Source organism: Aeromonas sp. FDAARGOS 1405 (genome assembly GCF_019048265.1).
In the GTDB taxonomy this organism is placed as follows: domain Bacteria; phylum Pseudomonadota; class Gammaproteobacteria; order Enterobacterales; family Aeromonadaceae; genus Aeromonas; species Aeromonas veronii_A.
On sequence record NZ_CP077311.1, the window covers coordinates 3,952,113 to 4,413,485 of the forward strand.

A 461,373-nucleotide genomic window follows, 5' to 3' on the forward strand; every position below is an offset into this window, starting at 1 on the left:
GCAGCCATGGCCGAGAGCGGCAACCAAGAGAGCCAGGGGGCCAGCACCAGAATGGCGGCCAGCACCACCAGCGCATGGACGATCCCCGAGACGGGGGACGTCGCGCCTGCACGCACGTTGGCGGCAGAGCGAGCGATGGCGGCGGTAGCGGTAATGCCGCCAAAGAAGGGGGCGAAGATGTTGCCAAGCCCCTGCCCCACCAGCTCGGCGTTGGAGCTGTGCTTGCGACCTGTCATCCCATCGAGCACCACGGCGCAGAGCAGCGATTCGATCGCCCCCAGCATCGCCATGGAGAAGGCGGCAGGCAGCAGCCGCTCAACAGCCGCCAGGTTCCATTCAACTGGCAAGCCATCAGGTCCGGGCAAGGCCCAGGGCATCACCAGGGTCGGCGCGATGGGCGGGATCCCCATCCCCTGGGTGCCATCGGCCAGGGTATAGCTGAACTTGCTGCCGATAGTGGCCACATCCACCCCAAAGTAATGGAGGCCAAAACCCAGACCTACCCCGACCAGCACCGCGGGCAAGTGGCCGGGCACCGGCAGACGCAGGCGTGGCCAGAGCAGCAGCACGGCCAGTGTTGCGACCCCCACCAGGGTATCGCCCCACTGCCAGCTTGGCAGGGCGGCGGCCAGCGCTTCGACCTTGCCCAGATAGGTTTCCGGCATCTCGGGCACGCTTAGGCCAAAGAAGTCCTTGATCTGCAAGGTGGCAATCACGATGGCGATCCCACCGGTAAAACCCAGCGTCACTGACGGGGGAATGTACTCGATAAGGCGGCCAAGACGGGCCATCCCCATCGCCACCAGAAAGAGGCCGGAGATGAGCGTCGCCATCAACAGACCACCGACCCCGAACTGCTGGGCGACCGGATAGAGGATCACTACAAAGGCAGCGGTCGGGCCGGAGATGGAGTAGCGGGAGCCACCGGTCACGGCGATCACGATTCCAGCAATGATGGCGGTATAGAGACCGTGTTGCGGCGGCACACCGCTGGCGATGGCCAGTGCCATGGCGAGCGGGATGGCGATGATGCCCACCGTCACACCGGCGATAAGATCACGGCCGAAGCGGGCCATGCTATAGGGTTCATCAATACAGGACTGGCGTAAGGCTATGGCGAGCTTCACGCTATTTAAAGAGGCTTGCTTGTGCATGTATATCGTAATACCAGAAGAGGGAGATAAAGGCCGGAGAGATCCGGCGCCCGATCATCATCAAGGGCCGGCAGGGCTGTCGACGCGGCGATGGTATCCTGCGTAACCTTACTCCAGACGGGCCATTTTTTCGATGGGCAGGATCAATGAAACGCGCGCTCACCCATTATTTGGCCTATTTGCCGCCAAATCGCCGATCTTGACTCCTGCTCTCTCCCTTTTAGCCACAAGGATCACCAATTGAGTCTTGTTGGCTTGCCGGCACGTTCGCGACATCATGCTGTCATCATCAGGTTGATGCGAACCGAGCCAATAACCCCAGGGCCGGTTGGGGGCTGTGATGGCAAGAGACTGATTGTGCTGAAAATAAACCGCAAAGCACAACTTTTGGGCAAACAGTCCGAAAATCCGGTTTTCGGGAAATTCGCGGGTTGACACCCGCCGCCCTGGTCATTAATATTCGCCCCGTCTTAACGAGACAGGCAATTCCTCCTTAGTTCAGTCGGTAGAACGGCGGACTGTTAATCCGTATGTCACTGGTTCAAGTCCAGTAGGAGGAGCCACTTTTCCCTCGTAGTTCAGTCGGTAGAACGGCGGACTGTTAATCCGTATGTCACAGGTTCAAGTCCTGTCGAGGGAGCCAAATTCTAAAGCCCAGCCTTTTGGCTGGGCTTTTTCGTATCTGCTGTTGTTTGCCTCAAACGTATCTCGCTTTCCCATCATCCTTGGCTGCTCGCAATCCAGATTCCCTGTTTTCGCTCAGTCTCAACCCGACTCGATGATGACTCTGATTCCTACCCGGCCAGCTCAGTTGACTACATGCTTACGAGCAGGCTGTTTCCCAGAAAGTCGGGCATGACAAAACAGGGTGAATTACTTATTGGCGGGTGACCCGGATCTGCAGGGTCTGGCGCTCGCTCTGGCTGCCTCGCGCTCCCTGTAGCTGGGTACCGAGGCGGCTCCCTTGATCTGCCGAGCTGGTCGAGAGCTCCCCCACCGTCAGCCACTGGCCAGGGGCTCCACTGACCTCGGTGGCACTCTGCCCACGATTGATGGTGCCCTGATCCAGCCTCGCCTGTTCGCTGCTGAGCGCAATCTGCACCCGATCGCCAATCAAGGTGGCCGTAGCATAGAGGCCATTCACCAGCGGCATCATCCCCACCACGGCGCCCCCGTTCCACTGATAGAAGGTCACCGGCTGATAGGAGCCCATCTGCAGCAGCACGGGACGACCCGACAGCCCGCGCACCTGCCAACTGTCGTTCTGGCTGCGCTGATACTGCTGGGCATTGCCATCGAGCAGCCACTGCCGCTTGGCCTCGTCGCGACTGATTGAGCCCCCCAGTTGCTGACCGCTGGCAGCCCCATCCACCCGCCACTCGATAAGCAGGCTTTGCGGCGGCTGGTTGATCTGCGCCAACGTGGCTTCGGCCTCCTGCAGCTGGGCTGGCGTTCCGCTCAGCACCAGCTGGTTACCCATGGCGCTTACCCCAAGCTGGGGATAGATCTCCTTGAGGGTCTGCACCGCCGCCTGCGCCTCGAAGACCGGGATCACTTTCACCTCGGCCCACAGCGATGGGCTCCAGAGTCCCATCATGCAGCCAAGCCACAGCAGCGCCCTGCGGCCAACCTTGCCCATCAGAACCATTGCGATCTCCTTGTTCTCTGTGCTCTTCTCGCTCTCTGTTATCGCGTAGACCCACACCCGCAGCCAACTGATCGGCCCTATTCCGCTCACCCGTCGATGATGAACCCGGCGGTTACCAAAAAACAATCGGGAATGCAGCAACTCCGTGATTTCCCACGGTATGAGGCTCTCATTCCACGCCCGTTATCGCGTAAGATAGCGCCATCATAGTTGCCCAAGCGGAATCCATCATGTTGAAACAGCTGTTGTTACTCCCTCTCGCCCTATTGCTGGGGGCCTGCTCCCTGACCCAGTACAACGTCAGCGAGGCCGAAATCAACCAGTACCTCAAAGATCAGGTCTCTTTTGAAAAACAGCTGGGGATCCCCGGCATCATGTCGAGCAAGATCCGTCTGGATGAGATGCAGAGCCGTATCGGCCGCAAACAAGCAGATCGCATCGAGCTGGACGCCGCTGGCGACCTGCAGGTGAGCAGCCCCCTTGGCAGCCAGCAGATGAAGATCCGCTTTGCTTTGAGCGCCCGTCCGGACTATGTAGCCGATCAGGGCGCTATCTATCTGCGCGACCTTGAGCTGGTCTCGGTCAAGACTGAGCCGGCCGATATCGGGGCCGCCCTCACCCCGCTGCTGCCCACCTTCAATCAGTCGCTCTCCCTGTTCCTGTCGCAGACCCCGGTCTATCGCCTCGACAGCAGCCGCAAGAACGAAGCCAGGATCAAGGAGAAAGTCGAAGCCCTCAAGGTGGAGCCTGGCCGTCTGGTCATCCCGTTCAAGCTGCTCTGATCCCCGCAGCGCTGGCACTTTCAGCGCGTTCAACAGATAACCGTCCTCTTCGACAGCGCACATCCGGTTTAACGTGCAGCCGATCGGGACGGTTTTTTACTTCTCAAGTCACCCTCAACACAGCATAATGCAGACCATTCTCATTTAGATTCGTCATGAGAAGCGTCAATAATAAAACCAATGGTGAGAAGGGACATGAGAAAAACCGTACTGGTTCAGGCGATCGCCTGCGCACTGATCAGCGGCGCCGCACACGCTGCCGTCAAAGTCGAAGACAAAACATTCAATACCGCCGCCAACATGCTGGCCTATACCGAATTCGAGCTCTCCGGTGAGCCGCTGGCCGAAGCGCTGGGGCTGGATCTGGATGTGCTGGATGCCAACCGTGCCGATGAGCCGACCCCGTTCGACTTCGCTGCCGGCATCGAATCCTACGAATACTCCGAAGAGGCGATGTACGCCCTCAACTACCAATCCGGCATGGGCCCGCATCTGGTGAACGGGCCGCAAAACCTGGCCCGAGGCGGCACAATGGCCTCTCTGGGGCAACGGGTGTTGGCCATGGCCGATGCCGTTGGCTTCCCGGCTGATGAAGTGCCGCAGGGCATGTATCCCCTCTCCCTGCCCTACGCCTCCGCCAATCCGGAGTTTGTCCAGGCCGTCAACGCCACCCCTGTCAATGGCGACCAGATCACCATCAAGACCGCCAAAGGGACCGAGAAAACCGTCAAGACCCAGGTGCCAGCCTACTTCCGCGACTACAGCACCCTGCGCTGGAGCGGCAGCGACAACCTGCTGGTGCCCGCAGCGGTGGGTGGCATCCTGCTCAAAGAGGTGATGTGGTCGCAAGACTTCCTCGGCGGCATGCACGTGGCCGAGACCGATGAAGAGGTAGAAGCCGCCTCCGCCACCATGGATCAGGATGGCAAGCACAAGCTGGGCGTCTCTGCCGCCGATGGCTTCAACGGCATGATGCTGACCGAGCAGTCCATCGACAAGCTGGCCATCATGCAGAACCAGCTCGGCTTCGATGGCAAGCAACTGGGCGCCAAAATCACCCCGCAGTACGATCCGGCCAAGGGCGTGATTTACTTCCCCCATCAGGTGAAAGTGACCGAAACCAGCAACAACGATGCCGGTGCCATCGGCAAGCTGGAGGTGGTGGATGGCTCCGCCCAGCTGCGCGATGCCTGGATGATGCTGTGGCCGCTCTCCGAGTTCTATGCCTTCAGCGATCAGCGCAGCGCCAACACCAACCAGAACCCGGCCTTCCACGCCGTGTTTGACGGCGCCCCGTTTGCCGCCGCACCGGCTGCCAACAAGACCAATGACTTGGGCAAAGCGGTCGCGGGCAGCGATGCCTTCTCGCTGGCGATCAATCTCTCCAACCTCACCTTCAAGAACCTGGCAGCCCTGTACTTTGATACCAAGGCAGGCACCCTTGTCGACAGCTGGCAGGCAGGCAAACAGGGCAAGCACGTCACCACCTTTGACGCCGCTTACGCACTGGTCGCCCTGCAGATCTTCCAGCGCGCTCAGGATGCGCTGCCGGTCGGTTACGCCGCCGGTGACAATGGCGAGCTGAACCTCAAGACCAAGCAGGGTCAAGAGGCGCTCGACTTGATCCGCAAGCAGGCCGATTTCATCCTTGCCAACCTCAAGGGCAAAAATGGTCTGGTGCATGACGGCATCACCCTGGGTGGCAAGCTCGATGCCGGCCACTCCATCGATGCGCAGTTCGCCGCCATCCGTGGTCTGACGGCTGCGTTCCTCGCTACCTCCGATGCCAAGTACCGCACTGCCGCCCGCGAGCTGTTTATCGCTGCCGACAAGGCCTACTTCAATGCCAAAGCGGGCACCTGGCTGGCGGGTAAACAGGGTGAATACACCCCCTGGACCCAGGCTGCCATCTCCGGCGCCCTGCGCTCTGCCATGCTGAACCTGCGCAACGAAGGGGCCGAGAAGGCGCCCGAGCTGGAGCTGGCCAAGCTGACCGGTCAGTACGTCAGCTGGTTCCGTGGCACCGTCAACGGTGGCATGCAGATGGCCGAGTGGATCGGTGACTCCGGCGAGAACATCATCGAAGGTGCCGGCAGCGACACCGATGAAGATGGCGTACCGCAAGTGACCGCTGCCGGTGGCAAGCACGGCACCGCCATGGTGATGGCCGCTAAAGCAGTGGTTAGCGAGTAATCCTCGCCATTCACCAGCATGAAAAAGGGAGCCAAATTGGCTCCCTTTGCATTACAGCGTCTGACACAGTTTCAAGGGTCTCCCTCAAACCAGCTTGTCCAGCATCTCCTTGGTCACCAACACAATCCCCTGCTCGGAGCGGTAGAAGCGGCGGCTATCCTCATCGGCATTCTCGCCCACCACCAGCCCATCGGGCAGCACACACCCTTTATCCACCACCACCCGGCGCAGACGGCAACCGGCGCCAATCTCGACCCCGGGGAAGATGATGGCCTGATCCAGGGTGCAGAAGGAGTGCACCCGCACATTGGTAAAGAGCACCGAGTTGAGCACGAACGACCCGCTGACGATGGTCCCGCCCGAGAACATGGAGTTGATGGTCATGCCATGCTGACCGTTGCGGTCCTGCACAAACTTGGCCGGTGGCGTCAGGGTCTGGCTGGTCCAGATGGGCCAGTTCTGATCGTAGATATCGAGCTCGGGCAGCACGGAGGCGAGATCCATGTTCGCTTCCCAGAAAGAGTCCAGCGTACCCACGTCACGCCAGTAGGGCTTTTGCCCCTCGCGCGCCCCGACACAGGACATGTTGAAGGGGTGAGCAAATGCCATCCCCTCCTCCACGATGCGGGGGATCACATCCATCCCGAAGTCGTGTTTGGAGTCCTGATTGTGAATATCCTCCTCCAGCAGTTGGTAGAGGTACTCCGCCTCGAAGATATAGATCCCCATGGAGGCCAGCGAGCGATCTTCGCAACCCGGCATGGCGGGCGGATTGGCCGGTTTTTCGACGAAGGCGCGGATCTTGCGCTGCTCGTCGATATCCATGATCCCGAAGGCGGATGCCTCGGCCCGCGGCACCTCGATACAAGCCACAGTCACCTTGGCACCGAGGCGCACATGGTCGAGCAGCATGGCTGCGTAATCCATCTTGTAGATGTGATCCCCCGCCAGCACCACCAGGTATTTGGGGCCGTAGTCACGGATGATATCGACGTTCTGATAGATGGCATCGGCGGTGCCGCGATACCAGTGCACCTCGTCCACCCGTTGCTGGGCAGGGAGCAGGTCGATGAATTCGTTCATCTGGTAACGCAGGAAGGACCAGCCCGATTGCAGGTGACGCAGCAGGCTGTGAGATTTGTATTGGGTGACTACACCAACGCGGCGGATCCCCGAGTTGATACAGTTGGAGAGCACAAAATCAATGATCCGGAATTTGCCACCGAAATGGACGGCAGGCTTGGCGCGGTTGTCAGTCAACTGCTTCAGGCGACTACCACGTCCACCCGCCAGCACCAGTGCCATACTCTGGTTCAATAATTGTCGTGCTTTGGCACTATTTTCGGGCTCTAACAACATGATTTACCTCTGCCTTGTTTGATCTATTTTCAACTCATCTTCGCCTGTTTCGGCACCTGTGAAAGTGGTTTCACTCACATTTAACCAATCTCAATTGACCCTTTTCACCGAGTTGCGAGGAATAGCATGCTTTGCTCCGCCAGCTTGGTTAAAATTCCCCCACAAAGCAGCCACTTCAAGGATGACAAGATGGTTCACAAGCTCGGACGTACCCTCTTTCTGATCGCCACCATAGTGACCATACCCCTGCTGCTCCTGCAAGCAGTTTGGTTAGCCCTGCAGAGCACACCGCTCACTTTGGCCATTATTCTGGCCACCACACTGCTTGGCATGATCCTTTTGTTGATGCTGGCCATCCGCACCATGGATGGCATGCTCCAGCATCAGGAGCTCACCTGGATCAAGGCGATCAGAGGGCGGGATCCCTCACAACTCGATGAGCCCGCCTCCCAGGAGGTGCTGCAACAGCTGCTGGAACAGTTCGAAAGCGCCGAGCAGAGCGCCCATCGCCAGCTGACCGAGCTCAGCAACCTGGCCACCACCGACGAGCTGACCCAGCTACTCAACCGCCACGCGTTTCGCCGCGACATGACCGAGTTGCTGCAGCGGGATCAGGACACCCAGACCGCGACCCTGGTGCTGATCCGTGCCACCGAGCTTGGCAAGATCAACGCCCAGCGCGGCTTTCAGTCTGGTGATGCCTATATCAAGGACATGGCCGCTCTCATCAAGCGGGTGGTAAGCCGCTTCCCGGGCAATCAGGTCTACCGCATCTCGGGGGCCGATTTTGCCGTGCTGGTGCAACCGGTGGCCAATATTCCCCCCCATCTGCTGGGGCAGGATTTGAAGGTGGCCTTCGATCACTATCAGGATCAGCACGAGCTGGAGAGCACCGGTTACTCGGGGCTGACCAAGCTCAGCAGCGGCCAGAAAATCGAATCCGTGCTGGCCAGAGCGGACCTGGCGCTGGCTCGCGCCCAGACCGAAACCATCAACGGCTGGGCCATCCAGCAGGATGACAGCGCCTCCGAGCTGCAAGGGCAACACCACTGGCGCGACGTGCTGACCGACGTGCTGGCACAGGAGCGACTCAGCTTTACCTACCAGCCGATCCAGCCCCTGCACCGCAGCATGCTGGCTTACAACGAGATCTACACCCGCTTCAGCGGCAATGACGGCACCGCCCTGCCCACCGACACCCTGTTTGCCATGGCACAGCGGCTGGATATGGTGATGCGGCTGGAGCAGCTGGTCATTACCCACATCATGCGCCAGTACCGGGCCTTTGGTGCCAACCAGAGTCGCTGGGGGATCAACCTCTCCCCCAACCTGCTGCAAAACAGCGCCTTCCTGATCTGGCTTGACCGCCAGCTGCTCAAAGATCCCAATACCAGCGCCAATCTGGTATTCGAACTGGATGAAGAGCATCTGGAACGCAACCTGACCGGTGCCAAGCGGGTATTTGAACTGCTGCGCCGCAACGGCAGTCGCTCGGCGATCGCCAATTTCGGCAAGGGGATCGGTTCCTTTACCCTGTTTCGCGAGCTCAAGCCCGACTACATCAAGCTGGACCCTGCCCTGATCACCGGGCTGGAGCAGGATCAGACCAACCAGCAGTTCGTGCGGATGATCGTCGATGTATCACATCGGATGGGGTGTCAGGTGATTGCAGAGGGGGTGGAACAACTTGGTCAGAAACAACTGCTGCAGGGGATGTACGTCGATGGCTTGCAGGGCTATCTGATCGCCCGGCCGCAACCGCTGCGACCGGATATCAGCCAGCTGGGGCTCTTTACTGAGGATGCTTCAGCTTCAACAGGGTCAGAATGATGTCATTGAGCTGGCGATAGCGCTCCAGCTCTTTCTGATCGTAACGGGTCGCCAGTGTGGTGGGGTTGTGGCGGTTCTTGAGGTAACGGTTGATTTGCAGGCGATTGAACCCCGCCACCTGATAGACCTGGCCAAGCAGGGTATTGAGTTCATCGTGCTCCAGACCTGCTCTGGCCAGATAGTCCCCATCGGCGGGACTCTCGGTCTGGTGACTCCACTTGCCAATGCGACCGCTCTCTTGCAGATAGCTGAGCCACTGCTCGATATAGAGCGGTTTGCACCCCGCCAACAGGTTGAAAAAGCCCACCGCATCGCAACGACAACCGCTCAGGAGCACGACAGCCAGCTGATCATCATCGCACTGGAAGGTCACTGGCCCGGCTTGCGCCCAATCCAGCGCCTGCACCCGAATGCTGGCCTTCTCACCCGCAGCTCCCGTTACGTCGAATACAAACATGGCGCTCCTCCCTTGGCAAAAGGTTGATGATGGACCATCCCCCTGACAGGTGCAAAGGCAAATCGGCTTTTAACTCATCAATCGGGCCATTCGACCATAAAAAAGACCGGCACCCTCACGGATGCCGGCCTTTGTCCCGATGGCCTGTGCGTTCAGGCCATCAATGGAGGCGCTTTCAGGCGTCCAGTTCAACCAGTGCCTTGGCCAGCTCGATGGGTTCGAGCTCCTGGCCTTCCAGGTCGGCGTTCCAGTTCGGGCCAACCAGTACATCATCTTCATCCAGATCGTTGATCCAGATATCGAGAAACTCTTCCAGATCGATCACTTCCGGCTCGTAATCGGCCCACTCGTCAACACAGTGCAGACGAGCGTCCTCTTCGGCAGACCAGAGCGGCATCACGTCGGCATCTTCAAATTCGGCTGAGCGGCAGACGACCCAGTCTTCCCCATAGCGCAGACCCCACACCTGACCCGACTCGCGGACTTGTTCGATAAACAGTTGGAAATTGGCGTCAAGGTTGTCGTTAAGCATGCTCATGGGATTCTCTCTTTCTTTCGGGTGCTGCGGTATTGTCGGGCGACAATACGATGGCCAAATGGTGTCGCAAAAGTGACATGGACTCAAGCATATTGGGGTTATTCCGGGAAAAAAGCCGAGATAACTCATATTTGCCTGCAAAAACGCCTCCCGATGGAGGCGTCTTGCAGATTCAGGAGATCAACGCTCCCAGTAAACCTCTTCCAGGCTGTCCTCTTTCTCCGGCAAACCGCGGGAGAGACGGGGACTGCTCTGGGCCAACACCTCGTAGCTGACGCGGTTGGCGTATTTGCACACCTGGGCCAGTGAGGAGTAAGTCAGGAACTCGGAGATGTGCTTGGCGGAGTTGGGCACATTCATCCGGTGATAGGAGTTGGCCACCATGTCGTGCAGCACGGCGGAAAGGGCGCCATCCCCTGCCCCGTTGGTGTTCTTGATCTTCTCCGGGCCACCCATATACGGGGAGATGTGGGAGTAGATACGGGCCGGTTTGCGGCACTTGGCACGGGCCATCGGGCGGCTGAACTCATACATGTTGAACTCGGGGATAACGCCCGGCAGCAGGGTATGAGTGGTCTCGCGCTTGTAGTCCTCGTCGGTGTAGCTCGCCATGTAGAGGCCGATGGGGCCAGCAGTACAGAGCACCATGTCGGCCCAGTCGAGCGCCTTGTCGGCCGCACCGAGCGGATCAGCGATACCGGTCAGGGCTTCACCTTCGTCTTCGTTCATCGCCAGCACGGTCACGTTCTCGGCAATGAAGTCGCGCCACCACTGGGGGTTTTCGTCGATGACGAAACGGGTGCCCAGGGTCAGCACCACGGGAATACCGGCCTCACGGGCATAACGCACCGCAGTCATGGCCGCCTCTTTCATCGGATCACCATCGTCACCGCGTACCAGATAGGCGGTGATCACCAGTGCAGACGCCCCTTTGATCACATCCTCCGGAATGTGCTGCACATCCAGCTGGTTCATCTTGCCGGCGTTGATGCCGAAGCTGCGCTCGCCGCACTCGGTGATGAAGGTGAAGCAACGGCCGATGGGGCCATCAACCGGCTGCAGATAGTCCAGATTGACGCGGGAAGAGGTGTTGCACAGATAACGGTAGGCGTAGCAACCGATGCGAATGTCCTGACTCATCACACCCAGCAGGATGGAGTGGGAGTCGGCCAGTACCGAGTAGTTATGTACCGTGTTGCCGATGGTGCCACCGGCAAACTCGCTCACCACCATGTTGTTGGCCTTGAGCTCGTCATAAATGCGTTCTGCCACGTCGTCATTGATGACGACGGAGTGCCCCTTGCTCAGACCATAACGGGTCAGAAAGTCTTCATCCACATGGGCTTCAATATCAACCAGGGTCTGATCAATCCCGACCACGTAGGCTTTGCCCAGCTCGGTTAACAGGGGATTTTGCGGAACCAGGGGATCGCGTCTGTCGACAGGGAAGTAGTGTTTGGACTTGCGCTGACCGGGAAATTTCATGGCAATGTTCTGTGCTCTGGGGGAAAGAGGGGCGGGATTTTAACACAATCCGCCGCCCCGAAAAGTCGCCCTGTTTAAATAATGGAGTCAGTATAGACAAGGCCCGCAAGGAAAAACGTTTGCCTTTTCACCATAAAAAACCACCCCGTCCGGGGTGGTTCAGTAGCATAAAAAAGCGCCTGTTTTCAGGCGGCCGCCATGCCCTGCAACAGAGCCAGCACCGAGAAGAGGCCGAGGGCGATCCAGAACAGCAAGGTGCCCAGAAAACGGGGCACATTGGGGGCTTTGGGGATCTGGATGCCGATGGCATGCAGGATGCGGCCAACCAGTAGCATGGCGCCACCCACATGCAGCCAAAGCGCACCGGCACCGGATAGCTCGCACAGCGCCATCAGCAGCAGGGTCAGCGGCACATACTCGGCAAAATTGCCGTGGGCCCGGATCGCCGCCAGCAGCTCGGGGGCTTCCCCCTGCCCTATCATCACCCCGAACTGGGCGCGGCGTTTGACAACCCAGAAGGAGAGCCCCAGAAACAGCAGTCCAAGCAGGCCTGCGTAGATCAGCGTGATATGTACCATGACTCGACTCCTTGTTTGACTGACTGCCGGTCACTCATGCCAATTCGCGGCAGATGAGCGAGACCATCATCCTGATGTGGGCCTGATCGCTGTTGAGGGCCGGAATATATTCAAACCGCTCGCCACCGGCCTCCATGAAGATCTCCCGATTCTGTACCTGAATTTCCTCAAGGGTTTCGAGGCAGTCGGCGGCAAAGGCAGGGCAAATCACATCGAGTCGCTTGACCCCGGCGGCCGGCAGGCCAGCAATGGTCACGTCTGTGTAGGGCTTGAGCCACTCCTCCTTGCCAAAGCGGGACTGGAAGCTGGCCGTCCACTGCCCGGCCTCCAGCCCGAGCGCCTCGGCCAGCAAGCTGGCGGTATGGCGACACTGGTGACCATAGGGGTCCCCTTCGTTCTCGTAGCGCTCGGGAATACCGTGGAACGACATCAGCAGGTGATCACCCTGACCGTGCTGCTCCCAGTGACGGCGCACGCTCATGGCCAGCGCCTGAATGTATTCGGGATGGGCGTGATAATCACGAATAAGCCGCACCACCGGCAGATTGCGTTCTCTCTTCATTGCCTTGCCCCAGGCATCGAAGACCGAGGCAGTGGTACTGACCGAATATTGCGGATAGAGCGGCAACAGGATCACCCGGTTGACCCCTTTGGCCTTGAGCGCCTGCCAGCCATCATTCACTGACGGGGAACCATAGGTCATCGCCAGCTCCACCGGCACCTCGACCCCCTCCCGCTTGAGCTCCTGCTCCAGCGCGGCGCGCTGCTGCTTGCTTATCACCATCAGCGGCGAGCCCTGCTCGGTCCACACCTGCTGATAGAGCTTGGCCACTTTGGGCGAGCGCGTCGGCAAGATGATGAAGTGGAGCAGCGGGCACCAGAGGTAGCGGGGCAGGTCAACCACACGGGGATCGTGCAGGAACTGGCTGAGGAACGCTTTGACGGCAGCGGTGGTCGGTGCGGCTGGGGTACCCAGATTGACCAGCAATATTCCGGTTTTCGTGGTCACGTTGGCTTCCTGTCTATCTGTCATTATGCAAAAAGGGCCCGACAGGGCCCTTCTCTTTATTTATCTGATGGCACGGGAAACAGTGCCGGCAGCAAAGATCAGCCCAGAATGGTGGCAAGCTGCTTGCTGACCAGATCAACCGGCTGGGTGCCGTCGATCTTGACATAACGGGTGTGGCCCGCTTCCGCCTCTTTGCCGTAGAAACCGATCAGCGGCGCAGTCTGCTGATGATATACATCCAGACGCTTGCGTACTGTGGTCTCTTCGTCGTCGGCGCGGATCACCAGATCTTCACCGGTCACGTCATCCTTGCCTTCCACTTTCGGCGGGTTGAACACCACGTGGTAGGTACGGCCGGAGCCGGAGTGAACGCGACGGCCGCTCATGCGCTTGACGATCTCTTCGTCCGGCACATCGAACTCCAGCACGAAATCAACCACGACACCGGCGTCCTTCATGGCTTGCGCCTGGGGAATGGTGCGCGGGAAACCGTCCAACAGGAAGCCTTTGGCGCAGTCCGGCTGAGCGATGCGCTCTTTCACCAGACCGATGATGATGTCGTCAGAGACCAGCTGACCTGCGTCCATCACAGCTTTGGCTTTCAGACCGAGCTCGGTGCCCGCTTTGATCGCCGCACGCAGCATGTCGCCGGTGGAGATCTGGGGAATACCGTGTTTTTCCATGATGAACTGAGCCTGGGTACCTTTGCCGGCGCCCGGAGCCCCCAACAGAACAATGCGCATACACGCTCCTATTGATTGGTTATTCAAATCTTGCGAAGGCAAAAAAGTACACGGTTTCGCCCGTTTCTACAAGGGTGAGCCACCTGAATGAGCACTTTATCACCACAATAACCGGCTGTTCGAACAGGATTTCATCGCAAGGGGAAGACGCAAAAATAGCCAGGGATTCAGCATAGAGCGCCAAAAGCAGGAAGGAGGTACGACAGAAAAAAAGATCCCGGCTCAGGGCCGGGAATTGCGCTCAAAAGTAACTACTTGTCGCTCGTAGTAGGAACAGGGCAATAGTAGTTTGCCCCCTGTACGTCAACAACTGTCAGATGTGACAGGCAGGCCGCTATGGAACCGGAACTGCGGATCCGGTGAGCAGATTAGCTCGGCTTCGAGCTTGCCAAAGAAGGCCACCCGCTCGCTGATATCCTCCCCTGCATACTGTTCGGCCAGGCTCAGATAATCCTGATAGTGGCGCGCCTCGGAGCGCAGCAAAGAGACGTAGAAACGACTCAGCTCTTCGTCCAGATGGGGCGCCAGCTTGGCAAAGCGCTCGCACGAGCGGGCCTCGATGTAGGCGCCGATGATCATCTTGTCGACTATGGTGGCCGGTTCATGGGTGCGCACATGCTGCATCAACTGGCGGGCATAGCGAGAGGCCGTCACCGGCCCGTATTCGATGCCGCGGGCCTGCATGATCTCCAGCACCTGCTCGAAGTGATGCAGCTCCTCCTGAATGAGCCGCACCATGGGAAACAGCAGTGGATTGCGTTCCAGCTCGGCAAAGACGGTGCGATCAGACTCCCCCATGCTGCGTTTGCCTAGGATCTCGGCCTTCTCCGGAATGGCATCCAGCTCGCGATAAAACTCCAGCTTGGGCAGCAGATGGCGCTTGCCCTTGGGCAGGCAGTAGCGGCGCACCAGACTGTGGGCAGTGAGTGCAGCCTTGGTCTCGCAGTTGGCGTGATCGATGAGCAGGGTCGGTAAACGGGCCTGATCCCGCGCCATCTCTACCCACTCATCCGGGGTCTCGCACTGCAAAAACTGGCGCACTGGGGCTAGCAGATCATCCATCTGAACTCTCGTCTCTTAAAAGCGTATAGATCATATATGTTGCCGCCTATGCTAGCGGATCCCGCTGGCCATGCCCATATCCGGCAAGATAAACGGATGTTTTTCAAACAGATACCCCCTACCCCTTCTGCCGGTGCGAGGTAGAAACGACAATGGGGGCCACTGGCCCCCATCTCGCTATCCCATCCGGCAAAACCGCAAACGTTTAACTTCCTTCGTTAAAAATTTCCAGATTGCTGGTGCCTTCCTGCCATTCACGCACCGCTTTGGTGTCATCGTTGCGCAGGGCGTTGAGGTGATCCAGATAGGACTGGTCCACATCGGAGGTGACGTAGTGGCCATTGAACACCGAGGTCTCGAAGTGACGCAGATCCGGGTTGATCTCCCGCACGGCGGCTTCCAGATCTTCCAGATCCTGGAAAATCAGACCGTCAGCGCCAATCAGCTTGCACACCTCTTCCACTTCGCGACCGTGGGCGATCAGCTCGTTGGCGGTGGGCATGTCGATGCCATAGACGTTGGGGAAACGAATTTCCGGCGCCGCCGAGGCGAAGTAGACCTTGGCTGCCCCCGCTTCACGGGCCATCTGGATGATCTGCTCGGACGTGGTACCACGCACGATGGAATCATCCACCAGCAACACCTTCTTGCCCTTGAATTCGGAGCTGATGGCGTTGAGTTTGCGGCGCACCGACTTCTTGCGCTGGGTCTGGCCCGGCATGATGAAGGTACGGCCGATATAGCGGTTCTTCACGAAGCCCTGACGGTATGGCAGATCCAGGGTGTGAGCGATCTCCAGCGCCACGTCACAGGAGGTCTCGGGGATGGGGATAACCACATCGACGTCGAGATCTTCCCACTCGCGGGCAATCTTCTGACCCAGCTTGCGACCCATGTTGAGGCGGGCGGCGTAGACCGAGACCTTGTCGATGCACGAATCGGGACGGGCGAAGTAGACGTATTCGAAGATGCAGGAGCTCATCTGCGGGTTCTCCGCACACTGCTCGGAGAAGAGCTGGCCCTGCTCGGTGATGTAGATGGCTTCACCCGGCGCAATATCCCGCACCGTCTCGAAACCGATGGCGTCGAGCGCCACGCTCTCGGAGGCGAGCATGTACTCCACCTGGCCCTGCTCGTCCTGACGACGACCGAGGATCAGTGGGCGAATGCCGTTGGGATCACGAAAACCGATGAGACCATGGCCAATCACCAGCGAGACCACCGCATATGCACCGCGGATCTGCTGATGGGTTCTGCGCACCGCGGCGAAGATATCTTCGGGGCGCAGGGCCATCTTGTCACATCGATCCAGCTCGTGGGCCAGCACGTTCAGCAACACTTCCGAGTCGGAGGTGGTGTTGATGTGGCGGCGGGCGACCTTGAACTGCTGCTCCTTGAGCTCCTTGGCGTTGGTGAGGTTGCCGTTATGGGCCAGCACCATGCCGTAGGGTGAGTTCACATAAAAAGGTTGGGCTTCAGCGGCACTTGAGCTGCCTGCGGTGGGGTATCTGACATGACCTATGCCGATGTTCCCTTGCAGACGCTGCATGTGGCGCACTTCAAACACGTCCTTCACCAAGCCATTGGCCTTGCGTTGCCGGAAGTTTCCACTATCAATGGTCACGATCCCGGCGGCATCCTGTCCCCTGTGCTGCAACACCGTCAAGGCGTCGTAGAGGGCCTGATTGACGGGGGTGGTGCCAACTATACCGACAATACCACACATGTCTTTGCTACCTCGAAGTCACTATACCTGTTTAAGAAAACTGGATGAGTTCAGCATGAACCCGAAAAACCACTGGATCACCGGCTTGAACTCCGGCACCAGCTTGGATGCCGCCCACCAGTCGCTCTGGGAGAGGCTGGTGAAGGTATCCATGAAAAAAAGCAGGGCACTGACGATCAGTACCCCGCGAATTGCGCCGAAGCAGACTCCAAGCACCCGATCGGTACCGGAGAGCCCCGTCTTGTCCACCAGCAGACCCACCACGTAGTTCACCACGCTGCCCAGGATCAGGGTTGCCACGAACAGGGCCGCGATGGCCAGACCGTTGCGCACCAGCGCATCGGAGAAAGAGGTAAAATAGGCGGCGAGATCAGGATAGAAGTGGCTGGCAATAAAGAAGGCAACGAACCAGGTGACGAGAGACATGGCCTCTTTGACGAAGCCGCGCACCAGGCTGATGAGTGCAGAAAAACCGACGATGCCGATGATGGCGTAATCAATCCAGACCATAGAAAAAGATGTCCTGCGAAATTGCGGCGCAGTCTAACAAAAACGATTGCGCAATGCTTGATAAAATTGTGTTACATGTTCAAAGAGGCGCCGGAAACGCAGATTTATTCACGATAAAAACGGTTGAGCGGCGCCAGAATGCACAACGCCATGGCATGGCCATGGCGTTGTCGTCTGCAACGAGCGCTTACCCGATGTGGGTCAGGCCGCCCATGTAGGATTGCAGCGCAGCCGGGATGGCGATACGGCCATCTGCCTGCTGGTAGTTCTCGATCACGGCGACCAGAGTACGGCCTACAGCCAGACCGGAGCCATTCAGGGTGTGAATGAGCTGCGGCTTGCCATCGACACGCACGCGAGCCTGCATGCGGCGCGCCTGGAAGTCGGTGCAGTTGGAGACGGAAGAGATCTCGCGGTAAGTGTTCTGGGCCGGCAGCCACACTTCCAGATCGTAAGTCTTGGCCGCGCAGAAGCCCATGTCACCGGTAGAGAGCGCCATCACGCGATATGGCAGCTCCAGCAGTTGCAGCACCTTCTCGGCGTGACCCACCATCTCTTCAAGCGCTTCCCAGGATTTCTCCGGGTGAACCAGCTGCACCATTTCTACCTTGTCGAACTGGTGCATACGGATGAGGCCACGGGTATCGCGACCGTAAGAGCCCGCTTCGGAACGGAAGCAGGGGCTGTGAGCGGTCATCTTGATCGGCAGCTCCTGCTCGTCGAAGATCTCGTCGCGCGCCATGTTGGTAAGCGGTACTTCGGAAGTCGGGATCAGGGAGAACTTGCGCACCTTGCCCTCTTCTTCCCCTTCGCCGTCAATACCGGTATTGAACAGATCCTGGGAAAACTTCGGCAGCTGGCCGGTACCGTACAGGCTGTCTGGGTTGACCAGATAAGGTACGTAGCACTCGGTGTAACCGTGTTGCAGGGTGTGCAGATCCAGCATGAACTGGGCCAGGGCGCGGTGCAGACGGGCAATCTGGCCCTTCATCACCACGAAACGGGAACCGGAGAGCTTGACGCCGTTCTTGAAATCGACGCCCTTGGCCGCTTCACCCAGATCGATGTGATCCCGTACCGGGAAGTCGAAGTGACGCGGGGTACCCCAGCGACGCACTTCCACGTTGTCGTTTTCGTCACGACCAACAGGGGTAGTTTCGCTCGGCAGGTTGGGGATGGCATCGGCAATGGTTTTCAGCTGGGCCAGCAGGGCATCCAGCTCAACCTTGCTGGTCTCCAGCTCGTCGTTGATCTTGGTCACTTCAGCCTTGAGCGGGGCAACATCTTCACCGCGACGGGCAGCCTCACCGATGGACTTGGAGCGGGCGTTGCGCTCGGCCTGCAGCTCCTGGGTACGGGACTGCAGATCCTTGCGCTTCTCTTCCAGAGCATTGACAGCCGCTACGTCCAGAACGTAGCCACGTGTCGCCAGACGAGCGGCAGCTTCATCGATGTCGCTGCGCAGATATTTGGGATCCAGCATGGGTTACCTACTTTTTTAATAAGGGATCTGGGCCTGAGTCATCATGACGGGCTAAAAAACAGATCCGGAAGTTAACATCGGTTGGCCCCCGTCGCCTTGAGAGTCAGGCCTTCGAAATCAAGAAGATGGTATCAGGCCGAAACCAACGGGGTCAGAGGGGCAGTGTAGCAGACCGCCCCCCTGCCCGAACAGGGACTATTTGGGTCGTTTTTGCCGACTTGTGGGGTCAAACACCCCAATTATTCCGGTACCTGACCAATTTTCATTCTGCTGACAAACAAGCGGGGCTATCGGCCCCGTTTTTGCGGGCTCTGTCGATCCAGCTCGTGGAGATAATCGAGCTTCTGGCCGATCTGCTTTTCAAGGCCACGATCGGTAGGCTGATAGTACTGCTTGCCGGCAAGCTCGGGCGGGAAATACTCCTCGCCTGCGGCGTAAGCGCCCGGTTCGTCGTGGGCGTAACGATACTCGGCGCCATAGCCCAGATCGCTCATCAGCCGGGTCGGCGCATTGCGCAGGTGCACCGGTACCTCGAAGTCGGGCAGGTTTTTGGCATCATTGAGCGCTGCCTTCCAGGCGGTATAGACCGCATTGCTCTTGGGCGCACAGGCAAGGTAGACGATCGCCTGGGCGATGGCCCGCTCCCCTTCCGCCGGTCCGATGCGGTGGAAACAATCCCAGGCAGATAGCGCCACCTGCATGGCACGCGGATCGGCATTGCCCACATCTTCCGAGGCAATCGCCAGCAAGCGGCGGGCAATATAGAGCGGATCGCAGCCGGCACTCACCATACGGGCATACCAGTAGAGCGCCGCATCCGGCGCCGAGCCGCGAATGGATTTGTGTACTGCCGAGATGAGGTCGTAGAAGTGATCCCCACCCTTGTCGAAGCGGGCCACATGTTCCCCCGCCACGGCGGCAAGCAGCGCGCTGTCGATAAGCTTGTGGCCGCTGCCATCAAGCTCGGCCATGTCAGCCAGCAGCTCCAGATAGTTGAGGGACTTGCGCCCGTCGCCATCTACCGCCTTGGCCAGTGCCTCTTTGACGCCGGGGGCAAAGGCAAGGGCCGGATCATTGAGGCCACGGGGGTCCTGCATCGCCTGATCGATCATGGCGAGGATGTCCTCCTCCTCCAATCGCTTGAGCAGATAGACCCGGGCCCGGGAGAGCAGCGCGTTGTTGAGTTCGAACGAAGGGTTCTCGGTGGTAGCACCGATGAAGGTGATGGTGCCATCTTCGATGTGGGGCAGGAACACATCCTGCTGGCTCTTGTTGAAGCGGTGTACTTCATCCACGAAGAGGATGGTGCGTACTCCGCGCCAGCTGTTCTCTTTGGCCTTGTCGATGGCGGCGCGGATCTCCTTGATGCCGGAGGCCACCGCCGAGAGTCGCTCCACTTCCGCCTGACAGTAGTGAGCCATCAACTCCGCCAAAGTGGTCTTGCCGGTCCCGGGTGGTCCCCACAGGATCATCGAGTGGCAGTGACCGGCCAGGATCGCTTTGCGCAGGGGCTTGTCAGGCCCCAGGATATGCTGCTGACCTATGTACTGGTCGAGATTTTGCGGCCGCATCCGGGCCGCCAGCGGACGAAAGTCCGACGAGAAATCCAGCGAGAGATTGCTCATCAGCGCTGATCATCCAGCTCGACCCCCTTCGGGATCTTGAAGACAAATTCGTTACCCTTGAGCACAGGCTTGCGGTTGAAGTTATTGAGGGTAAATTCGGTCCACTGCCCCTGTGCCTCTTTCACATCGAAGCGGCTGATGTTGTTGTCGCGATCGAAGGTGACGCGGAAGGAGGCGATAAGCTCGCTCGGATCACGGCTGGTGACTGTGTAGACATCACCCTGCTGGGTCACGTCATAGTTCTTCCACAGCTTGTCGTCATTGCCGGTGATGAGCACGAAGGGAGTGTTGAGCACCGCATCCTTCAATTTAAGGGCGGTCACCTGCTCGACGAAGGGGTCATATACCCAGACATCCTTGCCATCGGCCACGATCAGGCTCTCGTCAGGCGCCGTGGTATGCCAGTTGAAATGGTTGGGACGCTGCACCACCAGATCGCCGCTGGCGCGCTGCAGCTCCTTGCCCTTGCTGTCGTAGACAGTCTGGGAGAACTTGGCGGAGAAGAGGCTGACACTAGCCAGCTTCTGCTTGAGATCGCTGGCCGCGTCGGCCCACACCTGGCTGCTGGCAACCAGCAGCATGGATCCGATCAACAGCTGTTTTTTCATCATGCTTTTCATAACGACCATCTCGATAAAAGGCCACGCCCGTGAGGGGCATGGCCAGGATAACAGTAAAAGGGTGGGCCTTAGTCCCGCACCGGCGGCGGAGCCAGCACATCGCGCTGACCGTTGCCACCCGGGGCGCTCACAATGCCCTGATTTTCCATCTGCTCGATGAGACGAGCTGCCCGGTTGTAACCAATCTTGAACTTGCGCTGCACACTGGAGGTCGAGCCACGGCGCGACTCCACCACGAAGGCGACCGCTTCGTCAAACAGGGGGTCGAGCTCTTCATCGTCACTACTGCCATATTCGCCGCTACCACCTTCACCGCCAGATTCGCCCGAAAGGATCTCGTCGATGTAGTTCGGCTCGCCGCGCAGTTTCCAGTCGGCCACCACCTTGTGTACCTCGTGGTCATCGACAAAGGCGCCGTGTACCCGGGTCGGGTTGGAAGTACCGGCCGGCATGTAGAGCATGTCGCCCATGCCGAGCAGAGATTCGGCGCCGCCCTGATCGATGATGGTACGGGAGTCGATCTTGCTCGACACCTGGAACGAGATACGGGTCGGGATGTTGGCCTTGATAAGACCGGTGATGACATCCACCGACGGACGCTGGGTCGCAAGGATAAGGTGAATACCGGCCGCCCGCGCTTTCTGGGCGATACGGGCAATCAGCTCTTCCACCTTCTTGCCGACGATCATCATCATGTCGGCAAACTCGTCCACCACCACCACGATATGGGGCAGCTTCTCCAGCTCAGGCGGCGTCTGATCCATGGAGTCGCCCGGACGCCACAGCGGATCCAGCAGGGGGTCCCCCTCCTCGATGGCCGCCAGTACCTTATCGTTGTAGCCCTTGAGGTTGCGCACCCCGACCGCCGACATCAGTTTGTAGCGACGCTCCATCTCGCCCACACACCAGCGCAGGGCGTTGGCGGCATCCTTCATGTCGGTCACTACCTCGGTCAGGAGGTGCGGGATCCCTTCGTAGACCGACAATTCCAGCATCTTGGGGTCGATCATGATGAAGCGCAGATCGTCCGGCGTCGACTTGTAGAGCATCGAGATGATCATGGTGTTGACCCCTACCGACTTACCGGACCCCGTAGTACCGGCCACCAGCAGGTGCGGCATCTTGGCCAGGTTCACCACCACCGGCTCACCGGCGATGTCCTGACCCAGGCCCATGGTGAGCGGGTTGCGGCTATCGCGGAACGCATCGCAGTCGAGGGTTTCGCGCAGGTAAACGGTCTGGCGCACCCGGTTGGGCAGCTCAATGCCGACATAGGTCTTGCCCGGGATCACCTCGACCACCCGCACGCTGCTGGCCGACAGAGAGCGGGCCAGATCGCGCGAGAGATTGGTGATCTTGCTCGCCTTCATGCCCGGCGCCAGATCAAGCTCGAAACGGGTGATGACAGGGCCCGGATAGACACCGACCACCTTGGCCTGCACGTTGTAGTCGGCAAGTTTGGCTTCCACCAGACGGCCCATACGCTCCAGCTCATCCTTGCTCATCATCTGGGTCTTGGCCGGTGGACGGTCGAGCAGCTCGATACTCGGCAACGGCGGCAGCGTAGATTGTGGACGACGCTTGGGCTTGGTTGGTGCGACGGCTACCGGCGCGGCGACCTCGTCGTCCCCTTCGGCCCAGGGCAGATCCAGATCGTCATCATCATCGGCCACAGCCAGTACCGGCTGACGGCGCCCATTGGCAGCCGCCACCGCACGTTTCGGTTTGGCAGCCGGAGCTGGCTCGTCATCCTCATCATCAAACTGGGGATCGAACTCGAAGGTATCGTCGTCGAGTTCGGGCAGCCACTCTTCGGCGGCAGCCTTCTGGTTCTTGGCCTTGGGCTTGCGAGTCCAGCTGGTGTGCGGCTCATCTTCCTCATCATCAAACGCGATGGCCCCTACCCCGCCTTCCAGCAAGGGATCCGGCCCCTCGTTGCGGGGTTGACGCCAGCCACCGGTGAGCCAGCGGCCTAGGGTGGTCGGGAAGTGGTAAACAGCGCTGACCGAACCGGTACAGGCCGCGCCGATCTGCTCCACGATGGTGAGCCAGGACCAGCCGGTAAACAGGGTGATGCCGGTTGCCACGAAGCAGAGCAGCATCAGGTTGGCCCCGACGCCGCCAAACAGCGGCACCACTGCAGAAGCGATCACATCCCCCACCAGACCTCCGGCGGAGAAGTTCTGCATATCGTTGAAGTTCATGCTGGCAATGGCCGACATGCCGAGCACGGTCAGGATAAAGCCAATGATCCGTACCCCCAGGGTGAGGTAATCCACATCAAGCAGGCGGCTCGGGCGCCAGAAGAGGCTCCAGCCCAGCAGAACCACCAGTGGTGGAACCAGATAGGAGAAGGCACCAAAGGTAAACATAGTGATATCGGCGAGCCAGGCCCCGGCACTACCGGCGAGGTTCTTGACCTCCCCTTGCCAGGAGGTCTGGGACCAGCCGGGATCGGCGGGATGATAGGACAACAGGGCGAGCAGAAGATAAGCAGCCATCAGGGTGATGGCGATCAAGACGGCTTCGAAGATCCGTTGTATACCTGATAAAGGAGTAAACAGCTTTTTATCGGCCAAACTCCGGCTCCTTTCTGAAAACATGTAATGCAGGAAAATAGGGGGCCCAGTATCCCTGAAAAGCCCATCGATTGTCAGCCTGTGTCTGCTGGGGCGGGGCCAAATTTGCACTCTTCTTTACAAGAAGAAACGAGCGGACTGGCCGCTCGTTTCTGACAGTCATGGTGTCTCGTATGGAAAAGATACCACGGCATAATCTGCGTTATCGGGTACTGATCACCAGACGGCTGCTCTGCTTGACCTCTTCCATCACCACGTAGGTGCGGGTGTCATTCACCCCAGGCAGACGCAACAGGGTCTCCCCCAGCAAGCGACGATAAGCTGACATGTCGCTTACCCGGGTCTTGAGCAGATAGTCAAAATCACCCGAGACCAGATGGCACTCCTGGATCTCTTCGAGCACCTGAACAGCCTTGTTGAACTGTTCAAACACATCGGGAGCACCGCGGTTGAGGGTAATTTCTACAAAAACCAGCAGCGACGCATCCAGATAATGAGGGTTCAGAATCGCAGCATACCCTTCGATATACCCTTGTCGCTCGAGGCGACGAACCCGTTCCAGACACGGTGTGGGACTCAGGCCAACTCGTTTGGACAACTCAACATTCGAGATCCTGCCATCCTTTTGCAGTTCATTGAGAATGTTGCGGTCAATCCTGTCCAAATCCTTTAGCCGACTCTTAGCTTCCATCATTTAATTCCATCCTTTGGCTATTTTTTGGTAAGAATCACCATTCATTTTATAATTATGGTCACAAATCCTGTCAATACCTGAATATACTAGGCGCAAATGTCGGTTAACATTTTAGCAACATAAACCACCAATCGATAGACGAGGGATAGCATGATTATCGGTGTACCTAAAGAGATAAAAAACCATGAGTATCGCGTAGGCATGGTTCCGGCCAGTGTACGTGAACTGACAGCACGAAACCATACTGTTTTCGTCCAAAGCGGTGCCGGAAACGGCATTGGCTTTAGCGATGCAGATTATACCGCTGCCGGAGCCGAAATTTTGGCCTCTGCAGCAGAGGTTTTCGCCAAAGCCGAGATGATCGTCAAGGTCAAGGAGCCTCAGCCTGTTGAGTGTGCCATGTTGCGTCCGGGTCAAACCCTGTTCACCTATCTGCATCTGGCGCCAGATTTGCCCCAGACCGAAGCCCTGCTGAAAAGCGGTGCCATCTGCATCGCCTATGAGACCGTCACCGACGGCCGTGGTGGCCTCCCCCTGCTGGCTCCCATGTCAGAAGTGGCCGGACGCATGTCTATTCAGGCGGGTGCCCAGGCGCTTGAAAAATCGCGTGGCGGGAGTGGGGTGTTGCTCGGCGGGGTACCCGGTGTCGAACCGGCCAAGGTGGTGATCATCGGCGGTGGCGTAGTAGGCTCTAATGCAGCGCGCATGGCCATCGGTATGCGCGCAGATGTGACCATCCTCGACAACAACGTCGATACCCTGCGTCGCCTTGATAACGAGTTTCAGGGGGCCGCCAAGGTGGTCTACTCCAATAGCGAAACACTGGAACGCCATCTGCTAGCGGCCGATCTGGTCATCGGTGGCGTGCTGGTACCGGGTGCCACTGCGCCAAAACTTGTCAGCCGTGACCACATTGCGCGCATGAAGCCGGGTTCTGCCATTGTCGATGTGGCCATCGATCAGGGTGGCTGTGTGGAAACCTCCCACGCCACCACCCATGAAGATCCGACATTTATCGTCGATGAGGTAGTGCACTACTGCGTTGCCAACATGCCGGGGGCCGTTGCCCGCACCTCGACCGTGGCGCTCAACAATGCCACCCTCCCCTTTATCATCAAGCTGGCCCAGCAAGGGTATCGCCAGGCACTGCTGAGCGATCCCCACCTGTTGCACGGGCTCAACGTGATGGAGGGCAAGCTCACCTGCAAAGAAGTGGCCGTGGCACATGACCTTGCCTACACGGATCCCCTGACCCTGCTGAACTGATCTGCGCTGGCCTGCGCCAACTGAAGATGAGTGAAAATCCGCCCGCGATGGGCGGTTTTTTTTATCCCTTTATTTTGCATGTCACCCCTTGTGAACACGATTAGTGCAATCGACTCACCAGCCTTTGACCCCGGATCACGAATTACCTACAATCGCGCAAACTCATCACATCCCGGAAATGACATCATGAGCCAAGTCACTCACAGCAAATTGCTGATCTTAGGGTCAGGCCCGGCCGGTTACACCGCGGCCGTCTACGCCGCCCGCGCCAACCTCAATCCCCTGCTCATCACCGGCATGCAGCAAGGGGGTCAGCTGACCACCACTACCGAAGTGGAGAACTGGCCGGGTGATCCGGAAGGTCTGACCGGCCCAGCGCTGATGGAACGCATGAAAGCCCATGCAGAGAAGTTCGATACCCGCATCCTGTTTGATCATATCAACAGTGTCGAACTGACACAGCGCCCGTTCCGCCTCAAGGGCGACAACGGCGAATACACCTGCGATGCCCTGATCATCGCGACCGGCGCCTCCGCCAAGTATCTGGGCCTGCCCTCCGAAGAGGCCTTCAAGGGTCGCGGCGTCTCCGCCTGTGCCACCTGTGACGGTTTCTTCTACCGCAATCAGGAAGTGGCCGTGATCGGCGGCGGCAACACCGCCGTGGAAGAAGCCTTGTATCTGGCCAACATCGCCAAAAAGGTGCACCTCATCCACCGCCGCGACGAGTTTCGTGCAGAGAAGATACTGATCAAGCGTCTGCACGACAAGGTCGAAAGCGGCAACATCGTGCTGCACACCCACCAGACTCTGGACGAAGTGCTGGGCGATCAGATGGGGGTCACTGGTGTGCGCCTGCGCAACACCCAGGACAACAGCACCAGCGAGCTACCGCTGATGGGCGTCTTCATTGCCATCGGCCATCAGCCCAATACCCAGATCTTCGATGGCCAGCTGGAGATGCAAAACGGCTATCTGAAGGTACGTGGCGGTCTCGACGGTTTTGCCACCCAGACCAGTATTGAAGGTGTCTTCGCTGCCGGCGACGTGGCCGACCACAACTACCGTCAGGCGATCACCTCGGCCGGTACCGGCTGCATGGCAGCCCTCGATGCCGAACGCTACCTCGACGCGCAATAAACAAGCGCAGTTGTGATATAAGGCATACCAGTCGGTATGCCTTTTTTCATTTAAGGAGTCTAATGAAACAGAAGATATTGATTGTCGAAGATAGCCTGACCATTCGGCGTATGCTGACTCAGGCCATTGCCCAGCAAACTGGCCTCGAGATTGACGCCTTCGATACCCTGGAAGGCGCCCGTCACTGTCAGGGCGAGGAGTATGTGGTCGCGCTGGTGGACTTGACCTTGCCGGATGCGCCCCGTGGAGAAGCGGTCAACGAGCTGCTGGCTCGCGGATTGCCGGTTGTGATCCTCACTGCCGACATCAGTGAGGATAAACGTGCCGCCTGGCTGGAAACCGGCGTGCTGGACTATGTGATGAAGGATTCACGCCACTCGCTGCAATATGCCGTCAGTCTGGTGCACCGTCTCTATCTCAACCAGTCCATCGAAGTGCTGGTGGTCGATGATTCACGCACCTCCCGTCACCGCACCATGGCTCAGTTGCGCAAACAGCTGTTGCAGGTGCATGAGGCAAGTCATGCCAGTGAAGCGATGGCGATACTGGAGCAACACCCGGGCATCCGGCTGGCACTGGTCGACTACTACATGCCGGATATTGATGGCATCAGTCTGGTGCGCATGCTGAGAGAGCGTTACAGCAAGCAGCAGCTGGCGATTATCGGGATCTCGGTCTCGGACAAACGCGGTCTCTCTGCTCGCTACCTCAAGCAGGGCGCCAACGACTTTCTCAACCAGCCTTTCGAGCCGGAAGAGCTGCAGTGTCGGGTCAGCCACAATCTGGAGGCGCTCGAGCAGTTCAACAGCATTCAGGAGTCAGCCAATCGTGACTATCTGACCGGTCTTTACAACCGTCGCTACTGGTTCAATGAAGGGCAAAAATGGTTTGAAGAACATCTGCATCAGCAGACGCCTCTCGCACTCTGTGTGCTCGATGTGGATCACTTCAAGCAGGTCAACGATCACTGGGGCCATGCCATCGGCGATCAGCTGCTCTGCCATCTGACCCGCCAGCTGACCCAGTTCTTCCCCGATGCCATGATCGCACGGTTTGGCGGAGAGGAATTTGCCATGATGGTACCCCACTGTACCGTCCCCGTGTTGATCAAGCGTCTTGAAGGGCTGCGTCAGCAGCTGCGCCAGCAACCCTTGTCACCGGAAACTCCGCTCTTCGTTCGCGCCAGTTACGGCGTGATCAGCGTCGGGCGGATATCCATGGACGAGGCGCTGAGCGTAGCGGATCGGCTGCTCTATCAGGCAAAGAACACCGGTCGCGACAAGATAGTCTCTCAAGAGACAGCTATCTGAATCCTCAGGGCATCAGTCCCGTGTATTACCGCCCGACAGACTTTCCAGCAAGAGAGTCTGCGGGTTTCTTTCCTGCCACAATCCCCCATCATCATGACTATCGAAAGTCAGTAAGTCTTGTCGACCCGCACCCCATCATCGAAATAGAGAATGCGCACCTTGTCCCCATTGGCAAAGACCATGGCGGGATCATAATCCTGGATCACGTTGATAAGGGCATTTTGCTCGTTGCGAATAAGCAGCTCCACCAGCTTGTTCTCCACTACCGTGTCGCCTGACTGATACTGCTGCGCCGCAGCGGCCCCGGCAAGCGCCCCAACGGCGGTGGCTATTTCACGGCCATGGCCGCCACCAAACTGGTTGCCAAGCAAACCGCCCAACACTGCACCACCCAGCGTCTTCCAGCCGGAATGCTCCGACTCCAGGATCTGGCGCTGGGTAATATTGCGCACCGTTTCGACCTGGCCAAACACCACCTGATTGACCGGGCGAGCAGTGTTGCGCTGGTAAACCTCGGCCCCGGCGGGCACAGTGACAAAGCAGAGCAAGCTGGATACTATCAGGATAATGGCCTTCATCTACGAACCTCGTTGCCTTATATGTCTCGCTATCTCACTCAACTGGATGATGAGCGCTGCTGGTTTCCCGACCCCTCGCATGCCCTGGAAGAGCCCAACGGGCTGCTGGCGATCGGCGGGGATCTCTCCCCTGCCAGATTGCTGGCAGCTTACCACAAGGGGATCTTCCCGTGGAACGAACCCCACCAGCCGACCCTGTGGTGGTCACCTGACCCGCGCGGTGTAATCCGCCCCGATCAGCTGCATGTGGGGCGCACCTTGCAGAAGATTATCCGCCGTATCCCATTCGATATTTCCGTCAATCGCGCCTTTAATGAAGTCATTACCGCCTGCGCCGCCCCTCGTCGCACTGCCGATGGCACCTGGATCAGCCAACCCATGATCGAGGCCTACCAGCAGTTGCACCGGCTGGGTCATGCTCACTCTATCGAGATCTGGCAGGAGGGAGAGCTGCAAGCGGGACTATATGGCCTCTCTATCGGCCGACTGTTTTGCGGTGAATCCATGTTCAGCCGCATCGATAACGGTGCCAAACTGGCCATGGTTGCGCTCTGTCGCCACTTTGCCCGGCACGGAGGTGCTCTTGTCGATTGCCAGATGCAGAATCCGTTTCTGGCCACGCTGGGCATTGAGGAGTGGCCAAGAGCGCGCTTTCTGGCCGAACTGGCGCAACTGAGCCGCCAATCGCTATTGGATTCATGCTGGCAAGAGGGAGAGATCCGCTTATGACCGAAGAAGTGATCCTCAAGGTTGGGCTAACCCCCAAGCATCCCTGCAGTTATCTGGATCATGAGCAGGAGCAGTTGCTGGTTCTGATGGATCACAACCTGCTCAATGCCCACGGTTACGAACGCCTGCTGACCGCCGGATTTCGCCGCAGTGGCAACGACATTTATCGTCCCCACTGCCCCGCCTGTCATGCCTGTCAATCCCTGCGCATTCACAGCGAACACTTCAAACCTAGCCGGGGACAAAAACGCATCCGCCAGCTCAATAGGGATATCGACATCGTCCTGAGCTACGATGACAAGCCCGAATATTATGCGTTGTATGAACGCTATATTCGCGAGCGTCATCAGGATGGCAGCATGTATCCCCCCAACCGCAGCCAGTATCGCGGGTTTCTCCATTGTGACTGGATGCCGCCGCTCTATCTGGAGATGCGCAAAGAGGGTCGACTTATCGGGGTGGCCACCACAGACCTGCTACCCCACTCACTCAGCGCCATGTATACCTTTTTTGACCCCGATTATGCCGACCGCTCTCTGGGGACCTTTGCCATATTGAGCCAACTTGATCTGGCCAGGCGTACCGGACGAAGCTGGCTCTATCTCGGCTATCTGGTAGAGGAGTGCCGCAAGATGAATTACAAGCGCAATTACCTCCCTCACGAGGTTCTCATCCATGGAGAATGGAAAAATATCGATAGCAAGCCCGAGTAAACTTTACACATAGCCTTAAATCCGGCATGATCCAGCGGTTTTTTGTTGTGGCTTATCAAGAGGATTCAATGGCTAAAGAAGACAGTATTGAGATGCAGGGCACTATTCTCGAAACCCTGCCCAATACCATGTTCCGTGTGGAACTGGAGAATGGTCACGTGGTTATCGCTCATATTTCAGGCAAGATGCGCAAAAACTACATTCGTATCCTGACTGGAGACAAAGTAACGGTAGCACTGACTCCCTACGATCTCTCCAAGGGACGTATTGTTTTCCGCTCTCGCTAAGCCAGGAATTCAGCAAAAAACCCCAACCTTTCGGTTGGGGTTTTTTGTCGTTTTCTGATCGCTGACGCTTAGTGGGAAACAGCTTCAACATTGACCTGAAAATCAAAGCTGAGGCTGTCATTTACCAACTCAACCTTCACAATTCCCCCGTCAACCAGTGAACCGAACAGGATCTCGTTGGCCAGGGGTTTCTTGAGGTGCTCCTGGATCACCCGACCCATCGGTCTGGCGCCCATGGCTCTGTCATATCCCTTCTCTGCCAACCAGTGGCGAGCACGCTCGGACACCTCGAGAGAAACCCCTTTAGCATCCAGTTGAACCTGCAACTCGACAATGAACTTGTCGACAACCTGATGGATAACCGTCATATCGAGATGGTTGAACCAGATGGTGTGATCAAGCCTGTTACGAAACTCCGGGCTGAAGGTCTTGTTGATCACCGCCATGGCATCGTGGCTCAAATCCTGTTGCTGGAAGCCAATCGATTTACGCTGGGTCTCCTGCACACCGGCGTTGGTAGTCATCACCAAGATGACGTTACGGAAATCCGCCTTGCGCCCGTTGTTATCGGTCAAGGTACCGTTGTCCATCACCTGCAACAGCAGGTTGAACACATCCGGATGTGCCTTCTCAATCTCGTCGAGCAACACCACCGAATGAGGATGCTTGATCACCGAATCAGTCAGCAAACCGCCCTGTTCAAAGCCAACATAACCGGGAGGTGCCCCGATCAGGCGAGAAACGGTGTGGCGTTCCATGTACTCGGACATATCAAAGCGCAACACCTCGACTCCCAACGCCTTGCCGAGCTGTTGAGTAACCTCGGTCTTGCCCACCCCGGTCGGGCCGGCGAAGAGGAAACAACCTACCGGGCGACGCTCGTTACCTAAACCTGAGCGCGAGAGGCGAATAGCATCCGTCAGCACCTCAATGGCCTTGTCCTGACCAAAGACCACCATCTTGAGGTTGCGCTCCAGATTCTTAAGCACCTCTTTATCGGAGGAGGAGACCGATTTTTCCGGAATACGGGCAATCTTGGCAACGATGGTTTCTATCTCCTGCACATTGATCACTTTCTTGCGCTTGCTCGCCGGCAACAATCGCTGGCCAGCCCCTGCCTCATCAATCACATCAATCGCCTTATCTGGCAAGTGACGATCGTTGATGTACTTGGCGGATAACTCCACCGCGGCACGGATTGCCTTGACGGTGTAACGTACTCCATGGTGAGCCTCGTAGCGGCTCTTGAGCCCCATCAGGATACGGGTCGTGTCATCGATAGTTGGCTCGACAATATCGATCTTCTGGAAGCGACGGGCTAGTGCACGGTCTTTCTCGAAAATCTGTGCGTACTCCTGATAGGTAGTGGAGCCGACACAGCGGAGCAAACCATTGGAGAGCAGCGGCTTGATCAGGTTGGCCGCATCCAGCTGACCACCGGAAGCAGCACCGGCACCGATGATGGTATGGATCTCGTCGATAAAGAGGATCGCCCCTTCCTGACGCTCAATCTGCTTGAGCAGAACCTTGAGGCGCTTCTCGAAATCACCACGGTATTTGGTGCCCGCCAGCAGAGAACCCATATCCAGCGAATAGATGGTACTGCCCGCAATCACCTCGGGGACATCACCCTTGACGATGCGATAGGCCAGCCCTTCGGCAATGGCGGTTTTCCCCACGCCCGCTTCGCCCACCAGCAACGGGTTGTTCTTGCGACGGCGGCAGAGCACCTGAATGGTACGATTGAGCTCCTGATCACGGCCGATGAGCGGATCGATACGCCCTTCCAGCACCAGCTGGTTCAGGTTGGTGGCAAAGCTCTCAATCTGTGCGGCCGAGACATCATCATCAGACTCGGGATTGTTATTGCTGCCGAGATCAGGCTTGCTGTCCTTGCGCACTCCGTGGGAGAGGAAATTGACGACGTCGAGACGGCTGATCTCGGCTTTTTTCAGGAAATAGGCAGCTTGTGACTCCTGCTCACTGAAGATAGCGACCAGCACGTTGGCGCCGCTGACTTCGGTATTGCCGGAGGATTGCACATGGAAGACGGCACGCTGCAACACGCGCTGGAAGCCCAGTGTCGGCTGGGTTTCACGATCTTCATCATCGCGCGGTATGAGCGGAGTAGTTTGGGTGATGAATGCGCGGATCTCCTTGCGCATCTGCTCGACATCGGCACCACAGGAGCTCAGCGCCTCATGGGCTGAACTGTTATCCAGAAGGGCTAACAACAGGTGCTCGACGGTCATGAATTCGTGGCGCTCGTCACGGGCCAGTTTGAAAGCCTCGTTCAGCGTCTTTTCCAGATCTTTATTCAACATAGGCACCTCCCCTAGTACAGCTACAATGTGGTGTCACACTCGCCATCAAGTCATCAGATTCAAGCCTTTTCCATAGTACAGAGCAGTGGATGTTCGTTGTTACGTGCATAGGTGTTGACTTGGACAACCTTGGTTTCGGCGATCTCTGCGGTAAACATGCCGCAGACACCCTTACCACTATAATGCACACTCAGCATGACCTGAGTCGCCTTGTCCAAATCCATACCAAAGAACTTTTGCAGCACCTCCACCACAAACTCCATAGGCGTGTAGTCATCATTGTTCAACACAACTTTATACATGGGTGGCGGCTGCAGCTTTGTTTTCTCTGCTTCTGCAATCTCTTCATTAGCAAAGAGTTCTTTCTGCTTGCTCATAATCGCGCTTTGGTACCTCTAGATTACTACCGTCTAACACAAGGTTGTCAATAGACTTGTTAACCAGATCACATCAGCTGTTAACAACTTCTTGACTCGCTCAAAAGTTAGACTAGATTGGTTACTTGCTAATCTGTGCCCGTCTGCTATGGGCTCTTGTCCCTAGTTATAAAGGGCTGGCGCAGGTTACTCAACGACTTCTGGGTAATCAATAAAAGGATGTAGAAGTATGGCAACCGGAACAGTTAAGTGGTTTAACAACGCAAAAGGATTTGGGTTTATCTGTCCGGAAGGGGGCGGTGAGGATATCTTCGCTCACTACTCCACGATTCAAATGGAGGGCTACAAGACCCTGAAAGCGGGTCAGGCCGTCAATTTTGAACTGCAACAGGGGCCGAAAGGAAATCACGCCTCTGTAATTGTGCCAAACGAAGCACAAAATATGTAAATAACACCCGTTGGATAAATAAAAAACCGGTTCCTCTCTGAGCAACCGGTTTTTTATTTTCATTTATGTGACTCGCCTGGCATTAGCCACGCACGCACCATTGTCACGCTTTAGTCATGGTACTCATTACAGGCTATCAGAGTATTTTCCATCAGACTGGCCACCGTCATGGGGCCAACACCACCGGGAACCGGGGTGATGAATGAAGCATGACTGCGCGCCGTTTCAAACTCCACGTCCCCGGCCAGCGAACCATCCGCCAGACGGTTTATACCCACATCGATAACCAGCGCCCCCGGCTTGATCCACTCTCCGGGAATAAAATTGGGTTTGCCGACCGCCACTACCAGCAAATCTGCACGGCGAACCTGATCCTCCAGATCCCGGGTAAAACGGTGACAGGTCGTGGTCGTGCAGCCGGCCAACAGCAATTCGAGGGTCATGGGACGCCCGACGATATTGGAAGCACCGACCACAACGGCGTGCAAACCATGGGTTTTAACACCCGTAGTCTCAATCAGCGTCATGATCCCTTTCGGGGTGCAGGGACGCAGCGCCGGAATACGTTGGGCCAGACGGCCGACGTTATACGGGTGGAATCCATCTACATCCTTGTCAGGCTGGATCCGCTCCAACACCTGAGTGGTATCAAAGTGATCCGGCAACGGCAGCTGAACCAGAATGCCATCTACGTGGCTATCCGCATTCAACTGGTCGATCAGCGCCAGCAGCTCTTCCTGACTGGCGGTTGCACTCAGATCATAGGAGCGGGAGAGAAAACCCACCTCCTCGCACGCCCGACGTTTGCTGCCGACATAAACCTGAGAGGCGGGATCCGCCCCCACCAGAATGACTGCCAGCCCTGGAGCCCGTTTCCCTGCCGCCAACCGCTGTTGGACTTGCGCCGCGACCTGGCTGCGAATCGTTTGCGCAACCTGTTTTCCATCTATGATTTTGGCAGACATCGTTCTCCACTCACCATGTGTTCAACTGCCGCGCATTGTCGCATTTTTTTAGCCGGGATGTTAGCGGCAGACGCACGCCATACCTGTAGCGGGCAATAAGTAGGCACTTGAATTTACTGGGGGAAAAAGTCGTTGACGCTGGCCCTTACGCTTGGCTATGATGCCCGCCCGTTGCCCAGTACGACTCATGTCGATATGCTGGTCAGGGATTTTCGGTGATTAGCGCAGTCCGGTAGCGCATCTGGTTTGGGACCAGAGGGTCAAAGGTTCGAATCCTTTATCACCGACCATGTTCATCGACTTGTCGTCAAGACGCGTTGATACAGAGCGCCCTTAGCTCAGTCGGATAGAGCAACGGCCTTCTAAGCCGTGGGTCGCAGGTTCGAATCCTGCAGGGCGCGCCATTAATGCTCCCCTTTCCTTCTGGATTGGCGAGTGTTGATGAAAATTTCAGTGGTGGCTGTAGCTCAGTTGGTAGAGTCCCGGATTGTGATTCCGGTTGTCGTGGGTTCGAGCCCCATCAGCCACCCCATTATTCCGTCGTTTGGCACAACGTTGCCAATACGGCAAGATACAAGCCTTATGGCTTGTCAAGAAACCGGCCTAGGCCGGTTTTTTTGTTTCTGCAGCGCCATTTTCTACGCTTATATCCCCGCATGTCTCATCGCACTGCGCCCTGAGTGGCTGAGATGCTAATGGCCCAGAGCATCATCATTGCTCCGCCACCCCGGCTATCGCTCTTATCATCGCAATCCCCATAAACCCCTCCAACGTTCTTTTTCTGTATTTCCCAAGTGGCATTGATATGCTGACAGCTCCTCTTTTCTCCTGCTTCCGGTTGGAGCTTTTCTATGCAACGCATTCTTTTTGTTGAAGATGATCCCGAGATTGGCCAGCTCATCAGCAGCTGGCTTGGCCGTCACGATATGGACGTGATCCTCGAGACCAGAGGGGATATGGCGCTGGCCCGGGTTGAGGCCGAACAGCCCGATCTGGTGCTGCTCGATATCATGCTGCCAGGACAGGATGGCATGTCCCTCTGTCGGGATCTTCGGTCGCGCTTCGACGGCCCCATCGTGATGCTTACCTCTCTGGACAGCGACATGAACCAGATCCTGAGCCTGGAGCTGGGCGCCAATGACTACATCCTTAAAACCACGCCTCCCCCCGTACTACTGGCCAGATTGCGGGTGCAGTTTCGCCAGCACCAGCAAGCATCAACCCAACCGGCCGCCTCCAGCAGCGTTCCCCAGCAACTGCAATTTGGTCTGCTGCGGGTGGATGGCCCGGGGCGAGATGTGCGCCTCGATGGCGAGAGCATTGCTCTCTCGACCGCCGACTTTGATCTGCTGTGGGAGCTCGCCTGCCACGCGGGCCAAATCTTGAGTCGGGAAGCCCTCTTTCGCAGCTTGCGCGGCCGGGAGTACGACGGCCAGGATCGCAGCATGGATGTGGCCATCTCCCGCCTGCGCCGAAAACTGGGTGATAACCCCGACAACCCGACCCGGATCAAGACGGTGCGCCAGAAAGGTTACCTCTTCGTCCCCCACGCCTGGGCATAACCCTCTTTCGGGAGCACCGCCATGCGCCGCCTCTTTATCCAGTTCTATCTGTTGTTGATCGGCTGTTTCACGCTGGCCATCCTGCTGGTTGGCGTGGTCTATCAGGTGACCGCCGAACGGGCGGGTGATCGCTATCTTGAACGCATGATGCAGGGCTCTCTTGGCCTGTTGACCGGCGAGTTGGCAAGAACTCCACCCGAGCGCTGGCCCGATCGACTGGCCGAGCAGAGCAGTCAGTTTACCCTCCCCCTCAAGATCGGCGAGCTGACACGCCAGCCCTTGGCCAGCGAGGATCAGGCCTTTCTGGCCGCCGGCAACATTGTCATCGTCGAGGAGGATGACACCTTCCTGCAGCGCATCCCCGATACCGATCGGGTGCTGATTGTCGGCCCTGTCCCCTACCTCTCCTACCTGCATGAGCTGCACTGGGTCGATGTAGGGCTGTTGCTGGTGATCGGCCTATCCCTCGGCCTGCCCATCCTTCTGTGGTTGCGTCCCCACTGGCGCGGCTTGCAGCAGTTGGAGCAAACCGCACGTCGCGTAGGCGATGGGGATCTCTCCTGCCGAACCAATCTGCCACCGGGCAGCAGTCTGGCCCGGGTGGGGCTTACCTTCGATCAGATGACCTCCCAGCTGCAAGCCATGCTCACCAGTCGCAAGCAGCTGACCGATGCCATCGCCCATGAGCTGCGTACCCCGCTGGTCAGATTGCGCTATCGGCTTGCCATGCTCGATCCTGCCCCTGCCGCAGAAGAGCAGCGAGCACTGGAGCGGGATCTGGGCGCGCTGGACTCGCTTATCGAAGAGATGCTGACCTACGCCAAGCTGGACAGGCCGGAACTTCCGCTGCAGCGGGATGAACTGGAGCTCGGCAGTTGGGCAGAGCATCACCTCGGCGACTGGCAAGCGTTGCGGCCGGAGAAACATCTGACCCTCGCTCTGCCTCCCATCAAGATGCCCTGGTGCGGCGATCATCGTCTGCTGACACGCGCCGTCGAGAACCTCATCAACAACGCCCTGCGCTACGCCGAAAGCGAGGTTACCCTCTCCATCTCGCGGCTACAGGAGAACTATCTGCTGGAAATCAGCGACGATGGGCCGGGTATCGACCCCGCACTGGCGCACCAGATCTTCGAGCCGTTCGTGCGTCTTGATCAGAGTCGGGATCGCCGCACCGGTGGCACCGGGCTGGGGCTTGCCATTGTGCGCAGCATAGCGCTCCACCACGGCGGCGATGTGGCATTGCTTCCTTCCGGCAAGGGAGCCCGCTTCTGCCTCACCCTCCCTGTACATTTGGATACAAACCGTCACCAAGTGCTCACTGAAGTACCGCGGTCAGCGTCATAGGATGAAGCCATGGAGAAATGCTCCATACCACCAATCCGAATAAGGAAATTGACCATGAAAAAAATCATTCCCCTGACTCTGGCCGCCGTTTTCGCCCTGACTTCCGGTTTCACCATGGCTGCTACCCCGACCAAAACTGCCGCCCCGCAAGCGACCCAGACCAAGGTTGTGAAAAAGCACCATAAAACTGCACACAAAGCGCCGTCCGTCAAAGTCGCGCCAAAAACCAAGTGATCCAACCGGTCACTGGATAACACAGAGGGAGGCTGACGCCTCCCTTTCCATCTCTTCCCGAAATTTTCCTGACGAGCGCCTCCCTCGTCCAAACCGGATCCACGACCCGGCTCCCCTTTTGCGGGAAACGGTCAATGACCACAGGAACATGGCATGTGGCGTCATCTGCTTAAATGGCTAGGCCCCTTGTGCAGCTTGCTGCTGCTCGGCACCGCACTGACCGTGCTGTATCACCTGACTCAGGCATGGCACTGGCACGATATTCGTGCGGCCATCTGGTCCCAACCCCTACAGAGACTGGCAGGCGCCCTGTTGCTGACCCTGCTCAGTTATGGTTGCCTCTGCAGCTATGACATGCTGGCGCTCCATGCGCTGGGCAAGCGCCTTCCCTGGCAACAGGTCAGCATCACCTCCTTTATCGCCTACACCTTCTCCAACACCCTGGGATTTTCCCTGCTGACCGGCACCTCGGTACGCTATCGCCTCTACTCCGCACTGGGGCTCACCACCGGAGAAGTGGCCCGCGTGGTGCTGTTCTGCTCCATCACCTTTTTCCTCGGCCTGCTGGCGTGGGGAGGTGGCGCCCTACTGACCTGCGATGTATCACAGTTGCTGCCTGACTGGCCGCAATGGGCAGATACTCTGCTCAGGCTGGCGGGCGTCATGGCTCTGCTGTTAGTGGCCTGCTACCTCTGCTGGCCCGCCCCACGTCTCTCCTGGCGCGAACACAGCCTGATCCTGCCCGGCGTCAAGGTTCGTCTGTTGCAGCTGTTGGTCGCGCTGGCTGACTGGATGGCCGCCGCCGCCGTACTGTTCGTGCTGTTACCCGCAGATAGCGTCCCCTACCCTGTGCTGCTCAGTGCCTTCGTGCTGGCAAGCTTCCTCGGGGTACTGGCCCACGTGCCGGGTGGGATCGGCGTGTTCGAAGCGAGCATGAGCCTGCTGCTGGCTCACTACCTGCCAGCCGACAAGCTGCTCGCCTCGCTGCTGCTCTATCGCTGCATCTATTATCTGCTTCCCTTTCTCTGTGCCCTGCTGCTCTTTGCGAGTCAGGAGATGCTGCAACAAAAAGCGCGCTGGCAGCGGCTACAGGGGCTGATGAGCGCAGTACGCGAATTTCTGCCCGCCCTTATCAGCATGGGAACCTTCACCGCCGGCAGCCTGCTGCTCTGCTCGGGCATGATCCCGACCATGCGCAGCCACATCGAGGTGTGGCTGCAGGTGTTGCCGCTCCATCTGCTGGAGCTCTCCCACGTGCTCGGCAGCGTGAGCGGTATCCTCCTGATCCTGCTGGCTCGCAGCCTCTATCGCCGTCACGACGCCGCGTTTCGCACCACCCAGCTGCTGCTGGCTCTGGGTATCGCCTTCTCCCTGCTCAAGGGTGGAGACTGGGAGTCAGCCCTGCTGCTCGGCAGCTTCCTGCTGATCATGACTCCCTGCCGCGCCCTCTTCTATCGCAAGGGGTCGCTGCTCTATCCCCAGTACACCCCAGGCTGGCTCATTTCGGTCGGCGCCGTGCTGCTGGGGGCGCTGTGGCTGCTGCTCTTCTCCTACCGTCAGGTGGAGTATGACCACGCCCTCTGGTTCCACTTCTCGCCCCACGGCGGGGCTGCCCGCGGCCTGCGCGCCATGGGGAGCGTGGTGGCCGTGCTGGCCGTGGCCGGGGTTGCCCAGCTGCTTGCGCCGCTGCGCGTAGTCGGTGAAAAGCCGGACAAAGAGACGCTGGCGCGCGCCCACGAGCTGGTGGTACGCGAAGGGGGGATCCACGGCTATCTGGCCCAGTTGCAGGACAAGTCCCTGCTGTTCCACTCCTCCGGCGACGCCTTCCTGATGTATGGCATCGAGGGCAACAGCTGGATTGTGATGGGGGATCCGGTCGGTCGCCCCGAGCAGATCGAAGAGCTGCTCTGGCAATTTCGCGAGCGGTGCGATGAGCACGACGCCAATCCGGTCTTTTATCAGGTCTCGGCCCGCTATCTGCCACTCTATCTGGAGCTGGGGCTGATCCCCTTCAAGCTCGGTGAAGAGGCGATGGTCGATCTGGCTACCTTCGATCTGGCGGGCAGCCGGCTGCGCAACCTGCGCCAGAGCCACGCCAAGGGCAAACGGGAAGGACTGACCTTCGAGGTGGTCGAGGCGAGCGCCGTGGCTCCCCTGCTGCCCAGATTGCAGACCGTCTCAGATACCTGGCTGCAGAGCAAGATGGGCAAGGAGAAGGGGTTTTCGGTCGGCCGCTTCGAGCCTGACTACCTGACCTTGAGCCCGGCTGCACTGGTCTGGCACGAGGGGCAGATTGTCGGCTTTGCCAACCTCTGGGTGAGCGATAACAAGGAGATGCTCTCCATCGATCTGATGCGTTACAGCCTAGATACCGGCACCGCCCCCATCATGGATTTTCTCTTTGTCGAGCTGCTGCTGTGGGGCAAGGCGCAAGGGTACGCCAGCTTCAATCTGGGGATGGCCCCCATGTCCGGCTTCAACGATCACCCGCTCAACAGCTACTGGGCCCGACTTGGCAATACCCTGTTTGTGCGTGGCAGCCGTTTTTACAACTTTCAGGGGCTCAGACGCTACAAGGAGAAATTTTCGCCCCGCTGGGAACCCCGCTACCTGCTCTGCAGCAGCAAGCTGGTACTGCCCAGAACCCTGACTCACCTGATCACCCTGATTAGCCGCGGCCCGCTAGGGCTGATCAAGAAATAGGAGCATGGCCAATGAGAGCCTTGATTTTGCTGTTACTCAGTCTCGTACTGCCCGTTGCATCTTTTGCGGCGCACGCCGCCCCGGTCAAGGACGACCTGAGCCTGATTGAGCTGCCGGTCAAGCAGCCATCCGACGCCCCCATGGTGATCTTTCTCAGCGGCGATGGTGGCTGGGCGGCCCTCGACAAGGGGCTGAGCGCCCAGTTTCAGCTGAACGGCATGCCGGTCGTGGGCTGGAGCTCCCTCACCTACTACTGGAAGAAGAAAACCCCGGAGCAGGTGACCGCCGATCTGGAGCGGATCCTCGATGATTATCAGGCCCGCTGGCAGCGCCCCCACTGGCTACTGGTCGGTTTCTCGTTTGGTGCAGAGATTGCCCCCTTCGTCATCAACCGGTTGCCGGAGCACTATCGTCAGGGACTAGTCGGGGCCGTGATGCTCTCCCCCTCTACCAGCTCGGATTTCGAGATCCACGTCAGCGACATGCTGACCCACAAGACCCGCAGCTACCCGACCGAACCGCAGGTGAAGACCATCCGCGATCTGCCGATGCTCTGCCTGCAAGGAGCCGATGACGATGACGGCGACCGCCTCTGCCCTCGTCTCAACCAACCCAACGTCACCAGCATCACCCTGCCGGGAGGACACCATTTTGACGATAACTACCCCCAGCTCTATCAGGCCATCACCAAGCATCTGAACCTGCCCCCGGATCCGCTGACTGTGGAGCATTAACCCGTATCACCACGGAATGCCTTTCAAGTACCGAGCAGGGCAAATCAGCGAGCAATGAAAAGGGCCTCTCTTGCGAGAGGCCCTTTTACTGAATTGGGCGGAAACTTTAAAAGGATCGACCAATGGGTTGGCCGTGGCGTCAAAGTCACCGAGGCTTTTCACTACGATTGCCCAAGAGGTTCAGCCAGATGCTGGGCTATCAACAATGAGGATTTGCATTCCTATGCCAGCAACCACGCGGGGATTGCGCCAGAAAGCAAAAAGCCCTGATGTTTCCATCAGGGCTTTGCAATGTGGCGGTGAGGGAGGGATTCGAACCCTCGATACGTTGCCGTATACACACTTTCCAGGCGTGCTCCTTCAGCCACTCGGACACCTCACCAAATTTTGGTCTGTGGTTTAACGTGTTCAGCCAACACTGTGTTCTCTGCGCCGTTGCGCTGGAACGGGGCGTAATTTAGGGGAAAGCCCCGCCCGCGTCAACGGCTTTTTTCACCTGGCGAACCGTTCGAACACTTAATGCACAGATTCCGGCGCAACCTGGATTTCTGGCAGGTTGAGGAAGCCGGAACGTTCGCATTCGGCAACCAGTTCGTGGGTGGCAGCGATGGTGCTTTGCACGAACAGCAGGAACTGCTCGACGCTGAGTCCGGCCTTGGTAAAGACGGTATGGCCGACCACCAGCCGCGGCAGGTTGTCATCGATGATATCGAGGAACACCTTGAGGGAGGGGTACTGCATATTGAGTCGTCCCAGTTCGGCAACCAGTGGTAACAGGGCCGAGGGGCGAACTTCCAGCTCGGAGGAGAACAGCAGACCTTCCTCTTCCACGAAGATCCGGCTCTCCTGAATACCATCGACCGACTGCAAAGAGACAATGTGGATACCGTGACACTGGTCGCAGACATAGTGCTCGATACGAGCCTGTTGCAACCAACGCATTATCATTTCGGAGCTGGGGATATTCATCATTTCCACGACAAGATTGGGATCAAGGGGCGCAGTCTAAACCAATTTGCCAGCAACAAAAAGCGCGCCAACCCGATAACCATGCGGCTCGCTTCTTTTTGGCAAGCGCTATGCATATACTCAGCCAAATCCACGATGACGCTTGCCCCACAGGGGGCCCCATGACCATCCAAGAAAAGTATCGCCTTCATCTGAAATCACTCTCGGATGAGCTGCTCACCCTGCAAAAACCCATCCGGATTCTGGATGCCATCAAGTGGCCACGCCATCTGCAAGAGCGCTTTCTGGCAAGCGGTGGCAGAGAGCAGCCCGCTATCGACAGGCACTTCTATGATGCCCTCCCCCTTGGCTTCGAGCCGCGCAACAAGTATCTGGAACTCAAGGAGCTGCGGGACAGGATCCGCAGAAAATTGGGGCCACAGGACGATCTTGGCCGGATCCTGCAAGAGACGGTCGATCAGTACATGGTGGTGATCGAGATGCTGCGCCAGCGAGGCCAACCCGATTTTCAGCGTTACAGCCAGCTGCTTTATGGCTCTGCCAGCGATCACCTGCGCGGGGATCGCAAGACCCTCAAGGAGCTGGGCTCCCGCCTGTGCGATATCTTCTCCCTACCCGGCGCGCGCCATCTGGTGCGCCCCTACCCCAAGGAGTTCGAAGGAGAAGCGGCAGTTGCCAAACTGCAGGGCAAGCTGTCGAGCTACTTCAGTGACGGCACGGTGCAGGTGAAGCTGAGCGATGGGATTGTCTCCGACGCCGCAGCCGGTGGCGACTACATCAAGCTCAACTCCCACGCCCGTTTCTCCGAACTGGACTTGCAGGTGCTGGAGGTGCACGAGGGCTGGGTTCATGTCGGCACCACCCTCAACGGTCGCCAGCAACCCTATGCCACTTGGCTGAGCGCAGGTTCACCGCGGATCACGGCGTGCCAGGAGGGGCTGGCGGTATTGATTGAGACGCTCACCTTCAGCTCCTTTCCGGATCGGGCCAAGCGCATCTCGGATCGGGTGATGGCCATCGACATGGCCGAGCGGGGTGCCGATTTTATCGAGGTGTTTCAGCACTTCGTACAGCAAGGCACCAGCGAGCACGACGCCTACAAGATCACCCAGCGGGTCTTTCGGGGCGGCATGGTGGGCGGCGGCGCCTGCTTTACCAAGGATCTCTCCTACGTGCGTGGCTATGTGGAGACGGTCAATTTTATCCGCAGCGCCGTGCTGGAAGGCGTGCCCGAGATCCTGCCGATGCTGTTTGTCGGCAAGGTGACGCTTGATGATATTCCGGTACTCTATCAACACTATCTGGAGGGGCTGATTGCCGCCCCCCGCTATTTGCCGCCGATGTTTCGCGATCTCACCGGCCTCTATGTCTGGTTCGGTTTTGCCTCCGGCATGTCGCTGGTGGATATCGGCCGGGTACAGCACCATTTTCGCCAGCTATTTCAACGCCTGCCGGTGGCCGACCCCATCATTGCGCCGGTGGATATCGAGATAGACTGAACCACAGCGATACAAGTTGGGGAAAATAAAAAGGGCGCCAGATGGACGCCCTTCTCGACGATTCAAATATCGCAGCCGAATTACTTGTAGGCCCGACCTTCCAGATAGTGTTTGCGGCACAGTGACACATAGCGATCGTTGCCACCGATCTCCACCTGCTCGCCATCACGCATCACCTGACCCGCCTCGTTGACCCGGGAGTTCATGTGAGCCTTGTTGCCGCACCAGCAGATGCTCTTCAGCTCTTCAAACTTGTCGGCCAGACAGAGCAGATGGTATGAGCCCGGGAACAGCTCGCCGCGAAAATCGGTCTTGAGGCCATAGGCCATCACCGGAATATCCTGCTCATCGACGATGCGGGCCAGCTGGTAGACCTGCTCACGGGTCAGGAACTGGGCCTCGTCCACGATAAAGACATCGATATGTTTCTTCGCATGACGCTCTTTCACCATTTCAAACAGATCACAGCTGTCGCTGAACACGTCCACCTTCAGTTCAAGACCTACCCGGGCACTGATCACCCCGACCCCGAAACGGTCATCGATGGCTGGCGTCATCGCCAGAGGATGCATGCCCCGCTCCAGATAGTTGAAGTGCGCCTGAATGAGCTGGGTGGATTTGCCTGAATTCATGGTGGCAAATTTGTAGTGCAGTGAAGCCATGATACTGTTCCGAAACTGAATTTATGGGGCGCATGCTAACCAAAGCCCCTGACAAAACCAAGGGGCCCGCGGGCCCCTTGCTCTATAAATGTTACGCGGTGGCCAGCGCTGGCCGCGCTTTGGCCTTTTTCAGGTGATAGCTGGTAAAGAGCACAAACCAGAGGGCACTGACACTGAAACCGGCCAGGCTGGAGTGCATCAAGCCCATCGCCAGGTAACCGATGGCCGCACCGAAGGCGATGGCCAGTGCATAGGGCAGCTGGGTCATCACGTGATCGATGTGATGGCAACCGGCACCGGTGGCAGAGAGGATGCTGGTGCTGGAGATGGGTGAGCTGTGATCCCCGAACACCGAGCCAGCCAGTACCGCGGCCAGCATCGGCAACATCAGGCTGATGTCGCTGGCGGCAGCCATGTCGCCGGCCAGTGGCAGCATGATGCCGAAGGTTCCCCAGCTGGTGCCGGTGGCAAACGCCATAGCACAGGAGAGGATAAAGACCACGGCAGGCAGCACTTCGATCGGCAGGTTGCCGTTAGCCAGCGAAGCCAGGTACTTGCCAGTCTCCACGTCGCGCACCACGGCACCTATGGTCCAGGCGAACAGCAGGATGTTGATGGCTGGCAGCATGGCCATGACGCCTTGTGGCGCGGCCTTGATCCAGTTCTTGGCACCCAGCTTCAGACGCATCGCCAGACCGATGGAGACCACCAGACTGCACAGGGCACCGTAGACCAGCGAAGAGCCGACGTTGGTGTTTTCGAACGAGCCGAGCACGCTGAACGGCAGCCCTTTCTCGCTCAGCACCGCAGCACCGGAATCAATCATGAAATAGATGGTGGCCGCAGTCAGGGTCAGGATCGGCAATACCATGTCGATCATGCCGCCGTTGCTCTCTTCCGGGCTCTCCATATCCAGACCGATGGGGCGGCCCTTAGACTCATCCCACAGCTTGCCTTCCAGCGCCCACGCTTCGTGTTGACGCATCGGGCCGATATCGAGCTGACAGGCGATCACCACCAGCACCATGATCAGGGTGAAGACGGCGTAAAGGTTCATCGGGATCATCTCGACAAACGCCGCGATGGGGCTCTGTTCGGTCAGACCGTGTGCCGCCATGATGCCGCCAACAAGCGCGATGATATAAGCGCCCCAGGAGGAGATGGGCATCAGCACGCAGACCGGCGCCGCGGTAGAGTCAAGCAGATAGGCCAGTTTGGCACGGGAAATCTGGAAGCGGTCGGTGACCGGACGGCAGATGGCCCCCACCGACAGGCTGTGGAAGAAGTCATCGATAAAGAAGGCAAACACCATCATACCGGTCAGCGCTTTGGCGCCCTTGCGGGTCTTGGCACGACGCTCGGCCCACTCGGCAAAGGCACGGGTCGCCCCGGAGACGCTCATCAGGCTGATGAGGCCGCCCAGCAGCAGCATGAACAGGATCATGTTGACGTTGTCACGATTGAGCGCACCATCGACCCAGAAGATCTTGAGCACGGTATTCAACATGTAATGCAGGGATTCGAGGGGCGAAAACTGATTGAGCAGCAAACTGCCGGTGACGATGCCCACACCAAGGGACAGCAGCACGCGGCGGGTCAGGATCGCCAACGCGACAGCCAACAGGGGGGGAAGAACGGACCAACCGGAGTCGGCGAAATGACTAATGTCCATGATCTCTTTGCACCTAAAGATTACAGGTGGAGATCTACCGAGAGGATCTAAAGAAACAAAACCTATAGGGAGGTAATACTCCTCAGCCCCTTCAGGTAGCGCTCCATAGTGGATGACTATGGCAGTCCTGCACCTATTAGATGCAGAACCAGCAGCCCGGTATGATGGCCTGGCCACTTCGGCGCTGACTCCTTTCCTTGTGCATCACAGGCATCACCCTCCGCACAAATACTCATAGGCAGCGCGCCTCTACTTAAAGGTATTCGATGCACATTTTATCGAGATGGTAGCTTATAGCAAGTTTTTTGATTAAATAGTCATGATAAACAGACCTGGGTCGTAAAATGGTAGTCAAATGATGCAACAACGCCAGCTTTGACGATATTTTCACCCACTGCGGCTTCATTGGCATCCAATCACCAAGCCTATTGCTGGCCATATTAAATCTCTGTATTGATGTTCCCCACAGACATTATATTTAACCCGGCTTGACTTATTTAAATCACCAAGCAAGAATCAGCTGGAACATAATATTTTTCTCTGACTCGACGTGGTAACTCCTATGAATGAATTTTTAAAGGTACTGCTTAATATCCGCAGTCTGCGTGCCACCTGCCGCGAACTTTCTCTGGAACAACTGGAAGAGGCGCTGGATAAACTCTCCACTATCGTAGCTGAGCGCCAGCAAGACGAAGCTGCCGCCCGTCAAGCTCGCGAAGAACATCAGCGAAAAATCAACGAATATAGCGAAATGCTGAAAGCTGCCGGCATAGACCCAGCCGAGCTGGTCAATGCCGTTGCAACAACATCTGGCAAGACCGAAAAAACAAAGCGAGCACCACGGCCAGCCAAATACCGCTATCAGGATAATGGCGTAGAGAAAACATGGACGGGCCAAGGCCGTATGCCTTCGGCTATTGCCAGCGCAGTGGCAGCAGGCAAATCACTGGAAGACTTTGCTATCTGATCTCAATCTCGTTGCTAATAAAAAACCTCGCCAAGGCGAGGTTTTTTATTAGCGCTTAAATGTGAAATGTCAGATAGCCGATTACGGGCGATCTGCTGCCTTGACCCACAGCACTTCACGCCCCCCTGCCATGCAGATGAGATAGCGGGCAACGGTAAAGAACCAGTCACTCATCCGGTTCAGATAGGGCAGGACCTCGGGGTTGACACGCTCTTCCCGGCTCAATGTCAGCAGCAAGCGCTCGCAATGACGCACCAGAGTACGCACCACATGCGCTTGCGCCGCGGCACGGGAACCACCCGGCAATATAAATTGGCGCAGCGGTGGCAATGACTCGCTATAACGATCTATCTGCTGTTCAAGGCGAGTGGTCCAGGCGGCATTAACTTGCCAAATTGCTTCATTCTGGGCATCGCTGGAGAATGCCAACTCCCCCCCCAGATCAAACAGCTCTTGTTGCAACAGCAGTAAATCAGCCAATAAGCCGACCTCTTGCGACGGGATGTCACAAATTAGCAAGCCAATATGGGAGTTGAGCTCATCGATATAACCGTAGGTCTCGACCCGCAAATGATCCTTGGGCAATGGGATACCATCGGCCAGCCGGGTCATGCCTTTGTCGCCCTGCCTCGTATATATTCTCATACCGACATCCTGTTAATAATGGGAATAATCATGGACTCGAGCCCATTGAGTTTGATTTCATAAGCCAGTGCCAGTGTCTGGCCCAATTTACCCGCCGGAAAACCGCTGCGCGCCATCCACACCAGATAGGGCTCGGGAATATCGATGATACGCCGCCCCTGATATTTACCGTAAGGCATCTTGTTGGTCAGGGTCAGCAGTACCTGTTCGTCGGATAGCCAATCCATATTAATCGATATCCAGATATTTATGAGTCTGGATTGAGAGTCGCCAGTTACGCGCGATACAGGTATCCATCGCCAATTGGGTGGCCCTTGGCTTCTGGCTGATCGGCTGCAAGGCAATGACCACGTCCGGGCGCAGAGTTGCGGTCGCGAGCAGCGCATCCAGCTCTTCAATATGGTGCTCGGTCGCCACCGGATGCTTGATCTCGTTGGCCCGCTCCAGCGCCGAGACCAGCACAGGCAGCCCCCCTTTCATGCCAATTTTGGGGGAGACGGTCACCCAGGTCTGCTCATGGGTCTTGATCTCGCTGGTGCCACTGGTTTCAATCTGCACCTGATAACCCGCCGCCAGCAGGGCTGACGAGAGTTCGTGCAGATCGTAGAGGCAGGGCTCGCCACCGGTGATCACCACATGGCGCGCCTGATAACCCAGGTCGGTAAAGCTCTTGATAATCTGCGCGGTGCTAAGTTGGCTCCAACAATCGGATTCGTTGGAGCGATCCAGCACCGCCGCCTTGCCCACTTCACGAGCCGGATCAACAACCCAGGTATGACGGGTATCGCACCAGGGGCAGCCCACCGGGCAACCCTGCAGGCGAACAAAGATGGCGGGCAGGCCGGTAAAGATGCCCTCCCCCTGGATGGTCTGGAAAATCTCGTTGATTGGGTAGTGCATCTCGATCACGGCTTGTTGCAAAAGTCGCGGATTATACCCCAAGCCACGGCAAGACGCAGGCTCACTCTGCGCTTTTCTCACCCAGCCCGGTTTTCTCAAACAGTCTGGCCATGATGCCCGCCTTGTCGGCCAGATAGTTGTTCAGGCCGCGACTGCGCAGTTCACACGCAGGACACGTGCCGCAACCGTCACCGGCAATGCCGTTGTAGCAGGTCAGGGTCTGCTGGCGCACAGTGTCGAGGTGACCATAATGATCCGCCAGTGCCCAGGTCTCGGCCTTGTCGAGCCACATCAGGGGAGTTTCAAAACGGATGCCGCGATCCAGCCCCAGCGACACCGCCTGATTGAGGGCCTTGACGAACTCGTCACGGCAATCGGGATAGCCGGAGAAGTCGGTCTCGCACACACCTGTGATCACCGCTTCGGCGCCCACCTGATAGGCATAGATGGAGGCCAGGGTCAGGAACAGGATATTGCGGCCCGGTACGAAGGTGTTGGGCAGCCCGTTATCCTGCAGCTCGCAGCTGACAGGAATGTCGTCACGAGTCAGGGCAGAGACCGCCAGCTCATTGAGCAGCGTTACATCCATCACCTTGTGGGCGGCAATCCCCAGTGCACAGCCCAGACGGCGCGCGGTGTCGATCTCTTCCCGATGGCGCTGGCCATAGTCGAAGGTGATGGCGTGCACTTCATCATACCGGGCCAATGCCTGCACCAGACAAGTAGTACTGTCCTGACCGCCGCTGAAAACCACGACTGCTTTTTTCATCTTGATAACTCCTTGAATTGTCACGCGCGGCGGCCTTCGGCAAAGTCCTGCCACTGGGTATTCAACCGATTGAACAGGGTCAGCAAGGGCGCATAGCGCTCCAGCCTCCCCTCCCATCGGGACAAGAGGTGATAGCCCGCCTCTATGGTAGAGAGGGCATCGGGAAAGGGTTTCTTGCGAATGGCATATTGACCGGCAATGGCACCAATGCCGATGCGGGGCAAGCGGGCCAGTGTCGGGTTGCTCTGCAACATGCGATAGGCTTTACGCCAGGTGCCGTCAAGCAAGATAAAGGCGATGGACGTTTTGCCAGAGGGTTCACTCTCCAGCTGTTGGCGAAGATCGGTCAGCGAAATGGCATCCTCATCCGGCCAGAGTAGATAGCTGCGACGGGAAGGATCTGCAAGCAACCCATCGAGCCACTCATCGCGGGAAAAGTCCTCCCCCACATGGATCTCGCACTGTTGCAAAGAGGCTGCCAGCAGCGCTGCAGTCCCCTTGGGATGTGCCACCTCGTTGGGGTGCTGCAAGATATAGAGGGGCGTGTGATTGTCAACCGGCACAATATAATCGCACAGGCAGGCTTTGAGGGCTCGGGTGCAACGTGTACAGTATCGACTGTTCTTGTCGTTGGACTGTTTCATGTTGTCAGACAAATCTGGATTGCTCTGGGTTATCACGCTCTCTCTCACCAGCTTGCTACTCTTCTTTACCGTACCCAATCTTCAGTTCTCCTTCGATCGGCCCTTGATCGCCGGGGGCGAAGGGTGGCGGATCATAACAGGCAATCTGGCTCATACCAATCTGTGGCACCTGCTGCTCAATCTGGGGGGCCTCGCCATCCTCTATAGCCTGTTTCGCGACTATCTGGGTGGGGCTCGCCTGCCGCTGCTGATGTTGCTGCTCTGGTTGGCAGTGGGCTTGGGGATCTGGTGGTGGTGCCCGCAGACCCAGTGGTACATGGGACTATCCGGCTCGCTGCATGGCCTGTTTGTCTGGGGGGCAATGCAGGATATCCGCCACGGGCGCCGCACATCGGGCTGGCTGATGCTGGCAGGGATGGGGCTCAAGCTGGCGATGGACTTCTATAATGCAGGAGAGAGTCCGATCTCCACTCTGATCAATGCCAGGGTACACATCGGCTCTCATCTTATCGGGGCCGGTGCAGGCCTGTTGCTCGGCCTGCACCGTGTATCACTGAGTGAGCCTGTTACGCACCAGCCAGCTCGGCATTGATGCTGACCAGCATAGCGGCCGGATCGGCAGCTTGCGTGATGGGGCGACCGATAACCAGATAATCGGACCCCGCCTCGACCGCCGCTTTCGGTGTCATCACCCGGCGCTGATCCCCGGCCGCTGAACCGGTCGGGCGAATACCCGGGGTCACCAGCTTGAACTCATCACCCAGCAAGGCTTTAAGCTCATGGGCCTCGTTGGCAGAGCAGACAACCCCATCCAAGCCGGATGCCTTGGTCAAGGTAGCCAGCCGGATCACCTGCTCGGCAGGGCTTACATCCAGACCAAGAGGGATCATGTCGGACTGCTCCATGCTGGTCAGCACGGTCACGCCGATAAGCAGGGGGGCCTTGTCGCCATAAGGCAGTAGCGCCTCTTTGGCGGCACGCATCATCCGCTCACCACCACTGGCATGCACGTTGACCATCCAGACACCGAGCTCGGCACTGGCTGCCACGGCTTTGGCAACGGTATTGGGAATATCGTGAAACTTCAGATCCAGAAAGACATCGAATCCCTTGGCCACCAGCTGGCGTACAAACTGCGGGCCAAACAGGGTAAACATCTCCTTGCCTACCTTGAGACGGCACTGGGCCGGAGAGATACGTTCAACGAACGCTAAGGCATCTGCCTCGTGCTGATAATCCAGCGCTACCAGTACTTTGGGATCTTGCATCTCACATCCTATTGCTTGTTATTCACCGTCCAGACCACGGATCGGCTTGATGGAACCCCACTGGCGACAAGACGGGCACTGCCAGAACAGCGAGTGAGTGGCAAAGCCGCACTGCCGACACTTGTGGGTTGACTTGATTTTGATCTGCTCGCCGACCAGCTGTTGCAGAAGCTCGAGGCTCTCCTTGGCAGGCCCCTCCTCCGCACTGGCCAGTTGAAAACCCACCAACTGGTAAAAACCTTTCATCGACGGATGACGACGCAGCTGACGCAGCACCAGCGAACGGGCCTGACTCAGGCCATCACGCTCTTCAACCAGCTTGGCAAGGGCCAGGGTCACGCTGACACCGGCGTGATCTTCCACTGCCTTCTCAAGCAGCGGGATCAACGCAGGCGTGCGGCCCAACTGCTGATAGCACTCGAGCAATTTGGGCATTGCCTCGGAGGCAAAGTCGATATCCTGCTCGAACACCCGCAGCAGCTCCTTGCTGGCCTGCTCATACTCCCCCTCTGCCATGGCGAGCTCAGCGAGGCGCAAACTAGCCCGGGCACATGCCGGATTGATACTGAGCGCCCGTTTGAGCTTGGCCAGCCCCTCCCCTTTATTGCCCTCACGCAGCGCGATCTCGGCTTGTTCACAATAGAAATGGGAGATGGGGTCGGCCAGCTTCTTGCCCTGGAATTTTTGCAGACGAACCGCCACATCGATGGCCTTATCCCAATCCCGCAACTGCTGATGGATGATCAACAGCTGTGCCAGCGCCGTCTCTTCATAATCGCTGTCGTCACACAGCTCATTCCAGAGCGCTTCAGCACGGTCGAGCAGACCGGCAGCAAGAAAGTCGCGAGCCAGCTCCTGCAGAGCAAGCTGGCGCTGCTCCCGGGTCAGCTGGCGGGTTACCAGGTTCTGGTGGATCTTGATGGCACGATCGACCTCCCCACGCTGGCGAAACAGGTTGCCGAGGGAGAGGTGTGTTTCGATGGTTTCACTGTCCACCTCAAGCAGCTGGATAAAGAGATCCACCGCCTTGTCGGATTCATCGGACAGCAAATAGTTGAGGCCCGCCACATACTGGCGGGAAAACTGGTTACTCTGTTTTTGGGTGTCCTGGCGAACACTCCTGCGACCCATGTACCAACCATAACCGGCAGCGATGGGCAACAGCAGGAAAAGCAGTTCAAGCATTGAGGAACATTATTCCTTACCCGGTGACCGGGCCAGCTCCAACTCGCGGGATTGACGACGCATGGTGCGGTTGAGGGTGCGGTTTTGCATTTTCAGGCGCAGGAACAGCAGGCCGAATACCAGCCAGCCCAGCAAAAAGCCGCCAGCAAAGAAGAAGCCCAACAGCATGGCAAGTGAAAACTCACCCTGAGCAATCAGGTAATTGAACTGAACCAGCTGGCCATTTTGTGAGCCCAGCGCCAGGGTCAGAACAAACACCAGCACCAGCGGAATGAGGGCCAAAATACGCTTCATAAGAGCTCCCTGTCAGTATCTAATGAGAGGCTGATTATCCTTAAAATCGCAGGCAGACTCTAGAGTGAATGGGAAAAGAGTTTAAGAAACAAGACGATTGGCACAGGAATCGGTGCCAAAAAGAAAAAAGGCATACCCAAGGTATGCCCATTTCTGCATTATTCAATGATGTTGACGCGCTCGCGCAACTCTTTGCCAGGTTTGAAGTGCGGGACATATTTCCCGGTCAGTTCAACCTTGTCCCCAGTCTTGGGGTTGCGGCCCACACGGGGCGCACGATAGTGCAGTGAAAAACTGCCAAATCCGCGGATTTCAATCCGGTCGCCGTTTTGCAAGGTCGACGCCATCTGCTCAAGGATCTCCTTGATGGCGGCTTCGACATCCTTGGCCGGCATATGCATGCGGCTGGCTGCCAGTTGTTCGATGAGATCTGATTTGGTCATAACGTTAAATCTCCTTCCCCGATCACATGCAATATTCATTTTGCCAGGATAAAAAAGGGCGGCGCAATGCCGCCCTTTTCTTGCATCAAGGATTACTCACCCTTGGCGGCTTTGAACGCTTCCATCATAGCATTGCTGAACACAACTTCTTCTTGCTGGTTCAGGTTATCGATAGCAACACGCTCATCAGCCTCGTCCTTAGCACGGACAGACAGGCTTACGGTGCGGTTCTTACGATCAACGCCCATGAATTTAGCTTCAACTTCGTCACCAACAGACAGCACCAGAGTGGCGTCTTCTACGCGGTCACGAGCAGCGTCGGAGGCACGCAGGTAGCCTTCTACGCCATCAGCCAGTTCGATAACGGCACCTTTGGCATCAACCTCGGTAACCTTACCCTTCACGATAGCACCTTTCTTGTTGTCAGCCAGGTACTTGTTGAACGGGTCTTCTTCGATCTGCTTGACACCCAGGGAGATGCGCTCACGCTCCGGATCCACTTGCAGAACAACGGCTTCGATCTCGTCGCCTTTCTTGAATTCACGCACGGCTTCTTCGCCCTGGTTGTTCCAGGAGATGTCAGACAGGTGAACCAGACCGTCGATGCCGCCATCCAGACCGATGAAGATACCGAAGTCAGTGATGGACTTGATCTTGCCGGAAACACGGTCGCCTTTGGCGTGAGTTTCGGCAAACAGCTGCCACGGGTTGGATTTGCACTGCTTCAGACCCAGGGAGATACGACGACGCTCTTCGTCGATGTCCAGAACCATCACGTCAACCACGTCGCCAACGTTAACAACTTTGGACGGGTGGATGTTCTTGTTGGTCCAATCCATCTCGGATACGTGTACCAGGCCTTCAACGCCTTCTTCGATTTCAACGAAGCAGCCGTAGTCGGTCAGGTTGGTCACGCGGCCAGACAGACGGGTGGTCTCCGGGTAACGCTTGGCGATAGCAACCCAGGGATCTTCGCCCAGCTGCTTCAGACCCAGGGATACACGGGTACGCTCGCGGTCGAACTTCAGAACCTTGACAGCGATCTCGTCGCCAACGTTGACGATTTCGGAAGGATGCTTAACGCGCTTCCACGCCATGTCGGTGATGTGCAGCAGGCCGTCAACACCGCCCAGATCTACGAATGCACCGTAGTCGGTCAGGTTCTTGACGATACCCTTAACTTCTTGACCTTCTTGCAGGTTAGCCAGCAGGCTTTCGCGCTCGGAGGTGTTCTCGGTCTCGATCACGGCACGACGGGAAACAACAACGTTGTTGCGCTTCTGGTCCAGCTTGATGACTTTGAACTCGAGTTCTTTGTTTTCCAGGTGAGCGGTGTCACGGATCGGACGCACGTCAACCAGAGAACCCGGCAGGAAGGCACGGATGCCGTTCAGTTCAACGGTGAAACCACCCTTGACCTTGCCGTTGATGATACCGATAACGGTAGCTTGCTCTTCGTAAGCCTTCTCAAGCTGCAGCCAGGCTTCGTGGCGCTTGGCTTTTTCGCGGGACAGCTTGGTTTCGCCGAAACCATCTTCGATAGAGTCCAGAGCCACGTCAACGGTGTCGCCGACGTTGATTTCCAGCTCGCCCATGGCGTTCTTGAATTCTTCAGCCGGGATAGCGGACTCGGATTTCAGACCGGCGTCAACCAGTACGAAACCGTTCTCGATAGCAACGACAGTACCCTTGACGATGGAACCTTGACGGGTTTCAACGGCGTTCAGGGACTCTTCAAAGAGTTGAGCAAAAGATTCGATCATTGTTTATGTCACAAATGAAACATCCACTTGCAATCCGGCACAAGCGGGGCTGTTTTAAATAATCTGCGCCATCCTTGGTGCAGACGACCGGATGTCAGCTTGCGCTGGCATCACCAAGTTGTTGCTCTGCATAGGCGAGCACTGTTGCCAGTACTTCATCTATGGTCATGGCGGTAGAGTCTACCACCAGAGCATCTTCTGCCGGTTTCAGGGGTGCAGTAGCGCGATTTCTGTCGCGATCGTCACGTTCCCGAATCTCGGTTAAAAGACGCTCAAAGTTAACATCAAAGCCCTTATCTTGCAACTGCTTATAGCGACGCTGGGCCCGTTCTTCGGCACTGGCGTCGAGGAAAATCTTCACCTCGGCCTCAGGGAAAACCACGGTCCCCATGTCACGACCATCGGCAATCAGACCTGGGGCCTGACGAAATGCACGCTGACGGCGCAGCAAGGCTTCGCGCACCCGGGGGAAGGCGGCGATTTTACTGGCAGCATTACCCACTTCTTCGGTGCGGATGGTGCGGGAGACATCTTCCCCTTCCAGGATTACCTTGACCAGATCGCCCTCAACCTGAAATTGCACATCCAGATTGGCAGCCAGCGGCACCAGTGAGGCTTCACTGTCCAGCTCTACATCGTGATGCAGGGCGGCCAGGGACAACACCCGATAGATGGCGCCCGAGTCCAGCAAGTGCCAACCCAGCTTCTCAGCAAGCAGCTGACACAAGGTGCCTTTACCTGCACCACTGGGGCCATCAATTGTCATTACGGGGGCCATCTGAGGCATAACTTCTCTCCTGCACTGTGTTGCTCCCATCCCGAAGGGGTGGGTTAATGGGCGCCGATTATACCCGAATGTGGTGAGCCTGGCAGTCATCAATCCGCACAAAGGGCCAAAACCCCGCCGGACAGCTGTGCTTGTATCTCATTTGGAGATTTCATTAAGCAATGCAGGGACTTGTTCTTATGGTCGTTCCTGACAAGGCGCGCTAAACTGGCCCCCTTTTTTGAGCCGTTAGTAGTAAGGAGCAACCTATGAGCAGCGTTACCCTCGTGGCCAAATCCAAATTGCCAACCCCCTGGGGCACCTTCACGCTGGTAGGTTTTCAGGAAACCGGCACAGGCAAAGATCACGCCGCACTGGTGATGGGCGACATTACCGGTGACGAGCCCGTGCTGGGCCGGATCCACTCAGAGTGCCTGACCGGCGACGCCCTGTTCAGCCTGCGTTGTGACTGCGGTTTCCAGTTGCAGGCGGCCATGGAGAATATCGCCAAAGCCGGTCGTGGCGTGTTGCTGTATGTGCGTCAAGAGGGCCGAGGCATCGGCTTGCTCAACAAAATCCGCGCCTATCACCTGCAGGATCAGGGGGCCGATACCGTGGAAGCCAACGTGGCCCTTGGTTTCGCCGCCGATATGCGCGACTACACCATCTGCGCCGATATGCTCAAGCAGCTTGAGGTCAAGTCTCTCAAACTGATGACCAACAACCCGCGCAAGATGAAAGCGATGGAATCCTTCGGTATTCCAGTGGCCGAACGGGTACCGTTGCAGGAAGGGCGCAATCCCCACAACGAGTTCTATCTGTCGACCAAGGCCAACAAGCTGGATCATATGCTCAAAAAATGAGCCTGGATTGACGAATGTCAGATAGTCAAACGCCTCCCATTGGGAGGCGTTTTTCTTGGGATGACCACACATCAACCCTAGCTATCTAAGTGGCACGGTCAAATTGGCCAGCAGAGCTTCAAGCTCTTCGCCAGTGCGGGCAGCACAGTATTGTTCGACCCGCTCGCGGGTCAATTGCGGCGCGAGACGTTCAATCAGATCGTAGAGATAGCCGCATAAAAATGCCCCTCTGCGCAACCCGATAGCGGCCACACCGCCTGGTAGCCAGGGCGCCGTTTTGAGCACCAGCTCGCCATCGCGCTGGGGCTCCCAGGCAAAAGTTGCCATCACCCCTATACCCATCCCTTGTCTGACATAGGTCTTGAGCACATCGCTGTCGCTCGCACAGCAGGAGATCCGGCTCTCGGCATGAGCGCAATCAGTGCCATGAGCTGTGGAGAGAGCCCTTCCATCGGTCACCAATGCAAACTCCACCAGCTCGGCCGGGGTCAGCGATGGTGCTTTGGCCAACGGATGATCCTTGGACAGCACCAAGCCCCGTTGCCACTGAAAAGAAGGAAGCATCAGCAGATCGCTCCCCTCCTCCGGTTCATCCGCCAGCAGCAGATCGGCAGCGCCATCATGCACGGCTGCGCGGCACTGAGCCGCACTCCCTTGCATCACAGTTACGGCAACTTTGGGGAAGCGGGCCATGAATCCCTTGAGGATGGCGGGCAGAATATAGCGAGCTTGCAGATGAGTGGCGGCAATGGTGAGGGTTCCCAGCTCCGGATGCACATGCTGCCTGGCCATTACCTTGATGGTGGCGACCTTGTCCAGCACCTCCGCGGCCACTTTGATCACATCCCGACCTATGGGGGTGATTTGGGTCAAGTGTTTGCCGCTACGCTCGAAGATCTGGATCCCCAGCTCATCCTCCAGCATCCGCACCTGTTTGCTGATCCCGGGCTGGGAGGTAAAGAGGCTCTCGGCGGTGGCCGACAGATTCAGCCTGTGGTTCGCCACCTCGACGATATAGCGCAATTGCTGCAATTTCATGGTGTAGCCCTCAAGCGAACCCACCGTTAATAGTAACAAACTTTCAGCTATGGCCCGCCGCCATCAGGCCGGGCGCTCCTTGAGTAGAAAATCACGCAAGGCACGGTTGGCCATGGATAGCGGATCGCCACGCCGCCACGCCACACAGAGGTCGAGGTAGATGGGCGGGTCGAAGGGCACGCCACTCAGATCCGGCTCCTCTTCCAGCACCATCCGCAAGAAGGTGGTCACCGCAAAACCTTGCCGCACCACCGCCTTGAGCAGAGGGATAAGATTGCTCTCGAAGGCGATATCGGGTTCAACGCCCAGGCTCTGGGCTAGCGCCTCCATATGCTCCCGGTGGTAAAAACCACGGCGAAACAGCGCCAGCTCCTGAGCAAAGAACTGCGAGAGGGTGACGGCCGGTTCGCCGCGCAAGGGGTGATCGTCCCCCACCACCATCAACATCTCTTCACTCAGCAGATGTGCCCCCTCGATGGCGGGGGGGAGATCACTGGTGATGAGAATGGCCAGATCGAGGGAGCCATCCACCATCCGGCTGAGCAGCTCACGGGTGCCGGCCTCTTCGACCCGGATCTTGAGGCCGGGATAGCGATGCTTGAAGGCCATCAGACGAGGGGGGAAATAGTAGGAGCCCATCATATAGGGGATCCCGATCCGCACTTCCCCCCGCTCCAGCCCCTTGAGCTCGGCCATCTCGGCCTCGGCCTGATGCATCTGCAACAACAAGCGCTCGGCATGGCGACAGAGCACCTCTCCCTCCGGGGTGAGCCGTACCGCCCGGTCCTGTCGATCAAACAGCCGCAATTCGAGCTGCTGCTCCAGCTTGGCGATGGCCATGCTGATGGCCGGCTGTGCCACATGCAGACTGTTGGCTGCCTTGGTAAATGAGCTGGCATCCCTGACCGCCAGCAGATAGGTGAGCTGTTTCAGATCCATGTATCAGTTCATCTTATGAGATGGATAACTTAAATATATTATATTTATAACTGCAAGGACTCTACCCTGACCAAAAGTAGTCAGGACAATACGCAATGATTGAAGTCGGAAGTCGCGAGTGGATACGTGCAACCCTGGCCCTCAGCCTGGGCTCTTTTCTGGTGTTTCTGAACCTCTACCAGACCCACCCCCTGTTACCCCTGATTGCCGAGGTCTTCTCGGTCAACTCCCTCTCGGCCAGCTGGACCCTGGCAGGATGCACAGCAGGCCTTGCCGCCTCCTTGCTGATCTGCGCCAGACTGGCGGATCGCCATGGCCGTCGGCAGGTCATGCTGGGTACACTCACCCTGGCGATCCTGCTCTCACTGTTGATCCCCCTGGTTGAGCAGTTTGGTTCACTGCTGTTGCTACGCATCCTGCAGGGCGCGCTGCTGGCCGGGTTACCAGCCACTGCGATTGCCTATATGGGGGAAGAGTTCAGTAAACGGGCGCTGCTCTCGGCGGTGGGGGTCTATATTGCCGCCAACTCCCTCGGTGGCATTGCCGGTCGGGTGGTCGGCGGCCTGCTGGCGGGCTGGTTTGGCGACTGGCAACATACCTTTCTGGGGATCGGTGTGATCAGCCTGTCACTGCTGCCGCTGGTCTTCTGGCTGCTGCCCCATCAGACCCGCTTTGTGGCGAGCGCCCCCGTTCGCGGCCAATTTGCTCGCGCCTTGCAGCAGCACCTGACCAATCCCTTGCTGGTAGGGGCTTACCTTATCGGGGGACTCAACTTTATGGTGTTTCTGAACCAGTTCAGTTATCTCACCTTCCTGCTGGCAAAGCCCCCATTCTCCTTGCCCACCCAGTGGCTCGGCATGCTGTTTCTCACCTATCTCTCGGGGACGGTGGCCTCCTCACTGAGCGGCCGCTTTGCCAACCGCTGGGGGGCACAACGCATGCTGCTGGTCGGGATCGCCCTGATGGCCCTCGGCAGTCTATGGCTACTGCAAGCTAGCCTGCTCGGGATCCTGAGTGGCTTGCTGATCTCCAGCTTCGGCTTTTTCCTGGCACACGCCTGCGCTAGTGCCTGGGTTGGTCATCATGTCGAACACAACCGCGCCCTCGCCTCCTCTCTCTATCTGGTAGCCTACTATCTGGGAGCCAGTCTGGGGGGACTTTACCTACACCCCTTCTGGGAGCAGGGCGAGCTGGGCGGTCTGGTCATGGGTATTGAACTGGTCCTCATCTTGACGGCCGGCTTGAGCCTCTGGCTCGGCCGTCTCAAGCAGCGAAGCCAATCGCCACTGCCCGCCCAGCAACCCCACCGACACGGGTAACAGGCTCAGCGCAAACAGGGTCACCCACGAGCAGATAGCGCTCTCGCAACCCAGCACCGCCAGATAGCAAAAGGGGTCACACCGGTGACCCCTTTTGCTGCGTTATTCAAGAGCCTGTCAGGCTCGCACCGCATTGAGCGCAGGATCACTCCTGATCGAAATAATCCGCAGGCACCGCGACCACAGCACCGGTCGCCACCTCTTCGGCGATCACCTCAGCCAGCGAGCGTAAGTGAAACTTGATCTGACCGGAGGGCAACATCAGGCCGATATCGGGGTTGCGGGTATCCTGCATATTGCCGGTTTTGAATGGCTGCTCGGGATAGCGCGCTACCAGATCCTGCAGTGAAGTAACCACCAGCTCGATATGTTCCAGTCCTGCCTGATGGATGCGCCCCGGTTTCGGCGCCGCCAGCTCGATACAGGGTACCTGCACCTCACCAGCCAGCAGTGGCTGATGCAACTGATAAGTGGCAATCGGGCGACCGCCGATCATCCCCTCCACCAGCAAGGAGCCCGCTTCAGCCAATACAGCACACAGCGCGCGGTACTCCTGCAAGGTCGCCGCCCGATAACAGAGGTGATCGACCGTTGGCTGGGAAAATGTGACGCCAGCAGCGGCCAGTTCGGTCAACAGCTGAGAAACAAATGGGGCCATTGGCCCCAGTGTGGAATCGAGTGGGTGGGACATGCTTACCATTTCTTCTTGGGTTGAAACAGGACATCGAGCTCGTCGGCTTCCTTGTCCTTGATGTTTTGCAGATCCTGCGCGCTGTTTTGCTGCTGCAGCTCTTCAAGCTCCTTGAGCCCCTGACGCATATCCTCTTCACGAGCCAACAGATAGGGATCCTTGTCGCCAATGCTGGCCATTGCCGACAACCCCTTGGTATAGAGCTGGCGGCAAGTACCATATTGGCCCTGAATGCGGGCATCCATCGCCCGCTTGACCAGATTCGAGATGTTGATTTTGAGCTGCATCAGCTCGAGACGACGATCTTCCTGAGCAAACCCCTGCGGATCAATTTTGCCCTTGTTGTGCTCGACACGCAGTACGGCACGTAGCTTTTTTACCAGCTGCAACATCTGGATCGCCTGACGATCAGACTCGGGGGTTTTGAAGTGCCCCTCATCCTGCGCACTGTAATTTTCCTGCACGTTCTTGATCTGGATCTGCACATCGGCGATGCGCTGCTTGATCTGGTTGTTGGGCATCACCTGGGCGATGGCGCGATAGGCATCAAGGATCCGGTGCTGCAACAGCAACACCATGTTTTTGGAGAAAGGCACCAGATTGACGTTCAGCAGTACCTCTTCGGTCTCGTCGGCTACCGTCTTGTGTCTGGCAACGGCGTGACGCTTTTCAGCCTCCGCCTTCTGCTTATATTGCTGTACCACGTTATAGGCGATAACCAAAAACAGGAGCGCGCCGATAGACAGCAATACCAAAGTTAAAATCATAGGATGTCCAAACCCCTGTCCCAATCCAATTGCGTGATCCTACAACAGCTTATCTACTTAAGGTAGCCTGTAGATCCCCCCTTGCCCACGATTTGTCGCCAAGCTGTATACCCGGTCTCAGGGAAAGATTTCAGGATCACGGGAAAATGACCATGGTGGTCATCACTCCCATAGTATCGCCCATCAGCGCCATTACTTGAGGTTAAAGCCCTGCGATTGCAGGAATCCCAGCATGAAAGGGCGGGACTCCTTGCCCAGAATGGCGCGGATCTGGCTACTCCAGGTCTGCTGTTTGTTGTTGCTGCTGCGGGCCTGATAGTAGTCCGCGATCTGCTGATCGTACCGGGCCAGCAGGTCGCGATCCAGCTCGTGCTGGTAGCGCTCCTGATGCACCACCAATCCCCTGGGCAGGCGGGGTTTCTGCTCCGGCTGCTGGGCAGGGTGGCCAAGGCAGAGGCCAAACAGCGGGATCACCTGATGGGGCAAGCCCAGTAGCTCGCTCACCTCGGCAGGATGGTTGCGAATGCCGCCGATATAGACCCCGCCCAGTCCCAACGACTGGGCCGCCAGCAGGGCATTTTGCGCCATCAGGGCGCCGTCAATGGCACCGATCAACAACTGTTCCGCATAACCGGTCTGGGCCTCGGGCACGATCTGGCTGTGACGATGGTAATCGGCGCAGAACACCAGAAACTCGGCCGCCTGCACCACATAGGGTTGATTGCCCGCCAGCATGGCCAGCTGCTGACGCGCCTCGGGTTCACTGACTCGCACAATACTGGTCACCTGCAAAAAGCTCGAGGTCGAGGCGGACTGGGCGGCGGCGAGAATGACATCCAGCTGCTGCGGGGCGATCGGCTCGGCAGTGAACTGACGAATGGAGCGATGGGAAAGGATAAGATCGATGGTCTGATTCATGGCACCTCCAAAATGAGGTAACACCATAGCGAAAAAAACGAGGGAGCCCAAGGCTCCCTCGCACACCCAGCTTAAGGGGCCGGATAGACGTAAGGGGCTTGCAACCCGAGCGGGAAGCCGAGCGCCCAGTAGAGCAGCAGGAAAATCGTCCAGCTCACCAGGAAGGCCAGCGAGTAGGGCAGCATCATGGAGACCAGAGTACCGATCCCGGTGCTCTTCACATACTGCTGGCAATAGACCACCACCAGCGGGAAGAAGACCATCAGCGGGGTGATGATATTGGAAGCAGAATCCCCGACCCGATAGGCCGCCTGGGTCAGCTCGGGGGAGATCCCCACCGCCATCAACATGGGCACTAGGATCGGGCTGATCAGCGCCCACTTGGCGGAGGCCGAGCCGACTACCAGATTGACGCTGGCTGTGAGCAGGATCATCCCGACGATAGTCACCTCACCGGGCAGCGCCAGCGCATGGAGCACTTCGGCACCGGAAAGGGCCAGCAGGGTGCCCAGATTGGAGTCACCAAACGCCTTGATGAAGAGCGCGCAGAAGAAAGCCATCACCATGTAGGAGCCCATCTTGTTCATGGTGGCCGACATGGCATCGATCACATCCTTGCCGCTCTTGAAGCTGCCTGCGACAAAGCCGTAGACAATCCCGGGCAGGATAAAGAGCAGGAAGATGAGCGGCACTATGGACTTCATCACGGGGGCAGCGAAGGTGGTCAGGGAGCCATCGGCAGCACGCAGCGGGGAATCGTTCGGGGAGAGCGCCAGCGCCAGCAGCACGATAGCCGCCAGCATGGCAAACCCGGCCCAGTTGAAGGCTCGGCTCTCTTGCGCGCTGTAGCGCCCCATCTCGTCGGCACTCTCCAGATCCTCGTTAAGCGCCACATGCTTGAGGCGCGGCTCCACCACCTTTTCGGTAATGAACCAGCCGACGCAGATGATCAGCAGCGAAGAGGCTCCGGTAAAGATGATGTTGCAAAGGGTGTTGACCATGTAGTCAGGATCGAGCAACTGAGCGGCGGACTGGGTAAAGCCCTGCAGCAACGCATCCCCGCCGGAGGGCAGGAAGTTGGCGGCAAAACCGCCGGAGACACCGGCAAAGGCGGCGGCGATCCCCGCCAGCGGATGGCGTCCGGCAGCGTGGAAGATGATGCCACCGATGGGGATCACCAGCACATAGCCCGCATCTGCAGCGGTGTGGCTGACGATCGCTACCAGGATCAGCATGGGAGTGAGAAAACGGGCAGGCGTCACTTTGAGCAACTTTTTCAGACCGGTATTGATAAAACCGGACTGCTCGGCCACCCCGACCCCCAGCATGGCCACCAGCACGATGCCCAGCGGGGCAAAGCCGGTGAAAGTGGTCACCATGGTGGAGAGAAACTCGGCCAGACCGGCACCGGTCAGCAGGTTGTTGACCACTACCGCCTCCCCGGTACGGGGGTTGACCAGATCAAACTGGAATTGTGACAACACCCAGGAGCCGACCCAGACGATCAGCAAGGCGTAGAGGAACAGCATGGCGGGGTCGGGTAATTTGTTCCCGGCTTTCTCGACGCCATTGAGGAAACGGTTCAGCCAACCTTTGGGAGGGCTGGCCGGACGGTCATTGACAGCAGCATGACTCATTATTGCGATACTCCTTTCCCTAGAAACGAGGTCGCATGCTAGCAATTCCAGCCAATCCGTCTCATGACCGATCGCAAAAGAATGATTAATTTTGATTAAATATTGCGGAATAAAATTCCAAGTTGTGGCCTAACGCACACTTGTTACTCTGCCATCACGGCATCTAACAGTGGATAACGCCCAACCTGACACTCCACCACGAAACCGCTTGCCTCGACTTGTGCCACCGTCAGCGGCTTGCTGAACAGATATCCCTGGAACACATGGCACCCCTGGGTCTGCAGTGCGGCCAGTTCGTGAGGCTCCTCCACCCCTTCCGCCATGATCCCCAACCCCAGATTGGTGGCCATGGCGGCGGTCGCCCGGATCACCGGCAGGTTGAGGCCGACCACGAAAGAGCGATCCAGCTTGATCGTATCGATGGGCAGGCGATTGAGATAGGCAAGGGATGAGTAGCCGGTACCAAAATCGTCGATGGCAATCTTGATCCCCAGTTCACTCAAGTCATCGAGAATATCGAGGCACCCCTTCATATCCAGCATAAGCACGGTTTCGGTCAGTTCCAGCGTCAACAGGGAAGCATCCACTCCGTGCAGAGCCAGCTGCTGGCGCACTTGCCCGGGCAGTGCCGACGAGAGCTGGAAACCGGAGAGGTTGACGGAGACTGGCACCCGGTGATGGAGGCGCTTCTTCCAACTGGCCATCTGGGCAAGTGCGGTAGAGAGCACCCAGCTGCCGATCTCGCGGATCAGCCCCATCTCTTCGGCCAATGGGATAAATTCCACTGGCGAGACATGGCCAAGCACCGGGTTATACCAACGCAGCAGCGCCTCGTAACCGATCAGACGCCGTTTGGCGACATCGACCTGTGGCTGGTAACAGAGGCTCAGCTCCTGACGACCGATAGCCTTGGCCAGAAACTGCTTAAGATTGAGCTTGCGCTGCAGGGTCTGCTGCATGCTGGGGGTAAAACGCTGCCAGCGCAGCCGCCCCATCTGCTTGGCCTGATACATGGCCATATCGGCGCGGGTGATGAGGTTATCACCATCGTCCGCATCATCGGGATAGATGGCAATGCCGATACTGCCGCCGATGGTTACCTCCGGCAGACCGCTCAGTTGCAGCGGCTTGGTCATCTGGGAGAGCATCTGATCGGCCACATCCTGGGCTCGTTCACTCTGGTTTCCCAAGGGAACCAACGCGGTAAACTCGTCCCCGCCAAGACGGGCCAGCTCAACATCGCGGGGGCAAATCTGTTTGAGGCGACCGGCAACCCGCTCCAGCAAGCGGTCTCCCGCCTTATGGCCGTAGTTGTCGTTGACCAGCTTGAAGTTGTCCAGATCCATGAATACCAGCGCGAAACGCTCCCCCAGCCCGCAATAGGCCTCGAGAGATTTCATCAAGCCATAACGGTTGAGCAGGCCGGTCAGGGAGTCATGCCAGGCGAGGTGGCGATGCTCCAGCTCCTCGAGTTTGCGATCGGTAATATCGCGCATGGTGAGCAGGATCCGTGCTCCTTGCTGGATATAGCGGAACTGATACTGGAACCAGCGCATCCCCTTGAGGGTTCGGCACTCCCCTTCGGTCACTACTTCATCGAGTCGGGAGAGCTTCTGGTAAAAACTGTCGTCACTACCGGAAAAAACCTGGGAGAGCGTGGCGATCCGGTGACCGAAACACATCTCGAAGTGATAGTTGCCGCTTTCGAACGCGCCATTGCTATCGAACAGGCAGGCCAGGGTATCACCGGTTGCCAGCGAGGACTCCTGATAGAGGGTATCGGAGTCGAGCACCGCCTCGGTCATCATCATCAGACGGCCAGCCAGCTGAATGCCGGAGAGGCGTAGATAGATCTGCTTCTTGACCCCCTTTGGGGAGATAGTCCACCACTCGTTGTAACTTCGCCCCTGCTGAAAATCACCGAGGTAGCGTTGCAACAACAGCGCTATGGCTGTGGCCATATCAGCCGAAAAATCCCTGGAACAGAGCTCGTCAAGGGAGGTGGCCTCCCAGAGAGGAAGTGCTGCGCGGTTTGCCCAGAAAATATGGTGATGTTCGATGTCATAGACCCAGATAGGGGTATGCAGAACATCCATTGTCTTCAGTAACCGTTCGTCAAGCGTATTCATCTGGTCAAAATCATTCATGCTGGATGGTCACTGGTGAACCGGAAAACAAATGGGCAAACCGCCGTATGCAGAATGCAAGGTGACAACACCTCTCGGCCACTATTTCTCGCGATGGCCAAAAGCAGATAACTGATTTCAGAAATCAACAACAGGAGAGCCAATCCAGCCACAGAAAAAAGGACTCAGCCAATACTCCTGTCAATCAGAACAAATCCCTCGTTCGTTTTTAACTTTTTTTCCCAGCAAAAACAAGCACTAAGAATTGCACTCTGGATACTTCAAAAAACATTTTTACGATTCACAACAAACACTTATTTACTGACAAAAAAGTCAACTAAAAAAAGTGCCGGCATTTCCCTCGTAAAACTTTCATTTATTAACCAGCGCGTTGAATAAACAGACAAAAAAGAGCAAAACCGGCCCCAAATAGCGACTTAACAAGGAACTTAAATACCTCAAAACCGAATATCTACCTTCACCAGACCGGCATGATGAATATGCGACTGTCATCACATTCACATCGCCGAAAAAAAGAACTGCTCTTGACCAGCGCGATCCTCTTTTTTCCTGAGGATGGGTCGTATTGTAGTCATACCATGTCGCCTCTCTCTCTTGAGCTAACGGGTGACATCTCGCAACAATGACTGTGGCGCAGAAAATAATCCTCATTCGAGAACAATTGAAAATTTAAACTGGTATCAGTAGAAATCGAATCCAGATCAATTAAACGCTGAATTACCCTTGCCAAGCGATAAGGCTCTTTTTATGGTTGCCCCCTTGTTACACCCAGAACAGCGTTTATGAAGCACATCGAAGAGTTCTACCTGTTCGTCAAGGTGGTGCAAGAGGGAGGATTCTCCCATGCTGCAGCCGCACTGGGCATGCCAACAGGCACCATCAGTCGACGCATTTCCCAGCTGGAAGAGCAACTGGGTTGCTCCCTGCTACATCGCTCTACCCGTAAACTCCGTCTTACCGATGAAGGGCTCAGATACTACGAGCGTCTCTGCACACCGCTTGCACAAATCGAGCAGGCCACCAGCGAGATCCGGGGTAAAGAAGCAGACATCACCGGGCTTATCCGGATAGCCGCGCCGATCGCGCTCTCCAACACCATCCTCATCGATATGCTGGCCGAATTCGGGCTGCACTATCCCGAGGTACAGTTCGATATCACCCAGACCAATGATCACCAGCACCTGTTCGACAATGATCGGGATCTGGTGTTCTTCAACGGTGAGCTGCCCCAGTCGCTGCCCAATGCGATCTGTCTCGGTCATATCGAGTACGGCCTGTTTGCCTCGCCACTCTATCTGACCAAGAAGGGAACCCCCTCCCACCCCAGCCAGCTGGAAGAACATGATCTCATCTACTGCTGGCCACACCAGCACTGGCAACTGACCGACAAGGATGGCCAAAACATCTGCATCAAACGCAGCGCCAAACTGACCGTCAACCAGACTCAGGCCGCCGTGCGCGCAGCCCGGCGTCATCTGGGGATAGTCAACGCCCCGCTGCACTATCTGAGCAGCTTCCTCCATGACGAGCAGCTGGTACCGGTACTGACCGACTGGCAGACCGGCAATCGCCCCTTCTACATGTTGTGTTGCCAGCACCAGTTCGCCCCGTTGCGTGTTAAGATGTTCGCTGAATTTGTTGAGAAATACTCCGCACGCTATCGTAACCGGCAATGGGATAACCAATTTTCACAGGGTGACAACCTCCCACATTGCATCTGACTGTTAGCGGGCCACACTTATAGCAATCCTTGCCAACAGAGCCTGCCTAACGCCATGAATGTATTGATATGTGATGACTCCGGGTTCGCCCGCAAACAGCTGGCACGAGCGCTACCGGCTGACTGGAAAGTCGATTTGCACTATGCGGCGAATGGCCTTGAAGGGATCGAACAGGTGCTGATGGGCCATGGCGATCTCATCTTTCTCGATCTCACCATGCCGGAGATGGACGGTTACGGTGTGCTGGAGACCCTGAAACGGGAAGGGCTGCGCAGCAAGGTGATCGTGGTCTCCGGGGATATCCAGCCAGAGGCCTATCAGCGGGTCATGGGGCTGGGGGCGCTCGATTTCATTAAGAAACCCGCCGCCCCCGATACCCTGCTTGCCCTGCTTAAACAACATGGTTTCTGGAGTGCTGTTCCAAGCGGTCAGCCAAGTGCCGCCGAGGCGCTGCCAAGCGGCGTGGTCGCTGATGCGGGCGTCAAAATTACCCCCGAAATTCGCGATGTCTATCAGGAGCTGGCCAACGTCTCCATGGGTCAGGCGGCCGACTTGCTGGCTCGTCTGCTCAACGCCTTCGTGGTACTGCCTATCCCCAACGTCAACGTGCTGGAAGTATCAGAGTTGCATATGGCCCTCTCGGCCGCTGCGGATTCAGATACCCTCTCCGCCGTCTGTCAGGGGTTTATCGGAGCTGGGATCGCCGGTGAAGCGCTGATCCTGTTCCATGACTCCAGCTTCAAAGATTTGGCCAAGCTGATGAACCATCAGGGGACGCTGGATCGCACCGCCGAACTGGAGCTGTTGATGGATACCGCCAACGTGCTGATCGGCGCCTTCCTGCGCGGCTACGCCAACCAGCTCGACACCCCCTTCAGTCAGGGCCACCCGGTGGTGCTCGGCCAACACAGACCCATCAACGAGCTGATCAACACCAACAAGAGCCGCTGGCGCCGCACGCTCGCCATCGAGATCAACTACCGGATCCAGGATTACGCGGTGCAGTGTGATCTGCTGCTGCTGTTTACCGAAGATTCCATCGCCACCATGAACAACAAAATCATGCACATGCTCTAGGAGTGACTATGGAAATCCGTGAATTTCATTGGTTGATGAACATAGTCCAGAACCTGGACGTAGGCCTGGTAGTGCTCGACAAGGAGTACAAGGTACAGGTGTGGAACGGCTTTATGGAGAGCCACAGCGGCCGACTGGCCAGTGACGTGCGCGATGGCGTACTGTTCGAGCTCTTCCCCGATGTGGACAGAGCCTGGTTCGAGCGCAAGGCCAACATGGTCTTCAAGCTCAACAACCGCGCCTTCAGCACCTGGGAGCAGAAGCCCTATCTGCTACGTTTCTCCAACTATCGCCCCATTACCGGCTCGGCCCCCCATATGTTCCAGAACCTGACCCTAGTGCCACTGGCCGATTTCGGCGGTCAGGTGACCCACATCGCGGTGATGATCTACGATGCCACCGATGAGGCCATGCTGATGAGCGGTCAGCGGCAGGCGTGAGCTTGCTGCAAACAACAGAGGGCGCCGCGGCGCCCTCTGTTGTTTCGGTATAAACAGGTCTCGGTATAACCTCTACCTCACCAAGCCGTCTCAACGCGCCCCGAGATACTCGGTGAAGGCGTCGATCACCTCTTCAATATCGTCATCGTTGATCTGCAGATGGGTCACCAACCGCAGCTCGCCGTAACCGGAGAAGAGGATCCCCCGCTCTTTCATAAAAGCAAGCAGAGGGGCGGACTCCCCCTCACGCAGCCGCAGGAACACCATGTTGCTCTGCACCAGCGAGAGGTCGAGCTCGATGCCCGGCAGTGCAGCCAACCCTTCGGCCAGCCGTTTGGCACGGCGGTGATCATCGGCCAGGCGGGTCACATGCTGCTCGAGGGCAAACAGACCGGCTTGCGCCAGAATGCCCGCCTGACGCATGCCGCCCCCCAGCATCTTGCGCAATCGGTGCGCACGGGCGATGAAATCATGGCTGCCCACCAGCAGCGAGCCCACCGGGGCACCCAGCCCTTTGGAAAGACAAATCGAGATGCTGTCAAACGGTGCGGCGATCAGCGCGACCGGGGTCTCGCTGGCCACGGCAGCGTTAAAGAGCCGGGCACCATCAAGATGAAGCTTCAAGCCGCGTTCGGCAACGAATGTCCCCATCTCCTGCAGATAGGATAGCGGCAGCACCTTGCCATTGTGGGTGTTCTCAAGGCAGATCAGGCGAGTCTGAACGAAGTGGGCATCATCAGGGGCCAGCGCGGCCTTGATATCATCGAAGGCCAGCGTGCCGCCACGCTGCATCGGCAAGGGTTGCAGGGCCACAGAGCCCAGCACGGCACTCCCCTGCGCTTCATAGCGATAGATGTGAGCGGCGTTGCCGAGGATGGCCCCCTCCCCACGCTGACAGTGGCTCATCACCGCCAGCAGGTTAGACATGGTGCCCGATGGCACAAACAGCGCCGCCTGTTTGCCCAGCAATCTGGCCCCATGGGCCTCCAGCGCGTTGACGCCCGGATCTTCACCATAGACATCGTCACCCACTTCGGCGTGGAGCATAGCCTGACGCATGGCATCAGTAGGCTGGGTGACGGTGTCACTTCGTAAATCGATATAGCGCATGAGATCCCTCCTGAAACAGGAGAGTGACGTTAGCCATGCGCCCCTCGCTTGGCAAGGGGCGCATGAGCAGAATGTGAAGCCAATAGGCGTCCGGCGAACCCGCAGGGGGGATTTACCAGGGCAGCGGCTGACCGTTCAGATCCAATAGCTGCCCCGATTGAGTCAATGATAACCCCTTGACGAGATTGAGCAGTTTCACCGCCACCTCGGCAGGATCCAGCAATTGATCCGCAGGCAACTCGCTCAGAAAGGGGGTATTCATCGGGGAGTCCATCAAACCGGGGGCCACCGCCACCACCCCCGCGTGCGGGAAACGCTGCGCCCACTCAAGGGCAAGGGTTTTAACCCCCATGTCGAGGGCCGCCTTGCTCATCCGGTAGCTGTAACGCCCCCCCTCCCGGTTGGCGGTAATGGAGCCAGCCAGATCGGAGATGGCGCAGAGCCACAACTGATGAGCGTCTCCCATCAATCTGCTGAAGCGGGCCGCCAGCGCCAGCGTTGGCCAGGCATTGGCCAGCAGACTGTCACACATCCATTTGGGGTGAACTTCTTCGACACGCCGCTCCGGCATGGAGCTGACATCGTGCAGCAGGCCGATAGTGTTGATGACCACGGAGGGAAGTGGATCGGTATCGTAGAGGGTAAAAAGGGCATCGAACGAGATAGCATCGACCTCCGGCAACGGGAAGAAGTCCTCCATCTCGATCCCTTTAGGATAGGTGCGCCCAGCCAGAAGGAAAGGTTCCCCTCTTGCCATCAGCTCTCTTGCCAGCGCCGTACCCAGCGCACCACTTCCGAGGATCAAGTAGCTCATCGCCCATTCCATGGAGAGTTATCTTGCTTAGAGCGTATCAGAATAATCAACCGGCCGTGACACGACCAAAGGGTAATATGCCCCTCATCACGCTTCCCCCAGATGGCGGCCAAACTCCCGCGCCAGCGCCAAGTCGAGAAAACCGTCGGCTTTCTTGTGGGTGCGCAAAAACTGGTAATAGGCGAGCAGGGTGACCAGTGCCTCCTCATCGAGCAGCACCACCCCAGGTTGCTGCTCGCCCAGCAGTAGCTGCGCCGCTGCCAGCGCCTCCCTGTCTACCACTTCCGCCTGACGGTAGAGATAACCGCAGCCGGTTGCCAGCCACTCCAGCGAGCAGTTGGCCCCCATGGCGATCTGGTTAGCCCGCGCCAGGCCAGGCTCGGCTCCCTTCAAATATTTGCGGATCAGCGCTTCACTGAGCCCCACCTTGCGGGCAAACGCGCTCACGCTCATCTCTCCGATCAGGCTCTGCAAGCGCTCGGCAAATCCTTCCATCCAACTCTCTCCCCTACTCTGCGATCAGAACCAAAGTTCGAATCATGCCACTGCCCATTATTGCTTTGCCAGCCACATGGGGCCAAGATGCCCGCAGTCATCTATGTTGCACATCGTTTTCGCATCGTGTTTTTCAAGGAGTCAAACCATGTCTGTATCCCGTGTCGCCCTGCATCCGCAAGGCCCCACCTTCTCTCGCCTCATCATGGGTTACTGGCGCCTGATGGAGTGGCAGCTCTCTCCGGCCGCTCTGCTCGATCTGATGAAATATCATCTGGATCTGGGGGTCACCACCATCGATCACGCCGATATCTATGGTGGCTACCAGTGCGAAGAGGCCTTTGGTCACGCCCTGCGCCTCGAGCCTTCCCTGCGCAGCCGGATGGAGATCGTCACCAAGTGCGGTATCGCCCTCACCGCCAAGCCGGAGCATGCCCTCAACCACTACAACACCGGCAAGGACCATATCATCGCCAGCGCCGAGGCCTCGCTGCGCAAGCTCGGCACCGACCATCTGGACCTGCTGCTGATCCACCGCCCGGATCCCCTGATGAACGCCGATGAAGTGGCCGACGCCTTTATCACCCTGAAACAGGCGGGCAAGATCAAGCACGCCGGGGTATCCAACTTCACCGCCCGTCAGTTCGAGCTGCTGCAATCGCGCCTCCCCTTCCCGCTGGTCACCAACCAGCTGGAGATCTCGCCGCTTCATCAGGAAGGGGCCCTCGATGGTACCCTGGATCAGTGCCAGCAGCTTGGCATCAAGCCGATGGCCTGGTCATGTCTCGGCGGCGGCCGACTGTTCAGCGATGACGCCTATGCCCCGCTGCGTGCCGAACTGGAGCAGATCCGTCAGGAAGTGGGCGCCCAAACTATCGAGCAGGTGGTCTACGCCTGGGTAATGATGCTGCCAAGCCAGCCGCTGCCATTGATTGGCTCCGGCAAACGGGAGCGGATTGCTGCCGCCGTGGCCGCCGAATCTGTCGAGCTTAACCGCCAGCAGTGGTTCCGCATCCGCAAGGCGGCGCTCGGTTACGACGTCCCCTGATCACAGCAAAACGTCCAGAAACAAAAACGGCATGGGGGAAACCCATGCCGTTTTTTTATTGCCGAGGTACCTTAGCGGTGGCGCTGTTGCGGGCGACCACGGGGAGCATCTGTCTTCGGTTTGGCCTGGTTGACGGTGATGGTACGGCCACCGACTTCTGTGCCATGCAGACCAGCGATGGCCTTTTCGGCATCACCATTGACCGGCATTTCAATAAAACCAAACCCCTTTGACTGGCCGGTATCGCGGTCGATGATGATATCAACCTTGTCGACCTGTCCAAACTGGCTGAACAGGGTTTTCAGTTCGTCGGCCGTCATCCGGTACGACAGATTTCCTACGTAAATCTTCATGCCATCCACTCTCGATTCAAGGTGCCTTCTCTATGCAATTCCCAGCATAACGGTAAGGGCACAACCCCTATGCCGGACCTGCCATGGCTTCATGCCGTGGCCTTCTCCACACTGTCGTCAAGTGATTGATCTCTTGGGTTAACAGTGCAGACAAGATCAATTCGAGTCACTGGCAGTATCTGAGCTTTGCCGGGAATTGTCGAGAAAATAGTCGACTCAGGCCGCTTGCAGATCTGACAACCGTTGCGCCAGCATCCGGCGACCGTGCCAGGCCCGTTTAAAGCCGAAGCGATAGACAGACGGGCTCACCAGATGGAGCTCCCCCGCCTTGAGATCCAGCAAGGCCATGGCCGCCGCCAGCTCCTCTTCACTCAGCTGCAGATCGAGGCTGAAGTCGAGCCACTGGCCGTCGTGACCCACTCGCCGCTCCCGTTCAAGCGCCACCAGCTGGTTGCGGGGCAGCGCCAGCGCCTCATCCTTGTTGCCATTGAGCAGATAGATATGCTGTTCGTCCCACCCCAGCTCCGCCAGGCGCCAGGGCTGCCAGCTGCGGGGCAGCGAAACCATGATCCCGGTGATGCCACCAAAGACCACGCCCACCCAGTTGAGCAGCGCCATGGCGCCCCAGCCATCCCACAAGGAGGCCGCCACCACGCCCCAACTCACCAGCAACAGCAGAAAAATGACGCAGCGATAGCGCACCGCTGGCGGCATCAACAGCTGCACCTGCGAACCGGCAAGCAAGGATGTAATACGCATGAAAAGCTCCTGTCATCACGAAATGGCGTCATTGTGAATAGCCATCAGGATGCTGACAAGGGGGTTTTCTTTGTCATCCCCCTATAAAATCAATACCATGGCGTAAATGATTCTCAGTGGAACCCGCTTCTTGACCAGCTCGCAACCCTGTGTGCGCTTTTGTGGCGTCGACAAATTCTATGGCGATTTTCAGGCTCTTCATCACATCGATCTCACCATTGAACGGGGAGAGAAGTGGGTCATCTGTGGCCCGTCAGGCTCGGGAAAATCGACCCTGATCCGCACCATCAACGGGCTGGAGGGGATCGACGACGGCCAGCTGTTCCTGTTTGGCGAGCCGGTGACCCCCGCCTACCTGCGTCGCCTGCAAGGCCGGGTCGGCATGGTGTTTCAGCAGTTCAACCTCTTCCCCCATATGACGGTGCTGGAAAACCTGATGGTGGCGCCGGTGCATACCCTGGGGTTGCGCCCTCAGGAGGCCAAAGCCCGGGCGCTCGGACTGCTCGAGCGGGTGCGCATTCAGGCGCAGGCCGACAAGTACCCCCACCAGCTCTCCGGCGGCCAGCAGCAGCGGGTCGCCATCGCCCGCTCCCTCTGCATGCAACCCGAGCTGATGCTGTTTGACGAGCCCACCTCCGCCCTCGACCCCGAGATGATCCGCGAAGTGCTCGATGTAATCCGCGAGCTGGCTGACGAGGGGATGACCCTGATCTGCGTCACCCACGAGATGGGCTTTGCCCGTCAGGTGGCGGATCGGGTGCTCTTTATGGATGAGGGGAAAATCATCGAGTCAGCCCCGCCCGCCCAGCTGTTCAACGCCCCCCGGCACCCGCGAACCCGGGCCTTCCTCGAACAGGTGCTTAGCTATCATGGCTAGGCTCAATCGCCCCCGCCTGCTTGGCTGGCTGTCGGGCACTGTGATGCTCTCTGCGCTACTGGGCTGGGCGCTCTATAGCGGCGCTCGCCAGATGGGCTATGAGTGGCAGTGGCCGCGGGTGTTGCCCTTTCTCGGCGAGTGGGATGAGGGAACCTTTTATGCCGGCCCCTTGCTAAACGGCCTGCTGGTCACTTTGCAGGTGGCGCTGCTCAGCCTGTTGGGCACTCTGGCGGTCGGGGTGTGCGTGGTCAGCCTGCGGCTGCTCCCCTCCCGGCTCGGCCCATGGCTCGCCATCGCTTATCTGGCGCTGGTGCGCACCACGCCCCAGCTGGTGCAGCTCTATATTCTCTATTTCTTGCTGGGCCCCATGCTGGGATTGGCCCCCCTTGCCTGCGCCGTGTTGAGCCTCTCCCTCTATCAGGGCGCTTTCACCGCCGAAGTGCTGCGTGCAGGCGTACAGGCCATTCCCAAAGGACAGTGGGAGGCAGCCCAGTCGCTTGGCTTGTCGCGAACCATCACCCTGCGCAAGGTGATCCTGCCCCAGCTGGTGCGCATCACCTTGCCGCCGCTCACCAACGAGCTGGTCTCCCTTATCAAACATTCGGCGCTGGTGAGTGTGATCGCCATCTTCGATCTGACCAACGAAGGGCGTACTCTGGTTGCCGATACGTTTCTGACCTTTGAGGTGTGGTTTACCGTAGCTGCCCTCTATTTGCTGTTAACCCTGACGCTGTCAGCCTGTTCGCGGGCACTGGCCCGTCACCTGAATCCGGATCAACAAGGACGCTAACCATGAATCTGTCATTCAAGACCACCCTGTCGGGCGCAGCCCTGCTGCTGGCAAGCCTGCTCACTCCGGCACTGGCAGAAACTGCCCCCTCCGACACCCAGGCGCAGATCGAGCAGAGCGGTACCCTGCGGGTCGGCATGTCCACCTTCGCCCCCTGGGCGATGCGCGACAAGCAGGGGGCCCTGATCGGTTTCGAGATTGACGTGGCCCGTCGCCTCGCCACAGATAACGGTTGGCAGGTAGAGTTCGTGCCTACCGCCTGGGATGGCATCATCCCCTCCCTGTTGGCGAAAAAATATGACGTCATCATCGGCGGCCTCACCATCACCCCCGAGCGGGAGAAGAGCGTGCGCTTCACCCAGGCCTACTCCCATTCGGGGGTGCAGCTGGCCGCCTCCAGCACCATGGCCAAAGAGAAGAAAACCGTGGCGGACTTCAACCAGCGCGGGGTGATCCTGGCGGTACGTCGTGGCGCCTCACCGGTACAGGTGGCAAAAGAACACTTCCCCAAGGCCACCCTGCGCCAGTTTGATGACGAGTCACAGGTATTTCAGGAGGTGCTGAACGGCCGCGCCCACGGCGCCCTCTCCTCTTCCCCGAAACCCGAGCAAGAGGCGCTGCGCCACCCCGATGCCCTCTTTATGCCGTTTGCCGAGCCGTTGGCACAAGGCGATGAAGGCTTTGCCCTGCGCAAGGGGGATGATGCCCTGGCTGAGCAGTTCAACGAGTGGATCGCCGCCCGTCAGGCCGATGGCTGGCTCAAGGCACGCCATGACTACTGGTTCAAGTCGCTGGCGTGGGAAGCACAGGTCGCCAATCCCTGATGCTGATTGCTCTAAAAGAGACCATCCGGCGCATCGTCCGTGGGGCATGTCGGAACATCAACTGGCTAGATGGGGCGATCGCCCTGATCCTGCTGCTGGCTGGCCTCTGGCTGGCCAGCCGCCTGCACATCGGGGTGGCCTATCAGTGGCGCTGGCATGAGGCCTTCGATCTGCTGTTCACCCCTGGCCCTCACGGCGAGTTGCCCTACTTTTTCAGCGGTCTGCTCACCACCTTGCGCATCGCCCTGCTCGGCATGGTGCTGGCGCTGCTGCTCGGCACTGCGCTGGGGGTAGCCGCCTTCAGCCGCCGCCCCTGGCTGGTGATGCCCGCGACCCTGTTTATCCAGCTGATCCGCAATTTGCCGCCGCTGGTCTTTATCTTCATCTTCTACTTCTTTATCGCCAACCAGCTGCTGCCTGCGAGCGGCCTCTCCCGCTGGCTCGGCACCGTATCACTCTCCCCGTGGCAAGCCGCGTTGTTTGGCCCACCTGCCCGCTGGGAAAACCTCATCTCAGGCACCCTCTGCGTTGGCATGATCAGCGCAGCCTTCGTCGCCGAGATCGTCCGCGCCGGGCTGGCCGCCATCCCCCGTGGCCAGTGGGAGGCGGCGCAGAGCCTCGGACTCTCCCCCTGGGTGCGGCTGCGCCATGTGATCCTGCCGCAGGCCATGCTGCTGATGTTGCCCCCCCTCACCGGTCAGCTCATCGCGCTGGTGAAGGATACCGCCATCGTTTCCCTTATCTCGGTGCAGGAGCTCACCTTCGTCGGCACCGAGATGGCCAACTCCAGCGGACTGGTCTACGAGATCTGGCTGCTGGTGGCCGCGGCCTATTTATTTATATGTTTGAGTCTGTTCGTATTGCTGAGCCGACTCGAAGCAAGACAAGGAGCACGCACATGCTGACGTCCCTGTTGCTGGCGACTGTATTGCAAGCGGAAGCCATCGGTGGTTATGCCGCCGGTTGCCTGAAAAACGGCGTATCCCTGCCCCTTGAAGGGCCGGGTTATCAGGTGATCCGCACCAAGCGGCTGCGCTACTACGGCCACCCCGACCTTATCCACTATCTGCAAGCGCTGGCCAACCAGACCCGCATGGCCGGGCTGCCAGATCTCTACATCGCTGATCTGGCGATGGCCCGGGGCGGCCCCTTTACCTCTGGCCATCGCAGCCATCAGACCGGACTTGATGCCGATATCTGGTTTCGCATGGCCAACCGTCCCATCAGCAAGTGGGAGCAGGATGCCCCCAAGGAGTGGGCGCTGATCGACGAACCGAGCTACAAGATGTTGCCGGGCCGCTTTGGCCCGCAGCAGCTCACCCTGCTGCGGCTGGCGGCCAGCAAGCCCGAGGTGGCCCGCATCTTCGTCAATCCGGTGATCAAATCCGCGGTCTGCCAACAGGCTGGTGACGAGCCCTGGGTCGCCAAGCTGCGCCCCTGGGTGGGCCACTTCAGCCACTTCCACGTGCGGCTGCGCTGCCCGGTAGGCAGCCCCGATTGCGAACCTCAGGCTCCCATTCCGCCCGGCAATGGCTGCGGGGAAGAGCTGGCATCCTGGCTAAAAGACAAGCCCCAGTTGCCCAAGGTCTCCGGCATTAACAAACCACCAATACTTCCTGCGCGTTGTCGCAACTGACCCCAAGCTGGTATGGTGATGCACTATTCGCAAGGCGCTATACGTTCCATTCAAAATTGCATAGGAGAACAACAAGATGACCACATCACTCTGGCGCAGAACCGCGCAGAGCCTGTTGACCCTGACCCTGCTGCTCAGCCTGACCGGCTGCGGCATGAACAACATTCCGACCCTGGATGAGCAGGTCAAGGCGAGCTGGGGACAGGTGGAGAACCAGTATCAGCGCCGCGCCGATCTCATCCCCAATCTGGTGGCAACCGTCAAGGGCTACGCCAGCCATGAGCAGGAGACCCTCAAGGCGGTCACCGATGCCCGCGCCCGGGTCGGCAGCGTGCAGGTGAGCGCTCCTGCCCAGCTCAAGGAGTTTGAAGCGGCCCAGAACCAGCTCTCCAGCGCCCTCTCCCGCCTGATGGTGGTGGTAGAACGCTACCCCGAGCTGAAAGCGGATCAGCAGTTCCTGGCACTTCAGGCCCAGCTGGAAGGAACCGAGAATCGCATCTCGGTGGCTCGCCGCGACTATATCGAGGCGGTGCGCCAGTTCAATACCGAGATCCGTACCTTCCCCGGCGTCATCTGGTCCAAGTTGCTCTACTCGGATCTGGAGGCCAAACCCAGTTTCAGTGCCAAACCCGGTGCCGATGAGGCGCCCAAGGTCAGCTTCCAATGAAGATGATGCTGCGCACGCTACTCCCTTTTCTGCTGCTCTGGACGGCGGCGCTGCAGGCCACGCCGAACTTTCCTGTCTTGAGCGGACGGGTGGTGGATGAGGCAGCGCTGATGTCCCGCAAACAGGCCCATCAACTGACCCAGCAGCTGGCCACCTTTGAAAAGCGCAGCGGTATCCAGCTGGTGGTGGTCTCCGTCGACAGCCTCGATGGGGAGACCATCGAGGAGTACGGCTACCAACTCGGTCGCCACTGGGGGATCGGCCAGAAAGGCAAAAATAATGGCGTGCTGTTGCTGATCGCCCAGGATGAGCGCAAGGTGCGCATCGAAGTGGGATACGGGCTGGAAGGCGCCCTGCCCGACGCCATTGCCGCCAACATCATTCATGGTCGCATTCTGCCCGCCTTCAAGCGCGGCGATATGGTGGCCGGGATCATGGCCGGCAGCCAGAGCATCATGAAGGCTCTCGCCGGAGAGTACCAGCCAGTAAAGAGCAACAGCAGCAGTAAGGGTGGGGTACTCCGAGACCTCTGCCGGTTTTTCCTAACAGTGATGGGGCTGATCATGATCTTTATCCTGCACAGTGGAATCGGTTGGTTAGGCTCGGGTAGAGTTGGTGCCGGCTCCTCTGGCCGCTCCGGCAGCGGATTCAGCGGAGGTGGCAGCTCCTCTAGTCGCTCCGGCGGCGGATTCAGTGGTGGCGGTGGCAGTTTTGGCGGCGGCGGAGCCTCCGGTGGCTGGTAACAGGAGTAAAGAGACAAATCATGATTTCTAAACAGTTCTTCCACACGCTTCAGGCCAAGGTGCGCGAAGCGGAGCTAGAGACTGATGCTGAACTGGTCACCGTGCTGGCACCGGCCAGCGATGGCTATCGCTACATTCCCACCCTCTGGGCGGCGCTGCTGGCCATGCTCACCCCGCTGCTGGTGTTCCAGCTCGGCTTCTGGCTCGGCTGGTACGAGATCCTGCTGGTACAGTGGTCGGTCTGGCTGCTGCTGAGCCTGCTGTTCCACTGGACCCCCATCAAGATGCGGCTCATCCCGAAGAAGGTTCGCCAGCACCGGGCGGCCCTGATGGCACGCCTGCAATTTGTCGAACAGGGGCTGCACCGCACCCGCGACCGGCTCGGGGTGCTGATCTTCGTCTCTGCCGCCGAGCACTATGTAGAAATACTGGTGGATGACGGCATCGCCCAGCATATCGACAATGGCCAGTGGCAGGAGATCATCGACGACTTCGTTGCGCGAGTGCGCAACAAGGAGATCGAACAGGGTTTTCTGGAGTGCGTGGAGCGCGTCAGCGCCATTCTGACCGACGCCTTCCCGGCCACCCGGGATCAAAACGAGCTACCGGACAGTCTGATCATCCTCGACAAGCCCTGATCCGGTTTAAAAAACCGGCATTCTGCGCAAGGGTTAGGCATTCGGAAAAGATTATGAAAAATAAGGGGAAAAGAGGTTGACCCACACAGTCCTTTCCCCTAAATTACGCCCCGTTCCAGCGCAACAGCGCAGCGAACGAAAATTTGGTGAGGTGTCCGAGTGGCTGAAGGAGCACGCCTGGAAAGTGTGTATACGGCAACGTATCGAGGGTTCGAATCCCTCCCTCACCGCCAAATTTAGAAAAACCGACCTCAGGGTCGGTTTTTTGCTTTCCGGAAAAACAAATACCGGACAAGTATTGCAGCGACAAGAACAGGTGGACGCTCTCGCCAGGCCCTCGCCTCTATGAGCAACACCACTCCAACTCGACGGCTCAATCCAATAGACCCCGGCACATCCCATTCAACAACGGGTGGGAGATGAACTTGCTCATCGCCGCCAGTATCATTCGTCGGCATTCGCCCTTCTTCTGCTGAAGGGAGAAACCTCATTCAGAACGCCCCTTAGAGCAACAGTAGGGCACTACAAGTCGCGTCGGTGGCCACACCCACACTTCTTCTTATCACTCCATATGACCACGGCCAGGCTGTCACCGCGTATCGCGCCGTTATGACAGCAGGAAGGATAACTAAAAGGCGTGGTACCTTTTTACTCTCATCTACGGCTCACTGCGTCCTTACAACCTGGCGTGGCGTGCTTACAAAAAAAGGCCGCTCAATGAGCTAATGCCGATCAGTTAAGGATCTGATCGATCATTCTGCTGTGTGAAAATCCAGAACATGTTGATTGGTTTAGGATTTTTTATGCATATAGCTCAAGTTTCCGACTTCCTCTACGCCAGCAATGCCGCTCAGTTCGAGTCACTCTCAGACCTCATTCCTCCCGAGCTCATCACAACGCAGCTCGCCGAAGAGGATGTCGCCACCCTGCGTCATCGCCGTATGCCAATGGAGCGTCTGGTACGGATCATCATCGGCATGGCGATCTTCCGCCGCATCCCCATGACCCAGCTAGTCAATCAGCTCGATATCCTTTTGCCCGGCAACCGCCCTTTCGTTGCCCACAGCGCTTTCCTGCAAGCTCGCCAAAAACTGGGGGACAAGATTATCGAACGGCTGTTTCACGAAACCGCATCGCGCTGGCACCAGCAGACCCCCCGCTTGGGCCACTCGCCGTCGATGGTGTGGTGCTACCCCGAACAATGCCGCTGTCTTTGCCAAACCTGGCACGCGGCATGGCGAGACTGCCTATCCGCAAGTAGGCATGCTCTGCCAGATGGGGCTCACCAGCCACCTGCTTGTACAAGCGGTCATAGAGAGCTGCGGCGTCAACGAGATAGTACTGGCCAAGCAACTCATCGCGCACACCGGACCACTCGCTCACCCTGTTCGACAAGGGGTTCTGCGTCCTCGACTGCTCCACGCATGGCAAACAACCGGCAGCGAACAGCACTTGGTTGCTGCCACTCAAAAAGGGCTCCCAATAAGCGGTGGTACGCAAGCAGGAGGTCAGAATGCTCTGGTGCATCTCAAAACCAGTCCACAGGCGAGGAGGAAGTGCCCGCAACTGGCTGGCATGGTGGCAGCGTGCTTGCTGACCCGCCACATCAATGGCAAGGAGCGGCAAGTGCTGACCTCGATGGTCGACCCGATGCGTTTCCCGGGCGCCGACATTGTCGAGCTCTATAGCCAGCGTAGGGAAATCGAGTTGGGCTGTCGGGAGATGAAGCACAGCCTGCAACAACATCGGCTGACCCTGCCTGGCAAAAAGGCGGCGGGGATACAGCAATAACGGTGGGGCGTGTTGCTGGCGTACAACCTGCTGCGCACCAGATGGTGATGATGGCGGCGAGTTTGAACGAATACACGGCGAACCAGCGGAGTTTTCACATGGCGTCGATGTCACTCATCCATGAACTGAGCTGCATACCGTACCTGTCACCGGGGCGTCTCCCGAAGCGGATGACAGAGCTGGAGAAGCAGGCAGTTTGTGCTGCAGGCATGACGGGAGCGGAGTTACCCCGCAGTGTGAAGCCAAGACCAGAGAAGTATGGAGTTAAAAAATCCAATAAAAACAATGTCACTCAGGCTTAACTGACTGGCATTAGCGACCACATGGTCGCCTTCTTTATTGATTCGGCTAGAGGAACAACATCAGATAGCTTGTGGTGAAGATGAAAAGATACAGCTCTCTAACCCAGTGCGACCGCCTGCATGATGCTCCGATTGATAAAGTAGCGATGGCAGAACAGCAAAAAGTCCTGCACCGGCAAGGGTCTCGAGTAGAAGTAGCCCTGAATTTCGTCCACCCCGATACTCAACACCGCATTCAGCTCATCGTTGTTTTCCACTCCTTCCGCCACCACCCGCACACCGAGCTGATGAGAAAGACTGGTAATCGCCTCGACGAACAGGGCCTGTCGGGTGTCATTGTCGATGGCTGTGATAAATGAGCGGTCGATCTTGAGCTTGTCGAAATAGAGTTCCCGCAAGTAGGAGAACGATGACCAGCCAGTGCCGAAATCATCGAGAGCCACGCGCACTCCGATCTGACGCAGGGTGTCGATGATCTGCTTGCTCAGCTCTATATCATCCAGAGCAATAGTTTCGGTCAGCTCGACGATCAGCTGTTGCAGGCTTAGTGGTCCATCTTTCATGTTCTCTTCCAGCTGGGCTGCCAACCCCATATTGAACATGGAGCTGGAAAGGTTAACCGAGATCTCCAGCGGCTCAATCAAGTCGCCAGGGAAAGTGGCAAGATCATGTTGCAAGCGCCGGAAGACCCATAATCCCAGCGCCTCACCCAAGCCGTTCTCCTCAGCGAGCGAGATGATGTCCAGGGGCGGTATAAAACCGTACTCAGGATGATTCCAGCGGATCAGCACCTCAGCCCCCAGTCGCACCCTACCTTGACCACGGACAATGGGCTGATAGTAGAGGCTCAACTGCAAATTACTGTGGTGCTGGATCAGCTCGCGCAACTCGGTCGACAAACGGCGGTTACGCAGATAGTGCTGATACATGCTGCTGGAGAAAACCACGTAACGATTCAGCCGCTTGCGCTTGGCACTGTCGAGAGCGATATCGGCAAACAGCAGCATCTCCTCCGGCGTGTGTACCGGTCGCACGTACTGGCTGATCCCCATAAAGACCCGTACCCTGTGGGCGGGGTCGGTCGCCAAGGCGAGCCCGGCAAGCTCATTACGCAGCTGTTCCAGAAATGGAAAGCGCAGATAGGTGGGCATGACACCGGAAATAATGATGGCAAACTCATCGCTACCTGTGCGGGCGGCAAAGATACCGTCAACCGATACCGCGCGGATCCGCCCGGCCAGTTGCGTCAGCAATGCATCCCCCGCCTCGTAACCCAAGCTGTCATTCACCTCCCTGAAATGACCAAGATCCACCAGACAGACAGTCACACTACTGGGACGCCCTTTATGTCCCGTCAGCTGTTTGAGGTGTTTGATCAGGGAGGCCCGATTTGGCAAACAGGTTAACGCATCATTCCACGCCAGAAAGTGCTGGTGGCGCACTTCGCGAAACAACATCAGCAGCATCACCACGGTCGCCAGCATCAGGAAGGCCAGAATGAAAAAGTTCTGGGTACGCGACGAATTGAGCACCTCCCGCTGGGCAATGGCGGATGGGCCGGTGAAATTTTTCACCATCACATCGCGGATCGCGGCCAGATCCCGCGCCAACTCCTCGGCGAAGCGAGCAAGTTCTTTTGAATCTCGCCCTCCACTGATCACGTCCTGCTCATACTTCTCGAACAGGGCCATGATATTGCCTGCTGCCTGTTCAGCCCCAAAACGCGTTCTCACTGGCCTGGCTTCATCCCCGTGCAGGAAGACATCGAGCCGGTTCCAGGCAATATCAAAGCGCTTGTTCATCTCCTCCTGACTGGTCGAACCGGTACGATAGAGAGAAAGAGCCTCATCAAAGCCACGGATTTCCAGCTCCAGCTGCGCCAACGCCCAGGCGGAGAGTTGGGTATAGCGGGTCACAGCATTAAAAGCACGGTCATAGTTCCAGACCGACCAGATGGCGACCCCCAAAAAGGTAGTCACCATCAGGATCAAGCTCAGAAACTTGCCGCGCAGCATCTTATTTGCTCTCAATCGCCGTCAGTTGCCACACCATCCGGCTGTGATAGAGCTCCTTGTTCAGCTCCGGGTGATCAGAGAGGGGATAGATGATCCAGAGCGGCCCCTTGTTGCGCAGGGTCAACGCCTTGCCATCCTGCTTCTCGGCCAGCAGTACCGCATATTTATCTCCATCTTCCAGCGGCACAGCCGCCCAGTAATCATTGATGGCGACGGCCTTGACCTCCGTACTCTTGATACCGTACATCTTGACCAGGTCTCGCAGCAGCACACCACGATAGGTGTGATCCCCCTCGGTCCAGGGGGTCTGGGTCTTGACCTCTGTCTGAGGTAAAGCCTCAAACTCGGCCCGGGTCAACACGACCTCCCCTTTACCATGGCAGCAGCCATCTCCTTTGATCTTGAAGAAAGGCTCATCAGCCAACACTATGCCAGAAACGAGACAGCCGGATAACAGCAGCATCCTGCCAAGCCATCCACCCATGATAGACCTCCGTATCGTACTGTTTGTTTTATTGGTTTCACTCAGCCCACCCACATGACAACGGCAGAGTCACAATGCAAAACAATGTTGCTGCAACCAGCTCACCACAACAGGCAACCAGCATCAGGCTGTACCCGAATGCCACCAAAAGCATGGCATCCTGGCTCCGAATGTCACAACTGCATCGGAAAATATTCATCTCCCTTTGGCTCTCGACCTGGCTTGTGGAACAGAAATATGACCCCCACACAGGCAAACTGACGGTACAGTCCCTATCGCAGATACAAAAAAAGGCCGCTCAATGAGCGGCCTTCTTCATAACGGGATCAGCAATCAGCTTTCGCGACGCTTGCCACCGAATTTGCGATCTTTGTTGAAGCCACCTTCACGGCGCTCCCCGCTCTTGTTGAACGGACGGTCACCCTGGGGACGGCGATCCTTGTTGAAAGGACGGTCGCCACGGAACGGACGATCACCACGGGGCGGACGGCTGCTGGTGTTGCCACCGGCCGGCACTTCGGTGTAGCGAGTGATCTGCAGCGGACGCTGGCAAACACGGGCTTTCTTGATCACTTCCAGTACATCGGCGGTCATGCCTTTCGGCAGATCGACGGTGGAGAAGTCATCAGCGATGTCGATGTTGCCGATGAAGCGGCTCTCGATGTTCGCTTCGTTGGCGATGGCGCCTACGATCTGGCCCGGCTTGACGCCGTGATGGGCACCCACGTCTACGCGATAGCGCTCCATCTCCACATCCGGGTTGTCTTTCAGCGGACGCGGTTCGAGGGATGGCATGCGACGGGCAGGACGATCGCCACGGTCACCGAAGTCACGACCACCACGGTCGTTGAAGTCACGGCGCTCGAAGCCACCACGATCGTTGCCAGCATTCAGCAGCGGATCCGGAATGGAGTCATCCAGCAGCAGCGGTTGGTCACCCTGTACCAGCTTGGCCAGCGCAGCAGCCAGCTCCAGCGGATCGGCAGAATCTTCTTCGATCAGCTCGTTTACCAGGTTGTGGTAGATCTCGAGCTCTTCACCCATCATGGTTTCGCGGATGCGCTCTTTGAACTTGGCCAGACGATGCTGGTTGATGTCCTCAGTGCTTGGCATCTTCATCGGCTCGATGGCCTGACGGGTTGCGTGCTCGATAGCGCGCAGCATGCGACGCTCACGGGGAGCGACGAACAGGATGGCTTCGCCTTTACGACCGGCACGACCGGTACGACCGATACGGTGAACGTAAGATTCGGTGTCGTACGGAATGTCGTAGTTCACTACGTGAGTGATGCGCTCAACGTCCAGACCACGGGCAACCACGTCGGTGGCGATCAGGATATCCAGCTGGCCTTGACGCAGTTTGTCGACGGTACGCTCACGCAGTTTCTGCGGGATGTCGCCGTGCAGCGCTTCACAAGCGTGACCACGGGCGGCCAGCTTGCCTGCCAGCTCTTCGGCAGCGTTCTTGGTACGTACGAACACCAGCAGGGCTTCGTAGGATTCCACTTCCAGCAGACGGGTCATGGCGTCCAGCTTGTGCAGACCGGTTACCTGCCAGTAGCGCTGGCGAATAGTGGTAGCGGTAGCAGTCTTGGAGGCGATCTTGATCTCTTTGGGCTGCTTCAGGTGCTTCTGGGCCACGCGACGGATCTGCTCCGGCATGGTGGCAGAGAACAGGGCAACCTGACGAGTGCTCGGGCACTGCTCCATGATCCAGTCAACGTCGTCGATGAAGCCCATACGCAGCATTTCATCAGCTTCGTCCAGTACCAGTGCTTTCAGGCCGGAGAGGTCCAGGTTCTTGCGACGGATCAGGTCCATCACGCGGCCCGGAGTACCGACGACAACTTGGGCACCGCGGCGCAGAGCACGGGTCTGGGTTTCGTAGGAGGCACCGCCGTAGATGGGCAGTACGTGGAAATCAGGCATGTGGTGGGCATAGCGTTGGCACGCTTCAGCCACTTGCAGCGCCAGTTCGCGGGTAGGCGCCAGCACCAGGATCTGGGTGTTGCGGTTACCAGCTTCCAGACGAGACAACAGAGGCAAGGCAAAAGCAGCGGTCTTCCCTGTACCGGTTTGCGCCTGCCCCAGCAGATCGTGTCCCGCCATCAGGTGGGGAATTGCTGCGGCCTGGATCGGTGACGGGCGCTCATAGCCCACGTCCTGCAGCGCTTTCAATACAGGCGCGGCCAGTCCAAGCTCACTAAAAAGGGGCAGTTGTTCGGTATCAGACATAGATTCTTCCAGATTAAGGCAGGCGGCTAACACCGCGGAATAGCAAAAAGGCGGCGATTATAGCGCCACTTTGTTCTGCTGTCTTGAAAAATGTGATAAGCCTCTCAAGACGTTGGCAATTATAGAGGGATCTGACGAGTATGGCTTGCTTATTTTGCACTCATAGTGCGTTATTGCAGATCACTCCTCGCTGGAGTCCTTGCCCCGCTTGTGTTTGAGCACCGCCATGGTCAGTCGGCTGGTGCACAATAAACGCTCACGTTCGTCCCGAATTTCAATCTGCCACACCTGGGTCGTTGCTCCCAGATGGAGCGGCGTGCAACGCCCGGTCACCACCCCTTCCCGTTTAGCTCGCAGATGGTTGGCATTCACCTCCAGCCCCACACAGTAGCTATTTGGCCCGACCGCCATATTGGCGGCAATCGATCCCAAGGTTTCCGCCAGCACCACAGATGCGCCGCCATGGAGCATGCCCAGGGGTTGGTGTGTGCGATGATCCACCGGCATGGTCGCTTCAAGCCAATCGGTGCCAAAAGCCGTGTAGACGATATCGAGATGGGCCATCAGGGTGTTGCGAGAGGTGGCGTTGAGCCCCTCCAGACTCATGGGTTTACGCCAGATGGGCGCAATATCGTGACTCATTGCGAGCAGACTCCTTATGTAAGCGATGAATGCGTACCGATATGGGTGAAACGCCCTCCACCGGCAACATGGTTCGGTTATGTGAGTTGTTGGTTACCGGGTGACGTGGTAACAACGCAGCCCCGACCCGGCGCTGCGTGTTACACAATCATGCCCTTAAGCGGGATGTCACCAGGGGTAGGTAACGCCGGGCCACTCGGCCCAAGGCACATCTCGCCCCGGCAAGCGGGGGGCTGGCCACTGCCACACCCTGGCGAGCCAGTCGCGCAGCTGAATCTCCAGCTCCTCATCCGTGATGGGCGCCTCTGCCACCTTCCAGAAGAAGAGCTCCACCGCTACCTCCGGCAGCACCGAGGGGTAGAGATAAACCCCACCCCAAAATTGCGGCTCCCGATCCGGACTCCAGAGGCCATAGGCGAACGAGCGCTTGGCCAGAAACTCCGACTGCTGCCACTCCAGATCCCCTTCGTGCTGGCTCAGGCTGAAATTGGCCGAGGGCCAGAGATCGTTCGGGCGAAACAGCTGATGGAGCTGCTCGCGCTCGCGCAACATGGCGACAAACTCCACCACCGCCTGAGCGGGAGTGGCGGGTAACAGCAAGAAACGTGGGTGCCGATAGGCCTTCGGCACCCGAAACCGCTTGGGAAACGTCAGCATCAGAGCAGCTCCAGCAGGGCTTGCAATGGATGTTTGAGCTTTTCCCCCTCCATCCGCTTGACCTGACTACGGCACGAATAGCCGGTCGCCAGACAGCGCGCTTTGGGTAGACGGGCTAGCGGGTCAGCCCAGCTCAACCCATAAATGCCCTTGGAGTTCTCCACCTGTTTGACATCGTGACCATAGGTGCCCGCCATACCGCAACACCCCACAGAGACCGGCTGCAAACTGGCCCCGAAGCGACCAAACAGGGTGCTCCAGTCACCGTGAGTGGAGGGCTTGGCGGTCTTCTCGGTGCAGTGGGCAAACAGATACCAGGGCTCGCTCCCCTCCTCGCTCTTGGTCTTGTCGGTTCGAGCAGGCAACTGATCTGCCGGCAGCGAGAGCAGCCACTCCTGCGGCAACAACACCTGAAAATCGCCGCGAGCCGACCCCAGCGCCTTGGCATACTCGTCGCGATAGCAAAGCACCATGGCCGGATCCACCCCCACCATGGGAATGCCAAGCGCCGCTACCTTATTGAGGAACTGGGCGCTGTTGGCTGCAGTGCGGGCAAAGGCACGCAGGAACCCCTTGATATGCTGGGGTTTACCGTTGGGTTTAAAGGGCAGCAAGTAGGGCTGGAAGCCGAGCTTGCTGGCGAGTTTCACCAGGTCGCGCACCACGGGGGCGTCGTAATAACTGGTGAAGGGATCCTGCACGATGAGCACCACCTGCTTGCGCTGCTCGACGCTCATCCGCTCCAGTCCCGGCAGATCAAAATAGCGGGCACGGTTATCGTGCAGGCTCTCGGCAAGGGTCGGCACCGAGAGCAGCGGCACATCCACCATGCCGATACTCTTCTCGGTCGCCTTCTGGGCCCACTCTTTTTCGAGGAAGAAGTTGACCAGCTTCGGCGCCTTGGCAAGCAGCGGCGCATAGCTCTCCACCGTGCCGACGAAGTAATCCTTGGGGGCGCGCAGGTAGCGGCCGTGATAGAGCTGCATAAAGCGGGCGCGAAAATCGGGCACATCCACCTTGATTGGGCACTGGCTGGTGCACGCCTTGCAGGCAAGGCAGCCCGCCATCGCCTCCATCACCTCGTGGGAGAAATCATACTCGCCTCGCTGTTTGGCCCAGCTGTTGCGCACCTTGTCCACCAGCTGTTTGAAGCGCACGCCACCGGATTGCAGTGCAACCTCTTCCGCCAGCGGATCGAACCCCTGCTCCGCCAGCTGACGCAACCATTCGCGCATCAGGCCCGCCCGCCCCTTGGGGGAGTGGCGGCGATCACGGCTGATCTTGACCGAGGGGCACATGGGGGAGTCGGTCTCGAAGGTGAAACAGAGGCCGTTGCCGTTGCAATCCATGGCGCGGGTGTAGCTGGTGCGCACCGCGAGCGGGATCTGGCGGTCATACTTGCCACGCTTGGGGCCATCCACCGACACCAGCTCGGCGCCGCTACCGTAGGGGATACAGATCTTGCCCGGGTTGATGCGGTTGGCCGGGTCGAACGCCCCCTTGACCCGCTGCAGCTCTTCCCACAGCTCGCCAAAGAAGGCGGGGCTGTATTCGGAGCGAAAGCCCTTGCCATGCTCGCCCCACATCAGACCGCCATATTTGGCGGTAAGGGCCACCACCTGATCGGAGATGCGGCGCAGCAGCACCTCCTGCTCGGGATCGCACAAATCCAGCGCCGGGCGCACGTGCAGCACACCGGCATCGACGTGGCCAAACATGCCGTAGTCGAGGCCGTGAGCGTCCAGCAGGGCGCGAAACTCCATGATGAAATCAGCCAGCGACTCTGGCGGCACCGCGGTATCTTCGGTGAAGGCCACAGGCTTCTTGCGCCCTTCGGCGTTGCCCAGCAGCCCCACCGACTTCTTGCGCATGGCGTAGATGGTCTCGATGCTCGGCAGGTGATCACACACCTGATAGCCGATGATCCCGGCTTCACCCTTGGCCAGCAGCGCGTCGATACGGCGGCATAGCTCAGCTACCTTGGCCTTGTGCGCAGCTTCGTCGGTGTCGGCAAACTCGACAATGTTGAGCCCCTGCAGATCCTTGCCGGGCACATCCTGAATAAGTTCTTTCACCGAATGCCAGATGATGTCGGCGCGGGCCAACCCGAGCACCCGGGAATCCACCGTCTCCACCGACAGCGCTTGGGCCTCAACCATAAAGGGGGCGTTGCGCAGGGCGGAGGGGAAACTGTCGTACTTGACGTTGACCAGGGTGCGGTAGCGCGGGATTGGCGTGATATTGAGTTTGGCTTCGGTGATAAAGCCGAGAGACCCTTCAGATCCGCACAGTACCCGGCTCACATCCAGCGTGTCGGTATCGGGTTGATAGAGGTGCTTGAGATCGTAGCCGGTCAGAAAGCGGTTGAGCTTGGGGAAGGTCGCCTCGATGTCGGCTCGGCGCTCCTTGCCGATACGATAGAGGGTGCGATAGATCTCCCCTTCCCGATTCTCCAGCGCCAGCTTGTCGGCCAGTCGCTCGCCGGTCAGCGGTTCGGTCGCCATCAGGTCGCCATTCTCCAGCACGGCTTTGAGCCCCAGTACGTGATCCGAGGTTTTGCCGTATACCAGCGAGCCCTGCCCCGAGGCATCGGTGTTGATCATGCCACCCAGAGTGGCGCGGTTGGAGGTGGAGAGATCCGGCGAGAAGAAGTAGCCGTGAGGCTTCAAATAGGCATTGAGCTGGTCTTTCACCACCCCGGCCTGGGCGCGTACCCACCCCTCTTCCAGATTAATTTCCATGATCTGGTTCATATGACGGGAGAGATCGACGATAATGCCGCCGCCCAATGACTGACCGTTGGTGCCGGTACCGCCACCGCGAGGGAAAAAACTCAGAGTGTGGTACGCCGGCTCCGCCGCCAGCTTGAGCATCACTGCTATGTCATCCGCACTGCGCGGATAGAGAACCGCTTGAGGTACTACCTGATAGACACTGTTGTCCGTCGCCATCGCCAACCGGCTTGCATAAGACTTTTCGATATCACCACGAAAGGCGCTGCGCCCTAGCAACTCTAGGAACGACAGGGTTGTGGGTGACAAACTGTCCTGGTAATCGAGTCTCGGGATCATGAATCCTTGTTCCCTTATTTTGCTTGATGCCGGCACCCCGGCGACTACGACTGGCCCCTCGCCTATCAATGGCAATCAGGCCAGTCCGCTCACATGTGAGCGGGCAGTATATCAGCTAGAAAACCCCTTGCGCGTAGCAATATTAACCATTTGAAAGGAGGATTTTTATGGCTCACCACAGCCATGTTATCAGTACGCTGGTCACCACAGAGAAGCAGGCACTCACCCTGTCGCTGTTTGGCTGCATCACTTTCGCCATCTTCGGCATCAGCTACGGCCTGTTCGTCGGCTCCAATGCCATCATGCTCGATGGTATTTTCACCCTGTTCAGCATGGGCATGACGGGCCTTGGCCTCATCACAGCCTATCTTGTTACCCGCCCCTCCGATGACCGCTTCCAGTATGGCTACGCTCATTTCGAGCCCATCGCCAACGTCATCAACGGCTCCATTATTCTGCTGCTCTGTCTGGCGGCACTCTACAACGGCGTCACCACCCTGCTTGCTGGCGGACGGGAGATCGATCTCGGCCACGCCCTTATCTATGCCGTTGTCTCCACCTTCTTCTGCGCCATCCTCTACCGGATTGAAGCCCAGGTCGCCGAGCAGGTTGACTCCGAACTGGTGAGGGTCGACTCGAAGGAGTGGCTGGTGGATACCCTGCTCAGCGCCACTCTGCTTATCGGCTTTGTGGTTGCCATCGGCCTCGATGCCATCGGCTACGGCCAATACAACCGCTACATAGACCCGGTGCTGGTCTCGCTGCTGGCCCTCTGTGCCACCCTCATTCCCATCAAGGTGCTCGGTCGCAACCTGCGGGAAGTGCTGAAAATTGCCCCCAGAGGGGATGTCTCCCAACTGGTCGAGAGCGAAGTCGAGGCGCTGCGCCAGCGCCATGGCGTCGAGTGCTACAGCCATCTGGCCAAGAGCGGGCGCCGCTTCGATCTGGAATTGAACATTCTGGTGGCACCGGGCCAGGAGTGGCCGGTCGAACGGCAGGATGCCCTGCGCCAGGAGCTCTGGTCCCGCCTCGGCGATAGCCTTGGCGATGCCTGGCTGTCGGTCTGTTTCACCCGCGAAAAGCGCTGGTTGTAACGACCGCACGGGGGAGCGCGACACGGCCGCCTCCCCCTGTCGCATCACAACCCCCGATTACGCCCACTGACGCAGCTCTTGCCAAATCGGCGCCAGCCGCTATCATCAGGGCTCATTTTTCACCCGAGGTTTTATTGCCCATCATGGACAATCCCCGAAGTTGCCCTTCGTCTCTCTCTGTCAAAGCCTATCTTTTTCTGCTTAATCAGCGCCTCTGAATAACACCTTTGCCTTGCTGTTACTGCGGCCATCGTGCGCCGTGATCACTCTCTGCTCTGTCTGTTTTTATTGAGGTCATACAATGGAATTGCTGCTGGATCCCCACATCTGGATTGGTCTGTTTACCCTGATCATTCTGGAAATCGTGCTGGGGATCGACAACCTGGTCTTTATCGCCATTCTGGTGAAAAAACTGCCCCCCGCCCAACGGGACAAGGCACGCATCATCGGCCTGTCGCTGGCCCTGCTGATGCGACTTGGGCTCTTGAGCGTCATGTCATGGCTGGTCACCCTGACCACCCCGATTTTGCACCTGTGGGATCACCCCTTCTCCGGTCGGGACCTGATCCTGATGGGAGGCGGCCTGTTCCTGCTGTTCAAGGCTACCTCCGAGCTGCATGAGCGGCTGGAAGCCAAACCCCAGGATGACGGCCCTGTCGGCGCCTACGCCAGCTTCGGCGTGGTGATCGCCCAAATTCTGGTGCTCGATGCGGTCTTCTCGCTCGACTCCATCATCACCGCCGTCGGCATGGTGGAGCACCTTGGCGTCATGATGGCCGCCGTGACCATCGCCATGGTGGTGATGGTGCTCGCCTCCAGGCCGCTGACCCGCTTCGTCAACGCCCACCCGACCGTGGTGGTGCTCTGCCTGAGCTTCCTGCTGATGATCGGTTTCAGCCTGGTGGCGGAGGGCTTTGGCTTCCATATTCCGAAGGGCTACCTCTACGCAGCCATCGGCTTCTCGGTGCTGATCGAGTTTTTCAACCAGCTGGCCCAGCGCAGCGCCATGCGTCACGAATCCAAGCTGCCCCTGCGTGAGCGCACCACCGCCGCCATCTTCAAATTGATGGGGAGCAAGGCGTATCAGGACAGACCGGATGACGATCTGGATGCCGCACCTGCCGAACCGCTCAGCTTTGGCGAGGAGGAGCGCTATATGGTGACCGGCGTGCTGTCGCTGGCCGAGCGCTCCATTCGCACCATCATGACCCCGCGCTCCGAGATGGCCTGGATCGATATCAACGACTCCAGCGACGAAATCCGTGCCCTGCTGCAGCGCGAGCCCCACAGCCTGTTCCCTATCTGTGACGGGGATCTGGACGAGGTGATCGGGGTGGTCAAGGCGCGCGACCTGCTGTTTGCCTTGAACGAAGGGCAATCCTTGAGCGAACTGGCCAAGCAGAACGACCCCATTATCGTGCCGCAGACCATCAACGTGATTAAGCTGCTGGCGGAGCTGCGCAAAGCCAAGGGGAGCCTTATTCTGGTCTCCGACGAGTTTGGCGTGATCCAGGGGCTGGTCACCACCCACGATCTGCTGGAGGCCATCGTCGGCGAGTTGCCGGACGAGGACGAAACCCCGGATATCGTGCGCGATGGCGAAGGGTGGCTGATCAACGGCAGCACCAACATCCACCATGTGGAACAGGTGCTGGAGCACGAGGGGCTGGTGAGCGAAAGCGACGAGTACGTGACCCTGGCCGGCATGCTGCTCTCCCACTTCGGCACCCTGCCCACCCCGGGTCAGCAGTTGCAACTGCAGCAGCTCAACTTCGAGGTGATCGAGGTGAGCGAGCGGCGCATCGAGCGGGTGAAAGTGATGCCCGCCGCGGCTTGAGCCAGCCACCGGCAGAAAACAGAAGAGGGCCAGACGGTCCTCTTTTTTATGCTTCAACTTTATGCCTCAACGCCTCCTTTCCTGGCGGGTTGCACTGATTGCTGCATCAAGCACAATTCTCTTGTGCAATTCCCCCTCTTTTTCACAACAAGATGGCGGCATAAAGTGGCCTCACTTCCACCATGAGGAACTCAAGATGAGCCACGATCACCTGTTCTGCCCGCTGCGCCTCGGCCAGCTGCACCTTGCCAACCGCATCGTCATGCCCCCCATGACCCGCTCCCGTGCCAGTCAGCCCGGTGATGTGGCCAACGCCATGATGGCGAGCTACTACGCCCAGCGCGCCGAGGCGGGCCTGATCATCAGCGAAGGCACCCAAATCGACCCCATGGGCAAGGGCTATGCCTGGACGCCGGGCATCTACAGCGCAGAGCAGATCGCTGGCTGGAAGCTTGTAACCGATGCCGTGCACGCCAAGGGAGGCACTATCTTCGCCCAGCTCTGGCACGTGGGCCGGGTCACCCATCCGGACAACATCGGCGGTGCCCAGCCCATCTCCGCTTCAGCCCTGCCCGCAGTGGGCGTCAAGGTGTTCGTCGATAACGGCAGCGATGTGCCGGGCTTTGTCGAGACCGTCACCCCGCGCGCCATGACCCAAGCCGATATCGATGCGGTGGTGGGCCAGTTCCGTCAGGCGGCTCGCAACGCCATCAGCGCCGGTTTTGACGGCATCGAGCTGCACGCTGCCAACGGTTATCTGATCAACCAGTTCCTCGACTCCGAATCCAACGCCCGCACCGACAGCTACGGCGGATCGCTGGAAAACCGGCTGCGCTTCCTCAAAGAGGTGACCGAGGCAGTCAGCAGCGAAATCGGCGCCGATCGGGTCGGGGTGCGTCTTGCGCCACTCACCACCCTCAACGGCACCGTGGATGCCAACCCGCAGGAGACCTATCTGGCCGCCGCCCGCCTGCTGGGCCAGCTCAACGTGGTCTACCTGCACATCGCCGAAGCGGACTGGGACGATGCCCCCCTGATGCCGGAGAACTTCAAGCAGGGTCTACGGGATGCCTTCCCCAACACCCTGATCTATGCCGGCAAATATGATGGCAAGCGGGCTCGCGCCGCCCTCGAAGCGGGCTGGGCCGACATGATTGGCTTTGGCCGCCCCTTCGTTGCCAACCCGGATCTGCCGAACCGTCTGCGCCACGGCTATCCGCTGGCCCCCCACGATCCGGCCACCCTGTTTGGCGGCGGCGAGAAAGGGCTGACCGACTACCCCGTCTATCAGGCCGAGGACGCAACCACCAGCAGCTGATTGCCGATGGCCAACCAGCCATGTAACGCAGGCCCCACAGGTTGGGGCCTGCCGTATTGTTGCCCATTCGCAGCAGTGGCAGTTTCTCTATATTGCTGTTGCAATGATCTCGTTGTTATCTCCCCTCGCTTTCACAAGGAGTCACCATGAATCACACCCAAGCCTGGTGCTGGCATGCCCCCGGTGAACCGACCCAGCTGACCCTCGCCGATCTGCCCCTGGCACCGCTCGCCCCTGACGAGGTGCTGGTGGCAAACCGGGTTATCGCCTTCAATCCGGTGGACTGGAAGCTGATCGAATATGGCCACTCCCACTGGCAGGAGGGTCAGGTGCCCGGCGTTGATGGCATGGGCACTATCATGGCCCTCGGCGCCAACGTCAGCCATCTGCGCCTCGGTGCCCGGGTCGCCTATCACACCGACCTGCGCCACCACGGCAGCTTTGCCCGCCACACCAGGGTACCGGCCCGTGCCCTGCTGCCGGTGCCCGATGCCCTGAGTGACGAGGCCGCCGCCGCCCTGCCCTGTCCCGGTCTCACCGCTTGGCAGGCACTGGCCAAGCTGCCGCGCCTGCACGGGGAAGCACTGCTCATCACAGGTGCCGGCAGCAGTGTCGGCCGATTTGCGGTGCAACTTGCCCTCCAGCAAGGAGCGCGGGTCTTTGCCAGCGCCAGCCCACGCCACCATCAGTGGCTCAAACAGATCGGCGTGCAGGGGGTGGCCGATTATCGGGAACCAGACTGGCTGGCCACCTTGCAGGCCGCCAACGGCAACGAGCCGTTCGAGGGGATCATCGATCTGGTCTCGAGCCAACAGGCAGAGAGCCTGCTGCCCGCCCTTGGCTACTACGGCCATATGGTGACTGTGCTGGGGCGCATCCCGCACAATCCGCTGCCCGCCTTTGCCCATTGCCACTCGTTACACGAGATTGCACTGGGTGCCCAGCACGCCTTTGGCTCGGACAAACAGTGGAGCCGACTGGTCGCCGCCGGGGTCGCCATGATGGCGCAGATGGCGAGCGGCGAGCTGACCCTACCGCCGCTGGTGGTGGGCGACTTTGAGGCACTGCCTACCCAGCTCGAGCGCTTCAAGCGCGAAGGACAGGGCGAGAAGTTTCTGGTGCGAGTGGCGTAATACAGCCCTCCTCCAGAAATCACACCAGCCTTTAAAATAAGAGAGGCCCGCCAGTGATGGCGGGCCTCTCTTTATATCTACTGCATGTCATCTCGACTTCATTGGCGCCTGACTCAATGCAGGATCACCCCGTGAGTCGCGGCATAACTGCGGATCTCCCTGGTCAGCCGCGCCTTGTCGGCCAGAGAGAGCCAGCTCGCCTCCACCGCATTAAGCGACAAGCGACATAGCTGACTCATGGTCGCGCCAAGGCCATCGGCCAGCGCCGCAAAGTTGGCATTCATATAGCCGCCAAAGTAGGCGGGGTCGTCCGAGTTGATGGTGACGCAGAGCCCCTGCTCCAGCAGCCGCAGCACATTGTGCTGGGCCATATTGCCGAACACCTTGAGCCGGGTGTTGGAGAGGGGGCAGACGGTAAGCGGCAAGCGGGTATCGGCCAGATAGCGCAGCAGCTCGGGATCATCGGCCGAGCGCACTCCGTGATCGATACGGCATACCTGCAGCTCGTTGATCGCCTGCCAGATGTAGTCGGCAGGCCCCTCTTCGCCGGCGTGGGCCACCACCGGCAGCCGCAGCTCGCGGCATTTGGCGAAGACCCTGGCAAACTTGGTCGGCGGATTGCCCCTCTCCCCCGAGTCGAGGCCGATGCCGTGAATGCGCGACAGGAAGGGCATAGCCTCTGCCAACGTAGCGAACGCTTCATCCTCGCTGAGGTGGCGCAAAAAGCTCATGATAAGCCGCCAGCTGATGCCAAACTCCCGCTCCCCAGTCTGCAGCGCCCGCTCGATACCGCCCAGCACAGTAGCAAAGGGGACGCCGCGGGCGGTGTGGGTCTGCGGGTCAAAGAAGATCTCCACATGCACCACCTTGTCAGCAGCGCAACGTTCAAGATAGGCCCAGGTGAGGTCGAAAAAATCCTGCTCGGTCACCAGCACGCTGGCGCCGCGATAGTAGAGGTCGAGAAAGGATTGCAGGCAGTCAAAATCATAGGCGGCGCGCACGCTGGCCACATCAGGCCAGGGCAGCGGGATGTTATTGCGGCGGCCCAGCTCAAACATCAGCTCGGGTTCGAGGCTGCCCTCGATATGCAGGTGCAGCTCCAGTTTCGGCAGTCCGGCGATAAATTGCGCGGCGGTGAGGTGTTCGGATGTGACGGGCTTGGGAATCGGGGTGTCCATAGCGACGGCTCCAGCAGCAAAGTGATCCCGGCGTCAGCCCCTCCACCAGACTGACACCATGACAACTTTATTGTGCACCCAAGTGGCGAGACAGGGGAGACTTGTCATCAAACAGACTTATAATGGCGTCACAAAAATCATAAATGATTGAACATCTTACCGATTGGCGGCTCGCCTGCGCCTTGACAAGGAGTTTTCATGAAGAAGAACGTCATCTGCGATATCGACGGTGTCATCCTGCACAACAACGATCTCATCCCAGGTGCTGACCGTTTCGTCCATCGCCTGCTGGAGCAGGGCAGCAAGCTCTTGTTCCTCACCAACTACCCGGCCCAGACCCAGAAAGATCTGCAAAACCGCTTCCGCTCCGCAGGTATCGAAGTGCCGGAGGAGTGCTTCTACACCTCCGCCATGGGTACCGCCGATTTCCTTAAGCGTCAGGATGGCAAGAAGGCCTATGTGATCGGTGAAGGGGCGCTGACCCACGAGCTCTACAAAGCCGGTTTCACCATCACCGATATCGACCCCGACTTCGTGGTGGTAGGCGAGACCCGCAACTACAACTGGACCATGATGCAACAGGGGGCCAAGTTCGTCGATCAGGGGGCCCGCTTTATCGCGACCAACCCCGATACCCACGGCCCCATGATGCACCCGGCCTGCGGCGCCCTGTGCGCCCCCATCGAGCGGATGACCGGCAAGAAGCCGTTCTATGTCGGCAAGCCGAGCGCCTGGATCATCCGTGCGGCGCTCAACCGGATGGAGGCCCACTCCGACGACACCATCATCATCGGCGACAACCTGCGCACCGACATTCTGGCGGGCTTTCAGGCCGGTCTCGAGACGGTGCTGGTGCTCTCCGGGGTGAGCAAGGTCGCCGACATCGACCGCATGCCGTTTCGCCCGAACCATATTTTCGACTCCGTGGTCGATATCGATATCGTCTAATCACCACCCAAGCGTTAAACAGGGCAGGTCTCTCCTGCCCTTGCAGGATCTGTTATGGAACCCATTCTGATCGCCGTGGCTTTTGGTTGCGGCATGGTAGTCAATCTGATTGGCCTGCCCCCCCTGCTCGGCTTTCTGGCCGCCGGTTTTATCCTCAACGGCATGGGATATGAAAATACCCCCGCCCTGAGCGAAGTCGCCGATCTCGGCGTCACCCTGCTGCTGTTCACCATCGGTCTCAAGCTCAATATCAAGACCCTGATGCGGCGCGATGTGTGGGGCACCACCAGCCTGCACCTGCTGCTCTCCACCCTGCTCTTTACCGTGGTGCTGCTGGTCTGCAAGGGGCTGGGGCTTGAACTTGCCCTCTCGCTTGACTGGAAACTGGCGCTTCTGCTGGGCTTTGCCCTCTCCTTCTCCAGCACCGTCTTTGCGGTCAAGGTATTGGAAGATCGCAGCGACATGAATGCCCTCTACGCCCGCATCGCCATCGGCGTGCTGGTGATGCAGGATGTGTTCGCCGTGGCCTTTTTGGCGTTTTCCAGCGGCAAGTGGCCCAGCATCTGGGCGCTCTGGGTACTGGGGCTGCCGCTGCTGCGCCCGCTGCTGTTCAAGCTCTTGGAGCGGGCCGGTCACGGCGAGTTGCAGGTGCTGTTCGGGGTCTTTCTGGCGCTGGTGGTGGGGGCGGCCGGGTTTGAAGTGGTCGGCCTCAAGCCGGATCTGGGGGCCCTCATCATCGGCATGCTGCTCGCCTCTCATCCGGCGGCGGCGGGATTGGCCAAGGCGCTCTTCAACCTCAAAGACCTCTTTCTGGTCTGCTTCTTTCTCACCATCGGCCTCAACGGCCTGCCGACCCACGACACCATGTTGCTGGCGCTGGCGCTGGTGCTGGCCCTGCCGCTCAAAAGCGCGCTCTACTATCTGGTCTACAGCGGCGCACACCTGCGGGTGCGTACCGCCCTGCTCTCGACCCTGGCGCTCACCAACTTCTCGGAGTTTGGCCTGATCGTCGCCGCCATCGCCGCCAAGGCGGGCTGGCTCTCCCACGAGTGGCTGGTGGCGGTCTCGCTGGCGCTGGCGGCCAGCTTTATGATCTCTGCCCCGCTCAATGCTCAGAGTGAGCGCATCTACCATCGCATCGGCCACTGGCTGCGGGGATTGCAGGCGAGCAACCTCCATCCGGAAGACAGACCCATCGAGCTGGGCGATGCGGAGGTGATCATCCTCGGCATGGGGCGGATCGGTCAGGGGGCCTACTTCGAGCTGGAGAACAAATACGGCAACGTCATCCTCGGAGTGGAGAACGACAGCGAGAAGCTACCCACCCTGCGAGCCCAGGGGATGAACGTCATCGAGGGGGATGCCACCGATACCGACTTCTGGGACAAGGTGCTGCTCTCCAATCAAGTCAATCTGGTGCTGCTGGCGATGCCCCACCACTCGGGTAACCTCTACGCCATCGAGAAGCTGCGCAGCCATGGATTCAACGGCAAGATCGCCGCCATCGTCCGCTTCGAGGATGATATCGCCTCCCTGCAGGAGCAGGGGGTGGATGCGGTGTTCAACGTCTACAACGAAGCGGGCAGCGGCTTTGCCCGTCATGTGATCCGCCGCTTGCAGCCGCTTTGAGTCGTCGGCCAGCAGCCCTTGGCAAGGGAATGCGCATCGTTTAAGTTATGCACAATCTCGTTTAATAAAACAAACGCGGGCCGGGATGGCCCCGCGTTCCTATCTGCCGAAGCCAAGGAGGCACCATGAAGACCCTCAACGACTGGATCCTGCTCGACCGCCACGAGGCGGCCCCTACCCCGCTGATGCCCGCCCCCGAGCGCATTAAAGCGGGCAACCCGAGCCAGACGGTGTGGAACCACTACTCCGACCCCCGCCAGCAGTTTCACGTCGGCTTCTGGGCTTGCGAGCCCGGCCGCTGGGCCATCCACTACACCGAACACGAGTATTGCCAGCTGCTGGAGGGGGATGTGGTGATCCACGACAATCTGGGCGGCCAGCTGGCCCTCAAACCCGGCGATCAATTCGTCATTCCCGCCGGTTTTGTCGGAGAGTGGGAGACCCTCACCCCCTGTCGCAAGGTCTACGTCATCTTCGAACCCGCCTCGACTTGACGTTCACGTCACCCTGCCCCGTTGCAGCAGCCCTTATCCTGTTGATCCGCTTGACGCTTACAGCATGATTTTCTGCGGTTTTCCCGCTTGCAAAAGGTTTTTCCGCTAGGCATTGTGTCTGACGAGGAATGTAAATGGAATTTCGAGCCCAAACGTGGGGGGCTCATATAAAAATCAAGAGGATTACCGCCAATGTGTTCAATTTTCGGCATTCTGGATATCAAGTCCGATGCAGTAGCCCTGCGCAAATCGGCGCTGGAGATGTCCAAGCGACTTCGTCACCGCGGGCCTGACTGGTCCGGCGTCTACAGCTCCGACAAAGCCATTCTGGTACATGAGCGTCTGGCCATCGTCGACCCGGGCAATGGCGCCCAGCCGCTCTACAACCCCGAGCGCACCCATGTGCTGGCGGTCAATGGCGAGATCTACAACCACAAAGAGCTGGAGAAGACCCTCAAGGTCGACTTCCAGTTCCAGACCAAATCTGACTGCGAAGTGCTGCTGGCCCTTTACAAGGAGAAGGGCCCGGTGTTTCTCGACGATCTCAACGGCATCTTTGCCTTCATTCTTTATGACGCCGAACAGGATGCCTACCTGATTGGTCGCGACCACATGGGGATCATCCCCCTCTATACCGGCCGCGACGAGCACGGCAACTTCTATGTCGCCTCCGAAATGAAGGCGCTGGTGCCGGTCTGCAAGAGCGTCGAAACCTTCCCGCCGGGACACTACCTGTGGAGCAAGGATGGCGAGCTCAAACAGTGGTACAAGCGCGACTGGATGGAATACAGCGCGGTCGAGCACAACGTCAGCGACAAAGCGGAGCTGAAAGCCGCGCTGGAAGCGGCGGTCAAGCGCCAGCTGATGTGCGACGTGCCTTATGGCGTGCTGCTCTCCGGCGGGCTGGACTCCTCCGTTATCTCCGCCATTACCAAGCTCTATGCGGCGCGTCGCATCGAGGACGATGGCAAGAGCGAAGCCTGGTGGCCACAACTGCACTCCTTCGCCGTGGGGCTGGAAGGGTCGCCGGATCTTGCCGCCGCCCGTAAAGTGGCCGATCACCTCGGCACCATCCATCACCAGATCCACTTCACCGTGCAGGAGGGTCTGGATGCCCTGCGCGACGTCATCTATCACCTGGAGACCTATGACGTCACCACCATCCGCGCCTCCACGCCCATGTACCTGATGGCCCGTTACATCAAGGCGATGGGGATCAAGATGGTGCTCTCCGGTGAAGGCTCCGACGAGCTGTTCGGTGGCTACCTCTACTTCCACAAGGCGCCCAATGCCAAAGAGTTCCACGAAGAGAACGTGCGCAAGCTTGCCTCTTTGCACCTCTATGACTGCCTGCGTGCCAACAAGTCGATGGCCGCCTGGGGTGTGGAAGGTCGTGTGCCCTTCCTCGACAAGGAGTTCATGGACGTGGCGATGCGCCTGCAGCCGGCTGACAAGATGTGCGGCAAGGGCAAGATCGAGAAGCACATCCTGCGCGAAGCGTTCGAGGATCTGCTGCCCCACGAAGTGGCTTGGCGCCAGAAGGAGCAGTTCTCCGACGGCGTGGGTTATTCGTGGATCGACAGCCTGAAAGCCATGGTGGAGCAGGAAGTGACGGATCAGATGTTCGAGGCGGCCGCATTCCGCTTCCCCATCAACACTCCGCTCACCAAAGAGGCCTACTTCTACCGCGCCATCTTTGACGAGCACTTCCCGCTGGAAGCCGCCGCCCGCACCGTGCCCTACGGCAAGTCGGTCGCCTGCTCCACTCCCACCGCGCTGGAGTGGGATGCCAAGTTCAAGGAGATGGCCGACCCGTCTGGCCGCGCAGTAATGGATGTGCACCAGCAGGGCTACTAAACCCAGACGGAGCAACCCAAGCGGGTAAACGCCAGATAGCAAAAAGCCCTTCACCATGGTGAAGGGCTTTTTTATTTTCCGAATTATTCAGACGCAATCAACATTGATAAATAAATATGCTGTTGACTCCATCTTGAATAAATCCAGCATCATTGTCGCCCACATAAAAAAGTGATCTTCAACTTTCTATTTTTTTCAGAAAAACTTGCCCTTTAATATATAGATAGTAACAAGAAGCGTGTATTTCTCAGCAACCATGAATGAAAAGTACGTGGTAAAGTTACAAATTAAAACCTTGCAGCAATATATCCGGGCTATTATAGCGTCCATCGCAATGTAAATGTGGTGACCGCAACATGGTCTCCTCCTGGTACCCAATCAACCTTGGGTGCATAGCCTATTTCCAATGCAACCGATTTATAACCCAATGTCACCATCGGTAATGCAGCAAAACCATCAATACCCGAACCGTTGAGATAACCGGCCTCCATGCCAACTCCGGCAAATACATGTTCGGTGAGATACCACTCTTTTCGATAAGAGACACCGGCATAACCTGCTGTATTCTCAAGAGAATCTCGATAAAAACCACCGCGAAGCGCCAGTTTCCCCGTGTCGCTGTCACCCAAGAACACCCACGCCAATCCCAGCCCGGGGTTAAAACCATTAAAATCACAGGTCTTGCTCTTGCTTCCTGTACCTTTTGAGCAATGACTGTGAATAGATGCGCCGTGAATAATCAGTGAAAGATCATGATCAGCTGCCATGGAAAAAGTCGGCAACCCCAATAACCCAATGGATAACAAGCAACCGTGAATGTTCATGTTAACCTTCCTGGTTTTATTTACCTCTCACTAACAAACTAACGCAAAGTTCAGCAGACTTCAAACGAGTAACATCAGAACGGTTGAACCCACAGATGTAAACGGGTCGGTAATACTGTCGAGAGTCGCCAGCCAAGGCAATGTAAGGCACATTGTTTTATTCACTCTCATACGGCGTTCCGGTGATACAACACCATCTCCCAGACAGGACTTCGAAAGCTTCATTTTTTCCATGACCGCCTGCGCACTCATATTCAAATGACGGTAAAAACTGGCATTGAGCTGGGTCAGATGGAGCAAGGAGTGGCGCACCCGCTTGAATGTCTCGGCACATACCGGGCTCTGCTTGTGCCAGAAGGAGGCCAGCGAGCCTTTGGTGGTCAACCCGGCGATATCATAGAGTGCCCGTCCCATACAAAAGGTGGGCACGTCATGGAGCAGGGCAGAGAGGCCGACCGTGCTGTTGATGGTAATAACCCCCTTGAGCAAGGGATAAAGGGTCGGCAGTGGCAGTTCATAACCGTAAAAGACCCTCCCCTCCAGGCCAAGTACGGCAATGAGTCGATTGATCTGGGCGCGATAGCTGACATAGCCCCGATCCATGGGGTGATGCTTGAACAGCAATATATCTTCAGGCTTGGCATACTGCGCAAACGAGTTGATCACCTGCGCAACCATCTCCTCGACCCCGCTCAAGTCTGAGTGTTCCCTGATTTGAAAGTCTTCGGTCACTTGCAATGGCACGAAAAAGATCCGTCCAGCGTGCCGGGGCAACGCCTTGAGCAGGGCGCGATCCTGACGCACGTTTCCATACTTCACCATGGCCCCGCAGACCCACCCCATCGCCTCTTGCACCAGACTCCAGGGGCGATGATTGACGAAGTGGGGATAACGCCAGCGATACAACGACTTGTTGATGTGGTAGCGACTGGCATACCAAGCGCGCACGGCGAAGGTCTTGCCCACCTTGAGTGAACTGTCATAAGGCTCAGGCCAATCCAGTTGGGCAAGTTGATCGCGCCGCTCATACCAGGGGCTGAAGGCATTGACCCCCCCTTGCTCAAGGGTCACATAGTCAGGCCTGAGGTACCCCTCTTCCATTGCCCAGAATGGCACTCGCTTCAGCTTGCAGATGCGACCTGCCTCCAGATGGTAGTAACGGCAATCCCCGTAACAGATCACCGCATCAATACCATGCTGCTTGAGCACCCGGCGAAAGAAGGCGTTCCAGCTCTCCGGTTTGCCGCGAAAGCGCAGATTTTCTCCAGCACAGGGCCAGCACTCATCCCCGCCATTGAACTGGATCTTCACCACCTGATGTCCCGCCTCGGTCAACTGACGACTCAGGGTCTGAAAGAAAGGACCAAGCGGTCCTTGCAGTAACAAAATCTTCATTAACGACTTATCTCAAAAACGGGGAGAGAGAGGGGCGCTGCATGAGCGTCTGGATCAAATAACCGAACTTGAGCTGCCAGCGTTGCCAGCGGCTCGCTTTCTGAGCTGATGAGTGTCCCTGTGTCGCCAACTGGTGGATCAACTGCTCAGGGCTGATCCAGAGCCCGGTTTGCCAATCCAGATAGAGTGGATAGGCGACCAGCGTCAGATAGACCAGTGCTGACAAAGGCAGCGTGCGCTGACGGCGAGCAGGCGGATTGGCATCCGTGGTCAGACCCCAGCCACTGTAAAAGGGTTGGCCCCAGGTCGTCACTTTGACTCCCTGCACCAGCGCCTCGAAGCCACTGAGTGACGTCATGGTATGCAGCTCATCCACATGGGGATACAGACTGGTGAGGCCAACATCCAGCACCTGACTATCGACACACTCCGCCAGACAAGCCGCAGAAATCGCCCCGCCACGGTTGCCCGCCACCACATCAGGATGCGGTTTGTAGAGAATATGAGCGTCGGGTTTGGCCGCTCGCACCGCCCAGAGCAACTGCTCGTTGCTGCGAATATACGGGCTACCGGTCAGAATAGAGGCATCACCATCCACCTGCCCCACCACCAACACCAGTTGTCGACCATCCATGGGCGGTGAATAGGGTTGAATCTCCCCCACGTTGTACTTGCTGATCTGATGTTGACGAAGCAACGAGATCAACCTCTCGCCACGTTCAATCTCCGGCTCGGTCAATTGCTGATAGTTGAGCAACTGCTCCAACCCGCTGGGGGTTCGGCTATCAAAATAAATGCCGACCGGATCCAGTGACAGTGACGAAGGACGGCACAGGTTGGAACCCAACCCTTTCGAGCGGATAAAGCCGTCTTCGACCCGTATCGCTGAAACCAGCTCGGGATAGCGACTTCCCCACACCAGAACCTGCTCATCACCAGTCAACCGCTTGGGAGGCTTGCTAACAAAACAAAGCTCCTCGGCCAGGTGATGACAAAACGCCTGCATAAAGGCGCGCTTCCACAGCGAGAAACCGACCAGATAAAGCCTGCGCCAACGTGGAGCGGGCTTTTGCTGGCGAGCGATGATGGCAATGACCTCTTCCACTTCACAACGCTGGCCAAGCACGGGGTCCAGATAGCGCGGGTAGCAAATCAAGGCTGCCGCGACCAGCTGGGCGAGCGACACGTTTACGTTGCGGCGCTCGCACTGCTTGCTGTCATGGGTCAGCCCCCAACCGGCATAAAACGGCATACCGAAGCAGTAGACCGGCTTGCCCAGCAACAACCCCTCAAAACCAAGCTGGGATGAGACTGTATAGACAGCATCCACCGCATTGAGCAACGCATGAGGATGACAATGCTCGGCAACCACTTCAACATCATTTAGCTGCAAGCGCGCCAGCACACCGCTTTTCTTGCCAAAGCGCGTATCGGGATGGGTGCGCAGCAGCAGGCGCGCATCGGGATGATTGCGGCGCGCCGCCTCCACCATCGCCACAAAATCAGCTTCACTGGCCAGCGCCCCCGGAATGGAGAGATCTCCCGCCACCTGATCGACCAACAGGACCTTGGGTTTGGCGCTCTGCTGCAACCGCGCGGCCAGCGCCGATGGCAGGCCACCCTCCCCCCCTTGTGCGGCGAAACGACTCACGCTGCCATGGTTGGCAGCGTGAGCCGGCACAGTGGCATAACAGTTGTATTTGGTGATCCCGAGGTGAACCAACTCACTGATCAATCGCTCGGCCCGTGCCAACATCTGTGGCTCGCACGGGGCGGCAATCAACTGCTCAAGCTGGCTGGGCTGGCGGGCATCGTAATAGATCCCCACAGGATCGGCGATCAACGAGACCGCCTTGCCCCCCCTGGCGGGATGACCGATATAACCGATAAAGCCATCTTCCAGCTGCCAATAGGACAACCCTAACGCTTGTGCCTTCTGCTTAATCTGCCTGGTATTGGCTTTTTGGCCCCAGCCAACTAAAACATCATTTTCAGAGAAAGAGACGGCCCCTGCCATATGACGTAATGAGCAACCAAGCATAGGTTCAATATTGTTTTTTCTGGCAAGAATACCTTTCGAACCCGTATATAAATCCATATTATCTCAGCGAACTAAAGACTCCCTGCAGTAATGCAGGGAGTGTAATTTAGATAAACAGGTCTGCGGTCGCTAATGACTTGGCAGTACTATCTTTTGCAGAGGTCAGGATATCCGCGTTTAACTCGGGCCACTTAATACCAATAGAGGCATCATTCCATGCAATGCCTCTATCACTTACGGGGGCATAGTAATTGGTTGTTTTATACAAAAACTCGGCCGTCTCTGTCAGAGTAACAAAGCCATGCGCAAATCCTTCCGGGATCCACAGCTGTCGCTTGTTTTCTCCAGAAAGGTGAACGCCTACCCATTGCCCGAAGGTCGGGGAGCTTTTCCGAATATCTACCGCTACATCAAACACTTCACCGGCCACACAACGCACCAGCTTGCCCTGGGCATGGGGCGGCAATTGATAGTGCAATCCACGCAACACCCCTTTCGATGATTTGGAGTGATTATCCTGCACAAACGTCACCGGATACCCTACCGCCTCTTCAAACAACTTGTGGTTGAAACTTTCAAAGAAAAAACCTCGCTCATCACCAAACACTTTTGGCTCAAAAATAAGCACATCTGGAATTGCTGTCTTGATTACATTCATCTGTCTATCCACACTTGCTTCAATTTTTAATGGGGGAAGTATTTTCCCTCCCCCATATCACATCAGGCTTTGGCAACCATTCTTAACAGATATTGTCCATAGGCATTCTTTGCCAATGGCACTGCGAGATCTCGAACCTGCTCGGTAGTAATAAATTTCTGGCGATAGGCGATCTCTTCTGGGCACGCAACCTTCAACCCCTGACGGGTCTCGATGGTCTGAATAAAGTTGCTCGCTTCAATCAGGCTTTCATGGGTTCCGGTATCCAGCCAGGCATAACCACGGCCCATCATGGCCACCGACAGATTGCCTTGCTCCAGGTAGATACGGTTCACATCGGTAATTTCCAGCTCACCTCGGGGCGACGGCTTCAGGCTCTTCGCGATCTCCACCACGCTGTTGTCATAGAAATAGAGGCCGGTCACCGCATAGTTGCTCTTGGGCTCCAACGGCTTCTCTTCCAGAGAGATAGCGGTCCCCTCTTTATCAAATTCCACCACCCCATAACGCTCGGGGTCATGCACATGGTAGGCAAAGACGGTCGCGCCACTCTCTTTGGCCGCTGCGGCCGCCAACTGTTTCTGCAGGTCGTGGCCGTAGAAGATGTTGTCCCCCAGCACCAGCGCACAGGGGTCTGAGCCGATAAACTCTTCACCCAGAATAAAGGCTTGCGCCAACCCATCCGGGCTTGGTTGCACCTTGTACTGCAAATTCAGGCCCCACTGGCTGCCATCACCCAGCAATTGCTCAAAGCGGGGAGTGTCTTGCGGCGTGCTGATGATCAAAATATCGCGAATTCCCGCCAGCATCAGGGTGCTGAGCGGATAGTAGATCATCGGCTTGTCATAGATGGGCAACAGCTGCTTGCTCACTGCCATGGTCACCGGATAGAGACGGGTGCCAGAGCCACCGGCCAGAATAATGCCTTTACGTTTGGTCATGATGCTTGTTTCTTATTTTTAAATTGCAAAAGAAAAGGGTGGCTTGCGGCCACACCTTTCTGTTTTATCCCTGCCAGCCAGAGAGGCGTTCAACACATCTCTGGCCAGTGATTTACTTACCGAGGATCTCGGTCAACATCCGCTCCACACCGACGGTCCACTCCGGCAGCACCAGCTCGAAGGTGCGCTGGAATTTGCTGGTATCAAGGCGGGAGTTATGGGGGCGTTTGGCCGGGGTCGGGAAGGCACTGGTCGGCACCGCATTGAGCTGCGTCACCGCCAGTTCAACACCGGCCTCTCTGGCTTTGGCAAACACCAGCTGGGCGTAGTCAAACCAGGTGGTGGTGCCGGAGGCAATCAGATGGTACAGCCCGGCGACCTCGGGGTTGCGCTGCGCCACGCGGATCGCATGAGCGGTGCAATCAGCCAGCAACTCGGCGCCGGTCGGAGCGCCAAACTGGTCATTGATGACTGACATCTCGCTACGCTCTTTGCCAAAGCGCAGCATGGTCTTGGCAAAGTTGGCACCCCGAGCGGCATAGACCCAGCTGGTGCGAAAAATCAGGTGACGGGAACAAAGCGCGGCCCCTTGCTCACCCGCCAGCTTGGTTTCGCCATAGACGTTGAGCGGAGCGGTGGCATCGGTTTCCACCCAGGGACGCTCACCGCTGCCATCGAACACATAGTCGGTGGAGTAATGCACCAGCCAGGCACCCAAGGCTTCCGCTTCTTTGGCTATCGCAACCACGCTGGTCGCGTTGAGCAGCTCGGCAAACTCCCGCTCGCTTTCGGCCTTGTCGACTGCGGTGTGGGCTGCGGCATTGACAATCACGTCCGGCTTGACCAGACGTACCGTGTCGGCCACCCCGGCCGGGTTGCTGAAATCACCGCAATAATCGGTCGAGTCAAAATCGACGGCCGTGATACGCCCGAGCGGCGCCAGTGCGCGTTGCAGCTCCCAGCCTACCTGACCGTTTTTGCCAAACAGCAAAATATGCATCAGGCACGCTCCCCGTAATTCTGCTCAATCCAGGACTGATAGGAGCCACTCTTCACGTTGTTGACCCACTGCTGGTTATCCAGATACCACTGTACGGTTTTGCGAATACCCGACTCGAACGTTTCTTGCGGTTGCCAAGCAAGCTCACTGCTCATCTTGCTGGCATCGATGGCATAGCGGCGATCGTGGCCGGGGCGATCCGCCACATAGGTGATTTGATCACGATAAGAGCCCGCTTTGGGCACCATCTCGTCCAGCAGATCGCAGATGGTGTGTACCACCTCCAGATTCTGCTTCTCGTTATGACCGCCGATGTTGTAGGTCTCACCGACCACGCCTGTGGTCAACACCTTGTAGAGCGCACGCGCGTGATCTTCCACATAGAGCCAGTCACGGATCTGGTCGCCCTTGCCATAGACCGGCAGCGGCTTGCCATCCAGCGCGTTAAGAATGACCAGCGGGATCAGCTTCTCGGGGAAGTGGTAGGGACCGTAGTTATTGGAGCAGTTGGTGACGATGGTGGGCAGGCCGTAGGTGCGGCGCCAGGCACGCACCAGATGATCACTGGAAGCCTTGGAGGCAGAATAAGGGCTGCTGGGGGCGTAGGGTGTGGTCTCGGTAAAGAGCGGCAATGACTCACCGGCAGCCACTTCATCCGGATGGGGCAGATCCCCATACACCTCATCGGTGGAGATATGGTGGAAGCGGAAGGCCGCCTTGCGCTGATCATGAAGACCATTCCAGTAAGCGCGTGCCGCTTCCAGCAACATATAGGTGCCGACGATATTGGTCTCGATAAAGTCAGCCGGCCCTGTAATGGAGCGATCAACATGGCTCTCGGCGGCCAGGTGCATCACCGCATCCGGCTGGTGCAGAGCAAACACCCGATCCAGCTCGGCACGGTTGCAGATATCCACCTGCTCAAACGCATAACGCTCGCTTGTCGATACATCGGCCAGGGATTCCAGATTGCCGGCATAGGTGAGTTTATCGAGATTGATAACAGAATCTTGGGTATCACGGATGATATGGCGCACCACGGCAGAGCCGATAAAGCCGGCACCGCCGGTCACGAGGATTTTCATATTAAACACTAGCCTTTTCGATTTTTTGTGAGGTCAGGGAGTTGATATAGTCAGTCACAAACTGACCAATTTCATGGTGCCTCATGCCATAGGCAATATTGGCCTTCATATAACCAGCCTTATTGCCACAGTCGTGGGACAGCCCTGTCATATGGAATGCATCAACCGTTTCTTGCTCAATCAACATGGCAATCGCGTCGGTCAACTGGATCTCATTACCAGCTCCGGGAGGCGTCTTTTTGAGCAAGGGCCAGATATTATTGCTCAACACATAACGACCAACGACGGCCAGGTTGCTGGGGGCTTCATCAATATCCGGTTTTTCAACCAACCCAGTGATGGGTGCGGATTGACCTGGCTGTAACTTGACCTGATTACAATCAGCTATCCCATATTTATCGGTATCAGCCAGTGGCACGGGCTCAACCATTACCTGGCTTTGTCCAGTCAACTTGTAACGCACCAACATGGCAGCCAAGTTTTCGGTGTGTTGATCGGCAGTATATTCATCCAGAATGACATCGGGTAAAACAACGGCGAACGGTTCGTCACCGATGACCGGATAGGCACACAAAATGGCATGGCCTAATCCTTTGGCTTCTCCTTGACGCACATGCATGATGGTCACATCTTTCGGACAAATATTCTGTATCTCGTCGAGCAGCTTTCGTTTAACGCGAGATTCGAGGGTCGCCTCCAGTTCAAACGAAGTATCGAAATGGTTTTCGATAGCATTTTTTGAAGAGTGGGTCACCAGTACAATCTCTTTGATACCCGCTGCCACACACTCATTGACCACATATTGGATCAGCGGCTTGTCCACGATCGGCAGCATCTCTTTCGGGATAGCCTTGGTGGCAGGCAACATTCGGGTGCCAAGACCGGCTACAGGTATAACAGCTTTTCGCACTAAAAAATTATTATTAGGCATGTATTATCTCGTGCAGGTTATAGTTATCAGTTTGCCAAAGAATAAGCATATAGTTTCGCATTATTGGCTAGCTCAGCTCGTTTCTTTTCTTTATTAATCAGTAATGTTATTGCATCAACCCAGCGTTGGGGGTCGTTCTCCAACAGAATGCCGTTGATGTTTTGTTCGATAAAATCGTTATAGGGAGCACAATTGCTATATACACCCACCGCGCCCATTCTGACAAAGTCATAAAATTTTACGGGACCACGTGCCAAATTAAAATCAGATTCAAGCAGCGGCGCCAATCCGATATCCAACTGATGGGTCTTGGTATACGCAAGATAATTTAGCCAACTCATTGGATGCAGCACTGAAACTCTTGGTAGGTCGCGATAATATTTATAGATATCATGCTCGCCAAAAATTTCAAAGCTGGCACTAGGGCAGGCTTCCAATACCCCTTCGACGATTTGCCGCAGCCAGTACTTCTCTTCCCGATGAGAGCTTGAACCATGATAAGCTATTCTTACTGGTTTTCTTTTTTCAAGAAGTAATGGCGATGGTTTTGCGAAAACTATTTCCGGGTTAAGGTGGGAATACTTTTTAGCCAAATAAGCTGTAGATACCCAGATATCATCACAGTACTGCGTGATCCATCGATGTTGAGCCGCCGAGCGCCTTATTATCTTGCTGCGATACTCTTTAGGCAGCGTAGATAGCGCCGTCGGGTCAAACAGATCGTCATCCATGAAATAAACTATTCGAGAGCATCTGTCGATATATCTTTCTATATGCTGTTGCCACTTCGGAGAGATAAATCGAATAATGACAAGAGCAGATCCTTCCGGAATAGGGATTTCAGGTGAAACAAGAATGTCAACGCATTGACATCTTGCATCAGGAAATCGACTGGCAATAGCCGATTCAAAATAGGCCAATGTAGGGGATTTCCCCTCATGCAATATAAACAATCGCTCACTATCAACTTCAGAGTTCTGCTGGCTGCCATAACTCTGTTTATTGAGTTTAAGATAGGGTTTGAATAGTTTCCTGCGAATTAATTCATCCATGGCAACACCATATTAGGAGCTCTGCTTAGAGAGAAATCAGGACGTTCATAACTCAGGTTGGGGTTATAGGCAGGATCGTTTTTAAGCACACGATCCCATCGCGTTCTCATATATCGCAACTCAGATTTTGCTCGTCTCTGCTGTTGTTTTGATACATCTTTACCGCGGGAAATAGACTCATGATGATACAGTTCAGCAAAGGGCGTCCAGACTACTCGCCAGCCGGCCTCTCGCACTCTGAGGCAATAATCGACGTCATTAAACGCTATCGGCAAATTCGTTTCATCAAGCCCACCGAGCGCAATATATAAATCTTTATGAGTCAATAAACAGGCAGCCGTCACAGCTGACAACTCTTGAGCACTGACAGCCCGCCGCTGGTATCCGGGATCGTTTGCGGACAAACCATTATGAAGGTGATCTGCACAACCGCCAGGTCCGACAGCATCGCCGGCATGCTGGATCAAACCATTTCCGTAATAGAGCTTTGCACCGACGACGCCCACACCAGGACGCAATAAATGGGAAACCATTTCATCCAGCCAGTCAGCGCTGATCACCTCGGTATCATTATTCAGCAAGCAGACCAGGTCACCACGTGCTTTGCTTACCGCAAGGTTATTGATGGCTGAATAGTTAAACGGATGATCATAAGAAATCACCCTGACACCATAAACCTGTTCGATATGGGCAAGGTAAGCAAGGGTCTCCTCGTCGTCGCTCTGATTATTCATCACCATGACATCCATATTGGTGTAATGGGTTTTGTTGATCAGGCTTTCAATACAGGGGCGTAAATGAGCGAGACCATTTCGGGTGGGGATAATCACAGAGACCAATGGCAATTGCGTTGGCAATGGCCAGTGCCAACGACATATCCCATGAGGTGCAGCCCCAATGCTCACTCCTGATGGCAGTAAATTCTCTTTCAGTGAGTCATAATCATTTGAAAGCAACGCACTTGCAGGCAGATGCATCATCAATGATGGAATATGGGCAATCTGGTTTGGCTCACACTGTTGTGCCAACTGTAGCCACCACTGATGACATGCTGCAGCATCAAAGGGGATTTGGCTTGCGCCTTGTTCACGCCACAAGCCACACCAGCCAATATAGTTTTGGCTCTGCAGCAGTGTTTCATTCCAGTCAGGTTTAAAGTTGGGAGAGTGACGTTTGCCTCTCTCGTCAAGCAGGTCATGGTCCCCGTATAGCCATAAACAATCCGGATCCTGGCGTAACTGATGGGCCACCCAGAATAGGGCGCTGGGGGACACCAGGGCACCCGCAGGCAACGCCCACTGCCACTCGTCGCCAGGCTGACTGGGGATATCTGAGGATGCGCCATGCTCCTGCAGCCTGATGTGACTTGCCGGATAACAGAGTGCCTGGATGCTATCCAGGGTCTGCTGGCGGCTCTGGTCACTCTTTTCGCCAACAAGATGAAAACAGACACGTGGCAATGAGTCCCAACGTGCCAACAGGCCTTCAATCAGCTTGTACTCGGCGGGTTCCAAGGTATGGAAGTTTGCTAGCCACTCTTCATAGCTATCGAGCGGCTTGTCGTCACGTACTCTACCGACAAGTTGGTAAGCCTGCTGCAGATCCGTGAGCCACAAATGCCATGAGAGGCCCAACCTTTTACGTCTGGAGTTCGACAGGCGTCGATAAAAGGGCAAGACCCGGCGCAATCGACGCCAGAGACTCTCAATAGGAGAGACACAACGAAGCTCGCTAATCTCTACATGGCAATCCGCGCCTTTGCTGCTGGCCAGCAAAGAGAGATGGCAGGCTCCCGAGGGCAGATAGACCAGCTCCTGCAAGGTGCCACGGCGAGTGACCGGCAACACTTGTTCGTGCCATCTCCCCTGCCCGCACTGCCAGCACAGACGAGTCTCCCCTCGTGGTTGGCTCGCCACGATTGTCCCCCGGAGCAGGAGCCAGCCAGAGTGGCACGAAAAAGCGTCAGGCAATGCCAGAGGTTGCCAATGACCATCGTTATACATATATAAATTCACAACCTGAGGGGGACATTGAAAGAGTCCGCCACATCAGTGGCAGACCATGGATAATAGAATTAAAAAGTAACAGCAGTTATTTAATCAGCTTTTTGAGACTAGTCGCTAACCAGGAGTTATTGGACTCCTTCCTCTCTGCAGGCAAGGCGGCTAATTGTTCACTCAGTTTTATCATTTCGGCCTTTACTTGGGGAGCCAATGCCGCGGCCAGCAGACATTGCTCGTCATTGCGATCATGCGCCTCAAAATAAGCCTTATGTTTGACTCGATTGGCAGTTGCAGCACTGCCTCGCAGGTACTTGCCGAGCAAAAACTCTTCCAATGATTTGACGGCATAGTGATTGACTCGCACTCCATGCCAGAGTACCTCTGCACTGACGCCATAACCATGTTTGGGATGCAATACTAAGTCGCTACCTTGTACATCGATATAACGGCCATAACGCAGGTCGGCATAATGGGGATTAAAAAAACGCTCGGCACGTGCAGGCCTCACTATGCTTTTAAAATTATGATTGACATTAAAAGTACGTGGTGCGCGTTTGATAAAACGCTCTATCACTAACCCTTCATTGGCAAATATTTCGCCACTCGAACCAAAATTCGCCCAGTTCAAAGCAACAGCACTGACACTCTCATCGGTAAACCAGCGTGAAAATGTGGCAGTTAATTGTTCTTGCTCCAAAGGCTGCAAAAATTCGTCAGCATCGATAAATGCCAAGAGATCGACATCACGTGGACAGATACGTAGTATTCTTTCATAAGCTGGTAGTTGTGGTTTTTGTGAGCCAACAGTAGGGAAATCTAAAACAGTGACAAATCCGAGCTTGGCCAAACCACCAAGCAGCTCACGTGTCCCATCATTGCTACCATTGTCAGCAATGATAAAACCGCTTACACCAAGCATGCGATGATAGGCAATCCACTCTAATAACGCATCCAGTTCATTTTTTACAATTGCGGCAATAAATAATTTCAAAATAAGCGCTCAGTGAAAAAATTAAAATTTAAGCTGGGGACGACATCGTCAGCTTCTAAATATATTAATCAGAGCCAAAAAGATCTCGTGTATACACCTTGTTATCAACATCAGCTAAGTCAGTAGCCATTCGATTACATAAAATAATATCACTAATAGATTTAAAATAAGTTAAATCCTGGACTACAGGATAGTCCAAGTAATGTTCGTCATTGATGGTTGGTTCAAAGACCACGATCTCGATGCCTTTTGCTCTGATTCGCTTCATGATGCCCAAAATGGCAGATGAGCGAAAGTTATCTGACCCGGCCTTCATCACCAAACGATGGATGCCCACTACCTTGGGGTTGCGGCGAATAATGCTGTCGGCAATAAAGTCTTTGCGGGTGGTATTGGCATCGACAATGGCGCGGATCAGGTTGTTGGGCACCTTGTTATAGTTGGCAAGCAACTGCTTGGTATCTTTGGGCAGGCAATAACCACCATAACCAAAAGAGGGATTGTTGTAGTGACTACCGATACGGGGATCAAGGCCAATCCCTTCAATAATCTGGCGACTATCAAGACCGTGAGACTGGGCATAGGTATCCAGCTCGTTGAAATAGGCCACCCGCATCGCCAGATAGGTGTTGGCAAACAACTTGATAGCCTCAGCTTCCGCACTGCCCGTCAGCAATACAGGAATATCCGGCTTGATGGCCCCCTCTTGCAACAGGTCGGCAAAACGTTGGGCCCGCTCGCTGCACTCACCCACCACAATGCGAGAGGGATGCAGGTTGTCATATACTGCCTTGCCCTCGCGTAAGAACTCCGGGGAGAAGATCAGATTCTCGGTACCCAACTCACGACGCATCCGCTCGGTAAAGCCTACCGGAATGGTGGACTTGATCACCATTAATGCTTCTGGGTTGATGGCCATCACATCACGGATCACTGCCTCAACCGTGCTGGTATTGAAGTTGTTGGTATCAGGATCATAGTCGGTTGGGGTAGCGATAATAACAACATCGGCAAACACATATGCTTCATACTTATTGACTGTAGCTTTAAGCTTTAGTTTTTTAGTAGATAAATAGACCTCAAGTTCAGGGTCATATATAGGTGATTTGTGCTCATTAATCAATGAAACCTTATCACTGGAAATGTCCAGCATCATGACATTGTTATGTTGAGACAAAACGACTGCGTTTGCTAAACCAACATAACCAATGCCAACGATGGCAATATTTTTCTCAATCACTTTAGGTGTATTACATGGTTGCATTGGTGTTATACCATAATTGCTCTAGATATACGGTGATTGGAATTTTTTAAGAACACCTCAATGAAGTCAGGTGCGTCTGAAAAGCTTTTAGAATGTATACTAAAACCTGCACGAGAATTAATTCCACGGCTTTCCATATCAGCTCTTTCAAATCGACTAACAGTTACATCATTATTATTTTTTATGCTGAACGCAGATATATCAATGTAATTTTTCGGATGGTTTCTGTCATATACCCAGCCATATATAACACCATCTACAATTCTTTCAACATTAAAGTGAATAAATTGCGGTTGCAATAACATGCCTGAGTTATTGAGATGCTCCTTTGTGTGATGCTCTACCGCATATACACGGGTACTATTAACTAATATCGGCATATATATATTTAGCGGCAAGCTAAATGCACTGTAACCATCTCTCTTTCCTGCAGACTTCAAATCACCTCTATATTTGTCGCTCAAGATTTTGTAATGCGGAAGTGATTTATCCTTAAAATAAATATGAACGGTTGCTGCTTCTTTAAGTTCTTTATTGATACACCAACCAAAGAGGTTTTCTCCATCATATCTATCAAGATATCCCTCTATATGTACAGGACTATATTTTTCTTGCGGATAAACCTTAGTAGTGAGCTCATCGTAAATACTCTTCAACGAGACAATCTCTGACATTTCAAGATGTTCAATACCAAAGCGATAAATACTTTCCTCGATCAACTTCAATAATTTTTCACACTCCCCAGGTAGAAAAACTATATCGAGAAAACGCTTGGCAGAACGATAATGAAGATGTTTCTCCAAGGCCAGAGAGAAACACTTTTTCGATAATTCTTGATCTGTAAGAATATTTGACACAGCAATGCAATATAATACGGTATGATGCAAGCCGTCCATACCCTCTAATTTTAGAGGTTCTCGACAGACACCATCAACATTTTCTGGATAAAATAACTGGTGTAGTATTTCATATTGAGCTGAAGGTAAATGGAATGGTTTAAAGATTTTTTCTACATGTTTTAGTGCTAAATTTGTGTCTTCAACAAATACTCGGAGTGCCATTTTACTTGCTAGAATGGCCGTCAAGGTATGGTTGCAACCCCATAAGTGTCTGCATGTTGCATTATTTGATGTTCTTAATCTCTGGTGGGTTAGTATGTCACTAATCATACTGTCACCATGTAAGATGACTTTCTCAATGTTAGAGTTTATTATTCTATCTTCAAATTGATTATAAATAGCTACATGTTGATTTCGATACTCTTTCGCTAAAAAAGACTCTGAGTAAAGTGGTATGCTTGGACCTAAAGCTAGAATTTTATTTACATTCAAAAGTGTTCCATAAAGGAGGGCGCCATAGCCCCCCATAGAACAGCCTAGAGTTATTACCTTTATATTTTCACCGGGTAACTCCTGTAGGATTTCATTAATATGATGGATGGTTTCTTCTAGACTGTCACCCAGACCATGAATACCTTGATGATAATATTCTTCAGCAGTGGTATTCAAATATATCTGGTGATAATCGTTATGTGAAAAACTCCGAATATAATTGAATTTTCCTTTAGGGGTATTAAAGCCAGAAAAACAAATAACACACAGATTGCTATTACTAACAACCTTTACTTTACAGTAATCACCAATATCTTTTTCAGCTATCAATTGTCCCATCATTGAACCTTAATATTGTAATAGTTTTTTATAATTGATGGATATTGTACGCCAGTTGACCGCTGCTCTGCAACAAGGGTGGATAGATGGGTTTTCAGCGTATTAAAGATAGACGCATAATCATCATTTAATGGTATTTGCAATACAGATCTCATTGAATCCGAGCGCTCCATTACAGCACCTAACTTGAATGTAGCAATAGGTAGATCACTCGCCACAGCCTCTGTAAATGTATAACTGAATGTTTCTGGCCAGATGCTGGATAAGAAAATTATATCAACCTCATTTTCTTTTAATAAAGTGTCAATACGCTCTCGATCATACTTCCCTGTTATTTTTACAAAGTCAAATTGCTCAAAATAACTATCATCAGATGTATATCCAATGACCGTGATTTTAGCCTTTTCACCATTTTCTTGAATATAACGAGCAAGACCTTTTATGATCTCCACTCCCTTGTGCGGACCAATTGCCCCGATAAATCCTATATTTATTTCTGCATTAGCCCGATGATTTACTGTCGAAAAAATAAGGGGTTCAGGATGATATTTATACTCTATATTTTTAAGCGGTATAAAACTTTTTATTCTCTGCATTGTATCATTAGATGGCGTATATACTTTACGTGCTTTTGACAAGTGCATGCTATGGAAGCCACGCCAATCTTGTACATTATATCCAATATCTTCTAACTTTAATTTTGAAGAGGCATGAACACCTAATTGTCTGATACAACGATTACAGTCATCCGTTGTTGGATTACCGCAGAATTTGTCATGATGACTGACCATATTTGCTCTAGGACAGACTGTATAGTAATCGTGAAGTGTCACATCATATTTACAGCCAAGTGAACCAGGAATGCTCCAAACATCTGTAGGGAATTGCAGTGTATGATGATAATGAACATGCCATACACCAATTTCTTTTAGAAAATCAATAAAGAGATCTTTTTCATTTTCAATGAAATAATCGGAAAATACACCAACTTGCTCAAGAGACAAACGCCACATTCCATTTTCTCGGCATGTTAGCATTATTACTGGATAATCTTCTTTATTTAGCAATTTCTCCATCTCATCAGTCGCAACTTTTGTTCCGCCACCAATTACGAGAGAAATAAAGAGAACAGGCTTTTTACTATATCTAGCTAGCTCAATCTTTATTATTTTTTCTGCTAGCTCTTGCCGTAAAACCCTTACAGGATCATTTTTAACGAATTTGGCGACAAGTTCAGGATAGTCTGGATATATCCCGTTCAGTTTTTCTAGATTTTTTGCAATGAATTCAGAAGCGCTACTGGCGAAAGAAACAGAACCTAAATGATGAACAAAAGTCTTATTGGTTACAACATGCTTCCAACCAAGCTTGGATGCTCTCAAAGAGAAATCATTTTCCTCAGCATATCCTTTCCCCCACTTCTGATGATCAAAATATCCTACATCATTCAATACTTCTCGCTTGATGAACATGCAGTAACCATGTGCGGTAGGTAATTCTTGAGCTGGAGCAGTATTGGTTGAACATATGGCAGCTAATTTACTAACGTCATAATTATAAGGAATAGAGTTATCTATGCAAAACTCAGGGAAACTACATATAGTTGCGTTGTTAGATATAGGTGTAACTGTGCCGACAATCTTAGAATCATCCATATTGTACGCTTCAGTTATAATTGCATCCAACCATCCATCTGCTACGATAGTATCTGAATTCAAAAGTATTACATCATGCTCTTCCGCTATGATCATACCTCGGTTGACAGTACCTACAAAACCAAGATTAACATCATTTTTATATATTTCTACATTTTTAAAATTTTGGAAGCAGGATAGTTCCTGTTCCATATCCTCATCAGGGCTGCAATCATTTATTACTATCAACCTGTAAGGCACATTATTTTTCGCAGAAATTACACTGTTTATACAGTTAACCGTCTCTTGTACACCTTTGTATACGGGAACAATAACTGCAATCGCATTACTTTTTCGGTCGGTGTGAGTATGATTACTGCTAATCATTGGAACATCGCTGTTAGCTCGACATTGATCAATGAGTGCAGGAATTATTGAATGGACAACCTGATAGGTTGATTTTGAAAGAGACGCATAACCTTCTTTACGTAAAAAAGATTGAAGCTCTGTTAAACTTTTAACTTTCGAAGAAAAAGAAGAAAATTTAGTCAATGGAGCTAATGTATACTGTTTATCATAATTTAGCTCAACACATACATCACATTCATCAGCTTCAGATATCTCAAAGGCATTGATATAGAACCCATGCTGAAAATTAGTTATACCGATGACAGAAAGATCTGTTCTGGGTAGGTTTGCTGATACGGTATGACTAATTCCATTAATAATAACATTCAGAGAAAAGGAAATATCTTGATTATTTTTATCTACAATCCATCCGGCACAAACACCATTCTCAAAAATATCAATAGAAAAGGCGACATCAGGAGTGTTCAATTTTTTTGGAGAGTTTTTTAGCTCATAATGACCAAGTTCTGAGCGGATGGATATGGTACAGTCATGGCCATAATTTTGGACAATTTCTTGTAAGTTTAGTTTTTCAGAGAAGCCCGCAAATCCCTCATTTATTTCAGCTAAAGCAAGGTCTTCCCTGTAAGCCCCACTGGAGAAGTTTTTATATTTTACATTGTTGATATATAGCGATAATGTTACAGGTTTTTTCTTATCTCTATCAATAGCCCATCCATGAACATATTGACCATCAATGACATCAAAATGCCCTTTTATTTCGCTTTCCTGCAATGTAACTGCATTAAAAATATTTTTTATTTTTCTACCCGCTTTTTTCATTCTGCCCCGTACCATGGAATATACTCACCCTCTTATTATGTTGTTATGAAAATATATAAATATTTAAATTGAATTTGAAAAACACATTAATATATCTAGAATAGTAATATTATATTTAGCTCCATTATATTTTAGTCTTGATGCTCACGTAAGGTTGCAAGTCCCATCACGATCAGACCATAGAAGAGGCAAAGCAGTACACCCACGGTAGCAAGGTTATAAAGGCGACGCGGATATTCGGCATCTTCAGCCAACGTCGGTTGGGTAATTACCAACAGGTGCTTCAACTTGCGATACGCTTCAACCCTGGCTTGCTCCAGGCTGATAAGACCGGTTTTATAGAGATCTGCCGCCAGGGTTGCCTGGGTTTGCACATCCAGATAGCCGGCGGTGATTTCATTCATGGCGTCCTTGTCCTGACCGGTCAACTTGGCTCGTTCCTGCTCAAGTTGCCTGGTCAAGGCATCAACCCGGCTCTGTACCGAGACAACGGCGGGAGCGGAATCCTTCATATAGCTGCGCAGTTGTTTCAGCTCCGCCTGTTGGCGCACCAGTTCGCCTTCAATCTGGCTGACCACTCCCAAGCGTGCGCTACTGGTCGACTCTGGGCTGATAAGTTGATGGCTGTTTTGAAAGGCCAGCACCTTGGCTTTTTCATCTTGCAACCGTTGATAAGCCCGATCGACTTCCTTTTCGACAAAAGCAAGCTGATCGAGAGCCACTTGATGCCCCAACTTGTTGATAAAGCGTTCTGACTCTTTAAGCATCAGGGCCACAACCTGTTGGCCATATTGGGGATCAAATGTCTGCAACTCGATGGTAAGTACACCGGACAACTCATCAAGATGTAATCCCAGATGCTGGCGATAGTACTTGATGAAATCCTCTCGACTGACATCATCAGACAAGCGTGAAAAATAATCTGCCGCACCACTTTGGTAGTGTGATTTGAGGGCGAGCTCTTTATCCAGCTTGGCTAGCATATCCCATGATTTTAAATAGTCTTGAATTAACAACACATCTTGATGATTGCTACCCCCAATACCCAGCATGGACAAGGCGTCGGGTAACATCTTGATTTGATCAGCTTGCTTGATGATCAACTCGGCACGACTGACATAACGATCAGATGCCATAAAACCAAAATAGACTGTCGCGATCGCAAAGCAAACGACTACCCACAAGAAGCTGCCTAATTTGAGACTGCTTTGCCAAGAACGGTGAGCAATCTGATAACCGCTGGAGTCAATAAAAAACTGTTTAGGCGCTTTGCTTAACTTGCGCAACTTGCGCACAAAGCGTGAGGACTTTTCTGATTTGATAAGTTGAGTCATGTTGAATTTGGCTTATTATAGATTCTGATAAATACGGATGGCATCGTCGATATTGTCAAATACCTCCAGTCTGCTATTACGCAACAGAATACCCATATCGCACTGCTGACGAAGGTTTTTCATATCGTGCGACACCATGATAAGACTGGCTGTCTCGCGTTTTTGATTAAACACATCAATACATTTCTGTTTAAAGCGCGCATCGCCTACCGAGGTGATCTCATCCGTCAGATAAATATCAAAATCAAAGGCCATACTGACGGCAAAATTGAATTTTGACTTCATACCACTGGAATAGGTTTTGATGGGTAACTCATAGTGCTGACCGATCTCAGAGAACTCCTTCACCCACTCTTCAACCGTCTTGGTATCCCGTACACCATGAATACGGCAAACAAAGCGCGTATTCTCTCGTCCGGTCATACTGCCTTGAAATCCACCACTTAATGCTAACGGCCAGGATACACGACAAAGACGACTAATTTTTCCCTTGCTAGGCATATCCATTCCACCTAGAAGACGAAGCAGTGTTGATTTACCTGCCCCATTTATACCAAGAATACCGATGTTACGATCTCTTGGCAGCTCAATACTGACGTCGCGCAGTACATAGTTGCGGCCAAACTTTGTTGGATAGTACTTGGTTACATTATCAAGAATGATCATTTTTGATTCACGTTAACTTGCGATCAACCGACGATGCCCAAGGCGATAACAACTCATAGCAAACGTCAGCAAAATTAGAGTGATACTAGAGAGATATGCGGCACTTACACTCGTGCTGTTATAGCCCGAGATCCAACCACTACGGATCAGTTCGAGAGCATGCACAAGTGGATTCCATAAAAACCAATATTGATACTGAGTCGGTATGCTCATTAGGGGATACATGACACACGAGACAAACATAAGAGGCATCATTAATAGGTTTAAAAATTTATCCGCCTCTTGAAATAAGCTACATATAATGCAGAAGATGATGCCAAGAGAAAATGAGAAAACCATTAATAGAAAATAGATAAAAATTACTTGTAAAGGATCTGCCGGAATGGCATCAAAACCGAACCAAAGTAGTCCCATAACAAGAATGATACCAACCATCATGCCCACCATAGCCTCAAGTATAAAACGGGCAACAAATGTAGAAAAGGGAGTGACTTGTCGATAGCAGAACAGTCCCATGTTGGCGTTGACTGCGGATTGTAATTTGCTCACCACATTCTTGAAAAATAGAAAAGGCAAGTAGCCGGCAGTGATAAACAGAGGTGCGGGGGCTCCGCCAAAGCCGCTGTGGTTGCGAAGACCGAAAATCAGACTGAATGCACTAATCATTAGTAAGGGGTCAATAAGGGCCCAAGCATAGCCCAGCCGATAATTACCAAAACGGGTTTTAAGCTCGCGAATAAGCAGGCCAAAGACAACATCTCGCAACACCTGCAGGGATGTGCGCGGCGTTTGATTAAGTATCGGTTTATTCATTATTTCGCTTTACCCATAGCAGACTCGCCCGTTGGCGAGTCTGCTTTTTCTCATCAAGAAGCGGCTTACTTAATTGCTACGTTAGCAGCCACGGCGATCTGATAGATAATTTGAGTAATATCCTTGACCGATTGCATGGTTTTGCTGTCGACCTTGGGCAACACCAGGATCTGATCACCGGGCTGGACACTCCCCTTATCTTTAAACTCCACCAACCCGTTGGCATGAACCACGGCAATCCGCTGGTCATTCGCACGCTCGGTGAATCCGCCCGCCCAGGCCACATAGTCATCGAGAGTCGCATTGGCGTTATAGACCACAGCTTGTGGCATCAACACTTCCCCACCGACCTGGATCAGGTCGGTTCTGTTCGGTATGACAATCTGGTCACCCTGTTCCAACTGAATGTTCGCAACAATCCCCTTGTCTGCGACCACCACCTTGCCAAGTGGCTGAATTTTTCTGGCCTTTTCGACAAAGCGCATCACCAGTTCTGCCTCTTTGGCACGGATCGCCGCTTCACCATCCGAGCTGGCAGGAGCAGTAAACACACTGCGTTCCAACCGGTTGAGCGACTCTTCCAACATCTCTTTTTGCCGCGCAGCGACACTCTTGCGCATCAGGTAGATGGATTGGTAATCGGCAAGCTGTGGGTCAATGGGAATATGGTTGAGAAGCTCATGCAGCTTGGTCTGCTTGCGCACAGTGAAATATGAGGGCCCCATATAGCTACCTGCGACCTGCACATCATAAACCTGAGCATGCATGTCATCATTGAACAAGACTTTGTCACCATCCTTAAGCTGAAGGCTGGCAAAATCCTTGTAAGGTAAATAGATGGAGAATGGACCACTTGGACGGTCACCTATCACCCCGACATGACTCACCTTGGCAAGCGGCAGTGCGTAGTTGACCAGCTCCGAGCCTAGCGTATTACGCTGAGTCAATTCGAAACGGAAGGGATTACGAACCTTGCCCGCGACATTTATCATCGGGCCCTGTGGCTCTACCAGGATGACATCCTGATCTTTAAAAGAGAGCTTGGGCATTTTGCCCTGCTGCATGAATTCATACAGATCGATTTTTTGGATGACCTGGTTCTGGCGTAATACCTTTATTTGACGATAGCTGCCGCGCTCCGAGTCGATCCCCCCAGCCCGTTTTAGAAAATAGAGCACACTGTCAGAGGATTGACCCGCATACTGGCCTGGCCGTATTACCGGGCCAGTGACAAACACACTCACGGGAGTTGTTGTCAGCAGGTTGACGTAGATATTGACATTATTTGTAAAAACATCGCCAATCCTGCTGGTCACCAGATTATTGACCTGGCTGGCTGGCACATTCTTGACATTGATCGGGCCGACATCAGGGATGAAGATATTACCTTGATTATCTACCGTCACTACATTTGAAAAGTTGACAGCTCCCCAGATCCAGATATTAAGTTTGTCACCCGGAGCTATCAGATAATTGTCATTCAAACCATCACTGCGTTCAGTTTCATACCCACCTGCAAACAGATTGGCGCCATAAGGAGGAGGTAATCCTGCCTCTGCCAGGGGCAGTAATTTTCGTACATCTGCCTCACCGGGTAACAACATCCCTTGACGATTCTGTTGAGTAAAACTCCCGGTCGTTGAACTTGTGTTTGCCTGCCCACTCAGTGCAGCTTGACCACCAAGCTGAGGGCCGGTGTTTTCTGCAGCTTTTCCTGAAAGGGTGTAACCAAATGATGATCCATTTGCTTGCGCTAAATCAGGTGCGGCAAGGGTCATGGTTGTGCAGGATGTACTGATGAGGAACAGAAGTGTGCCAAGCTGATATATTTTCATTTTTTTCAAACCATTTGCCTTCATTTTATTGCTCAGCAAGAAGGTTGCTGACAGAGGTCTGTTCCAGTTGAGGTATCAGATACCATTGTTCTTCAGTCTTGCATGCCGCGCGTCTTTGCGAGTGGCCTTGCACACTGTTAAACAACAACTCAACGCACTCAAGACCCAGAGCCGAAACATAACGTTGCCCCAGGGTATAGGTCACATTGTTTCTACTGAATGCTGCCCCCTGTGGCAGCGTATTCAGCGCCTGCTGCAGATCGGGAGGCATGACATGCAATTCGGTAGCAATCGAGGGGTTGACGAGAGGACGAGACGCTTCTACCTGCTTTGGCTCATATGCGCAGCCACCAACTTGTATGGCTAATGAAATCGCCAATAACCGGGTTGCATAATTCATGTGTCAATATTTTCCATGGAGTCAAATGTTAATCTGTTAAAACTTTACAGTCTTATGCTCTGGTAATTTTTTACCGATTTGCTGGTAATCTTTGCGACCCAAGAAGAACTGCAATATTCAGCATTACGAAGATTTTCATATCCTCTACATACCAAAGTGGGCCATGAAGTACCTCATTAACAGGCAATCAGTCAAGACTTGAAAAAGCGATTGATTCAAGCTGGATCAGCGTGATTTGCTCAATATATGAGCGCTTACTGCGTACATTGCAGAATGCTCTGAACGAATCGAGTAAAACGCGAATATATGATGGATATCAGGCAGTACACCGTCTGTATTGCTCAGAGCAGTCATAAGCCTCAAGACGGGTGACACAGTTCAAATGTTGGCAAAGTGTTACACAAATGATACCAGCATCTCTTGTTTGGCCATAGCTACCGCACAACACGAGGTGCCGGGAAAATTAGACATAGCTACCGCACGGCGATGACATCCTGCCGGATAAAAAGCATACAAGATGGATGTGAAATAAATACAGGAGGGACAAAATACGTGGACTGCCAGCTCAAAAAGCCAGCAGATAGATTATAATGTAAGCACCCAACCCGTGCATGAAAGCGTCACAATGTGACGTATATCATACTTATTCTCGTTTTTTTTGAATGCTACCAATAAGCCGCAATTGGGTCAACAATCAAAAATTCCACCTGCAATCCCCACCCGATGAAAAAATCAGCAAAATACTGTTTTTTAAGAATTTTTTATTTAATTTTTCATTGGCAAAAAATGTATTCACATGGTGTAAATAATTTTGATGATGCTCCAGATTAATTTAGAAACGTCTAAATTATTCCTCTTCCCTTCCAGAAAAAATTAATTTTTGTGAAGTCACAATATTGATTTTTCAATGAAAATGAAATAGGAGAAATCTGATTTACCCAGGAAGTCATATCCGACATCCCTCTCAAACTCCTCGCCCTGCGCGATAAACCAGTCCACGCCAGCGAGCATCATCACGTCACATGTTACACATTTGTTCAAATAACGAACTAAGCCGGGATGCTGATGACCTCCCCTTATTAAGGGCATCAACGCGATAGCCCATTTATCGACCAACATGATTTTTTTTAGTTTTTCTGGCCGTGATTGACAGGGTTATTGTCTGTTGACTATGCCTGATATGTGTCCGATTGAATCAGCGACACAGGGTCACAACGACATTGGAGGGGGCATGGACGCTAACACTCTATCAAGGATCGGCCTGCTGGTTTCGTTGCTCACCAGCGCAGGAGCGATAGCCAATGACAATATTCTTACCCTGCAACTAGGCAAGGCATTCAGCAATGAAAAGCTCGACATCAAATTCGCCGACGCCAAGTTTCACCATATGTTCTGGCGCTGGGGAGACTCAGGCTGCCAATTTGGGCTGGGGGTGCGTGGAGGAACACTCAAGGTAGAAGATGAAGAGACCGCAAGACTGGGAGGCGGCGCCCGTATCGAATGCCAATGGGGTAACTGGGTGACCTGGATACCCGGCGAAATGGTCTGGCTCAATCAACATCAATTTGGCACACGCGGCCACGGCTTCAAGGATTATGGCGGCCCCTTCCAGTTCGCTCTGGGCATCGGTCTCGGCTACGCCATCACCAAGAATTGGCTGATCGGCTATCAATATGAGCACATGTCCAACGCCTATATGTATGACAAGAACCCGGGGCTGGACAGCCATACCCTCCATATCGAGTACCGTTTTTAGCCAGACAGGCTTTGTCGCTATCACCGGAACACTCTGCAAAAAAGCCTTCACTTCTGTGAAGGCTTTTCGTTATGTAGTCTTCTGATAACCGGGGTGGCCGTGAGAGGATCACCACACTCAGGAAATGGATGACGACACGCTCTACCGCTTCACCACATCATGGGGGTGGCAATCAGTCCTTTTTCGCCTTGTTGGCGAAGAAGATATCGGCCTGAATATCCTGAGTGCGCACAGTGAAGATCTGGTTGGTCAGCTCTTCAGTCAACGCCTCGGCCTCCTTCATGACTCGCAGATTGAAGTCGTTGAGCATGTTGTTGGCAGCGGTCTTGTCGGTCTTGACCGTTTTCAGATAGTTGGCTTCCATCTCTTTCTGCTCTTTGGCGATCTTCGCCTCCCAGCTCTGGTAAGCCTGCTTCACCATGGGGGCCAGTTTGGGGTAATCGGTCATTACCAAAGTCTGCAGTTTGCGATATTTCCAGTAGATGGAGTCGCTGTCGGCCTTGTCGCTACCCATGGCATAGTGCGCCGGATAGGCTTCCAGACCGCTGTAGTAGGGAACGAAGGCGGTCAGATCCGCCATGCCGAGGCCCACATAGGTCACCTCCCCCACCTCACGCGGCATCCAGGGGCGTACCTGCATCACATGGGACTCGTAGGTGCGAAACACGCTGACGGGGCGCCACGGCTCCTGACCGTTCAACCCCTTGCTGTAGGGATCGTGTTCGGTGCCGTCATAGTGATTGCGCAGCACCGCCTTGACCTCCTCCAGGGTCATCTTCTTCTCGGGGGAGAGGGTGACCGGGAACTGGCGACCGGAATCCACCGCCTGCTTGAGCGAGGGGTTGAACATCTGCTGGATGTTCCAGACCCGCGGATCGTTATAGGTACGGTCCCGCTCGTCATCGCGGGTATAGGCTTTCGAGAAGTTGAACGCCCCCTCCTTTTGCGGATGGTAGAGCCCCTTCTCGGTGGCAAATTCGATCAGATTTTTCGATCCCATCATATCGGCACTGGCGGGATCGTACTGCTGCAGGCGGCCCTGATTGCCGGTGGCAAAGTAGTGATTTTTCGGCAGACGCTGCGCCATCCAGTGATGGCCGGTGGCAGTCTCCAGATACCAGAGCTCGTTATCATCCACCACGGCGACACCAAATCCCTCTCCCGCGCCTATGGTCTCGATGATGTTGCCAAGCAACGAGATCGCCTCGCGGGCCGATGTGGACCGGGAGAGCAACACATCGGGAATGTCATCCTCGGTGATCCCCTTATCTTCCACATAGGGGTCAAAGGCGAGCGCTTCGGGTGAGGCAAAAATGGACTCGGTGCCGCTCACCCCGACTCCCTTCTCGTTGAACCCGGTGGCGCCATGCAGCTGGGTCTTCCAGTTCGGTACCGTGGTATAGCGCAGGGAGTTTTTCGGCAAGGGGTAGCTGAAATCATTGGCGCCATTGTGAGCCTTGGAGCTGTGCATACCGCTCTGCCCCTGCTTGGCCGGATGGATCACGAAATGCTGGGCTTTCAGGGCATCGCTGTCGGCGCTGCGGGCCACCATCATGGAGCCATCGGCGCTGGCTTCACTGCCGACCAGCAAGGTGGTACAGGCGAACGCCGACGAGAAGAGAGCAAGGTTGATGGAGAGTGCGACGACGCACTTTTTGAAGGAATACATGAGATCTCCTTGTTGCACAGAGTGGTTGCAAATAAGCGGTGGCGCGCCAGTCAACCTGCCGCTGTCACAAGGGATCTGCGCGGTGACACGGGCCGGACAGTGCGGGCCATCAAACCGTAAACACGAAAAAGAGCAGTGCGAATAAACCATGGAAACCAGGGAGGTAGCCAGGCCCCCTGATAGGCGACCTGTGCGCATTTCTGCTTTCCGCTGTCCCGCTGGCGTGGCGATACTAGGCCCAATCAACTGACTTGAGTGTGACTGACAGCCCAAAACACCAACAATAAAGACTCAATCGATGCAAAATGTTGATAAGTGTGACAAGTGCAGGATCCTTGGCGACATTCAGCCGTCAACACAAGGCACGCAAGGCGCATACAGAAGGGAAATAAAGAGATGAGGAGATGTGACGCGCGGGATGGCGTGCTGACGCCATCCCGCGATTCAAGTCAGTAGGTCACTGCGCATCCGGCTGGTTTGCGGGGGCGGCCTTGATAAAGGCTTGCAACTGTTCGCAGTTGGCGACGATGCGGCGGATAGTGGGGTAATCGTCCAGGGTCATGTCGTAGCGGCGGGCGTTGTAGACCTGGGGCACCAGCATGCAGTCGGCCAGGGTCACTTCGTTGCCGACGCAGTAGACACCGGCGGTGGTCATCAACAGCTGTTCGAGGGCGGTGAAGGTCTCGTCAATCCAGTGGCGATACCAGCGGGCCTCCTGCTCGTTGTTGGCCCTGAAGTGCTCTTCCAGATAGTTGAGTACCCGCAGATTGTTGAGCGGGTGAATATCACAGGCGATCATGTTGACGATCTGGCGCACCCGTGCCCGCGCGTCGGGGGAAGAGGGCATCAGTGAGTAGGCGGGATAGGTCTCGTCGAGGTACTCCATGATGGCGACCGACTGACCGATCTGCACATCGCCATCCACCAGAAACGGCACCAGCCCTTGCGGGTTGATCCGGCGATAGGCCTTCTCGCTCTGCTCGCCTTGCCGCAAATTGATGGGATGCTGCTCGTAGGCGAGCCCCTTGAGCTGCAACACGATCCGCACCCGAAAACTTGCCGATGAACGCCAATAGCCAAACAACTGCAACATAATCTGTCCCTGCTTTTTATCTGGGCCCGAAGCCCGGCAGATGCTCGTCACCTGCCTCCTTGTGTATCCGGCACCGGTTGAGGCTCGTCGTGATCCGGACATATCCGGAATATCCTTGCCGCCAACCGGCGCTGGCCATCAACCTCCCTGACCGCTCGCTGGCACCACCTGTTGAGAGATGGTGCCAAACAGATTTTGGCCAGAGCGATCTTCCATCGAGATCGACACTCTATCACCAAACTGCAAATAGGAGGTTGTAGCTTGATCACAATCAAGAATTTCCAGCATGCGGCGCTCGGCGATGCAGGATGAACCGGCGCTGCGATCGTAGTTGGAGACGGTGCCCGAGCCGATGATGCAACCCGCCCCGAGCGGTCTTGTCTTGGCGGCGTGGGCAATCAGTTCAAAGAAGTTGAAGGTCATGTCCACCCCGGCATCCGGTGCGCCAAACAGGGCACCATTCAGATGGGTGCGCAGGGGCAGCAGCACCTTGCCATCGCGCCAGTCATCCCCCAGCTCGTCCGGGGTGATGGCCACCGGCGAGAAGGCGCTGGACGGCTTGGACTGGAAGAAACCAAATCCCTTGGCCAGCTCCCCCGGAATGAGATTGCGCAGGCTCACATCGTTGACCAGCATCAACAGTTTGACGTGACTGGCGGCCCCCTGCGGGCTCACCCCCATCGGCACATCGTCGGTGATGATGGCCACCTCCGACTCGAAATCGATCCCCCACTCCTCGGAGCCCATGACAATCGGCCCACGGGGAGCCAAAAAGCTGTCGGAGCCCCCCTGATACATCAACGGATCGTGCCAGAAGCTTTCCGGCATCTCGGCGCCGCGAGCCTTGCGCACCAGCTCCACGTGGTTGACGTAGGCGCTGCCATCGGCCCACTGATAGGCACGCGGCAAGGGAGAGAGGCAAGACGCTTCGTCAAAGGGGAACGCCTCGGCCACACGGCCCTCGTTAAGCTGCTGATAGACAGCCTCAAGCCTGGGGGCAACCTCGGCCCACTCATCGAGGGCGGCCTGCAAAGTCGGGGCTATCTCGCTCACCCGCACTGCCCGGGTCAGATCCCGGCTCACCACCACCAAAGCGCCATCGCGCTTGCCATTGTTCAATGTTGCCAATTTCATAAGCGATTCCTTATTTGCCGGCAGCAGCGTCCGGGCGCTGCCAGCTGGAGACATACCGGGTGTTCTCGATCCCTTCGCACAGACTGCCGACGTTCAGCGCATCGCGGGTATCGAGCATGACCGCCACCTCGTCGGTGAACTTCTTGGCATAGGCCTGCCCTGCCGCAAACGCCTTGGGATGGGGGCCGTGGGTGAAACCGGCGGGATGGAAGGTGACCATGCCCCGCTCGATATTGTCCCGGCTAAAGAAATCCCCCGCGTGGTAAAAGAGCACCTCGTCGTAATCGTCATTGCTGTGATAGAAGGGCACCTTGAGGGCGCCGGGATCGCTCTCGATGGGGCGCGGCACGAAGGTACAAATCACGAAGCGGCTCGCCACAAAGGTCGAATGAGCCGACGGCGGCAGATGGTAGCGATGGCTCATCAGCGGGCGGATATCCCGCCAGTTGAGGCGCACCACGCACAAGTCCCCGTGCCAACCTTGCGCATCAAGCGGGTTGAAGGGCCAGGTGATGACCGACACCTGATCGTGACGCTTCACCTGCAGCGACCAGGGATTCTCATCCTGCTGGGCTAAAAAGCGTTCATTGATGGCGGGCACATCGAGCGCCGCCGGGTCGAAGATGGCGTGATTGCCCACCAGCCCCTTATCCGGCAGCTGGTAGCTGTCGTTGGTCGCCTCGATCATCAGGATGAACAGGGGCGCCGTCGGCTCGATGCGCCACATGGTGCCGCGGGGGATCACCACGTAGTCGCCATCGCGAAGAGTCAGGTGGCCGTAGTCGCAGAAGAACTCACCGCCCCCCTCGTGGATAAAGAGCAGCTCGTCGCCGTCGGCGTTGCGCACCAGAAACGGCATCGCCTCGGAGAGCCGCCAGATGCGATAGCGGCAGTGGGGGTTGCTGAGAATATCGGGAGCCACCCAGGGAGAGAGCGAGCTTACCTCCTCCTGGAGGGCATTGAGGTCAAACAGCCGTGGCCGCAGCGGCCCCTCCCAACTGATCCAGTCAGTGGGGGCATGCTTGTGGTGCATGTGGGTGGCGGGGCCGAAAAAGCCGCTTCGCCCCAGCTCGCGCTCATAGATGGCCTGTTCCGGCAGGTCGGCATGGGCTTGCCGGGAGTGGGTCCCCTCCCGATGGGGGAAGTTAATCCAGTTACGCATCGCTCGCTCCCTCTTTGCGGGCACCCTTCTCATCCTCGCCGCCATCCAGCACGCCACGGCGGATCTGGTCCAGCTCAATCGATTCAAACAGCGCCTTGAAATTGCCCTCGCCAAACCCTTCGTTACCCTTACGCTGGATGATCTCGAAGAAGACCGGGCCAATCACGGTGTCGGTGAAGATCTGCAGCAGGATGCCATCCTTGGTGGGGGAGCCGTCGATGAGGATGCGCAGCTCTTTCAGAGCAGCCAGATCCTCCTGATGCCCCTCGACCCGGTTGTTCACCTTCTCGTAGTAGGTATCGGGCGTCGGCATAAAGCCGGTACCGCGGCTGCGCAGGGTGCGGATGGTGTGGTAGATATCGCTGGAGGCCATGGCGATGTGCTGGATCCCCTCCCCCTTGTACTGACGCAGGTACTCCTCGATCTGGGACTTGTCATCCGCCGACTCGTTGATGGGGATGCGGATCTTGCCACAAGGCGCGGTCATGGCACGGGAGTGCAGCCCGGTCAGCTTGCCCTCGATATCGAAGTAGCGAATTTCACGGAAGTTACCGATCCGCTCATAGAAGTTGGACCAGACATCCATATTGCCGCGATGGACGTTGTGGGTCAGGTGATCGATCTCCATAAGACCGGCATCCACCTCTGCCATCCGGGACTGCCAGTCGGGGTAGAAGACAAAATCCACGTCATAGATGGAGCCCTTGTCGCCATAGCGGTCGACAAAGGAGAGCGTGCTCTCGCCGATACCGTAGATGGCGGGAATATTGAGCTCCATCGGGCCAATCTTGCCGACAAAGGGCTTGGCCCCCTTGGCGATGGCGTACTGCTGGGCTTTGCCCGCATCGCTCACCCGAAATGCCATGCCGCAAACGCTCGGCCCGTGCAGGCTGGCAAACTGCTCCGCCTGGGAGTGAGGCTCGGCATTGACCACAAAGTTGATATCCCCCTGCCGGTAGAGCCAGCACTGCTTGTGTTTGTGCTTGGCGACCTCGGCAAACCCGAGCGAAACGAACAGGCTCTTGAGGGCAGCAATCCCTTTGGCATCGGGGGCTGTGTACTCGACAAACTCGAAACCGTCTGTGCCTAAAGGATTGATGGTATGGGTGGCGGAAGAGGTGGCATTCATCGGGCGCTCCTTGCTCTTGATTCGGTTAAAACGGATTGCGGCACCCAGCGGCGCGGCAAGTGTTAACAACTTGTTTCATTAGAAGCAGGGCGTAGCAGGAAGAGAAGAGGCGGGTTGCAGATAGTTTTTCGCAGCTGGCAGCAAATAATGTAAATGGATTGTGACATTCAAGTCGCAGCCTTGCGGATCAAACGGTGACGACCCGCATGGCTGTCAGCTTTGGCTTACAGTTGCCAGTTTTTGACCAGCAGATGGGGCAAGCGGGCCCGGGCTTTTTGCAGTCGCGTGGGCGTTGGATTGATCAGCCACGCCTCTTTCCCCAACCCCAGCAGTGGCAGATCGTGCAGGCTGTCGCTCAAGGCCAGCTCGACATCGAGGGCGCAGATCTCCGGCAGCAGCTTGTGCTGGCCGTGGCAATAGAAGCGCGGCATCAGGCCGCCAAAACGGTAGTGCATCTGCGAGCCAATGATCCGGTGGGGCAACTGGCCGGGCAGTTGCTGATAGAGTTGGGCTCGCACCAGCGCGCAGGGGCTGGCGGAGATCACCCAGCAGCGCGCCCCCTCGCTTTGCAGCAACTCGCGAGCCTGACGAAACAGCCCCGGCCTGGTGCGGCAATAGGCGCGCACCAGCTTGCGCCAACCGAGGGGAGAGAGCCAAAGCGTGATGGCCCACCAGATAAGGGAGATACCGCGCCGCCGCTGGCTGGGTAGCAGCTGACTTGGCAACAAATAGACCAAGCCACCCAGCGCAATCACTGGCAACAGCAACAGCGGCCAGATCCGGCGGCGCAGGATATAGCGCAGCAGACCGGCGTGGCTGTCGCCGGGGGCCAGGGTGTCGTCAAAGTCGGCCAGGATCCAGCGCGGAGTGCCCCCGTCAGGATCACGATCTATCGCTGAAGGGATAATGGTGTCAGACGCTGGGCGCATAAACATCAGGGCGCAAGGGCTGCAATGGCTGCAGTGAGCTCAGGGGTGACAAATTCACTCCCCACATCGGGCGAGCAGACAAAATCGAACGGCTCGCCCGCCAGGGTAAAACTCAGTCGCCAGGCGTGCAGATAGCCGCGATCGGAGGGCGTACCGCCATAGCGCTCATCCCCGAGAATGGGGGCGCCGATGCTTTTGAGGGCAACCCGGATCTGGTGGGTTTTGCCGGTCTGGGGCTTGACGCGATAGAGCCGCAGCCCTTCGCGCACCGACACCGAATCGAACCAGCTGATGGCAGGATTATCCAGCGTGCGCGCCAGCAGCCAGCTGCCGCCACGCCCCTTTTGCATATCCCCTTTCACCCAACCCTGCTTCTTCTTCGGTTTACGATCGGAGAGCGCCAGATACTGCTTGCTCACCTCACGGGCCGCAAAAGCCATGCTCAGCTCACGGTTCGCCTCTGTGGTGCGGGCCAGCAGCACCAGCCCGGAGGTCATCTTGTCGAGCCGGTGCACCGGATAGAGGGTGAGCCCGGTATCGGCTTTCACGCGATTGACCAGTCCCGGATTGACCGACTCCCCGTCGCCCTTCTCGTCGTGCATGCCTATGCCGGGCTGCTTGTCGATAACCAGGAAAGCGGGATGCTCAAACAATATCCGGTACATAAAACCTCGGGAACTGGGGAATAAGGCTCACAGCCAACGACTGGCGGCGCTCGGGAGTGCTGCATTCTCCCTGCTCGGGCACTATTTGGCAAACCGGGCGGGCAGAGGATAAAGATAAAAAATGGCCCCGCCTGCAACAGGCGGAGCCATTTTCGCTCATATTGGCAGGTCAACCCTTACACATTGCGCGGGCGCAGGTGGGCGTGCCAGCGCGCTTCCCACTTTTTGAACAGCCAGACGATGACAAAGGTGAGCAGCATATAGAGCAGCCCTGCGGTCAAAAAGGCCTCGAACGGACTGTAGTAGCGAGAGTTGATGATCCGCGCCGCGCCGGTCAGATCGACGATGGTGATGATGCCCGCCACCGCCGAGCCTTGCAGCATGAAGATCACCTCGTTGCTGTAAGCCGGCAGTGCCCGACGAAACGAGTTGGGCAAAATGATCCGGGTCAGGGTCTGCCAGCGGGTCATGCCAAAGGCGTTGGCTGCCTCAATCTGGCCGCGCGGCATGTTGTGCACCGCCCCGCGCACGATCTCGGCGGTATAGGCGGCGGTATTGAGGGTGAAAGCCAGCAGCGCACAGAACCAGGCTTCGGAGAAGAGCGACCAGGCGGCACTGTTCTTCAGCCACTCCCACTGGGCAGCGCCGTAGTAGATGATAAAGAGCTGCACTAGCAGCGGGGTGCCGCGAAAGAAGTAGATATAGGCCCAGATCGGCCCCTTGATCAGCCAGTTGCGGCTGTTGCGCAGAATGCCCATGGGCACCGCCAGCATCAACCCAAGGATCAGAGAGAGGGCCACCAGCCAGACGGTGGTATAGAGCCCCTCCCAGTAGGTGGGCCACTCTTTGAGAATGATTGAGAAATCCATGGCTTACCTCGTCTTGATGGCGTAATGACGCTCGGCCCACTTGAGCGCCGAGGTGGAGACTGCGGTGAAGATCAGGAAGATCAACGCCACCGCCATGTAGAAGGTGAAGGGTTGCTGGGTCGAGCCCGCCGCCAACGAGGCTTTGCGCACCATGTCATCAAGGCCGATGATGGAGACCAGCGCGGTGGTTTTCAGCAGCACCAGCCAGTTGTTGCCAAACCCGGGCAGAGCGTGGCGCATCATCTGGGGGAAGAGGATCCGCACAAACACCTGGGTAGCCCGCATGCCAAAAGCCCGTGCGGCCTCCAGCTCACCTTTGTCCACCGCCAGAATGGCGCCGCGAAAGGTCTCGGTCATGTAGGCGCCGAAGATAAAACCGATGGTCGCGACACCGGCCACAAAGGGGCTGATGTCGATATAGTCCGGAAGCAGGGAGACCCACTCCTGATTGGGATTGCTCTCCAGTAACCAGCTGTTGTAAGTCTCGTTGACCCAGGTGCAGATGCCGTTAATCAGCACCTGGCCGCCAAAGAAGAGCAGCATCATCAGCACCAGATCGGGGATACCGCGAATAATGGTGGTGTAGCCGGTGGCGATGGCCCGGGCCCACTTGTAGGGAGAGAGTTTGGCCAGCGCCCCCAGCATCCCCAGCAGCAACGCCAGCAGCAGGGAGGCCAGCGCCACTTCCAGGGTGACCCAGGCGCCCTCCAGCAGCGAGGCTTCGTATCCTTTCAAATCAAACATATGCAGCTCCATCGCCACTGAATCTTCACGCACCTGCTAACCAGAAGGCTCCATAGCAGTCCGAATGAAATATGTGCAGCTCCATTGCAATCAATGCGGGCCCGTAAACTCCCTCAGGGAGGTGACGGGCCCGATGACTACTGACGGGATCAACCTGTCGTTACTTGCCGTAGACGTCTTTGGACTTACTCGCCGTAAACGTCTCTTTGTTTTACTCTCCGTAAACGTCGAACTCGAAGTACTTGTCGTTGATTTCCTTGTACTTGCCGTTGGCACGCAGCGCCAGAATGGCGGCGTTGAATTTCTCTTTCAGATCCTTGTCAGCCTTGCGCACTGCAATACCGGCGCCTTCGCCAAACCACTTGGGATCGGTCAGTTTCGGGCCGACGAATTCAAAGGCATCACCCCCCTCTTTCTTCAGCAGACCGTCGGTGATGGCGGCAGAGTCGGCCAGCACATAGTCCACACGACCGGATTTCAGATCGAGATAGGCTTCATCGGCGGTGCCGTAACGCTTGATGGTGGCATTGGGGAAGTTGTCGGTAATAAAGGTATCCATGGAGGTCGCACGCTGCACCGCGACGGACTTGCCTTCCATAAAGGCTTTGTCGAGCTGCACGTCAGTGCCCTTCTTGGCGGCGAAGCGGGCCGGAATGTGCTGGTACTTCTGGGTGAAGTCCACTTTCTTCTTGCGCTCTTCTGTGATGTCCATGGTGGCGATGATAGCGTCAAACTTGCGCGACAGCAGCGCCGGAATGATGCCGTCCCAGTCCTGCTTGACCAGGGTGCACTTCACTTTCATCTCTTCGCACAGGGCGTTGGCGATGTCGATATCAAAGCCTTTCACCTCGCCACTGGGCTCGGTCCAGGAGAAGGGGGGATAGGCACCCTCAACCCCGATCCGGACCTCTTTCCACTCCTTGGCCATCAGGCTACCGGACGCGAGGGCAGTGACTACGGCTGTCGCCAGCATCAGCTTGTTCATGTATCTCTCCTTGATAAAACAGTTGATTGGGTAACCAGGCATCCCGCCATCAGTAGATGGAGGAGATGAATTGCTTGAACCGCTCGGATTTGGGATGGGCGAAAATCTCCTTGGGGTTGCCCTCCTCTTCCACCCGCCCCTGATGCAGAAACATCACCTTGTTCGATACATCCCGGGCAAACGACATCTCGTGGGTCACCACCAGCATGGTGCGTCCCTCTTCGGCCAGCTCGCGCATCAGGCCAAGTACTTCTCCCACCAGCTCGGGATCCAGCGCCGAGGTGGGTTCGTCAAACAGCATCACCTCGGGCTCTACCGCCAGCGCACGGGCAATGGCGGCCCGCTGCTGCTGACCACCGGAGAGGTGGCCGGGATAGTAGTCACGCCGCTCCCAGAGTCCAACCCGGTTGAGCAGTTGCTCTGCCTTGGCCAGTGCTTCGGCGCGAGGCACCTTGAGCACCTGGATTGGCACTTCGATGATGTTCTGCATGATGGTCATGTGTGACCAGAGATTGAAACTTTGAAACACCATGGCCAGTCGGCTGCGGATCCGCTCAACCTGACGCATATCTTCCGGCAACCGCTCGCCGGCGCGGCTGGTTTTCATCCGGATCAACTCGCCATGGAGCGAGACGGTGCCGGATGAGGGGGTTTCGAGCAGATTGATACAGCGAAGAAAGGTCGACTTCCCCGAACCGGAGGAGCCGATAAGGGAGATCACATCACCCTTGTGGGCGGTCATGTCGATGCCCTTGAGCACTTCGTGGGTGCCAAAATATTTGTGCAGATCACGTACTTCCAGTGCGGCAACGTCGCTCATCCATTACAACCTTGTCTGTCCCTAGACGCCGCAGGGGGCGTGACTCAACCATCGTCCATTTAACAAAAAGTTAACTGATGGCAACCTTCAGCGAAAATATCACCAGGATAGTGAAAAAACAATACAGAACGAGGGTCTTCAGGGGATTCGCTCTATTTTTATTCGCTCTTTGCGTATTTTTCAGCACTTTGTTTGCATAAACAGCCGTTTCAATGGCTGTTTCGATAACGCCTTTTTATACCCCAATCATATCAGTGGCAAGAGAAAAGCGTGATGTGTGCCAAACCGGCACCAAAATGGCTTTATGCACCCCCTTGCCGAGCGAAATATCGGCCCCCCGATTGGATCAACTTGATTTCATTGATGCACTCGGGCTCGCACAGAACCTTATCAAACAGAGAGGTTGTGGCAAAAAAGTAACAATCTGCCCCCAAAAGGGCTGTTTTCGGCCATGAAAGCGAGAGATATGTGACACAGAGCCAATAAGTAATGATAAGGTGGTGTTTTTATCAGTTTTTGTGATCGAGGCCTCGATGCTGCTCAATGTGTTGCTGATCCTGTTGCCACTGGCAATCGGCTATCTGATTCCCCTCTCCTCTGCCCGGCTGATCAAGCTGGTCAACCAGAGTCTGGGCAAGATGGTCTACCTCATTCTGTTCCTGATGGGGCTCGGGCTTGCCTATGTGGAGAACCTGGGCAGCAATCTGGCGGTGATCTTCAAGGTCGCCGGGGTGATGCTGACCGCGATCACGCTCTGCAACCTGCTGGCCCTCTGGTGGCTCGACAAGCGCACGCCGCCGACCCACGAGGCGAGCGATGCCAAGATGCCGGGCAAGTTGCACCTGTTGTGGGAATCCCTGCAGCTCTGCTTTGTGGTGCTCGGCGGTGTGCTGCTGGGTCTACTGGTGGATCTGCGCGCACTGCCCATCGACAAGTGGAGCGAGTGGGCCCTGATGCTGCTGCTGTTTCTCATCGGGGTGCAGATGCGCAACTCCGGCATGCGGCTGCGCCAGATCCTGCTCAATCCCTGGGGGATGAAGATAGCCGCCACCGTCATCCTCAGCAGCTGGCTGGGCAGCCTGCTGGCGGCCCAGTTGCTGGGCATGCCCTTTGCCCATGGTCTGGCGATGAGCTCGAGCTTCGGCTGGTATTCACTCTCCGGCATTCTGGTAGCCGACAAACTGGGGCCGGTGCTCGGTTCTGCTGCCTTTATCAACGATCTTGGGCGCGAGCTTATCGCCATTCTGATCATCCCGGTCCTGATGCGACGCCACCCCTCGGCAGCCATCGGTTACGGCGGCGCCACGGCGCTGGACTTCACCCTGCCGGTCATCCAGAAATCAGGGGGCATTCAGGTGGTGCCGGTGGCCATTGTCTCCGGCTTTATCCTGAGCCTGCTCGGCCCCATCCTGATCCTCGGGTTTCTGGCGATCTAAGCCTGATTTCCACATTGCAGATCAAAAAGCCCGACCTTGTTGTCGGGCTTTTGCTGTTTGGAGCAACCACGCACTCGCACTGACTACGATATTACCCGCAGCCTTATTCGCGCCACTGGCCGCCACTCATCACCCGTTCGATAGCAAACGTCCGGTCGTGCACCAGCAGCAGATCCGCATCCTGCCCGACCCCGATACGCCCCTTGCTGCCAAGCCCCAGCGCCTGCGCCGGATTGCTCGTCACCGCGGCCAACGCCCTCTCCAGCGAGACACCGAGCCGGGTCGCGCGCACGCACTGCTGCCACAGGCTGGCAATCTGGCCGCAGCGCATCTCGATTAGCCGCCCTTCGCCATCAAAGCGCGGCAGGCTGGCGTTGGCATCCGAGCTGAAGGTGATGCGCTCGGCAGGCACATTGGCGGCCAGCAGCTCGAGGAGCGCATCGGCGGCAAGCCGCTCGCCATCCTCCAGCAGATCGGGAAAGCTCGAGGTGGTGAGGTCGACCCAACCTCCCGCCTTGCCCCACTCGATGGCCTCGGCAAAGAGCCAGGGGTTGCGGTTGCAGTGGGTGGGATAGAGCTGGCGCAGCGGAATGTCGGTCTCATCGCGAAGAGCCCTCAGGGGGGCCAATGCCCCCTTTCCATCCCCGACATGGAAGAAGCTGACCCCGCTCTTGCCCGCAAGCAGCCCGGCCACTCGCGCCTCGCTGGCAAGCCTGGCCAGCTCGTCGTGGGTCGGCGCACTGGATCTGTGGTCACTGATGGCCACCTCCCCCACCCCCAATACCTCGGGGATCAGGATGATGTCCGACTCCACCGTGCCGGTCAGGGTCTTGACCGGTAGATGGTAGGAGCCGGTATACATAAAAGCGCTCACCCCGGCGGCGCGAAACTCGCGCACCTTGCCGAGCACCTGCGCGGGGGTGCGGGTCAGGCTGTCAGTGCCAAGCGCCGCCACCAGGGTAGTGACACCTGCCTTGAGCGCCTCGCTCGCCGCCAGCTCTGGGGTGCGAAAGGCAAAGCCCCCCTCACCGCCGCCGCCGGTGATATGGGCCAGCGGATCCACCAACCCGGGCACCAGATAGTGGCCACGACCATCGACCCTGTGCAGCGGCCAGTTTTCAGGCACAGTCAGCCCCTGGCCCATCCAGGCAATGCGGCCATCGGCCACCAGCAGATCCTGCTGGCCAAGGTGGGAGGGACTGAAGATCTCGGCTCCCTCGATCAGGGTCAACATGGCGATCCTCCTTGCACGATTGTCGCTTGCCCAATGAAAAGAGAGGGAGCAAGCTCCCTCCCCCCGTCAACCACCATATATATCGTACTTGAAGTACTTCTGGTTGATCTGCTGATAGGTGCCATTGGCACGCAGTACCTTGATCGCCTCGTCCAGCTTGCCCTTGAGCTCCTTATCGCTCTTGCGCACGGCGATCCCCATACCATCACCAAACCACTGGCGATCGGTCAGGGCGGGCCCCACATAGTCGAACTTGTCGCCCCCCTCTTTGCCAAGCAGTCCCTGCTCGATGGCAGAGGCATCGGCCAACAGGGCCAGCACCCGACCCGCTTTCAGATCGAGATAGGCCTCATCGGCATTGCCGTAGCGGACTATGGTGACATTCGAGCCAAAATTGTCGGTCAGGTACTTGTCGTGGGTGGTGGCACGCTGCACCCCGATGCGCTTGCCCGCCATGCCTTCCGGGGTCAGCGTCAGCTCGGTCCCCTTGGCCGCCACAAAGCGATTCGGAATATGGGCATATTTCTCGGTGAAATCGACCTTCTGGCGCCGCTCGTCGGTGATCGACATGGCGGCGATGATGGCATCGTATTTACGCGACAGCAGGGCCGGGATCATGCCGTCCCAATCCTGCGCCACCAACTCGCACTTGACCGCCATCTGCTGACACAGGGCGCTGGCGAGATCGATATCAAACCCCTTGATCTCGCCCGATGCATCGGTCCAGGAGAAGGGCGGGTAGGCCCCCTCCACCCCGAAGCGCACGGTTTTCCACTCCTTGGCCATGGCGGGGGTGGCCAGCAGGCTGGCAACAAACAGGGCTGAGAGGGTCAGTCTGATCTTCATCATGAGTACTCCATTACATAAAAAGCGCACAGGCGCGGACAAGGCACCGCAGGCGAATGCATGCGATGACCAAAAGCGGCAAAATCTGGATGAGCGAGATCACGCCCGAGCGGGCGTCAGTGAACTGCTCCAGGGGGTCGATCTATTCGTCGAACCACTCGGAGAGGTAGAAAGGCTTGAAGTAGAAGGCCAGAAAAAAGCCTCTGGCTTTGCGCATCATGGTGGTTTGTCGCGTCCTGTGACAAAGATGGCATCACCTTAGCACGCCCGAATTTTGCCCGGCAAGAGGCAGCCGCCGGGCAGTAGCAAAATCCCGATCATGGCCAAGGCGGGCGGGATCCGTTAGGCTCGAAGCACCTTGCCATTCCATAACAGACCCACCGCTACCGATGAATTTTCTGGCCCATCTCCATCTGGCTGCCCACACCCGAAGCTCCCTCACCGGCAATCTGCTCGGCGATTTCGTCAAAGGCACGCTGCCCACGGGGCTTGCCACCCACTTTGATGAGGGGATCTGGCTGCACCGCAAAATTGACGCCTTCACCGATGGTCATCTCGAGCACAAGGCGGCCGTCGCCTGTTTCGAGGCCCCCTGGCGCCGCTTTGGCGGCATAGTGGTGGATATGATCTACGACCACTGGCTGAGCCAGCACTGGGGGCTGTTCAGCACCGAGCCCCTGCCCCGCTTCCTGCAACGCAGTTATGACCAGCTATTGGCGGATCACCCACGCCTGCCGGATGGACTGCCACGCCCCCTCAAGCGGATGGCCGAGCAGAACTGGATCGCCTCCTACCGCCACAGGGAGGGGCTGGGGCAAGCGCTGAATGGCATCGGTCGCCGCCTGCGCCGCCCGGTACCACTGGGAGAGGCGCTGCTGACCCTCGATGAATCGCAGTGGCAAACATGCGAGGCGGGGTTTCTGCGCTTCTATCCCCAGCTGATGGACTTTAGCCAGCAACAGCTGGCCCAATATCGGGCAGCGCAAAGGGGCACAGTGATCCCTCTGGATAGGCCTGCTTCCCCATAAAAAAACGCCCCTTGCGGGGCGTTTGTCATCAGTTGGCTTCGTCTTTCTTTTTGCGAATGCTGAGGCCAAGTTCCCGACCACGCAGTCGGGCGTAATAGATGGTGCCGACAAAGGCGAGGGTGGTGAACAGCAGCTCCACCACCGCCAGCCACCGCTCCCCCTCATCTGTAGTGATCAGGGTAAGTGCGTGCAGGAAATAGGGCATCAACACGAAGTTGCCCCAGGCGTGGGTGTAGGGGTTGCCCTGCACTATCCCCTTGAGGGGGAAGAGCAGCGGCACCGTCCAGATCACCGGCAGCAGCCAGGGGTTGAGGTCAGGATGGGGTGACAGCCACAGATGCCAGAGGATGACCCAGCCCAGCAGGCCGAAGAAGCCGACCAGGGTCAGCCAACGTGCGAAGCGGGTGCTCACTTGAGGATCTCCAGCACCTGCTCCGGCGGGCGACCAATACGGGCCTGTCCATTCTTGATGACAATGGGGCGCTCGATCAGCTTGGGATGCTGGTGCATGGCACGAATAAGGGCGTCGCCGTTCACTTCACTGAGGCCCAGCTCCTTGTAGAGATCTTCCTTGGTGCGCATCAGCTGGCGCGGATCGCTAAAACCGAGCAGAGAGAGCAGGTTGCGGATCTCATCTTCGCTCGGGGCCTGCTCCAGATAGAGCACCACATCAGGGGCGATCCCGTGCTGTTCCAGCAGGGCCAGGGTTTCGCGACTCTTGGAGCAGCGCGGATTGTGGTAGATTTGGGTCTCGCTCATGGTAACTCCCTGATTAATCGCAAGATGGGACTAGAAACGGCGCTATTGTAGGGGAAAGTGATGGTCAGGGTAAGCGGCATTGGAAAGGAATTGAAACGAATTTGTTGGCTGATTGTGGCTGGCCTGCTGGGCGCCTGCACGCCCGCCCCCGAATTTACCGATGCAACAGGGCAGTCGGTCAGCCTGCGCCACTTTGCCGGCAAGCCGCTGCTGGTCAACTACTTCGCCCCCTGGTGCGCCCCCTGTCTGCGGGAGATGCCGCGCCTCAACGCGCTGGCGGAGGAAGGCGAGATCGCTGTGGTAGCGATCAACTACGACCCGACCACGCCGGCAGAGCTGGGGCAACTGGCAACCCGATATGAGATCAAGGTGCCGCTGCTGATTGCCAATGCGGAGGCCAGCCTCCCCTTCCCTCGTCCGGGCGCCCTGCCTACCAGCTATCTGCTCGATAGCGAGGGCAAGCTCAAGCAGACGCTGATCGGTGAACTGGACCCGTCGAACATCGAGATGCTCAAGGCGGCCGCCAGCAGCGTGAGTCACTAGCCCATCGCAGCTATCACTGTTACCCACACCGCCATAAACAACAAGGGCGCACCGTGGTGCGCCCTTGTTGGATTGGCCAATGCCAGCTGTCGTTAGCCCTTGAGGCTGTCGAGATCCTTCTTGGCGCGTTCCAGTTCGGTGATGCGCGCCTCCAGACGAGCCAGAGTCATCCGGTCGCTGGTGGTACCGCGCGCCACGATCAGTTCGTCGATGGCCGCCTGATAATCCCCGCGCAGCGAGAGCATCTCGGCCCGCGCCATATGCAGCTCGGTCATTCTGCCCGCCTTGCGATAGGCGTCGGAGAGCAGGTTCCAGGCCAGATTGTTCTCTTCATGCGCACGGGCATAGGGGTCGAGGATGGCGATGGACTTCTTGTAGTTGCCGCTCTCGAGGTAGGCGTTACCTAGGTTGACCACCACCACTTCGTTATCCGGCATCCGGCTGCGGAACTTCTCGAGGCGCGCGATGGCCTGGGCACTGCGTCCCTTGGCCAGATCGATGTCGGTCTGGGCATCGACGATAAAGAGATCTTCCGGATGACGGGCCGCCAGCTCTTGCATCAGAGTATCAGCTTCGTCGGTGCGCTTGAGCTGGATCAGCGCCAGCGCCTTGCCATAGATGGCGGCATCCTTGAGCGGGTAATCCCCCTTCTGGATCCGGGTATCGAAGTAGCTCAGCAGCCCCTGCGGGGTATCGGTACCAAAACGGACCTGAATACGTACCTTGGCCAGCCAGAAGTCGAGGCTGGGCGGCAAGTCGCGGCGGCCATAGCTGCCCGCCCGAGCGCGTGCCTCGCTGATCCGGGTCTCCGGCAGCGGGTGAGTGAGCAGCATTTCCGGCGGCTTGCTGGCGTAACGGTACTCGGCAGCCAGTTTCTGGAAGAAATTGGCCATCCCCATGGGATCGAAACCGGCATCATAGAGCGTCTTCATGCCGATGCGATCCGCTTCATATTCGTTGTCACGGGTGTAGTTGATGGCGGACTGCATGGAGAGGCCCAGCGTGGTCTGCAGCGCGGCGATACCGGCGGTCGGGTTGATCACCGCCAGCGCGATGGAGCCAACCAGACCGGCCAGAGTCACAGCCGAACTGCTCGCCTGCGCCTCCATGTAACGGGCGATATGGCGTTGGGTCACGTGGGTAATTTCGTGGGCCAGTACCGAGGCCAGCTCGCTCTCGCTGTCGGCGTAGAGGAAGAGGCCGGTGTGCACCTTGACTCGCCCACCGAGGAAGGCGGCCGCGTTGATGCTGGGATCATTGATGAGGAAGAAGGTAAACGGGAAACGTACCCCATCGGCGTTGGTCAGCAATCGCTGACCCAGATCGTCAATGTACTGGCTCAGCACCGGATCATCGATGATCGGCAGACCCGCACGGGCAAAGCGCATAAAAGCGTTGCCGTAACGCACTTCCTGCTCGATGGGCAGGGCAGCAACCCCGGCCGTGCCGATGTCGGGAAGCTGATTGTTGGCCTCGGCATGAAACGTGGCGCCCATCAGGGAAGCCAGCAGGGGAAGCGATGCCATCAGGGGGGAAAAACGTGCCACGTTATCTCTATCTCCATCAGAAAGGGCCTCGGCAGAATACCCTTGCCCATCAAGGGCTACAAGCGTTGTTTCATGCTCTTATCACGGCCATAATAGCGGCCACCTGCCTGATGGAGCCCCCATGGAAATTCTCGACCTGACCCCCTGGCGCTGCCCCGAGCCGCTGATCCGGCTCAAGCTCTGGTTAAGGGGGGCCAAAAGCGGTCAAACCGTCACCATCCGGCTGGCCGATGCGGGCTCCCGGCAGGATATTCCGGCCTATCTGCACCGTCAGGGCCACCATGTCGAGGTGCAGCAAGAAGCGGACAAAACCCTCTCTTTGCAGTTGGTTGTCGGGGCGAAACAACCATCTTGAGCCCCAGTGATGTAAGGATGCCGTCATGTTAGAAGTATTGAAGCGCTGGTATCAGACCCGTTTTTCCGATCCCGATGCCGTTACCCTTTTCCTGTTGCTGGTGTTCTGCTTCACCATCATCTGGCTGTTTGGCGATCTGCTGGCCCCCCTGCTGGTGGCGCTGGTAATGGCCTATCTGCTGGAGTGGCCGGTCGCCCGGCTGCAAAAAGCGGGGCTGTCGCGCACCCTGGCCACCAGCGTCATTCTGATCCTCTTTATTGCGGTAGCAGTCGCCTCCTTGCTGGGTCTTATTCCGACGCTGGTGAGCCAAGGGATCAATCTGGCCAAAGAGGCGCCGGCCATGCTGACCCACGCTCAGGATTATGTGCGCACCCTGCCTGACAAATACCCCGAGCTCATCGACGTCAGTCTGGTGGAGACCGTCATCGACAATATTCGCCAGCGCATCCTCAGTGGCGGCGAGCATCTGGTAAGCGCCTCCCTCAGTTCGCTGGTCAACGTGGTCGCCATCATGATTTACCTCATTCTGGTGCCGCTGATGGTCTTCTTTATGCTCAAGGACAAGCGGGTCTTGATGGGCAGCCTGCGCCGCTTCCTGCCGCGCAACCGCACCTTGGTCAACCGGGTGTGGGTCGAGATGAACAACCAGATCATCAACTACATCCGTGGCAAGGTGATCGAGATCCTGATCGTCGGCATCGCCACCTATGTCCCCTTCGCCCTGATGGGGCTGCGCTACTCGGTGCTGCTGGCGGTCGCGGTCGGCTTCTCGGTGCTGATCCCCTATATCGGCGCCGCCGTGGTGACCGTACCGGTAGCCATGGTCGCCCTGTTCCAGTGGGGGCTCACCCCGGAGTTTGCCTGGCTGATGGTGGCCTATCTGGTCATTCAGGCTCTTGATGGCAACCTGCTGGTGCCGGTGCTTTTCTCGGAAGCGGTCAACCTCCATCCGGTGGCCATCATCATCGCCGTGCTGGTCTTCGGCGGCTTGTGGGGATTCTGGGGAGTCTTCTTCGCCATTCCCCTCGCAACCCTGGTCAAGGCGGTGATCAATGCCTGGCCAAAACGCGAAGAGATGCCCGGTGCCGCAAAATAACCTGCTTCCCCTGCAATCGTGACAACGGAGTGTCCATGACCTTTTTTCGTCAAATCAGAGCGGCAGGGCTGACGGCCCTGCTCCTCGCTGCCGCCATGCCAGCGCGTGCCGATATCGATCTTGGCGCCATGGATCTGCTCACCAGCGACAGCCCTACCAGCCCGGTGCCACAGGGCTTTGTCGCCGGTGCGGCGCTCATCGGGGGACAGGCCCGTTATGAAGCGCAGGACAACGCCCTCTACGCCATCCCGGGCTTTATCTACTTCGGCGACGACTTTATGTTTCTGGGAGATCGGGCCCGCTATTACTTCCACAAGGATGAGAACGTGGCCCTCTACGGCTATGGCCGGGTCCGTTTTGGCAATCTGGATCCCGAGGATTCGCTCGCTTTCAGTGGTATGGAGCAGCGAAAATGGCAGCTGGAAGGCGGGATCGGTGGCAACATCATCACCCCCTACGCCCTGCTGACCGTGCGTGCTAACAGCGATGTCACCGGCCGCAGCAAGGGACAGGAGCTGCTGCTGTGGGCCGATTTCCCCATCCTGCGTGACAACCTGCTGATCATGCCGGGGATGGGGCTGATGCTGCGCAGCGACAAGATGGCCAACTACTACTTCGGCGGCATCTCCGAGAGCGAGGCCACCGCCCAGCGGCCCGCTTGGGATACCGGTACCACCCTCTCCCCGATGGCGGCCCTCATCACCAGCTACCGCTTCAGCCCCAACTGGATTGGCATGTTTGCCATGAACTACGAATGGTATGATCGGGACATCAAAAACAGCCCCATCGTCCAGCACGATGGCGAACTATACGCAGGATTTGCCCTCGGCTATATCTTGTAACGCTGAGGAGTTGTGAAACAAGACCAAACAAAAGGGAGCCCTCGGCTCCCTTTTTCACAACCATCGTCAGGCTGCCAATTCAGACTTATAGCGCAGCCAGAAATTCGCTCAGTTGCTGATTAACGAAGGCCGGATTTTCCAGCGACGAGATGTGGCCAGCCGCCGGGATCTCCTTGAACGGACAACCCAGCACCTCGGCCATCAGATAGCCCTCCAGCACTGGACGGGCTTTATCTTCGCAGCCGGTCATCACCAGCGCGGGAGTGGTGATCTCCTCCAGCCACTCGATGCGATCTTCGCGGGTCACAAAGCTGCGGCCCACCGCCACCATGGCGGCAATCTTATCCTTTGGCCAGGTTTCAAGGCGCGCCTTGAAACCGCTCATCAGCGCTTCATCGGGCTGATTGGCAAAAAAGAGCGGCGCCACCTGTTCGACGATGGGCGCCGGAATGGTGCCGAGCTGCTCGATCATCGCCAGCATGTCGAGGTAACGCTCGCAGGTGATCTGCGGCTCGAGGCCAACGAAGCTGTCCATCAGCACCAGCCCCTTAAGGCGGTTTGGCACCATGCGTGCCAGCTCCACACCCCACATGCCACCGATGGAGAGACCCACCAGCACGAACTCATCGACTCCGAGGGCATCGAGCAGCGCCAGGTGATCCCGCGCCAGGGTTGCCAGCGTGCAGGCACCTTCGGGGAGCAGATCAGAATCACCGTGGCCCCACAGCTCGGGAACGATGCAGCGATAGCTCCCTTTGAGCGCCTCGATTTGCGGCGCCCACATGGCGCTGTCCCACAGGTAGCTATGGCCAAACAGCAGCACCGGCCCTTGCCCTTCATCCAGATAGGCCATCCGGCGACCCGCTATCTCCATAAATTGCTTCATGTTCTCTCCTGTTGCCAACTTCTGATGATTAGACGGCAGTGCAAATCACCATAGCCATAAATGGCTTCATGTTGGCTTCTGTTGCCAACTAACGGGGCGGCAGTGTAACACGTCCTACTTGGCAGTCGACTCTCCCTGGTGCAAGCTGAAGTGACGGCAAGAAGGGACTCAAAAAGGAGAAGAAGATGCCGAAGGACAAGAGCAAGAAGCAGCCACGTCTGGACAAGAAATGCTATGAGCACCACCTTGCCCATCTGCAGGAGGAGCTGGTCAAGCTCCAGGAGTGGGTCAAACAGGAGGGGTTGAAGGTAGTGGTACTGTTCGAGGGACGGGACGCAGCTGGCAAGGGGGGCGTCATCAAGGCGATCACCGAGCCCCTCAATCCCCGGGTCTGCCGGGTTACAGCGCTGCCCGCCCCCTCCGATCGTGAGCGCTCCCAATGGTACTTTCAGCGTTATGTGGCCCACCTGCCCGCCGCTGGCGAGATGGTGCTGTTTGACCGCTCCTGGTACAACCGGGCCGGGGTCGAGCGGGTGATGAGCTTTTGTAGCGACGCCGAGTATCGCGAGTTTCTGCGCGCCTGCCCCGAGTTTGAGCGAATGCTGATCCGCTCCGGCATCACACTGATCAAATACTGGTTCTCGGTCTCCGATGAGGAGCAGGAGAAGCGCTTCAAGGAGCGGATCAACACCCCCATCAAGCGCTGGAAGTTCAGCCCGATGGATTTGCAGTCCCGCTCGCGCTGGGTGGAGTACTCACGCGCCAAGGATGACATGTTCACCTACACCGACACCGAGGATTGCCCCTGGTTCGTGGTAGAAGCGGACGACAAGCGCCGTGCCCGCCTCAACTGCATCGCCCACCTGCTGGGCAAGGTGCCCTATGAGGTGATCCACTATGAGCCCATCAGCCTCCCCCCCATCAAGACCGAAGGGTATGAGCGCCCGCCCCTGACCAGCCAGCACTTCGTACCGGATATCACTGCCGACCTCGAGACCTGACAGACACTCGCCATTTGCGGCGAGCAGATAATAAAAAGCCGGTCTGACGACCGGCAAAAAGGCATTGATTATTAAGAAAGGAAAACCGGCACAACAAAAATCAGGTACGGATATATTTGGCCGTGCGCGGGAACGCCTGCTCCTTGGCATCGAACAGGTAGCAGGCTTCCGCCGGAATACCCACACTATAGGTCTGACCGGTCGCCACATCCACATCCGAGGTTGTCTTGACGGTGAAGTCGTGGCCATCCACATCCATATAGACGAAAGACTCGGCCCCCAGATGCTCGGCCACCTGCACCAGACCGCTCAGCTTGCTGTCGGCATGAGCATGGCTCAGCGGTACCAGATGCTCGGGACGTATACCCAGCTCCACCTTGTCACCGACCGCGCCACTGCGGGCATCGACCCGGGCACGCACGGTATCGCCAGAGGTCAGCTTAACCACGCACTCCTGCTCGCCAATTTCTAGCAACTCGCCTGCCAGGAAGTTCATCTTGGGAGAGCCGATAAAGCCCGCCACGAACTTGTTGTCCGGGTTATGGTAAAGATCCAGCGGTGAACCAAACTGCTCCAGGTTACTGGCCGCATCAGCCTTGAGTGGGCTTAGCACCACAATCTTGTCTGCCAGGGTCATCGCTTCCACCTGATCGTGGGTCACGTAGATGATGGTGGAGTTGAGCTCTTTGTGCAGCTTGGCAATCTCGATCCGCATCTTGACCCGCAGCGCGGCATCCAGGTTGGAGAGCGGCTCGTCAAACAGGAACACCTGCGGCTGCTGCACAATGGAGCGACCGATGGCAACCCGCTGACGCTGACCACCGGAGAGCGCCTTGGGCTTTCTGTCCAGCAGCGGCTCAAGACCCAGGATCTCGGCGGCGCGCATCACCCGCTTGTGGATGTTCTCCTTGTCCATCTTCTTGAGCTTCAGACCGAAGGCCATGTTCTCGTAGATGTTCATGTGGGGATAGAGGGCGTAGGACTGGAATACCATGCCCACGTTACGCTCGACTGGCGGCACGTCATTCATATAGCGACCGCCGATGGTCAACTCACCACTGGTGATGTCCTCGAGACCCGCGATCATCCGTAGCAGGGTGGATTTACCACAGCCGGACGGGCCGACGAAGACAATGAATTCGCCCTCCTTGATGGAGAGGTTGATGTTGCGCAGGGTGTCCTTGTGAACAGCCGGATCGTAATTTTTGCGAACGTTGTTGAGTACTACTTCAGCCATGACGAGCTCCGCTCTTGAATCTTTGCAAATCGTGATAGCGGGGGGAGTCAGCTCCCCCGGCCATAAACTTAACCTTTCACACCACCGGCAGTCAGACCGCCAACCAGCCAGCGTTGTGCCAACAGGAACACCACTGTGATGGGGAAACCGGAGAGCACTGCGGCCGCCGCGAAATCACCCCACAGGTAGTTCTGTGGATAGAGGTACTGCTGGGCCCCGACCGCCAGGGTCAGATTGTTCACATCCTGCAACAGGATGGAGGCCATGGGCACCTCGGTAATGGAACCGATAAAGGCCAGAATAAACACTACCGCCAAGATGGGTACCGACAGGGGCAACAGGATCAGACGGAATGCCTGCCACGGGGTCGCACCGTCGATGGCCGCCGCCTCCTCCAGGGAGGAGTCGATGGTCTCGAAGTAGCCCTTGATGGTCCAGACGTGGAGGGCAATACCGCCCATGTACGCCAGGATCAGGCCACCGTGGGTGTTGAGACCGAGCCAGGGGATATAGTCACCAATCTTGTTAAAGAGCGCGTAGATAGCCACCAGCGCCAGTACCGCCGGGAACATCTGGAAAATCAGCATGCCCTGCAGGATGGTGGACTTGCCACGAAAACGCAGGCGGGCAAAGGCGTAGGCACAGGTGGTGGAGAGCGTCACGATCATCAGGGCAGTGATGCCGGCGATCTTGATGGAGTTCCACAACCAGGTCAGCACCGGGAACGGCGGCGGCGTGATGCTGCCGTCGGCGTTGGTGATGGAGATGCCAAGTGCCAGCTTCCAGTGATCCAGCGTCGGATTGGAGGGGATGATCTCCCCTACGGCGAAGTTACCGTTACGGAACGAGATGGCGATAACCATGATCAACGGGAAGATGATCAACGCCAGGAAGCCCCACATGACCAGGTGGGTTGCCCACACCCGGTATTTGACTGATTTGGGTTGTACGATTGCCATGTTGAAGCCTCCTTACAGCTGCTTGTCGGCTTTGGACAATTTCAGGTTGAGCAGCGCCAGCGCACCTACGATGAGGAAGATGGCTGTGGCGATGGCACTGGCCAGACCGTAGTCCTGACCACCCGATCCCTGGAACGCAATCCGGTAGGTATAACTCACCAGCAAGTCGGTGGTACCGGCCGGGGTGCTGGCGCCGATGATGTCGGGCGCACCGTTGGTCAACAACTGGATAAGCACGAAGTTGTTGAAGTTGAAGGCGAACGAGGCAATCAACAGCGGTGTCAGCGGCTTCATCAACAGCGGCACGGTGATCTTGAAGAAGTTCTGCACCGGGCCGGCACCGTCCATGGCGGACGCTTCATAGAGATCTTCCGGAATGGCTTTGAGCAGGCCCATGCAGAGGATCATCATGTAGGGGTAGCCGAGCCAGGTATTGACAATCAGGATCATCACTTTGGCCAGGAAGGGGTTGGTATACCAGTCCGGCTTGATGCCAAACGCCGCTTCCAGGAACATGTTGATCTCACCGAAGTTCTGGTTGAACAACCCCTTGAACACCAGGATGGAGATAAACGCCGGGATCGCGTAGGGCAGGATCAGCATGACCCGATAGAAGCCGCGTCCCTTGAGAGATTCCCACTGCACCAGGCAGGCCAGCACCATGCCGATAGCCAGGGTGAACGCCACGGAACAGGCAGAGAAGATCACGGTCCAGACGAAGATCTGCAGGAACGGCGCCTGAATACCCGGGTCCGTCACGATGCGGGCGAAGTTTTTCCACCCCACGCTCACCACAAAGCCCGGAGCCACGCTTTTGCCGACAAACTGTCCCTGTTCATCGATGTACTGATAGAAACCGGTCTCGCCATTGGGCAGCATCAGCTCACCGCTCTGGTTGTCACGCAGCAAGTTGCTGTCCTTGATCACCACGCCGGACTTGAGCACGGCGCCATCCGTCAGACGGCTGTACTGTTGCTTCTGGGCGGCAAACTTGCGCAGGCTGCTCAGGGTCAGATGAGTGGTACCATCAGGCAGCACCAGATCGAGCGCGCTCAGATGGGTGCGATGGTCAACGATGGCGCGGATCGGTGCCGCTTTACCGGTGACGTCGCCGGTAACGGGCTCGAGCCGGACTTCCTGGGCAAGGTTCTGAACCCTACCCTCACGCACTGCCAACTCGCGAGCCTTGTTGTTCATCAGAGCCAGCGGTTGACTGAGATAGGATTGCTGCTCCTGTGTCAGCAGCAGTTGGAACTGGCCGTTGTCGCCACCCAGCAGGGTAAAATCGAATTCACCGCCCGCCACCTTGTAGGTTTTCTTCAGATGGTAGTCCCGCGCCTGCTCAATGGAGAGCAAGTTGGATCCCGAATAGTTGGTGAAGGCAATGCCAATGGTGTAGGCAAGAGGGAAGATGATAAATACAACCATGCCCGCGACACCCGGAAAGATGTAGCGATGGGCATAGGTCTTCTTGTTCATGAAGACATACAGACCGACGGATACCACCACCAGATCCAGCAGCGCGAATACCCACTCGCCACTGGCGTACATCATCACGGCTGCATAGCCGTTGAGGATGGCGACCAGGGCCGCGATGGTCCACTTAAGCCAGGTGTGCTTATCCTTCGGACCGGCATAGGACTCAACAGAAGGTACTACTTCCATGCCAATTAACCTTTATAACGCCAAGAGAGATTTGAGAGAGTGGGAGGCCATTGCGGCCTCCCGGGTGGTGCAAGCTTACTGAACGATACGCTTGGCAGCGGTATCCAGTGCTTCATCAACACTTTGACGACCGGAGGTCACGTTCTTGAGGGCTGTTTCGAAGGAGGACCAGAAACGGCTCATCTCGGGAACGGACGGCATCGGCTCGCCAGCCTGGGCGTTCAGCATGGTGGCCTTGATGTGCGGATCGGATTCCAGGGTCTTCTGGAAGGATTTCAGCGCGACTGCACCCAGCGGCTTGTCGGCGTTAACCGGCGCCAGACCGGCATCGGTCAACAGGTAGTTTTCCAGGAACTCGATGGCCAGATCCTTGTTCGGGCTGGCGGCGTTGATGGTGGCACCCAGTACGCCAACGAAGGCTTTAGCCGGTTTGCCATTCAAGGTCGGCAGCGGTGCTACACCGTACTTGATGCCGCTCTTGTCCAGGTTGCTCCAGGCCCAGGGACCGTTGATCATCATGGCCACTTCGCCCTTATTGAACTTGGCGTCCATCACACCGTAGTCGATGCCTTTTTCCAGGTGACCGGACTTGATCATCTCGGAGATGTAACCCACGCCCATCTTGGCGCCCGCATTGTTCACGCCGGTATCTTTAACGTCATAACCGGTAGCGGTTTTCTTGAAGGCGTAACCACCGTTGGCAGCCACCAGCGGGTAGCTGAAGTACGGGGTGTCATAAGCCCACATGATGGCGCGCTTGCCGTTTTTCTTCAGAGTCTCGTCAATCTTGGCGATCTCTTCGAAAGTTTTCGGCGGCTCGGGCAGCAGGTCTTTGTTATAGATCAGGCTGACCGCTTCCATGGCAACCGGGTAACCATAGGTTTTGCCATCAACAGTCATGGCATCCCATGCCAGCTGTTCAAATTTGCCTTTGGTTGCAGCGTTCGGGGTCACGGGGACCAGCAAACCGGCTTTGACCCACTCACCGTAACGGTCGTGAGCCCAGAAGAAGATGTCCGGGCCGTTGCCAGTGGCTGCGGCTTGCTGGAATTTCACTTCAACCTGATCCGGGTGAGCCACAGTAACCTTGATGCCGGTTTCTGCTTCAAACTTCTTACCCACTTCAGCCAGACCGTTGTATCCCTTGTCACCGTTGATCCAGATGGTCAGCTGGCCTTCATCGATGGCAGCAGTAGCAGAGCAAGCGACGCCAAGAGTGGCCAGACCGATCAGGGATGACAGCAATTTCTTTTTCATGAGCCTTTCCTTGTATTAGTTCCGCGCTGTAAGAGCATTGTGTGCGAGATGAATATTATCCCAAGCGGCAAACGGCTCACATGACGCAACTCGCATTTTTGAAATGCAATTACGTATTTCCTTCCAGAAAGTTTTGAAAACATTTTCTTATTTCAGGGGGTTAGCGCCATTTATTGGCATATTTCTCGCCAATGCAAGAAATTAAATTACCAAATAGAAATAAAAAAACACGATTGAAAGGGTTTTCACCTCATTGAAAACCCTTTCACATGGATAATTCTGTTTAATTTGTTAACAAAGCACCGAGTTGGTTTCGCTGCCCCCTGCCCCATTAAATAAAAAGACACCGCAGCGAACTGCGGTGTCTTTTTGCCAAAAATGAAGGCCGGATCACATTATGACTGGCGCAGCAGCTGATCCTTGAGATTTGGCGGCACCCCCTTGATGGTCAGGGTATCGGTCTGCGGGTCATAAAACACCCTGCAGTTCAACAGTTTCTGCTCGAAGCTCAGGGTCAGGCCGCCCCCGGAGCCGACAAACTTGGTCAAGCCGCGCAGGGTGGAACGGTCAGCCGGGAAACGCTCTTCCAGCTCATACTCCTGACCGATAAAGCTGTAAAAATCGAGATCGCCATCGCCGGGCAATTCTGCTGACAGCGCCTTGATCTCGATCTCTTCACCGGCACTCGCCTGTTCGGAGCAATATTTGAAGACCTGCTTTTTATAGTCATTGCGCTCGGTCGGTTCGAGCTGGCGACTGTCGCAATAATCTTCTACCGCCTGCAGCAAGCCTTTATTCTGCACCTTGGCATCCATCCCCTCACGGGCCCCCAGCAGATCCATAAAGAAATCGCCCAGTTTGCGACCGATACGTCCCTTGCTGAAGGTGATATAGCGGCGCGAATCCGGTTGGGTTTTCCATTCGGTCAAATCGATACGAGCCACCAGATTGAGTTTGCCGATATCGAGATACTGGATATGACGCAACTCCAGCGCTTCGCTGACGGTGACGCTCTCCTTGCCTTCCAGCAGAGCGATCATCAGGTAGTCAACCCCCACGTAGTTGTACTTGGCAAACAGCAGTACCCCCTGCTCGTCAAGGGCGTGCTCCACCAGTTGCCTGACCAGCAGCTGGGTCATCTCCACCGAGAAGGGGACGAATTCGAGCTGCTCGTCGAGCAGTTTTTCCAGCGCAATGCGAAACAGGGGAGAAGGCTGTTTGGGAGCCTCTTCACCGTCAGCCAGCTCGGCGACGGCGGCCTCGGGGTCTGCAAAAAAGCCAAAGCCCTTGCCCCCCTTGCCATTGTAAATGCGGTGCAGCTCCGCCATCAGCCCCTGTACTGCCTCGTCAGCAGGCAGAAGCTGGCTGCGGGTGTCGGCGTGAGGTTGACCATCGCCGCCCTGGCGCAGGGAGTGAAGAATGATCTTGTCGATATCGAGACTCATGTCACAAAGCCATAGTGTTAGCCGAAAGGGTGAAGTATTATAAGGCGCTTTGAACCGAGATGAACTGAAGATTATGCCCATCGTATCAAAGTACAATAACGAGCAGTTTGACGCCCTGATGAACGACCTGATCACCGCCCTGGAAAAGCATAAAGCGCCGGTGGATCTCAGTCTGATGGTGCTCGGCAACCTGACCACCAATATCATTAATGGTATGGCTCCGGCACAACGCCAGGCCATCACAGAAAAGTTTGTCCAGGCCCTGACCGCATCGGTCGATAACCGCCATGACACACACTGAGTCCTGCGACTCTGTTGATTTGACGTTTCTCAACGCAGATGGATCACTATGGTCGAAACCGGTAACCCCTATCGTGATAATGTCTCTCGCCTGATCACCTGGGGGCATTGGTTCTCCTTCTTCAACATCATTCTGGCCATGCTGATTGCCACCCGCTATCTGGGTGCCATCAACTGGCCGTCGACCACGCTTGGCGTGGTCTATCTCGTTGTAAGCTGGATTGGCCACTTCTCTTTTTTAAGTTTTGTCACTTACCTGTTGACGATCTTCCCACTCAGCTTCCTGCTGCCCAAAGAGAAACCGCTGCGTTTCATCTCCGCCATTGTGGCGACACTGGCACTGGTGCTGCTGCTGATCGACACCCAGGTGTTCCGGCTATTCAAGTTCCACCTCAATGCCCAGGTGTGGCAATTGCTGCTGGATCAAGCCCAGACCGAAGAGGGCTCGATCTGGAGCATTATCTTTATTGCCGTCCCCACCATCTTCCTGCTGCAGCTGCTGCTGTCGGCCTATGTCTGGCGCAAGATCAACAAGCGCAAACGCCGTCAGTACGGCAATCAGGTGGGGCTGGCCTTGCTGATCTGCTTTATCCTGACCCACGTGGTCAACAGCTGGGCGGATGCCACTCTCTATCAGCCCATCACCATGCAGCGCGCCAACTTCCCGCTCTCCTACCCCATGACGGCCCGTTCCTTCCTGGCCAAACATGGCTGGCTGGATCTGGATCAGTACGAGAAGCAGGCGGCCTCCCAGCGAGATGAAGGCGACAGCAGGATGCACTACCCACTGCGCCCGCTCAATGTCAATGCCCCCCAGACCCACAGCAATCTACTGATTGTGGTGGTCGACTCCCTGCGCTTTGACATGCTCAACAACATCAACATGCCCAATCTGCAGCGCTATGCGGATCAGCATCTGACGTTCCGCAATCACCTCAGTGCCGGAAACGACGACTTGATGGGCATGTTCGGCCTCTTTTACGGCCTGCCCGGCCACTACTACAAAGAGATCAGCAGCGACAAGCGTCCACCGGTGCTGTTTGACGAGATGTTGCGCCAGGATTACCAGTTCGGGCTGTTCGGTGCGATGGAAGATGCCCAGAAGTATCGCAAGAGCATCCTCTCCGGTCTGCGTAAACAGGTGTTTGTCTCCGAACAGGTCGATGATGGCAAGCTGCTGATCGACTGGCAGCAGTGGCTGGAGAAGCGCACCCCGGAGCGCCCCTGGTTCTCGCTGGTCTACCTCTCCAGCCCGGGCGACTATCAACTTCCCGCGACCATGAAGGGGCCGTTCCAGCCTGAGCTGACCAACTTCAACCCGGCCACCGCCTATCGGCCGGAAAACCTGCAGAAACTGGAGAATCGCTACAAAAACTCGGTCTTCTATACCGATCAGTTGCTGGAAGATATGTTGACCAAGCTGCAACAGCAGGGGATGGACAGCAATACTGTGGTGGTGATCACCTCCAATCATGGCCAGGAGTTCAACGATACCCATAGCAACAGCTGGGGCGCTGGCAACAACTACTCCCTTTATCAGGTTCAGGTGCCGATGGTAATTGCCTGGCCGGGACGTGGCAGCCAGGTCGTGGAGCGACCGAGCAGCCATCTCGATCTGGCCCCGACCCTGATGCAGAGCCTGCTGGGCGTGCGCAACCCGCCACGGGACTACAGTGTGGGGCGCTCTCTGTTCGACACCAGCCCGCGTAACTGGCTACTGGCCGGGGATCAGAACGACTTCGCTATTTATGAAGGCGACACCATCACCCACTTCAACAAACAGGGTGACTTCGAACTGCTGGAGCGCAACAGCTATCGTCCGATCAAACATGGCACTCCCGATATGGGCGCTATGATCCAGGTGATGAACGAGCTGAACCGATTCTATCGCAATCATTGACCTTGGCACTGATGGTTTTGTCCCAGTAAAACGCCCCGAATCCGGGGCGTTTTTTTATGCCATATCGTAATCGTTCCACCCTGACCGGCTTTAGCCCCCCCACCCTTGCGGGTACTTGTAGCCGACGAAACGCTTTATCGCATAGTCCTTGAAGGCCGCCGAGTTGTAGGCTGCAGCCACATCTTTGGCAAAGGGCTTGTCCGCATCGGCACTTTTTACCACCACCCAGTTGATAAAGTCGTAGCTACGCTCCAGGAAGAGACCTTCAGTGAACGGGATACCGCTGGAGGCGGCGAAATTGCCGTTTATCACCGCAAAATCCACATCCTCCCGAGCGCGAGGTAGTTGTGCAGCTTCAAGCAGTACCAGCTTGAGGTTGTGCGGGTTGCGCACTACATCAAATTCGCTCGCCTTGAGCGGATTGATCCCCTCCTTGAGAGTAAGCCAGCCGAGATCCTGCAGCATCAACAGCGCCCGCGCCTGATTGGTGGGATCGTTGGGGATGGCCACTGTACTCCCCTCTTTCACCTTGTCGAGAGCGACCAGCTTGCCGGAATAGAGCCCCATCGGGCCTGTTGGCACCTGGGTAATAGGTGCCAGCGACAACCCCCGATCCTTGGCAAAGCTTTCAAGATAGGGTTTGTGCTGGAAACAATTCACATCCAGCGACCCGTCGGCCAACGCAATATTGGGGGAGACATAGTCGGTAAACTCCACCAGCTTGACCTTGTACCCCTTGGCCTCCAGCTGTGGCTTGATGGAGTCGGTCACCATGTCGGCAAAATCCCCCACGGTAGTGCCAATCACAATCTCCTGTTTGGCCGGATCGGCTGCCAGGACGATGCCGGCCTGACTGCTTGCCAGCAACAATACGGAACAAAAGCGGAAGGTACCACGCAACATAAAAGACTCCCTGTCTGCAGATTTATCGAGTGATGCCGGATTGTCAGAGTCGGAAATGGAAATCCAGACATCCAAACGGCCATTTAAAGCAAGCTATCAGAGTCAGCGCCCGGTGCCAAGCAACAAAAACGAGAAAGGTAATAAGCCAGGTGATAAAGAGAAGGGAGCCAAGATGATGCCCACACAGCCGGCGCATCGGACAGTCACGAAAGCAGGTTGCAACCCACGCCAGTTAATTACAGAAAGATCAATAATTGCAAATGATAAATGCTCTCAATAGAGCACACTGAAAGCCTCAATGGAATACCTACCACAAAAAAGATCAGATTTCTTTGAATCTTATCAAACTTATGAAAACAGGCTCTTTTGACTCTTCATTATCCATGTGTAGATTCCATTCGCACCCAGGAAGGTGCCCTATAAGATGGAGTTTAAAAATAATGAAGCAAACATCGTTAGCGCTGACGGTCACAGCGCTGCTGTCGACACTGCCAGTTGCACTCGTTCAGGCAAGTGAAAGTTGTGTCCCGCTCAGCGGTAAGGAGAGCGGGTTGGATACTGGCCGCAGCAGCACGGAACGCTGCCTGCCCGGCATCAACCCGCTGCAGGCTCAGCAGTGGTATCTGCTCAACAGCGGCCAGGATGGCTTCAGTGCCAGGGCTGGAATCGCAGGCAATGACCTCAACCTCTGGTGGGCACACCGTACCGGCGTGCTGGGACAGGGTATAAATATCGCGGTAGTGGATGATGGCTTGGCCATCGGCCACCCGGATTTGGCGGACAACGTGCGTCCGGGTTCAAAAAATGTGGTAACCGGCAGCGATGACCCGACCCCGACCAATCCGGATACCGCCCATGGCACCTCGGTGGCGGGCATTATCGCCGCGGTGGACAACACCATAGGCACCAAGGGGATCGCCCCCCGCGCCCAGTTGCAGGGATTCAATCTGCTTGATGACGAGAGTGAACAGCTGCAGCAGGATTGGCTCTACGCCCTTGGCGACAGCGAGGCCAGCCGCGACAATCGGGTCTTCAACCAGAGCTACGGCATGAGCCTGGTGGATCCCCGTCCGGCCAACGATCTCGATCAGGTGCAACTCGATCGTCTGTTCGAACAACAGACCCTCAAGCGGCAAGGGGCGGCCTATATCAAGGCTGCCGGCAACGGCTTCAACAGAATAGCGGCAGGTGGCTATGTGCTGAACCGCACCGGCAGCGGCCCCAAATTGCCGTTTGAAAACAGCAATATCGACCCCTCGAACAGTAACTTCTGGAACCTGGTGGTAAGTGCGCTCAACGCAGATGGTGTCAGATCCTCCTACTCCAGCGTCGGCAGCAACGTCTTCCTGAGCGCCACCGGTGGCGAATATGGCACCGACTCCCCCGCCATGGTCACCACGGATCTACCCGGTTGCGACATGGGCTACAACCGTACCGATGATCCCAGTAGCAACCGGCTGCACGGCGACCTGCAACTGGATGCCAGCTGTGACTACAACGGTGTGATGAACGGCACCTCTTCGGCGACCCCGAGCACCGCTGGCGCCATGGCGCTGCTAATGTCTGCCTATCCCGATCTGTCGGTGCGGGACCAACGGGATCTGCTGGCACGCAGTGCTACCCGGGTTGATGCTGCGCACCCTCCGGTCATGGTGAGCTACACCAGCAGCACCGGAAAACGCCGTGAGGTCAAGGGACTGGAAGGGTGGGAGCGGAATGCCGCCGGCATGTGGTTCAGTCCCACCTATGGCTTTGGCCTGATCGATGTCAACAAGGCTCTCGCGCTGGCGGCCACTCACCAGCCACTGCCGCCACTGGTTCAGTTGCCATGGCTGAAGGTCAAACCGGTGGATCGCGCCTCCTCTGCCATTGCCGATGTGGGCAATAGCCCGACCAGTTCGACCGCCACAGTCGCAACCCCGCTGACCGTCGAAGCGGTACAGGTCACGGTCAGCCTGGATCACCAGCGTCTGCCCGATCTGCTGATCGAACTGGTTTCCCCCGCCGGTACCCGCAGCATACTGCTGAACCCGCTCAACAGCCTGGTTGGCCAGTCGCTCGATCTGCAAAAGCTGGGTTATGTGCGTACCAAGGGCTTGCGTGACATGCGCCTGCTCTCCCACAAGTTTTATGGTGAACCGGCGCAAGGCACATGGCGACTGGAGGTAACCGACGTTGCCAACGGTACCCGTCAGGTCTCTCTGCTCAATCGCGAGACCCGTGAGCGCACCACCCTGACCGAGCGCAACAACCGCCAGCCAGGCAAGCTGATCGAGTGGTCCTTGCGGATCCTGGGTCACGACGCCAACCACAGCTAACAAGCGAGGAGTTTTATCATGAACAAACCGGTTACCTTACTGCTGGCCAGCCTGTTGGCCCCCCTCGCCCTTAATGCTGTGGCGGCAGAAGCCGTGACTCTGGAGGGCAAGCAGTACCGCACTATAGAGGTAAATGGCCAGACTTACCTCATCCCCGACCATGGCAGCAAGTCGCGAACCACCCGCAGTCTCGATGGCAAGGAACCGCTGCAGACCCTGCACCGTGGCGATGTGCTGATGCAGGGGGCCGCCAGCCCCGAGCTCACCGTCAGCGGCACCCTGCTGGTGGAAGCCGATGACAACCAGGCCAGCGCGCTGGCCAGCCGGCACGGCCTGCGCTTCAAGCAGAGCAGCGGCGGCATCGCCCTGCTGGAAGCCAAGCCGGGCACCGATCTGAACGCCGTCGCCACGGCGCTCAAGCAGGAGGGGGTCAAGGTACAGATTGAACTCGCCGGGGCCCTCAAACAGCCCAAGTGAGCCGTCCCGGGCCATTGCCCGGGCATATCAGCTGATCTTCGAGGGGGCCGCCGGCCCCCTCGCGTGTTGATCGCAGCCATCCTCATTGGCCGTCAGGCCATCCGTTTTCCCTCCTTCTCCCCTGCCCTTTCCCCTCTTGCCACCCCCACCTTTGCTTTGGCACCGCCTTTCGATGCGACCTTGCTCACAACTCGGCCCCCTTGCTCCCGCCGGCACATTTCTCGCTCCCTCGGGGCAAGGCAGCCATCGCCCGGCTTGTTAACCTGCCTGCAGCCAAACGCCGGCCCACCGGCCCGTTCGGCCTTCCTTGCGATATCCAATGGCAGCCGCCAGCAGAGCGGCCCAGCCCGGGCGGATGCCTTGCGCCCGGTGTCGATATCTCCTTTGTATTTTTATTCAGACAGTTACGAGGACGTCTTCATGCCTATCACCACAAAATTGAAAGCGGTTTCACTGGGTGTCAGCCTGGCGCTGGCCGGCCTGCTGGTCGGTTGCAACCAGAATGACTCGGATCCCCTGGTCAAGGACGATGCCTATTACCGCGGCCAGGCCGAGGCCATGGTGGCCAAGCTGACCCTGAGCGAGAAGCTGGACCTGCTCTCCGGCCCCGGTTACGGCAGTGCCAACGGCGCCATCAACGTCAAGCAGGACGTGCCCGGCGTGGCGGGTTACATCAACGGCGTGCTGCGCAGCGCGGACGGCATCGACATTCCGGCCCTCAAACTGGCGGACGGGCCGGCCGGGGTGCGGATCAACGCCAACCGCGACGGTGACAGCGCCAGCTACTACGCTACCGCCTGGCCCATCGGCTCGCTGCTCGCCTCCAGCTGGGACGTCAAGCTGGTCAAGGCCGTCGGCGAAGCCATGGGGGACGAGGTGCGCCAGTACGGGGTCGACATCCTGCTGGCTCCGGGCATGAACATCCAGCGCAACCCGCTCAATGGCCGCAACTTCGAGTACTACTCGGAAGATCCCCTGCTGACCGGCAAAATCGGCGCCGCCATGGTCAACGGGGTGGAGAGCAACGGGGTGGGCACCACCATCAAGCACTACTTCGGCAACAACTCCGAGACCAACCGCAACCAAATCAACGACATCGGCGAACCGAGAACCTTCCGCGAGATCTACCTGCGCGGCTTCCAGATAGCGGTAGACGAGGCCCAGCCCTGGGCGGTGATGACCTCCTACAACAAGGTCAACGGCACCTATGTCAACGAGCGCAAGGATGCGGTGACCGACCTTCTGCGCGGCGAGTGGAAGTTTGACGGCCTAGTCATGTCCGACTGGTTTGCCGGCGACGTGGCCAACAACGCCTACAAGCAGGTGCTGGCGGGGCAAGATTTGATCGAGCCGGGCAACGTCAAGGAGCAGTTGCAGCAATCCATCGCGCACGGCGATCTCGACGAGGCCAAGGTGAACGAGGCCGCCATCCACATCCTGACCCTGGTGATGAAGAGCCCCTCTTACAGCCAGTTGGCCATCAGCAACAGCCCGGATCTGACCGCCCATGCCAAACTGGCCCGTCAGGCCGGCGCCGAGAGCATGGTGCTGCTGCGCAACGAGGCCGCGGCCCTGCCGCTGGCGGCAAGCAGCACCCTGGCCAGCTTCGGCATCAATCAGATCAACACCTACAAGGGCGGCACCGGCAGCGGGGATGTGAACGCCGCCAGCACCACCACCATCGCGCAGGGACTGGCAGCACGCTTCCCGGTCAACGAGGCGTTGCAGAGCTACTACCGCGATTTTTACGAGAACAACAAGGTCTATCACGAGGGGCAATTTGGCGCCAAGGGCTACTACACCTGCGCCGAGGCGCCGATCAGCGGCGAGCTGGCGGCGCTGATCGCCAATGCGGCCGCCACCCAGCAAGCCGCCGTCATCAGCATTGGCCGCCAGGCCGGAGAAGGGGCGGATCGCAGCAGTGGCAAGGGGGACTATCTGCTCGGCGATGACGAGCGCGCCCTCATCGACGCGGTGAGCAGCGCCTTCCACGCCCAGGGCAAGAAGGTGGTGGTGGTGCTCAACGTCAACGGCGTCATCGATACCGCCCAGTGGAGCGACAAGGTGGATGGCATCCTGCTGGCCTACATGGCTGGCCAGGAGACCGGCCACGCGGTGGCGGACGTGCTCTCCGGCGCGGTCAACCCGAGCGGCAAGCTGGCCCAGAGCTTCCCGCACAGCTACGCCAGCGTTCCCTCCGCCGGCACCTTCCCGGGTGAGGACACCGACGGAGACGGCGAACCGGACGATCTCTACTACAACGAGGGGATCTACGTGGGCTATCGCTACTACAGCACCTTCGAGCAGACGGTCTCCTACCCGTTCGGCTTCGGTCTCTCCTACACCAGCTTCAGCTACACCAGCCCCGCCATCGCCAGCAATACCCTGGAGAGGGGCAGTGCCGGCAGCCTGGTGCTGACCGCCACCATCACCAACACGGGTGCCGTGGCAGGCAAGGAGGCGGCCCAGGTCTATGTGACCGCCCCCGAGGTCAAGCTGAAGAAACCGCTCATCGAGCTCAAGGCCTTTGCCAAGACGGCGCAGCTGGCACCGGGGGCCAGCGAACAGCTGAGCTTCACCATTCCGGCCAGCATCCTCGCCAGCTTCGATGAAGCCAGCAACCAGTGGATCGTGGAGCCGGGTCGCTACAGCGCCTACATCAGCCCCTCGTCGGATGTCTCCGCCAACACGCCGGTCAGCTTCACGGTGAGCAAGGAGATAGTGGTGAGCAACACCACGCTAGGGGCACTGGCACTGCCGACCGGGGTGGATCCCGCCAGCGTCACCACCGTCACTCGCTAACAGAGGCAGGCACGGCCTGGCTCCCAGCCTGGCCTTGCTCGAACATTGCCCAGCAATGACCCGCCCACGGGACCGGCCTTGCGCCGGTCCCGTTGTTATTGGCGGGCGTTGCGATAGGCCAGCGGCGTCATGCGGGTGTTGGCCTTGAAGAAACGGTTGAAGGCGCTCTGGGACGAGAAGCCGACCCGATCGCTGATGTTCTGCAGCGGTTGATCCCCCTCGCCCAGCAAGCGGCAAGCTTCGTTCACCCTCGCCTCCCTCAGCAGGGTGGAGAAGCTGCTCCCCTCCCCCTGCAATTTGCGATTGAGGGTCCAGCGGCTGACATTCATGGCCGCGCACACCTCCTTGAGCAGGCTCTCGTCGCTCTCCAGCTCCCCTTCCCGGATCTTGTGGCGGATCCGCTCCCCCACCAGATAGGCAAAGGGGGCCCGCTCGGCGATGTCGGCGCAGATCTGCGCCAGCTGGGCCAGTTGCAGATGACCCAGCGGTTCGTTGTAGCAGTGGCTGGGGCAGTCGAGCTGGGCGTTGTCGATGGTCAGGGTGTTTTCCCCCTGCTCCCAGCGGCAGCGGGCTCCAAAGAATTGATCCAGCAGCTGATGGCGCGGTGGCGGCCGCCCCGTGAAGCCCACCGAGACCTGGGGAGCCGCCAGATAGACCCGCAGGATCCGGTAGAGGATGATGAAGTTGGGGATGGCCTGACTCGCCCCCAGGCTGGCAGGCCCCTGATTGACATACAGGTATTGGCTGGCCTGCGCCCCCCGCCGCACCCGCAGCTCGTCACAACTACCGATGATGGGGCGATAGGCCAACAGCACCTCGAGCGCCGCTCGCGGCGAAGGCTGGTTCAGGCACAGGCTGATGAGGGGTGGATAGTGCTGGTAGAGCTGGCCGATGTCGTAGGAGAGGATGGTTTCGTGAAAACTGGCCAGATAGGGCTGCATCAGCTGCAGCATCCGGTAGTGGCTGTGGGCCGGCAGCCGGCCCTGTTCTCGCTCGATGTCGAACGACGTGAGGCCGCCCGCCATCAAAATGGCATCGGGATCTCCCCCCTGCTGCTGGCAGGCTCCCAGCATTCGTCTGATCACCTGGTTTGATACGCTCTGTGACATCTGCCGTTCTGGCCTCCGTGCTGACAGGAAACTACTCGTGCTCTCCACCTTGTCGACTACTGATCCGCCCCCCATCGCACAGGGGCACAGGGTTAGGGGATCAGGGGCCATTATGGGGCGGTCACAGGACGAGCAGATGTAACGGAGTGTAAAAGCACGGGTCAGCACTCATATTTACTCCCTCTCGTCAGACGAGACGATTTAAAAGTGCAGTCCGGCAGGAGTCGAACAAGAGCCGCAGATAGTCAACCAGTCGCCCACCACGATAGGGAAGAGAATCACCCATATCAGGAGGCATACGACGAGCCGGCCGGGTTTCACACGGCATCGGCCCCATCCATCTGTTGAGCTGCATGGATCAGATGTGCCCGTGCATTATTCAGAAGCGGGCGGCAGAGTTGGAAAAACTGGCGGGGTTGTGTGGATTAGCGACACGCAGCTCACTGTGACATGGAGCCAAGCCACGGGAGTAGGTGTGAAAAAGCAGATAAAAACAATGCCAGTCAGGCTTCACTGACTGGCATTAGCCTCATACCGAGGTTTTCTATCACTGGGTAATCGCCATCTCCATTCAGGAGGGCTGTTCGCCTTTGCTCTGGGCTCCCGGCGGCAAGGGCTTGCGTGCCATCAGCTCCAGTTCGAGCAGAGCATAGCGGTGCTCGATGAAGTCATAGACGTTGTTGGAGAGCGCCAACTTGAAGTAGCTGATGGCTTCCTTGCGGTTGCCTTTGCCCAACTCGAACTTGCCCAGATAGAAATAGGTTTCACACAGGCGCTCGGCCAGCTCCCGGTTATCCTTCACCCCTTTCACCACGTTGCCCATCAGCTGGGACGCGTTGATCTCACCTGTGTAGAGACGCACCAGATCCCAGTTCCAGGCATCGTCATCGTACTTGTTGAGGCGCTCGCGCATCCGGCTCATGGCCGCAGCGGGATTGAGCTTCTGCTCGGCCAGATAGAGCCAGATCACCCGATAGGGGTCTTCCGGCTGCGCTTCGTAGAAACGCTTCATATCGGCCGCAGCCAGCTCGGGACGGTTACCGTAATAGAGGGCAATGCCGCGGTTAAGGTAGGCATAGTCATAATCGGGTGCCAGCTCGAGGGCTGAGTCGAATGCCTCATAGGCTTCGTCGTAGTTCTGCTGCTGTACCAGATAGACACCGATGAAGTTGTAGGCTTCGGCGAAATCCGGCTTCTCCCGCAGGGCCCGGTTGAAATCGAGACGAGCGAGGGAACGCAAGCCGACGCGATCAAACACCACGGCACGTTCATAGAACAACTCGGCCCGTTGCTCCGTGGTCAACTCCATTTCACTCAGCATCTGCCCGAGTCGGGCGAGCGCCAACTCGCTTTGGTAGGAGACCTGCAGGGGGGTCGCCAATACCAGTGAAGCAGGCTGCGCCTTGGGAACCTTAGGGGTGTTGACATGACTGCTACTGCTGCAACCCCACATGGGGAGCAACAACAGGATACCAAGGAGGTATCCAATCCCTTTCCTGACGTTCAATGAACACTCCGACGCTTACGCTTGACCCCGCATATGGTAAAGGTCAGCCGCCACTTTGTCATGTAGCTGAGCCCCTCTCCATCAAATAAATCAGGATTCGACAGGGTATCCGGCCTCCAGCCAGCCGCGAAAACCGCCGTCAACACTGATTACGTTGCGATAACCCATCTGTTGCAAATTGTCGGCCGCCAGTACGGAGCGAAAACCGCCACCACAATAGAGATAGAGTGTGGTCTCGGGATCCGGGAACAGGGTCTCGATATCCCGCTCAATCACTCCACGACCCAGATATTGGGCTCCGGGCAGATGGCCTTTGGCCCACTCGCTCTCTTCCCGCACGTCGATCAGGTGAAACGTGCGCCCTTCATCCTGCCAGCGCTTGATCTGGTGAACATCGGTTTCGGTGATGCGGGAGCGGATCCCGTCAACCAGCGCCAAAAAACGGGGATTGTGTTGCATGGCAAGCTCCTTTTGTTGACATCATCTGCGTCAGCAAACGACACGCAGAGATAAGAAAAGAGCGCCATTAGGCGCTCTTTCTGTTACGGCAGGATCTCCTGCTGATCCGCGCCCTCTTTCTCTACCTGGGTGGGCAGCATGTGCTCGCGCTTGACGCCGAGGAACATGGCAAACGCACTCGCCACATAGATGGAGGAGTAGGTACCGAAAGCCACACCGATCACCATGGCCACGGCAAAACCGTGGATCAGCGCGCCACCCTTGAGCAGCAGCGCCAGCACCACCACGAAGGTGAGGCCGGAGGTGATGATAGTACGGCTCAGGGTCTCGGTCATGGAGAGATCCAGGATGTAGTCGGTATCCCCTTTACGCACCTTGCGGAAGTTCTCCCGCAAGCGGTCGAACACCACTATGGTATCGTTCAGGGAGTAACCCACCAGGGTCATCAGCGCCGCCAGTACGGTCAAGTCGAACTCGTACTGGAAGTAGGCAAAGACACCCAGGGTGATCACCACGTCATGCACCAGCGAGAGAATGCCGCCCATGGCCAGACGCCATTCAAAGCGCACCGCCACGTAGATCAGGATACAGATGATGGAGGCCAGCATCGCCAGCGCCCCGTCAGTGGCCAGCTCGTCACCGACTGAAGGGCCGACGAATTCGACGCGTTTGAGCACTGCGCCCTCATCGAGCAGCTTGGCCGCCGCAAGCACCTCGTTACCCTGCTGCTCGACCTTGACCCCCTCTTTCGGGGTCAGACGGAACAGCACGTCACGGCTGGAGCCAAAGTGTTGCAGGGTGGCCCCTTCAATCTTCTGCTCTTCCAGAACGTCGTGGATCTTGTCCAGGCTCACCGACTGCTGGAATCCCACCTCGATGGTGGTTCCACCGGTAAAGTCCAGACCCCAGTTCAGCCCCCGATCAAACAGGAAGAACAGGGCTACCACCATCAGCACGGAAGAGAAAACCACACCCGGCTTGGCATAGCGCATAAACGGGATCGGTTTTTCAAAATGTAGAATCTGAAACATCTCTCTATCCTCAGATGGGCAGCTTGTCGATACGCCGTCCACCCCAAGCCAGGTTGATAATGGCACGGGAAACTGTGATGGCAGTAAACATGGAGGCGGTCAGACCAATGCCCAGCGTCAGGGCAAAGCCCTTGATGGCGCCAGTACCGATACCGAACAGGATCACGCAAGTGATCAGCGAGGTCACGTTGGAGTCGGCGATGGTGGAGAATGCCCGATCAAAGCCCAGATGGATGGCTTGCTGAACACCGCGACCGTTGCGGATCTCTTCACGAATACGCTCGTAGATCAGCACGTTGGCATCCACCGCCATCCCCAGCGTCAAGACGATACCGGCGATCCCCGGCAGGGTCATGGTGGCACCCGGGATCATCGACATGATGCCGACAATCAACACCAGGTTCATACAGAGCGCCAGGTTGGCGACCCAGCCGAACGCGCGGTAGTAGATCCCCATGAACAGCACGATCACCAGCATGGCCCAGCCGATGGCTTCCATACCGCTGTCGATGTTCTGTTGACCCAGGCTCGGGCCAATGGTGCGTTCTTCCACGATCTGGATCGGGGCGATCAGGGCACCGGCACGCAGCAGCAGCGCCAGGTTGTGGGCTTCGTTGGCGTTGTCGATACCTGTGATACGGAACTGGCTGCCAAGACGCGACTGGATGGTGGCGACGTTGATCACCTCCTCCTGCTTGCGGAACTTGCGCTTGCCATCCGGACCAGGCTGACCAACCGGCTTGTACTCGATGAAGACAGTCGCCATCCCTTTACCCACGTTGTCCTTGGTAAAGTTGGCCATCTTGTTGCCACCCTGGCCATCCAGCTTGATGTTGACCTGGGGACGGCTGTACTCGTCGAAACCGGACTGGGCACCCACGATGTGGTCACCGGTCAGGATCACCCGCTTGTGCAGTACCACAGGACGACCATTGCGATCGGTATAGACCTTGGAGCTGGGAGGTACTCGCCCTTCCGCGGCAGCCTGAATATCAGCAGCCTCATCCACCATGTGGAACTCCAGGGTAGCGGTCGCCCCTAGGATTTCCTTGGCGCGGGCAGTGTCCTGAATACCGGGCAGTTCAACGACAATGCGCTCGGCGCCTTGCTGTTGTACCAACGGCTCGGCCACACCCAGTTCGTTGACCCGGTTACGGATGATGGTGATGTTCTGCTCCAGGGCGTACTTCTTCACTTCCTTGATCTTGGCTTCGCTCAGACCAGCCAGCAGGATGAACTCATCCCCTTTCTGCTCGGTAGTGAAAGTCAAATCAGGGTTCTGACGACGCAGATGAGAAACGGCGCGTTCCTGATCGGCTTCGTCACGGAAGATCACCTGCACCTGATCACCGACCCGGCGCACGCCGGAGTAACGGATCTTCTGGGTGCGCAGCTCGGCACGGAAATCCTGCACCATCTGCTCTTGCTGCTTGGTCAGTGCTTCGGCCATGTCCACTTCCATCAGGAAGTGCACACCACCGCGCAGGTCAAGACCCAGCTTCAGAGGGGCCGCACCGATGGCTTCGAGCCAGGCGGGAGTGGAAGGTGCCAGGTTGAGTGCGGTAATGAAGTTGTCACCCAGCTTGTTGGCAACAATATCGCGCGCCTTGAGCTGGTCTTCGGTGTTCTTGAAACGGATCAGGATCAGACCGTGCTCGAACGCAGCATGTTTGACCGGGATTTTCGCCTCGTCGAGCGTCTGTGTCACCAGGTCAAGGGTATCTAGCTTGACTTCGGCACCACGGCTGGCAGAAACCTGCAGGGCCGGGTCTTCGCCGTAAAGATTGGGGGCTGCATATAGAAAACCGATGGCGATCACGAAGACCACCATCAGGTATTTCCACAGCGGATAGCGATTCAACACGCTGTGCTCCTTGGGAGATTAAAGGGACTGGATAGAACCCTTGGGCAGAACGGCAGAGACGAAGTCCTTTTTGATGGTGACTTGAGTCTGGTCGTTCAGAGCGATCACCAGGTAATCGCTGTCAGCAGCCACTTTGGCAATCTTGCCAACCAGACCACCGGAAGTGAGCACTTCATCACCCTTGGACAAGGAGCTCATCAGATTGCGATGATCTTTGGCGCGCTTGGCCTGGGGACGATAGATCATGAAGTAGAAGATCAGGCCAAATACGGCCAGCATGATGATCATTTCCATACCACCACCCTGTGCACCCGGTGCTGCGCCTTCTGCATACGCCTTGGAGATAATGCTCATTTAACAACCTCTTATTGATGTAGATTTGAAAAACAAAATTATATGTTGTTGTTATTTAACGTCATTTTCAGCTAACGGAGGCACAGGCTTCCCTTGCCGACGGTAAAACTCAGTTACAAAGTCGTCTAATTTACCCTGCTCGATCGCGTCCCGCAAACCCTGCATCACACGCTGGTAATAACGCAGGTTATGGATCGTATTCAGACGGGCACCGAGGATCTCGTTGCACTTGTCCAGATGGTGCAGGTAGCTGCGGCTGTAGTTCTTGCAGGTGTAGCAATCGCACTCGGCATCCAGGGTGCTGGTGTCGTTGCGGTGCTGAGCGTTGCGGATCTTCACTACGCCATCAGTGGTAAACAGATGACCGTTGCGGGCGTTGCGGGTCGGCATGACGCAGTCGAACATGTCGATACCGCGGCGAACCCCCTCCACCAGATCTTCCGGTTTGCCGACCCCCATCAGGTAGCGTGGCTTGTCGGCCGGAATTTTCGGGCAAACGTGCTCGAGGATGCGGTGCATATCCTCTTTGGGCTCACCCACCGCCAGACCGCCGACCGCATAACCGTCGAAACCGATCTCCAGCAGCCCCTTGAGAGAGACATCCCGTAGATCTTCATAAACTGACCCCTGAATAATGCCGAACAGGGCATTCTTGTTGCCGAGCGCATCAAACTTGTCACGAGAACGCTTACCCCAGCGCAGGGACATCTCCATCGACTTGCGCGCCTCTTCGTAAGTAGCCGGATAGGGCGTGCACTCATCGAAGATCATCACGATGTCGGAGCCCAGATCGTACTGGATCTCCATGGACTTCTCGGGGTCGAGGAAGATCTTCTCGCCATTGATGGGGTGACGGAAGTGGACGCCCGCTTCGGTGATCTTGCGAATATGGCCCAGGCTGAATACCTGGAAACCACCGGAGTCAGTCAGGATCGGCCCCTGCCAGTTCATGAAATCGTGCAGATCACCGTGGGCACGCATCACTTCCTGACCCGGGCGCAGCCAGAGGTGGAAGGTGTTGCCCAGCAGGATCTGGGCACCGGTTTCACGCACTTCTTCCGGGGTCATCCCCTTGACGGTGCCGTAGGTACCGACCGGCATAAAGGCCGGCGTTTGTACCACGCCACGTTCGAAGACCAGTTGACCGCGACGGGCACGGCCGTCGGTGGTTTTCAGTTCAAATTTCATTGCTACCTCGATTCAGTCAGAGAAACAGTCTGACAATAGGAGGGCCGCTCAGGGCCCGGTAAATACGCTGAAGCTTATGCTTCAACCTGGCGACGGGTGACGAACATGGCGTCCCCGTAGCTGAAGAAACGGTACTGCTCGGCCACCGCTGCCTGATAGGCCGCCATCACGTTGTCATAACCGGCAAAGGCACTGACCAGCATGATCAAGGTCGACTCCGGCAGATGGAAGTTGGTGACCATGGCATCGACAATCTGGAACTGGTAGCCAGGGAAGATGAAGATATCGGTGTCACTAAAGAAGGGCGCCAGCGGTTTGCCCTGCGCCAAGGTAACCTTGGCCGCGCTCTCCAGCGAACGCACCGATGTGGTCCCCACCGCAATCACCCGACCACCACGGGCACGGGTGGCCGCGATGGCATCCACCACCTCTTGCGGCACTTCCGCATACTCGGAGTGCATGTGGTGATCTTCAATCTTCTCAACCCGCACCGGCTGGAAGGTCCCCGCCCCTACATGCAGGGTGACGAAGGCCGTTTCAACCCCTTTGGCCCGAATTTTCGCAAGCAGCGGCTCATCAAAGTGCAGACCGGCGGTCGGCGCGGCAACGGCGCCCGGCTTTTGATTGTAAACAGTCTGGTAGCGCTCCTTGTCGGCATCCTCGTCGGGACGGTCGATGTAGGGAGGCAGCGGCATGTGGCCGATGGCTTCCAAAATCTCCAGTACCGGACGCGGGTCGAGGAAGTGGATCTCGAACAAGGCGTCGTGACGGGCGCGCATCTCTGCCTCCACGCCCCCATCCATGATCATCCGGGTGCCCGGCTTGGGTGCCTTGGATGCCCGGACATGAGCCAGCACGCTGTGCTCGTCCAGAATGCGCTCGACCAGTACCTCCAGCTTGCCACCGCTGGCCTTCTGGCCAAACATGCGCGCCGGAATGACGCGGGTGTTGTTGAATACCAGCAGATCGCCCGGATTGAGCTGATCCAGCACATCGACAAATTGACCGTGGCGCAGAGCGCCAGTTTGACCATCGAGCTGCAACAGGCGGCTAGCGGTACGCTCCGCCATCGGATAGCGGGCAATCAGCTCGTCTGGCAGATCAAAATGAAAATCGGATACTTGCATCTTTCACCTCGGGGGGAATCGGCGGCTAGTCTAGTTATCCCCATCTTCCAAGGCAACCCAAAAGACCAAAAACCCAAGAGAGACAAGGGGTAGCGGGCAATTTTGTGACCACCAACCGGTTAATGACTCTTTAATGTTTTGTATTGACCCTGATCATGTTTTGCCACCCATGGCTGGGCTAGGGTGGAGAGAGGCGGTGAAGAAAAACCAATGTAATCAGGAGGCCTACCATGATGACCCTATCCGAGATCATGACAGAACATCCCTTCACTCTGGGACCGGAGAACAGTGTCAAACAGGCGATGGATCTGATGCAACAAGAGCGGATCCGCCATATTCCCATCGTTGACGAGCAGCACCATTTGCTTGGGCTGGTGACCCTCACCGATATCCTGGCCACCCGGGAATCCAAGCTGCTGCTGATAAGTCCGGAGCGGGAGGCTGAATTCACTGATAGTGTCCACCTTGACGAGATCATGACCCGTCAGGTCGCGAGCGTGGATCCCCATGCCGGCATCAAGGAGGCTGCCCTCTACCTGCAGCGGCACCGGTATGGCTGCCTGCCGGTACTCAAAGGACGCAAGCTGATCGGCATTGTCACCGAGTCGGACTTTATTGCCGTGGCCATCAACCTGTTGGAATTGATGGAAGAGCAGGATCCCCCGACCGATTTTTGATGGAGCAACCTGTAATTAAATTACAATAAAAGCGTTTTCAGCCGTCAAAATAAGCTAAAATGATGAAACACTTTCATTTTGACTGAAAAATTACACCAAATACTTGCCTTGTGATCTGCGTCACACTATCATCCCTCTCATGCAATAGTTGCCGAGGGGGAGAAAAGGGATTGTGCACCCATTATCTTCCTCTCATATGTCTGCAAGTTTGCACACCCCGTAGTTAGTCTTTGCTGTAAAGCATTTGTTTATATAGCCATTCCTTGTTTGATGACCCGGCCCTGTCGTTGCGATAGCGCCGGGATTTTTTTATCCGCGTTTTCTGCTCTCCCCCTTGTCAGCACATCTCCATCGCTGCAACCAGTTCCCTCAACCTCCTGCGCCACCTGTTTGCTCCACCGTTTATCTCATCGCGTCGCCATGCCTCTGCACACCTCTTCTCATGCCTTGAAAAGGCGATGTAGCGCACAGATATTGAACCATGACAAGGAGTTATCTCAGTAGGCCAGAGATATTCATGTTAGGTACAGCCATAGTGAGCTATCTAATAAGTAGATTTAAGCGATTCAAAAATGCGGCTTTTATCGATTAGCGGAAGCCCCTATGATGAATCCATCGAAAGTTAAGCGCCTCGTCTGGCAAGACTCTTCAACACCAGACAGGCATATGTACATCACCAAGGAGCAATTACATGTCTACCTACATCAACACTGAAATCAAGCCGTTTAATGCTACCGCCTACCACAATGGCAAATTCGTGCAGGTCTCTGACGCAGACCTGAAAGGCAAGTGGTCCGTGGTCTTCTTCTACCCGGCTGACTTCACCTTCGTCTGCCCGACCGAGCTGGGCGATCTGGCTGACAACTACGCTGAATTCCAGAAGCTGGGCGTCGAGATCTACGCTGTCTCTACCGATACCCACTTCACCCATAAGGCTTGGCACGACACGTCTGACACCATCAAGAAGATCCAGTATCCGATGATTGGCGACCCGACCGGCACCATTACCCGCAACTTTGGCGTGATGATCGAAGAAGCCGGCCTGGCCGACCGCGGTACCTTCGTGATTGATCCGCAGGGCATCATCCAGATCGTCGAGATCAACGCTGGCGGCATCGGCCGTGACGCCCTGGAGCTGCTGCGCAAAGTCAAAGCAGCTCAGTATGTCGCCTCCCACCCGGGTGAAGTGTGCCCGGCCAAGTGGAAAGAAGGTGAAGCTACCCTGGCCCCGTCCCTGGATCTGGTAGGCAAGATCTAAGCCTTCCGCTTCCAAGACCGGCCCGCATAAGGGCCGGTCTGCTTTCCGGCCCTCAGAAACGCCATCGCGCGCTTTTGACCTGTGAAGATGCCGACCCGCAATCACCAAGAAGGAATTCGAAGATGTTGGATACCAACCTCAAACAACAGCTGAACACCTATCTGCAGTACATCGTCAATCCCATCGAGATCAGCGTGTCCGGCAACGACAGCGACAAATCTGCAGAGCTGCTGGCGCTGGCCAGCGAGATCGCCGAAATGTCCCCCAAGATCACCCAGACCTCTGGCAATGCCACCCGCACGCCTTCAATGAGTATCGCGCCGCAGGGCCAAGCCCCGCGCGTTCACTTTGCCGGCATCCCCATGGGTCATGAATTCACCTCGCTGGTGCTTGCCCTGCTGCAAAGCGGCGGTCACCCCTCCAAGGCCGATGCAGCCGTGCAGGAGCAGATCCGCAATCTCAAGGGCGAGTTCCACTTCGAGACCTATATCTCCCTCTCTTGCCACAACTGCCCGGACGTGGTGCAGGCGCTGAACCTGATGGCCACCCTGAACCCCGGCATCACTCACACCATGATCGACGGAGCCCTGTTCCAGGAAGAGGTCAATGAGCGTCAAATCATGGCGGTGCCGAATGTTTACCTGAACGGTCAACCGTTCAGCCAGGGCCGCATCTCGCTGGAAGAGATCGTCGCCAAACTCGACACCGGTGCTGCAGAGCGCAAAGCCGCCGAGCTGAATGAGAAAGATCCCTACGACGTTCTGGTTGTCGGAGGTGGCCCGGCTGGCGCCGCAGCAGCCATCTATGCCGCCCGTAAAGGCATTCGCACCGCCATCGTCGCCGAGCGTTTTGGTGGTCAGGTGATGGACACCGTCGGCATTGAGAACTTTATCTCCGTGCCCTACACCGAAGGCCCCAAGCTGGCCGCGAGCCTGGAGCAGCACGTCAAGCAGTACGGCGTGGAAGTGATCACCGAGCAGCGCGCTGCCGCCATCAGCAAGGATGGCTACGTAAACGTGGATCTCGCCTCTGGCGCCACCCTGAAGAGCCGCGCCGTGATCCTGGCGACCGGTGCCCGCTGGCGCGACCTGAACGTGCCGGGCGAACTCGAGTACCGCACCAAGGGCGTGGCCTACTGCCCGCACTGCGATGGCCCCTTCTTCAAAGGCAAGCGGGTTGCAGTGATCGGTGGCGGTAACTCCGGCATCGAGGCAGCAATCGACCTGGCTGGCATCGTCGAGCATGTGACCGTGGTGGAATTCGCTGACACCCTGCGCGCCGATGAAGTGCTGCAGAAGAAGGCTCGCTCTATGGGCAATATCGACATCATCATGAGTGCCCGCACTACCGAAGTGATCGGTGATGGCAGCAAGGTGGTCGGTATGGATTACGAAGATCGCACTACCGGCGAGATCAAACACCTGGCGGTGGCTGGCATCTTCGTCCAGATCGGTCTGGTGCCGAACACCGAGTTCCTGAAAGGGAGCGAGATTGCCCTGACCCGCTTTGGCGAGATCGAGATCGATACCAAGGGTGCGACCTCCCTGCCCGGCGTCTACGCCGCTGGGGATGCCACCACGGTACCGTTCAAGCAGATCATCATCTCCATGGGTGCCGGCGCCACTGCCGCGCTGGGGGCGTTCGATTACCTCATCCGCAACCCCGCACCGGAAGCGGAAGTCGCGAAAGCAGACACCGTCACAGCCTGACCATTCTCTGCACCGTAAAGCCGACTCAATGAGTCGGCTTTTTCATGCGTCTCCGCGCCAAGTGCTCAGGACAAACACTGTCCCAATGGCATGTCGAAAAATTAAGTTTGAATAAAACCAGTACTGTCTACACACCAGCTCTATACAGCTCCCCCCTTACCAGATTGCGCAAAGCGCAGTGCTGGGAAGACGATATGTAAGCCAGAGATTGACCGTCCGCAAGACAGGTCTGTGTTGCTACGACGTCAACAAACATACCGCTTTGCGCTGACGTCCCCACTCTCTGCGTACGATGGCCAAGTATCAAGCCACACGGGAAGAGGGCATTGCTGAAGTCGATGAGACCTTCTTCCTTGAGTTGCTCAAAAGGCTACGGGGCTTACCTGGCACGACAAGACAGCCAGGAGACAGAGAGCGAATCCGGGGACCGGGCCGGTTTACATCGCACTAACTATATGGTGGAGCAGGACTATGCAGGTTTTCAGTAAGAGCAGATGAATGCCGAAGCCATCGGAAACGTCATGCCCTTATCTATCGTCGTCGGAGGCTAGCTGTTTAGTTATGGGTTGGCGCAGAATACTGGAACATTACGGGAAGGAGGTGAATATCAATGTGTGTTTGCATGAGGTGCTTGGGCACCCCATGCAACATGTAACGTAATGGGTGCATAGCCTTTTTATAGGCGATTGAGTGCCAAATTACGGACGGTAAACTTTGACGTTATCAAAGCCCTTCTCTTTCAGATAGAGCGCCTGCAACTTGCTCATCACGCCGCGATCGCAGTAGAGCAGATAGGTCTTCTCCTTGGGCAGATCGCCAAAGGCGGTGGCCAGCTTGAAGAAGGGGATATGCAGCACTTCACGACCTTCCACCACCAGCGGCTTCTCATCGTGTTCATCGGCAGAGCGGATATCCAGGATCACCTCGTCAGCGCCCAGCACCTGGGTGGTTTCCACCTCTTGCACTTCAGCGGCAGTCTCTTCACCGATACGACGGATATCGAGGTAACGGGCCTCGGAGACCACCTTGTCCAGAATGGAGAAGTCAAAATTGGCCTCTTCCTCTTCAATGCGGGAGAGCTCGGCCTTCACAGTCGGCTTTTTGGAGATGACCCCACAATACTCCGGCATGGTCTCGGCGAACTCCAGGGTGCCGATGCGGCGGGCTTCACTGATGATATCCGGCTTGTCCCAAGTGATAAGCGGGCGCAGGATCACCTTGTCGGTGACCCGGTCGATCACGTTCAGGTTGGTGAGAGTCTGGCTGGATACCTGACCCACACACTCGCCGGTCACCAGCGCCGGGATCTGGAACTCATCGGCCACCTTGGCGGCAGCACGCATCATCATCCGCTTGAGCACCACGCCCATCTGACCGTTGTCGATCTTCTCGAGGATCTCGGCAACCACCGGCTCGAAGTCCACAGCGGTGAAACGTACCCGGTGGGAGGAGCCGAAACGGTTCCACAGGTGGTAGGCCACCTGCTTGACGCCGATTTCGTGGGCAGCACCGCCCAGATTGAAGAAGCAGTAGTGCACGCGGCAGCCGCGCTTGATGAACTGGAACGATGCCACGCCGGAGTCAAAACCGCCGGAGAGCAGGCTCAGCACATCTTCCTGGGTCGCGATGGGCATGCCGCTCAGGCCCTGATGGATGGCGCTGACAATAAAGAGCTCTTCGCCGTCGATCTCGAGGTTGATCTTCACATCCGGGTTCTTGAGGCGCACACCATTGCTTTCGCAGTGCTGGTTCAGTCCACCGCCCACATAGCGCTCAATCTCGAGAGAGGAGAACTCGTGCTTGCCGTGGCGCTTGGCGCGCACGCAGAAGGTTTTGCCCTTGAGCTGGTCGCCCCACACGGCTTTCACCTGCTCGAAGATGTCGTGCAGATCGGTAAACTTGCTGGCTTGTACCTCGAGGAAGGCCTGAATGCCGGGAATGCAGGCCAGGGCTTCGATTGCCTGCTCGCGGAACTGGTCATTGCGGGAGCTCACGATCAGCTTGTCCCAATCCATCCGTACGCGGGCATCGTCGTCGAAGCGGCGCAGGACATTGCGGATATTGCCCTGCAGGATCTTGATAAAGCGCTGGCGAACCGACTTGCTCTTGATGGTGATTTCCGGGAACAGCTTGATAATGAACTTCATGGTAATGACTCGGGTGACCTTGATTTAAGGGCGCGAATTATATCAGAACTTTGTGGCCAGCGCCTACTGGATGAGCGTTTGCTCACATTCCCCCACGCAGCGTTTGCCGTGCAGCGCCAATCTTGCGTATATTCCCGACCCTGCGCCTCGCCAGATTTTTGACAACAGACTGATCCGATGAAGACCTATATCTACTACCCCGGCATGGAGGTACGCGACGAGCTCTGGCTCAAATTTGCCCTGCTCTATCTGGAGCGGCTCGCCTTTGTCTTCACCGTCAGCGAAAAGAGCGGCCTCACCGCCCTGCTCGATACCCTTCAGCAGCAGACCGATCTGCTGGCCGAGCGGCCCGATGCAGCCTTCTTTGCCGCCATTACCCCGCAGCTGGAGAGCCAGATAAGCGGTCTGGTGGCCCCCGATTTCGTCCGCCACAAGGTGTTTGGCAACAAGGAGCTGATTGGTCGCTGGCGTCAGGAGGCCAACCACGACTGCTTCTGCCCGGAGCAGGCGGGGCTGGAGCGGCTGCACGGCTTTTGCCTGACTCACGGCTTTGCGACCCGGGATGAGGGTGGGATCAGAATGGCACGGCGCTTTGCCAATCTGCTCTCCATGCGTCTCGCCCGTGAGTGGGCACTCGCCAATGACGGGGCGCTTATTACCGATCACGACTATCTCGACCGACTGCTCCATCTGCTGGAATCCCGCTACCACAATCGCGGCGGTCAGGATTGCTTCCACCTCGAAATCCCGTTGCAAGTGCCCACTCACCTGGCCGATATTCCGTTTGCAGAGCTGATTGCCCTGCGCGGGCGCAGCGGCTTTCGCCAGCAGTTGGCCGAATTTCATCTGGCTCTCGACAACCTGCTCACCATGCTGGGTAGCGGCTATGCCGACCCGGCGGCCCTGACCCGCTTTGAACAGGCTCAGCAAGGGCTCAATCAACTGCTCGGCCCCGAGACCCTCAGCATGCCACTCACCACCCTGGTCAGCACCAGCCTGCCCGCCGTGGCGATGCTCCACCAGTTAAAGGCGAGCCACCCCGAAAGCAACCTTATCTTCCATCCCATCAAGAAGAGCCACTTTCACCAGCGCAAGAGCCAGCACTTCTTCACCCGGCTCGGCCATCTGCGCCACCTGGGCTGAACCGATGGAATGAAAAAGGGGTTGGCATCTACCAACCCCTCTCGTTTTCTGCGGCCTACCAATCATCACCCCGGTGATTGGCCTGCTCTTGCGCCTGCCTGCGCGCCTCCATCGCCCTGTCACGGCGGATATTGGCAGGGGTACAGGCAAACTGTTTCTGATAGCAACGCGCAAAACTATCGGAAGCAGGTTCGAAAGGTGAATAGAACCCGGTACGTTCAGGAGAAACATGGTGATCACCATGATTGGTTGTGGCACAACCCGAACTCATCAGCACCAGCAAGGGACACAGAACACGCAGCAAAAGAGAACTCCCGATTGGATTTGAATGAACTCGTAATTATTCACAAATTAATTCATCCAATCAAATATTGATGCATTTCAAATAGTTAATTACATTCACCTCAATGGCTGTCGGCAAAACGATCAACGGGTGATGGTGCCGGCATCACTGTCAGGATGCACCACGCGAAACTCGATACGATCGCTGTTGCCCGCTTCATCCACCACCACCAGCTGATAACGACCCGCCACACTCAGCACCTGATCCCCGTCCCAGCGCAGTCGCTGGCCGTTGAGAAACCAGGCCGACTTGCCGACACCGCCCAGCACCTTGGGCTGCAACCGATAGCGCTGGCTGCGGATAAGGTTGCCCTCCCCCAGCGCCACGATGCGAATGGGGGCCTGCAGCTCGGCGCTCTGCCCCTCCCCTGCACAACTGCTGGCGAGCAGCGCCTGACGTCGCTCACCGGGGGACCGCCACGGCTCCAGCGACAATGGCCAGAGCGCCCGAAAACCGGATTGTGCCGCATCGGGGCAACGGGTCAGAGTCGGCTTGCCCGCGGCGGTCAATGCAACTTGACGCAGCGGCGAGGGCCAATCCATGGGATCCGGCAAGGTGGGGGGATCGCGCTCTTCCAGCAACCAGGCGCTCTGACGCTGCAAGCAGGCCTCAGGCAGGGTCGAGCTCATTTTGCGCCCCAGCGGCCAGCAGATCTCGGCTTCGCTCACCGTGTTGGGTTGTGCCGGCAGAGAGCTGTTGTCAGCCAGCCGTGAGTAGACCGAGAGCAGCAGCGGCACCGCTGCGCTCTGGCCGTAAAAACCGGGCAAAGGGGTGCCGTCGGGGCGCCCAAGCCAGATGCCGATAGTCCAGCGACCGGAGACCCCCATGGCCCAGCTGTCGCGATAGCCGTAGCTGGTGCCGGTCTTCCAGGCCAGTCGGTTAACCCGGCCGGTCGCCTCACTGGCAAAGGGCTGATCCGCGCGCCCCTGGGCACTCAACATCTGCCAGATGATCCAGGCCGCGCCCGGGCTCAGCAAGGGGCGTGACACCGCCTGCTGCCCCGCCAGCCAGACCGGCATCGCCACCTGCCCCTGCCGGGTCAGCGAGCTGTAGAGCGCCACCAGCTGTTCGAGCCGAATGCCCGCCGCCCCCAGCGCGATGGCAGGATTGGGTTTGTCGGAGAGCGCCAGTCTCACCCCGGCGTTGTCGAGGCGGCTGACCAGTTTGTCCGGCCCCAGCGCCTCCAGCACCTGCACCGCCGGCACGTTGAGGGATTGCTGCAGCGCCTGGGCCAGGGTCACCGGCCCCTGAAAGGCACCGGAAAAGTTGGCGGGGCGGTACTCCGAGCCCAGCCTTGGCGCATCGGAGAGCAAGGAGGCCGAATGCACCAGCCCCTCGTCCATCGCCAAACCGTAGATGAAGGGCTTGAGGGTAGAGCCGGGGGAGCGGATCGCCTGCACCATGTCGAGGTAACCGTGGCGACGCAGATTGCCATACTCGGCGCTGCCCACATAGGCGCGCACCGCCATGGTTTTGTTATCTACCAACAGCAACGCCGCTGAGGTCTGCTCGGGGAAGCGACGGATATAGCTCGCCACCCGCCCCTCCAGCCAGCGCTGCAGATCGCCGTCTATGGTGGTGTGCACCAGCGCCCCGGCCTGATTATCGGCGGCAAGGCGGGCAAAGAGCGGCGCCTCCATTGGCGTGAAGTGACCGCGGGCCAGCACCGGCTCGATGCGTCCCTCCAGCCACGCCTGTTCGGGCCAGACGCCCTGCGCTACCAGTCGCTGCATCACCTTGTCACGGGCGGTGCGGGCCCGCTCGGGATGGCGGTCCGGCCGGTTGCGGCTGGGTGCCTGCGGCAACACCGCCAACAACGTCGCCTCGGCATAGGTCAGCTTGGCCGCACTCTTGCCGAGATAGGCAAAACTTGCCGCCTGCACCCCCTCCAGATTGCCGCCAAACGGCGCCCGATTGAGGTAGACGGTGAGCAGGGTGCGCTTGTCATAGTGCCACTCCAGCTGCAGCGCGCGGGCCATCTGGCGCAGCTTGCCGGGCACGCTCCTGTGGTAGGGCTCGATAAGACGCGCCACCTGCATGGTAAGGGTCGAGCCGCCCGATACAGCCCGCCCATAGCGCAGCCACTGCCAGACCCCGCGCACCATGGCCACCGGATTGACCCCGGGATGACGCCAGAAGTAGCGATCCTCGTAGCCCAGCAGCGCCTCGATATAGCGGGGGGAGACCTGCTCCAGGGTCACGGGATAGCGCCACACGCCGCTGGTATCGGCAAAGGCGCGCAGCGGCCGCCCCTTCATGTCGAGCACCACCCGTGCGTAGGCAGGGTCGAGTGGCGGCGGCGGGAAGAGTCGATCCAGCGCCAGTAATGACAGGAGCAGTGCGACAACGCCCAGCACCGAGAAGAGCAGCCAGCGTGGCAAACGACCAAGCCAGCGCCAGCAAGCGTGGCCAGTGCGACCCAATTTCAGCCAACCACGCTGCCAGAAAGTGAGCGGGCGAACCCGCTCAAGGGAGGGAACATTACTCAGAGATGATCACCTCATGGATATCCTCACCCACGGCACGCAGCTCGGGGCGGTACATATCCTCCACCTGGGTCGGCGGCACCTGATAGCGACCCGGCGTCACCGCCCGCATCAGGTAGACCAGTTGCTGGTTGCTCCCCTCGCTCAGATCCAGCGCAGCCGTGTAGCGGTCATCGCGAAACTCCTGATGCTTGAGATAGTCGTTCCACTCGCTCTGCCACGCCGGTTTCCCCTCGATGGAGAGCTCTTCCAGCTTGATGCTGTTGCCAAGGGCTGGGTTCTCCAGCTCGAAGCCGGCGGGCACCATCTCCACCAGCAGGGCATCGGGCACCGCCGACTCACTGCTGACGTTGAGCCGCACCACCACCAGATCGCCCACCTTCACCTTGGCGGGATCAAACGGCTGACCGTCGCTATTGAACCAGCTACGGGTCACGCTCATCCCCTTGCTGATCCGTGCCGGAGCCTGTTCGGGGTAACCTACCAGAGTACGCTGCACATAGAGGGCCCCCCTGCCCTCGTTGGTGACGGAGCTCGCCGCCAGCGCCTCGGGGGCGCCCTGCTGCAGCGGAGCCGAACCGCTCAGGGATCCACTGCCAAGAGAGGAAGTTACCTTGGCCTGCCAGTCGACGGCCGGATCGAAGCGGGCGAGTCGCAGCAGGGCGAGCCGCTCCTGAGTGCTGAGCCACTGACGGTGAGCCAGGGTATCTGCCACCTTGGCACTGAGGGCCGGCCAGCGCTCCACAGCCAGCTTGTGCTGGCGCAGCAAGGAGAGCTCAAGAGCTTCATCGCGCAGCGGTGAGCCGTAATCCCCGAGATAGTCATCACCGCGCTCGGTCGCCAATGCCCGGCTGAGGGCCTTGGCGGCGTTCTGCTCATCCCCCATGGCCGAGAGGGCCAGCGAGAGGTGGAGCAGCGGCAAACCGGAACGGGCGTGATCGGCCTGCTGCTCCCAGATAAGACGCAGGGTAGCGAGCGGTGCCTTGCCAACCCGGGCCAGCACATAGGCACTGTAGGCCTGATAGGCCAGCCGGCTGTGCTCGGGGGCACTGCTCCAGCGCTCACCGTACTGACTGTCGGTGAGATAGTTTTGCAGCCGGTTCAAAGCCTGATTGAGCATCGCCTCCGGCACTGCGTCACCCGCCTCCTTGCGCGCCAGCAGGTAGTCGGCGGCATAGGCGGTGAGCCACTGCTCCTCGTCGGAGCGACCATCCCAGAGGCCAAAGCCACCGCTTGGCAGTTGCAACCGCTGCAGCCGTTGCAGCAGGGCGCGCTGCACATCCGCCTCGCTCGCCGCTTTCTTGCCCTCTGCGGGTTTGCTCCAGGCGGCCCGCTCATCGGCCGTGGTCAGCAAGTAGGGCCAGGCACGGGACAAGGTCTGCTCCAGACAGGCATAGGGGTAATCGGCCAGCGCCTGCCACTGGGCAGCCGGATCCCAGGGGGGAGTACCGGAGAGGCTGAGCAGCCCCTGCAGGTTGGCGCGATCCAGCCCGACCAGCTCAGCTGGCGCAAAGCTCATCTGTTGGCCGGGAGCCAACATCTGATAGCGCTGGCGAGTCTCGGCAGGCCAGGGGGAACGCAGCGGCAAAGTCCAGTCGCGGCTGATGGCAAAATCCTTGCCGCTGGCCGCCAACTGCAGGCTTGCCACGCCGCTCGCCCCGGTCACGGTGAGCGGCAGGGTCAGCCACTGCTCCTCGCCGTTTTTAAGGGAAAGGGTGCCGGGCAGCTCGCCATTTGCCTTGAGCCCGCCGTTGAGGGTCCAGACAAGGGAGAGGGTCTGATCCTCGCCGCTCATGTTGCGCAGCTGCACCAGCGCCCGGGTCTCATCCCCTCTGGCGCCAAAGCGCGGCCAGCCGATCTCTGCCACCAGCGGCGCCACTACCTTGACGGCGCGCTCGGCCTCCCCGACTTGCTGTTCGTTCCAGGCCAGCGCCATCAGCGCCAGTTCGCCGTTGAAGTTGGGCAAATCGAGCGGGATCACCGCCTTGCCCTGCTGGTCAAAACTCACCTCGCCGCTCCACAGTGCGGCGATCTCGACCCGACTCTCCAGCGCGCCACCCTTTTTCAGCGGCGCCCGGTCACCCCCATAATTGAGGCGGGCCAGCTTGCCATCTTGCGGCGGGATCACCTGGCCGTAGTTGTCGAACAAATCTTGAGCGAAGCGCTTGCGACCAAAGAAGATCTCGAACGGGTCGAGCGGCTGGTAGTCGCTGATATTGAGCACGCCCCGATCCACCGCCGCCAGCACCACGCGCCCCTGACTGTTGGGGGTGGAGGTGGCGGTCACTTCCAGCCGGGTAAGCGGCACCGCTTTATCCGGTGCGCTCAGGGTAAGCGGCAGACGACGCGCTTCCCGATCCAGGGTGAGCGGCACCAGTCCGACCGAGCGCAGGCTCTGCCCCTGCTGCTTGCTGACCGGTTTGGAGGCGCTGTCTGGCGCGGCGATCTGGGCCGAAATGTGCAGATCATGACGCTGCCACTCGGGACTGACCGGGATCTCGAACTCGCCACGGGCATCCTTGGCATCGCCACCGGCCCCCTTGAGCTCGATACGCTGCCACCAGCGCAGGCCGTCGCCATCTTCCACCAGCAGCAACCCCTTGCCGGGGCGCGGGGCTACCAGCGTCACTTTGGCCTTGTCGCCCGCCTGATAAGCGCGCTTGTCGAGGGTGATGGCAATCTTGTCGGGCCGTGCCTGCTCGCCACCGCCGCCCCAGGCGTAACTGCCGATCTCAACCCGCAGGCTGGATTGATGGCCCTGACTGTTCTCCACCTCCAATCGATACCAGCCCGCGGCGAGTTGCAAGCTTAGGGGGGTCGGCCCCTTGCCATCCAGCTGCAGGGTCTGCTCCTGCTCCAGATAAGGCTGGCTGTTGAACTCGTACTTCCACCCCTCGCCATCGGCGTAGTGCCAGTAGTAGTCGCGGTACTCGTTGATAAGGCGCACCTTCACCGCCCCCGCCACCGGTTGACCTTGCTCATCGAGGTTGAGGATCTGGAAGGGGAGCGGCTTGCCCCCTTCCACCCGATCCGCCACGAAATCGGCCTTGAGTGCCGGCCACTGGCTGCCCGCAGGCCAGCCATACTGGGTGCGGCTGCGATTGACGGCGCGGCCACCGGGCTCGGAGAGCGACACCCGATAGGCCACCTCCAGCGGCCCGAGGGCTCGCACCCCATCGAGCTCATCAGCAAGCGAAAAAGTCCCCTGCCCCTGCGCATCGAGGGTGAGATTCAGCGGCTCGAGATCCTTGGCCTGCTCGGCGAGCAGCACGTCACCCAGAGTGAACTCCTGCCACTGGGTAAAGGGCATGGTGGCGCGGCTGATCTTCACCTCTGCCTTCGCCTTGGTCGCACTGGCCGGCGCGCCGTAGAGATAGTCCCCTTGCAGTGGAAGAGTGAGGGCAGCGTCCAGACTCGTCACTTCGCCATCCGGCCCCTTGCCAAGCTGCAGTTTCAACCGTTCAGGCAGAAATTCCTCCACCAAAAAGGGCCACTCGAAGCGACTACCGGCAGCGGTCTTGAGGTTGATAGTCCAGCGCCCGAGCGGCGCATCATCCGGCAAACGCAAGCCGTAATGGGCGGCGCCCAAATTGTCCGGCAACAGCCGTTTCTGTTCGAGCAGTTGGCCGTCCGGCTGCTTCACTTCCAGCTCCACCGCCATCCCCGGCAGCAGCTGGCCATCCTGCCCCTTCAGCAGGATCTCGCTGTCGAGCCGCTCGCCGGGGCGATAAAGGTCGCGCCCGCTGAACAGATACAACTGCTGGGCCTGCCAGGGCTGGGTGCCGAGATCGAAGGTGGAGAGATCGAGCGCAGCCCCGTCGAGGCGAAGCACCGCCAGATGCTTGCCCTGTTCGGCCAGCAGCAGGCGAGCCCCCTGCACCTGATCGAAGCGGCGATGGCCCTGGGGATCCGTGGTCTGCACCTGCAGCCGGTTGCCCTTCTCGTCGAGCAGGGAGAGCTGCACATCCTTGAGCGGGTCGGCGCTGGCCAGGGAGCTTACGAACACCTCCAGCTGATCGCGGTAACGGCGGGCACTGAGCCCCATATCGCTCACCGCGAAATAGGTGGTCTCCTTGCGCCAGTCGTAGTTGCCAAGGGGCGACATCACCGCAAAGTAGACGCCAGCCTCCGCCAGCTGCGGCTCCTTCACATTGATAAGGCGGGTCTCGCGCCGGTTGGCATCGAGCTCCAGCGCATAGCGGCCGCTGAACACCCGCTTGGCCCGCTTGGTGATCTGTTCAAGCTCCCAGTTGCCCATGCCGGAACCGGGACGATACTCGGCCAGGAAACGGGGCAGGTATTCGGCATCGACCCGAAAGAAGTCGATATTGACCTCATCCACATTGACCGCGCTGATGGGCAGGCGCAGCTCTTGGCGCAGCGGCAATACCATGCCACTGGCGGTAAAGGAGGCTCCCGCCTCCAGCGGCCGGGTCTTGAGGGTCCAGCTCTGGGGGGATGGGCCCAGTCCCGCCTTGAGGCTCACCTCATAGCTTTTATCGGGCTGGACGTTCGGGAAATAGAGGGTGCGACCATCGTCGGCCAGGATCCACTCCCCCTGCACCTGCTTGCCCCCCTCACTGACCCCGAGCCAGCTCTGCCAGTTTGCCTTGGGCGCCAAGGGGCCGGAGAAGACCAGCGCCAGCGCCGGCGCATCCCGATATTGACGGGCATTGGCCTGCACCACGGCGCTTGGGGAGCCCGTTTCCTGCTGCGCGGCAGGCTTTGTAGTCGGCCCATTGGCGACAGGCTTGTCGGGGCCGCAACCAGCCAGCAGCAAACCTGTCAGCCCGGATAGCAGCAGGGCCGAGCAGCGGCGGCGCAGAGCGCCGGTTCCGGCGGTAGAGCGGTGAGAAGCAGAGGAAGAGTCGAAGAGGCGCATAGGTTCCATCCCGAGTTGGAGCGCTGCAAACGCAGCGTGGCTGGAAACAGGATAAGGCATCCTGCTCACCCGACACAAAGCTCATTACCCGAATGGGCACAATTCCGCCCCCCTGCAGCACGAGAACCCCCTTGCCCACTGATCCAGTGCGGCAAGGGTTGTCATTTAGTCGTGGCTGGTCTCGTTTTTCGCTCCGCCTTTGAACCAGCGAAACAGAATGGCCATGACGGCCGCCAGAAACAGCACCAGCGAGGTAATCAGCAGGGCCCGGGTCAACAGTTCGCTGTGGTGGAGGAAGAAGGGGGTATTCATCGCCAGCTTGCCCACCAAACTGAGGCAGAGCGCCCACATAAAGGCACTGGCAAAGCTGGCCACGCACATCCGCAGCACGCTCAGGCGGCCAATCCCCATCAGCATGGGGGTCAGTACCCGCACGAACGGGATAAAACGGGAGGAGAACATCGCCAGAAAACCGTACTTTTTCAGTAGCCGGGTCGCCTTGGGCAAGCTGTCGGGAGGCAACATCCGCTCGATATGATCCATAAAGCGGGTGCGCTGCAGTGCCCGTCCCTGCCAGTAGGCGAGCACGGAACCTATGCCCGCAGCCAACGGCAGATAGACAAGAGTTACTTCGGGGCCAAACACCCCCATGCCCACCAACCCACCGGCCAGCAGTACCAGGCTGTCCCCCGGCAGGGGCAGAAAGACGAATGCGGACTCCAGCAGCAGTACCAGCATCAGGCAACTGATCAGCAGGGGTACCGCCTGCATCTGAACCAGGGCGTCAAAATCCTGATGCCAAATGGCCATCAGCATATCCAGCATGTCACTCCCCCTACTACACGGTTCATCATGAACGAGGCAGGGGTTATAGCACCCATCCCCTGAACAAAACGTTAATTTTGTCCGGCACAGGAAATAAAGTGTGTCGAAATATTGCAGCAAAGAGGGGAATGCAAGAAGGGCGAAAAGCAGAAACAAAAAGCCCCTCATCTTGCACGCACAAGGGAGAGGGGCAAACAGGCACAGAAAGTGGTTACTCGGCGGTGGCCATCTGCCAGGTTTTAAAGCCGCCGGAGAGGTTCTTCACCTTGAAGCCGTGCTGGCTCAGCAGACGGCAAGCGACATGGCCACGCAGCCCGACCTGACAGCTGATAAGCAGCTCCTTCTCTTTGGGCAACTCGTGCAGACGGCTGCGCAGCTCGTCGAGCGGGATATGTATGGCACCCGGAATGCGGCCCAACTTGTCAAGCTCGGGGCCGTTGCGCACATCAACCACCTGCTGGTGAGAGTTGCGAGCCTCAACCTCGGCCACATGGCAAAGCAGGGTGTCTCCCTTCAGGTGGTTACTCGCCACAAAGCCGGCCATGTTGATCACATCCTTGGCCGAGCCAAAGGGCGGCGCATAGGTGAGCTCCAGATCCTGCAGGTCAAACACGGTGAGACCGGCGCGCTGGGCCACCGCCAGCACGTCGATGCGCTTGTCGATGCCATCCCTGCCGATGGCCTGGGCGCCGTAAATCTTGCCATCCGGGGCAAACAGCAGCTTGAGGCTGACCGGATGGGCACCGGGATAGTAACCGGCGTGGCTGCCCGGATGGACATAAACCTTCTCGAACGGCAATCCCAGTTGCATCAGTCGCTTCTCGTTGAGGCCGGTGCTGGCCACCGCCAGATCGAACAGCTTGCAGATGGCGGTCCCTTGCGTCTTCTTGTAGGTTTCGCTTCGGCCCAGCATATTGTCGGCGGCGATGCGCCCCTGCCGGTTGGCCGGGCCCGCCAGCGGGATCAGCACAGCTTCGCCGGTGACGAAGTCAATCTCTTCCACTGCATCCCCCACCGCGTAGATAAAGGGATCCGAGGTACGCATCCCGGCATCGACCTTGATGCCACCCCGTGGGCCCAGCTCCAGCCCCGCCTTGGCGGCGAGCAGGGTTTCCGGCTTGACACCGATGGCGAGGATCAAGAGACCGGTATCAAGATGTGAGCCGTCATTGAGGGTCAGGCGCAGGCCACCGCTGTTGGCGGTCGGCACGGCGGAGGTCTTCTCGGCAGGCAGGTCCAGACTCTCGATGGCGGTGAGGCCGGTGCGCAGGCGCAGGTCGATCCCCTCTTCGCGGATGCGGGCATGGAGCATGTTGGCCATCTCCTTATCCACCGGTGCCATCACCTGATCGGAGAGCTCCAGCAGGGTGACATCCAGCTTTCGCTGGTGCAGTGCCTCCATCATCTCCAGCCCGATAAAGCCGCCGCCCACCACGGTAACGTGGCGCGGCTGATCGTGGTGCAGGGCCGCCAGAATACGATCCATGTCCGGGATATTGCGCAGGGTATAGACATGGGGGCTGTCGATACCGGGGAAAGGAGGACGGATCGGCGCCGCCCCCGGACTCAGCAGCAGCACATCGTAATGCTCGCGCTGCTCTTCACCGGTTTGCAGGTTGCGCACCAGCAAGGTCTTGCCCGCCTTGTCGATCTCGATCACATCGTGGAAGACCCGCACATCGACGTTGAAACGGCGCTTGAAACTCTGGGGGGTCTGCAGCAGCAAGGCATCCCGATTGGGGATATCGCCCCCGATGTGGTAGGGCAGACCGCAGTTGGCGAAGCTGACAAATTCGCCCCGCTCGAACATCACGATCTCAGCCTCTTCACTCAAACGACGAGCACGAGCCGCCGCCGATGCGCCCCCCGCGACACCACCAATAATCAGGATCCGTTTCATCAGCAAGACTCCTCCTAGAAGATAATGGATAATAAATTAGACTTTTCTAATTTAGAGTTCAATGAAATTTTGTTTCACGCTATTTTGCAGTATTCTTGCAACCCCGACGGTTGCTTAACAGGATGTTGTTTGTTCATGTCGTCTACCGCTCTCAGTCATCTTCCTCCTGCCCTCCAGACGCCGCTCTTTTTCCGTCTGGATCTGCGCAGTCAACGGCTGGTCGCCCTGACCGACGTGATGCAAACCCCGCTCTACTGGCTCGATGAGCCGCGCGCCCCCTGGCCTGCCCAGCTTCCCGATGCCCTGCGCCTGCCCATCGAACAACTGCTGGCCAACGGCCATGGCGGCAAGATCAGCGTGCGCTTTGCCAGCCAGCTCTGGCACATCGCCCTCGCTCACGAGCAGGATGGCTTCTGGCTCATCTGTCTGCAGAACCTTCGTCAGGAGCCCATCGCCGATCTGGCATTGCAACTGCCGCGCCTCAGCCAGATGGCGAGCCAGCAACAGTATGCGCCCCTGCTCGAGGCCCTTAAAGAGAGTTTGGGGGCCGATCGGCTCATCCTCTGGCACTATCAGGCCAACGGCGATCTCGGCAGCGAGCAACTCACCCCGGTGTTCACCCTGGGGGTCGAAGCGCTCTACCCCATTCGTGGTGACAGCCGCTATATCCGCGCCCTGCGTACCCGCAAAGCGTTGAGTTTCTCGGAGGCCGCCCACCAGCCGATGCTGAGCAATCACCTCTATCTGACCAGTGCCGGTGTGCGCTCACGCCTTGATGGTGCCCTGCTGGAGCAGGACAAGCTGTTCGGGGTGCTGAGTCTGGAGTATCTCGATCCCACCCCGCTTAGCGAGGAGATGTTGCAACTGGTGCGCAGCAGCGCCCAGCTGCTCGGCCACTGGCAACCGCAACCGGAAGAGCACCGCGCCGAGCTGGCCCTCCCGCCCGAACTGCACCAGCAGACCGGCATCGACTACTGCAAGACGCTGGTAAGCTGGGCCATGAGCGCCAGCGGTGCCCGGGTGGGCTGGATCGGCGAGTTCCAACCCCGCGGTCAGGATCTCTGGATCATCCCCCGCTGCGTCATCAACGAGGAGATCTGCTCCACCCTCAAGCCCATCCAGCTCGACCCCGGCCCCGCTCAGGAGCTGTTCCAGCATGGTCAGGCCATCTATGTGGAAGATCTGCCCGTGCGCTATCCCAAGGCGACCCGGCTGCTGGCCCTCAACGCCAGCGCCTACATCGGCATTCCACTCCATGGCCAGAGCGGCGCCCCCATTGGCCAGATCACCCTGCTGCTCGATACCCCCCTCGAGGAGCCCGAACAGCTTCTGGATCTATTGAGCAGCCAGCACGAGCGGGCCGCCATCGAGCTCAAGCGCCTCGCCACCGACGATGCCCTGCGGCTGGCTGAGGTAGCCTTTAATACCCACGATGGGCTGATCGTGATGGATCACAACGGCATCATCCTCAAGGTCAACCACTCCTTCAGCCGGATCACCGGATTTGGCGAGGTAGAGGTGATCGGTCACTCCATTCGCAAGCTGCGCCCCACCTACTACGGGGATCATCTCAAGGAAGATGTCAGCCGCACCGTCAACGAGCAGGCGTTCTGGCTCGGGGAAGAGCGCTGCCTGCACAAGGATGGTCACCTCTTTCCGGTGCGCTTGATGGTGAACGGCGTCAAGGATGAGCAGGGGGAGCTCAGCCACTTTATCTGCAGCTTCTACGACATCACCCAGGAACAAGAGGCAGCCAGACATATCGAGCAGCTCGCCTACTACGACGATCTCTGCGGTCTGCACAACCGCCGCAGCCTCAACCATATTTTGCAGCAGACCCTGAGCGCCCCCAACGGCCAGTGGGGCGCCCTGCTGCTGGTGGATCTCGACAACTTCAAGTCGATCAACGACTCCCTCGGTCATGCCTGCGGCGATCTGCTGCTGCAGGCCGTGGTGCAGCGTTTCAGGGAGCTGCCCCAGGACAATCTGGTGCAGGCGCGCATCTCGGGGGATGAGTTTGCCCTGCTCTTTACCCAGCTCGGACAAGGCGAGGTCACCGCCAAAATTCTGGCAGAGCACTTCGCCCGCGAGCTGATGGGGCTGTTTCGCACCCCGTTCGACATCGGTGATCACAAACTGCACTGCAGCGCCTCGGTGGGGATCAGCCTCTTCTCCGGCAACGAGACGGATCATCTGGTCCTGATGCAACAGGCCGACACCGCGACCCACATGGCCAAGCGCGCCGGTCAGGGCCACTACGTCTTCTTTACCGAGGCGATGGCCCAGCACGAGAAAAATCGGCTGACCCTCACCAATGAGCTGCGCGATGCCCTGCGTCATCACGAGCTGCAGCTCCACTATCAACCGCAATACAGGGTCGACAATGGCTCGCTGTCGGGTATCGAGGCGCTGCTGCGCTGGCAGCGCAGCGACGGCACCATGGTGCCACCCGGGGAGTTTATCCCCATCGCCGAAGAGACCAGCCTGATCCTCGAAATCGGCTACTGGGTGATGAAGACCGCCTGCGCCCAATACAGCTTCTGGCTCAACCGTGGCCTGCAGATCCCCCATCTGTCGGTCAACGTCAGTGCCCGCCAGTTCCACACCCAGGGCTTCGTACAACAGGTGGAGTACATCTTGCGCGATACCGGTGTGCCCCCTTCCCGCCTGCTGCTGGAGGTGACCGAATCGGTAGTCTTGGAGAATCGGCAGGAGAGTATCGCCAGAATGCGCCAGCTCAAGGAGCTCGGCATCCTCATCTCCATCGATGACTTCGGTACCGGCTACTCGTCGCTGGCCTATCTGCGGGATCTGCCCGCCGATGAGGTGAAGCTGGACAGAAGCTTCATTCAGACCCTGGTACACAGCGAACAGGACAGAGCCATCGTCAAGGCGATACTCGATCTGGCCCAGGTCTTTCGTTTTACCGTCACCGCCGAAGGGGTGGAAGAGGGGGCGCAGCTGGCCATCCTCAAAGCACTGGGATGCCAGCATTATCAAGGGTTTCTCACCAGTCGGCCGCTCACCGTCAAGGGGCTGGAGCAGCTGCTTGGCAGCCGGGCGCCGGACTAAAGGTGTAGGATCAATAGGGGTTTATGTAATAAAATAACGGCCTGCTCGAATCGTTGGAGTTGTTTATGTCTGTCATTAATCGGATCCCTGCCGTTGAAATCAGCCAGCCAGCCGGAGCTCACGGCACCGTTGGCCGGATCCATTCCGTCGAAACCTGCGGCACTGTCGATGGCCCGGGAATACGCTTTATCGTATTCATGCAAGGCTGCCTGATGCGCTGCAAGTACTGCCACAACCGCGATACCTGGGATACCGAAGGTGGCCGCGAAGTGACCGTACCGGAGTTGATGAGTGACATCACCAGCTATCGCCACTTCATGAATGCCTCCGGCGGTGGCGTGACAGCGTCCGGCGGTGAAGCCATGCTGCAACCCGCTTTCATTACCGAACTCTTTACTGCCTGCAAAGAGAAAGGGATCCACACCTGTCTCGATACCAACGGCTTCGTCCGCCATCTCGACGAACAGGTGGACAAACTGCTCGACCAGACCGATCTGGTGCTGCTCGATATCAAACAGATCAATGACGAGAAACACATTCCGCTGACCCATGTCAGCAACAGATACACCCTGGAGTTTGCCCGCTATTTGGCAGCCAAAGGCAAGACCATGTGGATCCGCTACGTGGTGGTGCCGACCTGGAGCGACGACGACGAGAGCGCCGAAGGGCTGGGCCAATTTATCGCCGAGCTGGGCGAGAGCGTGGAGAAGGTGGAGCTGCTCCCCTACCATGAGCTGGGCAAACACAAGTGGGACGTGCTGGGAGACCCGTACGAGCTGAGCGGGATCAAGCCCCCCAGCAAGGAGACCATGGAACGGGTCAAGGGCATCCTCGGCAAGTACCACAACAACGTCAAATATTGATGGTAAAAGCAGGCTGACTCGTCAGCCTGCTCTGCTATGGGCGGTCGGGAAGGCCGCCCGGACTCTACTGCATGAATGGACGACAAGATGAGTGAAGGACAACTCGCCGCCCTCCTGATCTGGCTGGTACTGCTGGCCTTCAGCCTGCGCCGCTCCCTGTGGCAAACCCTCCATGACAACCCCCTCTATCAACACCTGCTGCTGGGGAGTGCCATCGCGCTGGTGCCGCTCTGGTATCTAAGGGCCGGCCTGCATGAGGGGCTGGAGGTCCATTTTCTCGGGCTCACCTCCCTCACCCTGCTGCTGGGCTGGCGGCTGGCGTTGCTCGCCCCCTGCCTGACCCTGCTGGTGCTCGGTTACTTCGGCGTCACCAATCTGGCCGATTTTGGCTGGCAAGCGCTGGTTGGCATCGCCCTGCCGGTGGCCACCAGCTGGCTGCTGTTTCTGGCCAGCTGGGCCTGGCTGCCGCGCCATCTCTTTGTCTATATCTTCGTTGCCGCCTTTCTCGGCGGCGCCATCACCATCTCGGTCAAGGTGGCCGCCAGCGCGTTGCTGATGGGGCTAAGTGACAGCTACCCCTGGCACACCATCACGGCAGATTACCTCTCCATCTGGCCACTGCTGCTGTTCCCCGAAGCCCTGCTCAACGGCATGGCGATGACAGTACTGGCCATCTACCGCCCTCACTGGGTCAATACCTTCTTCGACCGCACCTATCTGGGCAAGTAGCTCCCTCTTTCCTGATCTGCGCCCATAAAAAAGGAGAGGCCATCGCCTCTCCTTTTGGTATTCAACATGGTGCCAAATCCCGGCTTAGTGCAGCTTCAGGGTCGGGCGCAGTACCCGGTTGATGCGACCCACCAGCATGATGAGGCCGGTCTTGACGTAGCCGTGCAGGGCGATCTGGTGCATCCGGTAGAGGGAGATGTAGACCAGACGGGCAATGTAGCCCTCGACCATCATGGAGCCGCGCATCAGGTTGCCCATCAGGCTGCCCACGGTGGAGAAGCGGCTGAGGGACACCAGCGAACCGTGGTCGTGGTAGAGGTAGGGCTTCATCTCGCCGCCATTCATCTTGGCCAGAATGTTCTTGAATGCCTGGCTGGCCATCTGGTGGGCAGACTGGGCGCGCGGCGGCACAAACTTGCCATCCGGCTGCGGGCAGGCTGCGCAGTCACCGATAACGAAGATGTTCTCATCACGGGTGGTCTGCAGGGTCTCTTTCACCACCAGCTGGTTGATGCGGTTGGTCTCAAGACCCGCGATATCCTTCATAAAGTCAGGCGCCTTGATGCCGGCCGCCCACACCATCAGGTCAGCTTCAATCAGCTCGCCATCCTTGGTGTGCAGACCGTCGCTGGTCGCTTCGGTGATCATGGTGGCGGTACGCACATCCACGCCCAGCTTGACCAGCTCCTGATGGGCGGCGCCGCTGATGCGCTCCGGCAGAGCCGGCAGAATGCGCGGGCCCGCTTCCACCAGGGTCACCTTCAGGCTGTCGGTGGTGAGGTTCTTGAAGCCGTAGGCATAGAGCTGCTCGACCGCGTTGTAGAGCTCGGCAGAGAGCTCGACGCCGGTGGCGCCGCCGCCGACGATGGCAATCTTCACCTTGTCGCCCGGCTTATATTCGGTGGCGAACTGCAGGAAGCGGTTCATCATGCTGTTGTGGAAGCGGTGCGCTTGGGAGGGGCTATCCAGGAAGATGCAGTGATCCTTGATGCCCTTGGTGTTGAAGTCATTGGAGACAGAACCGATGGCCATCACCAGATAGTCGTAGGGCAGCTCGCGCTCGTTGACCACGATGTCGCCATTGTCGTCGTGGATCGGGGCCAGCACGATGCGTTTCTCGTCGCGCTTGATGTCGGTCAGGGTGCCGAGCTGGAAGTCGAAACCGTGGTTCTTGGCGTGAGACTGGTAGCTCAGGGCATCGATGCCCGCATCCATGGATCCAGTGGCTACTTCGTGCAGCAAGGGTTTCCACAGGTGGGTGCGGTTGCGATCGACCAGAGTGATCTTGGCCTTGTTCTTTTTGCCAAGCTTGCGACCCAGACTGGTAGCAAGCTCCAGGCCACCGGCGCCGCCGCCTACAACGACAATATTCATCATGATGATTTTCCTCGGTTCCTCAAAACGAAAGGGAGCCATTGGCTCCCTAAAACGAAATCGGTCGACGTGATGGATCAGGCTTCTTTGAAGGCCTTCATCCGCTGTAGATGATGCGAGATATTTTTGAACTTATGAGTCTCGCGCTCATCCCACACGATGTCGTAATAGTTCTTCAATTCACGTTCAGTGTCCCGATTATCGCGCACTTCATCCTGAACGGAAAGGATACACAGGCAGTTTCCTGAATTTTTCTTACGAAATTCAGTTACACACTTGGTACCGATATCGTCATATTCTTCCGGCCGGTCGATCTTGCCCTGCATGTTCTCTTCTGGGTGCAGGTTGGGGTTGAAGATCACCTGGCGAATGCCGCACAGAAAGCCGATCCGTTCGCTCCAGTAGCCACCAAGTCCGACACCGCAGATCAGTGGTTTGGGATCGGTACTCATATCGAGCTGTTTTTTCACTTCCTTGAGCAGATGGCTCATATCATGACGGGGGTGAACCGTGCTGTAGTGCACGAAACGCACATCATCATCAATAAACTGCAACTGCAGCACTTTCTCGTGATTGCCGGGGCTGGTGGCATCAAAGCCATGCAGATAGATGATCATGGATAAGACCTCAGGAACTGTGTCGGTTTTATCGAAACTACCCCAGCGGCTGCCCCGCGCGCCACCAAAACATCCAACTTTCTTGCTTTGGATCACGCCCCCGCCCCCGATTGCGCCTTGTGACCCGCGAGCGCTGTCACATGCAGGGGGGCGCATTGCGAGCAACGCTCTGGTGCCTGGCTATCAAAGTGAGATCGCCAGACCGATAATGATAAATCCCTTACCAATCTGAGATGCCCCACCTCCTTCCCCTGCCAACAGCCGGACACTTATCTGGCCGGTATGTGACTCATCGCGCAAAAACAAGGCGTTATCGCCAAACGTTTTCGCTCATGAGCGGCATTGTGCATGTTTTGTGCACTGACCCGTGCTGCACCGGATCCCTCTCACCACTGCAAAGGGATCTGGCACGTCAGTCAATACACGAGATCAATGACCGGGAAAGCTGCGGCTTTCACTATCTTGCCTGTAGCAGTTGCGCGGGCTTCAAGGAGTGATCTGTTCATGAACGAGACCAACCCCCCCTCCCCCCGACCGGGCACGCGCAAGCGCCCGGTGGATGAAGTGGAGCGCATGCTCCCCATGGGCCAACTCTTTACCTTGGGCCTGCAACATGTGCTGGTGATGTACGCCGGCGCCGTGGCGGTGCCGTTGGTGATCGGCGGCAGTCTGGGGCTGCCCAAGGATCAAATCTCCTACCTCATCAGTTCGGATCTCTTCTGCTGCGGCATCGTCACCCTGCTGCAATGTGTCGGGATTGGCCGCTTTGCCGGGATCCGGCTGCCGGTCATCATGTCGGTCACCTTTGCCGCCGTGATGCCCATGCTGGCCATCGGAGCCAACCCGGATCTGGGGCTGACGGGCATCTTCGGCGCCACCATTGCCGCCGGTATCATCTCGACCCTGCTGGTGCCGCTGATAGGTCGGCTGATGCCACTCTTCCCCACCGTCGTCACCGGGGTGGTTATCACCTCCATCGGGATCAGCATCATGCAGGTGGGGATCGACTGGATGGCGGGGGGCAAGGGTAATCCGGAATATGGCAGCCTGCGCTATATCGGCACCAGCTTTCTGGTGCTCGTTTTTATCCTGCTGGTGACCCGCTTCACCAAGGGCTTTTTCAGCAATATCTCGGTGCTGCTCGGGATCATCTTCGGTTTCGTGGTGGCCATCGCCATGGGCGAAGTGAGCCTCGATGGCCTCGGCGAGGCAGCCTGGTTTGCCCCCATAGTGCCCTTCGCCTTCGGCTGGCCCACCTTCGATCCCATCTCCATCGCCACCCTGACGGTGATCATGCTCATCACCTTTATCGAATCCATGGGGATGTTTCTGGCCCTTGGCGACATCGTCGGCCATCCGGCCAGGCGCGGTGATATCGTACGCGGGCTGCGGGTGGATGGCATCGGCACCATTATTGGTGGAATATTCAACAGCTTCCCCCACACCTCCTTCTCCCAGAATATCGGTCTGGTGAGCGTGACCGGGGTATCGAGTCGCTGGGTCTGCGTGATGTCGGGGGGGATCCTGCTCGCCTTTGGCCTCATCCCCAAGATGTCGGTGCTGGTCGCCTCCATCCCGCCCTTCGTACTGGGGGGCGCTGGCATCGTGATGTTCGGCATGGTGCTGGCCACCGGGATCCGCATCCTGGCGCGCACCGATTACAACAGCAATCGCCACAACCTCTATATCGTCGCCATCAGTCTCGGAATTGGCATGATCCCGACGGTCTCCGGGAATTTTTTCCAACAGCTTCCGGCGCAGCTACAACCGCTTTTTCATAGCGGTATCCTGCTGGCCACCATCAGTTCAGTGCTGCTCAACCTCTTCTTCAACGGCTATCAGCCAGATCTGACTCACCAGACCCGCCCCCTGTTCGTTGGCCCCATCAAACCGCAGCAAGAGCAGGCATAACAAACAGGCCCCCGGACAGCGAGACTGTCCGGGGGCCTGTTGTTCATATCACCGCTGACCCAATCAGGCAGGCAACTGCGTGAAGCGCTCTACCGCCTGCGCTACTTGTGCCAGACTCCCCTGCCAGAAGGCGGCCTCACGGATATCCTGCCCCAGATGCTTGGCTACCAGATCTTCGGCGCTCATCCGGCCGGTATCGCGCAGCAAGGCGCGATACGCCTCGGCCACGCCCTCTTCCCCCGCCGCTTTGCGGCTCGTCAACTGCTGATAGACCCCGAGGCTGAACAGGTAACCGAACAGATAGGGGTAGTTGTAAAAACCCAGCCCCGCGATGGAGAAGTGCGCCTTGGCCGCCCAGAACATGGGGTGATAGCGGGTCAGGCTCCCCTCATACCAGCGTCCCCACGCCTCGTCGGTCAACGCCTTGAGCCGCTCTGCGGATACATAACCCTGCGCCCGCTCAGCCACCAAGGCCTGCTCGAAATCGAAGCGAGCCGGGATATTGACCAGGAAGGTGGCCGCGCCGTCGGCCTCCGCCCAGGCGATCGCCAACTGCTCTTCCGGGCTTTGCGCCTGCTCGAACAGGGCGCTGCGCACCAGGGTTTCGGCGAAGATGGAGGCGGTCTCCGCCAGCGTCATGGGGTAGCTGCGCTGACTCATCGGCAGATCGCGGATCACCCAGTTGTGCCAGGCGTGACCCAGCTCATGGGCCAGCGTAATGACATTGTCCATGGTGCCGGCATAGGTAACGAAGACCCGCGGTTCGACCGGTTTGGCAAACTTGGTGCAGTAGGCGCCGGTGCGGCGATTTGGCGTGGGCGCCGCATCAATCCACCCCTTCTCGGCCATCATGCGGGCAAACGCCCCCATCTCGGGATCGAATCGGCTAAAGGCATCGGCAATCAACTCGATCGCCTCATCAAAAGGAATGTCACGGCTGCAGGAAGCTGGCGGCGGCGCAAAGAGATCCTCCGGCCCCAAATCGTCGAGACCAAGGCGCTCGGCCATCAGCTCCAGCGCCCGCTGGCCCAACCCACGGGCTCGCCAGGTTTCGCTCATCAGGGCATCGAGGGTGGCACGCTCGATATGGCTCTGGTGGCAGGAGAGATCCAGCGCATCGAGCACACGGGTTTTACCGCGCTGACGGGCCAGCTCCAGCCGCCAGCCGTTGAGGGCATTGAGGATAGCGGCAACCGTCTCCTGCTCCCCTTCCCAACCGGCGCTGATGGCATCAAAGGCTTCTAAACGCAGCGCACGTATCGGGCTGGAGAGCAGATTGCTTGCCTCGGCCAGCCCCATCTCGCGGCCATCAATGGTTAACCGGATCTTGCCCACCAGATCGTTGTAGAGGTTGCCCCAGGCGTGCAGGCCATCGGTGCCCAGACCGATCACCAGCTGCTCCGCCGCCACCGGCAGGCGCTGATCCTGCAAGCGACGCTCGTGGCGCAGGCGGTACGCCTCTTCACCGAGCAGCGGATCCACCATCAGCGCGGCGAATTCCTCTTCCGGCAACGCCAGCATCAGATCTTCCACCGGCGCCAGGGTCTTGAACAGATCGGCATTAAGGGCGCGAGCACGGGACGCCAGCTGTTTGGCCTGCGGATCCCGCGCATCCTGACTGCCACGGCAGGCGGCCAGAATGGCGACGTTCCAGCCGACATGGCGAATATCGCGGGCGCGCAACCGCACTTCCCGCAAGAAATCCAGCAGCGCTGCGTCATCGCCGCGCACCCCGTCCAGACCTGCCATATAGCTGGCCAGCTCTTCCAGCGCGTGGCGGGCAGCGCGCATGTCCGCTTCCAGCTCCGGGCTGTCGAGGCCCGGGTAGATATGGTCGTTATTCCACTGTTGTTGATACATAGCTTCTCGCAAAGGCCTTTATCGGGAGGCGCAGCAGACCTCCGGGCAGCAAGTCCGAAACCGGGCAACCCGAAGGCCAAAAAATGAAGAGAGGAAAAAGAGAACATAGCCCGCAAGCTCGCTTATCCCTTGGCCGGGGCAAGACGGCTCACCAGCGTCATCACGGCAACCAGCAGCAGACCCGCCACCACACCGGCCACGGCGTTGAGCAGCGTCGGCGTCACCGCCGCCAGTACGGCCCCTACTGTTGGCAGGGTGGCGACAACAGCGGCTGCGCCTTCAATCAGGTGATGGGCAAAAGGCCAGCCATGCACCAGAATGCCACCACCCACCATAAACATGGCAATGGTGCCGACCAGTGCCAGCAGGTGCATCAGACGGGGCGCCGTCACCAACAGTCCCTGCCCCACCGCGCGGCGCAGGGTGCTGCCATCGGGCTTTTGCAGCAGATGCAGACCGATGTCATCAAGCTTGACGATCAGCCCCACCAACCCGTAGACCCCGATGGTCATCAGCAGGGCGATGCCAGCCACTACCGAGAGCTGCAGCGCGAGGCTTGCTCCCTGTACCGTGCCAAGGGCGATAACGATGATCTCGGCAGAGAGAATAAAATCGGTGCGGATCGCTCCCTTCACCTTCTGCTGCTCGAAGGCCACCAGATCATCGGGAATAGGGGCTGTATGTGCCTCCCCCTCACTCGCTTCATGGGGCAGGAACTTGTGGGCCAGCTTCTCGGCCCCTTCAAAGCAGAGGTAGGCGCCTCCCAGCATCAAGAGTGGCGTGATAAGCCAGGGCACCAGCGCACTGATGGCGATGGCGGCAGGCACCAGAATCAGCTTGTTGCGAAATGAGCCCTTGGCCACCGCCCACACCACCGGCAGCTCCCGCTCGGCACGCACTCCGGAAACCTGCTCTGCGTTGAGGGCCAGATCGTCGCCCAACACCCCGGCGGTCTTCTTGGCCGCCATCTTGGTCATCAGCGCCACGTCATCAAGCACGCTGGCAATATCGTCGAGCAGGGCCAACAAACTGGTTCCAGCCATATCAAAGATCCCTTATATCAGTGAGAAACGTCTTCCCGAAAAATGTCTCGCGCTCGTTCACCACGACCTTGGTCATCAGCGTCACGTCATCAAGCACGCTGGCGATATCATCGAGCAGGGCCAACAAACTGGTTCCGGCCATATCAAAGATTCCTTATATCAGTGAGACCCCCCCCGGGAGAGAGGTGTACGTCCCGATAACCACCAGGGTCAACAGGACCACCTAATGGCGATCGCAGGCCATCATCGGCCGAGCCAAAAATCCGGCGCTCGCCATCGGGGGGTTACGTCTTGCGTGCAAAAGATGGCACAGTGTAACGAGAAGCCGCCGTTTCGGCAGCCCCCCTGAGCCATTTGTTCCTGGTTCCCTCTGAATCACCTCAAGGAGTTCCCATGCAACCCTGGCAACCTCTGCTCGCTCTCTGGTTTGGCGACGAAGCCGATGATGTCCTGCGGGCCACACGGCAAGCCCCCCTCTGGTGGGGGAAAAGCAGCGAAACGGATACCCTGCTGGCCAGCCGCTTTGGCGAGCTGGCAGAGGCGGCAGCCAAGGGCAGTCTCGCCCACTGGGCCGATCTCCCCAGCGGTCGGCTGGCGCTGATCCTGCTGCTCGACCAGTTGCCCCGCAATATCCATCGCGGCACGCCTGCGGCCTTTGCCCGGGATCCTCTGGCAAGGGATTTCTGCCTGAAAGGGCTGTCCATCGGTGCTGACAAATCCCTCTCGCCACTGGAGCGGGTCTTCTTCTATCTGCCGCTGGAGCATGCCGAATCCCGCGAACAACAGGCCAGAAGTGTGGCGCTGTTCGAGGCACTGGCTGCCGAGCAAGCTGGCACACCGGCGCAGGCGACCTTTGCCGGATTTGCCGACTTTGCCCGCCGCCATCAGGTGATCATCGAACGCTTTGGCCGCTTCCCCCACCGCAACGACATTCTGGGTCGCACCAGCACACCGGAAGAGGCGACATTTTTGCAGCAACCGGGCTCAGGCTTCTAAGCAGGCCATATAAAAAATCCCCGCCAGCTGGCTGGCGGGGATAGCAGATGGATAACAACTCTCGGCGTTACTGAATGCGATAGCGGGATATCTGCTGGTGGATGCTCTCGGTGGTGACATTGAGCTCCTCGGCTGCGGCTGAGGTCTCCTCCGCTGTGCTGCTGGTTTGCTGCACGACCTGAGCAATCTGCTCTACCTGGTGAGCGATCGACTCGGCGGCCGAACTCTGCTCGCGGATGGCATTGGTGATCTCGCCCACCTGCTCCATCACCCGGTGCGACGCACTGCGGATCTCGGCAATAATGGCGCCACTCTCGGTAGCCATGTTGACCCCCTGGCTCACCTTCTCCTCCACCAGATGCATGCGGGAGACCGTATTGTTCGACTCCTGCTGGATCGCCTCTACAGTGGCAGATATCTCCTGAGTGGATTGGGCTGTGCGCTCAGCCAGTTTGCGCACTTCATCTGCCACCACCGCAAAGCCACGGCCGGACTCCCCGGCCCTCGCCGCCTCAATGGCCGCGTTCAAGGCCAGCAAGTTGGTCTGCCCCGCCACATCACGGATCACGTTGACCACACCGCCAATGCGCGAAATGCCCTCACCCAGCGCAATGACCTCGGCCGAGGCCTGCCGAATGGAGTCGGCGATCTCGTTGATGGCATGAACGGTACGATCTATGGTTCTGCTTCCTTCGCTAGCCAGCTGCCCTGACTCATTGGTGATACGGCTCGTCTCCTGGGTACGCTGGGAGATATCTGTGATGCTGACAGTCATCTCTTCCACACCGGCGGCGATCAGACTGGTAGCATCATTGGCCTGACTGGCCGAGCTGGCGAGGTGCTGCGCCGCTTGAGAGAGGGATTCGGCAGTGCTCTTGATCTGCAAGCTGCCGACGGAAAATTCGGTAAATGTCTGTTGCAGCGTATCGAGCAACCGGTTGACCGCATTGAGGGTCAGACCAATCTCATCCTGCTGTTTCACATCCGCTCTGAGGGTAAAGTTGAGGTCGCGCTGGATCCGGGTCAGGGTATCCATGGCGGTGCGAAGAGGATTGGCCACCTGATTGAACAACCAGACAAACAGCCCCATCGTCAGCACAATGGTGCCACCGGCGATAAACAGCAGGGTTTGCAGGCTGTTGTCGTAGTTCTCCTGGCCCTGCTTCTTGAGCGCCAGTCCCAAATCCATATTGAAGTTGACGTGAAGCTCGATTGCCTTGGCAAACTGCTGGAACACTCTGGTGGCTTCTCCCGCCAGCATGTCTCGCGCTTCATCGTTCTTGTTTTGTCTGGAGAGCTGCAGAACCTTGTCTATCTCCTGATAATATTGCGCGACAATACGTTGATCATCGTCGGTCAGGCGCCGATCTTCATCATTGGAGAGCATCTCAGCTTTGTATTTGTCGAGCAGTGAAGTGATCTGTCCCTGTATCTCGGTGATACCCGTTTCGATCTGCTGCATCTTGCCGGTGTCGGTATTGAGCACATGTGTCTGCACCAGCGAGTGCAATTCATAGAAATCGGCCTGCACTTCCTTAATCAGCGAAATACTGGGCACCGTATTGTCCGTCACATAGCCTAAATCCCGGTTGGCCGAATCGAGGCGGTTGATACTGAACCAACTGAGAAAAATGAGCGTCAGCATCACCAGCAGCGCGATCAGTTGCAGTCGACGAGCAATATTCATAACCGTACACTCCAGATGAAAACTATCTAGCAGTGTAGACGAGCCATAAACAACAACGGCCCGCATTGGCGGGCCGTTGTTGTTTATTTTTCATGGCGTTGTGATCAGGCTTTGGCTGGCTCACTCTCGCCCAGCGCGACGGTTTCACCCAGACTGTCTTCGGTCTTGGCGACCACGCTGGCGGCGATGGCGTTGCCCAGCACGTTGGTGGCTGAGCGGCCCATGTCGAGGAAGTGGTCGATCCCCAGCAGCAGCAGGATGCCCGCTTCCGGAATATGGAACTGGTTCAGGGTAGCGGCAATCACCACCAGAGAAGCGCGCGGCACCCCGGCCATCCCCTTGGAGGTGACCATCAACAGCAGCAGCATGGTGATCTGCTGGGCCATGGAGAGCTCGATGCCATACGCCTGGGCGATGAACATCACCGCGAAGGTGCAGTACATCATGGAGCCGTCGAGGTTGAAGGAGTAACCCATCGGCAACACGAAGCTGGCGATGCGCTTGTCACAACCGAACTTCTCCAGACGATCCAGGGTCTTCGGATAGGCGGCTTCGGAGCTGGCGGTCGAGAAGGCGAGCAGGATGGGCTCGCGGATCATCGCCAGCAGTTTGATGACACGGCCACGCAGGAAGACGCTGCCCATGGCGATCAGCAGCAGCCAGAGACAGGCCAGCGCAATATAGAACTGGGCCATAAAGCTGCCGTAGGTAACCAGAATACCCAGCCCCTCTTTGGCCACCATGGCGGCGATGGCGCCAAACACCGCGAACGGCGCAAAGTTCATCACATAACCGGTCACTTTCAGCATGATCTCGGCAGCGCTGGCCATCAGCACCACTACCGGCTTGGCCAGATCGCCGAGCGCGGCGGCAGCCAGACCGAAGAAGAGGGAGAAGACCACGATCTGCAGGATCTCGTTGGTGGCCATCGCCTCGACCACGCTCTTGGGGATGGCGTGGGTCACAAAATCTTTCAGGGTAATGGCACCGGCAGCAATGCCCGAGCTGGCGGTGTCATTGGGCAGGGAGAGCGAAAGCCCCACACCCGGCTGCATCAGGGTCACCATCACCAGACCCAGGCTCAGGGACATCAGGGAGGCCAGCATAAACCAGCCGAGGGTCTTGGCACCGATACGCCCCACGGTGCGGGTGTCGCCCATCTTGGCGATACCGACCACCAGGGTGGTGAAGACCAGGGGAGCGATGATCATCTTGATCAGTCGCAGGAAGATATCGGTCAGGATCGTGATGTTATTGGCAAAATCCGCAGCCTGATCTGCGGCAAACATGCGATAGCCCTGGCCGGTGAGGATGCCAAACATCATGGAGATGAGGATGGCGACCGTCAGTTTATTCATTTTCATGGGGGAGTCCCGGTTTTGATTGGTGCAAGCCGTAAACGGTGGCATGGGAGCCACAACAGTCCGTTTTTGTGATCCGAGCCGTTGATTCCTGGCGGCTGGTATGCTGGGAGAATGCCTAAAAGCAGGGGGTAAATCTAGAGGCTTTCTCCAGAATTTTATCCTGCCATTAGGTGCATGTGATATAGATCTTGCAAACCACCAATATTAATCACTGTTTATTTTGATTTCAGCGAGATATTTCGCATCCAGAGTTCGCTCATCGAGTGCCCGTGGCAACAGGCGAAAAGTGAGCAGCGCCGAGATGGTATGCTGCACCTGCATCTGGGCCATAAAGAGATCCGGCTCATCCTCGTCAAAGCCGAAGATCGGCCGTGATGGGGTCACCCTGACGGCATCGCGGTTAATGGTCAGCTCATCGACCTTGAGCCAGGAGTAACCCTCTGCCAGTGCCAGCTCCCCTGCCCGCTTGAGCACATATTTGCGGGCGGTCTCCCTGTCCACCAGATCGTTGCCGACAAACTCCAGCTGCCACTTGTCCGGGCCAAGCCGGGTCTGGGAAAAACCGGTCTGGCCGTTCCAGAATGACTTTTCACTCTGGTAAGGGGTGGCGCAGCCCACCAGCAGCAGGGTGAGCATCAGCAGACAACAGGGTTTAGATACGGATGCAGACACGAGAGGCCTCGCCAGGCAAATGAGCAACAGAGTTGTTACTACACCATAAAGCGCGGTGACTGCACAATCTGCTCACGCCAGCAGCGACCAGCGTGCATCACCACAGGCTTCACGCCTGTGCGGCGAATCGCAGGCAAAAGAAAAGGCCTTGTCGTTTGACAAGGCCTTTACCGGGGAATTTGGTCGGTGTGAGAGGATTCGAACCTCCGACCCTCTACACCCCATGCAGATGCGCTACCTGGCTGCGCTACACACCGACGGAGTCAGCTCGGCTGACGGGGGCAGAGTTTATGGAGATGACCCCGCCCTGTCAACAGGGAAACGCCGCCAATTCCTAAGCAACGGTGCGTTCGCCTGCTTTGCGAACAATCAGCGGTTAAAGGTCAGCCGCTTGCCCAGGAGCTGGTCAGTCACCTGCCCGTTTTGCCAGGCGATCTGGCCATTCACCAACGTCATCTCGACCGTGCTGTGGAAGCGGTAGCCGTTGAAGGGCGACCAACCACAGTGGTAGAGGATGTTGTCATCGTTGACCACATAGGGCTTGCCCAGATCCAGCAACACCAGATCGGCGAAATACCCCTCGCGGATATAACCGCGATCCTGCACCTGGAAGCGCTCGGCCACAGCATGGGAGGTCTTCTTGACGATAGTCTCCAGGGTAAACACGCCGTTGTGGTAGAGCTCCAGCAGCGCCTGCAAAGAGTGCTGCACCAGCGGCACGCCGGACGGCGCCTTGAAGTAGCTGTTCTGCTTCTCTTCCCAAGTGTGGGGGGCGTGGTCGGTGGCGATGATATCGAGCACATCGTTGCGTACCGCATCCAGCAGCGCCTGCTGGTCGGCAGCACTCTTCACCGCAGGGTTGCACTTGATCAGGCTGCCCTGGGTCTCGTAATCGGCATCATTGAAGAAGAGGTGGTGCACACACACCTCGGCGGTGATGTTCTTGTCCTTCAGCTCGCTCAGGTCGTGGCTGGCGGTAAACAGCGACAACTCCTTGGCCGAGGTCAGATGCAGCACATGCAGCTTGGCACCGTACTGCTTGGCCAACGCCACCGCCATGCTGGAGGATTTGTAGCACGCTTCGTCGCTGCGAATGCGGCCGTGCTCGCCCATCGGCACATTCTCGCCCCACTTGGCCCGTGCCACCTCTTCCGCCTTGGCGATGGTCGGGGTGTCTTCGCAGTGGGTCACGATCATCACCGGGCTCTCGCGGAAGATGGCCGCCAGTGTCTCCTGGTTGTCCACCAGCATGTTACCGGTCGAGGAGCCCATAAACACCTTGACCCCGCAGGACTGCTTGGGGTCGAGACGTTTGATCTCTGCAAGGTTGTCGTTGGTGGCGCCGAGATAGAAGCTGTAGTTGGCGACGGAGGAGTTGGCGGCGATCTGGTATTTGGCTTCGAGGGCTTCGAGGGTGGTGGTCTGGGGATTGACGTTGGGCATTTCCATGAAACTGGTGGTGCCACCGGCGACGGCGGCGCGGGATTCGCTGGCGATGGTCCCCTTGTGGGTCAATCCCGGCTCCCGGAAGTGGACCTGATCGTCGATCATTCCGGGGATAAGGTGGCGACCTGCCGCATCGATAACCAGCGCATCGGGCGCCTCGATATCCGGGGCAATGCGGGCAATCCGTTCCCCCTCGATCAACACATCGGAGGCATAGATGCGGCCTTCGTTGACCAGGGTGGCATTTTTGATAAGCAGTTTGTTCATGGGGGGTTCCAGTTCCTTTGCCGATAATCGCGGGTCATAATAGCGCAAAACTGCCCTTTCTCTGTAGCAAGGCCTGACTGATGAAGTTATTTGTAAGAGATTTGACCGTGATCGACTCCAGCTACCTGTGCGAACGCCGCGGCATGGTGGGCGAGAGCTGGCTGGTAGATATCGAAATGAGCGGTGAGCTGAACGAAATGAGCATGCTGCTGGACTTTGGCCGGGTAAAGAAGCTGATCAAGTCGATCATCGATGAAGAGGTGGACCACAAGCTGCTGGTGCCGACAGAGTGCCCGCTGATCCACGTCGAGACACTGGATGGTGACGAAAGCACAGTGGATCTGCTGCGCCAGGGGCGCTCCATCCATCTGCGCTGCCCATCCCAGGGCTTCGCCTTTATCCCGGCACCGCAAGTTGATAAAGAGTCGGTGACCCGCTACCTGCTGGCGGTACTGGCCAAACGGCTGCCGGGCAATATCAAGGATCTCTCTCTGACCCTGCGTCAGGAGGCGATCACCGGTGCCTTCTACCACTACAGCCACGGCCTGAAAAAGCACGATGGCAACTGCCAGCGCATCGCCCATGGCCACCGCTCTCCCATCGAGATCCATGTCGATGGTGAGCGCGACCAGGAGCTTGAGTTCAACTGGGCCGAACGCTGGGGCGATATCTACCTCGGCACCGAAGAGGACAAGGTGGCACTGACCGAGCTCACCTTGAGCCCCCGCGCCAATGCCCAGCTTGGCGAGCATCACACCGGCTTCAAATATATGGCGCCCCAGGGGCTGTTCCAGCTGGCCATCCCCACCGCCGAGGTAGAGATGATCGACACCGACACCACGGTCGAGCTGCTGGCCTGCTACATCGCCCGCGAAGTGAAGAAGATGGTGGGCGACAAGTTCGTCAAGATTGTCGCTTATGAAGGGGTCGGCAAGGGCGCCATCGCCTACGCGTAATTCCTACGTTGACTACCGCAATAACAAGGCCCCGCATCTGCGGGGCCTTGTTATTTCAACTCTCGACCATCAGGCGCTGAGGCGGAAGCGCTTGACCAGGCTCTCCTGCTGCTCGGCAAGGGAGTCCAGCTGCTGGCTGGTCTCGGCTACCCGCTCAATCCCCTGATAGTTGAGATCCGAGATATCGGAGATGCGGTTGAGGTTGGTGGCAATGTCGGCACTGGTGGCCTGCTGCTGCTCGGCGGCAGAGGCGATCTGGCTCGACATGTCGCTGATCAGCACCACAATCCCCTGCACCTCCTCCATGGCGTTGTTGGCGTGGGAGCTCTGTTCGACGCAACTGTCCATCTCGCGGGAGCACTCCTGCATCACGGTTACCGCCTTGGCGACCCCCTGCTGCAGGTTCTCGATCATGGTCTGGATCTCGCTTGTGGACTGGGCGGTGCGGCCCGCCAGACTGCGCACCTCATCCGCCACCACCGCAAATCCGCGCCCCTGCTCGCCGGCCCGCGCCGCCTCAATGGCCGCGTTGAGAGCCAACAGGTTGGTCTGCTCGGCAATGCCGCGAATGACATCGAGGATGTTGCCTATCTGGCTGCTCATGGCGCTCACATCACCAATCACCTTGCCGGTCTGTTGCAACTTGCCCGCCAGCTGATGGGTGGTGGTGATATTGCCCGCCATCACCTTTCGCCCCATCTCGGAGGCCTTCTCCACATCCATCACTCGCTCCAGAGTCTGGTTGGCGGCCTGCGCCACTTCCCGCACCGATGCCTCCATCTGGGTCATGGCGGCGGCGACCGAGGCGGTCTCCTGCCGCTGTTTCTCCAGATCCGCCCGCACCGATTCGGTGGTGCGACGGTTGCCGTGGGCGGCATCGTTAAGCTGGGCCGATGCTTGTGAAAGCTGCGCCAGTACCTCCCCCATCTGGGCGATCAGCAGGTTGATCTGGCTGCCCAGCTGACCAAATTCATTCTTGCTCTGAAAACCGATGCGCTGGGTCATGTCGCCCTGGGTTACTTCGGTCAGCACCCGCAGCAACTCCCTGAGCGGACGGCGAATGGCCTTGCCTAGGGTATAAGCCACCAGCATGGCAATCAGGATGGCGACCGCTATGCTGGCTCCCTGAGTCAGGGTGCTCTGGCTCTGTGCGGCTTTGGCATGCTGAATGCTCTGGTTCATCAGTTGCTGGCTCTGATCGGTGATCCGCTCAAGCCGATCCTGAATTGCCACGATGAGCGCACTCGCCTGCTTGCTCTTCTCCCGCATCTGCTCCTGCTGTTGCATCAGCGCCAGATACTGGGCCAGGACACCTTCATTACCGGTCGTATCGCGCACGAAACCGTGGACGTAGTGACCCATGTTGTTGTCGAAATCCTTGAGCTCACCCTGCAGATCCTTGATGGTGCTGTTGAACCCCTCGATCTGCATCCTGTTGCGCTTGAGCGCAGCTTCAATGGGGGCCGGAATGCTCTGGTTGAGGGCATCCATGGTGGAGAGTTCGATAGCGGAAAGCTTGGTGGTCAGGGTCTCGGAGAGCATCTTGATGAAGCTGTCGTCGATGGTGATCATCATGTCCCCCAGACTCTTCTTGAACTGGGGCAAGCTGACCTGAAACTGCCCCTTGGCCAGATTGACCTTGTGCAATCGGGTGAGCAGCGCCTCGTGTTCGCCCGGCAGGGTATCGGTCAGTTGCAGGTAGCTGTCGACCTGCTGGCTCAGAGTGCCCATCTCCCCTTGCAGTTCGGGGTGGTGGGCGACCTGCTGGCGCAAGGCATCGAGGCTCTTGCCCACCGCGGCCTTGGCCTGTTTCAGTTCGGCCACTTCGGCAGGCAGCAGTTTGGGGTCCTGCTCGGTGAGCACATCCCCCAGCCACTTGTTGGCACTGAGCAGGGTGATCTGGGTCTGGCTGCTGGCAATCACCAGCGGCATCGACTGCCGGGTCACCTGTTCCAGCGCTCCCCCCAGGGTATTCTGACTACGAAATGTGAGTAGTGAACTGGCCACCATCACGGCCACCAGGATCGCGAAGCCAAGGTAGACTCGCTGCAAGATGGAGAGATCCGACATTGTTTGTTTCATTATTGTCCCGCTGTATATGCAAAAGTCCCTTGCCTGAGTACCCCGTCCTTTTGATACCCTGCAGACCCCTGAACAGGCGCTGCAGATGACGTCCCTCTGGCTATCGGTATTCTTAACAATAACTGAAGGGAATGGGACATCAGCTGTGTCAAATCTCGGCTTGTGTCACACTTGACGCGCTGCTCGCCTTCTTTCGGGAGCCGCTTGGGATGCAAGTTCAATTTTCTTTTTCATATAAGGGAGTTAGCCATGGCGCAAGAAACCATTTTCAGCAAAATCATCCGTAAAGAGATCCCTGCCGACATCCTTTATCAAGACGATCTGGTCACCGCATTCCGGGATATCCAGCCCAAGGCCAAGACCCATATCCTGATCATCCCGAATGTGCTGATCCCCACCGTCAATGACGTGGAAGCCGAACATGAACTGGCCCTTGGCCGGATGTTCACCGTGGCCCGCAAGCTGGCAAGCGATGCGGGTATCGCCGAAGATGGCTACCGCCTCATCATGAACTGCAACCGCCACGGTGGGCAGGAGGTCTACCACATCCACATGCATCTGGTCGGCGGCGAGCCGTTGGGACCGCTGCTCAGCCTGTAATGAATCGCAACGCCTCAACCTGCCGCAGCGCCCTGTTGCTCTGCGGCGCCCTGCTGTTGCTGGGGGGCTGCGCCTCCCGCTGGCAAGACATGTTCGTCTCCTACTCCGATCAGATGGTGCCGCTGCGCAACCAGCTGCTGCTGGGCCATGCCGCCGAAGCGCTGCCCGAGGTGCGCGACTCCACCCTCGGCGATGACACCTTTATCCTCGATCGCCTTGAAGAGGGGCGCATCGCCTGGCTGGCGGGTCAGGATGCGGGCAGCAAGCAGGCGTTCACCACCGCCGACAGCCGCCTTCAATGGGAAGACAATCAAGCCGAATACCGGCTGAGCCACGGTCTGGATCAGGTGGGCAGTCTGCTCACCAACGATCAGTCGATGGCCTATCGTACTCCCGATTACGAACGCACCATGCTGCACCACTATCTGGCCCTCAACTATCTGCAACGGGGTGATGCCGATGGCGCCCTGGTGGAGGTGCGCCGGGCCAATCAGGTGCAGGAGCAGGCCCTGAAACGGCGAGCCGATGAGGTGCGCAAAGCGAAGGATGAGAGCGAAGAGGCCGAAGCAGAAGGCGAGATGCGCCAGCTGATGTCGCGCGGCGCACCGGATCTCGACCGGTTGATCGGCAAGGTCAAAAACGGTTTTCAGAACGCCTACACCTTCTATTTTTCCGCCGTGCTCTATGAGGCGGCCGGGGATCTCAACGATGCCTGGGTCGACTATCAGCGCGGCTACCAGATAGCGCCGGACAACCGCAGCCTGCAAGATGCCTTGCTGCGTCTGGCGCGGCTGCGTGGCTCACCGGACGAGATCCGCGAGACCGAGAAAAAGATAGGCCGCAAAGCGCCGCCGCTTGCAAAAGATCAAGGCCAACTGGTGGTGCTGTTTGAAGATGGTTTGATCCCGGCGCGGCGCGAACTGTTCCTGCCGCTGCCCATCTCCACCTCCCGCGGCGATTTTCGCACCTTTACCGTCGCCATCCCCTATTACGATAATCGGGCCAGCGACACCGGCCCGCTGACGGTGGAAGTCGGCAAGCGGGTCGAGCAGACCAGCGAGCTGGTCAGGCTGGAAGCGCTGGCCGCCAAAGATCTGCAGGAGCGGCTGCCCGGCATGCTGACCCGCCAGGCGCTGCGACTGGTGGCCAAGGAGCAGATGCGCCGCACCGCTGCCAAAGAGGGAGGGGATGTGGGCAATATTCTGGTGGGGATCTTCAACACCCTCTCGGAGCGGGCCGATACCCGCAGCTGGCTGACGCTGCCAGCTCAGGCATCGAGCTGGCAGGGGATGGTGCCGGCCGGTGACATCAATCTCACCCTGGGCGCGGGGGCAGCGCAGCGGCAATTGCCGCTCACCATCCACAAGGGACGCACCACCCTGGTCTGGGTACAGCGCCTCGGCGCCGGTCTGACCACCCGGGTGATGCCGCTCTGAGCAGATGGCGAAGATAGATGAGCAAGACAATTAACCGGGCAGGCTCACACGCGGCCCCACTCACCCGATTAAGGAGAGCAAGATGAAAGCATACGGGTTGGCCCTCGGGCTCGCGCTGCTGCTGACCGGCTGCGCCACCAACACCTCCGGCGTGGCGCTCTATGGCCCGGCGGGCGGTGCACCCACGCTGGAGCAGCATCAAAACGTCAACGTCACCCTGACCGAGCTGAGCCGCCGCCAGCAAAATGGCCTGCTGCAGGTCAATGTGGCCGCCGCCAGCACCCAGCGCGGCGATAACAAGCTGCAATATATCTTCTATTGGTATGATGAGGCCGGTCAGGAGGTCGCCAGCGATGGCCGCGGCTGGACCCCCATCAAGCTGCATGGCTATCAGACCCGCACCCTCTCGGCCCTGGCGCCCAGCCCGGCGGCGCAGGGTTACCGGATTTACGTACGCGAAGTGATTGAGGAATCCTACTGATGAAAATGAATCATGCCCTGCTGATATTGACCTCTGCATTGCTCTTGGGCGGCTGCTCCAGCACCACGGTCAGCTATGGCGATCCCACTGAAACCGAAACCGTCACCGTCGATTACGGCTCAAGCGATCTGCAAGCCATCGCCGACAAGATGGCGGACTCCATGCTGGCGTCGCCAGCCACCAGCGAGATCACCGCTGGCGGTCGTCCGGTGATGTTTATGGACTCTATCCGCAACAAGACCTCCGAGCACATCGATACCGAAGCGATCACCGATACCATCCGCACCAAGCTGCTGCGGGCCGGCAAATTCCGCTTCGTCGACATGAGCAAGGTGGCCGCCGTCAAGCAGCAGCTCGAATACCAGCAGAGCAGCGGCATGGTGGATCCTGCCTCCATGGTACGTCTGGGCAAGCAGACCGGTGCTCGCTACATGGTCTATGGCAACCTCGCCAGCATCGTCAAAGACAATGGCAAGGTGAAGGATGTCTACTACCAGATGACCATGAACCTGATGGACCTGCAAAACGGCGAACTGCTGTGGGCCGATCAGAAAGAGATCCGCAAACAGGCGAAGAAATCCACCTTTGGCTGGTAACAGGCTCCTGGTGACAGGCAACTGTGATCCGCTACTGGCCAGCCTGCCCGCCCCCTGGCGGGAGGGGCAGCTGGAACCACTCGGGTTAGGCCTGACCAACTGCAACTATCGACTGCGCCTCCCCTCGGGGCGCAGTTACTTTTTGCGTCAGGGCCACTCCGATCCGGTGCGTCTTGGTATCGACCGCTCCACCGAGTGGCAGCTTTATCAGGGGGCGATAGCCGAAGGACTAGCGCTGCCTTGCCACTATGGCGATGCCGCCAGCGGTCTGATGCTGCTCGAATGGTGCGATGAGCCAAACTGGGTACATGCGGCGCCACCGGCAGTCGATCAGCCCCGTCTGCTGGCTGAGGTGCTGCGCAAGCTCCATCGCTTGCCGCTGCCTGCGGTGGTGATGGCGGTGCGAGCCCACGCCGCGGGCTATCGCGCCAGACTGGCCCGCATCCCCTCCTGGCTGCCCGCCCTGGAGCGGGGCTTGCTCGCCAGCAGTGAGCCAAATGATTGCTGGCGCCCTTGCCACCATGATCTCAATCCGGCTAACTTGTTGGGAAGCAAACCCTGGGTCATCGACTGGGAGTATGGCGCGGCAGGTCACCCCGGCTTTGAGCTCGCCAGCATCCAGCGCACCCATGAGTGGCCCGCCGAGCGGCGCGACGAGCTGGAAGCGCACTATCTGCAGGCCCTGCCGCGCCACCAGTGGCCTGATTTTCAGAGCGAGGCATTTTTACCCTGGGTCGACTATATCGGCCTGCTCTGGGCCCTGCTGATGGCAGAGCAACAGCCCTCACTCGACTATGACACCCTGATCGCCATCAACCGGCAACGACTGGAGTAACAGATGATAAACAAGGTGCGCTGGCACAAGCCGAAAACCTGGGGTCTGCTGCTGATCGGCCTGCTGCTGACCGGCTGCTCCACCCGGGTGATCTACTACTGGCTCGATACCGCCATCATCTGGCAGCTGGATGACTACTTTGCCCTCTCCTATTCGCAGAAGGATCTGCTCAGCCGCGAAGTGAAGGGGCTGATGGCCTGGCATCGCCAACACGAGCTGCCGCGCTACGCCAGGGATCTCGATGCACTGGCCAAGGCGGTGGCCAGCCCCATGACGCCGGAGCAGATCTCGACCAACCTGGATGCGGTGCAGCAGAGCCTGACCCGCACGCTGGAAAACACTATCCCCCGTGCGGTCAGGCTGGCGCGCACCCTGACCGACGAGCAGGTGGCCCGCTTTATGACCGATCGGGTCAAGCGGCAGCAGGAGCGGCAAAAGGGCTTTGCCACTGAGCCCAAAGAGCAGATGCTGGCGGAGTTTCGCGACAAGATGAACAAGCGGCTCGAGTTCTGGATTGGCGAGGTGAAACCGGCACAGGCGCCACTGGTGGCCCAGTGGGCCGAATGGCAATACGAGCTGATGCCCCCCTGGCTCGAGTTTCAGGAGTCCTGGACCCAGGAGCTGGACAGGCTGATGAAGCAGCGCCAGAGCCCCGACTTTACCCGCGAGCTGACTGACCTGCTGGCCGAGGGGGATGGGCTGATGGATGGCCGCTTTACCGGCTATACCGAGCAGTCGCGCCAACGTACCGTCAACTGGCTGAGCGCCATGAGCCAGTCGCTGGATATCTCCCAGCGGGCCCATCTCTACTCCCTGCTCAAGGGTTATGCACGCGACTTCAAGCAGATGAGCGGCAGCTGACGAGCGGCACCGAATGGTGCCATGCGCCCGGGACAACCTTGTTCAAACCGGGCGCTTATGGTAGTTTGCCCTTCCTATTTATCGGGAATTAACTTTTGCGCCTTATCGACAAAGTAAAACTGGTGCTGGTAACTCTGGTTATCGCCCTCACCCTGCTTTGTTCCATCGCCCGAATGGAAGGCCCGCTGCTACCCGCATCTCCCCACAGTGAACAGCAGCAGACTCAGGTGTTCAATCAGCTTAGCGACAGCGATGATGGCATCATCAAGTTTGTCGGCAGCCATCAGAATCACCTGCTGCGTCTCGAACAATCCCTACGCAGTGACAACCAGCCCAAGAGTGTGGTCTACGAGCTGATCCAGAGCTGGTCGGCCCAAGCCATCCTGCTGTTGCTGCTCGGCTGGCTGATGCTGGCACCCGAGCTCTATCACAAACAGAGTTTTCGCGATCGCTTCGGTGCGATCCATCGGCGCCATCTACAGCGCCAACATCTGCAATACCGCTTCACCCAGAGCTATCTGAGCGCCTGACCCCGGAGGGGCTGGCACATCCACTGTTTGCTCATCTCCTCTTCCTGACGGATCCGGCGGCTGCCTGATCCGCATCTGATGCATCCCATTTTTTGCGCCTTGCCGAGCCTTGTTGCTATCGGCCCGGGCACCATTCTCCTGACAGAGGCTTGTTTGCCATGAGAAAGAGCAATCGCACCGTTCTCAACCGCATGAGCAAGTGGCAGTACGCACTACTGCTGTTGATGCTGTTGACCTTTACCTTTTACTCCCTGCCCACCTTTTTTGGTGAGCAGCCCTCCCTCGGCCTGCACGGACAGCAGCGCCTGACCACCCAGCAACAGATGCTGCTGAGCGACAAGCACCTGACACCGGTCAAAGTGATCGAGCAACCTGAGCGGGTCGAGCTGGTCTTTGCCAGCCAGGGCGAACAGCAGCGCGCCAAGCAGTTGCTGGAGCAGCAAGGGGTCGACAGTGCTGCCCTGACACTGGAGTTTCACTCCAATGCGCCGGCCTGGATCACCCGCCTCGGCGCCGACCCCATCAAGCTGGGGCTCGATCTGCGTGGCGGCTCCCAGCTTCTGATCGGGGTGGACGTGGACTTTGTCATCGACAATCAGACCAAGAATCTGGTGGATACCCTGCGCACCCGCTTCCGTGAAGCCAACCTGCGCGGCGCCAGCGTCACGCGCAGCGCACAGGGCGCCGTAGCCGTCACCCTGCCGGAGGTCGCCGAACAGGAGAGCTGGCTCTCTATCATCAAAGAGAGTGCCGGTACCCGTCAGGATCAGTGGAAGCTGACCCGCTCCGGCAATGATCTGAAACTGGTGCTGAGCGAGGCGGAGCGTACCCTGCTGGTCAACAACGCCGTGACCCAGAACCTGTCGATCCTGAAAAAACGGATCAACGAGCTCGGCATCGTCGAGGCCTCGGTGGTGCGTCAGGGGCAGGATGGTATCCGTATCGAACTGCCCGGGGTACATAACCCCAAACAGGCGAAAGAGGTGATCGGGGCCACCGCCTCGCTGGCCTTCTACGAGGCCAAAGCCGACAGCCACTTCTACATCGCCGATCGCAACGGTCAGGCCGTCGGCATGGCGCGCAAGCCGGTACTCACCGGCGAGCACATCGTCGATGCCCGCGCCAATATGGGCGAGATGGGCCAGCCCCAGGTCAATATCGTGCTCGACACCCTGGGTGGCAGCAAGATGAACCAGTTCAGCCGCCTGCATGTGGGCAAGCCGATGGCGACCGTCTTCACCGAGTACAAGACCAATGCCCAGGGCAAACTGCGCGCCCAGAGCGAGGTGATCAACGTCGCCACCATCCAGACCGCCCTTGGCAACCAGTTCCGCATCACCGGCATTGGCAGTCTGCCGGAAGCACAAGAGCTGGCCATGCTGCTGCGCGCCGGTGCCCTCACCGCCCCTCTCAAGATCCTGGAAGAACGCAGCATAGGCCCGACGCTGGGGATGCAGAATATCGAGGCGGGTTTCACCGCGCTGGCCTTCGGCATGGCAGGCATGATGCTGTTTATGATGGCCTGGTACCGCAAATTCGGCTGGGTTGCCATCACGGCGCTGGTCGCCAACCTGTTGATGCAGGTCGGCATGCTGGCAGTGCTGCCGGGCGCCGTGCTGACCCTGCCGGGGATCGCCGGTCTGGTGCTGACGGTGGGCATGGCGGTGGATACCCATGTGCTGATCTTCGAGCGGATCAGGGACCGTCTGCGAGAAGGGGGCTCATTGGCCAACGCCATCGACTTTGGCTATCGCTCGGCCTTCCACACCATTTTCGATGCCAACATCACCACCCTCATCTGCGCTGTGGTGCTCTACTCCATCGGCTCCGGGCCGCTGCAGGGCTTCTCCATCACCCTCATTCTGGGTCTGCTCTCCAGCATGATCACCGGGATCTGGGGAACGCGCGCCATCATCAATCCCCTGTGGGGACGCAGCAACGAGCGCACGCTGAAGGTGTAACGGGACAGCAATCCCTCTGATGAGCGGCTTTGGCTGCGCCATCGGCCATGGATATGGCCGGAGCGGCCAAAGCAGAACACTATTTCCCGGCGTGTCGCGACACGTCGTGATGGGCCAACAGCCTGATGCTGGCTGGCCAAGGAGAGAATTATGTTGAGAATGATCGTTGCCATGGGGCTGACCCGTTGGCGTTATATCGGCCTGTGGGCTTCCATCCTGCTGACCGTGGCCAGCGTCGCCATCTTGCTGGTGAACGGCCTGACACTGGGGCTCGATTTTACCGGCGGGATCCTGCTGGAGTTTCATATCCAGACCCTGAAAGAGGCCCATGAGCTCAATGCCATGCTGGTCTCCCCGCTGGCGGGAGCCGTTGAGCTGAGCTCGGCCGGTATTCCCGGCGAGTGGCTGATCAAGTTGCCTCCCCACGAACTGCCCTGGCCCGCGGCGGATCTCGCCACCATGCTGACCCAACAGCTGGGGATGCCGGTCGAGTTGCTGCGCACCACCATCGTTGGCCCTCAGGTGGGTGCCGAACTGTTCCAGCAGGGGATGCTGGCGGTGCTGGTCGCTTCGCTGGCGATGTCGGCCTATCTGGCGTTTCGTTTCGAGTGGCGTCAGGCCATCGGCATCCTGCTCTCGGTAGTGCATGACGCCATCGTGGCGCTGGGGCTGCTGTCACTCTTTCAGATCGAGTTCGATCTGAACATCATCGCCGGTTTGATGGCGGTGATCGGCTACTCCCTCAACGACAGCATCGTCATCTCGGACAGGTTGCGGGATCTGCTGAGCTCGCGTACCCAGATGGGCATCCACGAATGCTCCGATGTGGCCATCAAGGCGACCTTCAGTCGCACCATGATCACCTCGGGCACCACCCTGTTTACCGTGGGCGCGTTGTTGCTGTTTGGCGGTGACGCCCTCTACGGCTTCTCCTTCACCCTGTTTGCCGGGATCCTAGTGGGCACCGTCTCCTCCATTACCGTCGCCTCGACCGTACAGGAGCTGCTTGGGCTCACCCCGCAGGCCTATCAGAAAAAAAGCGAGGAGCCACTGGCCAACGCAGCCTGAACCTTGTTAATCAGGCCCGGCTCACCGGTTCTCAGCGAACCGGGCCCCTGCCAACTATTGGCAGGGGCTTTTTCCATCCCTCCTCTCGGTCTCTCGCCGCCCCTTTTGGTACTCGGCTCGCTTCAATTGACAACTGACCATATTGAAAGCAATGACGGATCAACCCGTCATTTTTAATAACAAAAAGGTCATTTTATTACGTCAGAAACCATAAAATGTGACTGAAAGCACTTTCTTGAGGGCTCAAAGGAGGCAACATTGTAGTGATTTATCTACAAAGGGATATGAGATGTTGTTACAACCTGCCAATACAGCAAAATCCAGACAGTTGCTGAACGAGACCATGGCTTTGGTACTCGCAGGAGGGCGGGGTAGTCGCCTCAAACAGTTAACCGACAACCGTGCAAAACCTGCCGTTCATTTCGGCGGCAAATTCCGCATCATCGATTTCGTGCTCTCCAACTGCATCAACTCCGGCATCCGTCGGGTCGGTGTCGTGACCCAGTACAAATCCCACAGCCTGTTGCGCCATCTCCAATCCGGCTGGTCATTCCTGCGCTACCAGATGAACGAGTTTATCGATCTGCTCCCTGCCCAGCAGCGGGTGGATGAGGTGAACTGGTATCGGGGTACAGCCGATGCGGTCTACCAGAATCTGGATATCATCCGCGATCACGCCCCCAAATATGTGGTGGTGCTGGCAGGCGATCACATCTACAAGATGGATTACGCTGCCATGCTGCTCGACCACGTCAATATGGGCGCCAAGGTGACCGTTGCCTGCATCGAGGTGCCACGCAGTGAAGCAAGCGCCTTCGGGGTAATGGCGGTGGATGATGATCGCAAGATCAACGCCTTCGTCGAAAAGCCTGCCAACCCGCCCGCCATGCCGGGCAAGGCCGATACCGCGCTGGCCTCCATGGGCGTCTATATCTTCGATGCGGAGTATCTCTATCAGTTGCTGGAAGAGGACATTGCCAACGAGCAGTCCCATCACGATTTCGGCATGGACGTGATCCCCCGCGTGGTGAAAGAGGGCACCGCATTCGCTCACCCGTTTGGCATGTCCTGTGTCGGCTGCTGTCCGGATCGCCGCCCCTACTGGCGCGATGTGGGCACCGTGGACTCCTTCTGGGAGGCCAACATGGATCTCGCTTCCGTCACGCCTGAGCTGGATATCTACGATCAGGACTGGCCCATCTGGACCAGTCAGAACATGACTCCTCCCGCCAAGTTCGTGCAGGACCGAAACGGCCAACACGGCATGACCATCAACTCCATGTTTGCCGGGGGCACCATCGTCAGTGGCTCTTTCATCCTGAGTTCGGTGCTCTTTACCAATGTGCGGGTCGACTCCTTCTGCACTCTGGATCAGGCCGTTATCTTCCCGGGTGTGGAGATTGGTGCCGGTTGCCGACTGCGCCGGGTGGTGATCGACAAGGGGTGCAAACTGCCGGAAGGCACGGTGATCGGTGAAAACGCCGATGAAGATGCACGTCGCTTCCACCGCTCCGAGCAGGGCATAGTGCTGGTCACCCAGGGGATGCTCACTCGCCTGAACAAAGAGCTGCAGGGAAAACAGAAGCGCTGATCCGCAGCCAGACGGGATCCCCCTTCCTACCGCAAAGGGAGCCATTCTGGCTCCCTCTTTCTATGGCTGACCTAGCCACCTCACACCATCATTGCCATCGCGTTGCAGTCTCCCAGAGATACCATTTACTGTGGGTAAACAGCTGAGCAATGCAGCCTTTACGCCTCAAACTGTCAACATTAAATTACAAAATAACCATTAACCCTCCGAAAACCTCTCTGTATTATTCCTGTTCGCACTATATAGCAGCTCATTTATCTGACTTTTTAGCGGTAAATCCGCTAGTTTCACTTGATTGTTTGTTTTTCCTTGGTAAGGTGAGGGCGGTTGCGTAACAAAGCAGGTACCAACGTAAACATATCGGTACAATCGCTTTTGGCTTAATACAGTAGAGAGAATGAAATCATGCAAAGAGACCCCCTGAACAACATCCATATCCAGTCCGAACAAGTGATGATCACGCCTGCCCAGCTCAAGGAGAAGTTACCCATCTCCGACAAAGCGCTGGCATTCGTGCAAGGGGCCCGCAATACCATCGCCGACATCATCCACCGTCGCGATCACCGCTTGCTGGTGATCTGTGGTCCCTGCTCCATCCACGATATGGACGCCGCCAAAGAGTACGCAACCAGACTCAAAGCGCTGCATGATGCCTATCAGGACTCTCTCTACATTGTCATGCGGGTCTACTTTGAAAAGCCGCGCACCACGGTCGGCTGGAAAGGCTTTATCAACGACCCCAATCTGGATGGCACCTTCGATGTGGAACTGGGGCTGCACCGTGCCCGCGAGCTGCTCTGCTGGCTGGCGGAGCTGGAGTTGCCGCTGGCCACAGAAGCGCTCGACCCCATCAGCCCGCAATACCTGGCCGAGCTCTTCTCCTGGTCAGCCATCGGCGCCCGCACCACCGAATCCCAGACCCACAGGGAGATGGCGTCCGGCCTCTCCATGCCGGTCGGCTTCAAGAACGGCACCGACGGCAACTTGGGGACTGCCATTAATGCGTTGCAGGCGGCCTCCTCCCCTCACGCCTTTATGGGGATCAACCAGCAGGGCCAGGTTGCGCTGCTGCAGACCCAGGGCAACCCGGATGGCCACGTGATCCTGCGCGGCGGCAAACATCCCAACTATGACTCGGTCAACGTGTCGCTGGCGGAAGAGGCGCTGGAGAAAGCGGGCCTGCTGCCGAGCCTGGTGGTGGATTGCAGCCACGGCAACTCCAGCAAGGATCACCGTTTGCAGCCCAAGGTGGCCGACAACGTCATCCACCAGATCCAGGAGGGCAACCGCTCCATTATAGGAGTCATGCTCGAATCCAACCTGTTCGAAGGCAACCAGTCCAGCGAGCAGCCCAAGGAGCAGATGCGCTACGGGGTCTCCATCACAGATGCCTGCATCGACTGGGACACCACCGCCACCCTGCTGGCCCGCTGCCACAACCAGCTGGCTGGGCCTCTCAAGGGCAGAACTGCACGGTAAGCCGTGGTATCTTGTCGTAACCTATTGAACAATCGAGGTATCACTAGTGGTGGCATCAAACCGCTCACGCCGTGATACCTTGTTGCATCTTGAATTTCAGGGCGCCGCCGCTCGCGGCGCCAGCAGGGACTGGATATGGCTGAAGAGTTGAATGTACTCAGGGACAAGATAGATGCGGTGGACAAGCAGCTGATCGATCTGCTGGCCGCCCGTCTGGCCCTGGTGGGAGAAGTGGGTGAGGTAAAGAGCCGCCACGGCCTGCCCATCTATGCACCGGAGCGGGAAGCGAGCATGCTGGCCCGCCGCCGCGCCGAGGCCGAGCAGTTGGGGGTGCCCGGCGATCTCATCGAAGACGTGCTGCGCCGGGTGATGCGCGAATCTTATGCTAGCGAGAAAGATACAGGCTTCAAATGCATAAAGCCGGATCTTGGCAAGGTGGTCATCATCGGTGGTCAGGGCCAGCTTGGCCGCTTGTTCGGCCATATGTTCAGCCTCTCAGGCTATCGGGTCGAGACGCTGGAACAAGCCGACTGGCCGCGCGCTGACGAGATCCTCACCGGAGCCGGTCTGGTGATGGTGGCGGTGCCCATCGATATCACCTGCCAGATCATCGATCGCCTCGGCAACCTGCCCGCCCACTGCCTGCTGGTCGATGTCACCAGCGTGAAGGCGGCGCCGCTCGAACATATGCTGGCGGTACATCAGGGGCCGGTACTGGGACTGCACCCCATGTTCGGGCCGGATGTGGCGAGTCTCGCCAAGCAGGTGATCGTCTGCTGCCAGGGTCGTGACCCCGCCGCCAGCCAATGGCTGCTGGAGCAGATGACCATCTGGGGCGCCCGCTTGCAACAGGTGGAAGCCAAGGCCCACGATGAGGCGATGACCCTCATTCAGGCACTGCGTCACTTCGCCACCTTTGCCTATGGCTGGCACCTCTCCCGGGAGCAGGCCAATCTGGATCGCCTGCTGAGTTTGAGCTCCCCCATCTACCGGCTGGAGCTCGCCATGGTGGGGCGGCTGTTTGCCCAGGATCCCCACCTCTATGCCGACATCATTTTGTCGTCACCGCAGAACCTGGCGATGATCCGTCGCTACTACCAAAACTTCGGCGAAGCGCTGGGGCTCTTGGAGCGGGGGGACAGGGACGGTTTCATCGAGGCCTTCTCGCAAGTCTCCGGTTTCTTCGGCGAGCATGCCGACCAGTTCCTGCGTGAAAGCCGCATGCTGCTGGCCCAGGCCAACGACCGCCGCCAACACGGCTGATCCTGCAAAAGCAGCTACCTCATATCGCCAGAATGGGAAGATGCCTGAGCATCTTCCCATTTTATTTGTTACATATTTAAACACTGACGTCAGTCACGCTCGGCCTTACGTCGAGCCCCACCGCTGACTGGCCTCAATGCCCTCATCTGGCGCTGCCTCACATCCAGCAAGTATGCCTCCTCAATATCCACGCAATCCGCGCAAATAGCACCGCCCCTTGCAAGGGCTGCCAGATTCTAACGGTCAAACCAAACGGCTGCGAGCAAGGCTGTACGACGCAAAGAAGAACAGTGCCTCCCATCAAAGAGATAAGCAGGAAGCAGGAAGCAGGAAGCAGGAAGCAGGAAGCAGGAAGCAGGAAGCAGGAAGCAGGAAGCAGGAAGCAGGAAGCAGGAGAGATTAACCGAGACAGATGGTTTGCCAAAGATCACTTAACACAGCAATCCGGCGATTTATCATGGCGCCAATACGTTGTCGCCAAAAAAGAAAATGGCCGAGAAATTATCTCGGCCATTCGTAGCCTAGTCAAAGACTCAAGCCTGGATATTACTCTTGTTCAACTTATTAGAAGTTGTACTGCAGAGCAACAGTCCACTCGTCGTCATGCTTCTCGATACCCTGGATCTTGTACTCGGTGTAAGCTTTCAGCTTCGGAGTGAAGGCGTACTGAACACCCAGCAGAGTTTCGTCAACCAGATCCTTGTAAGTAGAACCGGCAGCTTGAGCGTTGGCCTTGCCTTCTTTGAAGTTGTAGCCAGCCAGGAAGGTCCAGGCGTCTACGTTGTAAGATGCAGCCAGCTCGTAGCCACGGCCGTCATCTTTCATACCCAGGCTCTTGTTCTTAACTTGGCTTTCGGTGTAAACACCAGCAAAGTAGAAACCATTGATAGCGTAGTGCGCGCCAACAGCCCACTCGTCTTTCTTACCAGTGTTGCCGTTAACTTTGTTCTGCAGATCAGAGTAGGCATAACCGGCATTGAAGCCCAGGCCGAAGTCGAAGTCGTAACCAGCGGCAGCTGCATAGGCTTTCTTACGCTTAACATCGGAACCGAAGATTGCATCTTCTTTAACTTTCTGACCTACGTCGGTGATCTTGACAGCTACGTCGTCGTTGGTCTGGTAGGAAACCTTGCCTTTGAAACCACCAAAGGTGTTGGAGTAGATAACCTGGCCTTCTTGACGACCGTCATAGAAGTTACCTGCATCACCCCATTCGTTGAAAATATCGGTCGGCTCCAGCACGTCGTAGAAAGCGGTGTCGGTCTGACCAAAGATGATTTTACCGTACTGGGTGCCGTCAAAACCTGCATAGATATGACGAGCGTCGAACTTGCTAGACTTACCGTCGCTGCCCTTGTCAGAGTTTTCAGCAGCTACTTGCCACTCGGTCTTGGCAATACCGGACCAGGTGTTGTTCAGAGCAACTTTACCGGACCAACCCAGACGGGAGGAGCCAATCAGCTCGCCGTCGGTATCATCGTGTTCACCGTAGTAGTTAGCTTGTACACGGCCGTATACGTCGAAAGTGGTACCGTCTTTGTCATAGATCACTGCTGCGTTAGCGGCGGATGCAAACAGAGCCGGAATAGCAATAGCCAGAATTGTCTTTTTCATAGTTTCCAATGCCTACTGTAATTAAACACTAAGTTGTTGTTATTCCCTGTGTTAGCGATGTTCTTTGCATCACTATGCCGCCGAGACTAGCACCGGATTTTTTGAACCGCAATGAAAAAACTTGGAACTTTTTATGGAAACCATAGTCATGGAGACAAAAATGTGAGCCAGATCTCACCTAAAAAGCAGCTAAAAGGGAAACGTTTGCAATCCATTTAGCTGCTTTTTTGAACTTAAACGGTGTGTTTTGTATGCGCATGAAGCCAGATGCCTGATAAACCCCCAAGGTTGTCTAAGTAGCGAGAAACCATTGTGAGAATGGATGTCTCCTCGACCTCTCCAAGGGGTTACGGGTATCCTTGTCTTCCGATTAACTCCCAAGCTGACTTTATCTTTATGCTCTCGACTCGCCTCAAAGCCATCATCCGTCAAACTTATCGCCAGATTGCGGATGAATTACCCGGTTTTGTACCGCGCAAGGAGCAGAATTTTCTGGTAGCCGAAATCGCCAAGACGTTAACCGGGGAGTACGATAAACAGCGCCGCATTCTGGTCGCCGAAGCCGGCACCGGCATCGGCAAATCACTCTCCTATGCACAAGGCGCTATTCCGGTAGCTCGCCTTACCCAGAAGAAGCTGGTGATCTCCACCGCCACCGTGGCGCTGCAAGAGCAGCTGATCCACAAAGACCTCCCCTTCTACCACCGCCACAGTGAGCTGCCGTTTCGTTTCATGTTGGTCAAAGGACGCCAGCGCTACTGTTGCGAGCATCTGCTGGAGCAGGCAGCCAGTGGTGCCGAGATGGCCAACTTTGAGCTCGACTTTGGCAGTCTGAGCAAATCCAAGCCATCTGACAGCGACAAAGATCGCTACCAGGCCCTGTGGCAGGCCTACACCAATGGCAAATGGGATGGGGATCGGGACAACTGGCCAGAGCCCATTCCCGACACTTGCTGGGATCGCATCGCCGCCGACCGTCATACTTGCAACAAAGCGCTGAGCCATCACCAGCACTGCCCCTTTCATCGCGCCCGCAACGACATGGATAGCGCCGATGTACTGGTGGTCAACCATGCGCTGCTGCTTTCCGATCTCACCATGGGCGGAGGTATCATCCTGCCCCCCCCAGATGAATGCATCTATGTACTGGATGAAGCCCATCACCTGCCTACCATTGCCCGGGATCACGGCGCGGCGTCGGCCAGTATCAAAGGTTCACGCCGCTGGCTGGAGAAGCTGGTGCAAAGCGCAGGCAAGCTGGCGCGGACGCTTAATAAGGAAAGCCTGCTCGACCCCCAACTCAAATTGCAGGATGCGCTGGCCTCCATCCAACCCGACTTGAAGGCGGTCGAGCAGTGGCTCGGCGCCAACGATCGGCTGTTTGGCAGTGACCCCCACTATCGTTTCGCCGAGGGGGTGTTGCCGGATCCCCTGCCCATGCTGGCAGAGAACCTCAAGGAGTCGAGCAAGAAAGCGTTGCGGGCGCTGGATAGGATGCAGGGAGCGATCGGTGAAGCACTGAAAGATGGCGAGATCCGCCGTAAGGAGGCAGAACCCCTGCTGGCCGAGAGCGGTTTTCATCTGCAGCGGCTGGAGAGTTTCTGCGCCCTGTGGGAGATGCTGGGGCGCCATATCCCGACAGGCAAAACCCCGCTCGCCCGCTGGATGGCCAAGAGCGATGATGGCGATATCTGGCTGCATGCCTCCCCCATAGAGGTGGGATATCTGCTGGAGGAGTGGCTCTGGTCGAAATGCCTGGGGGCCGTGCTGGTCTCGGCAACGCTCACCGCCCTCTCATCCTTTAGTTATTTTCGCCATCAGGTAGGGCTCAAAGAGCATGACGGCACCCGATATCTGCGCCTGCGCTCACCGTTTGACTACCAAAAGGCCGAGCTCTATCTGCCCAAAATGGCGCACGAACCCAACTCGCCTGCTTTTACCAGCGAGCTTGTCAGCGTGCTGCCGCGCATTCTGGCGGGCAAGGAGGCGAGTCTGGTGCTCTTTTCCTCCTACCGGCAGATGAATGAGGTGGCTGTTGGCTTGCGAGCCAAGGGACTATCACTGCTGGTGCAGGGGGAAGCCTCCCGTAGCGCCCTGCTCACCCTGCACAAGCAAAAATGCGATGGCGGTCAGGCCAGCATCCTGTTTGGTACCGGCAGCTTCTCGGAGGGGCTGGATCTGCCGGGTCACTACCTTACCAATCTGGTGATCACCAAGCTCCCCTTTGCGGTGCCCAACTCGCCGGTCGAGGAGGCCACCGCCGAGTGGGTGGAGCAGCGAGGAGGCAACCCGTTCCTGCAACTGACAGTGCCGGAGGCATCGCGCAAACTGATACAGGCCTGTGGTCGACTCATCCGCAAAGAGGCCGATCGGGGGCGGGTCACCATCCTTGACCGGCGATTGCTGACCAAACGTTATGGCAAGGGGTTGCTCGATGCCCTCCCGCCGTTCTCTCGGCGGATCGAGTAATCAAACCACTGTATAAACAAAAAAATCAACAGCAGAGCACTCTTTAGTCACCGGAAAGAGCCATTGCCGCAGTAGGCCAAACCTGTAAAAATGAGCCCCTGTTTTCAGTGGGCAATCGCCTGACTGTTCAAGGAGATGAAATGAAACTGACTGTTCTGGTACCGGCGCTGGCTGGTCTGTTGTGGGCCGGTAGCGCCCTGGCTGATGCCCAACTGGAAGTATCCAACCCTTACATCGTGCAGCTGATCGATGGCCAATCCATCAACCCCAAGCTGCTCGACAAAACCAGCACCTTCCCCCTCTCTGCCGGCAAGCACCAGTTGGTCGTCGCCTTTGAAGGCAACTACTCCAGCCGTAACGAAATCAAGCTGGTGACCGCCGAGCCGCTGGTGCTGAACTTCACCGCCGCCGACAATCAGCAACTGGTGCTGGACTATAAAAAGCCCCGTAATGAAGCAGAAGCCAAACAGTTCCTGAAAGATCAGAAAGTGGCGCTGAAAGACAAGGTCACAGGGCAGCAAGTGAGCAGCGAACAATTCGTGATGCCAAAAGTAGAGGGCTTCCAGCTGACCCGTGACTATCAGCAAGAGCTGATCAACATGGGCAAAGCATTCAACCAGCCCAAAACCGTTGCTGTCTCCTCTGCTGCCGTGATGGCAGCCGCCAGCGCACCAGTCGTGGCTGCGCCGAGCAAGGCACAGAGCAATCCGGAAGCCCTGACCCAGCTGCAAAACTGGTACAACAAGGCGGATGCGGAAACCCGCAAAGCCTTCCAGATCTGGGTTATACAGCAGCAATAAGCCGGGCTGAGATATTGACAGAAAGGGGAGCCAAGCTCCCCTTTTCCATATCCTGTGGCCTCACTCACGACTCGCCTTGATTTACGCGCTTCCTCTTTCTTTTTATGTAGAGAGTGCATATATGGGTTCATCTGCTGATTCCATATATAGAAAGCGCCACCTTGCCAGGGAGAATGGCACCATGTCGTTGCGCATTTTCTATCACCCCCTCTACTCCTCCCTGACGTTACCCGAACGCCATCGCTTTCCGCTGGCCAAGTATCAGGGGCTGTTTGAGCAGTTGCAGGCACGGGGTTACCCCCTTGGCGAAGCACCTGCGGCCACCCGGGAGCAAATCTGCCGCATTCACGATGCTGATTATGTCGCGGCGGCCCTGAGCGGCCAGCTTGAAGATCGCGCCATCCGCAAGATTGGTTTTCCCTGGTCACCCATGCTGATGGAGCGCACCTTGCGCTCGGTGGGTGCCACCATTGCCGCCAGCCGCTATGCAATTGAGCAGGGCTGCGGCTTGCAGATCTCCGGCGGCTATCACCACGCCCATCGGGATCACGGCAGCGGTTTTTGTCTGTTCAACGATCTGGTGATTGCCGCCCAGACCTGCCTCGACGAGGGGGGCTGTGAACAGGTACTCATCGTCGATCTCGATGTGCATCAGGGAGATGGCAGTGCGGCCTTGTGCACCGGGCGGCGCGATATCATCACCCTCTCCCTCCATGGGGAGCACAACTTTCCCCATCACAAAGCCGCCTCTCACCTCGACTTTCCATTGCCAAGCGGCATGACAGACGATGCTTACCTCACCACACTGCAACAGGCACTCTCACTGGCACTGCGGCTCTATTCGCCGGATCTCATCTTCTATCAGGCGGGCGTCGATGTGCATCATGCCGACGAGCTTGGTTATCTCTCCTTGAGCGATGAAGGGGTTCGCCTGCGCGATGCCATGGTATTTGACTGTGCAATCAAGCATGGGTTGCCTGTCGCCGCTGTGCCTGGTGGCGGCTATCGCCGCGACTGGCAACAGCTGATCCCGCTTCATATGTCGCTGTTTGAAATAGCGCGCCACCGTTTTGGCTGATGGCATGGCTTTATAGCGCGGACACCCCATCAGAAGTGGGCGGGCACTTCACCAGATAAAACAGAAGAGGCGACCCCTGGGGTCGCCTCTTCGTGTTTCGTCATCTGGGTCACACAAGCTCGCTCGTTGTCAGGCAAGCTCGGGACGCCTGAGGATAACTATTTCTGACGCTTGCGGGCGTACTTGCGACGGGCGCGGGCCTGACGCTCCTCTTCCCGCTCGGCCTTCTCTTTGGCTTTTTGCTCGGCTTCTGCGGCGGCTTCGACAATCTCGACGCTCACCATCTCCGGCGTCTCCAGCGAGATGCGGCCAAGCAAGCCGGAGCGGAACTCGTTGATCAGGATCTCGGACGCCTTGTGCAGGTCGGCCAGCCCCCCTTTGCGCATAAAGGCCCGCTGGCGGGCGATCATCTCCAGCAGCTCGATCTCGGTCTCGGGCAACTCGTCAATCTGGTAGCGCGCCTTGATCCGCTCCGGATAGGCCTTGATGAAGTAGTCAGCGGCGAACATGGCGATATCGGCATAGTCGAACACCGTGTCCTTGATGGCCGCGGTGATGGCCAGACGATAACCACAGGAGGGCGGGTTGAGCTTGGGCCAGAGGAAACCCGGGGTATCGGTCAGGATAACGTTGTTATCCAGCTTGATCCGCTGCTGGGACTTGGTCACCCCCGCCTCGTTGCCGGTACGGGCGATGATGCGCCCCGCCAGGGTATTGATCAGGGTGGACTTGCCCACGTTGGGGATCCCCATGATCATCGCCCGCACGCCGCGCAGCTCAAAATTGCGCTCCGGCAGCATCTCATGGCAGAGGGTCAGCAGTTGCTTGATCTTCTCCGGCTCTTGTTGTGTCAACGGCAGCGCCTTGATCCCCTTCTCTTTTTCCATGTGCGCCACCCACAGATCGGTGATCGCCGGATCGGCCAGGTCCGCCTTGTTCAGCACCTTGATCACCGGGGTATCACCACGCAGCTCGGGCACCAGCGGGTTTTCGCTGGAGAAGGGGATGCGGGCATCGAGCATCTCGATGATCACATCGACCTGGGGCATGACCTCGGCAATCTCTTTGCGGGCCTTGTGCATGTGACCGGGGAACCAGTTGATGGACATATCCGTTACTCTCTGTGGGGGCTGCGGGCGCGCGCATGAAACAACAGGCGCTCTGCCGCGGGCATCGAACGAAGGGGGCGCATTTTAACTGCTGCGGGCACATTTTGACAGGTCATTCTAGCCATCACTTCATCAAATCAGCAAACCGCCGAGGTGGAGCAACCTTGCCGGAAACGACCGGACCAACTGGCTCAATTGATAGATAACATATTGATGTAATGTAACATTTCTATCACTTTTTCACACAACCTTCACCGATAGTCAGTAAAAGTGTCATCTGCCCCCTCTAGGCTGCGCTCAGGTTTTACAAGGAGCGAACCCCAATGAGAAAAATGGCAGGACTTGCAGTGATGATCGGCGCCGCCCTGGCTGCCGGCTGCAAATCAGACAATGACACGGTGGCGACCAAGCCCGCAGCCCAACCCACCAACGTCATCTTCTTCCTCGGTGACGGCATGGGCCTCAACACCCTGACGGCCGCCCGCATCTACGGTGTCGGCGAAGAGGGTGATCTCACCATCGATACCCTGCCAGAGACGGCCTTTATCAAGACCTTCTCCCACGATGCCCAGGTCACTGACTCGGCCCCCTCCATGGCGGCCTACATGACCGGGGTCAAGAGCAACAACGGCGTCATCAGCATGGACGGCGACGCCACCTATGAGAGCGACTGCAGCAAGAGCGCCGGCAAGCCGGTGACTACCCTGCTGGAGCTGGCCAAAGCCGATGGCCGCGGTACCGGCGTGGTAACCAGTACCCGGGTGACCCACGCCACCCCGGCGGCTACCTATGCCCATATCTGCAACCGGGATCTGGAAGCGGATATCGCCGTCCAGCTGGTACCGGGCGGCAAAGGCTACAACAGCGCCCTCAAGGAGGGGCTGGATGTGGTGCTCGGTGGCGGCAGCAGTTTCTTCCTGCCCAAGGCCGACAAGGGCAAGCGGGAGGATGGCCGCAACCTCATCAGCGAAATGCAGGCCAAGGGCTACCAGTTTGCCAGCAATCTGGATGAGCTGAACAAGGCCGATGCGGGCAAGCCGCTGCTGGGACTGTTTGGTTCCAGTCACATGAAATATGACCTGGACCGCCCTGCCAGCGAGCCGTCACTGGCCCAGATGACCCTGGCCGCCATCAAGCAGCTCAAGGGCAAAGAGAAGGGTTACTTCCTGATGGTGGAAGGGGGCCGCATCGACCACGCACTGCACGACACCAACGCCAAGCGGGCGCTGCAGGACACCATCGCCTTCGACAACGCCATCAAGGCCGCCATCGACGAGGTGAAAAAGAGCGACCCCGAGCTGAAAAACACCCTGATCGTGGTCACCGCAGACCACGACCACACGCTAGTGCTCAACGGCTATGCCAAGCGCACCGGCAAGACCACCGCCGACAACCCCGGCGTACTTGGGCTGGTGAAGAACTACGAGACTGGCGAGCCAAGCAAGGATAGCGAGGGCATGCCCTACACCATCATAGGTTTTGGCAACGGCTACAACCGGGTGGATGGCCCGCGCAGCAGCGTCGCCCCGCTCGACGATGCCACTGTCTCCGCCAATGACTACCACCAGGAAGTGGTGGTCAAGGTAGGCGAAATCGGCAACGAGACCCACGGCGGCACCGATGTCTTCCTCGGCGCCATCGGCAAGGGGGCTGACAGCTTCCATGGCTCACTCGATAACACCGCCGTGTTCGGCAAGATCAAGGCTGCGGCCAAGCTGTAAGGAGCACTTTCATGAGCAAACAGATGAACACATCCATCAAGCACACGCTGGTCTGCGCCGCCCTGTTCAGTGCGCTGGGCGCAACCTCCCAGGCACAGGCGGGTGATGCCAAAAACGTCATTCTCTTTATCGGTGATGGCATGGGGCCTACCGTGCTCACCGCCACCCGCCTGTTCAAGGTGGGGGAAGAGGGCAATCTGGAGATGATGAAACTGCCGCGCAGTGCCCGCATCAAGACCTTCTCCAACGATGCCCAGACCACCGACTCGGCCCCCTCCATGGCGGCCTACACCACCGGGGTCAAGATGAACAACGAGGTGATCGCCATGAGCAGCGACACCAAAGCCGTCGCCCCCGGCAAAGACGTCAATGGCAACAAAACCGTCAACAATTGCAGCAGCGATAACGGCAAGCCCGTGCCCACCATTCTCGAACTGGCCAAGGCGGCAGGCAAATCGGTCGGGGCCGTCACCACCACCGAGCTGACCCACGCGACCCCGGCGGCCACCTACGCCCACATCTGCCATCGGGATGCCGCTTATGACATCGCTGCACAGGCCGTTCCGGGAGGCGCAGGTTTCAACCAGGCGCTGGGAGATGGGGTCGATGTGCTGATGGGCGGTGGTGCCAACCACTGGACTCCCTACAGCGCCAGCAACAAGGGCGGTCGCAATGACAACCGCGACCTGACCGCCGAGATGAAGGCGCAGGGGTACAGCTATGTCACCACCCAAAGTGAACTGGCCAAGCTCACCAGCGGCAAGGTGCTCGGTCTGTTCAGCAGCAAATCCCACTTGGACTACGAGCTGGATCGGGACGCCAAAGGGGCTGCCAATACCCAGCCTTCCCTCTCCGAAATGACCGCCAAGGCGATCGACCTGCTGAGCCAGAACAGCCAGGGTTACTTCCTGATGGTAGAGGGTGGCCGTATCGATCACGCCCTGCACGGCACCAATGCCAAGCGCTCGCTCACCGACGCAGTGGCTCTGGATGAGGCGGTCAAGACGGCGCTGGGTAAAGTGGACCTCAACAATACCCTGATCGTGGTCACCGCCGACCATGACCACACCATGACCATTAACGGCTACTCCGCCAAGGGCAATCCGGTGCTGGATCTGGTGAAAAATGGCGACGGCTCGACCCAGAACGACGTGGATGGCAAGCCCTTCACCACCCTGGTGTTCGGTAACGGCCCCAACCGCCCCGATGTGCGTTCCGTCCTCACCAGCGATCAGGTGATGGCTAATGAGTATCTGCAGGAGACCGGCGTCAAACTGACATCGGAAACCCACGGCGGCGGCGATGTGATGCTGTTTGCCGATGGCGCCGGCAGCAACCGCTTCAAGGGCACACTCGATAACACCAAGGTGTTTGGCAAACTGCGGGAGGCGCTCGGCCTGTAAGCAGCAGGGGCCAGGGTGCATCTGAGCAATTGACTCAGCGGCCCGGGCCCCGGCTCTTTCGAGCGACAGATGATGATGCGACTTTTGCTTTCGTTATGGCTGCTTGGCAGCACCTTCGCCTTCCCCCTGCATGCTGACGACACGCCCCCGGATCTCGCCGCCCGGATCAGCTATCACGACCGGAACACCGGCAGCGATGGCATCGCCAGAGAGAGTGTCTGGCAAGAGAAGTGGCTGCGCGTTGGCAATCAGGTGTGGAGCCAGCGGCTCATTCCCCTCCCCCTTGCCCGAGCCTATCACGCCACTCACGACGCCACGCCCGGTCACAAGCACTTTACCCACCAGATGGCGGCCCGCTGGGTGAGCCGCAGTGATGAGGGTGAACTTCAGCTGCGTTATGCCGACAGCTGGCACAACCAGCTGGTTGAGGTGCCGGTGGAAGAGTATGGCCAGGTGGCCTTCAAGCCCGACTGGCCGCAGATCCGCCATCTCGTCAACCCGGCGCTGATCGAGGGAATGACCCCGCTGGATGAGGCCGCTCCAGAGCAGGCCCGCTGGTATGAAAAACGCGAAGGGCAGCAACGAACCCGCATTCTCTGGTCGAGTCAGTGGCAGCTCCCGCTGGTGGTCGAATCGGCCAGTCTCGACGGCTATCGCAGCTACCGGATGGAGGTGACCCTGCGCAAGCTGCCTGCCCAGCTCCCCTGGCAGCAACTCGCTGATTACGAAATGCGCGATCTGCGGGATTTCTTCGACTGAGATCCCAACCTCTCAGCGGGCACAACGACAACGCAGGCAGGAATGTTACACTCTGCATATTCGACTCTGGCTCACGACCTTGATGCGCGCTCTCTGCCTGCCCTTTTTTGCCCTGCTGTTGTTGCTGGTGAACACCAGTGCCCAGGCTATTGTGCTGGTAGCGGCCGAGTTGCCCCCCTATGCCATCCGCTCCCAGCAGGGGGCACCAAGCGGCATGGCCATCGAAATCATGGAAGAGGCCGCCCGACGCCTCAAAGAACCGCTCACTATCGAGTTGATGCCACTGGCTCGGGCTCTTACCCAAGCTATTCACCGCAAGGATGTGCTGCTGATCCCGCCGGTACGTAGCTCCCGACGGGAACACCTCTACTACTGGATCACACCGCTACTGGAGGATGACTTCGTCATCGTTAGCGATCGTCGCTTTCGTCCCGCACCACTGAAAGTAACGGACCTCCCTCCGCTGCAGACCGGCACTCTGCGTTACTCCTTCGGCCAGCATCTACTCAGACAGCGGCTCCAGCTTGAGAGTGACACCGTAGCCACCGAAGAGCTCAATGCCCAGAAGTTGCATCGGGGCCGCATCGATGCCTGGGTCGGCGCATGGAATGCCATTCTCTACAACCAGCAGCTTGCCGGACTCTCAACCGAGCGGCTGATGAGAGGAGAAACCCTGATGCGCACCCAGTTTTATCTGGCTGCCCACAAGGATTTCCCCTTCAAACAGGCGCAGCGCTGGCAAGCCGTGATAGACGAGATGCGCCGTGATGGCTCGCTCACGCGGATCATCCGCCAGTACAATTATCAGGCTCCTGAGTAGTCACTCAATCGCGGTTGCCAAGACTGACCAGAATGGTTATGGTAGGCCTATGAAAATACTCGCTATTTCTTCGCATTTGCTCACACCCTGGTGAGCCCCCGCCTCGCTCCCTCGGCCGCGAGTCGTTTGGGGGCATGGCATTTTCTATCGATTGAACCTGTTGAATCCATTTTTGTAACACCCAGTGTAATGGCCAACCTGCGCCCGCCGGTCTGGGCCTATCCGCTTTTGATAAGGAATATCTTATGAAACAACCTCATCTGGTTATCTCCAGCCTTGATCTGGACCGAATCGAACAACTGCTCGGCAACCACCCGCAGCATCTGGCCCTGCAAGAGGAGCTGGACCGCGCCGAGATCCGTGAACCGGCCGACATGCCGCCGGACGTGGTCACCATGAACAGCAAGGTACGCTTCAAGATGCAGAGCAGCGGCAACGAGTTCTGCCTCACCCTGGTCTACCCGCGCGATGCCAAGGGCGACGAGAGCAACATCTCGGTACTGGCGCCGGTGGGCAGCGCCCTGCTCGGTCTGAAAGTGGGCGACAGCATCGCTTGGCCGGGCCCGGCCGGTCGCACCATCGAGGTCGAAATTCTGGAAGTGGTCTATCAGCCGGAGCGCGCCGGCGAGCTGCACCGCTGAGTCCCCCGGGCTGGTCATCCCCCTGTTGATCAGCCCGCTTGCTCGCCCTTGCCAGCTGATCCCGATCAAGCTTTACACACCTTGCCCCCCGGTTTTTAGCCCCTTTTCCTGCTGCTGCTTGAGCCTGACTCGGGGGGCAGGTATCTTGTTGGCCGCGTCATGGTCATGACGCACCGAATTTCAGGCTGACATCATGATAAAAATTGCCCTCATCGACGATCACCAGATCGTCCGATCCGGTTTTGCCCAACTGCTCAATCTGGAGCCCGACCTGCAGGTGGTCGCCGAATTCGGCTCCGCCAGCGACGCCCTTGCCGGCCTGCCCGGCAGCGGGGCGCGGGTCTGCGTCTGCGACATCTCGATGCCCGACCAGTCGGGGCTGGAGCTGCTCAAGCAGCTCCCCTCCGGCTTGGCCGTGGTGATGCTCTCGGTTCACGACAGCCCGGCCCTCATCGAGCAGGCCTTGCAAACCGGCGCCAAGGGGTTTCTCTCCAAACGCTGCAGTCCGGACGAGCTGATCGCCGCGGTGCGTACCGCCGCCCAGGGGGGGTGTTATCTGACGCCGGACATCGCCCAGAAACTGGCCAGCAGCAGCCGGGATCCCCTCACCAATCGGGAGCGGGAGATTGCCCAGTTGCTGGCACAGGGGCTGGAGGTGAAGGCCATTGCCGAGCAGCTTGGACTCTCCCCCAAGACGGTTCACGTCCATCGCGCCAACCTGATGGACAAGCTCAAGGTCAGCAACAACGTCGAGCTGGCCCACCGCATGCTGGATAGCTGGTGATCTCCCGTTTTGCCAGCTATGTCGCCATCGCGCTGGCGGCCTGCTTCATCTTTGCCGCCGGCTGGTTTTGCCTGTGGAGCATCAGCCTGCATCTGGCGGGCGGCCCGGCACTGGCGGTGCTGCTGTTCCCCTTCGGCCTGCGTCTCGGCCTGCTGTTGCAAAGTCCCGGTCGCTACTGGCTGCCGCTGCTGCTCTGTGAAGGGGGGCTGCTCTACTGGATCAATCTGGAGGTTGGGCTGCCCCACTGGCAGTGGTTGCTGACCGGCAGCCTGCTCACCCTGCTCCCCCTGCTGATTGCCCGCCGCCAGCCGGTGCGCAACGACTGGCAGCAACTGCTGTTGCTGCTCGCCACCGTCTCGGTGGCAGCCCTGCTGCAATCCCTGCTCTGGCATCTGGCGGGAGAAGATGGCCTCTCGGCCCTGCTGCTCACCCTCACCGGCGGGCTCACCCTCACCTCCACCTGCATGCTGATCTGGCACTACCTTACCCGCGCCACCTGGGTGCCGCTGGGGCCTGCACTGGTGGATCAGCCGGTAGACTGGCGCTTTCGCCATCTGGTCTGGTATCTGCTGTTATTCGTGCTGAGCCTATGGCTTCAGCTGGGACTGCCCAACTCGCTGGTGCGCTTTACCCCGTTTTGTCTGGCCATCCCTATCATCGCCATGGCGTGGCGCTACGGCTGGCAGGGGGCGCTGCTCGCCACCCTGATGAACACCATCGCCCTGCTGGCGAGCCAGGCCTGGCACGATCACCCCCTCGATCTGCTGCTCTCCCTGCTGGCCCAGAGCCTTACCGGCTTGCTGCTGGGTGCAGGCATCCAGCGCCAGCGCGAGCTCAATCAGGCACTGACCCGCCAGCTTGCCCACAATCGCCAGCTCACCGAGCGGCTGCTGGAGACCGAGGAGAGCATCCGCAAGGAGGTGGCGCGCGAACTGCACGACGACATCGGCCAGACCATCACAGCCATTCGTACCCAAGCCGGGATCGTTCGCCGCCTCGCCCCCGACAATGCGGGGGTGGGCCAGAGCAGCGCCCTGATCGATACCCTCTCCCTTGGCATCTACGACGCGGTGCGCGGTCTGCTCGGTCGCCTGCGCCCGCGCCAGCTCGACGACATGACCCTGGAGCAAGCGGTACGGGCACTGCTCAGAGAGCTGGAGCTGGAGCGCCACGGCATCGTCACCCGGCTGGAGTGGCAATTGGCGGACAGCGATCTCTCCGATGCCCAGCGGGTCACCCTGTTTCGGGTCTGTCAGGAGGGTCTTAACAACGTGGTCAAGCATGCCAACGCCCACTCGGTGACAATCCGGGCGCGCCACGCTGAAGAACAGCTGCAGCTGGTGCTGGAGGATGATGGTCGCGGCCTGCCGCAAAGCCGCGCGGCGCAGGGCTATGGTCTGCTCGGTATTCGCGAGCGGGTGCAGGCGTTGGGAGGCACCTTGCAGCTCTCCTGCGTCCACGGCACCCAGTTGACGGTCAATCTCCCCAGCCGCAAACGGGAGGAGAACCATGAGTAACCTCGCCCTTCGTCAGGGAGAAGCCCCATGCTGAGCTTTATGAGAAGCGCACCGGCGCAGCCGCAGATCCGCGAGCAGGCCGAGATCGACGCCACCTATCGTCACTGGCGGTTGCATCTGCTGCTCACCATGTATCTGGGCTATGCGGTCTTCTACTTCACCCGCAAGAGTTTCAACTTCGCCATGCCGGACATGCTGGCGAGCGGCATGCTGGACAAGTCAGACATCGGCATGCTCTGGACCCTGTTCTACATTACCTACGGCTGCTCCAAGTTCTTCTCCGGCATCATCAGCGACCGCGCCAATCCGCGCTACTTCATGGGGATCGGGCTGATGGCCACCGGCGTCATCAATATCCTGTTCGGCCTCTCGTCCGCTCTCTGGATGTTTGCCGCCCTCTGGGTGGCCAACGCCTTCTTTCAGGGCTGGGGTTGGCCCCCCTGCTCCAAGCTGCTCACCAGCTGGTATTCGCGCAGTGAGCGGGGTGTCTGGTGGTCGGCCTGGAACACAGCCCACAACGCCGGCGGGGCGCTCATCCCCCTTATCGTCAGCACCCTGGCCCTGCAACACGGCTGGCGCTACGGCATGATAGTGCCCGGCCTTATCGCCATTGCGGCCGGTCTGCTGCTCTGCTGGCGGTTGCGGGATACCCCGGCCGCCATGGGGTTGCCGTCGGTGGGCGAGTGGCGCAAGGATGCGATGGAGCTGGCCCAGCAGACTCAGGATGCGGGGTTCTCCCATCGCCAGCTCCTGCGCAAGTATGTGCTCGGCAACCCCTATATCTGGCTGCTGGCCTGCTGTTACGTGCTGGTCTATGTGGTGCGCACCGCCATCAACGACTGGGGCAACCTCTACATGACCGAGCAGCGCGGCTTCAATCTGATGAGCGCCAACTCGGCCATCTCCATGTTCGAGGTGGGGGGCTTTATCGGTGCCCTGGTGGCGGGCTGGGGATCGGACAAGCTGTTCAACGGCAACCGTGGCCCGATGAACCTCATCTTTGCGGTGGGGATCCTGCTGGCGGTGGGATCGCTCTGGCTGATGCCCTTCTTCAGCTACGTGATGCAGGCGGCCTGCTTCTTCACCATCGGCTTTTTCGTGTTTGGCCCCCAGATGCTGATCGGCATGGCGGCGGCGGAGTGCTCCCACAAAAACTCGGCGGGAGCGGCTACCGGCTTTGTCGGCCTGTTTGCCTACATGGGGGCGGCGCTGTCAGGCTATCCGCTGGCCAAGGTGATGGAGATCTGGCACTGGAACGGCTTCTTCGTGGTGATCTCGGTGGCGGCTGGCGTCTCGGCCCTGCTGCTGCTCCCCTTCCTCAAGGCGCAGGCACCACGCCCCCAACCTGCAGACACGATGTGATACCGGACTGAGCGGGAGTTACGCCTCCCGGCCAGCCTGACAGACCCGATTCTTGCCCTGCCGCTTGGCGCAATAGAGCGCATGGTCGGCCTGAGTGAACAGAGGATCAAAGTGCCACTCCCCGTGCCAGTGGGAGAGCCCCATGCTGACCGTGATGGAGAGGCCGCCCATGTTGCGGTTCGCGACCGCCTCCAGCAATCCCTCGCAGCGCTGCAGCGCCAGCACACCGGGCTGCGAGAAGAGCAGCACAAACTCCTCGCCACCGAAACGGCTGCACACCAAATCGGGCTGGCTACCCAGATAGGCGCCGAGCTCGGCCAGCACCCGATCACCTACCTCGTGGCCATGCTGGTCATTAATCTGCTTGAAATCGTCGATATCGAGCACGGCCAGCGCGCCGCCGTCACCCAACTTCTGCTGCTTCAGCTGATCCATAAAGCCACGCCGGTTGAGCAGGCCGGTGAGAGGGTCGTGACTCGCCTGCTGGTGCAGCGCCAGCGCCCGGTATTGGGTACAGAGCAGCAGCACCCCGAAGGTGGAGAGATAGCTCCCCATCAGCATGGAGAGGAAGGGCAGCACATTGACTCCGCTCTTATCCATCAGCATCTGCACGTTGTCCTGCCACAGGAACCAGAGCCGCATCAGGTAGAAGGCGTAGAGCAGGATATTGACCACGGTAAAGACCATCACCGCCGGCAAATAGTCGGGGTAGCCGTGACGCCAGACCAGATAGACGATCACCGCCCCCAGCACCATGTAGCTCAGGCAGGCCAGCATCACCCGGGACTCCATCCCCCCCTTCACGATGCACCAGCTCAGGATCACCAGATAGACCAGCATGAATAGCACACCGGCACGCCAGTTCGGGGGTTGGCCGAAAAAGCGCTGCAGCGCCAGCGGCATCAGCGCGATGCAGAGCGTGATCAGGGTGTTGGCCAGCCAGATGCCGGATGGGCTGGGGAAAAATGCCTGCAACGAGAAGAGCGTCTGGGCCACCAGCGCACAGAGTGCAGACCACCACCAGTAACCGATACCGGGGATCTCCCTGTGGGTAGACCAGATGATGGAGAGGGTGATAAAGCCAAGACTGTAGCCACCCAGCGCCATCAGCATCAGGGTAAAAACGTCCAGTTTCAGCAGCAGTGAGAGCGCCATACAAGAACCAGTTTCAGAAGGTAACTGAGTATATGAGAAGCGTTTGCCAAGACCCAGAGGGGACTGACTGTTTTCACAATAAAAACATATTGTTTACTACACCTTGATCTGCTTGCCCTGTTGGGATCGCACCAGCACAGGAGCTAAAACAGCCAGAGTACAAAACAAGTCACAAGCGAACCCCATCATATGTAACAAAAGGTATTGAACACAATTTGGGCTTGAACCGGCCACGTTAGATAGATATGTTGTTTTCGTGTGATTTTATGAGTGAAGCGGTGAGTAAAAAGCGCCTCTAACCTATTGAGTATTCTGACACAATTGGTTTTTGGTACATTTTTCGCTCAATTTCGATTCATAGCATCCCATATGGGGCTTTCCCCCGACCCAAGACATTCATCCTGTCTTGCCTGTTGCCGGATGCAGCAGTCTCTTGTGCCACGGAGTCGCACGGGATCAGGTTCAAGGCCGAACACAACATCGACAGAGACGTCACCCATGATCAAAAAACTGATTCTTTCTACCCTGCTCTTCTGCGGGCTGGCGACCGCCGCCCCCGCCACTACCCCCACCTCAACCCTGGATGCCGTGCTGGAGCGCGGTGTGCTGCGGGTTGGCTTCGACGCCGGCTATCAACCTTTCGAGATGACCAACAAACAGGGCCAGTACATCGGCTTTGACGTCGATCTCGCCAAGATGGTCGCCAAGGAGATGGGCGTGAAGGTCGAGTTCGTCAACACCGCGTGGGACGGCATCATTCCCGCGCTCCTGACCAACAAGTTCGACGTCATCATGGGCGGCATGACCGTCACTCCGCAGCGCAACCTGCGGGTCAACTTTGCCGATCCCTACATCGTGGTCGGCCAAACCATAGTGGTGCGCAAAGACAAGGCTGCCGAGATCAAATCCTTCACCGACCTCAACGACCCGAAATACAAGATTGCGGTCAAGCTCGGCACTACCGGCGAGCAAGCGGTCAAGCGCCTCATCCCGAAAGCCACCCTGCTGCAGTTTGAAACCCAGGATGACGCCAAGCTGGAAGTGATCAACGGCAAGGTCGATGCCTTCGTCTACGACCTGCCCTACAACGCCATCTTCGCCTCCCAGAACAAGGGCGCCGTGGTACACCTCGACAAGCCGTTCACCTTCGAACCGCTGGCCTGGGCCATCCGCAAAGGAGATCAGGACACCCTCAACTGGTTCAACAACTACCTGCGCCAAATCAAGGGCGATGGCAGCTACGACCGCCTCTACAAGAAGTGGTTCGAATCCAACGCCTGGCTGAGTCAGCTCAAATAACCTCAAAAGGGGGCGCCTTGCCGCCCCCTCTCGCAACACCCCACACAATAACGAGAAGAGGTTGTGACTGTGCACACACCCAAACCGACAAGACAGATGGAAAAACAGCCCAACCCGCTGCTCTGGCACGGCGTCTTTTTGCTGATGCTGCTGGTGGCCGTGTTTGGCATCTACAAGGCGGTGCAATCCGTTGACTACACCTGGCGTTGGGAACGCATTCCCCAATACATCGCCTATCAGGCGGAGCAGAAGAATCTCGCCGAATTTGACGGCACCGTGATGGCGGGCACCAGCGAGGCCGAGAAGGGCAAGCTGTTCCTGCAAGACGATCTCGACCCCAATGTGCGGCAAGCCATTGCCAGTACCGGCGTACAAGTCGCCGAAGGGGATACCGTTTTTCGTGGCGATACCCTCGACACCCAACTGAGCTGGACTGCAGGCCCCATTGCCTGGGGCGTCTGGGTCACCGTCAAACTCTCGCTGGTGGCGGGCATCTTCGCCATCCTGCTCGGAACCCTGGCCGGGCTGGCGCGTCTCTCCCCCAATCCGGCCCTGCGCAATCTGGCGGTCACCTACGTTGAGCTCATCCGCGGCACGCCGCTGCTGGTGCAGATCTTCATCGTCTACTTCTTTATCGGCACCGTGCTGAACCTCGACCGCTTCACCGCCGGGGTCGCCGCGCTGGCGGTCTTTACCGGTGCCTATGTGGCGGAGATCGTCCGCGCCGGTATCAGCTCCATCCACAAGGGGCAGATGGAGGCGGGTCGCAGCCTGGGTATGACCTCGGCCCAGACCATGCGCTATATCATCCTGCCGCAGGCGTTCAAGCGGGTACTGCCACCGCTGGCAGGCCAATTCATCAACCTGATCAAGGACTCCTCGCTGGTCTCGGTCATCTCCATCACCGATCTGACCAAGGCCGGTCGCGAGGTAGTCAGCTCCACCTTCAGTCCGTTCGAGGTATGGTTTACCGTCGCCTTGCTCTATCTGGTGCTGACCGGCACCCTCTCTTTCTTGGTACGCCGTCTCGAGGTGAAATATGCACGCAGCAACTGATCCCATCATCAAGGTGCCACAGGCATCGAGAAGTGCAGCCATCACCGCCCCCCTCTTCGCCTTCCCGGTTCGTTTTCTGGAGGTGAAATATGCACGCAGTAACTGATCCCATCATCAAGGTGCAACGGGCGTCGAGAAGTGCAGCCATCACCGGCACCCCCTTCGCCTTCCCGGTTCGTTTTCTGGAGGCGAAATATGCGCGCAGCAACTGATCCCATCATCAAAGCGACCGGTGTCGAGAAGTTTTACGGCAGCGAAGTGCATGCCCTGAAAAATGTCAGCACCCAGGTCGCCGAAGGGGAAGTGGTGGTGATTGTCGGCCCCAGCGGCTCGGGCAAATCCACCTTCCTGCGCACCCTCAACCAGCTGGAGACCATCAACGACGGCAATATCGTGGTCGATGGCATCAGCCTGACCGAGCCGGGCGATGTCAACAAGCTGCGGGAAGAGGTGGGCATGGTGTTCCAGTCCTTCAACCTCTTCCCCCACCTGACGGTGCTGGACAACATCTGTCTCGCCCCTCAGAAGGTGCGGGGGCTATCGCGCAAAGAGGCCGAAGATCGCGCCAAAGCCCTGCTATTGAAAGTAGGGCTATCCAACAAGGCCAAGAGCTACCCCTCCCAGCTCTCCGGCGGTCAGCAACAGCGGGTGGCCATCGCCCGCGCACTCGCCATGCAGCCGCGCATCATGCTGTTTGACGAGCCCACCAGTGCGCTGGACCCCGAAATGGTGGGGGAAGTGCTGGATGTGATGAAGGGGCTGGCTCGCGAGGGGATGACCATGGTGGTGGTGACCCACGAGATGGGCTTTGCCCGCGAAGTGGCGGATCGGGTGCTCTTTATGGAGAGTGGCGAACTGGTGGTAGATGAAAAACCGGCCGATTTCTTCGACAATCCCCCCTCCCCGCGTCTGCGCCAGTTCCTGAGTCAGGTGCTGTAGCCAACACGCTCTGCTGGATAAACGAAGAGGGACCGCAAGGTCTCTCTTCTTGTGTGTCACGCTGAGCAGGCTTAACCCAGCTGAACCCGAGTGCCCCTCTCATCGGCTCAGCGCGGGGACTTTCCCAGATAGCGCTCCACGATCACTTTCACCCCGTCACGTTTCTTGAGCTGATAGAGCTCCTTGTCAAACTGATCGATAAAGGCCTGTTTGTAGGGATACTCCCCCTTGCGGCTGTAGCCGAGAAACCCCTGCTCCTTGCTGAGCACCGGCCCCTGTTTGAGCAGGGACATATCGGCCACCGCCAGCTGATCGGCCTTTATCATGTTGAGCAACTCATAGAGCAGGGAGAGGCGATCATTGATGGTGCAATCGACCCGGCCGCGGACAATCTTGAGCAAGTTCTCCCGATTGCTTTTCACCTCCTCCACGTCGATCTGCTTCTCTTTTACCGCCTGCCAAAAGGCATCACCGCCGACGGCAAAACCGGCGTTCATGCCAAAGCGCAAACCGTGATAGTCGAGCGGAAACCTGGCCTGCGGAGTATTGGCCGCCACACTGGCGCCGCACATCACCACCAGCTCTTCATCCAGCATCGGCTGGGAGTAGGGCCACATCCAGGGGCGACTGTCGGGCTGGTAGTAAGGCGGAAAGATGGCGAAGGCGCTGCCCTGCTCCACCATGCTCAGACCGCGCCGCCACGGCATCGGCTTGAGCACCACCTCATAGTCAGGCATGGCAGAGGTCACCTCGCGGATAATATCGGCATAGATCCCCCTGACCTCCTCCCCCTCCTGCCAGGAGTAGGGGGGATAGTTGGCATCGGCCAAAATTTCAACACGGGTTTTGGCCTGGGCCATCATGCACAACCCCAGCAACAAGCAACACCAGACGCGCATAAGCCAGCACCTCCTGAAAAAGCCTGTATCAAGCATAGCCATCCGCCGCACCTTCCTCTGCTGCCGCACCATGTTTCATGCCATCTCTTCGTTGGCAGAAAAATGTTAATGAAATATTAAAGCCATCCTTTATGCTGGAGAGCAATTGCTCTGAATGGATGGCCGCATATGGATGTGCAACTGCTTCTGCTCTACCTCTCCCCGGTTTTTCTGGCCTTTATCGGCTGGGAGATGCTCTACCTGCGCAAACATTGCGCGGCCTTTCCAACCGCCACCTACCAGTGGCGGGATCTGTTCGCCAACGCCGCCCTGGCCCTGATGCACCAAGGGGGCGATGCGCTGGCGGCCATCGCCATTGCTTATCTGTATGACACCCTATGGGGCTGGCGGCTGTTCGATATCGAGCTCACCTTCTGGAGCGTATTGCTGCTCTTCCTGTTGCAGGATCTCTGTTACTGGCTGTTCCACTTCACCAGCCACCATGTGCGCTGGCTGTGGGCTTCCCACGTGGTACATCACAGCTCGGAGCGGCTCAACCTCTCCACCGCCTTTCGCCAGAGCCTGATGTATCCCATCTCCGGCATGTGGCTGTTCTGGATCCCGATGATTGTCATCGGCTTCCCGCCCGAGGCGGTGGTCGCCACTGTGCTGCTGAGTCTGGGCTTCCAGTTCTTCGTCCACACCCAGGTAGTGGGCAAACTCGGCCGGCTGGAGTGGATCTTCAACACCCCCTCCCACCACAGGGTGCATCACGCCAGCAACTCCAAGTACATAGACCGCAACTTTGCCGGGGTGCTGATCATCTGGGATCGGCTGTTCGGCACCTTTGTGGAAGAAGACCCGGCCGAGCCGTGCCGCTTCGGCATCACCAAGCCGATCCACAGCTTCAATCCCCTCACCCTCACCTTCCACGAGTGGCGCGACATGCTGCGCGACGCCCGTGGCCTGCCTTGGCGACAAAAACTCGCGGTGCTGTTTGGCAAACCGGCCGGACCTGCCAGCCGCTAAGCCTTCTCCCCAGGTCACAACTCCCGGATAGCAAGCCCCTGATAACCAGTCCCTGATAACAAGAGAGCGCCACAGTGGCGCTCTCTTATGGTCAGTCACATCTTCGATGTCAGAGATGGGCGAACGACCAGACGGCGGGGATCAGGCTCAGCAAGGTCACTCCAGCCAACAGCCGTTCACGGCCGCTCAGACAAAGATCTGTGCCCAGCTGACGACGGCTGTAGAGAAACAGCAGCAGACCCGGCCCGTAGAGCAGCAAGGAGAGCAGCAGATACTCCACCCCGGCAGCATAGAGCAGCCAGAAGCCGTAACCGCTCGACACCAGTGCCACCGCCCGCATCAGACCGCGGCCCTGCCCGCCCTCACCCTTCTTGCTGAACGAGAGCTTGAGCAAGAACAGGCCGATCAGCAGGTAGGGCACCAGGATCATCGAGGTGGAGATAAGCAGCAGGCTGGTGTAGCCCTTGCCGAGCAACCACACCAGCAGCAGGCAAGTCTGCACCGTCAAGCTGGTGAGCCAGAGCGATGCGATGGGTGTGCCGTTGCGGTTCTGGCGCCGGAAGATGGCGGGAAACGCGCCGTGGCGGGCCGCGCTGAACGGCACCTCGGCCGAGAAGAGGGTCCAGCTCACGTAGGAGGCAAGCACCGAGACGATCAGGCCGACGCTGATGAGCAGTTTGCCCCAGGAGCCGGTCATCTGGGCCATCAGCCCTGCCATGGAGGGGTTGGGCAGCGCTGCGAGCTCGGGTCGGCTCAATATTCCGAGCGCCAGCACCGAGATAAGCACATAGAGCAGCAGCGCCAATAGCACCCCAAGCACAGTGGCCGTGCCCACATCCCGCCGGTTTCTGGCGCGGGCCGACAACACCGCGGCCCCCTCGATACCGGTGAAGACCCAGAGAGTGATCAGCATGGTATTGCGCACCTGCTCGGAAACCGGCACCGCCAGGCTACTACCCTGCTGATCCGCCACGAAGGTGACCGGATCGAACCAGTAGCAGGCAAACAGAATAAACAGCAGCAGCGGCAGGCTCTTGGCCAGGGTCGCCACCAGATTGAACAGCGCCGCCTGCTGCACACCACGGGCCACCAGCAGATGCACCGCCCAGAGGATGCAGGACTCGCCGACAAACGCCGCCAGAGTGTTGCCGTCACCAAACCAGATCTGCTCCGGGGTATCGACAAAGCTGCCCAGCGCCGCAAAGGCGATCACCAGATAACCCACCACGCCGATGGTGGCGCAGAGCCAGTAGCCCCAGGCGGAGAAAAAGCCCACCAGATCGCCAAAACCGGCGCGGGCGTAGCTGTAGATGCCGCCGTCGAGATCCGGCCTTAACCGCGACAGATAGAGAAAACTCATGGCGAGCGCAAGGATGCCCACCCCCGTCACACCCCAGCCGATCAGTACAGCGCGCGCTCCCGCCACCTCGGCCATGTTCTGGGGCAGGCTAAAAATTCCCGCCCCCACCATGGAGCTGAACACCAGCGCGGTGAGTGACCAAAGCCCAATCTTGCTCTCTTTCATGGAAGCTCCTTAGCGCAACCGGCGGCTCAGCGCCTGAATATGCTCGGGGCCGATACCGCAGCAACCGCCGATCAAGTTCGCCCCGGCTGCGCGCCAGCGCTCGGCCCAGCCGAGATAATCCAGCGGCCCCAGATCGGCACGGATCTCGTCCAACCCATCGTTGGCGGTGGCCTCTTTGGGCTGCGGCGGGAAGGCGTTGGCATAGGCACCGAGGCGAATGTCTGCGCGGCCCAGCGCCTGCAATCGGGTGCGGGCAACCTCGAGAGCCCCCTCGATCACCTCGGGCTGACAGCAGTTGAACAGGATGGCATCGACTCCAGCCGCCACCAGCGCGGTCACCGCATCGGCGACTCGCTCGCCGGAGCGCAGTCGCGGCTCGTTGCCCGGCGCCTCATCTTCCAGCGTGAAGGAGACCCAGAACGGCTTGCCGTCATCAGGCAGCAGCGCTTTCAGGGCCAGTGGCTCGGCAATCAGGCTCATGGTCTCGGCCAGCCAGATATCCACATAAGGGGATAGCGCCCGGATAAGCGGCGTCGCCAGCTCGCTCACCCTGTCCGCCTTGAACAGGTCGGCACGGTAGGAGCCAAACAACGGTGGCAGAGAACCCGCCACCTGCACGGCCCCCTTCTGCGCGTCAGCCACCTCACGGGCCAGTTGACCAGCCAGCGCTGCCAGCCCCTCCCCGTCGGCAAAGAAACGCTCATCGCCGATATGAAACGGCACCAGCGCATAGCTGTTGGTGGTGATGACCCGGGCTCCGCTCGCTACATAGGCCTGATGCACGTCACGCACCGTCTCTGGCGCCTCCATCAAGGCCAACGCCGACCACTCGGGTTGACGAAACGGTGCTCCCCGCCGTGCCAACTCGCGCCCCATGCCCCCATCCAGCACCCACAATTCCCTGGTTTCCATCTGTCGTGTCTCTTTGTTTTATGCGTTGTTTATTTGCGTATTTATCTGTTTGTTTTGTTGATCTGCGGTTTAACATCGAATCGCTGCAGATCGTCCCGCTTCATCCTGGGAAGCCATTTAACCTTGCAGCCATAAAAACATATGGATGTTTAGATGTCCAAAACAAGATAAAACAAAGTGCCACGGGCGGCAATCAGTATCAGCAGAAATCAGCGTGCAAACGGCGAGGCAAACGCAGAAATGCAAGAGGCCACCCGAAGGTGGCCTCATCACAATCTTGATCCGCTGGTAACTTAACGCCCGGCCAGCACTCGCTTAATCTGTTTGACCCAGTCGGAGACCCGACCCTGCTGCGGCAAACCGCGCCAGATCTGCTCCCACTGGGCAGGGCTGAGCGGACGACCGAGGCGACGCTGCACACCCGCATAGAGGTAGTCATGGGCCGTGGTGGCCGCATGCTCGGAGGTGAGGAATTTGGAGACCGGATCGGTCAACCGCACATCCCGCATGCCGAGCAGCGGATAGTCGTTGTGCACCGCCGCCAGCATGGTCTCGCGCATGGCGGACTCGATGTAACCACGGGCAAACAGGGCGGTCACCGACTCCAGCGAGCCCTGATCCGGGCCGTGGTACTGCTCATCAAAGACCGGGCTCGGCTCGGCCATGCCACTTTGTACCACCGCATCGGGATCCGGCTGCGGCACGACCACGGCAGGCTTGGGGGTTACCGGCTTGGCTGCCACTGTGGCTTTGCGCGGCGCACTCTGACTACAGGCACCCAGTGCCAGGGCGAGCGCGACACAGGCCAGCGCACGGGAATGAGACTGCATCTTCATGACTCTTATGTCGCTCCTTTTACGATTCCTGAGCTGGCTTCTCGGCCACAGCCGGTTCAACCCGGGTAACCAGCAGCTGATCAATCTTGTAACTGTCGATATCCACCACTTCGAACTTGTAACCGGCGTATTTGACCGAGTCAGTGCGCTTGGGGATCTTGCGCAGCATATACATGATAAAGCCGGCGATGGTCTCGTAGTTCTGGTTCTCGGGAAACTCTTCGATATCGAAGGCGCGCATCACGTCGGAGATGGGGGTAACCCCGTCCACCAGCCAGGAGTTCTCGTCGCGCTGGACGATCTGCTCTTCCACCACGTGGGTGGCCCACTCGCCCATGACGGTACTCATCAGGTCGTTCATGGTGACAATCCCCACCACCAGCGCGTACTCGTTCATCACCACGGCAAAGTCGCCACGATGATTCTTGAAGTACTCCATCGCCTCATAGAGGTTCAGGGTATCGGGGATGATGATGACGTTCTGCACCAGGTTGCCACCGATCAGGTCGATGCTCTGGCCGCCGATAACGCGGATCAGCAACTCTTTGGCATCGACAAAGCCCTTGATGCTGTCGAGGTTGTGGTCACAGACCAGAAACTTGTTGTGGGGATGCTCGGCGATCTTGGCCTTGATGCTCTCTTCGCTCTCTTGCAGGGTGAAGTAGATGAGGCTCTCGCGGGCCGTCATGGCAGAGGTGACACCAAGGGACTGCAACTCGAACACGTTCTCGATGAGCTGATGCTCCTCGCGCTGGATAACCCCCGCCTCGGCACCGGCATCCATCACCGCATAGATATCGTCGGAGGTGATCTCGTCGTTACGCACCGTGGAGACGCGCATCAGACGGAACAGGGAGTTGGCCAATCCGTTGAAGACCCACACCAGCGGCATCAACACGGTGACGAAGAAGAGCATGGGGCGCACCACCACCACGGCAATCTGCTCGGGCATGGTCATGGCCAGACGCTTGGGCATCAGGTCGGCGATCAGGATAAACATGCCGGTGACGAACACGAAGGAGGCACCGGAGCTGATCTCGCCAAGCCAGGGGCCCTGGTAGAACTGGGAGACAATCCCCTTGATGGCGGGGTTGAGGGCAGACTCACCCAGGATACCGCCCAGAATGGCGACGGTATTGAGGCCAATCTGCACCACGGTGAAAAAGTTGCCCGGTTGGGCCTGCAGGGCCAGCACCTTTTCGGCCTGGCGATTACCTTCATCCGCCATCACCTGCAATTTGATTTTGCGAGACGCGGCGAGAGAGATCTCGGAGAGGGAGAAGAACACACTGCCGCCAACCAGCAGCATTAAAAAGAACAAACTATCGGCAAAACTCATGATTAACCTATTGCTACACCCGCCTTAGCACAAGACGGCAAACTGGGCCCGGGAGACCGGACCGTGAGCCCATCCGGGACTCACACAGGGGGAGTATTCTATCAGAAAACAGCCAGTTGGGGGCTTTATCTTACTCCGACCAGTTATGCAACAAAAAAGGCGCTTCACGCGCCTTTTTATTCACTTCCGGTTAGCCCTTGCCCAGCAAGGTGCCCAGATCGTCCGCCTTGGTATGGCGCACATCCTTGCCTTTCACGTAGTAGACGATGTACTCGCAGATGTGCTGGCAACGATCGCCAACCCGCTCGATGGCCCGCGCCGCCCACAGCACGTTGAGAACCTGGGGGATGGTGCGGGGATCTTCCATCATATAGGTCATCAGCTCGCGAATGATGGACTCGTACTCACGGTCTACCTTGTCATCTTCCTTGTAGACCGCCAGCGCCGCATCCAGATCCATACGGGCGAAGGCGTCGAGCACATCGTGCAGCATCTTGATGGTGCGACGGCCCATGTTCTCCAGCGACACCAGCGGCGGCTGCGGCTTGTTGGCGTTGTCGGTCAGCATGCGGGCGATCTTGTCGGCCACGTCGCCAATACGCTCCAGATCAGTGATGGTCTTGATGATGGCCATCACCAGTCGCAGGTCGGAGGCTGTCGGCTGACGCTTGGCGATGATGCGGGTGCACTCCTCGTCGATCGCCACTTCCATCGCGTTGACCTTGTGGTCGTTGGCCACGATCTTGCGCGCCGCATCGAGATCCTGATCGTGGATCGCCGCAATGGCGTCGGTGAGCTGCTGCTCCACCAGACCGCCCATCACCAGCACCTGGTTGCGCACGCTCTCTAGCTCGGCATTGAACTGACCGGAGATGTGTTTATTGAGGTTCATATTGTCCATACAAATAATCCTTGATTGCTCCGATTATGCCTTAGCCGTTGAACCGACTGCCAATCTGTTTGCTGAGATTCATCCTCTCCTCTCCTTAGCCGTAACGACCGGTAATGTAATCTTCGGTCTTTTTCTTGGCCGGGGTGGTGAAAATGGTGTTGGTATCCGAGTACTCGATAAGCTCGCCCATGTACATGAAGGCGGTCTGATCCGACACTCGCGCAGCCTGTTGCATGTTGTGGGTCACGATCACCACGGTGAACTGGCTCTTGAGCTCGTTGATCAGCTCCTCGATGGTGAGGGTGGAGATGGGGTCGAGCGCCGAGGTCGGCTCATCGAGCAGCAACACTTCCGGCTCGATGGCAATGGCGCGGGCAATCACCAGACGCTGCTGCTGACCACCGGAGAGACCGAAGGCGTTGTCGTGCAGACGATCCTTCACCTCGTCCCACAGGGCCGCACCACGCAAGGAGCGCTCGGCCGCTTCATCCAGAGTGCGACGATCGTTGATCCCCTGCAGGCGCAGACCATAGACCACGTTCTCGTAGATGGACTTGGGGAACGGGTTCGGGCGCTGGAACACCATGCCCACCTGACGGCGCAGGGCGGAAACATCGACGCTCTTGTCATAGATGTTATGGCCGTGCAGTTGGATTTCTCCCTCGATACGGCATATCTCCACCAGATCGTTCATCCGGTTGATGCAGCGCAGCAGGGTCGATTTACCACAGCCTGACGGGCCGATAAAGGCGGTCACCTGCCCTTTGGGGATCTTCATGTTGACGTTGAACAACGCCTGCTTGCTGCCGTAGTACAGGTTGAGATCCTTCACCTCCAGCGCGGTCTGCTCCGGGGTCAGGTTGAGCAGGTCCAGCGCGGTGTGCTGGGTAGACGTGGTCGTTACGTTGATCATCTGTTACCTCAAAATCTATCTGGAGTGGCCTGACAGCTGCCGGCGCCCCTCACGTATTGGTGCAGAGAGATGGCGGCTCGCGCTCGGCCGCCCCTCTGTTATCTCACTCTTGTATAACTCAAGCGGCGCCGGATTAATGCTCCAGCGACCGGAATTTCTCGCGCAAGTGGTTACGAATACCGATAGCGGTCAGGTTCAGACCCACGATCACCGTCACCAGCAGGAAGGAGGTGGCGTAGACCAGCGGGCGGGCCGCCTCGACGTTGGGGCTCTGGAAGCCGACGTCATAGATGTGGAAGCCCAGGTGCATGAACTTGCGCTCCACATGCAGATACGGGAAGTTGCCATCCATCGGCAGGGTCGGTGCCAGTTTTACCACCCCCACCAGCATCAGCGGCGCCACTTCACCGGCTGCACGGGCAATCGCCAGAATAAGGCCGGTCATGATGGCCGGACTCGCCATCGGCAGCACGATGCGCCAGAGGGTCTCGGCCTGGGTCGCGCCCAGTGCCAACGAGCCCTGACGGATGGTGCTCGGGATCCGCGCCAACCCCTCTTCGGTGGAGACAATCACCACCGGCAGAGTCAGGATGGCCAGGGTCAGCGCCGACCAGATCACGCCGGGTGAGCCAAAGGTCGGGCTCGGCAGCGCTTCCGGGTAAAACAGCTGATCCAGCGAACCACCGAGCGTGTAGACGAAGAAGCCCAGACCAAACACGCCGTAAACGATGGAGGGCACGCCCGCCAGGTTGATCACCGCAATGCGGATAAGCTTGGTCAGACTGTTCTTGCCCGCATACTCGTGCAGATAAACCGCAGCCACTACCCCAAGCGGAGTCACAATGATCGCCATCAGGATAACCATGAAGACGGTACCGAAGATGGCCGGGAACACCCCGCCCTCGGTGTTGGCTTCGCGAGGCTCACCGGAAACAAACTTGCCAATCTGGTGGAACCAGTGACCCACCTTGGCCAACAGGCTCATGTCGTTGGGCCATACCACGTCCAGTACCTTGGACATCGGCATGGTCACCAGCTCGCCACGCATATCCTTGACGGTGATGGCGTCGCGATCGGCTTGGCTACGCAGAGAGAAGAGCTCTTTTTCCAGCACCTGATAACGATCGTTGAGGGCCTGACGCTCACTGGCCAGCTCCGCTTTGAGCTGATCGTTCAGCTCATTTTCGAGCTCTGCTTTACGTTCCTTGAGGCGCAACTTCTCTAATTGGTAGTTGATGGCGCCAATGGGGCCTTTTTGCAACTCATTGGCTTGTTCAGACAAACCGTTGCTTCGAGCCAGCATCCGCTTGAGCACTTTGTGCAAATCTTGCTCATGCACGACGCCATCTTCCTTGGCCTCTACCACATAGCCATAGAAGTTGCCGTTGGTAGTACGCTCTATCATTGCCATCTCGACAGGAAGAGCCTGAGACTTGATATCAGTCTCCAGCACCCAGCGAAAATCGAGGTCAACGAACTCGCGGTTGCCGGTCTTGACCAGATAACGGGTCAACACCTCACGTTCTTCACCTGCCAATGGCAATCCTGCGGCTCGCAGGCGTTCAACCGGCACCAGCTCACTGTCATTGATTTCACCAACCAACACACTCTTGTTACCGCTGGCGTCTTCCAGCTGCCACTCATAGATGGGGTGGGGCCAGAAGTAGACCAGACCACGCCAGCCGATCAGCAACAACAGACCCAGTACCGCTACCAGGCTCAGGCTGACGGCACCGCCTGTCATCCAGATCCAGGGAACCCCTGATTTAAACCACTTACCCATTGTCGATTCCTTGCCCGTTACATGGAGCTGTATTTTTCACGCAACCGCTGGCGGACAAACTCGGCCAGGGTGTTGAAGAAAAAGGTGAACACAAACAGTACGAAGGCCGCGAGGAACAGTACTCGATAGTGGGAGCTGCCCACTTCCGACTCCGGCATCTCCACCGCAATGTTGGCGGCGAGGGTACGCAGCCCCTGGAACATGGAGAAGTCCATGATGGGGGTGTTGCCGGTAGCCATCAGCACGATCATGGTCTCGCCCACGGCGCGGCCAAGGCCCATCATCACCGCAGAGAAGATGCCCGGGCTGGCGGTGAGGATCACCACCCGGCTCAGGGTCTGCCACGGGGTGGCCCCCAGCGCCAGCGAGCCCTGAGTCAGATGCTTGGGCACCGAGAAGACCGCATCTTCAGCGATGGAAAAGATGGTGGGGATGACAGCAAAGCCCATGGCGATACCGACCACCAGCGAGTTGCGCTGGTCAAATTTGATCCCCATTACATTGGTGAGCCAGCTACGGGTATCACCACCGAAAAACGCATTTTCGACGACAGGACTGAGAGTAAGAGCCATCCAGCCAATCATAATAACGACAGGGATCAGCAAGACGGCTTGACTGCCCTCAGGCACACTTTGCTTGAGAGTGTCAGGCAACAGATGCCATAGCAGAGCTGCAAGCAGCATCCCCATCGGCAACATCACCAGCATCATAAAAATGCCCGGCAGGTAATCTTCCACGATGGGAGCAAGCCACAAACCAGCCAGGAAACCGAGGATGACGGTTGGCAATGCCTCCATGATCTCGATGGTTGGTTTAACAAACTTGCGCATGCCCGGAGACATGAAGTAGGCGGTATAGATGGCACCGGCAATCCCGAGTGGTACAGCAAACAACAGCGCATAAAAAGCGGCTTTGAGAGTACCAAACGAAAGAGGTACCAGACTCAACTTGGCTTCAAAGTCGTTGCTGGCGGAGGTGGATTGCCACACATACTGGGGTTCCGGATACCCTTCGTACCATACCTTTTGCCAGAGGGCAGACCAGGTCACTTCGGGGTGATCATTCTCAACCGTAAACAACTTGAAGGTGTCGCCTTGTTGCATCAACAGTGCATTGTGGCGTGGAGAGATGGCCAGCGCAGAAAGCTCCCCCCCTTCAACTGTCTCGGTCAGCAGCTTGGTCTCGCCGGTGGCGTGGAAGAAGCTGATGATGCCGTCCTTGTCGGCACTGATGAAGCCTTTGCGAAAGTGCTCGGGAGTCAACAGATCCACGGCGCCATCACCCTTGAAATCACGGATCTGGGTGAACTGGCGTTTGCCATCCTTCGCCACTTCAAACCACTGGGAGATGACGCCGTTGTCATTACCTACCAGCAACGAAGAAGCGCCTGCCAGCAGCTCGACCCGGGTCACATTGGCGTTGGTGGCATTGATCTCCAGCACGTTGCGTAGGGAGATTTCGCTCAGGTTATGAATGTCATAGACGGAGAGACGATTTCCCTGACGTACAAAGAGGATCCGCAGATTGGGGGTCAGCAACATCTGATCCACATGACGCGGCAAAGAGGGAATCGTGTAGTTTTCACTGCTCCACTCAATCTCCCCAGAGATGAAGTTCTCCTCGCCGCTCATCACAGTCATCACGCCACGACCATCTTCGGTCACGGCAGCGGTCGCCATCTTGTCCTTGGTGGCTTCGAACACCATCCGTTGCAGCGCCTTCCCTTGCGGGTCGATCACTACAGGCTCTTCGCCGAAGGGATATTTCAGGCTGGGTTCAATCACCCGCACATCGTTGGGGTAGGAGACCTTAAACGCAGGCTGGACAACCAGTGCCTTGCCATCGGCAAAGCCGTAGGCAATCAGCTTTTGGCCCGGCGCAGGCGTTGTGGCCGTGCTGATGTCGCCAGCAACCTGGGCTTGGCCCAGTGACTGGCCCACCTTGATCTTGTCATCTCCTTGTAGCGCGAAGAAGTTGACCTGACCTTTATCGTTGAAGTGATAGCCGATCTCGTTCTGCTCTTCCATGCCGAGCCAGGCTGTCTTCCCTGCGACGGGCAGGGTAAACGAGGTGGCAGGCTCCATGGAGGCGCCATTGAAGATGGGTTTCACCACATAGAGCAGATAAAAGAAGATAAGCAACAGCGCCACCAGTACCAGGGCTCCGCCTGTGGTGACGCCATATTTGGCCAATTTATCCTTGATCCGGCGTTTTCTACTGCCCGCCATGACCAGGTTTAACGATTCCGATGACATGCAAGACCTCAATGTAAGCTAGGCTTCGCGGCATTATATGGCGGTTGCATGACAGTTTTGTTACATCGAGAACGCTTTAACAGAGGTTGTTAGCGGAAAAATGGGCGGGGATCCCTTCGAAGGCGAGCGAGCGTAATGCATTGTTTATAAAGGGATATTTATGCTGATAATCAGCAAGGGCAGCCTGCGCTGCCCCCGAATGATTCAGGAAAGGGTATCGTTTGATTGTTGCAGCGCCAGTTTGGCCGCCTTTTTCTCGGCGCGACGGCGCTTGAAGAAGGCCGACAACTGGGCCGAGCAGGCATCGGCCAGCACACCGCCGGTCAGCTCGACGCTGTGATTGTGTCGCGGGTCCTGCAAGATCTCGAACACCGATCCCGCGGCACCGGTCTTGAGGTCTCGGGCGCCGTAAACCACCCGCTTGACCCGGCTATGGATCAGCGCACCGGCACACATACAGCAGGGCTCCAGCGTCACATAAAGAGTGGTGTCGAGCAGGCGGTAGTTCGCCAGCTGCTTGCCCGCCGCCCGGATCGCCATTACCTCGGCATGGGCACAGGCATCGTGTTCGCTGATGGAGCGGTTCCACCCCTCTCCCACCACCTGACCATCAAGCACCAGTACGGCACCGACCGGGATCTCGCCAATTCCTTCGGCCCGGGTGGCCAATGCCATGGCATGGCGCATCCACTGTTCGTCCTGCTCGGTTTGACTCTGTGCCTGACTCGGTATTTCTGGGACCTCTGATGGTTTCACGCCCATCCCCTCTTTATATTGTTCAATTGTGCTGTTTGCATTCCAGCTATCCACATCTGTCAGATAATTCCATAGATAGCAGGCATGATAGCTCGCGGTGACAGGGCGGCGATTATGCCAAATCTGCACGTCAGACCCAAGCCGCATCCCGACTGAGCAATAAAGAAGCAATCAGCATCTCTATGATAAAAAAGGAGTTGCACCCGTTTGGCCATGCTATTAGACTTCCTCCCCGTCAGCCGAGTCTGACTCCGTCGGTGTGTAGCGCAGCCAGGTAGCGCATCTGCATGGGGTGTAGAGGGTCGGAGGTTCGAATCCTCTCACACCGACCATTCTCCCCGAGAATAGCCCAGTCAAACGACTGGGCTATTTTTTTGCCTCCGATTTATCCTCCTGACGATGCCAGCCCATCAAGCACAAAAAACACCCAGAACCACTTGAATCTTTTTGCCGAACTCATTAAGATGCGCAACTTTCCGCCGGTAGACAACACAGGGAGGTGGAAACACGAGTGAAGGGATCACTGTCCGGCTTGCGTGCAACACAGGACCAGGCATGAACCAGAACACCGATTTCGCACCCGCCATTACGCTTTATTCCGTTCCACACGACACCCCTTGCCACACCGAAAGCGAAAATGAACAGGTCATCCAGCTGGATGTGATCGATCTGGCCGAACCGGATGATGACTATTGAGCCCAGCCAGATGGCCGCTCATCACCAGCACATCGCCTGTTCAACGCTCTCCGTTTCAGGCCCTTGGCGAGAAATCTGCAAAAAACGACAAACTGCTAATTCTATCAAGGATGGCAGTATTATTGACTGATGCGTCTCCCCCTTTCCTCTCCAGCATCCCCCCCGACAATTGATACAAACCTACGTTATTGCGCTTCACTTTCCATCGTTGCAACCGCTGGTGCCAACAGAGCCTGCATCACCACACCAAGTTTAAAACGCACGTTCACCAACTAGGTCTAGCAATAGCAAAACATTCATTGCCACATTCAAACGCAATTTATACAGCTGTTTTGGCAAAGCCTGGAGTTAGGTCGGGATTTGTTTTTGCATTTGTAATTTTATTACGTAATAAGTTACAAAATGAGGTGCAGGGTAACGGCCCAAATTAGCCGTTGTCCGATGGGAAAAAGCAGGAGCATAACCATCTGCGTAGAGCTTTTACACCAACCAAATAAAGCAATAAAAAACATCAACTTAACCATATCCAAAAAACAGGTGTTTAAAAAAAACTGTTGACGTACTCAACAATATTTCGCACCTTATCAATCGTGTTATCCCGTTGTTGCGGGAACGTTTCAGGAACAGGGATTCGACTTTAGTCGTAGTTAGTAAGTTCAAAATGTAATTCTCAAAGGAGTGAACCTTATGTCGGCACCGGCTCAGACCCACTGCAGCGCCCGCCTTCGCATCCAGGGCGAGATGCTATCCGAATACGCGCAAATTCTGACGCCGGACGCGGTGGCTCTGGTCTCCGAACTGGTGGAACGTTTTGCTCCCCAAAGAGGGGAATTGCTGAAACAACGTGTGGCACGCCAGGCCCGTATCGATGGCGGCGAGCTGCCGGACTTCCTGCCGGAAACAGCCCACATCCGTGAAGGTGACTGGACCATTCGCGGCATTCCCGCCGACCTGCAAGACCGCCGTGTGGAGATCACCGGCCCGGTCGAGCGCAAGATGGTGATCAACGCCCTCAACGCCAACGTCAAGGTGTTTATGGCGGACTTCGAGGATTCACTGGCTCCAGCCTGGAATAAGGTGATCGAGGGCCAAATCAACCTGCGCGATGCGGTCAACGGCACCATCTCTTACACCAGTCCGGAAGGAAAGGCATACACCCTGACCCCCAATCCGGCGGTGCTCATCTGCCGGGTGCGTGGTCTGCACCTGCCGGAAAAGCATGTCACTTTCGATAGCGAACCGATCCCCGGCGGCCTGTTCGATTTTGCCCTCTACTTCCTGCACAACTATCAGGCGCTGCTGGCCAAAGGCTCGGGCCCCTACTTCTACGTGCCCAAGTTGCAGAGCCATCTGGAAGGGCGTTGGTGGAGCGAGGTGTTCGCCTGGACCGAGGACAAGTTCGGTCTGCCCCGTGGCACCATCAAGGCCACCGTGCTGATTGAAACCCTGCCAGCCGTATTCGAGATGGATGAGCTGCTCTATCAGATGAAGGATCACATCGTTGCGCTGAACTGCGGCCGTTGGGACTACATCTTCAGCTATATCAAAACCTTGAAGAACCATCCGGATCGGGTACTGCCTGATCGTCAGATGGTGACCATGGACAAGCCGTTCCTCTCCGCCTACTCGCGGCTGTTGATCAAGACCTGTCACAAGCGCGGTGCGCTGGCGATGGGCGGTATGGCCGCCTTTATTCCGGCCAAGGATGCCGCCGTCAACGAGCAGGTCTTCGCCAAGGTCAAGGCCGACAAGGAGCGCGAAGCCAACAACGGCCACGACGGTACCTGGGTCGCCCACCCTGGCCTTGCCGATACCGCCATGGCGGTGTTCAACGCCACCATTGCTGCTGGTGCCAAGAACCAGATCGGCGTGCTGCGCGAGCAGGATGCCCCCATCACTGCCGCCGACCTGCTGGCCCCCTGTGAGGGCGAGCGGACCGAAGCAGGCATGCGTACAAATATCCGGGTCGCCCTGCAATATCTGGAGGCCTGGATCAACGGCAACGGCTGCGTGCCCATCTACGGTCTGATGGAAGATGCCGCCACCGCCGAGATCTCCCGCACCTCCATCTGGCAGTGGATCCGCCACGGCAAGAGCCTGTCTAATGGCAAGGTAGTGACCAAGGAGCTTTTCCGCCAGATGCTGGCCGAGGAGCTGGAGGTGGTCAAAGCCGAGGTGGGCACAGCACGCTGGCAGGCAGGACGCTTTGCCGAGGCAAGCGACCTGATGGAAGAGATCACCTGCGCCGATACCCTGATCGATTTTCTGACGCTGCCCGGTTACGAGCGGCTCTGAATCACGGGCCCCAGCGGGGCTCGCCAATAACAAGTCAATGGAAACGTGAAATCAATGAAAGAGGGAACTGATATGGCACTGACCCGTGAGCAACAGATCCAGGCTATCGAGAAAGACTGGGCGGAAAACCCCCGCTGGAAAGGGATCAAGCGCGGCTACAGCGCCGAAGACGTGGTGAATCTGCGCGGCAGCTTGCAGCCGGTTCACACCCTGGCTCAGCGCGGTGCCGACAAGCTGTGGGGTCTGATCCACGGCGACGCCAAGAAAGGCTACGTCAACTGCCTCGGCGCCCTGACCGGTGGTCAGGCAGTGCAGCAGGCCAAGGCGGGGATCGAGGCGATCTACCTCTCCGGCTGGCAGGTGGCGGCGGACAACAACTTGTCCTCCACCATGTATCCGGATCAGTCCCTCTACCCGGCCAACTCGGTACCGTCCGTGGTGGAGCGCATCAACAACTCCTTCGCCCGTGCCGACCAGATCCAGTGGGCCAACAAGGTAGGACCTCAGGATGAGGGCTTTATCGACTACTTCCTGCCGATCGTGGCCGATGCTGAAGCCGGTTTCGGCGGCGTGCTGAACGCCTTCGAACTGATGAAGGGGATGATTGAAGCGGGCGCCGCTGGCGTGCACTTCGAAGATCAGCTCGCGTCCGTCAAGAAGTGTGGTCATATGGGCGGCAAGGTGCTGGTACCGACTCAGGAAGCGGTGCAGAAGCTGGTTGCCGCTCGTCTGGCAGCCGATGTATGCGGCACCACCACCCTGGTGATCGCCCGTACCGACGCCAACGCCGCTGACCTGCTGACCACCGACGCCGACCCGTACGATGCAGACTTCCTGACTGGCGAGCGCACTGCCGAAGGGTTCTACAAGGTACGTGCCGGTATCGATCAGGCCATCGCTCGCGGTCTGGCTTACGCCCCCTACGCCGACATGGTGTGGTGTGAGACCGCCAAGCCGGACCTGGACGAAGCGCGTAAATTTGCCGAAGCGATCAAGGCCAAGTTCCCGGATCGCATCCTGGCCTACAACTGCTCCCCTAGCTTCAACTGGAAGAAGAATCTGGACGATGCCACCATCGCCCGCTTCCAGCAGGAGCTCTCCGACATGGGCTACAAGTACCAGTTCATCACCCTCGCAGGTATCCACAACATGTGGTTCCACATGTACGAGCTGGCCTACCAGTACGCCCGTGGCGAAGGGATGAAGCACTACGTCGAGATGGTGCAGGAGCCGGAATTTGCCGCCGCCAGCCGTGGCTACACCTTCGTGGCCCACCAGCAGGAGGTCGGTACCGGTTACTTCGACAAGGTGACCACCGTCATTCAGGGTGGCCAATCCTCGGTCACCGCGCTGACCGGCTCCACCGAAGAAGATCAGTTCCACTAATAAGAGAGCTGCCTTGAAATAGCAAAACCCCGGCCTGATGCCGGGGTTTCTTTTTATCTGCCATTCAAACGAAAGTCAGGCCACAACCGCACACCGCAGAGAGGATCAGAGCTCGAGGATCTCTTTGACAAAGGGAATGGTCAGCTTGCGCTTGGCGCGAAATGAGGCGTTGTCGAGCTGATTGAGGGTGGTGAGCAGGGTGCGCATATCGCGGGAGAGTCGGTTGAGCAGGAAGCGGCCCACATCGATGGGCAATTTGAAGCCCCGCAGCTCGGCACGCAGCTGCAGGGCACTGAGCTTGCCTTCATCATCCAGCTCTTCGAGATGGAAACTGACACCCCAGTCGAGGCGCGAAGCGAGATCCGGCAGTTGCAGTCCCAGTTTGCGCGGTGCGCTGCAGCCGGTGACCACCAGCGTCCCCTCCCCCTTCTCCTGCCAGCGGTTGTAGAAATCGAACAGCGCCCGCTCCCACACGGCATTGCCGGCGATCGCCTCGAGGCTGTCGAGACAGACCAGCGGCAGGCTTTCGAGAGCATCGAGCATGCTGGGATCAAGCAGTTCAAACTGATCGAGGGAGAGATAGGCCGCCGCCGCATCGCGGGCGTTGACCTCGGCACAGGTGGCGTGGAGCAGATGAGAGCGTCCGGATCCCTTGGCTCCCCAGAAATAGAGGAAAGGCGATCCCTGACCGATGGCCGCGTTTTTGAGAGCGGTGATCAGATGAGCATTGTTGCCGGGATAAAAACTGACGAAGGTTTCATCATCCGGTAGTTGTACGGCTAAAGACAGTTGGGCCGGTTGCTTCACTCGTTGGGCTTTGACTGTGACATTTGTGGCTAAGTGTATCATCGCAAAGGCAGATAGAGAACCGCCCGGACAAGCCGGGCGGTCTACAAAAGCCTTATAAAATCAGGGCTGCGACCATTGGTAACGCAAACCGCTGCCATTATCGTCAACCTTGCGCAAACGACTCTCGAGCTGCAGTGCCCGCACCAATTCGGCCTGATCCCCTTGCAGAGTAAAGTTGAAGGTGACCTGGTCCCCCTCCAGCTTGCCGATCGCCACCTTGCTGACGTTGGCCATCCCCTGCAGCATCTTCTGCACGGCGATCATGCTGTCCACTTCGGAGAGGCCATCTACCACCAGGGTCTGGCTGGTTGCCGGACCAGAAATACGGGCACCGTAGTTTTTCACCAGCCAGGCCGCCAGGGTATCGGCAAACCCTTGCGCCACTTCGGCCTGAGTGCCGGTGCTATTGCCACGGGTCAGCTCGGCCACTTCACCGGCCGCTTTGGGGCCGTAGAGTCCCCAATCGATGCTCCACTTGTCACCTTCCGGTGTCAGCTTGCCCAGCACCACCATCTCGGCGCCATAGCGCTGGCTTGCCTGCAAAATCGGGTCGGCAAAGCGTCCCCAGACGTCGGTGGCACTGACCGCCATGTTGTCATCGAGATCCATCAGCGGAATGCTGATGGGTAGCCCCAGCGTCTGGGCCTGCTCGCGCAAGGCTTGCGCCCAACCATCGCTGGATTGATCCGACAGCAGGCGACGCTCCCCCTGATCCACCACCAGCCAGATCGCCATCTGGGGACGCGCCGGGCCAAGCAGGGCAAACTGGCTCTCGGAGACCAGGCTGTTGACCTTGTCACTCTTGAACTCGGCTTTCAGATACTTGACGGAGTCCTGATCCTGATAGCCATAGCTTTTGACATAGTCGCCCGGGGCCGCCAGCGCCTTGACCACCACCGGCTGGGTGAGGATGTCGCGCTTGCCGGTCACCTTGATCAGCACCTGACCCAGTGCCTGCCCCTGAGCGGCCACCATGTCGCCACTGGTCGGGGCCTTGCCCTGATAGAGGTCGGTCACCTGAGCGGCCGAGGCCATGAATGACAAGCCGCAGCAGAGGGCGGTCACAACACGTTTGAACATGAACAGAGTCTCGAAATGGGAGAGTGTGCTTATGGTAGCGGCAAGGCGCATCCTGCGGCAAGGCTGGCACAAGCGGCCACAAACAGCAGAGCCGGCGATGCGCCGGCTCCGATCACCCCTTCCACATGGGAAGCAGGTCAAGGCATAAACTTATTTGGTACCGAAGATCTTGTCGCCTGCATCGCCCAGACCCGGCACGATGTAGCCTTTCTCGTTCAGCCCCTGGTCGACAGAAGCGCAGTAGAGCTCTACGTCAGGGTGAGCGGCTTCCAGCGCCTTGATCCCTTCCGGCGCGGCAACCAGTACCAGCACCTTGATGGATTGGCAGCCTTTCTTCTTCAGCAGATCGATGGTGGCAATCATGGAACCACCGGTGGCCAGCATCGGATCGATGACCAGCGCCAGACGCTCTTCGATGTTGCTGACGATCTTTTCGAAATAGGGAACCGGTTGCAGGGTCTCTTCATCGCGGTAGATACCGACCACGCTGACGCGGGCGCTCGGCATGTGCTCCAGTACGCCATCCATCATGCCAAGGCCGGCACGCAGGATGGGTACGACGGTTACCTTCTTGCCTTTGATCTGGTCAACTTCTACTGGCCCATTCCAGCCATCGATGATAACCTTCTCGGTTTCGAAGTCAGAGGTCGCTTCATAGGTCAACAAACTGCCCACTTCTTTGGCCAGTTCACGGAAACGCTTGGTGCTGATATCGCCTTCACGCATCAGACCGATCTTGTGTTTGACCAGGGGGTGTTTGACTTCAACGACTTTCATTATTATCTCCTCTAACCTGCCGCAAAAAAATCGCGGAATCATACAACAAAAGCCACCGCTTGTAGAGCATTTCCGCGCAAAAACGCGCAAACGATTTCCTTTCTGGTTTTCCACCGCCACTGTTAGAATACGCCCCGAATTTTACCCTCCACTTCTTTACATGACGGGGAATACTCGTGACTGACAAAACCTCACTGAGCTACAAGGATGCTGGCGTAGATATCGATGCCGGCAATGCACTGGTTGAACGTATCAAGGGCGTGTCAAAGCGCACTCGTCGTCCTGAAGTCCTTGGTGGTCTTGGCGGCTTTGGGGCCTTGTGTCAAATCCCTGCGGGCTACAAGGAGCCGGTACTGGTCTCCGGTACCGATGGTGTGGGCACCAAGCTGCGGCTGGCCATCGACCTGAAGAAGCACGACACCGTGGGCATCGATTTGGTGGCCATGTGCGTTAATGATCTGATCGTACAGGGCGCCGAGCCGCTGTTCTTCCTCGACTACTATGCGACCGGCAAGCTGGACGTGGACACCGCGGCCGCGGTGGTCACCGGGATCGGTGCCGGTTGCGAGCAGTCAGGCTGTGCCCTGGTGGGCGGCGAGACTGCCGAGATGCCGGGTATGTATGAAGGGGAAGACTACGACATCGCCGGTTTCTGCGTCGGTGTGGTGGAGAAGAGCGAAATCATCGACGGCAGCAAGGTCGGTGAAGGGGATGCCCTGATCGCGCTGGCCGCCAGCGGCCCTCACTCCAACGGCTTCTCCCTGATCCGTAAAATTCTGGAAGTCTCCAAAGCAGACGTGCATCAGCCGCTGGGGGACACCACCCTGGCCAACGCCCTGCTGGAGCCGACCCGCATCTATGTGAAACCTGTGCTCAAGCTCATCAAGGAGTGCGAGATCCACGCCCTCTCCCACATCACCGGCGGTGGCTTCTGGGAGAATATCCCCCGCGTATTGCCTGCCAACACTCAAGCGGTGATCGACGAGCAGAGCTGGCAGTGGCCGGCGGTGTTCAGCTGGCTGCAGCAAGCTGGCAACGTCACCCGTCACGAGATGTATCGCACCTTCAACTGCGGTGTCGGCATGATCATCGCCCTGCCCGCCAACCAGCTGGAGAAGGCGCTGACCCTGCTCAAGGCGGAAGGCGAAAATGCATGGCATATCGGCCATATCGCCAAGGCAGCCGATGGTGAGGAGCAGGTCGTCATTCAATGAATGACCGGATCAACAGCCAAATGACCTCCCCTATGAAACGCATCCTGGTGCTAATCTCCGGCAGCGGCAGCAACCTGCAGGCGATCCTCGACCACTGTGCCAGCGGCAAGATTGCCGGTGAGGTGGTCGGCGTCATCAGCAACAAGGCCGATTCCTATGGTCTGGTTCGCGCCAGAGAGGCAGGCGTGGCGACCTCTATTCTGGCCCAGCAGCAGTTTGCCAGCCGGGAGGAGTATGACGCCGCCCTGCTTGCGCTGATGTCAGACTATCAGCCGGACTTGGTGGTGCTGGCCGGGTTTATGCGGATATTGAGCGGCGATCTGGTGCGCCATTTCGCCGGGCGGATGATCAATATCCACCCCTCCCTGCTGCCCAAGTATCAGGGCTTGCACACTCACCAGCGTGCTATCGATGCCGGTGATAGCGAGCATGGCGCCAGCGTCCACTTCGTCACCGAAGAGCTGGATGGTGGCCCGGTGATCCTGCAGGCCCGTGTGCCCATCTTTGAAGGAGACAGTGCGGACGAGGTAGCGGCACGGGTACAGGCGCAGGAGCACAGCATCTATCCGCTGGTGGTACGCTGGTTCTGCGAAGGCAGGCTGCAGATGGTTGATGGCGCCGTACAACTGGATGGCACCTTGCTGGGTGCCGCGGGTTACGCCTGCGAGTAACCGCTAACAACTGCATGTCAGATACAACAAGGGAGGCTTAGGCCTCCCTTGTCATTTCTACCTACCTCACGATGGCTTAGGTCAGGTCCGATTACGCCGCTACGCGGCCAAGCGACCCTAGACCGGATTGTCGATATCGATAAAGGTGACATCCAGCCCATGCACGGTCGCCAGCCACTCCCCCAGCGCCTTGACACCATAACGCTCGGTGGCGTGATGGCCAGCGGCGTAGAAGTGCATCCCCATCTCGCGAGCGGTGTGAATGGTCTGCTCGGAGGCTTCGCCAGAGATAAAGGCATCGATGCCCTGCTCCGCCGCCAGATTGATGTAGCTCTGACCGCCACCGGTGCACCAGGCTACGGAACGGATAAGCTCGGGGCCGCTGTCGCCACAATAGAGTGGTTCGCGGCCAAGGCGATCGGCAATCAGCTTGGCAAAGTCGGCCCCATTCATCGGCTCTTCCAGCTTGCCCACCATGGCGACGCTCTTGCTGTTCCACGGCTCCAGACCGCGACGCACCTTGATGTCGAGCAGCTTGGCGAGCTGGGCGTTGTTACCCACCTCGGGATGGACATCCAGCGGTAAATGGTAGGCAAACAGGTTGATATCGTGGGTCAGCAGGGTCTTGAGCCGACGCTGCTTCATGCCGGTGATCTGGGCCGGTTCACCGCTCCAGAAGTAGCCGTGATGGACCAGAATAGCATCGGCCTCGGCAGCCACCGCCGCGTCGATAAGCGCCTGACTGGCGGTGACACCGGTCACCACCTTGCGAATGCGCTCGCGCCCCTCCACTTGCAAGCCGTTGGGGCAGTAATCCTTTATGGCGTGAGGTTCGAGCAGATGGTTCAGTACGGTTTCGAGTTTTCGATGAGAGATCATAGGGGTCCCTTATTAAGGCTCGGTCCCCTGCTTTACCAATAAAAACAGGGGCCAGGCTCAAAGCGCCAAGGGCCCCATGATAATCGAGCCGGGCTGTCAAGACCATGACAGCGCCAGCACGATGAAGCTTCGCCCTCACTCTCGGGCAAACAACCTGACTCAGGCGGGCAAATCGATCCCCGCATCCCGCATCTGGGCGAGCTTGTAGCGCAGGGTGCGCGGGCTGATGCCGAGTCGGTCCGCGACATCCTTGCGGCTGCCGTTGCACTCTTGCAGGGTGTCGAGAATGATCTGGTGCTCCTGCTGCTTGAGCTCGCTGCCAAGGCGATCACCGCCATAACTGCGCTCCACACAGATCGACTCCATGCTCTCTTCGTCCAGCTCCTCCAGAATGAGGTGCTCCCCATCGATCAGCCCGTCCGGACTGAGGATCAGGGCGCGCTGTACCACGTTGTCCAACTCCCGCACATTGCCGGGCCAGCTGTGGGCTAGCAGCCTCCTCCGTGATGTCTCGGTCAATCTGGGTGTCGGCAACCCCTGCTGGCTGGCATGGAGGGCCAGCAAATGTTCCGCCAGCGGCAGAATGTCACCGGTCCGCTCGTTCAGAGCAGACCAGCGCAGCGGGAAGACATTGAGACGATAGTAGAGATCTTCGCGAAACAGGCCATCCTGTACCGCTTTTTTCAAATCCCGGTTGCTGGTGGCGATGACCCGCACATCCAGCGGGATCATCTTGCGACTGCCGAGCCGCTCCACCTCTTTCTCCTGCAACACCCGCAGCAATTTGGCTTGCAGCCCCTGATCCATCTCGGTGATCTCGTCAAGCAGCAGGGTGCCCCCCTGCGCCTGCTCGAACTTGCCGGGGCACCCCTGTACCGCACCGGTGAAAGCCCCCTTCTCGTAGCCAAACAGGGTCGCCTCCAGCATGTTTTCCGGAATGGCGGCGCAGTTGATGGCGACGAAAGGCTGCTCGGCGCGGTTGGAGTTGTCGTGAATGTAACGGGCCAACACCTCTTTGCCGGTTCCGCTCGGGCCGGTCACCATCACGGTCGCTTCGCTTCTGGCCACTCGGGTCGCCAGCTGGAACAGCTCGGCGGTTTTGGGATCCCCGTAGACCACGGCGCGCTTCTCCACCTTCTGGGCCGGTACATAACGACTAACCTGATTGAGCAGCACTTCCGGAGAAAAGGGCTTGGCCAGATAATCGATGGCCCCTTCGCGCATGGCACGAACTGCACCGTCGATATTGGCGTAGGCGGTCATCAGCAACACGGGGATCTGTGGATATTGCTGGCGGATGGTGGCCAGCAGCGTCACCCCATCCATCCCCCCCATCTGGATATCGGAGATCACCATGTCAAACGGCTGACGGGAGAGCGCCAGCAGAGCCCGCTCGCCACTGTCCGCTTCACGACAATCATAGCCCCCCAGTAAAAGGGTATCCACCAGCGCTTCGCGCAGGCCATTGTCATCTTCAACTACCAGGATCCTGGCCTGTGTCATGCTACACCTCCAAGCTGCACCGGTTGCTGATGCAGGGGGAACGACAGAGTAAAACAGGTGCCTTCACCGGGAACCGAGGCCACACCGACCTCCCCCTGATGGGCACGCACGACGGATTGCACCACCGCCAACCCGAGGCCAGTGCCTTGGGAGCGAGTGGTAAAGAAGGGTTCGAATACCTGACCGAGCTGATGGGAAGGGATCCCCTTGCCATTGTCGATGACCCGCATCTCCACCCGGGCACCACTGCGCACCGCGCTGACCAGCAGCGAGGTGGCCCCTGCCTGCTGAGCATTGGCTATCAGGTTGTTGATGGCTCCCGCCAGCGCACTGCTGTTGGCCAGCAGGCAGAGATCGGGCTCCGGCGCCTCCATGTGCAGTTCGCAGCCCTGTTGCTGACAGAAAGCCTCGGCACCAGCCTGCACTTCAGCCAGCAAGCCCTGTACCGAGATGGGGGTGACCACCTGATTGTCGCCATTGCGGGCAAACAGCAGGATGTCGTTGATCTGCTTCTCCAGATCCTGGAGGCGGGCCATCAGCTTTTGCTGAAACTGGCTGCGGGACTCCGGCTTGAGGGTACGGTTGGCCAGGTTGGCGGCATAGAGCATGGCGGCGGAGAGCGGAGTGCGGATCTGGTGGGCGAGTGAAGCCGCCATATTGCCCAGCGCCGACAGCCGCTTCATGTGGTTGATGCGATCCTGAAGCTTGCGGGTTTCAGTGAGGTCATTGATAAAGACCAGCTGGCCGCTCTGATCCGGCAGCGGCTGGGTAGAAAGCTGGACCCGTCGTCCGTCGCGCAGGGAGATCTCGTGGCCATCATCCTCACGTGGTTCAAAACAGCGGGCAATGATGCGGCGCCAGAGCTCTCCTTCCAGCGGCTCCCCCAGCAGTGAGATGGCTGCCGGATTCGCGCGGGTGACCACCCCAGCCCCGTCAAGCAGCAACACCCCGGTGGGGAGCGCCTTGAAGATGGCATAGAGCTGGCTCACTTCGTGGGACTGGAGTGGCATGTCCTGCTGCTGGATCGTCATAAACCTGACCTCAAACTGGCTATTGGGTCAGGTTATTCAATTTCCATGCCACTAAATTATTTCAATTAAAGCAATAGATTGCATGTTAACGTCAAGGCTTTGACCCTTAAACGTCCTTGCTCATCCCGTACTTTTTCATCTTCTCTACCAGGGTGGTACGGCGCATGCCGAGCAGATCGGCGGCGCGGGCCACCACCCCGTCCTGCGACTCCAGCGCCTGGCGGATCAGCTCCACTTCAAGGTCGGCCAGCATCTCCTTGAGATTGACCCCCTCCTCCGGCAGTTGCATGGTGCGGGCAGAGGCGAGGGGGTGATCCAGCTCCGGCGGCTCCTGGAACACCGCCGCCAGCGCATCCCGCTCATCCATCTCGGTCAGCCGCTCATCCCGCGGCTCGCTCGGCAACAGACGATAACGACTCGGCAGATCCGCCACATCGACGATCTGTTGCGGGTAGAGGATAAGCAGCCGCTCCAGCAGGTTGGAAAGCTCGCGCACATTGCCCGGCCAGGGGTACTGCATCAGCGACTCCAGCGCCCGCTGGGTCAGACGGATCACACTGTGGTGCTGCTCCGCGTGACGGTTGAGCAACTCCTGCAGCAGCAGCGGAATGTCATCGATGCGATCCCGCAGTGGCGGGGTCTCAATGGGGAAGACGTTGAGGCGGTAGTAGAGATCTTCACGAAAACCCTGACTGCGGATCAATGCCTCCAGATCCCGATGGGTCGCCGCAATGATGCGCACATCGGCCTGAATGGGCTTGCCACCACCGACCCTGTCGAACAGCCGCTCCTGCAATACCCGCAGCAGTTTGACCTGCATCGGCATCGGCATGTCGCCAATCTCGTCGAGGAACAGGGTGCCCCCCTGCGCCAGCTCGAAACGACCGCGACGAGCTGCGATGGCGCCGGTAAAGGCTCCCTTCTCGTGACCGAACAGTTCGCTCTCAAGCAACTCGGCAGGAATGGCACCACAGTTGATAGGCACAAAGGGGCCACTACTGCGGGCCGAGAGTTCGTGAATGGCACGGGCCACCACTTCTTTGCCGGTTCCCGATTCACCAAGGATCAGCACGTTGGCATCGGTCTCGGCCACCTGGCTGATGAGGCGGCGAACCTCCTGGATCCCCTTCCCTTTGCCCACCAGCAAACGCAGCAACGTCTGCCCCTTGTCGTGGGTCTGTTGACGGGGATGGAGAGAGACAAAAGCCTGACAGAAGTGCAGATGACGGGTGAGGGATTCATAGGTAAAAGGCGAGAGCGCGACCCCGATAAAGTTGCTGTTGGGCAGTTCCGCCTCAACCAGCGAGATAAAGGGGGTACGAGGGAAAGCGGCAAGTAACTCGGGCAAGGTGCGACCTGCCAGTTCACCCACCAGCACCCCTTGCAGTGGGCCAGAAGATTCGATGGCGATATCCAGGTCCCCTTCTGCGACATCCTGCCACAGGATCCCCATAAACGAGAGCACGGTTCCCAACTGCTGGCGCCGCTGCGCATCGGCATCAACAATCAACACGCCCATCTCCACCATATCCATCCCTCGCGATATCCTGAACTAACTTATTGTTTTATTTAGTAATAAAACAGCTACAGACTGTATTTTTGCAAGCACACAAAGTGCCAAAAAACCGACACATTGTCAAAAATTGTCGTATTCAGGCTAAGTGTATCGATAGAAACGGGAGATTAGATAAATTTTGCCGAGGAATTTTCTGCATTGGCGCCGCTAGCAAACGCCGCCAATGGCGGAAAGAAAACTGCCCTCGTCAGAGGGCAGCATGCAGCACGGTCAGATGAACTCAGTGGCTGTGGTGGTGATGCGGCGCCGCATAACGACACTCGGGAAAACGACTACAGGCCAGGAAGAGTCGACCGGCGTGGGGGCCTTTTTTCGCCTCCCGCTCCACCAGCGGCGCATCGCAACGGGGGCAATGCTGCACCTCGAGCTCCTCGTCCTCCTCTACATCGGCGAACAGTCCATCGACCAGCTCACCCTCACTCTGTGGTGTCTCCACCATCCCCTTGGCCCGGATGGCAGGTTCGTGGAGCGACGCAGGCGAGATGGCCTCGGCATGGGCAGTGCGGCCACGCATCCCGGCACCGACATCCACGCCGTCCAGCAACAGAGGGTTGAACGTCGGCTCGCGGCGCGCCCCGTGCGGCAAATCGTCGATCAATGGTTCGCTGGTTTTGACCAGCAGCGGCAGGATCTGTTCGCGCAGCTCTTCCACCAGATAGCTGGCACTTGCCGGGATCTGCAGCAACGGCAGACCGGCGCTGTCGCAGGCGGTTTTCAGAAAGAGATCCCGCGCCTTGCGCTTCTGGTGACGGTGGGAACTGTCATCGAGTTCGATGGCGCAGATAAAGGAGAGATCGGCGGGGTGGCAAAGCAGATAGTCGAAATGCTTGGCGCTGATCTTGTTGAAGTACTGCTGCCATTTGCTTTTGCCGATCCCGGCCAGCGGCGTCAGCACATCGGCCACCCGCACCTTGGCAAAGACCCGGGCCTTGTCACCCACCGCTAGATCCAGCACCCCGAGGAAAGATCGCTCGGCGGGAGTGAACAGGGTCTCCTGCACATCATAGGGCAGGCGCTTTTGCTGTCTGCCTCTGCTCCAGAAGATCGCCAGCACAAGCAGCGCCAGCAATAGTAATCCCGATAGGACAAGGGTATTCATGAGAGCACGATCCAGTTCACAACACGAAAGGGGAATTACTTTACCACAGCCGCCACGAAGCAAGGCAGCAGACAAGCGTATGGAAAGTGTAAAAGTCCCGTCTTTTTATCTATTTGCCCGCAGGCGGGGGTTCATATGACCAGCCACAGCAGGCACAATGGGGATCGAGCAAGAAATCCAATTTCAAGGAGAGCAGGATGCAAAAGCAATTGGTGGTCACCGTGATCGGTGCAGACAAACCCGGGATCGTCGAGAGTCTGGCGGCCGTCATCAGCCGCGAGCAGGGCAACTGGCTGGGCAGCGCCATGAGCGAACTGGCAGGCCAGTTTGCCGGAATCCTCCATGTATCTGTCCCCGACGAGCACTATCGCAGCCTATGCGAAGCACTGGCCCTGCTGCCGGGTCTGACCATCAGCTTTGCCGAAGGGACACCAACCACCGAGCCGGCTCATCAGGTAATGATGACGGTAACCGGCAACGACCGCCCCGGCATCGTCCATGAAGTAGCCAGCATCCTGCGCCAGCTCGAGATCAACGTGGCCGATCTCACTACCGGCTGTGAGCCGGCCCCCCACTCAGGCGCCCCGCTATTCTATGCTCACGCGCTGGTTGCCTTGCCCGACGGACTCGCGATGGATGACCTGATCACCGCGCTGGAATCCCTCTCCGACGATCTGGTGGTCGACATAGACGAGGCGTTCAGCGAGCAGTAACAATACCGTCATTTATTTGTCATATATTAACACCATAACTGCCGCGCAGAAGCGACCTGAAACAGAGGCACAAGATGAGCACCGACAAGCTGTATGAAGAGAAAGAGCTGAGCTGGCTCTCATTCAATGAACGGGTGTTGCAAGAGGCAATGGACAAGACGGTGCCCCTCATCGAGCGGGTTCGTTTTCTGGGGATTTTCTCCTCCAACCAGGATGAGTTCTTCAAGGTACGGGTATCGGACGTCAAGCGTCGCATCCTCATCAATGAAGTACATGGTGGCGACGATGAAGCGAAAGTGCTGCTGCGCGCCATCCAGCAAAAAGTGATGGCGCTCGGTGAAGCGTTCGACAACACCTATAAGGAGCTGTTGATTGCGTTGGCCCGCCACAACATCTTTCTGGTCAACGAGAACCAGCTCTCCGATGCCATTCAGAAGTGGCTGCGGGTCTTCTTTAAGGAGAAGGTGCTGCGTCACATCATCCCGATCCTGCTCAACAAGGAGGTCAATCCGGTCAAATTCCTCAAGGATGAGTACACCTATCTGGCCATCGAGATGAAGAAGAACGGTCAGGTGATCCAGTACGCCCTGGTGGAAGTGCCGACCGACGACCTGCCCCGCTTCTTCCAGCTGCCGCCGGAAGGGACCCGCCGCAAGAAGCAGATCATCATTCTGGATAACGTCATCCGCTTCTGCCTCGACGAGATCTTCAAGGGCTTCTTCGACTACGACGAGATTGCCGCCTATGCGGTGAAGCTGACCCGGGATGCCGAATATGATCTCTCTGACCAGCTGGACTTGAGCCTGGTGGACAAGATGAGTGACGGCTTGAAGCAGCGCCTCACCGCCATGCCGGTGCGCTTCGTCTACGAGCGGGAGATGCCCGCCGCCATGATAAGCTTCCTCAAGCTCAAGCTGCAGATCAGCTCCTACGACGCCATCATGCCGGGTGGGCGTTACCATAACTTCAAGGATTTCATCGGCTTCCCCAACGTGGGTCGTGACTATCTGGAAAACCCCAAGCTGCCGGCGCTGGATTGCCGCGATTTTGACGGCTTCGTCAACGCCTTCGATGCGATTACCAAGCAGGATATCCTGCTCTACTACCCGTACCACAAATTCCACCACTTCACCGAGCTGGTGCGCCAGGCGGCGTTCGACCCGGCGGTCAGCGCCATTCGCATCAACATTTATCGGGTGGCCAAGAAGTCGCGGATCATCCACTCCCTCATCGATGCCGCCAACAACGGCAAGAAGGTGACCGTGGTGGTCGAGCTGCGCGCCCGTTTCGACGAGGCGGCCAACATCGACTGGGCCAATATTCTCACCGATGCCGGGGTCAAGGTGGTATTCGGGGTACCGAGCCTCAAGATCCACTCCAAGCTCTGCCTCATCACCCGCCACGAAAATGGCGAGGCGGTGCGCTATGCCCATATCGGTACCGGCAACTTCAACGAGAAGACCGCCAAGATCTACACCGACTTCTCGCTGCTCACTCGCAATCCGGATATCACCGCCGAAGTGGAAGGGGTGTTTGAATACATCGAGTACCCCTATCGGCGCTACAAGTTCAACCACCTGCTGGTCTCCCCCATCAACAGCCGCCGTCAGCTCTATCGCCTCATCGACAACGAGCTCTCCAACGCCAAGGCGGGCCAGCCGAGCGGCATCATCCTCAAGATCAACAATCTGGTGGACAAGGATCTCATCAACCGCCTCTATGCCGCCGGGCAGGCCGGGGTGCCGATCCAGATGATCATCCGTGGCATGTGCGCCCTGCGTCCGGGCGTACCTGGCCTCAGTGACAACATCAAGGTGATCAGCATCATCGACCGCTTCCTCGAGCACCCGCGGGTGATGGTGTTCCACAACAAGGGCAACCCCCAGCTCTATATCTCCAGCGCTGACTGGATGAGCCGCAATATCGACGGCCGTATTGAGGTGGGCACCCCCATTTATGATGAGCGGCTCAAGCAGCGCATCATGGACATTCTCGAACTACAACTGAGTGATACCTGCAAGGCGCGGGTCATTGATGCCGACCAGCAGAACGAATATGTGAAGCGGGGCAACCGCCGCAAGATCCGCTCTCAGGTGGCGATTTACGACTATCTCAAACGTATCGAGTCAAACAATGGACAATAGTCTCTATGCCGCCGTGGATCTCGGCTCCAACAGTTTTCATATGGTGATCGCCCATCTGAGCGAAGGGCGTTTTCGCATCGTCGATCGCATCAAGGAGCGAGTGCGGCTGGCGGAAGGGATGGATGAGCAAAAACGCATGAGCCCGGAGGCGATGGAACGCGGCCTCGCCTGTCTGTCACTCTTTGCCGAGCGGCTCACCAACATCAAACCGGATCAGATCCGCATCGCCGGTACCTACACATTGCGCCGTGCCAGCAACGCCCGCGAATTTGTGAGTGAAGCAGCCAAGGTGCTCAACCACCCCATCGAGATCATCAGCGGGCAGGAAGAAGCACGCCTCATCTATCAGGGTGTCGCCCATACCCAGCATATCGAGGGTCAGGTACTGGTGATCGATATCGGCGGCGGCAGCACCGAACTCATCATCGGTGAAGGGTTTGAACACAAGGCCCTCACCAGTCGCAAGATGGGCTGCGTCAGCTTTACCCAAAGCTTCTTCGCCAGCGGCAAGCTGAGCGACAAACACTTCACCAATGCCGTGCTAGAGGCGCAGCACCAACTCGCCCCCATCGTCAACCAGTACCGCAAGCTGGGCTGGCAGAGCTGCCTTGGCAGCTCAGGCTCCATTCGTACCGTGCGCGACGTGCTGCAGGGGGAAGGGCTGACTGACGGCAGCATTACGCTGGAGGGGCTGGAGCGGCTCAAGGCGCTGATGATTGAGCGCAAGCGAGTGGATAACCTCAAACTGGTCGGGCTTACCGAGGAGCGTCAGGAGGTGTTTGCCGCCGCGGTCGCCATCCTGCTCGGGCTGTTTACCTCGCTGCCCATCGAGCGGCTTGACTACTCCGACGGTGCCCTGCGTGAAGGGTTGCTTTATGAATTCGAGGAGCGCTTGCAGCACCACGATATTCGCGAGCGCACCGCACAGGCGCTCGGTACCCACTACCGGATGGACAAAAAACAGGCAGCCCGGGTGGAGCAGAGCGTACTGACCCTGTTTGATGCCTTGCAAGAGCCCTGGCAGATGGAAGTAGAGCCCTATCGCGCCATTCTAGGCTGGGCGGCACGGCTGCACGAAATCGGCCTTGCCATCAACTACAGCGGCATTCATCGCCACTCCGCCTATATCCTGCAACACACCGACCTGCCCGGCTTCAACCAGGACGATCAGGCCCTGCTGGCAGCTCTGGTACGCTTTCAGCGCAAGGGGCTCAAGCTCTCCGAGCTGCCTCCCCTGCCCAACCACGACATGCAAACGGTGCTGCGTTGCATCCGCATCCTGCGCCTCGCAGTCGCCGCTCACCACAAGCGGCAGGACAACCTGCTGCCCGAGTGGAAAGTCGCGGTACAAGGGGATCAGCTGGTCGTGACCCTGCCAATTGACTGGTGCGAGGAGAACCGTCTCCTGATGCAGAATCTGGAGAAGGAGCATCGTTATTGCCAGGAGCAGGGCTGGCCACTGCTGTTCCAGCTCGGCTAAACCGGAAAAAGATAAATGCAAAAGGCAGCCCGTGGGCTGCCTTTTGGATCTCAATCTCCCAGTTACTGCAACTCGGGCAGCAACAGCTTGGCCATCTCGAAGTAGATGATAAGGCCGGTACCATCCACCAGCGTCGCGATGAAGGGTGCAGAGACCACCGCCGGATCGATGCGGAAACGACGCAGCACCATGGGAATAATGGATGCGACCGTGGCACTCCAGAGCACGATGGCGATGATGGTAAAGGTCACCACCATGCCAATCTGGGGACCGACGCCGAGACTCCATGCCCGTACCCAGGCCGCCATGGCAATGGCCCCCGAGATGAGCAGACCGGTGGAGAGCTCCTTTTTCAGCACGGTGCCGAGATTGCGCAGACTCACCTCCCCGACCGCCATGGCACGTACTATGGTGGTGGTGATCTGGGTGCCGCTGTTACCGCCAGTACCGATCAGGAGCGGAATGAAGAAGGCCAGCGCGATGGCGGCTTCCAGCTGCTCCTCGAATGCCCGCAGCACGGTGCCGGTGTAAGCTTCCGCCACGAACAGGATAAGCAGCCAGCCCACCCGTTTGCGCCACAACTGCCAGGGGGTCGCCTGCAAGTAAGGGGTATCGAGCGGTGATGAGCCACCCTGCATCTCGGCATCCTCGGTAGATTCAAGCTCCAGGATGTCGGCGGCATCATCGACGTGGAAAATACCGACCAGTCGCCCCTGGTCCTCGACCGGCAATACCGACAGGTCGCGGTCGATCAGCAGGCGCGCCGCCAGCTCCTGATCAGCCCGAGCGTTGATCCGCACCGTCTCCCGGTCCATCAGGTTAGCGACACTGGCCTCGGGGTCAGCAATCAGCAAGCTCTTGAGCGAGATACTCCCCTGTAGACGGCCATCCACGTTGACCACATAGATGTGGCGGAACAGCTGGGCATTGTCCCAGGCATCGTGGATCAGCTGCTTGGCCTTGCCGACGGAATCCTGTTCGCTCACTGCCAGATACTCGTGGCGCATATTGGCCCCGACGGACTCAGGCGGCCAATCCAGCAGTGAGTAGTAGATGGCCTGCGCCTGGGTCGGGAAGCGAGCCAGCAACATGGTGCGATCCTGACGACTCAGTTTGCGCAGGATAGCCACCATTTCGCGACGGGGAATAGCCTCCTGCAACACGCTGACGATGCTGCCATGGAGCCGCAGCAAAAGGCGACCGGCACTCTCTGCGGAGAGAGAAGCGATCAGTTCTGCCCCTTCTGACGCAGGCAAGGTGTCAAAGATGCAGTTGAGCTCTTCCGGACGCAGGGTCAGCAGCTGATCGGCGCGCTGAACCGGATCCAGATTGTGTTCCAGCCAGCCTTGCAGGCTGGCGAGATCGAGCAGTTGATGACGGTTGAGAATGGTGTGTGTTTTCTTCATCACAAAGAACCTCATGTGATTTCAGGCAAGCCTGAGCGCGAGCGGAGACCGTTCGCTGTCTGAAAGAAAACAGCAATTTGATTGACGAGTAATAGGCAGGAAATGACGCCGTTCGGCGTGTCATCATCCCCACGTACCAGCTTTAGCACTGCATAACGTATCCGGCATGCCGGAAGCCACTTGGGTTTACACCTTAATCCGATGAAAACTGTCCTGATCTTGGGCGTCTCTGGACGTCGTGAGATCAGTGGCCTGTGTTTATACAGGAGCCTCGCCTAACGAGATGCTGCAAATAATATGCACAACCCTCTGTTGTGCGGGCGGCATGATTATCCAATCCCACCGGGAGGTCAACCCCGCCTCAACCATGAAACCGAGTATGGCAACAGCTTGTTACAATTGTCCGACAATACCAGGGGAACTCTGCCGGAAACCCACAGTAAAAAGGCCCCATAGGGGCCTTTTCTTAGCGAATATAGTCAAATAATGTCAGACGACTTATTTTGCTAAACGAGAGTTGTGAGGCACTCAAGGCAGCATCTTCTTTGGACAACGTTGAAATCACCTCATAGAGATCGGCCTCCGACACCTTGGATCTCGCTTCGGCGTTGAGAGTGCTCAATCCCTCGTTGGACCCCATCACCTGCTCCAGACTATTCATACGGCCACCCAGCTCACCCAACCCGTGATCGATATTCAAACGAGCATTTTTCATATGAACAGTGGCATCAGCCACTTTTTGCTCAAAGCTCTCCGCGGAAATATTGGGGTCACGCAGAGCAGTAATAAAATCCGACATCCCGTTCAACACGTTGTCATTTTTGGGAGGATTAAGAGCAAACTGCTGGGCTGCGCCACCTGCAGGCTGGTCCAGTGTCAATTCGAGACCATTGAACGGTATTTTGGTACCAGGAGTGTAATTGCCCGTCTGCAGAGTATTGCCACCGGCATCTTTGATATCATAGGTATCAGGTGGGCCAATGGTGGTAGAAACAGTGTAGGTGTTGCTGGGCAGTGTCGGGTCATAACTTGCTTTATAGAAATTATCAAAATCCCCCTGATCACCGACCCCGACGTTGATATTTGCACTGGTGGCACTGGCGGTTCTTCTGGTCGCTACGATTTCAAACAGATCCTGTCCAGAATCATTGGCAGCAATTTGCACTGTGGGTGATACCTGAATATTTCGCTGGCCAGGATCACCCTGATAAATGTATTTGCCGTTGGCGTCTCTTATATAGGGCTGTGTCTTGCTCTGATTGCCACCGAAAATAAATTCACCCGATGAGTTCTTGCTGTTCATCAGGTCAAACATTTGCTGCTGCAACCCTTCCAGTTCGCTGGCGATGGCCTTGCGGTCATCAAGGCTGATGGCACCATTATTGGACTTCTGGATCAGGGTCTGGGCACTGAGCATCGCAGTATTGAGAGAATCCAATACCGTCTCTTCATGTCCCAGGCTGTTCTGCAGCAAACTGCCATTCACACTGTACTGTTTGAACAACTCAATCTCTTTGGTCAATGCCATCTTCTGGCTCATGCCTGCTGGATCTTCACCAGCAGTCTGAAACTTGTTGCCGGTTTGCAACTGCTGATAGGCCTTGTCCAGCCGCTCGTTGGTATTGGTCAGGGAGTAAAGATTCCGATCGTAGATCATGTTGGTGGTGATGCGCATGACGTTACCTCACGGACGAAAGCAATGTATCGAAGATGGTTTTGGCCGTACTGACCACCTGGGCGGATGCCGCATAAGATTGCTGGAAACGGATCAGATTGGCCGCCTCCTCCTCCAGATTGACCCCGGAGACGCTCTCATAGATCCCGGTACTCTGGATCAGCTTGGATTCATTGGCTTTAAGCAGAGTTTTTGCCTGGCTCGTATTGTTGCCCACTTCCATCACCAAGCCTGAGTAAGCCTGGTTGAAAGTCATCTTGTCGTTGGTCGTTCCCCCGTTGGTACTCTTGCGCACCAGATCCTTGTTTTGCAACTCCGCCATAGCCAAGCCATTACTGTTGTCAGCAAAACCATTGGTATTGTAACTGAGCTGGAAGCTGTCGGTTTGTACTACCGTGCCGGTAATACTGAACTCGTAGCCCGGGCTCTGTTTAGGGTTGCTATAGACCGCGGGTCCGCCCGGAAAGGGGCTGACGATAGATGCCATCAAATTCTGCCCTTTGCTGGCTGCCGGAGCGATTCCTATCAAGGTAGTCCCATCACCGGCATATACCTCATAGTTGCCGTTGTTGCCGATCTTGACGATCTGGGGCGCGGCGGGATCCAGGCTATTGGTACCAAAACCGGAACCCGTTCCGGTATTGAAGACACCATCCAGTTTAATGTCCGCACTGCCGATGTTGTTGGTTGTCTTCTGCACTTTAAGCGGTGCAGCCAGGGCCAGGTCTTCCGGCCGGGTGATCTGCTGAGCAAGCCCGGCAGCAGCCCCCTTTGCCGGTTGCAGTAGCAGCTTGTCTCCTGCCGCCGGTGTGCCGGTAAGATCGATCGAGATCCCGTGACCAGCCAGTTCAAACGTCGCTGGCGGCGTGGTGCCTGTTGCCACAGAAGTTCGATTTCCTGCTTTGTCCAGCGAGAACACCTCATATCCGGTCGCACTGCTAAAGCGTACTTCATAATCGAAAGGGGTCACTGAGCTTCCTTTGCCTGCGACGAAGCTGACATTCGCCCCGACCGACCCCGTGTTGTCGCCATAAGGCAATCCCTTGCTGGTTGGCAGGGTGAAAATATCGCTGCCCAACTCGTTGTCCAGATCCATCCCGAGACGGTTTTGCTGATTCATGGCATCTGCCATCGCAACGGCCAACTGCCCCAGCTCACGCTTGGTCGGCTCCAGGTCGGTACGCGCCTTGAACAACCCTCCTATGGCTCCCCCAAACGTATCGTGATCAATGAGAGCCTGATTGTCGCCAAGGGTCAGTTGCAACTCCTGATCACGGGAATCAGGGTCTCCTGCCACCACCTTGAACTGGGCAACGCCTCCATCCAGGATCAGCGAATGACCAGTACTCATATTGACCAGCATGCTACCGTTGGGTTGAGCAACGGTGCGAATATCCATCTTCTCGGAAAGCTGTCTTATTGCCTCGTCACGCTGATCAAACAACATCAGGTTCTCTTCGGGTGATCCCTGAGTGCGAATGATCGCCTGGTTGAGATCATTGATACTGGTCAACAAGCTGTTGACCTGCTTGGTTTCATCTTCAATACGGGTATTGAGGGTATCGCTGTGCTTGTCGAGCTGGGCCGATAGTGTGTGAAATCGGTTTACCATACCACTCAACTCCGTCATCACTACCTTGCGGCCCCCGATCTCGGCGGGCGATTCATTTGCCGAATGAAAGGACTTGAAATAAGAGGTAATGGTCTCACCCACACTGTTGCTGGTGTCTCCCAGCAGGCGATCCACATCGGCCAGCTGTTCGTAATGGGTCAGAGATGCGTAAAAGGCAGAGGTATCGCGACGCACCTCTCCCTGCATATAGCTGTTGATCACTCGCTCGGTCTTGATATCACCGGTACCAAGACCGATGGCATTGGTATACACCAGCGTACGCTCGCGCACATAGCCCTGGCTATTGACGTTCACGATGTTGTTACTGGTGCTCTGCAACAGACGCTGCTGGGCCAGCACGCCCGATGATCCAATTCCAAGCAGATCGCTTGCCATATTTACAGCTCCATCTCGTTGTATCGGGCAATGGCATCACTGCGCAATACCTGTTTCAGTTTTCTGGCGTAGTGCGGATCGGTGGCATAACCTGCCTGTTGCAATGCCTCGAAGTAGCGATCCGGACTGTCCACCTTGGCCAGGGCCCCCTTGTAGCGCGAACCCGAGGTGAGAAAGTCCACATAGTCATTGAAGCTCTCTTCAAACGAGCCATACGAACGAAATGCCGCTTTCTGGCGGGATGCGACGCCCTCTTCATATTCCAGGGTGCTGACGACCGCCCTGGGGCCCTCCCAGCGAGGGTCGGCCTTGATGCCAAACAGGTTATGAGTCATCTGCCCCTCACCATCCTTGATCACCCGCTTGCCCCAACCACTTTCCAATGCCGCCTGAGCCACCAGCACCGCCGGACTCAATCCCAACTTGTCCGCAGCCTTCTTGGCTAACGGCATCAGGTGCTGCACAAACGCTTCCGGACTATCAAACTGTGCGCTCCCCTCCCCATGACTACGATGGTGAGCCACAGGCACCATTGGCGGTACACTACGGTGGGCGCGCGTGGGCATGACGAGCGGGGTTTTCCCCTTTTCCATCTCTTTTTCAGCAAAATCTTTGCCAACTTTTGATGCTGAGATCAAATCAGTGGCTGCCGTCGTGGGTGGTTCGTAGGGTTTATAAACTCGTTCCGTACGCTGCGGCATCTTCAGCACCCGACCATCCTGGTGGACAAATGTCTCCGGTGAGAGCTGCCTGGCCACCATGTCAGCCAATCCAAGCCCCCCCTTGCTGGACATGTCTGCCACTCTCTGTTCATCCAGCATCCCTTCATAGAACTGGGTATAGCTACTGTTCATCGGGTTGTCCTGAGTCAATACCCCGTTGGCCTGACGCATGCTCTGAAACAGCATCTGGGTAAAGATTGACTCGAACTGGCGCGCAGCTCCCTGCAGTGCCTCGGCCTGCCCCTCTTTGCTGTGGCTCATCTGGCGCAGACGGTCCAGGTTCTTGATATCCTGTACCACCCCGAGATTAATGCCGCTGTTGGTGTCAAACTCCGCCATTTTGTTTACCTCATTGCCACCCGTGGCAATCACTTGCCGCCAGTTACAATATGACCAGTTGCCCCTCGATAGCGCCGGCCTGCTGCAGCGCCTCAAGAATAGCCATCAAATCACCGGGGGCGACGCCAACCTGATTGACCGCCCGGACCAGATCGTCCAGGGTCGCACCAGTATCAAACTTGAACATCCGCCCAGGCTCCTGCTGGACATTGATGGTCGAGTTGTTGGTGACCGTGGTCTCGCCCCCCGCCAGCGGGTTGGGTTGAGAGACCTGCTGGTTTTCGGCGATGGTCACCGTCAAACCACCGTGACTGATAGCAGCCGGTTTGAGCTTCACCTGACTGCCGATAACGATGGTGCCTGTACGAGAGTTGACGATGATCTTGGCCGCCTCGTTGGCCGGGTCCACCTCCAGGTTCTCGATAGTCGCCAGATAGGAGACTCGCTGGCCCGGATCCCGCGGGGCATAGACCTTGACCGAGGTGGCATCCAGAGCCTGAGCGGTATTGGGCCCCACCAGATCGTTGACTACGTCAGCCAGCCGACGCGCAGTAGTAAAGTCGGGGCGGTTGAGGTTGAAGGTGATCGTATCTCCCTGACTAAATGAGTTGGGCACCTCTCGCTCTACGGTTGCACCATTGGCAATCCGGCCGACGGTCGGAGTATTGACCACTACCTTGGAGCCATCAGCCCCCTCGGCACCCAGCCCGCCTACCACCAGGCTGCCCTGTGCGACTGCATAGACCCGCCCATCCAGCCCTTTCAGGAAACTCTGCAGCAGCGTACCACCGCGCAGGCTCTTGGCCTCACCAATGGCAGAGACAGTGACGTCGATAGTCTGGCCCGGCTTGGCAAACGGCGGCAAATCCGCATGGATCGCCACCGGCGCCACATCCTTGATCTTGGGTTTGATGTTGTCCGGGACCTTGATGCCGAAGTTGTTGAGCATGGTGCGGAAGGTCTGCTCGGTAAAGGCGTTGTTCTTCTCGCCGGTACCTGGCAGACCCACGACCAGACCGTAACCGATCAACTGGTTGCTACGCACCCCCTCCACCGAGCTGATGTCCTTGATCCGGGCGGCATTCGCCAGCCCCAAGGGCAGCAGACAGCAGAGCAGAGTCACGAGACGGAGTGACTTCATAACATCTCCTAGAGCGGCCACCAGGGACCATTGAAAAAGCTGGTAAGCCATCCCTGTTCCTGGGTATTGGCCAGATCGCCGGTACCACCGTAATAAATGCGGGCATTGGCGACTTTCTGGGATGACACACTGTTATCCGAGGTGACATCCTCCGGTCTAATCAGGCCGGTGATACGGATATACTCATTGCCATTGTTGAGCATGATCCACTTCTCACCTCGTACCAGCAGATTGCCATTGGGCAGTACCTTGGCCACACTGACCGAAATATTGCCCTGCAAACTGTTGCTTTGATCTGCTTTTGCCTGCCCCTTGAACGCACTGTTTTGACCGATGGATGCGGAGAGATCATAGGGGCTGGCCGTAACCGGTACGCTCCCCAGCGTCACTGGTTCCAGATTAAACTTGTTGTCCTTGCCACTCTGGGTATTGGCCTTCTTCGATGCAGATGTTGATTCCGACAACTCGATGGTGATGATGTCACCCACCTTGTGCGCCTTGATGTCCGAGTAGATGCCATTAACCTGATCCGGTTGAAAAATAGCACCCGTCGGTCTCACCGAGACCGGTTCCGACTCCCCGTATACGGGGGAAAACTCGGGGTCATCAGGCCTGGGCGTATTGGGCGTACTGCTACACCCTCCCAGCACCAGTAATCCCAACATCCATATAACTTTCATCATGCACCTCCTAATCAGGTACGCTGGATCAGGAAGGACATCATGCCATCCACGGCAGAGAGCACCTTGGAGTTCATCTCGTAGACCCGCTGAGCCTGAATGAGGTTTACCAGCTCTTCGGTGACGTTAACGTTGGAACTCTCCAGCATCCCTTGCTTAATGACTCCCATACCATCCGCCCCCGCAGTCCCCTGAATGGCGGCACCGCTGGACTGGGTTTCCAGAAACATGTTCTCACCCATCGGCTGCAGGCCACTGGCATTAACAAAGTCTGACAGGGTGATCTGTCCGACCACCTGAGAGGCACCGTCCCCCTTGAGCTGTACCGAGACCTGACCATCAGTGCCGACAGTGACACTCTGGGCATTTTCCGGAATCTGGATTTCTGGCTGCAGAGGATAGCCGTTACCCGGTGTCACTATGGTGCCTTCACTGTTAAGGGTGAATTGCCCATTACGGGTATAGGCAAGGCTGCCGTCGGGCAATTGGATTTCAAAGTAGCCACGGCCACTGATCATCAGATCCAGCGAATTGTCAGTCGTCTGTACGTTGCCCTGGCTGTGGTTTTTCTGGGTGGCCACGACCTTGGCTCCAGCACCGAGCATCAAGCCGGAGGGGAGCTCGGTATCGGCCGACGAACGGCCACCGGGCTGATTAATGTTCTGATAAAGCAAATCTTCAAAAATGGCCCGCGATTTCTTGAAACCAACGGTGCTGGCGTTCGCCAGGTTGTTCGATGTGACCGAAATATTGGTCTGCTGAGCATCCAACCCGGTCTTGCTGATCCAGAGTGCAGGATTCATAGGTAACTCCTCGATTAGCTGATACGCAGCAACTGGGTTTGGGCCTCGTCATTCTCTTCGGCCGTTTTCATCATCTTGACCTGGGTTTCAAACTGTCGTTGTAACCTGATCAGGTTGGTCATCTCATCCACCACATTGACGTTGCTCCCCTCCAGGGAGCCGGCAATCAGGCCAACATTGGCCGAGGCGGGTTCATTCTGGCCATCCTTGCGCCGGAACAGACCATCTTGCCCCTTCTCTACCGCATCTGCAGCCGGGTTAACCAGCTTGATCCGCTGAAAATCTTCCGACAAGTTCGCAGCTGCCCCTTCAGGACGACCACTGATAGTGCCATCCCGATTGATTTCGAGTTTCTCCATCGGCATTGGCAGCACGATGGGTTGACCACCGTCATCCACGACGTTCAGACCGGTCGAGGTTTGCAGGTTACCAGTCGCATTGACCTGCAGATTTCCCATACGGGTATAGGCCTCCCCCCCCTTGGGATCTTGCACTGCAATCCAGCCGGGACCATCCACCGCCACGTCAAGATCCCGCCCCGTGGTCATCAACATGCCATGCTGCAAGTTCTGGCCGGGACGTTCCGTCATGGCAAATACCCGACTGGGCAGCCCCTCACCAAAAGCCTGCATGCTGCGGGCCTGCTCGAAATCTGATTTAAAGCCGGTGGTATTGGCATTGGCGAGGTTATTACCGCGAACAGCCAGGCTGTTCATGTTCTCTTTGGCCCCGGACATGGCGATATAAAGCAGGTGATCCATGGGATTCTCCGTCAAACAGATGACTCTGACAGCAGAGCTGCAATTTGGATGCCAACAGAAGGGGGAATGCCGCACCATTCGGCAGCAGAGATCTATAAAAAAACGGGGCACCCAAGGTGCCCCGTTGCCGGAGAGGAATTAACGGATCTGCAAGATGGTCTGCTGCAGCGAACTATTTACCTCCAGAGAGCGGGAGTTGGCCTGGAAGTTACGCTGGGCAGTGATCAGGTCAACCAGTTCGGAGGTCAAATCCACGTTGGATTGCTCCAGCGCCGACGATTTGATGGTACCGAAGGTGCCGGAGTTGGGCGTTCCCGGCAATGCATCGCCAGAGAGCAGGGATTGCCGCCAGGAGGTATCTCCTATCTGGGTCAACCCTTGTGAGTTGGCAAACTTTGCCATGGCCACCATGGCCACCTTGATGGTTGTCGCGTTACTGTAAGTCGCGGACACAATGCCATCCGGCGTGATCTCGACTTTGGTCAAACGGCCGACTGTGGAACCATCCTGTGACAACTTGTTGACTTCGAACGGTGAGGCATATTGGGTTATTGTGCCCAACGAAATCTCAAAGGTCTGAGTGGGATCAGCACCATTAGTGATGATGCCTGCGCCGCCTGCCCCCAACGCCACTGTTTGAATTGTTGCAGGGGTAGTTGGGGTGATCATTTTACCATCGGCACCAAAGGTAAAACGAGCAGCTAACGGTACAGGATTCACACCTGTTGCCATCTGGGTTTGAACCCCGCTATCAATATCAATAGGCTTGTCGCCCTCATATAAATACATACGCCATGCTGTAGGATCTGCCGGTTTGGTAGGATCCGCATCGCTTGCTTCTTTGACGAAATACTGGGTGATGGTATGGGGTTCACCTAAAGAGTCGTACACCACAACAGACGTGGAAGACGAGTAAGTTTTCGAGTCTTTTGGATCAAAACTCGACAGACTGCCAACCACAGGAGGCACCGCAAGAGGATCCGGCATTGTTCCCGCCGACAAGGGGGTCGCCTTGGAAGGCAAATTGAAGCTCGCTTCAACCTTGCTGGTCTTTATAGGCTCACCCGCTCGATCCGGTATCTGGATCGGCTTGGTCGCATTGATACTCACCGCCTTCGGCGTACCGTCAGCATTAATTTCATAACCTTGCAGATAATGGCCCTGATTGTTAACCATATAACTGTTTTCATTGAGCTTGAACGCGCCAGCCCGAGTATAGGTGCGATCCAGGTTAGTCAAGCTGTCAGAGGTCACAAAGAAGCCATTCCCCTGAATAGCCAAATCCAGCGCGTTATTGGTAAATTGCAGAGCCCCCTGATGAAACTGCTGAGCCACCGCACCGGTCGCCACACCGTTACCAACCTGGGTCTTGGCATTGACAAAAATGGAGTTGGCGTAGACATCCGCAAACTCGGCACGGGACTCTTTAAAGCCCGTAGTATTAACGTTCGCAATGTTGTTAGCGGTGACGTTCAAGTCTTTTTGTGCCGCGTTAACACCGCTCAAGGCATTGTTAAATGACATATCCAGCTCCTTAGATCGATGCTGTCGACGTGGTTTTTGACGGAGTAACCGTCTGGTTTGCATTGGTTCCTGATATTTGAAGGACGGAACTCAGCAGGGTACTGCCCAATCCCTTCAAGTTGAGCAGTGTGGGGTTTGTTGCATTCCCCAAGGCAACGCTATCGACCTTGCCATAAGCGTATGTAGGGATAGTTTCCGCCTTGCCATCCACACTGCCACTGGCCTTGAGCACATATTTTCCAGGTTTGACCCGGTTACCTGCCTTGTCAGTGCCATCCCAGGCGATTTCCACATTGCCCTTCTGCTCTCCTTCCAGGCTAAATTCCTTGATAACCTGGCCAGCTTCATCTTCCACGGTAATCTTTATTCCCGCATATTTATTGGCAGTGCCAACCTGCACTACGCCTGAGATAGGGCCCTCCTTGTCCAGATAGCCAACATTGCTGGGCAAGAGCACATTCTGGCCAACCAGAGAAGAGGCTTGCAGAGCCTGGCTGGAGATCATTTGCTCATTGAGCTTGCCCATCTGGGTAGACAGACTGTTGATCCCCTCCGAGGTCGACATGGAAGCCATCTGGGAGAGCATCTGGGCATTGTCCACCGGCTTGAAGGGATCCTGATATGACAGTTGCATGGTCAGCAGTTTCATAAACGAAGCCTGATCCAGCTCTTTCTTCGGCGTAGTGGTGGTGCCAGTAGTCTGGGCCGTGGTACGGCCAATGCCGTTCACACTGTTGGTGGTATCGACCATGTTGCATCCCTCCTATCAGGATTTGCCAAGCTGAAGCGTCTGCTGCAGCATCTTCTTGGCCGAATCTGCAACCTGTACGTTGGTCTGGTAGCTGCGCGAGGCATTGATCATGTCAGCCATCTCTTCGACCATGTTGACATTTGGTTTGAAGATAAAGCCATCCTTGTCCGCCATCGGGTGGTTAGGGTTGTACTCCTTGAGCAGTGGAGCCTTGCTTTCGACAATGCCCTTCACCTCAACGCCGACCGACCCCTGTTTATCTGACATGGCTTGATCGAGCTGAGCGGCAAAAATTGGCCGCCTGGCGTGGTAAGTGTTTTCCACGCTGGAGCTGACGCTGTCCGCGTTGGCCATATTGCTGGCAACCGTGTTGAGACGCACAGACTGCGCACTCATGGCCGAGCCGGCAATATCAAAGACCTTGAACAAACTCATCACTGCTCTCCTTTCAGGGCTTTAAGCAAGCCACTGATCTTGCGGTTCATAAATTCCAGGGAGGTTTGGTACTCCAGACTGTTGCGCAAGAACTCGCTCCGCTCCTGCTGCACATCCACCGTGTTGCCATCACCCGTATCGGGCTGCAACGGATTGCGGTATTGGACAGTACCGGGGGCATCCATATTCAAGGCAAAGTGCTTTTCACTGGTTGTTACCAGGCCAAAACCCTGTTTATGCTGGGCATCCTGCAACGCCTGTGCAAAGTTGATATCTCTTGCTTTAAAACCTGGCGTGTCCGCATTGGCGATATTACTGGACAACACCTCGGCACGCTTGGCGCGAACACCCAGCGTGTATTGATGGATACCAAATGCCTTGTCAAATGAAAAAGCCATAGCACACCTCCTGCTTGGTATATTTTGCCTGCAAGAGATGTGCCAGACGATTTACAAGACTCTGCTGGCTGTCGAGTCCAGGTATGCTCAACCTTGTGGACGGAATGAAAAGCTCTGCAGTGCGGTATATAGGAACATGGCACAATGCCATCATGAATGGAGCCGAAAAGAGAGAAGGAGGCGCAGTGCCTCCCCTCTTATAAACAGTGTCAACAATCCCGACACCCTCGAATACTAAGGGCTACAACGCTATTTGACCTTGTAAACAATTCCGGGATTGCAGCGTATCATCTCGAATCTGTCGGTCAGTCCCGCAAGTGATTCTGAGGCTCCCAGCATCAAGTACCCACCAGGATTGAGGCTGGAGGCAAACTGGTTGAGGATTTTTGACTTCACTTCCGGTGCAAAATAGATAAGCACATTACGGCAAAAAATGATGTCAAATTTACCGAGCAGACTATAGCTTTCCAGCAGATTAAGCGGCCGGAAGGTGGTCAATTTTCTGACTCGCTCTACCACCCGCATTTTGTTATCACCATAGGGCTCAAAAAACATCTTCTTGCGCTCTGGCGACAATCCGCGGGCCAATGCCAGACTGTCATATACCCCTTCCTTACACTGATTCAGCATAGTAGTCGATATGTCTGTCCCGACAATCTGCACCCCACCAGGCAAGGTACCCGGTTTCTTCATCTGCTGCTCCAGCGCAGTCATGGCGATAGAATAGGGCTCCTGCCCCGAAGACGAAGCGGCAGACCAAATCTTGACAGGACGACCACTTTTACCCAGTTCAGGAAAAATCTTGTCGGTCAACAGCTGGAACGGATAGGTATCGCGAAACCAGAGTGTTTCATTAGTGGTCATCGCATCAACAACCGCCATTTTCAGGTCACGCTCACGCACACTCATTGCACGGGTGACCAGTTCAGACAGACTCTCGATGCCAAACTGCGCCATCAACGGTGAGAGACGGCTCTTCACCAGATACTGTTTGTTATCACCCAGCACGATTCCGCTCTGTACCGCAAGAAAGTTGCTGAACTGTTTGTATAAGTCGTCCGAAAGTGTCTTCATGCAGCTGTTCTTCTTTAATTAGAGTGCGTTTTGTACGGCTTTGGCCAATTCATCAGGCTGGAATTTGGCAATAAAGTTGTTTGCACCAACTTTTTGCACCATTGCCTGGTTAAATACACCACTGAGCGAGGTATGCAGAATAACATGCAAATCTTTGAGATTGGGATTATTCCGGATCTCGGCAGTGAAGGTATAGCCATCCATCTCAGGCATTTCGATATCAGAAATCACCAGCGCAATCTGATCCTTGATAGGGCCATTTTTGGTCATCTCCAGCAACATATTCAATGCCTCGCGGCCATCTTTTGCCAGCACACATTCGACACCGATTGCCTCAAGCGCACGCTGTACCTGTTTGCGTGCAACAGACGAGTCATCAGCAACCAGCACAGGACGCCCCAAGGTCGGATGCTCGACACTGGCTTCCACCAGCTCTTGGCTGACCTCGGTAGAAACAGGAGAGATTTCGTTGAGAATGCGCTCAACGTCGAGGATCTCGACCAACTCACCATCAACCTCGGTAACCGCCGTCATATAGTTGATACGGCCGGCCCCCTTGGGGGGAGGCAGAATAGACTCCCAATTCATATTGATAATGCGTTCCACAGAGTGAACCAAAAAACCCTGAATAGAACGGTTGTACTCGGAGATGATAATGAAGCACTTGCTCAAATCTTCAATTGGACGCTTGCCCATCGCCATGCTGAGGTCGATGACCGAGATAGTCTGGCCTCGAATATGAGCAACCCCGCGAATACAGGAGTTCAACTTGGGCATCACGGTCAACGGGGGACACTGCAACACTTCACGCACTTTGAATACGTTGATGCCAAATCTTTGACGTCCATTAAGACGAAACAACAACAATTCCAGCCGGTTTTGCCCCACTAGCTGGGTACGTTGGTTGACCGAGTCCAGGATACTGGCCATAAACACTCCCTAAAAACGCTTGGCATTAATCATGCATGCGTGATGGATTGCGTCAGACTATCGATGTGACAACAAACAGATTCTGAAGCAATCATAGTTAAATATGGTGATATGCGTGAACAACTTATCGACCGACGAGCGAAAATGATTAACCGACTTTTACTCATCAGCCTCTTTTTTGGCTGCATATCTTCCAGCGATGCCTCGGAGGTCACAACCTATCTGAGGGAGCGGGCAGAAGAGTTCGTTTATAGCCAACTCGATCTGCAGCTGGATGCCAGAGCAGAGGTCACAGCTGCGACTCTTGATGAGAGACTCCCACTGACCCGTTGCGAAGATCTGTTGACCATCAGCTTACCAGCAAAAATGGAAATTCGCCGTAATACAACAGTTTACATTAAGTGTGAAGAAGACAAACCCTGGGATGTCTACTTACCTGTAAGGGTCAGTATTCAAAAACCCTTTGTTACCGTCACGGCTCCGATAGCCAAAGGGGATCTGCTGAGTGAAAGCCAGCTGGTAGTAGCGTTTCAGGATCAAACCCTGATCCGCGGCGACTACCTGACTGACACAGCCCCTCTTATCGGAGTCCGCAGCAAGCGGGAGATCAAACCGGGACAGCCCATCCGTTTGAGCCAAGTTTGCGTGGTATGTAAAGGGGATCAGGTCACCCTGACTGCCGAGAACAGCAATTTCCAGATCAAAACCATGGCCCGAGCCTTGCAAGATGGCAGTTTCGGAGAGATCATCAAACTCGTCAATATTCGCTCCGGCAAAACGGTGGAAGGTAAAGTCACAGCTGTCGGTGCCGCATCGGTCACTTTTTGATATCCGGAGCCTGAACAATTTTTTCTAAAGTTTTGACCTGCCGCACCGATAAACAGGTAAGCAAACCTTAAAGCAGACGAAGGTAACTAAAATGGCCATCAACAATATCAACAACTTGGCGAATAATCGGTTGCAAAATACCGCTAATAGCCAGGGGACAGGCAGCAAGTCAGTCACCTCATCGCCCGAAAACAAAGCGACCACTGTCAAGCTGGACTCAGTCTCCTTGACCAGTGAAGCGCAACAATTGCAAAAAATGCAACAGAACCTCAATACCGCCTCAACCGGCAACGAGAGCAAGGTTGAACGACTGAAGAAAGCCGTCGCGAGTGGCGAATATCAGGTTAACAGCGACGCTGTGGCCAAGAAGATGTTCAGTTTCGAGGCCAATCTGGACAAAGTTCTGGGATGATGGATTTACCTTCGTTACTGCACACCCAAGATGATTACCTCAGCCAGATGCAATGCATTCTGGAAGAGGAATTCAGCTTGCTCGAACAGCATCAGGCACTGGCCCTGCCTGCACTGACCGAGCGCAAACAGCAGCTGCTTGCTGCGATAGAAACGCTGGACAAGACCCTCGCAGAGATGCCGGAACTGGCACTGCAGCTGGCAGCCTATCCAGACGAGATGGCGCAGCTTCGTGCAAAACTGGATGCCTGCCAGGCACAAAATGATATCAACGGTCGATTGCTTGAATTGAGCATCGTCTCAAACCGTCGTCTGGCAACCTTTCTGAGTCAACTGCGCGATCGCAACAGCCTGACCTATGACGCCAAGGGTAATACTCGCTCTGGCACCCGCTCCTACGGTATCAAGGCCTGACATCTCTTATCAGGCCTTGCATTTTTGCTCGCAGTTTTAAAGCACCAGTCGCAACAACTCTCGCCCATCCTCACACGCATTGACGCGCAGTATCCCGTCCTCATAGCTCCCGTAACTGGCAGGCAACTCGCCGCGCGGGAAACAGATCGACCCCGGGTTCATCAAGATCCGTTCCCCCTGCCACTCCAGCACCGGCACATGGGTGTGGCCGCTCAGGAACAGACTACCCGGCGGTAGCTGTACCTCGTCCGGGCGATAAAGATGGCCATGGCTGACAAACCAGCGCCGCTCATCGACCAGCAACTGGTTGTAGGGGGCTGTGATGGGAAAGCGCAACAGCATCTGATCCACTTCGGAATCGCAATTGCCCCGCACCGCGATGATCTGTGGCGCCAGCTCGTTGAGCCGATCGGCCACCGCAGCCGGGTTATATCCCTCCGGCAGAGGATTACGCGGGCCATGGTTGAGCAGATCGCCGAGCAGCAGATAGTGATCCGGCTGCCAGGGCTCAAGTTGGGTCAGCACCCGCTCCAGCGCAATGATGCTGCCGTGGATGTCGGAAATGATGGCAAGTTTCATGAAATGCTCCTCACTGCGGGCTGAAATAGAGATCCTTGGTGGCAATCGTCCCTTTCAAATTCTGGCTGGGCAGTCCCCGCAGGGTGGGGTCAACCAGTCTCATCTGATTGTAATGATACACGGGGAGGATCGGCGCCTCCTCAAGCAGCAACTGTTCGGCATGCCGGTAGAGTTCAACCCGGCTCGCGCTGTCCAGCGTATTGGCAGCCTGCTCCAGCAACAGATCAAAGTCGGGATTGCAGTAGCCGCTCTCGTTGCGCAGATCCTGACAACGGAAGCTGCCCAACATGGCAGACGGCTCCACGTAATCGCCAAACAGGAAGCTTCTGGCCACCTGGAAATCACCGCTATCCTTGGCCACCTGATAGGCACCCCACTCCAGACTGTTGAGGGTGACCTGTACCCCCAGCTTCTGCCACATGGCGGCAATGGCCATCGCCATCTGCTTGTGGGTTTCTGCGCTGTTGTAGGTAATGCTCAGCTTGAGTGGATTGGCACTGTTATACCCTGCCGCTGACAGCAACGCTGCCGCTTTGGCCTGGCGGGTTAGCATATCTTCAAGCGCCACAGGCAATATCACCCGGGGGTAACCCGGCATCTCCGGCAACAGCGACCATGCTGCCTGTTCATCCTGCCCGCTCACCGATCCAATGAGCTGCTGTCGATCAACCGCCATGGAGAGCGCCTGACGCACCCGCACATCCTGCAGTTCGGGTCGCTTCAAATTGAACGCATAGAGATAGGTGCCAAACAGCGGCAAGCCCCAGAGCCGCTCCGGAGACTCGCGCTTCATCTTCTGGTAATAGCCGAGGGAGACCTTGTTGGTAAGCTGTATTTCACCAGCCTCATAGCGCAGCCGTTCGGCATGTTGCGAAGTGATAGGCAGATAGGTGACCCGTCCGATACGGGTGTGAAGGTCATCCCAGTAGTGGATATTGCGCTCGGCTTCGATCTGCTCGTTCGGCGTCCAGCTTGCCAGCCGATAAGCACCATTGCTCACCAGCTTGCCGGGCTCGGTCCACTGCTTGCCAAATTTGGCTATCGCCTTCTGGTTGACTGGCACAAAGGGGCGCTGACTGATGAGTTGCAGGAAATAGGGAGCCGGCCGCTCTAGGGTGACTTTCAGGATCTGATCGCTTTGCGCCTCAATGCCAAGATTGTCGAGCTCCAGTGCGCCGGCATAGATGGATTGCGCATTGTTGATCCCCGTCGCCAGCAGCAATCCGGCAGAAGGAGAGTTGATGGCCGGATCGAGCAGACGGCGCCAGGCATAGACGAAATCAGCGGCCACCAGCGGCTCGCCATTGGACCATTTCAGTTGAGGGCGCAGGAAGAATCGCCACTCCAGCCCATCTTCACTCACCTCCCAGCGCTGTGCCTGAGCAGGGACGATATGCCCCTGACCATCTTCGCTGACCAGCCCTTCAAACAGATCGACCAGTACCGCCTCCCCCGGAAAACCGGATCGCACCAGCGCCGGATCCAGTGACTCCGGCTCGGCACCGTTGCCCTTGACCAGGGTTTGCCGATCGGCAAGCAGAGGCTGCTGCTCAACGGTGGTGGCATGGGCCAGGGGCCCAGCCAGCACGGCAAGCAATAGCGGGGAGAGCCAGCGTTGCGCCAGCTTGGGGAAGAAACCATACCTCATGACAAAACCTCGAATAACACCACTGCAGGAGGGGAAGGCCGACGGCGCGCCTGATGAATGCCTGATGCCGCTCTTGTTATCCCCGAAAACGCCCCGTATTGTATCGGGCTTGCCCGGGAGATGGAGTCTTTCGGGTTAATTTTTTCAGGAGTTTTTATGGGTTATGAGTGGCTGGCCCTCGCGTCGGCCAGTTTATGGGCAGTTGCAGCGCTAATTTCGGTCAAACCGGCCCGTCATCTCGGCGCATTTGCCTACAGCCGCTGGCGCATGTTTCTGGTCAGCCTGATGCTCGGCACCATGAGTCTGCTCACCGGTGGCTGGCAAACCCTCACCGCAAACGCCCTGCCCCTGCTCGCCATCTCGGGGCTGGTCGGCATCTTCGTGGGCGATACGGCGCTGTTTGCCTGCATGAACCGGTTGGGGCCAAGACGCAGTGCCCTGCTTTTTTCCTGCCATGCGCTGTTTTCCGCCCTGCTTGGGCTCTGGCTCTTTAATGAACAGCTGACGGGCTGGCGACTGCTGGGGGCCATGCTGGTCTTTGCCGGCGTGATGCTGGCGATCCTGTTTGGCAGACGCAGTAGCAGCAACGAGTGGGAGCAGATCCGTGGCAATCTGGCGCTGGGAATTGGCCTTGGCCTGACGGCGGCATTGTGTCAAAGCGTGGGAGCCATCATCGCCAAGCCGGTGATGATGAGTGGTGAGGTGGATGCGGTGAGTGCATCGGGTATCCGGATGGGCAGTGCCCTGCTGGCCCACTACGTCCTTCGGCTGGGGCGTTTGCCACTGGCCATGCCGCTCAAACCGGTCAATCGCCATATCCTCGCCATGATTGCCACCAACGGTTTTCTGGCGATGGGGCTGGGCATGACGCTGATCCTGATGGCGCTGCGGCAGGGCGAGGTGGGCATGGTGGCCATTCTCTCCTCCACCACGCCGGTACTGCTGCTGCCGCTGTTGTGGTGGCACTCGGGGGAGCGGCCATCCATTGCCGCCTGGGCGGGTGCACTGATTGCCACCCTGGGCACAGCACTGGTGCTGGGTTTCAGCACTCACTGACCCCCGGCACCATCCCTGATCAGAACAGGGCAATCTCCTCAGCGGTCAGCTCACGGTATTCACCGGGAGCTAGCGCCTCATCTAGCGTCAAGCCGCCCACCCGCTCGCGATGCAAGCCAACGACCTTGTTGCCGATGGAGGCAAACATCCGCTTGACCTGGTGGTACTTGCCTTCGTGAATGGTCAGGCGGGCCTCGCACTCGCCGAGAATTTCCAGCTGGGCAGGACGGGTTTTATCGGTCTCGTTACGCAGGTAGACTCCTTCGGCGAACAGCTCGATTGCATCCGGGCTCACCGGATCGGCCAGCCAGACGTGATAGGTCTTGGCACACTCGTGGCGCGGCGAGGTGATGCGGTGGGACCATTGACCGTCATCGGTCACCAGCACCAGACCCGTGGTATCGAGGTCGAGGCGACCCACTACATGCAGCTTGCCCATCGCCGGTTCATCCATCAGGAAGAAGACAGTCGGGTGATCCGGATCCTCGTTGGAGCAGACATACCCTTCCGGCTTGTGCAGCATGAAATAGCGGTTGCGCTGCTCCAGCGTCAGCAGCACGCCGTCAAACTCGATCTGGCTCTGCTCATTGATATGAAAGGCGGGCTGCTTGACCACAATGCCATCCACCATGACCTCACCCTGACGGATCAGTTTGCCTGCCAGCGAGCGGGTCAAATCGGAACAATCGCACAGAAATTTATCAAGCCGCATGCACAACCTCGGAGTCCAACAAGTAAAGGGGCGTCATTATATCGGGCGGGGGCGACAACGCCACTGTTAAGGGGTTGCCAATTATGACGAACTGGTCATCCGATGTTACACTTCTCCGGTGTGACCCATCCGAACGATACTCATAATAATAAGAGTCAGGAAGCCCTCATGAAGTCTCAAGCATCCTATCCCGTCATTCCCGTCAACCAGCTGAAACCCGGCATGTATGTCATTGCTATCGCCAGCCAGACAGGTGGGATGGAGATCGCCCAGATGGGCTTGGTGACCAGCGTGGCGCAAATTGCCAATCTGGTGCGTCAGGGGGTGCTCACGGTACGCATCGATCTGGCCCGCAGCAAGCTGGGCAGTGCCGAGAGTGACGCCGTTACCTCCCCCGATCTCAATGCCAACAGCGCCCAGGTGGGACGCCGGGCCAGTGCCAACGGCGAAGGACGGGAGCTTAAAATCCGCCGCCTCTATCAGGAAGCGCGCGAGCTGCAAGGCAAGTTCATTCGCCACCTCAAAGCGGGTGAGCCCATCGACATCACTCCGCTGGCCGAAGTCGCCGAAGAGATGGTGGATACCATGTTCACCCACGGCGATGCCATGCTCTGTCTGGCCCGTATTCGCGCCAAGGATGCCTACCTGATGGAGCACTCCATGAACGTGGCCATTCTGCTGGCCAACTTTGGCCGCTATCTGGGACTGGAGCGCAGCGTGCTCAAGGAGCTGACCCTGGGTGGCCTGCTGCACGACGTGGGCAAGATCATGACCCCGGACGAGGTGCTCCACAAACCGGGCAAGCTGACCGACGAGGAGTTCGCCATCATGCGCCAGCATGTGGTGCACAGTTACGAGATCCTCAGCAATACCCCTGGCATCACCCCCACCATGCTGGAAGTGGCCGCCAACCACCACGAGCGGCTCGATGGCTCCGGCTACCCGCAGCGACTCAAGGGAGAGCAGCTCTCTCTCTATACCCGGATGAGCGGCATCGTCGATGTCTATGATGCCATCACTGCAGATCGGGTCTACAAAGCGGGTATGCAGCCGACCCAGGCCTTCCGCATTCTGCTCAAGGGGATCAATCAGCACTTTGATGCCGAACTGGTTACCAAGTTCATCAAGTGCATGGGAGTCTATCCGGTGGGAACCCTGGTACAGCTCTCAAACCAGCGCCTGGCTATCGTGATGCAGCGCAACGAGCAGCAGCCGCTCAAGCCGGTGGTCAAGGTGATCTATCACGCCACCCAGCGTCACTACCTCGACGTACAGTGGCTGGATCTGGCCAAGTCAGGGGTGCAGGAGAGCATCGAAAACACGGTCGACCCCAAAGAGTTTGGCATCAACCTCGCCAACTTCTTCTAAATCTCTCACCTCGGATATTCATGATTGGCGCTGGCTGTCGAGCCAGTGCTGGATCAGAAACTCCTCATCCAGCGGCGAGAGATCAAAACGCAGGCTGGCCTCTTCAATGGCAGAGATATCGTGCTGGTGATGCTCGCTAAGCCAACGCACCGCACGACGCAAATCTTCACCATGGGGGAGTAGCAGATGGTCGCTCATGGGATACCTCCGGTAGACTGCAAGGCGGCCCGCGAACGTGACCACCTCTTTCCAGTCTAGTCGGTCAATCCCCATCACCCGCGCTTCTTCACCCTCCCCCTCAATCACGGCAATCAGCTTGTCACCGGGATCAGCGACCGAAGGCGCGCTGCCAATCCTGATCAAACTTCGCCAATGCCGCATCTACCGCCGGCACGTTCAGCAACTGCTCCGCCACATCGAGCGGCAAGGTGATGGACTGGCAACCGGCCAGCAGGCAGTCAAGGGCCTGACGGGGAGTGCGGAATGACGCCGCCAGCACCTTGCTGTTCGGCGCGTGCAGCGCAAGCAGCTGTTGCAGCTCCTGCACGGTGGCGATGCCATCGCCCCCCTGAGCATCCAGCCGGTTAACGTAGGGCGCGACATATTCCGCCCCCGCCACCGCCGCCAGCCAGCCCTGCAGCGGGGTATAGACCGCGGTGCCCAGGGTCGGCACGCCGTTGGCGGTCAGGCTCTTGATGGCAGCCAGCCCCTCTGCGCATACCGGGATCTTGATCACCAGATCCGGGTCCAGCTCACGCAGGGCGAACGCCTCACGCACCATCTCGGTTTCGGTTTTGGCCATCACCTGGGCAAACAGGCGCACCTTGGGGCCCAGCACGTCGCGCAGGGCGGGCAGCAGCTCACAGAGCGGCAATCCCCCGGCGGCGGTAATGGAAGGATTGGTGGTGACACCGGCCAACGGCAGGATCCGTGACCAGCGACGCACTGCCGCCACATCGGCGGTATCGAGATACAGCTCCATCTCTAACTCCTTAACGGGATGTTCAATATGTCGCCATTCTAGCGATAAAACATCTGCAAATAGCTTGATCGAAATCAAATCAACTTTCGAATGAAAGCAAATAGAATGCAAATACAAAAGGAGGCGGTATGATTTTCGACCTGCAACGATATTCAACTCACGATGGCCCCGGCATTCGCACCCTGGTATTTCTCAAGGGGTGCTCGCTGGCCTGTCGCTGGTGTCAAAACCCGGAAAGCCGCTCTCCCAAGCCGGACATACTACTCGACCGGCGCCAGTGCATCGAGGGATGCCAGCTCTGCAGCCAGGCGTGTCCGGCAATCTTGCGTGACAGCGAGGGCATCCAGCTCAGCCGTTCTGCCCTCAAGGCCGATGATATGGAACGGCTGCGCGGCCTCTGCCCAAGCGAAGCGCTGCAGGTGTGCGGCCGCGATGAAACCCTGGACACCCTGATGGACACCATCTTGCGGGATCGCCCCTTCTTCGAGCGCAGCGGCGGTGGCGTCACCCTCTCAGGTGGCGAACCGTTTATGCAGCCCGAATTTGCTGCCAACCTGCTGGCCCGCTGCAAGGCCGAAGGGCTGCACACCGCGGTCGAGAGCTGCCTGCATGTGCCCTGGCACCAGATTGAGCAAAGCCTTCCCTCACTGGATCTGCTGCTGGCGGACCTCAAACACGTGGATAAAGAACGTTTCTTCCACTGGACCCGCGGCAAGGTGGAGTTGCCCATCGCGAACCTCAAGCGCCTCGCCGAGCGCGGCGTGCCGATGCAGATCCGGGTGCCACTCATTCCCGGCTTCAATGCCGACCACGCATCGATCGAAGCCATCACCGACACCGCTGCCAGCCTCGGCACGGTGCAGGAGATCCACTTCCTCCCCTACCACACGCTGGGGATGGGCAAATATGCCCTGCTGGATCTGCCCTATCAGGCGCCTGAGACACCGTTTGACGAACCCGATTTACTCCACTTTGCCCACGCATACGCCCAACGTCAGGGGCTGACCCCTGTCACCAGAGGATAAGATCATGACCCAGCTCGATTTGAATACCCTCAGCCCCCGGATCCGCGCCCACAAGGAGAGCCTGATCCACATCGTCCAGCCGCCGGTCTGCACCGAGCGCGCCCGCCACTATACCGAGGCCTATCAGGCCCACCTGGCCCGGCCGCTGCCGGTACGTCGCGCCCTGGCGCTGGCTCATCATCTGAAGGAGCGCACCATCTGGATCAAGCACGACGAGCTCATCGTCGGCAACCAGGGGAGCCAGGTGCGGGCGGCGCCGCTCTTTCCCGAATACACGGTGGGCTGGATTGAGAAGGAGATCGACGAGCTGGCCGACCGCCCCGGTGCCGGCTTTGCGGTGAGCGAAACCGACAAGGCGATCATCCACGCCCTCACCCCCTTCTGGCGTGGCCAGACGGTGCAGGATCGCTGCTTCGGCCTCTTCACCGACGAGCAGAAGGCGCTGCTGGAGAGCGGCATCATCAAGGCCGAGGGCAACATGACCTCGGGAGATGCCCACCTCGCGGTCAATTACGAACAGCTGCTTGCCCTCGGCCTCGACGGCCTCAAGGCCAGGGTGGCCGAGCGGCGCGGCCGGCTCGATCTGGCGGACTGGGCCGATCTGCAGCGCGAGCAGTTCCTGCAGGCCGTCGCCATCACCTTCGATGCCGTGAGCCAGCACATCGAGCGCTTCGCCGCGCTGGCCCGCGAACTGGCGCAGCAGGAGCCGCGTCCCGAGCGCCGCTGCGAGCTTGAGACCATCGCGCTCAACTGCGCCCACATCGCCCACCGGCCGCCGGAAACCTTCTGGCAGGCGCTGCAGCTCTGCTACTTCATCCAGCTCATCCTGCAGATCGAGTCCAACGGCCACTCGGTGTCGTTTGGCCGGATGGACCAGTACCTCTATCCCTGGTATCGCCGGGAAGTGGAGCTGTCGGAATCCCTGCCACGCGAGCGAGCCATCGAACTGCTGCAAGGGTGCTGGCTCAAGCTGCTGGAGGTGAATAAGATCCGCTCCGGCACCCACTCCAAGGCTTCCGCCGGCAGCCCGCTCTATCAGAACGTCACCATCGGCGGGCAGAACTGGCGCAATGGCAAAGCCCACGACGCGGTCAACGGCCTCTCCTACGCGATCCTGGAGTCCTGTGGGCAGCTGCGCTCCACCCAGCCCAACCTCTCGGTGCGCTACCACGCCGGCATGAGCGAGGATTTCCTCGATGCCTGCATCCAGGTGATCCGCTGCGGTTTCGGCATGCCCGCCTTCAACAACGACGAGGTGGTGATCCCCGAGTTCATCAGGCTCGGGGTGAGCGAGGAGGATGCCCACCACTACGCCGCCATCGGCTGCATCGAGACCGCGGTGCCCGGCAAGTGGGGCTATCGCTGCACCGGCATGAGCTTCATCAACTTCGCCCGCATCCTGCTGGCGGCGCTGGATGGCGGCCGCGACGCCACCACGGGCAAGGTCTTCTTGCCCCAGCCCCAGACCCTGCGCGAGGGCAATTTCGCCTCCTTCGACGAGGTGATGGCCCGCTGGGACGAGCAGGTGCGCTACTTCACCCGCAAGTCCATCGAGATCGACTGCGTGGTGGACAGCGTGCTGGAGGCCCAGGCCCACGACATCCTCTGCAGCGCCCTGGTGGATGACTGCATCGAGCGCGGCAAGACCATCAAGGAGGGGGGCGCCGTCTATGACTGGGTCTCCGGCCTGCAGGTGGGGATCGCCAACCTGGGCAACAGCCTGGCGGCGCTGAAAAAACTGGTGTTCGAGCAGGGCGTGGTGGATCAGCGCGAGCTGGCCGAGGCGCTGGAGCAGGACTTTGCCGGGCTCGAGGGGGAACAGCTGCGCCAGCGCCTCACCCATGCGGCCCCCAAATACGGCAACGATCTGGACGAGGTGGATCTGCTGCTGGTGCAGGCCTACCAGAGCTACATCGACGAGCTCAAGGGGCTGCACAACTCCCGCTTCGGCCGTGGCCCCATCGGCGGCACCTACTATGCCGGCACCTCCTCCATCTCGGCCAACGTCCCCTTCGGTGCCGCCACCATGGCCACCCCGGATGGCCGCCACGCCCGCACGCCGCTGGCGGAAGGGGCCAGCCCCTCGTCGGGTTCGGATCGTCTCGGCCCGACGGCGGTGTTCAACTCCATCGGCAAGCTGCCCACGGCGGCCATCCTCGGCGGGGTGCTGCTCAACCAGAAGCTGAGTCCGGCGAGCCTTGAGAACGAGCGGGACAAGGCCAAGCTGATGAGCCTGCTGCGCACCTTCTTCGAGGTGCACAAGGGGTGGCACGTGCAGTACAACATCGTCTCGCGCGAGACCCTGCTGGCGGCCAAGGCCAATCCGGATCAGTACCGGGATCTGGTGGTACGGGTGGCGGGCTATTCAGCCTTCTTCACCGCCTTATCCCCGGATGCGCAAGATGATATCATCGCCCGCACCGAGCACAGTCTCTGACGGGGCGCTCCCCATGGCGCCTGTGACGTCATATGATTGGCAAGCCACCCTCGGGTGGCTTTCCGCTATCCACCACCTTGCATGCGAGCGCACCATGAATCCACGCCACCAACTGATCCTCACTCTGGTCCATCAGGCTCGCAAGATGAGCGTGAGTGAACTCTCCCGACACACAGGTGTGTCTGAGGTGACGGTGCGCAACGACCTCACCGCGCTGGAGAAACAGGGACTGCTCAGACGGGTACACGGCTCGGCCATGGCGCTGGAGACCGATGACCCCGATGCCCGGATGAACATCAACTACCTGCTCAAGGAGCGCCTCGCCGAGCGGGCCGCCCAGCTGGTGGAAGATGGCGAAACGGTCTTTATCGAAGGGGGCAGTGCCAACGCCATGCTGGCGCGCCATCTGGCCCTGCACAAACGGGTCACCATCATCACCATCAGCAGCTATATCGCCCATCTGCTCAAAGATACCCCGGCTCAGGTGGTGCTGCTCGGCGGGCTGTTCCAGCATCAGAGCGAGAGCGTGGTGGGGCCGCTCACGCGCCTCTGCATCGAGCAGGTGCACTTCTCCAAGGCCTTTATCGGGGTCGACGGTTTTCATCCCGAGATGGGCTTTACCGGCCGCGACATGATGCGGGCCGACGTGGTCAACAGCGTGCTGGCCAAGGGGATGACCAATGTGGTCATCACCGACAGCAGCAAATTTGGCGCCATCCACCCGAGCCAGCTTGGCGCGCCGGGCCAGATCAACGTGCTGGTTACCGACGATGCCCTGCCCGCCCCCATGCGGGCCACCCTGGCCGCACGCGGCATCACAGTGCACTGCGTCTCGGCCTGAATCGCACCTGGCCCCCGTTGCCGGGTTGCTCCCCCGCCAGTCGGCTTGACGGCGCCCACCCTGGCGGGGGTATGCTCGTCCTCTTTTGGCCTCTCATGGCAGAGGCCACAGACCGAAGGACACCGCATGCACACCAAAGACAAGTTTTTGGCCGCTCTGGTCATCCTCTGCTGGGGGCTTAACTTCGTGGCCATCAAGTGGGGGCTGGAGGGGAGCCCCCCACTGCTGCTGGGTGCGCTGCGCTTTATCGGCGTGGTCTTCCCCGCCATCTTGCTGGAGCCCAAGCCCGCCATGCCCTGGCGCTGGCTGCTGGCCTATGGCGGCGCCATCAGCCTCGGTCAATTCGCATTTTTGTTCAGTGCCATGAAATTCGGCATGCCCGCAGGTATGGCCTCGCTGGTGCTGCAATCCCAGGTGGTATTCACCCTGCTTTTTGCAATGATCTGGCTGGGGGAGCGCTGGCAATCCCACCACTGGGTGGCGCTGCCCTTGGCGGGATTCGGCCTCTATCTCATCGCCACTCACGGTGAAGGCAACCTGACCCTGTTAGGGTTTGTCCTGACGCTGTGTGCCGCCGCCTGTTGGGGCCTTGGCAACGTCATCAATCGCCAGATTGGTCTGCGCTACCAGACCACGCTGCCGAGCCTGATCGCCTGGGGCGGTCTGGTGCCCATCCTGCCATTTTTCGCCCTCTCCTGGCTGTTCGAAGGGCCGGAGCTGATGGCCAGCAGCCTGCGCGACTTCAGCTGGCAGGGATTGCTGTGCGTGCTCTATCTCTCGTATGTCGCGACCTGGCTGGGTTACGGCCTGTGGGGACGACTGCTGATGCGCTATCCGGTGGCGCAGGTGGCACCGCTCTCCCTGCTGATCCCCTGTGTCGGCATGGTCACGGCAGCGCTGCTGCTCGATGAACATCCAACACCCTTGCAGTGGCTGGGCTCAGCTCTGGTGCTGCTCGGCTTTGTGGTCCATCTGCTGGGTAGCCGACTGCGCTGGTTCAAACCACAGAGAGCGACATGATGAGCGCCTGCCCATTTACGCTATTTCATTGACCTGACAGGATAAAATTTCCATGATGAGCCAGTCCCCATCGGGACTGACATCACCAGTGTGTGATCTGCAGGAAGCAGACTTCAGGAGAGCAAGGACATGCCATCGACCATCACCGCCGGGGGGCGCCGCCTCCCCCCTATCATTCGCGCCACCGCCATCACCCTGACCCTGTGCTGGAGCCCGTTTGGCTGGAGTGCCACACTGCCCGCTGACTTGAAGTGGGAGAGCAACAACCAGGACCCTCTCTATGCCGATCCGGCCGCCAAACGCGGCGGCACCTTTCGCACCTTTATGACCAGCTTCCCCCTGACCCTGCGCAAATATGGCCCCGACTCCAACGGCGGCTTTGCCGGTTACGTGCGGGAAACCAACCTGCCACTGCTGAGCACTCATCCCGTCACCGGCAACCCCATGCCGATGCTGGCAAACGAGTGGGCCTTCGGCGCCGACAACAAGACCCTCTATTTTCGCATCAATCCCAAGGCACGCTGGTCAGACGGCCAGCCGGTCACCGCCGATGACTGGCTCTTTACCCTCAAGATGATGCGCAGCAAGGAGATCAACGACCCCTGGTACAACAACTACTACAGCACCCAGATAGCAGACATCACCAAGTTTGATGATCACACCCTGGCCATCACCAGCGGCACCGAAAAGAGCCGCCAGGATCTGCTCGAATCGCTGCCCATCAGCCCGGAGCCGAGCCATGCCATCAAGCTCACCGCCAACTGGGTCAAGGAGTACAACTGGAAGGTGTTGCCGGTCACCGGTCCCTATCAGATCGATCAGGTGAAAAAGGGCAAATCGGTCACCTTCAAGCGGATTGAAAACTGGTGGGGGGATGACGAGCGCTACTTCCAGCATCGCTTCAATCCTGCGCGGATCGAGATCAAGGTGCTCAGGGATCTGAACATCGCCTGGCAGCACTTCCTGCGCGGCGATCTCGACAGCTTCCCGCTGGTGATCCCCAACTGGTGGCACGACAAGACCAACACCGCCGAGTTCGAGAAGGGGTATATCGAGCGGCGCTGGTTCTACAACCAGACCCCGCAACCGCCGATGGGGCTCTATCTCAACACCGCCGATCCGCTGCTGCGCAATCTCGATGTTCGCCTCGGCATCCAGCATGCCCTCAATTTCGACAGAATGCTCGCTACCCTGCTGCGGGGGGATTACCAACGCCTCAACAGCTATGGCTCAGGTCAGGGGGAGTTTACCAACAGCGAGATCAAGGCCCGTCCGTTCGCTCCCAAACTGGCACGGGAATACTTTTCCAAGGCAGGCTTTAACAAAGTGGGGCCGCAGGGGATTTTTCAAAACGACAAGGGGCAGTCACTGACCCTCGCCATCACCTACACCACCGCAGAGCACGCCCAGCGGCTCACACTGCTGCGGGAAGAGGCCAAAAAGGCGGGGCTTAATCTGGAGCTCAACCTGATGGATGCATCGGCCGGTTTCAAATCGATGCTGGAGAAAAAGCACCAGAGCGCCTGGATGGCCTGGGCGGGTAGCCGCTATCCCGCCTATTGGGAGTTCTTCCACAAGGTCAACGCCAACAAGCCCCAGACCAACAACATCATGAACATCGATGACGACGCCATCACAGCCTTGGTGGAGCAGTATGACAAGGAGTTCGACTTTGCCAAAAAAGCGGCCCTGTCACGGCAGATCCAGCAGCGGCTCTATGAGCTGGCGAGCTTTGTCCCTGCCTATCAGGTGCCCTACACCCGGGAAGGGGCATGGCGCTGGATCAAACTGCCAAAAGTACCAGCAACGCCCAAGAGCGAGCAGCTCTATTGGCCACTCGGTGGCGACAACAGCGGTTACAGCTATGGCGGTCTGCTGTGGATCGATGAAGAGCTAAAATCCGAGACCAGGGCAGCCATCAAGAGTGGCAAGACTTTCCCGGCCGAGCCCATCATCGACACCACCTATCGCCAGCCCTGATAGCCACAACTCGTTTGGCAAACAGACCTAAAACAAAGACCCCGCCAGATAGCGGGGTCTTTGTTGGCAACCGGTGTTGCGAATAGCTCGGTGATCAGCCGCGTTTGGCCTGCTTCTCGGCAATGGCGTCAGCCACGTCAGCCGGCTCCAGCACGATGCCTTCCTGATCCGGGGTCGGGAACACGGCAACACACAGCTCGTCCTGCTCCATACCGTCAACCCAGCGCTCCAGCCACACCTTCAGGGTGATGGACTGCGGCTTGCAATCGGCCCACTCACCTTCGGCCCACGCCTTGGCGTACTCCGGGTGCGGCCATACCGGGATGCAATCTTCATCGTCGGTGGTCAGCATCATGACGCCATGCTCGTCAGTCAGGACGAACAGCTCTTCATGCTCGACCAGCTTGCTGATGAAGTGATCGTAACGGTAATCAGCGTTCAGTTGCAGCGCGGCATTGCGCTCGGTGTCGCTCAGTTCATAGCTCATTGGCCAAGTCTCTCTCTCGATAAAGGGCGCCATGTTCACATCTTGTCGTCAGCTTGTCCAGCTTGCAGCCCCTTGGCACCGGATGGGGAGGACAATGACGCAAATAAGGATAGAGCAGCCTCCTCGATAGCGAGGCCGCCAGCCATCATATTGCCCCTTTTACAGCGCAGGGGTGATCAGCTCCACATCAGGCTGCTCGCTCAGCTTTTGCCGCAGCCAGTAGGCGGACTCCACCTCGACAAAGCAGAGCAGATCCCGGCCATTGGCAGCCATCGCCATCAGCTGCTCAAAACGCAGCTGTTGCTGTTGCTCCCAAGCGGCAGCGAGTTTGGCACCGTGGGCCTCATCCACCACTTCGCGGCGCAACTCGAACAGGTTATCGGTGATCGGGCTGTTGATCTTGGCGGCGCAGTGCCAGTACATCAGCAGGTTATCCATCATCTCGCTGTCGTAGTTGGCCAGCGCATCCAGCTCGGGTGTATCACCGCTGTCGCTGGCGGCAAAATCGCACCAGCCCGCATCGAGTGACGCCAGCTCATGAGCCCCCTTGGCATGCTTGCGTAACAGCGCAATGTCGGCCCCCTTGCGTGCAGGTAACCACACCTCGCCCTGATGGGCATCCAGCAGGGAGGTCAACGAAGCAGCGGGGTAAACCGGAAAGCGGGTACAAAGTGAATGCAGCAGGGATACCAGAGTGATCTTGACCATGAGCGATACCTTGAACAGGGCGAACAGCCACCAATAGACCGTCCGATATAAAGAAGTGCCCTATCCTACCACGTTTGGTCCGGCTCGGCCCTTGGCGAAGCTGTCAGCCAACCATCTGATTACGCCGAAAAAAACAGCATTTGAAACGCAGCATCCAGCCAAAGATCAATAATTTGAGCTAGCGCCCACTAAAGTGGATCCGGGGATGCTAGTTTGCATACATCTTTAGCGTAAGGAGTAAATCCATGATTGGGATCGACCAGGTTTCTAACGAATTCGTGAACGATTTGAAAATACTGGCATGCTTTGATCCGGCCAACATGAGCCTGGGGATTAAATTACGCAGCGATATGTCTGAAGAGTTGTGCCAGGCGGCAGCACGTCTGCATCAACAGGGGCTCATCAGCGCAGAAGATGGCGGCTATCTCACCCCGTTTGGCATGACCATGGTTGAACACCTGCAACATCTGCTGGTCGCACTCAAACCGCTTTGACCGGCTGTGGCGCCCAGAGTGAAAAGTTGAGTAGCTCCCAGCGTTCCCCTTGGTGAAGATGACAGGCAAACAGCAAAGGACCTTCGGGTCCTTTTACTTTGCCATCCACCAGCCACTCCCCCTCCCTTTCAGGTACCAGTCGCGCATTCACCTCATCGGGTTGCTGTGCAGTGCCCATCCGGACCTGGACAAATTGCTGGCAGATCACCTGCGCTTCCATCGCGGATTGAACCGCTACCGGCGCATCGGACGTCGGAGTCAAGGTGGCAGCAAGCAGGAGCGATAGCAGCATGATTCAGCACATGGGAGTCAGTAGCAGAAGCCAGATAAACAAAAAGCCGTGGCACCAGAGGTACCACGGCTTTCTTAAATTCTGTAAGAATTACAGAGCGGTTACGTTCTCAGCCTGCGGGCCTTTCTGACCTTGGGTCACAGAGAACTGTACGCGCTGACCTTCAGCCAGGGTACGGAAACCGTTACCTTGAATGGCGCTGAAGTGAACGAAAACGTCCGGGCCGTTTTCTTGCTGGATGAAGCCAAAACCTTTGGTTTCGTTGAAAAACTTAACGGTACCGGTGATCATGTTAGACATATCTTTTAAACCTGTATTCAAAATAATTACTTATGCTTTTCAGCGGGTAAAGCTCAAAAAACGGGATTAACTTATGAACAACAGGACAAGATGTGAAACATCGTATTCATTGACATAACTATCGCCCTTTCAAGCTGGTTTGGATTATACGTGGCTTTGTAGATTACGCAAACAAATTTGTGCCCTGCCAATGACAGGGCACAAACCGTTATAAGGTGGCTGCTTCCAACGCTTCCACCAGTGCTCTGAGAAAACGAGCAGCCTCCCCGCCAGTGCAGGCTCTGTGGTCAAATGTCATCGACAGCGGCAATGCCCTGACGGGACGCGCTTCACCGTGGATGAACACCACTTTTTCGAACAGTTTGCCTGCCCCTATGATGGCCACCTGCGGCGGCGTGACGATGGGGCTGGCATAACGGCCTGCGATGGCACCGAAGTTGGTGAGCGTAATGGTCGCCCCCTGCAACATCTCGCGCGGCACGGCGCGCGCCTTCACATCGGCGATCATCCGATCCAGCCCCTGCCGGATATCTGCCCCCTCCCGCTCGGCCACGTTCTCCATCACCGGCACATAGAGGCCATGCTTTGAATCCACTGCAATGGCTACATTGACCTCTTTAAACAGCCGCCGTGACAGGGTGTCGCCATCAAACCAGGCATTCATCGAGGGCTCGGCGCGGCACGCCACGCCAATGGCCTTGATAAGGCGCACAGTCACATCCTCATCAGGCCGCCAGTGACGCAAATCCACCTCGTCGGTGATGCTGACCGGCACCACAGTCTGATGAGAGAGCTCCATCGCCTTGGCCATGGCCCTGCGCGACCCTTTGAGGAATTCGTTGCCACTGCTCTGCTGGGCCTCGAATGCCTGCTGCACATCCAGCTCGGTCACCATGCCGCCGCTGCCACTTCCCTTGATCCGGTCGATTTCCAGACCCAGCTTCTGCGCCAGCAGGCGCACGGCAGGCATAGCTTGCACCAGCGATCCCCCCGGGGTAATGGCCCCTACCACAAAGTGATCCTCGATATGTTGCTGATGGGCGCTCACCTTGCCTACTACGGTCCCATCATCTTCGCCCCCCTCGAACTCCACCAGCGGCGCACCGATATGTAGGATATCTCCCTCGGCGCCGCAGAGACGGGCAATCACCCCGGCTACCGGAGAGGGTACATCCACCAGCGCCTTGGCCGTTTCCACCGACAACAGCACCTGATCGACCGCAACGGTATCACCGGCACTCACCTTCCATTCGACGATCTCGGCTTCGGCCAACCCTTCACCCAGATCCGGTAATTTGAAAAATTTCATAGCCACTGGTTCTCCATCAGCTGGTGAGCGGCATCGGCGATATCCTGCTCGGTGATGAGGTAATACGCTTCGTTGCGATAGTAGGGAACGGCGGCATCCACGCCGGTCAGCCGCTTGGGCGGCGCCTTGAGGCTGGGAAGCGCCAGCTCGGTCACCCGCGCCACAATTTCGGCCCCGACCCCGAAGCTGCCACACGCCTCGTGCACCACCAGCAAGCGACCGGTCTTGCGCACCGAGGTGAGGATGGTCTCCATATCCAGCGGCTTGATGGTGGCCAGATCCAGCACCTCGCACTGGATATCCTGCTCGGCCAGCAGGTTCGCCGCCCGCATCACCTCCTGGATGCAGGCCCCCCAGGCCACTACCGTGATATCCCGGCCCGGGCGCAGGGTGAAGCAGACATCCAGCGGCAGGCCGACACCGTCATCCACCACCTCGGATTTCATCGAGCGATAGATGCGGTCCGGTTCGAAAAACATCACGGGATCCGGATCGCGGATGGCCGAGAGCAGCAGGCCATAGGCGCGTCTCGGGCTGGAGGGGATAACCACCCGCAGCCCCGGAATATGGGCAAACAGCACCTCGACACTCTCGCTGTGATGTTCAGGCGAGTGAATGCCCGCACCATACGGGGAGCGATAGACGAGGGGACAGGAGAGGCGGCCACGGGTACGGTTTCGCATCCGCGCCGCCTGACAGATGATCTGCTCCATACCGGGGAAAATGAAACCCTGAAACTGGAACTCAGCCACCGGCTTGAGCCCCTGAGTGGCCATACCGACCGCCACCCCGGCGATCAGCCCCTCGGCCAGCGGCGTGTCGATCACCCGCTTAAAACCGAACTTGTCGCGCAGGCCAACGGTGGCGCGAAACACCCCGCCGTTGACCCCCACATCCTCGCCCAGTACCACCACATCCGGGTCGTGTTCCATCTCGTAGTGAAGGGCCATGTTGACCGCTTCCAGCAGACTGATCTCACTCATGGCCAACCTCCTGCTTCATCCCCTTGGCAATCACTCGCTCGCGCTGGGGCAATAGTTCGGCGGGCAGGCTGGCATAGTGGTAATCGAGCATCGCCTCCGGCGGCTGGGGCGCCATCGCCTCATAACGGGCAACCGCCTGTTCTACCTCTCGGGTAGCCTCCGCCAGCAGGCTCTGCTCCTGCTCTTCATCCCACCAGCCCTGGCTGTGCATAAACTGGCGCAGCCGCTTGACCGGCTCTTTCGCCCAGGCGGCCTCGACCTCGGCCCCATCGCGATAGCGAGTGGCATCGTCGGCCGTGGTGTGATCGCCGAGGCGATAACTGACCGCCTCGATCAGGGTCGGCCCCTTGCCGCTGCGAGCCCGTTCGACGGCACTGCGGGCGGCATCGTAGACCGCCACCACATCGTTGCCATCCACCTGCAGGCTGCGCACCCCTGCACCAATCCCCTTTTGGGCCAGCGTAGGAGCGCTCGATTGCAGCTTGCGTGGCACCGAGATGGCCCACTGGTTGTTGTTGACGATGATGACCATCGGCAGGTGCCAGACACCGGCGCAGTTCAGCCCCTCCAGAAAATCCCCCTTGGAGGTGCCACCGTCGCCGATAGTGACTACGGCGACACGCGGTTGATTACGCAGTTTGAAGGCTGAGGCAATACCGCAGGCGTGGGTGATCTGGGTAGCGATGGGGACGCAGATGGGGAGATCTTCTGAGGGAGTCCCATCGGGTTTGAGAAAATAACTGCCCCGCTCGTCACCACCCCAATATTGCAGGTTTTTCTCCATCGGCACGCCCCGCACATAGAGGGTGGGCATGTCCCGATAGTAGGGAACGTAGACATCCTGCGGCTGCATGGCCAGACCAATGCCAATCCCCACGGCTTCTGCGCCGAGATGGGAGGGAAAAGTACCGAGTTTGCCGGTTCGTTGCAGCGCAATCGCTTTTTTGTCATAGCTGCGCACCATCACCATATTGCGGTAGAAAGTGTGCAGTATCGCCTTGTCCAGCCAGGTCGGTAAGGTGGCGACCGGGCACCCTTCCGCATCGAGGTAACGAAGGAAAGGGATGTCGACATGGGTCATAACTGGCTCCTTGCCGTTGTAGGCGTCACCGATGCTGGTGACACTTAGATGTAAATACCTTGTTAAATAAAAAGCAAAGGGATTTACTCAGGTAAGACCAGTAGAAACTTCTTTAAAGTAGCGAAGGAGCTGAATTTTCGGCGATGAGCGGCAAGGTATGCCGTAAATGGTGCAACTTTGCAGTGCTGAACGCAGGATGCCAAATATTGAAAAGGGGAGCCTTGCTCCCCCTTCTGTTACTCAAGCCAGCGGTTACGCCAGCCAGTGTTGCAGCTGGCGGGCCATGCCAGCTGGCAGCAAGTGAGCGCGACTTAGCAAGCGGCTGCGCCAGGGCTCGGCCAGCAAGGTAGGGCAAATTCGCATCTCCCGTCCCCGGTCAGCCACGCGCACCAACCTGTCGATAAGAGTTTCCAGCGGCGGATACGCCGGCCAGTGAGGATAGAGATCGGCGGTCGCAATCCCGGCCAGATCGCACACTCGCTCCTCTTTCTCATCACCCTTCCCATCAACCATTGGCCAGGGGTGAAGCACCTGCAGCCAACCCGGTCTTGCCGCCTCCAGCAACTGACCCAGCGTCGGCTGAGCAAAGTGGGGATCTCCTGCGGCTTTGAGCAGATGGCGCGCCCCCGCCAGCACCACCACGCCGCGGGCGGGAAGTGCAAGAAGATAGTCGGCCAGCGCCTGATCCCGCCCCCTGTTGTGTTGCTGCCACCGCTCCGGGCTCATCTCCTGCCACTCGAATGAGGGCTCGCAGAGATGCACCCGCAGCCGCATATGTTCAGGGCGCGTCATATTGCTCTGGCGCAGAGCGGAAAAGAGAACCGGAAACTCGGGGGCCATCCAGGCAGGAAAGGCGCAGGAGTCAAGCCAGACTGGATAGAGCCGAGCCAGCGTCAGCGGCTCACCCTGCCAGCTCTCCTCCCCCGCCAACCAGGCATCGAGCAAGCCTTGATGGCTGCGGTTGCCGCATTCCAGCACCAGATCGGTCATGATTCCCCAGAGCGCAGGATCACAGAGCCAGGCGTGCAGGCGCCGGATAAAACCTGGGTGCCAGTGCGGCTCCCCCAGCCCTACCAACTTGCCCGCCTGCAAGGCTTCCCGGATGGCGGCAACAGGGGTCATTCGTCCCCCTCCTGCCGGATGTGCGGTTGTTGCCCGACCCCATAGACCCGCTCACAAATAAGGGCGCCGATCTTCGCCAGCCAGTCGGGATGCACCATCTCCTGATGCAGACAGGGGAAGCGCTCATAGCGGATCTCCCCTTTTGTCAGCGACTCCCAACCGCGTCCATCCAGCCAGGGCTGGCGGGAGGCTGACGCCTCGATAAAGATCACCTCCCCGTGGTAGCAGTAGTCGACCGGCTGACGGATTAGCCGGTTGTTGTGGCCCACCAGCTCAATCATCGCGCTCACCATCTGCTCGTCGAGCATGGCCAACGCACTCCCCTCTGCCCCCAGCCGGGCCACCACCTCGTCACGAGTAAGGGAATCGAGCGCATCGTCCGCAACCGCAATGCCTCCCATCCGCAGCAGCGCATCGAGCATCCGCTGCTCGTCGGGCAACGGCTGGGTCTGCCACTGCTGACAGGGATAGGCATCGAGCAGCAGCACCATGGCCACCTCTTGTCCCTGCTCTTGCAGCATGGCGGCCATCCGGTGCACCAGCATGCCCCCGAGGGACCAGCCGAGCAGCCAGTAGGGCCCCTCGCTCTGCTGACGGCGCAGCTCGGTCACATAGTCGAGTGCCAACTCGTCGAAGCTGGCGGGCAGCGGCGCATCCGGCTGACAGAGCACCCGCGCCTGCAGGGCATAGACGGCCATGTCGGCCGGCAGATGGGGCACCAGTGGCGCATAACACCAGCCGAGCCCCCCTGCGGGGTGGACGCAAAAGAGGGTGGGGCACGATGTGCCAGACTGCGCACCGGGCGCCCGCAAGGGCAACAGCATGGGCATGGCCTCCCGCTCGCCGCCAAGACGACGCGCCAGCTGGGCGGGGCTCGGCGCTTCGAACAGGCTAGCCAGAGTGAGACCCTGTCCTATTGATTCCTCAATACGCACCACCAACTGCGCCGCCAGCAGGGAGTGGCCGCCGAGGGCAAAGAAGTTATCGTCGGCGCCGACCCGCGCCAGCCCCAGTATCTCGGCGAAGAGGCGACAGAGCCGCTCCTCCAGCAGGTTTTTCGGTAATGTCTGACCGACCACTGACGCCATATCGGGCAGCGGCAACCCCTTGCGATACAGCTTGCCATTGGGGGTGAGCGGCAGCTCAGCCAGGTTTACCAGGAGCCCCGGCACCATGTAATCGGGCAAGGCGGCGCCAAGGGTGGGGACCAGCTCGGCCAGCGTCAACTCGCTGCTATCTGTGGCCACCACATAGGCCACCAGACGGCGATCGCCGGGGGCAAATTCGGGGGCCAGCACCACCGCCTGCGCCACCCGGGGATGGCGCAGCAGCACCTGCTCGATCTCCTCCAGTTCGATGCGTTGACCACGGATCTTCACCTGAAAATCGAGGCGCCCCAGATACTCGATGGCGCCATCCTCGCGCCAGGCGGCCAGATCGCCGCTGCGATAGAGCCGTCCCGCCCCGAAGGGATTGGCAATAAAGCGCTCGGCGGTGAGCTCGGGCTGACCAAAGTAGCCATCCGCCACCTGCACGCCGCCGATCCAGAGCTCCCCCGCCACACCGGGGGGCACCGGCTGCAACCAGGGGTCGAGAATGTGGATGCTGGTATTCCAGACCGGATAGCCGATGGGCACGCTGGTCACCGCCTCGTCTGCCCGGCAGGGGTACCAGGTGACATCCACCGCCGCCTCGGTCGGGCCATAGAGATTGTGCAGGGGGGCTGAAAATGTTCCATACCAGCGCTGCACCAGATCCGCGGGCAGCGCCTCGCCGGAGCAGAAGACCTGCCGCAGGGCGCGGCAACGGGCAGGCTCGGCTTGAGCGACGAAGATCTGCAGCATGGAGGGCACAAAGTGCAAGGTGGTGATCCCGGCCTGCTCAATCAGCTCGGCAAGGTAGGCGGGATCCTTGTGGCCACCCGGTTTGGCGAGCACCAGCCGCGCCCCGGTCATAAAGGGCCAGAAAAACTCCCAGATAGAGACATCGAAACCGGCCGGGGTCTTTTGCAGCACCCGATCCGCCGGGCCGATGGGATACATGTGCTGCATCCAGAGCAGCCGGTTGACGATGGCGCCATGGCTCACCACCACCCCTTTGGGCCGACCGGTCGAGCCGGAGGTGTAGATGATGTAGGCCGCATCTTCCGGCTTGGGGGCTGCCAGCTCACAAGGTGCTGTCGCCACCACGTCTATCGTCGCCAGCTGCTCTGCCACACCGGGGGCATCGAGGCAGACAAGTGGCGCGACCACATCGAGCGGCATCCGCAAGGTGCGACTGGTCAGCACCAGCGCAGGATCGCTGCTGGCGAGAATGTAGCCGATCCGCTCCGCCGGATAGTCCGGGTCAACGGGCACGTAGACCGCTCCCACCGCCATGATGGCCTGCTGGGCGAGAATCAGCTCGGGAGAGCGCGGGATCACCACCGCCACCCGACAACCGGGGCCCACGCCCCTCCCCGCCAGATAGCTGGCCAGCTGGCGGGTGCGCTGGCGCAGCTCGGCCACACTCCAGCCCTCGGCGCCACACTCCAGCACGATGGCGCTCTGCTCCGCCGCCGCCAGCCCCTCGGCCAGCAGTGCGCTCAGGGTAGTGGTCGACAGCGGATGGTCGGTCTGGTTCCAGCGCGCCAGCTCAGCCTGCTCACAGGGCTGCAACAGCGGCAAGCGCACCGCCAGGGTCTCGTCAGCCGCCTCACTCCAGGCCGCCAGATAGGCTACCAGTCGGGCCAGATGACGTTCACTCTCCTGTTGGCTGAAGCGCCCCTGATGTGCTTCGAGGGTCAGGGTCATCGCGCCAGCCTCCTCGGCAAAGTAGAAGGCGCACTCCTCCACCGGCCCCGCCGCCAGCACCTGCACCTCGCCACGAACCTGGTTGTGCCCTTCACCAAAGCTGAGGGTACGGGCAAAGGGCATCAAATTGACCTGAGGGCCAAACAGCGGCTGACCCGGCTGACGCTGTTGCAACCACTCCTGACGGCAGCCCTGATGACGGCGCAGGGCGGCAAATTGCCGCTCGACCTGTGCCAGCAACTCCCCTGCCCGGCTGGTGCCGCTCAGCTCGATGCGCAGGGGCACCACATTGACCTTCATACAGGGGGTATCGGCCGCCGCTGAGCCCAGCCGCCCCATCAGCGGAATACCCAGCACCACCTCGCCAGCGCCGCTCATCCGCTGCACATAGCTGGCCACCGCCGCCAGCAGCAGGCTATAGGGGTGACAGGCCGAGCGGCTCGCCCGTGCCACCAGTGCCTGCCACTGGCGGCCCACTAGCCGCTGCTCAAGACGATGTGTGGAGCCCGGCCCTTGCGACGGACGGCGGGAGAGCGACGCAGGATTCTCCACCCCGGCCAACTGCTGCACGAAGAAATCGCGATCCCGCGCGGCACGCGGCGAATCCAGATAGGCCGCCTCTTCGGCCAGCAACTCCTGCTGGGTCGCATAACGACAGGGGGCAGGCTGCTCACCCGCACAAAGCGCCTCATACCAATTTGCCACCCGCTGGCAGAGCAGGCTCAAGCCAAAACCATCGATGGCGATATGGTGCACGGCGATAAACCAGGCCCACTGCCCCTCGCCAAGGCGATAGAGCGTCGTGGCAAACAGCGGCCCCCCGGCCAGATTGAAGGGGACGGCCAGCTGCGCACGCATCTCGGCCTGCGCAGCGGCGAGCGGGTCGGCTTCGCTGCGCAGATCCCGCTCTGCCAGCTGCCAGCAGGCGGGGTTGGCCACCATCTGCGGGCCATCGGCAGTAGCCACAAAAGCGCAGTGCAGACCGGGGATCTCGTCGATGGTCTGGCGCACCGCGCGGGTGAAGTGATGGGGTGCCAGCGCCCCCTCCAGCAGCCAGTACTCGCCGGTATTGCAGGCGGGGCTCTGCGGGTATTTTTGCTGGGCAAACCAGATGCCCGCCTGAGCCGTGGTAAGCGGCCAGCGCGGCAGCTCACCACGCTGGTGGGTGGCGCGCATCGCCATTGTCTGTTCCATGGGAATGTCCTTGCGCAAACATCGAGCGAGCAGTGGCTTGCCCCTGCCCGCATGGCTGAAAAGCGAGGAGGCCAAGCCTCCTCCATAAAGAGAGTGTCACGCCTGCCAGATCGGCAGTGCGCTGGCTAAACCCCCAGGGTGGCACCGCCATCGACCACCAGATCCTGCAGGGTGATATGGCTAGCGGCATCGGAGGCGAGAAACAGCACGCAGGCAGCCACCTCGTCGGGGGTCCCAAGTTTGCCAAGGGGGATCCCCAGCTTGAACTGCCCGGGCAGGCCCGCGATGGTACGTATCTCCCCTTCGCGCTGTTCCCCCTCCTGCCACATGCCGTACAGCATCGGGGTACGGGTCGAGCCCGGCGACACCAGATTGCAGCGCACCCCATAGGGGGCAAGCTCCAACCCCGCCGTTTGGGTGAGGCTGGTCAGCGCCGCCTTGGAGGCGCCATAGATGCCCATCCCCACTCGCGGTACCCGACCGGCATTGGAGGAGACATTGACGATGGCGCCCCTGTGCCGTCCCTGAAACCAGGGGGTCAGGGCCCGCATCAGATAGAAGGGGGCGAAGGTGTTGATGGCGAAGGTGCGCTGCAAGAGGGCGTCATCCACCTCATCGAGCCTGCCGGTCGCCAGTACGCCCGCGACATTGACCAGCACATCGGGCCCCAGCCCCTCATCCAGCAGCGGTTCGCAGCAGCGGGTCACTGCCTCGCTGTCGCTGACATCGATCACCACCCTCTTCACGTTGCCGGGCAGTGCCTCGGCCAGTTGCAGATCGAACGCCACCACGCTGGCCCCTGCCTCGGCAAAAGTGCGCGCCACCGCATGGCCAATTCCCTGCGCCGCGCCGGTCACCCAGATGGTTCTGCCTTGCCACTCGCTCATGGGGTGCACTCCGGTTCGCTGACGTGATCTTCGTTGACCACCTGATAAGCCGTGGCCTGACTAACGTGAAGCTGACGGGAGAGGAGCCCCCACCAGTGAGCCAGGGTCGGCGTGCGGGCCAGCTCGGCCAGCTCCACCACCAGCCCCTGCTGACGCCACTCTTCCACCAGCCCCATCACCGCCAGCGAGTCGAGACCGTAGTCGAGCAAGTTGTCATCCTCGGTGGGCTGCTCCTGCTGCATCTCGGCGGGCAGCCGCACCAACACCTGAGCACGTAGCGACTCCCGAGTCAGGGGGCGTTTGCTGGCCGCCATCACCTCGGCCACGGTAATCACCCGACCGGCATTGCGGCTGACGTAGGAGAGCGCCAGCAGGTGATCCTCGCGGGAGAAGTCGGCGATGGCATCAGCCACCAGGAAAGGGCGAATATCGCGCATAAAAGCATCGACCGCCGTCTGCATCACCCCGATATGGCCGTAGATGCCGCAGATCACCAGCTGATCCCGCCCCCATTCGGCCATCAGCTCTGCCAGCGGAGAGCGGCAAAAAGCGCTGTAGCGCCACTTGGTCAACACCGTATCCTGCGGCTCTGGCGCCAGCGCCGAAACAATCGGCTGACGCTCCGGAGCTCGGGTCAACCCGGGCCCCCACATGTCATTGAGCAGCGCCCGATCTGCCTGACTCTGTTCGGCGGGCTGGGCGGTATAGACCACCGGCATACCGAGGGCACGCGCCTGACGGATCAGGGTGGCGATATGGTCGATGACCTCATTGATCAGCGGATTGTCCGGCCCGTAGAAGTCGACGAAATAGTGCTGCATATCGTGGACCAGCAAGGCGGCCCGGCCCGGTTCAAAGGGCCAGTTCACCCGCCCGGTGGGCAGCTCCTCTACGGTAGGCAGCGGATAGGCGGCGAGGGATTGAATGGTCATGCACACTCCTTGGCGAGCTGCTCGCGCAGCCTCTGTTTGTCTATCTTGCCGACCGGTGTGTGTGGCAGTTGCTCCACCAGCACCAGGCGATCGGGCAGTTTGTAATCGGCCACCCCCTGCTCGCGCAGGAAACGGCGCAAACGGGGCAGATTGAGGGGCTCGCGGCACATCAGAAAAGCGCAACTGCGCTCCCCGAGCATGGGATCGGGCATGGCGACCAGCGCCGCCTGCCGCACATCTGGATGGGTAATCAGCAACTCTTCAATCTCGAGGGCATCGATCTTCTCCCCACCCCGGTTGATCTGATCCTTGTTGCGCCCCACCACCATCAGATGACCACTGGGCAAGCAGCAGACCAGATCGCCGGTGCAGTAGAAACCGTCCCGGTCAAAAGCCCGCTGATTGTGGGCATCAGCCTTGAAGTAGCCACGAAAGGTATAAGGGCCGCGCGTCCAGAGCTCGCCGCACTCGCCATCGGGCAAGGGGTGCCCATCGCTATCCCGCACCTCCACCTCGTCGCCCGCGCTCATCGGGCAACCCTGGGTATTGACGATGTGCCACTGGTCATCCTCGATGCGGCTGTAATTGACCAGCCCCTCGGCCATGCCGAACACCTGCTGCAAGCGGCAGCCAAGGTGGCTCGCCACCGCCTCGGCGTGAGCCGGACTGAGGCGCGCACCTCCCACCTGCACACACTCCAGAGAGGTCTGCGGATAGTGGCTGGCCGCCTCCAGCCAGAGCGCCAGAGCCGGTGGCACCAGCGCAGCCCAATTGACCTGATGACGCTGTACCAACGGCAGACAGGTTGCCGCGGAAGGATCCTTTGCCAACACCACGCAGCCACCGGCATAAAACACCCCGAGTGCACCGGGGGAGCTCAGGGGAAAGTTGTGGGGCGCCGGCAGGGCACAGAGATAGATCACCCGATCATCCCAACCGCACACCGCCACGCTCTGGCGCACGCTATAGCCATAGTCATCGTGGGTACGGGGGATCAGTTTGGGGGTGCCGGTGCTGCCGCCGGAGAGCTGGAAAAAGGCGACCTGATCGGCCGGGGTTGGAGTTGGCTCAATGGCCGCCAGCGGCGAACCATCAGCACGAGCCATGGTTTCAGACTGACGCCATGCAAACCCAGACTGAAGGTCTGCGCCTTCAGTCTGCTCGAACAGCAGTGTCTGGCAAGAAGGCGATACGAGCTCATCAAGGGCCGCGAAGCTTCCCGCTTCACCGGCAAAGCCGGGATGGGAGGGGCTTAGTACCAGCAAGGCGGGCTCAATCTGGCGGGCAAAGGCCACCAGCTCGCGCCGCTGATGGCTGTAGAGGGCATGCACCGCCACTACTCCGCAGCGGATCAGGGCAAACCAGCAGATATAGAACTCGGCGCAGTTGGGCAACTGCACCAGCGCGGTATCGCCGTGGCCCAGCCCGCGCGCGGCCAGCCGCGCCGCCAGTGCATCGACCTCACGCTTTAACCGGCCATAACTGAGAGTGCGTTCACCGCAGATCAGAGCCGTGCGCTCGGGATAACGTTCGGCAGAGTCATCGAGCAGGGTGGTGAGCGGTTGTCCGCGCCACCACCCTTGCGCCCGGTAGTGGGCCGCCAGCTCGGCGGGCCAGGGGGTAAAGGGCACCAGCGGCTTCATGCAGTTACCTCCGGCTCCCGGCTCTCGAGGCCAAACGCCCGCAGCATGGTGCCGAGTTTGGCAGCGGTCTCTTGCCACTCTGCTTCCGGCGAAGAGCCCACCACCACCCCGGCGCCAGCATAGAGCCGCAGCTGTCTGCCGGCAAGCACGCCACAGCGAATGGTGACTACCCACTCGCCATTGCCGTCGGCATCCATCCAACCAACGGCGCCGCAGTAGAAGCGGCGATCGTACCCCTCAAGCCGGGCGATGGCCTGACGCGCTGCCGAGAGCGGCGTGCCGCACACCGCCGGTGTCGGGTGCAGTGCCAGCGCCAGAGCCAGCACGGGAGAGGGTTCATGGAGCCGTCCGGCGATGCGGGTCGAGAGGTGCCACATGGTAGGAGTGGCGATCACCTGCGGCTCCAGAGGGACGTCCAGCTCGCGGCAGAAGGGAGCGAGGGCCGCAGCGACTGCATCGGCCACCAGCGCATGTTCATAGCGATCCTTCTGCGCCCCCAGCAGTTCGGCACTGGCCGCCTGTTGATCGGAAAACGCGTGGCGCGGACGGGAGCCCGCCAGCGGATTGCTCACCACCGCCATCTCGCTGCGCGATACCAGCAGCTCGGGGCTCGCACCAAGCAGGGTCTCCCCCTCCGGCAGCGGGATCTGGAACACATAGGCGCCCGGATTCTGGGCCAACAGAGAGCCATAGGCGTGTGCGGGGGAGGTCTGCTCTGCGCTCTGCACATCGATGGCGCGCGACAGCACCACCTTCTCGAGCTGCCCCTCGCTGAACTGCTGCAGTGCCGCCCGCACCGCTCCCTGATAGTGGGCAGCGCCGGTCACTTCACTCACCTCACCACGAAGCTGACAACAGCGGGCGGGCAACAGCGCATCCCTTGCGACCCACTGCGATTGCGCCGAGATCACCAGATGCCAGGGGGATTGGGTATCAAAAGGGATGGCGCCGATGGCGATGGGATTGTCCATCCCCTGCTGGCGCAACTGACGCAGATGGGCGAGCAGCTTCTCCGGCGGGATGCCGGTAAAACTGTCGTGGATACCGGAGGCGACCAGTACCCTGTCACCGCTGGCAAAACAGCACACTTTATCCAGCCCGACCGCTGTGGCGGGCCACTCTCCTTCCAGTGCATGGTCACACATGACGGTGCTACTCCTTGGAATGAATCACTGCCTGACACGACTTAAGGTGAGTCATTTGACTCACCAGATATCAGAGTGAACGGCATCCTAACAAGGAGCGAAAAAACGATCAATACAAATGAGAATCAATTTCATTAACTTCTTTTTAGTCAAAAGCGGGTGACGAACGAAACTGAACTTCGCCGATAAAAAAGAGTTGCGATCGGAGCAAATTCAATTTGATAATGATAACGCTTATCATTTGTATGTTATGGAAGATGTAAATAATGAAATCCTCAACCTCCCGTTTTATTGCTCCCAGCCTACTGGCCACCACCATCGTCACTCTGCTGACCCAGCAAGCGATCGCCGCCAGCAACCCCCCTCAAGCCGATGAGGTGATCACCGTCACCACCACGGCGCACAATACTCGATCGGCACCTGCCTCTATCTCTGTCATCACGGCCGAACAGATCGCCGCCGCGCCAGTCAATGACCTTGCAGATCTGCTGCGCCACGAAGTGGGCATTCAGGCCGAGGCTGACACCAATGGCCGCAGCGATATCGGCATTCGCGGCATGTCCGGCAAGTACACCCTGGTGCTGGTGGATGGCAAACGCCTCTCCTCCTCCAATGCCCTGTGGCGCGGCGGCAACTTCGACAACACCCCGGTGCCCCTCGGCATGATCCAGCGGGTCGAGGTGATCCGTGGCCCCATGTCGGCACTTTACGGCTCCGATGCCATCGGTGGTGTCATCAACATCATCACCAAACAGCCGGGCAAAACCTGGCAAGGGGCGGCCGATGCCGACTTCAAGGCCATCGAAGGCAAGGATGGCGGCGATCAGCACAGAACCAACTTGGGCTTTACCGGCCCGCTGACCGACAACCTGCTGATCCGGATGAACGGCGAGGTGTATGACCGTCAAGCCTGGACCCCCACCGAAGCTGCTGACGGCATCCCCCTTATCGAAGCCAAACAGACCCGCAACTTCGCCTCCACCCTCAGCTGGCTGGTGGATGAGCAGCAGCGCTTCGAGCTGGATTACCTCTACAACCAGGATGAGCGGCCTCTCGATATCTTCCGCAAAACCGGCAACAAGGTGCATAGCCGCCAGCAGCAAAACGATCGCAACCTGTTTGGTCTGACCCACAAGGGGAACTGGAGTTGGGGTGACACCACCGTCATGGCCAACTACGAGACCTCCCAGATCGACGACTTCAACACCAGCTACTCTGCCCCGCAGCAGCGCGAACTGGAAGAGAACACCTTGACCCTCAAGGGCTACACCAACCTGGCGCTGGCCAACCACTACCTGACCCTGGGTGGTGAATATCTGGATCGGGAGCTGGTGGATGCGGTGAGCTACAAGGATATCGGCGGCAAAGAGAGTCACTCTCAGGAGGCGCTGTTCGCTCAGGACGAAATTGGCCTGACCGACAGCCTGACCTTCACGCTGGGCGGCCGTTACGATCACCACGAGATCTACGGCAGCCACTTCACCCCGCGCGGCTATCTGGTCTATGAGATGAACGATGTGGTGACCGTCAAGGGCGGGGTCAGCCAAGCCTTCAAGGCTCCGGCGCCGCACCAGTACTCCAACGGTTACAGCATCGAGAGCTGCGGCGGCAGCTGCCGCATCTATGGCAGCGACAAGGTCAAGCCGGAAACCAGCACCAACTACGAGCTGGGTGTCATCGCAGGAGAAGGGATCTGGGAGACCAGCGCCACCCTCTTCTACTCCGACATCGACGACATGCTCACCTTCAAGCAGTTGCCGAACTCCACTGACCGCACTTGGTACAACCTGGAGAAAGCCACCACCAAGGGGCTGGAGCTGACCGGCAAGCTCGATCTGACCGACGATATCAACCTTGGCGCCAACTACACCTACCTCAAGGCTGAAGGCGATCAGGGTCAGGCACTGCCCGAGCGGCCGGAGCACAAGGCCAATGCCAAGATCACCTGGCAGGCCACCGAGCGGGTAAATGCCTTTGTCGGCACCACCTACACCGGCCCCCAGTTTGCCGAGCAGACCGTCAACAAGGTTGTCGTACTGCACAAGCTGCCCAGCTATCAGACCTTCGATCTCGGCACCGGCTTCAAGGTCACCGAGAACTTTGACCTGCGACTGGGGATCAACAACCTGACCGACGTGCGCCTGCAAGAGAAAGACACCGTCTTCCAGAACGTCGAGCCGGGTCGCAGCTACTACGTCAGCGGCTCAGCCCGCTTCTAAGGTAGCCAAGGCCGATATAACAGAGCGCGGGCCCATGCCCGCGCTCTGTTAACCAAGAGAATAAGGGGAAGATCCCCACTGGACAGCAAAGAGCATGCAGATTTCCATTTGTCATCAGGATCGCTCATGTTCACCTCACTTCTGAATGCTTCACCCCTTGCCACCCTGCCCACCCCTGACGAGATGTTAAAGGCCAGACCCTGTCCGGCACGGCTCGCTCGCCAGATCGCACGCAGCCGCCAGCAAGCCCGCCATATTCTGCAGGGAGAGGATGATCGCCTGCTGCTGGTGATCGGCCCCTGCTCCATTCACGATCCGGCAGCCGCCCGCGACTATGGTGGCCGGCTCGCTGAACTACAGGGCCAATACGGGGAGCAGCTGCAACTGGTGATGCGTACCTATTTCGAAAAGCCGCGCACGACGCTCGGCTGGAAAGGATTTATCTTCGATCCCGACCTCGATGGCAGCGATCGGCTGGAAAAGGGCCTATCGCTGGCCCGGGAGTTACTTCTGGCCCTTGGACAGGAAGGGCTCGCCTGTGCCACCGAATTTCTCGATCTCACCAGCATGCTCTATCTGGGGGATCTCATCAGCTGGGGTGCCATCGGTGCCCGCACCACTGAATCCCAGCTCCACCGTCAGCTGGCCTCGGCCCTTCCCTGCCCCATCGGTTTTAAAAACGGTACCGACGGCAATATCCGGATCGCGGTAGAGGCGATCCTCGCCAGCCGAGCGGCCCACCTCTATACCCAGCCTTCCGGTGATGGCCAGCTGGCACTGGTGCGCAGCCATGGCAACCCCGACTGCCACCTGATCCTGCGCGGTGGCCGCCAACCCAACTATCAGAGCAATCATGTTACAGAGGCTGGCGACTTGCTGCGCCAACATCATCTGTCACCCCGGCTGATGATCGATTGCAGCCACGGCAACAGCCAGAAGCAGCATGCCCGCCAGCTGCTGGTTGCCCGTGACATTGCCGACCAGCTGGGGGCAGGTAGCCATGCCATCGCCGCCATCATGGTGGAAAGTTTTATCTGCGAAGGGCATCAGGAGATTGGCAGCAAACCGCTGCGCTACGGCCAGTCGATCACCGATAGCTGCATCGGCTGGGAACAGACAAGGCAGCTGCTCGATATGGTGGCAGAAGGGGTAGAGGTGCGCCGCCAGCAGCGGATCGCCCTGGCGGGATAAATAGCGGATTATTCATATAACGCAGAAAAGAGTGTGGCCCCGATGGGGCCACCTTGTTGTTCACTATCTGACACTCGTCAGGCGACTGACTCACGCTCAACCAGCTGGGCTTCAAATTTGAGCGCCAGGCCGTCCACCGGCTTGTGATCGAGCAGACGCAGCGCCAGCTCGGCAGCGCGGCTGCCCATCTCCTCGATGGGGTAGCGCACCGTGGTGAGCTTGGGATAGATGTAGCGGGCGTAGGGGATATCGTCGAACCCCACCACCGACACCTGCTGCGGGATCTTGTAACCCCGCTCCAGCAGACAAGAGATCGCCCCCGCCACCATACCGTCGTTGAAACCGAGCACGGCAGTGAACTCGACACCACGGGCCAGCAGTTCACTCATCGCCACATAGCCGCCATTTTCGTCGGCAAAGGCGCGGCTGACGAGAGCGGGATCAAAGGCGATCCCGGCTCTGGCTAGGGTCTGGGTGTAACCGGCCATCCGCTGCTGACCATCGACAAACTCTTCATCATCGGAGGTGATAAAGGCGATGTTGCGATGACCGGCATCCAGTAAATGCTGGCACGCAGTGGTGATCCCCGCCTTGTTGTCGAGCCAGACGCAGCGATCCTCAAAGCCCGGCACCTGACGGTTGATGAAAACGATGGGGGTAGAGCCAGCCGCCAGCTCACTCAGCTCCTTGTCCGGGAGCGCCTTGCTGTGGAGGATCAGCGCATCGCACTGGCGCTGCAGCAGCGCCTGAATGGCGTGACGCTCGCGGGCGATATCATGGTTGCCAGACATGACGATGGTGAACTTGTTGGCCTGATCGACCATGGTTTCGATGCCACGCATCATCTGGGCAAAGAAGGGGCCGCCGCAGAGGTCACCAACCAGCACGCCAATGCAGTTGGAACGCTTGCTGACCAGAGCCTGGGCAAAACTGTTGGGTCGAAAATTCAGTTCCTTCATGGCCGCCAGTACGGCCTCACGCTTTTCCGGTGCTACCTGTGCCGTGTTGTTGATAACCCGCGACACGGTGGAGATAGACACATTTGCCAGCTGAGAAACGTCTTTAATCGTTGCCACTATCCATTCCTTTATTGTGGGGGAACCTGTCGGTGCCGACGCCTGAGTATACCCTGCGGCCTGATGCAATTCCCGGAGCCAGGTCACCGGGCATGTTTCCTTTGGTAACAAAACCTTACCCGATGATACCCGTCGGCAGGGCAATTTGAAAACAGGGGCCGGCTGGCGGCCCCCGACTCAATAGGCGTGATTGAGCTCCCGCTCTGACATAAAGCGCAGCGGCTGCTGCAACTTGTGCTGATAGATGAGATCGAACGACAACACGTTTTGCACGTAGTTACGGGTCTCCTTGTAGGGGATGCTCTCGACCCACACGTCCATCGGTTTGTTGTCACTCTGCTCTCGCCAGCGTTTTACCCGTCCCGGCCCAGCATTGTAGGCGGCCGCCGCCAGGATCCGGTTGCCGTCATAGAGATCCAGCAAGCGCTTGAGATAGGCGCTCCCCAGACGAATATTCATGGTCGGATCAAACAGTTGCTGCTCGTTGCGATAGGGCACCCCCAGCTTGCCGGCGGTCTCTTTGGCAGTAGCGGGCATCAGCTGCATCAGACCGCGCGCCCCCACCGGCGACTGGGCCAGCGGATAGAGGGCACTCTCCTGACGGGAGATGGCATAGAGCAAACTGGTGTTCATGGTGCGCTCTTGCGCCATCTGGGAGAAGGTGCGTTTGAGCGGCAGCGGGAAGCGCAGGTCGAGAGCATCCCACGCTTCGGCGCGAATGCTGGCGAGAATGGCCAGCTCATGCCATCCCTGATTGAGGGCGATATGACCAAACTCGATGCGCTGGGCCACCGGATTGCGATCCATGTTGTGGATCCACTCCGAACGGGCCGCTGCAATTTCGTTCATCGACAATAGCTCGCGCACCCGCAACAGGAAGGGCCAGCGCTGGCTGGCCGTCCGCCAGTCCGGTACATGCTTGACGCTCTGGTTCTTGATGCGATAGGGCACACCGGTGCGCTGGGCCGCCATGAAACCGTAGAAACCACGCAGGTTGGCAGTCTCCAGATAGAGATCCCGCGCCGGTTTTTGCTGCCCCTGCACCTCAAGGGAGCGCGCCATCCAGTAGCGCCAGCGATCCTCTTTCTGACGGGCCATCGGCATCATCTTCACCCAGCCGGAGAGGCCACGCCAATCCTGCTCCCAGATGGCCAGTCGCGCCCGCAGCTCGGTAATGTCGGGATCCGCCAGCTTTTTCACCGTGCTGTCGACCCAGCTGCGCTGGGCAATGGAGCGATCCAGCAGCAGGCGGCGGGCAATGGCACGTTCTACCGGTTTCACCTCGGCCTGGGTCAGGCCGAAACGGCTGCGAAACAGCGCAAGCTGGCGCAGCACCGACTCCGGCTCATGATTGGCGTAGCGAGTCAAACCGAGGGAGAGCAGCTTGCGAGAATAGGGGTTATTGCTGAAATAGGCCGGGTTCATCGCCTTTGCGGGCTGTTCGAACAGGGTCACCATCTGATCGCCATAGCTTTGCAAGCCGCTACCCAGGGTCGCGCCAAGGTGGCGGATCAGGTTGGGGTTTTCCGCCTCGAACGCCAGCGTCATCCGCTGCCAGATCTTCTCCTGGGTACGCTGACCGGATGCCTGCCACAGCTGGAACAGCGGGGAGCAGGCATCGGGGCGCGATTGACCGCTCATCCAGATCTTGCCCGCCCCCTGCAACGCCTCTTTCGGCTTGCCGGTATAATAGAGCGCCTGATAGTGCATGCAGAGCAGGTCGGTGGAGCTCGGCTTGGCCGGATAGAAGCGCAGGAACTGCGACCACTGCTGGCTCTGGGCCAGATAGGTCAGATAACTGCGCTCCAGCCGGTTGGACTGGGGGGTATCCCCATGCTGGCGGATAAAGCGGGTCACATCGTTGTAATCGGCCGCCCCCGGACGAAAGGCGAGCTGATAGTAATCGAGGTAAGGGAGCAGGGGGTAGTGGGTCAAACGGGCACGAATTTGCTGGAAACGGGCCTGATCATTGGCCCGTACGGCATCATACGCCTGACGGTAGAGCGTCTGGTCGGCAGTCTGTGCCATCAGCGTCGGCACGAACAGCGCCGACAAAACAATTCCCCATACAGCTTTCACTGAGCATCTCCATTGAGGGCAATACACCGCCTGATGGCGGCGGGTCTACTGCCACTCATTCTACCCGTTGCCGGGCAGTGCTACAGCGGGGAGAAGGGACTATTTTTCTGCATCGCTCATCTGCATTTCGCGTAGCTGTTCCGGTCTGGTCAGACGCTGTACATATTTCTCCAGATAGGGCACCGGCAGCGGTTTGGAGGCGAGATAGCCCTGATAGAAGCTGCACCCCTGAGCCTTGAGAAACTCCAGTTGCTGACGGGACTCCACCCCTTCCGCCGTGACGTTGAACCCCATATGTCGCGCCATGGCGATCACCGCCTCAACGATGGCCATGTTGTCACCATCTTTCGGGATGTCCTGAATGAAGGAGCGGTCGATCTTGAGCTCATCGGCAGGCAGCCGCTTGAGGTAGCTCAGGGAGGAGTAGCCGGCACCAAAATCGTCGATGGCAAAGCTGATGCCGAGTCCCTTGAGCTCGGTCATCTTGCTGATGGTGTCCTCGGCATGACCCAGTACCACGGATTCGGTGATCTCCAGATTGAGGCAGGCCGGATCCATGCCGGTTTGCGCCAGCACATCATGGATCCGCTCGACAAAATCGGTGGCGTGGAACTGCTTGGCGCTCACGTTGACCGAGATCTGCGGAATGTGGATACCATTCTCTTCCCACAGCACATACTGGGCGCAGGCCTCATAAAGCACCCAGTTGCCGATGTCGACAATCAGGTCCGTCTCCTCGGCGATGGGAATAAACTCGGCTGGCGAGACCAGCGAGCGACCGGCAGGTTGCCAGCGGATCAACGCCTCGACACCAATGATGTCACCGCCGTCCACCATGTGCTGCGGCTGATAGTAAAGGGTCAGCTCCTGCTGACTGAGGGCGTTGCGCAATTCGTTGTGAATAAGCAGACGGCGATCCGCCTGTTGCTGCATCGAGGCATCGAAGAAACGACGGGTCTTGCGACCAGCGGACTTGGCCTGATACATGGCAGTATCTGCCTGCTTGAGCAGATCATCGACCCCCTGCTCCCGATCCGGAAACAGGGTGATACCGACGCTGGCGCCGATGTGCAGCACCTGACCTGCATAGGTATAAGGAGCGGCAATCTCGGTGATGAGACGCTCGGCAATGATATCGGCCTGCATCTCTGCCTGGGGCGGGCTGGCAGAGAGCGATGGCAGCAGCAGTACAAACTCGTCACCGCCGAGACGCGCCAGGCAATCCCCTTGCCGCACCAGCCGTTTGAGACGGGCGGCGACCTCTTTGAGCAGCCAGTCACCGGTGGCGTGGCCGAGGGAGTCGTTGATGGTCTTGAAGTGATCGAGATCGATAAAGAGCAGCGCGCCAATCAGGCCGTTTCGGATCGCCTCATTGAACGTCTGTACCAGGGTTTCATGCAATTGACGACGATTGGGCAACCCGGTCAGCTCGTCGTAATAAGCGAGATCCTGAATGCGTCGCTCGGCCGCCTTGCGCTCGGAGATATCCTCGAAGCAGATGACAAAGTGGCTGATCACCCCTTTTTCATCCTGCACCGGCGTCACTATCTCCCACTGGGGGTAGGTGTGACCATCGGCATGACGACGCAGAGTTTCTCCCTGCCAGCGGTTGAGAGGGTTGAGCTCGTAGCCCAGCCCTCCAAGATTGGGCCAGAGATCCTCTTCCAGCTGCAGACCCAGTACGGAGTGGCTGTCAAAACCGGTGATCTGGCTGAAGGCGTTGTTGACCCGCAGGATCTTGAACCCCGGATCCGTGATGATGATCCCTTCGTGGGTCTCGAATGCAACGGCAGAGAGGCGCATCTGGGCATCGGATTGCAGTCGCTCCAGCTCGGCTACCATCCGTACCGAGAAGGTATTGAGCACCGAGGTGAGGTTGCTGGTATCTGCCGGGGCCGAATAGAGCAGCGCCAGATGGCCCAGAAGTTGGCTTCTGGCATCAAATAGCGGCTGACCATAATAAGTCTGCCCGGCCGCCAGCCAGGGTTGATACTCCTGCGACTCGTCAATCACCTCGAAACAGATGGCCCCTTGCTTGTAGAGCTCCTGACAGGGGGAGCCCGCCAGCGGGTAGTCTTTAAGCGTCAGCCCGTCGGCAGCCAGCACTTTGACCCGGTCGGCACCGCACAACTCCCCCACCCAGACCGCATCCACCTTGAGGATATGGGCCAGCTGGCTGACCAGGGTATTGAAGAAATCGAGCCCGGTGCGGGCAGAGAGCGCCTGCGCCAACTGGGTGAGCAGGGTGGTTTGCAGCAACGGCAAAGAGAGGTTGAGAGAGGATACTGCACTGTTGGCGGTATCAAGAGGGGCCAGCCAGCCACAGCAGATCTGCTGGGTGGGCACAAACTGGCCGCTCCAGAGCACATGGTTGAGCTGCCCCTGATCATCTTTCAGATGACCGATGAACTGTTCAGGCAGATGTGATTCATGAAGCCGGACAAGAAAGTCGGCAAAGCCTGCCTCATCTTCCGGTAACAGGCGAGCGGCCCAGGGATGATTGCCCTCCCCTTGCCACTGCTGGTAGGCCCCCTGATCAGAGAGACTCCACTGATCATGTTGCCGATCGAAAAACCACATGACTTGCGTGGCCTGCTGCTTCATTTACCACTCCAACACAACAACCAACCACGTTTGATGTCCAATCAGGCATAGCAACGCCCCCTGCATCCGCTCATCAGATCAGAGGTTGCGAGGAAAGAGTACAAACATGCGATATCAAGCAGTGGAAACCGGACATGAGGTCGACACGAAGTGCTGCCAAGAAGGGACAGAAACGATCCTATTCCCGTCATACTGCCTGCCAGTTTCATGGAGCTCAAGCTGTTTTTGGCACGAAACCGGAAAAGATCACAATTTATAAGTTGCTGAATAGCCAAGGGAAGGTTATGTGACATGGATCACATTTCAATCTTTACCAATGAGTAATCTGAAGGTGAAGACACAAGCAAGACGACCCGAAGGGGGCCAATATGAAAATCGAAATTACCAGCAAAATCATCGACATCACCCCGGCTATCCGCGAGCGCATCGAATCCCGTTTTGAAAAGCTCGAACGTCTTCAGGTGCCTCTCATCACACCCCATGTGATTGTTTCCAAAGAGCGTCTGATGTTCACTGTCGAAGCCAGTGCTGGCATCCCCAACGGCAAACTGTTTGCCCAGGCAGAGCATGAGGATCTCTACGCCGCCATCAACGAACTGGGGCAAAAACTGGAGCGCCAACTCAACCGTCACACCGAAAAGCCGATTGCCCGTCGTGCCAATGCCGCGCTCAAAGAGCAGCCGCAACCGGATGAAGCTGACGCTTGATAGCATGCCGCAAGGCTAAAAATTCTAAAGAGCATAAAGGCGGGGTTACCCGCCTTTTTGTTGCCTGTGATTTGCCGACAAGCATCGCGTTACACCAGTGAACAGGCGCCATCAACTGAGCCAGTGCAACCGGGTATCCACCCCCTCTTGCAAACGATCGAGGATCGGCAGCAATACCAGCGGATCCTCCTGCCTCGGCACATCGGCCAGCTTTCCTTGCAACCGCTCCCGCGCCAGCGGTGACAGGTTATCGTAGACAGCCTCATCGAGCAGCGGCTGTTTGACCGCCAGCGGCGGTGTTTGCAGCGCCAGCCAGAGCCGCACATCCACCATGCTTCCCCCCTGCTGCAGCCGCTCATTGATGGCACTGCAGTCACTCCCCGCCCCTTCCGCCACCAGCACCTCTGCCGGTCTCAGATCAAAGTGCAGACGCCAGTCACGGCTCTGGGAAGTGGCCGCCGGTTTGGCATCAAACCAGGGCTGCTCCTCCACCGCGTCGGTCAGCAGGGCCAGATGCAACCGGAAATCCGCCCGATCGCCATGCTGCAGGTCACGGTTGAGGCGCTGCCCCAACTGGCCCTCATCGACGAGCAGGTGATTACGGATTGAACTGGGCAGCATGAGATAACTCTCGAAAATGGCGATTTCACTGGTTATCGGCCACAAATGCAATTCTTTTAATGGAAAAATCCTGCTTGGGGGTTCACAAAACCGGAAGATCTGTTAGTATGCGCCTCGCACTTGTGGAGGGGTTCCCGAGCGGCCAAAGGGATCAGACTGTAAATCTGACGGCTCTGCCTTCGAAGGTTCGAATCCTTCTCCCTCCACCATTTCAAGTGCGAGAATTTGAAAGCAATACCCCGTGGAGGGGTTCCCGAGCGGCCAAAGGGATCAGACTGTAAATCTGACGGCTCTGCCTTCGAAGGTTCGAATCCTTCTCCCTCCACCATCATTCAGAAAACCCGGCCTGGTGCCGGGTTTTCGCATTTATGGCCCGCCGCAATCCATTCTCCGTCTGCCCTCCAGTCCCTTATCGCCAGTGCCTGCAGCCGATTGCGCAATAAAAAACGGGAGGCCTACGCCTCCCGTTTACGTTCATATCAGCCCAGTTACGGGATGAAGCGTTACAGGGTGAAGCGATAGAAGATATCAACCGCCTGAGCCACCCCGCTCATCGCCTGCAGATAGAGCCGTGGCAATACCTCGTAGCGCAGCTTGAATTCGGCGATGGGGCTGAAAACCCCGACCCCGTACTGGAACTGCAAACCCGGCAGCAGATAGGCCGACAGCGTCACCTGGGTGTTGTCGCCACTGCCCGCGGTATCGAGAGAGACATCGCTCATCCCCAGCGACTCGCCGATACTCGACACCACGCCATTCGCCTGACTCACCGCGCCGGCCACCAGCAGACCGTTGAAACCGCCATCCTCACCGCCAGTCTGCAACCCTTTGCCACGCAGCAGATAGGAGAGCTGTTCCGACTGCGCCATCTGCGGCTCGGAGTAGACAGTGATCTCCGGCTTGCTGGCAGGGCCGGTCACCCGCACCCCGACCGTCACCTGACCCTCGATGGTATCGGGATCCCGGTTGGCCTCGATGTTGAGGAACGGCCGATCCAGCGGACCGGAGAAGAGGATCCGCCCCTCCTTGATGATGAGGTTCTGACCATAGGCCTTGAAGCGGCCGTTGGTCAGCACCAGCTGGCCGTTGCCTGCCAGCGGCTTCTCGGGATCCTGACGGATATTGAGACCGCCGGAGACATCGGTCTTCAGCCCCATGGCATCGAGCTTCACATCGTTGCCAAGGCGGATCGCCACCTTCATCGCCAGCGGCAGGCTGGCCTGCTTGGGAGCCGGGGGCAGATCGTCATAGACCACGGTCACATCATCGGAGACCGCCACTGCCGAATCCGGCAAGCTCTTGACCAGAATGCGCGCCCAGGGAATATCCACCTGACCGGTAATCCGGGTCTCCTCCCCCAGCGACACCGCGATATCGGGCGAGACTCTGACCCGGCCCATGCCCGGATATTGCGCCTCCAGATCCTTGCCCTGAATGGTGAGGCTGCCGCTGACCGGCATCTTGGCCCAGCTGAGCCAGCCGCCCAACGCCAGCGGCCCCTTGCCCACCAGCATGGAGCCATCGAGCTCGGCGCGGTTGCCTTCGATCTTGAGGCGGGTCACCAGCTTGGTCAGGGTCACCATGTCGGAGTGGGTCTGCACTTCACCGTCACGCAGGTTGAGCTGACCAAACAGCAGGGGCGCCGCCAGGGTGCCGTCGAAGCGGGCATCGGCGGAGATGATCCCTTGCAGGGAGCGCACCTCAGGGATGAGCGGCGCAAAGGTATTGAGCTTGAGATCGTCAAACTTGAGCTGACCACCTAGCAGACCGCGACCGGCAGGCTCCCTGATCAGCAAATCGGTATCGATATTGCCGATCTGTTTGGAGGCAAAATCGAGGCGAATGGCCGCCTGCTGCCGCTCGAAATCCAGGGCCAGGGCCAGCTGCTGATAGTCGGTCTTGAGACCATCGGCCACAAAAGTGCCCGGCGTGGTGCGTACCACCGCATGCAGGGTCGGCTGATTGCCACGCCAGCTGGCACGCCCATCGGCGGAGAGCATCGCCTGCCAGCGGAAGTTGTCCGGCAACCAGGGGCGCAGCCGCTTGAGATCAAACTCGCTCAGGGCAAACTCCAGGGTGCCCTGCGCAGCGGAGACCTGACTCCCCTTGACGCAGAGGCTTGCACCCTGGGAGCCGAGGCAGAGATCCCCCATCGCCAGCCGCTGACGCGGCAGATCGAGATCCAGCGCCCAGGGGGAGCTCAAGTCCCAACGGCGCAGCGGGGTTTTCAGCCGCAACTCGGAGAGCGCCCCGCGCCAGTGATCCCCGCGCACGCCGCCACCCAGTTTGAGGTTGGCCGCAACAGGGTCACCCTTCATGGTCAGGGTCAACAGATGCTGACTGATATCGCCGCTGAGGTTCAGGGCCAGCTGGCTGAGCTTGGTCTCACCCTGTTTCAACTGCGCCACCAACAGCGAGAGCTCACCGGCCGGTTTCGCACCGATCGCCACATTGCCCTTGAGGCTAATACCCTTCAGGTCGGTGCCGGCATAGTAGAGCCGGTCGGAGGCCAGATCCGCATCGATTTTTGGCGTCTGCTGATTGCCACTGACCTTCACCTGTCCCTTGATATCCCCTTTCAGGCCGGGATAGATACCCCCCAGCTGGGGAGCCTGCAGGTTAGCATCGAGCTTCCATTGGGCAGTGCTGATGCTGCCCTTGGCCTGCAACTGGTTGGGGCCACTTTGCAGCGAGAGCGCCGGGATCTGCCACTCCATCTTGTCGTTACCACTGAGCTCCCCCTTGAGGGCCAGCGGGTACTGGTTGAGCTTGCCATCCACCTTGAGCTTGGGCAGTTTCAGCTCCCAGTGGCCCGCTTCGTTCATCACGAAACGGCTCTCCAGCTCACCGGCCAGCGTCCCTTTCAGCTCGGGCAGCAGCTCGGCCGGATTGATCCCCTTGAACAGGGTGGTTCCCTGCCACTCGATCCCCTTGTTCCAGGCGAGCTTGCCATCGAGCTTCAACTCCCCCTTGAGGGCATTGAGCTGCAAGGCGATCTTGCTGAGCCGCTCCAGATCCCCCTTCCCGTCCAGCGCAAGCTTGAAGGGGGGGACATCGGTCCCCTTGCCGGAGGTATTGAGGGCAAACTGATAGCCGGAGAGCTTGCCCTTGGCGGTCAGGCTCCCCTTGTCCAGCCGATAGCTCGGCTCATCTTTGGCGGGCTTGTGCAACGGCCAGCCGAGGCTCTTCCAGTCGAGGGCCAAATCAAAAGGGAGATCCGGGTCGAGCGAGGCCAGAGAGCCCTTGAGATTGGCGGCGATCGGCCCTTTGGCCGACAACGCCAGCCCCAGCTTGCCGACCGAACCGCTCAGCGCCAGCGTGGCCTGCTCCCCTTGCAGCTCGCCATCCAGCAGCCCCTTGCGGGCCTTGGCATCCAGCGTCACCGCCAGCGGATAGTCATCACTGAGCTGGATGTGTCCCTTGAGCGCCAGATCGGCCATGGCGTGGCGCAGCGAGAGCTCGCGCACCTCGATGCGATCGTCGGCAGCAGTGGCCGAGAGCAGCAGCTTGTCGAGCCCTTCAATCAGCTCGCCCTGCTTATATTGCACCCGGGTCGCGCTGACCCCTTCCAGCTGGATGGGGAAAGGAAGATGAATGGCGGGCAGGAGAATGGGGGCTGCCTTTGCCGTATTTGCAGCTGGCGCCCCGTTGCCCTGTTTGGGGGTCTTGGCGCTGGCCTTGTCGTTGCGCGCCACCGCAGCACCGGCTTGCTTCTCGTTAGCGGCCGGCTGCTTGGCGGATTTGGCTGCGCTGGCGGGTGCCGCGTCATCCAGCGTCACCTTCAAGTTATCGAGCACCGGGCCGCGTACAATCAGCCCCTTGCGATTGAGGGTGGCGCCGATATCGAGGGACCCCAGGGTCACGGCCACGCCGGGCACCGCCAGATCGAGATCGGCTACCTTGAGGCTATCGACCTGGATCTTGAGTGGCAGCGGGCGCCAGACAAAGGGCTCGGAAGGCTCTTCCGGCGCAGGCTCGGAGTCGGCTACCTTGACCACCGGATGGGTCACCGCCAGGGATTTTATCCAGAGCTTACCCTGCAGCAACTTGCCCAGATCCCAGTCGAGCACGGCGCGATCCACCGTGACATCCACCAGCTCATCCTGCCAGCCGGCCCCTTCCAGGGTCCAGCCATAGCCAAGCTGACCGGCCACCAGCTCTCCCTTTAGGGAGGGCAGCGCCGCCTTGGCCTGTTGCCACAACCACTTGTTGCCCTGATGGGTAAAACCCAGCAGGCTGACGCCGATGAGCAGCAGGAACACCAGCCCCATCAGCCAGAGAAAAATGCGTTTTAGCCAGATCACAATGCAGACCCCCGCGCAAGATACAGCCGCAGCGGCCAAAGAAAAAAGCGTTTAGACAACATCATAATTCAGGCCCCAATGCGAAATGCAGCCGCAAGGGCTTGTCCTCTTCCGATACCCCGACCGCCAGATCCAACCTGACCTGACCGATGGGGGTGACCCAGCGCACACCGACGCCGGTACCTATTTTCCAGGGCTCACTGTAATCGGTGGTGGAGGTGCCGCCATCCACAAACATGGCCCCCAGCCACTTCTCGCTGAAGCGGTAGTTGTATTCCAGACTGGCCACGCTGGTGTAGCGGCCACCGGTCAGCTTGCCATCCGGCCCGGTGGGGGAGATGCTCTCGTAACCAAAGCCGCGCACCGTCTGATCGCCACCGGTAAAGAAGCGCAAAGACGGCGGCACCAGCGAGAAGCTGTCACCTATGATGGCCCCCTGCTCGGCCCGCATCAGGAATCTGTGGTTATCACCAAGAGTTCGCAGCCACTTGCTGCGTCCCCACACCCGCATAAAGCTGATGTCGGAGCCCCATCTGGGATCGGAGAACTCCAGCGTCAGCTGCTGGCGATCCCCCCAGTCGGGCACCAGGGTGCCGCGCACCCGCAGTCGGGACCAAGAGACCCCGGGGATCAGCAACAAGCTGTTCCCCTCGTCGGCGCCCTGGGTATAGATCTCGTTCTCCAGCCGGATAAAGACGTCCCGATCCCAGCTCTCCGGCCGCCGCGTCCAGCGGTGCACACCGATAGTGGTGAGATCGGAGCGGGTATCGTTGTTGTCCTTGTACTGGTAGCCGGTCTGGATGGAGTAGTAGTCCCGCAGCGGGTTGCCCACCGGGATCTGATAGTCGAAGCTGAGCTCTGCCTCCGGCGCCGACACCTTGGCGGTGGCAAACAGGCGGTGGCCGTAGCGGTTGACCCAAGGCTTCTCCCAGGTGGCACTCATCCGCGGCCCCACGTCGGTGGCGTAACCGATACCGGTCTCGATTTCGTGATCGACCCGGTTATCCAGCGTCACCGCGATGGGCACCCGATAGTTGCTCGCCTCGCTCAATACCGGCTTGATATCGACCTGACGGAACAGCTTGGTGGAGGAGACATCCTGCGACATCTCGGCCAGACGGATGGCGAGATAGGGGTCGCCGCTCTTGATGTTGATAAGCGGGCGAATAAGGTGAAGCGCTTCGGGAGTGGCATCGTAGCGGATCTCGCCAAAACGGTAGCGATGGCCCGATTCGAACAGAATAAAGATCTCCGCCGTCCCCTTGTCCGGGAACACCTTGACCTGACTCTTGCTCAGCTTGGCATCAAAGTAACCGCGAGCCAGCCCGAGGCTGCCGAGATCCGCCTTGATGGATTCATATTTGGCATGATTGAGGGGATCCCCCTCTTTGAGGGGCAACTTGTCCAGCAGGGCGCTGTAGAGCTCATCGCTACCCGCATCCCCCTCCAGCAGGATATCGAGGCGGGAGACGATGACCGGCTCCCCTTTATCTACCTCAATCACCACTTTGGATGGAGTCTTCTTGTCGCGACTCAGGGTGATTTTCGGCTGGTAGTAGCCGTAGACCTGCAGCGCCTTTTGCACGCTCTCGGTAATTTTGGCTCGGGCGGGACGATACTGGCGCTCCTGATAGACCGGCAGGGCATTGAGGTAGGCTTCAGCGTTGTCCTTGTTCTCCCCTTTCAACCCCTTGACCTGATAGGTGAGCTTGGCGGCAAACGCGGGTGAGGCCAGCAGCGACAACAACAGCCCAAGCAGTAACAAGCCACGGCGAAATGGAGGTCCGGACAGTGAACGCCCTGCCAGCAGGGATGAAATGCATCCTGTCAAAGGTCAATATTCCTGAATCTGTGGTGAAGGAAACCAGCGCCCTTTCGGGTCAACCCCGAATGCGGCGCAGCACGCCATACAGTGCATGGCCGTGACACAACAATGCGCGCCAGAAAAATGGCGAACCTTATCCTAACATAGGCGTTGGCCAGCGACAGCGCAGCGCCATTGGCAAATTCGCCATATCTTTTAAGAGGTTGACCACAAATCACACATTTTGGTGACAATTACGACGCCCCGCTTTTCCTATAGGGGGATCCAGCCCGACTCAGAGGAGGATCCCCATCACTGACTGCATTATTCGCTAACATTTCCCAATTCTTGCCATTCCCTATCCACCACGACAGGGTTTGTCGGTATAACGCTGTTCCACCGCTGAACCAACCTGACACCCGCCAGAGCCCGCCACAGAGAGTGATTAAGAATTGCTCGTTCAGCGCAATCGAATTATCCCGCTGCCTTTGCAGACGTCCCTCCCTCACACTTGAACCATCAACTGAAGGAGACACATCATGCATGCACGTAGCGAACAGATGGCTGACTATATTGCCGATCGTCTCGAGTTCATCACCTTTCTCGCCTGCTGCAGCGCCCTGCTGGCCCTGCTGACCGGCATGAGTGGCCAACAGGCGCTGGCCTTTACCGCCCTGAACCTGCCGTTTGGCCTCGGTATTCTGTTGGGGATGGCGATGCTGGCCCCCCTGCCCGTCCACTGGCGGCTGCCGGGGATCACCTTGCTGCTGGCAGGTTGCGCCCTGATGACCCTGCAACTGGGGGGGGAGTGGCTCAATCCGCTGGCTATATGGAGCCTCTACGCCCTGCTCGGGCTGGAGATCATCTGGCAAGCGCGTCCCCGCGCAGTGCTGGCAACCCGCGCTCGCCAATAGGAGCGACGATCGCCGGTAAATGGCGGACTGTGAGGGCTGACGCAGGTGGCAAATTGGGGTACTCTTGCGCCCCCATTTGTCAATACGATGTGCCGCCATCCTGGCGTAAACAATCGTCACCATCACTTCCAGGAGCGCCCCGATGAAAAAAGCCTGTGCCCAGCATATTCTGGTCAAGACCGAAAAACAGTGTCTGGAAATCAAGGAGAAGATCGAGAAGGGAGCCGACTTCGGCCAGATGGCCAAGCGCTTCTCTACCTGTCCCTCAGGCAAGCGTTTTGGCGATTTGGGAGAATTTTCCAAGGGAGATATGGTGAAAGCATTTGACGATGCCGTATTCAAGGGTGAACTGCTCAAGGTGCTGGGGCCTGTGCGCACCAAGTTCGGCTTCCATCTGATCAAAGTGCTCTATCGCAACTAAGTCATCGCAACTGACCATTTTCTCGGTGAAGCTCCCGTCAGGCGGGCTTCATCGACCTCTGCATCTCCCTCGCAAAACTGACCAAAACCACGCCAAACCCTCATCAATTTACTAACGTTATCAGGCAATTAAGTTTATCCTTCTCGGCATTGTCCACATTCGACGATGGATCCCGTGCTATGCCCCGCTCTTGCTTGTGGCCCCTGCTGGCCTGGTTACTCCCGCTCGCTGGCGCCCTCGGCAGCCGCTTTCATCTCTGGCCCTGGTGGATCGGTTTTGCGATCTGTCTCATCGGAGCCCTTCTCTCCCTGATCTTGCTGGTACGCCTGCCCTGGAGCCGCAACCGCTACGCCAGCGGCCTTGGCGCCTTGCCGCTACTGCTGCCCCTGACATTTGTGGCACAGGCGCTGCGCATGCCGCTGATCAACGATGTGAGCACAGATCCCTACAATCCCCCCCAACTGCGCTGGGCGGCAGAGCTCAGAACGGCGCAGGATCTGCCAATAAATAGCGCACCGCTGAAAGCAGTTGAGGCAAAACCCGGTCCTCTCTTTACCAGGGCCTCTCCTGCCGAAGTGGTGATTGAAGCCTGCGAACTGATGCAGGAGCTGGGCTGGCAAGTACGACCCAGCCCCGACGGTCTGGATGCAGTGGTTACCACCGGCTGGTTCGGCTTTCAGGATGATGTGGCGCTGCGGGTCTTTGCTGGCCCCAAAGAGACCCGCATCGATATGCGATCAGCCTCCCGTCAAGGGCAAAGCGATCTGGGCACCAACCGGGCGCGGATCGAGGATTTCCTGACCCGCCTGAACGAGCGCCTCGGCCAGGCCTACAAACCCAATTTGAAACCGTAAGTGTGAAACAACAAGAAGGTAACTGATGCGCGTTGAGGTCAAACCCGACCGGGAATATGCCTGGTTTATCCGCCCCTTTTTCTGGCTGCAAAAGCGCAACTATGGTCAGGTGCTTATTCCGGGCAAGTGCTGGGGCCGCTCGCCGCGCCTCTTTGCCGCCGTCGCCACCCTCTACGGGGTCATCAACCGCAAGCGCTCCCCCATCGACCCCGTGCTGCGCTCGCTGGTGACGGTGCGGGTCTCCCAGCTCAACTGGTGTCGTTTTTGCGTCGACATCAACGCCATGACCCTGGTAAAGAGAGCTGGCTCCAGCGAGAAGGTGGAGGCGCTGGCCAACTGGCGCGAAAGCCCCTTGTTCGACGAGCGGGAGAAAGCAGTGCTCGACTACACAGAAGCGATGACTGGCCTCGATGGGGTGAGCGACGAGCAGGCGGCCCGCCTCAAACCCTGGTTCGATGACGATGCCATGGTGGAACTGACCGGCCTTATCGCCTTCCAGAACATGTCGGCCAAGTTCAACGCCGCCCTCGATATCGCGCCGCAGGGCTTCTGCCAGCTGCCGGTGCAACCGGAACGCCCCGCCAAGCCCGACAGCAAGGACGCCTGATGAACCGGACCCGCCTGCTGCTTGTGCTGGTGATGGGGGGCCTTATCGGCGCCTTCTTTGCCCTCGATCTCGGTCGTTACCTCACTCTGGACGCCTTGCAGGCCCAGCAGGCGGCAGTGGCGCAATGGGTCGACAGCCACTTTGTCTCGGCCAGCCTGCTGTTCGTGCTTATCTATGTGCTGAGCACCGCCCTCTCCCTGCCCGGCGCCAGCCTGCTCACCCTGGGTGGCAGCGCGGTGTTCGGCATCGCATGGGGATTGCTGCTGGTCTCTTTTGCCAGCACCATAGGCGCGACCCTGGCTTTTCTCAGCGCCCGTTTTCTGCTGCGCGACTGGGTCACCACCCGCTTTGGCGACAAGCTGGCCACCTTTCAGTCCGGCATGGCGAAGGAGGGGGCCTTCTATCTGCTTAGCCTGCGCCTCATCCCCATCTTCCCCTTCTTTCTGGTCAATCTGCTGATGGGGCTCACCCCCATCAGAGTCAGCACCTACTACTGGGTCAGCCAGCTTGGCATGCTGCCCGGCACCTTCGTCTATGTACTGGCGGGCAGCGAGCTTGGCCAGTTAACCAGCACCGGCAATATCCTCTCCCCCGGCCTGATGGTCGCGTTGACCCTGCTGGGGCTGATGCCCTGGCTGGTCAAGAAATTGACCACACACCTTGCGCAGCGGCGCCTGCTCACCCCCTACCGCAAACCCGCTCGCTACGACTACAACCTGCTGGTGATCGGTGCAGGTGCAGGTGGGTTGGTCACCAGCTATATCGCGGCAGCGGTGAAGGCCAAGGTGGCGCTCATCGAGAAACACAAGATGGGGGGCGATTGCCTCAACAGCGGCTGCGTCCCCTCCAAGGCGCTGATCCGCAGCGCCCGCTTTGCCGCAGAGCAGCGCAGGGCCGACGAGCTGGGCTTTAGCCCAAGCCACTCCCGTGCCGATTTTGCCGCCGTGATGGAGCGGGTGGCTGAGGTGATCAAGGAGGTCGAGCCCCACGACTCCATCGAACGCTATCAGGGGCTTGGAGTGGAGTGCATCGAAGGGGAGGCGCGGCTGGTCTCTCCCTGGGAGGTGGAGGTTAACGGCCAGCGCCTCGCCAGCCGCCATATCGTTATCGCCACCGGCGCCCGGCCGCTGGAGCCCAAGCTGCCGGGGCTGGATCAGGTGCCTTACCTCACCTCGGATAGCCTCTGGCAGCTGCGCACCCCGCCGAGCCGCCTGCTGGTGCTGGGGGGTGGCCCCATCGGCTGCGAGCTGGCCCAGAGCTTCGCCCTGCTCGGCATTCCCGTGACCTTGGTGGAACTCTCGGAGCAACTGCTGCCCCGCGAAGATAGTGAGGTAGCCGACGCCCTGGCTGGGCAAATGAGCCGAGATGGCGTGCAGCTACTCACCGGCTGGCACGCCGAACGAGCCGACTATCTGCCCGCAGCCGAGGGGGATCTCCCCATCCGGCTGCAACTGCGCCGGGGCGATGAGACACAAGTGGTTGAAGGGGATCAACTGCTGCTGGCACTGGGTCGGGTCGCCAACGTCAGCGGCTTCGGGCTCGAGGAGTTGGGGGTCGAGCTTGCCCCCCGCGGCACCCTAGCGGTCGATGGCTTTCTTGCCACCAACTTCCCCAGCATACTGGCAGTGGGAGACGTAGCGGGCCCTTACCAGTTCACCCACTTCGCCGCCCATCAGGCCTGGTATGCGGCGGTCAATGCCCTGTTTGGTCAGTTCAAGCGCTTTCGGGCCGACTATCGGGTCATTCCGGCGGCCACCTACACCATGCCGGAGATTGCCCGGGTCGGCCTCAATCGCAAGGAAGCCGAAGCGCAGGGGATTCCTTTCGAGGCGACCCGCTTTGAGCTGGCCGAGCTGGACAGAGCCATTGCCGATGGGGAGCGCCACGGTTTTATCGAAGTGCTGACCGTGCCGGGCAAGGATAATATCCTTGGCGCCACCATAGTGGGCACTCACGCCGGTGAGCGGATTGCCGAGTTCGTGCTCGCCATGCGTCACCGTCTCGGCCTTGGCAAGATCCTCGGCACCATTCACGCCTATCCCACCCTGATGGAGGGGAATAAATACGTGGCGGGTGAATGGAAACGGGCCCACCAGCCCACCCGGGTGCTGGCGTTGCTGGCCCGTTATCACCGCTGGCGCCGTGGCGCCTGACAACCAGAGAAACGTTTATGCTCAAGCCATTCTCACAGCTCTGCTCACACCTCAACTCACAACTCAACTCACAGCTCAAACAGCGGCTAAACGCCCTGCTGTGCGCCCTGCCACTGCTGGCCAGCGGCTCGCTGTTTGCGGCCAATCCAGACGGTAACTGGCAACAGACCCTTGAGGAGGCGAAGGGACAGACCGTCTACTTCAACGCCTGGGGCGGCAGCCCGGAGATCAACGCCTATCTGGTGTGGGCCGGGCAGGAGCTGGCACGCGACTATCAGGTCAAACTGGTGCAGGTGAAGGTGGATGACATCGCCCAGAGCGTCAGCCAGCTGCTGGCCAACAAGCAGGCAGGCAAGCAAGCTGGCGGCCCCATCGATCTGCTCTGGGTCAACGGCGAGAACTTCAAGGCGCTCAAGGAGCAGGGGCTGCTCGGTGCCCCCTTTACTCAAGAGCTGCCCAACATGGCGCTGGTAGACAACAGCCTGCCGGTGAGTGAGGACTTCACTCTGCCGGTGGAAGGGCTGGAAGCCCCCTGGGGCATCGGCCAGCTCAATCTGATGGTCGACACCGAAGAGGTCGCCAGAGCGCCCACCTCGGCTGCAGCCCTGCTGGCGTGGGCCAAGGCCCACCCCGGTCGCTTCACCTATCCCAAGCCGCCCCAGTTCCATGGATCCAGTTTTCTCAAGCAGATCCTGCTGGAATTGACGCCAGACTCCGCCCCCCTCTATCGGGAGGCGACCGAGAGCGACTTTGCCAAGCTCACCGCCCCGCTCTGGGCCTGGCTCGATGAGCTGCATCCGGCACTCTGGCGCAAGGGCAAACTGTTCCCCACCAGCGCCGCCGAAACCCGCCAGCTGCTCGATGATGGCGAACTGGCCATGGCTATCAGCTTCAATCCGCAGGAGGCGCAAAGCGCTGCCCAGATTGGCGCCCTGCCCCCCAGCGTGGAAGCGGTCGCCATGAATAAAGGGGCGCTCACCAACAGCCATTTTCTCGCCATCCCCTTTAACGCCAACGCCCGTGCGGGTGCCAAGGTAGTGGCCAACTTCCTGCTGAGCCCAGCGGCGCAGGCGCGAAAAGCCAATCCGGCCTTCTGGGGTGATCCCAGCGTGCTGCGGGCCGATACCCTGCCTGATTCAGCCAAGGGGCAACCGGCACTGCGCTTCAAAGCGGTGGCCGAGCCTCACCCCAGCTGGCAGCTCAAACTGGAAGCGGCCTGGGCCGAGCGTTACGGTCACTGATGAGTGCCTCTGGTCACCCGCTTTCCCGCTCCCGACCGTGGCGCCGCTTGACACGCCACCCCACTATGAGTGCGGGGATGGCGGTCATTTATCTGGCGATCTTAGTCATCCCATTGCTGGCGGGACTGTGGCAACTGCTGGCGGAGGGGATGGCCGCCTCTCATCTCGCCTTGCTGCTGGCTCAGCCTGGCCTTTGGCATTCCGCTGCGCTGAGCCTGTGGATTGGCGCAGCCTCCACCCTCGGCACTCTGCTGTTGACCGCCCTGATGCTGGCCCACAGCAACAGCCGGGCTTTCGGGCTGCTCCGTCGCCTGCTCTCGCCTATGCTGGCCATGCCCCACGTCGCCTTTGCCATCGGCTTTGCCTTTCTGCTCGCCCCCTCCGGCTGGCTGCTGCGGCTCCTCTCGCCAGCTCTAACGGGGTTTGATCTTCCCCCCGATTGGCAGACCATTCGGGATCCTTGGGGGCTCGGGCTGATTGCACTGCTCGTTTTCAAGGAGACCCCCTTTTTGCTGCTGATGGCGATGGCCGCACAGCAACCCATCCAGCAGGCACGCCAGCTGTGGCTGGGGGCGAGCCTCGGCTTCAGTGCCCCCCAGATCTGGTGGCGCCTGCTGCTGCCCGCCCTCTGGCCTGCCCTGCGCCTGCCCATCTATGCGGTGGCGGCCTACGGAGTGGCGGTGGTGGATCTCGCCCAACTGCTCGGGCCCGATGCCCCCGCCCCGCTGGCGGTGCGGTTGTGGCTCTGGTATCAGGACCCGGATCTGCTCTGGCGCGGCGCCACCGCCAGCGGCGCCCTGCTGCTGCTAGCCATCACGGCGCTGCTTATTGCCATGCTCAGATTACTGGAGTGGCTTCATAAAGAGATGGGCAAAGGCTGCTGGCTCGATGGCAAACGGGCGGCGCCCCACTTCTTTGCCAACCGGCTCGCAGCGGGCTTTGCCTTCACCCTGATCACCCTCAATCTGGCGGTGCTGGCGGCGCTGCTGCTCTGGTCACTGGCGCGCCGCTGGCCCTTTCCCGCCCTCTGGCCCAGCCAGTGGAGCAGTCACTACTGGCTGGATCTGCTGCCAACCCTGCTGCCGCTGCTGACAACCAGCACACTGCTGGCGCTGGTGAGCGGCTTGCTGGCACTGGGAATGGCGGTGTGCAGTCTGGAGGCACAAGCCGGCCGCCGCCCCTGGCCGCTCTGGCTTATCTGCCTGCCGTTGTTGCTGCCGCAAGCGAGCCTGCTGTTTGGTATCCGGCTCGGGCTGGACTGGCTTGCACATGACTCGATAAGCAGCGGCATTGGCTGGGGCTGGGTGCTCTGGAGTCAGCTGCTGTTTGTCTTTCCCTATGTCTATTTGTGTCTGCATGGCCCCTATCGCCAGTTCGATCCGCGGATCACCCAAAGCGCCCTGCTGCTGGGGGCAACGCCATGGCGAGCCTGGTGGCAGGTCAAAGCACCGCTGCTGGCGCGCCCGCTGCTGTTTGCCTTTGCGGTGGGGGCCGCGGTGAGTCTGGCCCAGTATCTGCCGACCCTGCTGTTTGGCGCTGGCAGGGTGGTCACCATCACCACCGAAGCGGTGGCCATCGGCAGCGGCCTCAACCGGCGGCTGGCAGGGCTCTACGGCCTGCTGCAACTGCTGCTGCCGCTCATTATCTATCTGCTGGCACTCTGGCTGCCGGCGCGGATCAATCCGGCGCTCAAAAGGGCACACTGACGATGAATTCTGACCATGGCAACGGCACCATGCTAAGCACCACACCTCTTCGGCTTTACCTTGATGAAAATCTGCTGCTCTCGCTGCCCGCCCTGCAGGTGGCGCCGGGCGAGGTGCTGACCCTGATGGGGCCCAGCGGCTGTGGCAAGAGCTCGCTGCTGGCGGCGCTGGCGGGGGTACTGCCCGGCGCGCAGACAGATAGCGGCCCGATCCGGCTGGAGGGGGAGATAAGACTCGGCGAGCGGCTACTCAACGCCCTACCGCCGCAAGCGCGGCGCATCGGCATGCTGTTTCAGGATGATCTGCTGTTTGACCATCTGACGGTGGCGGAGAACTTGATGTTCGGCATGCCAGCGACCATCAAGGGAAAACGCACACGGCGGGAAAAGGCACTGGCCGCATTGGCACAGGTCGCGCTGGCGGACCAGGCTGACAAGCTGCCGCAGCTGCTGTCAGGGGGTCAGCGAGCGCGGGTCAGCCTGCTGCGGGCACTGTTGGCGGAACCCGACGCCCTGCTGCTGGACGAGCCCTTCTCCCGCCTCGACAAGCCGCTGCGGGCCGCCTTTCGCGAGCTGGTGTTCGCGCAGATCAAGGCGCTGGCCATCCCCGCCATCCTGGTGACCCACGATGCGGAAGACGCGCCGGGCACCATACTCAACCTCACCGAATGCCACTGTTAACCGAGGAGTGTTCACCTTGTTTGATCGCCATCTGATCCCCGTGATCCGCAGCCCCCTCACCCAGCTTGCCAAACCGCTCTGCCGCGCCGGGATCAGCGCCAACCAGATAAGCCTCACCGGCTTTGCCATCGGCATGCTGGCGTTGCCGCTGCTGGCCTTTGGCTGCTATCAATGGGCGCTTGCAGCGATCCTGCTCAACCGTTTGTTGGACGGGCTCGACGGCGCCGTGGCGCGGGAAACCGGCATCACCGACTGCGGCGGCTTTCTCGACATCACGCTCGACTTTATTTTCTACGCCGCTGTGGTGCTGGGCTTTGCCCTCGCCGCCCCTGCCAATGCGCTGCCCGCCGCCACTCTGCTGTTTGCCTTTATGGGTACCGGCTCGAGCTTTCTGGCGTTTGCCATCATGGCGGGCAAGCGGGGGATCGACAATCCGGTCTACCACCACAAGTCCCTCTACTATCTGGGTGGCCTCACCGAGGGGAGCGAGACCATCGCCCTGTTCGTACTGATGTGCCTGTGGCCCGCCGCCTTCGCCCCGCTCGCCTACGGCTTTGCCCTGCTCTGCGCCATCACCACCCTGACCCGACTCTGGAGCGGCTACCACACTCTACGTCCCCCCCAGCCCTAAACAGCACAGCCCTCACAGAAGGGCTAATCCATCGCACGATGAATTGGCGGCAAACAAGGCGCACGGAACACTTGCACGGGGATGACAATGTTTTACCATTGCGACACTTTTGTCAGTCTCTTTGAGAACCCTATGCGTCGCCTTGCCTCTCTTCTCACTCTGTCGTTGTTTCCTCTGCTCGGTGGCTGCAGCAGCACGCCGGCTGCCAAGCCCGTGGTCGTCCCCCAACCCAAGAGCGCCTTCATCAACCAGACGCCGTCGCGAGGCCCCGTTTACAGCCAGGGGGTGAGCAAAGGGGACTTCGCCAATCGCACCAATGTGGACAGATTTGTCCAGAAGATGGTCGAGAAGCACGGTTTTGACAGCGCCCAGCTGCATCAGGTGCTGGCGCAGGCAGAGCGCTACGACTGGATCATCCGTCTGATGGATGCCCAGGCGCCGACCACCAGCAAACCGACTGGCCCGACCGGCGCCTGGAACCGCTACCGCGCCAAGTTCATCACCCCGGACAACGTACAGAACGGCGTCAACTTCTGGCGCGAATACGCAAGCGAGCTGAACCGGGCGGAGCAGATCTACGGGGTGCCGCCGGAGATCATCGTCGGTATTATCGGGGTCGAGACCCGCTGGGGCCGGGTGATGGGCAAGACCCGCATTCTGGATGCGCTGGCCACCCTGGCGTTTGATTACCCGCGCCGTGCCGAGTTCTTCACGAGCGAATTGGAAGCCTTCCTGGTGATGACCCGCGACGAGGGGATGGATCCCACCGAACCCAAGGGCTCCTATGCGGGCGCCATGGGCTACGGCCAGTTTATGCCCTCCAGCTTCCAGCGCTATGCGGTGGACTTTGACGGCAACGGCCACACCAACCTGTGGGATCCGGTTGATGCTATCGGCAGCGTCGCCAACTACTTCAAGGCCCACGGCTGGGAGAAAGGTCAACCGGTCGCGGTGCGCGGTCAGGGCCAACTGCCCGGCTATGAGCATGGCTTCCAGACCCGCTACCCCATCGCCACCCTGCGCCGCGCAGGGCTGACGCCAACCAGCAGCCTGGGCAACCACAGCGAAGCGAGCCTGCTACGCCTCGATGTCGGCACCGGCTACCAATACTGGTACGGCCTGCCCAACTACTACACAATCACCCGTTACAACCACAGCACCCACTACGCCATGGCGGTGTGGCAGCTGGGGCTGGCGGTGAAGGCGGCGCGCTGACAGACCGCGAGCAGCAGATAAAAAAGGAGCCTTAACGGCTCCTTTTTATACCAATTACTTTATTTATTCACGGTAGATTGACCCGAAATCAGACCCCGGCCTTGGCCAGTGCCGCGGAGACGATCTGCTGGGCCTCTTGCTGGATGAGGTCGAGGTGCGCGTCGCCCTTGAAGCTCTCCATATAGATCTTGTAGATGGACTCGGTGCCGGAGGGGCGCGCCGCGAACCAGCCGTTCTCGGTCACCACCTTGAGACCGCCGATGGCAGCATCGTTGCCCGGCGCCTTGGTCAGCTTGGCGATGATGGGCTCACCGGCCAGGGTGGAGGCTTCTACCAGAGCAGGATCCAGCTTGGAGAGCACCGCTTTCTGGGCGCTGTTGGCCGGGGCGTCAATACGGCGATAGCTGGAGCGGCCGAACTTGGTTTCCAGTGCATCGTAGTGGGCTTGCGGATCCTTGCCGGTGACCGCCAGAATTTCCGCCGCCAGCAGCGCCAGAATGAAGCCATCCTTATCGGTGGTCCAGACGGTGCCATCTTTGCGCAGGAAGGAGGCGCCCGCGCTCTCCTCGCCACCAAAGCCGAACTCCCCGCTGTAGAGGCCATCCACGAACCACTTGAAGCCGACCGGCACCTCTTTCAGGGTACGGCCAATCTCGCCGGCAACCCGGTCGATCATGGAGGAAGAGACCAGCGTCTTGCCGACGGCCGCATCGGCAGACCAGCCGGTGCGATGGGTAAACAGATACTGGATTGCCACCGCCAGATAGTGGTTCGGGTTCATCAGGCCGGACTTGGTAACGATGCCGTGACGGTCGTAGTCAGGGTCGTTGCCAAGGGCGATGTCGAACTTGTCCTTGAGAGCGATCAGGCTGGCCATGGCGAACGGGCTGGAGCAGTCCATCCGGATCTTGCCATCTTTATCCAGGGTCATGAAGGAGAAGGTCGGGTCGACCTTGTAGTTCACCACCTCGATGTTCAGGCCATAGGTCTTGGCGATGACGTCCCAGTAGGCGACGCCGGAACCGCCCAGCGGATCGACACCGATCTTGATGCCTGCATTCTTGATGGCGTCCATGTCCAGCACGTTCTTCAGATCATCCACATAGGGGGTGACATAGTCGTGCTCGACCACGAACGGGCTCTTGAGCGCCTCGGCGAACGGCATCCGTTTCACGCCGGCCAGACCCGCTTCCAGAATGGCGTTGGCACGGTCTTCCACCCACTTGGTGATCTCCCCTTCGGCGGGGCCACCATGGGGCGGGTTGTACTTGAAGCCACCATCTTCCGGCGGGTTGTGGGACGGGGTGATCACCACGCCGTCAGCACGGGCAGCCGGTTTGCCTGCATTGTGGCGCAGGATGGCGTGCGAGATGACCGGGGTCGGGGTAAAGCCGAGGCCAGCCTGAATACGGGTTTCAACGCCGTTGGCGGCCAGCACTTCGACTGCGCTGGCAAAGGCGGATTCGGACAGGGCGTGGGTATCCATGCCGACAAACAGCGGGCCAGTGATGCCGGCCTGCTGGCGATACTCCACCAGGGCCTGAGTCACCGCCAGAATATGGGATTCGGTAAAGGCGCTGTACAGGGCGCTGCCACGGTGGCCGGAGGTACCGAAGGCAACTCGCTGCTCGGGGCGGCTCATGTCCGGCTTGTTAAGGTAGTAGGCGCTGACCAGACGGGGAATGTTGGTCAGGTCGCTTAAACGGGCCGGCTGACCGGCGTGGGGATGCTGAGCCATGGCGTTTTCCTTGCGTAATGGCGGCCTTGCCGGGCAAGGCCTGAGTCTTGAAAAACCGTTAGATTGCGCCGCACACCTGCGCGATCACCTCGTCACCGTAACCCATGCTGCTCATCAGCTGGGCCACCATATTCTGCTTGCGACTGGTGTTGGTGTTGGTGATCACCCAGAACGGGGTCTCCGGTACCGGCTTGGGCTTGGTGGTGCTGCCACTGGCGCGCAGAGCCTCGGGATCCCGTGAGAAATAGACGCGCTTGCGCCCCTTGATTTCGGTGGCCTGGGTAAACCCGACCGGATCGTCCCGGTAGAGGGTACTCAGCACCAGCATAAAGCGGTTGATGGACTTCTCTTCCTTTTGCAGCTCACCGGAATCGAGCAGGGCTTGCAGCCCTTGTTGGGTGGCTACCGCACTGGGCTGCGCGACGGCAACGGGCTCGGCAACCGGCACACCTTGGTGAGCAGGCTGTTCCAGCAGACGGCGCAGGATATCGGAGGCACTCTCACCGATGTGCCGGGTCTGGCTGGCGATATAGAAGTAGAGATCGTCATCAAGCTCGATGGTTTTCATAGGGATGCGCTGGACTCGTCGAAATTCGGATGCGGCGATTATACATAGGCAAACCCGACAGCCCAAGCAAGGGGCTGGCAGATGTACATGAATCTCATCGAGAATACGGCATAATAGCGGGCCAAGTGTGTGATCAGCCGCACTGATAGCCGATCCGGATGGGATTTTTTAGAAAAAAAACCACATTTATTTCCCATCCGCTGGACGAAATCCTTTTCTTTCCAGTGCGTTAAATAAAACAGCGATACGCACTCACGACCGACAAGGTGTCATTTTGCAACAAAACAGCATATTGAACTTCAAGGAGCAGGGTCAGGGCGCGGCAGTCATTCTGATCCACGGCCTGTTTGGCAGCCTCGACAACCTCGGCCTGCTGGCCCGCGCCCTCGGCGAGCACTATCGGGTCATCAGCGTCGATCTGCGCAACCACGGTGCCTCCTTTCATAGCAGCGAGATGAGCTATCCGGCCCAGGCAGCCGATATCCTGACCCTTATGGATCGGCTGAATATTGCCGAAGCGACCCTGATTGGCCACTCGATGGGTGGCAAGGTGGCGATGCAGGTCGCCAAACTGGCGCCCACGCGGGTGAGCAAACTGGTGGTAGCTGACATGGCGCCGGTCGCCTATCCCCACTCCCGCCACCAGAATGTGTTCGCCGGACTCAACGCCACGCTGAGCACGCCGCCGCAAAGCCGCAGTGAAGCGGAAGCCATGCTGGCGCAGCATATCGAGATCGCCGGGGTACGCCAGTTCCTGCTCAAATCCTTCGCCAGAGGCGAGCATGGCTGGGGTTGGCGCTTCAATGTGCCCACCCTTGAGCAAAACTACGCCAACATCATGGGCTGGCCCGAGGATGAGCGCCGCTTCGAGGGGCCGGTGCTCTTTATCAAGGGGGGGGATTCTGACTATATGCAGCCCCAATACAGCGAGACGGCACTGGCTCAATTCCCGGCGGCAAAGGTGCGTGTCATCGCGGGTACCGGCCACTGGCTGCATGCGGAAAAACCGACTCTGTTCAACAAATTGGTTGTGGATTTCCTGTCGACAGGCGGTTAACAGTTTCAAATCCTTTGTGATATAGTGCGCCCGTCATAAGGAGTGCGCGCAATCCATGCTAAGTGAACATATCGACCTGATCGAAAGTTTGGGCCTCAAGTTATTCTTTGTGGCCATTTTCATATTGATTGGCCTGGCCATTCAGGACGTGCTCAAGCGCGGCAACGTGCCCCGTTTCGGTCGTTTTATCGTCTGGTTGGTACTGTTTCTGGGTTGTGCGGGTTTTGTCGCCAAGGGGCTGATCGAACTGGGCTGGGAAGGCTCAGGACTCGGCTAACTTATTTTCATCTGTGATGTATGGCCAAACAGCAAACTGATCGAACAACACTGGATCTGTTCGCAAATGAGAAGCGCCCCGGCAGGCCAAAGACCAATCCACTCCCCCGCGAGACCCAGCTCAAGATCAACAAGCGTAACCAGCTTAAGCGCGATCGGGAAAATGGGCTGAAGCGGGTAGAGTTAAAGGTGGAGGCCGAGTTGCTGGAGCGCCTGAACCAACTTGCGTTACAACAGAACATCAGCCGAGCCGAGCTGATCCAATCTATCCTGAAACAACAGATTGAGTCCGCCTTTGCGGTGGACATTGCAGTCTGAGCGTTGAGCATTAACACCAAATACGGGTAACTAAACACTATGGCAAGTGTAGGTCTGTTTTTTGGCAGCGATACCGGTAACACCGAAGCTGTCGCCAAGATGATCCAGAAAGAGCTGGGCAAAAACCTGATTGAAGTCCGTGACATCGCCAAGAGCAGCAAGGCCGACATCGAGAGCTTTGATCTGCTGATGTTCGGCATCCCGACTTGGTACTACGGCGAAGCCCAGGCCGACTGGGACGACTTCTTCCCCGATCTGGGCGAAATCGACTTCACCAACAAGCTGGTCGCCATCTTCGGTTGCGGTGATCAGGAAGACTATTCCGAGTACTTCCTCGACGCCATGGGCACCCTGCGCGACATCGTCGAAGCCAAAGGCGCCATCATCATCGGTCACTGGCCGACTGCTGGCTACGAGTTCGAAGCCTCCAAGGCACTGGTCGATGACAAGCACTTTGTCGGTCTGGGTATCGATGAAGATCGCCAGCCGGAGCTGACCGCCGAGCGCGTCAAGGGCTGGTGCAAGCAGCTGCACGAAGAGATGTGCCTGGGCGAGCTGGAGTAATCCGCCTCCCCTCATACCTCTGACAACAAGGGCCCCGACGGGGCCCTTGTTGTATCTGCTTGTTGCGATGCCTGCCTTTATTCTTCCCTGTTATTCACCTCTGTGCTCCGGTTTGGCCCGCACATAGAGGGTGCGCTTGACCTGCGCCACCAGCTCGCCGCTCTTGTCCTGTACCGTCACCTCGAATTCGGGGAAGTGCTTGTTGCCACCTTCGGTCGCCGCCACGATTTCGGCCAGCTTGCCCTCGGTCAGGTTGAACTCGGCCACCAGCTTGCCCTTGCCCGGCTTGATGTAGTTGATGCTGCCCGCCTTGTCCCAGACGTAGTAGCGATTCTTGAAGTAGCCCATCAGCATCAGCGGATAGATGGGGTCCGTCATGGCAAACATGCTGCCGCCAAACTGGGTGCGGTTGGCGTTCTTGTTCCACCAGCGGGATTTGAGGGTCACCCGGCAGTAGCGAAAGTCATCGCTCAGGGTCTCTATCTTGATACCGGCGCCCCAGAAAGGGGGCCAGGCGTTGAGTGCGCGGCGCACCCAGGCCGCATTGTCAAAAAGCCAATCCATGGATCTCATCCGACCAGAATATGAAAGTTACATCTTATCAACATCTGCCATGCCAGCAAGTCGGACGACACGATTGATTATTTCAATCCAGCCGGCCATTTATGGCTAAACCCCTTGAATTGCTGGGTTTATTTTTAGGGAGGCTACGACCTATAATGACAGGCCAAGCGAGTTCAAGGTTGCCATTCCTGCGGCAGTCCATCAGAATAACCCCACCTTCGAGAATGCGAATAAGTAGAATATGGCAGACAACAACCAAGCGTTAAAAAAGGCCGGGCTCAAGATCACCTTGCCCCGGGTCAAAATCCTGGAAATCCTGCAACAGCCGGACTGCCAGCACACCAGCGCCGAAGATCTCTATAAACGACTGATCGACCTGGGTGAAGAGATTGGTCTCGCTACCGTCTATCGCGTTCTCAACCAGTTTGATGATGCCGGTATCGTTACCCGTCACCACTTCGAAGGTGGCAAGTCGGTATTCGAACTGGCCACTCAGGAGCATCACGACCACCTGGTTTGCCTCGACTGCGGCAAGGTGATCGAGTTCTCCGACGAAGTGATCGAACAGCGTCAGCGCGAGATCGCCAAGAAATTCAATATCCGTCTCACCAACCACAGCCTCTACCTCTACGGTCATTGTGCTACCGGTGAGTGCAAGCACGACGAATAAGTCGCACGTGACTTGCAGATAACGGACAATAAAAAAGCCAGCATTAGCTGGCTTTTTTATTGTCCGGCGCAGGCCGCTGGCAGCACACAGGGCAGGGTCTCCCCTGCCCCATCGGCTTAGCCTTCTACCTTGCCCCAGGAGTCGCGCAGGGCAACGGTGCGGTTAAACACCAGATGCTCCGGGCTGGAGAGCTTGTTGTCGGCGCAGAAGTAACCTTCACGCTCGAACTGGTAAGCCTGCTCCGGCTTGGCGTTCTTCAGGGATGCCTCAACACGGGCCCCCTCGATGATCACCAGAGATTCCGGGTTCAGCGCTGCTTCGAAGTCATCCTCGGCGCCCGGGTTCGGCACCTTGAACAGACGATCGTAGAGACGCACTTCGGCTGGCAGGGAGTGAGTGGCGCTGACCCAGTGGATCACCCCTTTCACCTTGCGGCCATCGGCCGGATCCTTGCCCAGGGTCTCGGGGTCGTAGGAGCAGTAGATGCAGGTGACCTTGCCATCGGCATCTTTCTCGATGCGCTCGGCCTTGATCACATAGGCATTGCGCAGACGCACTTCCTTGCCCAGCACCAGACGCTTGAACTGCTTGTTCGCCTCTTCTTTGAAGTCCGCTTCATCGATGAAGATCTCGCGGGTGAAGTTCAACTCGCGGGTACCCATCTCGGCATTGCTCGGGTGGGCCGGGGCAGTCAGCACTTCGTCGGCAGCCAGGTTCTCGATGACCACTTTCACCGGATGCAGCACGGCCATGGCGCGCGGTGCATGCTCGTTGAGGTCTTCGCGGATGCAGGCTTCCAACATGCTCATCTCGACGATGTTGTCCTGCTTGGTCACACCGATGCGCTTGCAGAACTCGCGGATGGAGGCCGGGGTGTAACCACGACGACGCAGACCGGAGACGGTCAGCATGCGCGGGTCATCCCAACCATCGACGTGCTTCTCGGTCACCAGCAGGTTCAGCTTGCGCTTGGACATGACGGTGTATTCGAGGTTCAGACGAGAGAACTCGTACTGACGGGGGTGGCAATCGATGGTGATGTTGTCCAGCACCCAGTCATACAGACGACGGTTGTCCTGGAACTCCAGGGTACAGATGGAGTGGGTGATCCCTTCCAGCGCGTCCGAGATGCAGTGGGTGAAGTCATACATCGGGTAGATGCACCACTTGTCACCGGTCTGGTGGTGGTGGGCAAACTTGATGCGGTAGATAACCGGATCACGCATCACCATGAAGGGGGATGCCATGTCGATCTTGGCGCGCAGGCAGGCGGTGCCTTCGGCGAACTCGCCGTTCTTCATCTTGGCAAACAGCGCCAGGTTCTCTTCCACGCTGCGATCGCGGAACGGGCTGTTCTTGCCGGCTTCAGTCAGGGTGCCACGGTACTCGCGCATCTGCTCGGGCGTCAGCTCGTCCACATAGGCCAGACCCTTTTCAATCAGCTCGATGGCGTAGCCGTGCAGCTTGTCGAAATAGTCGGAGGAGTAGCAGATCTCGCCATTCCACTGGAAGCCGAGCCACTGTACGTCCTGCTTGATGGACTCTACGTACTCGATATCTTCCTTCACCGGGTTGGTGTCATCGAAACGCAGGTTGCACTGGCCCTGATAGTCGCGGGCGATGCCGAAGTTCAGGCAGATGGACTTGGCGTGGCCGATATGGAGATAACCGTTCGGCTCGGGCGGAAAACGGGTATGCACGCTGCTGTGCTTACCGCTGGCCAGATCTTCATCAATGATCTGACGAATAAAGTTAGTTGGGCTGTTCGCCTGACTCATGGCTCACCTCAAAAAAGCGTCACTGGCGGAAGTTGTGCCGGCTGGCACCCTCATCCCCCCGCCGTCAAGCCGGGTATGATCCCTTATTACGGGCGCTGTCTCAACCTGAATTTGGCACTTCCGGGCCATTTCCCGGCCATTGCACCGCTAAAAACGGCGTGGCTTGGCACATTGCACACAAAATGCATAAAAAAGCCCCGCACTGGGCGGGGCTGAAAGTGATGAAAAACACAAAACAGACAATTACACACAACAAAGGCTCACACGCACAGTCAACCTTTCCCAAACCCGATGCGCCATCGCCCTTGGGAAAGGCGGGTCTTGCGACCCACCTCATGTTAACGGTTGACTGCTATCAGTTCAGTTCGGTGACGCGGCTGGTGCGCTTGCCATCGAAGCTGGTGGTACGCAGGTAGACCTTGCCATTCACGCTCGGCTTGGCCGCGGCGTCATAGGCACTCCAGTTGGTACCGTCCAGGCTGTACTGGATGGGCAGACCCGGCAGATCCACGTTCGCTTCCAGCACACCGTTCACTACCTTGGCACCCGGTACGGAGAGGCGGTATTCAACACCGGCCTGATCCAGTTTCGGCAGCACGCGCTGACCCAGTACGTTGGCAAACTGGTTCCACTCTTTGTTGAGGGTGGCCTTGTTGACGAACTTGGTCTCGCCGGAGAACTCGCGACCCTTCACATAGTTCAGCTCGAAGCCACCTTTGTGCCAGGCACGCTCGGCCACGGAGAAGATACGCGGGTAGACCATGTACTCGTACTGAGCATCGGTACGCACGGTTTCACTCCACTGCTGACCGGAGATCCCCTTGAACTTGACCGGATCCTGGTCACCCTTGGCCACGAAGGCGTTGCCGTCGCGGTCAACCGAGGTCTCGGCGTTCTGCGGCAGGTTTTCCGGGGCAAAGGCGAACACCTTGCGGGTGTCGTTGAAACGGGTTGCCCAGTAGTAGCCACGCTCAGCCGGGTGTACCTCGTTCGGGAAGTCGAAGTAGAGGTAATCCGGGTTGGACAGGACCACTTCGTAACCCTTGTGCGCCCACTTCATCGCTTCGTTGAAGCCACCCCAGTAGAGGGTTTCCCAGAAGTTGACACGGGTGTTGTCGGTGGCGAAGTCCTTGGCGCTGTTGGCGTACTTCAGACCATCTTCCCACGCCTGCAGGGTGGAGAAGCCGTGGCCCTTGACCATCTCGCCCACTTCCTTGGCGAAGTAAACCGGCAGTTCAGCAACGTCCTTGATCTTGCCATCGTCGATCATCTTCTGGCACATCGGGGACTTGCCAAACGGCTTGTCCTGCTTGCTGGAGTCGACGTTGCCTTTCCAGGCGACCAGCTCTTCTTTCTTGGTGACGGCCGGATCCTGATAGCCACCGCCCTGCATGATGTTCTTCGCCTCATCACCACCGTAGTGCCATGCGGTCAGTGGCTGACCGGCGGCCTGGTGCATCTGGGCAACTTCATCCATTACCTTGGCCACGAAGGTGGCAGCACCCGGCTGGCAAGGGTTGATGAAGGACATCTTGTCGTAGAACTGGACCGAAGTGACGTTGGAGGTGTCAGCCGGATCAGTCAGACGGAACTGGTTGGCTTCCGCCTCTTTGCCTTCTGCCATCAGACGCTTGTAGCGCGCTTCCATGGAGACCACGGCAGCACGGGCGTGGGCCGGCATGTTGATCTCGGGGATCACGGTCACACCGCGGGCCTTGGCATAACGCACCAGATCCACGTAGTCAGACTTGCTGTAGAAACCGGAACCCTGGTTGTCGCTGGTCGGGCCGGAACCCAGTTGCGGCATCAGGCACTTGGTTTCGGACTCGTCGTGGCAACGCTGGCTACCGACCTGGGTCAGCTCCGGCAGACCCGGGATCTCCAGACGCCAGCCTTCATCGTTGGTCAGGCCAAGGTGCAGCACGTTGAGCTTCATGGCAGACATCTGGTCAACCAGCTTCTTCATGGTATCCAGACTGCGGAAGTGACGGGCCACGTCGGTCTGCATGCCACGGTATTCAAAGCGCGGCGCATCCTCGACGGTCATCGGGCTCACCAGCTTGTCATCAACACCCAGCAGGGAGATCAGGGATTGTGCACCCCAGAATGCCCCGTCGATGTCGCGACCCTGGATCACTGTGCCCTTCTGACCGATGGTCATGTCATAACCTTCAGCCTGCTTGAGCTTGCTGCCGAGCTTGATGGTCACCGGGTAGCCGGTGTCGGAGAGGGTAACACCCAGCTTGGTCAGTTGAGCCTTCAGGGCCTCGGCGCGATCGCTCGGCAAGTCCAGGGCATTGAGTTTGATGGTAGAGAAGTCAACCTGCGGGCCAGCTTTGACTACCTGCTTCATCGGGGTCGGCAGGATCTGGTTGTCAATCTTGCCAGCCGGCAGCAGGGTACTGGTCTGGTTGGCTGCGAAACGGGTCTCGCTGTTCATCAGGATGTTCTTGTCATCCTTGGTACGCTTCCAGCCATCGGCCGGCATCGGCTTCTCGTAGGTGCTGGCATCATTGATGTTGCTCATGCTGGCCAGTACTTTCGGCTCGGCACCTTCGCTGGCGACATACCAGTTCGGCATGATGTCAGATTCGAACAGTACCCAGTATTCCACCACCAATGGCACTTCGACCGTGGCATCCTTGGCAAAGCCCTGGAACTTCTCGGTTGGCGTCAAACGATAGAGATCGCCGGTCAGGTGAGTGATGGTGAACTGGTCGTTATCCACACGCTGGATACGACGGATGGAGGAGACGTAGATGCTCCAGTCTTTGGAGGTGACGTCAGCACCGGTATTGGTCAGGTGCAGCTTGGCAACGCCACAGCTCGCCCACTCGGAACCCAGCGCCTGGCAATCGAGGCCGGCACCGGCACCGTCGTTGGTGACCACTTCATACTTGACCACCAGGTTGTTGGCAAGGGAGTCGACCACGGCCTGCTTGGCGGCATCGGCTGCCTGGACCTGGCTGACAAAAACGGTAGACATGGCAATGGCTAACAGAGAATGTTTCAAGTTCATAACTGCTGCTCTCATTTGAAGTAAAGGTTGGATTTTCTTGGCTTTTTTATATGGGGCCCCTGAGCGGGGCCCTTAGTTATGTCAACAATGGACTTAGACTTGAGGTGAGCGAGTCGCTCGATTAACGCAGGGCTTTCATCTCACCGGCGATGATTTCGGCCAATGGGCCCAGAATCACCTGCAGGTTCTGCTCACCGAGTTTGACCACACCGGCCGCACCCAGGGCTTTCAGCTTGCGCTCATCGACGATGCTGCGGTCTTTCAGAGTCAGACGCAGACGGGTGATGCAGGCATCGATGGAGACCAGGTTCTCTTGACCACCCAGCACTTCCAGGTATTGCTTGGCCAGCTCGGTACGGTTGGTAGATTGAGCGGCAGCCGGAGCAGTCTCTTCGTCATCTTCACGACCCGGGGTTTTCAGGTTCAGCTTGGCAATCACTACGCGGAACACTGTGTAGTAGAGGCCGAAGAAGACCAGACCCTGAGGGATCAGCATGTACCAGTTGGTCGCCAGCGGGTTACGGCTGGAGAGCACCATATCCACCAGACCGGCACTGAAACCGAAACCGGCCATCCACTGCATGGAGGCTGCGATGAACACGGAGATACCGGTCAGCACAGCGTGAATGACATACAGTACCGGCGCCACGAACATGAAGGAGAACTCGAGCGGCTCGGTAACACCGGTGAAGAAGGAGGCAAAGGCAGCTGCGATCATGATGGAAGCAACTTTCTCTTTGTTCTCTTTCTTGGCGGAGTGGTAGATGGCCAGAGCAGCGCCCGGCAGACCGAACATCATGATGGGGAAGAAGCCAGCCTGGTACATACCGACCACGCCTTTCACCTGATCCAGGCTCTTGCCTGCGGCCAGAGCGGCATCGATGGTAGCCTGACCACCCAGGAAGTTAGGGATGTCGTTGATACCGGCCACGTTGAACCAGAATACGGAGTTCAGGGCGTGGTGCAGACCGATCGGGATCAGCAGACGGTTGAAGAAGGCGTAGATACCGGCACCGGTAGAGCCCAGGCTCACGATGGACTCACCGAAGGAGACCAGACCACCGTAGATTGCCGGCCATACGGCCATCAGGATGAAGGATACAACGATCATCACCACGGAGGTTACGATCGGTACCAGACGACGACCGGAGAAGAAGGAGAGTGCCTTGTGCAGCTCAACGCTGCTGAAGCGGTTGTAGAGCTCAGCGGCGATAACACCACACAGGATACCCACGAACTGGTTGCTGATCTTGGCAAACGCGGCAGGAACCTGCTCCACCGGGATGCTCTTGATCTGGGCCACAGCGCCCGGGCTCAGCAGAGTGGTCACGACCAGGAAGCCAACCAGACCTGCCAGGGCAGCAGAACCGTCTTTATCCTTGGACATACCGTAGGCGACACCGACTGCGAACAGTACGGACATGTTGTCGATAATGGCGGCACCCGCCTTGATCAGGAAGGCAGCCAGCGCACTGTCACCACCCCAACCATTCGGGTCAATCCAGTAGCCAACCCCCATCAGGATCGCTGCGGCAGGCAATACCGCTACCGGCACCATCAGGGCACGGCCGATCTTTTGCAAATAACCGAGAATGTTCACGGTTCCTCTCCTTAGTTAATGTTTTTCTAGAAATTAAGTGCTTATCACGTTTGACGCATAAGCCATCAAGGCTTGATTGGCAGTCTAGGACTTTTATTTCGCTGCGCAAATTAATAAACCAATAATCGTGATCTTTATCACCCAAACAAGATAAAGGTGGTGGATAGATGTGGCTTAGTCCGCAATCTTTATTTACGCTATAAAACAACTAGAATCCGTATTAGCCCATTGCCACCAGCAAACCGGTCGCAACCCGAAACAGAGGTATCCATCATGCGCCTGATCCCGTTGAAATCTGCCAGCCAAGTAGGCCTCTGGTCTGCCCGTTACATCGTTGACCGTATCAATGCGTTCAAACCGACTGCAGATCGTCCCTTCGTGCTGGGCCTGCCCACCGGCGGCACGCCGCTCAATACCTACAAGCGCCTGATCGAGTTGCACAAAGCCGGTGAAGTGAGCTTCCAGAACGTGGTCACCTTCAACATGGACGAGTACGTCGGCCTGCCGGAAGATCACCCGGAGAGCTACCACAGCTTCATGCACAACAACTTCTTCAGTCACATCGACATTCGTCCCGAAAACATCAACATCCTCAACGGCAATGCCGAGGATCTAGTGGCCGAGTGCAAGCGCTACGAAGACAAGATCAAGTCCTACGGCAAGATCCACCTGTTCATGGGTGGCGTGGGTAACGATGGTCACATCGCGTTCAACGAGCCGGCCTCTTCCCTCTCTTCCCGCACCCGGGTCAAGACCCTGACCGAAGATACCCGCATCGCCAACTCCCGCTTCTTCGGTGGCGACATGGAGCAGGTGCCCAAGCTGGCGCTGACCGTGGGTGTCGGCACCCTGATGGATGCGGAAGAGATCATGATCCTGGTGACCGGCCACGGCAAGGCACTGGCCCTGCAGGCCGCCGTGGAAGGCAGCGTCAACCACATGTGGACCATTTCCACTCTGCAACTGCATCCGAAGGGAATGATGGTGTGCGACGAGCCCTCCACCATGGAGCTCAAGGTCAAGACCGTTCGCTACTTCCAGCAGCTGGAAGCCGCCAACATCGGCCGTCTGTAAGGAGTTGCCATGTACGCATTGACCAACTGCACCCTCTACACCGGCAGCTGCGTGCTGACCGGCTACGGGGTGCTTGTCGAAGGCGACAAGATTGTCGCCATCTCTCACCTGGCCGAACTGCCTGCGGGCATTGAGCTGATTGACCTCAAGGGCGCCAACCTGACCGCCGGTTTCATCGATGTGCAGCTCAACGGCTGTGGCGGGGTGATGTTCAACACCGAGATCACGGCCGAAACTCTGGCGACCATGCAGGCGGCCAACCTCAAGTCCGGTACCACCAGCTTCCTGCCGACCCTGATCACCAGCCCGGATGCGGACATGAAGCAGGCAGTTGCGGTCACCCGCGACTACATGGCGGCACACCCCAACGAGGTGCTGGGCGTTCATCTGGAAGGGCCTTACACCAACCTCAAGCGCAAGGGGATCCACCCTGCCGCGCAAATTCGCCAGCCAGCGGATGAGATGATCGACTTCTTCTGCGCCAACGCGGATGCCATCACCAAGATCACCCTGGCACCGGAGCGCAACGAGCCGGCCCATATCCGCCGTCTGGTGGAAGCGGGCATTCTGGTCTCTGCCGGTCACACGGCAGCCAGTTACGATCAGGCCATGGCCGGGTTTGATAACGGTATTCGCTTTGCCACCCACCTCTACAACGCCATGACCCCGACCCTCAACGGTCGCGAGCCGGGCGTCGTGGGCGCCATCTACGATCGCAAGGATGTCTATGCGGGCATCATCGTCGATGGTCACCACGTTCACTGGGCCAACGTGCGTCTGGCTCACAAGGCGCTGGGGGAGCGACTGGTGCTGGTCACCGATGCCACCGCAGCAGCGGGTGCACCGGAAGGCTTTGAGAAATTTGATTTTTGTGGCACCACCGTCTTTTTACGCGATGGTCAGTGTGTCGACGAGAATGGTACACTCGGCGGTTCCTCCCTCACCATGATTGAGGGGGTGGAAAATCTGGTCAAGCAGGTCGGATTACCGCTCGATGAAGCACTGAGAATGGCCAGCCTCTACCCCGCTCGCGCCATTGGATGGGACTCACGTCTCGGTAGTATCCAGGTCGGTAAAGTAGCCAACCTCACTGTCTTCGATCAGGACTTCACGGTCCGTGGGACCGTGGTTAACGGACACTACACACAACAGTGACATCATGACTGGCGGACAAATAGCAAACGTAGATCTTATCAAGCAGGTCAACAGTGCAGCCGTGTATCGGCTCATCGACCTGCAAGGCCCCATCTCCCGGGTCAAGATTGCCGAGTTGAGTCAGCTGGCCCCGGCCAGCGTGACCAAAATAACCCGGCAACTGATCGAGCATGGCCTGATCAAGGAGACCTCTCCGCAAGCCTCAACCGGCGGGCGGCGTGCCATCTCCCTGACCACCATCAAACATCGCTTTCAGTTTGTCTCTGCCAAGCTGGGCCGCGGCTACCTGCAACTGAGTCTCTATGACCTCGATGGCAAGGAGCTCGACCAGCACGTCATTCAGGTGACCGAGATCGACCAGCAACCCGTGGTCGACATGCTGCTGCGAGAGATTGGCGCCTTTATCGATGCCAACCGCGAACGTTGTCGCAACCTCATCAGCATCGCGCTGACCATGCCGGGTCTGGTCAACCCGGAATCCGGTATGGTCATCTACACCCCCAAGTACCAGATCCGCAATCTGGGACTGGCGAAGCTGCTTGAGAACCACTTCAACCTCCCCTGCTACGTGGGCAACGACACCCGCTCGCTGGCGCTGGCCGAACACTTCTTCGGCGAGTCCCGCGACTGCATGGACTCCATTCTGGTGAGCGTCCACCAGGGGACTGGCTCCGGGATCATCACCAAGGGTCAGGTGTTCCTCGGTCAGAACCGCAACGTCGGCGAGATCGGCCATATTCAGGTCGAGCCCCTCGGCAAACGCTGCCACTGCGGCAACTTCGGCTGCCTCGAGACCATCGCCTCCAACGAAGCGATCATCGACAAGGTGAAGGAGCTTATCAGCCGCGGTCACCAGAGCGCGCTGCAGGAGAAGCACATCACCATTCAGGAGGTATGCAAGGCGGCGCTGGCGGGCGATGAACTGGCCCGCAGCGTGATCGAGAACGTGGGTGAGCATCTGGGACGGGCGGTGGCTATTACGGTCAACCTGTTCAACCCGCAGAAAGTACTGATCGCCGGTGAAATCACCGCCGCCGAAGAGATCCTCTTCCCGGCCATCCGTCGCTGCGTCGAGCATCAATCCCTGCCTAGCTTCCACCGTGGCCTGCCCATCGTGAAAGCCCGCTTCCAGAACCAGCCGACCTATGGCGGCTTTGCGCTGGTCAAGCGCGCCCTGCTGGAGGGAGATCTGCTGCAGATCATCATGGAGCAGAAGTAAGGCACTGATCTTGCGAGATAACAAAACGGCAGCCAGTGGCTGCCGTTTTCTATTGTGTGCCTGCTGGCGGTTTAGCCCGCCCGACATGGCTTGAACAGATCCAGCTTGTTGTTGTAAACACGGGTCTGCACATCCATGATCCCCAGCATGGAGTGAAAGAGGTTGTCATGGGAGAAGCGCTGGCTGCTCGCCTCCGCCGCCAGGCAACCCATATCCAGCTGGCGATCGGCCTGTAACTGGGGCGAGAACCAGGTCAGCAGCGGCACCCGGGTCTGATCATCCGGCGCAAACTTGTAGGGCGTGCCATGCAGATAGAGCCCCATAGCCCCAAGGGATTCACCGTGATCGGATAGATAGACCAGTCCCACATTGTACTGGCTCTCCAGCGACTTGAGCTTGTCTATCAGCAGTCCCACCACCTTGTCGGTGTAGCGGATGGTGTTGTCATAGGTGTTGACCAGCTCTTCGTTACTGCAGTTTTCGATGTCGCTACGCGGACAATCCGGCATAAAGGCGCGCTCGCCGACGGGATAACGACGGAAATAGGTCGGGCCATGGCTGCCCATCAGGTGAAAGGCCACCAGCCTGTTGCCCTTCATCCCGGCAATCTGCTGATCCAGCCCCTCCAGCAGCACCTCGTCATAGCAGGATTCCCCCTGGCAAAGCGCCGGGTAGGATTTGGGGAGGATCTCGATGGTCGGCACATTACGGCACACCCCTTTGCAACCGCCATCGTTCTCTTTCCACAGCACAGATACACCGGCATGTTGCAGCACATCGAGCAGGCCATCACGGGAGTTGGCAAGCTGTTCATCGTAGCCACGGCGCGTGAGGTTGGAGAACATGCAAGGTACCGAGACCGCGGTCGCCGTGCCACAGGAACGCACATCCTTAAAAGACACCACCCCCTGCTCTTTGGCCGTGAAGCTGTTGGTCGCCTTGCCATAACCGTTAAGGGAGTAGTTCTGGCTGCGCGCCGTCTCCCCGACCACCAGGAACATCAGGGTCGGCTTGCTTCCCCGTGCTACCACCCTGGCATCGGTCCCTAGGTGCTGGTAAGGGATAGGCGTGGCAAACAGCACATCCCGTCCATATTTGTAGAGGCCGTGCACATAGTTGGCGGGCACAATCTCTTTGGCCAGCGACTTGTTGTTGCGACCGACCGAGGCGTAATCCTGATAGTAAAGAGCCGCGATCCCCCCGATAAAAAGCAGAGAGAGGACCAGGGCGCCGGTGCGCAACGCCAACCCATGATACCAGCGAGCCGGATAGCGGATCCGCAGTGACCAGAGCATCAGAGTGGGCAGTAGCCCGGTCAGCAAGAACCAGAGCGCAACCGAGCCATTCAAATAGGCACCCGCCTCACCACTGTTAGTCTCTACTATGTTTTGCATCATACCGGCGTCAAAGATGACGCCATATTTGAGCATGGCGTAACTGACGATGGAGCCACTCAGGATCAATACGGTAAAAAAGGGTTTGAGCACAAACCGGAACGTGAAGGGAATAAACACGGCATTGAGTGCCGCAATCAGCACCAGCGGGATCGAGATGGCGAATCCGGCTTTGACGTGATTCAGCTCACTGAGCACCGAATAGAAGTGCAAAAGGATAGGCCAGTTAAGAACCAGCGCGAAAAAGAGCACAAGCAGCAGATTGGTCTGCAGCACACCGAGCGTTACACGCATACATCACTCCTAAATACCGGCCTGCAGAGCCGGTCAAGCAAACGAAAACAACGGAGCCAGCGTAGGAAGTAAAACTTAAGAGCGAATTAAGAGAGTTCTGATGCTCGTGCGCTTTATCACAGCGCGGATGGTTCCCGGTCTCCTTCATGGATTTTTAGTTGTCTATCCATCGGATTTTGCTAGCTTGTTGAGTAGGCATTCCAGAAATGCAGGTTAACCGATGGCACTGATCCAAGCCTCAATCGAACAGTTGCGGGTAGGCCACTATATCCATCTCCCCACCGGATGGACCAATCACCCGTTCATGTTCAATGCCTTCAAAATCAAAGATCAGCAGCAGCTGGACATCATCCGCCACCTAGATCTGAACCTGATGATGGTGGATCCGGACAAGAGCGATCTGCCTATCGAGCCGCTACTGCGTGGCGATATTCCTGATGCCGGACCCGATCTCGATGAGCTGGAATCCCTGATTGATGCAGGTCCCCCCCCTTTTGACGAAAAAGCCTTTCGTCGCTCCATGCGCGCCGCCGACAAAGCCTTTGGCCAGTCCATGAGTGAGCTGCGCGATGCACTCGGGGCGCTCAACCTCAAACCGGACGAGGGGTTAGCCAACACCGCCCAGATCGTCCGCAACGCCGCCTTCACCCTCAGTCAGCACGAAGGTCCGCTCGGTCTCCACCTTATTCGTAGCCCCCACACCGATGTTCTGCTACAGCACAGCCTCAACGTAGCTTTCATTGCCATGCTGATGGCGCGCGAACTGGGGATGAACCCCATCGAATTGGAGGAGACCGGACTTGCAGGACTTATCCACGACATCGGCGAGCTGAAAATTCCGAGCCAGATCACCCAAAAGCGCGGGGAACTCAACAAGGCCGAGCAGAACTTTCTCAAGATGCATCCCCAGTACGGGCTGGAAATGCTGACCCAGCTCAACGCCTTTGAACCGAAAATCCGTCAGGTCGCCCATCTGCACCACGAGCGACTCGATGGCAGCGGTTATCCACTCGGGATCAAGGGGGGAGAGATCCCGCCATTAGCCCGGCTGATCGGACTGGTCGACTTCTACGATGAGCTGCTTCATCCGCGCAACAGCGGCACGCCGGCAGCGCCGAGTCAGGCCATCAGCCAGCTCTACAAGTTATCCCAGAAGAAGTTCGACCAGAATCTGGTCAAGTTACTGGTGAAGGTGCTGGGAGTATACCCGCCTGGCTCCCTGGTGAAACTCTCAGACGAGAGTATTGCGCTGGTGCTCTCTACCGAGCCCACCATGCCTCTCAAGCCGAAGATCCTGCCCTATATCAAGGCCCAGCGGCCGGAAGCGGTCGCCATGATCGATCTGCGGGAAGATGAACGCACCATCAGTGCCTTTATCAAACAGGAGGAGCTGGATGAGGGACAGCGGCAGTTCTTCAATCTGACCCGCCGCTTCTGTTACTACTTTGCATTCTGAGTTATCCCCAGAAGCTGGGGATAACTCATTGGACAAACCGGAATAATTGCACGAATCCCCACCAACAGGTTGCCATCTGATCATGTATAAAAAACGCCCAGCCAGGGGGCCGGGCGGAGCATGCCACTTCCATGTGGCGTATCCGACGGATACATTCATGCTCTATCCATCAATAGCAATCTGTCGCCTCTTACACAAATATCAATTTAACATGCTGATTTAATGTAGTTTTATCCATTTGTTCTGGCAAACTGGCGGTCCGTTGCGACCCGCAGGGCCAACCGAACAAGATCTTGATCACACTTATTCACGGGCTGGTTGTTTTTTAGGCTGGCTGATGAGGCGCGTTTTTTATGCAGTTGGTTCTCTCTTTGTTACAGCAGATGAGCGTCAGCCTGGTGATCGCCTATCTCTTCTCGAAAAGCCCGCTGCTTCGCCCGCTTGCCAACTATTCAGTGAGGATTCCTCACAAGGTACTGATATACATAATATTTTCATGTTTTTGCATCCTCGGAACCTATGTGGGCCTAGATATCGACGATGCCATCGCCAACACCCGGGCGGTCGGCGCCGTCTTGGGGGGATTATTGGGGGGGCCGCTGGTGGGCTTTCTGGTGGGGCTGACCGGTGGTCTGCACCGCTATACGCTGGGGGGATTTACCGATCTCGCCTGCGCTATCTCCACCACCTGCGAGGGGTTGCTTGGGGGCATAGTGCACTGGCGACTGATGCGCTCGGGACGAACGGATGCCCTGTTTGAACCGCGTATCGCCTTCTTTACCACCCTCTACGCCGAGATCATGCAGATGGTCATCATCCTGCTGGTGGCGACCCCGTTCGACAAATCCCTGCTGCTGGTGCGCACCATCGCCACCCCGATGATTCTGGCCAACTCCTGCGGCGCGGCGCTCTTTATCAGCATGATCCGCGACCAGCAGCGGATGTATGAGAAGTTCTCCCGGGTCTTCTCCGCCAAGGCGCTCAATATCGCCAACCGTACAGTGGGGATCATGAGTCAGGGCTTTACCCCACAGGCGAGCAACAAGATTGCCCGCATCATTCAGGAGGAGACCGGCGTTGGGGCGGTCGCCATCACGGACACCGAGCAGATCCTCGCCTTTATCGGCACCGGCGAAGATCACCATCTGCCGGGCACCCCCATCGCGTCAGCCATCACCATGCAGGCCATCGCCCAGAACAAGGTGCTGTTTGCCGATGGCAACAGCCAGCCCTATCGCTGCAGCCTCTCCTCCGCATGCCAGCTGGGCTCGGTGCTGGTGATCCCGCTGCAGGGGGACAAGGGGGTGATCGGCACCATCAAGCTCTACGAGCCGAAGAAGCGGCTGTTTCTCAAGATCAACCACACCCTGGGGGAAGGGATTGCCAACCTGCTGTCACAGCAGTTGCTGGCCGGTCGGCTGGAGCAGCATCAGCGGCTGCTGGTGCAGTCCGAACTCAAGCTGATCCAGGCCCAGATCAACCCCCACTTTCTGTTCAACACCCTCAACACCATCAGTGCCATCACCCGGCGCGATCCGGACAAGGCGCGGGATCTGCTGCTGCATCTTTCGCTGTTCTTTCGCAAGAACCTCAAACGCCAGAGCGGCCTTGCGACTCTGCAGGAGGAGCAGGAGCACTGCCAATCCTATCTGGAGATCGAGCTGGCCCGTTTTGGCGATCGGCTGACGGTGATAAACGAGATCCCGCCCCATCTGGCCACACTGCGACTGCCCAGCTTCACCCTGCAACCGTTGATCGAGAATGCCATCAAGCACGGCATCTCGACTCTGCTGGAGCAGGGGCGCATTCGCCTCTGGACCGATGAGCATCCCACCAGCGTCACCATCCATGTGGAAGATAATGCAGGCACCTGGCAAGCACATACCGCTGGCGACGGTCTGGGCATGACCATCGTAGACCGGCGACTGAAAAGCGCCTTTGGCGAGCGCTATGGCGTGACTATTGCGTGCGAGCCGGAACAGTGGACCCGGGTGTCGTTCACCATCCCCAAGGAGCAACCATGATCCGCACTCTGATAGTCGATGACGAACACTACGCCCGCGAAGAGCTGAGGCAGCAGCTGGCCTGCGATCCTGCCATCGAGATCGTGGGGGAAGCGGCCAACGCCATCGAGGCGCTGCCGCTTATTCAGCGCCTCAAGCCTGATGTGGTGTTCCTCGATATCCAGATGCCCAAGCTGAGCGGCATGGAGCTGGTCGCCATGCTCGACCCCCTGCCCCGCATCGTCTTTGTCACCGCCTTTGACGAATATGCCATTCAGGCCTTTGAAGAGAACGCCTTCGACTACCTGCTCAAGCCGGTGGAGCCCGCCCGGCTCGCCAAGACCCTCGCTCGCCTCAAGCAGGATATCTCCCCGCAGCCCATCGAGCGGCTGGCCCCGACTATCGAACATATTCCGGGCTATCTGCACAATCGGGTCAGGCTGCTGCCCATCGCGCAGGTGGAGTATGCCTTCTCCGATCTGGGCGGGGTCCATGTGGCCTGTCAGGGCGAGCTGTTCCACACCCAGCTCACCCTCAAATCGCTGGAAGAAAAGAGCCCGCTGCTGCGCTGCCACCGCCAGTATCTGGTCTCCCCCAACGCCATCTTCGAGATCCAGCTGCTGGATAACCAGCTGGCAGAGATTGTCACCCCGAGCGGCGCCCGAGTGCCGGTCAGTCGTCGCTATCTCAAGGAGCTCAAAGATCAGCTGGGGCTGGACTGAGCCGCGGAGTGTGCGCCTGATCACAGCCGCCGACCGCTCGGCGCGCCAAAGCGCCGCTCGGGGAGTTTCACCTGCCAGACAGGCGCAACCGTTTTAGACTCGCTCTGCACACTAAAAAAACAATGCAGGAGCGTAGCAATGATCTGGTTCTTCCTCTGTGTCGGCTTACTTGTGGCCGGCTACTTCATATACGGCAAATTCATCGAACGGATATTCAGCCCGAAACCCGAGCTGAAAACCCCCGCCATCACCATGGCTGACGGGGTGGACTATGTCCCGATGTCGGACAAGAAAGTCTATCTGGTTCAACTGCTCAACATCGCAGGCGTCGGCCCCATCTTCGGCCCCATCCTGGGTGCCCTCTACGGCCCGGTCGCCATGCTGTGGATCGTCTTTGGCTGCATCTTCGCAGGTGCGGTACATGACTACTTCTCCGGCATGCTGTCGGTACGCGCCAAGGGTGCCTCGGTGCCAACCGTGGTCGGTGAGCATCTGGGCACCGCGGCCAAGCACTTCATGAACCTGTTTGCCGTGGTGCTGCTGATGCTGGTGGGCGTGGTATTCGTGCTGAGCCCGGCAGGGCTGCTCGCCAACCTCACCTCCACCGATCTGGTCTACTGGATTGTGGCAATCTTTGCCTACTACATCCTCGCGACCATAGTCCCCATCGACAAGATCATCGGTCGCTTCTACCCCATCTTCGGCGCCCTGCTGGTCTTCATGTCGGTCGGCCTCATCGTTGGTCTGATCGCCTCCGGCAAAGGCTTCTACAACACCGGGATGGACTTCTCCAACCTGCACCCGACCGAGCTGCCACTGTGGCCGCTTCTCTTCATCACCATCGCCTGTGGCGCGGTATCCGGCTTCCACGCCACCCAGTCACCGCTGATGGCGCGCTGCATGCAGAACGAAAAATCCGGCCGCTTCATCTTCTACGGTGCAATGATAGGTGAAGGGATCATCGCCCTGATCTGGTGCACCCTGGGTCTCTCCTTCTACGACAGCACCGAAGCGCTCAACGCTACCATGGCCAACGGCGGCCCGGCAGCCGTGGTACACGAAGTCTCCACCAGCCTGCTCGGCACAGTCGGCGGTATTCTGGCCATCCTCGGTGTGGTGATCCTGCCCATCACCTCTGGTGACACCGCGTTTCGCAGTGCTCGCCTGATCGTGGCGGACTTCCTGAAGATGACCCAGAAGCCGCTGGCCAAGCGTCTGCTGATCGCCATCCCCATGTTTATCCTTGGCTTCATCATCTCCAAGGCTGAATTCGGGGTGATCTGGCGCTACTTCGGCTGGGCCAACCAGACCACCGCCGTCATCATGTTGTGGGCTGCGGCTGCCTACCTCATCAAAGAGGGCAAGCTGCACTGGATCTGCACCATTCCCGCCATGTTCATGACTGCTGTGGTGATCACCTATCTGGCCAACGCCCCCATCGGGTTCGGGCTGGAGATGGGGACCTCCACCATCATCGGCTTGACTGCAACGGCGGCCATTACCGTGGCCTTCCTGATGAAGTTCCGCCAACCACTGGTTAGCAATCCCAGTGAAGGGTGATGTCTGACTTGAGGTGGTAAAAAAGGGGGCCAAAAGGCCCCTTTTTAATTGACAAAAGAACCAATAAAACAACTCGTTATTCCCTTAAGCTCCTATACAGCACAAGCCCTTAAGATTCCGTGCGACCTGACGATAAATATGTGATTTTAAATTGCTTTCCCGAATATATGAATCAATGATAAAGCTGTGCTTAAAGCCAGTGGAGGTTATACATGTTCCTTGATTACTTTGCCCTTGGCCTGCTCGTCTTTGTCGCGCTGGTCATCTTCTACGGAATCATCGTGATCCACGATATTCCTTACGAAATCGCCAAACATCGCAATCATCCCCATCAGGATGCCATCCATGTTGCCGGCTGGGTCAGCCTGTTTACGCTGCACGTGTTGTGGCCTTTCCTCTGGATCTGGGCCACCCTCTACCGCCCGGATCGGGGCTGGGGCTTTAACCAACGCCTGCAAAAAGATGAAGATGATATCGCGGCCCTCAGAGAAGAGCTGGCTGAACTGAAGGGCCGTCTCAACCATATCGAACAGCAAGAGCAACAGGGATAAACCATGGACCTGCTACTGATCCTGACCTACACGGCGCTGTGTGTCGCCATATTCAAAATTTTCCGCATCCCGCTCAACAAGTGGACCGTCCCCACCGCAGCACTGGGCGGCGTGCTGCTCATCGGCACCCTCATCATGCTGATGAACTACAACCACCCCTACTCCGAGATGGCGCGCAACTACTACCTCTCTACCCCTATCGTACCGCTGGTCAAGGGCCGGGTGGTCGAGGTGCCGGTGCAAGCCAACCAGCCGGTGAAGAAGGGCGATGTGCTGTTTCGCCTCGATGACGAGCCTTTCAGACTGAAAGTGGAGAGCCTGAGCGCTCGCCTCGATGCCAACAAGGATCAACTCAAGTCCATTGACGCCAGACTACGCTCAGCCAAACTGGACAGAGATCGCGCCAGTGACCTGATGCGCCGCGGCGTCGGCAAGCAGCGTGACCTCGACGTGACCCAGGCGAGCGTAGACGAGATCGCCGCCCAGATGGATCAGCAACGCGCCACGCTGGAAGATTTGCAGGCCCAGCTCGATGAAGCCAAATACCAGCTGGCCCAGACCGTGGTCTATGCCCCGAGCGATGGCCATGTGGTGCAGCTTGCCCTGCGTCCAGGCATGATCGCCACCCCGTTTATGTACCGTCCGGTGATGACCTTCATCCACAAAGATGAGACTGCCTATGTTGGCTGGTTCTGGCAGAACAGCATGCAGCGTCTGGCGGTGGGTGATGAGGCCGAAGTGGTGATCGACGGTATTCCCGGCAAGATCTTCAAGGGCAAGGTGACCGCCGTGATCCCGGCCATTGCCGCCGGTAACGTGCAGGCCAACGCTATGCTGCTTGACCAGAATAGCGCCATTCGTCCAGGTCGTATGCCGGTACTGATCTCCATTACCGACCCCGAATGGGCAAAGTATCAGGTAATCGCGGGTGCCAGCGGACAAGCCGCTGTCTATACCGAGTATTTCCACCATGTTTCTGTAATGCGCAAAGTGCTGCTGCGCATGGCAAGCTGGATGAATTACCTCTTCCCCTTCCACTAAGCACGCAATGTATTCAACGGGCCGGCATCATGTCGGCCCGCTGTTTTTTGGCGGCAAGATCCCTATAATGGCGCCATCCTGCCAAGCCCCGCGCCAAACCTGCATGTTCGTTCTCAGACCCTATCAGACCGACGCTGTCAACGCCGTTATCAGCCACTTTCGCAAACACCCGGATCCCGCCGTGGTGGTGCTGCCCACCGGGGCCGGCAAGAGTCTGGTGATCGCCGAACTGGCCCGCAAGGCGCGCGGACGGGTGCTGGTACTGGCCCACGTCAAGGAGCTGGTGGAGCAGAACCACGCCAAGTACGAGGCGTGGGGGCTCAAGGCCGACATTTTTGCCGCCGGTCTCGCCCGCAAGGAGGCAAGCGCCCAGGTGGTGTTCGGCTCGGTGCAGTCGGTCGCCCGCAATCTGGCGGCCTTCGACAGCGCCTTCTCTCTGCTCATCATCGACGAGTGCCACCGGGTCTCGCTCGATGACGACAGCCAGTACCATCAGGTGATCGACCACCTCAAGGCCGCCAATCCGGCCCTCAAGATCCTCGGCCTCACCGCTACCCCCTATCGGCTGGGGCTGGGCTGGATCTACCGGCGCCACTATCACGGCATGGTCAAGAGCCACGGCGAACGGCTGTTTGGCGACTGCGTGTTCGAGCTGCCGCTGCGCTTTATGGTCAAAAACGGCTACCTGACGCCGCCACGCATGGTGGATGCCCCCATCGTCCACTACGACTTCAGCAAGCTGGTGCCGCGGGAGAATGGCCTCTTCAGCGAGGCGGATCTCAACGGCGAGCTCAAGCGTCAGGAGCGGGTTACCCCCCATATCCTGAGCCAGGTGCTGGAGTATGCCTCCGACCGGCAGGGGGTGATGATCTTCGCCGCCACCGTCGAACACGCCCGGGAAATTCACGGCCTGCTTGGCGCCAGAGGCCAGCAGGCGGCCCTTATCACCGGTGAGACGCCGGGGCCGGAGCGCGATGCCCTCATCAACGCCTTCAAGGCACGCGAGCTCAAGTTTCTGGTCAACGTGGCGGTGCTCACCACAGGCTTCGATGCCCCTCATGTCGATCTTATCGTGATGCTCAGGCCCACCGAGTCGGTCTCCCTCTACCAGCAGATCGTCGGGCGGGGCCTGCGTCTCTCGCCGGGCAAGAGCGATTGTCTGGTGCTCGACTATGCGGGCAACAACTTCAACCTGTTCGCCCCCGAAGTGGGGGAGCCTCGCCCCCACGCCGGTACCGAACCGGTACAGGTGCCCTGCCCCGCCTGCGGCTTTGCCAACACCTTCTGGGGCAAGACCGACGAGGATGGCAAGGTGATCGAGCACTACGGCCGCCGCTGTCAGGGGCTGTTTGAAGATGACGAGGGCAACCGCGAAGAGTGTGACTACCGCTTTCGCGCCAAGATCTGCCCCGGCTGTGGCGCGGAGAACGACATCGCCGCCCGCCGCTGCCAGAGCTGCAATCAGCTGCTGGTTGACCCTGACGACAAGCTTAAAGAAGCGCTCAATCTCAAGGATTGCATGGTGATCCGCTGCGCGGGTCTCACCTTCACCGCAGGGCGCGGCAAACAGGGGGAGCGGCTGGAGGTGACCTATCACGATGAGGATGGATTGACCCTCAGCGAATACTTCGGATTTCACTCCCCGGGCGCACGGCGCTTGTTTCAACAGCACTTTGTGCGTCATCATTGGCCCGCCCCGGGTCTGGAACCCGAATTTGCCACCCTGGCGAGCGTGCTGGCGGCACAAAGCCAGTTCCGTCATCCCGATTTCGTCATCGCCCGCAAATCGGGGCGCTTTTGGCAGATAAAAGAGAAGATTTTTGATTATGAGGGTCGCTATCGCACCGCCAACTCGCTGGCGTGATGGCCAGTGGCGACCGGCATAAATCGTATGAATAGCTTTGCCACGGCCGATCCGGCATCGGCGGGTGAAACAAGGTTGAATTATCAGGGCCGGCACCACTGCCGGCCCCCTTCGTCATGTTAGAGGATGTTATGCAGCGGCTGTTGATTGGTTTTTGTGCTCTCTTTTCCCTGGCGGCCCAGGCCGCCCCGCTCACCCCGCCCCAGGGGGGCCAGTACGCCATCATAGTGCAGGGCAACAACGGCGTTGAATTTGCCCGTCATGCGGATCAGATGATCGCCCCCGCTTCCACCATGAAGGTGCTCACAGCGCTGGCGGCCCGCCTCGAGCTGGGTGCCGATTTCCGCTTCGCTACCGACATTCAGGCCCAGCCCGGCGCCAAACAGGGCGACACCATCAACGGTGATATCTGGATCAACTTCGTCGGCGACCCCACCCTCTCCCGCATGGATCTGCTCGCCCTGTTCAAACAACTCGGCGTCACCAGCATCAAGGGCAATGTCTACGTCAACACCGGCGCCTACAACGGCTACGAGCGCGGCAACGGCTGGTCGTGGGGGGATCAGACCCTCTGCTTCGCCGCGCCCGTCTCCTCGGTCATCATCGACAAGAACTGCGCCTACGGCACCATCACTGCCACCCAGATTGGCAAACCGGCGGTCGGCAATGTGGCCACCGGCGTCCCCATCGGCATCGGTGCCGACAACGTGGAAGTGATGAGCTATGGCGACATGGCGCGCCAGTTCTGCGCACTGGAAGTGGACATGGCCAAGGGCAACTTCTACGAACTCAAAGGCTGCATCACCCCGAATAAAGAGCCGCAGGGTCTGCGTTTCGCTATTCACGACGTGGAAGCCTGGGGCTGGGACAACATCCGCTGGGCGATGAACCGTGCCGGCATCAAGCATGATGGCCTGCTGCGGGTCACCCACAAGGCCCCTGAAGGGGCAGAGACCCTCGGCACCCACTACTCGGTCTCCCTGCCGGTGATGCTGGCCAAGATGCTGAAGAAATCGGACAACCTCTATGCCGATACCTTCCTCAAAACCGTGGGCCGTCACTACTACAACAAGCCGGGCAGCTATCGCAGCGGCACCATGGCAGTGCGCGCTATCCTGACCAAACATGGTATCGATCTGGGTAATGCGACCCTGGCCGACGGCTCCGGCCTCTCCGCTCACAATCTCATCAGTGCCCGCCAGATGCTGTCAGTGCTGGACTACATCCAGAAAAACGATGCCGAGCTTGGCCTGATCAAGCTGCTGCCAAGCTCTCAGGTGGATGGCACCCTGGCGTGGCGTCGCAGTGTCACCGCCCCCATGATGAAGAACAAGGTCCACGCCAAGACAGGTACCATCACCGGCACCTCCAATCTGGTGGGCTTTATCGACACGGCAGGCGGCCAGCGCAAGGCGTTTGTGATGTTCCAGCGTGGCCTGTCCCAAGATCCGGCCACCCATGAGCGCTACCGTGCCAGCAAGGCGCCGTGGCCCTGGACAGTATTCGAGAAGGGGGTGCTGGAGAGCATCTATCAACAGCAACCGATCCAGATCGCCGATGAGAGCTGATCCAATAGGCCCACTCGAATCACGGTATCGATAATTTCGGCTTCAAGTCGCCACGAGGCAGGGCTATGCTGTTGCCTGCCTCACATCAACGGCCATACAAAAACGGCTTAAAAAACGGAGAGAAAATATGTTTGCAGTGATTTTTGGTCGCCCGGGTTGCCCCTATTGTGTCCGTGCCGTACAGATCGCCGAGCTGCTGACCGAACAGCGCGATGACTTCAAATTCCGCTACGTGGATATCCATGCCGAAGGCATCACCAAAGAAGATCTGGCCAAGAGCGCCGGCAAGCCGGTCAATACCGTGCCGCAGATCTTCCTGGACGAGCAGCACATCGGTGGCTGCACCGATTTCGAAGCCTACGCCAAAGCGAATCTGGGTCTCTACCAGTAATGCCAGCGGGTCATCCCGAGCGGGTTGACCGCCAGTGCGTATAAAAAATCCGGCGCTATCAGGCGCCGGATTTTTTTATGGGCAACACGCACACATCATTCCCGATCAGGGAGTCACAGACTGGGGTCAGGGAGTCACAGACTGGGCGGCAAAGCGCGCAATGATGGGGTTGTGATCCGAACTGTCGGTCGCCGGTGAACTCACCTCAACCAGGTCCAGATTGCGGTAGTAGAGGTGATCCAGCGGGCGGCCGAAGGCGGTGCGGCGCAAGTCAGGCACCGGCACGGCCTCTTGCAGGCCCAGCTCGTCCACCAATTTGCTTAACCAGAACTGACGTTTGTCGCTCCAGGTGTTGAAATCACCGGCCAGAATAACCGGCCCCTGATGGCGGCGCACCAAGGCAGTCAAATCGTTGAGCTGCTCGCGGAATGTGGCCATCCCCAGCTCGAAATTGACCGCATGGATATTGATGACCATCACGCCGTCAGGATCGCCCTGCAGCGGATAGAGGCTCACCAGCCCGGATTTGGGGATGCGCAGCAAAGGCTCGGGAGAGCGCACGCCACAGACGAACGCCTGCGGAGTCTTGGCCACCGTCATCACCCCGAACGACACGCCGCCCTGGGTGAAGGCTTGCAGCTGTTGCCAATGGAAATCACCGGCGCGCAGCCAGTCGAGCATATCGGGACGAGTGGCCGACTCTTGCAGCAGCACCAGATCCTGCCCCTTGGCGTAACTGTCCATCCCTTCGCGCCAGTTCTTGCGCTGGCCCTTGTAGAGATTCCACACCGTCACCCCGAATTCACGGGGCAGCGCCGTGGTCGCCAACGCTACCAGCGGCGGACGCTGGCAGTCGAGTCCCGGCACAATCCCTTGAGCTGTGACCAGATGGTTCTGATCCGGCACCTCAAAACAGCCTACCAACCCCAAGGTCAGCAGGGAGGTGCCAAGAATGCGATAACTATTTTTCATTGGCTAACAACCGCCCGCCTTTGCTTTTTGTTGCGACCATCACAAACGTCATCCACGCCGACTAAGCTGATAGTCCCTGTTCCACCCAACCAGAAGGACGCTGTCTCATGGCGAAAGAACTTCGGTACAACGTGACGTTTTATGATCAACAAGGAAATTGTCATCAAGTGGAGCTGTCCACCGTCTATCAGATAAGACGGGATCCTCAATGCGATCTCTGCCTGTTCGACACCCTGCAATATGTGGGCTCGGAAGAGATGCTGGAACGCATGATACGGCAAAAAACCGGGCTTGAGCAGGAAATATCCATCATCAATGCCCGGCTGATTTAATCAGGCACTCACCGGAACCGGGCGGGATTTGCCCTGTTCGTCGATGGCGACATAGGTGAAGATCCCCTCGGTCACACAGTAACGCTGGGCATCGTTCTCCCGCAGTACCGGCTTGACCCACACCTCCAGCTTGAGCTTCATGGAGCTGCGGCCGATCTTCATGCAGCGGCCGTAGCAGCAGACCACATCACCCACCTTGACCGGACTGTGGAAGGTCATGCCTTCGACGGATACGGTACAAATACGTCCTTTTGCCAGCTCCTTGGCCATAATGCCCCCACCTATATCCATCTGGGACATGATCCAGCCACCAAAGATGTCACCATTGGGGTTGGTATCGGCTGGCATTGCCAGGGTTCTCAGCAACAACTCCCCATCGGGGTGACGTTTTGTATCTACCATCATTACCGCCTCTCTCTCATGGATGGCGGCATGATAGGGGGCGATCCCCCCCTTGGCAAACCTCAATTGCCCGAGGCGGCAAGCTCGGCAAACCAGTGGGCCGGATCGGGCCAGCGATAGTTGAATCCCATCTGCTGGCAAATCAGCTGGCCGTCGATGGGCTGAAATTCACCGGCAGGCTCGATAAAGACCGGTACGGGTAGCCCCTGCTGGCGAGCCGCAAAGGGATAAAACTGCTCGCGGCGCGGATGCACCGGCGCGCTCAGGTTGAAAACATCCCCGTCCTTGCCCTGCTCAAGCAGCAGCATGCAAGCCGCCACCACATCGTCCAGATGGACCAGATTGACCGACTGGGCGCCACCATCCAGCGTCTTGCCCGCGAGGAAACGGCCGGGATGGCGATCCGGGCCATAAAGGCCGGAGGGGCGCACTATCATCACCGACTCGAAACCGGCCGCCAGCACCGCCTGCTCCGCCGCCAGCATCCGCTCACCACGGGCATGGCGCGGTTTGGGCTGTTCACCCTCCTGCTGCCCCGCGCCCCATACCGAGGTGGCGCTGACAAACAGCACCCGCCGGGTGCCATTCGCTTTGGCCAACGCGCAAGCCCTTGCCACCGCCTGCGGATAGTCATCGGTCTTGCTGGGCGGTACGCAGATAACCAGCGATTCGCAGGGGATGGGCCACGCATCCGACATATGGGCAGAAATCGTCAGCGGATAGGCATCGATCCCCTCCCCCTGCAGACGGGTCGCCTTCTCGGCGCTGCTGACCGTCACCGCAACCTGCTTGCCTGCCGCCAGCAGGGCCCGCGCCAGCGGCAGCCCCAGCCACCCCGCCCCCAGAATGCCGATCGTCCCGGCGAAATGTTGCTCTGTCATCGTCCCTTCTCCTGCTTGACGCTATTTGCCCCGCAGCTTACCTGCCTTGGTAGGAAAAGGAAGCCTTGGCTTGCAGATATATAAATGCCGACAATGTGGTGGTACATGCTTCCCATTCGCTAACAATATCAGTAATTAAAATACTATATCTGACCTATACGATCATTTGTTAATCTTTAAAGAAAACCGGTTGTGTGACATTGTCATTTTCAAAACATCTATATTCTTAGCCTCACATACCCTCCTAATTTCATCTTCATGAGCAGAGGAAATTCTAGCACCTAAAATAACATGTTTTGGTTTTGGCATACTATAAGGCATTTCTTTTTGGAAAATCATATTCCCAAACACAAGCCTCCATTCTTTTTCATAAGCCCACTCTGTACTTTTCATCAGGGCAACTTGATTAAGATAAAGAACATTATTAGTGGTTTTATTTTTACCAAAAACGTTACTGGCATCAAACATTTCATCTGAATAAATAACAGGGTAGATTGAACTTGCTCTTAGATCTTCCTTTCCTAATTCGTAAAAATCATAACCTATACAAAAACCAGTATGATAACTGGCATAATGCGACCACATTAATATTGATTTTGGATTTTCAGAAAAACAACAAATCTTGAACATTTGCTTAAAACCTTCAGATGTTTCTCTCACAAGGTTTTTTGCTCTATCTTTCATTACAGTACGTATAGCTTCTCCACAAGTACGACCATAATCAGGTCTTTCTGGATAACTAAGCTCAAGTAGCTTTACCATTGGATGAGGACTTTCTGCAATTGACTGAACTTGTTCTTCAGTTAACTGCTCTATTAATCCATTCTCTTGAGCCATTGATAAAACTGACTCCCTATTATCAGGATCCAGCTCTATATCATAATGAAATGAGCAATCATAAGGGTCATTAAAATTTTTCGGGTCTGATAACCATATTGTGTCATCCAATAAATTTTTTATAGAGTTATCATTTACCGAGCGATATTTATAAAGAATCTTAGGTATGTGTTCATACTTAAGAGAAATAGCTTTTTTAATTTGCTCTACAGATGTTGTATTGGAAAACACCAACTTCTTATATTCTTCAAACCAATCCATACTCTCCCCTATGACCTAAATAGATAAAGAATTATGTTATTTGCAGCCTTATCAATCATACCAGTACATTAATTCAAATTTTGTTTGCTTTCAATTATTAACAGTCATAATTGCCAGCCCTACTCTGGGATATATAGGTTTCCTGTTTTCTATTTAACCTAAAAAAGCGGGCCAATGGCCCGCTTGGTTATATTTCACTCACTCCATCCTCACACCGGCGGATGGAAATGGCTGGCCTCGCGGGTGGCCATCTCCTCGTAGGTGGCCCACTTCTGCCACGCCACTTGTTGCGCCACCTGCATCAGCCGTTCGGCCTCCTCCGGATGGCTCTGGGCCAGCACCCGATAACGGGTCTCCTCCTGCCGGTATTCAGCGAGGGGGATCGATGGGCGCAGGCTGTCGAGACTAAAGGGGTTCTGCCCCGATCTGCGCAGTACCGGGTTGTAGCGCATCAGCGGCCAGTGGCCAGAGGCCACGGCGCGTTTTTGCTGAGTTAGACCAAACTCCATATCGATGCCATGAGCGATGCAGTGGCTGTAGGCGATGATCAGCGACGGGCCCGGATAGGCTTCGGCCTCACGCAAGGCCTGCAGCGCCTGCTGCGGATTGGCACCAAAGGCGATGCGGGCAACATAGACGTTGCCATAGGAGATGGCCTGCAACGCCACATCCTTCTTGGCCAGCGTCTTGCCCCCCGCCGCGAACTTGGCGACGGCACCGAGCGGGGTCGATTTCGACATCTGGCCGCCAGTGTTGGAGTAGACCTCGGTATCCATCACCAGCACGTTCACATCGCGGCCGGAGGCGAGCACATGATCGAGCCCCGCCGAGCCGATGTCATAGGCCCAGCCATCGCCGCCGATGATCCAGACCGAACGGCGCACCAGCTGATCAATCAAGGACAGCAGCTCGCGAGCCTTGCCGGATTTCACCTCTTCCAGCCGCTCGCGCACTTGCGCGACCCGGGTGCGCTGGGCGCGGATCTCCGACTCCAGCCGCTGCGGGGCGTTGATAAGCGACTCGACCAATGCCTCACCCAGTTCCCCCTTCATCGCCTGCAAGGCCGCCACCGCCTGACCGTGATGCTGATCGGCGGTGAGACGAAAACCAAAGCCAAACTCGGCGTTGTCCTCAAACAGGGAGTTGGACCAGGCCGGCCCCTTCCCTTCGCCGTTCTTGGCCCACGGCGTGGTCGGCAGGTTGCCGCCGTAGATGGAGGAGCAACCGGTGGCGTTGGCCACCAGCATGCGGTCGCCAAACAGCTGGGTCAGCAGCTTGAGGTACGGGGTCTCGCCACAACCGGCGCAGGCGCCGGAGAACTCGAAAAGGGGTTCGAGGAACTGGGTGCCGCGCACCGTGGAGAAATCCACCCGCTCGCGGGCAGGCCAGGGCAGGCTCTCGAACCAGCGCAGCGCCTGTTTCTGACCAGCCAGATGGGGGGCCTTGTCCATCATGGTGATGGCACGTTCGCCCTCGTGTTCCTCATCAGCCCCGGCCCGCACCGGACAGGCCTGCACGCACTGGCCGCAGCCGGTGCAATCTTCCGGGTAGAGCTGCAGGGTGTAGCGGCTGTCGGGGAAACCCTTGGCGGTGACGGGCACCGACTGCGCCGCCTCGGGGGCGGTCGCCAGCCAGTCCTGATGGTAGAACTTGGCCCGCAGCGCCGCGTGGGGGCAGACAAAGACGCAGTTGCCGCACTGGATGCAGATATCCGAATGCCAAATCGGGATCTCGCGGGCGATATCCCGCTTCTCGAAACGGCTGGTGGCGGTGGGATAAGTGCCATCCACCGGCAGCATGGAGACGGGGATCAGATCGCCGCGCCCCGCCAGCATCTCGCCGGTGACGCGCTGGACAAACTCGCTGCCACCCGGCGCCAACGGCAGCGGATAGTCGCTGATCTGCTCCTCACCGGCCGGGATGGCCACCTGATGGAGATGGGCCAGGGTGTCATCCACCGCCGCGAAGTTGCGCTCAACCACCTCGGGTCCCTTGCGGGCATAGCTCTTCTCGATGCTCTCCTTGATCAGCGCAATCGCCTCATCCCGCGGCAAGATGCCAGCCAACGCGAAGAAGCAGGTCTGCATGATGGTGTTGATGCGATTGCCCATGCCGTTGCGCTCGGCCACCCGATCGCCGTCGATGCAGTAGAGGCGAATATCGAGAGCGCGAATACGGGCACGCAGCCGCTCGGGCAGCTGGTCCCACACCTTGTCCGCCTCATGGGGGGCATTAAGCAGCAGGGTCGCCCCTTCCGCGGCATGTTCCAGCAGATCCACCGACTCGACAAAGCCCCACTGGTGGCAACCGATAAAGCTCGCCTGCTCGATAAGCCAGGGGGCGTCGATGGGCTCGGGGCCAAAGCGCAGGTGGGAGACGGTGCGCGAGCCCGACTTCTTGGAGTCGTAGACGAAGTAGCCCTGGGCGTGGAACCCCTCCAGCTCACCGATGATCTTGATGCTGTTCTTGTTGGCGCCCACGGTGCCGTCGGCACCGAGGCCGAAAAAGAGCGCCCGCACCCGACTGGCGGGCTCAAGATCACCGATGGGGTGCCAGGCCAGACTGAGGCCCGACACGTCGTCCACTATCCCCACGGTAAAGCGCGGACGCGGCGCATCGGATGCCAGCTCCTCGAACACCGCCGCGCACATGGCGGGGGTGAACTCTTTGGAAGAGAGGCCGTAGCGACCGCCACTGAGCCACGGCAGCCGCTTGATAAGGCCGCGCTGCAAGCCATCGATCAGCGCGCTCTGCACATCCAGCAGCAGCGGCTCGCCACCGGCGCCCGGCTCCTTGGTGCGATCCAGCACCGCCATGCGCCGCACGCTCTGCGGCAGCGCATCGAGCAGCGCCTGTACCGGGAAGGGGCGATAGAGGCGAATGACCAGTACCCCGGTCTTGCGATCCTGTTGGTTGAGCCAATCCACTGTGGTGCGGGCGGTAGCCGCCCCCGAGCCCATCAGCACGATCACATCGGTGGCATCAGGCGCGCCGTGGTACTCCACCAGGCGGTAGTGGCGGCCGGTCAGCTCGCCGAGATTGTCCATGCATTGCTGCACCCGTGCCGGCACCGCTTCGTAGAAGGGGTTGACGCTCTCGCGGGACTGGAAATAGGTATCCGGGTTCTGGGCGGTGCCACGCATCACCGGATGATCCGGGTTGAGGGCCCGCGCGCGGTGGGCGCGCACCCAGTCGTTGTCGATAAGGGCGCGAATTTCATCCCGATGCAGGGCGGTGATCTTGTTCACCTCGTGGGAGGTGCGAAAGCCGTCGAAGAAGTGGATGAAAGGCACCCGGCACTGCAGGGTGACGCTGTGGGCAACCAAGGCCAAGTCCTGCGCCTCCTGCACCGAGCCGGAGGCAAGCATGGCAAAGCCGGTGCTGCGCGCCGCCATCACGTCCTGATGGTCGCCAAAAATCGACAGCCCCTGCGCCGCGAGCGATCTGGCCGCCACATGGAACACCGCCGAGGTCAATTCACCGGCGATCTTGTACATGTTGGGCAGCATCAGCATCAGTCCCTGACTGGCGGTGAAGGTGGTGGCGAGCGCCCCCGCCTGCAGGGCGCCGTGTACCGTACCGGCCGCCCCCCCTTCACTCTGCATCTCCACCACAGTGGGAATGTTGCCCCACAGGTTGGTCTGCCCCTCCGCCGCCCAGGCGTCGGCCAGTTCGGCCATGGTCGAGCTCGGGGTAATGGGATAGATGGCACACACTTCACTCAGCTGGTACGCCACCCGGGCCGCGGCTTCGTTGCCGTCGACCATGATCAGTTCATGTTTCATTGGGACTCCTGTGGTTGGCGCAACTCGATGGCGTGACAAGGACACTGGTCGTGGCAGGCGCCGCAGCCGGTGCAGCGCTCGGCATCCACCTGATAGCCCTTGCCCGGCCCCAGCTTCTCGATGGCCTGCTCGGGGCAGCTGCCGTAGCAGCCGTCGCACTCGAAGCAGTTGCCGCAGGAGTAGCAACGCGCCGCCTCGTAACGGGCGGCCACCTCATCCAGCCCACCGATGATCTCGCCAAAGTCGTCCCGCGCCCACGCCGGTTTGACCGGCTGATTGCTGGCGGGCGCGTGGGTCTGGAACCAGAGCTGCAACTGCTCCGGCCCCACCAGCGGGTAGGAGAGCATCTTCTGATAGTGGCGACCACGCAGCCAGGCATCCATGTGGCGCGCCGCCTTCTTGCCATGACCGGTGGCGATGGTAACAGTGCGCTCGGAGGGCACCATATCGCCGCCGGCAAACAGCCCGGCGACATCTGTCATCAGATTGCCCGCCACCTGCACCACCCCCTCCTTGTTGACCCGCACGCCGGGGATGCTCTCCAGCACCGAGAGGTCGACCTCCTGACCGAGCGCCAGAATAAGGGAATCCGCTTCGAGGGTTTCAAACTTGCCGGTGGGTACCGGCTTGCCCTCTGCATCCAGCGCCATCACCTCCACCTCGATATTGGTGTTGTCGAGCTGGCGGATGCTGCGCAGCCAGTTGATCTTGATCCCCTCCTCCTCGGCCTCATCGGCTTCAAAGGCGTGGGCCGGCATATGGTCCCGGTCGCGGCGGTAGATGATCATCGCCTCTTCCACCCCGAGGCGACGAGCGGTACGGGCCGCATCCATGGCGGTGTTGCCGCCGCCGTAGATGGCAACCCGCCGTCCCAGTTTTGGCGGTGGCAGTCCTTTCTCTTCGGCAAGACTGGCCTGCTCGAGGAAACTCACCGCATCGAGGATTTTTCCCGCTTCCCGGGCCGGAATATCGACCCGCTTGGCCAGATGGGCGCCGATGGCCATAAAAATGGCGTCAAAGCCCCCCTCGTCGCGCTCGCGCAGCACATCCTCCACCTTGTGGTTGAGGGTCAGGGTGACACCAGCCGCCACGATGCGGGCCACCTCCCGATCCAGCACGTCGCGGGGCAAGCGGTAAGCGGGAATGCCAAAACGCAGCATGCCGCCGGCAAGCGGCCCCGCTTCGCGGATCTCCACCTGATGGCCAAGCCGGTTGAGGTGCCAGGCGCAGGAGAGGCCGGAGGGACCGGCACCGATCACCAGCACCTTCTTGCCGCTGGCTGGGGCCGGTGGCGCAGGCAGCCAACCACGGGCCAGCGCCTCGTCGCCGAGGAAGCGCTCGATGGCATGGATGGAGACGGATTCATCCACCTGCCCGCGGTTGCAGGCACTCTCGCAGGGGTGATAGCAGACCCGGCCATGAATGGCGGGCAAGGGGTTCTCTTCGATCAGGGTCTGCCAGGCCGCCTCAAAACGGCCGGCCTGCGCTAAAGAGAGCCAGGCTTGGATATTTTCTCCGGCCGGGCAGGCGTGATTGCAGGGTGGCAGGGCCGGCCGCCAAACGGGTAGCCGGGTACGCACCGGGCCTGTTCCCGTTTTCAGGGAGAGATCCGGCAATGGGGTCATGTCCAGTTGTTTGCTCATACATTGCTTTCTTCTTTTTGTGTGACAGGCCCCACCCGATGGCGCTTGATACCGTGTAGCCGAGGCGGACGGTGGCCGGATGGGGAAGAAGCGAAAGCGTTAGAAACTGGGAACTGAGTCGATAATGGCCGCTTTTTTGTACTGATTAGCGAATCAGGATCAAAAAATGTTGCACTTTATGGTTCATAGAGACCAGAACGTGACTCAAGTAACATCTTCTCCAGCTGACCGCTGGCTTTCAGTTTGGCGAGGCCCCGATTGAAGGTTTTGATCAGCTCGTCAGCGTTGGCACGCTTGCGGCTGATCAACAGGTGACCTTCAACTTTCATCACGGGTTTTGAATGGGTTGCAAAGAGATCGACCGTGCTGGCCGGGTAGAACTGACGCAGGGAGTAGTAGCCGACATCTATGTTCTCCAGGGTCAGGTCGGCGCGGCCGGAGAGCAGCAGATCAAAGCTCTGGCGCAGCCGGGTGACGAACTGCACCTGCAGCGGAACCTGTGCGATGGCTGCAAAAAAATCTGCATTGTAGGTATAGCCACTGACCGCAGCCAGCTTGCGATCCGCCAGATCCTGATAGCCACGCCATTCCAGCGGATCTGACTTGAGATAGAACCAGACGTAGGTTTCGCTCAGGATGGGATCGCTGTAGAGATGGGTTTTGCGCCGCTCGCTCGACTCATACCAGTGGACTGTGCCATCCACCACTCCCTCCTCCGACAAGCGAAAGGCCCGTTTCCAGGGAAGAAACTGGAACTTGACGCTCACCCCTTCACTCTTGAATGCCTCGCTCACCACATGAGGGATCAGCCCCTGATATTTGAGCGTCTCGGAACAGTAAGGAGGATACTCTCCCGTGGTCAGGGTCAGCTCCTGCGCCCAGAGCCCGTGGCAAAAAAGGCTCCCCGCCAGCAACCAGCTTATTTTCATCCCGATGCCCTCTTGTTCTGTTTTCCCAACTATAGACCGCCCCCTTGAAAGGATTGCCGGATCGTCGGGGAACCGTTATGTTCCCCTTTTTCCAGGCGATCGCGCCGCGTCACAAGGATATGAAGATGCCCAGGCTAGACAGCATTCACCTCTACCCCATCAAATCGACTGCAGGTATGCCGCTGGCTCGCGCCCGGGTGACCGAAGAGGGACTGGCAGGGGATCGCCGCTACATGGTGGTCAAACCGGACGGCACCTTTATCACCGCCCGTACCCATCCCCAGCTGCAACAGGTCGTGGCCACCCCCATCGAAGGAGGCTTGCAACTGCGCTATCCGGGCTTTGAACCCCTCACCCTGCAAGAGGTCGACTTCAGCCGCACCCCGCAAGCTACCGGAGTCTGGAGCGACCGCTTTACCGCCCTGCACACCGACACCAAAGCCGATGGGTGGCTGAGCCGGGTGGCAGGGGAACCAGTGCAGCTGCTCTGGCTGGGTGAAACCTCTGATCGCTTTCGCGAGAAGACCGGCACCCGGGTCAGCTTTGCCGACGGTTATCCGCTGCTGCTGATAAGCCAGGCCTCCCTTGAGGATCTCAATCTGCGCTCCGATGCGCTGCACCAGATGAGCCAGTTCCGCACCAATCTGGTGGCAAGCAATACCCAGCCCTTCGAGGAGGACAGCTGGGTGCGTATCCGCATCGGCGAGGTGGAATTCAAGGTGGTCAAGCCCTGCAGCCGCTGCATCATGACCACGGTGGAAGCGGGCACCGATCGTTTCAACGCCCTGAAAGAGCCGCTGGCCACCCTTACCCGCTACCGCCGTGGCGAGGATGGCGAGGTCTACTTCGGCCAGAACCTGATCGCCCTGAACGAGGGATGGATTGAGGCAGGCAGCGAGATAGAAGTGCTGGAGCGCACCCGTCCGGTGGTCTATCCCGCCGCCGCTCCGAAGAAGCGGGAGCTGGTCTGCGTGGCCCGCGAACCGCTGGCGCGGGATCTGGAGACCTTCTGGTTCGAAGCCGCCGATGGCGAGCCTCTGCCCGACTACCTGCCGGGCCAGCATCTGCCCATCAGCCTCGATATCAAAAATGAACGGATCCAGCGCCGCTATACCCTGAGCTCTACGCCGGATCACCCGGAGCGTTACAGCATCAGCGTCAAAAAGGTGGAGGGGGGTCGCATCTCCCACTGGCTGCACCAGCAGTTGCAGGTGGGTGATCGGCTGCTGGCCGCCAACCCCGCTGGCGAGTTTCACTTAGGGGCCGAGCGCAACCTCCTGTTGCTCTCCGCAGGCTCCGGCGTCACCCCCATGCTGGCGATAGCCCGCACCCTGGCCCTTCGCGGGGAGCTGGAAGAGGTTCACTTTATGCACCTGTGCCGCAGCGAAGCGGACATTCCCGCCGCCAGCGAACTGCATGCCATGGCGCAGCAGGGCATGACCCTCACCATTATCCTGAGCCAGCCGGGCAATCACTGGCAGGGGCTGCAAGGGCGACTCAATGATGAGCATCTGCGACTGGTCAAAGGGTTGGCCGAAAAAGAGGTCTTTATCTGCGGCCCCCACGGTTTTATGGCCGACGCGGCGTCGAAAGTAGCGGCCCTCGGCGTTCCGGCCGCACGGATCAAACAGGAGAGTTTTGGCGGCGCCATTCTCTCGGTGGCCCGCCCCCATCAGGCGGTACAACTGCGTATCGGCGCCCAAGCCTTTACCGGCAACAATCAGGGCACTGTGCTGGATCAGGCCAACAAGCAAGGCGTAGAGCTGCCCTGGAGCTGCCGCGCCGGGATCTGCGGCAGTTGCAAACAGACGCTGATCTCGGGCGAGGTGGATCACCCCGACGCCCCCGCCATCAGTGCCGCCGAGCGGGCAGAGGGCAAAATCCTCACCTGCTGCGCCGTACCGCTCACAGACATCGTCATCAAATAAGGTGATCGAGCCACGAAAAGGCTGGCTGGGCCCCGATCCTGGCCGACCTTTTCCCCCCTGTCGACCCGCGGTTCCTCCATTCTCGTCTCTTTCTCGCCCCGCCTGCGCAACCATGCCGACGATGACTTCTATACTCACAGCAATAACAACAAAACCCCTCCGACGTAGCGGCCTTTGCCGTCTGACCAAGGGGGTTACCCGGTGAGAATAAGGACGCTCAAACCATGGAACAGAACAAACCCGCCTTTCAACTCAACCTCTTGATCTCCGTGATCACCCTGATCCTGCTGTCACTGGTGTTTTTCGCCTACAGCTGGGCGGGTAAACAACTGGAAGAGAGTTATCGACAACAATATCTCTCCTACCTGCTGGCCGACGAGCTGCGCCAATCCTCCGATGACCTGACCCGACTCGGTCGCACCTACGTCATCACCAAGGATCCAGCCTACGAGCAGCAGTACATGCGGATACTGGCCATTCGCAACGGCGAACAGCCGAGACCGGATGGCTACAACCGTATCTATTGGGATTTTGTCGCGGCCAACGGCCAGAATCCTCGCCCCGACAGCAATGTTCGCCGCGGCCTGATCGATCTGATGAAGGATGCTGGTTTCACCGATGCTGAACTCGCCAAGCTCAACGAGGCCAAGAACAACTCGGATGCACTGGTCAACACCGAGGTGGCTGCCTTCAAACTGGTGCAGCAGACGGACGGTGATCTGGCCGCCAACCAGCAGAAGGCCATCGCCATGATGCATGACAAGGCCTATCACCAGAACAAGGGTCGCATCATGTCACCCATCGACGATTTCTACGTGATGATGGAGGGGCGCAACCAGGAGGCGGTCGAGAGTGCCACCGCCAATACCGACATGCTGCGCTACCTTTTTATCGCTCTGGGCCTGGTATTGATGTTCTTCCTCTGGCGCACCTATCGCTCCCTGCTCGATCTGGTGGGCACCTCGGTCGAACAGCTCAAGACCGATCTCCATCTGCTGGCGGAAGGGGATTTCTCCCGCCCCATCAAGGTGCCCCAAGGCTCGAAAGAGAGTCTTATCGGCCTGCTTGGCACCACACAGAGCACCCTCAAGGGGATCATCGGCAAGGTATCCCACTCCACCGAGGAGTTGTCCAATTCGGCCGACAGCATCGCCCAGATAGCGGAGCAGACCGCCCAGTTCGCCACCGATCAGCAAACCAGTACCCAGACCATGGCCGCCGCCATCGAAGAGCTGGTGGTGAGCATCAGCCACCTCTCCGACAATGCCAGCCATGCAGACGAGCTCAGCAAGGTCTCAGCCGACACGCTGGAGGAGGGCTCCGGGGTCATCAAGGAGACGCTTGGCAGCATCGAGAATATCTCCACCACGGTCGGTGAAGCAGCCAGCACCATCGCAGAACTCAACAGCCATACCCAGCAGATCTCGGAGATCATCGGCGTGATCCGCGGCATCGCCGATCAGACCAACCTGCTGGCCCTCAACGCGGCTATCGAGGCGGCGCGGGCCGGTGAGCAGGGACGTGGCTTTGCGGTGGTTGCCGACGAAGTACGCAATCTGGCCAGCCGCTCGGCGGCCTCGACCCAGCAGATCACCGGGATGATCAGCAAGATCCAGAGCGGGGCGGATGCCTCTATCCGCAGCATGGAGAACACGGTCAACAACGTCTCCCGCGGGGTCACACTGGCCAACCAGACCGGGCAGGCAATCGCCAGCATCCAGAGCCACGCCTCCAATCTCACCGGTCTGATGGGAGAGATCAGCCACACCCTGCGCGAGCAGTCCACCGCCGCCAACGAGGTGGTCTCTACCGTCGGCAACATCACCTCCCTCTCGGAACAATCGGGGGATGCCGCCCGCCACGTGTCCCAAGAGGCAGCCAAGCTCAAGCAGCTGTCACGGGTGCTGCGCCAGGAGATGGGGCACTTCAAGCTTTAAAGAAGGCTGCAAAACAAAACGGCTGCCCCAAGGCAGCCGTTTTTTATGCGGGGTTATCCCCTGTCATTCAGTATCTATCAACCACGCAGGGCGGCGATACGCTGCTCAATGGGCGGGTGGCTCATGAACAGTTCGCTCATGGAGCGCTTGCCGTTGATGCCAAAGGCCATCATGGAGCCTTCCAGCTGCGGCTCGGCACCGCGGGAGAGGCGCTCAAGGGCGGCAATCATCTTGTCGCGACCTGCCAGCTTGGCGGCACCGGCATCGGCACGGAACTCGCGCTGACGGCTGAACCACATGACGATGATGGAGGCCAGAATGCCGAACAACATCTCCAGCACAAACACGGTGATCATGTAGGCAAAACCACCGGTGCTGCTGCTCTCTTCCTCGTTGTTGGAACTGAAGAAGTTGCTGATGACGCCAGCCACGATGCGGGCGAAGAACATCACGAAGGTGTTCACCACCCCCTGGATCAGGGTCAGGGTCACCATGTCGCCGTTGGCAACGTGGCTCACCTCGTGGGCCAGTACCGCTTCCGCCTCGTCACGGCTCATGCTGTAGAGCAGGCCGGAGGAGACCGCCACCAGCGAATCATCTCGGCGGGCGCCGGTCGCAAAGGCGTTCATCTCGGGAGAGTCGTAGATCCCCACTTCCGGCATCTTGATACCCGCTTCGCGGGCCTGACGGGCAACAGTGCTCACCAGCCAGTGCTCGGTCTCGTTACGGGGTTGCTCGATGACCTGGACGCCATAGCTGCGCTTGGCCATCCACTTGGACATCAGCAAGGAGATAAAGGAACCCCCAAAACCGAACACGGCACAGAACATCAACAGCCCGGAAATGCTGGACTTGTTGATCCCCAGAACCGAGAACAGGATATTGAGTACCACCCCCAGCACCAGCATGACGGCCAGGTTGGTCACCAGGAATAGCATAATTCGCTTCATATAGACTCCTTGTGAGAATTAAAGACACGGAGAGAGATCACTCGACCTCCCTATCTCCATGTTATGGATGAATTTTAGGGAGACTCGATGAATGTTCGCTGAATGTGACGTCACAAGAGCGGAGAGATATCAAGCCGCCCCTGCAAATCAGCCTCAAATGGATTGTTTATAAAGGGAATTTCCCCCAGAAACGGGGCCGGTAACATCCCCCTCAGGGTGTCCAGATTTTCCTGATAGTGGCTCATGGCACTGTGAAGGCGATTAATAACCCATCCCGCCACTGGCAACCGATCGTTGCGAATGGCAGCAAAGGTGAGCAGTGCATGGTTGAGACAGCCCAGTTTGGCCCCCACCACCAAAATCACCGGCATGTTCTCCTGCTTCACCCAATCCGACAGCAGATGCTTGCGATCCAGCGGCAGATACCAGCCCCCCGCCCCTTCCACTACTGCAAGCTCGGCCCCTGCCTGTTCAATCTTGCGCAGCCCCTCGCTCAGCCCCTGCATGGTAATGGGCTGGCGCGCCTCGCTGGCAGCGATATGGGGCGCAATCGGCGGCTCATAGGCAAAGGGATTGACCACCTCATAAGGCAGCTGAACACTCGCCGCCTCCTGCAACAGAACAGCGTCGAGGTTGCGCAATCCATCGGGTGTTCGGGCACACCCTGCCGAGACAGGCTTGTAGCCGGCACAGCGGATCCCCTGTGCGCTGAATTCGCGCAGCAGAGTGCGTGCCACCAGCGTCTTGCCCGCATCGGTATCTGTGCCGGTGATAAAGAATGATTTCATATGGTTCTCTCCTTGGCAGGGAGTGGCTCACTGCCCTGCACACACTGCAATTCCCGGCGCTCAGCGAGGCTTGCTGAGGCGACCGAGACACACCCGATAACTGGCGACCAACCTGCCACCGGGCTGGCGAAATGCTTCATATGCCTGAGCCAGCTGCTGCAATCTGGCGCGACCGCTCAGACCGGCTGGGGCGGCGCCCCCTTGATTGTCGTTGATCTGATTGGCCCCAATCCCCTTGAGATCGCGCAACAACTGCGGCAATTCAAGATAGGCGAGATCCCAGGTGATACAACGCAGCTCGGGAGCAGATACCCCGGCGCTAGCCAGCGCCTGCTCCAATTGTGGCAGGCTGAGGAAGCGATTGACATGGGCGCGACCATCAAGCTGCTGCCAGGCGGCTCGCAACTGCCAGAGCGACTCATCGAGCAGGGTCGAGAAAAAGATCTGGCCGCCCGGTTTGACCACCCGAAGCAGCTCGCCAAAAGCCTGGGCCGGACGCTCGCACCACTGCAACGCCAGACTGGAGAAAACCCAGTCGAACGAGTTATCGGCGAAAGGAAGCTGCTCCGCATCGCCGCAGAGCAGGCGAGCACCGCTGCCACGCAAGGCGGCCTGCGCCAGCATGCCGGGGGCGAGATCAAGCCCCACCAGCTGGTGACAACGGTTCGCCAGTTGGGGCAAGAAAAAGCCGGTGCCGCAGCCCAGATCCAGCCCGCTCACCGTCAGATCAGTGCCAACCAGCCTGTCTGGCATCCATTCCAGCAGCGCCTGACCCACCTCCTGCTGAAAGCGGGCATGGGCATCGTAATGACGAGCGGCGGCGCCGAAACGGCGAGCAAGCTGCGCCTTGTCGACCGTTTGAAAACGCTCAGCCATAGTGAGCCTCCCCAAGCGTTGTAACTGAAGGGCTGACCCCCAAGGCATCGAGCAGGCGATCCACATCCTGCTCGCGGTGAGCCGCACTCAGGGTGATGCGCAGCCGGGCCGTACCGACCGGCACAGTGGGCGGGCGGATGGCGCTCACCCAGACGCCGCGCTCCCGCAGCCGTTCAGCCAGTTGCAGAGCGGTGCTGCTCTCCCCCACCAGCAGCGGCTGGATCGGGGTATCGCTCGCGCCAAGCTGCCAACCCAACGCCTCTGCCCCTTGCCGGAAGCGAGCGATCAGCTGGCCAAGATGGGCGCGGGACTCATCAGCCGCGCGCACCAGTTCGATGCTCTTGCTGACCGCGCAAGCCTGCGCGGCGGGCATATGGGTGCTGTAGACATAGTGGCGGGCAAAGTTGACCAGATACTCCACCAGCTCGCGACTGCCGCCGACAAAGGCACCGGCGACGCCAAGCGACTTGCCAAAAGTGCCCATCTGGATATGTACGCTGGCAGGTTGAACCCCTTGTGCCGCCAGGGTGCCGCGCCCCTCGGATCCCAGCACACCAAGACCATGGGCATCGTCGATCATCAACCAGTTGCCGCTTTGGGCGGCGAGGGTTGCGAGCTCGCGCCAAGGGCCCTGATCCCCGTCCATGCTGAACACCCCTTCCGAGACAATCAGTCCGCGATTTGGCTCAAGCTGCCGTTCAAGGGCCGCCATGTCGTTGTGGGCAAAGCGCTTCATCTTGCAGGGGAGCTGGCTGCCCATCTCCTGCAGGGAGGCGTGGTTGAGTTTGTCCTGCCACAGCAGATGATCCTTGCCGAGCAGGGCTTTGAGCACCGCCTGATTGGCGGAAAAACCGCAGTTGAAGAGCAGCACCGCCTCCACCCCGAGCCACTCGGCCAGGGTCTTCTCAAGCTCTTGGTGGGCATGACTGTAACCGGTCACCAGCGGCGAGGCGCCGGAGCCCGTGCCATAACGTTCAATCCCCGCGTTGAAGGCGGCCTTGATGGCGCCGTGATCCGCCAGTCCCAGATAGTCGTTGGCGGAAAAGTTGAGGTAGTCGCGCCCCGCAACCCTGAGCCGCCCGCCACTCGCCCCGTCGGTCGCGATGCGGTTGCGGAGCAGGCCGGCCTGCTCGCGCTCGACCAGAGCCGTGCCCAGCACAAAGGGGCCCGTTACTGCAGGGCCGTTCATGACCGCGCAGCCCCTGCACGGGGGCGGGTGGCGTCATAAAACATCTCGGCAGGCTCGCTCTGGCGACTCACCTCGGCCAGCAGTTCCTCTTCTTGAACCTGATCCGGCTTCTGGGCCCGCTGGGCAGGGCGAATGCCGAGCCGCTTGAACAGCTGCATATCGCTGTTTTCGTCCGGGTTGGGGGTGGTCAGCAACTTGCAGCCATAGAAAATGGAGTTGGCCCCGGCCATAAAACACATGGCCTGCATCTGCTCATTCATCTTCTCCCGCCCGGCTGAGAGGCGCACATGGGAGGCGGGCATCATGATCCGTGCCACGGCGATGGTGCGGATAAATTCGAACGGATCGAGGTTCTCCTGATCCTCCAGCGGCGTTCCCTTCACCTTGACCAGCATGTTGATGGGCACACTCTCCGGGTGCCGCGGCAGGTTGGCGAGCGCCATCAAGAGGCCCGCACGGTCTTTGGCCTGCTCGCCCATGCCGACGATACCGCCGGAGCACACCTTCATCCCGGCACCGCGCACATGCTCCAGGGTATCGAGTCGATCCTGATAGGTGCGGGTAGAGATGATCTCGCCGTAAAACTCGGGCGAGGTATCGAGGTTGTGGTTGTAGTAATCGAGCCCCGCGGCCCCCAGACGCGCCGCCTGATCGGCGGTGAGCATCCCGAGCGTCATGCAGGTCTCCATCCCCAGCCCGCGCACCTCCTCGATCATCCGGATGATGTAGGGCATGTCCTTCTCTTTGGGGTTGCGCCAGGCGGCCCCCATGCAAAAGCGTGACGAGCCGTTGGCCTTGGCTTCGCGGGCCCGCTCCAGCACCTTCTCCACCTCCATCAGCCGCTCGGCCTCAAGACCGGTGTGGTAACGGGCGCTCTGGGGGCAGTATTTGCAATCTTCCGGGCAGGCGCCGGTCTTGATGGAGAGCAAAGTGCTCACCTGCACTTCGTTCGGGTCAAAGTGGGCGCGGTGGACGGTCTGGGCCTGAAACAGCAGATCGTTGAATGGCAGGGCAAACAGGGCCTGAACCTCGGCGAGAGTCCAGTCATGACGAAGGGCGTGACCGCCCGCGGTGAGAGCATTCATACATGGCTTCCGGTTGTTATTAGTGGGATCCTGCGCCCGCCATCTTGGGATGGACGGCCACAAAACCCGCCGCCGGGCCTGCGCGCTCAGGGTTATGCGCAGTGCCAAGTGGCTGAAATTGTTGGCTAGTGTAGAGAGCACGCGTAGACTGTCAACACCGACCAGATCAAACAAATTGACAACAGAACAACAAATGACCAACCAAGAATTCGACCTGCACCACATCTGGCACCCCTATACCTCCCTCACTCACCCCCTGCCCTGCTATGAAGTGGTCAGCGCCAAAGGGGTGAAGATCACCCTCAGCGACGGCCGTGAACTGGTGGATGGCATGAGCTCCTGGTGGGCTTGCGTGCACGGCTATCAGGTGCCGGAGTTGGACGCCGCCGCCACCGCCCAGCTCGGCAAGATGTCCCACGTGATGTTTGGCGGCCTCACCCACGCTCCGGCGGTCGAGCTCTGCCGCAAGCTGGTGGAGATCACTCCAAAGGGGCTTGATCGGGTCTTTCTGGCCGATTCCGGCTCGGTGGCAGTGGAAGTGGCGCTCAAGATGGCGCAGCAATACTGGCACGCCAAGGGGACGCCCAGAGCCAAATTTGTCGCCCTGCGCAGCGGCTATCACGGCGACACCTTTGGCGCCATGAGCGTCTGCGATCCCGATGGCGGCATGCACGAGCTCTACAAAGGATTCCTGCCGGAACACTATTTTGTCGAAGCACCCAGCTGCCGCTTCCACGCCGAGTGGGACGAGCAGTGCGTGGTGGAGCTGGCGACGCTCATGGCGGATCATCACGAAGAAATCGCCGCCATCGTGCTTGAGCCCATAGTGCAGGGCGCTGGCGGCATGCGCTTCTATCACCCCCGCTACCTGCAGTGGGTACGCGCCCTGTGCGACGAATTCGGCGTGCTGCTGATTGCTGACGAGATTGCCACCGGCTTTGGCCGCACCGGCCAGCTGTTTGCATGCGACTGGGCGGGGATCTGCCCCGACATCATGTGTCTGGGCAAGGCGCTCACCGGCGGCTACCTCACCCTCTCGGCGACCCTGACCACCGAGCATGTCGCCCATACCATCTGTGACGGCAAGGCGGGGGTCTTTATGCACGGCCCCACTTTTATGGGCAACCCGCTCGCCTGCGCGGTGGCCAACGCCTCCATCGAGTTGCTGCTGGCCTCACCTTGGCAGGAGCGGGTGCGCGCCATCGAGCATCAGCTGCGTACCGAACTGGTAGAGCTGACCCTGCACCCGGCGGTCGCGGATGTGCGGGTGCTCGGCGCCATCGGGGTGGTGGAGATGAAAGAGCGGGTGGATGTAGCGCGCATCCAGCGCAAGTTTGTCGAACTGGGCGCCTGGATCCGCCCCTTTGGCAAGCTGGTCTACCTGATGCCCCCCTTCGTCATCACCCCTGAAGAGTTGCGGGTATTGACCGGCGCCATCCGTCAGGCCATCACCGAGGGCGAGTTTTAATGCATGCAGCGGGCGGCCATCGCAGCCGCCCGTTTGACTACCCGCATTTGATATATAAAGAGGGCAACTTTATCCACTTCAGTGCGCTTTCACTTGCCGTAATGTGAGCAAAACACCAGACCTGAGGCCCCAAGAGGGGTAAACTGCTGCGGTTTTACCATCAAGAAAGACTGCTCATGCGCCTCTCCATTGCTGCCAAAATCAACTTTTTCCTGCTCTTCATCTTCTCCATGGTACTGGTCTTCTCCGCAGCCTATCAGGCGGTGCGCGAGCGCGATCTCATCCTGACCCTCATCAAGGAGCAGAGCCGCGAGCAGACCGAAGCCTATTTCGACGGCCTCAACATGCTGATGCTGACCGGCAAGATGGATGCCCGCGATACCCTGCGCGGCAAGTTTCTCGACCACGCCCATGTGGAGGATGCCCGCATCGTCCGTGGCGACGCGGTGAGCAAACAGTTCGGGCCTGGACGGGAGACAGAGCAGGTAAAAGATGAGTTTGATGAGCTGGCTCTGGCGGGCAAAGGGAGTCTGGAGGTGGTGCACAACGGCATGCACAGCCGTCTGGTAGTGACCCGACCGCTACTAGCCAAGAAGGATTTTCGCGGCACCGACTGCACCAGCTGTCATCTGGTGCCGGAGAACACTGTGCTCGGTGCGGTGCGCTTTGACTACTCCCTCGATTCGCTGTTTACCCGGGTCGAGCAGAATATCCTCACCTCGGCGCTGATCCTCACCGGCATCTTCGGGATGGGACTGCTGCTGACCCTCTGGGTCATCCGCACCTGGATCGTGCGCCCCCTCAACCAGTTGACCCGCTCCATGGAAGAGGCCACCGACTTGCACGACTTCGGCCACCGGCTGGAGGGGGATGACGGCGACGAGATTGGCCGGGTGGCGGTGGCCTACAACCAGATGCTCGACAGTGTGGAGCGCCAGCTCGGCAAGCGACCGCTCGGCGGCAAGCCGGGAGCTCGCCCTGGCGAATAGCGGACCACACCGCCCGGCATCGGCTAACCGGTGTAATAGAACAGCAGACAAGCAATAAGGATCAGCAGCAGGATCGCCAGATTGACGTGATAGGCATCATCCCTGCGCCGACTGCGCCGCCGCTCCAGCAGCAGTACAGCCAGGGTCAGCAAGCTGCAACCCCACAGGCCATGCACCAACCAGGGAGTGAGTGCGGGATCCCAGTAATCGCGTACCTTGATGCCGCCGTAAACCAGAAAACCATATGCAATCTCCGGCCTAGCATAGTGATAGAGCGCAAGCAGCACGATAAAACCGCACCAGCAGATCAGCACCATTGCTCGCAACAGTCGTGTCAGCCAATCCGGCCCTTGTCGCCGCTCTTTCACTCGCATCTCCTGTCCCGAGGGAACCCTGCTTGGGTGAACCATGCTGAAAACCCCACCAGAGTCCGACATTTTTGCTTGTTTATCAAACCCGCGCGGGTAAGATTGACGGCTTAGTCTGCCATGGTGGGCCATCTGTGCCCGGGCCAGACTCCCTAGTGTTGCAAATAGCGCTGCAAGAACAAGCTGGAGACAATATTTCGATGACGCACGCATCCGTAGTTGATGTGCTGACCGGTAAATATGCGGTTGGCACCACCCTGACTGTACGAGGGTGGATCCGGACTCGCCGTGATTCCAAGGCGGGGATCTCATTTTTGGCCATTTCCGATGGCTCCTGTTTCCATCCGGTACAGGCCGTCGTCCCCAATACCCTGGCCAATTACGAGAATGAAGTGCTGCGTCTGACCACCGCCTGCTCCGTGGAAGTGACTGGCATCATCGCCGAATCCCAGGGCAGCGGCCAGGCTTTCGAACTGCAGGCCACCGATGTGAAGGTCGTCGGCTGGGTCGAAGATCCCGATACCTACCCGATGGCCGCCAAGCGCCACAGCATCGAGTACCTGCGTGAACAGGCTCACCTGCGCCCGCGCACCAACATCGTGGGTGCCGTGACCCGGGTTCGCCACTGCCTGGCGCAAGCTATCCACCGCTTCTTCCACGAAGAGGGCTTTGTCTGGGTTGCGACCCCGCTCATCACCGCCTCTGATACCGAAGGGGCCGGCGAGATGTTCCGTGTCTCTACCCTGGATCTGGAAAACCTGCCGCGTACCGACGCCGGCAAGGTGGACTACAACGAAGATTTCTTCGGCAAAGAGGCCTTCCTGACCGTATCCGGCCAGCTGAACGCCGAAACCTATGCCTGCGCCCTCTCCAAGGTCTATACCTTCGGGCCGACCTTCCGCGCTGAAAACTCCAACACCAGCCGTCACCTGGCCGAGTTCTGGATGGTTGAGCCGGAAGTGGCCTTCAACAATCTGGAAGATAACGCCGCCCTGGCCGAAGCCATGCTGAAGTATGTCTTCAACGCCGTCCTGACCGAACGTCGCGACGATCTGGAGTTCTTTGCCCAGCACGTAGACAAGGATGCCATCGGCCGTCTGGAGCGTTTCGTCGCCTCCGACTTCGCCCAGATTGATTACACAGATGCCATCGAAGTGCTGAAAAACTGCGGCAAGAAGTTCGAGTTCCCGGTCTCCTGGGGCATCGATCTCTCCTCCGAGCACGAACGCTATCTGGCCGAGGAGCACTTCAAGTCTCCGGTGGTGGTGAAGAACTATCCGAAAGATATCAAGGCCTTCTACATGCGCCTCAACGACGACGGCAAGACCGTTGCCGCGATGGACGTACTGGCACCGGGCATCGGCGAGATCATCGGTGGCTCCCAGCGTGAAGAGCGTCTGGAGGTACTGGATGCCCGCCTGGCCGAGATGGGCCTGAAGCAGGAAGATTACTGGTGGTATCGCGATCTGCGCCGCTACGGCACAGTCCCGCACTCCGGCTTCGGTCTGGGCTTCGAGCGTCTGGTGGTTTACGTGACCGGTATGGGCAACGTCCGCGACGTGATCCCGTTCCCGCGAACTCCGCGTACCGCCGAGTTCTGATCAGCGGCATATTGCCACTACATTGCAAAAGCCGTCCTCAGGGTCGGCTTTTTTATTACCCCCGTTATGGGTAATACTCAGAACCAATCGACACAAGGAATGGGTCGTTCATGGGATATCGTCGGCTTCTGACACTCTTGCTGCTCTGGCTCCCCCTGCAATTGCGGGCAGAACCCGTGCACCTGACCACCCTGGAGTGGCCCCCCTATACCAGCCAGCATCTCCCTGATGGTGGCCTTACCGGCCATATCGTCAAGCGTGCATTTGCCGAAGCGGGGCTGGAGGTTCAGTTTGACTTCTACCCCTGGCATCGAGCCATGTTGCTGGCATCCGATCCCGCCCAGCACTACAGCGGCTACTTCCCCAAATACTTCGCCGATGATCTGGATAAACGGTGGCATATTTCCACCAGCGTGGGCAGTAGTGTGCTGGGCATGGCGCAGCAAGCCGGCCCCCCTATCCACTGGCAGCGACTCGAAGATCTCGCTTCCTACCGGATTGGGGTCGTCGCAGGTTATATCAATACCCGTGAATTTGATGCCCTGATGGCCAGCAAGCGCCTCAACACCTTTGCCGTGGACGACGATCACCTCAACCTGCGAAAATTGCAGCGCGACCGGCTCGATCTGGCCGTGATCGACCGGGATGTTTTCTACTGGCTCACCTATCACGATGACAAACTCCACCCCGAACAGCTGCAGTTCAACCCGAAGATCCTCGGGTACAAGAGCCTGCACATCATGTTCCGTCCCGATCAACAGCAACTGCAACAGCGAGTGAACAATGCGCTAGCCAGACTCGATATCAAGCAGCTGAGCGAACAGTATCAGCGTCGCTATCTGCTATCAGCACCCGCCCCCCGATGAGCAGAGTCGCAGAACACCCCATTTGTCAAAAAAGATATCTTTAACCCGTGTTTTTACAGCCTCTTCTCCCCTGACCCGGGCCTTTTTCCACAACTTCCTTACCAACGCATTCCCCATCACAACGCCTCTGGTTGCACTCTGATGGGCTGGCCCCGAGTGATACCACTTGGTGACAAAAATGATGTTTTTGTTAGTACGTGGTTTTTAAGTGGTTTAATCAAAAATTCATCGAGTTATTGAAGTAACTCAATTTTTTCACTTTTTCAGGGGAGCAGAATAGCAACTAACCCTTTCGGGCTAAATAAAACAGACAATGACAATTCATGGTTCAGGCTACCCGCGGCAATATGGGTTGAATCACACGAGGTAACGGAATGATCTTGATGGAATTTTTAGTGGTACTCGGCTGCTTGCTGCTGGGTACCCGCTTTGGGGGCATGGGACTCGGTCTCATCAGTGGTATCGGTCTCTTCCTGCTGACCTTCGTCTTCGGTCTGGTTCCGGGCGAACCGCCTGTTCAGGTAATGCTGACCATTCTGGCGGTGATCGGCTGTGCCGCCACCCTGCAGACTGCCGGTGGCCTTAACCTGATGATGCAAGTGGCCGAGCGTCTGCTGCGCCGTCACCCGCAATACATCACTATCCTGGCGCCGCTCACCACCTGGACCCTCACCTTCCTGTGCGGTACCGGCCACGTGGTCTACACCATGTTCCCCATCATCGCTGACATCGCGCTGCAAAAGAACATCCGTCCCGAGCGCCCGATGGCTGTCGCCTCCGTTGCCTCCCAGATGGCCATCTGCGCCTCCCCGGTCTCCGTTGCTGTGGTCTCCATGGTCTCCATTCTGGCGGCTGGTCACGGTATCGGTCAGGCTTACGGCCTGCTCGACATCCTGATGATCGCCATCCCCTCCTCCCTGACCGGTGTCATCGTGGCAGCCCTGTGGAGCCTGCGTCGCGGCAAGGATCTGGACAAGGACGAAGAGTTCCAGGCCAAGATCAAAGACCCGGAGCAGCGCGCCTTCATCTACGGCGGTGGTGAAACCCTGCTCAACACCAAGTTCCCGAAAGAGGCCTACTGGTCTACCTGGATCTTCTTCGCCGCCATCGCTGCCGTGGTATTGCTCGGCGCCAACGAAGGTCTGCGTCCGGTGTTCACCATCAAGGACAAGACCGGCCCGCTCTCCATGAACCTGGTGATCCAGATGATGATGCTGATCGCCGGTGCCATCATCCTGATGCGCTGCAAGGTCAAGCCGGGCGAGATCGCCAACGGTGCCGTCTTCAAGGCAGGTATGGTCGCCATCTTCTCCGTGTTCGGGGTGGCATGGATGAGTGAGACCTTCTTCCAGGCCCACATGCCGCTGCTCAAAGAGACCCTGGCCCATGTGGTACAGGCCCAGCCCTGGACCTACGCCCTGGTGCTGTTCCTCATCTCCAAGCTGGTAAACAGCCAGGCCGCTGCCCTCACCGCCATCGCCCCCATGGGTCTGGCGCTGGGTGTGGAGCCGAAGCTGCTGATCGCCTTCCTGCCGGCCAGCTACGGCTACTTCGTGCTGCCGACCTACCCGAGCGATCTGGCCTGTATCGGTTTCGACCGCTCAGGCACCACCCGCATCGGCAAGTTCATCATCAACCACAGCTTCATCATTCCGGGGCTAATCGGGGTGGTGACCTCCTGCTCGCTGGGCTTTATCCTCACCAGCATCCTGCTCTAATCGCAGTCGCGTTTACCACGCCATTGCAATACAGGCCCCCGCTTCGGGGGCCTGCTTTTTTCCCGCTCAGTGACCCCAACCATTTCCCCGCCGCCATTTCCGGACACTATGCCTTTACCTCTGCCCCCGCCGCTGGGTAGCATGCCCCCTCGTTCACCACCGGAATCTCATCCATGTCTCGCGTCATCCTGCTCTGGAGCGGTGGCAAAGATGCCATGCTGGCCCTCTGTCATGCTCGCCAAGCGGGCCATCAGCTGGTGGCACTGGCCACCTTTGCGCCGCCTGAGCCCCGATTTCTCGCTCACCCCTTGCCGCTGGTGCGCCGTCAGGCGGAAGCCCTCGGGCTGCCCCATCTGCTGGTCACCATAGAAGCGCCGTTCGATCTCGGTTATGAGCGGGCACTGGCACGGCTCAAGGAGGAGTGGCAACTCGATGGCGTGGTCACCGGCGATATCGACAGCGTGGGCGGTGCGCCTAACTGGATCCGCGAACGCTGCCGCCCGCTCGGGCTCACCGTCCACACCCCGCTCTGGCAGCAACCTCGTCAAGCCTTGCTGGCGGATATGCTGGCGCGTGGCATCGTCGCCCACCTCTCCTGCGTCGATACCCGGATACTGGCCCCCGAGTGGACTGGACGCCCCCTCGATGCCGCCACCCTCTGCGAGCTACAACAACTGGCCGAGCGCGAGGGCTTCGATGCCTGCGGCGAGCAGGGGGAGTACCACACCATGGTGACTGACGGCCCGGGCTTTGCCGCCCCGCTGCGCCTCGATGGCTGGCAGGTAGCACGGCAGGATCATCTGGCCTATCTGGCTGAGCCACAGGGGTAACGGCCTCAAGCCATCTGGCGCGCTCGTTCAGGGACGCGCGAAAAATCGAGATAAAAAAAGGGAGGCAACAGCCTCCCGTTTGGAGTGGAGCGGACCAATTTTGAGCGGGCCATGATGACCCGAACAAGGGATAAACCGGCTTATTTCGCCAGCTTGCCCAGCACCCGCTGCAGCAGGCGGATGCGCGGCTCGATGCTCTCCAGCAGCAGGAATTCCGCCTCCGAGTGAAAACCGCCCCCCATGGGGCCGAAACCATCGAGGGACGGCACCCCCGCGGCGGCGGTAAAGTTGGCATCCGAACCGCCACCGGCCTCCAGCCAGTTGAAGGAGATCCCCTCCTCTTTCGCAGCCGCCTCCACCAGCGCCATCACAGCTTCTGTATCGCCGCTCGGGCGCATCGCCGGCTTGAAGGTCTGGCGATCCACCTCGACCCGACAGCCCGCAAGGAAGGGGTTGTTGGCCATAAAGGTGAGCCGCTCGTGCACCGCAGCGGCCTCTTCGTTGCTCCAGAAGCGCAGATCGACGATCGCCTCGGCAAAGTCCGGCACCACGTTGACACCGGTGCCGCCCTGTACCACGCCAACGTTCATGGTGGTGCCCGTGGTCATGTTGACCTGCTCGTTGATGGCCAGCACCCAATGAGCGAGTTCTGTAATGGCAGAGACCCCTTCGGTCAGGGCCGAACCGGCGTGGGACGCCTTGCCGTGGAAGGTGATGCGGTACTTGGCATTGCCCTTGCGGGCGCTGATGAGATCCCCGTTGGGACGGGCTGCCTCGGCCACCAGCACGCAGCCGCTCTGTTTGGCTTTTTTCACCAGCCAATCCTTGGACCAGGGGGAGCCAATCTCTTCGTCGCAGTTGTAGCAGACCAGCACCTTGAGCTTGGCAAGCAATGCCGGGTCCATCTCTTTGAGGGCATACCAGATAGAGAGCAAGCCGCTCTTCATGTCCGAAACGCCGGGGCCAAAGGCTTGATTGCCTTCGATTTTCAGCGGGCGCTTGGCCGCCGTCCCCTCGGGGAAGACGGTATCCATGTGGCCGCACAGCATCACGTCGTAGTGATCTGCACCCGGCGCATTGGTGATCTCGAGGCAGGGGCCGCACTCGGCAGCAAACTGGTGGCGAGTCACCTGCCAGCCGATGGCCTCATATTTCTCGGTCATGATGTCGGCCACTTTCGCTACCCCGGCCGGGGTGCGAGTACCGCAATCGAGGTTGATGAGCGGGGCCAAATCGGCCAGATAGTTATCGAGGGAAAACGGGCTCTTTACAACTGTCATTATCTTCTCCATGCAACAATCAGCATTGATGGCCGATCGTCTATTGCAACAATGCGACACAGTGAGAAAAAGGCGGGCAGCCATGCCACCCGCCCGACCGGTAAATTCCAAACACCACTACATAACCCACATCACTACATGAACAGCAGATAGTTGAGGGTCAGCGCCGTCACCAGCGCCCCCGCCATCGGCACGCTGGTGCGCTTGACCACGGTAAAGGGCGATACCTTGGCAATCCCCGCACAGGCGATCAGCACAGCCGCGATGGGAGAGACGGTACGGCCGATACTGGAAGCGAGCTGCATCGGCAGCAGCATGGTCACCGCCGGTACGCCAAACTTGGCCGCCACCGCCGGTGCCAGGGTCGAGAAGCTGAGGAACGCCGCGTTGCCGGAGCCCATGATGACCGCCGCTACCATGATCAGCGCCACCATCACCAGGGTCATCAGGCCGCTGCCGATACCGGCATTGCTGGCAGAGTGCAGCAGGGTATCGATGGCGCCGATGGCCTTGAGGGATTCGGCAAACAGCTCGGCACAGACGATGAGCGCCACCACGGGGCCAAACACCTTGCCCATACCATCGAGGAAGCTCGACAGCCCGGCAAACGCGGTACGCACCGAGCGGCTACGCAGCAGCTCGCACAGCATACCGATAAAGACCGACAGCAGCATGGCCACCTCCACGCTCATCTTGATGTCGCTCACCAGCAGCTTGGAGAAGGTCATCATCAGCACGAAGGGGATGATCGGCAGCAGCGCATACCAGGTGGGCGCCTGCACGCTCTCGGTGCCCTGCTCGTCCAGCTCGGCGTGATCGCCGCGATGGAGCGCCGGATCCCAGCCATCCTTGCGATCGCAGTGACGCTGCCAGAAGAAGTGCAGCACCATGGTCACCAGCAGCATGGGGGCCACCAGCCAGATCTGGTAGTCAACGAAATAGCTGGTCGGATCCATGCCGGATTGACCGGCGGAGAAGATGGCGTTGGTCTGGGTTGGGCCAATTTCAAACGCCTGGGAGGTGGCGATGACGCCACAGGCGGAGGCCGGGCTGATGCCGAGGTTGCGCATCACCGGATACATGGTGACCATCAACAGCAGGCCAAGGCCGGTGGCGGAGGTGACGAACAGGGAGACGAATACCGCCACCAGATAACAGATGGAGAGCATCAGGTAGCTGGACTGGATGCCCGCCACCGGCTTGACCGCCACCCGCACCAGCGCCTGGGAGGCCCCGATATGGGACATGTAGGTGGCAAAACCCGCCACCGCCATGATGGTGAGGCCGAGCCCCGCCGCGCGGTAGGAGAAGATCCCCTTGAACACTTCGAACAGGTCGAACAGGGCGAAGCCGGTGCTCTTGTCAGCGGGGAGAATGGGGTGCAGCCCCAGCCAGTAGGCCACCGCAAAAATGGCCATGCCCGCCAGCGCCAGCACCGCCTGCGGGTTGTAATCCTTGATGATGCCGTAGACCACGGCAACCAGAACGAGCAAGACGAATAAAAGTTCCAATATTCACTCCTGATAAATTTATCGAAGAGCGAAATCTAGTGATCTGACCACTGTTTGCCTTTGATCCCTATCAATAAAGGTGCCGTCACCGTGATTCATTAGCATAATATGTCGGCCATGTAACAATTTTTCGTTATTTCAACTACCGGAAAACCTTTATCACCCCATATCCGGGAATTGTGTGACGCGACTCCCCTCTTTTTTGCGTTGGATCAACATCTGACGGCGCCGAACTGGCGAAGATGCGCTTCGACACATAGCGACCATTTCGCGCCGGAGAGAGTTATGACAAGCCAAGCCACCGCAGGTGCTTCGACCTGCGACTACAAGCTGTGGGACATCCTCGTCGAGTCTGCAAAGGAACGCACTACCATTCGTTACTCCAAACTGGCCAAGCAGGCCGGGCTGGAGCAGTGCCAGGATGAACTGCGCACCCTGCTGCAGCGCATCCGCATGTACTGCACCGAAAACAACCTGCCGATCCTCTCCGCCATCGTGGTGGACGACGTGGGCAAATACACTGGCCTCTCTTCCAGCCTGCCTGATGCACCCTGGGAACGGGCCCGGGTCTTTGACCATGAGTGGACCACCCTGCACTGATTGAGGTGCTTGATAATGCAGACCAAAACGCGCCCGCTGGCGCGTTTTGGCTATCTGGCGTTTGCCCCCTTCTCTTTTTCACCTGCAATAGCGGCTCTTCTCCCGCAATACCCAACCCCAGCGGGCACGCCAGCCCCACTGCTTCTGACCTTGAGCTTAAGATCGCCGTTCAGGTGTGACCAGTTCCGGTAAAACCCGCGAGCCGGACCATCGGCGTTGCCATGGGATTGCCACAATGCCAGAATCGGGCCCTTGCACTCTGTTGATTCGGATTTTCGGGCACGGCCACGGCCAGTGCCCACAAGAGAAGGACTCCCCATGGCCATCACCCTCTATGGCATCAAGAACTGCGACACCATCAAGAAAGCCCGCAAGTGGCTGGATGAGGCCGGTATCGACTACCGCTTTCACGACCACCGCGCCGATGGCCTGAACCCGGACGATCTGGACAGCTGGCTGGCAAAACTCGGCTGGGAAGCCCTGCTCAACAGCCGCGGCACCACCTTCCGCGCCCTGCCGGACGAAGCCAAACAGGGGCTCGACACCGCCAAGGCGCGAGCCCTGCTGCTGGAACAGCCGGCCATGATCAAGCGCCCGCTGCTCGACCGTGACGGCGAACTGACCCTGGGTTTCAAGGCTGATCACTACCAATCCCTCTTCTCCCGTTAAGGACAACTAAGGACAACTGATGTCGGATGTCATCGCACTGGCCAAGGATCTGATCCGCCGCCCCTCCGTTACCCCCCTCGATGAAGGGTGTCAGACCCTGATGGCGGAGCGCCTCGCCAGGATCGGGTTCGTTATCGAGCCCATGGTGTTTGAGGACACCACCAACCTCTGGGCCCGTCGTGGCAGCGAGGGGCCACTGTTCTGCTTCGCCGGTCACACAGACGTGGTGCCCGCCGGGCCGCTGGACAAATGGCACACCCCGCCGTTCGAGCCGACCATCAAGGATGGCGTGCTCTACGGCCGTGGCGCCGCCGACATGAAGGGCTCGCTGGCTGCCATGGTGGTGGCGGTCGAGCGCTTCGTGGCCGAGAATCCGGATCACACTGGGTCCATCGCCTTTCTCATCACCTCCGATGAGGAGGGGCCCTTTATCAATGGCACCACCCGGGTGATCGACACCCTGGAGGCCCGCAACGAGAAGATCCGCTGGTGCATCGTCGGTGAGCCCTCCTCTACCGCCGTGGTCGGGGATGTGGTGAAGAACGGCCGCCGCGGCTCCATCACCGGCGATTTGCTGGTGCGCGGGGTGCAGGGCCATGTGGCCTATCCCCATCTGGCTGACAACCCCATTCACAAAGCCGCGCCAGCGCTGGCGGAACTCGCTGCCACCGTGTGGGATGAGGGCAACGCCTACTTCCCCCCCACCAGCTTCCAGATCGCCAACATCTCGGCCGGTACCGGCGCCTCCAACGTCATTCCGGGCGAGCTGCAGGTCCAGTTCAACTTCCGCTTCAGTACCGAACTGACCGACCTGGATATCCGCGAGCGGGTCGAAGCGTTACTGGATAAACATGGCCTCGATTATCAGCTGAGCTGGACCCTCTCCGGCCAGCCGTTCCTCACCGACACCGGCGCGCTGCTCGATGCCGCTGTGGCGGCCATCGAGGCGGTGAACGGTCAGCGACCGGCCCTGCTCACCACTGGTGGCACCTCGGACGGGCGCTTTATCGCCCCCACTGGCGCCGAGGTGATCGAGCTTGGCCCCGTCAACGCCACCATTCACAAGGTGAACGAGTGCGTGAAGGCGGACGATCTGGATCTGCTGGCGGACATGTACCAAGGGGTGCTCGAGAGATTGCTGGCATGACGCAGGAACAACTGCTGGGGCTCGACGAGAGCCACCTTATTCTGGTGGGGCAAGGCCCTCATCGTCTGACCGCCGCCACCGCGGCGGTCTTCAACGACATGCAGGTAGCCGCCGCCCACGCTGGCTTCAATCTGCAACCGGCCTCCAGCTGGCGCAGCTTTGATCGCCAGCTCGCCATCTGGAACGGCAAGTGGCGCGGCGAACGGCCACTGCTCGATGCCAACAGCCAGCCCATCGATGCCCTGCAACTGAGTGACGAGGCGCGGCTGCACGCCATTCTGCGCTGGAGCGCCCTGCCGGGTACCAGTCGCCACCACTGGGGTACCGATCTCGACATCTACGACCCGGACTGCCTGACCGCCGACACCAAGCTGGCGCTGGAACCGTGGGAGTATGAAGAGGGGGGCTGGTTTGCAGATCTCAGCGAGTGGCTAAACGACCATATGAGCGACTTTGGCTTCTTCCTCCCTTATGCCAAACCGGTCGGGGCGGGGAGCGGGGTCGCTTACGAGCCCTGGCATATCAGCTTCGGGCCCGAGTCCCGTGCGCAGCGGCTCGACCCGACGGCGCTGGCATTTTGCCTGCAACAGGCGGATATTGAAGGCAAGGCGACCATATTGGCCAACCTTGATGAAATTTTGGACCGTTATGTCACCACCAGTCCTGACGAAAGGAAAATCCCATGAATCTCTGGCTGTGGATAGGGTTGCCGCTGCTGTTCCTGCTCGGGCTGTTTCTCAATGCCATCAAAGACATGAAACGGCTGGAGAAGCAGTTGCCCAACTACAAGGACAAGATCCGCGAAGTAAAGGATGACGAGGACGACTGAGTCCCGCTCCATCCCGTGGGGAGCGCCCTTGTGCTCCCCTCTTCCTCTGCCGTGTCATTTCGCTTTTCCCCGCCCGCGCCTCCCTGCGCATCCCGATATCGATGCACCTTTTACACTGCTTTCGTTAACCCCGTCACAGTCAGAATATAGCGTGGCCATGAGGCAAAAAATGTAAAAAAGTGCAAATTGATGCACAAATAAGCCACACAAAGGGGACCTAACTGCATATAATGTGCCTACTTTGCACATTACCAAGAAGGAGTTCGCCCTTGGATGCCGCTACCATCAACAGTTTCTTTCTTGTCGCTGCCCTGTTGGTGGGAGCCAGCGTACTGTTGAGCGCACTCTCTTCCCGCCTCGGCATTCCCATTCTGGTCATTTTCCTCGCCGTCGGCATGCTGGCGGGTGAAGATGGTCCAGGTGGCATCCACTTCGCCGACTACTCCGTCGCCTATCTGGTAGGCAACCTGGCGCTAGCCATCATTCTGCTTGACGGCGGCATGCGCACCCGGGTCTCCTCGTTTCGGGTGGCACTCTGGCCAGCCTTGTCGCTGGCCACGGTCGGGGTGGCCATCACCACCGGCCTGACGGGTCTGGCCGCCGCCTGGCTGTTTGACCTCAACCTGATGCAGGGGATGCTGATCGGAGCCATCGTCGGCTCCACCGATGCGGCGGCGGTCTTCTCCCTGCTCGGCGGGCGCAGTCTCAACGAGCGGGTGAGCGCCACCCTGGAGATAGAGTCAGGCAGCAACGACCCCATGGCGGTGTTTCTCACCGTCACCCTGATTGAGGTACTTGCAACCGCCCAGCAGGGGCTGGATGGGGGCTTCCTGCTGCTGCAACTGGTCAAGCAGTTTGGCCTTGGTGCCGGGATCGGCCTTGGCGGCGGCTGGCTGCTGTGGCGCCTCATCAACACCGCCCGCCTGGCCCCGGGGCTCTATCCGCTGCTCACCGTCAGCGGCGGCCTGCTCATTTTTGCCCTCACTACTGCCGTAGGCGGCAGCGGCATTCTTGCCATCTACCTCACCGGTCTGTTGCTCGGCAACCTCTCCCTGCGCAGCCGTAGCACAACCCTGTCGGTACTGGATGGACTGACCTGGCTCAGCCAAATCGGCATGTTTCTGGTGCTGGGGCTGCTCGCCTCGCCCCACAAGCTGCTACCCATCGCCCTGCCCGCACTGGCGCTGGCAGCCTGGATGATCCTGTTTGCCCGCCCGGTGTCGGTCTGGATTGGGCTATTGCCGTTCAAGAACTTCGCCCCGCGCGAGCGCTGGTTTATCTCCTGGGTTGGCTTGCGCGGCGCCGTGCCGATCATTCTGGCGGTGTTCCCCATGATGGCAGGACTGCCCAATGCCCAGCTCTACTTCAACGTCGCCTTCTTCGTGGTGCTGGTCTCGCTGATTTTGCAGGGTAGCTCGCTGCCGCTGGCATCAAAACTGGCGCGGGTGGAGGTACCGGCACCGCCGTCGCCCATCAACCGCTCGGGGCTCGAGATCGATCTCGACAGCCAGTGGGAGACCTTCGTCTACCAGCTGGGGGAGGAGAAGTGGTGCATCGGCTCGCCGCTGCGGGATCTGCAGATGCCCGCCGGCACCCGGATCTGCGCCCTGTTTCGTGGCAGCGAGCTGCTCCACCCCTCGGGTAGTACCTGTCTGCAGGCGGACGATATCCTTTGCGTCATCGGTCACGAACGTGACCTCCCCGCCCTCGGCCAGCTGTTCAGTCAGGCGCCGGAGCAGGATCTCGGCCCCCGCTTCTTCGGCGACTTCCTGCTGGAAGCGGCGGCACGACTGGTGGATCTCGCCCCTCTTTACGGGCTGGATGTGAGCGAGGTGGCGGATCAGACACTGGGTGATTTTATTGCCAGCCAGTTGGGCGATAATCTGGTGGTCGGTGACAACATCGAATGGCAGGGCCTGATCTGGACCGTGGCCGAAATGGACGAGAGCGTGCCGAGCAAAATCGGGGTGCGCTTTCAGGAAGAGGACCCGGTCTGACCGACCGTCCCGTATCAAGTCCCCAGCAAGAAGGGAGAGCGTTATGCCATATCAAAGTTTGCTGTCCGGCCCCCTGCCCCCCGCTGCCAATCTGGGGGTCATTGAAGGTTTTTTTGGCAAGGGATGGAGCTGGCAGGCCCGCGCCCGCTACGCACAGTGGCTGCCACGCCACGGTTACGGCTTCTATATCTATGCACCGAAAGAGGATGGCTATCTGCGCAAGCACTGGGCCCTCCCCTGGCCCGAGCAGCAGCTGGCGGATCTCGCCGAGCTGGCGCGCCAGTGCCGCGCCAACGGGCTCGCCTTCGGGGTGGGCTTAAGCCCCATGGGGGCCCATCACGACTACGATCGCAAACGCTCGGCGCTGCTTGAGAAAGTGCGCCTCATCGACGAGATGCTGCAGCCCGATATTCTGGCAGTTCTGTTTGACGACATGAAGGGGGATACCCCGGATCTGGCACGTCACCAGCTCACCATCGCCCACGACATCGCGGCCCACAGCAAGGCGACCCGCCTCATCTTCTGCCCCAGCTACTACTCGACCGATCCGGTGCTGGAGAAGGTGTTTGGCGCCATGCCTCCCCGCTATCTGGAGGAGCTTGGCGAGCAGCTCGATCGCCGTTTCGAGATCTTCTGGACCGGCCCCAAGGTCTGCTCCAGCGAATATCCGGCCAGCCACCTCAAGCAGGTGACCGAACTGCTCGGCCGCAAGCCGTTCCTGTGGGACAACTACCCGGTCAACGATGGCAGCAAGGCGAGCAGCTACCTGCACCTGCGCGCCTTCGAGAATCGCCCTGCCGAGCTGGCAGAGCTGGTCTCCGGCCACGCGGTCAACCCGATGAAACAGGCGGCACTCTCCGCCCTGCCCCTCGCCACCCTGCCAATGAGCTACCGGCTCGGCAAGCAGTACGACCCCGACAAGGCGCTGCATGCCGCCCTCAACGCCACCTGCGGCCCGCAGATCTCGGCGATGATCGAGGCCGACCTGCCGCTGTTTCAGGATCTGGGGCTGGCCCAGCTCACCCCCGAGCAGATTGCCGCCCTCAAGGCGCGCTATCTGCCGTTTCGTGACCAATCCTGCGTAGACGAAATCGTGCGCTGGCTGGACGGGGAGTATGTGTTCGACCCCGACTGCCTGACCGATTAAACCACCCCTGCGGGGGGCAGAAAGGAGGTTGTATGGATGCACACCTGCTTTACCAGAATCTGGCGGTGATCGCTGCCTTCTTGCTGATCTACAGCCTGATCGCGGGGCGCTTCGAATCAAAGCTGGTCAACGGCCCCCTGCTCTTTCTGCTGACCGGCTGGTTGCTGGGGCCTGGCGGGCTGGAGCTGCTCTCCCTCTCTATCGACAGCGCCGGCATCAAGCTGCTGGCCGAGCTGACTCTGGTTATCGTTCTGTTCAACGATGCCGCCAATACCAACTGGCAAGTATTGCTGGCCAACCGGCAGCTCCCCATCCGGCTGCTAATGATCGGCCTGCCACTGACGCTCATCGCCGGAGCCCTGTTTGGTCACTGGATCTTCCCCGACCTGCCACTGCTGGAGATGGCCATCCTCTCCACCATTCTTGCCCCCACGGATGCGGCGCTCGGCAAGGCGGTGGTGAGCAACCCGGCCGTACCGGCGCCACTGCGCGAAGGGCTCAATCAGGAGAGCGGCCTCAACGACGGCATCTGTGTGCCTGTGCTGCTTCTGCTGCTGGCCCTTATCGCCCCCACAGAGCAGCACGCAGGCACAGCCACGCTGGCCATCACCCTGATGCTGGAGGAGATCGGCATTGGCCTCCTGGTCGCTTTTGTACTGACCAGCCTAACCATACGGCTGCTGAAAATCTCCTATCTCAACGGCTGGCAACTGCCGCTCTGGCGCCAGCTCACCATGCCGGGGCTGGCCCTGCTCTGCTTTGCAATGGCCCAGACTCTCGGAGGGAGCGGCTTTATCGCCGCCTTCGTTGGTGGCCTGCTAATGGGACGCCGCCTGGGCGAGCACAAGCACGCCTATATGGACAGCTGCGAAGGCTACGGCGACCTGCTCTCCGTGGTGATCTGGATGGTGTTTGGTGCCACCCTGATGCCCATCCTGCCCGAGCTGCTGCACTGGCAATACTGGCTCTATGCCATTGCCAGCCTCACCCTGCTGCGGATGGTGCCGGTCTGGCTGAGCCTCATCGGCACCGGCCTCAAGCCCGAGCTCAAGCTCTTTATCGGCTGGTTCGGGCCGCGGGGCCTTGCCAGCATCGTCTTTGCAGTGATGGTACTGCAAAACCAGCCTGCTCTTATCGGCCAGCGGCCCATCATCGCCACTGTGCTCTGCACCATCATATTGAGCGTCGTCCTGCACGGCCTCACCGCCAACCCCTGGGTCGAGCGTTTCAAATCCCGCTGAGCTACTCGCCCATAAAAAATGCCACCGACCGGTGGCATTTTTCTTTGGTGGCATGGGTCACTGACGGCTCTTAACCGAGCGCCAGCCAGACCCCCACTCCCAACATCAGGGTACCGGCGATGCGGTTCATCAGGGTGACGTTGCCGCTCTTGGCGAGGAAGTGGCGCAGGGTGCGGCCGCCGCTGGCGTAGAGCAGCAGGCAGGAGAATTCGATGACCAGGATCAGCGCCACCAGCGCGCTGATCTGCGGCGCCATCGGCTTGTCGGCGGAGATAAAGGGGGGCAGCAAGGAGATCATAAAGGCCCATCCCTTTGGGTTGGCAATGGCGGTGACAAAGCCCTGCACCGCCAGCCCCATGGCGCTGGTCTGCTGACCGGCCGAGAGATCCGCCGGAATGGCCATCTTCCCCTTGGCCTGCCACATCTGGATACCTAGCCACACCAGATAGGCGCCACCTACGTATTTAAAGGTGGCGAAGATCCCCGGATAGTTGAGCATGATGGCAGCGACCCCGATCACCGACAGCACCGAGACCAGGCCGACGCCGATCAGCTCCCCCCACATCATGTGCAGGGTGCGACGCACACCCAGGCTCATCCCCAGCGTCATCGACAGGGTCATGCACATGCCGGGGGTCACCGAGACAAAGAAAAAGGTCGGAATAAACAGAGCCAGAATGGCCGGATCGATCCAGCTGGACACAGCACACCTCCATATGACGAGAGCGAGAAATCACGAAAACGGGACAGGGTTGACGCAACCCGGCCAGTTGTACCACATATTCAGGGGATTAAGCGCTCAATCATGCCTATATGGCGCCTTTCGCACAAGGAAAAACCTTTTCTTCAGCAAATTTCAGCAATAAAAGACTGTGACAGCTCCTGACGTAGATGTGTAATATGTCAGCTCCTCCCATTTCGGATTAGAGCCATTTATGTCATTGAATAATCTATCAATACGTGTCCAGGTCCTGATACCGCTGCTGCTGGCCAGCCTGCTGATGATGGTAATGATCGCCATCAGTAAACAGGGGCTGGACGATGCCATCCGTGACATAGATGAGACGACCCAGAGCGTAGTCCGGCACAAGGACGATATTGCCACATTGATCCACACCACCTACCGGCTGCGCACCAGCGCCATCTATGGCCTCTACGATGCCAAGCTGTTTGCCGCACTGCCCGCGAACCTCAACAGCGCCGAGCAGGAGATCAATGCCATTCTCGGTCGCTTGGTTGTCCCCGGTGCCGAGCAGGATAACCGTCAGGTTGCTGCCGCCCTGCAGGCCTACCTCAGCCACACCCGAAATAATATGCTGCCGTTACTGGCAGAAAAGCATCAGGGAGGTGGCGATCCGGTCGCCTACGAGGCGGCCCGCCTCCATTTCCGCGAACTGGGTGAGCAGCTGATCAAACAGATCGACAGTATGTCCGCCCACATCAACCAATTGATCCAGCAAGAGCTGGCCGAAGAGCAGGCTCACTATGACGCCACCCTGCTACGTACCCTGCTGCTCACCGCTGGTACCCTGCTGGCGGCGCTGATCTGCGGCTGGGTCCTCTCCGGTCGCATCGTCAGCCCCATCGGTCAGCTGCAAGAGGTGATGCACGCCGTGGCGCAAGGGCGCTTCAACGTGCGCGCCAAAGCGGAGGGCAACAACGAGCTGACCCGTCTGGCCAAAGATATCAACCTCACTCTGGGGCAACTTGGTAGCACCATCGAGAACCTGACCGGGATCAGCAACAGCGTCGCCTCCGCCGCCACCGAGCTGGCCGCCGTGATGACCCAGTCCGAGGCCAATGCAAAGCAGCAGCACAGCGAGATCGAACAGGTCGCCTCCGCCGTGACCGAACTCTCCAGCACCGCTGACAACGTCAACCACAACGCCGCTATCGCCGATGAGCTGGCGCGGGAGGCCAATGGCAGGGTTGAACAGGGGCTCGCCCTCTTTACCGAAAGCATCGCAGCCAACAGCCGGATGGCAGGCAGCCTGGAAGATGCCGCCGCCATCGTAGCCCAGCTCAAATCCCAGTCCGAGCAGATCGGCAAGGTGATTGAAGTGATCCAGGGGATCTCCGAGCAGACCAACCTGCTGGCGCTCAATGCTGCCATCGAAGCGGCCCGTGCCGGCGAAACCGGACGCGGTTTTGCCGTCGTCGCCGACGAAGTGAGAATGCTGGCAGCCCGTACCCAGGACTCCACCAAGGAGATCCAGGCCATCATCGAGCGGCTGCAGAGCCAGTCCCAATCCGCCAACAACGGCGTGCAGGAAACCCTGGAGATCCTCGGTCATAACCAACGCCTGTCAGCTCAGGTGCAGGATCTGCTGAGCGGCATTACCGGTGCAGTACGCCAGATCAACGACGCCAACGCCCAGGTCGCCACTGCCGCCGAGGAGCAGTCCTGCGTCACTGCCGACATCAACCGCAACATCACCAATATTCACGAGATCGTGAGCCAGAGCTCCGCCGGCATCAGCCAGAGCGCCTGTGCCAGCAACGAACTCTCCCAGCTCGCCGAACAGCAACGCAAGCAGCTGGCCCAATTCCAGCTGTAAGCGCACAACGTGGATCAGACAAAAAGGCCCGCAAGGGCCTTTCTTGTTGATGGTGCAATGGCTTTGTCTCTGTTTTAAACGCCATTTTTTGGCTTGCGGAGCCATAAGGGGCTGGGCTGAGGGGGCAAATGTGAGTATGGTAGAGGCACGTCACTTCCCCTCACGTGAGAACACCATGAGCCTGAGATTCAAGAAACCCGCCTTTATTGCCCTTGGGCTCATCGCCCTCATTTCTGCCGCCTGGCTCGACTACTACCTGCCAGAGCACACCATCGCCACCATCACCGGGGTCGAGGTGAAGCGCACCGACAAGGATGGTCCCATCAGCCAGAAGAACCCGGCTGACGGCCCGACCACCGACGTCTACTACATCTATACCGAACGCCCCGGCGAGAAGATCCGGGTGTTCAGAAATGAGGATACCGAGTGGGGCTGGCCCTTCTACTTCAAGTTCAACGCCGCCGACGTGCAGGCCAAGGCCAAGTCGATGGAGTTTGAAAAGCGTCTGGCCATCATTACTTCCTACGGCTGGCGCATCAACATGTTCTCCATGTTCCCCAACGTCACCAAGATTGAGAGTACCGAGCCTGATGCTTCCACCTGGAGCTTCTTCCGCTGGTTCTGGTTCGGTCTCTGGGCACTGGTGATGGGCAAAGCCGCCATCGCAACCTGGCGCTACTTCGATCGTCTTGAGGACGAGATATGAGCGAGCCGAGCAAGACCCGCACCAGCTTCTACCGGCGGCTCTACGTGGCCTGGCTGATCAGCCAGGGCACGGATACGGTGCCCGCCATCATGGAGGCGACCGGCATGCCACGCCGCACCGCGCAGGATACTCTAAGCGCGCTGGCCGAACTCGATATCAGCTGCGCCTTCGAGCAGACCGAGGGGGCGCGCCACCTGCAGGGGCACTACCGCATCAGCGACTGGGGCCCCATCAATCCGGCGTGGATCAAGGCCCAGCTGCCGCTTATCAAAGAGACGCTGAGCTATCCCTGATCCGGGAACTGCTCTGCAATCACACCCAGCGTTGAATTAAAGAGGGGCCAGCCGGCAAGGCTGGCCCCTCTTTTTTCAGGCCGATGGTGTGGTAGGTTGCCCTACTCGGGCAATGCCGAATCCTCAAGCTCCCCGTCAGACTCGCCACGGGTGCAGTCGATGATGGATCGCTTGGGGTTGTTGGGGTCGCGCAGCAGCAGGGGCGCCACACCCTCGTCATGCTTCTGCTCGTCGCCAAACTCGCTGCCGTAGGCGTTATGGGTCAAGCGGCGGGCGTTGGCGATGGGGGTATCGACAAACAGGGCGTGCACTTCGAAGCTGGAGGCGGGCACGATAAAACCGACCACCGGCAGGCCGTGCAGCTCCTCGTGCACCTTGTACCAGGCAAAGCCGTCGCTCACCTTGTAGGGGGTGTAATTGGCCAGTTGTAGATTGGCGGCCCTGCCCGTCTCATTCACATAGAGATCGGTAAATTCACAGGTCGCCAGCCCCTGCCACATCCGCTCGAATGGCGTCGCACAGCCTGTCAGTTGCAACCCGGCCAGCAGCGCCAAGCCTCTCTTCCACATTCCCCGCCCCTTCTTGCAAAAATGAACCGGCGCTCAGTCAAACGCCCGCAGCCGCGTCACCAGCAGATCGATAAAGCCCGGACGATCCAGCCCCAACAATACCAGCGCATTGGCTGGCTTGCCGGTCAGACCATAACGATCCACCACCGTCATCCCCACGGTATGCTCCCCCCGGGTCTCGATATCGACCCGGCACTCGACCCCGTGGAACAGCTCGGGAGCCAGCAACCAGGCAATGGTACAGGGGTCGTGCAGCGGCGCGCCAGCAAATCCCCACTTGGGATCCCGATGGTAGATCATGAAAAAGTCGAGCAGCCCGGCCACGCACTGGGCCACCGGATTGGTGATGGCGCGCACCCGCTCGATATCCTCGTCCATCACCTGCGCCTCGTGGGTCACATCGAGGCCGCACATGGTGATGGGAATGCCCGACTTGAACACCATATCGGCAGCTTCCGGGTCCACATAAATATTGAATTCCGCTGCTGGTGTCCAGTTGCCGGCCCCTGCGGCGCCCCCCATCAGCACGATGCGGGCAATCTTGCTCTTTAGCTCGGGGTGAGCAGCCAACAGCAGGGCGATGTTGGTGAGCGGGCCGGTCGGCACCAAAGTCACGGGCTCCGGGCTCTCGCGCAGACATCTGGCCATCAGCGCGATCCCCGTCATCCCCTGCGGTGCAAAGGCGGGATCCGGCAGTTTGGGGCCATCGAGACCCGATTCGCCGTGAACGTTGTCGGCGATGATCAGCTCGCGGGCCAGCGGTTTCGGTGCCCCAGCCGCCACCGGAATATCGTCCCGCCCCAGCAGGGTGAGGATGCGCAGGGCATTGTTGAGGGTCTTGTCCGGCGTCTGGTTGCCCGCGCTGGTGGTAACTGCCAACACGTCAAGTTCAGGGCTGGCAAGCGCCAGAATGAGGGCGATGGCGTCGTCGTGGCCGGGATCACAATCGAGAATAACGGGCAGTGCCATGGGATGAGTCCTTACAACATAACAGGGAGCCATACCTTAACAAGCAAGCCTCGGATGAACTCGGGAAGGGGTCACAAAACGGGGCCTTGTTGCTGACCAGGGCGGTTTGCACGGCACACCGCCTCTCTCAATGCGGCTCATTATCAAAAGATTGCATGACGTCATTCCGTTCATTTTCCGAGGCTGCGCACCACCCATTCGCCCGGCCGCGCCGGTTCGGGTATGATCGCACCCTGTTTCCAGCCTGTGCCACCTATGTCCGTTATCGTCGACACCTTTATCGCCCCGCCCTGCAAGGCCTCCATCGAGATCCTGTTCGAGGATGAACACCTGCTGCTCATCAACAAGCCGAGCGGCCTGCTGAGTCTGTCAGGCAAGAACCCGCAGAACCTCGACTCGGTTCACTATCGACTGGTGCAGGATTTCCCCGGCTGCACCCTGGTGCACCGCCTAGATTTTGGCACCTCAGGCATCATGGTGGTGGCCAGAAACAAGGCCATCAATGCCCTGCTCTGCCAGCAGTTCAGTCAGCGGGCTGTGAGCAAGGCCTACAGCGCCCTGCTGTGCGGTCATCTGATTGACGACGAAGGAGTTATCGACGCCCCCATCGCCAAGGATCCGGCCCTCTTTCCGCTGATGAAGATTTGCGCCGCCAGTGGCAAACCCGCCCGCTCCCGCTATCAGGTGATTGAGCTGCTGGAGTTGCAGATGCAGGGGCAGACCGTGCCTTTGACCCGGGTACGACTGCTGCCGGAGACCGGCCGAACCCATCAGCTGCGGATCCACAGCGAGCTGCTGGGCCACCCCATCCTCGGCTGCGATCTCTATGGCGGCCAGCTGCCGCCAGGCTGCGAACAGGCGCCGCGGCTGATGCTGCACGCCAGTGAACTCGATTTTGTTCATCCGGTCAGCGGCGAACCGATGCAGATCCGCTGTGAGGCGCCCTTTGCACAAGCGCTGGCGACCATGACAAGGCAACCGGGGTAACCTGGAGTAGGGAAACAAGGGGCGGGCAAGCAGAAGAGGGGCAAAGCGGTAAACGGCGGATAAAGATAGGGGCCGTGCTTTCGCAACGGCCCCCACCCCCCACTCTTTGTGGTGCTATCAGATCAGCTTGCGGGCAGCGCCCAGTACGATCTTGATGGCATCAGATTCGGTCTTCGCCATGGTTTCGGCGTTCGGGATCTCTTGCTGGGTACGGTTGACGATAACGCCAGCCACCATACCGGCACGCAGGCCCTGGCTGGAGCACATGGTCAGCAGGGTTGCAGATTCCATTTCATAGTTCAGCACGCCCATGGCTTGCCACTCTTTCATGGAACCTTGGAAACGGCTCACTACGCGGCCGGATACGGTATCGTAACGCTCCTGACCCGGGTAGAAGGTGTCAGAGGAGGCGGTCACACCGATGTGCAGCTTGGAGCCCATCTCTTTGGCGGTGTTGACCAGTGCGGTGGTGCAGTCGAAGTCAGCAACAGCCGGGAACTCCATCGGAGCGAAGTGCAGGCTGGCACCGTCGAGGCGCACGGAACCGGTGGTCACGATCACGTCACCCACGTTCAGGTGCGGCTGGATGGCGCCAGTGGTGCCGATACGCAGGAAGGTGCGGATACCCAGCTGGGCCAGCTCTTCCACTGCGATGGAGGTGGACGGGCCACCGATACCGGTAGAGCAGATGATCACGGCCTTGCCGTCCATCTCGCCGCGCCAGGTAGTGAATTCACGATGGCTGGCCAGGTGCACCGGGTTATCCAACAGCTCTGCGATACGCTTCACGCGCTCGGGGTCACCGGGGACGATCGCCAGGGTGGCGCCTTGCAGATCCGCTTTCTTCAAACCCAAGTGAAATACATCAGACATAGTGGACTCCTGGTTGCCCCCTGCCAGCATGGTCAGGGCACAAGTTAAGATGATTCTTTATGATACTTTCAAGCCTTTACCCCCCTCTTCGGGGAGGCGCCAACTATGGTCGAAAGCGCTTTCCAATTCCTTGAAGCGCCTCACACTTCCACGCATTGACAGTGACAAACATTTCGCAAAACGTTTGCTAACTCAATGAAATAATTGACAAACGTTTTTCTACAAATCGAGTCAGATGCGAGAAAGTCAAGCCTGGTTCAGCGCTTAATTAACGACTCGTGATCGACCCCGTAAAGTTGTAAACAAGATGCTTTTGTATCCCTTTCTAGATGGTAGCCTAGCTCTCAACTACCACTTAATGGCTAACTATAGGAAGTCCATCATGGCTACATTCAAGTTCTATATTCCCGCTATCAACCTGATGGGTGCCGGCTGTCTGCAAGAGGCCGCCGCCGATATCAAGGGTTACGGCTATCGCAAGGCGTTGATCGTCACCGACAAAATTCTCAACCAGATCGGCGTGGTCGCCAAGCTCACCACCCTGTTGGCTGAACATGGCATTGAAAGCGCTGTTTTCGATGAGACCAAACCCAACCCCACTACCAGCAACGTCGAAGCGGGTCTGGCCATGATCAAGGCCAACGGCTGCGATTGCGTCATCTCGCTGGGTGGCGGCTCGCCCCACGACTGCGCCAAGGGTATCGCGCTGGTCGCCGCCAACGGTGGCAGCATCAAGGATTACGAAGGGGTGGATCGCTCCGCCAAGCCACAGTTGCCGCTTATCGCCATCAACACCACCGCCGGTACCGCCTCCGAGATGACCCGCTTCTGCATCATTACCGACGAAGCGCGCCACGTGAAAATGGCCATCATCGACAAACACGTTACCCCGCTGATGTCGGTCAACGACCCCGAGCTGATGCTGGCCAAGCCAGCCGGTCTCACCGCCGCCACCGGTATGGATGCCCTGACCCACGCCATCGAGGCCTATGTCTCCACCATCGCCACCCCGGTAACCGATGCCAGCGCCGTGATGGCCATCGAGCTGATTGCCAAGCACCTGCGCACCGCCGTTCACCATGGCGATGATCTGCACGCCCGCGAGCAGATGGCCTATGCCCAGTTCCTGGCCGGCATGGCCTTCAACAACGCAAGCCTGGGCTATGTGCACGCCATGGCCCACCAGCTGGGCGGCTTCTATGACCTGCCCCACGGTGTCTGCAACGCCGTGCTGCTGCCCCACGTTCAGGCGTTCAACGCCCAGGTTAGCGCGGCTCGTCTGAAGGATGTCGCCCGCTACATGGGGGTGGACGTGAGCGCCATGAGCGACGAGCAGGGCGCCGCCGCTGCCATTGCCGCCATCAAGCAGCTGGCGCTGGATGTGAAGATCCCGGCCGGGCTGGAGCAGCTCGGCGTCAAGGCCGATGACTTCGATACCCTGGCCAGCAACGCCCTGAAAGATGCCTGCGGCTTCACCAACCCGAAACAGGCGAGCCACGAAGAGATCGTCGCCATCTTCCGCGCTGCAATGTGATTGTTGCCTGATTGCCAGAAAGGGTCGCAGTGCGACCCTTTTTATTGGCTGATGGATCAATGGCTTTTTACTTCCGTGGAGGGAGTCGGTATGATTTGCCGAGCCAAAAAAGACTGTATGGATGATCTGAACTCGATATGCGGATGAAACACCTGATTGCCGCGGCCTTGACCGCCCTCACCCTCTCCGGTTGCAGCCTGGTCTATCGTATCGATATTCCCCAGGGCAACTATGTGGAACAAAAACAGGTCGACAAACTGCGCCAGGGGATGACCCGCGAGCAGGTCAGCTATGTACTGGGAACCCCCATGCTGCGTGACGGCTTTGATCCCAACACCTGGTACTACCTCTATGAGTTCCAGCCGGGGCGCGGTGAGAAAGAGCGCAAGGAGCTCACCGTCACCTTCGCCAATGACAGGCTGACCACAGTGACGGGTGACTTCCCGCTGCCAGCAGCTTTCAATACCCCGCTCTGATATACCGCAAAACCGGCCTCGCGCCGGTTTTGTTTTATCCAGCCTCCGCACTATGTATCCTGCCCGTTATCCTGTCAGGGAATGTCGTGTCATATCCTCCCATTGCAGCTGCCTGCAAATTGACTGATGCTGATCAGAACCATCATCGAATGAAACCGGGAGAACACCATGAGCCGGATCCTGATTGCCGGAGCCAGCGGCCTGCTCGGTCGCGAACTGGTGCAGCAACTGCCTGCCGAACATGAACTGACCCTGCTCTGTCGCAAGCCGGGCAAGGAGGCGCACCACTGGCTACCGGTCAATTTTGATGATCTGGCCAGCGTCACCCTCTCCCGCCCGGTGGATATCGCCTTCTGTGCCCTCGGTACCACCCGCAAGGAAGCGGGCTCTGCCGAGGCGTTTCGCCGGGTCGATCTCGACTATGTGGTCGCCTTTGCCGAACTGGCCCGCCGCCACGGTTGTCAACGGCTGATCGTGGTCTCGAGCATGGGAGCCAGCGCATCGTCCCTGGCTCTCTATCCGCGTACCAAGGGAGAGATGGAGCAGGCCCTGCTGGCCCAATCCTGGCCACGGCTCGCCATCGTGCGGCCCGCCATGCTGCTCGGAGATCGCCAGCCACCGCGCCTCTCCGAGCAGATCTTTCAGACCATCTACCCGCTGTTTCGGCCGCTGCTGGTGGGCAAGCTCGCCCGCTGGCGCGCCATCGAGGCCCGTCAGGTGGCCCGCGCCATGATCGCCCTCTCGAAACTGCCCGCCGGGTGCGAGATTGTCGAAAACGAGCAACTGCTGGCTCTCTGAACCCGACCTTCCCCACTCCTTAAGCTCTATGCCGTAAAAACAGCAGGGCAAGCCAATTGGCTTGCCCTTTGTCTATCTGTTGGCGTGATACTCCCCAACCATCTATTGCCACCATTGACCGCGCTCGGCAGTCAGGGCAACCGCCATCAACCGCGAATATGGTCGATAAAGGCGTCGATCTGCTCGCGGGTGCAGGCGGGGTTCATAAAGACGGCCTTCTCCCCTGCGATGTAGGAATATTTGCCCCGTGCGTCATAGTCGGAATGGGCCACAGCCTCCACCCAGTTGGTATAGAGCCCCACCTTGCCGCGCCCCTTGAACAGGCTGCGGTGGTAGTCGGTGTTGCGCTGCAGTCGCGCCTTGTAGGCAGGGTCGCTGGAGCGGGCCAGCTCGAAGGCAAATTCGGCCTCCGGATCACTCACCCACTCGGGGTTGTAGATCTTGAAGCCGACGCTCGGCCCCTGATTCTCCTGTGCCACCAGCTTGACGTTGCCAAGCTGACTCAGGCGATAGCGGAAGTAGTTGGCATTTTGCAGGCAGTGGGCCAGCACGATGCGATACCCCTCGACCCCCATGTAGTTGAGCGCCGCATAGGCACCAAACAAACCGCTCGCACCGCGGGAACACTCGATGGTGGATTGCAGGTGGGTCTGGCCCTGAATGTCCCGCTCGAAGTAGGAGAAGTTCTCCGGGTCATTCTCCATCGCCTTGAGGTCATCCTGCTCCTTGAGCATCACCAGACTGGAGGTGTAGGGCACATAGCCCCACTTCTGGAAGTCGACGGTGAAGGAGTCGGCATATTTCAGCTCGGCAAAGCGCGCCACGTTGCGCTCGATCCCCGCCAGAGTGGCGCTGTTGATGGCGAGCGGGTTGGCGGCAAAGTCGTAACCCAGGAAGAAGATCATCGACCAGCCGATGGCGGCATCGACGTGGATATGGGGTTTGACCGCCACCTCAAACTGCTCGCACAAGCGATTGCGCAGTTCGAACACGGGTTTCACCTGATCCACCCCGAAGGTGTCGGTGGTGCCCATGGTGAGCATGATGGTGGGCACCACGTGTTTCAGGGCAAAACAGGCGGTCAGGGTGCGCTCGAGATGGTCGAGATCGATGTCGTTGTTCTCGCCGACCTGAATGCGGATAGTCTTGTTCTCGATATCGACCCCGAGCAGGGAGAGGTTGGTGATGTTGGAGTAGTGACCGCCCTGGGAGTTGATGATGCGGTAATCCTGATAGTGGCCGAGCCCCTTGTGCTTGGCCTCGGGCAGGCTTTTGCGAATGCCGAGCAGGTAGCCGTAGAGGTTACAGAAGGTCCCCCCCTGGGTGAAGATGCCGGTGGCCCGCTCGGGGTCATAGCCTGCCAGCAGCGCAATCTGGCGCACCACCTTCTTTTCCAGCTCCTCGGCGACCCCGGCGTATTCGGAGTAGACCAGATTGGGGTTGGCCAGAATGCCCAGCTGGGCACCATAGATAGCGGGATCCGCCGACATGGTGATGACGTTCTCGACGCTGGAGGGATTCTCCCAATCCTTCGACAGGGCGGCGGCAAACAGCAGCTCGGCCATGGGTTCGCCCGGGGTACGCATGGTGGCGGGCACCGGCATGGTCTCGCAGAGATCGGCCAGGCGGGCACGGCCATCAGGCCAGGCGTTCAGGCGGGCATCGGGGGCCAGGCCACGGGCCCGAAATTCGTTGAGGGTGGCAAATCCGGGTTCGCGAAAAACGGGCCAGAGATCGGGATTGCGCGAGAAAAAGTTGGCTTTGACGGTGGCGAAACGGGCGGAGAAATCGGGATGGACGGCATTGACGCTTTCGTCTTGCAGATAAACTAAGTCACTCATTTTTATACCATTAGTACAGCAAGTGTGCGGCCGTTATACCCCTGTACCAGTGGGGCCGACAGTGACAATATCTAATGGCCTACCCTACTTTTTGTCATGTATCAGCCATCACAAGGGCTGGCAAAAAGGCGCCTTTGAGGCGCCTCTTTATATTTCGTGATCTTGCTCCCATCCTGGCTGACAGCGCCCTCACTACCAGACCACCATCAGCGCAGCGTCCCCCTCAACGCAGGGAGGTCAACAGCCACTCGGCAAACTCCCCCAGCTCGCTCTGCTGCTGCGGAAAGGCCGCCAGCCAGGGCTGCAGGCGCGCGGCGACAGCGTCCGGTCGATAGCCGCAACCCGCCAGTTCGGCCGCCAGCAGATCAAACGGGGCCGGCTCCAGAGTATCGCTAAAGAGCTGTGCCCGGGTGATGACCCCCTTCTCCACATCAAAGTGCAGCTCCACCCCGCCCCAGCTGAACCGCTCTTCCAGCAGATGGCTGAACGCCGGAGCATGGCCATAGTTCCACTCCCAACTGCGCTGGCGGGCGAAGGTCTCGGCAAAGCCCGGCAGATCCGGCATCTGCTCCGGGGAGATATGCTCGGGCTCAACTCGCGCGCCGTAATGGTGGAAGAAGGCCTCCTGCAGCGCCTCGCTCACCTGTTGATGGTCGATCCCCGGCAGCAGCTCGCACAAATTGGCCACCCGGCTGCGCACCGAGGTGATCCCCTTGGCCGCCAGCTTCTTGGGGTCGGGGTTGAGGTAGTTGGCAAGACGGCCGAGGTCGGCGTCCAGCAGCAGGGTGCCGTGGTGAAATCCGCGATCCAGGGTCTCCCTGTAAGCCGAACCCGATACCTTGCGCTCCCCGTCCGGGGTCGCCACCAGCAAGTCGTTGCGACCGGAGGCAAAGGCCTCAATCCCCAATCGCTTGAGCCCGTCCAGCACGATGGCGGTGGAGACGCTCTTGTCATACTCCGGCTTGCCCGCCATGAAGGTGAAGCAGCTGTTGCCAAGGTCGTGGAACACGGCGCCACCCCCACTGCTGCGACGCGCCAGGGTGACCCCGTCTTCTTCCATGCGGCGGGTGTTGCACTCCTTCCACGGGTTCTGGGCACGCCCAATCACCACGGTATTGGCGTTGCGCCAGAGGAACAGCACCCGCTGGCCGGGGTCCATCTGGCGGAAGATGCACTCCTCAACGGCCAGATTGAACAGGGGATCGTGAGAGTCGGAGACAAGCAGACGCAAGCGGGACATAAAAAGACCTTATCCGGAACTGGGGGCAGCATGATAACACTGACGGGGTACCATCACTGAGCCATCGCACATTAACCGATGCGCAGCAGCCGCGATACATTTGCGTCACACCTGACCGCCCCATAAAAGTATCTATTGATATAACGACACAGCCTGACGTGCAACCACCGAGGAATCGCGGTTAAGCCGCAATCGAAACAATAAAAACGGGAGAAAATGGCTAGAATGCGACCACAGAGATAAGCCATATGGATCTCTTATTAATCACCTGGCTTGCGAGAAACAGCATGTATATATCCAGTGTGATGAATGACAACAAAATGACTACCCAACCCACCGATGCCTCGTTGCAGAGACTTGTTCTCCCCTTGCAGGTTACAAAGAAGTGCTTGAGTCCAGCTTAGAATCTGCTGCTGTTTCACCACGACCGCGACCATGGTCCGTTCTAACGCGCAGCGAGGCACGAGAGGTAAGGTTGATCGCTCCCCAAAAGTGGAGTTCACCCGATAATCGCGCCAATCACGGCAATGCGCGACACCACAGCCCCGGCCCTGCGGGCTGTGTGGCTAGTGCAGAGACATCAACAGACCCTGGACACAGCTCCCGAGAGAAACATTGTATGACGGAGAACGCAGCCCCTCGCCAGCACCTCAGCTGGTTTCTGCCAATGCTGGTCGGTATGGTTATCGCCACTCTGACTTCAATCCCCGTGCGAGCCCGGGAGCAAGTCATCGTCCAGTTGCCATGGCAACACCAGTTCCAGTTTGCTGGTTACTATGCGGCCATCGCCAAGGGGTTTTATCGGGAGGCCGGTCTGCAAGTGACCCTGCGCGAAGCGGATTCCCGCACCGATGTGGTCAGCGAGGTGATCTCGGGAAAGGCCCATTTTGGCATCAGCGGCAGTGATCTGCTGCTGGATCGGGCAGCCGGTCGTCCGGTAGTGGTGCTCGCCGCACTGCTGCAGCACTCGCCTCTGGTTCTGCTCACGCGGGATCGGCCAGATATTCGCAACCCGGCCGATCTGGCCAACAAGCGACTGATGCTGGAGCCAGGCTCCAACGAGCTGCTGACCTACCTTTCCCACCAGACCCGCAGCCGCGACTGGGTCACCCTCCCCTACAAAGAGGGGATACAAGCACTGCTGGCGGGCAAGGTGGATGCCATCAGCGCCTACAGCACTACCGAGCCCTTCTATCTGCAACAAAAAGGGATCCCCTATCGGGTCTTCAGTCCGCGCACCATCGACTTCGACTTCTACGGCGACAACCTGTTTACCTCCGAGCGGGAGCTGATCACCCGACAGGATCGGGTATACGCCTTCCAGCAGGCCAGCCTCAAGGGGTGGCGCTATGCAATGGAACACCCCGAAGAGATGATCAACCTGATCATGGCGCTGTATCCCAACGCTGCAAGTCGTGAACAGCTTGAGTTCGAGGCCCGCGAAACCAGAGAATTGATGCAACCGGACCTTATCGAACCCGGGTATATGCAACAGGAGCGCTGGCAGCAGATCGCCAAAACCTATCTGGAGGCAGGCATGCTCACGGTATTGCCAAACCTCGACCGCTTTATCTACGACCCCACGCAGGAGCGGCTGCGCCAGCAACGGCAACTGCTCGACAAGAGCGTGGCGGTGGCCATGCTTATCACCTTTACCCTGATGACCCTGCTCGGCATCTTCTTGCACCTCTACCTGCGCCTGCGTCAGGAGGCGCTGGATCGCCAACGGCTAACCCGCGAGCTAGCCCAGAGTGAGCAACACTACCGCTTCGTAGCGGAGAACAGCGCCGATGTGATCTGGACCATGGATGCCGCCAGCTTGCGCTTTCGCTATATCAGTCCGGCCATCGCCTCCCTGAGCGGCTACGAGGCCCCAGAGCTGTTTGCCCTGCCCCTCAAACAGCTGCTGCCGGATGCTTCAAGACAACTGCTGCGCGAAGAGATCTCTGCCACCCTGGAAGCATGGTTACGGGGAGAGCATGACCAGACCCGCCGCGTCATTCGCACCCAGTTGCGCCACAAGGACGGCCATCTGGTAGCGACCGAGACCATTACTACCCTTCATGGTAACCACAAGACCCAACCGGAGGCGATCCTCGGGGTCACCCGGGATATCACCGAGCGGGCGGCGCGGGAGGAGATGATGCGCCGCCTCGCCTTCTATGACTCCCTCACTGGCCTACCCAATCGCCGCTTGCTGCAACAACGACTCAAGGAGCTGCTGGAGCAGGAGACGCCTCGTCCATTGGCTGTGATGTTTATCGATCTCGATCACTTCAAGCCGATAAACGATACCTTCGGCCATGAAACCGGGGATATCTTGCTCAATCTGGTGGCCGAGCGGATGAGCCACTGCGTGCGCAAACAGGACCTGGTAGCACGGCTGGGGGGCGACGAGTTCGTTATCTTGCTGCCGGAGACTGGCGACGAAGTGCTGGCGGTGGCCGACAAGCTGCACCAGCAGTTGCGCCATCCATTCCAACTGGAGGAGCAGAAGCTGCTTATCTCCAGCAGTATCGGGCTGGCGCTCTATCCCGAGCACGGGGAGGATGCCAAAACCCTGATGCACCACGCCGATCAGGCTATGTATCAGGCGAAGCATCGCGGCCGCGGCCGGGTCTGCCTCTTTACCCCGGGCCTTGATCCGGAACAGGGTGCCCTGCAGTGGCAACCCGGCCACGAATGCGGTCACCCGCGTATCGATGCCGAGCATCGTCAGCTGTTCGTGCTGACCAATCGGCTGCTGGAGCGGATGAAAGCTCAGCACGACAACCCTGCTCCGTTTTTGGATAGTCTTGAGAGACTGTTAGAGATGGCCCGCCATCACTTCGCTTTTGAAGAGCAGATGCTGGTGGAGATCGACTATCGGGAACTCGCCAGTCACCGTCAGGATCACCTGCGCCTGCTCAACAAGGCAAGCCAGTTGCTCCTCGCCGCCAAAGCGGGGACGCTGGGCAACGACGAGCTGCTCAACTTCATCATTCAGGAGCTGGTGGTCGGACACATGAGTCAGGCGGATCGTCGTTACTTCCCCCAGTTCAGACCAGAACGCTGCTTGCCTATTGCGGAAGGGACCGCCTAGTCTCCCCGCAGGGCGACCACGGGATCGAGGCGTACCGCCCGCAAGGCGGGAGCGACCCCGGCCAGCAGGCCAACCAGAGCGCTGCAACCGAGCGCCAGCAGCAGATAGAGAGGATGGAGGGTGAGCGGCAAGCCGGCCGCCAGCAGGGTGAGCAGCAGCTTGAGCCCGCCGAGCAGGGCCAGTCCCATGGCCCCGCCCAGCAGCGCCAGCACCACGGCTTCGAGTAGGAACAGCAATAGAATACGCCGCCGCGGACAGCCCAGCGCCATCAGCAGACCCACCTCGGGGATCCGCTCCTGCTGGGCGATGCTCATGATGCTGAAGATGCCGACCGCCCCGATCAGCAGCGAGATAATGCCGAGCCCGCCAACCGCCAGCTTGATGATAGAGAGGATCTTGTCGAGGCTGGTCAGCATGTCCTGCTGGGAGGTGAGGGTGAAATCCTCGGCGCCGTGGCGGGCGATCAGCACCCGCCGGATCTGGGCTGTAATGTCGGCCTCCGTCTGCCCGGCGCGATAGATGACATCGATCTCCTGCAACCCCTCCTTGTTGAACAGCGCCTGGGCGTGAGCGGCGGGCAGATAGATCATGTCGTCCAGATCAAAGCCGAGAAATTGCCCTTTGGGGGCCAATACCCCGGCCACCCGAAAACGGCGATCACCGGCGCGCAGCAGACTGCCAGGCGCATCGCCGCCGGGAAACAGCTCTGCTGCCACCTTGGCACCCAGCACCGCATAGGCACGGGGCATGGCACTGTCATCCGCGGGCAGAAAACGTCCCTGCACCAGGGTGAGCCGCCAGCCTGAGAGCGCAGCCGGACCTGTGCCCAGAATGGCGGTGCTGCGGGTCAATCCGCGGCTGCGCACCTCCCCCTGCCCCTGCACCACCGGCAGCGCCGCCTCTACCCCTGCCAATCTGGCGAGGGCATCGGCATCCTCCAGCAGCAGGGGACGGCTGCTGGAGAGGATGCCGGGCGGGCCGCCGGCGGTTTCGGTCTTGCCCGGGGTTACGGCGATCAGCCGGGTACCAAATTGGGAGAAGCTGTCGAGCAGATAGAGCCTGAGCCCCTCGCCGATGCCGGTGAGCAGGGTCACAGAGGCGATCCCGATGGCAATGCCGAGCGCCGACAGCAGGCTGCGACTGCGCCCCGCCAGCAAGGCGCGCCAGAGCCAGAACAGCAGATCGGCGGCGCGCATCAGCCACCGCTCCACTGCCCGCTGCGCAGGCTACTGACCGGATCTTGCCGTGCCGCCCGGGAGGCGGGCAGCCAGCTAAAAAACAGCCCGGTCAGCAGGGCCGCCGGTATGGTGCAGAAAGTAGCAAGCAGAGGAACCGCCGCCGGAAATCCGGGCCAAATCACTCCGGCGAGGGCAACCAGGGCATAGCCCAACACAGTGCCAAACAGCGCGCCACTGCCGCTCAGCAGCAGCGCCTCCCACAAAAACAGCTGGCGGATCTGGCGGCTGTCGGCCCCCAGCGCCTTGAGCAGGCCGATCTCGCCGGTGCGCTGGCGGGTGCTGATCAGCGCCAGATTCATCATCATGATGCCCGAGACCAGCAAGCTGATGGCACCGATGCCGGCAACTGCCAGGGTGAGAGTCGAGAGAATGGTGGAGAAGGTGGCCAGCATGGCGTCACGGCGCACCACGGTCACATCGAGCACCCCGTGGCGCCCCTGCATCAGCTGCTCCAGTCGCGTGACCAGCGGGGGCACGGCTTGCCCCGCCAGCGGCTGGATCAGCAGCCGAAACAGCCCCTCGGTGTTGAACAGCCGCATGGCGCTACCGACCGGGATCAGCGCCGCCTCGGCCATATCCATCCCCAGATTGCTGCTCTGGCTGGTGAAGACCCCTACCACCCGAAAGCGGCGATTGTCAAAACGCAGCCACTGGCCGACCGGATCGACCTGACCGAACAGCTCACGGGCCACCTTGGCCCCGAGCAGGACGGCCGGGCGATCCGCTGCGGCATCCCCCGGCAGCCAGCGGCCGGAGAGCAGCTCCAGCCCGTGGGTATCACGCAGCCCGTTGCTGCTGCCAAGCAGCATGGTCTGGCGCAGCCGCGCCCCCTGCTTGGCCTCGGCAAAGCCCATCACCAGCGGCACCAGCCGCACGTTTGGCTGGTGCTGGCCAAGGTAGTGCATATCATCGAGAGTGATCTGCCGCAGACTGTTTCCGGTGACCGGCGGCAGCCCGCCGGTGGTCTCCTTGCGGCCCGGGAACATCACCAGCAGATCCTTGCCAAGGGAACTGAACTGGTCGGCCACATAGCGCCTCGCCCCCTCTCCCAGCGCGGTGAGCAGCAGCACCGAGGTGACGCTCAGACTCACCGCCAGGATCAAGACCAGCGCCCGTGAACGCTGACGCAACAAGGCCACGGCGGCAAAGCGGATCACATCGGGGCGCCGCATTCAGCCACCGCCGCTATCAATGTTGATGCGGCCATCGTTCATCAGGATCCGCCTGCCCGCCCGATCACCGAGGCGCGAGTCGTGGGTTACCACCACAAGCGTGATCCCCTGCTCCCGGTTGAGCTCCTCCAGCAGGGTAATCACCTCCTCCCCGGAGCGGGAGTCGAGATTGCCGGTGGGCTCGTCGGCAAGGATCAGCCGCGGCGCCATTGCCATGGCCCGGGCGATGGCTACCCGCTGACGCTGACCGCCGGAAAGCTCGGCAGGGCGGTGTCCGGCCCGGTTCTCCAGCCCCAGCTCCCCCAGTAACTGCTGGCTGCGGCGATGGCGCTCGGCGGGGGCGATCCCGCACAGCATCAGCGGCAGCTCGACGTTTTCACGGGCGGTGAGGCGGGAGATGAGGTGAAACGACTGGAACACAAAACCGATGCGATGGCCGCGCAGCTGGGCCAACGCCGGCTCTGACAGGGTGGCGGTATCCTCCCCTCCCAGCCAGTAACGCCCCTCATCGGGCCGATCCAGCAGCCCCAGCACATTGAGCAGGGTCGATTTGCCGGAGCCCGAGGGGCCCATCACCGCCAGATACTCCCCCTCGGCAACCCGCAGGGAAACGCGATCGAGGGCGGCCACTTCGCTCCCCCCCAGAGTGAAACGACGGCTGACGGCATCAAGGCGAATGAGATCACTCATCCGCCTGCTCCATGGCGGCGCTGAAAGGGCCCTCCCCGACAATCTGTCCGGGCTGGGCGGCCAGCCGATCACCGGCGGCGAGCCCCTCGGCGACTTCAATCCAGTTCCAGTTCTCCACGCCCCAACGGGGCACCACCCGCACCAGCTTATCCCCTTCCAGCCGCAGCACACTGCCATCGTCGGCCCGGCTGCTGGCCGCTACCCGCAGCACATCGGTGGCGCGGGTCACCTCAACCTCAAGGTCGGCACTGTAGCCGATAAGCAGGGGTACATCGGTGGGCACAGCGGTGAGCGCCGCCTCCACCTCCACGGTGCGGGCCTGCTTCTCCAGCTCCTTCACATAGGGGGCGATGCGGGTGACGGTGGCGGCAAAATCGCGCCCGGGCATAGCATCGAGCAGTACCCGGGCAGACTGGCCCACCTTGAGGCGGGCGGCATCCACCTCATCGATGGGGGCTGAGACATACAGACAGCGATCGTCGATGAGATCGATCACCGGAGGCATGGCCACGCCGGGCGGTGAGGGGGTCATGTATTCGCCCAGCTTGCTGTTGACCTCCGCCACCACTCCGGCAAACGGCGCCAGCAGGCGGCGCTCGCTCAAGCGAGCCTCCACCTGGGCGACCTGCGCCTCGTCAACCCGCTCCTGCTGACGGGATGCCTGACAGACATAGCGGCGGGTATCGGCCAGATTCTGGGCCTGCTCGGCGAGGGTGCGGGAGGTGAGGTTTTTGGCCAGCAAGGTGGCCAGCCGGTTGGCCTCCCGCTCGTAGTAGGCCGCCTCGCTGCAACGCTCCTCGCGCTGGGTCTTGCCAAGGGCCTGCTGGGCGCGGGCCCGGGCGAGATCGGCGTGAATATCGTCGCTCCAGAGGGTCAGCAGCAGATCTCCCTGCGCAACTCTCTCCCCAGCCTTGGCAGAGATCTGCTCCACCACGCCGCCACCGGGCAGACTGAGCCCGGCCCGCTGGCACGACTTGATGGTGCCAGCCCGGGTGTTGACCACAGTGACCAGCACATCCCCCCGCCCAACCTCTGCCAGCCTGATCGGCGTCGGCTGCGGTCGCCACCACCATGCTGCCGCAGCCACCGCTAGCACGGCGCCACTTCCCCACCACAACCAACCTCTCTTCATCGCGCATCCTTTCGCTAGTGACTCCCGTCATGAGCGTCGGGAGAGCAGGGCATAATAGAGCAAGGGTATCACCACCAGGGTGAGCAAAGTGGAGACCAGGATCCCGAAAATCAGGCTGATGGCCAGTCCGTTGAAGATGGGATCATCGAGGATAAACAAAGCCCCGATCATCGCCGCCAGCGCCGTCAGCATGATGGGTTTGGCCCGCACCTGCGCCGCTTCGATCACCGCCTGCTCGAACGCCACTCCGGCGCTGCGCTGCTGCTCGATAAAGTCCACCAGCAGGATGCTGTTGCGTACGATGATCCCGGCCAAGGCGATCATCCCGATCATCGAGGTAGCGGTAAACTGGGCCCCCAACAGGGCGTGGCCCGGCATCACCCCTATGATGGTGAGCGGAATCGGGGCCATGATGATGAGTGGCACCAGATAGGAGTGGAACTGGGCCACCACCAGCAGATAGATGAGGATCATCCCCACCCCGTAGGCGATGCCCATATCGCGGAAGGTCTCGTAGGTGATCTTCCACTCCCCGTCCCACAACAGCGCCACCTCTCCTAGTTTATCCGGCTGCTGTACGTAATATTGGGGCAGGTCGATATCGGCACCGGCGGCAAACATGCCGTAGAGCGGGCTGTCGGTGTGGCCACCCATGTCGGCCACCACCATCACCATGGGCTGCATGTTCTTGTGCATGATATAGCTGGGGGCCACCTCATCACGGCGACTCACCAGCTCGGAGACCCGCACCAGCTGACCGCTCTGGCTGCGCACCTTGAGGGCCAGCACAGCCGCCAGATCCCGTTTGTCACCGGGGGCCAGTTCGATGCGGATCGGCACCGGATACTTGGCGCCGTGACCCTGCAGCCAGCTGGCATCCTGATAACCCACCCCGCCATTGAGGGTGTTCACCAGATCCCCGAGATCGACCCCGAGCAGGGCCGCCTTGCTGCGATCCACCACCAGCCGCCACTTGGGCTGCGAGTCGGTCAGATAGATATCCACGTCCACCAGATCCGCCGTGGCCACAAAACGGGCCTGTACGGCGCGAGCGGCCGCTTCACGGGCGGCCTGAGTCGGGCCATAGACCTCGGCAACGATGGGGGACCAGACCGGCGGGCCGGGCGGCACCTCAACGACTTTCAGGTTACCCCCTGCCGCACTGGCGATGGCCTGCAGCGGCTCCCGAACCGACTGGGCAATCTGGTGACTGCTGCGATCCCGTTCATGCTTGTCCACCAGATTGACCTGAATATCCCCCACGTTGGCGCCACTGCGGATAAAGTAGTGGCGCACCAGCCCGTTGAAATTGATGGGGGCCGCGGTGCCGGCGTAGATCTGGTAATCCTTCACCTCAGGCACCTTGGCAAGCTCTCGTCCGACCGCCAGCAGGGTGCGCTCGGTCTGCTCCAGGGTCGCCCCCTCCGGCATATCGAGCACCAGCTGAAATTCAGATTTGTTGTCAAAGGGAAGCATCTTGAGCACCACCCACTGCACCACCGGCATGGCGGTGGCCGCCCCGATCAGCAGCAACACCGCCAGCCAGAGCTTGCGTCTGGCCTTCTTGGCGCCATCACCGATCAGAAAAGGGGTCATCAGCCGGTGAAAGAGACCAGCCTTGGCCTCGCCGTGGGCACCGTGCACCTCACCCTTGAGCAAATGGCTCGCCAGCCAGGGGGAGAAGATAAAGGCCACCAGCAGGGAGATAAGCATCCCCATGCTGGCATTGATGGGGATGGGGCTCATGTAAGGGCCCATCAGCCCGCTGACAAAGGCCATCGGCAGCAGGGCCGCGATGACGGTCAGGGTCGCCAGTATGGTCGGCCCCCCCACCTCGTCCACCGCCCCCGGAATAAGCTCCTTGAGCGCCCCCTTGCCCAAACCGCGATGGCGGTGGATGTTCTCCACCACGACTATGGCGTCATCCACCAAGATGCCGATGGAGAAGATCAGCGCGAACAGCGACACCCGGTTGAGGGTAAAGCCCCACGCCCAGCTGGCAAACAGGGTCAGCGCCAGGGTGATAACGATGGCAACGCCCACTACCAGCGCCTCGCGCCAACCCATGCTCACCAGCACCAGCAGCACCACCGCCGTGGTGGCAAAAATCAGCTTGCCGATCAGGGTGTTGGATTTGGTCTCGGCGGTAACGCCGTAGTCCCGGGTCACCGTCACCTCGACCCCAGCAGGGATGAGCCGGTTCTGCAAACTCTCGACCCGCGCCTCCACCCGCTTGGCCACCTCGACCGCGTTCTGGCCCGGCTGCTTGCCGATGGCCAGGGTCACCGCCGGATAACTGGCCTGCCCCAGCCCCATCCAGCTGCGTTTGGTCGGGGTCTCCTGACCCAGATAGACCTTGGCCACCTCCCCCAGATAGACCGGCTTGCCGTCGTGCAGCCCCACCACCAGCTCTCTAGCCTCCTGCTCACTTTGCAGGAACTGCCCCACCTGCACCTTAATCTCACTGTTGTTCTGCTCGATAGCCTGTGTGGTGCCTACCTGATTGGCGGCCGCCAGTCGCTGGCTCAGATCGCCCCAGCTGATGCCGTGGGCGCTGAGGGCCGCCGGATCCGGCATCACCCGCAACACGGCACTCTGGCTGCCCAGCGTGTAAATATCGCGGGTACCGGGAATGCGCTTGAGTTCGGTCTCCAGCTCATGGGCGACCCGGGTCAGCTCGGGGGCCCCCAGTTGCTTGCTCCCCTCTTTGCTCCATAAGGTCAGACTGACGATGGGGACATCATCGATCCCCCGGGGTTTTACCAGTGGCTGACCGACTCCGATCCCCTGTGGCAGCCAATCGCGGTTGGAGTCGAGCTGGTTGTTGAGATCGACGATGGCCTGCTCGCGGCTTACCCCCACCTTGAACACCACCACCAGCAGGGCGCCATCGGGTTGGGAAAAAGAGTAGAGGGTATCAATTCCCTTTATCTGGGAGACCACCTGCTCGGCAGGGGTGGTGACGAGAGAGGCCACTTCAGCCGGGCTGGCTCCCGGGAAGGGAATATAGACATCGGCGAAGGTGACATCGATCTGCGGCTCCTCCTCCTTGGGGGTCACCAGCACAGCAAACAGACCGAGCAGCAACCCCACCAGCGCCAGCAACGGGGTGATGGCCGAGCCCTGAAACAGCGCAGCCAGCCGACCGGCAGGCCCCAGCCTCTCCTTGTTGCCGTTCTGCTCGCTACTCATGGGCCACCTCCTGCTGCTGCGCCCAGGCATCGGGAGCCAGCTTGTCACCGGCTTGCAGCCCGGCCAGGATCTCGCACTGCCCTTCAAAGCAATGGCCGACCCGCACCGGCGTCAGGGCCCAGCCAGCGGGCTGTTGCAGATAGACGCCGTTGAACTCCCCTTGCCGCAGCAGGGCGCGATCCGGCACCTGCAACACCTGACGTTCACCCTGTTTGAGCTGCACCTTGAGCCACATGCCGGGCAATACCCCGGCGGTTTGCGGCGGCAAGTCGAGGCGCAACCTGAAGGCGTGGCTCTGGCTGTCGGCATAGTTGAAGCGGGTCAATTTGACCGGGGTAACAGACTTGCCATCGGGCAGCAGCACCTGCACATCCGCAGGCTCACGAGCCAGCGTCAGGGCGGATTGGGGTAACTCCACCTCCACCCGCAAGGTGTCGAGAGAGAAGCCGGAGAGCAGCGGGGTACCGGGGGCGACAGTCTCCCCCAACTCCACCAGCCGTTTGGTCACAACTCCGGCGTAGGGAGCCAGAATGCGGGTATAACCGTAGGCCTCGCGGGCCTGAGTGAGAGCTGCATCGGCAGCATTGACCTCGGCGCGGGCGGCGCGATCCGTCGCCTGGGCATTGTCGAGCTGGGCGCGGGTGATCACCCCCTTGGCAATCAGCGCCTGAAAGCGGGCGAGCTGGCGCTCGGCTTCCACTTGCTGAGCCTGCGCCCGCGCCAGCCGCGCCTCGGCCCCCGTGACGGCGGCAAACTGCTCCTTGCCGCTGATCTCCAGCAGCGGCTGCCCCGCCTGCACCTGATCGTTCACATCCACCAGCATGCGGGAGACCCGGCCGCTGGTCTGGGCTGCCACCGTCCCCTGATTGATGGCACTGACGGTGCCATCCAGGGTGAGCCAGTCGGTCACCTGACGAGGGGCAAGGGTCAGGGCTGCATCGCCATTCACCTCGGCAGACCATGTTATCGGAGAGACAAGAGCGGAGGTCACGGCCAGCATGGTGGCCCCCAGCAAGCGGATCTGTTCCATGATATTCCTCCTTCCCCGACACCAGGGGCAATACATTCAGGCAGAGCGGGGGTGGCAGCGCTTATCCCGCACCTTCACCCAAACCCGATCAACAAGCAAAATCCCGACCACCATGGCCACTATAAACAACAGTATCATGGGCTGGCCGCTGGAAATGAGACTCAAGGCGGGCCCCGGACAGATGCCCACCAATCCCCAGCCGATACCGAACAGCGCAGCACCACCGACCAGATTGCGTTCCAGCTTTGGGGCAGGTACTGCCGCGATGGGCTCACCCAGCACGCTCTGGCGACGGGGTTTCACCAGCAGAAAGTAACCCGGCATAAAGACCAGCAGAGCCCCTCCCATCACGAAGGCGAGGCTGGGATCCCAGGCGCCAGCCAGATCGAGAAAACCGGTGACCCGAGCGGGATCCACCATGCCGGAGATGGCCATCCCCAGCCCGAACAGCAGGCCCGCGAACAAACTTGTCAGCAATTTCATGGCAATCAGCCTCTTACAACAGATGATGAGTGACGAAGACGGTGATAAAGCCTGCCGCCATAAAGGTCAGGGTAGCGACAATGGATCGCAGGGAGAGCCGCCCCATGCCGCAGATGCCGTGGCCACTGGTGCAGCCATTGCCAAGACGGGTGCCGATGCCGACCAGCAGACCGGCCAGCAACACTACCGGCCAACCGGGCAAGGTGGTGAATGCAGGCATGGTGGCCCAGCCCAGGGTCAGCGCCAACCAGGCGCCCGCCCCCAGCCCCAGCAGAAACAGCACCCGCCACGGCGCACGGTGTTGCAGCGCACCGGCCAGAATGCCGCTGATCCCGGCAACCCGGCCGTTGAACAACATCAGGATCAGGGCCGACAGCCCCGCCAGCATGCCGCCGCCCAAAGAGAGCAGCCATTGGCTTTCCATCATCAAGATTCCTTATTTTCCGAGTGACAAAAATGGGTTTGCAGCGCTCCCAGCACATCGGCGGCCGCCTCGCTCACCAGCGAGTAGTAGATCTGCTGGGAGACCTTGCGCGAACGGATAAGGCCGTAGCGCTTCAATACCGACAGTTGCTGGGAGAAGGCCGACTGGCCCAGCTGGCTGTGGGCCAGCAATTCCCCGACTCCCTTCTCCCCCTCCACCAGTTGGCAGAGCACCAGCAGGCGTTCAGGGTGAGCCAACGCCTTGAGCAGGGAGGCGGCGGCTGTCGCATGTCTGTTCATCTCGTCGAATTGGCTCATAGAAGTAAATTAGCAATTGCTGATATTTGTTCTATTGTATAAAACAACACTAAATTAGCAATATCTAAAATACATGGGGAGAAAGACCATGACAGTAGATAACGGAGTCAGAATCGTCGCGGGTTGTATGTTGCTGCTCTCGCTGATCCTTACCACCTGGGTGCATCCGGGCTCTGTCTGGCTAAGCGTCTTTGTCGGGGTCAACCTGATCCAGAGTGCGTTCACTGGGTTCTGCCCGGCAGCCCTGATCCTGAAGCGCTTGGGGCTGAAGTAACAGGTCGCGCAAGACAGGGGAACTCCTGCTATCGGGCATAGGTTCTGCTAGCGGGGCGTCATCGCGCAGCGATGGCTATCGTCGCTCCGTGATGCTTATGGAGATAACCAGTCGGCACCATTATTGACAAACTTGTATCTAAATGTTGCTGAAAGGGCGATAAGGCTTTACCTCACCGCTCTGGATGAGTACCATTTTGCCGTTCTTAACACAGCGGAGACCATCAGTGGGCAACTCATCAAGTGACAGTTGTAGACCGACCCTCATCGTCGGTACCAAGGTTGCGAGCTAGCCGCAGGTCTTCTTCTGCCGCAACTCGCAGCCCTGCGAGAAGCGGAAATCCACTCCCCTCTTCTCTTTATTTCACACTTGACGTCAGGTGATCTGGCTTTGCCATGACACCTTGCCTGCATAGTTTCTGCTTCCCACAAGGAGGCTGCTATGCGTTTTATTTCAACTCTGTCCGTATCCAACCGGACTTATCCCCTGCTGAGCAAGCTGGGGCGCGGCATGTTGCCACGCTGGCTGGGCGGCAAACCGCGCCAGCACCACTACCGGCTGCAGATCCGCTGCGAGGATCGTGCAGATATGGAACAGGTGCTGGATATGGTGAACCACACCCTGCAACCGGCCGGGCTACAACCGATGCAATCGATGAAACCGGGTCGCAGCGGCGGGCGTGAGCTGGTACTCAATGTGCACTGCTCTCCACCCCAACGCCGCTATCTGGTGCAGTTTGTCCATCAGGTCGGGGTAGCACATCCGGTACGCTGGGAGCTGCATCCGCGCATCGACACGGCTCCCGAGCTCAACTGACGCACATCCTGCTGCACTAACAACCGTTCAAGGGGCCAGTCACGCTGGCCCCGCTTGTTGCGTCCTCTCCGAGCGTCAGGGCATCTGATGATGCCCGCGCCCCGGAAGCCAAACCCGGGACGCTGCGTTTTTTCCTGCTGGTCATCCGCTCAATCCCACTCTGATCCATCCGCCATCAGGCGTTTCATCATGGATTGTGCCAAGCCAGCCTTCATAAGAAGGAGTACGCCATGAAGATGTGGCAACAACTAGACATGATCTCCCTGCTCGACACTCTGGCCAGCCTGCTGCTCGCCTTTGTGCTCGGCAGTCTGGTCGGGCTGGAGCGCCAGTACCGCCAACGTACCGCGGGCCTTCGCACCAACGTGCTGGTCGCCGTGGGGGCAGCCCTGTTCGTCAGCTTGGCCCAGCGAATCTATGACCTGCACGGCGGCAACTACAACGTGGTCCATGTGGTGGCCTATATTGTCTCCGGCATCGGATTTCTCGGCGCCGGTGTCATCATGCGCGAGTCAGGCAATATCCGCGGCATCAACACCGCCGCCACCCTCTGGGGCGTGGCAGCAGTCGGCGCCGCCTGTGGCGCAGGGCTCGCCATGGAAGCAATCCTGGGCGCGTTATTCGTGCTGGCCGCCAACACCCTGCTGCGACCACTGGTCAACCAGATCAACCGTCGCCCGGTAGACAATCTGGATACTGAAGTCACCTACAAGGTGACTGCCCTGACCCCCCGTGAGCATCAAAAGGAGGTGCTGCACTGGCTCGAAGAGATGCTGGAGCAGGCCAACTATCCCATGAGCGAGCTCGACATCGAGCCATTTGGCGAGAGGGATCTGGAGATCTCGGCAGTGCTGCTGGCTACCTCCATCGATGGTGACGAGCTCGACGCCCTGATGGTGAAACTCGGCATTCATCCCCATATCAAGCAGATATTCTGGCGCGCCAGCACCACGGATTGAGTTGTCGGTCAGAGGAATGGCTCCATCAACCAACGGCAAAAAGCCCCGCCAGCAATGGCGGGGCTTTCTCATATGGATGAGCGAAGAGTGGCTAGCGACGACTGCGCCAGCGCACCTTGGGGGCGATCACCTGGGCAGTCTGCGCAGGGGGATTACCCGCAATCAGTTGCTGCATCAGCTCGAAAGCGGCGTGGGCCAGCGCCGGACAATCCTGCGCAACCGAGTCGATGCGCATAGGAATGCAGTCGAGCAGGTCGTGATCATCGAAGGTACACAGCCGCATGCCCGTCTCCATCAGCCCCGCCTCGTTGAGGTAGCGCAGTACCCCTTCCAGCAGGGTAAAGGAGGCGGTAAAGAGCCCCCTGGGAGGCGCTCCCAGCTCGGCCACCAGCTCAGCCATCAGCTGATAACCGGAGCTCGGCTGGTAGTCGCGATGGCGCACCCGGGCGGCATCGGCTTCAAAACCGGCGCGATGGAGCCCCAGCTCATAGCCCGCCAGCCGGTGACGGCTGGGGGAGAGATCCAGCAGGCCACCGAAGTAGTAGATCTCCTCTCCGCACTCGCTGGTCATGTCCTGCACCAGCTCGGCGGTCGCCTTGCAGGCATCGGAGATAACCATGGGCAGGCGCGACTCGCCAATATGGCGGTCGAGCTGCACCACCGGCAGGCGGTCGTGGATGCGGGCATAGATGTCATCGCTGTGGCCGCTGGAGGCAACTATCAGCCCATCCACCTGACGGCTGATGAGGTTGTCCACCACCCGCTGCTCGAGGGCGGGATCATCTTCGGAGCAGGCGATCAGCAACTGGATGCCCGCCTCCCGGCAGTGGGCCTCAAGGGCGCGGGCGATGCGGGCAAAACCGAAGTTGGTGAGATCGGGGATCACCAACCCCCAGGTGTAGCTGCGGGTCTCGCGCAGGGAGCGGGCATGAAAGCTCGGCAGGTAGTGACACTCCTCCGCCACCGCCTGAATGCGCTTGCGGGTATCGTCGGCAATCCGGTACTCCGCACTCTTCCCGTTGAGCACCAGACTGGCGGTCGCCTTGGACACCCCCGCCAGTTCGGCGATCTGGGCAATCGTGATCCGTTTCTTCTTCTCCACCTGGCCTCCCGGCTGACTAGAACCGGGCTATTGTACTAGGCACGCCGACAGCGGCCAGTGATTGAGGCAAATTTTGCTGCCATCATCGCCGTTACCTGATGAAAGTTGCGGCTTTTCTCCGGGGAAGTAGCGCGCCGACAGGCTGTGTCGCCCCTCATCGATGAAGCACTCCAGACTGGAGCGATCACACAGGATGGTGATCCGCCCGCCAGCCCATGGGCTGCTGCGGGTCTCCCACGCCCCGCTCTGCCAGTTCTGGCGCCGCAAGGTGATGCGCCCCGGCTGCCACACCAGCTCGGCCACGACACCGAACCAGAGGCTCCCCTCACCGCAGAGCTCCAGATCGAGCCAGGCCGAGTCGATGGCCAGCCCCGGAAACTCGCCGAGCGTCCCCTCGAAGCGGGTCAACTCTCCCTTCAATGCCGCAAGCTCCGCCACCGGCCGCTGGCAGAGCCACTCATCCTGCCAGAACAGCTCCCGCGGGCAGCTCATCTGGTGGATCCAGCCGTAAGTGACAGTGGGCTGGCTCATCTCGTTCTCCTCCGGCAACCCCAGCCAGCCGAACAAGAGGCGGCGCCCCTGACTGTCTCGGGTAGTTTGCGGCGCATAGAACTCGAAGCCCCGATCCAGCTCGTGGAAAGCCCCGTGCTCGAAGCGCTCGCCGTCAAAATCGCCCGCCAGCCAGCCGCACTGGTAGAGGTTGCGATAATCCTCGCCTGCTGGGGCAATCCCCTGCGGGCAGCTGATCAGCACATGGCACTCACCTAGCGGGAAGAGATCAGGGCACTCCCACATATAGCCAAACTCGCCCAGCCCCCCGCGCCCGCTACCGGCGATGGGGCCCACCCGCTGCCAGCTTTGCAGGGTCTCGCCGCGATAGAGCAGCACTTCCCCCTTGTCATCCAGAGTGCGAGCCCCCAGTACCATCAGCCACTGCTGGCCGTCGTGCCACACCTTGGGGTCGCGCACATGGCCGCTGTAGCCTTCGGGCAGATCCAGAACGGGCCCCAGCTTCTCGAAGCCCCCCTCACCGTCGGCGCGGGCCAGACACTGATAGGCGGTGCGGCTGCCATCCGGGTATTTGACGTTGCCGGTATAGATGAGGGTCAGACGCCCCTGCTCGTCGCTCACCGCCGAGCCCGAATAGCAGCCGTGGCTCTCATAGGCTTCGGTGGGCAACAGCGCCACCGGCTCGTGCTGCCAATGCAGCAGATCGGTGGAGGTGACATGCCCCCACCCCTTGTTGCAGTGTTCACAGCCAAGCGGATTCCACTGGTAGAAGAGGTGGTAGCGCCCGTCGTGCTCGATAAAGCCGTTGGGATCGTTGAGCAGCCCCACCGGGGCTGCCAGATGCCAGCGGGGCCGATGGGGATCGGCCGCCGCCTTGAGCTGTCCGGCCAGCAGCGACCGGACAATCTGGTTGAGAAGATCGCTTTCCTTCATCACTCCACCTTGTACTTGAGCAGGTAGGAAGCGGCGAAGGCGGCGCCAAAGGCGATCACCAGCCCGATGATGTAGTGAATAAGGCTCATGGGCTGGACGATGGCCATGCCGGGAATACCGGTCAGCCCCACCGCCGTCATCCCCACCTTGGCCGCCACCACGTAGGCGCCGCCGCAGGCCCCGCCAAACAGACCGGCAAGGAAGGGTTTGATATAGCGCAGGTTGACGCCAAAGATGGCCGCTTCCGTGATACCCAGCAGGCAGGACATGGCAGCCGGCACGGTAATGGCCTTGATCTTCACATCACGAGTCTTGAAGTAGACCGCGAGGCAAGCCCCACCCTGTGCCACGTTGGCCATGGCCCAGATGGGCAGCAGGAAGTTGACGCCAATTTGCGGATTCGCCAGCAGCCCCGCCTCGATGGCGTGGAAGCTGTGATGGATGCCGGTGATGACGATAAGCGAGTAAGTGCCGCCAAACACCAGCCCCGCCAACCAGCCCGCCTGCTCATAGAGGGCACTCAGACCGAACGAGATGCCATCCCCCAGCACCCGACCCGCCGGGCCGATAAAGAGCAGCGCCACGAAACCGGTGATGATGACGGTGAGAAACGGCGTGAGGATCAGATCCAGCGCGTCCGGAATGCGCTTGCGCAGCTGTTTCTCCAGATGGGACATAAACCAGACCGCCAAGAGCACCGGGAAGACGGTGCCCTGATAGCCGATCATGGCGACATCGAGCCCGAAGAAATCCATGGTCTTGAAGCCACCGGCCACGCCCCAGGCGTTGGTCAACGCCGGGTGGGTGAGGATGCCGCCAAGGGTCGCCCCGAGGTACGGATTGCCACCAAACTCCCGCGCCGCCGTAAAGCCGATGAGGATCGGCAGTATGATAAAGGCCGCCGAGCTGAACATGTCGAGCATCACAAACAGGGCGCTGTCGGCATTGACCCAACCGTAGGTGCGCACCATGCCGAGCAGCCCCATCAGCAGGCCCGAGGCGACGATGGCCGGAATGATCGGCACGAAGATGTTGGAGAGGGTTCGCGCCAACCGCTGGGCCACGTTGAGCTTGGCCGCCGCCATGTCGGTCAGCTCCGCCTTGCTGGCGGTGCCGGTACCGGTCAGCGCCACAAACTCCGCATAGACCTTGTTGACCAGACCGGTGCCGAAGATCACCTGAATTTGGCCCGCGTTGCTAAAGCACCCCTTGACCCCCTCCAGCTTGTCGATGGCGGCCTTGTTTACCTTGCTGTCATCGGCCAGCACCAGCCGCAGCCGGGTGGCGCAGTGGGCAGCGCTGACGATGTTCTCCTTGCCCCCGAGCAGGGGCACCAGATCCTTGGCTATCGCACTGATATTCATATTCTTCCTCTTATGACCCGCCACGCTGGCGGGCCCTTGTCACATGATAGTAGGGGCTGTCGAGCCGGGCTTCTAGCCGCAGATCAACAGCCGCTTGTGTCTGATCGCAAAAAGGCATCCAGTTCGGAGCGGGTCGGCAGCGCCGTCATCGCCCCCTTGGCGGTGGTAGCGAGCGCCCCACAGCCGTGGGCCTGAGCCAGGATGACGGGTAGCTCGGCCAGCGTCGGCAGCGACGAGCGCCCGGCCAGCGCCGCCAGCAGACCGGCGACGAAGGCATCCCCCGCCCCCGTGGTGTCGAGCGGGGTCACTTTCTGCCCCACCCACTCCAACAGCTCGCCACCCAGACGCGCCACCACCCCGGCCGCGCCCCGGGTCACCAGCACCAGCGCCGGGCCAGAGAGAGTTGCAAGCCCGGCGACCAGTTCATCCTCGCCACTCAGCAGTTGCAGCTCCTCAATGGAGAGCTTGACCACATCCGCCTGTGCAATTGCCTGACGCACCAGCGGCAGCATCTCGGCGGGGTTGCCCCACACCTCGGGGCGCAGGTTGGGGTCGAAACAGACCCGCCCGCCTGCCGCCTTGATAGCCGCCATGGCCTGCAGGCAGCTGGTGCGCACCGGCTCGTTGGCGAGCGCGATGGAGCAGGTGAGCAGCCACTGACCGGCGTCGAAGCGGGGCAACTCATTTGGGGTGAGGAACTGGTCGGCGCTGGGACGCACCATAAAGGTGAAGCTGCGCTCCCCCTCGTCATCCAGTTCTACCAGCACGGTAGAGGTGCGATGGTCTGGATCGAACCGCAGCGTACCGATATCCACCCCCTCCCCGCTCAGGGTCTCGGCCATAAAGCGGCCGAACGGATCGGATCCGACCCGGCCGATAAAGGCCGCATCGCCACCCAGCCGTGCCATGCCAACCGCCACATTGGCGGGCGCGCCACCCGGACACTTGAGGTAGTGCAACGCCCCTTCCGGGATCAAGTCCACCACCGCATCCCCCATTACCCACACACGATTCGTCACCTTGCTACTCCACTGCTGCATCGGATCGACTGCCAAACCCGGACTCTGTTCTGTTGGCTGGCATTATCAGCTAAACCGTTTTAGCCAGCCAACAGATCTCGGCACCGGCTGCCATTTTTGTGATCGGGATAACGAACTAGAACCAGGTTTCCATCTGCACGCCAAAGTTCCACTCGCCACCGGCGGTGAAGTTGCTCTGGCCCATGGCATCGTCGCTGGCGTAGTTGTCGAGCTCGGAGGACCAGTCCATCCAGCTGGCGAACACCCGCAGTTCGGGCCGCTCGAAGAAACCGGCGGTCTGCGCCTTGAAGGTGGGGGCGAAGGTGAGCTTGGTGAAGTTGCCGTTCACCGCCTGGCGTCCCTTGTAACCCTTGGGATCGAGATCCATGTACTGCCAGGCCGCCTCGTAGACCAGCTCGACGTTCTGGCTCAGCACCTGCGCCACCCGGGTATTGAAGGTAAGCCAGCGGTACTCATCCCCTTTCACGTAGCGATCCTGACTCTGCTCGGCCAGCAGGGCCGGGGCAAAACGCCAGCGCGGATTAAGATCGGTAGCGCCAAACACGGCGACCCGCACTGCATCGGCGTCCGGCAACAGCTCGCTGTCAGAGCCCAGCCCCTTGACCTCGGCCCCCAGCCCATGACCGTACAGCACCGCCGCCTTGGCAAAACCGGGGTTGAGGCCAAAGAAGCTCTCGCCGTGGTAGGCCAGCAGGGTGTGTGCCCCCTTGTCCGCCGCCTCGCTGCCCGCCCCCTTGTCATTGATGCGGGCATCATTGTCCTTTGCCGAGAGACCGTTCACCATCCACTGCCAGTTACCGACGCGGTTGTTCATGGTGAGGATGTAGCTCTCGATATCGGAGAGACCGCTGGCGCTGATGTCGCCGTAATCGCGGCCATAGAGAGAGAAGTTGGCCTTCCAGCTATCGGCCAGTTGCACGTCGTAGACACCGCCGCCGGTACCGGCCAGGAACACCACGTCGGAATCGAGCCAGTGGATGTCAAAGTTGTCGCGATCAAAGCGCTTGCCCGCCCACAGCACCGCATTCTTGAAGGGGCCGTCGAAGCTCGCCAGATTGCCGATCTCGGCAAACACCTGACGGGTATTGAGGCTCGAATCGCTGGCGGTCCAGTCGTTGCTGGTCTCCACCCCGTCTGCCAGCATCAGCTTGTAGCGGGCCCAGCTGCCATCCTCGAAGGTCTGGGTTTTCAGCAGGTTGGCCTCCATATAGGTGTCATCCTCATTGCCAAGGCGACCGACGGCCCCGCCCACCGAACCGGCTGGCGTGATGTAGGGGCCGCCGCGCCCGCCGTTGCCATTGCCGTTGACCAACAGGCCCGAGCGGGCGTAGCCGTGAAACTCGAAGCCCTGGGCACCAGCGGTCTTCTCATCCACCTGCTGGCTGCGGTTGTCGGCCACCTGAGCCTGCTCGCTCGCCGCGCTCGCCTTCACTTCCGCCTGACTGGCACGGCTCTCTGCCGCCTCGGCTCTCGCTTCGGCTGCCTGTACCCGCGCCTCCAGCGCCGCCAATCTGGCCTCGACACTCTCACCTGCAATACTCGCCTGCGCCGCCCACAGCGGGCTGCTCATCCCCAATCCCAGCGCTACCGCCAGCGCCAACTTGCTCTTGAACATCATCATCTTCCTCACCTGTCATCTGTGGCCCGGACGGGCGCTGTTGTTATCGACAGCCAGAGCATAGCTAAACCAATTTAGCTAACTCAATATGACAACTAAACCGTTTCAGCAGTAGTGTGAGCGGGATAACATTTGTACAGCAGGAATTGGCGGGAGTTGTGAGGAGGATCCCTCATCAGGATCCACTCAATAAGGCGGATCCCGATTCTGCGAGCAGCGACCCTGACAATGTGAATAGGAAGGGGGGCACCTCACCACCAACCGGATCAGGGTGCTGGCGATGGGTCTGCCAGGTATCGGCATACCCTATGCGTCATTCTGTTGGTGGAGATTGTTACACGCATTACACCATCAGGTTCGGCTACAAAGCAGCGTAAATAATACCGATCACGCATGCGATATGGCTGAATACGCGACATTCCTGTCGTTCAATTACCAAAATATCAATAAAGATGTTTCTAAATGTTTCTGGCGGTGGATTAATTATTTACCAATAAGAACCATTCCAGTAGCATCGCAGCATTGATTAATAACGGAGACCATCAGTGGGCAATTCATCAGATGACAGTAGGTTGTTGAGCTCGTCAGCCAATACCTGAGTCGCGAGATCCCCGCAGATTGTTCTGCCGCTATCTCGCACTATGCGGAGAGCGGTTTATTTGCACCTGAGTGCAATTCCTTCCCTGTATTCACTCGATGTCTGTTACTGACGCCATCCAATGCTACAGACTGGATGCGTAAATAATGCCTGCATGGGTCTTCTCCTGATATCAGGGTCACCATGTCATTACCACTGTTACCTCATCACGCCATGTTTTTCCGCCTCTGGCGTGCGTCAATGATGGCGAACCTCTATCGCTGCAGGTCAGTAGCCACAAGGCTTTTGACAAGGTGGCATGGGAGATGGCAACAGCCGCTAGCCGGGCGACGACCGTCCCGCGATCCGCTCCACCTTCATTTACTTGTGCCGAGTGCAACACCTGTTCATTCCCCATGCGTGGCTATTGACGGGTAAGCATATGACGATTCTTTACATCAATCAGGAGGTGTGTCATGGACCCTGACCCTGGAGCCGGTATCGGCGACTAGTCCGGATTAATTTTCGGGCGTTATTTCCTTATCTATTTTTGCTGATGTGATGTCAGTCGGAATTCTATTTTCTATTTTCCAGGCTGATGTATTAAAGGATATATAAATGCAATACCAAGATATTCACCAACAACTGTATGTACTGCTGCAAAACAAGGATCGTATGGGGATCCAGAGCCTCAGCCTGAATATTCATGAGGTCGATCTGGCACAAGCGATAAACCGCCTGACAGATAAACATATTCATACCTTTCTCAATCTGGTTCCTGCATTGCGTGCCGCACGCATCTTCCGCCATCTGCCCAGCGATATTCAGGCCAGCCTGGTACGTTCCATGGCCAAGCCCCAATTGGAAGAGTTGTGTACCCGCCTATCCCCCGATGACAGAGCCGATCTCTACAATCGTCTGCCCGCAGCCTTGCGCCAGACCCTGCTCGATGCGATGACAGATGAAGAACGTGAGGATACGCAACGGTTGGCCTCTTACCCGGAAAACCTCGTCGGCTCCATCATGAGCTCGGATTGTGCCAGCCTGACGGCTGACATCACTGTGGGAGAGGGGCTGCAACGGCTGCGCAGCACTGCTGCCGACAGGGAGAGCATCTATACCCTGTATGTCGTGGATGAAATGCGCCGCCTCATCGGGGTTGTCTCCCTGCGCGAACTGTTTCTCGCCGACAGCAAAACCCCCATCTCGGCCATTATGCAGCGCGAGCTGGTGAGTATTCAGGCCGATGCCCCCAAAGGCGAAGCCGCGGAGATGATCGCCCGTTACAACCTGCTGGCCCTTCCCGTATTGAATCAGGATCAGCAGTTGCTCGGCATGGTGACCGTGGATGATGCAATGGATGTTGCCGAAGAGGAAGATGCCAACCGGATTGCCCGCTTCGGTGGTACGGCTGCGCTGGGAGGTCCCGAACTTGATCTTCGCGCATCCAGCACCTTTAACATGTTCAGCACCCGATTCTTCTGGCTGGCGGTCTTGACCGTATTCGGCATACTGACCAGCAATCTGGTCGCCGCTCAGGAAGAACTCATCAGCGAAGTACTGATCCTCGCAGCCTTTATTGCCCCTATTATCGACATGGGGGGCAACTCGGGCAGCCAGTCGGCCACCTTGGTGATCCGGGCAATGGGCATGGGTCAGATCAAGCTGAGCATGCGTGACTTCTTTTTCGTGCTGCGGCGCGATCTGCCCGTCGCAATGGCTCTGGGGCTGGGTGTCGCCCTGCTGGAAGGGGTGATGGCATTCTGGAGCAAGAGCATCGGCTGGGACATCGTCATGATTGTCAGCCTCTCTGCCATGACGGTGACTGTGGTTGGCAGCCTGCTTGGTCTGGTCCTGCCGTTTGCCGCACGGAAGATGGGGACTGATCCGGCAACCCTCAGCTCCCCCATGCTCACCTCGATCATGGATCTGCTGGGCGTGCTGATCTATTTTGGTTTCGCCTATGCCTTCCTCGGTGGGTCACTGGCTGCTGCCTGACAGCGCACAGCAGATGGGGGCAGCCAAACCACCGCCATCTCCGATAGTTCAAGATAAAAGAGAGGGAGGCATCACGCCTCCCTCTCTTTATATCGACACGGGTCTATGCCATCACTTGGTCAGATCGTCGAAGAAGCGTTTCACCCCTTCGAAGAAGCCTTCCGATTTCGGCTTGTGGGTCTTGGCAGCGGCACCGCTGAAGGATTCGTCCAGCTGGCGCAGCAGCTCTTTCTGCTGCTCGGTGAGGTTGACCGGCGTCTCGATCACCACCTTGCACATCAGATCCCCTACCTGACCGGAGCGTACTGACTTCACGCCCTTGCCGCGCATGCGGAACATCTTGCCGGTCTGGGTCTCCGGAGTGACCTTGAGCTTGACGCGGCCATCCAGGGTCGGTACTTCAATCTCGCCACCCAGAGCCGCTGCGGTGAAGCTGATGGGCACTTCGCAATAGAGGTTGTTGCCGTCACGCACGAAGATCTCGTGCTCTTTGACGTGCACCTGTACGTACAGATCCCCTGCCGGTGCCCCCGCTTCCCCCGCTTCCCCTTCGCCGGAGAGACGGATGCGATCGCCGGTATCGACGCCCGCCGGGATTTTCACCGACAGGGTCTTGGTACGCTGGTAGCGACCTTCACCGTGACACTTGCGGCACGGATCCTTGATGATCTTGCCGCGACCGTGGCAGTGCGGACAGGCCTGCTGCACCGCGAAGAAGCCCTGACGCATCTGCACCTGGCCGGAGCCGTGGCAAGTCGGGCAGGTCTGGGCACTGCTGCCGGTGTGGGCGCCGGAGCCGTTACAGACCTCACAGTGAACCAGAGTCGGCACCTTGATCTCCTTGGAGACCCCGCGTACCGCCTCTTCCAGCGTCAGCTCCATGGTGTAGCGCAGGTCAGCACCACGGGCCGGGCCACGACGACCACCGCCACGGCTGCCACCGAAAATGTCACCGAACACATCGCCGAAGATATCACCAAAGTCGGCACCACCACCGAAACCACCGTGGCCACCGCCACCCTGACTCGGATCCACACCGGCATGACCGTACTGATCGTAGCGGGCGCGCAGGTTGGCATCAGTCAGCACCTCGTAGGCCTCTTTGACCTCTTTGAACTTCTCTTCGGCACTGGCATCGCCCTGATTGCGGTCAGGGTGATACTTCATGGCCAGACGCTTGTACGCCTTCTTGATCTCGCGCTCGTCGGCACCTTTTGACACCCCGAGCACTTCGTAGAAATCGCGCTTCGACATACTCATCCTGTGGTTACGCAGACGGGCGTTGGTCACCCAACGCCCGTAAATTCATTGACTAAGCCGATGAGCGAAGCCTGCTTCGCCCATCTGGGTCGGGCTTACTTCTTGTCGTCTTTCACTTCTTCGAACTCGGCGTCGACAACGTCGTCGTCAGCCTTGGCAGAAGAGGAGGACTGACCGGCATCAGCACCGGCTGCACCCTGGGCCTGAGCCTGCTGCTGGGCAATCTCCATCAGCTTCTGGGACGCTTCCAGCAGAGCCTGCTGTTTGGCTTCGATAGCAGCCTTGTCGTCACCCTTGATGGCGGTTTCCAGCTCGCTCAGAGCGGCTTCGATCTTGGTCTTGTCGTCGGCAGGCAGGGCTTCACCGGCTTCGGTGATCTGCTTGCGTACGGAGTGGACCAGACCATCAGCCTGGTTGCGAGCCTGTACCAGCTCTTCAAACTTCTTGTCCTCGGCCGCGTTGGCTTCGGCTTCGCGTACCATACGTTCGATCTCCTCATCAGACAGGCCAGAGGAGGCCTGGATGGTGATCTTCTGCTCTTTGTTGGTCTCTTTGTCCTTCGCAGAGACGTGCAGGATACCGTTGGCATCGATGTCGAAGGTCACTTCGATCTGCGGCAGACCACGCGGAGCCGGACGGATGCCTTCCAGGTTGAACTGGCCCAGAGACTTGTTGTCGCTGGCGCGCTTGCGCTCACCCTGCAGCACGTGAATGGTCACGGCAGACTGGTTGTCTTCGGCAGTGGAGAACACCTGGGACTTCTTGGTCGGGATAGTGGTGTTCTTCTCGATCAACGCAGTCATCACGCTGCCCATGGTTTCGATACCCAGAGAGAGCGGGGTAACGTCCAGCAGCAGTACGTCGGTCTTGTCACCGGACAGTACGGCCCCCTGGATGGCAGCACCCATGGCCACGGCTTCGTCCGGGTTGACGTCTTTACGCGGCTCTTTGCCAAAGAACTCGGCAACGGTCTTCTGAACCAGTGGCATACGGGTCTGACCACCAACCAGAATCACGTCGTCGATCTCGCCAACTGCCAGACCGGAGTCTTTCAGGGCGACACGAACCGGCTCCAGAGAATCTTTCACCATGTCTTCTACCAGGGATTCCAGCTTGGCGCGGGTCACCTTGATGTTCATGTGCTTCGGACCGGTGGCATCTGCAGTGATGTACGGCAGGTTGACGTCGGTCTGCTGGGCAGAAGAGAGCTCGATCTTGGCCTTCTCGGCGGCATCTTTCAGACGCTGCAGAGCCAGCTGGTCGTTGCGCAGGTCGATACCCTGCTCACGCTTGAACTCGTCTACCAGATAGTTGATGACGCGGTTGTCAAAGTCTTCACCACCCAGGTGGGTGTTACCGTTGGTCGCCAGTACTTCGAAGGTGGTTTCACCTTCCACTTCGTCGATCTCGATGATGGAGATATCGAAAGTACCACCACCCAGGTCATATACGGCAACCTTGCGCTCGCCCTTGACCTTGTTTACGCCATAAGCGAAAGCAGCTGCAGTCGGTTCGTTGATGATGCGTTTTACATCCAGACCAGCGATGCGACCGGCATCCTTGGTAGCCTGACGCTGGGCGTCGTTGAAGTAGGCCGGAACAGTGATAACGGCTTCGGTGACCGGCTCACCCAGGTAGTCTTCGGCGGTCTTCTTCATCTTTTTCAGCACTTCGGCAGAGATCTGCGGCGGTGCCATTTTCTTGCCCTTCACTTCAACCCAGGCGTCACCGTTGTCAGCTTTGGCAATGGCGTACGGCATGATTTTCAGGTCACGCTGCACTTCTTCATCTTCAAAACGACGACCGATCAGACGCTTGATGGCGAACAGGGTGTTTTTCGGGTTGGTGATTGCCTGACGCTTGGCCGGCTGACCAACCAGGATTTCGCCATCATCGGCATAGGCAATGATGGACGGAGTAGTACGATCGCCTTCTGCGTTCTCGATCACGCGAGCAGTGTCGCCATCCAGAATAGCGACGCAGGAGTTGGTAGTACCCAGGTCAATACCGATGATTTTACCCATTTGACGAATCTCCAAATACTTTGAATAAACTGGCGAGGAACTCGCCTTAATGCGTTAACGGCTAGGTGGGGGCTGCCAATCTGGCTTTCAAGCTCCCGGCATCAAATTTTTTGTGCCGCCGCGGCCTTGCTACCTATATGGGGTCGCCAGACGCAGCTTCAAGCCCCAACCTAAAAAAACCACACCCTTTGTCATGGTTGCGCGATCACGTTGAGCCGTGAAACCGTGCAAGATGAACAGGTGTTGCACTGCGAAACAAAAAGCCCGCCAAGCGGCGGGCCTGGGCATCAAGTGCCGACTCAGTCGGCGGCCTTGGATACCATGACCATGGCCGGACGGATCACGCGACCGTTCAGCTCATAACCTTTCTGCATCACGGCGATCACGGTGTTTGGCGCCACATCTGCACTCGGCACCATGCTCATCGCCTGATGGGCATTCGGGTCAAACGGCTGGTTGGCCGGATCCAGCGCAACCAGACCGAACTTGGCCACACCGCTCTGCATGGATTTCAGCGTCAGCTCGACGCCTTCGATCATCGGCTTGAGCGCCTCATTCTCCTTGTCGGCGAGCTCAATGGCACGCTCCATGTTGTCCAGCACCGGCAGCAACTCGGCAGCGAACTTCTCCAAAGCGAACTTGTGCGCCTTCTCCACGTCCAGCTCGGTACGACGACGCAGATTCTCCATTTCAGCAGCGGTGCGCAGAGCGCGTTCACGCTCTTCCGACGCCTTCTGGAGGGCGGTCTCAAGCTGCGCTTCCAGTTCGGCAATGCGGGCTTGCTCAGCTGTCACTTCACTGTCTACATCGGTCGGCTCGACTGGCTGGGCTTCCACTTGCTCCATCGCTTCAACCTTTTGCTCTTCGTGGTTCATGACATCTCCAATTCCGGGGTTACTTATGAGGGCCCTGACGTCTGGTTGAGCGACCGGACGACCACAGACCGACTATGTTGGCGCTATTATGGGGATGCATCCCCGGCTTTCAAGGGGTAAAAGGCCAATCAGGGTGGATGCTCTGCCGCAAGCAGCTGTTTCTTGGCGTTGCCGCTCACCCTTTAGCCAGCTGACTCAAGGGGATAGCTGCCCCCGTGACACGGGAGAGCGTCACAAGCGGAGCAAAGCACTGTATACTGGCCCGCAATACTCATCCCAGACCCGACAGACTATGGATTCTCCGTTCAAAACCATCGCCCTGATTGGCAAACCCCACCATGAGGGGGCCAACCAGACGCTGACCGGCCTGCATCAATACCTGACCGCCCGCGGCTTTCGGGTACTGGTGGAGAGCCGGGTCGCCCAGACCCTGAGCATCCTCGATGAAAACGTGATGGATCTGGTGCAACTGGGCCAGCAGGCCGATCTCGCCATCGTGGTGGGCGGTGACGGCAACATGCTGGGGGCGGCACGGGTGCTGTCGCGCTTTGATGTGGCGGTGATCGGGGTCAACCGGGGTAACCTCGGCTTTCTGACCGACCTCTCGCCGCAAGATTATCTATTGCCACTGGAGCAGGTGCTCTCCGGTCACTACAAGAGCGAACACCGCTTCCTGCTGGAGGCCTCGGTCTATCGCCACGGCGAGCGCAAATCGAGCAATCTGGCGGTCAACGAGGCGGTACTACACCCGGGCAAGATCGCCCATATGATCGAGTTCGAGGTCTATATCGATGGCAGCTTTATGTATAGCCAGCGCTCGGACGGCATCATCGTCGCCACACCGACCGGCTCAACCGCCTACTCCCTGTCGGCAGGTGGCGCCATCCTCACCCCCAAGCTCAACGCTATCACGCTGGTGCCCATGTTCCCGCATACCCTGAGCAGTCGCCCCATCGTACTCGATGCCGACAGCGAAGTACGGCTGCTGGTCTCGCCGGATAATCAGGACGATGCCATGCAGGTGAGCTGTGACGGCCAGGTGACCCTGGCGGTCCACCCGGGGGACGAGATCCTCATCAAGAAGAGCCACCACCAGCTTCATCTGGTGCATCCCCTCGACTACAGCTACTTCCATGTGCTGCGCAACAAGCTCGGCTGGGGCAGCAAGCTGTTTTAATCGGCGCTGACCGACAACGGCATTGCCAGAGAGGGCGCCTGAATTGGCGCCCTTCTCTTTTCTGTCGTGGCAACATCCCCTGCACTCTCATATCCGTACCGCGTGCCAATAGTCAGTACCGCATTCTCATAGCCATACCGCACTGGCGCACCTTTCCTGTACTAAAAATGACGGTGCCCTCTTTACTGTATATAAGACCAGTATATACTGGATGCATACACAGTAATGTTGACCTATACAGGATAAGACCATGCTGACCCAGCTGACCGTCAACAACTTCGCTATCGTCAAGTTTCTCGAACTCGATCTGCAACCGGGCATGACCTGCATCACAGGTGAGACCGGTGCCGGTAAATCCATCGCCATCGACGCCCTCGGTCTCTGCCTCGGAGAGCGGGCCGAAGCCGGCATGGTGCGACCCGATAGCGACAAAAGCGAGGTCAGCGCCCGCTTCCTGCTGGACAACAACCCGGCTGCCCGCGCCTGGCTCGCCACCAACGAGCTGGAAAACGAAGGTGAGTGTATCGTGCGGCGAGTCATCTCTGCCGAGGGGCGTTCGCGCAGCTATATCAATGGCGTGCCCGTCCCCCTCACCCAGCTCAAGAGTCTGGGCCAGTTGCTGGTCAACGTGCACGGTCAGCATGCCCACCAGATGCTGCTCAAACCCGACTACCAGCTCGCCCTGCTCGACGGCTATGCCGGCCACCATCTGCTGCTCGACGAGGTGCGCCAGCACTATCAGCAATGGCGCCAACTGCAAAACGAGCTGAACCGGCTCAAGGCCGAGCAGCAGCAGCGGGAAGCCCGCCGCCAGCTTATCGAGTATCAGGTGCAGGAGCTGGACGAATTTGCCCTGCAACCGGGGGAGTTTGAGGAGATAGAAGAGGAGCACCAGCGTCTCGCCAACGGTACCGAGTTGATGCAGGAGTGTGGGGCTTGCCTCGATCTGCTCTATGACAACGAAGAGACCACCATTGCCGGCCTGCTGCAATCAGCAGTAGATCGAGCCGAGGGGCTGGTCAGCATGGACAGCCGCCTCACTCCGGTACTGGAGATGCTGAACGAAGCCCTGATCGGGGTGCAGGAGAGCCACAGCGAACTGCGCAGCTACCTCGATCGGCTGGAGCTTGATCCCGAGCGCTTCAACGAGCTGGAAGCCCGCCTCTCCAGGTCGATCAATCTGGCACGCAAGCACCACGTCAAACCGGCGGATCTGGCTCAGCACCACCAGGAGCTGGCCTCTGATCTCGCCCGCCTCAACTCCGATGAGGAGCGGTTAGAGGGGATGGAAGATGAGCTGGCCGAGGCTCGTCAGGCTTTTGTCCAGGCCGCCGAAGCCCTGAGTCAGAGTCGTCAGCGCTATGCCCAGGAGTTGGGCGCCAAGGTAACCAGCAGCATGCACGAACTGGCGATGCCCGATGGCCGCTTTGCCATCGAGGTGCGTCCCGATGCCCAGAGCAGCCTCTCTCCGCTGGGTATAGATCGGGTGGAATTTATGGTCACCACCAACCCGGGGCAGCCCATCCAGCCCCTTGGCAAGGTGGCTTCGGGTGGCGAACTGTCGCGTATCAGCCTCGCCATCGTGGTGATCAGTGCTCGCAAGGTCTCCACCCCGACCCTGATTTTCGACGAAGTGGATGTGGGGATTAGCGGCCCGACTGCCGCCGTGGTGGGTCGCCTGCTGCGCCAGCTCGGCGAGTCCACCCAGGTGATGGTGGTCACTCACTTGCCTCAGGTGGCAGGCAACGGCCACCAGCATATGGTGGTGAGCAAACATACCGATGGCAAAACCACCGAAACCCGGATGGATGCGCTCGACCAGAATGCCCGTCTCAATGAGCTGGCACGCCTGCTCGGTGGCGACCAGATCACCGACAACACCCTGGCCAACGCCCGCGAGCTGCTGCGTCGCTGAATCAGGCAATAAAGCCCATTTGCAGTGATGGCGACTGATAGCGCTGACCGGACATGCTGACTGCGCAGGCATGGACGAGTGCCATGGCCTCAACAGTCAGCAATAGCCAACAGCCAACTGTGAGCGCCGAACTCGCGTCAGGATTACCGACCCAGATCAATAAAATGGCGAGTTAGGCGAAGCTGGCAGCAACATGGGCGTGGATCCGGTTGCCTTCATGTAGCGGATTTCGCATAGTGTTGCCCCCCTTTATGGGTATCCAATTGTGAGGCTTTGTCTATGATCCACGTTTTTGGTCACAAGAATCCTGATAGCGACAGTATCTGCAGTGCGCTGGTTATCACCGACTGGCTCAATGGCCAGGGCCATCAGGCCACCCCATGGCGTCTGGGTGACCTGCGCACCGAAACCCGTTTTATTCTGGAGCAGGCTGGCGTCAGCGAACCCGAGTTGCTGACCAAAGATCTGACCGGTGAAGATGTCTGGCTGGTGGATTTCAGTGATCTGGAACAGGGCCCTGCCACACTGGCACAAGCCAATGTACTGGGCCTGGTGGATCACCACCGTCTCGGCACTCTGGTCACCCAGTCTCCGCTGGATGCCTGGATCCGTGCCGTCGGCTGCACATGCACTATCGCCTTCGACCTGCTAAGTCAGCAAGGCACTGTGACCCGCAGCCAGGCTCGTCTGATGCTGGGTGCCATCATGAGCGACACCCTCTGTCTCACCTCGCCAACCACCACCGAGCAGGACAAGATCGCCTGCGAGCGTCTTGCGCCGCTGGCCGAGGTGTCGCTGGCCGAGTTTGGTCAACAGCTGCTGATGGCGAAAACCGATCTGAGCGGTCTCACTCCTGCGCAGTTGCTGCAGCAGGATGAGAAAGCATTCCAGGCCGAAGGTCTGAACTTCATCATGAGCCAGATTGAAGTGGGCAGCGAACAACAGCTTGCCGACCAGATCGAAACTCTGCAGCAAGAGATGGCACACCGTGTTGAAAGCGAAGGGCTCGACTTCTTCGTGCTGATGGTGACTGACCTGACAGCCGCA

The 461,373-nt window shown here is 58.6% G+C and carries 397 protein-coding genes, 11 tRNA genes, 1 pseudogene and 2 riboswitches (2 of these 411 running past the window's edge); of the genes and pseudogenes, 183 read left to right on the forward strand and 226 right to left on the reverse strand.

The window, feature by feature from the left end:
- A protein-coding gene (gene dauA, locus I6L35_RS18100) for a C4-dicarboxylic acid transporter DauA (protein WP_216978956.1) crosses the window boundary here: on the reverse strand, positions 1-1,154 show its 5' portion. It extends 583 nt beyond the left edge of the window; the window shows 1,154 of its 1,737 coding nt (coding positions 1-1,154); its start codon is at positions 1,152-1,154; the stop codon falls past the left edge of the window.
- A 487-nt stretch (positions 1,155-1,641) separates the two neighbouring features.
- Between dauA and I6L35_RS18105 the strand changes: the two genes are divergently transcribed.
- Positions 1,642-1,717: transfer RNA gene (locus I6L35_RS18105), tRNA-Asn, on the forward strand.
- A 4-nt stretch (positions 1,718-1,721) separates the two neighbouring features.
- Positions 1,722-1,797, forward strand: a tRNA-Asn gene (locus I6L35_RS18110).
- A gap of 234 nt (positions 1,798-2,031) precedes the next feature.
- Here the strand turns inward: I6L35_RS18110 and I6L35_RS18115 are convergent.
- The gene (locus I6L35_RS18115; RefSeq protein WP_201950638.1) at positions 2,032-2,802 is read right to left on the reverse strand and encodes a hypothetical protein; all 771 of its coding nucleotides are present in this window, start codon (positions 2,800-2,802) and stop codon (positions 2,032-2,034) included.
- A 230-nt stretch (positions 2,803-3,032) separates the two neighbouring features.
- Here I6L35_RS18115 and I6L35_RS18120 point away from each other — a divergent pair, with 230 nt between their 5' ends.
- Both I6L35_RS18120 and I6L35_RS18125 read left to right on the forward strand, forming a co-directional pair.
- The gene (locus tag I6L35_RS18120) at positions 3,033-3,584 is read left to right on the forward strand and encodes a lipoprotein (RefSeq protein WP_005337065.1); all 552 of its coding nucleotides are present in this window, start codon (positions 3,033-3,035) and stop codon (positions 3,582-3,584) included.
- 195 nt (positions 3,585-3,779) lie between these two features.
- Complete coding sequence (locus I6L35_RS18125) at positions 3,780-5,777, forward strand: hypothetical protein (RefSeq protein ID WP_216978957.1); 1,998 nt, start codon at positions 3,780-3,782, stop codon at positions 5,775-5,777.
- 84 nt (positions 5,778-5,861) lie between these two features.
- Here the strand turns inward: I6L35_RS18125 and glgC (I6L35_RS18130) are convergent, their stop codons facing one another.
- Entirely contained in the window at positions 5,862-7,136 is a 1,275-nt protein-coding gene (glgC, locus tag I6L35_RS18130) for a glucose-1-phosphate adenylyltransferase (RefSeq protein ID WP_005337070.1), read from the reverse strand.
- Positions 7,137-7,325: 189 nt separating this feature from the next.
- On the opposite strand from glgC (I6L35_RS18130), the gene I6L35_RS18135 reads away from it, so the two are divergent.
- The gene (locus I6L35_RS18135) at positions 7,326-8,966 is read left to right on the forward strand and encodes an EAL domain-containing protein (protein ID WP_216978958.1); all 1,641 of its coding nucleotides are present in this window, start codon (positions 7,326-7,328) and stop codon (positions 8,964-8,966) included.
- Here I6L35_RS18135 and I6L35_RS18140 read toward each other — a convergent pair.
- The 14 genes from I6L35_RS18140 to lrp all read right to left on the reverse strand — a co-directional run bounded on the left by I6L35_RS18140 (position 8,929) and on the right by lrp (position 24,075).
- The gene (locus I6L35_RS18140; protein ID WP_042055706.1) at positions 8,929-9,423 is read right to left on the reverse strand and encodes a hypothetical protein; all 495 of its coding nucleotides are present in this window, start codon (positions 9,421-9,423) and stop codon (positions 8,929-8,931) included. The two genes, I6L35_RS18135 and I6L35_RS18140, sit on opposite strands and share 38 nt — an antisense overlap.
- 175 nt (positions 9,424-9,598) lie before the next feature.
- Positions 9,599-9,961: a DUF2750 domain-containing protein gene (locus I6L35_RS18145; RefSeq protein ID WP_005337077.1), complete on the reverse strand. Its 363-nt coding sequence runs from the start codon at positions 9,959-9,961 to the stop codon at positions 9,599-9,601.
- A 180-nt stretch (positions 9,962-10,141) separates the two neighbouring features.
- On the reverse strand, positions 10,142-11,446 hold the full coding sequence (locus tag I6L35_RS18150; protein ID WP_005337079.1) for an inosine/guanosine kinase: 1,305 nt from the start codon (positions 11,444-11,446) through the stop codon (positions 10,142-10,144).
- A gap of 185 nt (positions 11,447-11,631) precedes the next feature.
- Positions 11,632-12,024: an MAPEG family protein gene (locus I6L35_RS18155; RefSeq protein ID WP_216978959.1), complete on the reverse strand. Its 393-nt coding sequence runs from the start codon at positions 12,022-12,024 to the stop codon at positions 11,632-11,634.
- 34 nt (positions 12,025-12,058) lie between these two features.
- Entirely contained in the window at positions 12,059-13,033 is a 975-nt protein-coding gene (hemH, locus tag I6L35_RS18160; RefSeq protein ID WP_076494673.1) for a ferrochelatase, read from the reverse strand.
- Positions 13,034-13,131: 98 nt separating this feature from the next.
- Positions 13,132-13,776 carry an adenylate kinase gene (gene adk, locus I6L35_RS18165; protein WP_005337083.1) on the reverse strand — a complete coding sequence of 215 codons (645 nt, stop codon included), beginning with the start codon at positions 13,774-13,776 and terminating at the stop codon, positions 13,132-13,134.
- A gap of 303 nt (positions 13,777-14,079) precedes the next feature.
- Entirely contained in the window at positions 14,080-14,838 is a 759-nt protein-coding gene (locus tag I6L35_RS18170) for a tRNA-(ms[2]io[6]A)-hydroxylase (protein WP_216978960.1), read from the reverse strand.
- Between the two features lie 205 nt (positions 14,839-15,043).
- Complete coding sequence (purF, locus tag I6L35_RS18175) at positions 15,044-16,564, reverse strand: amidophosphoribosyltransferase (protein ID WP_005351229.1); 1,521 nt, start codon at positions 16,562-16,564, stop codon at positions 15,044-15,046.
- A gap of 21 nt (positions 16,565-16,585) precedes the next feature.
- Positions 16,586-17,074: a CvpA family protein gene (locus I6L35_RS18180; RefSeq protein WP_033115174.1), complete on the reverse strand. Its 489-nt coding sequence runs from the start codon at positions 17,072-17,074 to the stop codon at positions 16,586-16,588.
- Between the two features lie 187 nt (positions 17,075-17,261).
- On the reverse strand, positions 17,262-18,557 hold the full coding sequence (gene serS, locus I6L35_RS18185) for a serine--tRNA ligase (protein WP_216978961.1): 1,296 nt from the start codon (positions 18,555-18,557) through the stop codon (positions 17,262-17,264).
- Between the two features lie 287 nt (positions 18,558-18,844).
- On the reverse strand, positions 18,845-20,182 hold the full coding sequence (locus I6L35_RS18190) for a replication-associated recombination protein A (RefSeq protein WP_216978962.1): 1,338 nt from the start codon (positions 20,180-20,182) through the stop codon (positions 18,845-18,847).
- On the reverse strand, positions 20,182-20,790 hold the full coding sequence (lolA, locus tag I6L35_RS18195) for an outer membrane lipoprotein chaperone LolA (protein WP_033115213.1): 609 nt from the start codon (positions 20,788-20,790) through the stop codon (positions 20,182-20,184). Before lolA ends, I6L35_RS18190 begins: the two co-directional genes overlap by 1 nt.
- 80 nt (positions 20,791-20,870) lie before the next feature.
- On the reverse strand, positions 20,871-23,381 hold the full coding sequence (locus I6L35_RS18200) for a DNA translocase FtsK (RefSeq protein WP_302056538.1): 2,511 nt from the start codon (positions 23,379-23,381) through the stop codon (positions 20,871-20,873).
- Positions 23,382-23,583: 202 nt separating this feature from the next.
- The gene (lrp, locus tag I6L35_RS18205) at positions 23,584-24,075 is read right to left on the reverse strand and encodes a leucine-responsive transcriptional regulator Lrp (protein ID WP_005300047.1); all 492 of its coding nucleotides are present in this window, start codon (positions 24,073-24,075) and stop codon (positions 23,584-23,586) included.
- 150 nt (positions 24,076-24,225) lie between these two features.
- Between lrp and ald the strand changes: the two genes are divergently transcribed.
- The 3 genes from ald (at position 24,226) to I6L35_RS18220 (ending at position 27,788) form a co-directional block, all read left to right on the forward strand.
- Positions 24,226-25,341, forward strand: coding sequence for an alanine dehydrogenase (gene ald / locus I6L35_RS18210; RefSeq protein WP_216978964.1), 1,116 nt, complete (start codon positions 24,226-24,228; stop codon positions 25,339-25,341).
- A gap of 186 nt (positions 25,342-25,527) precedes the next feature.
- A complete protein-coding gene (trxB, locus tag I6L35_RS18215; protein WP_005346409.1) occupies positions 25,528-26,478 on the forward strand; it encodes a thioredoxin-disulfide reductase in 951 nt (316 codons plus the stop codon).
- 62 nt (positions 26,479-26,540) lie between these two features.
- Positions 26,541-27,788, forward strand: a complete 1,248-nt coding sequence (locus tag I6L35_RS18220) for a diguanylate cyclase (RefSeq protein WP_216978965.1) — start codon at positions 26,541-26,543, stop codon at positions 27,786-27,788.
- Between the two features lie 107 nt (positions 27,789-27,895).
- Here I6L35_RS18220 and I6L35_RS18225 read toward each other — a convergent pair whose 3' ends face one another.
- Positions 27,896-28,366, reverse strand: a complete 471-nt coding sequence (locus I6L35_RS18225) for a glycine zipper 2TM domain-containing protein (RefSeq protein WP_216978966.1) — start codon at positions 28,364-28,366, stop codon at positions 27,896-27,898.
- A 21-nt stretch (positions 28,367-28,387) separates the two neighbouring features.
- On the opposite strand from I6L35_RS18225, the gene aat reads away from it, so the two are divergent.
- The 3 genes from aat to infA all read left to right on the forward strand — a co-directional run bounded on the left by aat (position 28,388) and on the right by infA (position 30,095).
- On the forward strand, positions 28,388-29,095 hold the full coding sequence (aat, locus tag I6L35_RS18230) for a leucyl/phenylalanyl-tRNA--protein transferase (RefSeq protein WP_216978967.1): 708 nt from the start codon (positions 28,388-28,390) through the stop codon (positions 29,093-29,095).
- Positions 29,092-29,808: an arginyltransferase gene (locus tag I6L35_RS18235; RefSeq protein WP_216978968.1), complete on the forward strand. Its 717-nt coding sequence runs from the start codon at positions 29,092-29,094 to the stop codon at positions 29,806-29,808. Before aat ends, I6L35_RS18235 begins: the two co-directional genes overlap by 4 nt.
- Positions 29,809-29,876: 68 nt before the next feature.
- The gene (infA, locus tag I6L35_RS18240; protein WP_005300033.1) at positions 29,877-30,095 is read left to right on the forward strand and encodes a translation initiation factor IF-1; all 219 of its coding nucleotides are present in this window, start codon (positions 29,877-29,879) and stop codon (positions 30,093-30,095) included.
- A 68-nt stretch (positions 30,096-30,163) separates the two neighbouring features.
- Here infA and clpA read toward each other — a convergent pair whose 3' ends face one another.
- Both clpA and clpS read right to left on the reverse strand, forming a co-directional pair.
- Positions 30,164-32,419, reverse strand: a complete 2,256-nt coding sequence (gene clpA / locus I6L35_RS18245; RefSeq protein WP_216978969.1) for an ATP-dependent Clp protease ATP-binding subunit ClpA — start codon at positions 32,417-32,419, stop codon at positions 30,164-30,166.
- Positions 32,420-32,478: 59 nt separating this feature from the next.
- Positions 32,479-32,796 (reverse strand): ATP-dependent Clp protease adapter ClpS, encoded by a 318-nt coding sequence (gene clpS, locus I6L35_RS18250; RefSeq protein ID WP_005337111.1) that lies wholly within the window; start codon positions 32,794-32,796, stop codon positions 32,479-32,481.
- 229 nt (positions 32,797-33,025) lie between these two features.
- On the opposite strand from clpS, the gene cspD reads away from it, so the two are divergent.
- Positions 33,026-33,244 (forward strand): cold shock-like protein CspD, encoded by a 219-nt coding sequence (gene cspD / locus I6L35_RS18255; RefSeq protein WP_005300025.1) that lies wholly within the window; start codon positions 33,026-33,028, stop codon positions 33,242-33,244.
- A gap of 110 nt (positions 33,245-33,354) precedes the next feature.
- Here cspD and folD read toward each other — a convergent pair whose 3' ends face one another.
- On the reverse strand, positions 33,355-34,209 hold the full coding sequence (gene folD / locus I6L35_RS18260) for a bifunctional methylenetetrahydrofolate dehydrogenase/methenyltetrahydrofolate cyclohydrolase FolD (protein ID WP_216978970.1): 855 nt from the start codon (positions 34,207-34,209) through the stop codon (positions 33,355-33,357).
- Positions 34,210-34,422: 213 nt separating this feature from the next.
- On the opposite strand from folD, the gene I6L35_RS18265 reads away from it, so the two are divergent.
- The 8 genes from I6L35_RS18265 to I6L35_RS18300 all read left to right on the forward strand — a co-directional run bounded on the left by I6L35_RS18265 (position 34,423) and on the right by I6L35_RS18300 (position 40,789).
- Positions 34,423-34,499: transfer RNA gene (locus I6L35_RS18265), tRNA-Pro, on the forward strand.
- A gap of 37 nt (positions 34,500-34,536) precedes the next feature.
- Positions 34,537-34,613: transfer RNA gene (locus tag I6L35_RS18270), tRNA-Arg, on the forward strand.
- A 52-nt stretch (positions 34,614-34,665) separates the two neighbouring features.
- Positions 34,666-34,741: transfer RNA gene (locus I6L35_RS18275), tRNA-His, on the forward strand.
- 319 nt (positions 34,742-35,060) lie between these two features.
- Positions 35,061-35,771, forward strand: coding sequence for a two-component system response regulator RstA (gene rstA, locus I6L35_RS18280; RefSeq protein WP_216978971.1), 711 nt, complete (start codon positions 35,061-35,063; stop codon positions 35,769-35,771).
- 21 nt (positions 35,772-35,792) lie between these two features.
- Entirely contained in the window at positions 35,793-37,118 is a 1,326-nt protein-coding gene (rstB, locus tag I6L35_RS18285) for a two-component system sensor histidine kinase RstB (RefSeq protein WP_216978972.1), read from the forward strand.
- Between the two features lie 54 nt (positions 37,119-37,172).
- Positions 37,173-37,352: a hypothetical protein gene (locus I6L35_RS18290; protein WP_033115160.1), complete on the forward strand. Its 180-nt coding sequence runs from the start codon at positions 37,173-37,175 to the stop codon at positions 37,350-37,352.
- A 153-nt stretch (positions 37,353-37,505) separates the two neighbouring features.
- Positions 37,506-40,055 carry a bifunctional lysylphosphatidylglycerol flippase/synthetase MprF gene (mprF, locus tag I6L35_RS18295; RefSeq protein ID WP_216978973.1) on the forward strand — a complete coding sequence of 850 codons (2,550 nt, stop codon included), beginning with the start codon at positions 37,506-37,508 and terminating at the stop codon, positions 40,053-40,055.
- 11 nt (positions 40,056-40,066) lie between these two features.
- A complete protein-coding gene (locus tag I6L35_RS18300) occupies positions 40,067-40,789 on the forward strand; it encodes a virulence factor (protein ID WP_216978974.1) in 723 nt (240 codons plus the stop codon).
- Between the two features lie 294 nt (positions 40,790-41,083).
- Here I6L35_RS18300 and I6L35_RS18305 read toward each other — a convergent pair.
- Positions 41,084-41,171: transfer RNA gene (locus tag I6L35_RS18305), tRNA-Ser, on the reverse strand.
- A gap of 134 nt (positions 41,172-41,305) precedes the next feature.
- Entirely contained in the window at positions 41,306-41,761 is a 456-nt protein-coding gene (locus I6L35_RS18310; RefSeq protein WP_005346451.1) for a YbjN domain-containing protein, read from the reverse strand.
- Positions 41,762-41,919: 158 nt separating this feature from the next.
- Here I6L35_RS18310 and I6L35_RS18315 point away from each other — a divergent pair, with 158 nt between their 5' ends.
- Complete coding sequence (locus I6L35_RS18315; RefSeq protein ID WP_216978975.1) at positions 41,920-43,257, forward strand: flavohemoglobin expression-modulating QEGLA motif protein; 1,338 nt, start codon at positions 41,920-41,922, stop codon at positions 43,255-43,257.
- Between the two features lie 80 nt (positions 43,258-43,337).
- Here the strand turns inward: I6L35_RS18315 and I6L35_RS18320 are convergent, their stop codons facing one another.
- Together I6L35_RS18320 and I6L35_RS18325 are read right to left on the reverse strand one after the other, a co-directional pair.
- Positions 43,338-43,919 carry a thymidine kinase gene (locus tag I6L35_RS18320; protein ID WP_005337121.1) on the reverse strand — a complete coding sequence of 194 codons (582 nt, stop codon included), beginning with the start codon at positions 43,917-43,919 and terminating at the stop codon, positions 43,338-43,340.
- Between the two features lie 91 nt (positions 43,920-44,010).
- Entirely contained in the window at positions 44,011-45,591 is a 1,581-nt protein-coding gene (locus I6L35_RS18325; protein ID WP_005346458.1) for a Na+/H+ antiporter NhaC family protein, read from the reverse strand.
- 88 nt (positions 45,592-45,679) lie between these two features.
- A riboswitch (Lysine riboswitch) is annotated at positions 45,680-45,851 on the reverse strand.
- A 302-nt stretch (positions 45,852-46,153) separates the two neighbouring features.
- Between I6L35_RS18325 and I6L35_RS18330 the strand changes: the two genes are divergently transcribed.
- Entirely contained in the window at positions 46,154-46,558 is a 405-nt protein-coding gene (locus I6L35_RS18330; RefSeq protein ID WP_139474199.1) for an H-NS family nucleoid-associated regulatory protein, read from the forward strand.
- An 81-nt stretch (positions 46,559-46,639) separates the two neighbouring features.
- Here I6L35_RS18330 and I6L35_RS18335 read toward each other — a convergent pair whose 3' ends face one another.
- The 5 genes from I6L35_RS18335 to I6L35_RS18355 all read right to left on the reverse strand — a co-directional run bounded on the left by I6L35_RS18335 (position 46,640) and on the right by I6L35_RS18355 (position 49,516).
- A complete protein-coding gene (locus I6L35_RS18335) occupies positions 46,640-47,203 on the reverse strand; it encodes a cob(I)yrinic acid a,c-diamide adenosyltransferase (protein WP_216978976.1) in 564 nt (187 codons plus the stop codon).
- Positions 47,200-47,430 (reverse strand): DUF3820 family protein, encoded by a 231-nt coding sequence (locus I6L35_RS18340; RefSeq protein WP_005337126.1) that lies wholly within the window; start codon positions 47,428-47,430, stop codon positions 47,200-47,202. Before I6L35_RS18340 ends, I6L35_RS18335 begins: the two co-directional genes overlap by 4 nt.
- A 1-nt stretch (position 47,431) precedes the next feature.
- Positions 47,432-48,103 carry a 7-carboxy-7-deazaguanine synthase QueE gene (queE, locus tag I6L35_RS18345; RefSeq protein WP_069527953.1) on the reverse strand — a complete coding sequence of 224 codons (672 nt, stop codon included), beginning with the start codon at positions 48,101-48,103 and terminating at the stop codon, positions 47,432-47,434.
- Positions 48,104-48,164: 61 nt separating this feature from the next.
- On the reverse strand, positions 48,165-48,872 hold the full coding sequence (gene queC / locus I6L35_RS18350) for a 7-cyano-7-deazaguanine synthase QueC (protein ID WP_216978977.1): 708 nt from the start codon (positions 48,870-48,872) through the stop codon (positions 48,165-48,167).
- A gap of 20 nt (positions 48,873-48,892) precedes the next feature.
- Positions 48,893-49,516, reverse strand: coding sequence for a tRNA-uridine aminocarboxypropyltransferase (locus tag I6L35_RS18355; protein ID WP_216978978.1), 624 nt, complete (start codon positions 49,514-49,516; stop codon positions 48,893-48,895).
- On the opposite strand from I6L35_RS18355, the gene rrtA reads away from it, so the two are divergent.
- On the forward strand, positions 49,515-50,108 hold the full coding sequence (gene rrtA, locus I6L35_RS18360; protein ID WP_216978979.1) for a rhombosortase: 594 nt from the start codon (positions 49,515-49,517) through the stop codon (positions 50,106-50,108). The genes I6L35_RS18355 and rrtA overlap by 2 nt on opposite strands.
- Here rrtA and pyrF read toward each other — a convergent pair.
- The 6 genes from pyrF to cmk all read right to left on the reverse strand — a co-directional run bounded on the left by pyrF (position 50,083) and on the right by cmk (position 55,256).
- On the reverse strand, positions 50,083-50,784 hold the full coding sequence (gene pyrF / locus I6L35_RS18365; protein ID WP_216978980.1) for an orotidine-5'-phosphate decarboxylase: 702 nt from the start codon (positions 50,782-50,784) through the stop codon (positions 50,083-50,085). The two genes, rrtA and pyrF, sit on opposite strands and share 26 nt — an antisense overlap.
- An 18-nt stretch (positions 50,785-50,802) precedes the next feature.
- On the reverse strand, positions 50,803-51,969 hold the full coding sequence (gene lapB, locus I6L35_RS18370; RefSeq protein WP_005346478.1) for a lipopolysaccharide assembly protein LapB: 1,167 nt from the start codon (positions 51,967-51,969) through the stop codon (positions 50,803-50,805).
- 9 nt (positions 51,970-51,978) lie between these two features.
- Positions 51,979-52,263, reverse strand: a complete 285-nt coding sequence (locus I6L35_RS18375) for a LapA family protein (protein ID WP_005337143.1) — start codon at positions 52,261-52,263, stop codon at positions 51,979-51,981.
- A gap of 158 nt (positions 52,264-52,421) precedes the next feature.
- Entirely contained in the window at positions 52,422-52,706 is a 285-nt protein-coding gene (ihfB, locus tag I6L35_RS18380) for an integration host factor subunit beta (RefSeq protein WP_005299934.1), read from the reverse strand.
- A 92-nt stretch (positions 52,707-52,798) separates the two neighbouring features.
- A complete protein-coding gene (rpsA, locus tag I6L35_RS18385) occupies positions 52,799-54,469 on the reverse strand; it encodes a 30S ribosomal protein S1 (RefSeq protein ID WP_005337148.1) in 1,671 nt (556 codons plus the stop codon).
- A 94-nt stretch (positions 54,470-54,563) separates the two neighbouring features.
- Positions 54,564-55,256 (reverse strand): (d)CMP kinase, encoded by a 693-nt coding sequence (gene cmk / locus I6L35_RS18390; RefSeq protein ID WP_019444698.1) that lies wholly within the window; start codon positions 55,254-55,256, stop codon positions 54,564-54,566.
- A 248-nt stretch (positions 55,257-55,504) separates the two neighbouring features.
- Here cmk and ribA point away from each other — a divergent pair, with 248 nt between their 5' ends.
- Positions 55,505-56,098: a GTP cyclohydrolase II gene (gene ribA, locus I6L35_RS18395; RefSeq protein ID WP_005351157.1), complete on the forward strand. Its 594-nt coding sequence runs from the start codon at positions 55,505-55,507 to the stop codon at positions 56,096-56,098.
- Positions 56,099-56,179: 81 nt separating this feature from the next.
- Here ribA and I6L35_RS18400 read toward each other — a convergent pair whose 3' ends face one another.
- Together I6L35_RS18400 and I6L35_RS18405 are read right to left on the reverse strand one after the other, a co-directional pair.
- Positions 56,180-57,136, reverse strand: coding sequence for a LysR substrate-binding domain-containing protein (locus tag I6L35_RS18400; RefSeq protein ID WP_216978981.1), 957 nt, complete (start codon positions 57,134-57,136; stop codon positions 56,180-56,182).
- A 63-nt stretch (positions 57,137-57,199) separates the two neighbouring features.
- A complete protein-coding gene (locus I6L35_RS18405; RefSeq protein WP_216978982.1) occupies positions 57,200-58,075 on the reverse strand; it encodes a LysR family transcriptional regulator in 876 nt (291 codons plus the stop codon).
- Between the two features lie 95 nt (positions 58,076-58,170).
- Between I6L35_RS18405 and I6L35_RS18410 the strand changes: the two genes are divergently transcribed.
- Positions 58,171-59,394, forward strand: coding sequence for an MFS transporter (locus I6L35_RS18410; RefSeq protein WP_021231402.1), 1,224 nt, complete (start codon positions 58,171-58,173; stop codon positions 59,392-59,394).
- Between the two features lie 145 nt (positions 59,395-59,539).
- On the opposite strand, the gene I6L35_RS18415 is transcribed toward I6L35_RS18410, so the two are convergent.
- The 5 genes from I6L35_RS18415 to I6L35_RS18435 all read right to left on the reverse strand — a co-directional run bounded on the left by I6L35_RS18415 (position 59,540) and on the right by I6L35_RS18435 (position 65,503).
- Positions 59,540-60,094, reverse strand: a complete 555-nt coding sequence (locus tag I6L35_RS18415) for a VOC family protein (protein ID WP_031227877.1) — start codon at positions 60,092-60,094, stop codon at positions 59,540-59,542.
- Positions 60,088-60,852, reverse strand: coding sequence for a DNA repair protein (locus I6L35_RS18420; protein ID WP_216953387.1), 765 nt, complete (start codon positions 60,850-60,852; stop codon positions 60,088-60,090). Before I6L35_RS18420 ends, I6L35_RS18415 begins: the two co-directional genes overlap by 7 nt.
- Before the next feature lie 192 nt (positions 60,853-61,044).
- A complete protein-coding gene (nfsA, locus tag I6L35_RS18425; RefSeq protein WP_216978983.1) occupies positions 61,045-61,770 on the reverse strand; it encodes an oxygen-insensitive NADPH nitroreductase in 726 nt (241 codons plus the stop codon).
- 71 nt (positions 61,771-61,841) lie between these two features.
- The gene (locus I6L35_RS18430; RefSeq protein ID WP_216978984.1) at positions 61,842-63,407 is read right to left on the reverse strand and encodes an AbgT family transporter; all 1,566 of its coding nucleotides are present in this window, start codon (positions 63,405-63,407) and stop codon (positions 61,842-61,844) included.
- Between the two features lie 143 nt (positions 63,408-63,550).
- The gene (locus I6L35_RS18435) at positions 63,551-65,503 is read right to left on the reverse strand and encodes a bifunctional diguanylate cyclase/phosphodiesterase (RefSeq protein ID WP_216978985.1); all 1,953 of its coding nucleotides are present in this window, start codon (positions 65,501-65,503) and stop codon (positions 63,551-63,553) included.
- Between the two features lie 833 nt (positions 65,504-66,336).
- Between I6L35_RS18435 and I6L35_RS18440 the strand changes: the two genes are divergently transcribed.
- The 3 genes from I6L35_RS18440 to I6L35_RS18450 are packed head-to-tail and all read left to right on the forward strand — an operon-like array spanning position 66,337 to position 68,792.
- Positions 66,337-67,275: a LysR family transcriptional regulator gene (locus tag I6L35_RS18440; RefSeq protein ID WP_216978986.1), complete on the forward strand. Its 939-nt coding sequence runs from the start codon at positions 66,337-66,339 to the stop codon at positions 67,273-67,275.
- 54 nt (positions 67,276-67,329) lie between these two features.
- Positions 67,330-68,352, forward strand: a complete 1,023-nt coding sequence (locus tag I6L35_RS18445; protein WP_216978987.1) for a response regulator — start codon at positions 67,330-67,332, stop codon at positions 68,350-68,352.
- 8 nt (positions 68,353-68,360) lie between these two features.
- Positions 68,361-68,792, forward strand: a complete 432-nt coding sequence (locus tag I6L35_RS18450) for a PAS domain-containing protein (RefSeq protein ID WP_005337175.1) — start codon at positions 68,361-68,363, stop codon at positions 68,790-68,792.
- A gap of 90 nt (positions 68,793-68,882) precedes the next feature.
- Here I6L35_RS18450 and ltaE read toward each other — a convergent pair whose 3' ends face one another.
- From ltaE to I6L35_RS18465, 3 genes are all read right to left on the reverse strand, one after another.
- Entirely contained in the window at positions 68,883-69,902 is a 1,020-nt protein-coding gene (gene ltaE, locus I6L35_RS18455) for a low-specificity L-threonine aldolase (RefSeq protein WP_216978988.1), read from the reverse strand.
- A gap of 112 nt (positions 69,903-70,014) precedes the next feature.
- Positions 70,015-70,716 (reverse strand): short-chain dehydrogenase, encoded by a 702-nt coding sequence (locus I6L35_RS18460; RefSeq protein ID WP_216978989.1) that lies wholly within the window; start codon positions 70,714-70,716, stop codon positions 70,015-70,017.
- Positions 70,717-70,803: 87 nt separating this feature from the next.
- Positions 70,804-71,211, reverse strand: coding sequence for a helix-turn-helix transcriptional regulator (locus I6L35_RS18465; protein WP_216978990.1), 408 nt, complete (start codon positions 71,209-71,211; stop codon positions 70,804-70,806).
- Between the two features lie 148 nt (positions 71,212-71,359).
- Between I6L35_RS18465 and I6L35_RS18470 the strand changes: the two genes are divergently transcribed.
- Positions 71,360-72,259: an aldo/keto reductase family oxidoreductase gene (locus tag I6L35_RS18470; protein ID WP_202002274.1), complete on the forward strand. Its 900-nt coding sequence runs from the start codon at positions 71,360-71,362 to the stop codon at positions 72,257-72,259.
- A gap of 71 nt (positions 72,260-72,330) precedes the next feature.
- On the opposite strand, the gene I6L35_RS18475 is transcribed toward I6L35_RS18470, so the two are convergent.
- Both I6L35_RS18475 and I6L35_RS18480 read right to left on the reverse strand, forming a co-directional pair.
- The gene (locus I6L35_RS18475) at positions 72,331-72,579 is read right to left on the reverse strand and encodes an RNA-binding protein (protein WP_013723828.1); all 249 of its coding nucleotides are present in this window, start codon (positions 72,577-72,579) and stop codon (positions 72,331-72,333) included.
- 249 nt (positions 72,580-72,828) lie between these two features.
- The gene (locus tag I6L35_RS18480) at positions 72,829-73,371 is read right to left on the reverse strand and encodes a hypothetical protein (protein ID WP_216978991.1); all 543 of its coding nucleotides are present in this window, start codon (positions 73,369-73,371) and stop codon (positions 72,829-72,831) included.
- A gap of 106 nt (positions 73,372-73,477) precedes the next feature.
- On the opposite strand from I6L35_RS18480, the gene I6L35_RS18485 reads away from it, so the two are divergent.
- From I6L35_RS18485 to I6L35_RS18530, 10 genes and pseudogenes are all read left to right on the forward strand, one after another.
- Positions 73,478-74,248, forward strand: coding sequence for an amino acid ABC transporter ATP-binding protein (locus I6L35_RS18485; protein WP_019444712.1), 771 nt, complete (start codon positions 73,478-73,480; stop codon positions 74,246-74,248).
- A complete protein-coding gene (locus I6L35_RS18490) occupies positions 74,241-75,038 on the forward strand; it encodes an amino acid ABC transporter permease (RefSeq protein WP_216978992.1) in 798 nt (265 codons plus the stop codon). Before I6L35_RS18485 ends, I6L35_RS18490 begins: the two co-directional genes overlap by 8 nt.
- A 2-nt stretch (positions 75,039-75,040) precedes the next feature.
- On the forward strand, positions 75,041-75,862 hold the full coding sequence (locus I6L35_RS18495; protein ID WP_043823663.1) for a transporter substrate-binding domain-containing protein: 822 nt from the start codon (positions 75,041-75,043) through the stop codon (positions 75,860-75,862).
- Positions 75,862-76,767: an amino acid ABC transporter permease gene (locus I6L35_RS18500; protein WP_216978993.1), complete on the forward strand. Its 906-nt coding sequence runs from the start codon at positions 75,862-75,864 to the stop codon at positions 76,765-76,767. Before I6L35_RS18495 ends, I6L35_RS18500 begins: the two co-directional genes overlap by 1 nt.
- On the forward strand, positions 76,761-77,498 hold the full coding sequence (gene mepA / locus I6L35_RS18505; RefSeq protein WP_216978994.1) for a penicillin-insensitive murein endopeptidase: 738 nt from the start codon (positions 76,761-76,763) through the stop codon (positions 77,496-77,498). Before I6L35_RS18500 ends, mepA begins: the two co-directional genes overlap by 7 nt.
- Before the next feature lie 76 nt (positions 77,499-77,574).
- Positions 77,575-78,165 carry a LemA family protein gene (locus tag I6L35_RS18510; protein WP_216978995.1) on the forward strand — a complete coding sequence of 197 codons (591 nt, stop codon included), beginning with the start codon at positions 77,575-77,577 and terminating at the stop codon, positions 78,163-78,165.
- The gene (locus I6L35_RS18515; RefSeq protein WP_216978996.1) at positions 78,162-78,908 is read left to right on the forward strand and encodes a YgcG family protein; all 747 of its coding nucleotides are present in this window, start codon (positions 78,162-78,164) and stop codon (positions 78,906-78,908) included. Before I6L35_RS18510 ends, I6L35_RS18515 begins: the two co-directional genes overlap by 4 nt.
- 20 nt (positions 78,909-78,928) lie before the next feature.
- Complete coding sequence (locus I6L35_RS18520) at positions 78,929-79,546, forward strand: TPM domain-containing protein (protein ID WP_005337196.1); 618 nt, start codon at positions 78,929-78,931, stop codon at positions 79,544-79,546.
- 145 nt (positions 79,547-79,691) lie between these two features.
- Positions 79,692-79,779, forward strand: a tRNA-Ser gene (locus I6L35_RS18525).
- Between the two features lie 570 nt (positions 79,780-80,349).
- Positions 80,350-81,639: pseudogene (locus tag I6L35_RS18530) on the forward strand (IS4 family transposase).
- A 98-nt stretch (positions 81,640-81,737) separates the two neighbouring features.
- On the opposite strand, the gene I6L35_RS18535 reads toward I6L35_RS18530, so the two are convergent.
- From I6L35_RS18535 to I6L35_RS18560, 6 genes are all read right to left on the reverse strand, one after another.
- Entirely contained in the window at positions 81,738-83,654 is a 1,917-nt protein-coding gene (locus I6L35_RS18535; protein ID WP_216980317.1) for a bifunctional diguanylate cyclase/phosphodiesterase, read from the reverse strand.
- Position 83,655: 1 nt separating this feature from the next.
- Positions 83,656-84,138 (reverse strand): molybdopterin-dependent oxidoreductase, encoded by a 483-nt coding sequence (locus I6L35_RS18540; protein ID WP_216978997.1) that lies wholly within the window; start codon positions 84,136-84,138, stop codon positions 83,656-83,658.
- A gap of 333 nt (positions 84,139-84,471) precedes the next feature.
- On the reverse strand, positions 84,472-86,373 hold the full coding sequence (locus tag I6L35_RS18545) for a DEAD/DEAH box helicase (RefSeq protein ID WP_005337260.1): 1,902 nt from the start codon (positions 86,371-86,373) through the stop codon (positions 84,472-84,474).
- 180 nt (positions 86,374-86,553) lie between these two features.
- Positions 86,554-87,015 carry a hotdog fold thioesterase gene (locus I6L35_RS18550; RefSeq protein ID WP_047438938.1) on the reverse strand — a complete coding sequence of 154 codons (462 nt, stop codon included), beginning with the start codon at positions 87,013-87,015 and terminating at the stop codon, positions 86,554-86,556.
- A 168-nt stretch (positions 87,016-87,183) separates the two neighbouring features.
- Positions 87,184-87,672, reverse strand: a complete 489-nt coding sequence (locus tag I6L35_RS18555) for a hypothetical protein (protein WP_216978998.1) — start codon at positions 87,670-87,672, stop codon at positions 87,184-87,186.
- Complete coding sequence (locus I6L35_RS18560) at positions 87,672-90,743, reverse strand: FAD-binding and (Fe-S)-binding domain-containing protein (RefSeq protein WP_216978999.1); 3,072 nt, start codon at positions 90,741-90,743, stop codon at positions 87,672-87,674. The genes I6L35_RS18555 and I6L35_RS18560 overlap by 1 nt, the downstream gene beginning before the upstream one ends.
- A gap of 167 nt (positions 90,744-90,910) precedes the next feature.
- Here I6L35_RS18560 and I6L35_RS18565 point away from each other — a divergent pair, with 167 nt between their 5' ends.
- The 4 genes from I6L35_RS18565 to I6L35_RS18580 all read left to right on the forward strand — a co-directional run bounded on the left by I6L35_RS18565 (position 90,911) and on the right by I6L35_RS18580 (position 96,125).
- Positions 90,911-91,837 carry a cation diffusion facilitator family transporter gene (locus tag I6L35_RS18565; protein WP_216979000.1) on the forward strand — a complete coding sequence of 309 codons (927 nt, stop codon included), beginning with the start codon at positions 90,911-90,913 and terminating at the stop codon, positions 91,835-91,837.
- A 301-nt stretch (positions 91,838-92,138) separates the two neighbouring features.
- Positions 92,139-93,674 (forward strand): TerC family protein, encoded by a 1,536-nt coding sequence (locus I6L35_RS18570; RefSeq protein WP_216979001.1) that lies wholly within the window; start codon positions 92,139-92,141, stop codon positions 93,672-93,674.
- Between the two features lie 196 nt (positions 93,675-93,870).
- Entirely contained in the window at positions 93,871-94,992 is a 1,122-nt protein-coding gene (locus I6L35_RS18575; RefSeq protein ID WP_216979002.1) for an alkene reductase, read from the forward strand.
- A gap of 146 nt (positions 94,993-95,138) precedes the next feature.
- On the forward strand, positions 95,139-96,125 hold the full coding sequence (locus I6L35_RS18580; RefSeq protein WP_216979003.1) for a zinc-binding dehydrogenase: 987 nt from the start codon (positions 95,139-95,141) through the stop codon (positions 96,123-96,125).
- Between the two features lie 113 nt (positions 96,126-96,238).
- Here the strand turns inward: I6L35_RS18580 and I6L35_RS18585 are convergent, their stop codons facing one another.
- A complete protein-coding gene (locus I6L35_RS18585; protein WP_216979004.1) occupies positions 96,239-97,303 on the reverse strand; it encodes an adenosine deaminase in 1,065 nt (354 codons plus the stop codon).
- 198 nt (positions 97,304-97,501) lie between these two features.
- On the opposite strand from I6L35_RS18585, the gene I6L35_RS18590 reads away from it, so the two are divergent.
- From I6L35_RS18590 to asnB, 4 genes are all read left to right on the forward strand, one after another.
- The gene (locus tag I6L35_RS18590) at positions 97,502-98,251 is read left to right on the forward strand and encodes an HAD-IIA family hydrolase (protein WP_005337281.1); all 750 of its coding nucleotides are present in this window, start codon (positions 97,502-97,504) and stop codon (positions 98,249-98,251) included.
- Positions 98,252-98,305: 54 nt separating this feature from the next.
- A complete protein-coding gene (locus I6L35_RS18595) occupies positions 98,306-99,880 on the forward strand; it encodes a cation:proton antiporter family protein (protein ID WP_069555033.1) in 1,575 nt (524 codons plus the stop codon).
- 125 nt (positions 99,881-100,005) lie between these two features.
- Complete coding sequence (locus I6L35_RS18600) at positions 100,006-100,374, forward strand: cupin domain-containing protein (protein WP_216979005.1); 369 nt, start codon at positions 100,006-100,008, stop codon at positions 100,372-100,374.
- Positions 100,375-100,566: 192 nt separating this feature from the next.
- Positions 100,567-102,231 carry an asparagine synthase B gene (gene asnB / locus I6L35_RS18605; protein ID WP_216979006.1) on the forward strand — a complete coding sequence of 555 codons (1,665 nt, stop codon included), beginning with the start codon at positions 100,567-100,569 and terminating at the stop codon, positions 102,229-102,231.
- A gap of 317 nt (positions 102,232-102,548) precedes the next feature.
- Here the strand turns inward: asnB and I6L35_RS18610 are convergent, their stop codons facing one another.
- The 19 genes from I6L35_RS18610 to I6L35_RS18700 all read right to left on the reverse strand — a co-directional run bounded on the left by I6L35_RS18610 (position 102,549) and on the right by I6L35_RS18700 (position 125,959).
- Complete coding sequence (locus I6L35_RS18610) at positions 102,549-103,055, reverse strand: hypothetical protein (RefSeq protein WP_216979007.1); 507 nt, start codon at positions 103,053-103,055, stop codon at positions 102,549-102,551.
- A gap of 60 nt (positions 103,056-103,115) precedes the next feature.
- Complete coding sequence (locus tag I6L35_RS18615; RefSeq protein WP_216979008.1) at positions 103,116-104,450, reverse strand: capsule biosynthesis protein; 1,335 nt, start codon at positions 104,448-104,450, stop codon at positions 103,116-103,118.
- Positions 104,451-104,457: 7 nt separating this feature from the next.
- A complete protein-coding gene (locus I6L35_RS18620) occupies positions 104,458-106,491 on the reverse strand; it encodes a capsular polysaccharide biosynthesis protein (protein ID WP_254204488.1) in 2,034 nt (677 codons plus the stop codon).
- 106 nt (positions 106,492-106,597) lie between these two features.
- Positions 106,598-107,149, reverse strand: coding sequence for a dTDP-4-dehydrorhamnose 3,5-epimerase (gene rfbC, locus I6L35_RS18625; protein ID WP_216979010.1), 552 nt, complete (start codon positions 107,147-107,149; stop codon positions 106,598-106,600).
- Positions 107,150-107,211: 62 nt separating this feature from the next.
- Complete coding sequence (gene rfbA / locus I6L35_RS18630) at positions 107,212-108,090, reverse strand: glucose-1-phosphate thymidylyltransferase RfbA (RefSeq protein WP_201996659.1); 879 nt, start codon at positions 108,088-108,090, stop codon at positions 107,212-107,214.
- Positions 108,091-108,202: 112 nt separating this feature from the next.
- Positions 108,203-109,090 (reverse strand): dTDP-4-dehydrorhamnose reductase, encoded by an 888-nt coding sequence (gene rfbD, locus I6L35_RS18635; protein WP_216979011.1) that lies wholly within the window; start codon positions 109,088-109,090, stop codon positions 108,203-108,205.
- Positions 109,090-110,175, reverse strand: a complete 1,086-nt coding sequence (gene rfbB / locus I6L35_RS18640; protein WP_216979012.1) for a dTDP-glucose 4,6-dehydratase — start codon at positions 110,173-110,175, stop codon at positions 109,090-109,092. Before rfbB ends, rfbD begins: the two co-directional genes overlap by 1 nt.
- Position 110,176: 1 nt before the next feature.
- A complete protein-coding gene (galU, locus tag I6L35_RS18645; RefSeq protein ID WP_213388787.1) occupies positions 110,177-111,106 on the reverse strand; it encodes a UTP--glucose-1-phosphate uridylyltransferase GalU in 930 nt (309 codons plus the stop codon).
- Positions 111,107-111,132: 26 nt separating this feature from the next.
- Positions 111,133-112,158, reverse strand: a complete 1,026-nt coding sequence (locus I6L35_RS18650; protein ID WP_216979013.1) for a glycosyltransferase family 1 protein — start codon at positions 112,156-112,158, stop codon at positions 111,133-111,135.
- Positions 112,146-114,005 carry a glycosyltransferase gene (locus I6L35_RS18655; protein ID WP_254204490.1) on the reverse strand — a complete coding sequence of 620 codons (1,860 nt, stop codon included), beginning with the start codon at positions 114,003-114,005 and terminating at the stop codon, positions 112,146-112,148. The genes I6L35_RS18650 and I6L35_RS18655 overlap by 13 nt, the downstream gene beginning before the upstream one ends.
- A 244-nt stretch (positions 114,006-114,249) precedes the next feature.
- Positions 114,250-115,152 (reverse strand): glycosyltransferase family 2 protein, encoded by a 903-nt coding sequence (locus I6L35_RS18660; protein ID WP_005361368.1) that lies wholly within the window; start codon positions 115,150-115,152, stop codon positions 114,250-114,252.
- Between the two features lie 64 nt (positions 115,153-115,216).
- Entirely contained in the window at positions 115,217-116,416 is a 1,200-nt protein-coding gene (locus I6L35_RS18665; RefSeq protein ID WP_216979015.1) for a nucleotide sugar dehydrogenase, read from the reverse strand.
- Between the two features lie 5 nt (positions 116,417-116,421).
- On the reverse strand, positions 116,422-118,089 hold the full coding sequence (locus I6L35_RS18670; RefSeq protein WP_216979016.1) for a hypothetical protein: 1,668 nt from the start codon (positions 118,087-118,089) through the stop codon (positions 116,422-116,424).
- Positions 118,086-120,911, reverse strand: a complete 2,826-nt coding sequence (locus tag I6L35_RS18675) for a glycosyltransferase (RefSeq protein WP_215269329.1) — start codon at positions 120,909-120,911, stop codon at positions 118,086-118,088. The genes I6L35_RS18670 and I6L35_RS18675 overlap by 4 nt, the downstream gene beginning before the upstream one ends.
- Positions 120,912-121,042: 131 nt before the next feature.
- A complete protein-coding gene (locus I6L35_RS18680; RefSeq protein ID WP_213388795.1) occupies positions 121,043-122,245 on the reverse strand; it encodes a sugar transporter in 1,203 nt (400 codons plus the stop codon).
- A 15-nt stretch (positions 122,246-122,260) separates the two neighbouring features.
- The gene (locus I6L35_RS18685; protein WP_040094739.1) at positions 122,261-122,911 is read right to left on the reverse strand and encodes an ABC transporter ATP-binding protein; all 651 of its coding nucleotides are present in this window, start codon (positions 122,909-122,911) and stop codon (positions 122,261-122,263) included.
- 12 nt (positions 122,912-122,923) lie between these two features.
- On the reverse strand, positions 122,924-123,724 hold the full coding sequence (locus I6L35_RS18690; protein ID WP_040094740.1) for an ABC transporter permease: 801 nt from the start codon (positions 123,722-123,724) through the stop codon (positions 122,924-122,926).
- A 65-nt stretch (positions 123,725-123,789) separates the two neighbouring features.
- Positions 123,790-125,598, reverse strand: a complete 1,809-nt coding sequence (locus I6L35_RS18695; protein WP_254204491.1) for a polysaccharide biosynthesis/export family protein — start codon at positions 125,596-125,598, stop codon at positions 123,790-123,792.
- Positions 125,585-125,959: a hypothetical protein gene (locus tag I6L35_RS18700; RefSeq protein ID WP_213388798.1), complete on the reverse strand. Its 375-nt coding sequence runs from the start codon at positions 125,957-125,959 to the stop codon at positions 125,585-125,587. The genes I6L35_RS18695 and I6L35_RS18700 overlap by 14 nt, the downstream gene beginning before the upstream one ends.
- 1,231 nt (positions 125,960-127,190) lie before the next feature.
- Here I6L35_RS18700 and I6L35_RS18705 point away from each other — a divergent pair.
- Entirely contained in the window at positions 127,191-127,715 is a 525-nt protein-coding gene (locus tag I6L35_RS18705; RefSeq protein ID WP_005344743.1) for an acyloxyacyl hydrolase, read from the forward strand.
- Positions 127,716-127,887: 172 nt separating this feature from the next.
- On the opposite strand, the gene I6L35_RS18710 is transcribed toward I6L35_RS18705, so the two are convergent.
- From I6L35_RS18710 to I6L35_RS18760, 11 genes are all read right to left on the reverse strand, one after another.
- Positions 127,888-129,384 carry a C69 family dipeptidase gene (locus I6L35_RS18710; RefSeq protein ID WP_216979017.1) on the reverse strand — a complete coding sequence of 499 codons (1,497 nt, stop codon included), beginning with the start codon at positions 129,382-129,384 and terminating at the stop codon, positions 127,888-127,890.
- Between the two features lie 457 nt (positions 129,385-129,841).
- A complete protein-coding gene (gene maiA, locus I6L35_RS18715; protein ID WP_005361400.1) occupies positions 129,842-130,477 on the reverse strand; it encodes a maleylacetoacetate isomerase in 636 nt (211 codons plus the stop codon).
- Positions 130,478-130,615: 138 nt separating this feature from the next.
- Complete coding sequence (locus I6L35_RS18720; RefSeq protein ID WP_216979018.1) at positions 130,616-131,611, reverse strand: fumarylacetoacetate hydrolase family protein; 996 nt, start codon at positions 131,609-131,611, stop codon at positions 130,616-130,618.
- 10 nt (positions 131,612-131,621) lie between these two features.
- A complete protein-coding gene (locus I6L35_RS18725) occupies positions 131,622-132,773 on the reverse strand; it encodes a homogentisate 1,2-dioxygenase (RefSeq protein WP_201915836.1) in 1,152 nt (383 codons plus the stop codon).
- Entirely contained in the window at positions 132,766-133,902 is a 1,137-nt protein-coding gene (gene hppD / locus I6L35_RS18730) for a 4-hydroxyphenylpyruvate dioxygenase (RefSeq protein WP_110302313.1), read from the reverse strand. The genes I6L35_RS18725 and hppD overlap by 8 nt, the downstream gene beginning before the upstream one ends.
- A 224-nt stretch (positions 133,903-134,126) precedes the next feature.
- Positions 134,127-134,837, reverse strand: a complete 711-nt coding sequence (locus I6L35_RS18735) for a haloacid dehalogenase-like hydrolase (RefSeq protein ID WP_254204492.1) — start codon at positions 134,835-134,837, stop codon at positions 134,127-134,129.
- The gene (locus tag I6L35_RS18740) at positions 134,837-135,496 is read right to left on the reverse strand and encodes a TIGR01621 family pseudouridine synthase (RefSeq protein WP_216979019.1); all 660 of its coding nucleotides are present in this window, start codon (positions 135,494-135,496) and stop codon (positions 134,837-134,839) included. Before I6L35_RS18740 ends, I6L35_RS18735 begins: the two co-directional genes overlap by 1 nt.
- A gap of 176 nt (positions 135,497-135,672) precedes the next feature.
- Positions 135,673-136,365, reverse strand: a complete 693-nt coding sequence (locus tag I6L35_RS18745) for an ABC transporter permease (protein WP_005337302.1) — start codon at positions 136,363-136,365, stop codon at positions 135,673-135,675.
- A gap of 3 nt (positions 136,366-136,368) precedes the next feature.
- A complete protein-coding gene (locus I6L35_RS18750) occupies positions 136,369-137,109 on the reverse strand; it encodes an ABC transporter permease (protein WP_005352911.1) in 741 nt (246 codons plus the stop codon).
- A gap of 211 nt (positions 137,110-137,320) precedes the next feature.
- Positions 137,321-138,094, reverse strand: coding sequence for an ABC transporter substrate-binding protein (locus I6L35_RS18755; protein WP_005337307.1), 774 nt, complete (start codon positions 138,092-138,094; stop codon positions 137,321-137,323).
- A gap of 49 nt (positions 138,095-138,143) precedes the next feature.
- Complete coding sequence (locus I6L35_RS18760; protein ID WP_005337310.1) at positions 138,144-138,914, reverse strand: ABC transporter ATP-binding protein; 771 nt, start codon at positions 138,912-138,914, stop codon at positions 138,144-138,146.
- A 533-nt stretch (positions 138,915-139,447) separates the two neighbouring features.
- On the opposite strand from I6L35_RS18760, the gene I6L35_RS18765 reads away from it, so the two are divergent.
- Positions 139,448-140,350 (forward strand): lysine exporter LysO family protein, encoded by a 903-nt coding sequence (locus I6L35_RS18765; RefSeq protein WP_043819350.1) that lies wholly within the window; start codon positions 139,448-139,450, stop codon positions 140,348-140,350.
- Between the two features lie 103 nt (positions 140,351-140,453).
- On the opposite strand, the gene iadA is transcribed toward I6L35_RS18765, so the two are convergent.
- Together iadA and I6L35_RS18775 are read right to left on the reverse strand one after the other, a co-directional pair.
- Positions 140,454-141,584, reverse strand: a complete 1,131-nt coding sequence (iadA, locus tag I6L35_RS18770) for a beta-aspartyl-peptidase (protein ID WP_216979020.1) — start codon at positions 141,582-141,584, stop codon at positions 140,454-140,456.
- A 66-nt stretch (positions 141,585-141,650) separates the two neighbouring features.
- The gene (locus I6L35_RS18775; protein WP_216980320.1) at positions 141,651-142,430 is read right to left on the reverse strand and encodes an ABC transporter substrate-binding protein; all 780 of its coding nucleotides are present in this window, start codon (positions 142,428-142,430) and stop codon (positions 141,651-141,653) included.
- Positions 142,431-142,819: 389 nt separating this feature from the next.
- On the opposite strand from I6L35_RS18775, the gene I6L35_RS18780 reads away from it, so the two are divergent.
- Entirely contained in the window at positions 142,820-143,458 is a 639-nt protein-coding gene (locus I6L35_RS18780) for an ACP phosphodiesterase (protein ID WP_216979021.1), read from the forward strand.
- Positions 143,459-143,486: 28 nt separating this feature from the next.
- Here I6L35_RS18780 and I6L35_RS18785 read toward each other — a convergent pair whose 3' ends face one another.
- Both I6L35_RS18785 and arsC read right to left on the reverse strand, forming a co-directional pair.
- Positions 143,487-143,870 carry a DUF2069 domain-containing protein gene (locus tag I6L35_RS18785; protein ID WP_107684428.1) on the reverse strand — a complete coding sequence of 128 codons (384 nt, stop codon included), beginning with the start codon at positions 143,868-143,870 and terminating at the stop codon, positions 143,487-143,489.
- A complete protein-coding gene (gene arsC, locus I6L35_RS18790) occupies positions 143,867-144,217 on the reverse strand; it encodes an arsenate reductase (glutaredoxin) (protein ID WP_108612511.1) in 351 nt (116 codons plus the stop codon). The genes I6L35_RS18785 and arsC overlap by 4 nt, the downstream gene beginning before the upstream one ends.
- Before the next feature lie 60 nt (positions 144,218-144,277).
- On the opposite strand from arsC, the gene I6L35_RS18795 reads away from it, so the two are divergent.
- Positions 144,278-144,760 carry a TlpA disulfide reductase family protein gene (locus tag I6L35_RS18795; protein ID WP_216979022.1) on the forward strand — a complete coding sequence of 161 codons (483 nt, stop codon included), beginning with the start codon at positions 144,278-144,280 and terminating at the stop codon, positions 144,758-144,760.
- Between the two features lie 92 nt (positions 144,761-144,852).
- On the opposite strand, the gene I6L35_RS18800 is transcribed toward I6L35_RS18795, so the two are convergent.
- Positions 144,853-146,307, reverse strand: a complete 1,455-nt coding sequence (locus I6L35_RS18800) for a M48 family metalloprotease (RefSeq protein WP_367949397.1) — start codon at positions 146,305-146,307, stop codon at positions 144,853-144,855.
- A 121-nt stretch (positions 146,308-146,428) separates the two neighbouring features.
- Here I6L35_RS18800 and I6L35_RS18805 point away from each other — a divergent pair, with 121 nt between their 5' ends.
- The 3 genes from I6L35_RS18805 to I6L35_RS18815 are packed head-to-tail and all read left to right on the forward strand — an operon-like array spanning position 146,429 to position 148,600.
- The gene (locus tag I6L35_RS18805; RefSeq protein WP_100654019.1) at positions 146,429-146,662 is read left to right on the forward strand and encodes a sulfurtransferase TusA family protein; all 234 of its coding nucleotides are present in this window, start codon (positions 146,429-146,431) and stop codon (positions 146,660-146,662) included.
- 25 nt (positions 146,663-146,687) lie between these two features.
- Positions 146,688-147,758, forward strand: coding sequence for an AI-2E family transporter (locus tag I6L35_RS18810; protein WP_005333851.1), 1,071 nt, complete (start codon positions 146,688-146,690; stop codon positions 147,756-147,758).
- Between the two features lie 35 nt (positions 147,759-147,793).
- The gene (locus I6L35_RS18815; protein WP_216979023.1) at positions 147,794-148,600 is read left to right on the forward strand and encodes a MipA/OmpV family protein; all 807 of its coding nucleotides are present in this window, start codon (positions 147,794-147,796) and stop codon (positions 148,598-148,600) included.
- A gap of 85 nt (positions 148,601-148,685) precedes the next feature.
- Here the strand turns inward: I6L35_RS18815 and I6L35_RS18820 are convergent, their stop codons facing one another.
- Positions 148,686-149,486, reverse strand: coding sequence for an alpha/beta fold hydrolase (locus I6L35_RS18820; protein WP_216979024.1), 801 nt, complete (start codon positions 149,484-149,486; stop codon positions 148,686-148,688).
- Positions 149,487-149,671: 185 nt separating this feature from the next.
- Here I6L35_RS18820 and ppk2 point away from each other — a divergent pair, with 185 nt between their 5' ends.
- Positions 149,672-150,487 (forward strand): polyphosphate kinase 2, encoded by an 816-nt coding sequence (ppk2, locus tag I6L35_RS18825; protein WP_164537071.1) that lies wholly within the window; start codon positions 149,672-149,674, stop codon positions 150,485-150,487.
- 100 nt (positions 150,488-150,587) lie between these two features.
- Here the strand turns inward: ppk2 and I6L35_RS18830 are convergent, their stop codons facing one another.
- The 5 genes from I6L35_RS18830 to yejK form a co-directional block, all read right to left on the reverse strand.
- Entirely contained in the window at positions 150,588-151,724 is a 1,137-nt protein-coding gene (locus tag I6L35_RS18830) for an ABC transporter ATP-binding protein (protein ID WP_164537072.1), read from the reverse strand.
- Between the two features lie 68 nt (positions 151,725-151,792).
- Entirely contained in the window at positions 151,793-152,683 is an 891-nt protein-coding gene (malG, locus tag I6L35_RS18835) for a maltose ABC transporter permease MalG (protein WP_041209357.1), read from the reverse strand.
- A 12-nt stretch (positions 152,684-152,695) separates the two neighbouring features.
- The gene (gene malF / locus I6L35_RS18840) at positions 152,696-154,348 is read right to left on the reverse strand and encodes a maltose ABC transporter permease MalF (protein ID WP_005344704.1); all 1,653 of its coding nucleotides are present in this window, start codon (positions 154,346-154,348) and stop codon (positions 152,696-152,698) included.
- 75 nt (positions 154,349-154,423) lie between these two features.
- A complete protein-coding gene (gene malE, locus I6L35_RS18845; RefSeq protein WP_005344703.1) occupies positions 154,424-155,605 on the reverse strand; it encodes a maltose/maltodextrin ABC transporter substrate-binding protein MalE in 1,182 nt (393 codons plus the stop codon).
- 395 nt (positions 155,606-156,000) lie between these two features.
- Entirely contained in the window at positions 156,001-157,050 is a 1,050-nt protein-coding gene (gene yejK / locus I6L35_RS18850) for a nucleoid-associated protein YejK (RefSeq protein ID WP_216979025.1), read from the reverse strand.
- Between the two features lie 73 nt (positions 157,051-157,123).
- Here yejK and I6L35_RS18855 point away from each other — a divergent pair, with 73 nt between their 5' ends.
- A complete protein-coding gene (locus I6L35_RS18855; RefSeq protein ID WP_005344699.1) occupies positions 157,124-157,351 on the forward strand; it encodes a YejL family protein in 228 nt (75 codons plus the stop codon).
- A 48-nt stretch (positions 157,352-157,399) separates the two neighbouring features.
- Complete coding sequence (locus tag I6L35_RS18860; protein WP_005344698.1) at positions 157,400-159,250, forward strand: DUF3413 domain-containing protein; 1,851 nt, start codon at positions 157,400-157,402, stop codon at positions 159,248-159,250.
- Positions 159,251-159,340: 90 nt separating this feature from the next.
- Here the strand turns inward: I6L35_RS18860 and I6L35_RS18865 are convergent, their stop codons facing one another.
- A complete protein-coding gene (locus I6L35_RS18865; RefSeq protein WP_216979026.1) occupies positions 159,341-160,153 on the reverse strand; it encodes a MetQ/NlpA family ABC transporter substrate-binding protein in 813 nt (270 codons plus the stop codon).
- A gap of 440 nt (positions 160,154-160,593) precedes the next feature.
- Here I6L35_RS18865 and I6L35_RS18870 point away from each other — a divergent pair, with 440 nt between their 5' ends.
- From I6L35_RS18870 to I6L35_RS18880, 3 genes are all read left to right on the forward strand, one after another.
- Positions 160,594-162,471, forward strand: a complete 1,878-nt coding sequence (locus tag I6L35_RS18870) for a S8 family serine peptidase (protein ID WP_216979027.1) — start codon at positions 160,594-160,596, stop codon at positions 162,469-162,471.
- A 15-nt stretch (positions 162,472-162,486) separates the two neighbouring features.
- On the forward strand, positions 162,487-162,948 hold the full coding sequence (locus I6L35_RS18875; RefSeq protein ID WP_216980322.1) for a hypothetical protein: 462 nt from the start codon (positions 162,487-162,489) through the stop codon (positions 162,946-162,948).
- Positions 162,949-163,368: 420 nt separating this feature from the next.
- Positions 163,369-165,750, forward strand: a complete 2,382-nt coding sequence (locus tag I6L35_RS18880) for a glycoside hydrolase family 3 protein (RefSeq protein ID WP_216979028.1) — start codon at positions 163,369-163,371, stop codon at positions 165,748-165,750.
- A 95-nt stretch (positions 165,751-165,845) separates the two neighbouring features.
- Here the strand turns inward: I6L35_RS18880 and I6L35_RS18885 are convergent, their stop codons facing one another.
- The 8 genes from I6L35_RS18885 to queA form a co-directional block, all read right to left on the reverse strand.
- Positions 165,846-166,823, reverse strand: coding sequence for an AraC family transcriptional regulator (locus I6L35_RS18885; RefSeq protein ID WP_216979029.1), 978 nt, complete (start codon positions 166,821-166,823; stop codon positions 165,846-165,848).
- Between the two features lie 607 nt (positions 166,824-167,430).
- Positions 167,431-168,366, reverse strand: a complete 936-nt coding sequence (gene nlpI / locus I6L35_RS18890) for a lipoprotein NlpI (RefSeq protein ID WP_005344691.1) — start codon at positions 168,364-168,366, stop codon at positions 167,431-167,433.
- A gap of 90 nt (positions 168,367-168,456) precedes the next feature.
- Positions 168,457-168,825 (reverse strand): rhodanese-like domain-containing protein, encoded by a 369-nt coding sequence (locus I6L35_RS18895; protein ID WP_005344690.1) that lies wholly within the window; start codon positions 168,823-168,825, stop codon positions 168,457-168,459.
- 83 nt (positions 168,826-168,908) lie between these two features.
- Positions 168,909-169,856, reverse strand: coding sequence for a protein translocase subunit SecF (gene secF, locus I6L35_RS18900; protein ID WP_005344682.1), 948 nt, complete (start codon positions 169,854-169,856; stop codon positions 168,909-168,911).
- 10 nt (positions 169,857-169,866) lie between these two features.
- Positions 169,867-171,720, reverse strand: a complete 1,854-nt coding sequence (gene secD / locus I6L35_RS18905) for a protein translocase subunit SecD (protein WP_005344680.1) — start codon at positions 171,718-171,720, stop codon at positions 169,867-169,869.
- 18 nt (positions 171,721-171,738) lie between these two features.
- Positions 171,739-172,074, reverse strand: a complete 336-nt coding sequence (gene yajC / locus I6L35_RS18910) for a preprotein translocase subunit YajC (RefSeq protein ID WP_005337327.1) — start codon at positions 172,072-172,074, stop codon at positions 171,739-171,741.
- Between the two features lie 51 nt (positions 172,075-172,125).
- Complete coding sequence (tgt, locus tag I6L35_RS18915) at positions 172,126-173,262, reverse strand: tRNA guanosine(34) transglycosylase Tgt (protein WP_005337329.1); 1,137 nt, start codon at positions 173,260-173,262, stop codon at positions 172,126-172,128.
- A gap of 74 nt (positions 173,263-173,336) precedes the next feature.
- Positions 173,337-174,389, reverse strand: coding sequence for a tRNA preQ1(34) S-adenosylmethionine ribosyltransferase-isomerase QueA (gene queA / locus I6L35_RS18920; protein ID WP_216979030.1), 1,053 nt, complete (start codon positions 174,387-174,389; stop codon positions 173,337-173,339).
- Between the two features lie 230 nt (positions 174,390-174,619).
- Between queA and I6L35_RS18925 the strand changes: the two genes are divergently transcribed.
- The 3 genes from I6L35_RS18925 to ahpF all read left to right on the forward strand — a co-directional run bounded on the left by I6L35_RS18925 (position 174,620) and on the right by ahpF (position 178,033).
- Positions 174,620-175,066, forward strand: coding sequence for a CBS domain-containing protein (locus I6L35_RS18925; RefSeq protein WP_216979031.1), 447 nt, complete (start codon positions 174,620-174,622; stop codon positions 175,064-175,066).
- A gap of 691 nt (positions 175,067-175,757) precedes the next feature.
- Positions 175,758-176,324: an alkyl hydroperoxide reductase subunit C gene (gene ahpC, locus I6L35_RS18930; RefSeq protein ID WP_005344674.1), complete on the forward strand. Its 567-nt coding sequence runs from the start codon at positions 175,758-175,760 to the stop codon at positions 176,322-176,324.
- Positions 176,325-176,446: 122 nt separating this feature from the next.
- Positions 176,447-178,033: an alkyl hydroperoxide reductase subunit F gene (gene ahpF / locus I6L35_RS18935; RefSeq protein ID WP_005344672.1), complete on the forward strand. Its 1,587-nt coding sequence runs from the start codon at positions 176,447-176,449 to the stop codon at positions 178,031-178,033.
- Between the two features lie 698 nt (positions 178,034-178,731).
- On the opposite strand, the gene thiI is transcribed toward ahpF, so the two are convergent.
- Positions 178,732-180,180, reverse strand: a complete 1,449-nt coding sequence (gene thiI / locus I6L35_RS18940) for a tRNA uracil 4-sulfurtransferase ThiI (protein WP_129503708.1) — start codon at positions 180,178-180,180, stop codon at positions 178,732-178,734.
- A gap of 177 nt (positions 180,181-180,357) precedes the next feature.
- On the opposite strand from thiI, the gene I6L35_RS18945 reads away from it, so the two are divergent.
- On the forward strand, positions 180,358-181,323 hold the full coding sequence (locus I6L35_RS18945) for a hypothetical protein (RefSeq protein WP_042053187.1): 966 nt from the start codon (positions 180,358-180,360) through the stop codon (positions 181,321-181,323).
- 55 nt (positions 181,324-181,378) lie between these two features.
- Here I6L35_RS18945 and I6L35_RS18950 read toward each other — a convergent pair whose 3' ends face one another.
- The 5 genes from I6L35_RS18950 to I6L35_RS18970 form a co-directional block, all read right to left on the reverse strand.
- The gene (locus I6L35_RS18950) at positions 181,379-181,627 is read right to left on the reverse strand and encodes a hypothetical protein (RefSeq protein WP_074042647.1); all 249 of its coding nucleotides are present in this window, start codon (positions 181,625-181,627) and stop codon (positions 181,379-181,381) included.
- A gap of 122 nt (positions 181,628-181,749) precedes the next feature.
- Entirely contained in the window at positions 181,750-184,095 is a 2,346-nt protein-coding gene (pbpC, locus tag I6L35_RS18955; RefSeq protein WP_254204584.1) for a penicillin-binding protein 1C, read from the reverse strand.
- Between the two features lie 52 nt (positions 184,096-184,147).
- The gene (locus tag I6L35_RS18960; RefSeq protein WP_254204494.1) at positions 184,148-189,034 is read right to left on the reverse strand and encodes an alpha-2-macroglobulin; all 4,887 of its coding nucleotides are present in this window, start codon (positions 189,032-189,034) and stop codon (positions 184,148-184,150) included.
- A 165-nt stretch (positions 189,035-189,199) separates the two neighbouring features.
- On the reverse strand, positions 189,200-189,859 hold the full coding sequence (locus I6L35_RS18965) for a DedA family protein (RefSeq protein ID WP_005353037.1): 660 nt from the start codon (positions 189,857-189,859) through the stop codon (positions 189,200-189,202).
- A gap of 211 nt (positions 189,860-190,070) precedes the next feature.
- Positions 190,071-191,759, reverse strand: coding sequence for an FAD-dependent oxidoreductase (locus I6L35_RS18970; protein WP_216979033.1), 1,689 nt, complete (start codon positions 191,757-191,759; stop codon positions 190,071-190,073).
- A gap of 135 nt (positions 191,760-191,894) precedes the next feature.
- Here I6L35_RS18970 and I6L35_RS18975 point away from each other — a divergent pair, with 135 nt between their 5' ends.
- The 3 genes from I6L35_RS18975 to I6L35_RS18985 all read left to right on the forward strand — a co-directional run bounded on the left by I6L35_RS18975 (position 191,895) and on the right by I6L35_RS18985 (position 196,423).
- Complete coding sequence (locus I6L35_RS18975) at positions 191,895-194,831, forward strand: EAL domain-containing protein (protein ID WP_216979034.1); 2,937 nt, start codon at positions 191,895-191,897, stop codon at positions 194,829-194,831.
- A gap of 65 nt (positions 194,832-194,896) precedes the next feature.
- The gene (gene pflA / locus I6L35_RS18980; protein WP_005333994.1) at positions 194,897-195,694 is read left to right on the forward strand and encodes a pyruvate formate lyase 1-activating protein; all 798 of its coding nucleotides are present in this window, start codon (positions 194,897-194,899) and stop codon (positions 195,692-195,694) included.
- Positions 195,695-195,781: 87 nt separating this feature from the next.
- Positions 195,782-196,423, forward strand: coding sequence for an energy-coupling factor ABC transporter permease (locus tag I6L35_RS18985; RefSeq protein ID WP_005361550.1), 642 nt, complete (start codon positions 195,782-195,784; stop codon positions 196,421-196,423).
- A gap of 84 nt (positions 196,424-196,507) precedes the next feature.
- On the opposite strand, the gene I6L35_RS18990 is transcribed toward I6L35_RS18985, so the two are convergent.
- Complete coding sequence (locus I6L35_RS18990; protein WP_216979035.1) at positions 196,508-197,800, reverse strand: NAD(P)/FAD-dependent oxidoreductase; 1,293 nt, start codon at positions 197,798-197,800, stop codon at positions 196,508-196,510.
- A gap of 74 nt (positions 197,801-197,874) precedes the next feature.
- Positions 197,875-198,414, reverse strand: a complete 540-nt coding sequence (gene ycfP, locus I6L35_RS18995) for an alpha/beta hydrolase YcfP (RefSeq protein ID WP_005334000.1) — start codon at positions 198,412-198,414, stop codon at positions 197,875-197,877.
- A gap of 504 nt (positions 198,415-198,918) precedes the next feature.
- Between ycfP and I6L35_RS19000 the strand changes: the two genes are divergently transcribed.
- Complete coding sequence (locus tag I6L35_RS19000) at positions 198,919-200,325, forward strand: nucleobase:cation symporter-2 family protein (RefSeq protein ID WP_216979036.1); 1,407 nt, start codon at positions 198,919-198,921, stop codon at positions 200,323-200,325.
- 63 nt (positions 200,326-200,388) lie between these two features.
- Here the strand turns inward: I6L35_RS19000 and I6L35_RS19005 are convergent, their stop codons facing one another.
- The 3 genes from I6L35_RS19005 to I6L35_RS19015 all read right to left on the reverse strand — a co-directional run bounded on the left by I6L35_RS19005 (position 200,389) and on the right by I6L35_RS19015 (position 203,370).
- Positions 200,389-202,185 carry a M3 family oligoendopeptidase gene (locus I6L35_RS19005; RefSeq protein WP_216979037.1) on the reverse strand — a complete coding sequence of 599 codons (1,797 nt, stop codon included), beginning with the start codon at positions 202,183-202,185 and terminating at the stop codon, positions 200,389-200,391.
- A 122-nt stretch (positions 202,186-202,307) separates the two neighbouring features.
- On the reverse strand, positions 202,308-203,228 hold the full coding sequence (locus tag I6L35_RS19010) for a DUF808 domain-containing protein (protein WP_216979038.1): 921 nt from the start codon (positions 203,226-203,228) through the stop codon (positions 202,308-202,310).
- A gap of 1 nt (position 203,229) precedes the next feature.
- Positions 203,230-203,370 (reverse strand): hypothetical protein, encoded by a 141-nt coding sequence (locus I6L35_RS19015; RefSeq protein ID WP_216979039.1) that lies wholly within the window; start codon positions 203,368-203,370, stop codon positions 203,230-203,232.
- A gap of 251 nt (positions 203,371-203,621) precedes the next feature.
- On the opposite strand from I6L35_RS19015, the gene I6L35_RS19020 reads away from it, so the two are divergent.
- Complete coding sequence (locus tag I6L35_RS19020; RefSeq protein WP_216979040.1) at positions 203,622-204,224, forward strand: DUF924 family protein; 603 nt, start codon at positions 203,622-203,624, stop codon at positions 204,222-204,224.
- A 67-nt stretch (positions 204,225-204,291) separates the two neighbouring features.
- On the opposite strand, the gene I6L35_RS19025 is transcribed toward I6L35_RS19020, so the two are convergent.
- The 5 genes from I6L35_RS19025 to I6L35_RS19045 form a co-directional block, all read right to left on the reverse strand.
- Positions 204,292-205,911 carry a methyl-accepting chemotaxis protein gene (locus I6L35_RS19025; protein WP_216979041.1) on the reverse strand — a complete coding sequence of 540 codons (1,620 nt, stop codon included), beginning with the start codon at positions 205,909-205,911 and terminating at the stop codon, positions 204,292-204,294.
- Positions 205,912-206,015: 104 nt separating this feature from the next.
- On the reverse strand, positions 206,016-207,275 hold the full coding sequence (locus tag I6L35_RS19030; protein ID WP_005334018.1) for a dicarboxylate/amino acid:cation symporter: 1,260 nt from the start codon (positions 207,273-207,275) through the stop codon (positions 206,016-206,018).
- A gap of 204 nt (positions 207,276-207,479) precedes the next feature.
- Positions 207,480-207,911 carry a hypothetical protein gene (locus tag I6L35_RS19035; RefSeq protein WP_216980324.1) on the reverse strand — a complete coding sequence of 144 codons (432 nt, stop codon included), beginning with the start codon at positions 207,909-207,911 and terminating at the stop codon, positions 207,480-207,482.
- A gap of 216 nt (positions 207,912-208,127) precedes the next feature.
- A tRNA-Pro gene (locus I6L35_RS19040) sits at positions 208,128-208,204 on the reverse strand.
- 112 nt (positions 208,205-208,316) lie between these two features.
- Complete coding sequence (locus tag I6L35_RS19045) at positions 208,317-209,660, reverse strand: dihydroorotase (RefSeq protein WP_216979042.1); 1,344 nt, start codon at positions 209,658-209,660, stop codon at positions 208,317-208,319.
- Between the two features lie 80 nt (positions 209,661-209,740).
- On the opposite strand from I6L35_RS19045, the gene I6L35_RS19050 reads away from it, so the two are divergent.
- Positions 209,741-210,616 carry a 6-carboxytetrahydropterin synthase gene (locus I6L35_RS19050; RefSeq protein ID WP_167558073.1) on the forward strand — a complete coding sequence of 292 codons (876 nt, stop codon included), beginning with the start codon at positions 209,741-209,743 and terminating at the stop codon, positions 210,614-210,616.
- Positions 210,617-210,685: 69 nt separating this feature from the next.
- Here I6L35_RS19050 and I6L35_RS19055 read toward each other — a convergent pair whose 3' ends face one another.
- Complete coding sequence (locus tag I6L35_RS19055; protein WP_216979043.1) at positions 210,686-212,698, reverse strand: methyl-accepting chemotaxis protein; 2,013 nt, start codon at positions 212,696-212,698, stop codon at positions 210,686-210,688.
- Positions 212,699-212,947: 249 nt separating this feature from the next.
- Between I6L35_RS19055 and hinT the strand changes: the two genes are divergently transcribed.
- The 12 genes from hinT (at position 212,948) to tyrA (ending at position 225,399) form a co-directional block, all read left to right on the forward strand.
- Complete coding sequence (gene hinT / locus I6L35_RS19060) at positions 212,948-213,298, forward strand: purine nucleoside phosphoramidase (RefSeq protein ID WP_167558071.1); 351 nt, start codon at positions 212,948-212,950, stop codon at positions 213,296-213,298.
- On the forward strand, positions 213,298-214,734 hold the full coding sequence (locus I6L35_RS19065) for a COG3014 family protein (RefSeq protein WP_216979044.1): 1,437 nt from the start codon (positions 213,298-213,300) through the stop codon (positions 214,732-214,734). The genes hinT and I6L35_RS19065 overlap by 1 nt, the downstream gene beginning before the upstream one ends.
- A gap of 82 nt (positions 214,735-214,816) precedes the next feature.
- On the forward strand, positions 214,817-215,215 hold the full coding sequence (locus I6L35_RS19070; RefSeq protein ID WP_005334038.1) for a YcfL family protein: 399 nt from the start codon (positions 214,817-214,819) through the stop codon (positions 215,213-215,215).
- Positions 215,215-215,811 carry a penicillin-binding protein activator LpoB gene (lpoB, locus tag I6L35_RS19075; RefSeq protein WP_005334041.1) on the forward strand — a complete coding sequence of 199 codons (597 nt, stop codon included), beginning with the start codon at positions 215,215-215,217 and terminating at the stop codon, positions 215,809-215,811. Before I6L35_RS19070 ends, lpoB begins: the two co-directional genes overlap by 1 nt.
- A gap of 10 nt (positions 215,812-215,821) precedes the next feature.
- Positions 215,822-216,646 carry a phosphotransferase gene (locus tag I6L35_RS19080; protein ID WP_254204496.1) on the forward strand — a complete coding sequence of 275 codons (825 nt, stop codon included), beginning with the start codon at positions 215,822-215,824 and terminating at the stop codon, positions 216,644-216,646.
- A gap of 3 nt (positions 216,647-216,649) precedes the next feature.
- The gene (locus tag I6L35_RS19085) at positions 216,650-217,507 is read left to right on the forward strand and encodes a DUF6279 family lipoprotein (protein ID WP_139441511.1); all 858 of its coding nucleotides are present in this window, start codon (positions 216,650-216,652) and stop codon (positions 217,505-217,507) included.
- A gap of 95 nt (positions 217,508-217,602) precedes the next feature.
- Positions 217,603-218,037 (forward strand): hypothetical protein, encoded by a 435-nt coding sequence (locus I6L35_RS19090; protein ID WP_115521026.1) that lies wholly within the window; start codon positions 217,603-217,605, stop codon positions 218,035-218,037.
- A 158-nt stretch (positions 218,038-218,195) separates the two neighbouring features.
- The gene (gene secD / locus I6L35_RS19095; RefSeq protein ID WP_216979046.1) at positions 218,196-219,998 is read left to right on the forward strand and encodes a protein translocase subunit SecD; all 1,803 of its coding nucleotides are present in this window, start codon (positions 218,196-218,198) and stop codon (positions 219,996-219,998) included.
- Positions 219,999-220,148: 150 nt separating this feature from the next.
- Positions 220,149-221,066: a protein translocase subunit SecF gene (gene secF / locus I6L35_RS19100; protein WP_005334046.1), complete on the forward strand. Its 918-nt coding sequence runs from the start codon at positions 220,149-220,151 to the stop codon at positions 221,064-221,066.
- 289 nt (positions 221,067-221,355) lie between these two features.
- Positions 221,356-222,657 (forward strand): glucose-1-phosphate adenylyltransferase, encoded by a 1,302-nt coding sequence (glgC, locus tag I6L35_RS19105; RefSeq protein WP_005334047.1) that lies wholly within the window; start codon positions 221,356-221,358, stop codon positions 222,655-222,657.
- A 405-nt stretch (positions 222,658-223,062) separates the two neighbouring features.
- Positions 223,063-224,136, forward strand: coding sequence for a 3-deoxy-7-phosphoheptulonate synthase (locus I6L35_RS19110; protein WP_216979047.1), 1,074 nt, complete (start codon positions 223,063-223,065; stop codon positions 224,134-224,136).
- A gap of 135 nt (positions 224,137-224,271) precedes the next feature.
- The gene (gene tyrA / locus I6L35_RS19115) at positions 224,272-225,399 is read left to right on the forward strand and encodes a bifunctional chorismate mutase/prephenate dehydrogenase (RefSeq protein WP_216979048.1); all 1,128 of its coding nucleotides are present in this window, start codon (positions 224,272-224,274) and stop codon (positions 225,397-225,399) included.
- A 564-nt stretch (positions 225,400-225,963) separates the two neighbouring features.
- Here the strand turns inward: tyrA and I6L35_RS19120 are convergent.
- The gene (locus I6L35_RS19120; protein WP_005344614.1) at positions 225,964-227,013 is read right to left on the reverse strand and encodes a porin; all 1,050 of its coding nucleotides are present in this window, start codon (positions 227,011-227,013) and stop codon (positions 225,964-225,966) included.
- Between the two features lie 396 nt (positions 227,014-227,409).
- Between I6L35_RS19120 and dinG the strand changes: the two genes are divergently transcribed.
- From dinG to I6L35_RS19135, 3 genes are all read left to right on the forward strand, one after another.
- Entirely contained in the window at positions 227,410-229,482 is a 2,073-nt protein-coding gene (gene dinG, locus I6L35_RS19125; protein WP_216979049.1) for an ATP-dependent DNA helicase DinG, read from the forward strand.
- 140 nt (positions 229,483-229,622) lie between these two features.
- Positions 229,623-230,282: a DUF2057 domain-containing protein gene (locus I6L35_RS19130; protein WP_005344612.1), complete on the forward strand. Its 660-nt coding sequence runs from the start codon at positions 229,623-229,625 to the stop codon at positions 230,280-230,282.
- 181 nt (positions 230,283-230,463) lie between these two features.
- Positions 230,464-231,360: a histone deacetylase gene (locus tag I6L35_RS19135; protein WP_216979050.1), complete on the forward strand. Its 897-nt coding sequence runs from the start codon at positions 230,464-230,466 to the stop codon at positions 231,358-231,360.
- A 158-nt stretch (positions 231,361-231,518) separates the two neighbouring features.
- Here I6L35_RS19135 and ylqF read toward each other — a convergent pair whose 3' ends face one another.
- Positions 231,519-232,469 (reverse strand): ribosome biogenesis GTPase YlqF, encoded by a 951-nt coding sequence (gene ylqF / locus I6L35_RS19140; RefSeq protein ID WP_005334061.1) that lies wholly within the window; start codon positions 232,467-232,469, stop codon positions 231,519-231,521.
- A gap of 323 nt (positions 232,470-232,792) precedes the next feature.
- Between ylqF and I6L35_RS19145 the strand changes: the two genes are divergently transcribed.
- From I6L35_RS19145 to I6L35_RS19180, 8 genes are all read left to right on the forward strand, one after another.
- A complete protein-coding gene (locus tag I6L35_RS19145; protein WP_005334065.1) occupies positions 232,793-234,190 on the forward strand; it encodes an alkaline phosphatase in 1,398 nt (465 codons plus the stop codon).
- A gap of 11 nt (positions 234,191-234,201) precedes the next feature.
- On the forward strand, positions 234,202-235,593 hold the full coding sequence (locus I6L35_RS19150) for an alkaline phosphatase (RefSeq protein WP_216979051.1): 1,392 nt from the start codon (positions 234,202-234,204) through the stop codon (positions 235,591-235,593).
- A gap of 72 nt (positions 235,594-235,665) precedes the next feature.
- A complete protein-coding gene (locus I6L35_RS19155) occupies positions 235,666-236,352 on the forward strand; it encodes a hypothetical protein (protein ID WP_216980325.1) in 687 nt (228 codons plus the stop codon).
- 82 nt (positions 236,353-236,434) lie between these two features.
- Positions 236,435-237,172 (forward strand): ABC transporter substrate-binding protein, encoded by a 738-nt coding sequence (locus tag I6L35_RS19160; protein ID WP_216979052.1) that lies wholly within the window; start codon positions 236,435-236,437, stop codon positions 237,170-237,172.
- 245 nt (positions 237,173-237,417) lie between these two features.
- Positions 237,418-237,813, forward strand: coding sequence for a nucleoside diphosphate kinase regulator (gene rnk, locus I6L35_RS19165; protein ID WP_005334070.1), 396 nt, complete (start codon positions 237,418-237,420; stop codon positions 237,811-237,813).
- 193 nt (positions 237,814-238,006) lie between these two features.
- On the forward strand, positions 238,007-238,597 hold the full coding sequence (gene uhpA / locus I6L35_RS19170) for a transcriptional regulator UhpA (RefSeq protein WP_021231026.1): 591 nt from the start codon (positions 238,007-238,009) through the stop codon (positions 238,595-238,597).
- Positions 238,594-240,114, forward strand: coding sequence for a signal transduction histidine-protein kinase/phosphatase UhpB (gene uhpB, locus I6L35_RS19175; protein WP_216979053.1), 1,521 nt, complete (start codon positions 238,594-238,596; stop codon positions 240,112-240,114). The genes uhpA and uhpB overlap by 4 nt, the downstream gene beginning before the upstream one ends.
- A gap of 27 nt (positions 240,115-240,141) precedes the next feature.
- Positions 240,142-241,476 (forward strand): MFS transporter, encoded by a 1,335-nt coding sequence (locus I6L35_RS19180; RefSeq protein WP_216979054.1) that lies wholly within the window; start codon positions 240,142-240,144, stop codon positions 241,474-241,476.
- Between the two features lie 18 nt (positions 241,477-241,494).
- On the opposite strand, the gene I6L35_RS19185 is transcribed toward I6L35_RS19180, so the two are convergent.
- Complete coding sequence (locus I6L35_RS19185; protein ID WP_139393996.1) at positions 241,495-242,631, reverse strand: GGDEF domain-containing protein; 1,137 nt, start codon at positions 242,629-242,631, stop codon at positions 241,495-241,497.
- A gap of 498 nt (positions 242,632-243,129) precedes the next feature.
- Here I6L35_RS19185 and I6L35_RS19190 point away from each other — a divergent pair, with 498 nt between their 5' ends.
- From I6L35_RS19190 to I6L35_RS19200, 5 genes are all read left to right on the forward strand, one after another.
- The gene (locus I6L35_RS19190) at positions 243,130-243,930 is read left to right on the forward strand and encodes a transporter substrate-binding domain-containing protein (protein ID WP_041209881.1); all 801 of its coding nucleotides are present in this window, start codon (positions 243,130-243,132) and stop codon (positions 243,928-243,930) included.
- Between the two features lie 96 nt (positions 243,931-244,026).
- Positions 244,027-244,986: an amino acid ABC transporter permease gene (locus I6L35_RS19195; RefSeq protein ID WP_216979055.1), complete on the forward strand. Its 960-nt coding sequence runs from the start codon at positions 244,027-244,029 to the stop codon at positions 244,984-244,986.
- Positions 244,970-245,092: a hypothetical protein gene (locus I6L35_RS21275; protein WP_265328643.1), complete on the forward strand. Its 123-nt coding sequence runs from the start codon at positions 244,970-244,972 to the stop codon at positions 245,090-245,092. Before I6L35_RS19195 ends, I6L35_RS21275 begins: the two co-directional genes overlap by 17 nt.
- Positions 245,076-245,198 (forward strand): hypothetical protein, encoded by a 123-nt coding sequence (locus I6L35_RS21280; RefSeq protein WP_265177235.1) that lies wholly within the window; start codon positions 245,076-245,078, stop codon positions 245,196-245,198. Before I6L35_RS21275 ends, I6L35_RS21280 begins: the two co-directional genes overlap by 17 nt.
- Positions 245,182-245,925: an amino acid ABC transporter ATP-binding protein gene (locus tag I6L35_RS19200; protein WP_254204499.1), complete on the forward strand. Its 744-nt coding sequence runs from the start codon at positions 245,182-245,184 to the stop codon at positions 245,923-245,925. Before I6L35_RS21280 ends, I6L35_RS19200 begins: the two co-directional genes overlap by 17 nt.
- Positions 245,926-246,032: 107 nt before the next feature.
- Here the strand turns inward: I6L35_RS19200 and I6L35_RS19205 are convergent, their stop codons facing one another.
- Positions 246,033-246,824 (reverse strand): ABC transporter substrate-binding protein, encoded by a 792-nt coding sequence (locus I6L35_RS19205; RefSeq protein ID WP_216979056.1) that lies wholly within the window; start codon positions 246,822-246,824, stop codon positions 246,033-246,035.
- Between the two features lie 168 nt (positions 246,825-246,992).
- Here I6L35_RS19205 and I6L35_RS19210 point away from each other — a divergent pair, with 168 nt between their 5' ends.
- Complete coding sequence (locus I6L35_RS19210) at positions 246,993-247,832, forward strand: sterol desaturase family protein (protein WP_216979057.1); 840 nt, start codon at positions 246,993-246,995, stop codon at positions 247,830-247,832.
- 109 nt (positions 247,833-247,941) lie between these two features.
- On the opposite strand, the gene I6L35_RS19215 is transcribed toward I6L35_RS19210, so the two are convergent.
- From I6L35_RS19215 to tadA, 9 genes are all read right to left on the reverse strand, one after another.
- Positions 247,942-249,357 (reverse strand): basic amino acid/polyamine antiporter, encoded by a 1,416-nt coding sequence (locus I6L35_RS19215; RefSeq protein WP_216979058.1) that lies wholly within the window; start codon positions 249,355-249,357, stop codon positions 247,942-247,944.
- Between the two features lie 9 nt (positions 249,358-249,366).
- Positions 249,367-250,269 (reverse strand): homocysteine S-methyltransferase family protein, encoded by a 903-nt coding sequence (locus I6L35_RS19220; protein ID WP_088869413.1) that lies wholly within the window; start codon positions 250,267-250,269, stop codon positions 249,367-249,369.
- A gap of 293 nt (positions 250,270-250,562) precedes the next feature.
- On the reverse strand, positions 250,563-251,105 hold the full coding sequence (locus I6L35_RS19225; RefSeq protein ID WP_041202118.1) for a hypothetical protein: 543 nt from the start codon (positions 251,103-251,105) through the stop codon (positions 250,563-250,565).
- Between the two features lie 19 nt (positions 251,106-251,124).
- Positions 251,125-252,444 carry a hemolysin family protein gene (locus tag I6L35_RS19230; RefSeq protein ID WP_005334094.1) on the reverse strand — a complete coding sequence of 440 codons (1,320 nt, stop codon included), beginning with the start codon at positions 252,442-252,444 and terminating at the stop codon, positions 251,125-251,127.
- Between the two features lie 190 nt (positions 252,445-252,634).
- Positions 252,635-253,345: a phosphate signaling complex protein PhoU gene (gene phoU, locus I6L35_RS19235; protein ID WP_005334097.1), complete on the reverse strand. Its 711-nt coding sequence runs from the start codon at positions 253,343-253,345 to the stop codon at positions 252,635-252,637.
- A gap of 85 nt (positions 253,346-253,430) precedes the next feature.
- The gene (gene pstB / locus I6L35_RS19240) at positions 253,431-254,249 is read right to left on the reverse strand and encodes a phosphate ABC transporter ATP-binding protein PstB (protein WP_005334102.1); all 819 of its coding nucleotides are present in this window, start codon (positions 254,247-254,249) and stop codon (positions 253,431-253,433) included.
- 133 nt (positions 254,250-254,382) lie between these two features.
- Positions 254,383-256,032, reverse strand: coding sequence for a phosphate ABC transporter permease PstA (pstA, locus tag I6L35_RS19245; protein ID WP_216979059.1), 1,650 nt, complete (start codon positions 256,030-256,032; stop codon positions 254,383-254,385).
- 17 nt (positions 256,033-256,049) lie between these two features.
- Positions 256,050-258,287, reverse strand: a complete 2,238-nt coding sequence (locus I6L35_RS19250; protein WP_216979060.1) for an ABC transporter permease subunit — start codon at positions 258,285-258,287, stop codon at positions 256,050-256,052.
- 204 nt (positions 258,288-258,491) lie between these two features.
- Positions 258,492-259,043 (reverse strand): tRNA adenosine(34) deaminase TadA, encoded by a 552-nt coding sequence (gene tadA, locus I6L35_RS19255; protein ID WP_204483817.1) that lies wholly within the window; start codon positions 259,041-259,043, stop codon positions 258,492-258,494.
- Positions 259,044-259,298: 255 nt separating this feature from the next.
- Here tadA and I6L35_RS19260 point away from each other — a divergent pair.
- From I6L35_RS19260 to aceA, 4 genes are all read left to right on the forward strand, one after another.
- A tRNA-Pro gene (locus I6L35_RS19260) sits at positions 259,299-259,375 on the forward strand.
- Positions 259,376-259,598: 223 nt separating this feature from the next.
- On the forward strand, positions 259,599-259,739 hold the full coding sequence (locus tag I6L35_RS19265; protein ID WP_005334106.1) for a hypothetical protein: 141 nt from the start codon (positions 259,599-259,601) through the stop codon (positions 259,737-259,739).
- Positions 259,740-260,426: 687 nt separating this feature from the next.
- Positions 260,427-262,034, forward strand: coding sequence for a malate synthase A (aceB, locus tag I6L35_RS19270; RefSeq protein ID WP_216979061.1), 1,608 nt, complete (start codon positions 260,427-260,429; stop codon positions 262,032-262,034).
- Positions 262,035-262,106: 72 nt separating this feature from the next.
- Positions 262,107-263,420: an isocitrate lyase gene (aceA, locus tag I6L35_RS19275; protein ID WP_005344572.1), complete on the forward strand. Its 1,314-nt coding sequence runs from the start codon at positions 262,107-262,109 to the stop codon at positions 263,418-263,420.
- A gap of 105 nt (positions 263,421-263,525) precedes the next feature.
- On the opposite strand, the gene hda is transcribed toward aceA, so the two are convergent.
- The 3 genes from hda to upp all read right to left on the reverse strand — a co-directional run bounded on the left by hda (position 263,526) and on the right by upp (position 266,126).
- On the reverse strand, positions 263,526-264,227 hold the full coding sequence (gene hda, locus I6L35_RS19280; protein WP_216979062.1) for a DnaA inactivator Hda: 702 nt from the start codon (positions 264,225-264,227) through the stop codon (positions 263,526-263,528).
- A 102-nt stretch (positions 264,228-264,329) separates the two neighbouring features.
- Positions 264,330-265,349: a DUF2066 domain-containing protein gene (locus tag I6L35_RS19285; protein ID WP_216979063.1), complete on the reverse strand. Its 1,020-nt coding sequence runs from the start codon at positions 265,347-265,349 to the stop codon at positions 264,330-264,332.
- Between the two features lie 150 nt (positions 265,350-265,499).
- On the reverse strand, positions 265,500-266,126 hold the full coding sequence (upp, locus tag I6L35_RS19290) for a uracil phosphoribosyltransferase (protein ID WP_005334115.1): 627 nt from the start codon (positions 266,124-266,126) through the stop codon (positions 265,500-265,502).
- A 176-nt stretch (positions 266,127-266,302) separates the two neighbouring features.
- On the opposite strand from upp, the gene purM reads away from it, so the two are divergent.
- Both purM and purN read left to right on the forward strand, forming a co-directional pair.
- Positions 266,303-267,340: a phosphoribosylformylglycinamidine cyclo-ligase gene (purM, locus tag I6L35_RS19295; protein ID WP_042052927.1), complete on the forward strand. Its 1,038-nt coding sequence runs from the start codon at positions 266,303-266,305 to the stop codon at positions 267,338-267,340.
- 32 nt (positions 267,341-267,372) lie between these two features.
- On the forward strand, positions 267,373-268,011 hold the full coding sequence (gene purN / locus I6L35_RS19300; protein ID WP_216979064.1) for a phosphoribosylglycinamide formyltransferase: 639 nt from the start codon (positions 267,373-267,375) through the stop codon (positions 268,009-268,011).
- A gap of 117 nt (positions 268,012-268,128) precedes the next feature.
- Here purN and I6L35_RS19305 read toward each other — a convergent pair whose 3' ends face one another.
- The 5 genes from I6L35_RS19305 to I6L35_RS19325 form a co-directional block, all read right to left on the reverse strand.
- Positions 268,129-268,890 carry a Nif3-like dinuclear metal center hexameric protein gene (locus I6L35_RS19305; protein ID WP_216979065.1) on the reverse strand — a complete coding sequence of 254 codons (762 nt, stop codon included), beginning with the start codon at positions 268,888-268,890 and terminating at the stop codon, positions 268,129-268,131.
- A 159-nt stretch (positions 268,891-269,049) separates the two neighbouring features.
- Entirely contained in the window at positions 269,050-270,393 is a 1,344-nt protein-coding gene (locus I6L35_RS19310) for a sigma-54 dependent transcriptional regulator (RefSeq protein ID WP_216979066.1), read from the reverse strand.
- Positions 270,390-271,424 (reverse strand): PAS domain-containing sensor histidine kinase, encoded by a 1,035-nt coding sequence (locus I6L35_RS19315; protein ID WP_216979067.1) that lies wholly within the window; start codon positions 271,422-271,424, stop codon positions 270,390-270,392. The genes I6L35_RS19310 and I6L35_RS19315 overlap by 4 nt, the downstream gene beginning before the upstream one ends.
- A gap of 106 nt (positions 271,425-271,530) precedes the next feature.
- Complete coding sequence (locus tag I6L35_RS19320) at positions 271,531-272,952, reverse strand: sigma-54 dependent transcriptional regulator (protein WP_216980327.1); 1,422 nt, start codon at positions 272,950-272,952, stop codon at positions 271,531-271,533.
- A gap of 268 nt (positions 272,953-273,220) precedes the next feature.
- Complete coding sequence (locus I6L35_RS19325) at positions 273,221-274,099, reverse strand: DUF2726 domain-containing protein (RefSeq protein ID WP_216979068.1); 879 nt, start codon at positions 274,097-274,099, stop codon at positions 273,221-273,223.
- Positions 274,100-274,296: 197 nt separating this feature from the next.
- Between I6L35_RS19325 and I6L35_RS19330 the strand changes: the two genes are divergently transcribed.
- The 3 genes from I6L35_RS19330 to ppx all read left to right on the forward strand — a co-directional run bounded on the left by I6L35_RS19330 (position 274,297) and on the right by ppx (position 278,436).
- A complete protein-coding gene (locus I6L35_RS19330; protein WP_216979069.1) occupies positions 274,297-274,812 on the forward strand; it encodes a glycine cleavage system protein R in 516 nt (171 codons plus the stop codon).
- 74 nt (positions 274,813-274,886) lie between these two features.
- A complete protein-coding gene (gene ppk1, locus I6L35_RS19335) occupies positions 274,887-276,956 on the forward strand; it encodes a polyphosphate kinase 1 (RefSeq protein WP_216979070.1) in 2,070 nt (689 codons plus the stop codon).
- Positions 276,946-278,436 (forward strand): exopolyphosphatase, encoded by a 1,491-nt coding sequence (gene ppx / locus I6L35_RS19340; protein WP_184232281.1) that lies wholly within the window; start codon positions 276,946-276,948, stop codon positions 278,434-278,436. The genes ppk1 and ppx overlap by 11 nt, the downstream gene beginning before the upstream one ends.
- A 62-nt stretch (positions 278,437-278,498) precedes the next feature.
- Here the strand turns inward: ppx and mgtE (I6L35_RS19345) are convergent, their stop codons facing one another.
- The 14 genes from mgtE (I6L35_RS19345) to I6L35_RS19410 all read right to left on the reverse strand — a co-directional run bounded on the left by mgtE (I6L35_RS19345) (position 278,499) and on the right by I6L35_RS19410 (position 293,083).
- Positions 278,499-279,842: a magnesium transporter gene (gene mgtE, locus I6L35_RS19345; RefSeq protein WP_216954102.1), complete on the reverse strand. Its 1,344-nt coding sequence runs from the start codon at positions 279,840-279,842 to the stop codon at positions 278,499-278,501.
- A gap of 120 nt (positions 279,843-279,962) precedes the next feature.
- A riboswitch (M-box (ykoK) riboswitch) is annotated at positions 279,963-280,132 on the reverse strand.
- Positions 280,133-280,308: 176 nt separating this feature from the next.
- The gene (gene flgL, locus I6L35_RS19350) at positions 280,309-281,517 is read right to left on the reverse strand and encodes a flagellar hook-associated protein FlgL (protein ID WP_216979071.1); all 1,209 of its coding nucleotides are present in this window, start codon (positions 281,515-281,517) and stop codon (positions 280,309-280,311) included.
- Positions 281,518-281,521: 4 nt separating this feature from the next.
- Positions 281,522-283,525, reverse strand: coding sequence for a flagellar basal body rod C-terminal domain-containing protein (locus I6L35_RS19355; protein WP_216979072.1), 2,004 nt, complete (start codon positions 283,523-283,525; stop codon positions 281,522-281,524).
- A 2-nt stretch (positions 283,526-283,527) separates the two neighbouring features.
- Positions 283,528-284,586: a flagellar assembly peptidoglycan hydrolase FlgJ gene (flgJ, locus tag I6L35_RS19360; protein ID WP_216979073.1), complete on the reverse strand. Its 1,059-nt coding sequence runs from the start codon at positions 284,584-284,586 to the stop codon at positions 283,528-283,530.
- Positions 284,587-284,629: 43 nt separating this feature from the next.
- Positions 284,630-285,727 carry a flagellar basal body P-ring protein FlgI gene (locus I6L35_RS19365; protein WP_005344534.1) on the reverse strand — a complete coding sequence of 366 codons (1,098 nt, stop codon included), beginning with the start codon at positions 285,725-285,727 and terminating at the stop codon, positions 284,630-284,632.
- A gap of 8 nt (positions 285,728-285,735) precedes the next feature.
- Complete coding sequence (gene flgH, locus I6L35_RS19370; RefSeq protein WP_216980328.1) at positions 285,736-286,407, reverse strand: flagellar basal body L-ring protein FlgH; 672 nt, start codon at positions 286,405-286,407, stop codon at positions 285,736-285,738.
- Between the two features lie 14 nt (positions 286,408-286,421).
- A complete protein-coding gene (flgG, locus tag I6L35_RS19375; RefSeq protein WP_005344532.1) occupies positions 286,422-287,210 on the reverse strand; it encodes a flagellar basal-body rod protein FlgG in 789 nt (262 codons plus the stop codon).
- 14 nt (positions 287,211-287,224) lie between these two features.
- Entirely contained in the window at positions 287,225-287,971 is a 747-nt protein-coding gene (flgF, locus tag I6L35_RS19380) for a flagellar basal-body rod protein FlgF (RefSeq protein ID WP_005344530.1), read from the reverse strand.
- A 138-nt stretch (positions 287,972-288,109) separates the two neighbouring features.
- A complete protein-coding gene (gene flgE, locus I6L35_RS19385) occupies positions 288,110-289,495 on the reverse strand; it encodes a flagellar hook protein FlgE (RefSeq protein WP_216979074.1) in 1,386 nt (461 codons plus the stop codon).
- Between the two features lie 10 nt (positions 289,496-289,505).
- The gene (locus I6L35_RS19390; RefSeq protein ID WP_005344528.1) at positions 289,506-290,246 is read right to left on the reverse strand and encodes a flagellar hook assembly protein FlgD; all 741 of its coding nucleotides are present in this window, start codon (positions 290,244-290,246) and stop codon (positions 289,506-289,508) included.
- A 15-nt stretch (positions 290,247-290,261) separates the two neighbouring features.
- Positions 290,262-290,681, reverse strand: coding sequence for a flagellar basal body rod protein FlgC (gene flgC, locus I6L35_RS19395; RefSeq protein ID WP_005344527.1), 420 nt, complete (start codon positions 290,679-290,681; stop codon positions 290,262-290,264).
- Complete coding sequence (gene flgB, locus I6L35_RS19400) at positions 290,681-291,079, reverse strand: flagellar basal body rod protein FlgB (protein ID WP_005344526.1); 399 nt, start codon at positions 291,077-291,079, stop codon at positions 290,681-290,683. Before flgB ends, flgC begins: the two co-directional genes overlap by 1 nt.
- Positions 291,080-291,328: 249 nt before the next feature.
- The gene (locus I6L35_RS19405) at positions 291,329-292,153 is read right to left on the reverse strand and encodes a protein-glutamate O-methyltransferase CheR (protein ID WP_005344525.1); all 825 of its coding nucleotides are present in this window, start codon (positions 292,151-292,153) and stop codon (positions 291,329-291,331) included.
- An 18-nt stretch (positions 292,154-292,171) separates the two neighbouring features.
- Positions 292,172-293,083 carry a chemotaxis protein CheV gene (locus I6L35_RS19410; RefSeq protein ID WP_005344523.1) on the reverse strand — a complete coding sequence of 304 codons (912 nt, stop codon included), beginning with the start codon at positions 293,081-293,083 and terminating at the stop codon, positions 292,172-292,174.
- A gap of 144 nt (positions 293,084-293,227) precedes the next feature.
- On the opposite strand from I6L35_RS19410, the gene flgA reads away from it, so the two are divergent.
- The 3 genes from flgA (at position 293,228) to I6L35_RS19425 (ending at position 294,736) form a co-directional block, all read left to right on the forward strand.
- Positions 293,228-293,911 carry a flagellar basal body P-ring formation chaperone FlgA gene (flgA, locus tag I6L35_RS19415; RefSeq protein WP_216980329.1) on the forward strand — a complete coding sequence of 228 codons (684 nt, stop codon included), beginning with the start codon at positions 293,228-293,230 and terminating at the stop codon, positions 293,909-293,911.
- Between the two features lie 91 nt (positions 293,912-294,002).
- A complete protein-coding gene (gene flgM / locus I6L35_RS19420; RefSeq protein WP_005344518.1) occupies positions 294,003-294,323 on the forward strand; it encodes a flagellar biosynthesis anti-sigma factor FlgM in 321 nt (106 codons plus the stop codon).
- Positions 294,320-294,736: a flagella synthesis protein FlgN gene (locus I6L35_RS19425; RefSeq protein WP_041234173.1), complete on the forward strand. Its 417-nt coding sequence runs from the start codon at positions 294,320-294,322 to the stop codon at positions 294,734-294,736. The genes flgM and I6L35_RS19425 overlap by 4 nt, the downstream gene beginning before the upstream one ends.
- 36 nt (positions 294,737-294,772) lie before the next feature.
- Here I6L35_RS19425 and yfcE read toward each other — a convergent pair whose 3' ends face one another.
- Complete coding sequence (yfcE, locus tag I6L35_RS19430) at positions 294,773-295,315, reverse strand: phosphodiesterase (RefSeq protein WP_216979075.1); 543 nt, start codon at positions 295,313-295,315, stop codon at positions 294,773-294,775.
- Positions 295,316-295,325: 10 nt separating this feature from the next.
- Positions 295,326-296,963, reverse strand: a complete 1,638-nt coding sequence (locus I6L35_RS19435; RefSeq protein WP_216979076.1) for a peptide ABC transporter substrate-binding protein — start codon at positions 296,961-296,963, stop codon at positions 295,326-295,328.
- A gap of 156 nt (positions 296,964-297,119) precedes the next feature.
- Between I6L35_RS19435 and I6L35_RS19440 the strand changes: the two genes are divergently transcribed.
- The gene (locus I6L35_RS19440) at positions 297,120-298,019 is read left to right on the forward strand and encodes a DMT family transporter (RefSeq protein WP_216979077.1); all 900 of its coding nucleotides are present in this window, start codon (positions 297,120-297,122) and stop codon (positions 298,017-298,019) included.
- A gap of 19 nt (positions 298,020-298,038) precedes the next feature.
- Here I6L35_RS19440 and rsuA read toward each other — a convergent pair whose 3' ends face one another.
- Positions 298,039-298,731 (reverse strand): 16S rRNA pseudouridine(516) synthase RsuA, encoded by a 693-nt coding sequence (gene rsuA, locus I6L35_RS19445; RefSeq protein WP_019446126.1) that lies wholly within the window; start codon positions 298,729-298,731, stop codon positions 298,039-298,041.
- A 168-nt stretch (positions 298,732-298,899) separates the two neighbouring features.
- On the opposite strand from rsuA, the gene I6L35_RS19450 reads away from it, so the two are divergent.
- The gene (locus tag I6L35_RS19450; protein WP_005350638.1) at positions 298,900-300,099 is read left to right on the forward strand and encodes an HD-GYP domain-containing protein; all 1,200 of its coding nucleotides are present in this window, start codon (positions 298,900-298,902) and stop codon (positions 300,097-300,099) included.
- Between the two features lie 18 nt (positions 300,100-300,117).
- On the opposite strand, the gene I6L35_RS19455 is transcribed toward I6L35_RS19450, so the two are convergent.
- Together I6L35_RS19455 and fsa are read right to left on the reverse strand one after the other, a co-directional pair.
- Positions 300,118-300,297 (reverse strand): hypothetical protein, encoded by a 180-nt coding sequence (locus tag I6L35_RS19455; RefSeq protein WP_021231068.1) that lies wholly within the window; start codon positions 300,295-300,297, stop codon positions 300,118-300,120.
- Between the two features lie 130 nt (positions 300,298-300,427).
- Positions 300,428-301,081 (reverse strand): fructose-6-phosphate aldolase, encoded by a 654-nt coding sequence (gene fsa / locus I6L35_RS19460; protein WP_201993304.1) that lies wholly within the window; start codon positions 301,079-301,081, stop codon positions 300,428-300,430.
- 128 nt (positions 301,082-301,209) lie between these two features.
- Between fsa and I6L35_RS19465 the strand changes: the two genes are divergently transcribed.
- The 5 genes from I6L35_RS19465 to I6L35_RS19485 all read left to right on the forward strand — a co-directional run bounded on the left by I6L35_RS19465 (position 301,210) and on the right by I6L35_RS19485 (position 308,384).
- Complete coding sequence (locus I6L35_RS19465) at positions 301,210-302,106, forward strand: glycyl-radical enzyme activating protein (protein WP_216979078.1); 897 nt, start codon at positions 301,210-301,212, stop codon at positions 302,104-302,106.
- 4 nt (positions 302,107-302,110) lie between these two features.
- Entirely contained in the window at positions 302,111-304,543 is a 2,433-nt protein-coding gene (locus tag I6L35_RS19470) for a formate C-acetyltransferase/glycerol dehydratase family glycyl radical enzyme (protein ID WP_216979079.1), read from the forward strand.
- Between the two features lie 94 nt (positions 304,544-304,637).
- Complete coding sequence (locus I6L35_RS19475) at positions 304,638-305,384, forward strand: DNA-binding transcriptional regulator YciT (RefSeq protein ID WP_216954124.1); 747 nt, start codon at positions 304,638-304,640, stop codon at positions 305,382-305,384.
- A gap of 126 nt (positions 305,385-305,510) precedes the next feature.
- Positions 305,511-306,404, forward strand: a complete 894-nt coding sequence (locus I6L35_RS19480) for an EamA family transporter (protein WP_216979080.1) — start codon at positions 305,511-305,513, stop codon at positions 306,402-306,404.
- A 129-nt stretch (positions 306,405-306,533) separates the two neighbouring features.
- Positions 306,534-308,384, forward strand: a complete 1,851-nt coding sequence (locus tag I6L35_RS19485) for an extracellular solute-binding protein (RefSeq protein ID WP_216979081.1) — start codon at positions 306,534-306,536, stop codon at positions 308,382-308,384.
- 94 nt (positions 308,385-308,478) lie between these two features.
- Here I6L35_RS19485 and I6L35_RS19490 read toward each other — a convergent pair whose 3' ends face one another.
- Together I6L35_RS19490 and I6L35_RS19495 are read right to left on the reverse strand one after the other, a co-directional pair.
- Complete coding sequence (locus I6L35_RS19490; RefSeq protein WP_005334204.1) at positions 308,479-308,871, reverse strand: DUF2750 domain-containing protein; 393 nt, start codon at positions 308,869-308,871, stop codon at positions 308,479-308,481.
- A 159-nt stretch (positions 308,872-309,030) separates the two neighbouring features.
- On the reverse strand, positions 309,031-309,579 hold the full coding sequence (locus I6L35_RS19495) for a hypothetical protein (protein ID WP_216979082.1): 549 nt from the start codon (positions 309,577-309,579) through the stop codon (positions 309,031-309,033).
- Positions 309,580-309,824: 245 nt separating this feature from the next.
- Here I6L35_RS19495 and I6L35_RS19500 point away from each other — a divergent pair, with 245 nt between their 5' ends.
- Positions 309,825-310,073, forward strand: coding sequence for a TIGR02647 family protein (locus tag I6L35_RS19500; protein ID WP_005334209.1), 249 nt, complete (start codon positions 309,825-309,827; stop codon positions 310,071-310,073).
- Here I6L35_RS19500 and I6L35_RS19505 read toward each other — a convergent pair.
- The 11 genes from I6L35_RS19505 to I6L35_RS19555 all read right to left on the reverse strand — a co-directional run bounded on the left by I6L35_RS19505 (position 310,060) and on the right by I6L35_RS19555 (position 323,753).
- Positions 310,060-310,365: a hypothetical protein gene (locus tag I6L35_RS19505; protein ID WP_216979083.1), complete on the reverse strand. Its 306-nt coding sequence runs from the start codon at positions 310,363-310,365 to the stop codon at positions 310,060-310,062. The genes I6L35_RS19500 and I6L35_RS19505 overlap by 14 nt on opposite strands.
- 90 nt (positions 310,366-310,455) lie before the next feature.
- Positions 310,456-310,665 (reverse strand): cold-shock protein, encoded by a 210-nt coding sequence (locus I6L35_RS19510; RefSeq protein WP_005302803.1) that lies wholly within the window; start codon positions 310,663-310,665, stop codon positions 310,456-310,458.
- 208 nt (positions 310,666-310,873) lie between these two features.
- A complete protein-coding gene (locus I6L35_RS19515; protein WP_216979084.1) occupies positions 310,874-311,974 on the reverse strand; it encodes a dihydrolipoamide acetyltransferase family protein in 1,101 nt (366 codons plus the stop codon).
- Positions 311,971-312,957 (reverse strand): alpha-ketoacid dehydrogenase subunit beta, encoded by a 987-nt coding sequence (locus I6L35_RS19520; protein ID WP_216979085.1) that lies wholly within the window; start codon positions 312,955-312,957, stop codon positions 311,971-311,973. The genes I6L35_RS19515 and I6L35_RS19520 overlap by 4 nt, the downstream gene beginning before the upstream one ends.
- Complete coding sequence (gene pdhA, locus I6L35_RS19525; protein ID WP_021231078.1) at positions 312,950-314,038, reverse strand: pyruvate dehydrogenase (acetyl-transferring) E1 component subunit alpha; 1,089 nt, start codon at positions 314,036-314,038, stop codon at positions 312,950-312,952. Before pdhA ends, I6L35_RS19520 begins: the two co-directional genes overlap by 8 nt.
- Positions 314,039-314,290: 252 nt before the next feature.
- Positions 314,291-315,160: a hypothetical protein gene (locus I6L35_RS19530; protein ID WP_216979086.1), complete on the reverse strand. Its 870-nt coding sequence runs from the start codon at positions 315,158-315,160 to the stop codon at positions 314,291-314,293.
- Positions 315,157-319,146, reverse strand: a complete 3,990-nt coding sequence (locus I6L35_RS19535; RefSeq protein ID WP_216979087.1) for a non-ribosomal peptide synthetase — start codon at positions 319,144-319,146, stop codon at positions 315,157-315,159. Before I6L35_RS19535 ends, I6L35_RS19530 begins: the two co-directional genes overlap by 4 nt.
- A 125-nt stretch (positions 319,147-319,271) precedes the next feature.
- Entirely contained in the window at positions 319,272-320,033 is a 762-nt protein-coding gene (dhbA, locus tag I6L35_RS19540) for a 2,3-dihydro-2,3-dihydroxybenzoate dehydrogenase (RefSeq protein WP_216979088.1), read from the reverse strand.
- The gene (locus I6L35_RS19545) at positions 320,030-320,965 is read right to left on the reverse strand and encodes an isochorismatase family protein (protein ID WP_216979089.1); all 936 of its coding nucleotides are present in this window, start codon (positions 320,963-320,965) and stop codon (positions 320,030-320,032) included. Before I6L35_RS19545 ends, dhbA begins: the two co-directional genes overlap by 4 nt.
- Positions 320,962-322,608, reverse strand: coding sequence for a (2,3-dihydroxybenzoyl)adenylate synthase (locus I6L35_RS19550; protein WP_216979090.1), 1,647 nt, complete (start codon positions 322,606-322,608; stop codon positions 320,962-320,964). The genes I6L35_RS19545 and I6L35_RS19550 overlap by 4 nt, the downstream gene beginning before the upstream one ends.
- Complete coding sequence (locus tag I6L35_RS19555) at positions 322,605-323,753, reverse strand: isochorismate synthase MenF (RefSeq protein WP_216979091.1); 1,149 nt, start codon at positions 323,751-323,753, stop codon at positions 322,605-322,607. Before I6L35_RS19555 ends, I6L35_RS19550 begins: the two co-directional genes overlap by 4 nt.
- A gap of 266 nt (positions 323,754-324,019) precedes the next feature.
- On the opposite strand from I6L35_RS19555, the gene I6L35_RS19560 reads away from it, so the two are divergent.
- Positions 324,020-325,972, forward strand: coding sequence for a TonB-dependent receptor (locus I6L35_RS19560; protein WP_216979092.1), 1,953 nt, complete (start codon positions 324,020-324,022; stop codon positions 325,970-325,972).
- Between the two features lie 126 nt (positions 325,973-326,098).
- Positions 326,099-327,163 (forward strand): 3-deoxy-7-phosphoheptulonate synthase, encoded by a 1,065-nt coding sequence (locus I6L35_RS19565; protein ID WP_216979093.1) that lies wholly within the window; start codon positions 326,099-326,101, stop codon positions 327,161-327,163.
- A gap of 77 nt (positions 327,164-327,240) precedes the next feature.
- On the opposite strand, the gene I6L35_RS19570 is transcribed toward I6L35_RS19565, so the two are convergent.
- From I6L35_RS19570 to I6L35_RS19580, 3 genes are all read right to left on the reverse strand, one after another.
- The gene (locus tag I6L35_RS19570) at positions 327,241-328,239 is read right to left on the reverse strand and encodes a LacI family DNA-binding transcriptional regulator (protein WP_216979094.1); all 999 of its coding nucleotides are present in this window, start codon (positions 328,237-328,239) and stop codon (positions 327,241-327,243) included.
- 177 nt (positions 328,240-328,416) lie between these two features.
- Entirely contained in the window at positions 328,417-330,318 is a 1,902-nt protein-coding gene (locus tag I6L35_RS19575; protein WP_216979095.1) for a transglycosylase SLT domain-containing protein, read from the reverse strand.
- Positions 330,319-330,417: 99 nt separating this feature from the next.
- Entirely contained in the window at positions 330,418-332,922 is a 2,505-nt protein-coding gene (locus I6L35_RS19580) for a bifunctional diguanylate cyclase/phosphodiesterase (protein ID WP_216979096.1), read from the reverse strand.
- Positions 332,923-333,290: 368 nt separating this feature from the next.
- On the opposite strand from I6L35_RS19580, the gene raiA reads away from it, so the two are divergent.
- Positions 333,291-333,629, forward strand: coding sequence for a ribosome-associated translation inhibitor RaiA (gene raiA / locus I6L35_RS19585; RefSeq protein ID WP_005334257.1), 339 nt, complete (start codon positions 333,291-333,293; stop codon positions 333,627-333,629).
- A 111-nt stretch (positions 333,630-333,740) separates the two neighbouring features.
- On the opposite strand, the gene I6L35_RS19590 is transcribed toward raiA, so the two are convergent.
- Positions 333,741-334,250, reverse strand: coding sequence for a VC2046/SO_2500 family protein (locus tag I6L35_RS19590; protein ID WP_216979097.1), 510 nt, complete (start codon positions 334,248-334,250; stop codon positions 333,741-333,743).
- Positions 334,251-334,374: 124 nt separating this feature from the next.
- Here I6L35_RS19590 and I6L35_RS19595 point away from each other — a divergent pair.
- Both I6L35_RS19595 and I6L35_RS19600 read left to right on the forward strand, forming a co-directional pair.
- Positions 334,375-334,459 (forward strand) — tRNA-Tyr (locus I6L35_RS19595).
- Between the two features lie 34 nt (positions 334,460-334,493).
- Positions 334,494-334,578: transfer RNA gene (locus tag I6L35_RS19600), tRNA-Tyr, on the forward strand.
- Between the two features lie 175 nt (positions 334,579-334,753).
- Here I6L35_RS19600 and I6L35_RS19605 read toward each other — a convergent pair.
- Together I6L35_RS19605 and I6L35_RS19610 are read right to left on the reverse strand one after the other, a co-directional pair.
- Positions 334,754-338,554, reverse strand: a complete 3,801-nt coding sequence (locus I6L35_RS19605; RefSeq protein WP_216979098.1) for a translocation/assembly module TamB domain-containing protein — start codon at positions 338,552-338,554, stop codon at positions 334,754-334,756.
- A gap of 61 nt (positions 338,555-338,615) precedes the next feature.
- Positions 338,616-340,385, reverse strand: coding sequence for an autotransporter assembly complex family protein (locus I6L35_RS19610; RefSeq protein WP_216979099.1), 1,770 nt, complete (start codon positions 340,383-340,385; stop codon positions 338,616-338,618).
- 512 nt (positions 340,386-340,897) lie between these two features.
- On the opposite strand from I6L35_RS19610, the gene I6L35_RS19615 reads away from it, so the two are divergent.
- From I6L35_RS19615 to mltB, 10 genes are all read left to right on the forward strand, one after another.
- A complete protein-coding gene (locus I6L35_RS19615) occupies positions 340,898-341,272 on the forward strand; it encodes a hypothetical protein (protein WP_005344448.1) in 375 nt (124 codons plus the stop codon).
- 142 nt (positions 341,273-341,414) lie between these two features.
- On the forward strand, positions 341,415-341,693 hold the full coding sequence (locus I6L35_RS19620; RefSeq protein ID WP_040066119.1) for a peptidylprolyl isomerase: 279 nt from the start codon (positions 341,415-341,417) through the stop codon (positions 341,691-341,693).
- Positions 341,694-341,872: 179 nt separating this feature from the next.
- Positions 341,873-342,547: a DUF1499 domain-containing protein gene (locus I6L35_RS19625; RefSeq protein ID WP_040066117.1), complete on the forward strand. Its 675-nt coding sequence runs from the start codon at positions 341,873-341,875 to the stop codon at positions 342,545-342,547.
- A gap of 25 nt (positions 342,548-342,572) precedes the next feature.
- Positions 342,573-343,154, forward strand: a complete 582-nt coding sequence (locus I6L35_RS19630) for a carboxymuconolactone decarboxylase family protein (RefSeq protein WP_068976908.1) — start codon at positions 342,573-342,575, stop codon at positions 343,152-343,154.
- Positions 343,154-345,307 carry an FAD-dependent oxidoreductase gene (locus I6L35_RS19635; RefSeq protein WP_216979100.1) on the forward strand — a complete coding sequence of 718 codons (2,154 nt, stop codon included), beginning with the start codon at positions 343,154-343,156 and terminating at the stop codon, positions 345,305-345,307. The genes I6L35_RS19630 and I6L35_RS19635 overlap by 1 nt, the downstream gene beginning before the upstream one ends.
- Positions 345,308-345,324: 17 nt before the next feature.
- Positions 345,325-346,548: an ABC transporter substrate-binding protein gene (locus tag I6L35_RS19640; protein WP_254204501.1), complete on the forward strand. Its 1,224-nt coding sequence runs from the start codon at positions 345,325-345,327 to the stop codon at positions 346,546-346,548.
- A gap of 77 nt (positions 346,549-346,625) precedes the next feature.
- The gene (locus tag I6L35_RS19645) at positions 346,626-348,254 is read left to right on the forward strand and encodes an ABC transporter permease (RefSeq protein ID WP_216979101.1); all 1,629 of its coding nucleotides are present in this window, start codon (positions 346,626-346,628) and stop codon (positions 348,252-348,254) included.
- 29 nt (positions 348,255-348,283) lie between these two features.
- Positions 348,284-348,934, forward strand: coding sequence for an ATP-binding cassette domain-containing protein (locus tag I6L35_RS19650; RefSeq protein ID WP_216980331.1), 651 nt, complete (start codon positions 348,284-348,286; stop codon positions 348,932-348,934).
- A 16-nt stretch (positions 348,935-348,950) separates the two neighbouring features.
- Complete coding sequence (locus tag I6L35_RS19655; RefSeq protein WP_216979102.1) at positions 348,951-349,565, forward strand: CDP-alcohol phosphatidyltransferase family protein; 615 nt, start codon at positions 348,951-348,953, stop codon at positions 349,563-349,565.
- 132 nt (positions 349,566-349,697) lie between these two features.
- The gene (gene mltB, locus I6L35_RS19660) at positions 349,698-350,780 is read left to right on the forward strand and encodes a lytic murein transglycosylase B (RefSeq protein ID WP_216979103.1); all 1,083 of its coding nucleotides are present in this window, start codon (positions 349,698-349,700) and stop codon (positions 350,778-350,780) included.
- A gap of 88 nt (positions 350,781-350,868) precedes the next feature.
- Here the strand turns inward: mltB and pgm are convergent, their stop codons facing one another.
- Together pgm and seqA are read right to left on the reverse strand one after the other, a co-directional pair.
- Complete coding sequence (pgm, locus tag I6L35_RS19665; RefSeq protein WP_216979104.1) at positions 350,869-352,518, reverse strand: phosphoglucomutase (alpha-D-glucose-1,6-bisphosphate-dependent); 1,650 nt, start codon at positions 352,516-352,518, stop codon at positions 350,869-350,871.
- 58 nt (positions 352,519-352,576) lie between these two features.
- Positions 352,577-353,086: a replication initiation negative regulator SeqA gene (seqA, locus tag I6L35_RS19670; RefSeq protein ID WP_216979105.1), complete on the reverse strand. Its 510-nt coding sequence runs from the start codon at positions 353,084-353,086 to the stop codon at positions 352,577-352,579.
- 274 nt (positions 353,087-353,360) lie between these two features.
- Here seqA and I6L35_RS19675 point away from each other — a divergent pair, with 274 nt between their 5' ends.
- From I6L35_RS19675 to fldA, 4 genes are read left to right on the forward strand one after another with little or no spacing between them, the layout of a single operon-like run.
- Positions 353,361-354,143: an alpha/beta fold hydrolase gene (locus I6L35_RS19675; protein ID WP_254204503.1), complete on the forward strand. Its 783-nt coding sequence runs from the start codon at positions 353,361-353,363 to the stop codon at positions 354,141-354,143.
- Positions 354,144-354,198: 55 nt separating this feature from the next.
- On the forward strand, positions 354,199-354,420 hold the full coding sequence (locus I6L35_RS19680) for a DUF2788 domain-containing protein (protein ID WP_005334296.1): 222 nt from the start codon (positions 354,199-354,201) through the stop codon (positions 354,418-354,420).
- 20 nt (positions 354,421-354,440) lie between these two features.
- Positions 354,441-354,737 carry a LexA regulated protein gene (gene ybfE / locus I6L35_RS19685; protein ID WP_005334297.1) on the forward strand — a complete coding sequence of 99 codons (297 nt, stop codon included), beginning with the start codon at positions 354,441-354,443 and terminating at the stop codon, positions 354,735-354,737.
- A 39-nt stretch (positions 354,738-354,776) separates the two neighbouring features.
- Complete coding sequence (gene fldA, locus I6L35_RS19690; protein ID WP_005334298.1) at positions 354,777-355,301, forward strand: flavodoxin FldA; 525 nt, start codon at positions 354,777-354,779, stop codon at positions 355,299-355,301.
- 90 nt (positions 355,302-355,391) lie between these two features.
- Here the strand turns inward: fldA and I6L35_RS19695 are convergent, their stop codons facing one another.
- Positions 355,392-355,865, reverse strand: a complete 474-nt coding sequence (locus I6L35_RS19695; protein WP_005334300.1) for a DUF4442 domain-containing protein — start codon at positions 355,863-355,865, stop codon at positions 355,392-355,394.
- Between the two features lie 241 nt (positions 355,866-356,106).
- Between I6L35_RS19695 and fur the strand changes: the two genes are divergently transcribed.
- On the forward strand, positions 356,107-356,535 hold the full coding sequence (gene fur, locus I6L35_RS19700) for a ferric iron uptake transcriptional regulator (protein WP_005334301.1): 429 nt from the start codon (positions 356,107-356,109) through the stop codon (positions 356,533-356,535).
- A gap of 116 nt (positions 356,536-356,651) precedes the next feature.
- Here the strand turns inward: fur and glnS are convergent, their stop codons facing one another.
- The 3 genes from glnS to nagE form a co-directional block, all read right to left on the reverse strand.
- The gene (glnS, locus tag I6L35_RS19705; RefSeq protein ID WP_005334302.1) at positions 356,652-358,313 is read right to left on the reverse strand and encodes a glutamine--tRNA ligase; all 1,662 of its coding nucleotides are present in this window, start codon (positions 358,311-358,313) and stop codon (positions 356,652-356,654) included.
- A gap of 355 nt (positions 358,314-358,668) precedes the next feature.
- On the reverse strand, positions 358,669-361,332 hold the full coding sequence (locus tag I6L35_RS19710; RefSeq protein ID WP_216979106.1) for a beta-N-acetylhexosaminidase: 2,664 nt from the start codon (positions 361,330-361,332) through the stop codon (positions 358,669-358,671).
- A gap of 121 nt (positions 361,333-361,453) precedes the next feature.
- Positions 361,454-362,932, reverse strand: a complete 1,479-nt coding sequence (gene nagE, locus I6L35_RS19715; RefSeq protein WP_076492426.1) for an N-acetylglucosamine-specific PTS transporter subunit IIBC — start codon at positions 362,930-362,932, stop codon at positions 361,454-361,456.
- 273 nt (positions 362,933-363,205) lie between these two features.
- On the opposite strand from nagE, the gene nagB reads away from it, so the two are divergent.
- The 3 genes from nagB to I6L35_RS19730 are packed head-to-tail and all read left to right on the forward strand — an operon-like array spanning position 363,206 to position 366,380.
- Complete coding sequence (nagB, locus tag I6L35_RS19720) at positions 363,206-364,006, forward strand: glucosamine-6-phosphate deaminase (RefSeq protein ID WP_005344421.1); 801 nt, start codon at positions 363,206-363,208, stop codon at positions 364,004-364,006.
- 9 nt (positions 364,007-364,015) lie between these two features.
- Positions 364,016-365,161 (forward strand): N-acetylglucosamine-6-phosphate deacetylase, encoded by a 1,146-nt coding sequence (nagA, locus tag I6L35_RS19725; protein WP_216979107.1) that lies wholly within the window; start codon positions 364,016-364,018, stop codon positions 365,159-365,161.
- Between the two features lie 4 nt (positions 365,162-365,165).
- Positions 365,166-366,380: an ROK family protein gene (locus tag I6L35_RS19730; protein ID WP_005334312.1), complete on the forward strand. Its 1,215-nt coding sequence runs from the start codon at positions 365,166-365,168 to the stop codon at positions 366,378-366,380.
- A 71-nt stretch (positions 366,381-366,451) separates the two neighbouring features.
- Here I6L35_RS19730 and I6L35_RS19735 read toward each other — a convergent pair whose 3' ends face one another.
- Complete coding sequence (locus tag I6L35_RS19735; RefSeq protein ID WP_216979108.1) at positions 366,452-368,068, reverse strand: phosphoethanolamine transferase; 1,617 nt, start codon at positions 368,066-368,068, stop codon at positions 366,452-366,454.
- Positions 368,069-368,288: 220 nt separating this feature from the next.
- Between I6L35_RS19735 and I6L35_RS19740 the strand changes: the two genes are divergently transcribed.
- The 9 genes from I6L35_RS19740 (at position 368,289) to I6L35_RS19780 (ending at position 379,224) form a co-directional block, all read left to right on the forward strand.
- Positions 368,289-369,524, forward strand: coding sequence for an HD-GYP domain-containing protein (locus I6L35_RS19740; protein ID WP_216979109.1), 1,236 nt, complete (start codon positions 368,289-368,291; stop codon positions 369,522-369,524).
- A 353-nt stretch (positions 369,525-369,877) separates the two neighbouring features.
- Positions 369,878-371,548 carry a sensor histidine kinase gene (locus I6L35_RS19745; RefSeq protein WP_216979110.1) on the forward strand — a complete coding sequence of 557 codons (1,671 nt, stop codon included), beginning with the start codon at positions 369,878-369,880 and terminating at the stop codon, positions 371,546-371,548.
- On the forward strand, positions 371,545-372,249 hold the full coding sequence (btsR, locus tag I6L35_RS19750; protein ID WP_216979111.1) for a two-component system response regulator BtsR: 705 nt from the start codon (positions 371,545-371,547) through the stop codon (positions 372,247-372,249). Before I6L35_RS19745 ends, btsR begins: the two co-directional genes overlap by 4 nt.
- A 138-nt stretch (positions 372,250-372,387) precedes the next feature.
- Complete coding sequence (locus I6L35_RS19755) at positions 372,388-373,809, forward strand: carbon starvation protein A (protein WP_019445441.1); 1,422 nt, start codon at positions 372,388-372,390, stop codon at positions 373,807-373,809.
- 212 nt (positions 373,810-374,021) lie between these two features.
- On the forward strand, positions 374,022-374,360 hold the full coding sequence (locus I6L35_RS19760; RefSeq protein ID WP_042032410.1) for a DUF3302 domain-containing protein: 339 nt from the start codon (positions 374,022-374,024) through the stop codon (positions 374,358-374,360).
- A 3-nt stretch (positions 374,361-374,363) separates the two neighbouring features.
- Complete coding sequence (locus tag I6L35_RS19765; RefSeq protein ID WP_216979112.1) at positions 374,364-375,401, forward strand: HlyD family secretion protein; 1,038 nt, start codon at positions 374,364-374,366, stop codon at positions 375,399-375,401.
- A 103-nt stretch (positions 375,402-375,504) separates the two neighbouring features.
- Entirely contained in the window at positions 375,505-377,265 is a 1,761-nt protein-coding gene (locus I6L35_RS19770; RefSeq protein ID WP_216979113.1) for a DEAD/DEAH box helicase, read from the forward strand.
- A gap of 131 nt (positions 377,266-377,396) precedes the next feature.
- Positions 377,397-378,833 (forward strand): D-alanyl-D-alanine carboxypeptidase/D-alanyl-D-alanine-endopeptidase, encoded by a 1,437-nt coding sequence (dacB, locus tag I6L35_RS19775; protein WP_216979114.1) that lies wholly within the window; start codon positions 377,397-377,399, stop codon positions 378,831-378,833.
- Positions 378,834-378,960: 127 nt separating this feature from the next.
- The gene (locus I6L35_RS19780) at positions 378,961-379,224 is read left to right on the forward strand and encodes a GrxA family glutaredoxin (RefSeq protein ID WP_216979115.1); all 264 of its coding nucleotides are present in this window, start codon (positions 378,961-378,963) and stop codon (positions 379,222-379,224) included.
- Positions 379,225-379,350: 126 nt separating this feature from the next.
- Here the strand turns inward: I6L35_RS19780 and I6L35_RS19785 are convergent, their stop codons facing one another.
- A complete protein-coding gene (locus tag I6L35_RS19785; protein WP_216979116.1) occupies positions 379,351-380,196 on the reverse strand; it encodes an endonuclease/exonuclease/phosphatase family protein in 846 nt (281 codons plus the stop codon).
- A gap of 107 nt (positions 380,197-380,303) precedes the next feature.
- Between I6L35_RS19785 and I6L35_RS19790 the strand changes: the two genes are divergently transcribed.
- A complete protein-coding gene (locus I6L35_RS19790; protein ID WP_005344394.1) occupies positions 380,304-380,528 on the forward strand; it encodes a hypothetical protein in 225 nt (74 codons plus the stop codon).
- On the opposite strand, the gene yciA is transcribed toward I6L35_RS19790, so the two are convergent.
- The 6 genes from yciA to I6L35_RS19820 form a co-directional block, all read right to left on the reverse strand.
- On the reverse strand, positions 380,529-380,933 hold the full coding sequence (yciA, locus tag I6L35_RS19795) for an acyl-CoA thioester hydrolase YciA (protein ID WP_005337875.1): 405 nt from the start codon (positions 380,931-380,933) through the stop codon (positions 380,529-380,531).
- A gap of 59 nt (positions 380,934-380,992) precedes the next feature.
- A complete protein-coding gene (locus I6L35_RS19800) occupies positions 380,993-381,811 on the reverse strand; it encodes an NAD-dependent epimerase/dehydratase family protein (RefSeq protein ID WP_216979117.1) in 819 nt (272 codons plus the stop codon).
- Between the two features lie 162 nt (positions 381,812-381,973).
- Positions 381,974-382,909, reverse strand: a complete 936-nt coding sequence (locus I6L35_RS19805; RefSeq protein WP_216979118.1) for a DUF2971 domain-containing protein — start codon at positions 382,907-382,909, stop codon at positions 381,974-381,976.
- A gap of 209 nt (positions 382,910-383,118) precedes the next feature.
- On the reverse strand, positions 383,119-386,694 hold the full coding sequence (gene nifJ / locus I6L35_RS19810; RefSeq protein WP_216979119.1) for a pyruvate:ferredoxin (flavodoxin) oxidoreductase: 3,576 nt from the start codon (positions 386,692-386,694) through the stop codon (positions 383,119-383,121).
- A complete protein-coding gene (locus I6L35_RS19815; RefSeq protein WP_216979120.1) occupies positions 386,691-388,337 on the reverse strand; it encodes an NAD(P)-binding protein in 1,647 nt (548 codons plus the stop codon). Before I6L35_RS19815 ends, nifJ begins: the two co-directional genes overlap by 4 nt.
- 176 nt (positions 388,338-388,513) lie before the next feature.
- Positions 388,514-389,266, reverse strand: a complete 753-nt coding sequence (locus I6L35_RS19820; RefSeq protein WP_005337880.1) for an ABC transporter substrate-binding protein — start codon at positions 389,264-389,266, stop codon at positions 388,514-388,516.
- 77 nt (positions 389,267-389,343) lie between these two features.
- Between I6L35_RS19820 and I6L35_RS19825 the strand changes: the two genes are divergently transcribed.
- Both I6L35_RS19825 and I6L35_RS19830 read left to right on the forward strand, forming a co-directional pair.
- Complete coding sequence (locus I6L35_RS19825) at positions 389,344-391,194, forward strand: MOSC N-terminal beta barrel domain-containing protein (RefSeq protein WP_216979121.1); 1,851 nt, start codon at positions 389,344-389,346, stop codon at positions 391,192-391,194.
- A 224-nt stretch (positions 391,195-391,418) separates the two neighbouring features.
- The gene (locus I6L35_RS19830) at positions 391,419-393,131 is read left to right on the forward strand and encodes a methyl-accepting chemotaxis protein (RefSeq protein WP_216979122.1); all 1,713 of its coding nucleotides are present in this window, start codon (positions 391,419-391,421) and stop codon (positions 393,129-393,131) included.
- 77 nt (positions 393,132-393,208) lie between these two features.
- Here I6L35_RS19830 and htpX read toward each other — a convergent pair whose 3' ends face one another.
- The 5 genes from htpX to bioB form a co-directional block, all read right to left on the reverse strand.
- Positions 393,209-394,081 (reverse strand): protease HtpX, encoded by an 873-nt coding sequence (gene htpX / locus I6L35_RS19835; RefSeq protein ID WP_069527876.1) that lies wholly within the window; start codon positions 394,079-394,081, stop codon positions 393,209-393,211.
- Positions 394,082-394,191: 110 nt separating this feature from the next.
- Positions 394,192-394,869 (reverse strand): dethiobiotin synthase, encoded by a 678-nt coding sequence (bioD, locus tag I6L35_RS19840; protein ID WP_216979123.1) that lies wholly within the window; start codon positions 394,867-394,869, stop codon positions 394,192-394,194.
- 60 nt (positions 394,870-394,929) lie between these two features.
- Positions 394,930-395,745, reverse strand: coding sequence for a malonyl-ACP O-methyltransferase BioC (bioC, locus tag I6L35_RS19845; RefSeq protein ID WP_216979124.1), 816 nt, complete (start codon positions 395,743-395,745; stop codon positions 394,930-394,932).
- Entirely contained in the window at positions 395,738-396,934 is a 1,197-nt protein-coding gene (gene bioF, locus I6L35_RS19850) for an 8-amino-7-oxononanoate synthase (protein WP_216979125.1), read from the reverse strand. Before bioF ends, bioC begins: the two co-directional genes overlap by 8 nt.
- Entirely contained in the window at positions 396,931-398,019 is a 1,089-nt protein-coding gene (bioB, locus tag I6L35_RS19855; RefSeq protein ID WP_005350480.1) for a biotin synthase BioB, read from the reverse strand. Before bioB ends, bioF begins: the two co-directional genes overlap by 4 nt.
- A gap of 193 nt (positions 398,020-398,212) precedes the next feature.
- Between bioB and bioA the strand changes: the two genes are divergently transcribed.
- Both bioA and I6L35_RS19865 read left to right on the forward strand, forming a co-directional pair.
- The gene (bioA, locus tag I6L35_RS19860; protein ID WP_216979126.1) at positions 398,213-399,487 is read left to right on the forward strand and encodes an adenosylmethionine--8-amino-7-oxononanoate transaminase; all 1,275 of its coding nucleotides are present in this window, start codon (positions 398,213-398,215) and stop codon (positions 399,485-399,487) included.
- A gap of 176 nt (positions 399,488-399,663) precedes the next feature.
- Entirely contained in the window at positions 399,664-400,476 is an 813-nt protein-coding gene (locus tag I6L35_RS19865) for a HAMP domain-containing protein (protein ID WP_216979127.1), read from the forward strand.
- Between the two features lie 23 nt (positions 400,477-400,499).
- Here the strand turns inward: I6L35_RS19865 and I6L35_RS19870 are convergent, their stop codons facing one another.
- Positions 400,500-400,850 carry a hypothetical protein gene (locus I6L35_RS19870; protein WP_216979128.1) on the reverse strand — a complete coding sequence of 117 codons (351 nt, stop codon included), beginning with the start codon at positions 400,848-400,850 and terminating at the stop codon, positions 400,500-400,502.
- 194 nt (positions 400,851-401,044) lie between these two features.
- Between I6L35_RS19870 and asnS the strand changes: the two genes are divergently transcribed.
- The 4 genes from asnS to I6L35_RS19890 all read left to right on the forward strand — a co-directional run bounded on the left by asnS (position 401,045) and on the right by I6L35_RS19890 (position 405,859).
- Entirely contained in the window at positions 401,045-402,445 is a 1,401-nt protein-coding gene (gene asnS / locus I6L35_RS19875; protein WP_216979129.1) for an asparagine--tRNA ligase, read from the forward strand.
- A 110-nt stretch (positions 402,446-402,555) separates the two neighbouring features.
- Positions 402,556-403,311, forward strand: coding sequence for an ABC transporter substrate-binding protein (locus tag I6L35_RS19880; RefSeq protein WP_216979130.1), 756 nt, complete (start codon positions 402,556-402,558; stop codon positions 403,309-403,311).
- 374 nt (positions 403,312-403,685) lie between these two features.
- Complete coding sequence (locus tag I6L35_RS19885) at positions 403,686-405,029, forward strand: anaerobic C4-dicarboxylate transporter (RefSeq protein ID WP_005337916.1); 1,344 nt, start codon at positions 403,686-403,688, stop codon at positions 405,027-405,029.
- Positions 405,030-405,202: 173 nt separating this feature from the next.
- Complete coding sequence (locus I6L35_RS19890) at positions 405,203-405,859, forward strand: adenine nucleotide alpha hydrolase (protein ID WP_216979131.1); 657 nt, start codon at positions 405,203-405,205, stop codon at positions 405,857-405,859.
- 140 nt (positions 405,860-405,999) lie between these two features.
- Here I6L35_RS19890 and I6L35_RS19895 read toward each other — a convergent pair whose 3' ends face one another.
- Entirely contained in the window at positions 406,000-407,139 is a 1,140-nt protein-coding gene (locus I6L35_RS19895; RefSeq protein WP_216979132.1) for a M20 family metallopeptidase, read from the reverse strand.
- A 134-nt stretch (positions 407,140-407,273) separates the two neighbouring features.
- Positions 407,274-408,650 (reverse strand): C4-dicarboxylate transporter DcuC, encoded by a 1,377-nt coding sequence (gene dcuC / locus I6L35_RS19900; RefSeq protein ID WP_005350454.1) that lies wholly within the window; start codon positions 408,648-408,650, stop codon positions 407,274-407,276.
- Positions 408,651-408,935: 285 nt separating this feature from the next.
- Between dcuC and I6L35_RS19905 the strand changes: the two genes are divergently transcribed.
- From I6L35_RS19905 to I6L35_RS19940, 8 genes are all read left to right on the forward strand, one after another.
- Positions 408,936-409,250, forward strand: coding sequence for a hypothetical protein (locus I6L35_RS19905; RefSeq protein ID WP_005337929.1), 315 nt, complete (start codon positions 408,936-408,938; stop codon positions 409,248-409,250).
- A 318-nt stretch (positions 409,251-409,568) separates the two neighbouring features.
- Entirely contained in the window at positions 409,569-409,919 is a 351-nt protein-coding gene (locus I6L35_RS19910) for an ArsC family reductase (protein WP_216979133.1), read from the forward strand.
- A 19-nt stretch (positions 409,920-409,938) separates the two neighbouring features.
- Complete coding sequence (gene dapE / locus I6L35_RS19915; protein ID WP_216979134.1) at positions 409,939-411,066, forward strand: succinyl-diaminopimelate desuccinylase; 1,128 nt, start codon at positions 409,939-409,941, stop codon at positions 411,064-411,066.
- The gene (locus tag I6L35_RS19920) at positions 411,063-411,752 is read left to right on the forward strand and encodes a M15 family metallopeptidase (protein ID WP_216979135.1); all 690 of its coding nucleotides are present in this window, start codon (positions 411,063-411,065) and stop codon (positions 411,750-411,752) included. Before dapE ends, I6L35_RS19920 begins: the two co-directional genes overlap by 4 nt.
- On the forward strand, positions 411,749-411,895 hold the full coding sequence (locus I6L35_RS19925) for a hypothetical protein (protein WP_005337933.1): 147 nt from the start codon (positions 411,749-411,751) through the stop codon (positions 411,893-411,895). The genes I6L35_RS19920 and I6L35_RS19925 overlap by 4 nt, the downstream gene beginning before the upstream one ends.
- 269 nt (positions 411,896-412,164) lie before the next feature.
- Positions 412,165-413,892 carry a potassium/proton antiporter gene (locus tag I6L35_RS19930; protein ID WP_216979136.1) on the forward strand — a complete coding sequence of 576 codons (1,728 nt, stop codon included), beginning with the start codon at positions 412,165-412,167 and terminating at the stop codon, positions 413,890-413,892.
- Between the two features lie 43 nt (positions 413,893-413,935).
- Complete coding sequence (locus I6L35_RS19935; RefSeq protein ID WP_005350443.1) at positions 413,936-415,039, forward strand: beta-N-acetylglucosaminidase domain-containing protein; 1,104 nt, start codon at positions 413,936-413,938, stop codon at positions 415,037-415,039.
- Positions 415,040-415,071: 32 nt separating this feature from the next.
- On the forward strand, positions 415,072-416,280 hold the full coding sequence (locus I6L35_RS19940) for a sodium:proton antiporter (protein ID WP_216979137.1): 1,209 nt from the start codon (positions 415,072-415,074) through the stop codon (positions 416,278-416,280).
- Between the two features lie 70 nt (positions 416,281-416,350).
- On the opposite strand, the gene I6L35_RS19945 is transcribed toward I6L35_RS19940, so the two are convergent.
- Positions 416,351-416,983, reverse strand: a complete 633-nt coding sequence (locus tag I6L35_RS19945) for a LysE family translocator (RefSeq protein WP_216979138.1) — start codon at positions 416,981-416,983, stop codon at positions 416,351-416,353.
- Between the two features lie 232 nt (positions 416,984-417,215).
- On the opposite strand from I6L35_RS19945, the gene I6L35_RS19950 reads away from it, so the two are divergent.
- The 3 genes from I6L35_RS19950 to I6L35_RS19960 all read left to right on the forward strand — a co-directional run bounded on the left by I6L35_RS19950 (position 417,216) and on the right by I6L35_RS19960 (position 419,837).
- Positions 417,216-418,838, forward strand: coding sequence for a methyl-accepting chemotaxis protein (locus I6L35_RS19950; protein WP_216979139.1), 1,623 nt, complete (start codon positions 417,216-417,218; stop codon positions 418,836-418,838).
- Between the two features lie 175 nt (positions 418,839-419,013).
- Positions 419,014-419,544: a DUF1523 family protein gene (locus I6L35_RS19955; protein WP_005344342.1), complete on the forward strand. Its 531-nt coding sequence runs from the start codon at positions 419,014-419,016 to the stop codon at positions 419,542-419,544.
- Positions 419,541-419,837: a helix-turn-helix domain-containing protein gene (locus I6L35_RS19960; RefSeq protein WP_005344341.1), complete on the forward strand. Its 297-nt coding sequence runs from the start codon at positions 419,541-419,543 to the stop codon at positions 419,835-419,837. The genes I6L35_RS19955 and I6L35_RS19960 overlap by 4 nt, the downstream gene beginning before the upstream one ends.
- Before the next feature lie 101 nt (positions 419,838-419,938).
- Here I6L35_RS19960 and I6L35_RS19965 read toward each other — a convergent pair whose 3' ends face one another.
- On the reverse strand, positions 419,939-420,406 hold the full coding sequence (locus I6L35_RS19965) for a hypothetical protein (protein WP_216979140.1): 468 nt from the start codon (positions 420,404-420,406) through the stop codon (positions 419,939-419,941).
- A gap of 33 nt (positions 420,407-420,439) precedes the next feature.
- Positions 420,440-421,375 carry a pyrimidine-specific ribonucleoside hydrolase RihA gene (gene rihA, locus I6L35_RS19970; protein WP_216979141.1) on the reverse strand — a complete coding sequence of 312 codons (936 nt, stop codon included), beginning with the start codon at positions 421,373-421,375 and terminating at the stop codon, positions 420,440-420,442.
- Positions 421,376-421,597: 222 nt separating this feature from the next.
- On the opposite strand from rihA, the gene I6L35_RS19975 reads away from it, so the two are divergent.
- Entirely contained in the window at positions 421,598-422,362 is a 765-nt protein-coding gene (locus I6L35_RS19975) for an RluA family pseudouridine synthase (RefSeq protein WP_216979142.1), read from the forward strand.
- A 117-nt stretch (positions 422,363-422,479) separates the two neighbouring features.
- Here I6L35_RS19975 and udp read toward each other — a convergent pair whose 3' ends face one another.
- Positions 422,480-423,235 (reverse strand): uridine phosphorylase, encoded by a 756-nt coding sequence (gene udp, locus I6L35_RS19980; RefSeq protein WP_005337975.1) that lies wholly within the window; start codon positions 423,233-423,235, stop codon positions 422,480-422,482.
- A gap of 382 nt (positions 423,236-423,617) precedes the next feature.
- Here udp and yiaY point away from each other — a divergent pair, with 382 nt between their 5' ends.
- From yiaY to I6L35_RS19995, 3 genes are all read left to right on the forward strand, one after another.
- Positions 423,618-424,769, forward strand: a complete 1,152-nt coding sequence (gene yiaY / locus I6L35_RS19985; protein ID WP_005359322.1) for an L-threonine dehydrogenase — start codon at positions 423,618-423,620, stop codon at positions 424,767-424,769.
- Between the two features lie 137 nt (positions 424,770-424,906).
- Positions 424,907-425,245 (forward strand): outer membrane protein assembly factor BamE, encoded by a 339-nt coding sequence (gene bamE, locus I6L35_RS19990; protein ID WP_005344334.1) that lies wholly within the window; start codon positions 424,907-424,909, stop codon positions 425,243-425,245.
- A gap of 168 nt (positions 425,246-425,413) precedes the next feature.
- Positions 425,414-426,043: an NAD(P)H-binding protein gene (locus I6L35_RS19995; protein ID WP_216979143.1), complete on the forward strand. Its 630-nt coding sequence runs from the start codon at positions 425,414-425,416 to the stop codon at positions 426,041-426,043.
- Between the two features lie 146 nt (positions 426,044-426,189).
- Here the strand turns inward: I6L35_RS19995 and I6L35_RS20000 are convergent, their stop codons facing one another.
- Both I6L35_RS20000 and I6L35_RS20005 read right to left on the reverse strand, forming a co-directional pair.
- Positions 426,190-427,884, reverse strand: a complete 1,695-nt coding sequence (locus tag I6L35_RS20000; RefSeq protein WP_216979144.1) for a pyridoxal-dependent decarboxylase — start codon at positions 427,882-427,884, stop codon at positions 426,190-426,192.
- Positions 427,885-428,107: 223 nt separating this feature from the next.
- Positions 428,108-429,124 (reverse strand): lipoate--protein ligase A, encoded by a 1,017-nt coding sequence (locus tag I6L35_RS20005; RefSeq protein WP_216979145.1) that lies wholly within the window; start codon positions 429,122-429,124, stop codon positions 428,108-428,110.
- 619 nt (positions 429,125-429,743) lie between these two features.
- Between I6L35_RS20005 and I6L35_RS20010 the strand changes: the two genes are divergently transcribed.
- Complete coding sequence (locus I6L35_RS20010; RefSeq protein WP_216979146.1) at positions 429,744-432,206, forward strand: diguanylate cyclase; 2,463 nt, start codon at positions 429,744-429,746, stop codon at positions 432,204-432,206.
- Here the strand turns inward: I6L35_RS20010 and I6L35_RS20015 are convergent.
- The 9 genes from I6L35_RS20015 to I6L35_RS20055 are packed head-to-tail and all read right to left on the reverse strand — an operon-like array spanning position 432,203 to position 441,884.
- Positions 432,203-433,402: an ABC transporter permease gene (locus I6L35_RS20015; RefSeq protein ID WP_042080309.1), complete on the reverse strand. Its 1,200-nt coding sequence runs from the start codon at positions 433,400-433,402 to the stop codon at positions 432,203-432,205. The two genes, I6L35_RS20010 and I6L35_RS20015, sit on opposite strands and share 4 nt — an antisense overlap.
- Entirely contained in the window at positions 433,402-434,616 is a 1,215-nt protein-coding gene (locus I6L35_RS20020; RefSeq protein ID WP_216979147.1) for an ABC transporter permease, read from the reverse strand. Before I6L35_RS20020 ends, I6L35_RS20015 begins: the two co-directional genes overlap by 1 nt.
- Positions 434,617-435,306 carry an ABC transporter ATP-binding protein gene (locus I6L35_RS20025; RefSeq protein ID WP_216979148.1) on the reverse strand — a complete coding sequence of 230 codons (690 nt, stop codon included), beginning with the start codon at positions 435,304-435,306 and terminating at the stop codon, positions 434,617-434,619.
- Positions 435,299-436,438 carry an efflux RND transporter periplasmic adaptor subunit gene (locus I6L35_RS20030; RefSeq protein ID WP_216979149.1) on the reverse strand — a complete coding sequence of 380 codons (1,140 nt, stop codon included), beginning with the start codon at positions 436,436-436,438 and terminating at the stop codon, positions 435,299-435,301. The genes I6L35_RS20025 and I6L35_RS20030 overlap by 8 nt, the downstream gene beginning before the upstream one ends.
- A 27-nt stretch (positions 436,439-436,465) precedes the next feature.
- Entirely contained in the window at positions 436,466-439,630 is a 3,165-nt protein-coding gene (locus tag I6L35_RS20035; protein WP_216979150.1) for an efflux RND transporter permease subunit, read from the reverse strand.
- Positions 439,623-440,660: an efflux RND transporter periplasmic adaptor subunit gene (locus I6L35_RS20040; RefSeq protein WP_216979151.1), complete on the reverse strand. Its 1,038-nt coding sequence runs from the start codon at positions 440,658-440,660 to the stop codon at positions 439,623-439,625. Before I6L35_RS20040 ends, I6L35_RS20035 begins: the two co-directional genes overlap by 8 nt.
- A gap of 36 nt (positions 440,661-440,696) precedes the next feature.
- Positions 440,697-441,143, reverse strand: coding sequence for a YeeE/YedE family protein (locus I6L35_RS20045; protein WP_216979152.1), 447 nt, complete (start codon positions 441,141-441,143; stop codon positions 440,697-440,699).
- A gap of 13 nt (positions 441,144-441,156) precedes the next feature.
- A complete protein-coding gene (locus I6L35_RS20050; protein WP_064338373.1) occupies positions 441,157-441,570 on the reverse strand; it encodes a YeeE/YedE family protein in 414 nt (137 codons plus the stop codon).
- On the reverse strand, positions 441,570-441,884 hold the full coding sequence (locus I6L35_RS20055) for a helix-turn-helix transcriptional regulator (RefSeq protein ID WP_124243227.1): 315 nt from the start codon (positions 441,882-441,884) through the stop codon (positions 441,570-441,572). The genes I6L35_RS20050 and I6L35_RS20055 overlap by 1 nt, the downstream gene beginning before the upstream one ends.
- 88 nt (positions 441,885-441,972) lie before the next feature.
- Here I6L35_RS20055 and I6L35_RS20060 point away from each other — a divergent pair, with 88 nt between their 5' ends.
- The 3 genes from I6L35_RS20060 (at position 441,973) to I6L35_RS20070 (ending at position 443,933) form a co-directional block, all read left to right on the forward strand.
- Positions 441,973-442,158 carry a DUF2892 domain-containing protein gene (locus I6L35_RS20060; RefSeq protein ID WP_216979153.1) on the forward strand — a complete coding sequence of 62 codons (186 nt, stop codon included), beginning with the start codon at positions 441,973-441,975 and terminating at the stop codon, positions 442,156-442,158.
- Positions 442,159-442,599: 441 nt separating this feature from the next.
- Positions 442,600-442,974: a hypothetical protein gene (locus tag I6L35_RS20065; RefSeq protein ID WP_216979154.1), complete on the forward strand. Its 375-nt coding sequence runs from the start codon at positions 442,600-442,602 to the stop codon at positions 442,972-442,974.
- A gap of 230 nt (positions 442,975-443,204) precedes the next feature.
- Positions 443,205-443,933, forward strand: a complete 729-nt coding sequence (locus tag I6L35_RS20070) for an MgtC/SapB family protein (protein WP_118854062.1) — start codon at positions 443,205-443,207, stop codon at positions 443,931-443,933.
- A 91-nt stretch (positions 443,934-444,024) separates the two neighbouring features.
- On the opposite strand, the gene I6L35_RS20075 is transcribed toward I6L35_RS20070, so the two are convergent.
- The 5 genes from I6L35_RS20075 to I6L35_RS20095 form a co-directional block, all read right to left on the reverse strand.
- Positions 444,025-445,035 (reverse strand): LacI family DNA-binding transcriptional regulator, encoded by a 1,011-nt coding sequence (locus tag I6L35_RS20075; RefSeq protein ID WP_216979155.1) that lies wholly within the window; start codon positions 445,033-445,035, stop codon positions 444,025-444,027.
- Positions 445,036-445,062: 27 nt separating this feature from the next.
- Positions 445,063-446,478 carry a sucrose-6-phosphate hydrolase gene (locus I6L35_RS20080; RefSeq protein WP_216979156.1) on the reverse strand — a complete coding sequence of 472 codons (1,416 nt, stop codon included), beginning with the start codon at positions 446,476-446,478 and terminating at the stop codon, positions 445,063-445,065.
- Complete coding sequence (locus tag I6L35_RS20085; RefSeq protein WP_042657031.1) at positions 446,478-447,842, reverse strand: sucrose-specific PTS transporter subunit IIBC; 1,365 nt, start codon at positions 447,840-447,842, stop codon at positions 446,478-446,480. The genes I6L35_RS20080 and I6L35_RS20085 overlap by 1 nt, the downstream gene beginning before the upstream one ends.
- A gap of 83 nt (positions 447,843-447,925) precedes the next feature.
- Entirely contained in the window at positions 447,926-448,882 is a 957-nt protein-coding gene (locus I6L35_RS20090) for an aminoimidazole riboside kinase (protein WP_216980333.1), read from the reverse strand.
- Positions 448,883-448,997: 115 nt separating this feature from the next.
- Positions 448,998-450,503, reverse strand: a complete 1,506-nt coding sequence (locus I6L35_RS20095; RefSeq protein WP_216979157.1) for a carbohydrate porin — start codon at positions 450,501-450,503, stop codon at positions 448,998-449,000.
- Between the two features lie 1,192 nt (positions 450,504-451,695).
- Here I6L35_RS20095 and mgtE (I6L35_RS20100) point away from each other — a divergent pair.
- Complete coding sequence (mgtE, locus tag I6L35_RS20100) at positions 451,696-453,075, forward strand: magnesium transporter (RefSeq protein WP_216979158.1); 1,380 nt, start codon at positions 451,696-451,698, stop codon at positions 453,073-453,075.
- A gap of 111 nt (positions 453,076-453,186) precedes the next feature.
- Here the strand turns inward: mgtE (I6L35_RS20100) and dnaJ are convergent, their stop codons facing one another.
- The 3 genes from dnaJ to grpE form a co-directional block, all read right to left on the reverse strand.
- The gene (gene dnaJ, locus I6L35_RS20105; protein ID WP_216979159.1) at positions 453,187-454,329 is read right to left on the reverse strand and encodes a molecular chaperone DnaJ; all 1,143 of its coding nucleotides are present in this window, start codon (positions 454,327-454,329) and stop codon (positions 453,187-453,189) included.
- A gap of 101 nt (positions 454,330-454,430) precedes the next feature.
- Positions 454,431-456,359, reverse strand: a complete 1,929-nt coding sequence (gene dnaK, locus I6L35_RS20110; RefSeq protein ID WP_216979160.1) for a molecular chaperone DnaK — start codon at positions 456,357-456,359, stop codon at positions 454,431-454,433.
- A gap of 299 nt (positions 456,360-456,658) precedes the next feature.
- Positions 456,659-457,234: a nucleotide exchange factor GrpE gene (gene grpE, locus I6L35_RS20115; protein WP_005344280.1), complete on the reverse strand. Its 576-nt coding sequence runs from the start codon at positions 457,232-457,234 to the stop codon at positions 456,659-456,661.
- Positions 457,235-457,526: 292 nt separating this feature from the next.
- On the opposite strand from grpE, the gene nadK reads away from it, so the two are divergent.
- The 3 genes from nadK to I6L35_RS20130 form a co-directional block, all read left to right on the forward strand.
- The gene (gene nadK, locus I6L35_RS20120; RefSeq protein ID WP_005338038.1) at positions 457,527-458,411 is read left to right on the forward strand and encodes an NAD(+) kinase; all 885 of its coding nucleotides are present in this window, start codon (positions 457,527-457,529) and stop codon (positions 458,409-458,411) included.
- Positions 458,412-458,661: 250 nt separating this feature from the next.
- Positions 458,662-460,326, forward strand: a complete 1,665-nt coding sequence (recN, locus tag I6L35_RS20125; protein ID WP_216979161.1) for a DNA repair protein RecN — start codon at positions 458,662-458,664, stop codon at positions 460,324-460,326.
- A gap of 279 nt (positions 460,327-460,605) precedes the next feature.
- Positions 460,606-461,373, forward strand: partial view of a manganese-dependent inorganic pyrophosphatase gene (locus I6L35_RS20130; RefSeq protein WP_216979162.1) — the 5' portion only. It continues 123 nt past the right edge of the window; the window shows 768 of its 891 coding nt (coding positions 1-768); its start codon is at positions 460,606-460,608; its stop codon lies off the right edge, out of view.

What these genes read in the sequence shown, in the direction of transcription:
- I6L35_RS18115 (WP_201950638.1), bottom strand. Translation starts at nt 2,802, where the DNA reads ATGGTTCTGATGGGCAAGGTTGGCCGCAGGGCGCTGCTGTGGCTTGGC.
- I6L35_RS18120 (WP_005337065.1), top strand. Translation starts at nt 3,033, where the DNA reads ATGTTGAAACAGCTGTTGTTACTCCCTCTCGCCCTATTGCTGGGGGCC.
- I6L35_RS18125 (WP_216978957.1), top strand. Translation starts at nt 3,780, where the DNA reads ATGAGAAAAACCGTACTGGTTCAGGCGATCGCCTGCGCACTGATCAGC.
- glgC (WP_005337070.1), bottom strand. Translation starts at nt 7,136, where the DNA reads ATGTTGTTAGAGCCCGAAAATAGTGCCAAAGCACGACAATTATTGAAC.
- I6L35_RS18135 (WP_216978958.1), top strand. Translation starts at nt 7,326, where the DNA reads ATGGTTCACAAGCTCGGACGTACCCTCTTTCTGATCGCCACCATAGTG.
- I6L35_RS18140 (WP_042055706.1), bottom strand. Translation starts at nt 9,423, where the DNA reads ATGTTTGTATTCGACGTAACGGGAGCTGCGGGTGAGAAGGCCAGCATT.
- I6L35_RS18145 (WP_005337077.1), bottom strand. Translation starts at nt 9,961, where the DNA reads ATGAGCATGCTTAACGACAACCTTGACGCCAATTTCCAACTGTTTATC.
- I6L35_RS18150 (WP_005337079.1), bottom strand. Translation starts at nt 11,446, where the DNA reads ATGAAATTTCCCGGTCAGCGCAAGTCCAAACACTACTTCCCTGTCGAC.
- I6L35_RS18155 (WP_216978959.1), bottom strand. Translation starts at nt 12,024, where the DNA reads ATGGTACATATCACGCTGATCTACGCAGGCCTGCTTGGACTGCTGTTT.
- adk (WP_005337083.1), bottom strand. Translation starts at nt 13,776, where the DNA reads ATGCGCATTGTTCTGTTGGGGGCTCCGGGCGCCGGCAAAGGTACCCAG.
- I6L35_RS18170 (WP_216978960.1), bottom strand. Translation starts at nt 14,838, where the DNA reads ATGGATGATCTGCTAGCCCCAGTGCGCCAGTTTTTGCAGTGCGAGACC.
- purF (WP_005351229.1), bottom strand. Translation starts at nt 16,564, where the DNA reads ATGTGTGGTATTGTCGGTATAGTTGGCACCACCCCCGTCAATCAGGCC.
- I6L35_RS18180 (WP_033115174.1), bottom strand. Translation starts at nt 17,074, where the DNA reads ATGGTCTGGATTGATTACGCCATCATCGGCATCGTCGGTTTTTCTGCA.
- serS (WP_216978961.1), bottom strand. Translation starts at nt 18,557, where the DNA reads ATGCTGGATCCCAAATATCTGCGCAGCGACATCGATGAAGCTGCCGCT.
- I6L35_RS18190 (WP_216978962.1), bottom strand. Translation starts at nt 20,182, where the DNA reads ATGAGCAATCTCTCGCTGGATTTCTCGTCGGACTTTCGTCCGCTGGCG.
- lolA (WP_033115213.1), bottom strand. Translation starts at nt 20,790, where the DNA reads ATGAAAAAACAGCTGTTGATCGGATCCATGCTGCTGGTTGCCAGCAGC.
- lrp (WP_005300047.1), bottom strand. Translation starts at nt 24,075, where the DNA reads ATGATGGAAGCTAAGAGTCGGCTAAAGGATTTGGACAGGATTGACCGC.
- ald (WP_216978964.1), top strand. Translation starts at nt 24,226, where the DNA reads ATGATTATCGGTGTACCTAAAGAGATAAAAAACCATGAGTATCGCGTA.
- trxB (WP_005346409.1), top strand. Translation starts at nt 25,528, where the DNA reads ATGAGCCAAGTCACTCACAGCAAATTGCTGATCTTAGGGTCAGGCCCG.
- I6L35_RS18220 (WP_216978965.1), top strand. Translation starts at nt 26,541, where the DNA reads ATGAAACAGAAGATATTGATTGTCGAAGATAGCCTGACCATTCGGCGT.
- I6L35_RS18225 (WP_216978966.1), bottom strand. Translation starts at nt 28,366, where the DNA reads ATGAAGGCCATTATCCTGATAGTATCCAGCTTGCTCTGCTTTGTCACT.
- aat (WP_216978967.1), top strand. Translation starts at nt 28,388, where the DNA reads ATGTCTCGCTATCTCACTCAACTGGATGATGAGCGCTGCTGGTTTCCC.
- I6L35_RS18235 (WP_216978968.1), top strand. Translation starts at nt 29,092, where the DNA reads ATGACCGAAGAAGTGATCCTCAAGGTTGGGCTAACCCCCAAGCATCCC.
- infA (WP_005300033.1), top strand. Translation starts at nt 29,877, where the DNA reads ATGGCTAAAGAAGACAGTATTGAGATGCAGGGCACTATTCTCGAAACC.
- clpA (WP_216978969.1), bottom strand. Translation starts at nt 32,419, where the DNA reads ATGTTGAATAAAGATCTGGAAAAGACGCTGAACGAGGCTTTCAAACTG.
- clpS (WP_005337111.1), bottom strand. Translation starts at nt 32,796, where the DNA reads ATGAGCAAGCAGAAAGAACTCTTTGCTAATGAAGAGATTGCAGAAGCA.
- cspD (WP_005300025.1), top strand. Translation starts at nt 33,026, where the DNA reads ATGGCAACCGGAACAGTTAAGTGGTTTAACAACGCAAAAGGATTTGGG.
- folD (WP_216978970.1), bottom strand. Translation starts at nt 34,209, where the DNA reads ATGTCTGCCAAAATCATAGATGGAAAACAGGTTGCGCAAACGATTCGC.
- rstA (WP_216978971.1), top strand. Translation starts at nt 35,061, where the DNA reads ATGCAACGCATTCTTTTTGTTGAAGATGATCCCGAGATTGGCCAGCTC.
- rstB (WP_216978972.1), top strand. Translation starts at nt 35,793, where the DNA reads ATGCGCCGCCTCTTTATCCAGTTCTATCTGTTGTTGATCGGCTGTTTC.
- I6L35_RS18290 (WP_033115160.1), top strand. Translation starts at nt 37,173, where the DNA reads ATGAAAAAAATCATTCCCCTGACTCTGGCCGCCGTTTTCGCCCTGACT.
- mprF (WP_216978973.1), top strand. Translation starts at nt 37,506, where the DNA reads ATGTGGCGTCATCTGCTTAAATGGCTAGGCCCCTTGTGCAGCTTGCTG.
- I6L35_RS18300 (WP_216978974.1), top strand. Translation starts at nt 40,067, where the DNA reads ATGAGAGCCTTGATTTTGCTGTTACTCAGTCTCGTACTGCCCGTTGCA.
- I6L35_RS18310 (WP_005346451.1), bottom strand. Translation starts at nt 41,761, where the DNA reads ATGATGAATATCCCCAGCTCCGAAATGATAATGCGTTGGTTGCAACAG.
- I6L35_RS18315 (WP_216978975.1), top strand. Translation starts at nt 41,920, where the DNA reads ATGACCATCCAAGAAAAGTATCGCCTTCATCTGAAATCACTCTCGGAT.
- I6L35_RS18320 (WP_005337121.1), bottom strand. Translation starts at nt 43,919, where the DNA reads ATGGCTTCACTGCACTACAAATTTGCCACCATGAATTCAGGCAAATCC.
- I6L35_RS18325 (WP_005346458.1), bottom strand. Translation starts at nt 45,591, where the DNA reads ATGGACATTAGTCATTTCGCCGACTCCGGTTGGTCCGTTCTTCCCCCC.
- I6L35_RS18330 (WP_139474199.1), top strand. Translation starts at nt 46,154, where the DNA reads ATGAATGAATTTTTAAAGGTACTGCTTAATATCCGCAGTCTGCGTGCC.
- I6L35_RS18335 (WP_216978976.1), bottom strand. Translation starts at nt 47,203, where the DNA reads ATGAGAATATATACGAGGCAGGGCGACAAAGGCATGACCCGGCTGGCC.
- I6L35_RS18340 (WP_005337126.1), bottom strand. Translation starts at nt 47,430, where the DNA reads ATGGATTGGCTATCCGACGAACAGGTACTGCTGACCCTGACCAACAAG.
- queE (WP_069527953.1), bottom strand. Translation starts at nt 48,103, where the DNA reads ATGCACTACCCAATCAACGAGATTTTCCAGACCATCCAGGGGGAGGGC.
- queC (WP_216978977.1), bottom strand. Translation starts at nt 48,872, where the DNA reads ATGAAAAAAGCAGTCGTGGTTTTCAGCGGCGGTCAGGACAGTACTACT.
- rrtA (WP_216978979.1), top strand. Translation starts at nt 49,515, where the DNA reads ATGTTGTCAGACAAATCTGGATTGCTCTGGGTTATCACGCTCTCTCTC.
- I6L35_RS18355 (WP_216978978.1), bottom strand. Translation starts at nt 49,516, where the DNA reads ATGAAACAGTCCAACGACAAGAACAGTCGATACTGTACACGTTGCACC.
- pyrF (WP_216978980.1), bottom strand. Translation starts at nt 50,784, where the DNA reads ATGCAAGATCCCAAAGTACTGGTAGCGCTGGATTATCAGCACGAGGCA.
- lapB (WP_005346478.1), bottom strand. Translation starts at nt 51,969, where the DNA reads ATGCTTGAACTGCTTTTCCTGCTGTTGCCCATCGCTGCCGGTTATGGT.
- I6L35_RS18375 (WP_005337143.1), bottom strand. Translation starts at nt 52,263, where the DNA reads ATGAAGCGTATTTTGGCCCTCATTCCGCTGGTGCTGGTGTTTGTTCTG.
- ihfB (WP_005299934.1), bottom strand. Translation starts at nt 52,706, where the DNA reads ATGACCAAATCAGATCTCATCGAACAACTGGCAGCCAGCCGCATGCAT.
- rpsA (WP_005337148.1), bottom strand. Translation starts at nt 54,469, where the DNA reads ATGATCGAATCTTTTGCTCAACTCTTTGAAGAGTCCCTGAACGCCGTT.
- cmk (WP_019444698.1), bottom strand. Translation starts at nt 55,256, where the DNA reads ATGCCTCAGATGGCCCCCGTAATGACAATTGATGGCCCCAGTGGTGCA.
- ribA (WP_005351157.1), top strand. Translation starts at nt 55,505, where the DNA reads ATGAGCAGCGTTACCCTCGTGGCCAAATCCAAATTGCCAACCCCCTGG.
- I6L35_RS18400 (WP_216978981.1), bottom strand. Translation starts at nt 57,136, where the DNA reads ATGAAATTGCAGCAATTGCGCTATATCGTCGAGGTGGCGAACCACAGG.
- I6L35_RS18405 (WP_216978982.1), bottom strand. Translation starts at nt 58,075, where the DNA reads ATGGATCTGAAACAGCTCACCTATCTGCTGGCGGTCAGGGATGCCAGC.
- I6L35_RS18410 (WP_021231402.1), top strand. Translation starts at nt 58,171, where the DNA reads ATGATTGAAGTCGGAAGTCGCGAGTGGATACGTGCAACCCTGGCCCTC.
- I6L35_RS18415 (WP_031227877.1), bottom strand. Translation starts at nt 60,094, where the DNA reads ATGGTAAGCATGTCCCACCCACTCGATTCCACACTGGGGCCAATGGCC.
- I6L35_RS18420 (WP_216953387.1), bottom strand. Translation starts at nt 60,852, where the DNA reads ATGATTTTAACTTTGGTATTGCTGTCTATCGGCGCGCTCCTGTTTTTG.
- nfsA (WP_216978983.1), bottom strand. Translation starts at nt 61,770, where the DNA reads ATGAATCAGACCATCGATCTTATCCTTTCCCATCGCTCCATTCGTCAG.
- I6L35_RS18430 (WP_216978984.1), bottom strand. Translation starts at nt 63,407, where the DNA reads ATGAGTCATGCTGCTGTCAATGACCGTCCGGCCAGCCCTCCCAAAGGT.
- I6L35_RS18435 (WP_216978985.1), bottom strand. Translation starts at nt 65,503, where the DNA reads ATGGATGTTCTGCATACCCCTATCTGGGTCTATGACATCGAACATCAC.
- I6L35_RS18440 (WP_216978986.1), top strand. Translation starts at nt 66,337, where the DNA reads ATGAAGCACATCGAAGAGTTCTACCTGTTCGTCAAGGTGGTGCAAGAG.
- I6L35_RS18445 (WP_216978987.1), top strand. Translation starts at nt 67,330, where the DNA reads ATGAATGTATTGATATGTGATGACTCCGGGTTCGCCCGCAAACAGCTG.
- I6L35_RS18450 (WP_005337175.1), top strand. Translation starts at nt 68,361, where the DNA reads ATGGAAATCCGTGAATTTCATTGGTTGATGAACATAGTCCAGAACCTG.
- ltaE (WP_216978988.1), bottom strand. Translation starts at nt 69,902, where the DNA reads ATGCGCTATATCGATTTACGAAGTGACACCGTCACCCAGCCTACTGAT.
- I6L35_RS18460 (WP_216978989.1), bottom strand. Translation starts at nt 70,716, where the DNA reads ATGAGCTACTTGATCCTCGGAAGTGGTGCGCTGGGTACGGCGCTGGCA.
- I6L35_RS18465 (WP_216978990.1), bottom strand. Translation starts at nt 71,211, where the DNA reads ATGGAAGGATTTGCCGAGCGCTTGCAGAGCCTGATCGGAGAGATGAGC.
- I6L35_RS18470 (WP_202002274.1), top strand. Translation starts at nt 71,360, where the DNA reads ATGTCTGTATCCCGTGTCGCCCTGCATCCGCAAGGCCCCACCTTCTCT.
- I6L35_RS18475 (WP_013723828.1), bottom strand. Translation starts at nt 72,579, where the DNA reads ATGACGGCCGACGAACTGAAAACCCTGTTCAGCCAGTTTGGACAGGTC.
- I6L35_RS18480 (WP_216978991.1), bottom strand. Translation starts at nt 73,371, where the DNA reads ATGCGTATTACATCCTTGCTTGCCGGTTCGCAGGTGCAGCTGTTGATG.
- I6L35_RS18485 (WP_019444712.1), top strand. Translation starts at nt 73,478, where the DNA reads ATGATTCTCAGTGGAACCCGCTTCTTGACCAGCTCGCAACCCTGTGTG.
- I6L35_RS18490 (WP_216978992.1), top strand. Translation starts at nt 74,241, where the DNA reads ATGGCTAGGCTCAATCGCCCCCGCCTGCTTGGCTGGCTGTCGGGCACT.
- I6L35_RS18495 (WP_043823663.1), top strand. Translation starts at nt 75,041, where the DNA reads ATGAATCTGTCATTCAAGACCACCCTGTCGGGCGCAGCCCTGCTGCTG.
- I6L35_RS18500 (WP_216978993.1), top strand. Translation starts at nt 75,862, where the DNA reads ATGCTGATTGCTCTAAAAGAGACCATCCGGCGCATCGTCCGTGGGGCA.
- mepA (WP_216978994.1), top strand. Translation starts at nt 76,761, where the DNA reads ATGCTGACGTCCCTGTTGCTGGCGACTGTATTGCAAGCGGAAGCCATC.
- I6L35_RS18510 (WP_216978995.1), top strand. Translation starts at nt 77,575, where the DNA reads ATGACCACATCACTCTGGCGCAGAACCGCGCAGAGCCTGTTGACCCTG.
- I6L35_RS18515 (WP_216978996.1), top strand. Translation starts at nt 78,162, where the DNA reads ATGAAGATGATGCTGCGCACGCTACTCCCTTTTCTGCTGCTCTGGACG.
- I6L35_RS18520 (WP_005337196.1), top strand. Translation starts at nt 78,929, where the DNA reads ATGATTTCTAAACAGTTCTTCCACACGCTTCAGGCCAAGGTGCGCGAA.
- I6L35_RS18535 (WP_216980317.1), bottom strand. Translation starts at nt 83,654, where the DNA reads ATGCTGCGCGGCAAGTTTCTGAGCTTGATCCTGATGGTGACTACCTTT.
- I6L35_RS18540 (WP_216978997.1), bottom strand. Translation starts at nt 84,138, where the DNA reads ATGGGTGGATGGCTTGGCAGGATGCTGCTGTTATCCGGCTGTCTCGTT.
- I6L35_RS18545 (WP_005337260.1), bottom strand. Translation starts at nt 86,373, where the DNA reads ATGTCTGATACCGAACAACTGCCCCTTTTTAGTGAGCTTGGACTGGCC.
- I6L35_RS18550 (WP_047438938.1), bottom strand. Translation starts at nt 87,015, where the DNA reads ATGAGTCACGATATTGCGCCCATCTGGCGTAAACCCATGAGTCTGGAG.
- I6L35_RS18555 (WP_216978998.1), bottom strand. Translation starts at nt 87,672, where the DNA reads ATGCTGACGTTTCCCAAGCGGTTTCGGGTGCCGAAGGCCTATCGGCAC.
- I6L35_RS18560 (WP_216978999.1), bottom strand. Translation starts at nt 90,743, where the DNA reads ATGATCCCGAGACTCGATTACCAGGACAGTTTGTCACCCACAACCCTG.
- I6L35_RS18565 (WP_216979000.1), top strand. Translation starts at nt 90,911, where the DNA reads ATGGCTCACCACAGCCATGTTATCAGTACGCTGGTCACCACAGAGAAG.
- I6L35_RS18570 (WP_216979001.1), top strand. Translation starts at nt 92,139, where the DNA reads ATGGAATTGCTGCTGGATCCCCACATCTGGATTGGTCTGTTTACCCTG.
- I6L35_RS18575 (WP_216979002.1), top strand. Translation starts at nt 93,871, where the DNA reads ATGAGCCACGATCACCTGTTCTGCCCGCTGCGCCTCGGCCAGCTGCAC.
- I6L35_RS18580 (WP_216979003.1), top strand. Translation starts at nt 95,139, where the DNA reads ATGAATCACACCCAAGCCTGGTGCTGGCATGCCCCCGGTGAACCGACC.
- I6L35_RS18585 (WP_216979004.1), bottom strand. Translation starts at nt 97,303, where the DNA reads ATGGACACCCCGATTCCCAAGCCCGTCACATCCGAACACCTCACCGCC.
- I6L35_RS18590 (WP_005337281.1), top strand. Translation starts at nt 97,502, where the DNA reads ATGAAGAAGAACGTCATCTGCGATATCGACGGTGTCATCCTGCACAAC.
- I6L35_RS18595 (WP_069555033.1), top strand. Translation starts at nt 98,306, where the DNA reads ATGGAACCCATTCTGATCGCCGTGGCTTTTGGTTGCGGCATGGTAGTC.
- I6L35_RS18600 (WP_216979005.1), top strand. Translation starts at nt 100,006, where the DNA reads ATGAAGACCCTCAACGACTGGATCCTGCTCGACCGCCACGAGGCGGCC.
- asnB (WP_216979006.1), top strand. Translation starts at nt 100,567, where the DNA reads ATGTGTTCAATTTTCGGCATTCTGGATATCAAGTCCGATGCAGTAGCC.
- I6L35_RS18610 (WP_216979007.1), bottom strand. Translation starts at nt 103,055, where the DNA reads ATGAACATTCACGGTTGCTTGTTATCCATTGGGTTATTGGGGTTGCCG.
- I6L35_RS18615 (WP_216979008.1), bottom strand. Translation starts at nt 104,450, where the DNA reads ATGAAGATTTTGTTACTGCAAGGACCGCTTGGTCCTTTCTTTCAGACC.
- I6L35_RS18620 (WP_254204488.1), bottom strand. Translation starts at nt 106,491, where the DNA reads ATGCTTGGTTGCTCATTACGTCATATGGCAGGGGCCGTCTCTTTCTCT.
- rfbC (WP_216979010.1), bottom strand. Translation starts at nt 107,149, where the DNA reads ATGAATGTAATCAAGACAGCAATTCCAGATGTGCTTATTTTTGAGCCA.
- rfbA (WP_201996659.1), bottom strand. Translation starts at nt 108,090, where the DNA reads ATGACCAAACGTAAAGGCATTATTCTGGCCGGTGGCTCTGGCACCCGT.
- rfbD (WP_216979011.1), bottom strand. Translation starts at nt 109,090, where the DNA reads ATGCATATTTTGCTGTTTGGCAAAAACGGTCAGGTAGGCTGGGAGCTG.
- rfbB (WP_216979012.1), bottom strand. Translation starts at nt 110,175, where the DNA reads ATGAAAATCCTCGTGACCGGCGGTGCCGGCTTTATCGGCTCTGCCGTG.
- galU (WP_213388787.1), bottom strand. Translation starts at nt 111,106, where the DNA reads ATGCCTAATAATAATTTTTTAGTGCGAAAAGCTGTTATACCTGTAGCC.
- I6L35_RS18650 (WP_216979013.1), bottom strand. Translation starts at nt 112,158, where the DNA reads ATGGATGAATTAATTCGCAGGAAACTATTCAAACCCTATCTTAAACTC.
- I6L35_RS18665 (WP_216979015.1), bottom strand. Translation starts at nt 116,416, where the DNA reads ATGCAACCATGTAATACACCTAAAGTGATTGAGAAAAATATTGCCATC.
- I6L35_RS18670 (WP_216979016.1), bottom strand. Translation starts at nt 118,089, where the DNA reads ATGATGGGACAATTGATAGCTGAAAAAGATATTGGTGATTACTGTAAA.
- I6L35_RS18675 (WP_215269329.1), bottom strand. Translation starts at nt 120,911, where the DNA reads ATGAAAAAAGCGGGTAGAAAAATAAAAAATATTTTTAATGCAGTTACA.
- I6L35_RS18680 (WP_213388795.1), bottom strand. Translation starts at nt 122,245, where the DNA reads ATGACTCAACTTATCAAATCAGAAAAGTCCTCACGCTTTGTGCGCAAG.
- I6L35_RS18685 (WP_040094739.1), bottom strand. Translation starts at nt 122,911, where the DNA reads ATGATCATTCTTGATAATGTAACCAAGTACTATCCAACAAAGTTTGGC.
- I6L35_RS18690 (WP_040094740.1), bottom strand. Translation starts at nt 123,724, where the DNA reads ATGAATAAACCGATACTTAATCAAACGCCGCGCACATCCCTGCAGGTG.
- I6L35_RS18700 (WP_213388798.1), bottom strand. Translation starts at nt 125,959, where the DNA reads ATGAATTATGCAACCCGGTTATTGGCGATTTCATTAGCCATACAAGTT.
- I6L35_RS18705 (WP_005344743.1), top strand. Translation starts at nt 127,191, where the DNA reads ATGGACGCTAACACTCTATCAAGGATCGGCCTGCTGGTTTCGTTGCTC.
- I6L35_RS18710 (WP_216979017.1), bottom strand. Translation starts at nt 129,384, where the DNA reads ATGTATTCCTTCAAAAAGTGCGTCGTCGCACTCTCCATCAACCTTGCT.
- maiA (WP_005361400.1), bottom strand. Translation starts at nt 130,477, where the DNA reads ATGTTGCAGTTGTTTGGCTATTGGCGTTCATCGGCAAGTTTTCGGGTG.
- I6L35_RS18720 (WP_216979018.1), bottom strand. Translation starts at nt 131,611, where the DNA reads ATGAAATTGGCAACATTGAACAATGGCAAGCGCGATGGCGCTTTGGTG.
- I6L35_RS18725 (WP_201915836.1), bottom strand. Translation starts at nt 132,773, where the DNA reads ATGCGTAACTGGATTAACTTCCCCCATCGGGAGGGGACCCACTCCCGG.
- hppD (WP_110302313.1), bottom strand. Translation starts at nt 133,902, where the DNA reads ATGAATGCCACCTCTTCCGCCACCCATACCATCAATCCTTTAGGCACA.
- I6L35_RS18735 (WP_254204492.1), bottom strand. Translation starts at nt 134,837, where the DNA reads ATGTTTATGCGCCCAGCGTCTGACACCATTATCCCTTCAGCGATAGAT.
- I6L35_RS18740 (WP_216979019.1), bottom strand. Translation starts at nt 135,496, where the DNA reads ATGTACCGGATATTGTTTGAGCATCCCGCTTTCCTGGTTATCGACAAG.
- I6L35_RS18745 (WP_005337302.1), bottom strand. Translation starts at nt 136,365, where the DNA reads ATGGATTTCTCAATCATTCTCAAAGAGTGGCCCACCTACTGGGAGGGG.
- I6L35_RS18750 (WP_005352911.1), bottom strand. Translation starts at nt 137,109, where the DNA reads ATGTTTGATTTGAAAGGATACGAAGCCTCGCTGCTGGAGGGCGCCTGG.
- I6L35_RS18755 (WP_005337307.1), bottom strand. Translation starts at nt 138,094, where the DNA reads ATGAACAAGCTGATGCTGGCGACAGCCGTAGTCACTGCCCTCGCGTCC.
- I6L35_RS18760 (WP_005337310.1), bottom strand. Translation starts at nt 138,914, where the DNA reads ATGAGCGACGTTGCCGCACTGGAAGTACGTGATCTGCACAAATATTTT.
- I6L35_RS18765 (WP_043819350.1), top strand. Translation starts at nt 139,448, where the DNA reads ATGCTGCTCAATGTGTTGCTGATCCTGTTGCCACTGGCAATCGGCTAT.
- iadA (WP_216979020.1), bottom strand. Translation starts at nt 141,584, where the DNA reads ATGTTGACCCTGATCGAGGGAGCCGAGATCTTCAGTCCCTCCCACCTT.
- I6L35_RS18775 (WP_216980320.1), bottom strand. Translation starts at nt 142,430, where the DNA reads ATGAAGATCAGACTGACCCTCTCAGCCCTGTTTGTTGCCAGCCTGCTG.
- I6L35_RS18780 (WP_216979021.1), top strand. Translation starts at nt 142,820, where the DNA reads ATGAATTTTCTGGCCCATCTCCATCTGGCTGCCCACACCCGAAGCTCC.
- arsC (WP_108612511.1), bottom strand. Translation starts at nt 144,217, where the DNA reads ATGAGCGAGACCCAAATCTACCACAATCCGCGCTGCTCCAAGAGTCGC.
- I6L35_RS18795 (WP_216979022.1), top strand. Translation starts at nt 144,278, where the DNA reads ATGGTCAGGGTAAGCGGCATTGGAAAGGAATTGAAACGAATTTGTTGG.
- I6L35_RS18805 (WP_100654019.1), top strand. Translation starts at nt 146,429, where the DNA reads ATGGAAATTCTCGACCTGACCCCCTGGCGCTGCCCCGAGCCGCTGATC.
- I6L35_RS18810 (WP_005333851.1), top strand. Translation starts at nt 146,688, where the DNA reads ATGTTAGAAGTATTGAAGCGCTGGTATCAGACCCGTTTTTCCGATCCC.
- I6L35_RS18815 (WP_216979023.1), top strand. Translation starts at nt 147,794, where the DNA reads ATGACCTTTTTTCGTCAAATCAGAGCGGCAGGGCTGACGGCCCTGCTC.
- I6L35_RS18820 (WP_216979024.1), bottom strand. Translation starts at nt 149,486, where the DNA reads ATGAAGCAATTTATGGAGATAGCGGGTCGCCGGATGGCCTATCTGGAT.
- ppk2 (WP_164537071.1), top strand. Translation starts at nt 149,672, where the DNA reads ATGCCGAAGGACAAGAGCAAGAAGCAGCCACGTCTGGACAAGAAATGC.
- I6L35_RS18830 (WP_164537072.1), bottom strand. Translation starts at nt 151,724, where the DNA reads ATGGCTGAAGTAGTACTCAACAACGTTCGCAAAAATTACGATCCGGCT.
- malG (WP_041209357.1), bottom strand. Translation starts at nt 152,683, where the DNA reads ATGGCAATCGTACAACCCAAATCAGTCAAATACCGGGTGTGGGCAACC.
- malF (WP_005344704.1), bottom strand. Translation starts at nt 154,348, where the DNA reads ATGGAAGTAGTACCTTCTGTTGAGTCCTATGCCGGTCCGAAGGATAAG.
- malE (WP_005344703.1), bottom strand. Translation starts at nt 155,605, where the DNA reads ATGAAAAAGAAATTGCTGTCATCCCTGATCGGTCTGGCCACTCTTGGC.
- yejK (WP_216979025.1), bottom strand. Translation starts at nt 157,050, where the DNA reads ATGAGTCTCGATATCGACAAGATCATTCTTCACTCCCTGCGCCAGGGC.
- I6L35_RS18855 (WP_005344699.1), top strand. Translation starts at nt 157,124, where the DNA reads ATGCCCATCGTATCAAAGTACAATAACGAGCAGTTTGACGCCCTGATG.
- I6L35_RS18860 (WP_005344698.1), top strand. Translation starts at nt 157,400, where the DNA reads ATGGTCGAAACCGGTAACCCCTATCGTGATAATGTCTCTCGCCTGATC.
- I6L35_RS18865 (WP_216979026.1), bottom strand. Translation starts at nt 160,153, where the DNA reads ATGTTGCGTGGTACCTTCCGCTTTTGTTCCGTATTGTTGCTGGCAAGC.
- I6L35_RS18870 (WP_216979027.1), top strand. Translation starts at nt 160,594, where the DNA reads ATGAAGCAAACATCGTTAGCGCTGACGGTCACAGCGCTGCTGTCGACA.
- I6L35_RS18880 (WP_216979028.1), top strand. Translation starts at nt 163,369, where the DNA reads ATGCCTATCACCACAAAATTGAAAGCGGTTTCACTGGGTGTCAGCCTG.
- I6L35_RS18885 (WP_216979029.1), bottom strand. Translation starts at nt 166,823, where the DNA reads ATGCTGGGAGCCTGCCAGCAGCAGGGGGGAGATCCCGATGCCATTTTG.
- I6L35_RS18895 (WP_005344690.1), bottom strand. Translation starts at nt 168,825, where the DNA reads ATGCAACACAATCCCCGTTTTTTGGCGCTGGTTGACGGGATCCGCTCC.
- secF (WP_005344682.1), bottom strand. Translation starts at nt 169,856, where the DNA reads ATGTTTCAGATTCTACATTTTGAAAAACCGATCCCGTTTATGCGCTAT.
- yajC (WP_005337327.1), bottom strand. Translation starts at nt 172,074, where the DNA reads ATGAGCATTATCTCCAAGGCGTATGCAGAAGGCGCAGCACCGGGTGCA.
- tgt (WP_005337329.1), bottom strand. Translation starts at nt 173,262, where the DNA reads ATGAAATTTGAACTGAAAACCACCGACGGCCGTGCCCGTCGCGGTCAA.
- queA (WP_216979030.1), bottom strand. Translation starts at nt 174,389, where the DNA reads ATGCAAGTATCCGATTTTCATTTTGATCTGCCAGACGAGCTGATTGCC.
- I6L35_RS18925 (WP_216979031.1), top strand. Translation starts at nt 174,620, where the DNA reads ATGATGACCCTATCCGAGATCATGACAGAACATCCCTTCACTCTGGGA.
- ahpC (WP_005344674.1), top strand. Translation starts at nt 175,758, where the DNA reads ATGTCTACCTACATCAACACTGAAATCAAGCCGTTTAATGCTACCGCC.
- ahpF (WP_005344672.1), top strand. Translation starts at nt 176,447, where the DNA reads ATGTTGGATACCAACCTCAAACAACAGCTGAACACCTATCTGCAGTAC.
- thiI (WP_129503708.1), bottom strand. Translation starts at nt 180,180, where the DNA reads ATGAAGTTCATTATCAAGCTGTTCCCGGAAATCACCATCAAGAGCAAG.
- I6L35_RS18945 (WP_042053187.1), top strand. Translation starts at nt 180,358, where the DNA reads ATGAAGACCTATATCTACTACCCCGGCATGGAGGTACGCGACGAGCTC.
- I6L35_RS18960 (WP_254204494.1), bottom strand. Translation starts at nt 189,034, where the DNA reads ATGCGCCTCTTCGACTCTTCCTCTGCTTCTCACCGCTCTACCGCCGGA.
- I6L35_RS18965 (WP_005353037.1), bottom strand. Translation starts at nt 189,859, where the DNA reads ATGCTGGATATGCTGATGGCCATTTGGCATCAGGATTTTGACGCCCTG.
- I6L35_RS18970 (WP_216979033.1), bottom strand. Translation starts at nt 191,759, where the DNA reads ATGAAACGGATCCTGATTATTGGTGGTGTCGCGGGGGGCGCATCGGCG.
- I6L35_RS18975 (WP_216979034.1), top strand. Translation starts at nt 191,895, where the DNA reads ATGTCGTCTACCGCTCTCAGTCATCTTCCTCCTGCCCTCCAGACGCCG.
- pflA (WP_005333994.1), top strand. Translation starts at nt 194,897, where the DNA reads ATGTCTGTCATTAATCGGATCCCTGCCGTTGAAATCAGCCAGCCAGCC.
- I6L35_RS18985 (WP_005361550.1), top strand. Translation starts at nt 195,782, where the DNA reads ATGAGTGAAGGACAACTCGCCGCCCTCCTGATCTGGCTGGTACTGCTG.
- I6L35_RS18990 (WP_216979035.1), bottom strand. Translation starts at nt 197,800, where the DNA reads ATGATGAATATTGTCGTTGTAGGCGGCGGCGCCGGTGGCCTGGAGCTT.
- ycfP (WP_005334000.1), bottom strand. Translation starts at nt 198,414, where the DNA reads ATGATCATCTATCTGCATGGCTTTGATGCCACCAGCCCCGGCAATCAC.
- I6L35_RS19000 (WP_216979036.1), top strand. Translation starts at nt 198,919, where the DNA reads ATGAACGAGACCAACCCCCCCTCCCCCCGACCGGGCACGCGCAAGCGC.
- I6L35_RS19005 (WP_216979037.1), bottom strand. Translation starts at nt 202,185, where the DNA reads ATGTATCAACAACAGTGGAATAACGACCATATCTACCCGGGCCTCGAC.
- I6L35_RS19010 (WP_216979038.1), bottom strand. Translation starts at nt 203,228, where the DNA reads ATGGCTGGAACCAGTTTGTTGGCCCTGCTCGACGATATTGCCAGCGTG.
- I6L35_RS19015 (WP_216979039.1), bottom strand. Translation starts at nt 203,370, where the DNA reads ATGGCCGGAACCAGTTTGTTGGCCCTGCTCGATGATATCGCCAGCGTG.
- I6L35_RS19020 (WP_216979040.1), top strand. Translation starts at nt 203,622, where the DNA reads ATGCAACCCTGGCAACCTCTGCTCGCTCTCTGGTTTGGCGACGAAGCC.
- I6L35_RS19025 (WP_216979041.1), bottom strand. Translation starts at nt 205,911, where the DNA reads ATGAATATTGCTCGTCGACTGCAACTGATCGCGCTGCTGGTGATGCTG.
- I6L35_RS19030 (WP_005334018.1), bottom strand. Translation starts at nt 207,275, where the DNA reads ATGAAAATGAATAAACTGACGGTCGCCATCCTCATCTCCATGATGTTT.
- I6L35_RS19035 (WP_216980324.1), bottom strand. Translation starts at nt 207,911, where the DNA reads ATGCTCACCCTGCTGCTGGTGGGCTGCGCCACCCCTTACCAGAGTGAA.
- I6L35_RS19045 (WP_216979042.1), bottom strand. Translation starts at nt 209,660, where the DNA reads ATGAACAAACTGCTTATCAAAAATGCCACCCTGGTCAACGAAGGCCGC.
- I6L35_RS19050 (WP_167558073.1), top strand. Translation starts at nt 209,741, where the DNA reads ATGAAGTTATTTGTAAGAGATTTGACCGTGATCGACTCCAGCTACCTG.
- I6L35_RS19055 (WP_216979043.1), bottom strand. Translation starts at nt 212,698, where the DNA reads ATGAAACAAACAATGTCGGATCTCTCCATCTTGCAGCGAGTCTACCTT.
- hinT (WP_167558071.1), top strand. Translation starts at nt 212,948, where the DNA reads ATGGCGCAAGAAACCATTTTCAGCAAAATCATCCGTAAAGAGATCCCT.
- I6L35_RS19065 (WP_216979044.1), top strand. Translation starts at nt 213,298, where the DNA reads ATGAATCGCAACGCCTCAACCTGCCGCAGCGCCCTGTTGCTCTGCGGC.
- I6L35_RS19070 (WP_005334038.1), top strand. Translation starts at nt 214,817, where the DNA reads ATGAAAGCATACGGGTTGGCCCTCGGGCTCGCGCTGCTGCTGACCGGC.
- lpoB (WP_005334041.1), top strand. Translation starts at nt 215,215, where the DNA reads ATGAAAATGAATCATGCCCTGCTGATATTGACCTCTGCATTGCTCTTG.
- I6L35_RS19085 (WP_139441511.1), top strand. Translation starts at nt 216,650, where the DNA reads ATGATAAACAAGGTGCGCTGGCACAAGCCGAAAACCTGGGGTCTGCTG.
- secD (WP_216979046.1), top strand. Translation starts at nt 218,196, where the DNA reads ATGAGAAAGAGCAATCGCACCGTTCTCAACCGCATGAGCAAGTGGCAG.
- secF (WP_005334046.1), top strand. Translation starts at nt 220,149, where the DNA reads ATGTTGAGAATGATCGTTGCCATGGGGCTGACCCGTTGGCGTTATATC.
- glgC (WP_005334047.1), top strand. Translation starts at nt 221,356, where the DNA reads ATGTTGTTACAACCTGCCAATACAGCAAAATCCAGACAGTTGCTGAAC.
- I6L35_RS19110 (WP_216979047.1), top strand. Translation starts at nt 223,063, where the DNA reads ATGCAAAGAGACCCCCTGAACAACATCCATATCCAGTCCGAACAAGTG.
- tyrA (WP_216979048.1), top strand. Translation starts at nt 224,272, where the DNA reads ATGGCTGAAGAGTTGAATGTACTCAGGGACAAGATAGATGCGGTGGAC.
- I6L35_RS19120 (WP_005344614.1), bottom strand. Translation starts at nt 227,013, where the DNA reads ATGAAAAAGACAATTCTGGCTATTGCTATTCCGGCTCTGTTTGCATCC.
- dinG (WP_216979049.1), top strand. Translation starts at nt 227,410, where the DNA reads ATGCTCTCGACTCGCCTCAAAGCCATCATCCGTCAAACTTATCGCCAG.
- I6L35_RS19130 (WP_005344612.1), top strand. Translation starts at nt 229,623, where the DNA reads ATGAAACTGACTGTTCTGGTACCGGCGCTGGCTGGTCTGTTGTGGGCC.
- I6L35_RS19135 (WP_216979050.1), top strand. Translation starts at nt 230,464, where the DNA reads ATGTCGTTGCGCATTTTCTATCACCCCCTCTACTCCTCCCTGACGTTA.
- ylqF (WP_005334061.1), bottom strand. Translation starts at nt 232,469, where the DNA reads ATGTCCATCAACTGGTTCCCCGGTCACATGCACAAGGCCCGCAAAGAG.
- I6L35_RS19145 (WP_005334065.1), top strand. Translation starts at nt 232,793, where the DNA reads ATGAGAAAAATGGCAGGACTTGCAGTGATGATCGGCGCCGCCCTGGCT.
- I6L35_RS19150 (WP_216979051.1), top strand. Translation starts at nt 234,202, where the DNA reads ATGAGCAAACAGATGAACACATCCATCAAGCACACGCTGGTCTGCGCC.
- I6L35_RS19155 (WP_216980325.1), top strand. Translation starts at nt 235,666, where the DNA reads ATGATGCGACTTTTGCTTTCGTTATGGCTGCTTGGCAGCACCTTCGCC.
- I6L35_RS19160 (WP_216979052.1), top strand. Translation starts at nt 236,435, where the DNA reads ATGCGCGCTCTCTGCCTGCCCTTTTTTGCCCTGCTGTTGTTGCTGGTG.
- rnk (WP_005334070.1), top strand. Translation starts at nt 237,418, where the DNA reads ATGAAACAACCTCATCTGGTTATCTCCAGCCTTGATCTGGACCGAATC.
- uhpA (WP_021231026.1), top strand. Translation starts at nt 238,007, where the DNA reads ATGATAAAAATTGCCCTCATCGACGATCACCAGATCGTCCGATCCGGT.
- I6L35_RS19180 (WP_216979054.1), top strand. Translation starts at nt 240,142, where the DNA reads ATGCTGAGCTTTATGAGAAGCGCACCGGCGCAGCCGCAGATCCGCGAG.
- I6L35_RS19185 (WP_139393996.1), bottom strand. Translation starts at nt 242,631, where the DNA reads ATGGCGCTCTCACTGCTGCTGAAACTGGACGTTTTTACCCTGATGCTG.
- I6L35_RS19190 (WP_041209881.1), top strand. Translation starts at nt 243,130, where the DNA reads ATGATCAAAAAACTGATTCTTTCTACCCTGCTCTTCTGCGGGCTGGCG.
- I6L35_RS19195 (WP_216979055.1), top strand. Translation starts at nt 244,027, where the DNA reads ATGGAAAAACAGCCCAACCCGCTGCTCTGGCACGGCGTCTTTTTGCTG.
- I6L35_RS21275 (WP_265328643.1), top strand. Translation starts at nt 244,970, where the DNA reads ATGCACGCAGCAACTGATCCCATCATCAAGGTGCCACAGGCATCGAGA.
- I6L35_RS21280 (WP_265177235.1), top strand. Translation starts at nt 245,076, where the DNA reads ATGCACGCAGTAACTGATCCCATCATCAAGGTGCAACGGGCGTCGAGA.
- I6L35_RS19200 (WP_254204499.1), top strand. Translation starts at nt 245,182, where the DNA reads ATGCGCGCAGCAACTGATCCCATCATCAAAGCGACCGGTGTCGAGAAG.
- I6L35_RS19205 (WP_216979056.1), bottom strand. Translation starts at nt 246,824, where the DNA reads ATGCGCGTCTGGTGTTGCTTGTTGCTGGGGTTGTGCATGATGGCCCAG.
- I6L35_RS19210 (WP_216979057.1), top strand. Translation starts at nt 246,993, where the DNA reads ATGGATGTGCAACTGCTTCTGCTCTACCTCTCCCCGGTTTTTCTGGCC.
- I6L35_RS19215 (WP_216979058.1), bottom strand. Translation starts at nt 249,357, where the DNA reads ATGAAAGAGAGCAAGATTGGGCTTTGGTCACTCACCGCGCTGGTGTTC.
- I6L35_RS19220 (WP_088869413.1), bottom strand. Translation starts at nt 250,269, where the DNA reads ATGGAAACCAGGGAATTGTGGGTGCTGGATGGGGGCATGGGGCGCGAG.
- I6L35_RS19225 (WP_041202118.1), bottom strand. Translation starts at nt 251,105, where the DNA reads ATGAAGATGCAGTCTCATTCCCGTGCGCTGGCCTGTGTCGCGCTCGCC.
- I6L35_RS19230 (WP_005334094.1), bottom strand. Translation starts at nt 252,444, where the DNA reads ATGAGTTTTGCCGATAGTTTGTTCTTTTTAATGCTGCTGGTTGGCGGC.
- phoU (WP_005334097.1), bottom strand. Translation starts at nt 253,345, where the DNA reads ATGGACAATATGAACCTCAATAAACACATCTCCGGTCAGTTCAATGCC.
- pstB (WP_005334102.1), bottom strand. Translation starts at nt 254,249, where the DNA reads ATGATCAACGTAACGACCACGTCTACCCAGCACACCGCGCTGGACCTG.
- pstA (WP_216979059.1), bottom strand. Translation starts at nt 256,032, where the DNA reads ATGGGTAAGTGGTTTAAATCAGGGGTTCCCTGGATCTGGATGACAGGC.
- I6L35_RS19250 (WP_216979060.1), bottom strand. Translation starts at nt 258,287, where the DNA reads ATGTCATCGGAATCGTTAAACCTGGTCATGGCGGGCAGTAGAAAACGC.
- I6L35_RS19265 (WP_005334106.1), top strand. Translation starts at nt 259,599, where the DNA reads ATGAACCAGAACACCGATTTCGCACCCGCCATTACGCTTTATTCCGTT.
- aceB (WP_216979061.1), top strand. Translation starts at nt 260,427, where the DNA reads ATGTCGGCACCGGCTCAGACCCACTGCAGCGCCCGCCTTCGCATCCAG.
- aceA (WP_005344572.1), top strand. Translation starts at nt 262,107, where the DNA reads ATGGCACTGACCCGTGAGCAACAGATCCAGGCTATCGAGAAAGACTGG.
- I6L35_RS19285 (WP_216979063.1), bottom strand. Translation starts at nt 265,349, where the DNA reads ATGTTCAAACGTGTTGTGACCGCCCTCTGCTGCGGCTTGTCATTCATG.
- upp (WP_005334115.1), bottom strand. Translation starts at nt 266,126, where the DNA reads ATGAAAGTCGTTGAAGTCAAACACCCCCTGGTCAAACACAAGATCGGT.
- purN (WP_216979064.1), top strand. Translation starts at nt 267,373, where the DNA reads ATGAAACGCATCCTGGTGCTAATCTCCGGCAGCGGCAGCAACCTGCAG.
- I6L35_RS19305 (WP_216979065.1), bottom strand. Translation starts at nt 268,890, where the DNA reads ATGATCTCTCATCGAAAACTCGAAACCGTACTGAACCATCTGCTCGAA.
- I6L35_RS19310 (WP_216979066.1), bottom strand. Translation starts at nt 270,393, where the DNA reads ATGACACAGGCCAGGATCCTGGTAGTTGAAGATGACAATGGCCTGCGC.
- I6L35_RS19315 (WP_216979067.1), bottom strand. Translation starts at nt 271,424, where the DNA reads ATGACGATCCAGCAGCAGGACATGCCACTCCAGTCCCACGAAGTGAGC.
- I6L35_RS19320 (WP_216980327.1), bottom strand. Translation starts at nt 272,952, where the DNA reads ATGGTGGAGATGGGCGTGTTGATTGTTGATGCCGATGCGCAGCGGCGC.
- I6L35_RS19325 (WP_216979068.1), bottom strand. Translation starts at nt 274,099, where the DNA reads ATGAATACCCTTGTCCTATCGGGATTACTATTGCTGGCGCTGCTTGTG.
- I6L35_RS19330 (WP_216979069.1), top strand. Translation starts at nt 274,297, where the DNA reads ATGCAAAAGCAATTGGTGGTCACCGTGATCGGTGCAGACAAACCCGGG.
- ppk1 (WP_216979070.1), top strand. Translation starts at nt 274,887, where the DNA reads ATGAGCACCGACAAGCTGTATGAAGAGAAAGAGCTGAGCTGGCTCTCA.
- ppx (WP_184232281.1), top strand. Translation starts at nt 276,946, where the DNA reads ATGGACAATAGTCTCTATGCCGCCGTGGATCTCGGCTCCAACAGTTTT.
- mgtE (WP_216954102.1), bottom strand. Translation starts at nt 279,842, where the DNA reads ATGAAGAAAACACACACCATTCTCAACCGTCATCAACTGCTCGATCTC.
- flgL (WP_216979071.1), bottom strand. Translation starts at nt 281,517, where the DNA reads ATGCGCATCACCACCAACATGATCTACGATCGGAATCTTTACTCCCTG.
- I6L35_RS19355 (WP_216979072.1), bottom strand. Translation starts at nt 283,525, where the DNA reads ATGGCAAGCGATCTGCTTGGAATTGGATCATCGGGCGTGCTGGCCCAG.
- flgJ (WP_216979073.1), bottom strand. Translation starts at nt 284,586, where the DNA reads ATGGCGGAGTTTGACACCAACAGCGGCATTAATCTCGGGGTGGTACAG.
- I6L35_RS19365 (WP_005344534.1), bottom strand. Translation starts at nt 285,727, where the DNA reads ATGAAGTCACTCCGTCTCGTGACTCTGCTCTGCTGTCTGCTGCCCTTG.
- flgH (WP_216980328.1), bottom strand. Translation starts at nt 286,407, where the DNA reads ATGAAAGTTATATGGATGTTGGGATTACTGGTGCTGGGAGGGTGTAGC.
- flgG (WP_005344532.1), bottom strand. Translation starts at nt 287,210, where the DNA reads ATGAATCCTGCACTCTGGATCAGCAAGACCGGGTTGGATGCTCAGCAG.
- flgF (WP_005344530.1), bottom strand. Translation starts at nt 287,971, where the DNA reads ATGGATCACCTGCTTTATATCGCCATGTCCGGGGCCAAAGAGAACATG.
- flgE (WP_216979074.1), bottom strand. Translation starts at nt 289,495, where the DNA reads ATGTCATTTAACAATGCCTTGAGCGGTGTTAACGCGGCACAAAAAGAC.
- I6L35_RS19390 (WP_005344528.1), bottom strand. Translation starts at nt 290,246, where the DNA reads ATGGTCGATACCACCAACAGTGTGAACGGCATTGGCCGTACCACGGCC.
- flgC (WP_005344527.1), bottom strand. Translation starts at nt 290,681, where the DNA reads ATGAGTTTGTTCAAGGTCTTTGATATTGCCGGCTCGGCCATGAGTGCG.
- flgB (WP_005344526.1), bottom strand. Translation starts at nt 291,079, where the DNA reads ATGGCTTTTTCATTTGACAAGGCATTTGGTATCCATCAATACACGCTG.
- I6L35_RS19405 (WP_005344525.1), bottom strand. Translation starts at nt 292,153, where the DNA reads ATGAAGACACTTTCGGACGACTTATACAAACAGTTCAGCAACTTTCTT.
- I6L35_RS19410 (WP_005344523.1), bottom strand. Translation starts at nt 293,083, where the DNA reads ATGGCCAGTATCCTGGACTCGGTCAACCAACGTACCCAGCTAGTGGGG.
- flgA (WP_216980329.1), top strand. Translation starts at nt 293,228, where the DNA reads ATGATTAACCGACTTTTACTCATCAGCCTCTTTTTTGGCTGCATATCT.
- flgM (WP_005344518.1), top strand. Translation starts at nt 294,003, where the DNA reads ATGGCCATCAACAATATCAACAACTTGGCGAATAATCGGTTGCAAAAT.
- I6L35_RS19425 (WP_041234173.1), top strand. Translation starts at nt 294,320, where the DNA reads ATGATGGATTTACCTTCGTTACTGCACACCCAAGATGATTACCTCAGC.
- yfcE (WP_216979075.1), bottom strand. Translation starts at nt 295,315, where the DNA reads ATGAAACTTGCCATCATTTCCGACATCCACGGCAGCATCATTGCGCTG.
- I6L35_RS19435 (WP_216979076.1), bottom strand. Translation starts at nt 296,963, where the DNA reads ATGAGGTATGGTTTCTTCCCCAAGCTGGCGCAACGCTGGCTCTCCCCG.
- I6L35_RS19440 (WP_216979077.1), top strand. Translation starts at nt 297,120, where the DNA reads ATGGGTTATGAGTGGCTGGCCCTCGCGTCGGCCAGTTTATGGGCAGTT.
- rsuA (WP_019446126.1), bottom strand. Translation starts at nt 298,731, where the DNA reads ATGCGGCTTGATAAATTTCTGTGCGATTGTTCCGATTTGACCCGCTCG.
- I6L35_RS19450 (WP_005350638.1), top strand. Translation starts at nt 298,900, where the DNA reads ATGAAGTCTCAAGCATCCTATCCCGTCATTCCCGTCAACCAGCTGAAA.
- I6L35_RS19455 (WP_021231068.1), bottom strand. Translation starts at nt 300,297, where the DNA reads ATGAGCGACCATCTGCTACTCCCCCATGGTGAAGATTTGCGTCGTGCG.
- fsa (WP_201993304.1), bottom strand. Translation starts at nt 301,081, where the DNA reads ATGGAGCTGTATCTCGATACCGCCGATGTGGCGGCAGTGCGTCGCTGG.
- I6L35_RS19465 (WP_216979078.1), top strand. Translation starts at nt 301,210, where the DNA reads ATGATTTTCGACCTGCAACGATATTCAACTCACGATGGCCCCGGCATT.
- I6L35_RS19470 (WP_216979079.1), top strand. Translation starts at nt 302,111, where the DNA reads ATGACCCAGCTCGATTTGAATACCCTCAGCCCCCGGATCCGCGCCCAC.
- I6L35_RS19475 (WP_216954124.1), top strand. Translation starts at nt 304,638, where the DNA reads ATGAATCCACGCCACCAACTGATCCTCACTCTGGTCCATCAGGCTCGC.
- I6L35_RS19480 (WP_216979080.1), top strand. Translation starts at nt 305,511, where the DNA reads ATGCACACCAAAGACAAGTTTTTGGCCGCTCTGGTCATCCTCTGCTGG.
- I6L35_RS19485 (WP_216979081.1), top strand. Translation starts at nt 306,534, where the DNA reads ATGCCATCGACCATCACCGCCGGGGGGCGCCGCCTCCCCCCTATCATT.
- I6L35_RS19490 (WP_005334204.1), bottom strand. Translation starts at nt 308,871, where the DNA reads ATGAGCTATGAACTGAGCGACACCGAGCGCAATGCCGCGCTGCAACTG.
- I6L35_RS19495 (WP_216979082.1), bottom strand. Translation starts at nt 309,579, where the DNA reads ATGGTCAAGATCACTCTGGTATCCCTGCTGCATTCACTTTGTACCCGC.
- I6L35_RS19500 (WP_005334209.1), top strand. Translation starts at nt 309,825, where the DNA reads ATGATTGGGATCGACCAGGTTTCTAACGAATTCGTGAACGATTTGAAA.
- I6L35_RS19505 (WP_216979083.1), bottom strand. Translation starts at nt 310,365, where the DNA reads ATGCTGCTATCGCTCCTGCTTGCTGCCACCTTGACTCCGACGTCCGAT.
- I6L35_RS19510 (WP_005302803.1), bottom strand. Translation starts at nt 310,665, where the DNA reads ATGTCTAACATGATCACCGGTACCGTTAAGTTTTTCAACGAAACCAAA.
- I6L35_RS19515 (WP_216979084.1), bottom strand. Translation starts at nt 311,974, where the DNA reads ATGAAATTTTTCAAATTACCGGATCTGGGTGAAGGGTTGGCCGAAGCC.
- I6L35_RS19520 (WP_216979085.1), bottom strand. Translation starts at nt 312,957, where the DNA reads ATGAGTGAGATCAGTCTGCTGGAAGCGGTCAACATGGCCCTTCACTAC.
- pdhA (WP_021231078.1), bottom strand. Translation starts at nt 314,038, where the DNA reads ATGACCCATGTCGACATCCCTTTCCTTCGTTACCTCGATGCGGAAGGG.
- I6L35_RS19530 (WP_216979086.1), bottom strand. Translation starts at nt 315,160, where the DNA reads ATGACCCCTGTTGCCGCCATCCGGGAAGCCTTGCAGGCGGGCAAGTTG.
- I6L35_RS19535 (WP_216979087.1), bottom strand. Translation starts at nt 319,146, where the DNA reads ATGGAACAGACAATGGCGATGCGCGCCACCCACCAGCGTGGTGAGCTG.
- dhbA (WP_216979088.1), bottom strand. Translation starts at nt 320,033, where the DNA reads ATGAGCGAGTGGCAAGGCAGAACCATCTGGGTGACCGGCGCGGCGCAG.
- I6L35_RS19545 (WP_216979089.1), bottom strand. Translation starts at nt 320,965, where the DNA reads ATGACCATTCAATCCCTCGCCGCCTATCCGCTGCCTACCGTAGAGGAG.
- I6L35_RS19550 (WP_216979090.1), bottom strand. Translation starts at nt 322,608, where the DNA reads ATGAAGCCGCTGGTGCCCTTTACCCCCTGGCCCGCCGAGCTGGCGGCC.
- I6L35_RS19555 (WP_216979091.1), bottom strand. Translation starts at nt 323,753, where the DNA reads ATGTGTGACCATGCACTGGAAGGAGAGTGGCCCGCCACAGCGGTCGGG.
- I6L35_RS19560 (WP_216979092.1), top strand. Translation starts at nt 324,020, where the DNA reads ATGAAATCCTCAACCTCCCGTTTTATTGCTCCCAGCCTACTGGCCACC.
- I6L35_RS19565 (WP_216979093.1), top strand. Translation starts at nt 326,099, where the DNA reads ATGTTCACCTCACTTCTGAATGCTTCACCCCTTGCCACCCTGCCCACC.
- I6L35_RS19580 (WP_216979096.1), bottom strand. Translation starts at nt 332,922, where the DNA reads ATGAAGCAGCAGGCCACGCAAGTCATGTGGTTTTTCGATCGGCAACAT.
- raiA (WP_005334257.1), top strand. Translation starts at nt 333,291, where the DNA reads ATGAAAATCGAAATTACCAGCAAAATCATCGACATCACCCCGGCTATC.
- I6L35_RS19590 (WP_216979097.1), bottom strand. Translation starts at nt 334,250, where the DNA reads ATGCTGCCCAGTTCAATCCGTAATCACCTGCTCGTCGATGAGGGCCAG.
- I6L35_RS19615 (WP_005344448.1), top strand. Translation starts at nt 340,898, where the DNA reads ATGCATGCACGTAGCGAACAGATGGCTGACTATATTGCCGATCGTCTC.
- I6L35_RS19620 (WP_040066119.1), top strand. Translation starts at nt 341,415, where the DNA reads ATGAAAAAAGCCTGTGCCCAGCATATTCTGGTCAAGACCGAAAAACAG.
- I6L35_RS19625 (WP_040066117.1), top strand. Translation starts at nt 341,873, where the DNA reads ATGCCCCGCTCTTGCTTGTGGCCCCTGCTGGCCTGGTTACTCCCGCTC.
- I6L35_RS19630 (WP_068976908.1), top strand. Translation starts at nt 342,573, where the DNA reads ATGCGCGTTGAGGTCAAACCCGACCGGGAATATGCCTGGTTTATCCGC.
- I6L35_RS19635 (WP_216979100.1), top strand. Translation starts at nt 343,154, where the DNA reads ATGAACCGGACCCGCCTGCTGCTTGTGCTGGTGATGGGGGGCCTTATC.
- I6L35_RS19640 (WP_254204501.1), top strand. Translation starts at nt 345,325, where the DNA reads ATGCTCAAGCCATTCTCACAGCTCTGCTCACACCTCAACTCACAACTC.
- I6L35_RS19645 (WP_216979101.1), top strand. Translation starts at nt 346,626, where the DNA reads ATGGCGGTCATTTATCTGGCGATCTTAGTCATCCCATTGCTGGCGGGA.
- I6L35_RS19650 (WP_216980331.1), top strand. Translation starts at nt 348,284, where the DNA reads ATGCTAAGCACCACACCTCTTCGGCTTTACCTTGATGAAAATCTGCTG.
- mltB (WP_216979103.1), top strand. Translation starts at nt 349,698, where the DNA reads ATGCGTCGCCTTGCCTCTCTTCTCACTCTGTCGTTGTTTCCTCTGCTC.
- pgm (WP_216979104.1), bottom strand. Translation starts at nt 352,518, where the DNA reads ATGGCTCAGCATCCCCACGCCGGTCAGCCGGCCCGTTTAAGCGACCTG.
- seqA (WP_216979105.1), bottom strand. Translation starts at nt 353,086, where the DNA reads ATGAAAACCATCGAGCTTGATGACGATCTCTACTTCTATATCGCCAGC.
- I6L35_RS19680 (WP_005334296.1), top strand. Translation starts at nt 354,199, where the DNA reads ATGCTAAGTGAACATATCGACCTGATCGAAAGTTTGGGCCTCAAGTTA.
- ybfE (WP_005334297.1), top strand. Translation starts at nt 354,441, where the DNA reads ATGGCCAAACAGCAAACTGATCGAACAACACTGGATCTGTTCGCAAAT.
- fldA (WP_005334298.1), top strand. Translation starts at nt 354,777, where the DNA reads ATGGCAAGTGTAGGTCTGTTTTTTGGCAGCGATACCGGTAACACCGAA.
- I6L35_RS19695 (WP_005334300.1), bottom strand. Translation starts at nt 355,865, where the DNA reads ATGGATTGGCTTTTTGACAATGCGGCCTGGGTGCGCCGCGCACTCAAC.
- fur (WP_005334301.1), top strand. Translation starts at nt 356,107, where the DNA reads ATGGCAGACAACAACCAAGCGTTAAAAAAGGCCGGGCTCAAGATCACC.
- glnS (WP_005334302.1), bottom strand. Translation starts at nt 358,313, where the DNA reads ATGAGTCAGGCGAACAGCCCAACTAACTTTATTCGTCAGATCATTGAT.
- I6L35_RS19710 (WP_216979106.1), bottom strand. Translation starts at nt 361,332, where the DNA reads ATGAACTTGAAACATTCTCTGTTAGCCATTGCCATGTCTACCGTTTTT.
- nagB (WP_005344421.1), top strand. Translation starts at nt 363,206, where the DNA reads ATGCGCCTGATCCCGTTGAAATCTGCCAGCCAAGTAGGCCTCTGGTCT.
- nagA (WP_216979107.1), top strand. Translation starts at nt 364,016, where the DNA reads ATGTACGCATTGACCAACTGCACCCTCTACACCGGCAGCTGCGTGCTG.
- I6L35_RS19730 (WP_005334312.1), top strand. Translation starts at nt 365,166, where the DNA reads ATGACTGGCGGACAAATAGCAAACGTAGATCTTATCAAGCAGGTCAAC.
- I6L35_RS19735 (WP_216979108.1), bottom strand. Translation starts at nt 368,068, where the DNA reads ATGCGTGTAACGCTCGGTGTGCTGCAGACCAATCTGCTGCTTGTGCTC.
- I6L35_RS19740 (WP_216979109.1), top strand. Translation starts at nt 368,289, where the DNA reads ATGGCACTGATCCAAGCCTCAATCGAACAGTTGCGGGTAGGCCACTAT.
- I6L35_RS19745 (WP_216979110.1), top strand. Translation starts at nt 369,878, where the DNA reads ATGCAGTTGGTTCTCTCTTTGTTACAGCAGATGAGCGTCAGCCTGGTG.
- btsR (WP_216979111.1), top strand. Translation starts at nt 371,545, where the DNA reads ATGATCCGCACTCTGATAGTCGATGACGAACACTACGCCCGCGAAGAG.
- I6L35_RS19755 (WP_019445441.1), top strand. Translation starts at nt 372,388, where the DNA reads ATGATCTGGTTCTTCCTCTGTGTCGGCTTACTTGTGGCCGGCTACTTC.
- I6L35_RS19760 (WP_042032410.1), top strand. Translation starts at nt 374,022, where the DNA reads ATGTTCCTTGATTACTTTGCCCTTGGCCTGCTCGTCTTTGTCGCGCTG.
- I6L35_RS19765 (WP_216979112.1), top strand. Translation starts at nt 374,364, where the DNA reads ATGGACCTGCTACTGATCCTGACCTACACGGCGCTGTGTGTCGCCATA.
- I6L35_RS19770 (WP_216979113.1), top strand. Translation starts at nt 375,505, where the DNA reads ATGTTCGTTCTCAGACCCTATCAGACCGACGCTGTCAACGCCGTTATC.
- dacB (WP_216979114.1), top strand. Translation starts at nt 377,397, where the DNA reads ATGCAGCGGCTGTTGATTGGTTTTTGTGCTCTCTTTTCCCTGGCGGCC.
- I6L35_RS19780 (WP_216979115.1), top strand. Translation starts at nt 378,961, where the DNA reads ATGTTTGCAGTGATTTTTGGTCGCCCGGGTTGCCCCTATTGTGTCCGT.
- I6L35_RS19785 (WP_216979116.1), bottom strand. Translation starts at nt 380,196, where the DNA reads ATGAAAAATAGTTATCGCATTCTTGGCACCTCCCTGCTGACCTTGGGG.
- I6L35_RS19790 (WP_005344394.1), top strand. Translation starts at nt 380,304, where the DNA reads ATGGCGAAAGAACTTCGGTACAACGTGACGTTTTATGATCAACAAGGA.
- yciA (WP_005337875.1), bottom strand. Translation starts at nt 380,933, where the DNA reads ATGATGGTAGATACAAAACGTCACCCCGATGGGGAGTTGTTGCTGAGA.
- I6L35_RS19800 (WP_216979117.1), bottom strand. Translation starts at nt 381,811, where the DNA reads ATGACAGAGCAACATTTCGCCGGGACGATCGGCATTCTGGGGGCGGGG.
- I6L35_RS19805 (WP_216979118.1), bottom strand. Translation starts at nt 382,909, where the DNA reads ATGGATTGGTTTGAAGAATATAAGAAGTTGGTGTTTTCCAATACAACA.
- nifJ (WP_216979119.1), bottom strand. Translation starts at nt 386,694, where the DNA reads ATGAAACATGAACTGATCATGGTCGACGGCAACGAAGCCGCGGCCCGG.
- I6L35_RS19815 (WP_216979120.1), bottom strand. Translation starts at nt 388,337, where the DNA reads ATGAGCAAACAACTGGACATGACCCCATTGCCGGATCTCTCCCTGAAA.
- I6L35_RS19820 (WP_005337880.1), bottom strand. Translation starts at nt 389,266, where the DNA reads ATGAAAATAAGCTGGTTGCTGGCGGGGAGCCTTTTTTGCCACGGGCTC.
- I6L35_RS19825 (WP_216979121.1), top strand. Translation starts at nt 389,344, where the DNA reads ATGTTCCCCTTTTTCCAGGCGATCGCGCCGCGTCACAAGGATATGAAG.
- I6L35_RS19830 (WP_216979122.1), top strand. Translation starts at nt 391,419, where the DNA reads ATGGAACAGAACAAACCCGCCTTTCAACTCAACCTCTTGATCTCCGTG.
- htpX (WP_069527876.1), bottom strand. Translation starts at nt 394,081, where the DNA reads ATGAAGCGAATTATGCTATTCCTGGTGACCAACCTGGCCGTCATGCTG.
- bioD (WP_216979123.1), bottom strand. Translation starts at nt 394,869, where the DNA reads ATGAAATCATTCTTTATCACCGGCACAGATACCGATGCGGGCAAGACG.
- bioC (WP_216979124.1), bottom strand. Translation starts at nt 395,745, where the DNA reads ATGGCTGAGCGTTTTCAAACGGTCGACAAGGCGCAGCTTGCTCGCCGT.
- bioF (WP_216979125.1), bottom strand. Translation starts at nt 396,934, where the DNA reads ATGAACGGCCCTGCAGTAACGGGCCCCTTTGTGCTGGGCACGGCTCTG.
- bioB (WP_005350480.1), bottom strand. Translation starts at nt 398,019, where the DNA reads ATGAATGCTCTCACCGCGGGCGGTCACGCCCTTCGTCATGACTGGACT.
- bioA (WP_216979126.1), top strand. Translation starts at nt 398,213, where the DNA reads ATGACCAACCAAGAATTCGACCTGCACCACATCTGGCACCCCTATACC.
- I6L35_RS19865 (WP_216979127.1), top strand. Translation starts at nt 399,664, where the DNA reads ATGCGCCTCTCCATTGCTGCCAAAATCAACTTTTTCCTGCTCTTCATC.
- I6L35_RS19870 (WP_216979128.1), bottom strand. Translation starts at nt 400,850, where the DNA reads ATGCGAGTGAAAGAGCGGCGACAAGGGCCGGATTGGCTGACACGACTG.
- asnS (WP_216979129.1), top strand. Translation starts at nt 401,045, where the DNA reads ATGACGCACGCATCCGTAGTTGATGTGCTGACCGGTAAATATGCGGTT.
- I6L35_RS19880 (WP_216979130.1), top strand. Translation starts at nt 402,556, where the DNA reads ATGGGATATCGTCGGCTTCTGACACTCTTGCTGCTCTGGCTCCCCCTG.
- I6L35_RS19885 (WP_005337916.1), top strand. Translation starts at nt 403,686, where the DNA reads ATGATCTTGATGGAATTTTTAGTGGTACTCGGCTGCTTGCTGCTGGGT.
- I6L35_RS19890 (WP_216979131.1), top strand. Translation starts at nt 405,203, where the DNA reads ATGTCTCGCGTCATCCTGCTCTGGAGCGGTGGCAAAGATGCCATGCTG.
- I6L35_RS19895 (WP_216979132.1), bottom strand. Translation starts at nt 407,139, where the DNA reads ATGACAGTTGTAAAGAGCCCGTTTTCCCTCGATAACTATCTGGCCGAT.
- I6L35_RS19905 (WP_005337929.1), top strand. Translation starts at nt 408,936, where the DNA reads ATGACAAGCCAAGCCACCGCAGGTGCTTCGACCTGCGACTACAAGCTG.
- I6L35_RS19910 (WP_216979133.1), top strand. Translation starts at nt 409,569, where the DNA reads ATGGCCATCACCCTCTATGGCATCAAGAACTGCGACACCATCAAGAAA.
- dapE (WP_216979134.1), top strand. Translation starts at nt 409,939, where the DNA reads ATGTCGGATGTCATCGCACTGGCCAAGGATCTGATCCGCCGCCCCTCC.
- I6L35_RS19920 (WP_216979135.1), top strand. Translation starts at nt 411,063, where the DNA reads ATGACGCAGGAACAACTGCTGGGGCTCGACGAGAGCCACCTTATTCTG.
- I6L35_RS19925 (WP_005337933.1), top strand. Translation starts at nt 411,749, where the DNA reads ATGAATCTCTGGCTGTGGATAGGGTTGCCGCTGCTGTTCCTGCTCGGG.
- I6L35_RS19935 (WP_005350443.1), top strand. Translation starts at nt 413,936, where the DNA reads ATGCCATATCAAAGTTTGCTGTCCGGCCCCCTGCCCCCCGCTGCCAAT.
- I6L35_RS19940 (WP_216979137.1), top strand. Translation starts at nt 415,072, where the DNA reads ATGGATGCACACCTGCTTTACCAGAATCTGGCGGTGATCGCTGCCTTC.
- I6L35_RS19950 (WP_216979139.1), top strand. Translation starts at nt 417,216, where the DNA reads ATGTCATTGAATAATCTATCAATACGTGTCCAGGTCCTGATACCGCTG.
- I6L35_RS19955 (WP_005344342.1), top strand. Translation starts at nt 419,014, where the DNA reads ATGAGCCTGAGATTCAAGAAACCCGCCTTTATTGCCCTTGGGCTCATC.
- I6L35_RS19960 (WP_005344341.1), top strand. Translation starts at nt 419,541, where the DNA reads ATGAGCGAGCCGAGCAAGACCCGCACCAGCTTCTACCGGCGGCTCTAC.
- I6L35_RS19965 (WP_216979140.1), bottom strand. Translation starts at nt 420,406, where the DNA reads ATGTGGAAGAGAGGCTTGGCGCTGCTGGCCGGGTTGCAACTGACAGGC.
- rihA (WP_216979141.1), bottom strand. Translation starts at nt 421,375, where the DNA reads ATGGCACTGCCCGTTATTCTCGATTGTGATCCCGGCCACGACGACGCC.
- I6L35_RS19975 (WP_216979142.1), top strand. Translation starts at nt 421,598, where the DNA reads ATGATCGCACCCTGTTTCCAGCCTGTGCCACCTATGTCCGTTATCGTC.
- udp (WP_005337975.1), bottom strand. Translation starts at nt 423,235, where the DNA reads ATGTCTGATGTATTTCACTTGGGTTTGAAGAAAGCGGATCTGCAAGGC.
- yiaY (WP_005359322.1), top strand. Translation starts at nt 423,618, where the DNA reads ATGGCTACATTCAAGTTCTATATTCCCGCTATCAACCTGATGGGTGCC.
- bamE (WP_005344334.1), top strand. Translation starts at nt 424,907, where the DNA reads ATGCGGATGAAACACCTGATTGCCGCGGCCTTGACCGCCCTCACCCTC.
- I6L35_RS19995 (WP_216979143.1), top strand. Translation starts at nt 425,414, where the DNA reads ATGAGCCGGATCCTGATTGCCGGAGCCAGCGGCCTGCTCGGTCGCGAA.
- I6L35_RS20000 (WP_216979144.1), bottom strand. Translation starts at nt 427,884, where the DNA reads ATGAGTGACTTAGTTTATCTGCAAGACGAAAGCGTCAATGCCGTCCAT.
- I6L35_RS20005 (WP_216979145.1), bottom strand. Translation starts at nt 429,124, where the DNA reads ATGTCCCGCTTGCGTCTGCTTGTCTCCGACTCTCACGATCCCCTGTTC.
- I6L35_RS20010 (WP_216979146.1), top strand. Translation starts at nt 429,744, where the DNA reads ATGACGGAGAACGCAGCCCCTCGCCAGCACCTCAGCTGGTTTCTGCCA.
- I6L35_RS20015 (WP_042080309.1), bottom strand. Translation starts at nt 433,402, where the DNA reads ATGCGCGCCGCCGATCTGCTGTTCTGGCTCTGGCGCGCCTTGCTGGCG.
- I6L35_RS20020 (WP_216979147.1), bottom strand. Translation starts at nt 434,616, where the DNA reads ATGCGGCGCCCCGATGTGATCCGCTTTGCCGCCGTGGCCTTGTTGCGT.
- I6L35_RS20025 (WP_216979148.1), bottom strand. Translation starts at nt 435,306, where the DNA reads ATGAGTGATCTCATTCGCCTTGATGCCGTCAGCCGTCGTTTCACTCTG.
- I6L35_RS20030 (WP_216979149.1), bottom strand. Translation starts at nt 436,438, where the DNA reads ATGAAGAGAGGTTGGTTGTGGTGGGGAAGTGGCGCCGTGCTAGCGGTG.
- I6L35_RS20035 (WP_216979150.1), bottom strand. Translation starts at nt 439,630, where the DNA reads ATGAGTAGCGAGCAGAACGGCAACAAGGAGAGGCTGGGGCCTGCCGGT.
- I6L35_RS20040 (WP_216979151.1), bottom strand. Translation starts at nt 440,660, where the DNA reads ATGGAACAGATCCGCTTGCTGGGGGCCACCATGCTGGCCGTGACCTCC.
- I6L35_RS20045 (WP_216979152.1), bottom strand. Translation starts at nt 441,143, where the DNA reads ATGAAATTGCTGACAAGTTTGTTCGCGGGCCTGCTGTTCGGGCTGGGG.
- I6L35_RS20050 (WP_064338373.1), bottom strand. Translation starts at nt 441,570, where the DNA reads ATGATGGAAAGCCAATGGCTGCTCTCTTTGGGCGGCGGCATGCTGGCG.
- I6L35_RS20055 (WP_124243227.1), bottom strand. Translation starts at nt 441,884, where the DNA reads ATGAGCCAATTCGACGAGATGAACAGACATGCGACAGCCGCCGCCTCC.
- I6L35_RS20060 (WP_216979153.1), top strand. Translation starts at nt 441,973, where the DNA reads ATGACAGTAGATAACGGAGTCAGAATCGTCGCGGGTTGTATGTTGCTG.
- I6L35_RS20065 (WP_216979154.1), top strand. Translation starts at nt 442,600, where the DNA reads ATGCGTTTTATTTCAACTCTGTCCGTATCCAACCGGACTTATCCCCTG.
- I6L35_RS20070 (WP_118854062.1), top strand. Translation starts at nt 443,205, where the DNA reads ATGAAGATGTGGCAACAACTAGACATGATCTCCCTGCTCGACACTCTG.
- I6L35_RS20080 (WP_216979156.1), bottom strand. Translation starts at nt 446,478, where the DNA reads ATGAAGGAAAGCGATCTTCTCAACCAGATTGTCCGGTCGCTGCTGGCC.
- I6L35_RS20085 (WP_042657031.1), bottom strand. Translation starts at nt 447,842, where the DNA reads ATGAATATCAGTGCGATAGCCAAGGATCTGGTGCCCCTGCTCGGGGGC.
- I6L35_RS20090 (WP_216980333.1), bottom strand. Translation starts at nt 448,882, where the DNA reads ATGCAGCAGTGGAGTAGCAAGGTGACGAATCGTGTGTGGGTAATGGGG.
- I6L35_RS20095 (WP_216979157.1), bottom strand. Translation starts at nt 450,503, where the DNA reads ATGATGATGTTCAAGAGCAAGTTGGCGCTGGCGGTAGCGCTGGGATTG.
- mgtE (WP_216979158.1), top strand. Translation starts at nt 451,696, where the DNA reads ATGCAATACCAAGATATTCACCAACAACTGTATGTACTGCTGCAAAAC.
- dnaJ (WP_216979159.1), bottom strand. Translation starts at nt 454,329, where the DNA reads ATGTCGAAGCGCGATTTCTACGAAGTGCTCGGGGTGTCAAAAGGTGCC.
- dnaK (WP_216979160.1), bottom strand. Translation starts at nt 456,359, where the DNA reads ATGGGTAAAATCATCGGTATTGACCTGGGTACTACCAACTCCTGCGTC.
- grpE (WP_005344280.1), bottom strand. Translation starts at nt 457,234, where the DNA reads ATGAACCACGAAGAGCAAAAGGTTGAAGCGATGGAGCAAGTGGAAGCC.
- nadK (WP_005338038.1), top strand. Translation starts at nt 457,527, where the DNA reads ATGGATTCTCCGTTCAAAACCATCGCCCTGATTGGCAAACCCCACCAT.
- recN (WP_216979161.1), top strand. Translation starts at nt 458,662, where the DNA reads ATGCTGACCCAGCTGACCGTCAACAACTTCGCTATCGTCAAGTTTCTC.